Source organism: Agreia sp. Leaf283, assembly GCF_001422485.1.
Taxonomy (GTDB): Bacteria; Actinomycetota; Actinomycetes; order Actinomycetales; family Microbacteriaceae; genus Agreia.
Window position 1 is genome coordinate 226,460 of sequence record NZ_LMNF01000002.1, and the last position, 461,373, is coordinate 687,832.

Sequence of the window (461,373 nt, forward strand, 5' to 3'; positions counted from 1 at the left end):
GGTAGGCGGCGCGGTGCCGGCTGGCGCTCTCGGATGCGACGACGTCGATACCGATTCCGCCCAGCTTGGTGGTGGTTCCGGTGAAGTACTCCTTGACGAAGTCCGTTCCGAGACCGACCGCCTCGAACGCCTGGGCGCCCGCGTAGCTGGACACGGTCGAGATGCCCATCTTCGACATGATCTTGAGAACGCCCTTGCCGAGCGCCTTGATGACGTTCTTGACGGCCTTCTCGGGGGTCAGCCCGGTGAGTCTGCCGCTGCGCACGAGGTTCTCGCAGGTCTCCATGGCGAGATACGGGTTGACCGCAGACGCGCCGTAGCCGATCAGGAGGGCGACGTGGTGCACCTCGCGCACGTCGCCGGCCTCGACGATCAGGCCGACCTTCATGCGGGTCTCCTGGCGGATGAGGTGGTGGTGCACGGCCGAGAGCATGAGCAGCGACGGAACGGGAGCCAGATCCTTGTTGGAGTCCCTGTCCGACAGCACGAGGAAGGCGGCGCCGTTGTCGATGGCCTCGTCGGCCTCGCGGCACATCTCGGCGATCCGCTCCTGCATGGCGAGTGGACCGTCCTCCACGCGGTACAGGCCGCGGATCGTGGTCGTGATGCGGCTGCCGGAGTGCGGATCGATGTGCTGGATCTTCGCGAGTTCGTCGTTGTCGATGACCGGGAAGTCGAGGATGACCTGGCGCGTGTGCTCTGCCGTGGCCGCGAGCAGGTTGCGTTCCGGCCCGAGACCGAGGCGCATGGAGGTGACGACCTCTTCGCGGATCGAGTCGAGCGGCGGGTTGGTCACCTGGGCGAACTGCTGGGTGAAGTAGTCGAAGAGCAGCCGCGGCCGCTCGGAGAGCACAGCGATCGGCGTGTCCGAGCCCATGGCTCCGAGGGGCTCCGCGCCGTTCTTGGCCATCGGCATGAGGAGGATGCGGATCTCCTCCTCCGTGTAGCCGAAGGTGCGCTGGCGCCGCGTGACCGAGGCGGGCGTGTGCACTATGTGCTCGCGCTCGGGGAGATCGCGCAGGTTGATGCGGCCGGCGTCGAGCCATTCAGCATAGGGGCCGGTTTCGGCGAGCGAGTCCTTGATCTCCTCGTCTTCGACGATGCGACCTGCAGCGGTGTCGACCAGGAACATGTTGCCGGGACGAAGGCGTCCCTTGCGTACGACCCTGGCGGGGTCGACGTCGATCACGCCGATCTCGCTGGCGAGCACCACGAGGTCGTCGTCGGTCACGAGGTAGCGTCCGGGGCGGAGGCCGTTGCGGTCGAGGGTGGCCCCGACCAGGTCGCCGTCGGTGAAGACGAGCGCGGCCGGACCGTCCCACGGCTCCATCAGCATGGAGTGGTACTCGTAGAAAGCGCGGTGCTTCTCGTCGAAGTCCGCCTGGTTCTCCCAGGCCTCCGGCACCATCATCATGATCGCGTGCGGCAGCGAACGTCCGGCCAGGGTCAGCAGCTCCACGACCTCGTCGAACGAGGCGGAGTCGCTGGCGCCGGGCGTGACGATCGGCAGCAGCGGGGTCAGGTCGCCCATGACCTCGGACTCGAGCTGCGACTGGCGCGCCCGCATCCAGTTGCGGTTGCCCTGCACGGTGTTGATCTCGCCGTTGTGCGCCATCATGCGCAGCGGCTGGGCGAGAGGCCACGACGGGAACGTGTTGGTGGAGTAGCGCGAGTGCACGAGGGCGAGCTTCGAGGCGAACCGCTCGTCGGAGAGGTCGGGGTAGAACGGCTCGAGCTGGAGCGTCGTGACCATGCCCTTGTAGGTGAGAGTGCGCGACGAGAGCGACATGAAGTACACCTCGAGCTCGCGCTCGGCCCGCTTGCGCAGGCGGTAGGTCAGCCTGTCGAGCGCCAGGCCGGCCAGCGGACCGCGATCGGCGTCGTGGGTCGTGCTGGTGACGAAGAGCTGCCAGATCGCGGGCATGGCCGCGCGGGCGAGTCGTCCGAGCTCGTCGGGACGGATGGGGACCTCGCGCCAGCCCAGGATGCGCAGACCCTCGACCTCGGCGATCTCGGCGATGCGGGCAACGATCGTCTCGCGGTTCGACGGGTCGGTGGGCAGGAAGGCGTTGCCGACGGCGTAGTGCCCGACCGGGGGCAGGTCGGCAGGGCCGACGGCGCGGAGGAACTCGTCGGGGATCTGGGTGAGGATGCCGGCGCCGTCACCCGTTCCGGCGTCGGAGCCGATCGCGCCGCGGTGCTCGAGGTTGCGAAGCGCGCCCAGGGCCGTGTCGATGATGTCGTGCCCTGCGGTTCCACGCAGGGTGGCGACCATGGCGAGGCCGCAGGCGTCCTTCTCCGCCGCGGGGTCGTACAACCCCTGGGCGGCGGGGAGCGTGCTGAAGCGGGTGTGCGATGGGTGCTCGGACCGTGGCTGCTGGGACAAGGAAGTGCCGTCCTCTACGTGATTACTGAAGGATCTGGGACGCCGCTGGCCCATGGAGGGAGGATGCCGGGATGCCCTGTCGGGTCGTGACGGCGATCGTGATGGTCGAGAAGCTGAGTAGGCGAGTTACGCGACTGTGGTTTTCAGTTCTAGGACTTCGCACCGAGAGCGCTTGTGGCGCCTGGTTCGAGGGATTCGTTCTCGGGAGTTCTGGTGGCCCCATCGCCCCTGAGCTCGTCGTCCGAGTAAGTATCGCTCGATTCTACCCCAGCCCCCGCCGGCACCCACTCTGCGCCGGGCCGGTACGGGCCGGGCTCGGCACCGGGGTGCTCGCGATTCTGGATGAGGATGATGAGGAGGCCGACGAGGATGGCGGCCCACGCGCCCCAGACGTTGGTGCGAACGCCGAAGAAGATCTCGCTCGGGTCGACGCGCATCGTCTCGAAGACCGTGCGCCCGATGCCGTACCAGATGAGGTAGACGCCGAACAGCTTGCCCCACTGAAGGTGGAGCTTGCGCTCGAGCAGCAGGATCACGGCGACGCCGGCGAGGTTCCAGATCACCTCGTAGAGGAAGGTGGGGTGGAAGAGGGTTCCGTCGGCGAGGCCCACGGGGAAGGCCGGGTTCGAGGACTCGATCTCGAGACCCCAGGGCAGGTCGGTGGGCGTTCCGAAGAGTTCGTTGTTGAAGTAGTTGCCGAAGCGGCCGGCAGCCTGGGCGAGCAGCATGCCCGGCGCGAGGGCGTCGGCGAAGGTCCAGAAGCGGATGCCGCTCAGACGGCAGCCGATGTAGGCGCCGACCGCGCCGCCGATGAGCGAGCCGAAGATGGCGATGCCGCCCTCCCAGACCGCGAAGACCTTCCACCACTCGATTCCCTCGCCGAAGTAATCGCCGGGGTGCGTGAGCACGTGGTAGATGCGTGCCCCGATGATGCCGAACGGGATCGCCCACAGGATGATGTCGAGCACGACCCCCGGCTCCGCCCCGCGCGCAGTCAGCCGGCGCGAGGTGAGGATGGTGGCGAGCACGATACCCGTGAGGATGCAGAGCGCGTAGACGCGGATCTCGAGCGTGTCGTTGTACTGCGGCAGACCCAGGCTGTGCAGCCATCCGGTCAAGCCGCTGACATCGATTTTCAGGCTCTGCCATTCCGGCGTCGGGCTCGGGATGCTGGTGGGGGCGAAGACCAACGGTTTCGACCTTTCATCGTGTGGTGCTCATGCGGGCGCCCGTCCGCTCGACGAAGCGAGCGGAACGAACAGGAGGGGCTGCTGCTTATTGTAGGACTGCCGGGCAGACGCTCAGCGCGCGGTGCCTGATGCGAGCCGGGCGGTCAGGCGTGCGACGCCTGCGACCCCGTCGTCTGCGAGGGCGCGCACAAGGGCCGATCCGACGATGGCCCCGTCGGCGTAGCCGAGGATCTCGGCGATCTGCTCCGGGGTGGACACGCCGATTCCCACGCAGGCCCTGACGGATCCCACGGAGCGCAGGCGACCGACGAGCGTCTCCGCGGCCGCGCCGAGTTCGGCGCGCGCGCCCGTCGTGCCCATCGTCGAGACGGTGTAGACGAATCCTCTGCTGTTCTCGACGGCGAGCCGCAGCCGTTCATCGGTCGAGGTGGGCGCGGCGAGGAAGACCCTGTCGAGGCCGGTCCTATCGCTCTCGGCGAGCCAGTCCGCTCCGGAGTCGACCGTGAGGTCGGGCGTGATCAGGCCCGCTCCCCCGGCCGAGACGAGGTCGTCGGCGAAGCGGCCGACTCCGTACTGCACGACGGGGTTCCAGTAGGTCATGAGGAGCACGGGCGCGTCGACCCTTGCCCTGATTCTCTCGACGGCCGTGAACGCGTCACGCAGCCGGAAGCCGCCGTCGAGCGAGGCCTGGGTCGCCTTCTGGATGACCGGACCGTCCATCACCGGGTCGGAGTACGGAATGCCGAGCTCGAGAACGTCGACGCCGTTCTCGACCAGGGCGACCGCCGCGTCGACGCTCTCGTCGAGCGTCGGGAATCCGACGGGCAGGTAGCCGATGAGGGCGCCGGCGCGGTTCTGCCTGGTGGCCTCGATGGCGGATGCGACGGGAGACTCGACGACGCGCGCGCCGGTCATGCGCCGGCCCCGGCATCCAGAACGCCGAAGTAGGCGCCCGCGGTCTCGACGTCTTTGTCTCCTCGACCCGACAGGTTCACGAGGATGGTCGCCTTCTCGCCCAGCGTGCGGCCGAGCTCGATGGCGCCGGCGAGGGCGTGCGCCGACTCGATGGCCGGAATGATGCCCTCGGTCTGGCAGAGCAGCCTGAACGCCTGCATGGCGGCCGCGTCGGTGACCGGCGTGTAGGTGGCGCGGCCGATGGATGCGAGCCACGCGTGCTCGGGCCCGACGCCCGGGTAGTCGAGGCCGGCCGAGATGGAGTGCGAGTCGACGGTCTGGCCGTCTTCGTCTTGAAGCATGATGCTGCGCGATCCGTGCAGCACGCCGGGACGGCCCATGGTGATGCTGGCCGCGTGGCGCAGCGTGTCGACGCCGTCGCCGCCGGCCTCGAATCCGTGCAGGGCCACATCGGGGTCGTCGAGGAAGGCGTGGAAGATGCCGATCGCGTTCGATCCGCCGCCCACGCAGGCGACCACTGCATCCGGCAGCGCCCCGGTCAGGTCGATGACCTGCTGGCGGGCCTCTTCTCCGATGACCTTGACGAAGTCGCGCACCATCACGGGGAACGGGTGGGGGCCGGCGACCGTGCCCAGCAGGTAGTGCGTGTTCTCGACGTTCGCGACCCAGTCCCTGAACGCCTCGTTGAGCGCGTCTTTCAAGGTGCGCGTGCCCGTGGTGACGGGAATGACCGTGGCGCCGAGGAGACGCATGCGGGCGACGTTGAGGGCCTGGCGCTCGGTGTCGACCTCGCCCATGTAGACGACGCACTCCATGCCGAAGAGGGCGGCGGCGGTCGCGGTGGCGACGCCGTGCTGGCCCGCTCCGGTCTCGGCGATGAGGCGGGTCTTTCCGATGCGCTTGGCGATGAGGGCCTGGCCGAGCACGTTGCAGATCTTGTGCGATCCGGTGTGGTTCAGGTCTTCGCGCTTCAGCAGGATGCGTGCGCCGCCCGCGTGCTCGGCGAAGCGGGGCACCTCGGTGATGATCGAGGGCCGCCCCGTGTAGGTGCGGTGCAGTTCTGCCAGCTCGCGGTGGAACTCGGGGTCTGCCTTCGCGACGTCGTAGGCGGCGGAGAGTTCGTCGAGGGCGGCGATCAGGGACTCCGGCATGAACCGGCCCCCGAACTCGCCGAAAAACGGACCCTGCTCGTCGCGCAGGTGGGTGGGGGTCGCTTCGATCGTCATGGTGTCACGCTCAGGAATTCTGTGAGGGTCTCGCGCGGGCTTCCGTGGGTGACGAGGGCTTCGCCGACGAGCACGACGTCTGCTCCGGCTCGGCGGTAGTGGGTCACATCGGAGGCGGTCTTGACGGCGGATTCCGCGATGCGGACCGTGCCGTCGGGAATGCTGCCCGCGAGTCGCCCGAAGAGATCGGGGTCGAGCTCGAAGGTGCTGAGGTTGCGTGCGTTGACGCCGATCACGCGGGAACCGAGATCGATCGCCCTGCTGACCTCGTCGGCGGAGTGCGTCTCGACGAGCGCGGTCATACCGAGCTCGGTGATGAGCGCGTGCAGTCGGACGAGGGTCGCCTGGTCGAGCGCGGCGACGATGAGCAGCACCAGGTCTGCGCCCGCGGCACGGGCCTCGAACACCTGGTACTCGAGGCCGATGAAGTCTTTGCGCAGCACGGGGATCGAGATGGCCGCGCGCACGGCACGCAGGTCGTCGAGCGACCCGCCGAAGCGACGGCCCTCGGTGAGCACGCTGACGGCACTGGCCCCGCCGGCCTCGTACTCGCGGGCGAGCGCCTGCGGGTCGACGATGTCGGCGAGGGCGCCCTTCGACGGGCTCGATCGCTTGATCTCGGCGATCACCTTGACGCGATCGGCGGGAGCGAGGAACGAGAGCGCATCGAGGGGCGCGGGTGCGGCCAGGGCGGCGGCCTCGACCGACGCCAGACTCATGGTCTGCTGCCTGGTCGCGGCGTCCTCGACTGCCCCGGCGAGGAGCTGGTCGAGCACCCTCTAGTGTCCTTTGCCTGCGTACCGCGGGCTGTACGCGCCGTAGCCGGCGACGGAGAGGACCTTGCCGAGGATCGCGCCCACGACGAGGAGCCCTGCCGAGGCCCAGACGAGCCACTGCACGTCGAAGAAGAACGCTACGGTGCCGATGCTGAAAGCGATCAGCATCACGATCACGGCCGTCCAGGCTGCAGGCGAGTGGCCGTGACCCGGTTCTTCAGAAACGTTGCTCATGGAACTCCTCTTGTTCGAAGGTCAATTGTAGTCGAAAACGGATGAGCGCTCTTCAGCACCGGGCCTATGCGGTGGGGTCCGTGCCCCGGCTCAGGCTGTCCCAGTTGTCGACCGAAGTCGCCTTGCGGCGTACGGCCGCGTCGTCGGGGCTCTCCGTCACGTCGGGCGCGGACGACGCGTCGGAATCGGTGGACTCGTCGTCTGCGCCGAGCTCGAGCAGTTCGTCGGCGCCGAGCACTCGGCCGTCCTCCGACGCGAAGCGCACGGCCTGGTAACGGCGTCCGGATGCGGGCCAGCGGGTCGTCGTGGCGGCCACGGCGATGCCGAGAACGGCCAGCAGCGCGCCGAGCAGGATGGCGACGACCGGCCAGGCGGTGACGGCCTCGCTGCGCGCGATCGCCTTGATCGACTCCGTTCCGGCGACACCGGTGGCCGCCGTGACGACCGGAGCCCCCGCCGACACCGGGTCGACGAGCGGACCGGTGCCCGAGAGCACGATGCTCGCGCCGAGCAGCACCTGCAGCACCCCGAGCACGATGCGGATCACCGGACCCGCGATCGCCAGCGCGGCGGCGCTGGCGAGTCCTGCGAGGCCGAGCGCGGCCAGGGCCGGCGCCGCCGTCGCCCCGGGCACGTCGAGCGCGCGGCCGGATGCCCCGTCGCCCGTCACGGTCAGGGTTCCCCACGACTGCGACCACGCCAGGAACACGAGGGCGCTCACGACGAGGACCCCGAGGATCATCAGGCCCTTCAGGCGGGCCGAGCCCGGTCTCGAGGCCGGACCCGCAGCATCCGTGTCTGTCGTCATACGATGCGCCTCATGGCGTTCGCGATCGCGACGGCCCGGAGCGGAGCTGCCGCCTTGTTCTGCGACTCGAGGAACTCCGAGTCGGGATCGGAGTCGGCGACGAGTCCGCCGCCGGCCTGCACATGTGCGACGCCCGACTCGATCGTGGCGGTGCGGATCGCAATGGCCAGGTCGGCGTCGCCGGCGAAGCCGAAGTAGCCCACCACTCCCCCGTAGACGCCGCGCTGGGCGGGTTCGAGCTCGTCGATGATCTGCAGGGCCCGGGGCTTGGGAGCGCCCGAGAGGGTGCCTGCGGGGAACGTGGCGCTGAACACGTCGATCGCCGTTACGCCCGGCCTGATGGCCCCCTCGACCGACGAGACGATGTGCATGATGTGGCTGAACCGTTCGATGCGCATGAACTCGGTGACCTCGACCGTGCCGGGCACGCAGACCTTGAGCAGGTCGTTGCGGGCGAGGTCGACGAGCATCAGGTGCTCGGACTTCTCCTTCTCGTCGCCGAGGAGCTCGTGCTCCAGCTCGACGTCGCTCTCGACTGTTGTTCCGCGCGGACGCGATCCCGCGATCGGGTGGGTGAACGCCCGGCCGTTCTCGACCTTGACGAGTGCCTCCGGGCTCGACCCGACGATCGTGTACGGCGTGCCGTCGGGTCGTTCGAGCGCGAGCAGATAGAGGTACGGACTCGGGTTCAGTGTGCGGAGCACGCGGTAGACGTCGATGGGCTCCGCCGTGCACTCGAGGTCGAAGCGCTGCGAGATGACGACCTGGAAGACGTCGCCGTCGCGGATGTGCACCTTGGCGCGCTCGATGGCGTCGAGGAAGTCGTGTCGTTCTGTGCGGGCCAGGGGCAGGCCGGCCGTGTCGAAGTCGGCCTCGTCGAGGCGGGCCTCGCTGGGTTTCGCCAACTCGGCCTGCATCGCGTCGAGACGCTCCTGCGAGTCGCGCCACTGGGCATCCGCATCGCCCTGGGCGTCGGAGAGCACCGTGGCGATGAGCTGCACGGTGCCCGTGAGGTGGTCGATCACGATCAGGTCGCGCACGAAACCCATGGCCTGGCTCGGAACCGCGTAGTCGGCGGGCGGAGCGTCGGGCAGGTGCTCGATCTGACGGATGGTCTCCCAGCCGATGAAACCGACGAGCCCGCCCGTGAGCGGCGGATGGCCGGAGATGACCGGCGTCTGCCACGTGTGGAACAGCTCGGACAACGCAGCCAGGGGCTGCTGCGGCAGGCCCTCGGGGAACGCCTGGGCCTCCGGCAGCCCGAGATCGACCCAGACCGCCTTCTCGGCCTCGCTCGTGAGCACGCCGTAGCTCGAGACGCCGATGAACGAGAATCGCGACCACACGCCGCCCTGTCCGGCGGACTCGAGCAGGAACGACCCTGCGCGGCCTCTCGCCACCTTGCGGTAGACGCCGACCGGTGTCTCGCCGTCGGCGAAGAGGGTTCGGAGAACGGGCAGCACGCGATGCGTGTGAAGGCGCGAATCGAATTCGGCTCTCGTCGTCGACGCGACGCGTCCCCCGATCATGCCGGGGCCTCTGAGAAGCCGAGCACCGGGTCGAGCGGATCGACGTCGAAGCATGCGTGGGCGCCGGTGTGGCAGGCGGCACCGATCTGCTCGACCTGCACGAGCAGCGTGTCGTCGTCGCAGTCGAGAGCGGCCCCGCGCACGTACTGCGCGTGACCCGAGGTGTCTCCCTTGCGCCAGAACTCCTGGCGCGAGCGCGACCAGAAGGTGACACGGCCCTCGGTGAGGGTGCGACGCAGTGCTTCGGCGTTCATGTAGCCCAGCATAAGAACATCCTTGGTGTCCCACTGCTGGATGATCGCGGGAAGGAGGCCGTCGGCCGCGAAGTGTGCCCGCGCGAGCACGGCCTCGACGTCGTCTGGTGTCTGGCTCATCGGATCAGCGCCCCGTCCTGTCTCAGCGTTTCTTTGACCTGGCCGATGGTCAGTTCACGATTGTGGAACACGGACGCGGCGAGCACGGCGTCGGCGCCGGCGCGGACCGCCTCGGGAAAGTGCTCCAGGCGGCCGGCGCCGCCCGACGCGATCACGGGGACCCGGCTGATCGAGCGCATCAGCCCGATGAGCTCGAGGTCGAATCCGTCTTTCGTGCCGTCGGCGTCGATCGAGTTCACGAGCAGCTCGCCGGCACCACGCCTGATCGCCTCCGCGGCCCAGTCGAGGGCATCGAGGCCGGATTCGCGACGGCCGCCGTGCGTGGTCACGACGAAGCCCGAGGGCACCGAATCGCTGCGCTTGATGTCGAGCGAGAGCACGATGACCTGGGCCCCGAACCTGTCGGCGATCTCGTCGATCAGCTCGGGCCTCGCGATCGCCGCGCTGTTCACGCCGATCTTGTCTGCTCCGGAGGCGAGGAGGCGCGCGACGTCCTCGCTCGAGCGCACTCCCCCGCCCACGGTGAGGGGGATGAAGACCTGCTCCGCCGTCTTGCGCACGACGTCGTAGGTGGTCGACCTGTCGTCGACCGTGGCGGTCACGTCGAGGAACGTGAGCTCGTCGGCGCCCTGCTCGGCATAGATGCGAGCGAGCTCGACGGGGTCGCCCGCATCTCGCAGGTTCACGAACTTCACGCCCTTGACGACGCGGCCGGCGGCCACGTCGAGGCAGGGGATGACACGAACGGCGACGGGCATGGTCAGATCCGTGCTGCGTGGATCGGGCTGACCAGGATGGCGCGGGCACCGACGTCGTACAGGGCGTCCATCACCTGGTTCGTGTCTGCCAGCGGAACCATCGATCGCACGGCGACCCACTCGGGGTCGCGCAGCGGCGAGATGGTGGGCGACTCGAGGCCGGGCGTGATGGCGGCCGCGGCGTCGAGCTTCACCAGCGGAACGTCGTAGTCCATCAGCACGTACTGCCGGGCCACGAGCACGCCCTGCAGGCGACGCAGCAGCGTGTCCGCCCCGGGCTTGTCGACGCCGGACGAGATGACGACGGCCGACGATTCGAGGATGACGGGGCCGAAGATCGTGAGCCCGGCCTTCTTGAGCGTGGAGCCCGTCGAGACGACATCGGCGACGGCGTCGGCGACCCCGAGCCTCACGGCCGATTCCACGGCGCCGTCGAGGCGCACAAGAGTGGCGGAGACGGAGTGGCCGGCGAGGAACGCCTTCACGAGCCCCGGATAGCTGGTGGCGACCCGCCGGCCCTCGAGGTCTGACACCGCGGCGAAGTCGCCATCCGGACCCGCGAAGCGGAACGTCGACTCGCCGAACTGCAGCGACGCGATCTCGCGGGCGGGAGACTCGGAGTCGAGGAGCAGGTCGCGCCCGGTGATGCCGATGTCGAGTGCGCCGCTGCCGACGTAGGTGGCGATGTCGCGCGGACGGAGGTAGAAGAACTCCACCCCGTTGCGTTCGTCGACGAGGTGCAGCTCACGGCTGTCGCGTCGGGTCTGGTACCCCGACTCGGCGAGCATCTGCACGGCGGTTTCGGACAGGGAGCCCTTGTTGGGCACCGCGATCTTGAGCATAAGAGTCTTTCGAGTTTTCGACGGGCGAGCCTGGGCTCGCCCGTCTGGACAGCTATGGGTGCGAAACGAGTGGGAGTCGGACTCAGAGATGTCGGTACACGTCGGCGGGGGTGAGTCCCTTGGCGATCAGGAGCACCTGGAGGTGGTACAGCAGCTGGGAGATCTCGGCGACCATCTCGTCGTCGGATTCGTACTCCGCGGCCATCCAGACCTCTGCGGCCTCTTCGACGATCTTCTTGCCGATGAAATGCACGCCGGCGTCGAGTTCGCGCACGGTGCCGGAGCCGTCTGGGCGCTCGAGCGCCTTGGCGCTCAGCTCGGAGAACAGCTCATCGAAAGTCTTCACCTGAGCAGTTTAGGCGACGTGGGTGTGCTCGAGCGCCTTCTGGCGGAGCAGCCCCACCTGCTCACCCGCGTCGTCGGCGCCGAACACGCTCGACCCGGCCACGAAGGTGTCTGCACCCGCGCGCGCGGCGACCTCGATGGTCTGCAGGTTGATGCCCCCGTCGACCTGGAGCCAGACGTCGAGGCCCGAGCGGGAGGCGACCTCGCGCGCGGCGACCAGCTTGCCCATGGTCTCGGGCATGAACGACTGACCGCCGAAGCCGGGCTCGACCGTCATGACCAGTAGCTGGTCGAACTCGTCGAGCACCTCGAGGTAGGGCTCGACCGGGGTTCCGGGCTTGATGGCGAGGCCCGCGCGGGCGCCGATCTGCCGCAGGCGGCGGGCCAGCGCGACGGGCTCGTCGGTGGCCTCGGCGTGGAACGTGACGGAGAAGACGCCGAGCTCGGCGAACGTGGGCGCCCAGCGGTCGACGTCGGTGATCATGAGGTGCATGTCGAGCGGCAGCTCGGTGACCTGGAGCAGCCGCTCCACGACGGGGATGCCGAACGTGAGGTTCGGCACGAAGTGGTTGTCCATCACGTCGACGTGCACCGCATCGGCAGAGGAGATGCGGTCGAGCTCCCTCGCGAGGTGGGCGAAGTCGGCGGCGAGGATGCTGGGATTGATACGCACGGGCATGGGGATCAGCCTATCCAGTGGGATGCGGGCGCCAGGCTGCGGCTCACCGGTGCTCGTCGGCCTTGCGGAAGAGCGCGATGAACATCGCATCCGTGGCATCGATATGGGGCCAGAGCTGCACCTGGGACGGCTCGGTCGCGTCGTGCCGGCCCTGCTCATCGTGCTCGTCGCCGTCGTTACCGCTCGAGATCCGCTCCACGACCGACCGGGTGTCGAGCGCCGAGATGCGGTCTCCCCAACGCGACAGGGCGCCGGCCACCTGGCCGCGCGTCTCGGCCACGTGGGGCGAGCACGTGACGTAGGCCAGGATGCCGCCGGGGCGCAGTGCCTCGATGGCGGAGTCGATGAGTCGTTCCTGCAGCTGCACGAGGTCGGCCACGTCACGCGGGCTCTTGCGCCAGCGCGCTTCGGGTCGACGCCGCAGCGCGCCGAGGCCGGTGCACGGCGCGTCGACCAGGATGCGGTCGAAGGACTGCGGCTGCGCGTCGCCGATCGTCGTTCCGTCGAGCTGCCAGACCTCGGGCGGGTCGGGAATCGCCTCGAGCGCGTTGCGCACCAGCTGGGCGCGGGCGGGCACGGGCTCGTTCGCAGTGAGCACGGCGCCTCCCAGACGCGCCTCCGCGGCGAGCAGGGCGGACTTTCCTCCCGGACCGGCGCAGAGGTCGAGCCACTTCTCGCCCGGGGCGATGGTCGCAGCACGGCTGAGGGCGAGGGCGGCGATCTGCGACCCCTCGTCTTGCACGCGAACGGTTCCGGCCTTGACCTCGTCGATGTCGCTCGGGTCTCCCCCGGTGGCCGAGAAGCCCACGGGAGAGCGACGGGTGGGGCGGCCCGTGATGGTGAGCTGAGAGCGATCCGCGAGCCCGGGAAGCGCCACCAGACCCAGCCGCGGAGGAACGTTGTCGGCCTCGAGCAGATCGCGCAGCTCGTCGTCGAGCGCGTCGGGCGAGACGCCGGACGCGGCCAGGGAGCGGCGGAACGCGCGGATGATCCAGGTCGGGTGCGAGTACTCGGCGGCGAGGCGGGCATCCGAGTCTTTCGCCTCGGCGATCACACGGTCGCGCCACTCGTCGGGCTCGCTGCGCGTGATGGTGCGCAGCACTCCGTTGACGAATCCGGTCGCGGAGCGCGAACTCACGAGGCGAGCGAGTTCGACCGACTCGTTGACGGCCGCGTGGGTGGCCACGCGCATGCCGAGCAGCTGGTGCGCTGCCAGCTCGAGCACGTCGAGCACGACCGGATCGATCTTCTCGACCGGGCGCGCGGCCGCCAGGGAGATGACCCTGTCGTAGTACCCGCGCATCCGGAGCGTGCCGTAGGTGAGTTCGGTGGCCAGGGCGGCGTCGTTGGTCTGCAGCCTGGCCCGCGCGATCTTGGTGGGGAGCAGAAGATTCGCGTAGGCGTCGTCTTCGCGCACGGCCGTGATCACCTCGAGGGCGATTCGGCGCGCGGGCTGCACGATCTGCGAGGGGGCGGGGCGTCGGGCGTTCATGGGGTGTCGAATCTGTCGGATGCGAGTGGGTCGGCGCTGTGGGGACGGCCTGTGGCGAGACCCCGCCACCAGTCGGCGGCGCGCATGGGCTTCTTGCCGGCGGGCTGCACCTTCAGCAGTTCGAGCGGCGAGGTCGCCGTGCCGATCAGCACGCGGGAGCCGTCGCCGGTGAGTTCGCCCGCGCGCAGCGGGGGCGAGTCGTAGGTGGGCGCGGCCTCGAGGATCTTGACCCTCAGACCGTCGACGATCGTGAAGGCGCCCGGTTCGGGCGTGGTGGCCCGGATGCGACGGAACACGGTGTCGAGATCGGCCGTCCAGTCGATGCGGGCGTGCTCGAGGGTGATCTTCGGCGCCGGCGTCGCCTCGCCCTGCTGCTCGGCGGACCGGGCCGTGCCCGCCGCCAGGGCGTCGACGACCTTCAGCGTGAGCTCGGCGCCGTCGTGCGACAGGGCCTCGAGGAGATGCCCCGACGTCTCATGAGCGCCGATGGGTCGGGCGATGCTGTCGAAGATCGGGCCGGCGTCGAGCGCCGGCACCAGCTGGAATACGGTTGCGCCCCCGTCGGCGTCGCCGCCCATGATCGACCACTGCACGGGCGCGGCGCCCCGCCACCGGGGAAGAAGCGAGAAGTGCAGGTTGATCCAGCCGAGGCGCGGCGTCTCGAGGAGCGGACTGCGCACGAGTCCTCCGTAGGCCACGATCACACCGAGGTCGGGCTGCAGGTCTGCGAGCTGCGATGTGACCTCGTCGTCGAGCCTGTTCGCCCGAATGGTGCGGATGCCGAGCTCCTCAGCACGCACGGCGACGGGCGACGGGGTGAGAACGCGCTTTCGGCCCTGCGGGGAATCCTCGCGCGTGACGGCGGCGGCGACCTCGTGGTGCCGGGCGAGCAGGTCGAGAGTGGGAAGGGCGACGGCGGGGGTGCCGGCGAAGACGAGTTTCATTCCAGGATCTCCGTGTCGTCGAATCGAACCCTCAAGACAGGCGGGGGCCTGAAGCTGGTCTTGGTGCCCGTGGCCTTGCTGGTCTGGCGCTTGGTGCGGCCCGTCGAATTGCGGATGATCGACGAGCGAAGGCTGCGCGCGACCTCTGCGCCGAGCGCATAGTCGAACCTGATCGTGGCCCGCACGAGTCCGTCGCCCGCATCGACGGGGCCGAGCACATCAATTGTCGCCGATTCATGACCGTCGACCGAATCGGGCAGTGCCGAGATGGCCTGCTCGACGGTCTCCGCCCGACCGGTGACGGTGGCGAGCCGCACCATGGGCGGGAAGCGGAGTGCCCGCCTGTCGGGCAGCTCCGCGGCGCTGAACCGATGCTGGCTCCAGGTGACGAGTGCGCGCGCGAGCGCTCCCCCGACGCCGACGATGATCGCCGGTGCTCGCGGCGCGGCCAGGGCGATGGCATTCGACCACCAGCGCAGGCAGTCTTCTGCAACGGTCAGGGACTCGCGGGCGAGCATGCGCTCGCCGTCGAGCAGCAGGATGGCACGGTAGCCGCCGGCCGCCACGGGTTCTGCTCCCCGGGTCGCAATGACGAGCGCGGGCTTCGCGTCGACGGTGAGGTGCGGTCTCTCGCCGTCTGAGACGATCACCCGGGTGCCGGGGAAGGCTCGGCCCAGCTCTTCTGCCGTGCGGGCTGTTCCGGCAGTGACCAGCCTGATTCGTGTGGACTCGCAGTGCCGGCAGTGCCAGTCGGCGGCGATGGCTCCGCACAGGTCGCAGGCGGGCGTCTGTCGGGCGCCTCCGATTCGCAGGGCGCCCTCGCAGACCCTGCACCGGGCCGGTGTGCGACAGTCCTGGCAGGCCAGCACGGGCGCGTAGCCGGGGCGGGCCACCTGAACGAGCACGGGACCGTCTTCGAGAGCACGCCGGGCCGTGTTCCACGCCGTCGACGGTATGCGCGCGTGAGCCGCGGCCTCCGCTCCGGGCTGGTCGGCCGTGGGAACCACGTGGGGAAGAACGGCCGGGTCGGGCGCGACGGGCGTCACGTATGCCAGCTCGACCAGGCGCTCGAGCCAGGTGCTGCGCGAGTGCGACGCGAAGAGGAGCGCGCACCCGGACTGCTCCTGTCGGATGAGCGCAATGTCGCGCGTCGACACGTACGGGCTGAGGGGCTCTGTGTGCAGCGGGTCGGCGTCGTCCCAGATCGCGATCAGGCCGAGCCGGCTCGCCGGCGCGTAGACGACCGAGCGGTTGCCCACGATCACCCGGGGAGCGTCTTCGAGACAGCGCAGGAACGCCCGGTACCTGTCGGCGTTGGGTTGGCGGGCGTCGAGCTGGGAGATCAGGTCGAGCGGCACGAGTGCGGAGAGCGCCTGCACGACCTGCTGCTGGTCGCGATAGTCGGGCAGGGCGACGATGGCGGTGCGGCCGGATGCGAGGGTGCGCGCGGCCGCCTCGGCGAGCGTCACGGCCCAGCGCCCGACCCAGATGCCAGGCGACACCTCGTGCACGGCGGGGATCGCGGCCACGGCCAGACGCCGGCCGGCGTCGATCGCCGAATCGATCATGCGATCGCCGTATCCGGTCACCGAGGGGTTAGCGCTGTATCGACTCGGCTGCTCACCGGACTGCTGCTCGAGCTGCCAGGCCTTCTCGACGCGCACCTGGCGCGGAGGCACGGCCAGGCGCACGACGTCGCTCGCGCCGCCGGCGGCGCGCTCCGACACGCGCCGCGCGAGGTTCCAGACCTCCGGCGTGAGCACCGGCACGCTCGACGTGACCTCGTCGAGTTCGCTGAGGGTTCCGGAGAACTCGACCGCCTCTGTGGTCTCGACGATGTAGCCGCGGGCGATACGACCCGCCGAGCGCAGGGGCACCTTCACCCGCACCCCCGGCCTCGCCTGCTCGCGGAGCGCGGCGGGCACGGCGTAGTCGAACAGCCTGTCGAGCTGGGGAAGCGGCGATTCGAGCATCACCCGGGCGATGAGCTGCTGCTCGTGCCCGGCCTGCGCTGTCATCACCTAGATGCGCGCTGCGGCCTGCAGCTCGGCGACCCGGTCGAGTCGCTCCCACGTGAAGTCGGGGAGTTCACGACCGAAGTGGCCGTATGTCGCCGTGGCGCCGTAGATGGGACGCAGCAGGTCGAGGTGCTGGATGATGGCCGCCGGGCGCAGGTCGAACACCTCGGTGATGGCCTCGATGATGCGGTCGTCGGGCAGCTTGCCCGTTCCGAAGGTCTCGACGTAGAGGCCGACCGGTGCGGCCTTTCCGATGGCGTACGCGATCTGCACTTCGAGCTTGTCGGCGAAACCTGCGGCGACCGCGTTCTTCGCCACCCAGCGCATGGCGTACGCCGCCGAACGGTCGACCTTCGACGGGTCTTTTCCGCTGAAGGCGCCGCCACCGTGGCGCGACGCTCCCCCGTAGGTGTCGACGATGATCTTGCGCCCGGTGAGCCCGGCATCGCCCTGCGGGCCTCCCACCACGAACCGGCCGGTGGGGTTGATGAGGAAGTTCGCCGAGCGGGACTCGAGGTCGCTCGCCGCGAGTACGGGCTTGATGACCAGCTCTTCGATGTCGTGGAAGAGATCGGCGTTGGTCACCGACTCGGTGTGCTGCGTCGAGAGCACCACCGTCTCGATGGTCTTCGGCACGATGCCGTCGTAGCCGATGGTGACCTGGGTCTTGCCGTCGGGGCGCAGGTAGCCGAGCTCGCCGGTCTTTCGAACCTCGGCGAGGCGTTCGGCCAGGCGGTGCGCCAGCCAGATCGGCAGCGGCATGAGCTGCGGGGTCTCGGTGGTGGCGAATCCGAACATGATGCCCTGGTCGCCGGCACCCTGAAGGTCGAAGGGATCGCTGCGCGTCTCGCCCTGGCGGTTCTCCCAGGCGTTGTCGACCCCGGCCGCGATCTCGGGCGACTGGGCGCCGATCGACACCGACACCCCGCAGCTCGCACCGTCGAAGCCGACGTCGCTCGAGGTGTAGCCGATCGACGACACCTTCTCGCGCACGATCGTGGGGATGTCGACGTAGCCCGAGGTCGTGACCTCTCCTGCGACGTGCACGAGGCCGGTCGTGACGAGCGTCTCGACGGCGACGCGGCTCGCCGGGTCGACCTCGAGGAGCGCGTCGAGGATGCTGTCGGAGATCTGATCGCAGATCTTGTCGGGGTGTCCTTCGGTGACGGACTCGGACGTGAAGAGGCGAAGGCTCGTCATGGTGCTCCAGGGATATCTGAGGGTGTGCGGTGCCTGTCTTCGAGCAGTCGCCCGGCAAGCACAGACAGGATCTCATCGGCCACCGACAGCTTGCTGCCCCGGGCCTCGATCACTATAGACCCGGCCCGGTCGAGGACCGTCACGGTGTTTCCCTCCGTTGCGAAGCCCTCCGTCCAGCCGACACGGTTGACGACGAGGTAGTCGCAGCCCTTGCGGGCGATCTTTGCGCGGCCCAGCTCGAGGAGTGCGGCGTCGGTGTCGGCGGTCTCGGCGGCGAAACCCACGACGAGCTGGTCGGCGCGGGCATGCGAGGCGATGGCCGCGAGCACGTCGGGGTTCTTGACGAGCTCGAGGGTCATCGCGTCGCCCAGCGACTCTTTCTTGAGCTTGGCGTTCGAGACGGCGGCCGGGCGGTAATCGGCGACGGCGGCGGCCATGATGATGACGTCGTGCGAGGCGGCGGCGGATTCCATGGCCGTCGCCAGCTCGGCCGTGGTCTCCACGGAGACGACCTCGACGCCGTCGGGAACGGGTACCTCGAGGTGCGCAGCCACGAGGGTGACCTCGGCGCCTCGGGAGGCTGCCGCGCGGGCGAGGGCGGTGCCCTGGCGACCGCTCGACCGATTGCCGATGAAGCGAACGGGGTCGAGCGGCTCGCGGGTGCCGCCGGCCGAGATGAGCACCCTCACGCCGGTCAGGTCGCCGTCGGGCGCGGCCGGCCCCGCAGCGGCCGCGACGGCCAGGGATGCGGTGACGATCTCGTCGACCTCGGCCATCCGACCGGCGCCCGAATCGGTGCCGGTGAGCTGGCCGCTCGCCGGACCGACGAAGTGGATGCCCCGCGATGCCAGGGTGGCGGCGTTGGCCACCGTCGCGGCGTTCTGCCACATCTCGGTGTGCATGGCCGGGGCGACGACGATGGGGGCCTTCGAGGCGAGCACGGTGTTGCCGAGCAGGTCGTCGGCGAGGCCCGCCGCCATCTTGGCGAGGGAGTTGGCCGTGGCCGGGGCGATCACGATGAGGTCGGCGGACTGCCCGATCGAGACGTGCCGCACCTCGGCGACGGCCTCGTAGAGGTCGGTGTGCACGATGTTGCGGGAGATGGCCTCGAGGGTGGGCTTGCCGACGAATCGGAGGGCGTGCTCGGTGGCGACGACCTGAACGTCGTGGCCCGCCAAAACGAATGCCCGCACGACGCCCACGGCCTTGTACGCCGCGATGCCGCCGGTGATGCCGACGACGATGCGCAGGCGCTTCTGAGGTTCTGTCACGTCAGTTCTGACCCTTCGACGAGAAAGCCGGTGCCGTTAACGAACGAATCCGCTCCCCGGCCGTGCGGGGGCGAACCCGACGACAGCCCGGGGAACGGACCTGCATTCGCTGCTGCTATTCGGTGGCCGCGATGGGCTTGACCGTGAGCTTGTCCTCGTTGATCTCGTGCATCGCGACCGAGAGGGGCTTGTCGTCGATGGTCGAGTCGACAAGCGGTCCGACGTTGTCGAACAGGCTTCCCTCGTGCAGGTCTGCGTAGTAGTCGTTGATCTGGCGTGCGCGCTTGGATGCGAAGATCACAAGCGCGTACTTGGATTCAACCTTCGACAGCAGTTCGTCGATGGGGGGATCGATGATGCCCTGAGCCCTGTTGACCATGGTGATACTCCTTGAGTGGCCTCGCCGGCCGGATTGAGAAAAGATCGTGCGGTGATCGTGAGGGGGTCACCGTGCACAAGTAGACAAGTCTACCTCGGATTGGCCGCTGATCACTCGGATCAGCCGCTTATCACTGCATGAGCTCCACGACGTCGCGTGCGGCGGCCTCGACATCGTTGTTCACGATGAGGTAGTCGAACTCGTTCTGGGCGGCCAGTTCGACCTCGGCGGTCGCGAGACGACGCTCCTGCTCCTCGGGCGATTCCGTTCCCCGGCCGGTGAGGCGGCGCACGAGCTCCGCCCAGCTCGGCGGGAGGAGGAAGACCAGGCGTGCCTCCGGCATCGCGGCTCGAACCTGCCTGGCGCCCTGGATGTCGATCTCGAGGAGCACACTCTTGCCCTCGGCCAGCGCCGTGTCGATCGGGGCGCGGGGCGTGCCGTAGCGCGACGAGTTGTGCACGACCGCCCACTCGAGGAATTCGCCGGCCTCGATCATGCGGTCGAATTCGGCATCGTCGACGAAGTAGTAGCTCACGCCGTCGACCTCGCCCGGGCGGGGGGCCCGTGTCGTGGCAGAGACCGACAGGAGCACGCCGGGCACGTTCTCGCGGATCCACGTCGACACCGTTCCCTTGCCGACCGCAGTGGGGCCGGCCAGCACGACGAGTCGCGAGGCCGTCTCGTCGCCCGTGAACGGAGCCCGCTTCAGCAGGTACTCCCGCAGGCGGTCGCGTTGCAGTGCGCCGAGTCCGCCCAGGCGCTTGCTGGGAGAGATCGACAGCCGCTCGATGACGCGCTCGATGCGCACCCGACCGAGGCCAGGGATGCCCTGGAGCAGCTCGGTCACCCGCATACCGGCCTCGAGGCTGTCTGGATGCGCGGATGCGCGATCGAGGACGCCTGTCGCGCTGCGACGCTGCTCGGTCACGGCCTTCTTGATGGCGGCCCGGGCGCGTCGGGCGGCGATGGCCGCCCGGGAGCCGGCGGCGCGGTCGACGTCGGGAACGGTCATGACAGTGCTCCGGATAGTTGGCCCGCCTGGTCGGCGAGCGTGTCGGCGAGGGCGGATGGCCCCGCGGACAGGGCGGATCTCGACGTGCTCACGATCGTGCCCGCCGCGAGCGGGCCGTAGATCGAACCGATGTCATCGAACAACGCACCTTGATGGCCGAAGCCCGGCGCGAGCACGGGCATCAACGGCGCCCCGTCGGCGAGGGAGTTCACGTCGACGCCGTAGTCGAGGAGGTTCTTCGTTGCACCGAGCACGACTCCGATGCTACCGAGTGCCGGGGTGTCGCCGTCACCGGGACGGTCGCCGTTGCCGTCACCGTCGCCGTCGATGGCGTGCTGGCGGTTCCACTCGTCGATCTCCGTCGCGACGAGCCCGGCGACCGTCAGGTCCGCGCGCTCATCCGCTGCGACCAGGGCCGTCTGGACCAGCCGGGACTCGGGGTTCGAGGTGGCCGCGAGCACGAACGCGCCCTTGCCGTGCTGCCGGGCGAGGTCGAAGACTCCCCCCAGCGATCCCGTGCCCGCGTACGCAGCCAGGGTCACGGCGTCTGCTTCGAGCGGCGAACCCGGCGTCAGCCAGGCGTCGCCGTAGGCGTCGACGCTCGATCCGATGTCTCCCCGTTTCGCGTCCGCGATGACGAGGAGCCCAGCCTGCCTCGCCGCGGCGAGAACGTCTTCGAGGGCGGCGAAACCGGCCGAGCCGAACACCTCGAAGAAGGCGACCTGGGGCTTCACGATTCCGATGGTCCCACTCGCGGCGTCCACGACCCTCAGCCCGAATTCGCGCAGCCCGGCCGGTGTGCGCGGCAGGCCCCAGGCATCCAGAAGGAAGCCGTGGGGATCGATGCCGACGCACAGCCGACCGCGCTGCTCGATGGTCGTGTGCAGCCGCTGGCCGAACGACCGGGTCACAGGCGCGCAGCCCGGGCGATCGCGTACTCCTGCAGGCTCGACACGTCGAAGCCCTCGCGAGTCGCCTCGAACGAGGCGACGGCCGCGCCCAGCTGGGCGATGGTCGTGAACAGCGGCTTGTCGGCGGCCACGGCCGCAGCCCGGATCTCGTAGCCGTCTGCGCGCGCGCTCGAGCCGCTCGGCGTGTTCACGACGATGTCGACCTCGTTGCGGTTGATCAGGTCGACCACGGTCGGCTCGTCGCCGTCGGCCGATGCGCCCTCGCTGAACTTGCGCACGATGCGGGCCGTGATGCCGTTGCGGTTCAGCACTTCGGCGGTTCCGGCCGTCGCGAGGATGTCGAAGCCCAGCTCGAGCAGGCGGAGAACCGGGAGCACGATGGCGCGCTTGTCGCGGTCGGAGACGGACACGAAGACCGTTCCGGAGGTGGGCAGACCGCCGTACGCGGCCTCCTGGCTCTTGGCGAAGGCGCGGGGGAAGTCGCGGTCGATTCCCATGACCTCGCCGGTGGAGCGCATCTCCGGGCCGAGCAGCGAGTCGACGATGAGACCGTCTTTCGTGCGGAAGCGCTTGAACGGAAGCACGGCCTCCTTCACGGCGATCGGCGAATCCATGGGAACGATCGATCCGTCGACGACCGGGAGCATGCCCTCGGCCTTCAGCTCGGCGATCGTCGCGCCCACCATGATGCGCGACGCGGCCTTGGCCAGGGGGATGCCCAGGGCCTTCGCCACGAAGGGAACAGTGCGGGAGGCGCGGGGATTGGCCTCGAGGACGTAGAGGATGCCCTGACCGATGGCGAACTGCACGTTCAGCAGGCCCTGCACCCCGATGCCCTCTGCGATGGCGAGGGTCGCCGTGCGCACCCGGTCGATGACCTCGCGGCCCAGGGTGACGGGAGGCAGCGTGCAGCTCGAGTCGCCGGAGTGGATGCCGGCCTCCTCGATGTGCTCCATGATGCCGCCGACGTAGAGCTCGTGGCCGTCGTAGAGCGCGTCGACGTCGATCTCGATCGCGTCGTCGAGGAAGCGGTCGACGAGCAGAGGGTGCGAGGGGTCGATGATGCCCTGTCCGGCCATGCGCGAGAAGTAGTCCTCGAGCGAGGGCGAGTCGTAGACGATCTCCATGCCGCGACCGCCGAGCACGTACGAGGGGCGCACGAGCACCGGGTAGCCGATGTCCTCGGCGATGGTGACAGCGCCGCCGAAGTCGCTCGCCGTGCCGTTCTTCGGCGCGAGGAGCTGGGCGTCGTCGAGGATCTTCGAGAAGAGTCCGCGCTCCTCGGCCAGGTCGATGGCCTCCGGCGTGGTGCCGAGGATCGGAACGCCGGCCGCCTTGAGACCCTTGGCGAGGCCCAGGGCCGTCTGGCCGCCGAGCTGCACGACCACGCCGACGAGCTCGCCGGACTGGCTCTCCGCGTGGATCACCTCGAGCACGTCTTCCAGCGTGAGGGGCTCGAAGTAGAGCCGGTCGCTGGTGTCGTAGTCGGTCGAGACCGTCTCGGGGTTGCAGTTGATCATGATCGTCTCGAAGCCCGCGTCCGACAGCGCGAACGAGGCGTGCACGCAGGAGTAGTCGAACTCGACTCCCTGGCCGATGCGGTTCGGCCCCGAGCCCAGGATGACGACCTTGCGCCGGTCGGAGGGTTCGACCTCGGTCTCAAAGTCGTAGCTCGAGTAGTGGTAGGGCGTGAGCGCGGGGAACTCGCCCGCGCACGTGTCGACCGTCTTGAACACGGGCCGCACGCCCAGGATGTGCCGGACCTCGCGCACCTCTTTCTCGCCGAAGCCGCGCAGGGCGGCGATCTGCGCGTCGGAGAATCCGTGCTCCTTGGCCAGCAGGAACATGTTCGTGTCGGCGTTCTCGCTCGAGGCGATGGCCTCGGCGACCTCGTTGATCAGAACGATCTGGTCGATGAACCAGGGGTCGATCTTGGTGGCGTCGAAGACCTCCTCGGCCGTGGCGCCTGCGCGAAGCGCCTGCTGCACGGTGACGATGCGTCCGTCGGTCGGCACGCTGGCCAGGGCCAGCAGTTCGTCTTTGGATGCGTCGAGCGGTTCCCAGTGGAACGACGAGCCGCGCTTCTCCAACGACCGCAGGGCCTTCTGCAGGGCCTGCGTGTAGTTGCGGCCGATGGCCATCGCCTCGCCGACCGACTTCATGGTGGTCGTGAGCGTGGTGTCGGCGGCGGGGAACTTCTCGAAGGCGAAGCGGGGAACCTTCACGACCACGTAGTCGAGCGTCGGCTCGAACGAGGCGGGCGTCACCTTGGTGATGTCGTTCGGGATCTCGTCGAGGTGGTAGCCGATGGCCAGCTTCGCTGCGATCTTCGCGATCGGGAACCCGGTGGCCTTCGAGGCGAGCGCGCTGGAGCGAGAGACGCGCGGGTTCATCTCGATGACGATGACGCGGCCGTTCGACGGGTCGATGGCGAACTGGATGTTGCAGCCGCCCGTGTCGACGCCGACGGCACGGATGATGTCGATGCCGATGTTGCGCATGTTCTGGTATTCGCGGTCGGTCAGGGTGAGCGCCGGGGCCACGGTGATCGAGTCGCCGGTGTGCACGCCCACAGGGTCGACGTTCTCGATGGAGCAGACCACGACCGTGTTGTCGGCCGTGTCGCGCATGAGCTCGAGCTCGTACTCCTTCCATCCGAGGATGGACTCCTCGAGCAGGACCTCGGTGGTCGGGCTCTGGTGCAGGCCGTCGCCGACGATCCGGCGCAGCTCGGCCTCCGTGTAGGCGAAGCCCGATCCCAGTCCGCCCATCGTGAACGAGGGGCGCACGACCAGGGGGTAGCCGAGATCGAGGGCGTACTCCACGGCCTCCTCGACCGTGTGCGCGATGTGGGAGCGCGCGACGTCGGCACCGGCATCCAGAACGAGCTGCTTGAAGATCTGCCTGTCTTCGCCCTTGTTGATCGCCTCGAACGAGGCGCCGATGAGCTCGACGTCGTACTTCTCGAGGATGCCGTGCTTGTGCAGGTCGATGGCCGCGTTGAGGGCGGTCTGGCCGCCCAGGGTCGGCAGGATCGCGTCGGGCTTCTCCTTGGCGATGATGGTCTCGATGACCTGCCAGGTGATGGGCTCGATGTAGGTCGCGTCGGCGAAGTCCGGGTCGGTCATGATCGTGGCCGGGTTGGAGTTCACGAGGATGACGCGCACGCCCTCCTCGCGGAGCACGCGGCACGCCTGGGTGCCGGAGTAGTCGAACTCGCACGCCTGGCCGATGACGATCGGGCCGGAGCCGATGACCAGGACACTCTTGATGTCTTCCCTGCGAGGCATTACTGGTTCTTTCCGTCGATGATGGAGTGGATCTCTGTCTGCGGCTCGCCCTTGTCGATCGCCAGCACCATGTCGCGGAAGCGGTCGAAGAGGTACATCGAGTCGTGCGGGCCCGCAGCAGCCTCGGGGTGGTACTGCACCGAGAAGGCGTCGATGTCGAGGCAGCGGATGCCCTCCACGACGTTGTCGTTCAGGCTGAGGTGGCTGACCTCGACCCGGCCGAAGCCGGCCGGGCTCTCGACGACGCCCTCGCGCGGCGCATCCACGGCGAAGCCATGGTTCTGGCTGGTGATCTCGACCTTGCCCGTGGTCTTGTCGAGCACCGGCTGGTTGATGCCCCGGTGACCGAAGGGCAGCTTGTAGGTTCCGAAGCCGAGGGCGCGGCCGAGCAGCTGGTTGCCGAAGCAGATTCCGAAGTACGGGATCTTCTCGGCCAGCACATCGCGCAGCAGCTGCACGTGACGCTCGGATGCCTCGGGGTCGCCGGGGCCGTTCGAGTAGAACAGGGCGCTCGGCTTGAGGGCGACCACCTCGTCGGTGGTCACCGATTCCGGCAGCACGACGACGTCGAAGCCGCGCTGCGCGAGGTAGCGCAGCGTCGACGTCTTCACGCCGAGGTCGAGGACCGCGACACTGCCGACCCGCTCGCCGACGGCCTCGATCGTGTACTGCGTCGGGGTCGACACCTCGCTCGAGAGGTTGCGGCCGGCCATGTCCTCCGCCGCCCGCACGATGGCGAGCTGCTCCGAGTCGCTCAGGTCGAAGTCCTCGCCCGAGAAGATGCCGGCGCGCATGGCGCCGAGCGAGCGGAGGTGCCGGGTGATGGCACGGGTGTCGACGCCGGAGATGCCGACGATGCCGCCCGAGACGAGATCATCGTCGAGGCTGCGCGTGGCGCGGTGGTTGGAGACGACTCGGGAGGGGTCGCGCACGACGTAGCCGGCGACCCAGATCTTCGCCGACTCGAGGTCGTCGTCGTTCGTTCCGGTGTTGCCGATGTGCGGGGCGGTCTGCAGAACGATCTGCCCCGCGTAGGAGGGATCGCTGAGGGTCTCCTGGTATCCGGTCATGCCGGTGGCGAAGACCGCCTCGCCCAGGGTGCGCCCACGGGCGCCATAGGCGCGTCCGGCGTAGCGCTTGCCGTCTTCGAGTACGAGGACGGCGGGTTCTGTAGAGATCACGCGAGGGATCCTTCCTGGTCTGGGGTGGAGAGGCCGTCTGACGGCACAAGGGCTTCGATCGCCTCGATGAGGCGGGAACTCTGGTCGGGATTCTCGATGCGGAAGAAGCTCTCCACATCGGCCGCGGGCGTCGGGGCCTCCGATTCGAGGGTCCAGTCGAGCCGCACGAGACCGCCCTCCTCGACGACCCGGTCGATCGTCCACGTCGATGTGCCCACCGAGCGGATGCGATCGGCCCCGACGAAGACCTGCGGCTCGCCGGTCACGGCGATGAGTACGCCGGCGTCGAAGACCGAGACGGAGGCGCGCCCCCGGAAACCGAGACCGGGCAGGGTCACCCTGTCGAGTGGAGCGCCCGCGGTCGTCGTCGAGACGTAGAGGCCGGTGACGGCGACGCGCAGCTCACCGAGCAGCTCGTCGGCGGGCACGGCGGCGGTCGACAGCGCCGATTGGCGGCGGCCGCGCGCGCGCCAGCCGAGCACCATGAGAACCAGGAGCCCGATGACCCCGATGATGATGATCGAGCCGGGCAGGATCCTATCCACGGGCCACCCCCATCGCCGCCGCGGCGACCTCGCCCGCATCGACGACGACGCCGTCGTTCACGGTCTGGTAGCCGCGGTGCAGGGTGTGCCGCACGGAACCGGGAAGGGTCATGCCGAGGTACGGCGAGTTGTGGCTCTTGCCGGCGAGCCGGTCTGTGGAGAAGGCGCTCGACGACGCCGGGTCGACGAGCACGATGTTGGCGCTCGACCCGATCTCGAACGAGTGGCTGTGGCCCGCGAGACGACCGATCTCGGCGGGCGTCTGCGACAGCACGCGGGCCACGTCGGACCAGCCGAGCAGCCCGGTATCGACAAGCGCCGCCTGCACGACCGAGAGGGCGGACTCCAGGCCGACCATGCCGAACGCGGCGTGGTCCCACTCGCAGTCCTTGGCCTCCTCGGGGTGGGGCGCGTGATCGGTGGCGACGATGTCGATGGTGCCGTCGACGAGGCCCTCGCGCAGGGCTCGCACGTCTTCGTCGCGACGCAGCGGAGGGTTCACCTTGTAGCGGGCGTCGTAGCTGCGGATCAGGTCTTCGGTGAGCAGCAGGTGGTGGGGCGTGACCTCTGCCGTGACCTCGATGCCGCGGGCCTTCGCCCAGCGCACCACGTCGACCGAGCCGGCGGTCGACACGTGGCAGATGTGCAGCCGGGCGCCGACGTGCTCGGCGAGCAGCACGTCGCGCGCGATGATCGACTCCTCGGCCACGGCGGGCCAGCCCTTGAGGCCGAGCTCGCTCGAGAGGGCGCCCTCGTTCATCTGGGCGTTCTCGGTGAGGCGCGGATCCTGGGCGTGCTGGGCCACGACGCCGTCGAAGGTCTTGACGTACTCGAGGGCGCGCCGCATGAGCAGGGAGTCGTGAACGCACTTGCCGTCGTCGGAGAAGACGCGCACGGCCGCCCGGGAGTTGGCCATGGCGCCGATCTCGGAGAGCCGCGCGCCGGCGAGGCCGACGGTCACGGCGCCGATCGGGCGCACGGTGGCGTAGCCCGCCGACTCCCCCAGCGCCTGCACCTGCTCGACGACTCCGGCCGTGTCGGACACCGGCATGGTGTTCGCCATGGCGAACACGGCGGTGAATCCGCCCGCCGCGGCCGCGCGTGTGCCGGAGAGGACGGTCTCGCTCTGTTCGAAGCCCGGCTCCCGGAGGTGCGTGTGCAGGTCGACGAGACCCGGCAGAGCGACCAGGCCCGCGGCATCCAGAACCCGCGCGCCGGACGGCGTCGCGATTGCGGTGCCGCGCTCGGCGATGCGGCCGTCTGCCACGAGCAGATCGGTGGTCGTGCCGTCGGGCAGGGTCGCCCCGCGGATGAGGGTCGTTGTCATGATCTGGCCTCCCGGTCGCCGGACAGCAGTGAGTACAACACGGCCATGCGGATCGATACCCCGTTCGCCACCTGTTCGATCACGGTGGACTGCGCCGAATCGGCGGCACGAGACGAGATCTCGAGGCCGCGGTTCATGGGGCCGGGGTGCATGACAATGCTATCTGGGCGGAGCGCGAGGAGGCGCTCGTCGTCGAGCCCCCACTGGCGCGCATACTCGCGCGTCGTCGGGAAGAAGGCAGCGTTCATGCGCTCCTGCTGGATGCGCAGCATCATCACGACATCGGGCCGCACCTCGGCGAGTGCGGCGTCGAGGTCGTACCGGATGTCCACCGGCCACGTCGATGCCCCGACGGGAACGAGCGTCGCCGGTGCGACGAAGGTGACGTGGGCGCCCAGCGTCTCGAGCAGCCACAGGTTCGACCGCGCCACGCGGGAGTGCAAGACGTCTCCAACGATCATCACGCTCACCCCTTCGAGGTCGCGGCCGCGGGCCGCATCGCCGTGGATGCGCCGCCTCATCGTGAACGCGTCGAGGAGGGCCTGGGTGGGGTGCTCGTGGGTGCCGTCTCCGGCGTTGACCACCCCGGCGTCGATCCAGCCGCTCTGGGCCAGCACCTGCGGCGCGCCCGATGCCGAGTGCCGGATGACGACGCCGTCGGCGCCCATGGCGGCCAGAGTCTGGGCCGTGTCCTTGAGGCTTTCGCCCTTCGAGACGCTCGAACCCTTCGCCGAGAAGTTGATGACGTCGGCCGAGAGGCGCTTCGCAGCCACCTCGAACGACGTACGCGTGCGCGTCGAGTCCTCGAAGAAGAGGTTCACGACGGTCTTGCCGCGCAGGGTGGGAAGCTTCTTGACCTCGCGGTTCTGCACCTCGCTCATGTCTTCTGCGATGTCGAGCAGAGCGATCGCGTCATCACGGAGCAGGTCTCGGGTCGAGAGCAGGTGCCTCATGCGCCGGCCCCCGTCGCGAGATCGATGCTGACCTCTTCGCTGCCGTCGATCTCCGCGAGACGCACGTTGATGCGCTCGTCGGTGGAGCTGGGCAGGTTCTTTCCGACGAAGTCGGCCCGTATCGGCAGTTCGCGGTGGCCGCGATCGACCAGCACGGCGAGCCGCACGGCCCGCGGTCGTCCGAGGTCACCGATCGCGTCGAGCGCAGCGCGGATGGTGCGACCCGAGTAGAGCACGTCGTCGATGAGCACGACCGTCTTGCCGTCGATGCCCCCCGAGGGAACACGAGTGCGCTGCGGTGCTCTGGTCGGGTGATGGGCGAGGTCGTCGCGGTACATCGTCACGTCGAGCGAGCCGACGAGATCGGCGGGCGCTCCTGGTTCGATCTGCCGGATCTGCGCGCCGATCCTCTCGGCGAGCACCACACCGCGGGTGGGGATGCCGAGAATGACGAGATCGTGCGGTCCACGGTTGGACTCGAGGACCTCGTGCGAGATCCGAGTCAACGCCCGGGCTATGTCAGAGTTCTGCAGCACGATTCGAGCCACGATCCTGACCTCCTTCCCCGTCTCACAGGACGGATGGTTAAAGGATGTCTGTTGCGTCATCGAGCCTAGCAGGCGGCGCCGACCCTCAGCTGCTCAGCTGGTCGCCGCCCGCATCAGGCCGTCGCGCTTCAGCCCTTCGACTGGTGCACGCGGCCGAGGATGCCGTTGAGGAAGCTGCCGGAATCGTCGGTGCTGAGCAGCTTGGCTGCGTCGACGGCCTCGTTGATCGCGACACCGTCGGGAACGTCGTCGTTGAAGAGGACCTCCCAGATGCCGATGCGCAGAAGCGCGCGGTCGATGATGGGCATGCGGGCCAGTGTCCAGCCCTGGGCGTACGTCTCGATGAGCTCGTCGATCTCGTCGCCATGGTCGACGATGCCGTCGATGATCTCGCGCGCGTAGAGCCACGAGGCTTCACGGGCGGGTTCGCTCAGCGCCCTGGTCGCCTCGGCGGCGAGGGCCTCATTGATCGAGATCTGCCGCACATCGGCGGCGTACAGCACGTCGAGGGCGCGCTTTCGAGCTTTGGTGCGTGCGCTCATTGCGGGTGCCAGCCGGGGTCAGTCGTTCACGCGGCCGAGGTAGTCCCCCGTGCGCGTGTCGACCTTGACGCGGGTGCCCTGCTCGAGGAAGAGGGGAACCTGGATCTGGTAGCCGGTCTCGACGGTGGCGGGCTTGGTGCCGCCGGTCGAACGGTCGCCCTGGAGGCCCGGCTCGGTGTAGGTGATCTCGAGCGTCACCGATGCGGGGAGCTCGACGTACAGCGGCAGGCCCTCGTTGAGCGCGACGGTGACGGCCTGGTTCTCGAGCATGAAGTTGGCGGCGTCTCCGACGACGGCCTCGGTCACGGTGAGCTGGTCGTAGTCCGCGGTGTCCATGAAGACGAAGTCGTTGCCGTCTTTGTAGAGGTACTGGAAGTCGCGACGGTCGACGTTCGCGGTCTCGATCTTGGCGCCCGCGTTGAACGTCTTGTCGACGACCTTGCCGGTGAGAACGTTCTTCATCTTCGTGCGCACGAATGCGCCGCCCTTGCCCGGCTTGACGTGCTGGAAGTCGATGACCGCCCAGAGCTGGCCGTCGATCTTGAGGACGGCGCCGTTTCTGATGTCGCTGGTTGAAGCCATGGAAAAACTGTTCCGTTCGAGTGAAGAATTGTGCGGGCGCGGAAATTGACCCTCAGTGAGTGTACCGTCCCCCGCATCGGGGCCTAGTTGAGGCCGATGATCGCCCTTAAGGCCAGGCGGTAGGAGTCGAAGCCGAAGCCGGCGATGACCCCGGTGGCGATGCCGGAGATCACGCTGGTGTGGCGGAAGGTCTCCCGGGCGTGCGGGTTGCTGATGTGCACCTCGACCAGCGGGATGCCGGCCTTGGTGACCAGGGCGGCGGCGTCGCGGAGTCCATAGCTGTAGTGGGTGAACGCGGCAGGATTCAGGATGACCGGTGTGCGTGAATCGACGGCCTCGTGCATCCACCCGATCATCTCGCCCTCGTCATCGGTCTGACGCAACTCTATGGTTGCCTCGTCGCCCGCATCGGAGGTCAGCACCGCTCGGAGCGCCTCGAGGTCCTGCGACCCGTACACGTCGGGCTCGCGGCTGCCGAGCCGCGAGAGGTTTGGTCCGTTCAGCACGAGCACAGTGGTCATGACGCCTAACTCTAGCGACGCCCCGACGACCTCGCCTTCATCATGCGGAGGCCGTCGTCGTGCACGAGATAGATCGCGAAGACGTCGACGGCCTCGTCGCGGGCGGCCTCGTGCAGCCCGTCTGCCCACAGCTCGTCGAAGCCGTGCGGCGTCTCGTCTCCCGGGCGTTCGAGGGCGAACAGGATGCTGCCGCCCGGAGAGTATTCGTCGAGGACCTGCCCGAGGCTCGACACGATCGACCGCAGCTCATCGCCTGACGGGCTCGCAGGGATTGAATCGATCGGGATGACGATGGGCAGCTGCTCGCCGTCGGGGGCGACGAAGAACGCCCACAGCTGGCGGCGCAGCGCCGGACCGAGCAGCCTCGACAGCAGCTCTCTGGCATCGGCGTCGTTCGTGATGATGGTGTCTGGACCGGGGGTCGAGGGGGTGAATGCCGTCATGCGCCCACTCTGGCGGGTTCCCTCGAACGCCGGGACAGTCATCCACAGATCGGGCAACGCCTCCTGCACAGCTCGGGTCAGGAACCGATCTCCTGATAGGCGGCGAAGAGCAGCGAGGTCTCAGGACCCGCGAGAACCGACGGCTTCGCCAGGTCGTCGAGCACGATGAAACGCAGCATTCCCGCACGGGCCTTCTTGTCGCGCTGCATCGTGGCCAGCAGCGTCTGCCACCGCCCCACCGGATAGCTGACGGGAAGCGTGAGAGAGGTCAGGATGCGCCGGTGCCGATCGACGACCTCGTCCGACAGGGCGCCGGTCAGTCGGCCCAGCTCGGCCGCGAACACCATGCCGACCGAGATCGCGGCGCCGTGCCTCCACTGGTAGCGCTCGGCGTGTTCGATCGCATGCCCCAGCGTGTGGCCGTAGTTGAGGATCTCGCGGAGACCCTGCTCGGTGAAGTCCTCGCCCACGACGCGGGCCTTCATCGCGATCGAGAGCTCGACGACCCGCCTGAACTCGGGAGTCGACGGGTCTGTGGCGCGATCGACGTCGGCCTCGACGATGTCGAGGATCTCCGGCTCCGAGATGAATCCGGCCTTCACGATCTCGGCGAAGCCCGCGAGGATCTCGTTCCGCGGGAGTGTGTCGAAGGTGTCGAGATCGCCGACGACGGCGGAGGGCGCGTAGAAGGTGCCCACGAGGTTCTTGCCCTCGGCCGTGTTGATGCCGTTCTTGCCGCCCACGGCCGCGTCGACGAGACCGAGGACCGAAGTCGGCACCTGCACGAGCCGCACACCGCGCAGCCAGGTCGCCGCGACGAAGCCGGCGAGGTCGGTGATGGCTCCCCCGCCGAAGCCGATCACCGCGTCGGTCCTGGTGAAGTCGCTCTGGCCCATGACCTGCCAGCAGAACGCCGCGACCTCCACGCGTTTCGCCTGCTCGGCATCCGGAACCTCGGCCAGGAGCACCTCGTAGCGGTCGAGGAGACTCTCCCGCATGGCCGCGGCCTTCGCCGCCAGCGTCGGGGCGTGCACGATGAGCACCTTGCGCACGCCCTGGCCCAGGAACTCCGAGAGGTCGCCCACCAGACCGCGGCCGATCACGACCTCGTAGGGGTCTTCGCCGGTGACGGGGATTCGAGTGGCGGGCGTCGTATCGGTCATGGTGTGTCTCTCTGGTGGCTTCGGCTGCGCGCCCACTGGGCGATCTCGGTGGCGATGAGCTCGGTCGGTCTGTGCGAGGTGTCGACCCGGAAGTCGGCGAGCGATTCGTAGAGCTCGCGTCGGGAATCGACGAGTGCCTGCCACGACTCGATCGATGACACGAGCGGCCGCTTGCCGTTCGACAGGCGTGCGGCCACGGCCGATGCCTCCACCGTCAGGAGCACCACGGGAAGGTCGGCGATGTCGTCACGGGTTCGCGGATCGAGCACCGCGCCTCCCCCGAAGGCGACGACGCCGCTGCCGACGAGCGCATGCTCGACCGCGATGCGTTCCAGTGTTCTGAAATGAGGTTCCCCGTGGGTCGCGAACAGCTCGGAGATGGGGCCGTGCTCCCGAACGATCTCGGTGTCGGTGTCGGTGAAGGGAACACCGAGGATGCGGGAGAGCTTCTTGCCGATCCGCGACTTTCCGGCCGCGGGCGCACCGATCAGCACGACGAGCATCGGGGCGGGCCGCTAGTCGGTGCCGTCGGTGCCGGCGGATGCGAGTCGCTCGGGAATGTGCGCGAGGTACGACTCGAGGTTGCGTCTGGTCTCCGGAACGGAGTCGCCGCCGAACTTCTCGAGCACGGAGTTCGCCAGGACGAGGGCGACCATGGCCTCCGCCACGACTCCGGCCGCGGGCACCGCGCAGACGTCGGAGCGCTGGTGGTGGGCTGCTGCTGCCTCACCCGTGGCCACGTCGACGGTGCGGAGGGCGTGCGGGATCGTCGCGATCGGCTTCATCCCTGCTCGCACGCGCAGCACCGTTCCGGTGCTCATGCCGCCTTCGGTGCCTCCGGCCTTGTCGCTGAGACGCGCGATACGCCCGTCTGCCTGAACGAGCTCGTCATGGGCATCCGACCCCCGACGTGTCGTCGTGAGGAACCCGTCGCCGACCTCGACGCCCTTGATGGCCTGGATGCCCATCAGGGCCGCGGCCAGAGCGGAATCGAGTCGTCGGTCCCAGTGCACGTAGGAGCCGAGGCCCGGGGGCACCCCGTAGGCGAGCACCTCGACGACGCCGCCGAGAGTGTCGCCGTCTTTGTGGGCGGCGTCGACCTCGGCCACCATCAGGGCGCTCGTCGCCTCGTCGAAGCACCGCAGCGGGTCGGCGTCGAGCGCGTCGACGTCGCGTGGCAGGGGAAGCGGACTGCCCTCGGGCACCCGCACGGGGCCGATAGAGAGCGTGTGGCTGACGAGCGTGATGCCGAGCTCCGAGAGGAAGCTTCTCGCCACGGCACCCAGGGCCACCCGCGCGGCCGTCTCCCTGGCGCTCGCGCGCTCGAGAACGGGCCTGGCCTCGTCGAAGCCGTACTTCTGCATGCCCACGAGGTCGGCGTGGCCCGGGCGCGGCCGGGTGAGAGGCGCGCCACGGCCCCTGCTCGCCTGGTCGGCGTCGACGGGCTCCGGGCTCATCACCTCGACCCACTTCGGCCACTCGGTGTTGCCGATGCGGATGGCGATGGGGCTTCCGAGCGAGTAACCGTGCCGAACACCGGCGGAGAGCGTCAGCTCGTCTTGTTCGAACTTCATGCGCGCCCCGCGGCCGTAGCCGAGCTTGCGACGGGCCAGGTCGGCACGGACGTCGTCCATGAGCACGGGGACGCCCGCGGGCAGCCCCTCGAGGGTGGCGATGAGCTCGGGGCCGTGCGACTCACCGGCGGTGATCCAACGAAGCATAAGAAAGCTGTTCCTTCAGGCGGCAGAGCGGTCACCGGCGGCCGGTGACCGGTGTGCGGACGGGTCGGCGTGCAGACAGCCGACATCCGATCTTCCCATAGATCGTCTGCGGCCTCGGGCGACGAGGCTATGGGGTGGGCGATGCCCCCGGCGCATCGAGCGACGATTCCATGGCCGATAGCACGGCGGCCTCGTCGGTCAGCGGGAGGGCTGGATCGCCGTTCACGAACACGCGCACCTGGAGCAGGGCCTGGTGCAGCAGCATACGAAGGCCCGACACGACCTGCCGATCTGCGAGCGACCACACCGCACCGAGCGCGCTCGGCCACGGATGGTAAGCCACATCGAGCAGGTGCGACCGGGAGGGCAGCGAGCTCTGCCGCAGGAGCTCGACGGGGCCGGCGTCTCCCGGCAGCGTGGAGATCACGAGGGATGCGTCGACGAGGTCGAGCGATGCGGCCGTCAGCGGAAGCAGGGTGATCGCCGTGCCGGAGGCGGCGGTGATCTGCCTCAGCGGCTCGGCCTTCTCCGGTCTCCTCGCGAGCACGCTCACATGCTCCGCGCCGAGCTGGGCCGCCGCCACGACGGCCGAGGCCGCGGTCGCGCCGCCGCCGAGCACCGCAACGTGGCGCGCGGACTCGATGGACTTCTCGGCGAGGGCGCGCACGATGCCCCCGACATCGGTGTTGAAACCGTCGAGACGCCGCGAGCCGCCCTCGTGAGAGAAGCGCACGGTGTTGGTCGACCCGGTCAGAATGCTCAACTCGTCGCGGTGGTCGAGCAGGGGCCGGATTCCGTGCTTCAGTGGCATAGTGAGAGAGAGGCCCACCCACTCCGCCCCGCGCTCGGCCACGAACGCGGCCAGCTCGTTCTCGGAGACATCGATCGCCTCGTAGTGCCAGTCGAGACCGAGCACGGAGTAGGCGGCCCTGTGCAGACGCGGCGACAGCGAGTGCGCTATCGGCGATCCGAGAACGGCCAGGCGGCTACTCGACATCGGGATGCGCCGCCCACCACTCCTGCAGGCGCTCGACCGCTGCGGCGTGCTCGTCGGCGGTCTCGGAGAACACCGTCTCGCCGGTGTCGAGGTCGACGGTCACGAAGAAGAGCCAGGGTCCGTCGACCGGATGCAGCGCCGCGTTGATCGCGTCGTCGCCCGGGTTGGAGATGGGCCCCACCGGGAGGCCCGGGTTGGCGTAGGTGTTGTAGAGGTTGGATGCGTCCTCGCGCTCCTCGGGGGTCGTCTCGACGCGACTGTGGCCGGCGCCGTACGCGACCGTCGCATCCGATTCGAGGTTCATGCCGATGTTGAGCCTGTTCGTGAAGACCCGCGAGACCTTGAACATGTCTTCCGAGCTTCCGGCCTCCTTCTGGATGAGGGCGGCGAGGGTGACGACCCGGAAGCGGTCGGCCGGCGCGACCCCGGCCGCGTCGAGCGACTCGAACGACCGGTTCACCATGGTCTGCAGCATGTCTGTCGGAGTCTGGTCGGGCTCGAACTGGTAGGTCGCGGGGAAGAGGAATCCTTCGATGGAGGGGGCTTCGGCGGGCACGCCGAGCGCGGCGTAGTTCGCCCCCACCGCCTGGAACTCTTCGATGGGCATGCCGGTGACGTCGGCCAGCTCCTGGTAGATGCCCTTGGCACTCGATCCCTCGGGGATCGTGACCGTGAAGTCGACCTTGTTGGCCGGGTCGAGGAGGGCCGACAGCGCGGCCTTCGAGCTCATCTTCTCGGCGAGCTTGAATGTGCCCGTCTGGAACACCGGTTGCGGGTTCTCTTTCAGCAGCAGGGAATAGAAGGTGTCGGAGCTCTTGACGACTCCGGCCTCCTGCAGCTTCACTCCGATCGCATCGCCGAACTCTCCGTCGGCGATCTTGACCATCACCTCGCCCGAGCCGTCTCCGCTGTAGTCGTCCGTCGACTCCGGGGACAGCATCGCGGTGATCTGCGGCTCGAATGTCGAGTACACGAACGCCCCCGCCCCGGCGACAAGGCCGAGGATCACGACGGTGACGATGACCGCGGTGAGCGCGCGGCGACGTCGAGGCGGCCTGCCGGACGGCCGTGCGGTGGAATGCGTCTCGCGTCGTTCCCTGCGAGACTGCGCCTGAACCGCGGGCTTCGACGTCGAAGCGGGTTCACGCAGGAACTCGGAGAACGGGTGGTCTTCTGGTGGCTGGCGATCAGTCACGGTAATCCCCCTGTGGATCGGGTCCCAACTCGGATGCGGCGATCCCGGGCGGGTTTCCCGTGGACGCCTCCGAATCGAGGGCATGCTGCAAAAGTATAACCGCGGCGATCTGGTCGATCACTGGACGCGAGCCTTTCACAGCGCGGCCGGAGGTATGGAGCGCGGCCTGGGCCGATACGGTCGTGAGTCTTTCGTCGATCATGCGCACCGGCGTCTTCGCGGCGGTCGCGATCCGCAGGGCGAAGGCGATCGCGTCGTCTGTCGACGGGGTGTTGGCTCCCGAGAGCGAAAGAGGGAGGCCGACGACGATCTCCGTGCAGTCGAGTTCGGCGCAGAGCGCGGCGATCCTGTCGACGTCGGCCGAGCCGTCTGAGGCTCGAGCCACCGTCTCGACCGGCGTTGCCAGCATGCCGTGGAAGTCGCTGCGGGCGACGCCGATGCGGGCTCTGCCCACATCGACGCCGAGGCGCACGCCCGACCTCACCCGATCAGCCCAGAACCGTCTGCGACACCGCCGTGAGAGCGCTGTCGATCGCGGCCACGAGAGTGCCGCCACCCTGGGCCAGGTCGTCTTTTCCGCCTCCGCCGCCGCCGAGAATGGATGCGGCCTGCTTGGCGAGTGCCCCGGCCCGATGACCGAGTGCGCGTGCGGCGTCGTTGGTCGCGACGATCACGACGGGCTTCTCGCCCACCACTGCCGCGAGGGCGACGACGGCGGGAGCCGAGCCGAGACGCTCGCGGACGCCGGTCACCAGCGCACGCAGATCGTCTGACGACGAGAGTTCGCCCGCATCGGCTGCGACGAGGCGCAACTCCCCCGCGGTGCGTGCCGACTCGACGAAGCCGGGAACCCGGGCGGTGAGCGCGCTGGCCTCATAGGCCGCGAGCTTCTTCTCGGCGGCCTTGAGATTCGAGACCAGGTCCTGGATGCGCGCGGGCACGTCTTCTCGAGGAGCCTTCAGCGTGGCGGCCAACTGGGTGACGACGCTGCGCTCGGCAGCGAACTGACGGAATGCCTCGATGCCCACGAGGGACTCGACTCTACGGTTGGTCGATCCGATCGACGATTCGCCGAGGATGTTGATCATGCCGATCTCCGAGCTGTGCTGCACGTGAGTGCCGGCGCAGAGTTCGCGCGACCACGGTCCCCCGATGTCGACCACGCGCACGACGTCGCCGTACTTCTCGCCGAACAGGGCCATGGCGCCCAGGGCCTTGGCCTCGTCGAGGGGAAGCTCGCGAGTGACGACCTCGAGGTCGCTGCGGATCGCGAGGTTGGAGATCTCCTCGATCTCCGTTCGCGTCTCGGTCGACAGGGGCTGGTTCCACGAGAAGTCGAGCCGCAGGTAGCCGGCCTTGTTGTACGAACCCGACTGGTGCGCCTGCGGGCCGAGCGTCTGTCGCAGTGCGGCGTGCACCAGGTGGGTTCCCGAGTGCGCCTGGGTAGCACCTCGGCGCCAGTCGGGATCGACCACGGTGGTGGCGGCATCGTCGACGGCGACCTGACCGCTCGTGACGTTCACGCGGTGGCTGATGAGCCCCTTGATCGGCTTCTGCACGTCGAGCACCTCGAGCTCGAAGCCGTCGCCGCGGATCACTCCCGAGTCGGCCTCCTGTCCGCCGGACTCGGCGTAGAGGGTGGTCTCGGCGAGGATGACCTCGAGGGTCTCGCCCGCGACGGCGCTCGTCACGGACTGCCCGTCGATGATGAGGCCCAGGATCGTGGACTCGGTGACCAGCTCGTCGTAACCGAGGAAGGTGGTCTCGCCGGCAGCGCGGAACTGGCTGTAGACGCCCAGGTCGGTGATGCCGAGCTTCTTGGCCTTCGAATCGGCCTTGGCGCGCTGCTTCTGCTCGCTCATCAGGGATTCGAACGCCACGCGGTCGACCGCGAGTCCGGCCTCCTCGGCCATCTCCATGGTGAGGTCGATCGGAAAGCCGTAGGTGTCGTGCAGCTGGAACGCCGTGTCGCCGGCGAGGTTCTCGGCGCCCTTCTGCTTGGCCGAGCTCACGGCCAGGTCGAGGATGTTGATTCCGCCGCTGAGGGTGCGCAGGAACGACTCCTCCTCCGCATACGCCGTGCGGGAGATGCGGTCGAAGTCGGCCTCGACCTCGGGGTATGCGGCCTTCATGGCGTCGCGGGAGGCGGTGAAGAGCTCGGGGAAGACCGCGGTGTCGACGCCCAGCAGGCGCATGGATCGAACCGAGCGGCGGAGGAGCCGTCGCAGGATGTAGCCGCGGCCCTCGTTCGACGGCATGACCCCGTCGGACATGAGCATCAGGGCACTGCGCACGTGGTCGGCGACCACGCGCATGCGCACATCGTCTTCATGGTCGGCGCCGTAGCGGCGGCCGGAGATGACCGAGGCCGTGTCGAGGACGGGTCGCACCTGGTCGATCTCGTAGAGGTTCTCGACGCCCTGCTTGAGGAAGGCGACGCGCTCGAGGCCCATGCCGGTGTCGATGTTGCGACTCGGCAGGTCCCCGAGGATCTCGAAGTCGTTCTTGCCTGTGCCCTCGCCACGCAGGTACTGCATGAAGACGAGGTTCCAGATCTCGATGTAGCGGTCGTCGTCGACCGCCGGTCCGCCCTCGCGACCGTAGGCGGGGCCGCGGTCGAAGAAGATCTCCGAGCAGGGGCCTGCCGGGCCGGGCTGGCCGGTGGACCAGTAGTTCGAGTCCATGCCCAGGCGCTGGATGCGCTCGTCGGGCAGGCCCGCGGTCTTCTTCCAGTACTCGATGGCCTCGTCGTCGTCTTCGTAGACGGTGACCCACAGGTCCTTCTCGTCGAATCCGAGGCCGCCGTCGGCCTCCGGGGTCACGAGGAGCTCCCAGGCGTAGCGGATCGCCTGCTCCTTGAAGTAGTCGCCGAACGAGAAGTTGCCGTTCATCTGGAAGAACGTGCCGTGGCGGGTCGTCTTGCCCACCTCCTCGATGTCGAGGGTGCGGATGCATTTCTGCACGCTGGTGGCCCGAGGATACGGCGCGGGTACGAGGCCAGTGAGGTAGGGGATGAACGGCACCATGCCCGCGACGGTGAAGAGCAGTGTCGGGTCGTCGCTCACCAGCGAGGCCGACGGAACGACCGTGTGCCCCTTGTCTGCGAAGAAGGTGAGCCAGCGTTGGCGGATATCGGCGGTGTGCATGGTGTCCGTAGCGTTCAGCGCATCGGGCTGCGAGGCGTCGCAGCCACAGACGCGGAAGGGGAAGTGAAGAGGATTACTTGCTGGTCGAGGAGAGCGCCTCGCCGGCGTCGCCGAGCACGGCGCGGAGTTCGGACTCCCGCTCGCGGTAGCCGTCGACGATGGACTCGGTGAATCCCTTGGTGCGCTTGTCGAGATCGGAGAAGAATCTCCGGCCCTCCGCCGTCTGGTTCACCTGGTGGGCGACAACGAATCCGAGGGCGACTCCGAGAGCGAGCCACAGGATTTTCTTCATTGTTCTCTCCTCGAGACGCAGATGGGACGGGTGAGTCGAGTTTAGTCGGCGCGCACGGCGAAGGCGGTCGCCCGCCGGGCCACGTCGTCGTCGAGTCGGCGTCGCCAGGCCGCGTCGAGCGTGGCGTCGTCGGTGTCGTCGTCGAGCACGGTGAGCCAGCCGGAGAGCTCGGCGTCGAGCCACTCGAACTGACGAACGGATGCCGCGAGCACGTCGCGCGGGTGGGTATAGCTCTCCCACGACACGGCGATGCGGTTGAGCACCACGTAGATCCAGGCCTGGTCGAGCACCGCGTCGTCGATGTCTCCCCCGGCGCTCTCCGCGAGCACGGCCTCGAGCGCGGCGACGTCGTCGCGGAGGGCGGCCACGCGTGCGGCCGAGTCGAGACGGGCGTCTCTGGATGCCGCCTTGCCCGCTGCGACGATGCTGCAGGCCTCCTCGCCGTCGACGAGGTCGCGCCGCATGCCCTGGTACAGCTCGGGCAGTGTCAGACGGAGGCTGTCGGGGATGTCGTACGTGGTCACCGGATGCCGTCCGCCGGGGTTGCCGAACACGGTTCCGACCTCCATGGCGGCGACAGTCGGTGCCCCGATGTCGCGCATCGGAGCATCCACGATGGAGGGAGCAGGCTCTGTTGCCACCGGTGTGCCCTGGGCGCCGACGCGTCCGAAGATGTAGTCGGCCTGGGGGTTCACGCCCACGTCGGGATCGGAGGACGAATCCGAGTACCGGATGTAGCGCACCGTGGAGCGCACGATGAAGAACAGGCCGACGGCGAGCCCGATGGCCAGGATGATGAGGAGAAAGCTCACTGTTTGGCTACTTGGACCTGCGGCGACGGGCGGCCGACGTGGAGGTGTCTTTCGGACCCCGGAAGCTCAGGATTCCTGCGCGCACCGCGGCGCTGAATCCGGCGATCTTGATGAGGGGCCCGCCCACGGACGCGGCGAAGAGCGCGACGAGGCTGGTGACGTTGCCCGTGACCTCTGCGACGTTCTTCGTGATCGTGTCGACCCGGGCGATCTGCTTGTTGGCTTCCTGGATGGTCACGGTCGACTCCTCGAGAATCGGGGTGACGTTGTCGCTCAGCTCCTTGATCGCTGCGCGCGTCTCGTCGAACACGCCGCCCAGCTTGATGAGCGGAAGCGCGAGGAACGCCACGAGGACCGCGAAGACCCCGGCCGCGATGAGTCCGGCGATGTCTCCACCTGACATTGGTGAGCTCCTTAGCGGATGCCGGCCATGGGCATCCATTGCAATGAAAAAGGGGCGGGGCACCGATTTCTCGGTGTCCCGCCCCTCAGCGTACCCAATGGGCACGCGATGGATCAGCGTGCGGCGTAGTACTCGACGACGAGCTGCACTTCACAGGTCACGGGGACCTCGGCGCGCAGCGGACGACGGAGCAGGCGGGCCTGCAGCTTGTCGATCTCGACCTCGAGGTAACCCGGAACCTTGGGGAGCACGTCGAGGTGACCACCGGCGGCGGCGACCTGGAACGGCTCGGTTCCTTCGCTCTTCGGCTTCACGTGGATGAGCTGGCCCGGCTTCACGCGGAAGGAGGGGCGGTCCACGAGCTGGCCGTCGACCAGGATGTGGCGGTGAACGACGAGCTGGCGAGCCTGCGCGGTGGTGCGGGCGAGGCCCGAACGCACGACGAGGGCGTCGAGACGCATCTCGAGCAGCTCGACCAGGTTCTCACCGGTCAGGCCCTTGGCGCGACGCGCCTCTTCGAAGACGATCTTGAGCTGGGCCTCACGGATGCCGTACTGGGCACGCAGACGCTGCTTCTCCCGCAGACGAACGGCGTAGTCGGAGTCGGCCTTGCGCTTGGTGCGGCCGTGCTCGCCCGGAGCGTAGGGACGCTTCTCGAGGTACTTCGCGGCCTTCGGGGTGAGGGCGATGCCGAGGGCTCGCGAGAGGCGGGTCTTGCTGCGTGTACGTGACTTGGTAGACATGTACATCCTTTCAGTGAATCGTCGTGCTGGATGAGGCGAGGACAGGGTGTCTGAACGCGCGGAGAACACACCGCGATTCGGGCAGGATCTGTGAGGATCGAGCCTCGAGGCGGAGGGAAAGTCAGAGGATTGTGCCGGGATCGGTTCGGCTACAGAACACGACCGCATTCACTGGATGGATTCGCAGCCGCACGAAAGCCACCCGGAACAGGCGTATCGACACTACCACAGTCGCGCATGTATGCCGAAGAAGAGTCGCCGACGTGGGGCGCCGGGCGTCTAACGGCCGCGTGTGATCTGCCGGAGCTTGGCGAGCCGCGCAGACACGTCGCGCTCGTTGCCGTGCTCCGTGGGGCGGTAGTACTCGGTGCGGCCGAGCTCGTCGGGCAGGTACTGCTGGCCGAGGACTCCCCTGTCGTCGTCGTGCGGGTACTTGTAGCCTTTGCCGTGGCCGAGCCTCTTGGCGCCGGGATAGTGGGCGTCGCGCAGGTGTTTCGGCACGCGCCCGAACTTGCCGGCCCGGATGTCGCCGATGGCCTGGTCGATCGCGAGGTACGACGCGTTCGACTTGGGGGCGGTGGCGAGGTACACGGTGGCCTCGGCGAGCGGGATGCGCCCCTCGGGCATTCCGATGAATTGAACCGCGTCGGCCGCGGCGACGGCAACCACGAGGGCCTGCGGGTCGGCCATGCCGATGTCTTCGGATGCCGACACGATGAGACGTCGGCAGATGAAACGCGGGTCTTCGCCCGCCTCGATCATGCGAGCCAGGTAGTGCACCGATGCGTCGACGTCGGAGCCCCTGATCGACTTGATGAAGGCGCTGATCACGTCGTAGTGCTCGTCGCCGTTGCGGTCGTAGCGCAGTAGCGCCCGGTCGACGGCCTGCGCCACGGTCTCCTCGGTGATGAGGGGCGCCTCTGCGGTCGCCGACTCCGGGTCGTCGGACCCCGACGGAACGGTCGAGGCAAGGATGGAGCCCGCCGAGGCCTCGAGGGCGGTGAGCGCTCGGCGTGCATCGCCGGATGCGAGCCGCACGATGGCGGATCGGGCGTCGGGGTCGAGACGCACGCGATCGTCGAGCCCCCGGGCATCCGACACGGCCCGGTCGACGACGATGCCGAGATCGTCGTCGCTGAGCTGTTCGAGCGTCAGCAGAAGCGACCTCGACAACAGTGGGGAGATGACGGAGAACGAGGGATTCTCGGTCGTCGCGGCGACGAGGATGACCCAGCCGTTCTCGACGCCCGGAAGAAGAGCGTCTTGCTGGGCCTTGGTGAAGCGGTGGATCTCGTCGAGGAAGAGCACGGTCGAGAGCCCGTAGAGGTCGCGGCTGCGGAACGCCTCCTCCATGACCTGGCGCACGTCTTTGACGCCGGCGGTGACGGCGGAGAGCTCGACGAACTTGCGGCCGGAGCTGTGTGCGATCGCCTGGGCGAGGGTGGTCTTGCCCGTGCCGGGCGGGCCCCAGAGGATGACGGACACGGAGCCCTGCGTGCCCTCGGTGTCGGAGGCCAGATTGACCAGCGGCGATCCGGGCCTCAGAAGGTGCTTCTGGCCGGCCACCTCGTCGAGCGAGCGGGGCCGCATGCGCACGGCGAGGGGTACCGATCCGCTGTGCAGACCCGGCTGGGAGGAGACCATCCTCCAAGGCTACCGGCAGCATCCGACACCGGCCCCGGGAACGCCGGGTTGGGAAGGAGGCCCCGTGGCCCGTAAAGTTCAGGAGGGATTCGCGCACAGGGCGCGAGCAGACCGTACCCGAAGAAGAGTGTTCGCCCGAGCGATCGGGCGATGGAGGATCCGTGGCACCGAGGAACCAGGACCGAGAGGCCCGCGCTGCACGTCAGCGTCTGCGCGACTACCAGGCGCGCCAGACCATGCACGCCTCGAAGATCGCACGGCGCCGACGCGACAACATCCTTGCGGTGATCGTGGCGCTCCTCGTGATCGCCGCGGCCGTCGTCGTGCAGGTCTTCTACTTCTCCGGCGGTCCCGGAACCCCGACGCCGACGCCGAGCTCGACAGCGTCGCCCACCGACACGCCCGCGCCGACCTCGACGCCCAATTCGGCCGACGTGCCCGACCCCGCCGCGGCAGAAGGCCGCACCTGGACGGGTGACATGACGATCAACGACATTCCCGTGGGCATCTCGCTCGACGGTGCGGCGGCCCCGCAGGGGGTCGCGAACTTCGTGACCCTCGCCCAGAAGGGCTTCTACAACGGGCTCACGTGCCACAGGCTCACCACCTCCCCCGGCTTCGGCGTGCTCCAGTGCGGCGACCCGAACGGCGACGGCTCGGGAGGCCCCGGCTACAGCTTCGGGCCCATCGAGAACGCGCCGGAGGGCGACGTCTACCCGGCGGGAACCATCGCGATGGCGCGCCAGAGCGAGAACGGCTCGAGCATGGGCAGCCAGTTCTTCATCGTCTACGAGGACACCACCATCGGGTCGGACACGGCGGGCGGCTACACGGTGCTCGGCACCGTGACCAGCGGGCTCGACGAGCTGAAGGCCGGGGTCGTCGCCGCGGGCACCGCCGACGGATCGGCCGACGGCAAGCCGGCGATTCCCGTTACCATCGGCTCTATCGCGGTTCAGTAACCTCCTGCCCTCGTGCAATAGGCTTCAATCGCGCATTCCGAACAACGTCGACAGGGTGATTTTCGTGACCAGTAGTGCTGAGCATCCATTTGGACGCGTAGATGAGACCGGAACGGTCTATCTCCGCGAAGCGTCCGGCGAGCGTGTGATCGGGCAGTATCCCGATGGCACGGCCGAGGAGGCCCTCGGGTACTTCGAACGCAAATACACCGATCTGGCGGGGCAGGTGACCCTGCTCGAGCAGCGCGCCAAACGAGGCGCTTCGGCCGCCGACATCGGCAAGGCCGTCAAGGCCCTCAGCGAGGCCGTGTCGAGCGCGAACGCGCTGGGCAACCTCGAGGCCCTCTCCACGCGCCTTGCTGCCCTCACGGAGACTCTCGGAGCCCTGAACGAGCAGCAGTCCGCCGAGGCGAAGGCGCAACTGGCCGAGGCCGTGGAGTATCGCACCGCCATCGTGACCGAGATCGAGGCCCTGGCCGCCGAAGACCCTGCGAAGGCGCAGTGGAAACAGGTGACCAGCACGCTCGACTCCCTCTTCTCCCGGTGGCAGAAGCATCAGCAGGAGGGTCCCCGCCTTCCGCGCGCCGAGGCGAACGAGCTGTGGAAGCGATTCCGCGACGCTCGCACGATCATCGAGCAGCACCGCAAAGCGTTCTTCTCCGAGCTCGACAACGCGCATCGCGACGCACGAACGAAGAAGCAGCAGCTCGTCGTCGCGGCCGAGGCCCTGGCCGAGAAGGGCGCCGACGGCGTCAACGCCTACCGCGACCTGCTCGACGAATGGAAGAAGGCGGGCCGGGCCGGCAAGCGCTACGACGACTCCCTGTGGGAGAAGTTCAAGGCTGCCGGAGACGTTCTCTACGGGGCGCGCAGCGAGATCGTCGCGAAAGACGACGAGGAATTCGCCGGCAACCTGCAGCTCAAGCTCGAACTGCTGACCGAGGCGGAGCCCCTTCTCACGGAGACCGACCGTACGCGGGCGAAAGAGAAGCTCACCGGCATCCAGCGTCGTTGGGACGAGATCGGCAAGGTGCCGCGCGACCAGGTCAAGCCGATCGAGGATCGGCTGCGCAAGGTCGAGGCCGCCGTTCGCAAACTCGACGAGGACTTCTGGCAGAAGAACAACCCGGAGAAGAAGGCTCGAGCAGAGGGTCTTGCCGGACAGCTTCACGACGCGATCGAGAAGCTCCAGACGGAGATCACTGAGGCCCAGGCCGCGGGAGACACCCGCAAGGCGAAGGAGCTCCAGGAGTCCCTCGATGCCCGCAAGGTCTGGCTCGACGCCCTCGGCTGACCCGGCCGCACGGCGCTGATCGCGAGTTCTCCACAGATTTCGCTCGCTGCGGGAGCGGTGTCCGACGAGCCGTCACAGTGGAGCCATGACGCGACTCCAACCCGTTCTGACCGAAGCCGATCTCCCGCTGAGCGAGCTCTGGGCGGCCTGTCGCGACGGCGAACTCGTGCCCCTGTCGTCGTCGGCCTTCGTGTTCGCCGACCTGCCGCAGACCCCGGCGGTGCGCGCACTGGCCGTGCAGCCCGTGCTCGGCCACCGCATGATCGTCGAGCGCCGGAGCGCCGCCTGGGTGCACGGCGCGCTGCGGCGTGCTCCTCGCATCCACACCGTGGCTGTGCGCTACGAGCACCGTTCCCGCGCCTCGCATGACCTCACGACCGTTCGCGAGGTGGTGCTGCGGCGGGGAGACACGACGACCATCGCCGGCATCGAGGTCACGACTGAACTGCGCACGGCCGTCGATCTCGCGCGAGATCGAGGTTTCGACTCCGCTCGAGACTCCCCCGTCGTCGCGCGACTGCTCTCGACGTCCGGGCTGCCCGAGTGCCGCGATTACCTCGACCGTGCACGAAACCTGCCCCACAAGGCGCTCGCGCTACGCCGCATCACCGACGCCCTTATGACGGAGGCGACGGGCGGATGGGCCGACGAATCATCGATTCGCGGTGTGGTCAGCCGTCGCTGACCCTGTACGGCGTCAGCCGTCGCTGACCCTGTACACGTCGTAGACGGCGTCGATGCGACGCACGGCATTCAGCACCCGATCGAGGTGCGTGGTGTCGCCCATCTCGAAGACGAAGCGGCTGATGGCGAGACGATCGGACGAGGTGTTGACGGTGGCTGAGAGGATGTTCACGTGGTGCTCGGAGAGAACCCGCGTCACGTCGGAGAGCAGCCCCGACCGATCGAGCGCCTCGACCTGGATCTGAACGAGGAACAGGCTCTTCGACGAGGGGGCCCACTCCACGTCGATCATGCGCTCCGGCTCGTTGAGCAGGGAGGCGACGTTGTGGCAGTCCGACTGGTGCACCGAGACGCCGGATCCGCGTGTCACGAATCCGACGATCTTGTCGCCGGGAACCGGAGTGCAGCACTTGGCGAGCTTCACGAGGATGTCGGGAGCACCTCTGACGAGCACGCCCGAGTCGCTGAGCTTGCTGCGTCGGCGCCCGTGCACGACGACATCGAGGTCGGAGTCCTCGCTGATCGCCTCGTTCTGCAGGCCGGCGAGCACCTTCTCGATCACCGACTGGGTAGAGACGTGGCCCTCACCGATCGCCGCGTACAGGCCCGAGACGCTGTCGTACCGCATCTGCGACGCGACCTCTGCGAACGAATCCTGGCTCATGAGCTTCTGGAGGGGCAGGTTCTGCTTGCGCATCGCGCGGGCGATGGCGTCCTTGCCCTGCTCGATCGCCTCGTCGCGCCGTTCCTTGGTGAACCACTGGCGGATCTTGTTGCGCGCGCGCGGGCTCTGCACGAAGGCGAGCCAGTCCTGGCTGGGACCGGAATCGGGATTCTTCGAGGTGAAGACCTCGACAGAGTCGCCGCTGTTCAGCGTCGATTCGAGAGGGACGAGTCGCCCGTTGACCTTGGCGCCCATCGTGCGGTGACCGACCTCGGTGTGCACCGCGTAGGCGAAGTCCACTGGCGTCGCGCCCGCGGGAAGGCCGATGACCTTGCCCTTCGGAGTGAACACGTAGACCTCTTTGGCACCGATCTCGAAGCGCAGGGAGTCGAGGAACTCGCCGGGGTCGACCGTCTCGGCCTGCCAGTCGGAGATGCGCGCGAGCCAGGCCATGTCGTTGTCGGCGCCCTGGTCGACCTGGGTGGTGCGACCGCCGTTCACACGCTCCTTGTACTTCCAGTGCGCGGCGACGCCGTACTCGGCCTGCCGGTGCATCTCGTGGGTGCGGATCTGGATCTCCACCGCGCGACCGTCTGGACCGATGACGGTGGTGTGCAGCGACTGGTAGAGGTTGAACTTCGGCGTCGCGATGTAGTCCTTGAAGCGACCGGGAATCGGGTTCCACCGGGCATGGATCGATCCGAGGACGGCGTAGCAGTCTCGAAGGGAGTTGACGAGCACCCGGATTCCGACGAGGTCGTAGATCTCGTCGAAGTCGCGACCACGCAGGATCATCTTCTGGTAGATCGAGTAGTACTGCTTGGGCCGGCCGACGACCTTGCCGCGGATCTTCGAACTCTTGAGGTCGTCGTTGACCGAGTCGATGACCTGCTGAACGTAGGCCTCGCGCTGCGGAGTGCGCTGGCGCACCAGGTTCTCGATCTCGACGTAGAGCTTCGGATACAGCACGGCGAAGCTCAGGTCTTCGAGCTCCCACTTGATGGTCTGGATACCGAGGCGGTGCGCCAGGGGCGCATAGATCTCGAGGGTCTCCTTGGCTTTGCGTTCGGCGGATGCCGCCGGCACGAAACCCCAGGTGCGCGCGTTGTGCAGGCGGTCGGCAAGCTTGATGATCAGCACCCGGATGTCTCTCGACATGGCGACGATCATCTTGCGCACGGTCTCGGCCTGGGCGCTGTCGCCGTACTTGACCTTGTCGAGCTTGGTCACGCCGTCGACGAGCATCGCGACCTCGTCGCCGAAGTCCGCCCGCAGCTGGTCGAGGGAGTATTCCGTGTCTTCGACGGTGTCGTGCAGCAGCGCCGCCGCGACCGTCTTCGACCCGATGCCCAGGTCGGCCAGGATCTGCGCCACGGCGACCGGATGCGTGATGTAGGGCTCGCCGCTACGCCTCTTCTGGCCGTCGTGGGCGCGCTCGGCCACCGCGTAGGCGCGCTCGATGACGGTGAGGTCGGCCTTCGGGTGATTCAGTCGAACGGTGCGCATGAGCGCATCGACTGCACCGGTCGGCTGGGCCCGCGAGAAGATGCGGGGAACCAGGCGGCGCAGGCTGGCGTTCGACGTCGTCGTGCTGTCCGTCATAGTGAGGCCTCCGCTGTCAATTATCCCCCGTGCCGCACCGTGCCGAGGACCGCCGGGTTACGCCGTGGGCTGACCCTCCACGATGGCGTCCGTGGGACGGCCGCCCGCCGACGCGCGGGCGCGTTCCGCCAACGTGCGCTCGTTCTGCTTCGCGATCTTGGGCTCACGCTCCCGCATCTGCGCGTAGAGGGGCGCCGCGACGAAGATCGTCGAGTACGTGCCGACGAGAATTCCGACGAGCAGTGCGAGCGAGATGTCGCGGAGGGTGTCTGCGCCGAGCACGAAGGCGCCGATGAAGAGGATGGCTGCCACCGGCAGGGCCGCCACGACCGCCGTGTTGATGGATCTCACGAGAGTCTGGTTGACCGCCAGGTTGACCGCCTCCCCGAAGGTGAGGTGCGAGTCCTTGCCGAGCCTCGCCGTGTTCTCGCGCACCTTGTCGAAGACCACGACCGTGTCGTAGAGCGAGTATCCGAGGATGGTGAGGAAGCCGATGACGGCGGCGGGGGTGATCTCGAATCCGGTCGCCGCATAGACGCCGGCCGTGAGCACGAGGTCGTGCAGCAGCGCGAGCATGGCCGCGGCCGACATCTTCCACGTGCGGAAGTAGATGGCCATCGCGATACCCGCGAGGATGAGGAAGACGACCAGTCCTCGAATGGCCTGCCCGGTCACGTCGGAGCCCCACGAGGCGCCGATGAACGAGGCGGTGATCTCGGACTCGGGCACGTTGTAGGCCTCTGCCAGTGCCGTGCGCACCTGGTTGGTCTCGTCAGTGGTGAGCTGGTCGGTCTGAACGCGCAGCCCCGAAGCGCCCAGGGTCGACACGCGGGCCACAGCCTGCGGCACGACGGATGCGACGGCCTCCTCGGCCGCGGACTGCGGGGTCTTCGCCACCTCGCTCACGACGAACTGCGATCCGCCGCGGAACTCGATGCCGAAGTTGAATCCGCCCTTGATCAGGGGGATGGCGACCGACGCGATCATGAGCACGATCGCGATCGTGTACCAGATACGGCGGTGCTTGATGAAGTCGAAGGACCGCTTGCCCGTGTAGAGGTCGTTTCCGAACTGCGCGAAACTGGCCATCAGGAGTCCTTCCCGTCTTTCTTGCTATCGGCGGGCTTCTCAGCCGTGAGCTGGGCGGCCTTGCGCTCGGCGATGGTCTGCCGGATGGCGGCCTCTCGTCCGGCGCCGGCCTTCTTCGTGGCGGCGCCTTCGACGGGCTTGCGGAACTCCGCTCGGCCTCGGTAGATGGCGCCCAGGGCGGTCGGGTCGAGACCGGATGCCTTGTGCCCGCTCGAGAAGAACCTGGTCGTGGCGAGGAGGCGCAGCACGGGGTGCGTGAACAGGATGACGACGAGCACGTCGATGATGGTGGTGACGCCGAGCGTGAGCGCGAATCCGCGCACGTTGCCGACGGCCAGCACGTAGAGCACCACTGCCGACAGCAGGTTGACGGCCTTGGCGGCGTAGATGGTGCGCTTTGCACGACGCCATCCCGCCTCGACGGCGGAGGCCAGCCCCTTGCCGTCTCGGAGTTCGTCTCGTATTCGTTCGAAGTACACGATGAAGGAGTCGGCCGTGAATCCGATGGCGACGATCAGACCTGCCACGCCGGCGAGCGAGAGGCGGAAGTCGATGCGCCATGACATGAGTGCGATCACGAGGTAGGTCATGATTCCGGCGACGACGAGCGAGGCGACGGTGACGAGACCCAGGGTGCGGTACTGGAAGAGCGAGTAGATCACCACGAGGATGAGGCCGATGAGGCCGGCGATGAGACCGCTGAGCAGCTGCGAGGAACCGAGCGTGGCGGAGACGGAGTCGTTGCTCTGCACGGTGAATCCGATCGGCAGCGCGCCGAACTTCAATTGGTCGGCGAGCGACTTGGCCGTGTCTTCGGTGAACGACCCGGAGATCTGCGGTCGACCGTCGGTGATCACGGCGTTGGTCGTCGGAGCGGAGATGACCTTGCCGTCGAGCACGATGGCGAACTGGTTCTGCGAACCGGTCAGGGCGTTGAGTCGCGTCGTGACGTCGGCGAACTTCTCGGTGCCTTCTCCGTCGAAGACGATGTTGACGACCCACTGGCCCGTGGAGGCGCCGGTCTGGGTGGTGGCGACGCCGCTGGTGGCGTCGGCGATCATCTCACCGGTCACCTCGACCGGGCCGAGGATGTACTTGGCGGCGCCGGTGTCATCGCAGGCGAGCAGCGGCTTGTCGGCCGGCGCCTGTCCTGCATCCTGTGCACCGTCGGAGTCGCAGCTGAAGTTCGTGAACTCGTCCTGCAGGGCCGGCGTCACCCAGTTCAGGTCGCTCGCGTTCGTCGGTGCCACCGTCGGAGTGTCGGACAGGCCCTCTGCCGGCGTCGCCGTGGGAGTGACCGCGGCGGTCGGGGCCGCGTCGGCGACGAGCACCGGGCGGAACTCCAGCTTCGCCGACGACTCGATGCGGTTCAGCGTGTCCTGGTCGGGCGTTCCCGGAATCGAGACGACGATGTTCTGGCCGCCCTGGGTGCTGATCTCGGCCTCGGAGACACCCGAGGCGTCGACGCGCTGACGGATGATCGACACGGCCTGAGACAGCTGCTCGCCGCTGACCTGCTGGCCGCTCTCGAGCTTCGGCGCCAGGATGATCTGCGTTCCACCCTCGAGGTCGAGTCCGAGCTTGAGGCCCCAGCTGGCGCCGGGTGCGTTCAGCAGCACGCCTCCGGCTATGGTTCCTGCAAGCACTGCGAGGATCACGACGAGCCAGATGAGCGTTCGCCACGCCTGCTTGACCGCGGTAAGAGTTGATGCCACCGGCGAACTCAGCTTTCTTTAGCGCACGCCCGAGGCCGTGACCGACCGGGTGTCTCTGGTGCGCGAGGGGTTGGGAGGAGGAAGGTTACTCGTCGACTTTGTCGGTCTTCGACGGCGTCGTGCCGGGGGTGGTGGGAGTCGAGTCTGAGGACGCCTCGACCTCGTGGGTCTCTTCGACTCGCTCGCCGAAGGCCGGCTCGGTCGTCGCGACGACCGTGTCGTCGGAGTCGTCGTTGTCGGTGTCGTGGTCGTCGATGACACGGGTGACTACCTGGCGGTGCACCGTCAGCACGGTTCCCGGAGTCGTCTCGAGCTGCACCTTGTTGTTCTCTTCGTCGATGTCGAGGATCGTTCCGAAGACGCCGAAGTTGGTCATGACGTCGGCGCCGACCTGGACCTTCTGCTGCAGCTCTGCAGCCTCGCGCTGGCGCTTGCGGCTGTTGCGGAACATGAAGAACACGAGGATGGCCAGTACCGCCAGCATGCCAATGGTTAGGGGATCAAAAGCCATGAAAAAGTCGAGCCTTCCAGCAATGGGGGGTGATTGTGGGCTTCATACTAGTGACGCCGCCTGAAGACGGGCCTATGGGCCACAGTGAATTATAGGTCATCGTCGAAGAGGGAATCGGACGGGCGCCCGATTCCCATGTGCCGCCAGCCCGCCGGAGTGGCCACCCGACCGCGCGGTGTGCGCGTGATGAGGCCGACCCGCACGAGGAACGGCTCGACGACGCTCTCGATGGTCTCGGCCTCCTCCCCCACCGACACGGCGAGGGTGCTCAGGCCGACCGGCCCTCCGTTGAAGCGGGTGATGAGGATGTTCATGACCGCCCGGTCGAGCCGGTCGAGGCCGAGGACGTCGACGTCGTAGAGCTCGAGCGCCGCATCCACGACCGTGGTGCTCGCGCGCCCGCCGTGCACGAGGGCGTAGTCGCGCACTCGGCGCAGCAGCCTGTTCGCGATACGCGGCGTTCCGCGGGAGCGCTGCGCGATCTCGATCAGCGCCGCCTCGTCGATCGAGAGCTCGATCAGTGCGGCCGCGCGGCGGAGCACATGCACGAGCTCCTCCGTCGAGTAGAACTCGAGGTGCGCGGTGAAGCCGAACCGGTCTCGCAGCGGGTTCGGCAGCAGACCGGAGCGGGTCGTGGCGCCGACGAGGGTGAAGGGCGCCAGGTCGAGCGGGATCGATGTGGCGCCCGCGCCCTTTCCGACCATGATGTCGATGCGGAAGTCCTCCATCGCGAGGTACAGCATCTCTTCAGCCGTGCGGGCCATGCGGTGGATCTCATCGACGAAGAGCACTTCGCCGGGAACGAGCGAAGAGAGCACGGCGGCGAGGTCGCCCGCGTGCTGGATCGCGGGACCGCTGGTCAGCCGGAGCGGCCGGTCGCTCTCGTGGGCCACGATCATGGCGAGGGTGGTCTTGCCGAGCCCGGGAGGTCCGGCGAGCAGAATGTGGTCCGGCGTTCTGTTCTGGATGCCGGCGGCCTCGATGAGGAGTTGGAGCTGTCCGCGTACACGCGCCTGCCCGACGAACTCCGCCAGGCTCTTGGGTCGCAGCGCGCCCTCGAAGGCGATCTCGCCCTCCGACAGCGGTTCGGGGTTCACGATCGGGCTCGCATCGCGCGGCAGCGCTGGATCGGCGGGGGTCATCGTGCACCTCCCGGGTTGCGCGGGCCGAGTTCGGTGAGGGCGAGTCGCAGGAGCGCCTGAACCGACGCGGCCTCGTCGTCTGCGGCGTGCAGGAGCACCGCATCCAGCCCGGCCTCGGCCGCCTTCTCGTTCCATCCGAGACCGACCAGGGCCGCGAGCACGTCGTCGCGCACGGTCGTCTCGATGTGCTTCGCGACGGGCGGAGCGGCCGCGTAAATCGCGACCTTGCCTGCCAGCGACAGCACGATGAGCTTCGCGGTCTTGGGCCCGATGCCCGACACCTTGCGGAACACGGCGTCGTCCTCCTGGGCGACGGCGATGGCGATCTGCGCGGGCGACAACTCGGCGAGCACGCCCATCGCGGACTTCGGTCCGACGCCCGTGACGCCCGTGAGAAGGATGAAGAGGTCGAGCGAATCGTGGTCGACGAAGCCGAACAGCGACAGCGAGTCCTCGCGCACGATCAGGCTCGTCACCACGGATGCCTCGTGCCCCACTCGCAGAGAGAGGGTGTGCGCGGGCGTGAGGGTGACGTCGAACCCCACGCCGCCGACCTCGATGACGGCGGACGAACCGCTCACGCGGAGAACTGTTCCTCGAAGGGCGGAAATCACCGTGCCAGCCTACGGGGCGCCCCGGCCGCTTTCTCTGCGGCGCGCCACGCCTGCTGCGCGCGGGTCATTCCCGAACCGGATGCCGCATCGGCCGCGGGCCGTGCGCTGGAGGTCGCGGGCGAACGCCAGGCGTGGCAGATCGCCAGGGCGAGGGCGTCGGCCGCGTCGGCAGGTTTGGGGATCTCGGCGAGTCCGAGGATCTTGGCGACCATGGTGCCGACCTGCTTCTTCTCGGCCTGGCCGTAGCCCGTGATCGAGGCCTTGACCTCGGTCGGGGTGTGCAGGCTCACGGGGATGCCGTGCCGTGCTGCCGCCAGGAGTGCGATGCCGCTCACCTGCGCCGTGCCCATCACCGTGCTCACGTTGTGCTGCGCGAACACCCGCTCGATGGCGATGCTCTCGGGTCGGTGCTCGCTGATCAGCTCATCGAGCCCGAGGGCTATGCCGAGCAGCCGCTGGTCGAGGTCCATCGTCGGAGGGGTGCGCACGACCGTGACCGCCACCAGGGTCGCGACCCTGTTCGCGGTGACGTCGACGACCCCGACGCCGCAGCGTGTGAGCCCTGGATCGATTCCGAGTACACGCACGTCGGGGCGGGTCCTACTCCTCGTCGGTGTCGAGTTCGGCGCGCACGTCGTCGCTGAGATCGACATTGCTGTAGACGTTCTGCACGTCGTCGCTGTCTTCGAGGGCGTCGATGAGCTTGAACACCTTGCGCGCGCCCTCCGCGTCGACCTCGACCTTGAGCGAGGCGACGAATTCGACGTCGGCCGAGTCGTACTCGATGCCGGCGGACTGGAGCGCCTCCCTGTTGGCGACGAGCTCGCTCGGGTCGGTCACGATCTCGTACTGCGCACCGTGATCGATGACCTCCTCTGCGCCGGCGTCGAGCACCGCGAGGAGCACGTCGTCCTCCGTCACGCCGTCGGCGTGAGGCACGGCGATGACTCCCTTGCGAGCGAAGTTGTAGGCCACGCTTCCCGGGTCGGCCATGGCTCCGCCGTTACGGCTCATGGCGGTGCGCACCTCGGCGGCCGCACGGTTGCGGTTCTCGGTGAGGCACTCGATGAGCAGGGCGACGCCGTTCGGGCCGTAGCCCTCGTACATGATGGTCTGGTAGTCGACGGACTCGCCGGTGAGCCCGGCCCCGCGCTTGACGGCCCGGTTGATGTTGTCGATCGGAACCGAGGTCTTCTTGGCCTTCTGGATGGCGTCGACGAGGGTCGGGTTGCCGTTGACATCGGCTCCGCCGATCTTGGCGGCCACCTCGATGTTCTTGATCAGCTTGGCGAACGACTTTGCTCGGCGCTGGTCTTTGACGGCCTTTTGGTGCTTCGTGGTCGCCCACTTGGAATGCCCGGACACTGTTCTGCTCCCTGCGTGCTCTCGTTGAATCAACGACCAGTCTAGGCGAGGGCCGTGCCCTGGCCCCGGAGAACCGCCGTCCGGTCGGGTCGGAGGCCGCACGCGCGCAGCTCGAGACGGGCGAGCGCACGCACCGCATCCGGATCGTGCCGACGCCACCCGCCCGCGGCATCCGGATGCGCCTTGAGGATGTCGGGCAGGCGCCTCGTGGCCAGCGCCCGCGATGCGAGCAGGTCGATTCCGGCGGGTGTCGCCGCTGCGGCGAGTGCCCAGCGGGCCCGGCGTGCGAAGCGAATGCGGGGAATCAGCCAGAGCAGCAGGATGGCGAGAATCGGGATCACGGAGACGGCGAGGCCCACCCCGACGGCGAGCTGCTGCGTGGCCTGCTGCTGCGCAAGACCGACCTCCTGCAGTGTGCCTCCGGCACCGGATGCCTCGTCGAAAGGAGCCCTGATCCCGGTTCCGATCAAGGGAACCTGGCCCAGCCGTTCGCTGATCTCGCTCATGGTCGATTCGAAGCTCGAGCCCGCGTCCGCGAGGCGCGTTCCCACCTCCTGCAGAGCAAGGATCGCGCCGTGCAGGGTCACGCCCAGCACGACGGACCCGACGATGCCGAGGAGGGCGGCGCAGTCTGCCAGCACCTGGAGCGTTCGTCGGCGTGCGAAGTCGGAGTAGTACGTCATGCGTCCATCTTGGCGACGAATCGGCTGCTGCGCTCAGTCGACAGGGGGCAGGACGCGATCTCGAATCTTGTGGAGGAAGTACTGGTGGAATCTCGTATCGCCTGTGACCTCGGGGTGGAAGGCCGTTCCGAGCAGGTTCTGCGACTCCACCGCGACGATGCGGCCGTCGTCGAGCTGCGCGAGCACGGTGACGCCGTCTTCGACGGCTTCGACAACCGGTGCGCGGATGAAGACGGCGTGCACGGTCGCATCTCCGAGCTCGGGGATCGCGAGGTCGGTCTCGAAGGAATCGATCTGGTTGCCGAACGCGTTGCGCCTCACCGAGATCGGCAGGCCGCCGAGTGTCTGCTGGCCGGCAATCGCGTCGAGCACGGTGTCGGCCAGCATGATGAGGCCGGCACACGTGCCGTAGACGGGGAGACCGGCGGCGATGGCCGACTTCAAGGGTTCCGCGAGCCCGAAGGCCCGGGACAGCTTGTCCATGACGCTGGATTCGCCGCCGGGAATGACCAGGCCGTCGAGATCGGCGATCTCCTCGGGGCGACGCACCGGAACGGCGTCCGCCCCGAGCGAGCGAAGCACGCTCAGGTGCTCCCGAAAATCGCCCTGCAGGGCAAGGACTCCGACGCGCGGGACGGCGCCGGGGCTACCAGCCACGCTCGGAGAGGCGGTGGGGAGCCGGCACGTCTGCCACGTTGATGCCGACCATCGCCTCGCCCAGTCCGCGCGACACCTCGGCAACGACCGAGGGGTCGTCGTAGAAGGTGGTCGCCTTGACGATGGCGGCCGCGCGCTCTGCCGGGTTGCCCGACTTGAAGACGCCCGAACCCACGAACACGCCGTCGGCTCCGAGCTGCATCATCATGGCCGCGTCGGCCGGGGTGGCCACGCCGCCGGCGGTGAACAGCACCACGGGGAGCGTGCCCGTCTCGGCGATCTCGACGACGAGGTCGTAGGGAGCCTGAAGTTCCTTCGCGGCCACGTAGAGCTCGTCTTTCGACATCGACGACAGGGCGGCGATCTCCGACTTGATCTTGCGGATGTGCTTGGTCGCCTCGGACACGTCTCCCGTGCCGGCCTCACCCTTGGAGCGGATCATGGCCGCGCCCTCGTTGATGCGGCGCAGGGCCTCTCCGAGGTTGGTGGCGCCGCACACGAACGGAACCTGGAACTTCCACTTGTCGATGTGGTTCACGTAGTCGGCGGGGCTCAGCACCTCGGACTCGTCGATGTAGTCGACGCCGAGCACCTGGAGCACCTGGGCCTCGACGAAGTGGCCGATGCGCGCCTTCGCCATGACGGGGATGGAGACGGCGCCGATGATGCCATCGATGAGGTCGGGGTCGCTCATGCGCGCCACTCCGCCCTGCGAGCGGATGTCGGCGGGAACGCGCTCGAGGGCCATGACGGCCACGGCGCCCGCCTCTTCGGCGATCCTGGCCTGCTCGGCGTTGACGACGTCCATGATCACGCCGCCCTTGAGCATCTCGGCGAGACCGCGCTTGACGCGGCTCGATCCGTGCTCGGAACGGCCATTCTGGGAAGGTGTCTCTACGGTGCTCATTGGTGTCCTCTCGGGCCCGATTCTACTCGGGGTCATGTGTGTCTAGGCCGCCGTGGGCCAAGCCGCTGCGATCGACGAGCGAACGTCTCCGAGCAGCTGGGGCAGTGCCTTGGTCTGGGCGATGATCGGGAAGAAGTTGGCGTCCTGCGACCATCGGGGCACGATGTGCTGGTGCAGGTGGTCGGCGATGCCGGCGCCCGCGACCCGGCCCTGGTTCATGCCGATGTTGAAGCCGTGGCACTGCGACGTCTCTCGAACGACCCTCATCGCCGTCTGGGTCAGCGAGGCGATCTCGATGACCTCGGCCTCGGTGGCGTCGTCGTAGAGCGAGACGTGGCGATACGGGCAGACCAGGAGGTGGCCGCTGTTGTACGGGAACAGGTTGAGGAGAACGTAGGCGTGCTCGCCGCGGTGCACGATCAGCGCCTCTTCATCGCTCAGCTGCGGGGCCCGGCAGAACGGGCAGCTCTCCTCGCCGGATACGGGTCCGTTCTCGATGTAGACCATGCGGTGCGGGGTCCACAGGCGCTGGTAGGCGTCGGGAACGGCGGCGAAGGAGCCCGAGCGTTCGACCGGAACATCGGGAAACTCGCGGTCTGCGGGAATCACGCCTGTCCCTGGGTGGTGACCTGCGCTCGGGTGTCGATGGCAGCGCGGATGCGCGCGACGGCGTCGGCGATCGGCACGCCGTTCTCCTGCGTTCCGTCGCGGAACCTGAAGCTCACAGAACCGCGCGCCCTGTCCTCCTCGCCTGCGATCAGCAGGAAAGGCACCTTCTGGAGCGTGTGGTTTCTGATCTTCTTCTGCATGCGGTCGGCCGACACGTCGAGCTCGGCGCGCACGCCCTGCTTCTTGAGCGTCGAGACGACCTCGGCGAGGTAGTCCTCGTACTGTTCCGCGATCGGGATTCCCACGACCTGGACCGGCGCGAGCCAGACCGGGAACGCACCGGCGTAGTGCTCGGTGAGCACCCCGAAGAAGCGCTCGATCGAGCCGAAGAGGGCGCGGTGGATCATGACGGGTCGCTGCTTGGTGCCGTCGGACGCCGTGTACTCCAGCTCGAATCGCTCGGGCAGGTTGAAGTCGAGCTGCACGGTCGACATCTGCCAGGTGCGGCCGATGGCGTCGCGCGCCTGCACCGAGATCTTGGGGCCGTAGAACGCGGCTCCGCCCGGATCGGGCACCAGCTCGAGGCCGGACTCGGCGGCGACCTCGGCGAGGGTCGCGGTCGCCTCCTCCCAGACGTCGTCGTCTCCGACGTACTTCTCCGGGTCTTTGGTGGAGAGCTCGAGGTAGAAGTCGGTCAGCCCGTAGTCGCGGAGGAGCGCGAGGATGAAGTTGAGGGTCTTCGTCAGCTCCTCTTTCATGTTCTCGCGCGATGTGAAGATGTGCGCGTCGTCCATGGTGAGACCGCGCACGCGGGTCAGACCGTGAACGACGCCCGACTTCTCGTTGCGATAGACGGTGCCGAATTCGAACAGGCGGAGGGGCAGGTCTCGATACGAGCGGCCAGACGAGCGGTACACGAGGATGTGCATCGGGCAGTTCATGGGCTTGAGGTAGTAGTCGGCGCCCTGGCGAGTGATCTCGCCCTCGTCGTTGCGGCCCTCGTCGAGGTGCATCGGGGGGAACATGCCGTCGGCGTACCAGCCGAGGTGGCCGGACTGCTCGAAGAGGTGCGCCTTGGTGATGTGGGGGGTGTAGACGAAGTCGTACCCCTCCTCCTCGTGCTTGCGACGCGAGTAGTCCTCCATCTCACGACGGATGATGCCGCCCTTGGGGTGGAAGACGGCGAGGCCCGATCCGATCTCGTCGGGGAAGGAGAAGAGGTCGAGCTCGTTGCCGAGCTTGCGGTGGTCGCGCTTCGCCGCTTCTTCGAGGCGCGCCTGGTAGGCGCGCAGCTCGTCTTTGCTCGGCCATGCGGTTCCGTAGATGCGCTGGAGCTGCTTGTTCTTCTCGGACCCGCGCCAGTACGCGGCCGCGAGGCGGGTGATGGAGAAGCCGTTGCCGACGAGGCGGGTCGACGGCAGGTGCGGACCGCGGCACAGGTCCTTCCACAGGGTCTCCCCCGTCTTGGGATCGACGTTGTCGTAGATGGTGAGCTCGGCTCCCCCGACCTCCACGGATTCGTCTGCCGTCTCCTCTTCGGGAGCGCCCTTGAGGCCGATCAGCTCGAGCTTGTAGGGCTCGCCGGCCATCTCGGCGCGGGCCTCGTCTTCGGTGACCACGCGGCGGGTGAAGCGCTGACCCTGACGGATGATGCGCTCCATGGCCTTCTCGATGGCCTTGATGTTCTCGGGAGTGAACGGCTCGGCCACGTCGAAGTCGTAGTAGAAGCCGTCGGTGATGGGCGGACCGATGCCGAGCTTCGCCTCGGGGTTGATGGTCTGCACGGCCTGGGCGAGCACGTGGGCGGCCGAGTGACGCAGGATGTCGAGGCCGTCAGGAGAATCGATGGCGACGGGCTGCACATCGTCGCCCGCATCGACCGTCGTGGCGAGGTCGCGCAGATCGCCGTTCACCCTCATGGCCACGATCGACCGGTCCGGAAAGAGTTCGAATCCGTCAACCACGTTCAGTCCTGCTCCTCGTTATGTCACCGACCTATCCACTGTAGTGCCGGGCCGAGACAGGTCGCTCCAGACGGCCCATGTCCCGCCAGAGGGCCCATGCCCCTCAGGCAGCCTTAACGACGAAAGCCCCCGGTCTCCCGGGGGCTTGTCGTTCTGTGGGCGATACTGGGATCGAACCAGTGACCTCTTCCGTGTCAGGGAAGCGCGCTACCGCTGCGCCAATCGCCCATTGGTGGTGAGTCAATGACGTGTCTCGAAGAGAGACCTTTATGAGTGGAGGTGGCGACGGGATTTGAACCCGTGTGGACGGCTTTGCAGGCCGCTGCCTCGCCTCTCGGCCACGCCACCATTCATTTGAGCTACACGACACCGGAACTGCATGTCGTGAATCTTCTCACTCGAGCGGATGACGAGATTCGAACTCGCGACCCTAACCTTGGCAAGGTTATGCGCTACCACTGCGCCACATCCGCATTTGCTCGCTTTTCGGCGTGCGTTGAAGACTCTAGCCGATAGATCGCGGCTTGGCCAAACCGACGCATCCACGGGGCGTCACAAACGGCATCCGAACCGCTTTCGTCCCCGGTATTGTCGCCGATCGCACACCAGCCCCGCACCGCGACGCCCGGGCGTGTCGAGGCGGATCGGAGCGTCGATGTGCGATGCGACCGTCGCGTCGGCTAGGATCATTCCGCGCTGCTTCGTGCGGCGCGTGACGGGCGATTGGCGCAGTTGGTAGCGCGCTTCGTTCACACCGAAGAGGTCATCGGTTCGAGTCCGGTATCGCCCACCCGTCGGAAGCCCTGATCAATCGCAAGATTGTTCGGGGCTTTCTCTGTTCGGCAGCGTGGTCACGGCTCCGGCTGCATTACGTGAGGGGATCCCATGTCACAGCAGGTCGAGTTCGGACTGGACACGTTCGGAGACGTGACGGCGGGGCCGGACGGCACACCCCGCTCCTATGCGCAGGTCATCCGCGACGTGATCGCAGAGGGAGTGCTCGCCGACCAGGTCGGCGTGGACTTCATCGGCCTGGGTGAACACCATCGCGACGACTTCGCCATCTCGGCACCGGATGTCGCCCTTGCGGCCATCGCCGGACAGACGTCGCGCATCCGGCTCGGTTCTGCGGTCACCGTTCTGAGTTCCGACGACCCCGTGCGTGTGTTCCAGCGCTTCGCGACCCTCGACGCCGCATCCGATGGCCGGGCCGAGGTCATCCTCGGCCGCGGATCGTTCACGGAGTCGTTCCCCCTGTTCGGCTACGAGCTCAGCCAGTACGAAGAACTCTTCGAAGAGAAGCTCGACATCTTCACGCGCCTGCTGACAGAGAAGCCCGTGACCTGGCAGGGAAGCACGCGACCCGCGCTCGTCGACCAGCGCGTCTTCCCCACGACGGAGTCGGGCAGCCTGAAGACCTGGATCGGCGTGGGAGGAAGCCCCGAGTCCGTCGTGCGCGCGGCCCGCTACGGCTTGCCCCTGATGCTCGCGATCATCGGCGGGGACCCCGTGCGGTTCGCGCCCTACGCCGACTTGTACCGCCGCGCGCTCGCCCAGCTCGAGAGCCCGGAGCTTCCCATCGGCGTGCACTCCCCCGGCTACGTCGCCGCGACCGACGAGCAGGCTCGCCAGGAGTTCTGGCCCGAGTACAAGAAGATGCGCGACCGCATCGGCGCCGACCGAGGATGGCCGCCCATGGCGCGGTCGGAGTTCGACCGTGAGGCGGGTCCGCACGGATCGCTGTACGTGGGATCGCCGGAGACCGTCGCGCAGAAGATCGCCTCGACCGTGCGCGCGATCGACGCGAGCCGCTTCGACCTCAAGTACAGCGCGGGGCCCCTGTCGCACGAGCGACTGATGACGTGCATCGAGCTCTACGGAACGGCGGTCATCCCGCGCGTTCGCGAACTGCTCGCCGAATGACGGCGGTCGACACGAGCGGTGTCGGCTTCCGTTCGAAGCGCGGCCCCGTGCTCATCGCCCTCATGGTCACGACGGGGCTCGTGGCGATCGACTCGACGATCCTGGCAACCGCCGTGCCGTCGATCGTCGACGACCTCGGCGGATTCGCCCAGTTCCCCTGGCTGTTCTCCATCTACCTGCTCGCACAGGCCGTGTCGGTGCCGCTCTACGCGAAGCTCGCCGACACCGTGGGCCGCAAGCCGATCATCCTGATTGGCGTCGGCCTCTTCCTGCTGGGCTCCATCCTCTGCGGCTTCGCCTGGAGTCTGCCCGCCCTGATCGCATTCAGGGCGGTGCAGGGCCTGGGGGCCGGCGCCGTGCAGCCCATGGCCGTCACCATCGCGGGCGACATCTACTCGGTGGCCGAACGCGCCAAGGTGCAGGGCTACCTGGCGAGCGTGTGGGCCATCAGCTCCGTCGCGGGGCCGACCCTCGGCGGGGTGTTCTCCGAGTTCGTGTCGTGGAGGTGGATCTTCTTCGTCAACATCCCTCTGTGCGTGGTTGCAGGCTGGATGCTCGTGACCCGGTTCCACGAGAAGATCACGCCGCGCACGCATCGGCTCGACATCGCCGGCGCGGCGCTGCTGACGGCCGGGCTCAGCCTCGTGATCCTCGCCGTTCTCGAGGGAGGACAGGCCTGGGCGTGGAACTCTGTTCCGAGCATCGCGGCCTTCGGCGTAGGCGGCGCCCTGCTCACCGCATTCGTGCTTGTGGAACGGCGGGCAGCCGAACCGATACTCCCCCTGTGGGTCTTCTCCCGGCGACTCCTGATCACGACGACCCTGATCTCGCTCGGCGTCGGGGCGATCCTCATCGGGCTCACGTCGTACGTGCCGACCTTCCTCGAGGGGGTCACAGGCGCATCCCCCCTGCTCGCGGGACTGGCCCTGGCGGCCCTCACGATCGGCTGGCCGATCTCCGCCTCGCTCTCCGGGAGGCTCTACCTGCGCCTCGGCTTCCGCACGACCGTTCTCATCGGCATGGGCTTCGCCGTCCTCGGTGCGGTATCGCTGCTCCTCAGCTACACCGATCCGCAGGTCGTGCTCATCGCGGCCAGTTGCTTCCTGGTCGGCCTCGGGCTGGGCCTCGTCGCCACCCCGAGTCTGATCGCCGCGCAGTCGAGCGTGCCGTGGAACGAGCGCGGCGTCGTGACCGGCACCAATCTGTTCTCCCGCTCGATCGGCAGCGCCGTGGGCGTAGCGGTCTTCGGCGCGATCGCGAACGGCATCTTCGCCGCGAGTGCACGGGGTGAAGAGGATCCGGCCGTTCTGACGGCCGCGTCGGGAGCGGTGTTCCTGGCCGTGCTCGTGTGCGTCGCGCTGACCATCGTCGCCGCTCTGGTGATGCCGCCGGCCCGGGTCGAAGACGTGGAGCACGTCGAAGCCTCGGCATAGTGCCGTGAATTACGAGCGGCGGCCCTTGAGCGCCGTCGAGATCGCGGCGAACTGGGTAGGGCTCACGGAGGATGCTTCGCGGCGCATGCCCGATTCGAACACGCGGAACACACGATCGAGCCTCGCCCAGCTCGGTCGCCCCTGCGAATCCCACGGGCCGGCGCCGACGAAAACGAAGTGCCGGGAGTCGTCGTCGTGGGGCTTGCTCGTGAGCTGGAGCGCCAGGACGGATTGCGGCGTGTCGCGGGACACGATGAGCACGGGCCGATCCTTGCCCCTGCCGTCGTTCTCCTCGTAAGGCACCCAGGTCCAGACGACCTCGCCCGGGTCGGGCTCCGCGTCGACCCGGGGATCGTACTCGACCCGGGTTCGTGCGAGCGCTGCCGCCGGCACCTCGATGGTGGCCTCGGGTCCGGTGCGTCCCGGCGACGTCGCCGAAGAGAGATCGGATGCGCGGCGACCGTTCGATCCGGCAGGGCCTCGGGCGGCCGGACGTCGGTCGACGGTCGGCCGCGACCTCGTCGTCGTGCCCGAACCGAACACGGCCAGGATGCTGCGCACGACCGCCGTCAATCCCACGAGTCTCATGTCGCTGAGCGTACAGCGTCGTCAAGCCCCGGGGCGCTCGGCGGCGTCGCTGGTAGACAGATCGAATGACGATTCGTATCGACGGCACTGTCCCCCTTCGCTCCTACGGTGTCATCGGAGACGGCCGAACGATCGCCGTGATCGCCGAAGACGGGGGCGTCGACTGGATGCCCATGCCCGGTATGGACACCACGCCCGTCTTCGCACGGCTGCTCGACGCGCAGGACGGCGGAGCCATCGAGCTGGCCCCGGTCGAGGACTTCACCGTGTCGAGGCGCTACATCGACGGCACCAACGTGCTCGAGACCACCTTCACGACCGAGTCGGGCGTCGCGGTCCTCACCGATGCTCTCGTGACGGGGATCGCCGGAAGGCTGCCGTGGACGGAGATCGCCCGGCGCGTCGACGGCGCCTCGGGCAGCGTGCGGTTCCGTTGGCGGGTGGCCCCGGGAACCTGCCTGTCGACGGCCTCGCCCTGGAAACAGGCCACCACGCACGGACCCGTCATCCGGGTCGACGGGGTGACGATCGCCGTGCGCGGCGTCAGCCATGGTCCGCGCGGAGGAGGGGACGCCGCGTTCGCCGGTTCCTTCACCACGGAGAAGGGCTCTCGTCACGTGATCACCGTCGTGGGCACAGCGAACGAACCGCTGCACCTTCCCGATGCGGCCAACGTCGACCGAGGCATCGACCGCACGATCGAGAACTGGCAGTTCTGGTCGCGGGAGTTCAGCTATGACGGCCCCTGGTCCCTCGACGTGCACAGGAGCGCCCTGGCCCTGAAGCTGCTCATCTACAGTCCGACGGGCGCCATCGCGGCCGCGGGCACGACATCCCTGCCCGAGAACCCGCGAGGCGGCAAGAACTGGGACTACCGCTTCGCCTGGGTGCGCGACGTCGCGTACACGCTGCACGCGCTCATCCGATTCGGGCTGCGCGAAGAGACCCACGCCGCCGTGGCCTGGCTGCTCACCACCATCAGGCAGAACGGCCCCGAACTGCACATCTTCTACCGGCTCGACGGCTCGCTGCCGTCGGGAGTGACGAAGCACGACGCCCCCGGATGGAACGGCGCCGGGCCCGTCGTGACGGGCAACCCGGCGAGCGGCCAGTTGCAGCTGGGTGTCTACGGCGACCTGTTCGACGTCATGAGGCTCTATGTCTCGGCCGGCAACGTTCTGGATGCCGAGACGGGCCGGCTCCTCGCATCGGTTGCGGATCGCGCATGCGACGCGTGGCGTCAGCGCGACGCGGGCATGTGGGAACTCGAGGACGAGCAGCACTACACCTCCTCGAAGATGGGCTGCTGGCAGGCTCTGGATGCCGCGGTCGAGTTGTGCGAGAAGGGCCAGATCCCGGGCGACTCGGCCCGCTGGATCGCCGAGCGCGGTCACATCAGGGACTGGATCGAGGCGAACTGCTGGTCCGACGAGCTGCAGAGCTATGTCGCCTACCCCGGATCGGACGAGCTCGACGCCTCGGTGCTGCTGCACGGGCCCAGCGGATTCGATCGCGGCGACAGGATGTCGAGCACCATCGACGCCCTGCAGGCGGAGCTGGGCCGCGGGCCCCTCCTCTACCGCTACTCGGGAGCCGAGGCTGAGGAGGGCGCGTTCGTGGCCTGCTCGTTCTGGCTGGCCTCCGCCCTCGCCTGCGTGGGTCGCACCGCGGAGTCCGTCGCCCAGATGGACGCCATGATCGCGCTGTCGAACGACGTCGGGATCTTCTCCGAGATGATCGACCCCGACGACCTGTCGTTCCTCGGCAATCTGCCGCAGGCGCTGAGCCATCTCGCCCTGGTCAACGCCGCGATCACGATCGAGGAGCTCTCCGGGCTCGACTGAAGGCGACGTATCCCAGCACGACTTCGATGGTGATGCAACCCGCTGACGGGTGTCGGCGGCGGTGCCTATCGTGGAGACCATGACAACCACAATCGAACGTCCGACCGAAGCCCCCAGTGACGCGGGAGCCAAAAGCACCCGACGCCAGAATGCGGAGCGTGGCTTCAAGGCCTCGAAGTCGCTGACCGACAGCATGCAGAAGGTGCTGGTCGACCTGATCGAGCTTCACCTCCAGGGCAAGCAGGCGCACTGGAACGTCGTGGGCAAGAACTTCCGCGACCTCCATCTGCAGCTCGACGAGATCATCGACGCCGCCCGGGAGTTCAGCGACACGGTCGCCGAGCGTCTCCGGGCACTGCACGCGGTTCCCGACGGGCGCAGCGACACCGTCTCGGCCACGACCACGCTGCCCGAGTACCCGAACGGCGAGGTCGACACGGCCGAGACCGTCGATCTGATCACCGTTCGCCTCGAGGCCGTGGTGGGAACCATGCGCGACGTGCACGACGAGGTCGACGAGGCCGACCCCACGAGCGCCGACATCCTGCACGGCATCATCGAGAAGCTCGAGCAGTACGCCTGGATGGTCTCCGCCGAGAACCGCACGGCCACGAAGAAGTCCTAGGCCTCCTCCGTACAACGAGGTCCCGGTACAACGAAGAACGGCGTGTCACTCCTGTGGGAGTGACACGCCGTTCTTGGCTGTGTCAGTGATGCGGAGAGGTCAGCGGGTCTCTTCGAGGAGGATGTAGCCCTCTTCGCCGTGAACCACCGTGTCGATACCGGCGATCTCGTCTTCGTTCTTGACGCGGAAGCCCATCGTCTTCTCGATGATGAGGGCGATGACGTAGGAGAGCACGAAGGAGTAGACCATCACGATGAGGGCCGAGAGGGCCTGCACACCGAGCTGGGCCGGGCCGGCACCGAAGAACAGGCCGACACCCTCGCCCAGGAGGCCGATGTAGAGGGTACCGATGACACCACCGACGAGGTGGATGCCCACGACGTCGAGGGAGTCGTCGAAGCCGAGCTTGAACTTCAGGTCGATGGCGAGTGCACAGACGGCACCGGCGACGATACCGAGAACGATGGCCCAGAAGGGCGACAGCGCTGCACAGGCCGGGGTGATCGCGACCAGACCGGCGACCGCACCCGATGCGGCACCGACGGAGGTGGGCTTGCCGTCCTTGATCTTCTCGACGACGAGCCAGCCGAGGATGGCGGCGGCGGGAGCGGCGATCGTGTTGAGGAAGGCGATGGCGGCGATGCCGTCGGCAGCGAGCTCGCTACCGGCGTTGAAGCCGAACCAGCCGAACCAGAGGAGGCCGGCGCCGAGGAGCACGAAGGGAGGGTTGTGCGGCTTGTGGATTCCCTTGGCGAAGTTCACGCGCTTGCCGAGGACGAGCGCCAGGGCCAGGGCTGCAGCACCGGCGTTGATGTGCACCGCGGTACCACCGGCGAAGTCGATCACGCCGAGGTTGTACGCGATGAAACCGCCGTCGACCACACCCTCGTCGCCGAGGGTGAAGTTGAACACCCAGCTGGCGACGGGGAAGTAGACGACCGTCGCCCAGACACCGGCGAAGATCATCCAGGCGCCGAACTTGGCGCGGTCGGCGATGGCGCCCGAGATGAGGGCGACCGTGATGATCGCGAAGGTGGCCTGGAACGCGGCGAAGGCGATGGCCGGGAACGCGGCGTCACCGTCGCTCGCCGTCGCGAAGACTCCGTTCAGACCGAGCTGGTCGAGGTCGATTCCGATGAAGCCGTCGATGCCGACGTAGTTTCCGACGCCCCCGTTCGAGAAGGCGATGGCGTACCCGTACAGCACCCAGAGAACGCCGATGAGCCCCATGGCCCCGAAGCTCAGCATCATCATGCTGATCACGCTCTTGGCCTTGACGAGTCCTCCGTAGAAGAACGCGAGACCTGGCGTCATCAGAAGTACGAGGGCCGCTGCTATGAGCAAAAAGGCGGTATTGCCCTGGTCCAGCTCCATTGAATTTACCTCTCTTAGTTGTTGCAAAAGTGCACCGAGAGATGATGACGAACGGGGGTGCTGTTAGGAGGGAACCAGCGCGCGCGCCTCACTCGGGTATGCCCAACTATCGTGTGAAGAAGTTTCAAAACATGCGCCCCAATGTTTCCGGGGCGTAACGCTCATGGCTGAAATGTAACAACTGTGTTTCGCGTGACTGGCGATGAGCGCAGAGATGACTGCGAACTCGCCCCGCGGCCTCAGGCCTGGGTGGATGCGATGAGTCGCGATACCGAGCGAAGGTACTTCTTGCGATACCCGCCCGCCATCATGTCGCCGGCGAACACCTCGTCGAGAGGGCTGCCCGTGGCGAGGATGGGAACCTGCGCGTCGTAGACACGGTCGATGAACGCGACGAACCGCAGCGCGTCGGTCTGGCTGTGCAGCGGCACCACACGGTCGAGCACGATGGCCTCGATGCCGTCGAGCAGCTTCACGAACTTCGACGGGTGGATGGTGCCGAGGTGCGAGACGAGATCGCTGAAGTCGTCGCGTGAGACCGACCCGGGCGAGCTCTTCTCGATGACCGCGGAGACGGCGTCGTCGATCTCTGCCTCGCCGATCACTCGGGCGTGCCCCTCGATGTCCCTCCGGCGGTAGTCGAGCCCGTCGATCCTCACGGTGTCGAACCGGTCGGACAGCGACTGGATCTCGCGCAGGAAGTCGGCGGCGGCGAAGCGTCCCTCCCCCAGCGCGTTGGGCGGCGTGTTGCTAGTGGCCGCGAGGCGGGTGCCGGATGCGCTCAGCTCGCCGAGCAGGCGCGTCATCATCATCGTGTCGCCCGGGTCGTCGAGCTCGAACTCGTCGATGGCGATGAGCTTGGCGCCGGTGAACAGCTTCACTGCCGCGGCGTACCCCATCGCGCCCACGATCGCCGTGTACTCGATGAAGGTGCCGAAGTACTTGGGCCCCGGCGCAGCATGCCAGAGGGCCGCCAGGAGGTGGGTCTTGCCCACGCCGAAGCCGCCATCGAGATAGATGCCGCTCGGCCCCGGCGCCGCCTTCTTCTGGCGAGAGAAGAAGCCTCCGGTGCGACCGGTCGAGGCCCACGAAGCGGAGAAGGTGCGCACGATCTCGAGCGCCTCCGTCTGCGAGGGGTACTCGGGGTCGGGCCGGTAGGAATCGAACGAGGCACCGTCGAATTGGCGCGGCGGCACCAGCACCGCGGCCATCTCAGCTCCGGACAGGCTCGGCGCGCGGTCGACGAGTCGAACGAGTGTGGTCGGGAGCGATGACGCCATGGGGAAGCTCTTCCGGTGAGTTTGTGTCGAACGGAGACATTTCCGGGAGAACGACCACCGGAACGGCATAGATTCGAGAGGGAGACACGTCTCTCCAGACTAAACCGCGAACACCCCGCCGGACGGCCCGCCGTCCGCGTGCACTCCCAGGAGGAACCCCATGGCCGTCGCCGCCGATCCGTCGCCCCGCTTCGCCGCTTTCGCGCATCCGGAGCGTCTCGTGAGCACCGACTGGCTTCAGCAGCACCTGGGCGAACCCGGGCTCGTGGTCGTGGAGTCCGACGAGGACGTGCTCCTCTACGAGACCGGGCACATTCCGACAGCCGTCAAGGTCGACTGGCACACCGACCTCAACGATCCGGTCGTGCGGGACTACATCTCGGGTGAGCAGTTCGCCGCTCTGGCGTCATCGAAGGGTATCTCCAGGGACAGCACGGTCGTCATCTACGGCGACAAGAACAACTGGTGGGCCGCGTACGCCCTCTGGGTGTTCACCCTGTTCGGCCACACCGACGTTCGCCTGCTCGACGGCGGCCGGGATGCCTGGATCGCCGAGGGCAGGGCCGTCACGACCGACGAGGTCGAGGTCGCGCCCGCCTCCTACCCCGTCGTCGACCGCGACGACGCGGCCATCCGTGCCTTCAAAGACGACGTGCTCGAGCATTTCGGCAACCCGCTGATCGATGTGCGTTCACCGGAGGAATTCTCTGGAGAGCGCACCACGGCTCCCGCATATCCAGAGGAGGGTGCGCTGCGGGCCGGGCACATTCCCACCGCGCAGAACGTGCCCTGGGCGCGCGCTGCCGCAGCCGACGGCCGATTCCGCGCGATCGAGGAATTGGACGAGATCTACCGGCAGGGCGCAGGCCTCGTCGACGGCGACGACATCATCGCCTACTGCCGCATCGGCGAGCGGTCGAGCCACACCTGGTTCGTGCTCACCCACCTCCTGGGGTTCGAGGGCGTGCGCAACTACGACGGGTCGTGGACCGAGTGGGGAAGTGCCGTGCGCGTTCCGATCACCACGGGCGCGGAGCCGGGAGAGGCGCCGGCGCGCTAGGCCCCGCACTCGTGGGTCATAATTTCACTGACATGGATGCGACAGAACTTCCCGACTCCCTCGCGGAGATCCGCGACGACTTCCTCGGACTGGAGGTCAAGGAGCGGCTGCAGCTGCTGCTCGAGTTCTCGAACGAGCTGCCCGAGCTGCCCGAGCGCTACCGCGACCACCCCGACCTCTTCGAGCGCGTGGAGGAGTGCCAGTCACCCATCTTCATCGTCGTCGAGGTCGATGCGGAGGGCGCTGTGCACCTGTTCGCGACCGCTCCCCCGGAGGCGCCCACGACCAGGGGCTTCGCGTCGATCCTCGTGCAGGGCATCGAGGGGCTGCCCGCCTCGCAGGTGCTCGAGCTCGCAGACGACTATCCGAGCATGCTCGGACTCACGGCCGCGGTCTCTCCGCTTCGTATCCGCGGAATGACGGCCATGCTCGCGCGCATCAAGCGTCAGGTGCGCGAACGAACGCACTGAGTCAGAGCCGCGCGAGCCAGGCCCTGATCGATTCGGTCCAGCGCTCCGGGTCGTAGTTCCAGAGCTTCACGTGCCGGGCGATCGAGAACGGGACGAACGTCACGATGTCGGGTCGGAGCTCGGCGAGCCGCCTGCTCGACGAACTCGACACGTAGCCGTCGTCGTCGCTGTGCAGAAGCAGGGTGCGGGTCTCCAGGTCGCCGCTGCGGGTCACGAAGTCGAGCCGATCGAGATCGACGGATGTCTGCAGCCCGGTCGCGACGTTGCCCCAGTCGTGCGTCAGCGTGGCCAGGGCGGCGTTCTGCACGGGTCGGGGTATGTGCAGCTGCGTGCTGCGGTAGCGGAGCGTCTCGTGCCAGTCGATCACGGGCGAATCGAGCACGATGCCGTCGATCACGTGTCGCATCGATGAGCGGGTGGCGACCTGCAGCACGGTGGCGCCTCCCATCGACCAGCCCATGAGGACCACACTCGTCGCACCGGCGTTCACGGCATAGGAGAGCGCCGCGTCGACGTCCTCCCACTCCGTCTCGCCCAACCGGAACCGTCCGTCCGCGCTGCGCGGCGCATCCCCGTCGTTGCGGTACGACACGAGCAGGGAGGTGTAGCCGCTCTCGTGGAATACCCTGTTCGCGCGGAGCGTCTCGCCGCGACGCACTGCGCGGCCGTGCACCTGGATGACCCAGCGGGTGGACTCGGGGTCGGAGGCGGGGATGAGCCAGGCTGGCGCGTCGCCGAGCGGCGTGGCGATGGAGACGTCGCGATAGGGGAACGGGAACTCGCGCGGGTGCAGGTGGTACCAGCCGCTGATGCGCCCGGTCCTCGCCGTCTCGATGTCGCCGTAGTCCACTTCCAGCAGCGATCGGGTGACCAGGCCGTCCGCCACCGAGATGATCTCGCCGATGCGCGCGTGACCGCCGTTGCGGTCGAACCACATGCTGTAGCGGCCGGGAAGCAGGGTGTCGGCGGTGGCCTGGAGCGCGATGGTTCCGGCCTCGACGTCGACCGATTCGATCCGCGCGTCCTCCGCAGGATGCCGCGGCGGCACGACGACAGACCGGGAGACGAGCGCCGTGAGAACCGCGCCCGCCGCCGCCGCGGCTGCGGCAAGCGCCCCCGCCGTGATGGCCACGACGGCCCAGGCTGGAACAGGACGATGCGGGGATGGTGCGGTCATGCGTTCTCGTCTTCCGTGTCGGGCGCTGCGGAATTCGAGCGAACGGCACCCGCAACGGGCCTCGTCGGCGTGCCTGCGGCGCGCAGCATGCGGGAAACTCTAGTCTGCAGACGTGTCCGACACTCCAACCACGCCCGAACTCCCCGCAGCCTTCGAGGCTGCCGTGGCAGCGGTTCGTGCGGCTGTGACCCGCCCGGAACTCGTGATGAATGAGATTCCCTCGCCGGCCAACCTCGCACCCTATTCGCTCGCCCTCGCGGCCGATGTCAACCCGGAGCGGCACGGTTCCGACTCCGAGCTCGGCACGGGCCGGTTCATCCTCCTGCACGATCCCGACGAACCCGAGGCCTGGGGCGGAGCGTTCCGGGTGGTCTGCTTCGCGCAGGCGCCGCTCGAGACCGACATCGGTCTCGACCCGTTCCTGGCCGACGTGACCTGGTCGTGGCTGGTCGACGCGCTCGATACGCGAGGCGCGCGGTACTCCGCGGCGTCCGGCACCGCCACCAAGATCATCTCGAGCGGATTCGGTGAATTGAAGTCGCAGGGCGACGGTGCGCAGATCGAGCTCCGCGCATCCTGGACCCCGCACGATCACGACGTGACGGCCCATGTGGAAGGCTGGGGGGAACTGCTCTGCATGCTCGCCGGTCTTCCCCCAGCGGTCGACGGAGTCACCCAATTGAATGCGAGGCGCTTCGGGCGTGACTGACGACAATCTGACTGAAGACGGCGAGTCCACCTCCGACGTCGAGACGACGCCAGCGCCGGCCGAGCCGACGCCGCGGACGCTGGCCCTCACGGTCATCGACACGCGGGAGGCCTATCTCGACGCCGTCGAGAAGATCGCGGCGGGGTACGGGCCGATCGCGGTCGACGCGGAGCGGGCATCCGGGTTCAAGTTCTCTCAGCGCGCGTACCTCATCCAGTTGTACCGGCGCGGTGCCGGAAGCTTCCTCTTCGATCCCCCGGCGATCGGCTCCTTCGCCGAGCTGAACGACGCGATCTCACGAGAGGAGTGGATCCTCCACGCCGCAAGCCAGGACCTGGCCTGCCTCAGGGAGGTCGGACTCGACCCGCGGGTCATCTTCGACACCGAACTCGCCGCGCGACTGCTGGGCATCCCCCGGGTCGGCCTCGGCAGCGTCGTCGAGGAGTTCCTCGGGATCCACCTCAAGAAGGAGCATTCGGCAGCCGACTGGTCCCGCCGCCCGCTTCCCGAGTCCTGGCTCGAATACGCCGCACTCGATGTGGAGCTGCTGCCCGATCTGCGTGACAAGCTCGCCGAGCTCCTGATCGAGAACTCGAAGGCCGTGATCGCCGCGCAGGAGTTCGAGGCCACCAGGGCGAAGGAGCCGAAGCCCGTCGCGGCCGAGCCCTGGCGCAGACTCACCGGAGTGCATTCGCTGCGCAATCCCCGCAACGTGGCGGTTGCTCGAGCGCTCTGGATGGCCAGGGACGCGCTCGCGCGGGAGATCGACGTGTCGCCCGGCCGGCTCGTGCCCGATTCCAGCCTCGTCGCGGCGGCGCGGGTGCTGCCCGAGTCCAAACGCGAGCTCGCGGCCCTGAAGGAGTTCTCCGGGCGGGCGAGCCGCACGGAGATCGACCGTTGGTGGGCTGCCCTCGAGGAGGGCAAGACCGCCACCGACCTTCCCGTGAACCGTCGAAGCGAGGACACACTGCCTCCGCCGCGCAGCTGGGCCGACCGGAACCCCGAGGCCGATGCTCGGCTGAAGGCGGCCCGTGCCTCCCTTCTGGAGTTGTCCGAGTTCGTCAACATCCCCGTCGAGAACCTCCTGACCCCCGAGATCCTGCGTCGAATCGCGTGGACACCGCCCGAGCCGCTGACGGCTGAGGGCATCGCCGCCTCGCTCTCCGAGCTGGGAGCGCGACCCTGGCAGCTTGAACTAACTGCACAGCCGATCGCTCAAGCCTTTGTCGATGCCCACCAAAAGGCAGAGAACGAGTCCGAAGCCTCGTCGTAGGAAGAGTCAAAGGATTTCGGCGGCTCAAAAGCCCCGGCCTAGGATCGTCTCGGTTCTCAACCAGAAGGAGGCAAAGTGGCCGAAATAGCCGAAGTCGTATTTGTGGACGGAGTGCGCACACCCTTCGGGCGTGCGGGCGAAAAGGGCATGTACTGGCAGACCCGTGCCGATGATCTTGTCGTGAAAGCGATCATCGGGCTGCTCGAGAGAAATCCAGCTGTGCCCAAGGACCGCATCGACGAGGTGGCCATCGCGGCTACGACTCAGCAGGGCGACCAGGGGCTCACTCTTGGCCGCACCGCGGCGCTGCTCGCCGGGCTCCCCCAATCGGTGCCCGGATTCGCGATCGACCGCATGTGTGCCGGCGCGATGACGAGCGTCACGACGCTGGGCAGTGGAATCGGATTCGGAGCCTACGACCTCGCCATCGCCGGCGGCGTCGAACACATGGGCCGGCACCCGATGGGATTCAATGCAGACCCCAACCCCCGCTTCCTCGCGGAGAAGCTCGTCTCCGAGGAGGCGCTCAACATGGGGTCGACGGCGGAGCGCATCCACGATCGCTTCCCCTCTCTCACGAAGGAGCGCTCCGACCGTTATGCGCTTCGCAGCCAGCAGAAGGTCGCCGCTGCGTACGAGGCGGGCAAGATCCAGCCCGACCTCATTCCCGTCGCCACGCGCAGCGCCGCCGGCTGGGGTCTCGCCACCCGCGATGAGGCACCCCGCCCCGAGACCACGATGGAAGGCCTCGCCGGGCTGCGGACGCCGTTCAGGCCGCACGGGCGCGTGACCGCGGGAAACTCGTCGGGACTCAACGACGGGGCGACCGCCTGCCTCCTCGCGAGCGGTGCGACGGCCAAGGAGCTGGGCCTCACGACCAAGATGAGGCTCGTCAGCTTCGCCTTCGCCGGTGTCGAGCCCGAGATCATGGGAATCGGACCCGTACCGTCGACCGAGAAGGCACTCCGCAAGGCCGGACTGAGCATCACCGACATCGGACTCTTCGAGCTGAACGAGGCGTTCGCGGTGCAGGTGCTCTCGTTCCTCGACCACTTCGGCATCGACGACGACGACCCCCGGGTCAACGAATACGGTGGCGCCATAGCGATCGGCCACCCGCTCGCCTCCTCCGGAGTGCGGCTGATGAACCAGCTCGCGCGCCAGTTCGAGGAGCACCCCGAGGTGCGCTACGGCCTCACCGCCATGTGCATCGGTCTCGGACAGGGTGGGACCGTCATCTGGGAGAACCCGCACTACAACAAGAAGGCGAAGGCAGCGAAGCGATGACCGACTACTCGACAATCGATTTCTCCGGCCTGGCCGCTCTCTCGGCCGACGAAGTCGTCACCCACTCCTACGTGCGAGACATTCCTCTGCCGAGCGGCAAGGTACTCGCCCTGATCACGCTCGACAACGATCGCGACCACACCCGTCCGTCGACGCTCGGCCCCAACTCGCTCCTCGAGTACGGCGCCGCACTCGACGCGTTGGCCGTGAGGGCTGCCGCCGGTGAGATCCAGGCCGTCGCCGTCACGGGCAAGCCGTACATCCTCGCGGCGGGCGCCGACCTCTCGAAGGTCAGCGACATCCCGAGCCGCGAGCTCGCGAAGCAGATGGCCCAGCTCGGGCACTTCACCTTCGGCAAGATGGCCACGATCGGCGTTCCGACGTTCGCGTTCATCAACGGGCTGGCGCTGGGAGGCGGGGTCGAGGTGGCCCTCGCCGCCGACTACCGCACCATCGACTCCTCGATCCCCGCCCTCGCCCTCCCCGAGGTCTTCCTGGGCATCATCCCCGGATGGGGCGGCGCCTACCTGCTTCCGAACCTCATCGGCATCGAGAACGCGCTCAAGGTCGTCGTCGAGAACCCGCTGAAGAACAACCGCACGCTCAAGGGCCAGCAGGCGTTCGACCTCGGTATAGCGGATGCCATCTTCGGGCCGGCGTCGTATCTCGAGCAGTCCCTCGTGTGGGCCGACGAGGTTCTCGCGGCCCGTATCAGCGTCAAGCGTCCGAACGCGCCGGGAAAGCTCGAGCGCCTCGTCAAGTGGGACGCCGCCATCTCGATCGCGCGCAAGATGCTCGAGTCCAAGATCGGATCGGTCGCCGCGTCCCCCTATGCTGCGCTCGACCTGCTCAAGGCCGCGAAGTCCGGATCGGCGGAAGAGGGGTTCGCGCGGGAGGACGACGCACTGGCCGACCTCATCTCCGGCGACCAGTTCCGCGCGAGCATCTATGCCTTCAACCTGGTGCAGAAGAGGGCCAAGCGGCCCGCAGGCGCGCCCGACAAGGCACTGGCCAAGCCCGTGACCAAGGTCGGCGTCATCGGCGCCGGGCTCATGGCCAGCCAGTTCGCCCTGCTGTTCGTCCGTCGACTGCGCGTTCCCGTCGTGATCACCGACCTCGACCAGGCCAGGGTCGACAAGGGCCTGTCCTACATTCGCGATGAGATCACCGCGCTCAAAGACAAGGGTCGAATCGGGTCGGACGAGGCCAACCGGCTCAGCGCCCTGGTCTCGGGCACCACCGACAAGGCCGACTTCGCCGACGCCGACTGGGTGATCGAGGCGGTCTTCGAGGAGCTCGGTGTCAAGCAGGATGTCTTCGCCGACGTCGAGAAGTACGTGTCGGACACCGCGGTGCTCGCCACCAACACCTCGTCGCTGTCGGTCGAGCAGATCGGTGCGAAGCTGGCACACCCCGAGCGCCTCGTCGGCTTCCACTTCTTCAACCCCGTCGCCGTGATGCCGCTCATCGAGGTCGTCAACACGCCGTCGACCGATGAGGCCACGCTCAGTACGGCCATGGTCACGGCCGCCAAGCTGCGCAAGAACGCCGTCATCACGAGGGACACTCCCGGATTCGTCGTGAACCGCATTCTGGCGAAGCTGCTCGGAGAGGCGATGCACGCCGTCGACACCGGAACCCCGTTCGAGGTGGTCGATAACGCCCTCAAGCCGTTCGGTCTGCCGATGACGCCGTTCGAACTGCTCGAGCTGGTGGGGCTGAAGGTGGGAGCGCACGTGCTCGACACCCACCACTCGGCCTTCCCCGATCGGTTCTTCGAGAGCCCCAACCTGCACAAGCTGGCAGAGCACGGCAAGATCTTCGATCGAGATTCCAAGGGTGCGATCAAGGGCTTCGACAAGACTGCGGTCAAGATCGTCGCAGACGGAGGTCCGGGAGGAACCGCCCTCACGGAGGCCGAGCTCCTGCGCAGGGTCGAAGACGGACTGGCCGACGAGATCAAGCGCATGCTCGATGACGACGTCGTGCACGCGGCAGAGGACATCGACCTGTGCCTCATCCTCGGGGCGGGGTATCCGTTCCAGATGGGCGGAGCGACCCCGTACCTCGATCGCGTCGGAGCGAGCGAGCGGGTCTTCGGCGACACGTTCCACCACCCGCCGATCGTCGGCACCGACTGACCGGAGCGCTGTCGGGGGCTCGTCCTAGTCTGATGGAATGACCATCCAGTACTACGTGGCGAGCTCCCTCGACGGTTTCATCGCCGACTCCGACAACCGCATCGACTGGCTCCTGCGCTTCGGCACGGCCGACTTCGACGAGGGCTACCAGCGGTTTCTGGCCGGCGTCGGCGCGATCGTCATGGGTTCGCGCACCTACGAGTTCATGCTCTCCGAAGGCATGAGCGAGTGGCCCTATTCCGTGCCCACCGTGGTGCTCACGCGTCGCGACCTTCCCGTCGCCGTCGCGGGTGCCGACATCCGGTTTCTGAGCGGCGACATCGATGCCGTCGCGGCCGAGCTGGCCGCCCTGTCAGGCGACCGTGCCGTCTGGGTCGTGGGCGGCGGAGACGTCGCGGCCCAGTTCGCCGAGGCGGGCCTGCTGAGCATGGTCATCGTCACGATGATGCCGGTCGTGCTCGGCTCCGGCGTTCGACTGCTTCCCGTCGTCGATCAACTCGAGCTCGAGCTGGTCTCGTCTGTTGCGCTGCCTCAGGGCGCCGTCGAGCTCACCTATGCCGTCGAGGGGTCTCGCGACGCCTAGCGGGTGATCCGGCGCTCGTCCTCGTTCTCGCCCTCGAGCGGGCGGGCGATCGGAATCTTGCTGCCCAGAACCTGCGCCACGACATCGCGCGCGATGTGCTGGGGGGTCAGTCCCACGCGCTCCAGAATCTGCGCGCGCTCCGCGTGGTCGAGGAACTCGTCGGGCAGGCCCAGCTCGGTCACCGCGGTGTCGATGCCGGCCTCGCGCAGGTCCTGCCGGATGCGTGTGCCGACGCCGCCGACACGGATGCCGTCTTCTATCGAGATCACGATGCGGTGTTCCGCGGCGAGGTCGAGCACGCTGCGCGGAACGGGAACCACCCAGCGAGGGTCGATCACGGTCGAGCCGATGCCCTGTGCCGCCAGCCGCTCGGCCACCTCGAGGCCGGTCGTCGCCATCGGTCCCACGGTCACGATCAGAACATCCTTGCGCTCGTGCTCGACCAGCACGTCGACGCCGTCGTCGAGACGACGCACGGCGGCGATCTCCTCGCCCACGCTTCCCTTGGGGAAACGCACGACCGTCGGCCCGTCGGAGACGGCGACGGCCTCGCCCAGCTCCTCTCGGAGCCGCTCCGCGTCGCGAGGAGCGCTCAGGCGGATGTTGGGCACGACCTGCAGGATGGCGAGGTCCCACATGCCGTGGTGGCTCGGCCCGTCGGGCCCTGTGACACCGGCCCTGTCGAGAACGAAGGTCACGCCGGCACGGTGCAGCGCGACATCCATGAGCACCTGGTCGAATGCCCGGTTGATGAATGTCGCGTAGACGGCGACCACGGGGTGCAGACCGCCGAAGGCCAGGCCCGCGGCCGAGGTGACGGCGTGCTGCTCGGCGATGCCCACGTCGAAGACGCGCGACGGGAACCTCTCGGCGAGCTTGTGCAGGCCGGTCGGGCGCAGCATGGCGGCGGTGATGCCGACGATGGTCGGATCCTTCTCGGCCAGGGCCACGATCTCATCGCTGAAGACACCGGTCCACGACGGAGCACTCGGGCCTCCGAGCGCCTCACCGGTCTCGGGATCGATCTGCCCCACGGCGTGGAACTGGTCGGCGATGTCGCTCAGGGCGGGCTCGTAGCCGCGACCCTTCTCGGTGATCGCGTGCACGATCACCGGCTGCGCGTAGCGCTTGGCCTGGAGAAGGGCCTCCTCCATCGCCTGGAGGTCGTGCCCGTGGATCGGGCCGATGTACTTGATGTCGAGGTTGGAGTACAGGGCCTCGTTGTTCGAGAACCGGCTGAGGAAGCCGTGCGTGCCGCCGCGGATGCCGCGGTAGATGGCCCGGCCAGGTCCGCCGAAGCGGTCGAAGAGCTGCCGCGACGACTGGTGGAGGTTGCGGTATTTGGTGTTCGTGCGCACCGAGTTCAGGTAGCGCGCCATGCCGCCGATGGTGGGCGCATAGGAGCGGCCGTTGTCGTTCACGACGATGACGAGCTTGCGGGTGTTGTCGTCGCTGATGTTGTTCAGCGCCTCCCAGGTCATGCCGCCCGTCAGTGCCCCGTCGCCGACGACGGCGATCACGTGCCGGTCGTTCTGCCCGGTCATCTCGAAGGCGCGCGAGATTCCGTCGGCCCACGAGAGCGAGCTCGAGGCGTGCGAGCTCTCGACCACGTCGTGCACGCTCTCCGAACGCTGTGGGTAGCCGGCGAGCCCGCCCTGCTGGCGAAGACGTGAGAAGTCCTGACGCCCCGTCAGGAGCTTGTGAACGTACGACTGGTGCCCGGTATCGAAGACGATCGCGTCGCGGGGTGAGTCGAACACGCGATGGATGGCCAGGGTCGTCTCGACGACACCGAGGTTCGGTCCGAGGTGTCCCCCGGTCTTCGATACCTCGGCGACCAGGAACTGGCGGATCTCGGCCGCGAGCTCGACGAGTTGCTCCTGGGTGAGAGCGTCGAGGTCCCGGGGACCCGAGATGTTCTCCAGCAGGCTCATGCAGACGGCCTTTCCATTCGGTGCAGGGCCGGTCGACCCCTCATCCGAGTCTATGACGGATCGCTTCGACCGCCCTCGGGAACGACGGAGCGCCCCCGGGATGCTATGCGGCATCCATCGGGGGCGCTCCTTCGGATCAGGCTACGAGGCTGCGCAGCACGTACTGCAGGATGCCGCCATTGCGGTAGTAGTCCGCCTCGCCGGGGGTGTCGATGCGCACGACGGCGTCGAATTCGACCGTCTGCTTTCCTTCGGGCGACTGGTCGCTGGGGGAAGCGGTCACCCGGACGGTGCGCGGCGTGACGCCCTCGTTGAGCTGCTCGATACCCGCGATGCTCACGATCTCCGTGCCGTCGAGGCCGAGCGACGCCCAGGACTCGCCCGCGGGGAACTGCAGCGGCACAACTCCCATGCCGATGAGGTTCGACCGGTGGATGCGCTCGAAGCTCTCCGTGATCACGGCCTTGACTCCGAGGAGGCTCGTGCCCTTCGCCGCCCAGTCGCGCGACGATCCGGAGCCGTACTCCTTGCCGCCGAAGATCACGAGGGGCGTCGAGGCCGCCGCGTAGTTCTGGGCTGCGTCGTAGATGAACGACTGCGGTCCGTCGGGCTGCGTGAAGTCGCGGGTGTAGCCGCCCTCCACGCCGTCGAGGAGCTGGTTCTTGAGCCGGATGTTCGCGAAGGTTCCGCGGATCATGACCTCGTGGTTTCCTCGGCGCGATCCGTAGGAGTTGTAGTCCTTGCGGCCGACACCGTGCTCGTCGAGGTAGCGGCCGGCGGGGCTGTCGCCCTTGATGGAGCCGGCGGGGCTGATGTGGTCGGTGGTCACGGAGTCGCCGAGCTTGGCCAGCACGCGGGCACCGACGATGTCGGTGACCGGGGTCGTCTCCATGGTCATGCCGTCGAAGTACGGGGGCTTGCGCACGTACGTCGACTCGGAGTCCCACTCGAACGTCGCGCCCTCGGGGGTGGGAAGCGAGCGCCAGCGCTCGTCGCCGTCGAAGACGCCGGCGTACTCGTGCTGGAACATGTCGGTGTCGATCGACGAGTCGATGGTCGACTGCACCTCGGCCGCATCGGGCCAGATGTCCTTCAGGAACACGTCGTTGCCGTCGGTGTCCGTGCCGAGGGCATCCGTCTCGAAGTCGAAGTTCATCGACCCGGCGAGTGCGTACGCGATGACCAGCGGCGGGGACGCCAGGTAGTTCATTTTGACGTCGGGGTTGATGCGTCCTTCGAAGTTGCGGTTTCCGGAGAGGACCGCCGTGACGGCGAGGTCGTTGTCCTGCACCGCGGAGGAGATCTCGTCGAGCAGGGGGCCGGAGTTCCCGATGCACGTCGTGCAGCCGTAGCCGACGGTGTAGAAGCCGAGGTCTTCGAGGTAGCTCGTGAGGCCGGCCTTCGCGTAGTAGTCGGTGACGACCTTCGACCCGGGAGCGAGCGTGGTCTTGACCCACGGCTTCGCCTTGAGGCCCTTCTGGCTGGCGTTGCGCGCCAGGAGGCCCGCCGCGAGCATGACCGACGGGTTCGACGTGTTGGTGCACGACGTGATGGCCGCGATGGCGACCGCTCCGTGGTCGAGGGTGAAGTTCGTGCCGTCTCCGAGTGACACCGAGGTGGGCTTGGATGCCGTCTTGGGCGCGTGGCTGGCATGCGAGTGGCTGTGCGCATGTGCCGGTTCCGCATCCTCAGGAGAGAGCTCTCCCGGGTCGGAGGCCGGGAAGGATCCCGTGCCGATGAGGTCGACGATGTCGTGCTCGACGCGGGCGTAGTCGTTGAGGTCGTGCTCGAACTGGCTCTTCGACTCGCTGAGCTCGATGCGGTCCTGCGGGCGCTTGGGGCCGGCGATCGAGGGCACCACGGTGGCAAGGTCGAGTTCGAGGTACTCGCTGAAGACCGGCTCGACACTCGGGTCGTGCCACAGGGTCTGGAGCTTGGAGTAGGCCTCGACGAGCTTGACCTGCTCCTCGCTGCGGCCTGTAAGGCGCAGGTAGTCGAGGGTCACGTCATCGATGGGGAACATGGCCGCGGTGGAACCGAACTCCGGGCTCATGTTGCCGATCGTCGCCCTGTTGGCGAGGGGCACCTCGGCGACTCCGGCGCCGTAGAACTCGACGAACTTGCCGACGACTCCGTGCTTGCGCAGCATCTGCGTGATGGTGAGCACCACGTCGGTCGCGGTCACGCCCATGGGAATCGCGCCCGAGAGCTTGAAGCCGACGACCTTGGGGATGAGCATCGACACGGGCTGTCCGAGCATCGCGGCCTCGGCCTCGATACCGCCCACGCCCCAGCCGAGCACCCCGAGGCCGTTGACCATCGTGGTGTGCGAGTCGGTGCCGACGCAGGTGTCGGGGTAGGCGCGCAGCACTCCGTCGACCTCGCGCGTCATCGTGACGCGCGCCAGGTACTCGATGTTGACCTGGTGCACGATGCCCGTTCCGGGCGGCACGACCTTGAAGTCGTCGAAGGCCGTCTGGCCCCAGCGCAGGAACTGGTAGCGCTCACCGTTGCGCTCGTACTCGAGCTCGACGTTGCGCTCCAGTGCGTCGTCGGAGCCGAACAGATCGGCGATCACCGAGTGGTCGATGACCATCTCGGCCGGGGCGAGGGGATTGATCTTCGTCGGATCGCCGCCGAGGCTGCCCACCGCCTCGCGCATGGTGGCGAGGTCGACGATGCAGGGAACGCCGGTGAAGTCCTGCATCACGACGCGGGCAGGCGTGAACTGGATCTCCGTGTCGGGCTCCGACGTGGGAACCCAGTTGCCCAGGGCGTTGATGTGCTCCGCCGTGATGTTTCCGCCATCCTCGGTGCGGAGGAGGTTCTCGAGAAGAACCTTCAGGCTGAACGGGAGCTTCTCGTATCCCGGAACCTTGTCGATGCGGTAGACCTCGTACGAGTCATCCCCCACCTTCAGTTGATCTTTCGATCCAAAGCTGTTGACTTTCGACACGTCGCCTTCTCCTTCGCAGTCCTGAAGTCAATCTTTGCCCCGGAGAACGTGTGAGGGCTAGCAAGGCTTGCCTAACCGCGTCGGCGGGGTCGGGCTCCGTGGAGAGTCCGCAATGTATCTTGACGTCAAGATAAATGGTAGCACCTGGGAGCGCCGCCGACGGCGATCAGTCGCGGGTGTCCACCGACGCCTTGCTGTGTCCGAAGGCCGTTCGTACCAGGAGCCAGGTCACCCACAGCATCGCCGCATAGAGAGGAACGCCGAGAATCAGCTTGACGGAGCCGAGAGCCGCCGCATTGCCCGCCAGATACAGGGGCCCCTCCACGCCGAGACGCAGCGCGAACAGCCCGACCCAGCACCAGGTCGCCACGAGGACGACGCGGAACTTCGCCCGATCGGAGCGCCACCCGGTGGTGTCGCCTGTGAGAAGCCCCACGATCACGCCGATCAGGGGCCACCGGGCGATGATCGACACGAGCAGAACGACGAGGCTGACCGCATTGATGATGAGGCCCGGCAGGAAGTTGTCCTCCGCCCGGCCGGTGAACAGTGCGAGAGCTGCCGACACGGCCACGCCCAGAAGGCCGGTGACCGCCGGCATCACCGGACTCCGCGTGATGGCCCGCACGACGATGAACACGACCGCCACGATGACGGGGGCGACGACGCTGGGGGTCAGGTCGCCCGTGATCGTGTAGATGACGAGGAAAGCGAGCCCGGGCAGCAGCGATTCGATCAGCCCGCGCACCCCGCCGATGGCGCGCAGCAACGACGCGGCCGTCGGGGTCTCCCCCGGCGTGACCTGTCCGATGCCGGCCCGCCTGGCTGCGTCGGCGAAAGTCTGCGACAGGCTGGGGGCCGGAGCGCGGTCGTCGGACTGCGGCTCGGACATCAGGCGCTCGTGGTGGGCGGGGCCGTCGCCGCCGTCTTCGGCATGCTCAGGGGAATGAGGTCGCGCGGAGGCATCGGCTGAGATCCACGAACCACCACGACGCTGCGGAAGAGTTCTTCGATCGCGAGTTCGGCGGCGGGGTTGGTCAACGCGTCGCCCGCGATGACACCGCGAAGGAACCACCGGGGTCCGTCGACACCGACGAAGCGGGCCAGGCGTGACGATGACGCGTCGGCCGTCGCGCCGGCGGCGACGGGCACCTCGCCCACCAGTTCGGGTCCGAACGTACCCTCGCGCGCGGTGCTCGTGCCGCCCTGCTTGATGATCTGGTCCTCGATCTGAGCCCGGATCTCGTGCCACAGTCCGGTCGACCGGGGTGCGGCGAACGCCTGTACCTGCAGCGTCGAACCGGCGTAGTCGAGCCCGACGGCCACGACCCGATTCGTTCCCTCTTCGACCTCGAGTCTGAGGTGGAGACCCTCGCGGGGAAGGATCTTGAGTCCGCCGAGGTCGACATACGGCCTGGCGGGGTTGGCCTCGTCCGCGTCGAACGGGCCCTCTTCTGCGCGATTCTCCGGCGCCGACTTGGAATCGAGAGGCTGCTCGTCCTCGAGGTCATCGATCGCCGAGTCGACTCCGTCGGCGTTCGGCTTTTGCAGATCGCTCATGCGTTCTCTCCTTGTAGTTCGGGTGTGACAGGCCCGCCTGCTGCGAGAGGTGACGAGTAGCCGGTCGAACCGAAGCCTCCCGCTCCCCTGTCGCTGCCGGGAAGGGTGTCGACGGGAATGAATACGGCCCGCGTGACGGGCATGACGATGAGCTGGGCGATACGATCCCCGACGCCGATATCGTACGGCACGGTGCTGTCGGTATTCAGAAGGGCCACCTTGATCTCGCCCCGGTATCCGGCGTCGACCGTGCCCGGGGAATTGACGATCGTGATGCCGTGCTTCGCGGCGAGCCCGCTGCGGGGAACCACGAATGCAGCGAAGCCGTCGGGCAGGGCGATACTCACGCCGGTGCCGACGAGTCGTCGTTCGCCCGGGGCGAGGGTGAGGGCCTCGGTCGATGTGAGATCGGCGCCCGCGTCACCGGGGTGCGAATACTCGGGAACGTCGGCGGCCTGGATGAGTACTTCGACTGACTGGGTCACGAAGTCGAGGGTAGTGCAGTTTGTCTGGTCGAATAGGAGCATGTCTTCGTATCGTGAGCGGCTCTGGCCCTCAATCTGGATCTACCTCGCCACCGCACTCGTCATCCCGGCCAGCATCCTCGTGCTCGCTCCGGTCAACATCGTCGCGGGAGTCGTCGCGGCCGCCGTGCTCTTCGGAGGACTCTCAGGAATCTTCGTCGTGCTCGCCCCCGTCATCGAGGTGAAGGACGGCACGTTCACGGCGGGCAAGGCGCGCATCCCCGTCGGCCTGCTCGGCACCCCGGCCATCTTCAGGGGTGATGCCGCCACGCTCCAGCGCGGTCAGCGATTGGATGCGCGGGCGTGGCTCTGCCTGCGCGGCTGGGTCGATCCGGTCGTAAAAATACCCCTCGAGGATCCGGACGACCCGACGCCGTACTGGCTCGTGTCGTCCCGGAATCCCGAGGGGTTGAAGGCCGCCCTGTCTGCCTAGCAGGCGGCGGCCATGCGTGGTGCGCGCTGTCGTCAGGCGGCGCACTCCACGCAGATGGGGCCGAGTTTCTCTTCGTGATCGATCTGCGAACGGTGCTTCACGAGGAAGCAGTTGACGCAGGTGAACTCGTCGGCCTGCGGAGGCAGGACGACGACATCGAGGTCGAGATCGGAAAGGTCGGCTCCAGGCAGCTCGAAGCCACCGGGGTTGTCGGCGTCGTCAACATCTACGACACCAGACATCTTGTCTGGAACGCGCTCTTTGAGCGCTTCAATCGACTCCGAATCGTCGTCGTTCTTGCGCGGAGCGTCGTAATCAGTTGCCATGCCCATCCACTTCTGAGGAGATTGATAAAACCAAATCGGCGGCGTTAGTTTGCACGAAAGCCACCGGAATAGCAATTCGGATTCTTGCCCGTCCTGCTCATCGACGCCATCAACTCGCGGCACGCCCATTACATTCCCCGTATTCGGGTCAGGGTCGTGGCATGGTCGTAGCAACAGTGACCGCTGGAGGCCCCTTCACCATGCAGGAATTGACAGTAATCGGCGTCGAAGACGGCGCCCTCCTCGTTGCATCCGATGCCGGCGAGCGTTATCGCATCGCCATCGACGACGTGCTTCAGAGCCGAATCAGGCAGACCCTGACGCCCTCGTCGAGCGGCAAGCGCATCTCACCGCGCGAAATCCAGGGCCACATCAGGTCCGGACTGTCCGCCGAAGAGGTGAGCCGACTCACAGGCGCCGACCTCGACTATGTCGAGAGGTTCGAGGGCCCGGTCCTCGCAGAACGCGCCTACGTCGTCAATTCCGCGCTCAAGGTGGCCGTGCAGGTCGACTCCGCGCTCGATCCTCTCGGCGAGGAGCCGACGTCCACCTTCGGTGAGGCCATCCAGGAGCGTCTCGAAGGCCTGGGAGCATCGGATGAACGGTGGGCCAGCTGGAAGGACGAGTCCGGATGGATCGTCAAGCTGTCGTTCACCGCGAACGAGATCGACCACGACGCCCGCTGGCAGTACGACCCGAAGCGCCACGCCCTGACGCCGCTCAACACAGAGGCCGTCACGCTGTCGCAGAACGGCGAGATCACCGAGGGACTCATCCCCCGGCTGCGCGTCGTCGCGCCCCGCGTCGAGGCAGAGGCTCCGATCGACGCTCCGCCCGCCACCGTGACCAATGACACGGCTCCCAACCCCGAGGTGATTCCCTACGGGCGCAGCTCGGCGTCCGGCGAGTCCTCGGCCGCCGCGACGAGCGCGGCCATCTCCCGTGCGGAGGAGCGGCCGGCAGAGAACCTCAACCAGACGGCCGACCTGCTCGAGGCGCTCCGGCGACGCAGAGGCGAGCGCGAGGCCGCCGTGTTCGTCGACGACTTCGACGACAGCGCATCCGCTTCACGGGGGTCGTCGCCGACCGATCGCGATGAGGAGAAGAAGCCGCAGCAGAACGAAGGCCGACCCACCCTCACCTCGTCGATCTGGGCCTCGGCCGCTCGAACCGACTCCACGCTCGAGGGGCTCGACACGCCTGAGTCCGACACGCCGCCTCCGACGGCCTCGCAGCCGAAGCCTCCTCGTCGCAGTCGCGCGGCGATGCCGAGCTGGGACGAGATCGTGTTCGGAGCGCGAACAGACGACGACCTCGCCTGACCGGCGGGCCGAGTGCTGGCTCAGCGCTCGAATCCACCGAGTCTCAGCAGGGGCACGATCAGCTCATCGGAGTTCCATGATCCGTGCTGGCCGACCATGCGGCGTGCCGAGTCGTTGAGCTTTCGGCCGTCGTAGTAGGCGATGTTCTTCGACGCGGCGACGATGATATCGCCGATGCGCGGACGGACCTCGTCGTCGACCTCGCCGAACCAGCCGGCCTCGATCGCTTCGTCTCGGGTGAGCACCCACGCGCGGTCGCCCTCGGTCGCGCGCCACGCATCCAGAACCGCCTGACGCGCGTCGGTCGGCAAGGTGCGATCGAGATGCAGCTGGAGACACCGTGGCTCGCCGGCGACATGGGTGACCCCGCGCATCTGGGTCTTGTCGTCGCCGAAGAGCACGTGGGAGGTCGAGGGCACGTCGATCACACCGTGGTCGGCCGTGAGCAGCACTCCCTCCCCCGCGCGCAGCGTGCGCACGAAGGACTGAACGGCCGAGTCGAGCTCCTCGAGAAGGTGCGTCCAGCGATCCGACTGCCACCCCTCGGCGTGGGCCGTCATGTCGAGCTCGGGAACATAGACGTAGGAGATGGAGGGTCCGGGTGCGTCGAGAATCGAGCGGGCCGCGTCGAACCGGTCGGCGATCGAGTCGCCCGGAACGTAGCGGGCCCCGCGCAGCACGGCGTGAGTGAAGCCCGACGATTCATACCGCCGTGGACCGATCGCCACCGCGTCGATCGACGACTCCGCGGCCCTCTCGAACACCGTGGTCCCCCTCTGCCACACAGACGGCTCCATGTCAGGGCCCCACCCGGTGAGCTGGTTGGCGACCTTGTCCGTGGCCGGCACGAGGGCGGAGTATCCGACGAGCCCGTGCTCACCGGGAGATGCACCGGTGGTGAGTGACGCGAGTGACGCAGCGGTGGTCGTGGGGAACCCGCTGACGATCGTGGCCTTCTTTGTGAATCGCGACGAGAGGAAGCGGGCGTGACCGGTGCGCTGGCGCAGGGCGGATGCCCCGAGGCCGTCGACCAGGACGACCACCGCCTTCGACACGGCCGGGAGGCCCAGGCGATTCTCTTCGCCGCGGACCGCCGCGAGGCAACTGGGCAACACGTCTGACAGACGGGGCTCGTCGGATCGGGTCGCCGGTAGCATGGGGGGCATCGGGCCAAGTCTGGCACAGGTGACTGCCGCACGAGTCGTCCCGATCACGACCCGAACGTCCTCCGATGTCTCATCGGTGCGCCGCCTTTCTCTTGACGAAAGCCCCATTCAGGAATGACCCCACAGACACCGGACGCCTCGCCCGAGACCCCCGAGAAGATCCTCGACGTCGACGTCTCCACCGAGATGCAGGACTCCTTCCTCGAGTACGCGTACTCGGTCATCTACTCGCGCGCGCTGCCCGACGCCCGCGACGGACTCAAGCCCGTGCAGCGCCGCATCCTCTATCAGATGAGCGACATGGGGCTCCGGCCGGATCGCGGCCACGTGAAGAGCGCCCGGGTCGTGGGCGAGGTCATGGGAAAGCTGCACCCCCACGGCGACACCGCCATCTACGACGCCCTCGTTCGCATGGCGCAGTCGTGGACTCTCCGCGTTCCCCTGATCGACGGGCACGGCAACTTCGGCTCTCCCGACGACGGCCCTGCAGCGCCTCGCTATACAGAGGCGCGGCTTGCGGCCGCGGCGCTCGCCATGACCGATGGTCTCGACGAAGACGTCGTGGACTTCGTGCCGAACTACGACAATCAGCTGACTCAGCCCGATGTGCTTCCCGCCGCTTTCCCAAATCTGCTCGTCAACGGTGCCGCGGGCATCGCCGTGGGCATGGCGACGAACATGGCGCCGCACAACCTGGTGGAGGTCGTCGCGGGGGCGCGATACCTGATCGAGAATCCCGACGCATCCATCGACGACCTGATGTCGTTCATCCCGGGCCCCGACCTTCCCGGCGGAGGAACCATCGTGGGCCTCGCCGGCATCCGTGACGCCTACACGACCGGGCGTGGAAGCTTCAAGACCCGGGCTCGCGTGAGCATCGAGAACCTCACGGCGCGCAAGGTGGGGCTTGTGGTCACGGAGCTGCCCTACCTCGTGGGCACCGAGAAAGTGATCTCGAAGATCAAAGACGGCGTCACCAGCAAGAAGCTGGCCGGCATCTCCGACGTCACCGACCTGACCGACCGCACCCACGGCCTGCGCCTGGTCATCGGCATCAAGACCGGGTTCAGCCCCGACGCCGTGCTCGAGCAGCTCTACCGGTACACCCCTCTCGAGGAGTCGTTCAACATCAACAACGTCGCCCTCGTGAAGGGCGAGCCGCAGACCCTGGGGCTGCGTGACCTGCTGCAGGTCTACATCGATCACCGCATCGACGTGATCACCCGGCGCACCCGGTTCCGCCTCGCCCGTCGCACCGAGCGCCTGCACCTCGTCGAGGGTCTGCTCATCGCGATCCTCGACATCGACGAGGTCATCCAGGTCATCCGCGCGAGTGATGACACCGAGGCGGCCCGCGTGCGGCTGATCGACGTGTTCGAACTGAGCGTGCTCCAGGCCGACTACATCCTCGAGCTGCGCCTGCGGCGACTCACCAAGTTCTCACGCATCGAGCTCGAGGCCGAGCGCGACTCGCTGCGCCGTGAGATCGAACAGCTCACGGAGCTCCTCGGCTCCCCCGCGCTCATCCGCCGGGCCGTGTCGACGGAACTCGACGCCGTCGCAGAGGCGCTCGGCACCCCCCGTCGCACCGTGCTCACCGAGGCGCGGCCGGGAGACGCCCCGGCCTCGCGCCGGGCGCAGCCCGTCGTTCTCGAGCTCGCCGACACCGCCTGTGTGATCGTGCTCAGCACCACCGGCAGGGCCATCCGCATCGACTATCCCGATGGTGTGGATGCCGCACCGCTTCCGGGCGCCGCGGCCCGCCGAGCGCGTCACGACGCCGTGCTGTCGCTCGTGACCACGACGACGCGCAGCGAGGTGGGCGCCATGACCACCCTCGGCCGGCTCATCCGGATGCCCGTGCTCGACCTGCCGGTCGTGCCCGTCAACTCCGTGCAACTGGCGGCCGGTGTGCGGATCGCGGAGTACCTCGGCCTCGACACCAAGAAGGAACGCATCGTGGGCCTGGTGTCGCTCGACTCGGCTCTGCCCATCGCCCTGGGCACGATCAGCGGTGTCGTGAAGCGCCTGATCCCCCAGGACTACGCCAACAAGCCCGACTTCGAGATCATCGCCCTCAAGCCGGGCGACCAGCTCGTGGGCGTCGCGCAGCCCGAGGAGGAGAGTGAATTCGTCTTCGTCGCCTCCGATGCGCAGTTGCTGCGGTTCTCGGTGAACTCCGTGCGACCGCAGGGCCGTACCGCGGGCGGAATGGCCGGAATCAAGCTCGGCGCCGGCGCGCGCTGCATCTTCTTCGGTGCTGTCTCGCCAAGTGACGACGCGACCGTGGCCACCATCGCCGGCAGCACGTCGGTGCTGCCGGGCACGGATGCGGGCAGCGGCAAGGTCTCGGACTTCTCGGAGTTCCCCGCCAAGGGACGGGCCACGGGCGGCGTGCGCGCGCAGCGGTTCCTGAAGGGCGAGGACATCATGCTGCACGCCTGGGTGGGACCGAAGCCGGCTCTCGCCGTGGGAACCGACGGAACGGTGCGGCAGCTGCCCGACGGCGGATCCCGACGCGACGCCTCCGGACTTCCGCTCGAGGCCATCGTCGGCTCGATCGGCTCCTCGATCGCATCGAGGATGCCGCAGGGTCCACAGACATAGAGAGAGGCCGTTCCCCATCGGGGAACGGCCTCTCTTCGTCGTCAGGGGGGTGTCGCCCTGTCGAGTACTACTTCTCGAGCAGACGCGCCGACTCGTCGAGCCAGCTCTTCGCGAGCGGCGAAAGCTTGTCGTGGAACTTCTTGCCGTGGTGCGAGCAGAAGAAGAGCTCGCTGCCCGACTCCATCTCGACTCGGACGTACGCCTGGGCGCCGCAGCTGTCGCAGCGATCGGCGCCGGTCAGCTGGTAGGTGGTCTCTTCGGTGATGATGCCGTTCTCCGTTGCTGTTGTGTGCATGTGATGCTCCTCACGCCTCGCTGGTCGACAACCGGTCTAGTCATCAAATCACGTGGATGTTTCGCGGGTGCGTCTTTCGCTCGTGTTTCGCTCTGCGCGTATGTCGGATCGGCGCATTCGTGTCGATGGGCGGGCGCACCCTCTCGGGTAACTACAGTTGAGCGTTGGGCCCGATCCGTAGGCCTGACGCTTACTTGGGAGAACACGTGGCATCGGCCGACTATTCCGCACGGCACCTGTCGGTACTCGAGGGACTCGAGGCTGTCCGCAAACGTCCGGGCATGTACATCGGATCGACCGACTCGCGCGGACTCATGCACTGCGTGTGGGAGATCATCGACAACTCGGTCGATGAGGCGCTCGGCGGCCACGGTTCCGAGATCGAGATCCAGCTGCACGCCGACTCCAGTGTCGAGGTCCGGGACCGGGCTCGAGGCATCCCCGTCGACATCGAACCGAAGACCGGGCTGTCGGGTGTCGAGGTCGTCTTCACCAAGCTTCACGCCGGCGGAAAGTTCGGTTCCGGGTCGTATGCGGCATCCGGTGGTCTGCACGGCGTGGGAGCCTCTGTCGTCAACGCCCTGTCGGAGCGCCTCGACGTCGAGGTCGACCGCGACGGCAAGACCTACGCCATGTCGTTCCACCGCGGCGAGCCGGGCGTCTTCGACGACTCCGGTTCCGCACCGACACCGGATGCGCCGTTCACGCCGTTCGAGAACGGCAGCGAACTCCGGGTGGTCGGCAAGGTCAAGCGGGGCGTGACCGGCACCCGCATCCGGTACTGGGCCGACAGGCAGATCTTCAGCACCACGGCACGCTTTCAGACGGAGGAGCTCTTCGACCGGGCCCGCCAGACCGCATTCCTCGTTCCCGGTCTCTCGATCGGCATCACCGACGAGCGGGGAGAGGAGACTCGTCGCGACGCGTTTCGTTTCGACGGGGGCATCGCGGAGTTCGTCGAGCACCTCGCGACCGATTCCGGTGTCACGGAGACGTGGCGTCTGCAGGGAACGGGGTCGTTCACCGAGACCGTGCCCGTGCTCTCTCCGCAGGGCGCCATGGTTCCCACCGAGCTCAGCAGGGAGTGCGAGGTCGACCTGGCGCTGCGCTGGGGAACGGGCTATGAGACCACTTTTCGGAGCTTCGTGAACATCATCTCGACCCCGAAGGGCGGCACCCACCAGGCCGGCTTCGAGGCGGGCCTGCTCAAGTTCCTGCGCCAGACCGTCGAGGCGAACGCCCGACGGCTGAAGGCGGGCAACGACAAGCTCGAGAAAGACGACGTGCTCGCGGGACTCACGGCGGTGCTCACGGTGCGCCTTCCCGAACCGCAGTTCGAGGGCCAGACCAAGGAGATCCTCGGAACACCGGCCGTGCGCAACATCGTCTCGCAGGTCGTGACGAAGGGCCTCAAGGAGAGGTTCGAGTCGACGAAGCGCGACGACAAGGCGCAGACCGCCCTGGTGCTCGACAAGGTCGTCGCCGAGATGAAGTCCCGCATCTCCGCGCGGGCGCACAAAGAGACCCAGCGCCGCAAGAACGCTCTCGAATCGTCGTCGCTTCCTGCCAAGCTGGTCGACTGCCGCTCCAACGACGTCGCCCTGAGCGAGCTGATGATCGTCGAGGGAGACTCGGCACTCGGAACGGCGAAGCTCGCCCGCAACAGCGAGTTCCAGGCCCTCCTGCCCATCCGGGGCAAGATCCTCAACGTGCAGAAAGCCTCCGTCGCCGACATGCTCGGCAACGCGGAGTGCGCGTCGATCATCCAGGTCATCGGCGCCGGCTCCGGCCGGTCGTTCGACCTGTCGACCGCGCGCTACGGCAAGATCATCCTGATGAGCGACGCCGACGTCGACGGCGCGCACATCCGCACGCTGCTCCTCACGCTGTTCTTCCGCTACATGAGGCCTCTCGTCGAAGACGGCCGGGTCTACGCCGCCGTGCCCCCGCTGCATCGGGTCGTCGTCATGAATCCGGGCACGAAGCCCAACGAGACCATCTACACCTACTCCGAGGCGGAGCTGCACACGCTGCTCACGCAGCTCGACAAGGCCAAGAAGCGCTATCAGGATCCGATCCAGCGCTACAAAGGCCTCGGCGAGATGGATGCCGACCAGCTGGCGACGACGACGATGGACAAACGGCATCGCACGCTGCGTCGGGTCGGCGTCAGCGACGCCGAGAGGGCGGAGCGCACCTTCGACCTGCTGATGGGCGACGACGTCGCCCCTCGCAAGGAGTTCATCATCGCCGGATCCGAAGGAATGTCCCGAGAGCGCATCGACACCTGATGACGTGCCCGGTCAGCCGGGCGCAGTGCCGGGTGCGGCGCGTCAGACGATGCGACGGGGAATGCTCGGGCTGAGCCGCACCACGAGCTCCTCGGACATCGTCGAGGTGGCGTCTCCCCACTGCTGCAGGGTCGGCTCCCCCGCGCTGCCATCTCCCCAGAGCGTTACGACATCTCCGACCGACACGTCCGTGTCGCCGTCGAGGCCGATCCACGCACGGTCGACCTCGAGTGGCGAGATCAGGGGCCGGCGTCGACCGTGGATCGCCACGTCGATGCGGCCGGGGGCGAACGTCGAGATGCCGTCGGCGTAACCGAGGTCGATCGACGCCCGGCGGCGGCCATCCGGAGCACTCTCGACTGTGGTGACGCGGGCGCGCAGGGTCATCGCCTGACGCAGGCCCATGTCCTCCGCGCTCGGCCCGTCACCGGGCGGCAGGCCGTAGACGAAGGCACCGAGGCGCACGAGGTCGAAGCGCGCGTCGGAACGCGCGTACGCGGCTGCACTGGCCGCCAGATGACGAACGGGCGCCCGCACTCCGAGCCCGCGTGCCGCATCGACCGCCGCCTCGAAGCGACGGATCGACTGCGTGTCCTCGTCGTCGCTGGCTTCGGCTATGTGGGTCCAGATGGCGACGATCTCGACGACACCTCGCTGCTCGAGCTCCCGCGCTCGCTCCACCAGCCGGGGCCAGTCCTCGGCCGTGGCGCCATTGCGGTGCAGGCCCGTATCGATCTTGAGGTGGATGCGCGCCGCGGCCGCGTCGGTCGATGCGGCGGCGGTCTCGAGCTGCGGCACCGTGGAGATACCCAGATCGATGCCCGCCGCGATCGCGGGCGCGAGGTCCTCCTCCGGGTCGATCAGCCAGGCGAAGATCCGTGTGGGCGGAGTGATTCCGCCCCGTCGAAGCGTGAGGGCCGTGGGCACATCGAGGGCGCCGATCCACGTGACGCCGGCCTGGACCGACGTCGTGGCGACGTCGAGGAGTCCGTGCCCGTAGGCGTCGTTCTTGACGACGACCATGACCTCCGCCGGTGCGACCCTCGCCGACAGCATGTCGATGTTGTGACGCAGCGCGTCGAGATCGACGACGATCTCTCTGGTGACATCGGTCATCGATAGCTCCGTACGATCCTGTCGCCGAGCGAGGCCGTGACCTCGGCGCCGGTCTTGCCGAGGGCGCCCGCCCAGGCGACGGGCGACGGGTAGCCGTGCTGCTCGTCGCCGAAGAGCACCACCTCGTCGCCGGGTGACACGGGCGAGTCGTCGACGTCGAGCATAAAGACATCCATGGCCACGCGTCCTGCGATGGGGTGGGTGCTGCCGGCGAACCAGGCGCGTCCTCCGTCGCAGGCGTGTCGGTCTATGCCGTCGCTGTAGCCGAGGCACACCATTGCCAGCGTGGTCGCGCGGGGGGTGCGATAGACGTAGCCGTACGACACGCCCTCGCCCGCGCCGACCGTCTTGACCGACAGAACGCGGGCCGAGAGGGTGAGAGCCGGAAGCAGCCCGCGGGCTCGAGGATCCCTGAGTTCGGCGGAGTCGAGACCGAACAGCTGCGGCCCGAGGAGTGTCGTCGAGTCGGGCACGAGCCGCGACCGGAGGATCGACGGCGTCGAGAGGGCGAGTGCGTCGACGGCCTGCGCGTCGGTCTCGTTCGAGACGAGGAACGCGTCCAGCTGCAGGTCATCGAGCGCAGTGGCCACGGCGGCTGCACCGTGTCCATAGGCGTCGCCCCGCAGATCGGCCACGACCCGCCCGGAGGACGGCTGGTCGAGCAGGAGGCGCGTGTTGCTGCGCACCGTCTCGAGGCTGATGACAGCTCTGCGAGGCGGTGCCGGATGCAACTCGTGGGGCCCGGACATCACTAGATCGTGGTGAAGACGCTCTTGACGTTCGCCACGATCACTTCACGGGACTTCGCCGCAAGCCGATCCAGTTCGGCGTGGGCGGCGGATGGCGCGTACGCCTCGTCTCGGCGCTCGAGGGCCGCTCGGATGACGGCATCGCTGAGCGAGGGGTTGAGCGGAAGGATCGGACCCTTCGTCTGCGTGGCCACGGATGCGCCGGCGAGCACACCCTCCCGGCCGTTGCCGTTGCCCCCGCCCGAGGTGACGGCCCCGAGCGGCACGGCGCCGGTCTCGAGGTTCCACTCCGACGCGTTGTCTTCGAACCCGACGACGGTGCCCTGCGCCGTCTCCACGACGATGTAGCCCACCTGCCGGGGAACTCCCCTGCGGGCGGAGAAGGGGAAGATGCCCACCCCTTCGAGAACCGTGCCGTCGGCGAGCGTGATACCCGTGCCGAGCAGTTCGGCGCCGGCGCCCACGGCGAAGAACGGAACGCCGTCGTCAGCGAGAGAGCGCAGGGCCACCGCGTTGTCGAGGAGGTCGTCATGCACCGTGCGCACGGCCGAGACCGGCCCGTTGCCGATGACGACGATGTCCGGGTCTTTCGACAGGCGCTTGCCCACGGTGTGCTGCACGACGTCGACGCGGTGACCGGCTCSCTCGAGCCGTGTCTTGAGGGCGGTCACGTTGCCCCGCTCGCCGCTCGCCTCGAGTTCGTCGGGGTACAGCTCGAGAATCGAGACAGAGATTCCGGATGACGAGCTCAAAATGAGACCTCCATGTCGCCGTAGCCGATGATCTTTCGCGCGAGCATCATCTGCTCGTAGTTGACCACCCAGGTCTTGTGACCCGTCTGGGGTGCGGGCAGCGCACGCATCAACTCGATCGCCTTCTTGAGATCGGGCTCGATCGTGCCCACGGGGATTCCCTCGTGCTCGAGACGCAACGCGAACTGCCAGGCCTTCGCCCCGGTCAGTACATCGACGTGGTCGAGCTGGGCGAAGTCGATGTCGTAGAGCCAGGATACGTCGGGGGTTCCTTCGTCGATGGCGACCATCACCTGTTCCGGCGCTGCGGGAAGCGCGTCGAGGTTGAGCTGAAGGCTCGCGGCGTTCTTGAACATCACGAACTCGACCTTCTCGTCACCGAAGTCGAGCAGTTCACCGCGACCGTAGGCGGGCGTCATGGCCGAGAACGCGGCCGATGCCTTCGCGAGGTCGAAGTCGGCGCCCAGCACCTTCGCCGCGGTGGCGAGGGCCGCTGCGGCGTCGACTCCGTAATGCAGGCCCTTGGCGGGCAGAGCGACCTCGGCGAGGGTGCCATCGACGCGGATGCGTGCACCCGTGCTGTCCCAGGATTCGAGCTCGGCGAGTGCATCGAGTGTCGCGCCGGACGCCTTCTCCCGATGGTTCGCCGCGTTGAAGAGCCCGTGCGCCGAGCTCGCCACCAGCTTCGGGGATGCCCCGAAGTAGGTGACGTCGGGAACCCGAGCGCCCTTGGCCTCGAGGATCTCACCGATCTTCGAGAGGTAGGCGTCGTCTCGATTGCTGATCACGTGCGAGGTGGCGACGGCAGCGGTGTCGAGCATCATGTCGGCCACGACCTCGGTCTCGAAGAACCGGTACAACTGGTCGACCTGCACGTTGAGCATCAGGATCGTCGACGGCAGCAGCGTCTTCGAGAGCTCGAGCGCGAATGCTTCGTCGACCTCGAGGATGCCGATGTCGGCCTTGAGCTTTCCCGTCACGCCGACCTCGGAGAGCAGGGCCGACGAGATGCCCTGGGGCAGGTTCGCACCGGACGGGTTGGTGAAGACCGTCAGGCCGTGGGCCCTGAGGACCTCGGTGAGCATATGGGTCGTCGTCGATTTTCCGTTGGAGCCGAGAACGAACACGATGCCGTATTCGAACTGCGCGACGACATTCTTGATGAACCCCGGCGCCATCTTGTTGACGACGTATCCGGGCAGCGCCGACCCTCCGCCGCGCGCCCGGGTGACAGCCCGGACGGCGCGACCGACGAGGACGGGCGCGATATAACGCATCCGCGGCCTACTCGAGGTAGTCGCGCAGTGACTGCGACCGCGACGGGTGGCGGAGCTTCGCCATCGTCTTCGACTCGATCTGGCGGATGCGCTCACGGGTGACGCCGAAGGTGTCACCGATCTGGTCGAGCGTCTTGGGCATCCCGTCGCCCAGACCGAAGCGCATGCGGATCACTCCGGCCTCGCGCTCGGAGAGCGAGTCGAGAAGCGACTCGAGCTGCTTCTGCAGCATCGTGAAGCCCACGGCGTCGGCAGGAACGACGGCCTCGGTGTCTTCGATGAGGTCACCGAACTCGCTGTCGCCGTCTTCGCCCAGCGGGGTGTGCAGGGAGATCGGCTCGCGGCCGTACTTCTGAACCTCGACGACCTTCTCGGGCGTCATGTCGAGCTCGCGCGACAGTTCCTCGGGCGTCGGTTCGCGACCGAGATCCTGAAGCATCTGGCGCTGAACGCGGGCGAGCTTGTTGATGACCTCGACCATGTGCACCGGTATGCGGATGGTGCGGGCCTGGTCGGCCATCGCGCGGGTGATCGCCTGGCGGATCCACCATGTGGCGTAGGTGGAGAACTTGAAGCCCTTCGTGTAGTCGAACTTCTCGACGGCACGGATAAGGCCCAGGTTTCCTTCCTGGATCAGGTCGAGGAACTGCATTCCACGGCCCGTGTAGCGCTTGGCGAGGCTCACGACGAGTCGCAGGTTGGCGCCGAGCAGGTGGCTCTTGGCCCGGGCGCCGTCGCGGGCGACCCACTGCAGCTCGCGGCCGTAGGCCGACTTCTTCTCGGCCTCGCTCATCGTCGACATGGTGTCTTCGGCGAAGAGACCGGCCTCGATGCGCATCGCCAGTTCGACCTCTTCGGCCGCGTTCAGGAGCGCGACCTTTCCGATCTGCTTCAGGTAGTCCTTGACAGGGTCGGCGGTGGCACCGGTGATGGCCGTCGAGTAGACCGGCACATCGCTGTCGTCGTCGGCGTCGGAGATGACGAGGGCGCCGGCGGGCAGAACGATCTCGGCAGCAGCCTTGGGGGCGCTGTCGTCGGACTCGTCGTCGGTCGTGGTCTCGTCTTCGTCGACGACGACCTCGACGACCACGGCACCATCGGCATCGTCGTCATCGGATCCGGGGCCGTCTGCTTCTGCGGCGGCCTTTGCCTTCTTGGCGGCGGCAGCGGTCTTCGCCGCGGCAGCCTTGGTGGGCGCCTTCGCGGCGGCGGTCTTGCCGGCGGGCGCCTTTGCAGCGGCAGCAGCCTTCGCGGCTGCGGCCTTCGTCACGGGCTTGGCCGCGACAGCGGCAGGCTCGTCTGCGGCGGGTTCGAGTGTTGTGGTTGATTTGCGGGTGGCCATACGATCACCTTTCACGCCGGTCTCACCGGGTGGATTCGACTTCGCGAGTCGATGCCAATTGGAGGCTGGAGTTGTTTTCTGACATTACTAAGACCCATGTCAAGTGCGGGTTTTTCGTTGCGCCCGGTTGACCGGACACCCTGCACAAGAACGGGTCTCGATTCTCAATTATTGCACGGAATGAAGACGAGGCCTGCCGACTAGCGGCGTCGACGTGACCACTTCCCTGCAAGTGCAACCCACAAGGGGGCCACGGATATTCCCTCGTCCTCCTGGAGTCGCCGTCTCGTGTGGCGACGAGCACGGAGCAGGAAGTACACACCGGTGCCGACCACGAGATACTGCACCGCGAACGCCAGCCTGAAGGCATCCATCGAGTAGAGGGTGGTGCTGAGGCCCGAGTCGAACTGCACATCGAGGATGAGCCCGATGAGGAACAGCATGACGAAGCTCGCCATGAACCCGCCCACGTTCACGACCCCGTTGGCCGAGCCGAGCGATCGAGCCGGATTGAACGAGCGTGCGAAGTCGAATCCGATGAGCGAGCCCGGCCCTCCGATTCCCAGGGTGATGGTGAGGACCGCGATCAGCCAGATCGGCGGAATGCCCGGCCAGAGGAGAACGGCTGCCCAGACGAGCCCGAGAGACGCGGTGATGCCGAGCACGAGGTTCGATCGCCGAAGGGGGAACCGGGCGCTCAGGATGCCGAGGATCGGGCCGGCGATCATGCCCGACACCACGATGACGACGAGAAACGCCGCGGCCGCGGGACGGTCGAGTCCCACTGCCGAGACCAGGAATGGGAAGCCCCAGAAGATGGTGAACACCGTTCCCGAGGACTGGCTGACGAAATGCGACCAGAACCCCAATTGCGTTCCGGGCCTGCGCAAGGTGGGCGCCAGCATCCGGATCGCCTCGCCCATGCTGGCGACGCGCCCGTCGCCGGGCGCTCCCGGCGGGCGGTTCTTGAGGAAGGCGGCCGAGAGCACGAGGGCGCAGAACGACGCCGCCGCCGCAACCGAGAAGGCGGGCGTCCACCCGAATCCGTGCAGGATCCAGGCGAAGGGCAGCGCCGAGAGCACCTGCCCGAGTTGGCCGATGTTGCCGACCCATTGGCTCAACTGGGGAACGATCCGGCCCGAGAACCAGGAGTTGACGAGCCGCATCACGGAGATGAACACGGCGGCGTCGCCGGCGCCCACGAAGATGCGGCCCAGCACGGCCGTGGGGATGTCGGGCGCGATCGACAGCACGAGCTGTCCGACGACCATGAAGGCGCAGCCGACGGTGATCAGCCACTTCGGCCCCACGCGGTCGATGAGGATGCCGACCGGGATCTGAAGACCGGCGTAGACGATGAGCTGCACGACGGCGAGCGTCGAGAGCAGCGCGGCCGACGAATCGAATCTCTCCGCCGCGTCGACTCCGGCGACGCCGAGCGTCGTGCGCTGCATGACCGAGATCATGTAGGCGAAGACGCCGACACCGAAGACAAGCCAGGCGCGTCGAGAATTCACGTACTCAATCGTACGGCGACGACCGACGCCGGATTCGTCAGAGGCCGAGCGAGGGCCCTGCATCGTCGTCGCCCGCGCGCCGGATGGCCAGGAACTTCTCGAGCTCCTCGGCGATCTCGTCGGCCGAGGGCAGCTCGCCGTCTTCATCGGTGAGGGGCGACTTGAGCGGAGTGCCCTGCATGTAGGCGTCGTGACGCTCCTCGAGCGTGCCCACGAGCTTCTCGAGGTCGACATTGGTTCCGACCTGCTCGTCGATCTTCGACAGGAAGACCCGACCCTCTTCACGGAGCTTGTCTGTGGGGAAGATGAGGCCGGTGGCCGCGCTGATGCTCTCGAGGCTCGACAGCGCCGCCAGCGGGAATTCGGTATCGGCGAGGTAGTGGGGAACGAGCAGCGCGAAGCCGGCGACCGGATGCGACAACTCCTGCAGACGGAACTCCACGAGGTGCATCGCATTGGCCGGCACCTGGGTGTGCGGCTTCCACACCGAGAGGGCGTCGATGAGCTCGATGCGGTTGCCGCTCACCGTGACCCGGATGGGCCTGGTGTGCGGAACGGGCATGGGGATGGCATGCACCGACGTCGTGGTCTTGATCTTGAGCCGGCCGATCAGGTCGATGACGGCCTTGGAGAAGGCCTCCCATCGGAAGTCGGGCTCGAAGCCGTTCAAAAAGAGGAAGGGCTGGTTGAGCTCGTCTTGCACCAGGTAGAGACGCAGCGCCGGGGGCTGGTAGTCGCTCAGGTGGTCCTGGTCGAAGTAGATGATGGGACGGCGCGCGCGGTAGTCGAGCAGCGAGTCGGTGTCGAACTCGGCGATCACGCGATTGCTCAGGTTGTCGAGGATGTAGTCGCCGATCTGCGCGCTGGCACCGCCCGCGTCGGTGAAACCGGTGAGCGACATCACCAGGTCGAGTCCCTCGGGAATGTTGCCGAGCTCGCCGGTGATCTCGTAGAGCTCGCTCGAATCCGTCATGGATTCAACTCTAATCGCGGCAGGAGTCGGAGCCCCGCCGACTCGGCATGCCGAGAGCGAACAACGCCCGGCCTAGGGTTGAAGCATGACTCTCGCCTCTCTTGCCACCTCCTCCTCGAACCCCGCCGACGTCGCCGTCGACGTACTCGTGCTCGGGGTGACCCGCACCGGCGACGGGCCCGCGCTCGTCGGAGCGGCCGAGTCGTTGCTCGGGTCGGATCCGGCGTTCTCCGACCTCGCCGTGCTCGGCGTCACAGGGTCGAAGGACGACCTCGTTCGCCTGGCGGCGCCGGCCGGCATCGAGGCCCGCTCGATCGCTCTCGTCGGACTCGCCTCCGCCGACCCGAGCGCCGACGACCTGCGCTACGCCGCAGGCTCGGTCGCGCGCCGGATGCTCGGGGTCGGGTCGGTCGCGTTCGCCCTGCCCGTCGCAGACGAGGCGCAGGCGCAGGCGGTTCTCGAGGGCTGCCTGCTCGGCGCCTATGAGTACGTGGAGTACCGCAGTGAAGGAGGCAGCCCGCGCACCCGCCCGGCCGAGTCGTTCACGCTCGTGACATCGGTCGCCGTCTCGCCCGAGGCGCTCTCGTATGCGACCGAGGTGGGCCGCGCGGTGCACCTGGTTCGCGACCTCGTGAACGAATCGCCGCTCGACCTGTACCCGGAATCGTTCGCCGCACGCGCATCCGAACTCGCCGACCTGCCGGGCGTCGAGGTCACAACCTGGGACGAGACGCAGCTGGCGGCCGACGGCTTCGGCGGCATCCTCGGAGTGGGCCAGGGATCGTCGCGACCGCCCCGGCTCGTGAAGGTCGTCTACTCCCCCGCCGATGTCGAGAACGCGAGGCACATCGCCCTCGTCGGCAAGGGGATCACATTCGACTCGGGCGGACTCTCGCTGAAGCCCGCCGCCTCGATGATCGGAATGAAGTACGACATGGCCGGTGCGGCCACCGTGCTGTCGGTCGTTCTCGCCGCCGCGCGCCTCGCGGTGCCGACGAAGGTGACCGCCTGGCTCTGCCTCGCCGAGAACCTGCCGTCGGCCACGGCGATCCGGCCCGGGGATGTCCTCCGCATCCGCGGCGGCAAGACGGTGGAGGTGCTCAACACTGACGCCGAAGGTCGCCTCGTTCTCGCCGACGGCCTCGTCGCCGCGAGCGAGGAGTCGCCCGACGCCATCATCGACGTGGCCACTCTCACCGGAGCGGCGAGCGTCGCGCTCGGCAACCGCTACGTGGGTGCCCTGGGCACCTCGCCGCTCGTGGCAGAGGTTCTCGGAGCCGCGTCGAACGCGGGAGAACTCTTCTGGCACATGCCCATCGGCGAGGAGTTCCGGTCGATGCTCAACTCGGACATCGCCGACATCGCGAACATCAAGCCGGGCAACACGGCCGGCGGCATGCTGATCGCCGCCGCCTTCCTGAACGACTTCATCGGAGAGGCGGCCGACGGATCCGGACGCATTCCGTGGGTGCACCTCGACATCGCGGGAGCGGGAACGAACAAGGACGCCCTCTACGGCTACACCGGCAAGGGGCCCACCGGAGTGACGGTGCGCACGCTGCTCGCCCTGGCGGCGGCACCGGCACCCGTGCGGTCCGAGTGAGATGACCGTAGTAGGCTCGACAAGGCGAAAAAACACGTCGCCACCGTCCGTTCCGCCCATCCTGCGGAGTGCGGGCAGAGATGCAGCTTCAGAGGGAGTCACCGCGAGTGTCTGAACAGAATTTCGACCTGGTCGTCCTCGGCGGCGGAAGCGGTGGCTACGCGGCCGCACTCCGAGCCAGTCTTCTCGGCCTCACCGTTGGGCTGATCGAGAAGGACAAACTGGGCGGAACCTGCCTGCATCGCGGCTGTATCCCCACGAAAGCCCTCCTTCATTCCGCCGAGGTGGCCGACGCCGCTCGGGGCGCGGCCAAGTACGGCATCCAGGCCTCGTTCGACGGGGTCGACATGAACGGCGTCACCGCTTACCGCGAGAGCATCGTCTCGAGCAAGTTCAAGGGTCTTGAAGGGCTCATCAAGGCGCGCAAGATCACGGTCATCCGGGGCGAGGGCCGTCTGGTCTCCCCCACCCAGGTGCGTGTCGGCGACGATGTCGTCACCGGCAAGAACGTCGTGCTCGCGACCGGTTCCTACGCCCGCTCCCTTCCCGGCCTCGAGATCGGGGGGCGCGTCATCACCAGCGAACAGGCACTCGAACTCGACTTCGTTCCGAAGAAGGTGGCCATCCTCGGCGGCGGCGTCATCGGCGTCGAATTCGCCAGCGTGTGGAAGTCGTTCGGCTCCGATGTCACGATCATCGAAGCACTGCCCCACCTCGTGCCCAACGAGGAGGAATCGATCAGCAAGCAGTTCGAGCGCGCCTTCCGCAAGCGTGGCATCGAGTTCTCGCTCGGCACCCGGTTCCAGTCCGTCGAACAGGACGACGACGGTGTCGTCGTCACGCTCGAAGACGGCCGACGAATCGAGGCGGAGCTTCTCCTCGTCGCCGTCGGACGCGGACCGTCGACGCAGAACCTCGGATTCGAAGAGGTCGGCGTCGAGATCGACCGCGGATTCGTCATCACCAACGAGCGCCTCGAGACGAACATCCCCGGCCTCTTCGCCGTCGGAGACATCGTTCCCGGTCTGCAGCTCGCGCACCGCGGATTCCAGCACGGCATCTTCGTGGCCGAGGAGATCGCAGGGCTCGCGCCGCAGGTCGTCGACGACGTCAACATCCCCAAGGTCACCTATTCCGACCCGGAGGTCGCGTCCGTCGGGCTCACCGAGGCGCGGGCGATCGCCCAGTACGGGCAGGAGCGGGTCACCTCGTACGACTACAGCCTCGGCGGCAACGGCAAGAGCCACATCATCGGTACCACCGGGTCGGTCAAGGTCGTACGCGTGGCCGACGGTCCTGTGGTGGGAATCCACATGATCGGCGCCCGAGTCGGAGAACTGATCGGCGAGGCACAGCTCATCGTCAACTGGGAGGCCTACCCGGAGGACGTCGCTCAGCTGGTGCACGCCCACCCGACTCAGAACGAGGCACTCGGCGAGGCACACCTCGCCCTCGCAGGCAAGCCCCTGCACGCGCTCTGATCACCCCGCGTTCCGCACAGACTCAATACAAGTAAGCTAAAAACCACGATCGGTTTCTAAAGGAGACAAGCTAATGAGCGAATCCGTCAACCTTCCAGCACTCGGTGAGAGTGTCACAGAGGGAACGGTAACCCGCTGGCTCAAGAGTGTGGGAGACCGCGTCGAGGTCGACGAACCCCTGCTCGAAGTGTCAACGGACAAGGTGGACACCGAGATCCCGTCACCCGTAGCCGGTGTGATCGAGGAGATCCTGGTCCAGGAGGACGAGACCGTCGAGGTCGGTACAGCTCTCGTGCGCATCGGAGACGGAAGCTCGGCGGGTTCGTCCGCTGCTCCGGCCGAGCCCGAGGCTGCTGCCGAACCTGAGGCCGCGCCTGCTCCCGAGGCGCCTGAGGAGATCCCCGCCGAGGAACCGTCGACCGAGGCGGAGACCGAAGCCGAGGCCCCCGCTCCGGCGCCCGAGCCAGAGGCGGCCCCTGCTGCTCCGGCCGCGACGCCCGCTCCTGCAGCTGCTGCACCTGCACCTGCTGCCCCGGCTCCCTCAGCTGCGCCCGCTCCTGCTGCACCTGCACCGGCTCCCGCGGCTGCCCCGGCTCCTGCTGCCGCTGCACCTGCGCCTACCGCAGCCGCGCCCGCCGCATCGTCCGACGACTCGTCGCGTGCCGCCAACGCCGGTTACGTCACTCCGCTCGTCCGCAAGCTCGCCGGCGACAACGGCATCGACCTGTCGACGCTCACCGGCAGCGGCGTCGGTGGCCGCATCCGCAAGGAAGACGTGCTCGCCGCGGCCGAGGCGGCCAAGTCCGCCCCCGCTGCAGCCACGTCAGAGGCACCGAAGGCCGTCTCCACGACGCTGCCGGTTTCCGACCTCCGTGGAACCACGCAGCCGATGTCGCGCCTCCGCAAGGTCGTCGCGCAGCGTGCGGTCGAGTCCATGCAGTCCACCGCCCAGCTCACCAGCGTGGTCGAGGTCGACGTGACCCGCGTGGCCGCTCTGCGAGACAAGGTCAAGGCCACGTTCCAGGAGAAGACGGGCAACAAGCTCAGCTTCCTCCCGTTCTTCGCCCTCGCGGCGACCGAGGCGCTGAAGGCGTACCCGATCATCAACGCCACGGTCGATGGCGACAGCATCGTCTACCCCGACCACGAGAACGTGAGCATCGCCGTCGACACCGAGCGTGGACTGCTGACGCCCGTTGTCAAGAACGCCGGCGAACTCGACCTGGCCGGTTTCGCTCGCGAGATCGCCGACCTGGCCACCAGGACCCGCGACAACAAGCTCAAGCCCGACGAGCTTGCCGGCGGCACGTTCACGCTGACCAACACCGGTTCGCGCGGAGCGCTCTTCGACACGCCCGTCGTCTTCCTTCCGCAGGTTGCGATCCTCGGCACGGGCATCGTCTCGCGCAAGCCGCTCGTCATCAAGACCGACGAGGGCGAGGCCATCGCCATTCGTTCGACCGTCTACTTGGCGCTGAGCTACGATCACCGCATCGTCGACGGCGCAGACGCGGCACGCTTCCTCGTCGCCGTGAAGAACCGCCTCGAAGAGGGCGCGTTCGAGGGCAACCTCGGTTACTGATCGCTGACGAATACGTCACGAACCCTCCAGCCGGCCTCCTCCTTCATCAGAAGGAAGGAGGCCGGTTGGTCGTTTAACCGGGCGGCGACGAGTGCTGAGCCGCCCCACGCCCCGGTCACGATCGCCTCCGAGGCGTCGATCACGAGCGGGCCGGCGGCATCGACATCAGACGCCAGATAGTCGGGTTGGAAGACGGCCGTCAGGCAGGCCTCCTGCTCGGCGGCGGCGGCACACCCATCGCTGGCTTCTGACAACGCGCGCAGAGCGGCGGCGGGGTCGTCTGTCTGTGCGAGGGTCGCATCGTCGCGCATCGCCTCGCTCTGCGGCTCGTCTGTCGGACCAGGTACCTCGGACGCCTCGCTCGACGCCACAACATCGACTCCCGCCTGGGCCTGGTCTCGCGGCACCGGAAGCGCGAGAAGCAGCACTGTCGCTGCGACCACCGCACAGAAGGCACCGACGAGGAGCGGTCGGCGACCCAGCCGTCGGGCCGGGCGCCCTCGCTCGTCACCGGTGTCGGCGGCAGCCGCCGAGGCCACAGGAGCGATGCGGTTCGACCGCTGCGCCGCCGCATCGACGATGCGGGAGACGATCTCGAGCACCGAGGACGGTGCACCGAGGATGCGGAGGGCGGCTACCAGCCTGTTCTCCGCTGGCGTGGGCGACGGAACGGCGATCGACTCCTGCCAGTCGTACTCCGTCGTCTCGGTCGTTTCGGTCGGCTGTGTCGGCTGAGACGGCCGGGTCGGCCGGGCCGCCGGTACGAACGAGAGTTGCTCGGCCGGCTCGCGCGCAGGAGAGTGGGTCGGTGCGCCGACCGGTGCGTGGCTCTGCAGACTGATGGCGTTCGGCGACGCCATGGCGAAGAGCCGCCCTTCGACCCGTGCAAGGAAGTCCGCGCTCGGGCCGATGCCGACCTCGGCTGCCGAGGTCGCGATGTCGAAGCCTCGCAGCTCGCCCGGGTCGACGTGGGCGAGCACGCCCTCGATGACGGAGAGCAGGCCCCGATGGTCCTCGAGGACCGCGGAACGCCAGACCGACTCAGGCGACTCCGCCGGCTCCCCGGTGCGAGGCCGCGCGCGCGACCCGGAGATCGCCCCCTGCGCGAGCGGCGGGCTGAGAAGCGCGCCGCGACCGAATCCCGTCAGTACCGGCGCGCCGCGCTGATCGAAGACGATCCGGCGAAGGTGGACGGCGCCGTGCGTGACGCCGGCCTCGTGCAGCGCCTGCACCGCCGCGCACAGGGGTGCGAGAATCGTCACCGCCTGCCCCGCTGTCAGCCTCTGCTGGTCGTCGAGGTATGCAGACAGCGCGGGGCCGGGCAGCCTTTCGAGCACGAGGCAGGGCGGCTCGCCCCATCCGACCGTCGCGACGTCGATGAGCCGCACGACGTGAGTGTTCACCGGTGCACTCAACGCCGCGAGTTCGACGTCGATGCTGCTCGCGGACGTCTCGGCGTGAAAGACCTTGACGAGCCGTGCGCGAGGGTGCGGCTCGGCGCTCGGCGAAGACGGACGCGCAAGAAGGAGAGTGGCCCTCGAACCGACGGCGAACCGTCTCATGACCCTGTGTCCCGCCACGTCGTCGAGCCGCGATCCGCGCAGCTCCCCCGGCGGCAGCCGCTCGCGCTCGGCCCGCTCGGCGCCCGGCGGCGGGGCTGTCGGAAGATTGCGGCCGTATCTCATCTCTCGACAGTGCCGTTCGCATGGGCCAGACCGCTCGGTCGGGTGAACGATCTGTGCATGATCGACCACGGGCGGCGTCTGTGGAGGAGCGGTGCCGCTGCCATGAGCGAACGTGTCCGCACGATCCAAGCCGACTCGGTATCCTTGACGCATGGCACGCAAGACTGAGCAATCCACCCCCAAGCCCCCCAAAGAGCCGGGCCGCATCAAGCAGATGTGGCAGGTCTTCACGATGACCCGTCGCTACGACAAGAACGTCGTCTGGATCATGGCTCTCGGCTTCCTGCTCCCCGTCGCCGCCGGCCTGATCGTCGCCCTCCTCCTGTCGGACGGCAACGGCTTCGCCATGGCCATGTGGATCGTGGCCGGTGTTCTCGCGGGCTTCCTCGTCGCTCTCATCATTCTCGGCCGTCGAGCCGAACGCGCTGCCTACGGTCAGATCGCAGGCCAGCCAGGCGCGGTTGGCGCCGTCCTCCGCTCCAGTCTCAAGCGCAGCTGGCGCGGCAGCGAGATGCCGGTGGCCGTGAACGGCAAGACCCAAGATGCGGTCTACCGCGCGGTCGGTCGGGGCGGCGTCGTGCTCATCAGCGAGGGGTCCAAGACCCGCACGACGCGAATGCTCGAAGAAGAGCGTCGCAAGGTGCTGCGCGTGCTCCCCAACGTGCCGGTCACGTTCCTGTACGTCGATTCCCACGACCCCGACGCGCTTCCCCTGCACAAGGTCGCCAGCCGCATGGCCAAGGTCAAGCCCGCGCTCAACAAGGCCGAGGTCATGGCCGTGAGCAACCGACTCACCTCCCTGGGATCGACGGGCATGCCGATCCCGAAGGGCGTCGACCCGTTCAAGGTTCGCCCCCAGCGAGGTCGTTGACCCGAGTCAGCGGCGCATGACGAGAACCGTGCCGGCGAAGACGTCGTGCAGTCCTCGCTGGTCCGAATCCCAGATGAGCGCGGGGATGAGAAGCAGTAGCAGCGCCGTGCGCAGAATCGGACGCCATACCCCGGCGTAGCTTCCGTCGACCTTGACGATGCGTATGCCGAGAATGAAGTGTCCCAGCCCGCTGCCCAGCGTGGTGAGCAGAACGATCTGCTCGACGGCGAAGATGACCAGGCTCGCCCAGTCGTTGCCGAAGAAAAAGGCGAAGTAGACGACATAGCAGGCGGCGAAGTCGATGAGGATCGCCACGAGTCGTCGACCGCTTCGAGCGACCGACCCGACGCCCGTTCGCGGAAAGCCCATCCGCTCCCCCGGCCAGTTGCTAGGGGGCGCCCCGTTGGGCGATGACGAGACGGTCGAGTTGGGCACCAGACGAGTTTACGACCGTCTCCTCGGGCGCATTGAGGGCAAGCCGTAACATGCTCGAAACATTTGTGTCACTGCTGGGTAATGGCTTCCCCGTAGGCTCGGGACGGCTGCGTTCGCAGCTGTTCCTCTGTACCAAGCCATTTGGAGTCTCTCACATGTTCAGTGATTCTTCCGAGGTGCTCAAGTTCATCAAGGACACGGACGTAAAGTTCCTTGATATTCGGTTCACCGACCTTCCCGGTGTCCAGCAGCACATCACTATCCCCGCCTCCACGGTAGACGAGTCGTTCTTCACCGTCGGGCAGATGTTCGACGGATCGTCGATCCGCGGTTTCGCCTCGATCCACGAGTCGGACATGCAGATCATCCCCGACGTCTCGACGGCCTACATCGACCCGTTCCGCGTCAACCGCACGCTGATCATGATCTTCGACATCTACAACCCGCGCAACGGTGAGATCTACCACCGCGACCCGCGCCAGGTGGCCAAGAAGGCCGAGAAGTACCTCGCGTCGACCGGCATCGCCGACACCGCGTTCTTCGCTCCCGAGGCCGAGTTCTACATCTTCGACGACGTCAAGTACGAGGTGAACCAGCACTCCAGCTCCTACTCGGTCGACTCCGACGAGGCGGCCTGGAACTCCGGCCGCACGGAAGAAGGCGGAAACCTCGCCAACAAGACCCCCTACAAGGGCGGCTACTTCCCCGTCAGCCCGGTCGACAAGCACGCCGACCTGCGCGATGACATCGTGCTCGAACTGATGGCTGCCGGTCTCGAGGTCGAGCGCGGTCACCACGAGGTCGGCACTGCGGGCCAGGGCGAGATCAACTACAAGTTCGACACCATGGTCCACGCGGCCGACGACATCCTGAAGTTCAAGTACATCGTCAAGAACGTGGCCGAGCGCTGGGGCAAGACGGCGACGTTCATGCCCAAGCCGCTCTTCGGAGACAACGGCTCCGGCATGCACACGCACCAGTCCCTCTGGAACGACGGCGCGCCGCTGTTCTATGACGAGGCCGGCTACGGCGGACTGAGCGACATCGCTCGCTGGTACATCGGTGGAATCCTGGCTCACGCCCCCGCCGTCTACGCGTTCACGAACCCGTCGGTCAACAGCTACCACCGCCTCGTCCCCGGCTTCGAAGCCCCGGTCAACCTGGTCTACTCGGCCGGAAACCGCTCGGCGTCGATCCGCATCCCGATCACGGGCACGAACCCGAAGGCCAAGCGCATCGAGTTCCGCACGCCGGATGCCTCGGGCAACCCGTACCTGGCGTTCGCGGCCCAGCTCATGGCTGGTCTCGACGGAATCGTCAACCGCATCGAGCCCCACGAGCCCGTCGACAAGGACCTGTACGAGCTGCCGCCCGAAGAGGCCAAGCTCATCCCGCAGGGCCCCGCGTCGCTCGGTGAGGCACTCGACGCGCTCGAGGCCGACCACGAGTTCCTGCTCCAGGGCAACGTGTTCACGATCGACCTGATCGAGAACTGGATCAGCTACAAGCGCGAGAACGAGATCAAGCCGCTCCAGCAGCGTCCGCACCCGTTCGAGTTCGAGCTGTACTACGGCGTCTAGGCGCTGAGCTCACGACAGACAGGGCCGCATCCTCCTCGGAGGGTGCGGCCCTCTCTGTCGTCTGCAGCGTCTTTCGTCTGCGGCGCGTCAGGAGCCGTAGAAGAGTCTTTCGAAGACGGCCCGTGCTCGGCGGGTGACCCCGAGATAGTCCTCCTCCAGCATGGTCGCCGATCCCGGCGGGTACTCCAGCAGCCGGGCAATACCCTCGAGCGCCTTGCGATCGCTCGGAAGCACGTCGGAGCTCTTGTTCGCCCACAGGGTCACGGCCGAACGGGCCCGTGACGCGAACACCCAGGCCGCACGAAGAACGGATGCGTCGGTGCCGCTCACGAGGTCGGCCGCGACGGCCGCATCTAAAGCCTCGAGCGTCGACGTCGTGCGCAGGCTGGGCACCTTGCTCCCCCACTGCAGCTGGGTCAGCTGAACGAGCCACTCGACATCGCTGAGGCTGCCTCGACCCAGCTTGAGGTGCCTGAGCGGATCGGTTCCCTGGGGCAGGCGTTCGTTCTCGACCCGAGCCTTGATCCTCTTGACCTCGCGCACCTCCTTCTCGGCGATGTCGGCGGGGAAACGCACCGTATCGGCGAGCTGCTCGAAGTCCCTGACGAGCGCCTCATCGCCGGTGAGCCCGCGCGCCCGGAGCAGCGCCTGCGCCTCCCAGGTGAGAGACCAGCGGGCGTAGTACGCCCTGTACGACTCGAGGGAGCGCACGATCGCGCCGTTCTTGCCCTCGGGCCGCAGATCGATGTCGATGTCGAGGGGAAGCCGGTTGTCTTCGGTGAGGCGCTTGATCTCGGTGACGATGGCCCGAGCGGCGGAGGCGGCCACCTCGTTCTCGACCGACACGGGGCGGTAGACGTACATCACGTCGGTGTCGGACCCGAATCCGACCTCCCGACCACCCAGCCTGCCCATGCCGATGATGGCGAACTCGATGCCGTCTCCGCCCTGCGCCGCGGAGGACTGCCGCACCACGGACACGATGCCCGTCAGCAGCACTGTCGTGACGTCCGTCAGTCCGTGGGCGAGCTCGTCGACCGTGATGATTCCGAGGATGGAGGAGATGGCGAGCCGCAGCACCTCACGACGGCGAGCGGCGCGCAGGGCGCCGGCCGCGGCATCCGGCGTCTCGTGACGCGAGATGATCGCGCGCATCTCTTCGTCGAGCAGCGCGTACGGCCGGGGTCGGAGCTCCTCTTCGTTCTCCAGCCAGGCGGCCGCCTCCGGTATGCCCTGCAGCAGCTGCCCGACGTAGCGTGAGGCGGACAGAACGTGGGTGAGCCGCGCTGCTGCTCCCGACGAGTCGCGCAGCATCCGCAGGAACCAGTACGTGTCGCCGAGGGAGTCGCTGAGACGCCGGAACGCGAGCAGCCCGTAGTCGGGGTCGGCTCCGTCGGCGAACCACTGGAGCATGACCGGGAGCAGATGCCGCTGGATGCTGGCCTTGCGGGACACGCCCGAGGTCATCGCCTCGATGTGTTTCAGTGCACCCCTGGGGTCGAGGAAGCCGATGGCCGCGAGCCGTGCCTCGGCCTGCTGGCTGGTGAGCGCCACGTCGTCGGCGGAGAGCCCGGCGACGGCCGCGAGCAGCGGGCGGTAGAACAGGCGCACGTGAAGGTTGCGGACGCGGTGCTTGATGCCGTTCCAGCGTTCGATCAGCTGTGCGGCGGAGGGCTCGAGGTCGGTGGCCCTGGCGAGCACGCGCTGGCCCGGCTCGTCGCGCGGCATCAGGTGGGTGCGTTTCAGGAAGCGAAGCTGAAGTCTGTGCTCCAGAAGCCGCAGAATCCGGTAGTCCTCGGCGAACTCGACCTGTTCTGCGCGGCCGATGTAGCCGCGATCCGCGAGGGCGGTCAGTGCCGCGATGGTGCCCGGCTGGTGGATCTCGTCGTCGTTCTGTCCGTGCACGAGCTGCAGCAGCTGAACGGTGAACTCGATATCGCGCAGGCCGCCGGGCCCGAGCTTGATCTGGTAGTGCACATCGTCGGCCGGAATGTGCTGGGTCACGCGCTCGCGCATCTTCTGCGCCGACTCGACGAACCCTTCGCGGGATGCGCTCGACCACACGCGGGGCGCCATCGCAGCGACGTACTGCCGGCCGAGCTCCGCGTCTCCCGCCAACGGTCGCGCCTTGAGAAGAGCCTGGAACTCCCAGCTCTTGGCCCAGCGGTCGTAATACGCGACGTGCGACTCGAGCGAGCGCACGAGCGCCCCGTCTTTACCTTCGGGACGAAGGTTCGGGTCGACCTCCCACAGGCCCGGTTCCAGGCCCGACTCGTAGATGCCCCTCATGGTCAGCATCGCGAGCCGGGTGGCGATCTCGATCGCTCGCTCCGGCGGCAGCTCGCTGTCGGGCTCGCCCTCGCCGACGAAGATGACATCGACGTCGCTCACGTAGTTGAGTTCGCGCGCTCCGGCCTTGCCCATGCCGATGATCGCGAGCCGGGTCTGAGACACACTGTCGCGGTCGAAGAACCAGAGTCCGAGGCCCTTCGTCGACAGGGTCGTGCGCGCCACGGAGAGCGATGCCTCGAGAGCTCCGGCGGCCAGGTCGGCGAGCACGGCCGCGATGCGGTCGAGTCCGGCCACGGGGTCGGACTGCTCGATGTCGTAGGCGGCCACCCGGGCGAGCAGACCGCGATACCGCACGCGCAGGGCGGTCCAGGCCTGTTCGCCGGATGCCGACGCGAACCCGTCGACGGAGCCCACGGATTCGAGAAGGGCCGAGCGGGAGTCGTCTGCCGTGGGGAGCTGCAGGCGTGGATCGACGAGGACGTCGAGCTCGGATGGATGCCGGGCGAAGAAATCGCCGAGTCCCTTGGATGCGCCGAGAACCCGGATCAGCCGGAGGCGGTAGCGTTCGTCGGCAAGAATCGGGACGACATGGTCGGGCGACCGCCGCAGAAGGTGGGCCAGACAGCCGAGCGCCTGATCGGGGTCGGCCGCCGAGGGAATGGCGGCGATGAGGTCGTCGACCTCGAGGCCGGCCAGGGTAGCGACGACGTGCAGCTGCTCGTCGGCCCACTCGAGATCGGCGAAACCCAGACGGGCCAGATAGGTGAGTGATCTCGTCTCGCGCATGGTCCTCCGGCAGGCAGCGCGGCGACCTCGCCGCACTGCCGTGCAGTGACTGGGGTTAGAGCATTTCCAGGTTGCTCTTGAGCTCGAACGGCGTCACCTGGGCGCGGTACGCCTGCCACTCCTGCCGCTTGTTGCGGAGCACGTAGTCGAAGACGTGCTCGCCCAGCGTCTCTGCAACCAGCTCCGAGCCCTCCATGAGGGTGATGGCCCGGTCGAGGCTGGCCGGCAGCGGGTTGTAGCCCAGGGCCCTACGCTCGGCCTCGCTGAGGCTCCACACGTTGTCTTCTGCCTCGGGCGGCAGCTCGTACCCCTCCTCGATACCCTTCATACCCGCCGCGAGCAGCAGCGAGTACGCGAGATACGGGTTGGCGGCCGAGTCGATGGCGCGGTACTCGATGCGCGAGCTCTGGCCCTTGTTGGGCTTGTAGAGGGGCACGCGCACGAGAGCGGACCGGTTGTTGTGGCCCCAGCACACGAAGCTCGGCGCCTCGTCGCCGCCCCAGAGACGCTTGTACGAGTTCACGAACTGGTTGGTCACAGCGGTGATCTCAGGCGCGTGGTGAAGCAATCCGGCGATGAACTGGCGGCCGATCTTCGACAACTGGTACTCGGCACCGGCCTCGTAGAACGCATTGCCGTCGCCCTCGAAGAGCGAGAGGTGGGTGTGCATTCCCGATCCCGGATGTCCGGCGAGGGGCTTGGGCATGAACGTGGCGTAGACGCCCTGTTCGATGGCCACCTCCTTGATGACCGTGCGGAACGTCATGATGTTGTCGGCGGTGGTGAGAGCGTCGGCGTACCGGAGGTCGATCTCGTTCTGGCCCGGGCCCGCCTCGTGGTGGCTGAACTCGACCGAGATGCCCAGATCTTCGAGCATGCGAACCGAGCGACGACGGAAGTCGTGGGCGGTTCCTCCGGGAACGTTGTCGAAGTAGCCGGCAGAGTCGACGGGCTCGGGGCCGTCGGCGCCGTACTGAGACGACTTGAGGAGGTAGAACTCGATCTCGGGATGCGTGTAGAACGTGAATCCGCGATCGGCGGCCTTCGCGAGGGTGCGCTTCAGAACATTGCGAGGATCTGCCACGGCGGGCAGCCCGTCGGGCGTCGTGATGTCGCAGAACATGCGGGCCGTCGGGTCGATCTCGCCCCGCCACGGAAGGATCTGGAAGGTGGTGGGGTCGGGATGAGCGAGAACATCGGCCTCGTACGATCGCGTCAGTCCCTCGATGGCAGAGCCGTCGAATCCCAGGCCCTCGGCGAACGCGCCCTCGACCTCGGCAGGCGCGATCGCGACCGACTTCAGCGTGCCGACCACGTCGGTGAACCAGAGGCGGATGAATTTGATGCCGCGTTCCTCAATGGTGCGAAGAACGAAGTCACGCTGCTTATCCATCTATGTGCACTCTCTTTCGAACGGGGTCTTTCAACCAGTTACAGGTTAGTGCACGACCCCTGATCGAATCGGTCAACTCGGAACGAGGACGATCCAGGCGAACCACGCCAGCATGCCGAGCCAGACGAGCACACCGGCGGAGGCGAGGAGCGCTGCTCCCCTGCTCCCGAGCTTCCACACGACGATCAGGGCGAAGAGCCCCACCGCGAGCAGGATGCCGAGGTACGGGAAGTAGGAGGGCACACCCACGAGGGCCAGGGCGGGCTGCGCGGACATCGCCGACTGCATGCCCAGCACGGCGACCGCGCCGAAGACGAGGCCCGTGACGGGCGAGATGCCCGACGCGATGAGGAGGCCGAGTCGCTCGCGCTGGATGCCCCGCACGATGATCGTGATGATCCATCCCACCAGCCAGAGGGCGCAGAAGCCCAAGAAGATAAGAGGAATGAGCAGCTCGAACCAGTTGAGGTCGTCGACGGCTCGAACCACTGATGCGGCACGCGAGGTCTCGTGAAGAGACGAGGCCGTCACGATCGGGGTGATCGCATCGTCGTGGTCGCACACCGCGGCCACATCGTCGCCCGGCTTGTCGAGCCACGCCGCTGCGGTCTTCGCGGCGCACGCACTCGTGTCGACGACCCGGTGTCCCGCTCCGGTGAACGACACGAACTGGCTGCCGGGGATGGATGCCGTAGCCGCCTGCGCCGACGCGGCCGACGAGATCGGATCGTTGGAGCCGGCGAGCACCAGCGTGGGCTGGGTGAAGGAGGGGGCTACCCTCAGCTCCGTTCCTGCCGCAGCGATGCCGGCCTGCGCGCACGCCGCATCGGCCAGCGAATAGGTGACGAGCAGCGGCGGGTCGACCGGCACGACGGGCTCTTCGCCCTCGGCCGGCGCTGCCGCCTCGGGGGCGACGGGGTCGGGCGACCAGTTCGCCTTCTGATCGAGGCAGGTCGAGACGAGGTACTGTCCCCAGTCGACCGAACCGAGCGCATCCGCGCCCAGCACGACGTAGGGAGCCAATGCGCCCGAGTCGCCGTCCTCAAGCCGGTCGAACAGCAGCGGCAGTGTGCTGGTCACGGCGGGGTCGGTGAGCAGCTGCTGCACCAGGCTCACGAAGTCGCTTCCGTCGAGCTCGACGAAACGCTGCTTGCCGGTGAACGGGTTGGTCACCGGGCCCGTGAAGGGATCGTCATCGAAGCCCGCGGCGAGTTCTGCCACGGTCTTCGCGTAGTCGGTGCCCTCGTCGCCGGATCGCGTGGACAGCTCGGCGAGCGAAGCGGTGAGCGCCGCATACGCCTCCCCCTTGATGTCGGCCGCCGCGGGGCTCAGTGAGTCGAGGAGCACGGCATCGCTGCCCGCAGCGTCGAACGCGGCCACCGCGGACATCACCTTCGAGGACCAGCCCGAGCCGAAGAGCGTCCACGCGGGAATCTGCAGGGTGTTCCGCAGGTCGATGACGTCGGCCGCGGTCTGGGCGATGGTGTAGCCGTTCGCGTCTCCGCCGGACTCCGCGAACTCGGCCAAGCAGTCTCCGAGCTCGAGGCCCACAGCGGTGCCCTCCGCCTTCAGGGAGTCGTCGGTCGAGGTGAATGCGTCGACCCAGGTGCGCGTGACGCCGGGGCAGTCGAGGTTCGGAGTGGACGCCTGTCCCCCGCGCTGTTCGAGCACGACGATGTCGCGGTGGGTTCCGAAGCCGAGATCGCGAGACAGGTGCCGCCCCAGTGACTCCGCCGACTCTCCGAGGCCCGGCGCGAGCGCGATGACCGGTGTCCCCGTGGCCGGCTGCACACTGGCGGGTATAACGGCATAAGGGATGTCGATGGTCCGGCTCGCGGGATTGTTCCGGTTCTCCGGCACCGTGAGCACACCGCAGTCGGCACCGCTTCCCGCGATCTCCGGACATCCGTCGCCCTCGGCCGCGCTGGCGATTCCCGGCGCGCCGAAGGCGAGCGTCATTCCCACTACGAGGGCGACGAGCGGCAGCCGCAGCCGCAGTCGATTGGTACCTATCACTTCACATCACCGTCACTATCGAGTCAGCCACACGATACAGTGATCGCCGTTCACGCCCGGTCGCCGGAGCAGAGTGTCTCGGTATGAGCGTCAGTAGACTGGAACGATGTCAGAGACGCCACCGTCCATGCCCCCCGCTGTGCCGAAGCGCGTGCGTACGCGCCACTTTCAGAATGCGAAGGAGTCGGGCACGCCGATCACGGGCCTGACGAGCTACGACCAGCTCTCCGCCCGCATCTTCGACGAGGCCGGCATCGACTTCCTCCTGGTCGGCGACTCCGCCGGCAACACGGTCTTCGGGTACGACACCACCCTGCCGGTGACCGTCGACGAATTGATCCCCCTGACCCGCGCGGTCGCCCTGGCCGTCAGCCGCGCGTTCGTCGTCGCCGACATGCCGTTCGGCTCCTACGAGAGCGGTCCGCTCGAGGCACTCCATACGGCGGTTCGTTTTATGAAGGAGACGCACGCCCACGCCGTGAAGCTCGAGGGCGGCGTGCGCAGCGTCGAGCAGATCAGACGCATCGTCGGCGCCGGCATCCCGGTGATGGCCCATATCGGCTTCACGCCGCAGAGCGAACACGGCCTCGGCGGACACATCATCCAGGGCCGTGGAGCCGGTCTCGACCAGCTGATGGCCGATGCCCTCGCCGTCGAAGAGGCCGGCGCGTTCGCCGTCGTTCTCGAGATGGTTCCGAGCGAGGCCGCCCGTCTGGTCACCGAGAGACTGCGCATTCCGACCATCGGAGTCGGGGCCGGTCCGCATGTCGACGGCCAGCTCCTCGTATGGACCGACTTCGCCGGGTTCACGAGCGGACGCATCCCGAAGTTCGTGAAGCAGTACGCCGACCTTCGCGGGGTGCTGACGGATGCCGTGTCGCAGTTCCGCTCAGACGTCGCCGACCGCAGCTACCCGGGTCCGGAAAACTCCTACGAGTAGCTCAGCGCTGCTCGTCGGCCTCTTCCTCGGCCCATTTCGCACTGTTCGCGCGCAGCTTCTCGAGTGCGTGCGACGCCTCGAGTTCTGTGGCGAACGGGCCGACGCGGTCGACCACCGAGGACTCGTAGCCGTGCTCGACCTTGCCGGTCTTCATGTTGTACCAGTACTGCTTCGAGGCGTCTTCCGACATGTCAACTCCCGGGATATCGCGCCGACCTCCGACGGTCGATGCTTCGGCTACTTCAGATCCTAGGCCCACAGGCGACTGCGGCGCGGGCGGCGCGACTGCCCTAGGCTCGGTAGGAAACGCACAGGCGCGCCGGACGCGTCGACGGTGATAGTTCGAGGAGACCGATCATGAGCACCCCTTCCGCATCCAACGTGGCCATCGGCATCGATATCGGCGGCACGGGAATCAAGGGGGCGATCGTCGACCTCGACTCGGGTGAGCTGCTCAGCGACCGAGTGAAGCTGTCGACGCCCGAGGGCGGCAAGCCCAAAGACATCGTCGGAACCGTCACGAAGATCCTCGAAAAGCTGACCGACGCCCCGCAGGACGCGCCGATCGGCATCTGCTTCCCCGCCGTCGTGCGCAACGGGCGCACCATGTCGGCCGCCAACGTCTCGAAGAAGTGGATCGGCCTCGAGGCCGAGAAGCTGTTCGAGGACGCGCTGGGTCGCGACATCTTCTTCGTCAACGACGCGGATGCCGCCGGCTACGCGGAGGTGCGATTCGGCGCGGCCAAAGACCGCTCCGGATTGATCATGATGACGACGCTCGGCACGGGCATCGGCACGGCGATCATCTACAACGGAGTGCTCGTGCCCAACGCCGAGCTCGGTCACCTGCAGATCGACGGGGGCGACTACGAGCTGAAGGCGGCGTACTCTGCGAAGGAGCGCGAGGACCTGTCGTGGTCGAAGTGGGCGGAGCGCCTGCAGAAGTACTACACGGAGCTCGAGAAGCTGCTCTCGCCCGACCTCTTCATCGTGGGCGGCGGTGTCTCGAAGAGCTACCAGGAGTTCCTGCCGCTGCTCGACCTCACGACGGAGATCGTGCCGGCCGTGCTGCGCAACAACGCGGGCATCCTCGGATCCGCGGCACTCGCATCCCAGCCCCGCGTGACCGCGGGAGCCGACGGCTCGCCCGACGGCCACCCCGCAGCCGCCCTGTAGGGCGGCGCGGGCGGCAACGCCCGCGGGCGAGGGAGTGAATGGGCCGGCCGTACGCCGGGTTCTGTCCGGATTCGCGATACCGCGGATCCGTGACGGCCATCTATCTCGGGACTACGTTGCCGCAGCCCTCCAGCGGTCTACCCGGGAACTCGACGAGCCGTCTCGAACGTTCCCTGTCTGACCTTGCTCCGGACGAGGTTTACCAAGCAGACCAGGTCACCCTGGCCCCTGGTGGTCTCTTACACCACCGTTTCACCCTTACCGCAAGGCTGAGCCTGCGGCGGTCTGTTCTCTGTGGCACTGTCTCGCGGGTTGCCCCGGGTGGGTGTTACCCACCGTCCTGCTCTGTGGAGCCCGGACGTTCCTCGGCAGCCGAGCATCCGAAGATGCGTGACTGACGCGACCGTCTCACCGACCCATTCGACTCGAAGTCTACGGCAGAACTGCGGCGCCGATCACAGGCCGGACTCCTCCGTGCGGATGAGGATGCAGCTGCTGTCGGGGTCGAGCACGACATCGTCGGGAGCCGCGGCCCGGATGACGGCCAGGTCGGATTCGTGAAGTTTGACGTGGCTGCCGCCGGAGACTCCCCGCGTGAGCAACGCGGCGCCGATGCCGTATCTCGACCGCTGCTTGTCGTAGAGAGCAACGAGCTCTGCGCTGATCGACGACGCGATACGGTTTCGTCGCTCCGTGACGAGTGCGATCTCCGCGTTGATCTGTTCGAGCTTGTCGTCGCGGTCGGCCACGAGCTCCTTCTCTGTCACCAGGAGCTCGTCGAGGCGAGCGGACGCGGCCTGGAATCGGGCGTCGATCTCCTCCTGCCGCTCCATGACGGTGAGCTCGATGTCCTCGAGGTCGGATTGCCGCTTGAGGAGCGACGCGAGTTCGTGCTCGAGGCCCTGGATGTCCTTCGGCGACGAACTGATCGCGAGCCGTTCCCGGTCTCGGGCGATGCGTGCCGCCACGATCTCGACGTCGGATTCCACCCGGCCGATCTCGACCTTCGTGTCTTCGAGTTCGCCGCGGATGGACGCGGAGAGTGCTCGGGAGCGGGCGACGTCTTTGGCGAGCTCGGCGAGTGCCAGCGACTGGGGCAGCGTCTTCACGGTGTGCGCGAGCTGGTCGAGTCGGGTGTCTGCGGCCTGCAGATCGAGCAGTGCGAGCTGCTCGGCGATCGGTGCCTTCATGGGTGCCTTCCTGGGCAAACGGTGTTCATCGCCGTGCAACGGCGAGATCTGGGGGTCATTGGGTGACGACGAAGTCCCACGGATCGGTGCGGAGCTCGCTGACGGTGATCGTGGCCTGCGGCAGCTCCGCACGCAGGGAGGACGCGGCGGACTCGAGCCAGAGCCACTCGCTGGCCCAGTGCGACACGTCGATCAGCGCAGGACCGGTCGACAGCATCGACTGCTGCCTCGACTCCGACGCGGGATGGTGGCGCAGATCGCTCGTGATGTACACGTCGGCGGAGGTGACCGCGGGATCGGCCAGCAGGGAATCGCCGGCGCCCGCGCACAGGGCCACGCGAGAGATCCGCTGGTCGTAATCGCCCGCCACCCGGATGCCTGTGGCGGTTGCCGGGAGGATCTCGCCGAGGGCGAGCGCGAGTCGACCGAGGGTCGTCGGCTCCGCCAGGTCTCCCACGCGGCCGAGGCCGGTTCCGGGGCGTTCGCCGGCGACGATGGGCGTGGACTGCACGAGTGCGAGACGCTTCGCGATCACCGACGAGGTGCCGTCGTCGACGATGTCGGCATTCGTATGGGCGGCGACGAGAGCGCACCCGCCGCGGATGAGGTCGGTGAGCAGTGCGCCCTTGTACCGATCCGTCGAGATGGACGTCACTCCCCTGAGCAGCAGCGGGTGGTGAACGAAGAGAACGTCCGCCCCGAGTTCGAGAGCTTCTGCGACCGTCTCGGCCACGGCATCGACGGCGAGGTGAATGCGCATGGCTGAAGCCGTCGCATCGCCCGTGGTCAGTCCCGGACGATCCCAGTCCTCGGCGAACCGCGTCGGCCAGAGTCGTTCGACGGCGGCCTCGACATCCTGGAGCGTGTGCATCACGAGCCCAGCCTACCGGCGCGGTGCCTGTGCGATCCTCTGAGTCCGACGCCGCCGGCGACTGCTTGCCGCAGTGTCGCAACGACCGGATGTCGGCGGCCCTCGCTATGGTCGATTCCCGGGACCGACCACGGGAGAACACACATGACCAACGACGCGCAGGCAGTCGACGCCCTGATGCGCTGGGCGGCCGAGAACGCGGCCCACCTCGCCTGGCAGCGAACAGGCGAGCAGTCGATCGAGTTCGACGTCGTCGCGCCCTACTCCGTTCGGCTCACCGCCGCGTCGGGTGTCTGGCGCCTCGAGACGGTGTCGGGCACAGGCGCGCGATCGTCGTCGCTGGGCGACACCCAGACACCGTTCGACGCCGTGCTCGAATCGCTGCGCGAACGGCTCTACAGCACGGCCACCGACGAATTCGACGACGCCGATCGATCGGGCGGCCAGGCCCTCGCCCAGGTGCTGCGCACCTCGTCAGACGAGCAGCACGACCGCATCTGGTGCGCTCGCGCGGCCACCCTGCTCGCCGGTCACGCAATCAAAGACGGCTACGGCCTGCAGGCGCGACTCCGCCTTGAAGAAGCCGCGGCACTCTACGCGGCCGCGGGCGACGTCGAGTCCGAGAGCCGCATGCTGCAGACGCTCGCGACGCTTCCCGAGCTGCTGCGGGCGTGACGCGTCTCCGCACGTCAGACCAGGCAGCGCGATCGGCCGAGTGACTCGTGATCGGTGTCGCGACGTAACGTTTTGAGGCTGTGCGGACACTATGAAGTGTGGACGCAACCAGCATCGATGAAACCGCCCTGTGGCAGCGCGGTCTGTCGGGCGACGGTTCCGCGTTCGGATCGATCTTCGACCTGCACAGGGCTCGCGTGTATCGGCACTCGTACCGTCTGCTGGTCGACGCGAGCGAAGCCGAGGACGCTACGGCGATCGCCTTCCTCGAATTGTGGCGGTGCCGCTCGTCGGTGCGGGTCGTCGACGGTTCGGTGCTGCCGTGGCTGCTGGTCACGGCCACCAATTCCGCGCGCAACCTCAACCGAGGCAGGAGCCGGTACCGGGCCCTTCTGGACTCACTTCCCCACGAGAGCCACCACCGCTCGGCCGAGGACGAAGCTCTGAACGATGTTGTGGCCGACACGCAGCTCGCCGGCGCACTGGCCCAGCTCTCATCGATCGATCTGCAACTCGTGACGCTGGTCATGATCGAGGGCTACACCGTGTCGTCCGCCGCCCCGATCCTCGGTCTGTCAGCCGGAGCCACCCGCACCCGGTTGCATCGCGCCCGTGCAGCATTGCGCCGGTACCTCGGGCATCCCACCCTCGCGCTCTACCTCCAGTCCTCCCTAGGAGACGCATCATGACCGCCCCGCAGATGAGTGACAGCTTCGCGAAGGCGTTCCGCCAAGCACTCGTCACCCACGTCGATGCCCCGACTTATGACCGCCGCCGACACCGCCGGTGGGTTCTCGGCAGAGTCATCGCCGCCTTCACTCTGCTTGCGAGCACCGCGACCGCCGCCGCAACGGGCGTGCTCGTGCTGCCTGGAGGTACCCAGGTCACACCGGTGAGCTCCTTCGTCACGGGCACCTATGCCGGCACCGAAACCGTGCACCTGGGTCCCGCGCCCGACGACGCGAACGGCATCGTCGTCTCTCTGCACTGCCTCACCCCTGGATACCTCGGCCTTCCCGGGGGAACCGTCGTGAGCTGCGCAGCCGACGACCTCACCGGCAGCGATGCGCAGCCGGACTTCGTCTACGACGTCATCCCCCTCACCGATGCGAGCGACGGCGCCCTGATCGTCACCGCACCCCCCGAGAGCAACTGGACTGTCTTGGCTGCCTACTCCACGTCCACCGGTTCGGAGTGGGCCACGAACGGAAACGGGGAGAGCTACGGCGCGATCAGCGAGACCGGGCCCCCAGATCTCATCGCCGTAAGGAGTGCCGACGGCGCAACCGGCTACATCCGGCGCAGCGACCTCGAACGAGCAGTCGTCACCGTCGTCGCGAACTCGGCCACAGGTGCGACGGACGGCATCACGGGCGCGCCGGCAGACGCCGCCAGCGGCTCCTCACTCCCCCTGTACGACTCGGACGGAACAACTCAGATCGGAGAGTTCACCCATGACTGACCTCGGCGAGAACCTGCGACGTCGCGCACCCCGTCTGGCATCGGCGGCCTTCGTACTGCTTGTTGCACTCTTTGCTTCGACGGCCTGCACCTCCTCCCCCACGCCTGCCGCAACGACTGCAGTCGCACCAATGAGGAGCGATGAGATGCCGCCGCACAGCGAGGGGCCTGCAGATTTTAATCGCTTCGGCAGGATGCAGCAGCCCATCGTGGAGCTGTCAGAAGATGGAACGACCCTGACCATCAGCAGAGTGGACGGTCACTGCATCACCCAACCGACAGCGTTCAGCTTCGATGGCGAGAGCACCTACGCCGTCACCTTCGACTTCGTCGTGCCCAACCCGGAGGGCGTCTGCGACACCGTCGGCATCGCGTACGCCACCGAATTCGCCCTCGCCTCGGCCCCCGCCGCTCGACCAATCACGGTCGAGTTCACGGGCCCTTTCGGCGATACGGTCGCTCTTGTGGCTGAGTAAGAACGAGCACGTGCCTGGTGAACCCAAGACCACGCGGAGAGCGGATTCTTCTGAGGGGTGGGCCCTACCGGGCTCGAACCGATGACATCCACGGTGTAAACGTGGCGCTCTACCAACTGAGCTAAAGGCCCCTGCATCACGAGCGAAGTCGAGATCTCGTGCGGACTACAGATTACACGGCGGCGGGCCCATCCCGGAACTCAGGGCTGGCCCCGAACTCAGGGCCTAGTCGACGAGCGCGTATCCATGGGCCGGAACGTGCGTGCCGCGCAGAGTCACCGCTTCATCGGTCAGATTGAGCGCAAGCGCCGCGCGTGCGTCGCCCGAGCGGGCCGTTGCCTCGAGCAGAAGGGTTTCGTTCGCCAACTCCTGCACCTCGACGCGGGCGTCGTGCAGCCATGCGTGCTGGCGTCGGAAGGCGATCAGGCTCTGGTGCAGGGCGAAGACGTCGTTGCGCTGCCATTCGGGGGCATCGCGGTCGGCACGCGGCCTCACCGCGTCGTCTCCGCCGGCCCGATCCTCTTTCACGCCGGTCAGCCCGCGCTCGTCGCCGTAGTAGACGCTGGGCACGCCGGGCAGGAAGAACAGCAGCGCGTGCGCGAGCAGCGCATGCCGGCGGTCGGACACGAGAGACGCGATGCGGGTCACATCGTGGTTTCCCACGAAAGTGAGGGGCAAGAAATGCTCCACGAACTCTTGGTGGCGTTCCAGCGACCAGGCGAGCTCGAAGAAGTTCTTCTCGTTCAGCGAGTTCCAGATCGCCTTCCACAGCTCGTACTGGGTCACGGAATTCATGCCGGACTCATCGACGATCTGCGCGTAGTCCCCGTGGATCACCTCTCCGACGATCCAGACGTCAGGATGCGTCGACCGGACGGCGTCGAGGATCGGCCGCCAGGCATCCGGAGCCACCGCGTACGCGGCGTCGAGGCGCCACCCGTCGGCCCCACGGTCGAGCCAGTGCCGCATGACCCGGGTCACGTAGTCGGCGACTGGTGGATGCGCGAGGTCGAGTTCCACGAGATGGCCGTGGCCCTCAAAGACGGCCGGCTTCAGTTCACCGCCCGGCGTCTGCTCGGCCGCGAGGCGGAACCACGCCGCCTCGGCGGACCCGGGCCCTGCGGCGACGGCCGCCTGCCAGAGGGGGTTGCTGCGTGCGACGTGGTTGAACACGCCGTCGAGCAGGACTCGAATGCCGCGTTCGCGACACGCCGCGACGAGCTGATCGAAGTCGGCCTCGTCGCCGAGACGGGGATCGAGCGAGAGATGGTCGATCGTGTCGTAGCCGTGCGTCTCGGAGTCGAAGATCGGCCCGAGGGCGAGTCCGTTCGCGCCCAGATCGACGATGTCGTCGAGCCACGGGAGAACGTCACCGAGGCGGTGCTGAACCGGATCGTGCGGGTTCGAGGTCGTGTCGGCCCCCACGAAACCCAGCGGGTAGACGTGCCACCAGATGACGTGCTCTGTCCATGCGGGCATGCGTCGGCTCAGACCGCGACCGACCGCATCTCGTCGAGTGCCGCTCGATACGCCTCGATCGACCGGGCCTCGCCGGGGGCGGTGATGAAGCTCTCGCGGATGATGCCGTCGATGTCGATGAGGAAGGTCGCGCGGTTGGCGAAGCCCTTGCCTTCGAGGAACACTCCATACTCCTTGGCGACAGCGCCGTGGGGCCAGAAGTCCGCAAGGAGGGTGAAGTCGTAGCCCTGCACCTCGGCCCATGACCGCAGTGCGGACTTGGAGTCGACCGAGATGCCGAGAAGCTCGACGTCGTTGTCTTTGAAGAGGTTGAGGTTCTCTTCGAGAGCACAGAGCTCACTGGTGCACGTTCCCGAGAATGCCAGGGGGAAGAAGACGAGGGCGACAGCCTTCTTGCCTCGGAACTGGCTCAACCGGATTCGTTCGCCGTACTGGTTGGCGAGATCGAAGTCGGGAGCGCGGGTGTCGTTCTCCAAAGCCATGAGGGTACTTGTTTCCTTTCGCGAGCGGGGATGGACGCCTTGTGGGCCCCGACTAAGGATGCCCGATCGCTGAACTTCGCCGATCTTACGCCTGATCCACAGGAGTACCAACCGTCGACGCGGCCAGACGGGCAGGAACATTCACTAGGCTGGAGGGTGGCGCGCATCGCTGACCCCCGGACACGAATCCGGGCACAGGCACGCACCGGCACTAGAAAATCTGTCACCCACAGAAAGAGGTCGACGTTGACTGTCAACGACCAGGACCCGTACTCGGTTAATTCGAACGATTCCGATCCCGACGAAACCGCGGAGTGGAACGAGTCGCTCGACCAGCTGGTTGCGGCTCACGGCCACGGGCGTGCGCGCGAGATCATGCTGAGCCTGCTGAAGCGAAGCAAGGAACTGCATCTCGGTGTTCCGATGGTTCCCACCACGGACTACATCAACACGATCGCCCCCGAGAACGAGCCGGCCTTCCCTGGCAATGAAGAGATCGAGCGTCGCTACCGCGCCTGGATCCGGTGGAACGCCGCCGTGCTCGTGCACCGCGCGCAGCGTCCCGGCATCGCCGTCGGCGGCCACATCTCGACCTACGCGTCGAGCGCCGCTCTGTACGAGGTCGGCTTCAACCACTTCTTCCGCGGCCAGGACCACGCGTCCGGCGGCGACCAGATCTTCGTGCAGGGCCACGCCTCCCCCGGCACCTACGCCCGCGCCTTCCTCGAGGGTCGCCTCGGCGAGAACCAGCTCGATGGCTTCCGACAGGAGAAGTCGCACGTGGGCGGAGGACTCTCGTCATACCCGCACCCGCGTCTGATGCCCGACTTCTGGCAGTTCCCCACCGTGTCGATGGGTCTCGGACCGATCAACGCGATCTACCAGGCGCAGCTCGGCAAGTACATCAGCAACCGGGGCATCAAAGACGCCTCCGAGCAGCAGGTCTGGGCATTCCTCGGCGATGGCGAGATGGACGAGGTCGAGAGCCGCGGCCAGCTGCAGGTCGCCGCGAACGAGGGCCTCGACAACCTCAACTTCGTCATCAACTGCAACCTCCAGCGCCTCGACGGCCCGGTTCGCGGTAACGGAAAGATCATCCAGGAGCTCGAGAGCTTCTTCCGCGGTGCAGGCTGGAACGTCATCAAGGTCATCTGGGGCCGCGAGTGGGACTCGCTGCTCGCCAACGACACCGACGGCGCTCTGCTCAACCTCATGAACACGACGCCGGATGGCGACTTCCAGACGTACAAGACCGAAGACGGCGCCTACGTGCGCGAGAACTTCTTCGGTCGCGACCCGCGCGCGCTCAAGCTCGTCGAGGGATACACCGACGACGACGTGTGGAACCTCAAGCGCGGCGGTCATGACTACCGCAAGGTCTACGCCGCGTTCAAGGCGGCATCCGAGCACAAGGGCCAGCCCACCGTCATCCTCGCCCACACCATCAAGGGCTACGGACTGGGCAAGAGCTTCGAGGGCCGCAACGCGACCCACCAGATGAAGAAGATGACGCTCGACAACCTCAAGGCGTTCCGCGACGAGCTGCGCATCCCGATCACCGATGCCCAGCTCGAGGAGAACCCGTACCTGCCGCCGTACTACAAGCCGGCCGAAGGCGACGAGGCGATCGAGTACCTGCACGAGCGTCGGCGCGAGCTCGGCGGCTACCTGCCGGAGCGCCGCTCGAAGTACGAGCAGTTCGCCCTGCCCGACGACTCGGCTTACCAGACCCTGAAGAAGGGCTCGGGAACGCAGGAGATCGCGACGACCATGGCGTTCGTGCGACTGCTCAAGGACCTCACGAGGGCCAAGGGCTTCGGACACCGCATCGTGCCGATCATTCCCGACGAGGCACGCACCTTCGGCCTCGACGCGTTCTTCCCGACTTCGAAGATCTACAACCCGAACGGTCAGAACTACACCTCGGTCGACCGCGACCTGCTGCTCGCCTATAAGGAGAGCCCTCAGGGAACGATCATCCATGTCGGCATCAACGAGGCCGGCGCGCTGGCCGCGTTCACCGCCGTGGGAACGTCGTACTCGACCCAGGGTGAGCCCCTCATCCCGGTCTACGTCTTCTACTCGATGTTCGGATTCCAGCGCACGGGCGATGCTCTGTGGGCAGCCGGAGACCAGATGGCTCGCGGATTCGTGATCGGCGCGACGGCCGGACGCACCACGCTGACGGGCGAGGGCCTTCAGCACGCCGACGGCCACTCGCTCCTGCTGGCATCCACGAACCCTGCCGTCGTGTCGTACGACGCGGCCTACGGCTACGAGATCAACCACATCGTTCGCGACGGCCTCGAGCGCATGTACGGCGGCGCGCACAGCGACCCGAACGTCATGTACTACCTGACGGTCTACAACGAGCCGCACGTGCAGCCGGCCGAGCCCGAGGGGCTCGACGTCGACGGCGTCGTGCGCGGCATCTACAAGCTGAAGGACGGCACGGTCGAAGGCCCCAAGGCGAACATCCTCGCCTCGGGTGTGGCCGTTCCGTGGGCACTCGAAGCCCAGCAGCTGCTCGCCGACGACTGGGGCGTCTCCGCCGATGTGTGGAGCGTGACCTCGTGGACCGAGCTGCGCCGCGACGGGCTGAAGGCCGAGGAGCACAACTTCCTCAACCCCAACGCCCCGAAGCAGACCGCCTACGTCACGACGAAGCTGGCCGACGCGGCCGGCCCCTTCGTCGCGGTGACCGACTACATGCACGCCGTGCCCGACCAGATCAGGCAGTTCGTTCCCGGCGAGTACGCGACCCTCGGTGCCGACGACTTCGGCTTCTCCGACACCCGACCCGCCGCGCGTCGCTTCTTCAAGATCGACGGACCGTCGGTCGTGGTGCGCACGCTCGAGCAGCTCGCCGCGAAGGGCGAGGTCGACGCATCCGCCCCCGCCTGGGCGATCGAGAAGTACCGTCTCTACGACGTCACGGCCGGAACCTCGGGTTCGGCCGGCGGAGAGAGCTGACGAACGCGAGTCAGCCGAACCGTTCCGTGAACAGATCAGGCACACCGATCGCAGGGGTGCGCGAGCATGGCCAAGAGTAAGGCGGAGACACTCGCGTGGCTCCGCACGATCTCGGGCGAGCTCGCGACGGCCACGATCAAGCGACTCGACGCGACGCTGCCCTGGTACGGCGACATGCCGCCAGGGCGGCGCAGCGCGGTCGGGCTCGTGGCCCAGGCCGGCATCAAGTCGTTCATCCAGTGGTACGAGGATCCCTCGACGACCACCTGGATCGCATCGGACGTCTTCGGCTCCGCCCCCCGCGAGCTGCTGAGATCGGTCACGCTGCAGCAGACCCTGCAGCTGATCAGGGTCGTCGTCGAGGTCGTCGAAGACAGGGTCAAGGGCGCGGATGCCTCGCTGCGCGAGGCCATCCTCCTCTACTCGCGCGAGATCGCGTTCGCCTCCGCCGACGTGTACGCCCGGGCGGCCGAGGCACGCGGACTCTGGGACGCGAGACTCGAGGCCCTGGTCGTCGACTCCATCCTGAGCGGCGAGTACGACGACGAGCTCCCGTCTCGGATCGCGGCCCTCGGCTGGCACGGTCACGGCGAGGTGAGCGTTCTCGTCGGCACTACCCCGCGTGTGCTCGACGTCGATCAGCTCCGCCGCACGGCTCGGCACCTGCAGGCCGACGTGCTGATCGGAGTTCAGGGCAACCGACTCGTTCTGGTGATCGGTCGGTCGATCCCAGCTCCCGGCAGCGCGTCTCCCGCGGCTGCAGCCGGCACCGATGAACGCGATGGTGCTGAGCAGGCGACGGAACCGACCCTGAGCTTCATGGACATCGCCCGTGCCCTCGAGCCGGGATTCGGTCCCGGCCATCTCGTGCTCGGACACGAGGTGCCGAGCCTGGTCGACGCATCCCGCAGCGCGAAGGCGGCACTCGCCGGGTTCGCCGTGGCCCGGGCCTGGCGCAACGCACCGCGCCCCGCACTCGCAGACGACCTGCTTCCCGAGCGGGCGCTGGCCGGCGACCCTCTGGCGCGCTCGACCCTGGTCAACAGGGTGTATCGCCCCCTGCAGGACCAGTCGCCCGAACTCATGGCGACTCTGTGGTGCTACCTCGACAACGGCCGTTCGCTCGAGGCGACCGCGCGTGAGCTGTATGTGCACCCGAACACCGTGCGCTACCGCCTCAAGCGGGTGTCCCAGGTGATCGGGTGGGACGCGACGGGAGCGCGTGAAGCCCTGATCCTGCAGTCGGCGCTCATCCTCGGCACCATGCACGATCACGACGGCGCCATCAGTCGCAAGTGATGCCTCTGTACCCTTTCGACAGCAGTTCTCGTCATTGTTGGTGTGATCTCGACACACCTTTCGGCTCAACTCTTGGGAGGATGATCTAGTGATCGTCATCGTCTGTCCCGGCCAGGGCTCGCAAACCCCCGGCTTCCTCTCCCCCTGGCTCGATGTTCCGGGCTACCGCGAACATCTCGACGAACTGGGAGAAGCCGCAGGTCTCGACCTCGTCGCCCACGGCACCACGAGCGACGCCGACACGATTCGCGACACCGCGGTCGCCCAGCCTCTGATCGTCGCCGCCGGCATCCTGACCCTGCGCGCCCTGTTCGCCGACGGTCGCAAGACTCGCATCGGCGGTATCGCCGGACACTCCGTCGGTGAGATCACGGCCGCCGCGGGCGCCGGGGTGCTCAGCGAGACGGATGCGATGGCGTTCGTTCGCCAGCGCGGGCTCGCGATGGCCGCGGCCGCAGCAGAGACGACCACCGGCATGAGCGCCGTCATCGGAGCCGACGAAGAGGAGCTCCTCGCCCGCCTCGAGTCGCTCGGACTCCAGCCGGCCAACTTCAACGGCGCAGGGCAGATCGTCGTCGCCGGCGAGCCCGAGGCGCTTGCCGCCCTCGCGGCCGACCCTCCCGCCAAGGCCCGGGTCATCCCGCTCCAGGTCGCGGGCGCGTTCCACACCCGGTACATGACGCCGGCCGTGGCGACCCTCACCGAGGTCGCGTCGAGACTCGAGCCCGCCGACCCGACGACGACCCTCTGGACGAACAGGGACGGCAGCGTCGTCACGAGCGGCCGACAGTTCGTCGATCTTCTGGTCGGTCAGGTCTCCTCGCCCGTGCGCTGGGATCTGGACATGCAGGCCTTCGCCGACTCCGGCGTCACCGGCATCATCGAGGTCGCGCCCGCGGGCGCACTCACCGGCCTCGCCAAGCGAGGCCTTCGCGGCACACCCACCGTGGCGGTCAAAACACCCGACGACCTCGAGGCGGCCTTCGCGCTGCTCGACGGCGCCGCGTGAGCACGACACCCGATTCGACAGTCCCGGAGACGACATGAAGCACGCCCCTCTCAAGCAGAACCGCGGCAGCGAGTTCACGCGCATCCACAGCGTGGGTGCGGCCCGCGGCGAGAACGTCGTGCCCAACGACGACCTCGTCGGTCCGATCGACTCGTCCGACGAGTGGATCAGGCAGCGCACCGGAATCATCGAGCGCCGCCGAGCGGGCAAAGACGTGCTGGCCGTCGACCTCGCGACGACCGCAGCCCTCGAGGCCATCGAGCGCGCCGGAATCGACCCCCAGCAGATCGGTGCCGTCATCGTCGCCACGATCAGCAACCCGGTGGTCACCCCGTCGATCTCGTCGCTCCTCGCGGAGCGCGTCGGAGCCAATCCTGCTGCCGCCTACGACATCGAGGCGGCGTGCGCCGGATACACGTACGGCATCGCCCAGGCCGACTCGCTCATCCGGGCAGGGCTTGCCGAGTACGTGCTCGTGGTGGGAGCGGAGAAGCTCTCGGAGTTCATCGATCCGGCCGACCGGTCGATCTCGTTCCTCCTCGGCGACGGCGCCGGCGCGGCCATCGTGGGACCGAGCGACTTCGCTGGCATCTCCCCCAGCATCTGGGGCTCCGACGGCTCGAAGTGGGACACGATCTACATGACGGGAACCCACGCGCAGTTCCGCGACGGCGAGATCGACGTGTGGCCGACCATGCGCCAGGAGGGCGCCACGGTCTTCCGCTGGGCCGTCTGGGAGATGGCGAAGGTCGCTCAGCGCGCTTTGGATGCCGCGGGCATCACGAGCGCAGACCTCGCGGCGTTCATTCCCCACCAGGCGAACATGCGCATCGTCGACGAGTTCGCGAAGCAGCTCAAGCTTCCCGAATCCGTCGCCATCGCACGGGACATCGCCACCACCGGCAACACCTCGGCGGCGTCCATTCCGTTGGCAACCCACCGACTGCTCGAGGAGAACCCCGAGCTTTCTGGCGGACTCGCCCTGCAGATCGGCTTCGGCGCCGGCCTGGTGTTCGGTGCTCAGGTCGTCGTACTGCCCTAGTAACCAAAGCGCGTTGCTTCGTCAAGAACGCGTACGGCCTGACCTAAACTAAGTGACGGTCAATTCAACCCTCAAGGAGAAACACAATGGCATTGTCCACCGAAGAAGTGCTGGCCGGCCTGGCCGAACTCATCAACGACGAGACCGGTATCGCCACCGACACCGTCGAGATGGACAAGTCGTTCACCGACGACCTGGACATCGACTCGATCTCCATGATGACGATCGTCGTCAACGCTGAAGAGAAGTTCGACGTGAAGATCCCCGACGAAGAGGTCAAGAACCTCAAGACCGTCGGCGACGCTGTCACATTCATCGTCGCAGCACAGGACTAATACTCCACCGCTGCAGCGCAGACGGCAGGCCCGGGCATCTGGCCCGGGCCCGTCGTCCACGCACCTGACCTGCCCACGATTGACCACGTGCAAGAGAGTTTTTCCATGAGTTCCAAACGAATCGTCGTCACCGGAATCGGCGCGACGTCCCCCCTCGGCGGCACAGCCCGCGAAACGTGGGACGCGCTTCTTGCCGGAGTCTCGGGCGCCACCACCCTCGAGCAGGAGTGGGTCGCCAAATGGGAGATCCCCATCACGTTCGCCGCTCAGGCGAAGGTGCCGTCGAGCGAGGTGCTCGAGCGCATCGAGACCAAGCGTCTCGACCCCTCGAGCCAGTTCGCACTCACGGCCGCCCGCGAGGCATGGGCCGATGCGGGCTCCCCCGAGGTCGTGCCAGAACGCTTCGGCGTCGACTGGGCCACCGGTATCGGCGGCGTCTGGACACTCCTCGACGCGTGGGACACCCTGCGCGAACGTGGTCCTCGCCGTGTGCTCCCCATGACGGTGCCCATGCTCATGCCCAACGGACCGGCTGCGGCCATCGAGATGAGCCTGGGTGCTCGTGCCGGCGCCCGCACGGTCGTCTCGGCCTGCGCATCCAGCACCGAGTCGATCGCCAACGCCTACGACCACCTGCAGGCCGGCTATGCCGACATCATCATCGCGGGCGGATCCGAAGCTGCCATCCACCCGCTTCCCATCGCATCCTTCGCGGCCATGCAGGCGCTGTCGAAGCGCAATGACGACCCTGCCACGGCCTCGCGTCCCTACGACGTGACCCGCGACGGGTTCGTTCTCGGCGAGGGCGGGGCAGCGATCGTCCTCGAGACCGAGGAGCACGCGCTCGCCCGTGGTGCGCGCATCTACGCCGAGGTCGTGGGCGGTGCCGTCACCAGCGACGCGTACCACATCACCGCTCCCGACCCCGAAGGGTCAGCGGCGGCCCGCGCGATGATCGCCGCCGTCGAGAACTTCGGCTACTCCCTCTCCGACGTCGCGCACATCAACGCCCACGCCACCTCCACCCCGGTGGGCGACATCGCGGAGTACAAGGCTCTGCGCCACGTCTTCGGAGATTCACTCGCGGGCATCCCCGTATCGGCGACGAAGGCGTCCACCGGGCATCTGCTCGGCGGTGCAGGCGGCATCGAGGCGATCTTCACCATCCTCGCGCTGCACGAGCGCACGGCCCCGCCCACGATCAACCTCACCGAGCAGGACCCGGAGATCGAGATGGACGTCGTGACCGCCCCGCGCACCCTGCCCGACGGCGATCTCGTGGCGATCAGCAACTCGTTCGGCTTCGGTGGTCACAACGCCGTCGTCGCGTTCAAGACCGCCTGAGCCGCGTCACGGCAACACGGTTGTCGTTCGGTCCTCTCCCCCCGGTCGACGTGAGTCGATTGGAGGGAGGGGACCGAACTGGTTAACCGACGGAGTGAAGCCACACCACGGGCGAGAAATCGCTCTCGTGGCGGAAGGGCTCCAGCTCGTCGTCCCATGCCTGTCCTAAGGCCAGGCGGAGCTCGCGGTGCAGTTCGAGGGCGTCAGTGCCGGCAGCCTCCATGGCCGCGCGAACGCGATCCTCGGGAATGACGGTGTTTCCCGCGCTGTCGGTCTGCGCGTAGAAGATTCCGAGGTCGGGTGTGTGCACCCAGCGTCCGCCGTCGGATCCGGCGGCGGGGTCCTCGGTGACCTCGTAGCGCAGGTGCTCCCAGCCGCGGAGTGCCGAGGAGATGGCCGCGCCGGTGCCGGCCGGGCCCTCCCAGTAGAACTCGGTTCGCTGGGATCCACGGAGCACGGGCTGTTCGCGCCAGCTGAAGTTGACGGCACGACCAATGGCGCGACCTGCGGCCCACTCGACGTGGGGGCAGAGCGCGCGGGGGGCGGAATGAACGAAGATCATTCCGTGTGCGACGGGTGCCACCATTGTTGTCTCCATTTCGTGAGGTACGTCTTCCCCAACGACCTGTGAAATGGAACTGCGGCGGCACTGATGTGAAGTTGTTCTTGCATTATGCACGATAGGGCTGCGTACTGCCAGATGAATTGCCGCAGTGCCACCGGCGAGCCGCGCATGTTCCCTTATCCGCGAGGGGCATACTGAGTAGACAATTACTTCGATGGAGTGCGACATGTCGGTGAGGTCGGGAATCCTGGCTGTGCTGAGCCTCGGACCGGCCTACGGCTCCCAGGTGCACGGCGAGGTCGAGACGCGCATGCACCGCGTCGGGTCGATCAACGTCGGGCAGATCTACTCGACCCTCGACAGGCTGCAATCACAGGGGTTCGTGATCAGCAAAGGCATGACGGGCGACGGACTGCCGCTCTACGCGCTCACCGCGCGCGGCCGCGAGGAGGTTGAGGCATGGCTGACCACGGCGGATGCCGGCTCCAGCTGGTCTGACTTCGTCGGCCACGTGCTTCTGGTCGCCTCGCTTCCCGGCGCGCCCGTCGACGATCTGGTGCGGGCGTATCGCGCCGCATTCGGCGAGGAGGCTGTGCCGACGGCCGACAGCTCTGACGAGCCGCTCGCCGCGCTCGGCGATCAGGCGACCCGGGTGCTCTCGAGTTCCGCTCTGGCGTGGCTCGACGACGTGCAGAGGGTTCTGTCGACGTCGGATCACGCACGTCCGCTGGGCAGCATGCGTCCCCGGCGTGGTCGCCGTCCACGACAGAGCAGCTAGTCCCTCTTCTCGGAGCGCACCAAGAGCGAGGCAGGCAGCAGTCTCGCCCGTCGCCGCACAGACTGGTCGGCCTCGTCGGCGATCGACTTCTCGACCGAGAGGACCGCGGCCTTCACCGTCTCCCTTTCGGCGCCACCCACGGGCGCACTGTTTGCTGAAGCGAACTGTTCGCGTTCCACGGCCCGACGCAGTGTGTCCACGTCATCGCGAGCGACACGACGGAGCCTCAGGAGGCGCCCTGCGAAGACAGCCGGCGTATCCCCGCGGGACACCTCGATTCCATAGTCTCTGGCGAAGTTCTGCAACTCCAGCCATGCTCCGGTCGCCGGCCTCTGAGAGCCGTCGATCGCGGCCAGCGAGCGGCGCCGACGCCACGACCGGATGCCTGCGGGCGCGAGCCCCAGGAGCACGACACCCGCCGCCACGGCCAGCGCGGTGAGCCATCCCCGCAGCTGGGCGAGTGACCGGGCCTCCCCCGTCGACGTGGCCGCCGCGGGATCGGCGTCATCGCGTGCCTGCGACGTGGGCGTCACATCCGTCGTCTGAGGAGCCGCTGTCTGCGACCCGGCACTCTGCTGGGCATACGCGGGCAGCGTGTACTCGGGAACGGAGATGCCGAGGCTCGGCGTGGGCTCGAACGGCAGCCATCCGATGCCGTCGAAGTAGAGTTCGGGCCAGGAGTGCAGCTGGTCCGTGAGGACCTCGTACTGCGGCTCGCCGTCGACGTAGCGCGTGGCCGCAGAGCTCGGGAAGTATCCGATGGCGATGCGCGAGGGGATGCCGAGGACGCGTGCCATCGTGGCCATGGTCGCGGCGAAGTGAACGCAGTATCCGCTCTTCACCTCGAGGAAGGCCGCCAGAGCCTCGGCGTTGGTTCCGTCGAACGAGCCGGCGACGGGCGTCTCGACCGAATAGTCGAATTCGCCCGAGGTGAAATACGACTGCAGGGCGACGGCGCGGTCGTAGTTGGTCGTCGCGCCCGCCGTGACCTCGCGGGCCACATCGGAGACGACCGATGGGAGCTCCGGCGGCAGCTCGAGAAGCGGATTCAAGGCGACGGGTACGATACTGCCGGCCGCGGCCAGCTGATCAGCCGAGGGCGCCACGACAAGGCTCTCGACGCTGTAGTCGTCTCCCCGGCTGTCGTTGCGGTTCGCGGGGAGGGTGACGACACCGGTGTCGGGGTCGGCGGTCCATCCGCGCCCCGCGTTGTCCAATGACGTCGCTGGAGACGGCAGCGGCAGCCATTCGCTGCGGAGGCCCTCGATCGAGACCTCCGTGCTGACCGTGCTGCGCTCCACGTCGTCGGCGAGTCCGGGCGGGGCCGCCAGCTCCTCCACAGTGCCGCCGTTCGTCTCCTCGGGCTGCCAGGTGCCCGTCGAGAAGTCGTTCAGGTCGACCATCTTGAGGTACAGGGGGCTGTCGGCCGTCGTCACGTAGCTGAGCGACAGGATGGGGGTCGTGCGACGAAGATCTCGACCGAGCTGGATGACGGGGTCGATGCCCGCCCCGTACATCGAGGGGATGCGTCCGCTACTCCTCGAATCGGCGAAGGCCTGGGCGGTCAATCCTGGTGTCACCGCCGGAATCAGGAGGGCGCACACGATGGCCCCGGCTCCCAGGGCGAGCGCCGTGACGGGAGAACGGCCCGCGCGGGTGGCGTTCCGATGCCCCTGTGAACGATGGCCGTCGGTTCGTGCGGCGAGCCACAGCATCAGCAGGAACGACGCCACCGTCGCGACGAATCGCACGACATCGACGTCTCGTATCTGCACGGCCGAGGGAACGATGAAGAGACCGAGCGCCAGCACACCGACGAAGGCCGGAAAGCGCACGACCACGGCCGCATCGGCGAGGATGGCGAGAAGCCCGCAGGCCATGGCGATCAGCTGCACGAGAGACGCGACCGGATCCGCGGGAATGGTCTGCACCTGAATCTGTGTGCCGGCGTCGATGAAGCCCGAGAGCAGGGTGTCGACCGTCTCGGGTGTCGGAATGATGCCGAGGAACGCCGTGCCCGGAGCGAAGAACGACTCGCTGGCCACGATCCACACGGCGATAGCCGCGACGATCCCGAGTGCGGGGCGCAGGCCCGAGGCCCGCACGGCCCACGAGGCGGTCATGCACGCGACGGCCATGGCCATCGCCGCGAACCACCACGAGTCCCCCTGCACGAAGGGCCCGAGGCCCGCGAGCGGCACGCCGATCGTCACCAGCACAGCGATCGACACCATCCACGAGCCGCACCGCTGCTGCCGTCGGTCGGCGCGGCTGCGGGCCGTCATCGGAGGACTCCCGCCGGATCGGACTCCCACGCGGACGACGGGGCCTCGTCTGGGGAGACCAACCGGACGACCCAGCCGGCCTGCACCAGATCGTCTCGGAGGCGCTCCGCCCACGCCGGCACGGTGCTCCGCGTCGCCGCGTCGTGCACAACGAAGGCGAGGGCCGACGACGCCGTGGCCGCCGACCGCCGCAGGGCGTCGACGGACTCCGCGTCGATGTCGCCCAACACGGCGAAAAGCGGGGCCAATTCGCCCGACACGCGTCCGGCATCCGCCACGATGTCACGAACGGCGAGCGGCGGATGCCCGGCGTCGAGCCGGGCGCGCGCGCCACGGAGCAGCAGTTCGGCGGCGGCGCCGGCCGCGTACTCTGCTGTGCGTGGCGCCGTCGTCTCCGGCGACTCCACGAGCACGGTGCGGTATCCCTCGTGCTGCAGGTGCAGGCCTATCGAGACGGCCATGGAGACCGCCCATTCGAATGCCTCGGAGTGGGAATCTGCGACTCGCCGACCGGCGGTGTTCGAGAAGCTCTCGAGGCGGGTGTCGAGCACGATGACGGCCTCGTGGTCGGTGTGCTGGTCGTCCTGTCTCACCATGAGCTCCGAATGCCGGGCGGTCGCGGGCCAGTGCACCCTCCGGATGCTGTCGCCCGTCTGGTACTTGCGCGCGATCACGTCCTGCTCGCCGCTGGCGGCCGGTCGTCGGGACTGCATGGCCTGACCGTCGCCGCTCGGAAGCCGGAACGACCCGCGGGTGAGCGTCTCGACGTCGGGCGTGACCGTGAGAGTGTCGGTTCCGCCCACGCTGAGACGGCGGGCAGCCAGACCGAACGGGTCGCCGAACCGGATCCAGAGCGGACCGATGGAGTGCTGCCCCCGACGTGGGGACTCGATGAGGTAGCGCACGGTGGTCACCCGTGGCTTGTCGGTCTCCAGCGACCGGAACGCCGGCAGAGCGGGAAGCGGGGCGAGGGCACTGCGGTGAACGGGAGAGGCGGCGTCGTCGCACCAGTTCGCCGCGGGTGTCGGGGCCATGCCCCAGTTCTGGATGGCCAGGCTGACCTCGCAGTCCGTGCCCGCACTGGCGGTCTCGGGATCGAATCGGCGCACGACGGTGAGCTTCGGATGTCTGACGGACACGAGGACCAGCGAGAGCAGTGGGAGCGCGAGGGCGGCGGAGGCGGCGAACGCGATCTCGCGCTGCCCGAGGATGGGCGCGACGATATAGAGGGCTATGGACGCCGCCAGGAATCCATACCCGCGAACGGTGAGCGACGGCCACCGCTCGATGCGCTGACGGAGCTTCGTGCGAGCGGCCATAGCTTAGAGCGACCGGGCGGCGACGAGAGGCACGGGTGTCGCCTGAACGATCCTCATGAGGGTCTCCTCGATGGCGCTCACTCCGTTGCGGTGGTCGCTCACCGATCTGCGGGTGGGAACGATGCGGTGACCGAGCACCGGCACCACCAGGGCGTCGATGTCGTCGGGCAGAACGAAGTCGCGACCATCGAGGGCTGCCGCGACCTTGGCCGCACGAACGAGGTGCAGGGTGGCGCGCGGGCTGACGCCGAGTCGCACCTCGGGATCGCGTCGCGTGGCCTGGGCGATGTTCACCACATACTGCTCGACCGCTCTCGACACGAAGACCTCACGAGCGCTGCGGATCATGGACTGGAGCTCGTCGCGGCCGACGACGGCCTGGATGTCGTCGAGCGGACTCTGCAGTTCGCGGTTGTGCAGCATGGCCAGCTCGGCTTCGGCGTCGGGATATCCCATCGATACCCTCGCCATGAACCGGTCGCGCTGCGCCTCGGGCAGCGCGAAGGTCCCCTCCATCTCGATGGGGTTCTGGGTGGCGACCACACTGAACGGGGTGTCGAGCTGATGGGTGACGCCGTCGACCGACACCTGTCGCTCCTCCATGCACTCGAGCAGGGCGGACTGGGTCTTCGGCGATGCCCTGTTGATCTCGTCGGCGATCACGATGTTCGCGAACACGGCGCCCGGCTTGAACTCGAACCTGTTCTCCTGCTGGTTGAAGATCGAGACGCCGGTCACGTCGGAGGGCAGCAGGTCGGGCGTGAACTGGATTCGGCTCACCGACGCGCTCACGGAGCGGGCAAGGGCCTTCGCCAGGGTCGTCTTGCCGACGCCGGGAACGTCTTCGACGAGCAGATGGCCCTCAGCGAGAAGAACGATGAGCGACAGCGTCGCGACTTCGGTCTTGCCGTTGATGACTGCTTCGAGGTTCGACATGATCGAGCCGGACAGGCGGGCGAACTCGTCGAGGTCGATGTCGGGCGTGGCGGCGCGGGCACTGGACTGGGCGGTCGTATCGGGCAACAGGAAACTCCCTCGTTTCGCTCGATTGTAACCGCGAAACATGGGTGTTCCTCATGTGGGCCAGGAGACCCCGAGTGTCAGGACCGGTGCGCCGGATGCCCCGTCGTGAGGTACTTCGCGCCCTCGGCCGGGTCGGTCAGCCACTCTGTGAACAACATCACCATGTCGTCGCGGATCTGCACCTCGCCCAGGTCGGGATGATCGATGAGCGCCGTCGTGACGAGTCCCTCTTCTACAGGGAGGTAGCTCGCGGCGCCGCGGCGGTACGCCGCCTGTGCCGCCTGCAGATGAACAGTGAACGACGGCCCGTAGTCCTCTCCGTCTTGAAAGACTCCCTGAGCCCAGGCCACGAGGTCGAAGTCGGTCTTCGCGTCCCAGGGGCAGTTGCGCAGCGTCTTGTCGCTCTCGGAGAAGTAGCGGTACTTGAGTTCGCCGTCGATGACCCAGTAGTTCGCGTTGGCGATGCCGATACCGATGGTCAGGCTGGGAGTCTCGGGGTCGAGCAGTCGATAGGTGCTGATGTACGTGACCGACTTGGGCATCGGAAACTGAAGCGCCCGCGGAATAGGCGCAGGGATGCGGATCTCGAACGAGCTGAACACGAGACTCCTCCCCGGCACATGATTAGCCTTGACTCTAACCGTTGCACTGTGCGCGATGAAACATGAGCGGCGCGCCGTGCCTGTCTGAATCATCCGTTTTGCAGCCGTGCCGAAACCGAACAGGTGAACGCCGCGTCGACCGCGCCCTCCCCTCGACACGCCATCCGGCCTTTTCTGGCATGGTGGAGCCTGAATGGCCGCGCGTCCGTCGCGGCATCCGAGACCGTCCCTTCAGGGATCCAGAGAGGTACTCATGGACAACGCCGAACTCACCGGCATCCTCGTCATCGTCGGGATAGCCGTCGTCGTCGCCGTCGTCGTCGTTCTCATCCTGCTGGTGTTCGCGCGCAGTTGGATCAAAGTCGCTCGAGCCGACGAGGCTCTCGTCATTTCTGGTCGCAAGCAGAAAGTCCAGCTCGCGGTCCTCAGCGCCGACGGCACGAGCCGCGACGAGATGTCCGAATCGCCCGTCACGGTCATCGTCAATGGAAAGTCGCTCGTCAACCCGATCACGCAGCGCCACGAGATCATCTCGCTCCGCTCGCGCCAGGTCTCGTTGAACGCCGAGGCGCAATCGCTCGACAGTGTGACCTTGAACGTCGATGGTGTGGCCATCGTGAAGATCGGATCAGATCCCCTCCTGGTGCGACGTGCCGCCGAGCGCTTCGCCTCGCAGGACACGGCGATCGAGCAGTTCACCACCGAGCAGCTGGAAGGCGCGCTCCGTGGAATCGTCGCCACCCTGTCGGTCGTCGAGCTCATGCGGGAGAGAAAGAAGTTCTCCGACCAGATCGCTGCCGACGTCTCTCAGGAGCTCGCTGAGCAGGGACTGATCCTGGACTCGTTCCAGATCAAGGGCATCACCGACAAGGTCGGCTACATCCAGTCACTCGGCGCTCCTGAGATCCAGGCGAAGCGCCAGGCCGCAGAGATCTCGCAGACCAACGCAGACCGGGCGATCAACCAGAAGAACATCGCCAACAAGGAAGCCAACCTCGTCGAGCAGACCGGCCTCGACACCAACACCGCCAACTCGAACGCCGGCATCGGCCGCGCCAGGGCCGAGGCGGAACAGGCCGAGAACCTCGCCCGCGAGCAGGCGCAGCAGGCCGTTCTCCAGCAGCAGGCCGAGAACCGTCAGGCCCAACTGGATGCCGACGTCAAGCGTGTCGCGGATGCCCAGCGATACGAGGCGGAGACCCGCGCACAGGCCGAGTTGTACACCCGCGAGCGGGCAGCGGAGGCCGCGGCCATCGAGCAGGTCAAGCAGGCAGAGGCCCGTACCCGTATCGCCGAGCAGCAGGCGCAGGCCGACAAGGCCCGTGCCGACGGTGAGGCCGCAGCCGCGGTCGCCAAGGCCACGGGTGAGGCGAGCGCACTTCGTGCACAGGCCGAGGCCGAGTCCGAGGCTCGCCGCCTGCGCGCAAACGCCGAGGCTGACGCCATCCGCGCAGAAGGTGACGCCCGCGCCGCCGCACTGGAAGCGGAAGCCAAGGCCATCGCCTCGAACCAGGAGGCCTTCCTCTCGCAGCGCGTTCTCGACGTGCTGCCGTCGATCATGGCCGAGTTCGCGAAGGGATACTCCGCGATCGGAAGCGTGTCGATCGTCGGCGGATCAAGCGACGACGGAGCCTCGAATCTCGTCGGAGCGGACAGCGCGAAAGCACTGAAGTCGGTTTTCGACACGGTCAGCTCGGCGACGGGTCTCGACCTCGCGTCGATCATTCAGGGACAGGCTGTCGGCCGCGGAATCGGCGAGGGCATGGCGGCGGCGGCTCCCCCGACCACCGCAGGCTCGAGCGCAGAGTGAATAAAGGGCCGTCCCGCATCCGCGGGGCGGCCCTTTCGCCTGTGACCCTCATTCGGTCGGGCATGTTTCTGGGTAGGGCGTGTGGGACTTGAACCCACGACCGACGGATTATGAGTCCGCTGCTCTAACCGGCTGAGCTAACGCCCCCTGCGGGATCCGCGACTCTCACGAGCGCCCGGATGCCGAGTCACCACATTACCGCTATTCGTGCGAGGCGCTCGGCGAGACGATCAGGGGGTCGGTGACGACCTCGCCCCGGTACAGCTTCTCGAACGTCGTGAGGGTGCGCTGGATGTCGTGGGCCGCGATGAGACGCAGCGACGCGTTCTTGAGGCGGTCGAGTTCGTCTTGCGGGAGCGTGAGCACGTCGGCAAGCCTGTCGGCCATCTGCTGGGCATCCCCGGGCGCGAACAAGTGCCCGTTCTCGCCGTCGTGCACGAGGTGCGGCAGCGCCATCGCGTCTGCCGCGACGACCGGCAACCCCGACGCCATGGCCTCCATCGTGGCGATGCTCTGCAGCTCGGCGATCGACGGCATGGCGAACACCGTCGCGCGTGTGTAGGCGTCGCGCAGCTCCTGCTCTGTGACGTAGCCCGTGAAGGTGACGCGTTCGGCGATGCCGAGGGTGGAGGCCAGCGTCTCGAGGTTCTTCTTCTGGTCGCCGCCGCCCACGATCTCGAGCTGGGCGTCGAGCTCGGAGGGAAGAAGCGAGACGGCCTTGAGGAGCACGTCGATCTGCTTCTCACCCGTGACGCGCCCGACGAACAGGATGCGGTTCTTCGGTCGGACCGTGAAGTCGGGAGTGTAGTTGTCGGCGTTGATGCCGCACGAGATCGCGTAGACGTTGCTGAGCCCGGTGGACTTCTCGAGGAACTCCGCCGCGCGCCTGGTCGGCGTGGTGATCGCACTCGCGCGCCCGAAGGTGCGCTTGGCGGCCTTCCACGCGAGGCCGACGGCCCAGTCCTGCCACGACTTGGGAAGGAGCGTGAATTCGAGCAGGTTCTCGGGCATGAAGTGATTGGTGCCCACGATGCGGATGCCGCGCTTCTCCGCCTCGATGGAGAGCCCGCGGCCCACGACGATGTGCGACTGGAAGTGCACCACGTCGGGCTTGACCGCGTCGAGGATCTTGGCGCTGTTCTGGTTGATGACCCAGGGGAGCGCGTACCTCAGCCAGTCGTGCGGGTACCAGCGCCAGCTGCGCAGCCGGTGCACCGTGATGTCGTGACCGTCGTAGGTCTCCGTCCACGTGCCGTGCTTCTTGGAGGCCGCCGGCGCCACCACGTGCACGTCGTGACCTCTCGAGGCCATGCCCGATGCCAGTCGTTCCGAGAAGCGGGCCGAGCCGTTGACGTCGGGCGAGAAGGTGTCTGCGCCGATGACGATGCGCAGCGGCCGTTCGGAGGAAGCCGGCGACGGCACCTCCGCCGAGGCGGGACGTGGGTCGGAGGAATCTGACACGGAATGAGCCTTCTGTTGGGAGATGAGGGGTCGAGCGCGGTCGGGACTAAAAGGACAAACTACCTTAGCGCGCGATCTGAGGGTGGTAGCGGGCGAGTCCGAAGACGCCGACGATGGCGATCAGGCCCGTGATGACGTAGCCGATCATGGCCCACCACGGAGCCTGCGAGGCCTCACCGAGCACGATGATGCCGATTCCCACCGCGATGAGCGGGTCGACGACGGTGAGTCCGGCGACGACCAGGTCGGGCGGACCCGACGAATACGCCGTCTGCACGAAGTAGCCGCCGAGGGCGAAGGCGGCGACGAGACCTGCGACGCAGATGAGCGTGAGCCACTCGAAGTCGCCCTGCTGGAAGCGTTTGATGACGACCTTGGCGAGGGTCGCGACGAAGCCGTAGAGCACGCCGGCGCCGATGATGTAGCCGACCGCGCGCACGCGGCGGCGGAAGACGATGAATCCCGCCCCGAAGACGAGGAGCACCACGGCGAGAATCACCAGGATGACGGCGAGCTGCAGCTCGTCGATCGGCCGGTCGCGCGCGGTGAACGCGGCGAGCACCACGAAGAGGAACACTCCCCCGACGCAGAGCACGATCGACAGGATCGACTTGCGATCGAGCTTCACCTTGCTCAACCGCGAGTTCAGGAACGCCGTCATCACGAGGGCGACGACGCCGAGCGGCTGCACCACGATGATCGGCGAGAAGCCCAGGCTCGTGAGCTGAAAGACGACGGCGAGGCCGAGCATGAGGGTTCCGAACACCCACGACGGTCGCGAGAGCAACGACCACAGCTGCCTGAGGTTGAGCCCGCTCGACCCGGACGACTTGGTGTTCTTCTCGACCTTGGCGACCCCGCGCGACTGGAACTGCGCTCCGAGGCTCAGAAAGACTGCGCCGACGATGGCGATCGGAATACCGATGAACTGGGCCGGATCGAGGGCGAACTGGTCCTGGATGTCGGTGAGTTCGGGAGGCACCCCCCGAGGTTACCCTGACCGCCGCGCCGATAGGCTTAGCGAATGGCCGTTCTTCCGATTCGCATCTCAGGCGACCCCGTTCTCCACTCCCCCGCCGCCGAGGTGACGTCGTTCGACGACTCCCTCCGCCAGCTCGTCTCCGACATGTTCGAGACCATGGATGCGGCGCCGGGCGTCGGGCTCGCCGCTCCCCAGGTCGGAGTTCCGCTCCGGCTGTTCACCTTCGGCTGGACCGATGACGACGACGTCGAGCACCGTGGCGTCGCCATCAACCCTGTCCTCTTCATCAGTCCGCCTCCCGTGATCGAGAGCGACGAGGACTCCGATGCCGAGGGCTGCCTGTCGTTCCCCGGCGAACGTTTTCCGCTCGTGCGCTCGGCCGACGCCCTGCTGCGTGCCGTCGATCTCGATCAGAAGCCGTTCGAGATCTCCGCATCCGGATGGCTGGCCCGCATCTTCCAGCACGAGTTCGATCACCTGAACGGCATCCTCTACGTCGATCGACTCGAGTTCATCTATGGGCGCCGTGCCGCGAAGGTCGCGCGCAAGAAGGGCTGGACCGCGCCCGGCAGCAGCTGGCTGCCCGGGGTCGACGACCTCGACGCCTAGCGGGCAACCCTGATCGGCCTGTCCGTCACGTCAGGGCACGGATGCCCGCCGCGACGAGGGCCGCGCTGACGACGACCACGATGAACGGCACCCGCAGGGCGAACATCACCGCGGCCACGACGACGGCGGGAACCCGGGCGTCGAGCGTGAGCTCCTGCCCGTTGGCGAAGGTCTGCAGCGAGATCAGCGCCGCCAGCAGGGCCACGGTCAGCAGATCGACCATGCGCGCCGGAGTCGGTCTCTCGAGGAGCCGTGCCGGCACGAGATAGCCGAGCGTCTTGAGGCCGAAGCAGAGGATCGACGCGAGAAGCACGACGTGCCAGGTGGTCATGGCGTGCCCTCCGATGACGAGGGCGACGGGCGGCGTGTGGCTCCCAGCCAGTTCGTCGCGCCGAAGACCACGGCGACGAGGGCGGCCACCAGCACGGGCAGGCCGGGCATGAGCGCCGGAGTCAGGAGGGCGGCCACGAAGCCCGCCGTCACGGCGACGGCCTGTGCCTGCAGTGTGGCCAGGCGCGGCCAGAGCAGCCCCAGGAACGCGGCCGCAGCAGCCGCGTCCAGACCATAGGCGCTCACGTCTCCCAGCAGGTCGCCGATGACCGCTCCGACGAACGTCGTGAGGTTCCACCCGACGTAGACGACGAGTCCGGTCACCCAGAATCCGATCCTCTGGGACCGGATCGATCCCTGGGCGGTCGAGACCGCCGTCGACTCGTCGATCGTCAGATGGGCCGCGACCGCCCGACGCGCGAATCCTCGACCGATGACGGGAGACATCCTGATCGCGTACACGGCGTTGCGCGAACCCAGCAGCACGGCGGATGCGACGGCTGCCGGCCACGCGGACAGGCCGCCGGACGCGAGCACGCCCACGAGAGCGAATTGCGATCCGCCGGTGAACATGACGAGGCTGAGCACCATGGTCTGCCACAGGTCGAGCCCTGCACCCAGCGTGGCGAGGGCTCCGAACGAGATGCCGTATGCCGCGGTGGGCAGACCGACGGCCAGGGCCGCGCGGACGGCACGGGTGTCCTCTGCGCTGCGGATCTTCATCGGGTCATCGTTCTACTGAGTCGGCGGAGGGTACAAAAAAGACCACCAGGGGTGGAGCCCGTGGTGGCCTTTTCGCTCCCCGACTTGGACTCGAACCAAGAACCTGCCGGTTAACAGCCGGCTGCTCTGCCAATTGAGCTATCGAGGATTGCTGGAAACAGCGTAGTTACACTATCACCTATTCGGCGATGCCTTTGTCACGCGCATCGACCTCCATCAGTATCCCACAACCGGGTCGACCACTCCGTCGAAACCGCCCTCGCCGAGGAAGGCGCGCGTGTTGTTCGCCACCCTCCGGGCGAGCAGCGGACGGGTCATGTCGGGCGTGTCGGCGCTGTGCGGCGTGATGATGACATTGGGCGCAGTCCAGAGCGGATGCCCGTCGGTAAGCGGTTCGGGGTCTGTCACGTCGACGCCGGCGCCGGCGATGACGCCCGCCTGCAGGGCATCGACCAGCGCATCGGTGACGACGAGCCCGCCCCGTCCGATATTGACGACGACGGCGGAGTTCTTCATCAGACCGAACTGCTGCTCGCCGATGAGCCCGCGCGTGTCGTCGGTGAGCGCCGCCGCCAGAATGAGCACGTCCGCGCTCGGGAGAACAGCATCGAGTCGATCCGTCGACACCGTTTCGGATGCGCCCTCCACGGGGGCGCTGCCCCTCCGCACGATCGTCACGGAGACGCCGAACGGCTGCAGAAGCCGGATGAGTTCGAGTGCGATTCCCCCGGCGCCCACGATCACGACGTGGAGACCGTAGAGCGAGGTACCGAGCGTGCCGTCGCCCCAGGATCGGACGGACATCCGGAGCGGGAGGCGGCGCAGCAGGGCGAGCGAGAGCATAAGGGCGTGCTCGGCGACAGGTTGGGCGAACGCGCCCTTGGCGCTGGTGACGGTCAACGACGGCCGTGCAGACGACGCGAGGATGGAGGTGAAGGCGTCGACGCCCGCATAGGGCAGTTGAATCCAGCTGAGCTGCGGATTCTCGGCGAGGACCGCGCCGAAGCGTTCGGCGCCCCTCGGGTCGAGCCAGATCAGGCCGCGGGTCGCCGCCGAGAGCGGCGCGACCTCGCCCCCGGCCGATTCGACGGCGTCGACGAACAGGGGTTCGGGCTCGGGCAGAACCGCGATCGGACCGGGAGCGGGTCGAGCGTCGTCGGACGGAACGAAGGCCGGGGATGCAAGGATTTCGCGATGCTGCGAATCCCTCACCGCTGGTCGCCCGACACCGTACGGGCCAGGCCCTGAACGTAGGGGTGGTGCGGGTCGTCGAGCACCTCGTCGATGGTTCCGAGCCCCACGACCATGCCCTCGTGCAGAACCGCGATCCGATCGACGGAGCGGCGGAGGACGTCGAGATCATGACTGATGATGATCGCGCTGGCGCCACGATCGCGCTGCAGCGAGGCGATGACGTCGACGACCTGCCCGCGGACGGACACGTCGATACCGGCGGTCGGCTCGTCGGCGACGAGGAACACGGGGTCCATCACCAGGGCACGAGCGACGGCGACACGCTGGCGCTGACCGCTCGAGAGCTCGTGCGGGAGCATGTTGAGCATGCCGACCGGAAGCAGGAGCCTGTCGACGAGGGTCGCGGCCTTCAGCCCGGCGTCGTTGGCGTCGAAGTGCTTGTCGCGCAGGAACAGCGGCTCGGCGATGATCTCGGCGACCGTCATGTTCGACGTCAACGTCGAACCGGCATCCTGCGCCAGATGACCGATGCCGAACGTGAGCCTGCCCAGCTTGCGGCCGCGCGTTCGCTTCATGTCGTATCCGAGCACGGAGAGCGCGCCTCCGACGATGCGCGGCGCTCCCTCGCGCGACGGTGCCATGGCCGCCGCGCCGGAGATCACCGACGCGATCGTCGACTTGCCCGACCCGCTCGATCCCACCAGCCCGATGATCTCGCCCGGCTCGACATTCAGCGTGAAACCCTTGACCGCCGTGTGGGCGGCGCTGACGCTGTGTGCCGGATATTCGATCGTGACGTCAGACGCCGTCATTATCCGTTCGCTCATGGATACCGACCCTAGCCGTCGACCGCCTGGAGTCGGTGCAGCGCCTCGCGCCTGGCCTGCTGATCGATCGGATCGGGCACCGGCAGCGAGGCCAGCAGCCGCTGGGTGTACGGGTGCTGCGGCGCACCGAGCACCTCGGCCCCCGTGCCCTCCTCGACGAGTTCTCCCTTGTAGAGAACCGCGATGCGATCCGCCAGCAGGTCGACCACGGCGAGGTCATGGCTGATGAATAGCGAGGCGAAGCCGAACTCCCGCTGCAGCTCGGTGAACAGCTCGAGAACGCGCGCCTGCACCGACACATCGAGTGCACTCGTCGGTTCGTCGGCGATGAGCAGCTTGGGCCTGAGAGCGATCGACCGGGCCAGGCTCGCGCGTTGCCGCTGACCACCGCTGAGTTCGTGCGGATAGCGATCGCCGAACGCCTTGGGCAACTGCACGGCCTCGAGGAGCTCGTCGACCTGGGCTCGGGCGTCGCGGGAATCCGCGGCGCGACCGTGCACGACCAGCGGCTCCGCGACGCAGTCCGCGATCGTCAGCAGCGGGTTGAAGCTCGAGGCCGGGTCCTGGAACACGAACCCGATATCGACCCTGGCGCTGCGGAACGCCCGTTCCCGGATGCCGAGCATCTCGCGGCCGAGCACGCTCAGCGACCCGCCGGTCACCTTCGAGAGACCCGCGATCGCGCGTCCGATCGTGGTCTTTCCCGAGCCGGACTCCCCCACCAGGCCGAGAACCTCGCCCTCCTTGATCTCGAACGAGACGCCGTTGACGGCACGGAAGCCGCCGCGGCCCAGGCGACCCGGGTATTCGATGACCAGGTCGCGAGCCACGACGACGGGCGTGGTCGACGAGTCGCGCTCGAGGCGCTCCTGCGTGCGCACGGCCGCGCGGGCCTCGCCCTGGCCGATGTGCGGAACGGCTGCGAGCAGCTGCTTCGTGTAGTCGGCCTGGGGCGACGAGAACAGGGTGCGGGCATCCGCCTCTTCGACGACCTTGCCCTGGTACATGACGACGACGCGATCGGCCAGGTCGGCCACGACGCCCATGTTGTGCGTGATGAGCACGATCGCGGTGTCGAACTCGTCTCGGAGGCGCCGGAGCAGGTCGAGGATCTCGGCCTGCACCGTCACATCGAGGGCCGTGGTCGGCTCGTCGGCGACGATGAGGCCCGGGTTGAGGACGAGCGCCATCGCGATCACGACACGCTGCTTCTGTCCACCCGAGAACTGGTGAGGGTAGTAGTTGACCCGAGTCTCGGGGTCGGGAATGCCGACTCGACGCAGGATGTCGATCGCCTGCTTCTTCGCGTCCTTGCGTGAGACGGATCCGTGGGCGCGGATGCCCTCCGCGATCTGCCATCCCACCGTGTAGACGGGGTTCAGCGCGGTCGACGGCTCCTGGAAGACCATCGCCACGTCTTCGCCGCGAAGGCTCCGGAGGGCGTTCTGCGAGGCATCCACGATATCGGTCGTGCGGCTGCGGTCGCGGCTGCGGAGCAGGATGGATCCGCTCGACGTGGCGGTCGACGGCACGAGACCGAGGATCGACTTCGCGGTCACGCTCTTTCCGCTGCCGCTCTCCCCCACGATGGCCACGATCTCCCTCGGCCGCACGGCGATGGAGACGCCGTCGACGGCCCGCACCGCTCCGCCGTCGGTGGCGAAGGTGACCCGGAGGTCGACGATCGAGACGATGTCGGACTCGCTCGTCATTGCATCGGTGATTTCTGCGCTCATGAGACCCGCTCCTCGTCGTCTGCTGTCGATGCGTCGTCGGCGACGATCGACTCCCCCGTCGCTCCGGCGCCGTGCGGCTCCGCCCCGTTGTCGGGTGTCGGCGCACCGGTGTCGAGTGCGGCACGCCGGCCGCGCAGTCGCGGATCGGCGAGGTCGTTCAGGCTCTCGCCGAGGAGCGTGATGCCCAGCACGGCGAGCACGATGGCGAGACCCGGGAACAGCGACGTCCACCAGATTCCACTCGTCACGTCGGAGAGGGACTTGTTGAGGTCGTATCCCCACTCGGCGGCGGCCGTGGGCTCGATGCCGAAGCCCAGGAACCCGAGGCCGGCGAGCGTGAGGAGCGCCTCGGACGAGTTGAGGGTCAGCAGGAGGGGCAGGGAGCGGGTGGCGTTGCGCAGGACGTGCCGGAAGACGATGCGGGGAGCACGCGTTCCGATCACCTTCGCGGACTCGACGTACGCCTCGCTCTTGATGCGCACCGTCTCGGCGCGGATGACCCGGAAGTACTGGGGAATGAAGACGACGGTGATCGAGATGGATGCGGCCAGGATCCCTCCGAAGAGATCGCTTCGCCCGCCCGAGATCACGATCGACATCACGATGGCCAGCAGCAGCGACGGGAAGGCGTAGATCGCGTCGCAGACGACGACCAGGACGCGGTCGAGCCACCCTCCGATGTAGCCGGAGACGAGGCCGAGGAAGATTCCCGCGAAGATCGAGAGGATGACCGACACGACGATGGTGAGGATCGCGGTCTGCGCTCCCCAGATCACCCGCGAGAGCACGTCGTAGCCGCCCACGGTCGTGCCCAGCAGGTGTTCGGCGTTCGGGGCCTCCTGCGCCCCGAACGGGGTGCCGTCGCTGCGCAGCTGCGCGAACCCGTAGGGCGCGAGCAGTGGTGCGAAGACCGCCGTGAGCACGAAGACACCGGTGATGACGACGCCGGCGATCAGCATTCCGCGCTGCAGGCCGATGCTCGATCGCACCTGTTCGAAGAGCGGGATGCGCGAGACGAGACTGCGCTTCGGTCGGGTTTGAGCGGTGGTTGCCGTCACGACTAGTACCTGACTCTCGGGTCGATGAGCGCGGCGATGATGTCCACGATGAAGTTGGTCACGGCCACGATCACGGCCAGGAGGGCGACGATGCCCTGAACCGCGACGAAGTCACGCGCCTGAAGGTAGTGGGCCAGCTGGAATCCCAGGCCCTTCCACTCGAAGGTCGTCTCGGTGAGCACGGCGCCGCCGAGCAGGAGCGCGATCTGGAGGCCGATGACCGTGATGATCGGGATCAGCGCGGGACGGTAGGCGTGCTTGCGCACGAGCCGGAACTCGGTCACGCCGCGCGACCTGGCCGAGTCGACGTAGTCGGTGCCGAGCGTGCCGATGAGGTTGGTGCGCACGAGCCTGAGGAAGACACCGGCCGTGAGCAGACCGAGTGCGACGCCGGGAAGCACCGCGTGCGAGAGCACGTCGCCGATCACCTCGGGATTGCCGGTCTGAAGGGCGTCGATGAGGTAGATGCCGGTCTTCGACTGCAGGAACTGCATCTGCAGCTCGGCTCCGGTGGATGCGCGACCCGCGACCGGGAGCACCTGCAGCCAGACCGCGAAGACGAGCTTGAGCAGGAGTCCCGCGAAGAAGACCGGGGTGGCGTAGCAGAGGATGGCGAAGATGCGGAGGAACGCATCGGGAGCCCGGTCGCGGAAATAGGCGGCGACCATTCCGAGCGGGATGCCCACGATGAACGCCACGATGAGGGCGTAGAACGCGAGCTCGAGGGTGGCGCCGCCGTAGGTCAGCAGAACCTGGGTGACCGGCCGGTTGTCGCTGAGCGTGCTGCCGAAGTTGCCGGTGACGATGTTGCCGAGGTACTCGAGGTACTGCACGATCAGGGGCCGGTCGTAGCCGGCCTCGTGGATGCGCTCTTGCAACTGGGGCCCGGTGAGCTTGCCGCCGAGGGCCGCGGTGATGGGATCGCCTGTGGTGCGCATGAGAAGGAAGACGAGGGTGACGAGGATGAACACCGTCGGGATGATGAGCAGGAACCGCACCAGGATGTAGCGGCCGAGTCCTCCCCCACCCGACGACGACCTGCGTCGGAGAACGGCCGGAGGTGCGGCCGATGCCGGATCCGGAGAGCTGAGTTCTGCAGTCACGTGCGTGTGTCCCTTGATATAAACGACGGGTGACGTGACTCAGGGGCGAAGCGCGTGTGCGCCTCGCCCCTGAGCCACAATGCTAGAGCGACTCTAGCCTGTGGCCGATCAGCCCTTGGTAAGTGCTCCGTAGCGGAACTTGAACGAGGCGTCGAGCGTGTCCGACGTTCCCTCGATGGTCGTTCCCGTGACGGCGACCTGGGCGCCCTGCAGGTACGGAACCGTCGAGAGGTCCGCCGCGACGGCATCCTGAATCTGTTCGATGATCGCCGTGCGCTCCGCCGGGTCGGTCGTCACGGCCTGCTTCAGGATCAGGTCGTTGACGGCCGGGTTGTCGTAGTGGTTGGCCAAGAAGTTCTCGGTGAGGAAGAACGGCGTCAGGTAGTTGTCGGCGTCGGAGTAGTCCGGGAACCAGCCGAGCTGGTAGGCCGGGTACACGTCGGTCGTGCGGTCCTTCGAGTACTGGACCCACTCGGTGGTCTCGAGGTTGACCGTGAAGAGGCCGCTCGACTCGAGCTGATCCTTGATGAGCGCGTACTCGTCGCCCGACGACGGGCCGTAGTGGTCGTTGCTGTACTGGAGCGACAGCTCGACCGGGCCGGTGACGCCGGCGGCCTCGAGGGTGGACTTGGCCTTGTCGGCATCCGGGCCGCCGTTTCCGTCGCCGTAGGGTGCCTTGAGCGACTCGGTGGCTCCGGTCAGGCCCGCGGGAACGTAGGAGTACAGCGGCGTGTATGTGCCCTTGTAGACCTGGTCGGCGATCTCGTCACGGTCGATGAGGTCGGCGACGGCCTGGCGCACGGCGAGAGCCTTGGCCGGGTCGGCCTCGGGGGTCTTCGCGCCGAACGGCTGCGTGTCGAAGTTGAAGACGATGTAGCGGATCTCGCCGCCGGGTCCGTCGACGACCTTGACCTTGTCGTTGCCCTTGAGGTCGTCGATGTCGGTGGCGGAGAGGCTGCGGAACGCCACGTCGATGTTGCCCTCCTGGATGTCGAGCTTCAGGTTCGACGAGTCGGCGTAGTACTTCACGTTGATCTGGTCGCTCTTGGCGGCACCCAGTACACCCTCGTAACCGTCGAACGCCTTATAGGAGATCAGGTTGTTGAAGTCGTAGTTGGTGATCTCGTACTGTCCGGCGAAGGCCTTGCCCGCGACGATGTCCTCGTCGCTGGTGAGCTCGGTCGCGGAGAAGACGTCTTCGTCGACGATCGGGCCGGCGGGGCTCGACAGGATCTGCGGAAACACCTGGTCGTCGGCCGACTTGAGCGTGAAGACGACGGTGGTGTCGTCGGGGGCGGCGACGGAGTCGAGGTTGTAGAGCAGCGACGCGGGGCCGTTCTCGTCGTTGATCGCGACCTGGCGGTCGAACGTGAACTTCACATCGGAGGACGTGAGGTCGTTGCCGTTGGCGAACTTCAGTCCGGGCTTCAGCTTCACGGTGTACTCGGTGGGCGAGGTGAACTCGGCCGACTCGGCGATGTCGGGCTCGACGTCGGGGCTGCCGTAGGGGGTGTTCATCAGGAAGGGGAACACCTGGTTCATCACGGCGAACGAGCCGTTGTCGTAGGAACCGGCCGGGTCGAGCACCGTGACCTTGTCGGTCGTGCCGATGGTGATTGCGCTGCCGCTCGTGCTGCCGCCGGTCGAACCGCCGGAGCATCCGGCGAGCACGAGGGCCACCGCTGCTGTTCCGGCGAGCGACGCGACGACTCGGGTCGTGCGTGTGGATGCGGATCTCATATCCGTCTACCTCTCTGGAGTGATATTTCAGACACAGATGTACCCCGAACGGGGCTTTCCGTGATTGCTGTATCCCAGTCATACCGCAGCGCATGAACTGTCACCAAGCTGACAGCAGGCGGCGGCGGACATGTTTACCGGATCGAAACAAGCCGGTTTCTGTCCAGCAGCGTCGCTTTGCTGCCAACCTCGACTATTCGCGCAGCGCGCGCCTGTCGGCCTCGACCTGCATCAACTGGCGCTGCAACGAGCGATGCTCGTCGGGGTGCGCGGTCGCATCGGTGCGCTGGAACTGGCCGAGCAGCTCCTCCTTGCGACGAACCAGGTCGCGTTCGACCAGCGACAGCACGACCTGCTGGAGGTAGACGTCGAGTTCGCGTTCGGGGCGCTCGGGCACCGGGGCGACCGCCAGCTGGGCGACGAGCGTCTTCACGGGGTCGGGCACGGTCTCCTGGATGATCGACGCCCAGTCGGGCCTGTCGAACGAGTTCAGGCGCATGGCCACCGCGTCGCGCACCGCCGCCAACGCGCCGTTGCTGAACGCGACAGCTGTGCCGCGCGCCAGCAGGTCCTTTCCGACGCTGGTCGGAAACTGGAGCATCGCCATGAGCGCGTCGCGCTCGAGGCGGGTCGCCGTGGTGCTCGGCAGGCTGGTGAGGGATATCGCGACGGGCGGTGCCACCTCGAGCGAGGTGATGGATGCCGGCCCGCCTTCGGCGGCCGGTGCCAGTCGTGGAGATTCCAGTTCGCGCGACGTGGCGTGCTCGCTCGACCTGCCGGCGGCATCCACCGCTCGGCCGACCTCGCCGAGGTCCATGCCGAGCAGGCGGGCGAGCTCGCGGGCGTAGCCGGGCCGGATCGACGGGTCACGGATGTCGGCCACGACGGGAGCCGCGGCCCGCAGCGCGGCCACGCGGCCCTCGACCGAGTTGAGGTCGAATGTCGAGAGTCGCTGCTTGATGACGAATTCGAACATCGGCTTCTTGCCGGTCACGAGTCTGCGCACCGCGTCGTCGCCCCGGCCCAGCCGCAGATCGCAGGGGTCGAGCCCGTCGGGCGCGACCGCGACGTAGGTCTGCGCGGCGAACCGGTGCTCCTCGCTGAACGCGCGAAGCACCGCCTTCTGGCCCGCCGAGTCGGGGTCGAAGGTGAAGATCACTTCGCCGAGCCCGGCCGTGTCGTCGGACAGCACGCGACGCATCACCTTGATGTGATCGACGCCGAAGGAGGTGCCGCAGGTGGCGACCGCGGTCGTGACCCCGGCCAGATGGCAGGCCATGACGTCGGTGTAACCCTCGACGATCACGACCTGGTGGCTGCGGGCGATGTCGCGCTTGGCGAGATCGAGCCCGTACAGCACCTGCGACTTGTGGTAAACGAGGGTCTCGGGCGTGTTCAGGTATTTCGGGCCCTTGTCGTCGTCGAGAAGGCGGCGCGCGCCGAATCCGACCGTCTGGCCCGTCTGGTCGCGAATAGGCCAGATGAGCCGCCCCCGGAACCGGTCGTAGCTGCCGCGCTCGCCGGTGCTCGTGAGTCCGGCGGCGCTCAGCTCTTCGGCGGTGAATCCTTTGGACCTCAGGTGCTTGCCGAGGATGTCCCACCCCTTCGGCGCGAAGCCCACGCCGAACCGTTCGGCCGCAGAGGCGTCGAAGCCCCTCTCGCCGAGGAAGCGCCGGCCCACCTCGGCATCGGGAGTCATCAGCTGTTCGATGAAGAACTCGCGCGCGGCGTCGTTGGCGGCGAGCAGCCTCGCCCTGCTCGAGTAGTCGCTCGGTGCTCCCCCGTCTTCGTAGTGCAGCTCGAAGCCGATGCGCGCGGCCATGCGCTCGACGGCTTCGCTGAACGAGACGTGGTCCATCTTCTGCAGGAAGGTGAAGACGTCGCCGCCCTCGCCGCAGCCGAAGCAGTGGTAGTAGCCCACCTGCGGGCGAACGTGGAAGCTGGGGCTGCGTTCGTCGTGGAACGGGCAGAGCCCCTTCATCGACCCGACTCCCGCGCTCTTCAGCGTGACGTACTCGCCGACGACATCGCCCAGGTTGATGCGGGAGCGCACCTCATCGATGTCACGCCTGAGAATGAGTCCTGCCATCAGCCGAGGAGTCCCCTGCTCCAGGCGATCGCGGACTGGTCGGTGAGGCTGGCGACCTGGTCGACGACCACGCGTTTGCGGGCGGCGTCGTCGGATGCCTCGCGCCAGTCGGCCGCGAACGCCACCTCGAGCGCGCCCTCGCCCAGCCTGAAGAGCTCGGTGGCCAGCGACGTGAGAATGGCGCGCTGCTCGACGTAGAGGGGCTGGCGGGAATCGCTGGCCATCACGTAGGCGGCGACGATGCCCTTGAGCACCGCGATCTGCGCCTGCACGGGGCGAGGAACGACGACGCTTCCGCCGAACCGTGCAAGCGCCTCGGCGGGGTACGCCTCGCGGGTGGCCGCCGTGGATCGCCCGGCGAAGCGGCCGATCAGCTGGCTGGTGAGGTTCTTCAGCCTGCCCTGCGCTAGCCGGGAGCCGTCCCAGCCGTCGAGCCAGATCTCGAGGGAGGTCAGCTCGTCGAACGCCGCGGTCAGTTCGTCGCGGCTGAACTCGCCGCCCACCCACGACGAGATGGCGGCCACGAGGTCGTCGTGGTCGGCCCGAGCGCCCAGGGCTCCGACGTCGATGTAGCCGGTGAGCACGGCGTCTTCGAAGTCGTGCACCGAGTACGCGATGTCGTCGGAGAGGTCCATGACCTGTGCCTCGATGCACTTCTGCCCCGCGGGCGCACCATCGCGCAGCCAGCGGAACGCGGCATCGTCTTCGGGGTAGACCCCGTACTTCGCTCGCCCGCTGGGGTCGCCGATGGCGTCGGCGATGGTCCACGGGTACTTGCAGCTGGCGTCGAGGCTCGCCCGGGTGAGGTTGAGCCCGGCGCTCGTGCCGTCGGCGAAGACCACCTTGGGCTCGAGCCGAGTGAGGATGCGGAGGCTCTGCGCGTTGCCCTCGAAACCGCCGATGTCGGCCGCCCATTCGGCCAGCGCACGCTCGCCGTTGTGCCCGAACGGCGGATGCCCGAGGTCGTGGGCGAGACAGGCCGTGTCGACGACGTCGGGGTCGAGCCCGAGACTCGTCGCCAGCTCGCGGCCGACCTGGGCGACCTCGAGCGAGTGCGTGAGCCGGTTGCGGGCGAAGTCGAGGTCTGCCGGCGAGAGAACCTGGGTCTTGGCGGCTAGACGGCGGAATGCGCTCGAGTGCAGGATGCGCGCGCGGTCGCGGGCGAAGTCGCTGCGGCGCGAGGAGTGCTGCTCGGCGACGATGCGGTCGCTGTCTCTGGACTCGTAGCCGAGGGGCAGGACGGCGATCGGGGAAGCGGTGTCGGAGAGTGAGGTCACGGCTCTATCCGCCACTGTGGTGGAGCTCTGCGCTGGCGAGTTCGGCGCGCTCGGGCATGGCGAGCTCGCGGGAGTCGAGCCACTTGTCGGGCAGCGAGGGGCGCTTGGGCGAGCCGGCGCGGCCGCGCGGGCCCTCGGCGTCGATGCCCGGGTACGGGAGGGAGCCGTCGAGGGTGGCGAGCACGTCGTCCATCTCGGCGAGCGAGGAGACCATGCTGAGGCTGGCCCGCACCTCGTGGCCCACGGGGTAGCCCTTGAAGTACCAGGCCACGTGCTTGCGGATGTCGCGGCAGGCGCGGTCTTCGTCGTCGAAGAACTCGCTCAGCAGCTCGGTGTGTCGACGGATCGCCGATGCCACCTGGCCGAGTGTCGGAGCCGCCCGCGATGCGGACGCCACCGAGGGGTCGAGCTCGCCGCTGCGCACACGGAACGCGTCGGCCAGGTCGCCGAACAACCACGGACGACCGAGGCACCCGCGCCCGACGACGACCCCGTCGCATCCGGTCTCGTCGACCATGCGTATCGCGTCGTCGGCCGACCAGATGTCGCCGTTGCCGAGCACCGGGATGCTCGTGATCGTCTCTTTGAGGGTGGCGATCGCAGACCAGTCGGCCTGGCCCGAGTAGAAGTCGGCCGCCGTGCGGGCGTGCAGGGCGATGGACTTGACTCCCGCGCCCTCGGCTGCCTTGGCCGCCTCGAGGTAGGTGAGGTGGTCGTCGTCGATGCCCTTGCGCATCTTCACGGTGACGGGGATGTCGCCGGCGGCGTCGACCGCCTCCTCGACGATCTGGCGGAACAGCCCGAGCTTCCAGGGCAGCGCGGACCCACCGCCCTTGCGCGTGACCTTGGCCACGGGGCATCCGAAGTTCATGTCGATGTGGTCGGCGAGGTCCTCGTCGACCAGCATGGTGACCGCCTGGCGCATGGTGGCCGGATCGACACCGTAGAGCTGGATGGATCGGAGGGTCTCGGACGGGTGGTGGCGGATCAGCCGCATGGATTCCGGGGTGCGTTCCACGAGGGCGCGGCTGGTGATCATCTCGCTGACGTAGAGACCGGCGCCGTACTCGCGGCAGAGCCTGCGGTACGCGGTGTTCGTGATGCCGGCCATCGGCGCGAGCACGACCGGAACGTCGAGCTCGATCGGGCCGATGGAGAGTTTCGGTGCCGGAGCTGTCTGGCTGGCTGTGGCGAGGGAGGAAGTCATGACTGATCGATTCTCCCAGAGAAATCGGTGCATCGTGCCGGAGGCCGACGAACTGTGGACGACGATGGGCGCGTCGGCCGGGTCACTGAGGGGCGGTCACTGTGGCCGGGTCACTGCGGGTCGGTTACTGCGGGTCGGCGGCGACGGTCGGTTCGACGGTGCAGGTGCCGTCGACGCAAACCGCGCCGGCTGCTCCGAGGAGTCGCAGCGCGGGGGCGGTTGCGGGCGCGAGGATCTTCGCGCTGTCTACGGCGTCGGTCATCGTGCTGCCGGCGCGTCGGCGCGCTCGCCCGCCACCTGGCCGAACACCTCGGAGAATGTGGCGGCATCCTGAGCACCCGAGACGCCGTACTTGCCGTCGATCACGAAGAACGGCACGCCCTGGATGCCGTACTCCTGCGCCTGGCGCTGGTCGGCCCTCACGGCGGCGAGGTACTCGCTCGATTCGAGCGATCGCACGACGTCGTCGCGGTCGAGTCCGATCTCGGCGGCGAGGTCGGCGAGATCATCGATGCGGCCGACGTTGCGGCCTTCCTCGAAGTAGGCCTTGAGCAGTCGTTCCTTGGCCTCGAGCTGCAAGCCGTGCGCCTTCGCATAGTGGATGAGCTCGTGCGCCTTCACCGTGTTGGCATGCTGCAGCGCGTCGTAGTCGTAGTGCAGTCCCACGTCTTCGGCGATGCCGACCACGCGGGTGAGCATCTGCCGGGCCTGCTCCGCCGGGATGCCCTTGTGGTTCGCCAAGAACTCAACCTCGTCGCCCTCGAAGTCGACGGGCGTATCGGGCGAGAGCTCGAAGCTGTGGTACTCGATCTCGACCGACGGGGTGCCGGGCATCGCCGCAAATGCTTCGATGCCCGCCTCGAGCTTGCGCTTGCCGATATAGCACCACGGGCAGGCGATGTCGCTCCAGACGTCGACCTTGATGGGAGTGAGGGCTGCGGGATTCTGAAGATCGGTCACACGGGTGGCAACGGCAGGATGATCGTTGCTATTCCCACGTCGTGGTCTCGATGATCGTCGCGATCTCGATCGACGTCTCGGGAAGGTTCTCGCGCCTGCGTGGTTGACTTCTTCTATGACGACGTCAGGACGTGACCGGGTGATCGAGGATGCGACGAGCCGAGGGCTTTCCGTGGAGATCGTCGAGCGTCCGCCCGCGAACAGCCTCGAAGAGGCGGCGGCAGGCCTGGGCCTCGAGCCGTCGGGCATCGTGAAGACCCTCGTCGTGAAGCGACACGACGGCGACTTCGTTTTCGCACTGGTGCCGGGCGATCGGCAGATCAGCTGGGCGAAGCTGCGCGCGATCGTGAAGGTCAACAAGCTCTCGCTTCCCCATCAGGACGTGGCGCGCGATGCCACCGGCTACGAGCGCGGCACGATCACTCCGCTGGGAAGCACCACGGCGTGGCCGGTGTTCGCCGACGAGCGCATCGTCGGACGACGCATCGCGCTCGGCGCCGGGGCGCACGGCCTGTCGGCCTTCGTCGACGCAGACGCGCTTCTGGATGCCTATGGCGCGACGGTCGCGGACATCACCGACGAACTGAAGCCGCGCTCGGCCTGACGGCGCGGCCGAGTGCCGGGCCCTGCCCTGGGCGCCCCGTCCCCCGAGCCTGCCGTTCCCTGAGCCCGTCGAAGGGCCCGTTCCCTGAGCCTGTCGAAGGGCCCGTTCCCTGAGCCTGTCGAAGGGCCCTGGGTTTGCCTAGCCCCATGCGCCGGTCGAGTAGCGCTCGCGAGGAACGAGCAGCGCGTATCGAGACCACCCCGGCTCGAACCGCCCGTTCCCTGAGCCCGTCGAAGGGGCCCCGTTCCCTGAGCCTGTCGAAGGGCCCGGTTCCCTGAGCCTGTCGAAGGGCCGCCCAGGCTCGCCTCGCTCCTCTCCTCCACAGCCTCCGTTCTGGCCAAATTATCCACACCCATATCCCCTGATCATGTACCGAATGCCCCTGCCGACCCAATGTCGGTGGCTACTGTTTGACTTCTCGTATGGACCTCCACGACGCATCCCTCGGCGACATCGCCGAGCGCCTCCGCGAGCTCCTCGACCAGAACCGCGCAGCCGTGAACACCGGTGCCGGGCCGGGCGCCGATTCCGGTGACGCCCTACTCGAGGCGGCCCACGCGTGGGAGGCGATCGGTCGAGCCGGCGATGCCGCCCGCACCTGGGTCGCTGCCGAAGTCGCGCACGACTCCCGCCGCGAACTCGACACCGCCGGTCTCGCCTACCGTCACGGGTTCGCGTCAGCCAAGAAGCTCCTTGCCGCGACCACCAACATCTCGGAGCGCACCGCGGCGACCCGCATCAGTCTGGGTCAGCGGTTGCGGTCGTCGATCTCGATCTCGGGAACCCCGAACCCGAGTTTCTTCCCGGTCGTGGAGGAGGCATTCTTCGCCGGTCAGGTGGGTGTCGATACGGCGGCGGTGATCTGCCGCACCCTGTCCGAGGTGGTGAACCGCACCGGCTGGTCGGATGACACTGATCGGGCCGAACGGCATCTGGTCGCCGCCGCGATGGCCACCATCGCCGACACGGAAGACGATACCGACTCGGACATAGATACCGACGGGCTCGCGGACAGGGATGCGGGTGCCGACGAGGGCGGTGGTACAGACGACGCGGATAAGTTCTGGAGGGCACCGAGGCGGTACACGGTCGAGGAGATCGGCCGGCTCGCGATCCGGATCCGGGAACACCTCGACCCCGACGGAGCCGAACCCCGCGACGCCGTGAAGCAATCCCTGCGCGGGTTCAGCTACCCGAAAGTCGGCGCCGACGGCATGGCCCTGCAACTCGGTGTGTTCCTGGCCGCGGTCGACTCCATTCTCAGTCCGCGCACCCTCGATACATCGAATCCGGCATCACACGCGGCGGGCCCGGAAGCGACCGATCTCAGTCATGCCAGTGCAGGCCTCGCCGGCAATCAGGGCATCACCGGAGACCAGGCAGAGGGTGCGCTCGCGATCAACGACCCAACACCACTCGAACCGGCCGCGCAGGACGACACCTCAAGTGACGAGGCGGTCGTCGACGCACGAACGGCGGAGCAGAAGCTTCTCGACGCGGTCATGACCCTTCTCGAGCTGGCCGCCACCTCACCGTCCGCGTCGCTGCTGAACGGTGCGGCACCGACCGTGAACGTGCACGTCACCCTCGACGACCTCGAATCCGGGCGCGGTGCCGCATGGATCGACGGCAGCACCGAACCCGTCCCCATCAGCACCGTCGACCAGCTTCGCTGCCATGGCGACACGATCACGACCCTCTTTGGTGACCATGGCGAGGTTCTTCATCACGGCAAGACGAAACGGTTGGCCACCCGAAGGCAACGGCGAGCACTCGCCGCCCGCGACGGCGGGTGCGTCATTCCCGGCTGCACCGCGCCACCGTCACGATGCCAAGCCCACCACGTCACCCCCTGGGTAAGCCACGACTACCCGCCCGGAAGAACGGACATCGACAACCTGGCTTTGTTGTGTCCGTTCCACCACGCCACGATCCACACCTCGGCGTGGCAGCTGGTGATGCTCCACGGCAGACCGCACGTCAGACCACCGAGCTGGCAAGACCCGAACCGAACACCGAGGCCCGCCGGACACCAACGAACAGGCAGACCTTGATGACCGCGGTGACCGCGGTGAGCTCGGTGAGCTCGGCGTCGGCCATGGTGAGCCCAATGACCACGGATCAGTCGAAGGTGTCGGCCGGATGTACGGGCCCGCATGAACCCCGTAGAAACTTCCGCAAGTCCCGCGGAGGCCCCCACAAACCCCGCAGAAGCCCGGCGTGCCGCGTCAGCCGACCAGCGATACGACGTGACGCGCGTATTGCACGCGACCGAACACATCCGGGGCCGTCGCCGCGCTCGTCACCGGAACATTGCTCTGGTACTGCAGGTGACCGTTGCGCACGGTCACCTGCACGAATCCGGTCAACCGGGATTCGCGCGCCAACAGAAAGAGCAGGCTGAGCAGGAACACGAAAAAGAACCCCACGATGGCGAGCACGATGGCCCACGTCGGAGTCTTCTGCTCCACGCGGGTGAAGTCCGTGACAAAGAACTCCGTTCCGGCGAGAGGCACCGTTCCGGCGGGCGTCACGAGCCAGCTGCTGGTCACCGCTATCTCGCCGATGACCACCAACGGAGGTTCGGGTTGCGACACCGGGAAAGAGTCAACGCGCGTGAGATCCGACATGGTGTCAGGCTAGCGGGCCGAGACCGTCCTAGCAGGCCCACACCGTCTCAGCGGGCTTCGCCCGATTCAACGGGCTTCTTCCGATTCAGCGGGTCGGCGCCGAGGGTGCGTCGATGGCGCCGCCGAAGCGGCGGGAGCGGCCCGTGTAGTGCTCGATCGCCTGCCACAGGTCGGCCCGGGTGAAGTCGGGCCACAGCCTGTCGAGGAACACCATCTCGGCATAGGCCGACTGCCAGAGCTGGAAGTTGCTGGTGCGCTGCTCGCCCGAACTGCGCACGAAGAGATCGACGTCGGGCAGGTCGGGCAGGTACAGGTGCTTCTGGATGGTCTTCTCGCTGATGCCGGACGGCTTGAGCCTTCCGGCCCGCACCTCGTCGGCGATGGCGGTCACGGCATCCACGATCTCGTTGCGACCGCCGTAGTTCACGCACATGCTCAGCGTCATCGTGCTGTTCGACGCGGTCAGCTGCTCCGCGAGCTGCAGGTCTTTGATGACGCTCGCCCAGAGCCTGGGCTTGCGCCCCGCCCACCGGATGCGCACGCCCCACTCGTTGAGCTGGTCGCGTCGACGGTGCAGCACCTCTCGATTGAAGCCCATGAGAAAACGCACCTCGTCGGGCGAACGCTTCCAGTTCTCGGTGGAGAACGCGTAGACGCTGAGGTGCTTCACACCGATCTGGATGGCGCCGGCCACGACGTCGAGCAGCGCCGCCTCGCCCGCACGGTGTCCTTCGACACGGGTCAGGCCCCGCGAATTCGCCCAGCGACCGTTGCCGTCCATCACGACGGCCACATGAGCGGGAACCTGGCCTCGCGGGATATCGGGCGGATACACGCCGGTCCAGTCGAGAGGGCGGAACTCCGGAACGTCCGACGCTCGGGATCTGCTCATGACGCGGCCTCCTGGCGCTGCTGCTGCTGGCGCTGTTCTTTCTGCGCCGAGCGGTCCACGTGCTCGAGGGAACGCAGTCCCCGCTCCAGGTGCCACTGCGTGTAGGCCGAGACCACACCGCTGGCCTTCGAACGGGATGCCTGGTCGGACGCGTCCGCGCTCGCCCAGTCCCCCGTGAGCAGGGCGCTGAGGAGACCCACGGTCTGCGCGTCGAGCCGAGGGGTGCCGGGAGGAGCCACCGAGTCGCTCACGACTCCCCCGAGCTGCACGACGAAAGCGGAATGGGGACCGGGCTCGCCGGTGACCGCGCAGTCGTGGAAGCTCGGCGCCCAACCCGCCATCGACAGGGCGCGCAGCAGATAGGAATCGAGAGTGAGGCTTGCGCCGTGCTCACCTCGGGAGAGCGAGCGAAGCGCCCCGACGAGCAGCAGGTACTGAGGGAGGCCGGCCTCGGCCTCGCTGAGCTTGTCGGCTGTCTCGACCATGGCGCTGGCCGCGGTGTAACTGGCGTAGTCGGCGGTGATGGCGGCCCCGTAGGAGGAGATCGTCTCGGCCTGGGTGACCGTGTCGAGCGACCGGCCCTCGTAGAACTGCACATCGGCGACCATGAACGGCTCGAGGCGCGCTCCGAACTTCGATCCAGTGCGGCGCACTCCGCGGGCGACGGCCCGAACCTTGCCGTGCTGACGGGTGAGCATGGTGACGATGCGATCCGCCTCACCCAGCTTGTGGGTGCGCAGCACCACACAGTCGTCACGGTAAACAGGCACGATCCATTATCGACCCTCGGCCACGCGAATGCCCGGCGCACGCGCGGTCGTGGTACACCTTGAAGGTGTCAGCAGCCGAGCCCTTCTCCATCCCCCTCTGGGCCGACCTGTTGGCCGTCGGCATCGGCAGCCTGCAGGGCGCCATGTTCGCCTCCCAGTTCAGGGACCGGCGCCTCGACCTGCTCGGCGTCGCCATCATCGGCGTCGCGACCGGACTCGGCGGAGGTCTCCTCCGCGACATCTTCCTCGTGGTGCCGCTTGTCGCCCTGCACACCAACTGGTACCTGAGCGTCGCCGTGCTCTCGGCCCTGTTCGGCATGCTGCTCGTGCGCCTTTTCGAGAGGCTCGACACGGTCATCACGATCCTCGACGCCCTCACCATCGGACTCTTCGGAGCGATCGGTACGACCAAGGCGCTGTCGCTGGGCCTTCCGGTCATCCCGTCGATCTTCGTCGGCGTCGTCTCGGCGGTCGGAGGGTCCGTCGTGCGCGACGTGCTTCTCGCCATGCCCATCGCCCTGATGCACGTGGGATCGCTGTACGCCGTCGCCGCGGGTGCCGGATCGGCCGTTCTGGTCGCGTTCTGGGCCGGCGGCATGGACATCACGGTCGCGGCGATCATCTGCGTCATCGTCACCACCGTGGTGCGCCTGCTGGCGGTGCGCTACGGGTGGAGCCTGCCCGAGCAGCGCGCCATCCGGCGCATGCCCCGCATCTCTCGCTCGGCGCTGCGGCCGCGCTGGCCCCGACTCCGCCGAACGGCGAAGCCGGGGCAGGGCTGACAGCGGCGGCGGGCCTGATCAGACCGCGGCGAGCTCGCGATCTGCGTCAGAAACCCGGATGGCGCGGTTCACGGCGCTGACGACGGCTTTCAGAGACGCCGTCGAGATATCGGCATCGATACCCACACCCCAGAGCCGCGTGCCGTTGACCTGCAGCTCGACGTACGCGGCGGCGAGGGCGTCGCCCGAGGCACTGAGCGCGTGCTCGACGTAGTCGTAGAGCTTCACCTCGACGCCCTGCTCGGACAGCACGTTCAGGAACGCCGCAATGGGACCGTTGCCGGATGCCTGCGTGTCGAGCGTCTCGTCGCCGATGCGCAGCTCGACCTGCAGGGAGACGCTTCCGGACATGTCGCTCGCCGTGCGCGTGCGGGTGAGCTCGAACCGGCCCCACTTCGACTCGGCCTGTTCGGCCGGAGCGGGCAGGTACTCGTCCTGGAAGATCTCCCAGATCTGCTCGCTCGTGACCTCTCCGCCTTCGGCGTCGGTCTTCGCCTGCACGACTCCGGAGAACTCGATCTGCAGCTTGCGCGGCAGGTCGAGCGCGTGGTCGTTCTTCAGCAGGTAGGCCACGCCGCCCTTGCCCGACTGGGAGTTGACGCGGATGACCGCCTCGTAACTGCGACCCAGGTCTTTGGGGTCGACGGGCAGGTACGGCACGGCCCAGACCAGGTCGTCGACGTCTTTGCCCTGCGCGGCGGCGTCGACAGCCATGGCCTCGAAGCCCTTCTTGATCGCGTCCTGATGGGATCCGCTGAATGCCGTGTAGACCAGATCGCCCGCCCAGGGGCTGCGCTCCGGAACCTTCAGCTGGTTGCAGTACTCGGCGGTGCGCCGGATCTCGTCGAGGTCGGAGAAGTCGATCTGCGGATCGATGCCCTGGGTGAAGAGGTTGATGCCGAGCGCGACCAAGTCGACGTTGCCCGTTCGCTCGCCGTTGCCGAACAGGCATCCCTCGATGCGGTCGGCACCGGCCAGATAGCCGAGCTCCGCCGCGGCGATGGCCGTTCCCCGGTCGTTGTGGGGGTGCAGCGACAGAACGATGTTCTCGCGATGGGCGAGCCTGCGGCTCATCCACTCGATCGAGTCGGCGTAGACGTTGGGCGTCGCCATCTCGACGGTGGCCGGCAGGTTGATCATGACCTTGCGGTCTGCGGTCGGTTCGAAGATCTCGATGACCTGGTTGCAGACATCCAGAGCGAACTCGAGCTCGGTGCCCGTGAAGCTCTCGGGCGAGTACTCGTAGTACACCGTCGTCTCGGGCACGGTCTTCTCGTACTGGCGGCACAGGCGTGCGCCGGCCAGGGCGATGTCGATGATGCCCTGCTTGTCGCTGCGGAAGACGACGTCGCGCTGCAGAATGGAGGTGGAGTTGTAGAGGTGCACGATCGCCTGCTTCGCCCCGGCGATCGACTCGTAGGTGCGGGCGATGAGGTGTTCGCGAGCCTGCGTCAGGACCTGGATCGTGACGTCGTCGGGGATGGCGTTCTCGTCGATGAGGCTGCGTACGAAGTCGAAGTCGGTCTGGCTCGCGCTCGGGAACCCGACCTCGATCTCCTTGTAGCCCATGCGCACGAGCAGGTCGAACATCACACGCTTGCGCTCAGGGCTCATCGGGTCGATGAGCGCCTGGTTTCCGTCGCGCAGGTCGACGGCGCACCAGCGGGGCGCCTCGGTGATGCGCTTCGCGGGCCACGTTCTATCGGGCAGGTCGACGACGATCTGCTCGTGAAACGGTCGGTACTTGTGAATCGGCATGGCCGACGCTGATTGATTGTTCTTCACGGTCTGGTTCCTCTTAGGTCTTCAGATGGTCAGCCAACGGCGAACTCCGCGACGAGGGAGGCCTGAGACTAGGACTCGTCGCGGCAGCTAAGAAGGAGCAGACCGAACAACACCCTGCAACGGTAGCACCGATTGCCCACGCCGGCGAAGACGTTCAAGACCGGAGCAGACGAGGCGGTTAGGCTGGAACAAAGGGGAGGCCGTATGCCTGAACAGCAGACCATCGTCATTGCCGGCGCATCCGGCATGATCGGCACCGAATTGACGCGCCAGCTCGAGGAGGCCGGTCACCTGGTGATCCGCCTCGTCAGGCACCCCACCCACCACCCGAAGGAACGCCAGTGGGACCCGGAGGTCTCGTGGCTGAACGTGGCCACCGTCGATGCCGCCGACGTCATCGTGAATCTGTCGGGCGCATCCATCTCACGACTGCCGTGGACCCTTCCGTACAAGAAGCAGATCCTCTCGTCGCGGATCCAGGCCACGAGCACGATCACGGCGGCGATCGCCAAGTCGTCCTCTCCCCCGCACACGCTGGTCAACGGCTCGGCCGTGGGCTTCTACGGCGACCGTCCGTCAGAGATCCTCACCGAGACCTCGGCGCAGGGCGAGGGATTCCTCGCGAAGGTCGTCGAGGCCTGGGAGCGCGCCGCCTCGAAGGCCTCGTCGAATACACGGGTCGTGATGGCTCGTACCGGTCTCGTGCTCGGCGACGGAGGTGCCCTGAAGCCACTGGAGATCCTCGCCCGACTCGGCGTGGCCGGTCCGCTCGGCGCCGGAACCCAGATCTGGCCCTGGATCAGCCTCCACGATGAGGCTGCGGCCATCATGCACCTCGCACTCCACTCGTCGCTGGTCGGGCCTGTGAACCTCGCGGCGCCCCATCCGGTGACGGCCACGGAGCTGTCAGAGACCCTGGCCCGCAAGCTCAACAGGCCGTTCTGGCTTCCCGCACCCGGATGGGCCATCAAGGCGGCCCTCGCCGATGCAGGCAAGGAGCTGCTCCTGTCGGACCAGAACGTGTCGTCGCAGCTGCTCGTGGCAGACGGGTTCTCTTTCCGCGACGAGAGCGTCAGCCAGGGCCTGACCGCGGCCCTGTCGAAGTAGCACAGGGCGAACTGCCAGCGCTCGAGAGGTCAGGCAGCCTGGCGGTCAGGCAGCCTGGCGGTTCAGGGCGATAGCTCGCCGCAGGGCAGCCCGTGCCCGGCGTCGGTCGCCGCTCGCGTCGTAGGCCAGGCCCAGCCTGAACCAGGCGCGCCAGCTCTCGGGGGCGGCGTCGACCTCTGCCCGATACCGATCGAACTCGGCGTCGGCGGCCTTTCTGTCGGGGCGCCCGCTCGGCCGTCTCGGCAGGTCGTCCTCGGGCAGGGCGTGCTCCGCCGCGAGGTCTTTGACCAGTCGTTCGGTGCGGATGCCGAAGAGGAGTTCCCTCATCAGCGCCCAGGCGGCGATGAGCGGGAAGACGATGAGCGCGACGCCCAGTCCGATGGCGACGGGCACACCCGTCGCGACGAGGCGTACCGCGCGATCGGCGACGAGCACGAGGTACAGGGCCAGAAGCACGGCCATCGACAGGGCGGCGATGCGCCCCTTCATCGGCCGGCTCGGTCGCACAGCATGGGGAGCGCGGTGCTCATTCGCCCTGTCCTGCCGAGAGGTCGATGAGCCTGTCGAGCCCGACGACCACACCGCGAGCCTCGACGCTCGCGCGCAGGGCGATGGCGATTCCGGCCTCGTAGGCGCTCGGGGCCAGGGTCTCGTGACTGATCGTGAGCACCTCGCCCACTCCCCCGAGGATCACGTCCTGCTTGGCCACGACGCCCTGCAGGCGAAGGCTGTGAATGGGAACGCTGGCGACCTGCTGGCCACGCGCGCGCTGATCCGTGTGCGGGGCCGAGACCGGGCCCAGTGTTCCTCTTGCCGCGGCGATGAGCTCCGCGGTTCTGACCGCCGTGCCCGACGGCGAGTCGATCTTCGTGGCGTGGTGCGCCTCGACGATCTCGATGGAGTCGAAGAATCGTGCCGCCATGGCGGCGAAGGAGCTGGCGAGCACCGACCCGACGGAGAAGTTCGGGATGATGACCACGCCGAGGTCGGGGGTCGAGGCCAGACGCCTCTCGAGCGCGCGGATGCGGTCGGCGGACCAGCCCGAGGTGCCCACCAGCACGGGAATGCCGTGGGAGACGGCGAACTCGACGATGGTGTGCGACACGGCGGGAATGGTGACGTCGACGGCGAGGTCGGCTCCGAGCATCTCCGACAGGTCGCCCGTCGATCCGATCTGCGCGTAGAGCTCGAAGCCCGGCGTCTCGGTGACGATCTTCGAGACGAGTCGTCCCATTCGGCCGGATGCGCCGACGACGGCGACCTTCGTAGTCATTGAACCAACCTACCAAGTCGTGGCACCTCGCCTAGCCTTGACGTATGACCATACGCGAGGCCAGAACGGACTCCCCCGAAGCCCACCGGCTGCTCACCGACTACTTCACATGGAGGGCCATCGAATTCCCGCCGGCGCAGGGCGCGTACACCGTGGTCTATCCCGATCCGAGCGCGTTCCAGGAGCCGGACGGGGTGTTCCTCCTCGCCGGAGACGACCGGGCGGTCGGATGCGGCGGCATCCGCCGGATCGCGCCCGACGAGCAGGGCCGGGTGCGTTTCGAGGTCAAGCACCTGTGGCTGGCGCCGGAGAGTCGAGGACAGGGGCTCGCCGGGGCACTCATGACCGAGCTCGAGTCCCGTGCGCGGCAGTTCGGGGCCGACGTGATGGTTCTCGACACGCATCACACCCTCACCGACGCCGGGCGACTGTACTCCAAGCGGGGCTATGTGCGCGTCGATCCCTACAACGACAACCCCAACGCGACCGTCTGGTACGCGAAGCAGCTGGTTGCCGCTGAGTAGTCGCTCAGTAGTCGGTCAGTAGGGCTGGGCCTCGGGAAGACCGGTGCGCAGTTCGACAGGGAGATGGCCCAGGTCGTTGTGCGTCACGAGTTCGGGAAGCCTGCCGGCCTTGATGTTGATGATCGTGAGCCCGCAGTTGGCCTGGTTGACGCCGACCCAGCGCCAATCGGGAGCGCCCATGGCCTCACGCACGAGCCAGCCGATGACGAAGTTGTGAGTGATGAGCAGGTCGTTCGTCGTCTCACGGGTCGGTGAGAGGAACTCCGAGACGGCGTCGGCCATCTGCGCCCTGCCGGCGTCGACCTGCTCGATGGTCACGGAGTTGAAGAACGGCTGGAACGCATGCGGCATCTGGGGCGAGTACCCCGTGGGAACGCAGTCGAAAAGCAGAGCCGTGGACTCGGGCTGCAGCGCCGGCAGATGCTCGGCCATGATCGCGGCCGTGTCCTCGGCGCGCTGAAGAGGCGAATGCCAGACGTTGGTGAAGGGCACGCCCCCGAGCCGTTCCGCGATGAGCCGAGCCTGACGCTGGCCCCTCGGCGACAGGGGGCCGTCGTCCATGCCGTACTCGGCATCCTGTTGCTCGCCGTGCCGCACGAGGTAGAGCGTGCGGGTCACGATGTCGCTCCCGCGAGCGTTGCCTCGAGGCGATCGAACGCGCCGTCCGAGATGGCGCCCACGGCCGAGATGGAGAGCGGACGGGAGGCGATGTCGCGGGCCAGGTCTTGCACGTCGCCCGGCGTGACCCGGTCGAGTCGTCGCAGAGCCTCGTCGAGATCGACGAACTCGCCCTGGGTGATCTCCGCCCGCCCGAGCCGCGACATCCGCGTGTCGGAGTCTTCGAGCGCAAGGGCCGCGGAACCGGAGAGCTGCCCGTGCGCACGGCGCAGCTCCTCCGCCGTGATGCCCTGATCGGCGAGCAGGTGCAGCTGGTCGATCATGAGTTCGGCGACCTCGCCGACACGGGCCGGCGTGCAGCCCGCGTTCATGCCGAAGAGCCCGGCGTCGGAGTACGACGGAGCGAACGAGTACACCGAGTAGGCCAGCCCCCGCTTCTCCCGGATCTCCTGGAACAGCCTCGACGACATGCCTCCGCCGAACACGGAGCCGAGCACGCTGAGTGCGGAACGGCGTTCGTCGTTCGCCGTGAAACCCGAGGTGCCCACGATCAGGCTCGCCTGCTCGTTCGGGCGCTGAACCACCACGAGGGGAGATCCCCTGCGCACGACGGCTCCGGCCGATTCGCGACGGGCCACAGGTTCGGCTGTGCGCTCCAGGTCCCAGCCCGCGGCGGTGAGCGCCGCCGTGACCCTCGACACGAGCTCGTCGTGGTCGACCGCGCCGGCGGCTGTGATGACGAGGTCTTGAGGGCGGTAGTTCTCGAGGTAGTGCTGCCAGACCGCGTCGCGGGAGACGGCTCGGATGGTCTCGGCGCTGCCGCCGACGGGACGGCCGAGCGGATGATCCCCCAGCACGGCCTCGAAGAATCGTTCACCCGCGACGTCGGAGGGGTCGTCGGATGCCTCGGCCAGCTCCTCGAGGATGACGCCCCGTTCGGTCTCGAATTCGCCGGGTTCGATCAGCGAGGACGTGAGCATGTCGGCGATCACGTCGATCGCCATCGGCAGGTCCTGGTCTCGCACCTTGGCGTAGTAGCAGGTGTATTCCTTGCTGGTGGCGGCGTTGTGCTCTCCGCCCACGGCGTCGAAGGCCACGGCGATGTCGAGGGCCGACCTGGTGGGCGTTCCCTTGAACAGCAGGTGCTCGAGAAAGTGCGTCGAGCCGAAACGCGAGGGAACAGCGGACGCCGTCGGCCCCGCCAGCACGCTGCCGAGCTCGTCGCGCGAGCCCACTGCGACCCAGTAGCCGACCGTTGCGCTCTGGGCGCCGGGCATCTTCTCGGTGAGGATGCGCACGCCCGACGGCAGGATCGTTCGGCGGACCAGCGAACCGCCCGAGGCTTCGACACGGAGTTCAGGCAGGGTCAAGGGCAGTGGCACGGCGGTGTTCATCACGCCCAGCCTATGTCACTCCGACGCGCGATCGAGGGCGGCGAGCTGGTGCGGCTGCAGAACGATATCGACGGATGCCACGAGTTCGGCGACCTGATCGGCCGACGCCGCCCGCACCACGGGGGCGATGACGTTGGGTCTGGAACGCACCCAGGCCAGGGCGCACGCGCCGAGCGATGCGCCCTGCTCCGACGCGACCAGCTCGAGCGCCTTGAGGACCCTGAAGCCGGCTCGACCGAGATGCTGGGCAGCGTCGACGAACATGACGGATTCGGGGACATCGTTCTGACTGCGGTATGCGCCGGTCAGGAAGCCGTTCGCGAGGGGCAGCCGCGCGAAGATGCCGATGCCGAGGGTCGACACGGCCGGGAGCAGGTCGTTCTCGACGGGGCGACGGGTCATGAGGCTGTACGGGCTGAACACGGCCCTGAATCGGGGCAGTCCGAGTTCGTCGGCCGCCTGCTTGGCCTGCAGGAGGCGCGCGCCCGAGTACGACGATGCGGAGAGGGCGCCCACTTTGCCGCTGTCGATGAGAGCCTTTGCGGCCGCGAGACTCTCCTCCAGGGGCGTCTGGGGATGATCTCCGTCGAACGAGAGCAGATCGATGTGGTCGGTCTGGAGCCGTTCGAGACACGCGTCGGCCGCTGCCGCGATGCTGTGGGCGCTCAGCCCCGGCGCATCCGGGTGACGACCGATCTTGGTCGCGAGGAATACCTGTGAACGCCTCTTGCGCGTGCGCACCCAGTTGCCGATCATGACCTCGCTGCGGCCGCCCGCGTAGTGGTCCGCCGTCGAGATCAGGCGACCGCCCGCGTCGTAGAACGCGTCGAGAACGGCGGCCGTGGCCTCGACTCCCGAGGCCCATCCGAAGATGCTTCCGTCGATCGCGAGTCGGAATCGGGCAGGTGGCAGGGCCGTAGAGGTGCTGGCGTCGTCGTTCGGCGTCATGAAGGCAGTGTAGTTGGGCAGGGGCCCCAAACGACGAATGCCCGCGACGACGAATGCCCGCCCCACCTTCAGTGGGACGGGCATTCGACTGACGGGTGACTAGCCTTCGGCCGGAGCCTCGGGGCCCTCGCTGGCGGCAGCGGAGCCCTCGGTGTCTGCGTCGTCGGCGACCACCGGAGCGAGCGACAGCTTTCCGCGGTCGTCGATCTTGGTGATCTCGACCAGGATCTTCTGGCCGACGCCGAGCACGTCTTCGACGTTCTCGACGCGCTTGCCACCGGCGAGCTTGCGGACCTCGCTGATGTGCAGCAGGCCGTCCTTGCCGGGGAGCAGCGAGACGAACGCACCGAACGTCGCGATCTTGACGACGGTTCCGAGGAACTGCTCGCCGACCTCGGGGTTGGTCGGGTTGGCGATCGCGTTGACCTGCGCACGCGCGGCCTCTGCGGAAGGACCGTCGACGGCTCCGATGTACACGGTGCCGTCTTCCTCGATCGAGATGTCGGCGCCGGTCTCGTCCTGGATCGCGTTGATCGTCTTGCCCTTCGGGCCGATCAGTTCGCCGATCTTGTCGACGGGGATCTGCACGCTGATCACGCGGGGCGCGGTCGGTGCCATCTCGTCGGGAGCGTCGATCGCGGAGTTGATGACGTTCAGGATCGCGGTACGCGCAGCCTTCGCCTGCTTCAGGGCGCCGTCGAGCACGCTCGTGGGCAGACCGTCGAGCTTCGTGTCGAGCTGGATCGCGGTGATGAACTCGGAAGTTCCCGCGACCTTGAAGTCCATGTCGCCGAGTGCGTCTTCAGCACCGAGGATGTCGGTAAGCGCCGCGTAGCGGGTCTCACCATCGATCGTGTCGGAGACGAGGCCCATGGCGATACCGGCCACGGGTGCGCGCAGCGGCACACCGGCGTTCAGCAGCGACAGGGTGGAGGCGCAGACGGAACCCATCGACGTGGATCCGTTGGAGCCGAGAGCCTCGGACACCTGGCGGATCGCGTAGGGGAACTCGTCGCGGCTCGGCAGCACCGGCGCGATGGCGCGCTCGGCGAGGAAGCCGTGCCCGATCTCGCGACGCTTCGGCGAACCGACACGGCCCGTCTCTCCGGTGGAGTAGGGCGGGAAGTTGTAGTGGTGCAGGTAGCGCTTCTTCTTGATCGGGCTCAGCGAGTCGATCTGCTGCTCCATCTTGAGCATGTTCAGCGTGGTGACGCCCAGGATCTGGGTCTCACCGCGCTGGAAGATGGCGGAGCCGTGCACGCGCGGGATGACCTGCACCTCGGCGTCGAGCGGACGGATGTCGGCGAGGCCACGACCGTCGATGCGGATGCCCTCGGTGAGGATGCGGCCGCGGACGACCGTCTTCGTGACCGACTTGTAGGCGGCGGAGACCATCGGCGGGATGTCGCCGGACAGCTCGCCCGCGGTCACCTTGTCGTTGATCGCCAGCTTGACGCGCTCTTTCAGCGCGTCGTCGGCGTCCTGGCGCTCGGTCTTGTCGGCGATCTGGTAGATCGAGACGAGCTCGTCGTAGGCGAGCTCCGCGACGGCGTCGTATCCGGCCTGGCTGTAGGCGGGGAAGACGGGGTAGTCGCGAACGGCCTTGTTGACCTGCGCGGCAAGCGAGGCCTGGGCGGCGACGAGCTGCTTGAGGAACGGCTTGGCGGCCTCGAGGCCCTGGGCGACGATCTCCTCATTGGGCTTCGTGGCGCCGGCCTGGATCAGGTTCCAGCTGTTCTCGGTGGCTTCGGCCTCGACCATCATGATCGCGACGTCTTCGTTGCCCTGGGCGTCGGTGACGACACGGCCGGCGACGACGAGGTCGAAGACGGCCTCCTCGAGCTGCGAGTACTTGGGGAAGGCGACCCACTGGTCACCGATGAGTGCGAGGCGCACACCGGCGATGGGACCCGAAAACGGGATTCCCGAGATCTGGCTCGACGCGGAAGCCGCGTTGATCGCCAGGGTGTCGTAGAACTCGTCGGGCGCGATGCTCAGCACCGTGATGACGACCTGGACCTCGTTGCGGAGGCCGTTGACGAACGACGGGCGCAGGGGGCGGTCGATGAGGCGGCAGACCAGGATGGCCTCGGTCGAGGGTCGGCCCTCGCGGCGGAAGAACGATCCGGGGATCTTTCCGGCGGCGTAGCTGCGCTCTTCGACATCGATGGTGAGCGGGAAGAAGTCGAAGTTGTCCTTCGGGTGCTTTCCGATGCTGGTGGCGCTCAGCAGCATGGTTTCCTCGTCGAGGTAGGCCGCGACGGCGCCCTGTGCCTGCTGTGCCAGACGACCCGCTTCGAAGCGGACCGTGCGGGTGCCGAACTTGCCGTTGTCGAGAACGGCTTCGGCGAATTTGATTTCTGGACCCTCCATATGGGGGTTTCTCCTTTTGTTTTGTCTCCCCCTGCCATGCAGGCCCAGGGGATTCGCGGCCCCGTGTGGGCTCTCGCGATGCGTACAGCGGAGTGGGGTGACAGAGCGACATGGGGGTGCCCGCCGATTGCGAGACCCGTGCACGTACGCGCATTGGAACCCTGAGAGTAGGGGCGCATGTCTGGCCAACAGTAGAAAACCTCGGACCGCGCGTCGCGTTCCGAAACCCACCACCGGTGACCAGCGTCCTGCCGGCCTGCTCCGCATTGGTGCTCGTGTATTGATTTATTCGCGCCGCCCAGTAGGGGCGACAAGCCGATCCTAGCAGGCGGGGGCTGATCAGGGCCGGATGGCGGCCAGTGCGTCGTCGACGGGCCGGCCGACCTCGACGGTGAGAGGACGGGCGAGACGAGTGAACGGCCGAGTGGGATCGGGCAGCTTGCCGTCGCCGAAGATGCGTGCGTCGACGGTGACCAGCACACCCGCATCACGCAGGCTCTCGAGGGCCTCGCCGATGGATGCGTCGGTTCCGCGGGGCAGGAATCCCGCCCGGGCGGGTCGCGGGCCCCCGACGAAGTACGCCTCGGTGCGCAGTTCGCGACCGAGCCAGCGTGTGGCAGAGGGCCAGAGCACGACGGTGAAGGAGTGTTCGGTCCATCCGAGGGCGAGGTCGATCGAGTCCTGGCGCCTGTTCGTCTCGTCGAGCATGAGCGTTCCGTCCGTGGCGACGGGCCGCAGGTCGAATCCGTCGAGGCGCACCAGCCTCGACGCCGAGTTGCGCTCTCCCCCGGTCCTGAGTCCGAGCCTGACGAGCTGCACGATCGCGGGCAGGGCCACGAGTGCGGCGATCACTCCCACGATCGTTCCGGTGACGGCGAGCCGTACCGTGAGCGACGCGGCGAGGGCAGCGAGGAGCACGATACCCAGGAGGAAGGGCTCCCAGTCGAACAGCGGGAGCTTGCGAGACCGGGGATGCATCCGTCAATCCAAGCACGTCCGCACCGGAGGGATCGACGCGTCAGTAGGCCCGCCCCATGCCGAGATCCACCCGCAGCCCGTGCCGGGTCGAGACGATCGTGCACGGGATCCGCGGTCCTTTGCCCCTGTCGGACAGTCGGCCGAGGCACGCGTCGACAGGCGCCTCGAGGCCTCGGGGAACGTACCCGACCATCCCGCTCAGCTCGGATCCGATCCAGAGGCGCACGGGCATCGGTGCGTCGACACGGTCCTCCGCCGGTGGCCGTCGCTCGACGAACGCGTCATGCGGTGGTGACGGCGATTCGAGGAGTTCTCGCAGCTCGGACTGGAACGGCGTGCTGCCGGCGACCCGCAGCACCACGCTCGTGAACCGGGGAAAGAGGTTGTAGGTGTAATCGGCCAGCGAGCCCGTTCCGGCATCGTGCCGGTCGGGAACGCCTGAGCGCCGAGGATCGCCGATGACCATATCGCCATTCAACCCCTCTGCGGCGCGGGAGGGAAGCGGGAACGACGATGCCAGCGGGTGAGCCGGCTCCGTGGCTGTGGGCCTCAGCGCGTGAGGCCGATGGCCAGGTCGACCCTGAGACCGTTCTTCGTGTCGCGGATCGTCGCCTCCATGCGCGTCGACTTTCCCGAGTCCGCGAGCCGCCCGAGGGCGGCTTCGACAGGAGCCTCGAGGCCACGGGGCACGAAGCCGACGACCGGGGTCGGGCGCTGGTTCACGAACAGGCGCACCGGCGTCGGCGCATCCGTTCGTTCGTCGGCCGCGCTCCGGCGAGTGATGAAAGCCTCGGTCTCTGTGACGCCCTGCTCGATCACGGTGCGCAGGGCGTCCTGGCAGGGGTCGCTGTCGGCGAGTTGGATGCGCACCCGCTTGTTGCGCGGCACGAGGTCGTAGAGGTAGTCGTCGAGCGAGCCCGTGCCCTGATCGGTCTTCGCGAGGTTCGGATTGTTGAGGCGACCGAACGAAAAGAATCTCATGACCCTATCCAAGCGCGTGCACGGCGTTCGCGCGAACACGACGTCGGCTGCGCCGGGCGAGGGAGATCGACATCAGCACGACGCCGAGGACGGCGCCGATCGCACCGCCCGAGGTGTTGGCGATGACGTCGGCCAGATCGGAGACACGCGTGGGAAGCAGCGCGCCCTGTGAGATCTCGATGGCGCACGACAGCGCGCCGCACAGGAGGATGGCGAGCCACCAGTGCCTCCGCCCGAACAGCAGCACGAAGAAGATGCCCAGGGGCACGAACATGGCGATGTTGGCCGTGAACTCGACCCGACCGAACGTGATCCAGTCGGTGGCCTCGTACCGCGCGAAGAAGCGGAGGAAACGCCAGAGCACCCCGCTCGTGCCCGAGTCGTAGGGTTCCGGGCCGAGCGTCACCCAGGCGACCCCCGCGAGGTAGAGCACCGTGAGCACGGAGAGCACGGGGTGGCGTCGGAACATGTGTCGATCCTGCCGTACGAGTCTTGGTGGATCGTGTGCATCCGCTGTTCTAGAGTCGAGATATGACTGACAAAGAGCGAGACGAATACAGCAACGAAGACCTGCTCGAGGTGTCGAGCGAACTCGATGGTCGCGGCGACGCCGAGTTCACGAATCCGGGCGACCCGTCGGTCGACGACGAGGAGAGCCTCGACGAGGGACTGCTCGACGGCGCCGACACCGAGTTCGGTGTCGAGAACGACATCGACACCCTGCAGATCGATGACCCCGACGAGACGAACGACGATCTCGACGACGAGGACTACGAGGCGGAGAGCGCGGCCGAACTCGGCGACGACGACCGCGTCTGATCCTCAGTGCCGCCGCACGACCCGGCCGCACAACGAGAATGGGCCGTTCTCCCGTGAGAGAGAACGGCCCATCGTCAAGAAATGCGGCGAGCTATCGACGCAGGCACTTACCTACGAAGGCCCAGACGCTCGATCAGAGCACGGTAGCGCTCGATCTCGACATCGGCCAGGTAACCCAGCAGTCGGCGACGCTGTCCGACCAGGAGCAGGAGGCCACGACGCGAGTGGTGGTCGTGCTTGTGCTCCTTGAGGTGCTCCGTGAGGTCCTTGATACGACGCGTGAGCATCGCGACCTGGACCTCTGGGGATCCGGTGTCACCGGGGTGGGTTGCGTATTCTTCGATGATCGCCTTCTTGACATCAGCTTCAAGAGCCATAGTTGGTGATCCCCTTTCTCCTCATTGCGCGGTGCCCGTCACAGAATGTGCGGGCTCTCTTTATCCGCGGCCGTCAGACGGCAACCTTGAGATTCTAGCAGATGAACGATTCGCGCCGCTCAATGCTGCACGATGGCCACGAGCGGCAGCCGACGGCGCAGCCGCACGGTGAGCCTGCCGCTCCTGGCGAGCACGATTCCCACGATGAGGGCGGCGACGGCCGGAACGACACCAGACACGAGCATGCCGAACTGGGGGCCGTAGCTCTCGACGAGCCACCCCATGAGCGGGCCGCCGAGCGCCTGTCCTCCCAGCAGCACGAGCACGTACACCGACATGACTCGGCCCCGGATCGACACGTTGCTCGAGAGCTGGATCAGCTGATTGGCGCCCGTCAGGAACTGCAGCGTGCAGAATCCGACGAAGACGAGCAGGATGCCGACGACCAGCTCCGAGGGCGCGCCCGCGACGATCGCCTGCACAATTCCCCAAGCGAGACCCGTGATCACCACGGCGCGAAGCCGGATGCTCGTGCGCCGCGTCGAGAGGACGGCTCCGGCGAGCGCGCCGACGGCCACGAGCGAGTTGAAGAGGCCGTATCCGCCAGGGCCCGTGTCGAAGACGTCGGATGCGTATGCCGCGAGGAGCACGGGCATGTTCAGCGCGAAGACGGCGACGAACGCGACCATCACGACGGTCCAGAGGATCGTCGGCTTGGCGAAGACGTAGGAGAGGCCCTCGCGGAGCTGCCCCTTGGCCCGCGGCGCCACCGGTGCGGGATACAGGGTCTTCGGGTTGAGCATCAGCACGGTGATGACCACCCCCAGGCAGGCCAGAGCGTTGATCGCGAACGACCAGCCGGCGCCGACCGACACGAGGAGTACGCCTCCGATCGCGGGTCCGATCAGCGCTCCGAGCTGGAACACGGAGGAGTTGAGGCTGATGGCGTTGCGCAGGTACTTCGGACCGACGAGTTCGTTGACGAAGACCTGGCGGGTGGGGTTGTCGATCACGGTCGCGAGGCCCACGATGAGGGCGACGAGCATGATGTGCCACACCTCGACGACGCCGGTCAGCGCCAGCACGGCGAGGGCGACACTCGCGAGGAGCGACACGCTCTGGGTGATCGCCAGGAGCATCCGCTTGGAGTATCGGTCGACGAGGACGCCGCCGTAGAGGCCGAGGAAGAGCATCGGCGCGAACTGCAGCGCGACGGTGATGCCGACGGCGGCGACGCTGCCGGAGAGTTCGAGCACGAGCCAGTCCTGGGCGATCCTCTGGATCCAGAGTGCGGTCATGGCCACGATGTTCGCGGAGGTGAAGAGGCGGAAGTTCGGCACCCTCAGTGAGGAGAACGTGTCTCTCCACGGTGGCGCGGAGGCCAGGACGGGCATGGGGGCGGTAACGGGAAACGGGTCGGAAGGAGGCGGTGTCACGAGTAATCCAGGTGCGAGATGAGAAAGGCGGTTTCGTATGGGTGCGGATGCCGGGCATCCGATTCCTCAACGCTATTGCCCCACCGGATCATTCCCCGAGTAAATTGACCCTATAACTCCCATTACCTTTTCGAATGAGACGCATGTTCGACCCCACCCTGCTCCGCACCTTCCTCGCCGTCGCCGAGACCTCGAGCTTCACCCTGGCGGCCCAGCGTCTGGGAATCAGCCAGCCCACGGTCAGCCAGCACGTCCGGCGGCTCGAACAGGCATCCGGACGACTGCTCGTGGCCCGCGACACCCGAGACGTCTCCCTGACGGACAACGGGGATGCGATGGCGGGATTCGCGCGCACGATCCTCGCGGCACACAGCGCGGCCGACGACTACTTCAGCGGCTCCGCCATGAAGGGCAAGCTGCGGTTCGGCGCCGCCGACGACCTCGCGATCACCCAGCTCCCCCGCATCCTCAGGCACTTCCGCCAGCTCTACCCGCAGATCAACCTCGAGCTCACCGTCGACCAGTCGGCCCCGCTTTTCCGCAAGCTGCACGCCGGGTCGCTCGATCTCATCTTCATCAAGCAGAAGCCGGAGACCACGGACGGCACCGTCGTGCGACGGGACCAGCTCGTGTGGGTGGGACAGGAGAAGACGATCGTCGAACTCGGCGCTCCCGTTCCGCTCATCACGTACCAGGGAACGACCGTCAGCCGCACGAGCGCGATCGAAGCGCTCGAGCAGGCGGGGCGGCGGTGGCGCATCACCTGCAACACGCGCGAGGTGAACGGCCTGCTCGCCGCGGTGCGGGCCGGTCTCGGCGTGGCCGTGTTCCCCCGCTCGCTGATTCCCGACGATCTGGTCGTCGTCGGCACGCGCTTCGCCCTGCCCGTTCTCGGCGAAGTCGACCTCACGCTGCTGCGCAACCCCGGTGCACCGGCCGAGCCGGTCGACGCGCTCATCTCGGCCATCATGGGCCGTACGCTGAACAGGTGAGCACTTCACCGGCGCCGGCAGAGACCCGCCGCACCCACTTCGTCGACCTCGCCCCCTTCCGCCGCAGCCCGGCGTTCTTCCGACTGTGGCTCGGAGGCCTGATCGCGGGAATCGGTGGCCAGATGACCATCATCGCGGTCGGCCTGCACATCTACGACATCACCGGCTCGACGACGGCGGTCTCGCTCGTGGGCGTCTTCGCGCTCGTTCCGATGATCATCGCCGGGGTGTACGGCGGGGTGCTCGCCGACAGCTTCGACCGGCGAACCGTGGTGCTCATCGCCGAGTTCCTCGCATGGGGCTCCACGGTGGGGCTCGCCCTGCTGGCCTGGAACCACATCGACGAGCTGTGGATGTTCTACGCGCTCACCACCGTGACGGCCGTCGCCACCACGGTCATCGGCGCCACACGCTCGGCCATCGTGCCGCGGCTGCTCACGCCCGATCTGCTTCCGGCGGCCTCTGCGCTCGGAGGCATCAGCTTCGGCGTGCAGGTCACCGTCGGCCCGGCCCTCGCCGGCGTGCTCGTGGCCACCGTCGGATTCCAGTGGACCTACACCGTCGACGTCGTGCTGTTCATCGCGGCATTCACGGGCGTGGTCACCCTGCCCCGCATCATTCCCGAGGGAGGCAGCCGGCGGGCCGGCTTCGCGGCCGTCTGGGAGGGCCTGGCGTTTTTGAAACGCGCCCCGAACATCCGCATGTCCTTCCTCATCGACATCGTGGCGATGACCTTCGGCATGCCGCGAGTCGTGTTCCCGGCCGTCGGCGCCCTCCTCATCGGCGGCGGCGCGATCACCGTGGGCATCCTCTCGGCCGCCTTCGCCGTCGGAGCCCTGCTCTCATCGGTCTTCTCGGGTCGACTGGGGCACGTGCGCCTGCAGGGGCGTGCGATCGGACGAGCCGTGGCCGTCTACGGGGCCTTCATCGCCGCATTCGGCCTCGTCCTCCTCGTGATGGACCACGGCCCGATCGAGGGCATCACGTCGGCCTTCGAGGACGCGAATCTTCCCGCGCTGGCCCTGGCGAGCATCGCCCTGGCGGGTGCGGGTGCGGCCGACAACGTCAGCGCCATCTTCCGGCAGACAATGATGCAGTCCGCCGTTCCCGACATCATGCGCGGTCGCATCCAGGGTGTGTTCACCGTGGTCGTGACCGGAGGGCCCAGGCTGGGAGACGCTTACGTCGGCCTGGCGGCGGCCACGGCGCTGCTGTGGCTGCCGCCGCTTCTCGGCGGCATCGTCGTCGTGGTCTTCTCGCTCGCCGCCATCGCACTGCACCGGTCGCTCCGCGAGTACGACGCCCTCGCCCCCACGCCGTAGCGCTCGGTTCAGACGAGCAGCGCCACGGCCGTCGTCCCGACGGACAGCGACATCGAGACCACCTCCAGCGCCACGATGCGCGCCGGATGGGGCGCTCGCTGAACCCGGCCCAGCAGCCACGCGCTCAGCGCGACGAACGCGATCGACGATGCGCCGAGCATCCACTCGACACCCCCGCCCCCGCCGGCATGGTGCGCGGGGGTCGCGGCACCCGCCCCCAGCGCCGGGGTCGCCATCACGAGCATGAGGCCGCCCATCAGCAGGGTTCCGAGAGAGCGATGGATGGCCATCGCCGTCGCGTGTCTCGCCACCGGCAGGCCGGCCCGCATACGGTCTCTCCGGAGTTGCGCCGCGGGCAGGACTGCGACGGCGACCAGCAGGACGGTCCAGAGCACCGCCGGAACCAGACGCGAACCGAGGGCTGCGTCGGCCATCGCCGCGGTCATCACGCCGGCCGGAGCCCACCCTGCGACGGCGGAGAAGCCGTGCTGCCGCGGCGAGGCCGCCGTGCAGCAGAGACCGACCGTCGCGGGGAGGAGGGCTCCGACGTGCAGCGCCTCGATCATCCGTGCGCCGTGTGGTCGTGCGCAGCATGCTCGTGCCCGGAATGCTCGTGCCCGGAATGCTCGATGTGCGCCGTCTGGTCGTGCCCGTGCGAGCACATGTGCACAGGCTCATTGGCGGGAACGTTGAGCGTGGGATTGCGCTCGAAGAACCCATAGGGCTTCAGGGTGAATTTCGCGTAGTCCGTCGGCATCACGGGCCAGTCCTCGGGGCGAGGGAAGTGCGTCGGGCCGAACGTGTGCCAGAGCACGATGTCCTGCCCGTCGATCGACGCCTCGGTGTTCGTGTAGGCGGGAATGCCGGCTCCGCCGGGGTTCTGGTGCACGAAGTCGCCCGCGGCGTACTTCTCGCTCGGGTCGTAGGGCGTGACCCACAGGTGCTTCGTCGTGAAGGCCGCCCTCTGCGCGATCGATGACGACGGGTCGGCCATCAGCGTGGGGTTCTCCTCCGGATAGAGCACGTATCCCGTCTGTCCGCCGAGCCTGTTGGTCTTCTCGGTGTTCACGATGTGCCAGGCCCGCCCTGTCGACGAGCTGGCGAGCCTGCCGTCGGACGGCTCCGTGAGCCTCGTCGTGCTGTTGGTGAAGGCGCCGCCGTGCGGGTTCTGATCGCTGACCGGCAGCCGCACGGCTTCGACCTCGTCGACGGCGTTGGCCAGGCCGTCGACCATCATGTCGAGCCGGGCGTTGAAGAGGTGCTGGTGATAGGGCGCCCCGAGCCCTGGTGCGACCTCGCTCGCATACGGGTAGCCGGCTCCGGGGTACGACGACGTGAAGAGAACACCGGTGAGCTTGGCTTCGCACTCGATCGTGCCGTCGAGGTAGAGGTACCAGTAGAAGCCGTAATCGTAGTTGCCGACCGTCGTGAAGAAGCTGATGACGAGTCGGCGCTGCCGACGCACCTCGTTCGAGCCCGTGAACATGTCGCTGTGCTTCCACAGCGTTCCGTAGTCCTCCTCGTGCATGCAGATCCCGTTCTCGATCGTGAACGGATTGCCCAGTTCGTCGGCGAGCACGCAGTCGAAGTAGTGGATCTCGCCCACGCAGTCGCATCCGAGGGCCAGGGAGTTCGTGAACCGTCCGAAGAGGTACTCGCCCGTGTCGAAGTAGTTCTGCCAGAACCGCACCGGCGACGGGTCGCCGTAGGGAACCACCATCTCGCTGATGGAGGCCCGATATATCACGGGTCGCGCCTCGCCTCCATCGGTGTAGCTGAGCTGACGCAGAATGAGTCCCTCGCGCGAGTCGAAACCCACCTGGAAGTTCCAGTTGGCCCAGCTGACCGTCTCGCCGTCGACGGTGAAGCTCGGTCCCTCGGGCTGGGAGATGACGATCGGCTTCAGCGTCGTGAGCGGCTCCCCTTGCAGGATGGCGTCGTCGAAGTTGCCTCCCTCGGCGGGGATGGGCATGACCTCGCTGTCGATCAGCCGTGTGATGGCGCGGGCCGCGACGTCGACGTAGGCGCACAGGCCGTCGACGGGATGCGCCCAGGGGTGATCCTCCGGATAGTCCTGGCGGAATGCGAGGACCCGCACGATGCGCCGGCCCTGCTCCTCGGGGAATGCGTAGGACCCCGCCGACAGCGGCACGCACATCACGCTCTCGACCGTGCATCCTCGGGCCGCGAGGGCGTCGACCCACCGCGGGTCTGCGGCGACGATCGGGCCGATCGCGTCGAACTCCTCGATGAGAATGGGCAGCTGGCCCGTGCTTCCGTCGAGCACCGTCGTGCTGAGGACCTCGCCCGTGGCCACGGAGAGCACCGAGTCGGTCGAGTGACCGGTGGTCATGTCGAGCAGCATGACGCGGGCTCGCCGGTCTGGCGTCGGCCCCTCGCCGGCCTGGAATGCGAGCACCTCGTTCTTGTGCGGTTCCTCGAGGCCCACGTAGGCGAACCGGGTGCTGGGCGTCGTGAGGCCGCTGCCCAGCACGATCTGCTGGATGCGCGTGAATTCGTCGGTGCTGAGGCTGGCGAGCGGGCCGCGTGACGAGGTGGTCGAGGCAGCCGTCGAGTCGGTCTTCGGTTCGAGCAGGGTCATGATGTTGCCGTCTTTCTGTGTCGTTCTGGAGGCGGGGACGTTGAGGGGGGTGAGCGGACGTCGGGGGTGGGGGGCGTCAGGCGATCGCGTCGGTGATCGCGTCATAGGTCTCCGGGCTCCGCTTTCGGAGGACGAGCGCCTGCACGACCCCGATGAGCGGGAAGATGACGATGAGGGCCAGCAGCACGGCGCTGATGACGCCGAACGCCGGAGCGCCGTCGCCATCCACGTCGCCCACGAGCATCGGGAAGTTCGCGGCGATCACGACGGCCGAGCCGATGAGGCCGAGGAAGCCGATGGCCGGGGCGATGACGGTGTTCCAGACCCGCGTGTCCGACTTCGTGCGGACGAAGAAGACGATCACCGCGACGCTGGTGAGGGCCATGAGCAGGGCGATCGCGAGTGTGGCCACGCCGGAGAACCACGTGAACACCTGGAGCACCGGGTCGAGGCCGAGCAGCGCGAACACGATGATCAGCACGAGCGCCGTGCCCGACTGAACGAGTGACGACAGATGCGGCGACAGGTGCCGGGCGTGCACCGCACCGACCCGGGCCGGAAGCAGCCCGGCATTCGACATGGTGTGCTGGTAGCGCGTGATCACGTTGTGGAACGACAGCACGCAGGCGAACATGCTCGTGATGAGCAGCACGTTGATGATGATCTCACCGACCACCCCGAGGTAGTTCAGGGTGGTGACGATGACCATCGCGCCCGGATCCTCGGCGGCGGCGGCGAGCACGTTGTCGGGGCCCCACGCCATCACGATGGCCCAGGACGCCAGCGTGTAGAAGATGCCGATGCCGATCACCGCGGTGTAGGTCGCCCGGGGAATCGTGCGGTCGGGGTTCTTGGCCTCGTCGCGGAAGATGGCGGTCGCCTCGAATCCGATGAACGCCGCGATGGCGAACATGAGTCCCACGCCGGGCGAGCCCGAGAAGATGTTGTTCGGCTCGAACGGTTCGAGCGAGAGACCTGCGGCGCCGCCCGAGAATGCGACCGCGGCCACGAGCACGAGCACGATGCCCACCTCGGCGACGAGCAGCACGCCCAGGACCTTCGAGCTGAGATCGATGTGCCGATAGCCCAGCACTCCCACGATGGCGATGGATGCGATCGAGTAGACAAACCAAGGGATGTCCGGTCCCCCGATGCCCGCCACCGTGACCTCGAGGATGTATCCGACGTAGCCGTGAACGGCGATCTGGATGGTGGTGTAGGTCAGCAGCGCGAGGTAGGCCGTCGCGAGTCCGGCGGGTTTGCCGAGTCCGTAGCCCACGTACGTGAAGAATGCTCCCGGCTTGGGGACCTTGCGCGTCATCGCCACCATGCCGACGGCGAAGAACACGAGGACGACCGCCGAGACGGCGTAGAGGCTCGGAAAACCGACGCCGTTGCCGAGCAGGATGCCGAGCGGCGCAGCGCCGCCGATGACGGTGAGCGGAGCAGCGGCGGCGACCACCATGAAGACGATGGGCCCCACTCCCAGCGAACCGCTGAGATTCCGTCTGGTGGCAGGAAGGCCGCTGAGGCCGGCCGCTGCCTGATCGCGTGTTGAGGTCATGTCGATGTGCTCCCTGGGGGTGAGGACGTGCATGGTGGTGGTCTCGGATGGAACGATTCGCTCGTTCGCGATCCAGCATCGCGGGGGCTCGTTGCGGTCGCGTTCCGCTCGGATGAAGCTCTCCGCATCCGAAACGAGACACCGGGCGTGAGGTGTCTCATTTGCGCAACTCGAAGCCGAAACACGATCGGAACGTGTGCGCAATGCGTGCGGGTTAGCGTCGGTCCGTGACAGCTCTCGAACGCGCAATCGCCGATCCCCGCCCCGTCGAGGGCCTCGGCGATCGCTCCCCCATGGCCGGACTCGCACGGAGAAGCGTCGGCTTCTACGACGTGCTGGCCCAGTCGGTCTCGGCCGTCGCTCCGTCGGCCGCGGCGACGACCGTTCCGCTCATGGTGGCCGCGGCCGCGGGCAAGGCTACGGTTCTGGCGCTGTTCGCAGCCCTGCTCCTGTGTCTGCTCGTCGCCACGACCGTCAACCAGTTCACCCGTCGCCTGTCGGCACCGGGCTCGCTTTTCACATTCGTGTCGAAGGGTCTGGGCGGCGGCGCCGGATTCGTCACAGGTGTCACGCTGCTCATCGGCTACGGCTTCATCGCCATGTTCTCCCTCGCGGGCGCCGGGTACTACCTCGCCATCCTCGTCGGCCATTTCGTCCCCGGCGCCGAATCGTCCGGGCTGCTGGTGTGCATCCTGATCGTCGCCATGGGCGGCCTCTCGTTCGTGGTCCTCGCCCGAGGCATCCGCATCTCGACCAGGGTCACCCTTCTGGTCGAGACCCTCTCGGTGGGCATCATCCTCGCTCTCGTCGTGGCACTGCTCTCGACGCAGGGGCCCGGAATCGACTGGTCCATGCTCTCGCTCGGCGATACCACTCCCGGAGACTTCGCCATCGGAGCCGTGCTCGCCATCACGGCCTTCGTCGGGTTCGAGAGCTCTGCGACGCTCGGAGTCGAGGCCCGACGGCCCTTCGCCACGATCCCCCGGGCCATCGTGTGGACCGTGATCGTCTCCGGCCTGCTCTATCTCGTGGCGTCCTACACGCAGTTCGTCGGTTTCTCCGGTCTGGGCCGCGACTTCGTCGACAGTGGATCGCCGGTCAACGACCTGGCCACCGCCTACGGCGTGGAGTGGATGGGGCTGCTGCTCGACGTGAGCATCGCCGCATCGTTCTTCGCCTGTGCCGTCAGCTCCACCACTGCGCTCGTGCGGGTCGTCTTCGCCATGGGGCGGGAGGGCCTTCTCCCTTCCACGTTCGGACGCACGCATCGCCGCTTCTCGACTCCGATCGTCGCGATCTGCGTGACCCTGCCGATCCTGACGCTCGTTCCCGTGCTCGTGATCGCCGTGGGCAACGACGCCTGGCAGGCGATGAGCTTTTTCATCGTCGGGGCGGCCGGCGGGTACATCGCGGCCTACATCCTCGTGTGCGCCGCCGTGCCCGTCTTTCTCGGGCGTATCGGCGAGGCGACCGTCTGGCCGGTCGTACGCGCGTCGGTGGCCGCGGTCGCCCTCGCGATAGTGCTCACTGTTTATCTCGTCGCCGAACTGGCGACACCACAGTGGCCCGGCGTGGTCATCGTCGTCGCGATCGTGCTCCTCGCCGTGGCCGCTCATGGGCTGCTCGGAGTCCGGTATCCCGACCGGCGCCGCAGTGTGGGCGCGTACGACGAGCCCACGAGGGAGGACGTGCTCGGTGGCTGATCCTCTCGGCGCATCCGGCGAACTTCGGGCGCGGCAGCCGAAGGCGATCCACAGCGCCCTGACGGTGCTGGAGGAGGTCGCCAGGGCAGGCGCCGGCGTCACCGCACGAGAGGTCTCCGAGGGCCTCGGTCTGCCCCGGGCGACGACCTACCGGCTTCTCAACCTGCTCGTGCAGGACGAGTACCTGGTGCGCATGCCCGACCTGCGCGGCTTCGCGCTGGGTCGGAAGGTGGCGGAACTCGTCGGCTCGGTTGCGCCGTCGCGTCCACCTCAGGCCGCCCGCGAGGTGATCGCGGAGCTGCGCCAGCGGATCCGCGGGGGCGTGCACGTCGTGCGATACGGCGACGACAGCATCAGCATCGTCGACAGCGACCCCGATTTTCCGCTCAATGACGAGCTGCGAGTGCTGCGTGAGTTCGACGCATCGGCCATCGGACTGCTGTTGCTCGCGGAGCAGAGGAGCCTCGGCCGGGCCAGCGCTCGAACGGCACACGCGGGACGCGGGATCGACGACGATCTCGCTGCGGCTCTCGCCCGCGGCTACTCGAGCCAGATCGGTCGATTCGTTCCGGGCTTCGGATGTATCGGAGTGCCGATCAGGGACTCCAGCGGGCTGCTCGTGGCCGGGCTGTGCTTCTCCGGGCCGCGCACTCGCATCGAAAGCCCTGAACGGATCGTGGCCGAACTCGCGAACTCGGGACGCTCACTGGCACCCCTGCTCGCCTAGTCCGGCCACGATGGATGGTTACGGGACGCTGATGAGGTCGATGACGAAGACCAGGGTCTTTCCGCCGAGGAAGTGACCGCCGGCGGGGCCGTAGGCCAGGTGGGGCGGAATGGTGAGCTTGCGACGGCCGCCCGCCTTCATTCCCGGGATGCCCTCCTGCCAGCCGGCGATGAGGCCGTTCAGCGGAAAGCTGATGGTCTCGCCGCGACCCCACGAGGAGTCGAACTCCTCGCCGGTCTCGTACTCGACACCGAGGTAGTGCACCTCGACGGTTGCACCGGGCGTCGCTTCTGCACCGTCTCCGACGACGATGTCCTCGATGACGAGCTCGGTCGGAGCGGGGCCCTCGGGAAAATCGATCTCGGGCTTGGTGTTCATGTTTTCGGTCATGACACCATCCAACCGTTCCCGGGGTGCGCGGGTCAAAAGCGTTCTCTCACGGGGTAATCGCGTGTCACACCGGGCGCACGAGGTGCAGCCGCTGGGTGGGCCTCGTCATCGCGACGTAGAGGCCGGATGCCCCGCGGGTCGACTCGGCGAGGATGCCGTCGGGGTCCACGACGACGACCGCGTCGAACTCCAGGCCCTTCGCGTCCTGCGCCGTCAGCACGGCGATCGAGCGGTTGAGGCCCTGTGCACCGAGCCCGATGTCGCGGCCGAACGATTCCGACAGTGCGGGGTACAGCGCATCCACCGTCGCCTCGGTCGCGATCACCGCGACCGTGCCCCGGGAGTCGATGTCGCGATCGTCTTCGATCACCGTGATCACCGCGTCGCCCAGGGCGTCGGGATCGGCGGCGCGACCGGCCGGGCTGAGCTCGACCGTCGTCGTGGTGACGGGCCACTCGCTCTCGCGCACGGCGGTCGCGCGGGTGATCGGCAGGTGGTTGCGCTCGGCCATCCGTTCGGCCTCGGCCGCGATCTGAGCGGGCGTGCGGTAATTGACGGTGAGCTCCTCGAGGCGCCACTTCTCTCCGAGGGGCGAGGCGCCGACGAGCGGGCGCACGGCATCCTGCCAGCTGCGGGCACTGGCCGCCGAGCTCGCCTGGGCCATGTCGCCCACGACGGTGAACGATCGCAGAGGGCAGCGGCGGGCGAGCACGCGCCACTGCATCGCCGAGAGCTCCTGCGCCTCGTCGACGACGATGTGCCCGTAGGTCCAGGTTCTGTCTGCCGCGGCCTGCTCGGCCGTCGTGCCACGCACGCTGCGTTCGGCGAATCCCGCGGCCAGGTCCTCCGCATGCACGAGTCCCTCGACCTGCATGTTGCGGATCGCGTTCTCGGCGTTCTCGATGTCGCGCTTCTTCTGCAGCTTCTCCTCGCGCTTCAGGGCGGCGTTCTGGGCGTTGTACTCGCCGAGCAGCTCGGCCGCCTCGTCGAGCAGGGGCACGTCGGAGATCGTGAACGGCGCATCGCGGTCGCGACGCAGCAGGGCGCGTCGGGCATCGCTCCACGACGGGGTCAACGACGCCAGCCACTGCGGCCGGGCGTAGAGGTCTTGAAGAAGCTTCTCGGGCGTGAGCGGCAGCCACGCCGTATTGAGCGCCACGACCACATCGGGCGACGTGCGCAGGTCTTCGCGGAGCACGGCCTGGTCGGCATCGTCGACCGTATTGCCGTGCGAGCGCAGCTGGTCGGCGAGGAGTCGGCTCAGCTGGTTCAGCGCGCTCTTGACGAAGACGACCCGTGCCTCGTTGTGCGGCTTGCGGCTCTCCCATGCCCGCTGCATGGCCGAGGAGATGAGCCCGGGTTCGAGGGTGAGTCGCTCGCCGTTGACCTCGAGGTCGGTCGCCTCGGCGGGCACACGCTGGCGCGAGCGCACGGCGCGCTTGATGAGTGCCGCCATCTCGGCGGCTCCCTTCACCCGCGCGGTCTCCGGGGCATCGTCGTGCGTCGCCTCGAGGCCCGGGTAGAGGCCCCCGACGCTCGAGACGACGACACCCGTCTCGCCCAGGCTCGGCAGCACGGCCTCGATGTACTGCAGAAAGGCCCTCGTCGGGCCGACCACCAGCACACCGGATGACGCGAGTCGCTCACGGTGGGAGTACAGCAGGTAGGCGGCGCGGTGCAGGGCCACGGCGGTCTTTCCTGTGCCTGGCCCTCCCTGCACGACGAGCACTCCCCCGAGCTCGGACCGGATGATCCTGTCCTGCTCGGCCTGGATGGTGGCGACGATGTCGGACATACGGCCCGTTCGCTGGCTCGTGAGAGCGGCGAGAAGTGCCGCCTCGCCCTGCAGCGAATCGGCCTGCTCGACGAGCAGCTCCGCATCGAAGATCTCGTCGTCGATGCGTGTGACGGTGCGACCCTCGGTGATGAGGTGGCGCCGGGCCCGGGCGCCGAGCGGCGTGGCGGCGGTGGCCTGGTAGAACGCGGCTGCCTGCGGCACCCGCCAGTCGAGCAGGATCGGCCTCAACTGCTCGTCGCGCAGACCGATGCGACCGATGTAGCGGAACGGGGAGCTGTCGTCGGGGTCGTCGGCTGCCTCGGCCGTTTCGGCGTCGGCATCGACGAGCTCGAGCCGTCCGAACGCCAGCCGGTCGTCGACCTCGTCGAGCTGGGCGATGCGGTCCTCGTAGAGCCGGGCGTACGCGTCGCGCTCGGAGCGGCTCTGGTGGTTGCCCCCCACGCTCTCGCGCCGCACCCTCTCGAGAGCCGTGCGCGCCTCCGCCCTCAGTGCGTCGAGGCGGGTGTACAGCCCCTCGACATAGCGACGTTCCTGGGCGAGCTCGGTTGAAACCACTTTTTTGACACTCCTTGGCAGCGGCCAACCAGTTTACTCGGGTCTGAGGACGCCGCCCCGCGGTCAGATGACGGGCGGACCCTGCTGCGGAGAAGGCGAGGAGTACAGGTCGGCAGCCGGCGGCGAATACGGATCGGCGGCGGGCGGTGAGTACGAACCCTGAACCGGCGCCTGGGGCCCTGTCGACAGCAGCATGGCGCGGTCGGTGGACACGGCCTGCAGGAGGTCGGCCTCGTCCCGGCGTCCGCCGATTCCGTCACGGCCGGTGACGACGCGCTGGCGCGCGAAGGCGAGGCGCGTCGCATCTTGCGTGAACCGTCGCATGACCGTGCCCTTGTCTCCACCCTGCGCCTTCGCCCAGGTGCGAGCCTGCCGCCGTCCGGTGCCGGTCGACAGCATCGCCACCTCCTCGGGCGTGAACCACCCGGCCGCCGCGTACTCGTCGAGTCGAACCCGCGTGAGTGCGGCCTCGCGCTTGCGCAGGAACACGACGGCGACGATGGCCAGGGCGAACAGGGGAACCTGAACGAGGGCGTAGACGATGAAGAAGCCGCCCAGGCCCTCGACGATGAACGACGACCCGTTCCACAGGGCGTGCAGGAGAACCGCGGGGACGAGCCCGATGAAGAAGAAGCCGATGCCGGGGAGCCAGCCCTTCTTCTGCGATGCGAAGCCGAGGGCCACGCCGGTGCAGGCGGTGAACATCACGTGGGCGAAGGGCGACATGATGCCGCGCAGGAAGAACGTGAAGCCGAGCCCGATGCCTCCCGACTCGATCAGCGACGAGCCGAAGTAGAGGATGTTCTCGGTGAAGGCGAAGCCCGCGGCGACCGTGGCGCCGTAGACGAGGCCGTCGACCGGTCCGTCGAAGTGGCGGCGCAGCACGAAGAACAGGATCAGCACGCCGAGACCCTTGGCGCCCTCCTCGACCAGCGGAGCCTGGATGACGGCGGAGAAGAAGTCGCCGACGCCGCCCTGGCCCTGCGTGGCGTAGTAGACGGCGAGCTGCACGCCGAGACCGACGAGCAGGGCGATGGCGACGGATGCGGCCGCGCCCCAGAGGAAGGCGAACCAGAGGGCCCCTCGCGGTTCCGGCTCCCACCGGTCGATCCACGTGATGGTGAGGATGACGACGGCGAGCGGGATGAGCGCAACGAGGCCGCAGACGAAGAGAGCGAACGGGCCGAGCCCGATGAGGATGTAGACGAGGACGGCGAGGAAGACGAAGCCCAGAACGCTGATGCCGATGATCGACAGCACGAGCCCCGTCGACTTCTGCGTCGGCGGGGTGGGTGCGCTCCACACCGCCTGCTCGGAGTAGACGGGGTTCGCCGCCTGCTGGGGAGCGGGGGCGAATGCAGGTGCTGCCTGCTGCTGCGCGTAGTAGCCGGGCTGGTAAGGCTGGGTCACGGGACTCCTCATCGGGGACAGGCCACCGAGCCTATCGGCACGGCGATGATTCGGGGAGGCCGATGCGTCAGAACACCGCGCCGGGATTCATGATCGACTGCGGGTCGAACACCGCTTTGATACCGCGCTGGAGCGCGAGGGAATGCGGACCGATCTCGTTCTCGAGCCAGCGCTTCTTGAGCACTCCCACACCGTGCTCGCCGGTCAGCGTTCCCTCGAGCGCCACGGCCGCCTGGAAGAGCTCGTCGGCCGCCGCCCACACCGCATCGGGCACCCACTTCTCGTCTACTCCCACCTCACTGCCGGCAGTGCCGCCGATCGAGCGTGGCGGCCGCTCGGGAAGCACGAAGTTCGGATGCAGGTTGCCGTCGCCCGCGTGCGCGACGGTCGGGATGGAGATGCCGTGGCGCCTCGAGATGTCCTCGATGGCCGCGAACATCTCGACGAGCCGAGAACGGGGAACGCAGACGTCCTCGATGAGCACCTCGCCCCGGGAGGCCAGGGCCGGGTGGAAGTTCCGCCTCACGGCGAGCAGGGCCTCGCCCTCCGCCGCATCTCGCGCGAGCCTGACGTCGGCCCCTGCCCGCGCGAGGATCTCGGTGATCGCCGATGCCTCGTCTGCGGCACCACGGGCATCCGTCTGCACGAGGAGGTACGCCGCGCCGCCCTCGGCCAGCCGCGTGCCGGAGTAGGCATCGATCGCGATCAGCGAGGCGGAGTCCATGAGCTCCATGACCGCCGGCCTGATGCGGGCGGCCGTGATGGCCGCTGCAGCGGAGGCGGCGGCCGCCAGGTCGGCGAAGAAAGCGCCGATCGTCACGACGTCGCCGGGGGGAATGGGTCGAAGACGCACCGTGGCCTCGACGATGATGCCGAGCGTGCCCTCCGAGCCGGTGAAGAGGGCCGTGAGGTCGTAACCCGTGACGCCCTTGACGCTGCGATGGCCGGTACGAAGAAGCGATCCGTCGGGCAGCACCACGAGAAGACCGAGGATCGCCTCTCTGGTCACCCCGTACTTCGCGCACAGGAGCCCGCCGGCGTTCGTGGCGATGTTGCCGCCGATCGTCGAGATGGCCCTGGATGCGGGATCCGGCGAGAAGACGAGGCCGTGCGGTGCCACGAGATCGCTCAGGTGCTGGTTGATGACGCCGGCCTGCACGACGGCGAGCTCATCGGCGAGGTTCACCTCGACGACCTCGGTCATGCGCTCGGTCGAGATGACGAGCGCGCCATCGGTGCCCACGCCTCCCCCGGCAAGGCCCGTGCCCGCTCCCCGGGGAACGACGGGAACGCGGTACCGCGCGGCGATGCGCATGGCCGCCTGAACCTGATCGACAGTGCGTGCGCGCACGACCGCGAGGGGCGTGCCGGGCGCGACCCAGCCCGACTTGTCTGTGCGAACGGACTGCAGGAGCGCTGGATCGGTCGACACGGCCTCGCCCAACTCTGCTTCGAGCAGATCGAGGATCCCCTGCGGCGCGGTCTCGGCAACGTGCATACGGCCATGCTAAGCCTTGTCACGGCGCGATGCGGGCCGCCTCTACTATCGAATCATGACGCGCGCGGGTGATCCCCTCCTCACCCGCAGGCAGCTCGATCGCAGGGCCACCCGCTACGCCATCCGTCGCACCTGGCACGGCTTCATCCTCCACCGCGACATCGACGCGGCCGCTTCGATCACCTTCTTCTCCGCGCTGTCGCTGTTCCCGGCCGCCCTCGCCATCGTCTCCGGCCTGGCCCTGTTCGACAACGGGGATGCGACGATCCAGCTGATCCTCGACGTGGTCGGGCGCCTCTCCCAGCCGGACACGTCGCAGGCCGTCCGCGCGATCTTCGACCAGCTGTCGCTGCTGCCGAATTCCGGCTGGGCGCTGCTCATCGGAACGGTGCTCACTCTCTGGACCGTGTCAGGGTTCGCCACGGCGTTCGGCCGCGCCATGAACAACGTGTACGAGGTGGAGGAAGGACGTCGGCTCACGAAGAACCGCATCCTGATGCTCGGCGTGGCCGCGGGACTGATCGTGTGCTATCTCGTGATCGGTGTCATCGTCGGGCTCACGCCCACCGTGGCCGGAGCTCTGGTGGACTCCCTGGGCTGGCCCCGCGTCGTCGCAGAGCTCTGGTCGGCGCTCAAATGGATTCCGTTTGCGCTCGTGGCCATCTTCACTGTCGGGTTCCTGTACTACGGCACGCCCAACCTGCATCGGCCGCGACTGCGCTGGCTGTCGGTCGGGGCCACCTTCACCGTCGCCATCTGGACCTTGGCCGCGGTCGGTTTCGGCCTCTACCTCGCGACATTCGCGAACTACGACCGGCTGTACGGCTGGCTCGGCGTTCCCATCGCGGCGCTCATCTGGCTTTACATCTCGTCGGTCGTGCTGATGATCGGCGTCGAGGTGGATGCCGAGCTCACCCGGGCGCGCCAGTTGTTGGCCGGGCTGCCGGCCGAGGAGACCATCCAGGTGCCGCTGCGAGACACCGCGCGCAACAGCATCCTGGCCCGCCGCTGGTCGGCCGATGTCTCGGACGGGCGCGAACTGCGCCGTCTCTCGCAGATGCTGCGAGAGGCGGAAGCGCGTTCTACGGGTCCTGGCGAGTAGAAGCCTCTGCCTCTGCCTCTGCCTCTGCCTCTGCCTCTGCCTCTGCCTCTGCCTCGGCCTGCGCGATCACCTGCAGCACGTCGGTCACGGGTTCCAGGCCGGAGAGCCGGGCCGGCGAGAGCAGCTTCAGCACGCGCTCCCGATCCATGAGGCCCGCCTCGACCACGAGGTCGGCGATGTTGCGCTTCGTGAGCAGGGCCGCGTGCGCCAGCGACGAGGCGGCGGCGTATCCGATGTATGGAGTGAGGGCGGTGACGACGCCTACGCTCGACGCGACCATGGCGTCGAGTCTCTCGTGGTTGGCCGTGATGCCGTCGATGCAGTTGATGCGCAGTGTGCGGCATCCCTGCCTCATCCACGCGAGGCTCTGCAGCAGGGAGTGGGCGATGACGGGCTCGAACGCGTTCAGCTGCAGCTGGCCGCCCTCGGCCGCCATGGTCACGGTGAGGTCGGCGCCCGCGACAGAGAAGGCGATCTGGTTCACGACCTCGGGGATCACCGGGTTCACCTTGCCCGGCATGATGCTCGACCCTGCCTGCCTGGGGGGAAGGTTGATCTCGCCGAAGCCGGCCTGCGGGCCGCTGGAGAGCAGCCGCAGATCGTTGCAGATCTTCGAGAGCTTGATCGCGCTGCGCTTGAGGATGCCGGAGAGCTGCATGAACACGCCCGCATCGCTGGTGGCCTCGATGAGGTCGACGGCGGTGATGTGCTCGTAGCCGGTGAGCGCGCTCAAGTGGGCGCGTACGGACTCGACGTAGCGGGGGTCGGCGGTGATTCCGGTGCCGATCGCCGTGGCGCCGAGGTTGATCTCCCACAGCAGTGGAACGGTCTCCTCCATGCGCTCGAGGTCTTCGGTCAGGGTGGTGGCGAACCCGTGGAACTCCTGGCCGAGCGTCATCGGCACGGCGTCCTGCAACTGGGTGCGACCCACCTTCAGGATGCCCGCGAACTCCTTGCCCTTGGCGCCGAACGAGTCGCGCATCAGCGCATGCTCGACGAGCAGCCGCTGCAGGGAGAAGACGAGTGCGAGCTTGACAGCGGTGGGGTAGGTGTCGTTCGTGCTCTGGCTGCGGTTCACGTCGTCGAGGGGGTGCAGCAGGTCGTAGCGCCCCTTCTCTTCGCCGGCCAGCTGCAGGGCCACGTTGGCGATGACCTCGTTCGTGTTCATGTTGGTCGAGGTGCCCGCGCCGCCCTGGATGACGCCCACGACGAACTGGTCGTGGTACTCCCCCCGGCGGATCGCCTCGCACGCCGAGTCGATCATCGCGCCCTTCTCGGCCGTCAGCACACCGATCTCGACGTTCGCCCTCGCCGCCGCCTGCTTCACGATCACGAGCGCGTCGATCAGGTCAGGGTAGACGGAGATGGGACGACGGCTGATGGGGAAGTTCTCGAGTGCCCTGGCCGTGTGCACGCCCCAGAAGGCATCGAACGGAATGTCGACGCTTCCGAGCGAGTCGGTCTCGGTGCGGAAGCGGGTGGCCGTCGAGGGGCTCGCTGCCGTCTCTGCGGAGGTCTGCGCGGCCAGTCTCTCCGCGGCGGTCGTAGGCGCGGTCGTCGAGGCATTCGTCATGTGAATATCAGCTCCATTGCTTGGGAAGGGGGCTCGTGGCCCCCGGCAACAACCCTAACTCAGCCTGCGCAGCAGGCCTCTGATGAACGAGCTGCGCTTCGGCGTGTAGGGCGGGTAGACCAGACCGAGCGTGTCCGGCGCGAGTGGCTTCGACAGCACGGCCTTCTCGTGGCTGAACGTCTCCACGCTCCTCCGCCCGTGATAGCTGCCGGTGCCGCTCTCCCCCACTCCGCCGAACGGCAGCCCGGGCACGCTGAGATGAGCCACCGTCACGCCGAAGCCGACCGCGCCCGACGACGTCTCGGTCAGGAACCGGCGGCGGGCATCCTTGTCGTCGCTGAACACATAGAGCGCGAGCGGCTTGTCACCGGCACGGATGACGGCGAGTGCGTCGTCGAGGCCGGTGACGGTCACGATCGGCAGGATCGGCCCGAAGATCTCCTGCGTCATGACCTCGTCGTGCAGGCCGACGTCGACCAGCACCGTCGGCTCGATGTACCGCTCCGTCGCCTCGGATCGACCGCCGATGGCGGCCTGCTGGTCATTCAGGAGACCCGTGAGCCGCGCGAACTGGGCGTCGTTGACGATGCGGCCGTAGTCGGCCGTCTCGTGCGCGTCGCCGCCGTAGAGCGAGGAGATCGCGACGCGCAGGGCGTCGACGAGGCGAGCCGAGACATCCGGTGTCGCCAGAACGTAGTCGGGCGCCACGCACGTCTGCCCGGCGTTGAGGAACTTGCCCCACGCGATGCGCCTGGCCGCGGCGTCGATGTCGACGGTGTCATCGACGTAGACGGGCGACTTGCCACCGAGCTCGAGGGTGACAGGCGTCAGGTTCTTCGCCGCCGCCTGCGCCACGATGCGCGCAACCCTCGAGTTGCCGGTGTAGAAGATGTGATCGAAGCGCTGGGCGAGCAGCTCGGTGGTCTCATCGACCGCCCCCTCGACCACCGCGACGGCGCGGTCGTCGAGATAGCGCGGCAGGAAGCGGGCCATCACGGCCGAGGTCGCGGGAGCGAGCTCGCTCGGCTTGAGCACGACGGCGTTGCCCGCGGCGAGGGCACCGACCAGCGGCGCCAGCAGGAGCTGAACCGGGTAGTTCCACGGCGAGATGATGAGCACCACGCCCAGCGGCTCGAGCATCACGGAGGCGGAGGCCGGAGCCAGGGCGAGCGGAACGCCCACCCGACGCGGGCGGAGCCACGCCCGTAGCTGCGAGATCGTGTGCGTCACCTCGGAGAGCACGACGCCGATCTCTGTGAGCTGGGACTCGCTCGGGTTCTTCGCCAGGTCGGAACGGAGGGCCTTTTCGAGTTCAGGACCCCGCTCGACGAGGAAGTCGCGCAGACCCCTCAGCTGCTCGAGCCTCCAGCGGAGAGAACGCGTGCGCCCCGAGTCGAAACGGCCGCGCACGGCGGCGACGAGATCGGGAATGGCCGTCGAGGAATCCATGGCCCCGACACTAGCGCCCCTCGCCTCAGCTCGCGTGGAAGAACGGCACGATCAGGTAGATGCCGAAGAGCACGGCCAGGATGCAGAGGCCGAAGCAGATCACGGCGCAGAATGTGGCCCATCGTGGACGGCTCTCCTGCTGTGCGGGCACGACCGAGACGGAGCCGGATTCGGTGGTCTCTATCGCGCCCGGAGTGTCGTCGGCGTCGACGCCTCGTCCTACGTTCAACAGGCGGAGCCCGAAGGCGAACAGGCTCACGACGACCGACGCCGACACGAGCGCGGCCACGGCCACGATGGCGAATGCTGCCCAGTCGATCATTCGGCCGCCTGCCTCTTCTTCTTCAGGTTCCTGCGTGTGGCCTTGGGGGTACGCACGGCGCCGACGGCCGCGTCGACCTCGCTGACGACCGTGCCGCTGGTGACCTGGTCGCGGGAGGAGATGATGAAGATCGCCACGATCACTCCCAGGCCGAGCACGGCGTCGATGACGATGCCGACCGGCCCGATGCTGGCGAGAAGGGCGGCGATCGCACCGACCGCCGCAGCGGCCGGCAGGGTCAGCAGCCACCCCACGCCGATGCGGCCCGCGGTGCGCCATCGCACGGACGCACCCTTGCGTCCGAGTCCCGAACCGATCACGGAGCCCGAGGCGACCTGGGTCGTCGAGAGCGCGAAACCGAGGTGGCTCGAGGCCAGGATCGTGGCGGCGGTCGAGGTCTCCGCCGCGAAGCCCTGGGCCGGCTTGATGTCCGTGAGTCCGGTTCCCATCGTCTTGATGATCCGCCAGCCGCCGGTGTACGTGCCGAGTGCGATGGCCAGGGCGCAGGCCGCGATGACCCAGAACTCCGGGCCCGTACCGACCGCCTGCGAGCCGGTCGCGATCAGGGTGAGGGTGATCACGCCCATCGTCTTCTGGGCATCGTTCGTGCCGTGGGCGAGCGCGACGAGCGACGACGAGAAGATCTGCGCGTATCGGAAGTTGCCGCGCCCGAGCCCTCGGCCCGTGGCGGGGTCGCGCGTGATCGCGTAGGCGAGCCTCGTGGCGGCGAAGGCGACGAAGCCGGCCACGATCGGAGCGACGAGCGCGGGCAGGACGACCTTGGAGACCAGCACGCTGAAGTCGACTGCACCGACGCCGGCTCCGACGATCGCGGCCCCGATGAGTCCGCCGAACAGGGCGTGCGACGAGCTCGACGGCAGGCCGAACAGCCACGTGACCATGTTCCAGCACACTGCACCGATGAGCCCGGCGAAGATCATCTCCGGGGTGATCTGGATGCCCCCGTCGCCCTCCCTGATCAGGCCGCCCGAGATCGTACGGGCGACCTCGGTGCTCAGGAACGCGCCGACCAGGTTCAGGACGGCGGCGAGCCCGACGGCCATCCGTGGCTTCAGCGCACCCGTCGCGATCGGCGTCGCCATGGCGTTCGCGGTGTCGTGAAAACCGTTCGTGAAGTCGAAGAAGAGGGCCAGGACGACGACCAGGACAACGATGAGGGTGAGATCCACCAGCGACTCTCTCTAGAGGTGCACACACGTTCGCGTAAGGCGAATTACACCGCATTCGTTCGCGATGAGTTCACACACTATTAGGGTGTCTAGGGTTGCCCTGTTGACGGGCATGTCGATACTGGCATTCTTCGATCCGCACGGTCAACTTCTTCGGCGGGTCCCGAGCAGATGGACGGGTAGTGCCGATGCGTCGTCTTCTCGTCGCCCTGTGCGGAATGCTCCTGGTCGGGCTCGTCGTCGTGGCTTGCGGGCAGGCGTGGTCGGGCCGCAACGACGCGGACCGGGTCGCCGCCGCATCCGCCGCACTGCCACCGAAACAGGCGCTCGTCGCCGGTGTCACCTCCGAGGTCTTCTCGAGCGCGGAGAAGGCCTCCGACGTGCAGGTGCTCTTCATTCACGGGGGCTCGTACGTGCATGAGGCCTCGGCGCTGCACGCCCCGTTCTTCGATCGGATCCTCGACACCGTCGATGCGACCATCACGATGCCGATCTACGCCCTTGCGCCGGAGCACGGCTACCGGGTCGCGTACGAGCAGATCATGGATGTCTACCTCGAGCTCCGCAGATCGCATCCCGATTCGCCGATCGTGCTGATGGGCGGTTCCGCCGGCGGCGGCTTGGCTCTCGGATTCGCGGAGAGCCTGCTCGAGGAGGGAATCGCCCAGCCCGATCGCATCGTGCTGCTCTCGCCCTGGCTCGATCTGACCCTGACGAATCCCGCCATCCCCGCGATCGACACGACAGACGTGCTGCTCGACCGAGACGCGCTGGTGCCGAACGGCCTCGCCTGGGCCCACGGCGACGATCCGTCCGGGTACCGGCTGAGCCCGGTGAACGGCACCCTCACCGGCCTCGCACCGACCACCGTGCTCGCCGGCACGAACGACATCCTCTATCCGGACACACTCGTGCTCGAGACCCGCGCCGAGGCCGCCGGCGTCGACTTCGAGCTCACGAGTTTCTCGGGTGCCGACCACATCTTCGCCATGACGCCGGGGGCCGCGGGCGACGAGGCCCGGGCGATCGTCGAGTCGATCATCGGATCGCTCGGCTGAACGGAGCGGGCATCACTGCTCGTTGTGGGTCGGTCACTGCTCGTTGTGAGTCACCGGGTCGCCGCCGAACAGCCTGCCGTCCGGACGACCAAGCAGGGTGATCTCCTCGATCTCCTCAGAGGTGAGCTCGAAGCCGAAGATGTCGAGGTTCTGGGCCTGCCTCGCCGGGTCGGCCGACTTCGGCAGCGGCACACTGCCGAGCTGCACGTGCCAGCGCAGAACGACCTGGGCCTCCGTCACTCCATGCGTCCTGGCCGCGCGAACGATCACCGGCGAGGTGAGCACGTCGGATCCCTTGCCGAGCGGGCTCCACGACTCGGTGCGGATGTTGTGCAGCTCGTGGAACTCGCGCAGTGCGAGCTGCGGGAAGTACGGATGCAGCTCCACCTGGTTCACGGTGGGAAGAACGCCCGTCTCGGACTGCAGCCGCGTCAGGTACTCCTCGGTGAAGTTGGAGACGCCGATCGAGCGGGCGAGGCCCTGTTCGTGCAGATGCACCATGGCCCGCCAGCTGTCGACGTACCGGTCGTCGCCCGGGTTCGGCCAGTGGATGAGGTAGAGGTCGATGCGCTCGAGCCCGAGCCTGTCGAGCGACGACTGGAACGAGGCGAGCGTGCTCTCGTAGCCGTGGTCTCGCCCGGGCAGCTTCGTCGTGACGACGATCTCGTCGCGAGGTATCCCTGCGGTGCGGATCGCCTCGCCGACGGCATCCTCGTTTCCGTAGTTCACGGCACTGTCGACCAGCCGGTAGCCGGCCCTGAGCCCCGCGCTCACGGCGGCGACCGCATCCGGACCCTTGAGCGGGTAGGTTCCCAGCCCCACGGCGGGAAGAGAATTGCCGTCGGCCAGCAGGTGTGTGGGTGCACTCGTCATGCTTCGAGCCTAATCCCGTGCGGGCAAGCCCCCCTGACTCGCACCGTGCCCGAGGTAGGGTCAAGGAATGACCGCTGGTGTTGTCCGTCCTGATCGCCGTCCGAACACCCTCCCCGAATGGGTCGCGCGTCAGCGCTGGTACCAGAGCGCAGGGTCGAATCCCGACCTCGCGCTCGTGGGCGAATGGCTGCTGCCACCCGGGCCCGACGGCACCGCCTTCGTCACGCACCTGCTGCGCGACAGTTCGGGCGCGGCATCCACGCTGTACCAGGTGCCCCTCGCCTATCGTTCCGCGCCGAGACCGGATGCGGCGGAGGCGACCCTCGTCGGCACGGTCGACGGCATCGTCGACGACGCGCCGGCCACGCTCTGGGTGTACGACGCCCCGCACGATCCCGCCTACTGCGCGACCCTTCTGGAGTTCATCCTCGACGGAGGCGTCGGGGTGCAGAGCGAGCGCTCGTCGGGTGCGTCCGCTGCCGGTCATCGCCATCCCACGGCCTCGCACTCGTCGTTCGCTCACTCACAGGTTCTCCGGGGCGAGCAGTCGAACACCTCGATCATCTTCGACACGGTCGATGCCTCCGGCGAGCCGTCCCTTCCCATCATCTGCAAGGTCTTCCGAACGCTGCACCACGGAGAGAACCCCGACATCATCGTGCAGTCGGCGCTCGCGGAGGCCGGGTGCACACTCGTTCCGCCGTCTGTGGGATTCGTCTCGGGCACCTGGCGCGCCGAAGCATCACCCGACTCGCCGATCGACGGCGGCCACCTCGCCTTCGCGCAGCGGTTCCTCCCCGGTGTGCGCGACGCGTGGCGCGTGGCGCTCGACGCGGTCGAGCAGAACGAGGACTTCTCCGATCGGGCTCGCAGCCTCGGGGCCGCGACGGCCGAGGTGCACGCCGTGCTCGCCGACATCATGCCGACGGTGGCCGCGACGGCCGAGGAGCGGGCGGGGGTGGCCTCCCGCATGCGCCGCCGCCTGGGCGCCGCCGTCGCCGAGGTGCCCGAACTGGGCGTCTACGCATCGGCGGTCGACGCGATCATCACCGGAGCGGAGTCGGCCGAGTGGCCGAGGCTTCAACGCATCCACGGCGACTACCACCTGGGACAGGTGGTCGCGGTGCCCGATCGGGGGTGGGTGCTCCTCGACTTCGAAGGCGAGCCGCTCAGGCCGCTGGCGGAGAGATCGCGCCCCGATCTGACCCTGCGCGATGTCGCCGGGATGCTCAGGTCGTTCGACTATGTGGCCGGATCCTTCGAGCAGTCGCACCCCGGAGCATCCGCCGAAAGCTGGGCGCAGGCCTCGCGAACGGCGTTCCTCGAGGGATACTCCGACCGGGCCGGAGTCGACATCAAGCGTTTCCGGGTTCTGCTCGACGCGTTCGAAATCGACAAGGCCCTCTACGAGTCCATCTACGAGGCACGCAACCGCCCCGCCTGGCTGCCGATCCCCGTCACCGCCATCTCGAGGCTGGTGACCCTGATATGACGCGCCTTCCCGACGCCCCTCGAGCGGAGCGCCGCCCGTCGGAGCGCACCCACCACGGCGATACGGTCATCGACGAGTTCGAATGGCTGCGCCAGAAGGACGACCCGGCGGTTCGCGCCTATCTCGATGCCGAGAACGAGTTCACCCGTGCATCGACCGCGCATCTCGAGGGACTCCGCCAGTCGATCTTCGACGAGATCAAGGCGCGCACGCTCGAGACCGACCTCTCGGTGCCCGTGCGCCATGGCCGATTCTGGTACTACTCCCGCACCGTCGAAGGGCGGCAGTACGGCATCCACTGCCGCATTCCGATCTCCGGCGACGACGACTGGACGCCACCCGACCTCGCGGCTCACGACGACCGGGAGCAGGTGCTGCTCGACGACAACATCGAGGCAGAGGGAACGGACTTCTACTCCCTGGGCAGCTTCGACGTGTCTATGGACGGCCGCCTCCTCGCCTATTCGGTCGACACGACGGGCGACGAGCGGTACACGCTCCGCATACGGGATCTCGACACGGGTGCGAACCGGGCCGATGTGGTTCCCGACACCTTCCCCGGTGCCACGTTCTCGCCGGACGCGAGCGTCGTGTTCTACCCGACCGTCGACGACTCGTGGCGCCCCGACACCATCTGGCGGCACACGGTCGGCACCGATCCGTCCGACGACGTCGCCGTCTTCTCCGAGCCCGACGAGAGGTTCTGGGTCGGTGTCGGACTCACCCGGAGCGGCCGCTACCTCGTGCTCGACATCGCCTCGAAGATCACCAGCGAGGTGCGCATCCTCGATACGAACGACGTCGGGGGCGAGTTCCAGGTCGTATGGCCGCGACGAGAGGGAGTCGAGTACCAGGTCGAGCACGCGGTGATCTCCGGCGAGGACCGCCTGCTCATCGTGCACAACGACGGCGCCGAGGACTTCCAGGTGGTCGACGTGCCCGCATCCAGTCCGCACGATGAGACGACCCGGCGAACGGTGGTCGCGCCGAGCCCCGGCCGACGCATCGAGGAGGTCGACGCCTTCGCCGATCACCTCACGCTCGAATACCGTCGTGACGGCCTGACGCGCGTGGCCGTCATCCGGCTCGGCGAAGGAGAGAATCCGTTCGGTCCCATCGAGGAGATCCCCTTCGACGAGGCCCTCTTCCAGGTGGGCACCGGAGGAAATCCCGAGTGGACACAGCACACGGTGCGGCTCGGCTACACCTCATTCGTGACCCCGTCGACCGTCTTCGACTACTCCGTGACCGACGGCTCGATGACGCTGCTGAAGCGTCAGTCCGTTCAGGGCGACTACGACCCGCTCGACTACGAGCAGGAGCGCGTCTGGGCGACGGCGGACGACGGCGCGCGCATTCCCGTCTCCATCGTGCGACGTCGGGTCGACGAGCACGGGATGCCGCGGCCGACGCTCCTCTACGGTTACGGCTCGTACGAGGCGAGCATCGATCCCGGCTTCTCCGTGCCGAGGCTCTCCCTGCTCGATCGAGGCGTGGTCTTCGCCATCGCTCACGTGCGCGGCGGCGGCGAGCTCGGCCGCCACTGGTACGAGCAGGGCAAGACGCTCACGAAGAAGAACACCTTCACCGACTTCGTCGCCGTGGCCGACGAACTCATCCGTTCCGGCAGGACGACGGCGGATCTGATGGTCGCCCAGGGCGGAAGCGCCGGCGGACTGCTCATGGGTGCGGTCGCGAACATGGCGCCCGACCGCTTCGCCGGGATCCTTGCCCAGGTGCCGTTCGTCGACGCGCTGACCTCGATCCTCGACCCCGATCTCCCCCTGACGGTCATCGAGTGGGACGAGTGGGGGGACCCGCTGCACGACGCCGAGGTCTACGCCTACATGAAGTCGTATTCGCCCTACGAGAACGTGCGCGACGACGTCGCCTATCCGCCGATCCTTGCTGTGACGAGCCTCAACGACACCCGCGTGCTGTACGTCGAGCCCGCCAAATGGACCGCGCGGCTCCGCCAGGCGGGCGCGCCCGTGCTTCTTCTCACCGAGATGACCGCCGGGCACGGCGGCGTCAGCGGGCGCTATGAGCGCTGGAAGGAAGTCGCCGAGGAGTACGCCTGGGTGCTCGATCGCCTCGGGCTGGCGGCTGCGACGCCGGTCTGAAATACCGTCGAATCTGCGCGCCGTTTACCCATCGTTCAGTCGGACATGGTTAATTAGGTGCAACCGCACGGAGGTCGAGCGAACCTCCGGCATACACCCGAGGTTGACATGTCTGTCAGAACCGCCGAGTACGCCCGCCCCGATCACTTCATTCTGCACCTGAGTGACACACACTTCATCGGCGGTGACGGCCTTCTCTACGGGGCCGTCGACGCCGAGGCACACCTTGCCCAGCTGCTCGACGAACTCGAGAGCTCAGGGGCCCGTCCCGAGGCCATCGTCTTCACGGGTGATCTCGCCGACAAGGGCGATCCCCGCGCATACGAGAAGCTGCGTGCCATGGTCGAGCCCGTCGCCGCTCGGCTCGGCGCCCAGCTCATCTGGGTGATGGGCAATCACGACAACCGGGCGTCCTTCCGCGCGGGCCTGCTGGGTCAGCTGCCCTCGATGAAGCCGATCGACCGGGTGCACGACGTCAACGGGCTGAGGATCATCGCGCTCGACTCGAGCGTGCCCGGTGCCCACCACGGCGAGATCGCGCCCGAGCAGCTGGACTGGCTGGCAGAGGAGCTCTCCTCCCCCGCGCCGCACGGCACGATCCTCGCCCTGCACCACCCTCCCGTTCCGAGCGTCCTAGACCTCGCCGTGCTCGTGGAGCTTCGAGACCAGTCGGCCTTGGCCGAGGTGCTCGAGGGATCCGACGTGCGATCGATCCTGGCCGGCCACCTCCACTACTCGAGCACGGCCACGTTTGCCGGAATCCCCGTCTCTGTGGCATCGGCGACCTGCTACACCCAAGACCTCAACGTGCCCGTCGGCGGAACACGGGCGCGCGACGGGGCGCAGGGGTTCAACCTCGTTCACGTATACGAGAACACGATCCTTCATACCGTCGTGCCGATCGGCTCCTACAGCACGACGTCGTACACGTCGGCGGAGGAGACCGCTCGCATCCTCGAACGCGAGAACGTCGTCATCCGGCCTGCCCGAGCGATCGAGCTGCCTGTCGACGATGTCCTCACCGTTCCGCAACTGGTCGCTCAGGAGCCCGCCCTGGCTCCCTGAGCCGACGGTCAGTTCGTCGTCTTCTCCCACGGAGCGGCGATCGGGAAGTACTTCTCGAGGAAGTCGACCATCAGCGCGGCGCGCTCCCCCGCGGGAACCTCGGGAAAGCTGCCGTCGTTGAGGCAGAAGAGATCGTACTGACGACGGCGGAGAAGCGCGGGCAGTCGGCCCAGGCCGCTCTTCAGCGTTGTGTCGACGTAGAGGACCTTCGCGTCCTCCTGGGTGACGGCGCGCCCCTCGAGCAGTGCGTAGTAGTGGTACAGCGAGTTCGTGACCGAGATGTCGGACTTCGAGCGGAAGCGACTCGCCGCCGTACGCCGGAACTCCTCGGGGAAGTCGGCCTCGAGCAGCGAGATCACGCTCTTGCGCAGCGGGGCGGGCGTGTGCTCGAGGTGGCGCGTGATCACATGGCCGAACTTCTTGAGCAGCAGGTCGCGGTTGACTCGGGCGGAGTTCTCGAAGCCGCTGCGGCTCGGATCGCTGAATCCCAGTCCGATGCGCGTGGTCGCCTCGATGAACTTGGTGACGCCGCCCGACGAGAAGAACATGGAGGGCTGCACAGGCCGACCGAAGAACATGTCGTCGTTGGAGTACAGGAAGTGCTCGCTCAGCCCGGGGATGTTGTGCAGCTGGCTCTCGACGGCCTGCGAGTTGTGCGTGGGCAGCACCGACGGGTCGGCGAAGAACTGCTCGCTGCGCATCAGCTGCACGCGAGGGTGCTCGTCGAGCCAGGCGGGTCGCGGCGAGTCCGTCGCGATGAAGATGTTGCGCACCCAGGGTGCGAAGAGGTAGACGGAGCGGAGGGCGTACTTGAGCTCGTCGACCTGGCGGTAGCGCGCATCCGCCTCGTCGCCCTCGCCGACCACGACGCCCTCCATGCGCGCGGCGCGCGCCTTCTGGTACTCGACATCGTTGCCGTCGACCCAGGAGAAGACGACGTCGATGTCGAATGTCACGTCTGTGGCGTGCGGTTCGAACATGCCCTGGAACGTGTCCCAGTTGCGGCCGAACAGCTCGACCGTGGCGGGAATCGCCTCGACCAGCGGAAGCACGCGGCGGGTCAGGGAGTTCTCGACGGGGCAGATGTAGTCGTCGCCCTCGATGCTCCAGAACTGCAGCTCGATGCCGGTCGACGACCCGTAGGCGAGACCGCCGAGCGGCTCGAGCCTCGGACGGAAGAGCCGGAAGATCTTCGCCTTGCGCTTCTCGGACAGCAGCCCGTCGCCGAGCAGCACGGGCGGCCTGCGTCGACCGCCGACCGTTCGCGAGTAGAACGGTTCGTTAGCGCACGCGACCGCGAGGGCCTTCTCCACCCGGCGTCGCAGCGGAGCATCCACCACGAGCACGGGCCGTTCGTCGTTGCCGCGGACCAGCACGAAGTCGATGCCGGCCGCGATGAACGCGTCGCGGATGAAGAGCAGGTCTTCGACGAGCGCCTGATGAGGAGTCAGCGACGTATTGATGAGGGTCGCGAGACCCTTCTTGACGACGACGTCGGGCCTGCCGTGCAGCTCGGGCCACGAGCGGGGTGCACCGTGCACCCCCGTGGCTGCGGTGAAGAGCTCTTCGGGGGTGAAGGCCTCGACGCTCTCGTCGAGGTCGATGTTGTGAGTGGCGGAGCTTCCGGTCAAGTAGATATCAAGCCTTTCTGAGCAGTACCCAGGCGGCCCCAGTCTGTGCTGACGACAATTCTATCCTGCGCGGCCGCCCTCGTCGCTCGGTGGTCTCAGAGCCACCCTCGACGCTTGAACATCACGTAGAGCCCGGTCATCGCGACCAGCATGACGCCGATCGTGACCGGGTAGCCGAACTGCCATTGCAGCTCCGGCATGGCCGCGAAATTCATGCCGTAGATGCCGGAGATCACGGTCGGCGCGAAGAAGATCGCCGCCCACGCGGAGATCTTCTTCACCTCCTCGTTCTGCCGGTTGCTGGCCTCGGCGAGAACCTTCATGTCCTCGTTCTGGCGCTGGGCCACCAGGGTCGCATTCACCGCGAGGATCTCGCGGAGAGTGCTGCGGAACCCGTCGACGCGATCGTTCACGACCGCCACGTGGTCGGCCACGTCTCGCAGCGCGCGTCGCAGCTCGAGGTTCGTCTCGAACGCGTCGAATCCCTCTCTCAGCGTCTCGAGCATCCCGACGAGGGGCAGCGTGGCCCTCTGGAAGTCGAGCACCTCCTGCGAGAGCTCGTAGATGCGTCGCGACACCTCGGCGTCGCCGGCGAACACCTGGGCCTCGATCTCGTCGATGTCGTTCTCGAGGCCCGACACGACCGGCAGGTACTGGTCGACGACCGCATCGAGGATGCCGTACAGCACCGCGACCGGGCCGAGGGCGAGCAGCTCCGGCTCCGCCTCCATGCGCTGGCGCACGACGGCGAGGTCGGGCGATTCGCTGTGCCGCACGGAGACGACGAAGTTGGGGCCGACGAACAGGTGGAGTTCGCCGAAGTCGACCTCTTCTCGTTCATCGGAGTAGCTGGCAGCGCGGAGGACGACGAAGAGGGTGTTGCCATAGCGCTCGAGCTTGGGCCGCTGGTGGGCACCGATGGCATCCTCGACCGCGAGAGGGTGCAGATCGAATTCCTTCTGGATGGCTGCGAGCTCGGTCTCGTCGGGCCGGTAGAGCCCGATCCAGGCCATCGACGAGGCGTACCGGGAGCATCCGGCCAGCGTGTCCTCGAGGCTGGTCGGCGACAGCACGCGACGCCCCTCTGCGTACACGGCGTTGTCGACGGTGCTGTTGTGCTTGGGATGCGGCTCCGCACTGGGCGGCTGCGCGGGAGGTGCGGGGGTATGCGAACCCGGTCGAAGAGACGACATCACCCGGAGGGCCTGCGACACACTCGGCTTTTTCATAGTCACCTCTCCAGCACATACCCCGGCAAGGGCGGTTAACCTTGCCACATGGATGTGAACGAGATATGAACGACGACCTGAGCACGGCCGGCTCCTATGTGACCCCCGGCTCCGAGTTCACCCGAGACACGAACTACATCGACGACCGCATCACCGCCTCGGGCACCGAGTCCGGCCACGATGCCGAGGGCCGGATGCTGTGGCCCGCCGAGGCCGACCGGTACAGGCTGATCGTGGCCCGGGGCTGCCCTTGGGCGAATCGCGCCGTCATCTCACGGCGCCTGCTCGGCCTCGAGAACACCATCTCGCTGGGCATCGCCGGCCCGGTGCACGACAAGCGCAGCTGGAGCTTCGATCTCGACCCCGACGGTCTCGATCCGGTGTTGAGGATCCCGCGCCTGCAGGACGCCTTCCTCGCCCGGTACCCCGACTACCCCCGCGGCATCACCGTGCCCGCCATCGTCGACGTTCCGACCGGAAAGGTGGTGACGAACGACTACCCCCGGATCACCATCGACTTCGCCACGGAGTGGACGGCCTGGCACCGTGAGGGAGCTCCCGATCTCTACCCCGAGCACCTGCGCGCCGAGATCGACGAGGTGAACGCCCTGGTCTTCTCCGATGTGAACAACGGCGTCTACCGGTGCGGCTTCGCGGGCTCGCAGAAGTCCTACGAGCGCGCCTACCGCATCCTCTTCGAGCGGCTCGACTGGCTCGGCCACCGGCTGAGCCGCCGACGGTATCTCGTGGGCGACACGATCACCGAGGCCGACATCCGGCTGTTCACGACGCTCGTGCGCTTCGACGCGGTGTACCACGGCCACTTCAAGACGAACAGGCAGAAGCTCACAGAGATGCCCGTGCTCTGGGCCTACGCGCGCGACCTCTTCCAGACGCCCGGTTTCGGAGACACCATCGACTTCGAGCAGATCAAGCAGCACTACTACATCGTGCACACCGATCTGAACCCGACGCAGATCGTGCCCGTCGGGCCGGATGCGACGGGCTGGCTCGAGCCGTCGGGCCGCGAGAGCCTCGGCGGCCGCCCATTCGGAGACGGCACCCCGCCTCCCCCGCCGCCGGCCGGCGAACGCGTGCCCGACCTGGTCTAGGTTCAGCTCTCGAGTGCCTGCTCCAGCAGGTGCACGAGCGCGTCGAGCTGCACGCTGTCGCCCGACGAGACCTCTTCGTCGCTACCGTCGAGTGCCCGCGCGGCGAGACCCTGCTTGCTGTCGATGAGCTCGGCGATCTTCGCGTCGATGGTCTGGGCGGCGACGATGCGCCACGCGGTGACCGGTTCCTCCTGGCCTATGCGGTGCACCCGGTCGATCGCCTGGGTCTGCTCGGCTGCGGTCCACGACAGTTCGGCGAGGACCACGTTCGATGCGGCCTGCAGGTTCAGTCCCACGCCGGCGGCGGTCAGGGAGCACACGGCCACGGCGACGGAGGGATCGTTGTTGAACGCGTCGATCTCCTTCTGCCTGTGCAGCGCCGACTGGTCTCCACGGATCGACACGGTCTGAAGTCCCGCCTTGGCGAAGGCCTCCTCGGCCTGGTCCATGACGTCGATGTGCTTGGCGAAGAACACGACCTTGCCGACCGAACGGGCGAGCTGGGCCGTGTAGTCCGCGGCGAGCGACGCCTTGGCCTGGCCGATGAGCCGCACCATCGTGAAGACGTTGTCTCCGCTTCCGCCCTGGGCCTTCGACTCCTCGATCTCCTGTCGGGCGACGGCGCGCATGAGGTTCTCGGTCGACACCTCGGCATCGGGATCGGACTTCGTGCGGGCGGCGAAGAGCCGCGTATATCGGGTGACGAGCCGGCGGCCGAGCTCCGCCTCCGCCTCGCGGATCGAGCGACCGAGGTCGTCGTCGAGCTCCACGGGCAGGTCGACGACCCTCTTCGCCGGGAGGTCGGCCGCGACGTCGAGCTTGCGTCGCCGCACGATGCCCATGTCGATGACCGCCTCGCGCGCCTCGGAGAAGAACCCGAAGTCGGCCGGGGTGAGCCCGGTCTCCTCGAGTCGCTGCATCAGCTGCGGAGTGGGCTTGGTGCCGTCGATCCAGCCGAGAAGCTGCCAGATGGCCCGGAAGTCGTCGATGTCGTTGATGAGCGGGGTGCCGGTGAGCGCCATCATGAGCGGGTTTCCGCCGGGCGCCTGCGACCGGATGCGCTCGGCCAGTGCGAGCACGTGCTTCGATCGCTGCGACGACAGGTTCTTGATGAAGTGGGCCTCGTCGACCACCATGCCGCGGAAGCCGAGCGTGCTGAGCCACGCGAGGTGCCGGTCGAGCACCTCGTAGTTCACGATCACGACGTCGGCGAAGGCGTCGAGCCCTGCACCGTCGCCGTGGATGACGGTGGCGCGACGGTGCGGGGTCCAGAGTTCGACCTCGCGAGCCCAGTTCATCTTCACGACGTTGGGCACGACCGCGAGCAGCGGGTAGGCATCGGCGACGGATGCGGCCAGCAGCGACTGCGCGGTCTTTCCGAGGCCGGGCTCGTCGGCCAGCAGGAAGGACCGGTGCCCCTGGGACACGCTCGCGACGAAGCGGGCCTGGTGGCGCATGAGCTCCTGCCCGGGCGGGGAGAGCCTGTCGATGCGCGGCGCCTCGGGCAGCTCCATGCTGGCCACCTGGCCGCCGGCGCCGTACTCGAACGCGCGGAAGAGCGGTCCGAGGAGCTCCCAGTTCGACAGGCGGCCGTGCGTCGAGTGCTTCTGCGTCTCGAACGACGCGAAGTCTGGTGCGAGGAACGGATTCGCAAGCTGACGCGCCTTGACCGACTGGGGAATCACCTGGCGCTCCGCCAGCTCGGGCGGCAGCATCGTGGTCTGCTTCGGCGCTTCGACGATCTCGTCGGGCACCTCTATGCCTGCATCTTCGAGGTACTGACGTCGCAGCTTCTGCGCGACCGGTGAGATCGGTGCATCGTTCTCGAGCAGCGTGATCAGCGAGGTGTCACGGGCTGCCGTCTTCGCGAGGATCGAACCGATGCCGTCGAGACGCTTGATCTGCTCCGCGCGGTCGGACTCGGCCAGGTCGGGGTTGTTGCGCACGGCCGTACGCTCCTCCCGGGCGAGGAGGGCGACGACCAGGAACTTCGTGCGGTTGGAGGGCGCGACCTTTCCGCGCTGCGCCGCCGCTTCGACCTCGCGCACCTTGCGCGCGAGGATCGGGATGAGGCCGGTGTTGTCGACGCTCTTGGGTGATCGGCGTCCGCCGGATCGAGACATGCTCCTCCTGTGGAGTGTGGGCTCCGCCGTCCGTGCTCCCTCAGTGGACGACGAGGCTTCAATAACGATCCCGAGCCGGGATCGGTGCGGTCGTGCAGGCCGGATGTGGCGTCGAGCAACATGACATGGTCACGGTCGACGGGGAGAGCGATGCAACCCGGCCTTTCGGAAAGTCTACGACACGGCGAACACGGCCGCGAACACGGTCGTTCGGGAGGCTCAGCGTCGCGTGGAGGCGGGGTCTGGCGCCTGAGGCACCTTGATCAGCAGTCCGGCGGCGACGAACACCACCGCGGCGACGAGGTGGAGGATCTGCCACACGAGCAGCTCCAGCTGCAGGGGAACGATGGGGTTCCAGACCACCACGATGGCCGCCAGCGCCGGAAGCCACCACCACTGGCGGGCCTGGAACGCGAAGACACCGATGATGGCGGCCAGGATGCTGATCGCGTAGCGGAAGATCGTGAACCAGTCGCTCTCGACCAGGGCGACCCCCGCGAGCAGCAGGATCGCCGCCAGAAGTCCGGGCGCAAGGGCGAGACGGGCGAAGGACGGGTTCGGATAGCGCTGCGACATCGTGCCGTCAGCTTAACTCGTCGGGCGGGGCGCGGGCCGCGCGAGTTCGTCGAGCGCCTGCTCGAGCGTGCTGTGACGGAACACGTAGCCCGCGTTCTGCAGTCGCTCCGGCAGCACCCACCGGCTCTTCAGAACGAGCTCCGTCTCGGTTCGGAGCAGCCACATGGCCGGCTCGAGCATCCACCGGTATGCGGGCAGCCCGACAGGAGCTCCGACGTTGCGGCGCAGCAGGGCCATGAGCCGTCTGTTGTCGCTCGGCTCGGGGGCGCTGACATTGACGACGCCGGAGATGTTCGGCCTGTCGCGGATGAAGCGGACGACACCGACGACGTCGTCGATGTGCACCCAGCTGAACTTCTGGAGGCCCTTCGTGCCCTGCTTCTCGTGCCAGACGCCCGCCCGACGACGGGCGGCCGAACCGAAAAGCGACCGGAACCACCAGCCGTCGTGCTGGGTGCCGCCGAGCCCCAGCCGAGCGACCCGTTCGAGCGGTTCGAGGGCGCCGCCCCGACCGAGCACGATCGCCATGCGGAGCGCGACCCGCCGGGTCTTCGGAAGGTCTGCGTCGAAGAACTCGCTCTCCCAGTCGGTGGCGATCGAGACGGAGAATCCCGAGCCGATCTCGCCGGTCGACTCGGTCTGCGGTCGATCCTCTGCGTGCCGGTAGATGGTCGCCGTACTCGAATTCAGCCAGAGGGGCGGCGGGGAGGCGACGCGGGCGATCGACTCGCTGAGGAGTCTCGTCGTCTCGACGCGCGAGCGTCGGATCTCGAGCCGGTTGGGCTCGGTGTAGCGGCAGTTCACGCTCTTGCCCGCGAGATTGATGACGAGCGCGGCTCCGTCGATGGCCCGGTCGATCGCGCTGGCATCGTGCCAGCCCACGGCCGGCGCCGAACGACCGATGAGCACGACCTCGTAGCCTTCCGAACGGAGTTCGCGCTGCAGCACCTGGCCGATAAAGCCACCGGCACCGGCGATCACCGCGCGGCCCGGGGCTCGTGCGCCTGAGGAGTCGGGAGTCATGACACCAGTCTGGACGACGGCGCCGACATTCACGGTCACGACGATTGTCCACGGCGGGCCACGACGCTAGGTTTTCCTTATGACCTCTCCTGTGCCCTTCGGCGCCCCGTCCCCCGCTCTGTTCTCCGGCCCGGAAGGCGTCTGGAACGCAGACCCCGTCGAACTCGCCGCCCGCCTGTTCGTCGCCGTCTTCCAGCCGCAGGCATCCGCACCGCTGCCCCAGAGGGAGGTGTCCGACATCTACGACGCACTCGCAGCCCTCGGCGGCTACACCCTCCCGGCCCAGCGCGTCGGAAACACGCAGCCCCTGGCCCTGACCGTGCAGCTCGCCCAGGAGGCGATCCTCACCTGGGAGCGCGCCACCATCGCGACGCGTCTGTCCGCCGGTGCGGGCCCGGTCTCCCACACGGTCACCGTTCTGCGGTTCGGCCCGGGAGTCCTGCAGGCCGCCGACCCCGTCGCCGCGCTGCGCGGCCGACTCGGCTGACCCGGGGCATGACCTCGCCGTTCCTCGTCTCTCCTGCCGTCGCCGAGGCACTCGCCGACGGGCGCCCCGTGGTCGCGCTCGAGTCCACGATCATCTCGCACGGCCTCCCGCGACCCCGCAACCTCGAGGCAGCGCGCGAGTTCGAGCAGATCCTGCTCTCCCGGGGTGTCACCCCCGCCACGGTCGCCGTCCTCGACGGCATCCCCCGCATCGGCCTCGAGGCCGACGGCGTGGAGCGCATCGCATCGGAGGACATGGCGAAGGCCAGCGTGCGCGACCTGCCGATTCTGGCTGCCAAGGGCATCAGCGGAGCGACGACGGTCGCCGCCACGGCCTACCTCGCGGCGAAGGCGGGCGTGCGAGTCTTCGCCACGGGCGGACTGGGCGGAGTGCACCGCGGGGCCGACCAGACCTTCGATGAGTCGGCCGACCTCTCCGCCCTCGCGATCTCGCCCGTCGCCGTGGTGTCGGCCGGCGTCAAGAGCGTTCTCGACATCCCCGCCACGCTCGAACGGCTCGAGACCCTCTCGGTGCCCGTCATCGGGTACCGCACCACGAACTTCCCGAGCTTCTGGCTCCGCGAATCGGGCCACACGATCGACTGGTCGGTCGATTCGGCAGCGGAGATCGCGGCGGTCATGCGCAACCAGGATGCTCTGGGTCACGGTCAAGGCATCGTCGTCGCGAATCCGATCCCCCTCGAGCAGCAGTGGGACCCGGAGGAGCACGACCGCGTCCTCGCCCAGGCATTCGAGGCCGCGGAGGCCGCCGGCGTTCACGGCAAGGCGGTCACGCCCTTTCTGCTCGGCTACATCGTCGACGCCTCGGGCGGACGAAGCCTCGAGGTGAACCTCGACATCGCGCGCAACAACGTGCGCCTCGCCGCGGAGATCGCCACGGCGTGGAGCGAGGGTGCGCCCGTCCGTGGCTGAGCTCGGTTCCGCGCATGCCGCTGCGGGATCTCCGCGGGTGATCGTCTTCGGCGACGTCATCGACGACATCATCGTGACGCCGACCGGCGACATCCGGCCCGACACCGACACCCCCGCGAGCATCGTTCGAACGGCCGGAGGCTCCGCTGCCAACTCGGCGGCGTGGCTGGCGTGGGCCGGGTGCCATGTCGACTTCATCGGCCGCGTGCACGTCACCGATCTCGACAGGCACCGCGCCCTCCTGGTCGAGGCACGGGTCAGCCCTCATCTGCTGGGCGAGCCCGATCTCCCCACCGGGGCCATCGTGGTGATCGTCTCGGCCGACGGGGCGCGCACGATGCTCACCCAGCGTGGCGCGAACGCCGCGCTCACTCCCCGCGACATCGGTGCCGACCGCCTCTTGAGGGCCGGTCACCTGCATTTCACCGGCTACTCGGTGTTCCGGCATCCGAGGGTTGAGGACTTCCCCGACCTCATCCGACGCGCCCACGATTCGGGTGTGACGGTCAGCGTCGACCCTGGATCGGCGGGGTTCATCGACGACTTCGGCGGCGAGAGATTCCTCGAGGCGATCGACGGCAGCGACATCATCGTTCCGAACCTCGACGAGGGTCGCGCGCTCACCGGAGAAGACGATCCGGCCGAGGTGCTCGACGCGCTCGTCGCCCGTTTTCCGCTCGTTGCCCTGACCCTGGGCCGCGACGGGGTGGCGCTCGGCACGCAGGAGGGCATCCGACTCACTGCTCCGAGCAAGGCCGTCTCCGCGCTCGACACCACCGGCGCGGGCGACGCGTTCTGCGCATCCTTTCTCGCCGTCCTCCTGCGGGAATCGTCCCGAGAACCGGATGTTCTCTCGCGGGCACTGTCGTCCGGCCTCGACGCCGCCGCCCTCGCCGTGTCGAGTATCGGAGCGAGGCCCCGGCCCACCGCGTAAAGTCGTCGTGTGGAAGACGAGGCGACCGAGCGGCACGACGACGCGACTGCGCTCGAGCACCTGCGTACCCTCCTGAGAATCCCGACCGTGTCGCGGCTCGACGAGTCGAGCATCGACTGGGCGCGCTTCGACGAGTTCATCGGCGCGCTCGAGAAGCTGTATCCGCTCGTGCATCGCGAGCTCGTCGTCGATGTCGTCGACGGCCACGCTCTCCTCATGCGGTGGGCCGGCAAGCGGCCCGAGCGGGAGGCCGTGCTGATGGCCCACTACGACGTGGTCGCGGCCGACGATCCTGAGGCCTGGACGCATCCGCCGTTCGACGCGGTCGTGACCGGCGCTGGTGCCGATGCGATCGTGTGGGGGCGAGGCACCCTCGACGACAAGGGAGCGGTCGCCGCCATCCTCGAGGCGGTCGAGCAGCTCCTTCGCGCGGGCTTCGTTCCCGAACACGACGTCTATCTGAGCTTCGGGCACAACGAGGAGACGGCGGGCTCCGGAGCGGCGAGCCTCGTGGCCGAACTCTCGAGCAGAGGGGTCAGCCCCCGTCTCGTTCTCGACGAGGGCGGTGCCGTCATCGAGAACGTGTTCCCCGGCGTGCGTCGCCCGAGCGCGGTCGTGGGGGTGAGCGAGAAGGGCATGGCGAACATCTCGCTGACGGTCGAGCAGTCCGGCGGTCACGCCTCGACTCCCCCGCGCATGACGGCGACCACCCGGCTGGCCCGGGCACTCGTGCGCCTGAACGCCCGGCGTTTCCCTGCCTCGTTCACCGCTCCCAACATCGAGATGATCCGCACGATCGGGGCGCACTCGACGCCGCTGCTGCGCTTCGTCTTCACCCGAGTCGACACGTTCAGGCGACCTCTGCTCGCCCTCTTCGCCCGGCTCAGCGACGAGACGAACGCCATGGTGCGAACCACCGCGGCCGTGACGCAGCTGCGTGCGAGCGACTCCGCCAACGCGCTGGCCGAGAGGGCCGTCGCCGTGGTCAACACCCGCATCGCCATCGACTCCTCGGTCGACGAGACGCTCGGCCACATCCGACGAGCGATACACGACCCCCTCGTCGTGGTCGCCGCGAGCACGCCGAGCGAACCGTCCCCCGTCTCCCCCTCCTCGGGTGAGGCCTGGCAGCTCGTCTCCGAGTCCATCTCAGCGGTCTATCCCCGCGCGATCGTGTCGCCCTACGTCATGCTCGGGGCCAGCGACGCCAGACACTTCACCACGATCAGCCCGTTCGTCTACAGATTCACGCCCTTCGAGATGTCCTCCGACGAGCGTGCCACCCTGCACGCCATCGACGAACGGATGCACGTGGCGACTTTCCTGTCCGGAATCCGGTTCTACAGAACCCTGATCGAGCGACTCTAGTCGGCGTGCGGCGTCGTACCGGGCCGTCCTCCGGCCAGAGCAGAGCGCGCACCGCCTTCGGGGTGGCGCGCGTCGTCGTGGCGATCGTGGGCATCGTCGCGCTCGTCGGCGACTACCAGTACATCCTCGGGTTCAGCAGTTTCTCCAAAGCCAACTACTTCGCCTACTTCACCAACCAGAGCAACGCCGCCGGAGTCGTGGTGATGTGCCTCGGGGCCTGGCTCTCGTTCAGGAGACCCGTCGACCCGGGCTGGCTCATGACGGCCCGGATGCTCACGGCCACCTTCACGATCATCTCCGGCATCGTCTTCGGACTCATCGTGAGCCAGGCCGGCGACTACAACTACCGGATCGTCGTTCCGTGGTCGAGCCAGCTTCTGCACTTCTGGATTCCGTCGTACGTGATCATCGACTGGATCCTCGCACCGGGGCGCTCCCCTATCGCTTGGAAGAGAGTCTGGCTCGTGCTCATCTACCCGCTCGTGTGGGGCGGCTTCACCATGATCCGTGGCGCCATCGTGGGCTGGTACCCCTACTTCTTCCTCGACCCCGGCCAGGTGTCGGGCCCCCTGGAATTCTCGGCCTACTCCGGTGCCATCCTGCTCGTCATCGTGGGCCTTGCAGCCGGTCTGATCGCACTCTCGAGGAGAGGCCGTCAGGGCGCAGGAAGGAAAGGCTGAAGGCTCGCCAGGGCGATCTCTCGAACGTCGTCGTCGCCGAGCTCCGACAGGGCGAGCGCGTCGCTGCCCCCGATGAGCCCGATCAGCACGGCGTCGCCCGTCAGGGGCATGAGGTTGATCCACTGCCGGATCAGGATCGAATCCGCGGCATCCGGCGACGGCGACGGCGTGGCGGCGAGCGAGGACGCCTCGTCGGCGCTGAATGGAGGCGAGTCGACCACGAGGCTCCAGAAGGCGGCCTCCTCGGTCCAGAACGGGGTGTCGTAGCGCAGCCAGACCTTCTCGACGGCTCCCGATCCGAGGGATGCGATCGCGGATCTGTGGGCGAAGGGAAGCGGGGGGTCGAAGGTGATGGAGTCCGACTGCAGCACGCCGAGCGGCACCGTGACGATCACCCGGTCGACGCGGAGCGATTCGCCGGTGGCCATCTTCAGGCGAACCGCGTCGTCGTCGACCGACACCTCGCGAACCGGCGTCGACAGGGCCACGTCTGCTCCGTCGAGCAGCTCTGTCACGAGAGGGAGCGCCGAGCCCACGACGAAGGCGTCGCCGCCCTCACCCTGCGCCACGTCGTCGAGCCCGTACCAGGTCGACAGCTGTGCCGCGTCTGCGCCGAGCACGGTGACGACCGTGCGGTCGACGTACTCGGCCACGCGTGACGCGGGGCTGACGCCGATCTCGTCGGCGGTGCCGTCGACCGACGCACCGCCCGAGCCGGCGAGCGATGCGGTGAGGCTCGGGTCTCTGCTCTGCAACGCACCCCAGGTCACGGCCGCGGCCAGCGCATCCGGTCCGACGGCATTGTCGGGCACGGCATCGGATGCCACGGTCAGCTGCACGCGCGACGTCGCGTCGACGGCAACGGTCACCACGTCGAGCTCGGCGAGCGAGTCGGTGAGGGTGGAGGAGTCGACGCCACGAACGAATGACGGGCCGAGGTCGACGACCACCGGCCAGTCTCCGGGCCCATGCGCATCCACCCTTCCGCCCACCCGGTCACGGCCCTCGAACACCAGAACCTCGTAGCCGGCAGCGACGAGAGCCTTGGCGGCCGCCGCGCCCGCGAGGCCGGCGCCGATGATGCCGATCCGCTCGCCGTCGGACGCCGTCTGGAGCACGTCGGCGGCGGCCCGCGCGCCGGAACTCTGGGCACCGTTCAGGGTGCCGGGGAACTCCGTGCTGGTGGCCTCGCCGGCGAAGAAGATCCTGTCGGACACGCTTTCACCGAGCACCTCCCGTGCGTCGGGAGCCGAACCGGTGGGCAGATAGCTGGTGCTGCCGAGCGAGAACGGGTCTGCCGCCCAGTTGGAGCGGATGAATCCGTTCGGACGGGGAACGGCGCCCGGCGTGGGCGTCGGCGTGCCCGCTGCCGTCGTGGGGATGGGCGTGGGCGGACCGACGCAGGCCGTCAGGGCGAGCACGGCGGCTCCCGTCGCCGCGCCCACCAGAAAGGTGCGACGATCCACGGTCATTGCATCTGCTCCGATACTCGGGCGCGCGTCACTGCGCGGAGAGGTCGGGCAGCCTGATCGGACGAGACATGGGAGGGAGGTCGTTCACCCTCTCGAATGCGGGGCGGAGCTCCGACAGCCAGACGTCGTATCCGGCCTCGTTGAGATGCAGCCGGTCATCGGTGTAGTCGGCCTTCAATTCGCCGTCGGCATCGGCCATCGCTGGCCACAGATCGAGATAGTGCACCCTCTGGGTTGCAGCGAACTGCCAGATGTGACGGTTGATCTCTCTGATGTTCTCTGCGTACTCGCGCCCACGGGGAAGGACGGACTGCAGCAGGATGCGTGCGTCCGGCAGCTCCTGGTGCAGGCGCACGAGGGCGCTCTCGATGTTGCGGACGATGCGCTCGATGCCGCGACGCTCCGCCAGGTCGTTCGTTCCGATGAGGAGCACGACCGTCTGCGGGTCGCTCTCGATCAATGCATCGAGTCTCTCGAGAAGCCCATCGGTCGTCTCACCGTCGACTCCGAAGTTGCGGGCATCGACATCGGCGAACCACTCCTGCCAGGCTCCTGCTGCGGTAATGCTGTCTCCGACGAATGCGGTCACAGGCTTGTCAGTCATCGTGCCTCCGTAAGTGCTCTTCAGACATGATACGCGGCACCCCTTTCAGGGGGTGGGAACCACCTCCGGCGGAGACGACACTTCAGCGCCCCGATCACGGGTCGCCTTCTCCGCCGTCGCCGTGATGCGATTCGCCATGCCGTTGAAGATCACGCCGTGGAACGGGAGGATGGCGAACCAGTACAGACGGCCTCCCAGGCCGCGGGGAAAGAACACGGCGCGCTGGTCGTAGACGGACCCGTGCCCGTCTTCGGCGGCGGTGGCGCGCATCTCGAGCCAGGCGAGGCCGGGAACCTTCATCTCCGCTCGAAGCCGCAGGAGCGACCCACGGTCGATCGCCTCCACCCTCCAGAAATCGAGCGCGTCTCCGCTGTGCAGCTCCGTGGCACTGCGACGTCCGCGGCGCAGACCGACGCCGCCGACCAGCTTGTCCATCCAGCCCCGGGCGGCCCACGCGAGGGGGAATGAATACCACCCGTTGTCGCCCCCGATGCCCTCGATGACCTTCCAGAGCTCGGATGCGCTTGCGCCGCTCCTCCGCTGCTTGACATCGAGATAGACCGTGTGACCGGCCCACTCCGGGTCAGAAGGCAGCGGGTCGCTCGCCGCGCCCCGCACGACGGCGTTCTGCCAGCTCGTCTCGACCTCGCCCGCCTTCATCTTGCCGAGCGCGAGACGAACGGCACGCCGGTACGAGGTGAGTCCCCCCTCGGGATCGGGGATCAGCTTTCGGATGTCTTCGTCGTGCGCCACGCAGTCGAACTGCAGCGAGGCGATGATGGGCACGGCGAGAGCACGAGGAATCGGCGTGACGAGGTTCACCCACTGCGATGCGAGCCACGGGGTCATCACCGGCAGCGCGGCGATCGGCCGTTGCTTCAGGCCCGCCTCGAGGGCGTATCCGTTCATCATCTGGCCGTACCGCAGCACATCCGGCCCGCCGATGTCGAACGCCCGGTTGACCTCGGACGGCACGGAGGCAGCGTGGACGAGGTAGTAGAGCACGTCGCGCACGGCGATGGGCTGGATACGGTTGCGCACCCAGCGCGGGGCCGGCATGTAGGGAAGCACGTCGGTCAGATGGCGCACCATCTCGAACGACGTCGACCCGGAGCCGATGATGACCCCGGCCTGCAGCGCGATGGTGGGCACGCCCGAGGCGAGCAGGATCTCGCCGACGCGCTTGCGGCTCTCCAGGTGCTCCGACAGGCGGCCCTCCACGGGGTGCAGACCGCCGAGATAGACGATGCGCTTCACGCCGGAGGCCTTCGCCGCGCGGGCGGTGTTCAGGGCTGCCCGCTCCTCCTGCTCGCGGAAGTGTCCGGGCCTGCCCATGGAGTGCACGAGGTAGTAGAGAACCTCGACGCCCTCGGTGGCTGCGGGCAGCGTCGACGCATCGTCGAGGTCGCCCGTGGCGATCTCGACGTCTGAGGCCCAGGGAACGTCGGTGAGCTTGAGGGGGTCGCGCACCAGGACGCGCACGCGGAATCCGGCGTCGATGAGGCGGGGCACGAGCCTGCCCCCGACGTACCCCGTCGCGCCGGTGACGAGGACGAGGGGCAGAGCAGAGGAATCCATGTGCTCACGGTACGACCCGCCGGCGGGCAGAGGCGAGGCATTGACACCGAGGCATTGACACTCAGCCGCCGGGGCTCCGGTTCCACTCGACGGGTCTGCCCCGCAGCAGCTGCCCCAGATCGACGAGCCTGGCCCGCCAGAATGCGCGCACCGTGCGCTGCTCGTCTGCGGTGAGAAAGGACTCGTGCCTCACGCGCACGACGCTCTCCGAGTTGCCCGCCGCCTCAAGAGCGCCGTCGTGCGCAGCCACTGTGAACTCGAGGAGCGTGTGGGGTGCGAAGCTCACGAGCAGTCGACCGTCGGGAACGATCTCTTCGATCGTTCCGAACCAGTCGGCCTCGTGCGGTTCGTGCGTGGGCCACACGACGGAATACCCGCCGCCCACGCGCTCGTCGATCAGGAGATGCGCGAGCCAGCCGTCGGCGAGCACGGGGTCGACGAAGCAGTGCCAGACGATCGACGGAGCGAACGGGAGCACGACCGACTGGTCGACGACACGGCGGGGCCTGGGGGCGGCTGCGGACGCGTCGAACACCATGCCCTCACGATATCCGGCCCTTCCGACAGCACCCGTGCCAGGCTTTCACCGCATGGCGGGCGAGGTGCCCTAGGCTGGTTCGGTGCCAGCAGAGAGCCTGAATCCGACCGCGTCGATCTCCGAGCCGACGGAGCGTTCCACGGGCGTTGTGCTCGCCGTCGACTTCGGCGGGACAAAGGTCGAGTCGGCCCTGGTCGACGAGAACGGAACCCTTCTCGAGGGCAGCCGTTTCCGGCATCCGACGGGCCGCGACCGTTCCGCCGATGAACTCGCAGAAGCCGTCTCCTCCGTGTGCAGGTCCTCGCTCCAGGCCCTGGATGAAGGGCTCACCATCCGCGGCATCGGAATCGGCGCTGCCGGGCCCATCGATCGCGAGAAGGGGCTCGTCTCCCCCGTCAACCTCCAGGTATGGCGCGACTTTCCGCTGCGCGACACCGTCGCCGCGGTCGCCCGCGAGTTCGGGCACTCGGCCCCGGCCGTGCTGCGCCTCGACGGCCTCTGCATCACCCTGGCCGAGAACTGGGTGGGCGCCGGCCGAGGCCGCGACAACATGATGGGCATGATCGTGTCGACCGGTGTCGGCGGCGGCGTCATCTCCGGCGGCTCCGTCGTCGCCGGGTTCTCCGGTAACGCGGGCCACATCGGGCAGCTCGAGGTTCCCGGTTTCACCGACGTGGATGCCCCATGCACGCTCGAGGAGATCGCCGCCGGTCCGCACACGGTCGCGTGGGCGCAGGCCCGAGGATTCGAGGGCGAGACCGGTGAGGACCTCGCCCGCGCCTACGCGGCGAGGGATCGCATCGCCGTGGCGGCCGTGACCCGCAGCGGAACGGCCATCGGCCGGGCTATTGCATCCGTCTCGACCCTGCTCGACCTCGAGGTCGTGGTGATCGGCGGCGGTTTCGCGCGCGTCTCCCCCGACCTGTTCGACATCATCCGCACGGCGATCGACCGCTACTCGCGCTTCGACTACGCGCGCCGCGTCGAGGTGCTTCCCACCGGCCTCGACACCGACGGTCCGCTGATCGGTGCCGCGGCCCTCGTGTACCGCTCGGTCTGATCGCACCCCGCCCACCTGCAACGGCCTCGACCTGTCGACAGGTCAGGCCAGGAGACGCCTGACCTGCTGCACGTCGTCGTTCATCTGCGCGATGAGCGGCCCGACGCCGGTGTACTTGACCATGCCCCGAATGCGATGGGTGAACTCGACGTCGACGACGTGGTCGTAGAGGTCGATGTCCTGGTCGAGGACGAAGGCCTCGACCTGCTTCTGCGGAACGCCGGTGAAAGTGGGGTTGTTTCCCACCGAGATCGCCGCCCTGTAGCGCACACCCTGGTCGGTCAGCCATCCGGCGTAGACGCCGTCGGCCGGGATCAGCCCCTGCGACTCTGGCGACAGGTTGGCCGTGGGGAATCCCAGTTCACGCCCGCGGGCGGCGCCGTGCACCACGACCCCGCGCACCGTGGGAGTGTGCTCGAGAAGGCCGGCGGCACCCTCGACATCGCCGTCGCGCAGCAGCTCCCTGATCCAGGTGGACGATACGCGGCGGTCGTCCTCCAGCCGCACGTCCTCGATCAGTTCGACGGTGAAGTCGTTGGCCTCGCCGAGGCGTCGGAGGGCGTCGACGTCGCCGGTGCCGCGCACGCCGAAGCGGAAGTCCCTGCCCACGAGCACGACCTTGGCGTGCAGGGCGTCGACGAGGATGCGGGAGACGAACTCCTCGGGTGTCTGGTCGGCGAACGGCCTGTCGAACGCCACGACCAGTGCCGCTTCGACTCCCGTCGACGACAGCAGTTCGAGCTTGCGCTCCGTGCCCACGAGAGTCGCGGGGCAACTGCCCGGCGCCAGAAGCTCGAGCGGGTGGCGGTCGAAGGTCACGACGACACTGCTGAGGTCGTTTCGTGCCGCCACGTCGAGGAGCTGCCGGATGACGGCCCGATGGCCGGCGTGCACCCCGTCGAACTTGCCTATCGTGACGGCTGAGCGCTCCCGGTCTATCGACACGGACTCAAGGTCGGTGAAGATCTTCACGACGCGGTGCCCTTCGGCTCACGAGACGGCCGGTGCGCCCTCAGCCAGAGCATGCCGAGCACCGGCAGCACCAGGGGGATGAAGAGGTAGCCGTTGCCGAACCAGGACCACACCGACGGGCGGGCGAAGTACTCGGGGTGGGTGAGGCTCAGCGTTCCGACCACCAGCACGCCGACGAGCTCGAAAGTGATCGTCGTCCATGCGACCCGGTACCACGCGCGGCCCGGCGCGATGAGGGCGATCGTCGCCACGATGTAGACGACGCTCGCGAGAGCCGAGAGCCAATAGGCGAGCGACACGGGCTCGGAATCGCGGACGAGACCGGCGATCTGCACGAACGATCTGCCCGTTGCTCCGAGGGCGAGGATGCCGTAGACCACGATGAGCACTCGTCCGACTCCTGAGGAGCGGCCTGTGCGTTGTGCGATTGTCTTGTCCTGTGCCATGGCCGATTCAGTTTACCGGTGCCGCGGCCCTGCCCGACGCGTCCGATGCGCCCGATGTGCCGATCACGCGAGCTGCACGAACCAGATGACGTTCATGCGGTAGACCATCACGGCGATGGCGAGGCAGACGACGCCCAGCACGACTGTGCTCCACCGGCTGCGCTCGACGAGCGCCCAGAAGCCGCCGGCGATCGGCAGCAGCAGCGCCGATACCAGATAGGTGTAGAACTCGAGAAGATCCCCGCTCGGCGGGTTGCCCACGGCCGGAGCCACGATCGCCACCACGAGCTGCACGACGAGCAGGAGCTCGACGAGGGCCGTCGCCCCGAGGGTGATGTCGTTGGGCGCGCGTTTGGCGAAGCCCAGCACAAGACACAGCACACCGGCGAGGACGGCGACGGCGACCTGCACCGTGGTGAACCACTCGATCATGCGTCGACCGGCTTGGTCTGGGGCTCGTCCGAGGGAAAATTGGCGAGGATCTTCGCGGTGCCGTGCGACACCGCCACCAGGCCCACCAATCTGCCGTCGGGCGCAATCGCGGCGACCGGGCCCGACGCATCCGGAACATCGCCCAACGCAAGCCTCTTGCCGTGCCCGAGGTCGATCGTCTGCTCCTCGCTCAGCCGCAGCGTCGGAAAGAGCTCCGACGCGGCCTGGGACGGCGATTGCAGTGCGTCGGCAACGACGACGGTATCGAGGTCGGCCGCCGCCTCGACAGAGAACGGGCCGATGCGAGTGCGGCGCAGCGCGACCAGGTGCCCGCCCGTGTCGAGGGATGTGCCGAGGTCCCTCGCGAGGGCACGGATGTAGGTTCCCGAGGAGCAGACGACGCGCACCTCGAGGTCGACCACAGGGGCGCCGGACGCGCTCGTCGCGGATGTGCGCGAGAGCACCTCGAACTCGCTGACCGTCACGGGACGAGCCTTCAACTGCACGTCGACGCCCTCGCGAACGAGAGCGTAGGCGCGCTTGCCGTCGACCTTGATGGCGCTCACCGTACTGGGGACCTGCACGATGTCGCCCGTGAGCCGAGCGATCTGCATGTCGATCGTGTCGTCATCCAGCGCGGCCACGATGCCGGCCGCGGCGGTCGAGACCACCTCGCCCTCCGCATCGTCGGTCGTCGTCGCCTCGCCGAGCCGGATGGTGGCCAGGTACTCCTTGTCGAGGCCCACGACGAACGTCAGAAGACGCGTCGAGCTGTTGATGCCCAGCACGAGAAGTCCCGTGGCCATCGGATCCAGGGTGCCGGCGTGTCCGACCTTGCGGGTGCCCGCCAGACGGCGGGTGGCGGAGACCACGTCGTGGCTCGTCATGCCGCCCGGCTTGTCGACGAGCAGGATGCCGCTGCGGGTGGACGGCTCGGCTCGGGGGCGGGTGAACGGATCTGGCACTCGACAAGCCTAGACGGAGTGTCTGGGCCGACCGCTCAGCAGCTGTCTGCGAAGACCCGTCGCGGGAGGTCGGGGTTCGTGGTGTCGACGATGGCCGTGGCCGCGAAGCGGGGTTCGGCCACGCCCGCGTAGTGGTCGAGCGCCTCGTCGAGAACGACATCGCGCGGTCGCTGCGGCGTCTCGAGATAGATCGTGTAGTTGAACGTGCCCTGCAGCTCCCGCCGCGCCAGGAACGGACCGGCGACGACGAGGATCGCGTCGGGCGGCGCCGTTCGCCAGACCGGCTCGATGCTGCGGGATGCCGCCTCGTCGAAGGCGGCCACGACGAACCCGGTGCTTCCGCCCAGCCGGAAGGGGTCGATGAGGACCCGCCTGAAGGTCGCGTAGTCGTAACGCTGCTCGTAGTACTCCGACGGGGTCTGACGAGCCCCGACCAGGTCGGTTCGCGGTGTCACGAAATCGTCGATCGACGCGAACACGGATGCGTGCCCCGCCCGCACGAGGGCGGCCACCAGTTCGCGACCGAACTCCGCCGAACCGACAGCCCCGTCGACGGCGACGACTGCTCGGCCCCGCCCGTAGTTGTGGGCGATTTCCGAAGCCTGGGCGTCGAAGAATCCGCGGAGCGCTGCGGAGTCTGCGGAGTCTGTGGACACGCCCCGATTCTACCGAACTAGGCTGTCACGGTGACCCCGAACGCCTCTTCCGACGCCACGACCGAGGCGGCTGGCACGACGAGTGACTACGCGCGAGCGCTCATCGAGTGGTTCGACGCATCTGCCCGCGATCTTCCGTGGCGCGCTCCCGACTTCGGGGCCTGGGGCATCCTGGTCAGTGAATTCATGCTGCAGCAGACACCCGTGGCGAGAGTCGTTCCGCGACTGGCGGAGTGGCTCGAGCGCTGGCCGACACCCGCGGCCCTCGCCGCCGACTCCCCCGGTGAGGCCGTGCGCGCCTGGCAATCGCTCGGATACCCGCGACGCGCCCTGTGGCTGCACGCCTGCGCCGTCGCGATCACCGAGACGCACGGCGGCGTGGTTCCGTCCGACGTCGCGGCGCTACGGGCGCTTCCGGGCATCGGCGACTACACGTCGAGAGCCGTGGCCGTTTTCGCCTACGGCGACAGGCATCCGGTCGTCGACACGAATACCCGCCGCGTCATCGCCCGCTCGATCGAAGGACGCGACGATGCCGGGCCGCCGAGCGCGCGGCGAGATCTCGAGGCCATGGAGCGCCTGCTGCCCCACGACGAGCACGACGCCCGTCGATTCAACGCGGCCATCATGGAGCTCGGCGCCGTGGTGTGCACGGCGCGCCGACCGGACTGCGACATCTGCCCCGTGCGCTCCTCCTGCGCCTGGCTCCAAGCAGGCTTCCCCGAGACGGGCGGGCCGAAGAAGAAGGTGCAGAAGAGGTTCGAGGGCTCCGACCGTCAGGTGCGCGGTCTGGTCCTCGCGCTCCTCCGCGCGAGCGACGGCGCCCACGGCGTCTCCGTCGGCGCGGTGGATGCGGTCTGGCACGACGGCGTGCAGCTCGAGCGGGCCGTCGACGGGCTCGTCCGCGACGGCCTTCTCGCTCGCACACCCGATGGCTTCGCCCTGCCGTCGTGAGCGGCCGTATGCTGGCCACCAGGTCGATCCACGAAAGCGGTAACACAGTGAGAGCTCTCCTCGGCGTTTCGGTCACCCTTCTCGCGGTGGTGCTGACCGGATGCGCGGGGGAACCGTCGAACGGCCAGGCGACGACACCCCCGCCCTCGGCAGCAACCCCCACGTCGAGCGCCGAACCCGCCGTTCCCGAGACCACGCCCCCGGCTCCCGAGCCGGCCGCATACGCGATCCCGACCGACTGCGCCTCGCTCATCGCCTCCACGCCCTTCACGTCCACGTTCGGGAGTTGGCCGTTGAACGACCCTGCCGTGGTCGGAAGCCCGGATGGGCCGTACTACACGCCGTCCGGCTCCATCTCGCCGACCCCCGCACCGAGCGGTGCGACTCTGCTCGAGGCGATGCTGTCTGCGACCGAGCTCCGATGCGTGTGGAGAGACCCGCAGGCCGACATCACGAACCTGTCGGTCGAGATCGGCGAGGTCGATCCCGCCATTTCGGCCCCCTACCTGCAGTCGCTGCCGGCCGAGGGGTTCAGCTGCACCCAGGATGGTTCCGCCGAGACGTGTGAGAAGTTCGAGACGGAGAGCAAGTACAACGTCGAGGTCGGTCAGACCGTGCTCGTGCGCGACGGCGTGTTCATCCGCGTGAACCAGGCCAATGTCTCGACTCCACAGCTGATGGACACGCTTGTCACTGATGTGTGGGGCTAGGCCGGTGCACCCCAGCGCCTAGGCTGGCCGTATGCGAATCGCCGTGATCGGGGCCGGTGCGATCGGAGGCACCATCGCGGCTCTCCTCGACCGCGCCGGGCACGACCTCACCATCACCGCACGGGGCGACCAGCTCGAGGTTATCCGGGCATCCGGCCTGCAGATCTCGGGCGGCTGGGGCGATCACACGGCGCGCCCCCGCGCATCCGCCGTGCTCGACGAGGCACCGGAGATGGCGTTCGTGTGCACGAAGGCGCAGGATGCGGCCGATGCGATCTCGGCGAACGCCTCCCGGCTCGCCGGAGTGCCCGTGGTCATCGTGCAGAACGGTCTCGACGGCGTGCGGATCGCCGAGGAACTACTGCCCGGCTCCCCCGTCGTCGGCGCGATCGCCCTGTACGCGTCCAGCTACCTCCGCGCCGGGCACGTGGATGTCACAGCCCCCGGTCCCACGTTCGTCGGCGTCGACGACCCGGCGAGACAGGGCGTCGCCCGCGAGGTCGAGACGGTGCTCGGCTCTGCCATGCCGACGCGGCTCGTGCGCGACTTCCGCGGTGCGCAGTGGTCGAAGCTGATCGTCAACCAGGTCAACGCGATGCCCGCCATCACGGGCCTCTCCGCCCAGGCGACCCTGCGGCATCCGGTTCTCGGCGGCATCGTGGCCGCGAGCATGCGGGAGGCGGTGCGCATCGGATTCGCGTCGCACGTGCGCTTCGCTTCGCTGCAGGGTCTCAGCCAGCCCCTGCTGCGCGCGTTCTCGATCGCGCCGATCCCGATCGCGCGTGCTCTTCCGCGCGTGATGGCGAGGCGCATGGGCGACGCGCCCAATCCGGGATCGACTCTCCAGAGCATCCGGCGCGGGCAGCCGACCGAGATCGACTTCCTCAATGGCGCGGTGGTGCGCGCCGCACACGCCGCGGGAATGTCGGCTCCGCTCAACGAGATGCTGACCGAGCTGGTGCACCGGGTAGAGAAAAGCGGCGACTTCCTCGAAGTCGAGGAAGTCGCCGCTGTCTTTCGTGAACTGCTGAGCTAGTGACGGGGAGCCGTCGCCGGCTCATCGAGCTCGTCGTCGCCGTCGAACTCGTCGTCATCGTCGTCGAGCTGGCGGGGCTTCACGTACGGGTCTGCGTCGCCGGCGAATTTCGCCTCGCGGGCGAGCCGGAGCGTTTCAGCATCACGCTGTTGCGCCTCGGCCAGCAGGCCGTCGATCAGCTGGGCGTTCTCGGGGATGCCATCCGGAATGAACTCCAGACTCGGGGTGAGGCGGGCGGTGATGTTCTTGCCCACCTCGCTCCGCAGCATGCCCGTGGCCGACTTCAGAGCGGCCGCACTGTCTGCGCGCTCCTCGTCTGAGCCGTACACCGTGTAGAAGACCGATGCGTGCTGCAGGTCGCCCGTCACCTTCACGTCGGTGATGGTGACGAAGCCCAGGCGGGGGTCTTTCAACCCCCGCTCGAGCGTCTTCGCCACGATGACCTGGATTCGCTCCGCCATTTTTCTGGCGCGGGCGGGATCAGCCATGGTGCTTTCCGTTCTCTCGTCGGAAGCCGACGCTAATCTTTGTCCGTGAGGACTAGACGCGCGGCTTCTCCTTCATCTCGATGGTCTCGATCTCGTCGCCGATCTGGATGTCGTTGAACTTGCCGAGACCGATACCGGCCTCGAAGTCCGTACGAACCTCGGTGACGTCGTCCTTGAAGCGACGCAGCGACTCGATGGCCAGGTTGTCGCCGACCACGACGCCGTCGCGGATGACCCGCGCCTTGGCGTTCCTCGTGATGGTTCCCGAGCGCACGATGACACCGGCGATGTTTCCGAACTTGGAGGAACGGAACACCTCGCGGATCTCCGCCACACCCGACTGGACCTCTTCGAACTCGGGCTTGAGCATGCCCTTGAGCGAGTTCTCGATGTCTTCGAGCGCGGAGTAGATGACCGAGTAGAAACGAACGTCGACGCCCTCACGAGCGGCGCGCTCGCGCGCCTTCGTGTCGGGTCGAACGTTGAATCCGATGATGATCGCGTTGTCGACCGTTGCCAGGTTGACGTCGGACTCGGTGACGGCACCCACACCACGGTGGATGATGCGCAGCTGCACCGAATCGTCGACCTCGATCTTGAGCAGCGACTCCTCGAGTGCCTCGACGGCACCGGAGACGTCACCCTTGATGATGAGGTTGAGCGACTCGACCTTGCCCTCTTCGAGTGCACGGGTGAAGTCCTCGAGCGAGATGCGCTTGCGGCTCTTGGCCAGCAGGGCGTTGCGCTCGACGGCCTCGCGCTTCTCGGCGATCTGCCGAGCGGTGCGGTCGTCTTCGGTGACAAGGAACGTGTCGCCGGCGCGGGGCACCGTCGAGAGTCCCTGCACCTGCACGGGGCGGGCGGGCGTGGCCTCGGTGACGATGTTTCCATCCTCATCGTGCATGGCCCGGACCTTGCCGTAGGCGGTTCCGGCGACGATCGGGTCGCCGACGCGCAGCGTTCCCGACTGGATGAGCACGGTTGCGACAGCACCGCGGCCCTTGTCGAGCTTCGCCTCGATGGCGACGCCGCGGGCGTCCTTGTTGGGGTTGGCCCGCATGTCGAGTCCGGCGTCTGCGGTCAGCAGCACGGCGTCGAGGAGTTCCTTGATGCCGATGTTGTTGAGCGCCGACACGTCGACGAACATCACGTCTCCGCCGTACTCCTCGGCGACGAGGCCGAATTCGGTGAGCTGCTGGCGCACCTTGGCGGGGTTCGCGCCGACCTTGTCGACCTTGTTCACCGCGACCACGATCGGCACGTTCGCCGCCTGGGCGTGGTTCAGAGCCTCGACCGTCTGCGGCATGATGCCGTCGTCGGCCGCGACCACCAGGATGGCGATGTCGGTGACCTGCGCACCACGGGCGCGCATGGCAGTGAACGCCTCGTGGCCAGGGGTGTCGATGAAGGTGATCTTGCGATCGATGCCCTCGTGCTCGGCAGAGACCTGGTAGGCACCGATGTGCTGGGTGATGCCACCGGCCTCACCGGCGACCACGTTGGCACTGCGGATGGCGTCGAGGAGCCTGGTCTTACCGTGGTCGACGTGGCCCATGACGGTGACGACCGGCGGACGGATCTCGAGATCCTCGTCGGTCTCGTCTTCGAGCTCCTGGTCGATGTCGATGTCGAAGCCGCTCAGCAGCTCGCGATCCTCGTCCTCCGGGGAGACCATCTGGATCTTGTAGCCGAGCTCTTCGCCGAGGATGTCGAAGGTCGCCTCGTCGAGGGACTCCGTGGCCGTCGCCATCTCACCGAGGTGGAACAGCACGGTTACGAGGTTTCCGGGGCTCGCGTCGATCTTGTCCGCGAAGTCGGTGATGGATGCGCCGCGACGCAGTCGCACCACGGTCGAGCCGTCACCACGGGGAACGCTGACGCCTCCGAGCGACGGGGCTTCCCGCAGCTCGAATTCTGCCCGCTTCGTACGCTTCGACTTACGTGCCTTGGCACGACCGCCGCCGCGACCGAAGGCTCCGGCCGTACCGCCACCGGGGCCACGACCGCGGCCGCCACCACCCGCAGGACGGGGAGCGCCGAAACCGGGAGTCGCTCCGGGAGCGCCGCCGGGACGCTGGAAGCCGCCGCCCGCGGGACGGGCGCCGCCCGCTCCGCCGGGACGGAATCCGCCGCCGGCGCCTGCGGGACGCTGTCCGAATCCGCCGGGACGTGCACCCTGGCCTGCGCCGCCGGGACGTGGAGCGCCCGGACGAGGTGCGCCGGGACGGGGAGCCGCCGGACGCGGGATGGCGCCGGTCGAGCCGCCGCCGGTACCCGCTCTGGGTGCCGGGGTGGTGCCCATGCCCTGCTGGCTGGCGAAGGGGTTGTTGCCGGGGCGCGGGGCACCCGGACGCTGCATTCCCTGCTGGCTGGCGAAGGGGTTGTTGCCGGGACGCGGGGCACCCGGACGGGGCGCACCTCCGGCGGGTGCGGTCTCACCCGTGGAGACGGGGGCCGCGGGCTGGCTGGTCTCGACCGCGGGAGCGGGGGTCGGAGCTGCGGCGGGAGTCTCTGCCGGAGCTGCCGGAGCCGCCGGGGAGGCGGCTGGCGCGGGGGCGGCAGGGGTCTCCACGACCGGTGCGGCCGGGGTCGGCGCTGCCGGAGCGGCGGGACGAGCGGGGCCGGGGGTCGCCGTCGTGCGTGCTCCGCCGGGGCGGGCCGGCGACGGGGCGGCCTTGGCCGGGGCGGGCGTCGGCGTCGCGCTACCGGCACCGTCGGCGAGAAGGGCTTCCTTCAGGCGACGGGCGACGGGCGGTTCGATGCTCGACGAGGGGCCCTTGACGAACTGACCCATTTCTTTCAGCTTCGCGAGGGCGATCTTGCTGTCGACGCCGAGTTCGGCGGCGACTTCGTGTACGCGTGGTTTTGCAGCCACAATTCTCCTGTCTGGGATCCGCTCCCAAACAGGGGCAGACCATTAGTTGTGCGCGGGGCTCATTTGGAGCCGCTCATTAGTTGTCACTCATTAGTTGGTCACGATGTACGTTTCAGCCTGTTCTGTAGAAACTGAATGTCTGCGGATTGATGGATGAGTCGTCTCCCGCTCGAGGAATTCGAGGACAGGAGACGTGTCGAGAGCCGTCGTGACGCGCAACGCCCGGCCGAAGGCCTTGCGTGTTCGCGCTGTGTCGACGCACTCGATGCGGGGATGCACCCACGCGCCCCGGCCGGGCAGAACGGCCGTCTCATCGACGACCACGACTGGAATCCGGGCGACGACCCTCAGAAGTGAGGATCGATCGGCACGCGCGCGGCAACCGACGCACGTTCTTACGGGTTCCATACTACACCTCCCCCGAATCGATCCCTGTGATGACGCGGCCTCAGGCCTCGTCCATCACCGAATCGGGCTGGATGTCGATCTTGGCTCCCGTGAGCTTCGCGGCGAGTCGGGCATTCTGGCCCTCCTTGCCGATGGCGAGCGAGAGCTGGTAGTCGGGAACCAGGGCCCGCACCGCCTTCAACGACTCGTCGATGACGAACGCACTCGACACCTTGGCGGGAGACAGGGCGTTCGCGACGAACGTCGGCAGGTCGGTCGAGAAGTCGACGATGTCGATCTTCTCGTTGCCCAGTTCGCTCGTGACGGCTCGCACCCGCTGGCCCAGTTCGCCGATGCACGCGCCCTTGGCGTTGATGCCGGGCTCGGTCGCACGCACGGCGATCTTGGTGCGGTGGCCGGCCTCTCTGGCGAGAGAGACGATCTCGACGGCGCCCGACGCGATCTCGGGAACCTCGAGCGCGAAGAGCTTGCGCACCAGCGAGGGGTGCGTGCGCGACACGGTGATCGACGGGCCCTTGGTGCCCTTCGACACGCTCGTGACGTAGACCCGGATGCGCGAGCCGTGCGAGTAGTCCTCGCCCGGCACCTGCTCCTCGGGAGGCAGGATGGCCTCGATGGTGCCGAGGTCGACGTGGATCATGCGCGGGTTGGGGCCCTGCTGGATGATGCCGGCCACAATGTCGCCCTCGCGGCCCTTGAACTCGCCGAGAACGGCGTCGTCGGCGATGTCGCGAAGACGCTGGTTGATGACCTGCTTGGCGGCGAACGCACCGATGCGGCCGAAGTCGCTCGGGCTGTCTTCGCTCTCGCCGATGACCGCGCCCTCGACGTCGACCTCGGGCACGTAGATGCTGACGTGTCCGCTCTTGCGATCGAGGTGCACCCGCGCGGTCTTGGCCACGGGCGCCGGGGTGTCCTTCGGCGCGTCGACCGGCAGAACCGGTGTCGTGTGCTTGATGTAGGCGGTCAGGATCGCCTGTTCGATGATCTCCACCAGTTCGTCGAACGGGATCTCCCGCTCGCGCTCCAAGAGCCTGAGCACGCTGAGGTCGATGTCCATAACCCGGCCTCCTTCTTCTGTATTAAGTTCGTGGTCCCCCGACGCGGATGGCGTCGGGTCCAACAGACCAATTTACCCGACGGATCGACTCCGCGGTACCGCCCGGAGGAATCAGCGGAGTCGGGAGACCAGCTCCGTGACCGCCACCTCGGTGCGCTCGCCCGATGCGCGGTCCCACAGCTCGACGACGCCGTCGACGGCGCCCCGGCCGACGATCACGATCGTCGGTACGCCGAGCAGTTCGGCGTCGCCGAACTTGACCCCGGGCGAGACCTTGGGACGGTCGTCGTAGAGAACGTCGAGACCGGATGCCTCGATCGCCTCGACGATCGTCTCGGCGGTCTCGTAGACGGCCGTGTCGCGCCCGGTGGCGACGACGTGCACGTCGAAGGGGGCGACGGCCTTGGGCCAGATGAGACCCTTGGAGTCGTTGTTGAGCTCGGCGATGATGGCCAGGATGCGCGTGACGCCGATGCCGTAGGAGCCCATCGTCACGGTCGCGAGCTTGCCGTTGAAGTCTTGAACCTTCAGGCCGAGCGCCTCGGCGTACTTGCGTCCGAGCTGGAACACGTGGCCGATCTCCATGCCGCGTGCGAGCTCGACGGGTCCGGAGCCGTCGGGCGCCTCATCGCCGGCCAGCACCTGGGCGACCTCGATCGTGCCATCCGACGAGAAGTCGCGTCCGGCCACGAGACCGAAGACGTGACGCCCATGCTGGTTCGAGCCCGTGATCCAGCCGCTGCCGTCGGAGACCCGGGGGTCGAGCAGGTACCGGATGCCGGTGCTGCCGGTCGTGCCCAGCACGGGCCCGTCGACGGACCACGGTCCGATGTAGCCCTTGACGAGGCCGGGGTTCGCGACGAAGTCCTTCTCGATGGCCGCTTCGACCTCGGCGGGTGCGAAGGCCACCTCGGCGCGCTTGAGGTCGACCTCGCGGTCACCGGGAAGACCGACGACGACGAGTTCGCGGCTGCCGTCGAGGTTGCGCAGGGCGAGGACGACGTTCTTCAGCGTGTCCGCGGCGGTCCAGGAACGCCCGTCGGGGCGGGGGTGGTTGGCGTTCGCGACGTCGACGAGGGTCTGGATCGTGGGGGTGTCGGGGGTGTCGTGCACATCGGGAGGAGTGAGGCCGTCGTAGGAACGGGGTGCGGGAGGCGTGGTGGTGAACGCCTCGACGTTCGCCGCGTAGCCGCCGGCGCTGCGCACGAAGGTGTCCTCGCCGATGGGCGTGGGGTGCAGGAACTCCTCGCTCTTCGAGCCGCCCATCGCCCCGGCGTCGGCCTTCACGATCACGTACTCGAGGCCGAGCCTCGTGAAGATACGCTCGTATGCCGCGCGCTGGGCCTGGTAGGAGGCCTCGAGCCCCTCGTCGGTGACGTCGAACGAGTAGGCGTCCTTCATGGTGAACTCGCGCCCGCGCAGCAGACCTGCGCGCGGACGAGCCTCGTCGCGGTACTTGTCCTGGATCTGGTAGATCGACAGCGGCAGATCCTTATAGCTGTTCACCAGGTCTTTGACGAGGAGGGTGAAGACCTCTTCGTGCGTCGGGGCCAGAACGTAGCCGGCCTCGTGCCGGTCGTTGAGCCGGAACATGCCGTCGCCGTACTCGGTGTAGCGACCCGTGACCTCGTAGGGCTCCTTGGGAAGCAGCGCGGGAAAATGCACCTCGTGCGCGCCGGCGGCGGTCATCTCCTCGCGGATGATGTTCTCGATGCGGGCCTTGACCCGCAGGCCGATGGGCAGCCAGGCGAAGATGCCCGGCGCCTGCCTGCGGATGTAGCCGCCGCGCACGAGAAGGCGATGGCTGGCGACCTCCGCATCGGAGGGATCTTCGCGGAGGGTACGGAGGAAATAGTTGCTGAGGCGAACTGACACGCCCACCAGTCTATTGACCGACGCGGCGTAGACCCGCCAGCGGGGCTAGTTGCCCACCGAGCAGGTGACCTCGGCCGCCGTCTGACCCGTGAAGGAGTCGGGCAGAACGGTGGCTCCCCCGGCATCCGGTGTCGCCGTGGCAGCAGGATCGGCTGCCGGGTCGGCCGCAGGATCCGTCGCCGGATCGGTGGCCGGGACATCGTCGGTGCCGTCGGCCGATGTCGCCGAGTCGGCCGTCGCGACCTGGCTGAGATCGAGCGGCGTGTCGTTCGCCAGGGCGAGGTTCAGGATCTCGGAGTCGGCCTCGTTCACCACGACCCGGTTGGGATCGTCGGGATCTCCGGCGACCGGATATCGCAGGAACGCGACCTTGTCGAGCTGCACGCCCTGCAGCGCCTTCGCGATCGAGACCATGGAGTCGACGGAGGCGAGCTGCGTCGAGAACTGCATGTTCGTCAGTGCAGAACGCGCGATGCCGTAGAGCGTGACCGGGTTGGTGAGCGTGTCGCTCGAGAGCAGCTTGCGCACGAGCGCCGACAGGTACACCTGCTGCGAGCTGATGCGGGCGAGGTCACTGCCGTCGCCGACGCCTTCGCGGGTGCGCAGGAAGGCCAGGGCCTCGGTTCCCGACAGCGTGTGCACGCCCGCGCTGAGCGACAGCTGGCTGTAGGGATCGTTGATGGCCTGCGAGACGCACACGTCGACTCCCCCGACGACGCTCGTCATGGCGGCGACACCGTCGAAGGCGATCACGCCCGCGTAGGGGATCGTGAGGCCGGTGATCTGCTCGACGGCCGACACCACACAGGGAAGTCCTCCCTTGCCGAGGGCGGTGTTCAGCTGCTGGTAGTCCTGGGCGGGCTTGACCTCGCCGTCGCCCTGGTCGGTGCACTCGGGCATATCGATCATCGTGTCGCGCGGAAAGCTGATGACGCTGACGTTCTGGTGATCCTGGCTGATGTGCATCAGCATCGTGACGTCGTTGCGGGCGCCGTCGGTGTCGTCGCCCGGGGTGGCCAGCTGATCGATGCGGGTGTCGCTGCCCACGATCAGAACGTTGACTCCACCCTCGATCGCTCCCACGTCGACGAGCTGCTGCACGTCGTCTTCATTGCCGAGATCGACCGTGTTCGCCTGCACCTCCGAGGCGAGGCTGTTCACGGCGATGGCCGCGATGGAGACCGTGCTCACGACACCGACGACGGCGACGATCGCGACGAGCCGAATGACGGTCCAGAAACTGGAGCGGTTGCCGAGGCGGCCGTGTCGCGGAGTGATGGATGAGGAGGAGCGTAACGAGCTGATGAGAATCGGATTCCTGTGTCGGGCCCCGGAGGGAGGTCGGCAAGATTCCCGAAACTAGCGAGTGAACTTCGGAATTCCCTGTGTTCGCGGCGTGAGACCGCCCGGCACGTCGATCACCAGGGCTTGTCGACGTAGTCCGGACTGCTCGGGGTGCGCTCCGCGGTCTGCTGGTCGCTGCGGTCCTGTCCGGCGTCGCGGAGCTTCTCCTCGAGCTGCTCCACGGTGGCGTCGCTCGGGGTTCCGTCGTCGGACGGCTGGTCGTCGCCGGTGTCGGATTCGTCCTCGGAGGGCTCCTCGAGCGCCTCCTTCTTGTCGGTGAGCCGCTGCTCCGAGTCCGACAGCTCGTCGTCGGTGCCGTCCTCCCCGTTCTCCGGCGGCCGGGTGCACGACTCGTCCGCCTCGTCGATGACCTCGAGCGCCTGGTCGTAGAACGCGGATGCCTCGTCGCGCTCGGTCGGATCGGCCGCGATCACCGCGTCGCCCTGCCGCTCGAGCACGAGCGAGAGGTTCACGCGCACGGGGCACTGGTCTGCGGGAGCGGCCATGCCGAGCGCCCGCTCGAACTCGGCCTGCGCATCCGCATCGAGGCCCTGGCCGGCGAGCCCGTCGCCGACGGCGAAGTGGGCCTTCCACGGCTCGATGACGTTGAGCACGGTCAACCACCGGGCCGACGATGTCGCGGAGACGTAGTCCTCCCGCTCGTATGCTGCGGCAACCTGCCCCGACACGAGCACAACGCCGATCAGCTTCACCGCCACCACCGTGGCGATCACCGTTGCGGGCAGGGCGATCAGGCCGGCCTTGGTGCGTCTGCGCATCATGCCCCGCTCCCCTGTCGATCCGCAGCCGCACGGATCTCGCGAAGCCGGCGCAGCACCATGACGGCCTCGGCTGCCACCAGCAGCACGAGTGCCGCGGCGGGAATCCAGTACAGCTCGATGACGCCGCCCCCGGATGGATCGGAATCGGAGCGGATCGACGACGCGCCGGCGTCGGCGAGCGGCGCACCCCCGGGAGCAGTCCGATGCGCGTACTCGACGCCCAGCTGGTCGGCGATGGCGCGCAGGTTCTGCTCGTCGATCACCGACCGTGCCGGCGAACCCGAATCGTCGGTCACGTACCCGTCGTCGCTCTTGTCGTCGTCGTAGTACCCCGTCTGCTCTCGCATGGCGCCGCCGGCGTCGGTGCCGTAACCGAACACGTATCCGCCGCTCACGAACTGCGCCGAGTCCTCGAAGCTCTCCACCGGGGCCGTCGAAGTCTGCTCGCCGTCGCCGAAGTAGTACACGATGCGGGAGCGGTCGGGCTCTGCCTGTTCGGCCCTCTCGAGGGTCGAGGCGAGCAGGTCGTTGGCCTGCGAGATGCTGCTTCCCGTCGAGTAGATGGTGATCTCGGGGGCGAGGACCTCGGATGCGTTCGCGATCGCGGTCGCGTCGGAGGTGAGCGGAACACGCACGATCGCCGAGCTGTCGAAAGAGAGGAGTGCGAACTTCGCTCCCGGGTAGGCCTCGACGAGGTCGACGATGTCGGACCTCACCCCGTCGAGTCGCGGGTCGGAGCCGTCGTAGTCCTCGGCCACGATGCTCGTCGTCGTGTCGACGACGAAGAAGACGTCGACATCGGTCGTCGCCTCGACACCGCCGCCGCCCGAGACTCCGGGGCGCAGGGCGACCAACAGCAGGAGGACGACCATCGCGGCCCGAAGCGACCACGAGAGTCGGCGGCTGCGGTTGGCTCGCGACACGAGCTGCCACACCACGAACCCCAGGAGAACCACGAACACGGCGATGACGATCGGTAGCGGGAAGACGGGAGAGAGGGTCACAGCCTGGCCCTCCAGACGACGACGAGCAGTGCCCCGAGAAGCACGATGGCGAGAATCGTGAAGATGACCGGCTGATCCGTCACGAGCAGTTGAGGTTCGTCGTCGACCAGGGCCGCCTCCGTCGCCTCGATGCTGTCGACGATGGCGGGCACCGTGTCGGCCGAGTCGAGCACGAAGTAGTCGCCGTCTGTCGAGTCGACGACCCGCTGGAACTCTGCGGAATCCTCCGAGTCGCCCGGGTTCGAGACGCTCGGATCGATGCCGTACACCCGCACGTCGCGGGACTTCGCGAATGCACCGGCCTCGTCGAGGGTCATGATGGGGATGCCGTTGATGTCGTTGTCGGTGGCCAGAACCACGGAACGGGAGCGCTCCTCGTCGGTTCTGTCGAAAGTGAGCACGCACGAGGCGAGGCCGTCACCGATGAGCGACGCCCCCTCTCCGGTGAGCGTTCCGCCGAACGCGTCGCTGAACGTGCCGGTGCCGTCGAGGCTCGATCGCACCGCCTCGAGCTGCTCGGCGATGTAGTCGTAGTCGTCGGTCAGCGGAAACACCTGGGCGGCAGAGGAGTTGAAGATGACGAGCGCCAAACGCTCCCCCTCGAAACCCTCGGAGAGCTCGGTGAACCGAGCGAGCACATCGATGTCGACATCGGTCATCGAGCCCGACACGTCGAGGCAGAGCACCACGTCTCGGGTGAACGTGGCCGGCTTCTCGGTCGAGGTCACGATGGGTCGGGCCGCGAGCACCGCCGCCGTCGCGCCAAGGAGGGAGACCAGCACGATCGCCGTGATCGTGAGGGCACGCATCCTCGACACGGCGGCGATGAAGCCCGGGAGCCGGGTGAGGCGACCCGTGTGCGCGACCGGAACGGCGGCATCCGATGGTTGTCGACGACGCGCCAGTCGCGACGCGACGACGACCGCCACGACAACGGGGACGAGCCCGATGAGGATCCAGGCATTGGCTAGGCCCACGATTCGATCACCTGCCTCGCCCGCACGACGGAGGAGGAGATGTCGGTGCGGTCCTCCGGCTCGAATGCCGCCGGGTAGTACTCGGCGACCGCCGTGGTGACGGTCGGCAGCGACACGGACTGCAGTTCGGTGAGCGTCATCACCGGGGCGTCGATGCCGCTGACGGCCCGTCCGAAGTCACGCACCACGGCACTGAGCCGATGGTGGGCACGCCGAGCCGACAGGGTGCCCGCCGCGAACTCCGCCTCGATGGCGCTGATTCTCGCGTGGTGATCCGCCTTGATTCCGGCGAGACCGCCCGGCCGCATCGGAGCAGGCGACGTCGCGGGCCGACGACGGCGCAGCAGTGCGATGAGCAGGATCGTGACGACGACAAGCACCAGCAGGACGATGCCGACGACGAGCAGGCCGCCGCCGTAGCCGATGGGGGGAATGAGCTCGGTATCAGGCACGGGACCGCGCCTTCAGCAGATGCAGAAGAGACGGGACGACGTCGTCGACCCGGCCGATGCGGCGGTGCGAGACGCCGAGATCGTCGAACATCGCCTGCCGTGCACGGATCTCGTCGTCTATCGAGCGGGTGAGCTCGGCGGTGAGCCGCCGATCCGCTCGAAGGGCCTCGGGGATCCTCCAGCCGTCGTCGACGGCTGCGGCGCCCGCGTATCTCAGAGGGTCGATGTCGCCGACGGTGACCCAGACCAGTTCGTGCTGGGCGCGCAGCCGCCGCACGAGCCTGGTCTGCTCCGGACCGAGCACAGTGTCGTCGGTGATCACCACGACGATCGCCCGCCGACGCACCGTGCGCGCGACGAGCCCGAGCGCACGATCGATGTCGCTCGGCGGGGCGTCGAGGCCGTGCGCCGCGTCGATCGCCCGTAGCACACGCTCGAGGTGGTTCTCGCTCGATCGCGCGGGAAGCCGGATCGTGCGCTCGGAGTCTCCGGACAGCAGCGAGACCTCGTCGCCGTGCCTCACGGCGAGGTAGCCGAGCACGCCCACGATGGTGAGGGCCACCTCGCTCTTCGCCTCGCCGTCCGCCGCTCTGGCCGCCATATTGCGCCCGGTGTCGAGCACGAAGTGCACGGTCTGACGGCGGAGAGCCGTGTAGCGCCTGACCAGGGTAGAGCCGTGCCTGGCTGTGGCCTTCCAGTCGATATCGCGCACCTCGTCGCCCGCCACGTAGCTGCGCAGGTCTTCGAAGTCCATGCTGCGCCCCGTGACGAGCGAGCCGTATTCACCGTCGAGCAGATGCAACGCCTTGCGGTGCGCGTGGATGAACATCCGCGACTTGATTCGCACGAGCAGACCGTCCATCGGGTCAGGGCGTATGGACGGACGCGAAGACCGCGTCGATGACGGCCTCGGGACGCACACCCTCCGCGTCGGCCTCGAAGTTCAGAATGACGCGGTGCCGCAGCACGGCATGCCGGATGGCCTTGACGTCGTCGGGCACCACGTGGGCACGGCCCGACAGCAGGGCCAGCGCACGGGCGGCCTGCATGAACGCGATCGTGCCTCGCGGGCTCGCCCCGTACTCGACGTAGCCCGCCAGCTCCTCGCCGATGTAGTTGAGCGGATTGCGAGTGACGTAGACGATCGACACGATGTAGTTGCGGATCGCGTCGTCGACGTAGACACGGGACGCTGCGTCCTGCAGGAAGAGCACGTCGTCGAGCGACACGGACCCCTCGTGCTGGCTCGAGGCGTCGAAGACTCCGGCGTCGAGGCGGCGCAGCACCTCGAGCTCCTCCTCCATCGTCGGATAGTCGATGATCTCCTTGAGCAGGAACCGGTCCATCTGGGCCTCGGGCAGCTGGTAGGTGCCCTCCTGCTCGATGGGGTTCTGCGTCGCCATCACCAGGAACGGCTCCGGCAGGGGATGCACGGTGCCGCCGATGGTGGTCTGGCGCTCCTGCATCGCCTCGAGCATGGCGCTCTGCGTCTTCGCGCTCGAACGGTTGACCTCGTCGAGGAGCACGAAGTTGGAGTGCACCGGGCCCAGCTGGGTCTCGAAGGTGCTGGTGCGCGCGTCGTACACCTGCGTGCCCGTGATGTCGCTGGGCAGCAGGTCGGGGGTGCACTGGATGCGCGTGAACTGGGCGTGGATCGCCCGGGCCAGCGTCGTCGCCGCGGTGGTCTTCGCGAGCCCGGGAACGCTCTCGAGCAGCACGTGGCCGCCGGCGACGAGGGCGACGAGCAGGGCGCGGCGCAGGGTCACCTGACCGACGACGGTGGCCGAATACGACGATTCGATGGCGTGCACCACGGTGCCCGCCCGCTCCATCTCGGCCGGAGTGAGAGGCTCGTGCCTCATCGGGCTCCGACGGTCACGACGGGGCTGCCTGTCGACGTGTCGGCCGGCGGCATCTCGGCCGCGAGCCGGTTCGCCTCCGCGATCAGCGTGGACACGATCTCGGACTCGGGCACGGTCTTGACGACCTCGCCCTTGACGAAGATCTGACCCTTGCCGTTGCCGGATGCGACGCCCAGGTCGGCGTCGCGGGCCTCGCCCGGTCCGTTGACGACGCATCCCATCACGGCGACGCGCAGGGGCACGGTCATGCCCTCGAGACCGTCGGTGACGTCGTTGGCGAGCTTGTAGACGTCGACCTGAGCGCGTCCGCAGCTGGGGCACGACACGATCTCGAGCTTGCGCTCGCGCAGGTTCAGCGACTGCAGGATCTGCAGGCCGACCTTGATCTCCTGCGCGGGCGGTGCCGACAGGGACACGCGGATGGTGTCTCCGATGCCCTCGGAGAGAAGGATGCCGAACGCCGTGGCGCTCTTGATGGTGCCCTGGAACTCGGGGCCCGCCTCGGTGACTCCGAGGTGCAGCGGCCAGTCGCCGCGCTCGGCGAGCAGGCGGTAGGCCTTGACCATGATGATCGGGTCGTTGTGCTTGACCGAGATCTTGAAGTCGTGGAAGTCGTGCTCCTCGAAGAGACTGGCCTCCCAGACGGCGCTCTCGACGAGGGCCTCCGGCGTGGCCTTGCCGTACTTCTGCAGGAGCGAGGGCTCGAGCGACCCGGCGTTGACGCCGATGCGGATGGAGACGCCCGCGGCCTTGGCCGCCGCGGCGATCTTGCCGACCTGGTCGTCGAATTTGCGGATGTTCCCGGGGTTCACCCGAACAGCAGCGCAGCCCGCATCGATGGCGGCGTACACGTAGTTGGGCTGGAAGTGGATGTCGGCGATGACCGGGATCTGGCTCTTCTTCGCGATGATCGGCAGAGCCTCCGCATCGTCGCGGCTCGGCACGGCCACGCGCACGATGTCGCATCCCGACGCGGTGAGCTCGGCGATCTGCTGAAGAGTCGCGTTGATGTTCGGAGTCGGGGTGGTGGTCATCGACTGGACGCTGATGGGAGCGTCACCGCCTACGAGAACTTTGCCGACTTTGATCTGACGGGACTTGCGCCGAGGTGCGAGGGTCTCAGGCACTTTCGGCATTCCCAGATTGATAGCAGCCACGTCATCCAGTGTAGGCGTCACCCGAACGGCCCGAGCCTGCCTCGCCCTATCCGCCGCTCCAGCCGGTGCGGACGAGGTGTGTCTCGTAGGCCGTCACGACGAGCTGAACTCGGTCCCTGGCGCCGAGTTTCTGCATGATCCTCGACACGTGGGTCTTCGCTGTGAGAGGGCTGAGGAACAGCTTCGCCGCGATCTCCTCGTTCGTGAGACCGTGCCCGACCAGGGCCAGTACCTCGCGCTCCCGATCGGTGAGCACGGCGAGGGCCTCGGTGTCGACGACCGCCGACAGGCCGCCGGCGACCCGCCCCAGCAGCCGCTTCGTCACGCCGGGCGAGAGCAGCGCGTCGCCCGCCGCCACGACCCGCACCGCCCTGATGAGCTCGACCGGCTCGGTGTCCTTCACGAGAAAGCCCGAGGCGCCCGCGCGGATCGCGTCGACCACGTAGTCGTCGAGCTCGAACGTGGTGACGATCACGATGCGGGTCGCCGCACTCTCGGGGTCGGCCACGATCTGCCGGGTCGCCCAGATGCCGTCGCCGTCGGGCATCCGGATGTCCATGAGCACGACGTCGGGGCGCAGTCGCGTCACGAGCTCCACGGCCTCGGCGCCGGTCGAGGCCTCGCCGACGACGTCGATGTCGGCCTCGCTCGCGAGGAGCGCCGCGAAGCCGGCCCTGATGAGCTGCTGGTCGTCGGCGATCACGACTCTGATCATCGGGTGCCGGCCATCGGAGAGGAGCGGTCCGTCGACCGGGGAATGGTGGCGGTGACGGCGAAGCCGTGCGGCTCGAGGGTGACCGCCTCGAGGCGTCCTCCGAGCAGCTCCGCCCTCTCCCGCATGCCCAAGAGTCCCTTTCCCGCCACGTCGCCGAGATCGTCGGCGACTCCCCTGCCATTGTCGCTCACCCGGAGGATCAGGTCGTCGCCGACCTCCCGGAGTTCGACGCGGGCAGACGTCGCGCCGGAGTGCCTCACGATGTTCGTGAGGCACTCCTGGGCGATGCGGTACAGCGCGAGCTGCGCCGCCGCAGACGGAGCCGAGCGGAGATCGGAGTCGAGCTCGATGGAGAGGGAATCCGACCGGATGTTCTCGACGAGCCGGGGCAGGCTCGCGAGGTCGGCCTCCGGCACGAGCGGCGCCTCGGATTCGTCGGCGTCGCCGCGCAGGATCCCGAGCACGCTCCTGACCTCGTCGAGGGCCTGCTTGCTCGTCGCCTTGATCGCGGCCAGGGCCTCACCGGCCTTGTCGGGCTGGGACTCGAGGAGATGCAGCCCGACGCCCGCCTGCACATTGATCGACGACAGCGAGTGCGCAAGCACATCGTGCAGCTCGCGTGCGATCCTCACCCGCTCCTGCTGTGCCGCGTCGACGCGGCGCCGACTCTGCAGGGTCCGCAGCTGCGCGAAGCGCTCCCGTCTGGAGCGGATCGACGAGCCGAATCCGAGCGAGACGACAAGCCCCGCCGTCAGCAGCACCAGCGGCACCGGCTCCCAGGCGATTCCGAGAAGCCCGGCCCCCACGAAGCTCGCGGCCCATCCCACGGTCACGGATGCGACGGCCCACACGCCGGCGCCGCGCACGACCGCGAGGGCCGCAGCGAACAGGACGGCCACGTAGGCGGAGAAGACCGAGGGATCGACGAGCGCATCCGCAACCGCCACCACGGTCACGGCGACCACCGCCGGGCCGGCGAAGCGGCGTGCACCGATCAGGGCCGCAGGGCCGAGCACCGAGAGAAGGAGCGCGAGGGCGACACCCGCAGGCGGAACAGGGGGCGACGCCGCCGACAACTGAGCGGTGACGACGGCGAGCTGCACGACGAGAGAGACGATGACCGGAAGCCAGAGCCGGGCCTGCGGCGGAACAAACGGGCCCCGTGGGCCGATGCCGTACGCGCCTCGCCATCCGGAATGCGGGCCGTGCGGATGGCGTCGGCCGTCGCCGAACCGCCCATGGGGGCCGGGCGGCCAGGCCGGCGCGCCCCAGTCGTCACGACCCCGAGGATTCGGATCGTGCGGCGGTCGCTGCGGTCTCATGGTCTCGATGCTAGCGAGCGGCTCCCCCGCCGTCGTCCGCCCGGCGGGGCGACCGCACCTACTCCCGCGGGAGTACAGCTCCCTCGGGAGTACGACGGTCCTCAGCCGAAGAGATTGATCGGTTTGACGATGTCTGCGTAGATGAGAAGTGCGCTCATCGCACCCAGCACGATGACCACACCGAAGGTGAGCGGCATCAGCCGAGCCGTGTCGACGGGGCCGGGATCCCTGCGCTTGAACAGTTTGGCGAAGCCGCGTCGGATGCCCTCCCACAGGGCGCCGGCGATGTGTCCGCCGTCGAGCGGCATCAGCGGGACCAGGTTGATCACTCCGAGCGCGACGTTGAGGGAGCCCACCAAGCCGAGGAGGCTCGCCACCTTGGAACCCAGGGGCACCTGCTCGATGCTCGCGATCTCTCCCGCCGCACGCCCGACGCCGACCACGCTGATGGGGCCGTTCGGATCGCGCTCCCCCGGCCCGAATGCGGCGTTGGCCACGTCGACGAGTCTCTGCGGCAGGTGGAGGATGAGGTTCACGACATTGGCGATGTTCTCGCCCACGAAGGGCAGCACGGCGGCGGGGCTCTGCGGCACGAGCTCCTGCTTCGGACCGATGCCCACGAAGCCGACCTCCTGCGTGACGGGCTGGCCGTCCGCGTCGAGCTTCTGCTCGCCGTCGGCGTTCTGCACGTAGCGCTCGGCGAGCAGGGGAACGACGGTCAGGGTCGTCTGCCCTCCATCGCGCTGCACCTCGACGGAGAGGGACTTGTTCGGCGACTTCTGGATGATGGCGGTCGACTCGTTCCAGTCGGCCACCGGAACGCCGTCGATGGCGGTGATGATGTCACCCTCCTGGAAGCCGGCCGTGACGCCCGGGCCCGGGGTGTCGGATGCCTCGCACGTCTGCCGCTCACTGGTGGCGGGAAGCACGCACTGGCTGATCGACCCGATGGTGGTGGTCGACAGGCCGAAACCGCAGAGCACGATCGCGAAGACCACGATGGCGATGACGAAGTTCATGGCGGGGCCGCCGGCCATGATGATGATGCGCTTCCATACCGGGAGTCGATAGAACGACCGGTCGTCGTCGTCGCCGATCGTCTCTGCGCTCACCTCCCGGGCGTCCTGCACGAGGGTGTTGAAGAATCCGGTGCTGGCAGTGCGCACGGCGCCGCCCGTCTTCGCGGGCGGAAACATGCCGATCATCGAGATGTAGCCGCCCATGGGGATGGCCTTCAGCCCGTACTCGGTCTCGCCGCGGCGCCGGGACCACAGGGTGGGCCCGAAGCCGATCATGTACTGCGTGACCTTGACCCCGAAGAGCTTCGCCGGAACGAGGTGTCCGACCTCGTGAAGGCCGATGGAGACGGCGAGGCCCAGGACGATGACGAGCACGCCGATGATGAACTGCAGGACCGTTTCCACGTGCACACGTTACAGCGCCGTATCGTTCCACTGCTGGCGTTTCGCTGGACGCCGGCCGTGTTCCAGCCGTCAGTCAGCTCGCGATGAGCTCATCGGCGGTGCGCCGCGCCCACTCCTCCGTCGCCGCCAGCGAGTCGAGGGAGATCTCGGCCGGCGCGTCGTGCCGCTCGACGACGCTGCGGATGGTGTCGACGATGTCGAGGAATCCGATGCGGCCGGCGTGGAACGCCGCGACGGCCTGCTCGTTCGCCGCGTTGAAGACGGCCGGGTAGCTGCCCCCGGCCCTGCCCACCTCTTTCGCGAGCTCGACGGCGGGGAACGCCTCGGAGTCGAGCGGCTCGAATGTCCAGGTCTGCACCGACGTCCAGTCGAGGGGGCGGCCGACGCCGCGCACCCGGTTGGGCCAGTCGAGACCGAGAGAGATGGGCAGCTTCATGTCGGGCGGCGATGCCTGGGCGATGGTGGAACCGTCGATGAACTCGACCATCGAGTGGATGATCGACTGGGGGTGGACGGTGACGTCTATCCGCCCGTAGGCGACGTCGAACAGCAGGTGCGCCTCGATGACCTCGAGGCCCTTGTTCACCAGCGTGGCCGAGTTGGTCGTGATGACCAGGCCCATGTCCCAGGTCGGATGCGCGAGGGCCTCGCGGGGGGTCACGTCGACGAGCGACGCCCGGCTCCGGCCGCGGAACGGCCCGCCCGAGGCGGTGAGCACCAGCCGCTCGACCTCTTCCGGAGAGCCTGCGCGCAACGCCTGGGCGATAGCGGAGTGCTCGGAGTCGACGGGTACGATCTGGCCCGGGCGGGCGAGATCCTTCAGCAGGTCGCCGCCCACGATGAGGCTCTCCTTGTTGGCCAGGGCGAGAACGCGTCCGGCTTTCAGTGCCGCGACGCTGGGCCCGAGCCCGACAGAGCCCGTGATTCCGTTGAGGACGACATCGGCATCGACGTCTCGCACGAGGTGCGAGGCCTCGTCGGCGCCCAGGGCGGTGTCGGCGACTCCGAACTCGGCGGCCTGCTCGTCGAGGAGCTCTCGATTGCGTCCGGCCCCGAGCCCGACCACCTCGAATCTCTCGGGATTCGAGCGAACGACGTCGAGCGCCTGAACGCCGATCGAGCCGGTTGAACCAAGGATGACTACGCGTTTCACATCGCTATCCTCGCACCTGGGTGCGAACGGCCCCGAGGGCGCGCGGTGCTACGCGGCGAGGATGTCGATGACGAACACCAGGGTGTCGGTGCCGGAGATGCCCGCCTGCGCCTGTCCCTGGTCTCCGTAGCCCTGCGCCGGCGGGATGGAGACGATGACCTGCGATCCCACGGTCTGGCCGGTGATCGCCGCTTCGAAGCCCTGCACTGTGCTGCCGGGCTGAACCGCGAACGGCGTCTTTCCCCAGCTCTGGTCGAACACCGCCTTGCTGCCCCAGATGCTGCCCTGGTACTGAACGATCGACGGCTGGCCCGACTCGACGACCTTGCCGTCGCCCTTCTTCAGCACGGTGACGGTGAGGTCGGCCGGCGGCGCGGCGTCGGGAATGGTCACCGTCGGGGTGCCGTCCTCGGCATCGACAACGGTCGGCACACCGTCGACGACCGGCTGCGCTGCGCCGTTCGCCTTGAGCTGGTCGGGGTCGGTGACCGAGACGACCTGGCCGAAGTCGACGACGAACACGAGCGGGTCGGTGGCGGCGATGCCCAGCGAGGAGTTGCCCGCCTCGCCGAAGCCCTCCGAGGCCGGAACGGCCACGGCGATGCGCGAGCCCCCGTTGAGGCACTCGACGCCCTTCACCAGCCCGGGAAGGAACTGGGTCGCGTCGACGACCATGCTGAGCGCCGCTGAACCCTCGTCGTAGGTGGAGAAGACCTCGTCGCCCGACGTTCCGTTGAAGAGGGTGAAGTTGAGGATGCCCAGATCGCCGACGTTGGCCTTGGAGCCGTCGCCCTCGGAGAGCACGCTGCGCTGGGTGGTGTCGAGGTCGACGGGCGAATCGAACGTCGCTTCTGCCTTCGCTCCCGCGTCGCCCGTGACGGAGATCGAATCGGAGGCGACGCCGCTCGGAGTGTCGGTGCACGAACCCGCCTCGGCCTGCGGCGCGCTCGTCGCGCCCGCTCCCGGCGTGGAGCTGGGCGACGGCGAACCGGAGCATCCAGCAAGGGTCAGGGCGAGGGCCGAGACGGCGAGGATGACGGGAAATTTGCGCACGAGCGGGCCTCACAGGGTGACGGGGATGACGAGATCGCGCGGCACGGCGCGCGACGGATGACTGTGGCCCAGTCTGGACCATCGAGCATGGGCGTTCCTGTTCAGCGGCTGGGAGGGATCTCGTCGAGCACCCCGGATGTCTTCTCCGGCGCATCCGAGCGGCGGGGATTCACGATGCCGATGCCCGAGACGATGCCACCGAGCACGAGGAGCACGCCGGTGACGATCGCGGCGCGGTGGAATCCGTCGACGTCGAGATTCGCTCCCACGATGAGCCCGGCGGCCGCGACCGAGATGAGGCCCGCGACCCGGGAGACCGCATTGTTCACGGCCGAGGCGATGCCCGCACGAGACTGCTCGATGGAGCCGAGGATGGCGGAGGTGAGCGGCGCGACCGTGATGGTCATGCCCAGTCCGAACACGATGATCCCGGGAAAGACCTCGCTCCAGTAGTCGGCCGTGCTCGAGAGGCGCAGGAGCAGGAAGAACCCGGCGCCCGCGACGATCGGTCCGACGAGCATGAAGAATCGCGATCCGTACTTTCCGGCGAGCCGGCCGACCTGTGTCGAGAGGGCGATGCTGATGATCGTGGTGGGGAGCATGCTCAGGCCTGCCAGGGTGGCTGTGTACCCGGCCACCTGCTGCAGGAACACGGCGAGGAGGAAGGTTCCCAGCGAGAGCGCGCCGTACACGAGGAACGTCGAGACGTTGCCCACCGAGAAGTTGCGCACCCGGAACAGCGACAGCGGCATCATCGGCTGCGCCGTGCGCCGCTCGTGCACGATGAAGAGAACGAACGAGACGACACCGACACATGCGGGAACGATGATGACGGGACTCGTCCAGCCGAACCTGGACTGTTCGATGAGCGCGAAGACGGGCAGACCCAGGCCGACGATTCCGAGCACCGCGCCGATCACATCGACGCGGGATCCCGGCGCCGCCGGACGGTCGTGGGGAAGCCGGGCGAGGAAGAAGAGGGTCACGGCGATCGGGATCACGTTGATGGCGAAGACGAGCCGCCACGAGACGAGGTCGACAAGGAGGCCTCCGATGAGTGGCCCGGCGAGAAAAGCCGTGCTCGTCCACGCGGTCCACGACCCGATCGCCTTCGCCTGGGCCGGGCCCGAGAACGCGGAGAGGATCAGGGCGAGCGAACTGGGGACGAGGAGCGCCCCCGCGACTCCCTGGAGGGCCCGCGCCCCGATGAGGACCCCAGCGGTGGGAGCCACCGCGCAGATCAACGACGACACGCCGAACCCGACGACACCCCAGAACAGCACCCGCTTGCGCCCGAAGACGTCGGACAGCGAACCGGCCAGCAGGATGATGGAGCCGAGGGTGATGAGGTACGCGTCCATCACCCACTGCTGCGTCACGATGCCGCCGCCGAGTTCTCGTGTGATGGCGGGGAGCGCGACCGTGATGACGGTACCGTCGAGGAACGCGACGAAGGCGGAGAGCACGGCGACGATCAGTACCAGGCGCTGCATGACGGGGGTGGGAGGTGTGGACACATTCCTAGCTAACTCCACAGACGACGAATCCGTACCCGTTCGGGTCGTTAACCTCTCGTCCACCTCCGGCCTCTATGGTTCGAGCGCCGCGTGGGCGCGCGGCGACCGATACACCAGGAGACTGACGTGACCGACTCCCCCGCCGACCGCGGACTCCTTCTGGGCAGCGAGCGAACGCCGCCGGAGCGCACCCTCGTCGACATCCTTCGGGAATCGGCCGACAGGCATCCGGAATCGGCGGCGCTGGCCGATGCGAACGGATCGATCAGCTACCGCGAGTTGATGCGGCTCGTCTCGCAGGCCGCCGTCGCGCTGTCGATCGCCGGAGTCCGTCAGGGCGACAGGGTCGGAATCCGCATCCCCTCGGGGGGGCGCACGCTGTACATCTCGATCCTGGCCGTGCTCGTGCTCGGCGCCGCCTACGTGCCCGTCGACGCCGACGATCCGGAGGAGCGGGCCGAACTCGTCTTCGGCGAGGCCGACGTCGTGGGCTTCATCGGAGCGGATGGCACGATCGTGCCCAGGACCTCGGCCGACGGCACGCGCCGACTCGATACCCGACCGAGCGTCGGCCTCGAGCCCGTTCGCACCGGAACCGGAACCATCACCACGCTCGGCTCCCCCACTCCCGACGACGACGCCTGGATCATCTTCACCTCCGGCTCCACCGGAGTGCCGAAGGGGGTCGCCGTCACCCACCGCTCGGCCGCCGCCTTCGTCGACGCCGAGGCCCGCCTCTTCCTCCGCTCGGAACCGCTCGACGAGGGCGACCGTGTGCTCGCCGGCCTCTCCGTCGCCTTCGACGCGTCGTGCGAGGAGATGTGGCTCGCCTGGAGGCATGGGGCCTGCCTGGTTCCCGCGCCCCGCTCGTTGGTGCGCTCGGGCGCCGACCTCGGCCCATGGCTCATCGCGCACGGCATCACCGTCGTCTCGACGGTTCCCACCCTGGCCGGGCTCTGGCCCGCCGAGTCGCTCGAGAACGTACGCCTGCTCATCTTCGGCGGCGAGGCGTGCCCGCCCGAGCTCGCGGCACGGCTCGCCACTCCGGCCCGCGAACTGTGGAACACCTACGGGCCGACAGAGGCGACGGTCGTCGCCTGCGGCGCGCTCCTCGACGGATCGACGCCCGTGCGGATCGGCCTTCCCCTCGACGGTTGGGACCTGGCCGTCGTCGATGCGGCCGGCGAACCGGTGGGCGAGGGCGAGGTCGGCGAACTGATCATCGGAGGCGTGGGACTCGCCCGCTACCTCGACCCGGCCAAAGACGCGGAGAAGTACGCGCCGATGCCCAGCCTCGGCTGGCCGCGCGCCTACCGCAGCGGCGACCTGGTGCGATTCGAGCGGGCGGGACTGGTCTTCCAGGGCAGAGCGGACGACCAGATCAAACTGGGCGGCCGAAGGATCGAGCTGGGCGAGATCGAGGCGGCCCTGCAGGCACTGCCGGGTGTCGCGGGCGCCGCGGCCGTCGTGCAGACCTCGGGCGCGGGCAACCAGGTGCTCGTCGGCTATCTCGCGCTCGACCAGAGCATCGCCGAGTCCGACTTCGACCGCGCGGCGGCCGTGGCCAGGCTCCGAGAGGAGCTGCCGGCCGCACTCGTGCCGGCGCTGGCCGTCGTCGAGTCCATTCCGACCCGCATCTCCGGCAAGGTCGACCGCTCCGCACTCCCGTGGCCCCTGCCCGCGAGCGGCGGCGCCGGTCAGCCCGGGTCGACTGCCGAGCTCACGGGAACCGCCGGATGGTTGGCAGAGCTCTGGACGAGCGTCCTCGGAACGGCCGTGTCCGACTCCTCCGACGACTTCTTCGCGGTCGGCGGCGGCAGCCTGGCCGCGGCCCAGCTCACGAGCATGATCCGGGCACGCTTCCCCGAGGCGCGGGTGTCCGACATCTACGACCACCCCCGCATCGGGGCACTGGCCACCGAACTCGACTCGCGCACTCCACGCGAGGCGGCCGAGCCCCGCACTGTCGTTCCCACGCCGCGTTCCACCCAGTGGGCCCAGACCCTCCTCGGCATCCCGCTCCACATCATCGTGGGTGCGCGTTGGAGCGTCTACCTGCTCGCGGCGAACCTCCTCCTCGCCGCATTCGCCGGCATCGACTGGCTGCCCGAGATCTCCTGGTGGTGGCTGATCATCGGGTTCCTCGTGCTCGTCACGCCCGTCGGCCGCATGGCCGTCTCGGTCGTCGCCGCCCGCATCCTGCTGCGCGGCGTGCGGCCGGGCTCGTATCCGCGTGGAGGGCACGTGCATGTGCGCCTGTGGCTCGCCGAGCAGGTCGCCGGGCTCGTGGGTGCGGCCAGCCTCGCCGGTGCACCGTGGATCTCGTACTACGCGCGCGCCCTGGGAGCCACGATCGGAGAGGGCGTCGATCTGCACTCGCTGCCGCCGGTCACGGGAATGCTCAAGCTGGGAGCCCGAGTCGCCATCGAACCCGAGGTCGACCTCTCGGGGTACTGGATCGACGGCGACCTGCTGCACATCGGCACGATCACGATCGGAGCCGACGCGACGATCGGCTCGCGGAGCACGATGCTTCCGGGCGCCCGAGTCGGTCGAGGCGCCGAGATCGCCGCGGGATCATCGGTGTCCGGCCGAGTGCCCGGCGGCGAACGCTGGGCGGGCTCACCGGCCGAGCGGATGGGCAAGGCCCGCCCGGGCTGGCCGGCCGAACGGCCGCCGCGCGCATCCGGCTGGGTCGCGGCCTACGGCGCGGGCTCGGTCGTGCTGTCCCTTCTCCCCCTCGCGGCGCTCGCGGTCGGTGCGCTCGTCACGGGTGCGATGGTGCGGGGCTCGGATTCGCTCGGCGAACTCGCTCTGCGTGCCCTCTCGTCGGTTCCGCTCGCCACGTTGGCCGCGGGCGTCGTGTTCGCGGCGCTCATCGTGGGCAGCGTGCGGCTCCTCGGCATCGGCCTCGCCCCGGGGCACTATCCGGTGCGTTCGCGCGTCGGCTGGCAGGTGTGGGCCACCGAGCGCCTGCTCGATCTCTCACGCACCATGCTCTTCCCGCTCTACGCGAGTCTCATCACCCCCGTCTGGCTCCGCCTGCTCGGGGCCAAGGTCGGGTCGAACGTCGAGGCGTCGACGGTGCTGCTGCTGCCCGCCATGACGACGATCGCCGACCACGCCTTCCTCGCCGACGACACGATGGTGGCGTCCTACGAACTGGGCGGCGGCTGGATGCGCATAGATGAGGCCAAGATCGGCCGGCGGGCGTTCCTCGGCAACAGCGGCATGACCGGACCGGGGCGCACGGTGCCGAAGAACGGACTCGTGGCCGTGCTGTCGGCGACGCCGCGAAAGGCGAAGTCCGGATCGTCGTGGCTGGGCAATCCCCCGGTGCGCCTGCGCCGCGCCGTGGCCGAATTCGACGAGAGCCGCACCTACGAACCGTCGCGTGTTCTGAGAATCGCGCGGGCCCTGTGGGAGCTGGGCAGACTCGTGCCGGTCATGGTCACGGTGGCCATCGGGCTCGGCGTGCTGCTCGCTCTCGAGGCCGCGCTCGTCGCCTGGGGACTGGGGTGGACGATCGCCGTGTCCGGTCCCGTGCTGTTGGCGGCGGGAGCAGTCGCGGCCGCGGTCACGACCGTCGCGAAGTGGACGATCGTGGGCCGGATCCGCGCCACCGAGCATCCGCTCTGGTCGTCGTTCATCTGGCGCAACGAGGTCTCCGACACCTTCGTCGAGATGGTGGCCGCGCCGTGGTTCGCGCGGGCGGCGACGGGCACTCCTGCACTCGCCCTGTGGCTGAAGTCCCTCGGCGCACGCATCGGCGCGGGCACCTGGATCGAGACGTACTGGCTTCCCGAGGCCGACCTCGTCTCGCTCGGCGACGGCTCGACAGTGAACCGCGGCTGCGTGGTGCAGACCCACCTCTTCCACGACAGGGTCATGTCGCTCGACAGGGTGGCGCTCGCAGCGGGCGCGACCCTCGGCCCGCACAGCGTGATCCTGCCCGCGGCGCGCATCGACGACGGCGCGACCGTCGGTCCCGCTTCCCTCGTGATGCGGGGCGAGGTCGTTCCGGCGGCCAGCCGGTGGAGGGGCAACCCCATCGCCCCGTGGAATACTTGAGCGACCGATGCCGCACACACCTTTTCACCCCAGTCACGGGTCGCTCTCGATAGGCGACAGCTACGTTCCCTCGAGCGGCAACGGCGGATACACGGTCTCGTCGTACGATCTCGACCTCGACTACCGCGTCGCGAACAACCGTCTCGCCGCCACCGCCGTCATCACGGCCACGGCCACTCGTGACCTGAGCCGCTTCAGCCTCGACTTCTGCGGACTCGTCGCCACCCGCGTGACCGTCGACGGCGTCGCACCGTCGAAGCTCGTCGAGTCGGCGAGGAAGCTGACCATCACGTCGGCTCGCACGATCCCGCCCGGCGAGCAGTTCGTCGTCACCGTTCGCTACGGCGGCTCCCCTCATCCGGTGCGCAGCCCGTGGGGCGAACTCGGCTGGGAGGAGCTCAGCGACGGCGTGCTGGTCGCCTCGCAGCCGAGCGGCGCCGCGAGCTGGTTCCCGTGCAACGACCACCCGAGCGACAAGGCCGCCTTCCGCATCCGCATCACGACCGAGTCGTCGTACTCGGTTCTGGCCAACGGCCGGCTCCTCTCGAAGGTGCGCCGGGCCAGCCGCACGACGTGGACGTTCGAGACCGTCGAACCCATGGCCACCTACCTTGCCAGCATCCAGATCGGCGCGTATCGCGAGATCGTCCTCGCGCGCGTTCCCGTGCCGCAATCCGTGTTCGCGCCGCCCGCGATCGTCTCACGGGCGCAGAGCGACTTCGCCGACCAGGAACGCATGCTCGCGCTCTTCGAGCGTTCGTTCGGTCCCTACCCGTTCGGCGAGTACTCGGTCGTCGTGACCGACGACGACCTCGAGATCCCCGTCGAGGCCCACGGGTTCGCCGTGTTCGGCAAGAACCACATCGACGGCCTCGGCGGCTCGGAGAGGCTCATCGCGCACGAGCTCGCCCACTCCTGGTTCGGCAACAGCCTCACCGCGACGACCTGGAAGGACATCTGGCTGCACGAGGGCTTCGCCTGCTACGCCGAGTGGCTGTGGTCGGAGGAGTCCGGAGGCCTGTCTGCCGACAGGCTCGCCCACCAGCACTGGGCCCGGCTGTCGCACCTGCCGCAGGACCTGACCATCGGCGATCCCGGCCCCGAGCTGATGTTCGACGACCGCGTGTACAAGAGGGGCGCCCTCACCCTGCACGCCCTGCGCCTCACCGTCGGCGACGACGCGTTCTTCGAGCTGCTGAGCTCGTGGGCGACGGAGAACCGCTACGGCAACGTCACGACCGAGGGCTTCTACCTTCACGCGAACGACCGCAGCCCGATCGACCTCGGCGAGCTGTTCGAGACGTGGCTCTTCTCCGAACGACTGCCGGTTCTGCCTCACTGACCTCGACCGTACAGGTCTCGGCGCCGTCTCCGATTACTCGATCAGGTCGACGAGCACGGGGTCCGTGCCGAGCAGCACGACGCTGAGCACGAGGTCGGGGTCGTTCACGGCAACATCCACGATGACGGCGTCGACACGAGAACCGGATGCGAGATCGACGGTCGTGAGATCGAATCGCAGACCTCGGCCGGTCGCCTTGAGATAGGCCTCCTTGCGAGACCACAGCCGCGTGCGGAGCAGAGCGCGCGTCGCGGCCGGCTCGTCGTCGATCAGGTCGCGCTCCGCGTCGGAGAATGCCACCTCGTCGACCCGGGCCCTCGAGACGCTCGTCCGCGATTCCACATCGACCCCGAGATCTCGACCCGCGGCATCCATCGACACGGCGACCGCGACCAGACCGCCGGCCGAGCTCTTGCTCACCACGATCTCGGAGCCGTCCGGGGCTCTGGGCGACGACACCCGCGGCTTGCCGTGCGGCCTGCCGCAGTCGTCGCACGACGAGTCGATGACCACCTGCTCGGGTCGAACCCCGGCGATGGATGCGACGGCTCGTTCGAGCGCGTCGACCGCCGGTGCCGATTCCAGCACGACCCGTACATGGCTCGTCGTCATCCGGCCCGCGGCTCGTGCAGCACGGGAAAGTTCACGGAGTTGGCGATGAAGCACTTCTCGCTCGCCTCGGCGTGAAGAGTCTGGGCGAGCTCGGCCTGGTCGGGATCGGCGAGCTCGACCCTCGGGTGCAACGTCGCCGAGGTGAAGCGGCCACCGCCCGTGCGGTCGAGTGCCAGCGTGCCTGTCGCCTCGTCGGTGTATCCCGTGACCACGACGCCGTGCAGCACGGCGACGTGGAGATACGAGAGCATGTGGCACTGGCTGAGCGCAGCGAGCAGCATCTCCTCCGGATTCCAGCGGTCGATGTCGCCGTGGAAGGTGCGGTCGGCGCTGCCCTCGATCGGATGCTTGCCCTCGGCATGCACGAGATGCTGGCGCCCGTAGTCGCGGTAGCCGCTCGTGCCCGTGCCCCTATTTCCAAGCCACTCTACGGTCACCGTGTAGGAATGCTGCGCTTTCACGCGATCAGCCTAACCGGGCGCCCAGCGACCCGACGGTAAACTTGCCCTCATCATGACTGACACGCTGAGTTCCTCCTACACCGTCGCCCAGGAGCGGAAGGTCGTCACGGCGATCCCCGGCCCTCGAAGCATCGCACTGCACGAGCGACGACTGGCCGTTGTGCCGGTGGGGGTCGGCACGGCTCTTCCCGTCTACATCGAGAAGGCCAACGGCGCCATCCTCGTCGACGTCGATGGCAATCAGTTCATCGACCTCGGAGCCGGCATCGGCGTGACCACGGTCGGCCACACCTCCGCCCGTGTCATCGAGGCGGCGACTGCCCAGCTGGGCAAGGTGACGCACACGCTCTTCACGGTCACGCCCTACGAGGAGTACGTGCGCGTGGCCGAGCTGCTCGCGGAGCACACCCCGGGCGACTTCGCGAAGAAGACCGTCCTCGTCAACTCCGGAGCCGAGGCCGTCGAGAACGCGGTCAAGATCGCGCGCAAGTACACGCGCCGCACGGGCGTGGCCGTGCTCGAGCACGCCTACCACGGCCGCACGAACCTGACCATGGCCATGAACTTCAAGGCGGCGCCGTACGCCACCGGATTCGGCCCCCTCGCGGGAGCCGTCTACCGTGCGCCCAACTCGTATCCCTACCACGACGGCCTCACCGGCGCCGAGGCGGCGGAGCGCACCATCGGCTACCTCGAGAAGACCGTCGGCGCGTACGACCTCGCCTGCCTGGTGGTCGAGCCGATCCAGGGCGAAGGCGGCTTCGTCGTGCCTGCCGACGGCTACCTGCCCGCACTGCAGCAGTGGTGCACCGACAACGGCGTCGTCTTCATCGCCGACGAGATCCAGAGCGGCATGGCCCGCACGGGTGCGTACTTCGCGAGCGAGCACTTCGGCCTGGTGCCCGACATGGTGCTGAGCGCCAAAGGCATCGCGGGCGGTCTCCCCCTCGCCGGCGTCACCGGACGCGCGGACATCATGGACGCAGCCCTTCCCGGTGGCCTGGGCGGCACATTCGGCGGAAACCCCGTGGCCGCCGCTGCAGCCGTCGCCGTCTTCGAGCAGATCGAGAACGACAACCTGCTGGCCGAAGCGACACGCATCGAACAGACGCTGGTCACCGGCCTCGAGACCCTCGCCTCGAAATACGACATCATCGGCGACATCCGGGGCGTCGGCGCCATGATCGCGATGGAGCTGGTGCAGCCCGGAACAGGAGCGACGACGAAGGAGCCCAACCCGAAGGCCGTCGACGCCATCGTGGCCTACGCCGCCGAGCACGGCGTCCTCGTGTTGAATGCGGGAACGTACGGCAACATCGTGCGCTTCCTCCCGAGTCTGGCCATCTCCGACGCGCTCCTCACCGACGCGCTCGGCGTGATCGACGAGGCCATGGCGACCCTGCGATGAGCTCGGTGGCAGCGGGCGCCGTCACGATCGACGGGGCCGTCGAGCTGGCGGTCCTCGAGCGCAGCGGGTTCGTCGAGTCGCGTCATGTGGGCGCGGCCGTCGTGGTCGCACCGGACGGCGCGATCATCGACGAGCTGGGCGACGCCGGGGCGCCCGTGTTTCCGCGTTCCAGCCTCAAGCCCTTCCAGGCTCTGGCCATCCGCGAGGCGGGCGTGCACCTCAGTCCCCTGCAGACCGCCCTGTCGATGGCGAGTCACGGTGGCACGTCGGCGCACGTCGAGGTCGTGCGCGAGATCCTCGCACTCGCAGCTCTGGTCGAATCCGACCTCGGATGCCCGGCGGACTGGCCAGGTGACAGGGCCGCCCGCGACGCCGTGATCCGCGCCGACGCCGGAGTGCAGCGTGTCTTCATGAACTGCTCGGGCAAGCACGCAGCCATGCTGCTGGCGTGCGTTCAGCAGGGCTGGAGCACGACCGACTACCTCGACCCGGGCCATCCCCTGCAACTGCGCGTGCGCGAGGTCATCGAGCGGGAGACCGGCGAGACGATCGTGGCATCGGGTGTCGACGGATGCGGCGCACCCGTGCACGCGATCTCGCTGCGAGGCCTCGCTCGCGGCGTGTCACGCATAGCGCAGCGCAGCACGCCCGATTCCGAATGGCTCGTCGACTCGGTTCTCGCCAACGGCTGGGCGGTCGACGCTCCCGGCGAGCAGAACACGCTGGTGATCGACGAGCTGCAGATCTTCGCGAAGCTCGGAGCCGAAGGGGTCATGGTCATGTCCACACTCTCCGGTGTGGCGGTCGCACTCAAGATCCTCGATGGCAGCCTGCGCGCGGCCGCGCTCGTCGCGCTCGAACTCCTCGTGCGCGCGGAAGCGATCGACCGCCGCGGCGTCGACACTCTTCTCGCTCGCTTCGACCTGACCGTTCTCGGCGGGGGCAAACCCGTCGGAGCGATCAGAGTCACCGCCTGACTCGGAGGCTCGCCGCCTACGCCGCGATCACGAGAGCCGGTCGAGTCTCTTCTGCCGGGCCGCTCGACTGACCTGGCTCACCACGACGATCGCGATCGCGAGGATGAAGACGGCCGACGCGATGACATTCGCCTCGGCGGGGATCCCCCGGGCCGCCGCGATGTAGATGAACTTCGGGAAGGTGTCGACCGAGCCGGCGTTGAAGTTCGTGATGATGAAGTCGTCGAAGCTCAGCGCGAACGACAGCAGCGCCGCGGCCAGGATGCCCGGGAGCAGCAACGGGAAGGTGATGCGCCAGAAGACCTGCGCAGCAGATCCGTACAGGTCGCGTCCGGCTTCCTCGAGCGCAGGATCGAGCCCAGCCACCCGTGCCTTGACCGTCACGACGACGAAGCTGATGCAGAACATCGTATGGGCGAGGATCACCGTGACGATGCCCTTCTGCGTACCGAGGGCCAGGAACTGGGCGGCGAGGCCCGCGCCCAGCACCACCTCGGGTGTGGCCATCGGCAGGAACAGCAGCAGGCTGATGCTCGACCGGAACCGGAACCGGTACCGCACGAGGGCGATGGCGATCGCCGTTCCGAGCGCCGTCGCGAGCACCGTGGCCACGACCCCGACGAGGATGCTGTTGCCGAACGCCTCGCAGAGCCCGGGTTCGTTGCAGACGGTCAGCCACTTCTCGAGGGTGAAGCCGCGCCAGGCCAGGTTCGACTTCACGGAGTCGTTGAACGAGAAGACGAACGTGTATCCGATGGGAATGAGCAGGAACACGAGAGCCAGGGCAACGTAGATGGGCAGTCCGAGACCGGACAGTCTGCGACGCGGTCGCCGCCCGGCTGCTGGATCGGGCCCGGCCTGATTCGCAGTGTCGAGGGGCAGGGCCGTCACAGCAGGTCCTCCGTTCCGCTGCGGCGCACGTAGACGCCGACGAGTATGAGAATCACGGCCATCAGGATGATGGAGAGCGCCGCCGCGACCGGGTAGTTCTGCAGGGTGAGGAAGTTGGCTTCGATCGCGTTGCCGAGCATCGCGGTCTTGCTCGAGCCCAGGAAGTCGCGGCTCGCGTTGATGTAGTCGCCCGCGGCGGGAATGAACGTGAGCAGGGTTCCCGAGATGATTCCCGGCATCGACAGGGGAACCGTGACCTTGAGGAACGTCGTGGCAGGGCTCGCATAGAGGTCGTTTCCCGCCTCGAGGAAGCGGATGTCGAGGCGCTCCAGCGTTGTGTAGAGCGGAAGTGTCATGAACGGGATGAAGTTGTACGTCAGGCCGAAGATGACCGCGAAAGGTGTTCCCGTCAGGTGACCGTCTGCCGGCAGGATGGCCACGGCCTTGAGTGCGAGCACGACGGGCGACTCATCGGACAGGATCTGCTTCCATGCGAGGGTGCGAAGCAGGAAGCTGATGAAGAACGGCGCGATCACCAAGGTGAGCATGAGGCTCTGGAGCAGTGGCCACCGGCGTGCCTTCACCCCGATGAAGTACGCGATGGGATAACTGATGACGAGGGCGAACACGGTCGCCACCAGCGCGTATCCGAAGGCGCGGAGGATATGGGGCAGGTACTCGCTGGCGCTGTCGACGTAGTTCTGCCATTGCAGGCCCGGAACGTAGTCGCCGATGTCGCCGCCGGGCAGTTCAGCCTGGAACGATGTGATCACGAGCGAGATCAGCGGCGTCAGGAAGAACAGCAGCATGTACAGGATGCCGGGCAGCAGCATCACGAGCGCGACCGTCGAGGCCCGCCTGGCCGGTTTCGTGACGACCGCGTCTGTCGAGGCGAAGGCGGCGAAGGCCACGGGCTAGGCCCCTTCCAGTTCTGTCTCGAGATCGGCACGGCGCTGAACCGCGATCGCGTTCGTCGAGGAGTCCGAGGGGAACCGCGATCCTGGCGCGGGTTCGTCCTCGAGCCCGAACCCGTGATCGACCGTCCAGCTCACCCAGACTTCAGCCCCCTCGTTGACCACGGGGCCGAAGACCATGTTCTGAGCGAACACGGTCACGGCTCCGAGGCCGGGGATCTGCACGATGTACGACGTGCTGACGCCCGAGAACGAGACGTCGGTGACCCGGCCCGGCCCGAGCACGTTGATGCCGGCATCGGCGGTCGGAGCCTCGATGTGGAGGAGGAGCTTCTCCGGCCTCACTCCGATCGTCACCTCGCCCGCGTGCCGCTGTGCCCGCGTGCGGGGGACAACGATGCCCCTGCCCGAGATGTCGACCGTGATCGCGTCTGCGGTGGAACCTGTGACGGGTCCAGTGAAGAGGTTCGATTGGCCGAGGAAGTTGGCGACGAAGGCCGTTCGCGGCAGCTCGTAGAGCTGCTCGGGAGCTCCCATCTGCTCGATCTCGCCCTTATTCATGACCGCTACGATGTCGGCCATCGTCATGGCCTCCTCCTGGTCGTGGGTCACATGAAGGAAGGTCAGTCCGATCTCGGTCTGGATGCTCTTCAACTCGAGCTGCATCTGCCGGCGCAGCTTGAGATCGAGTGCTCCCAAGGGTTCATCGAGGAGCAGGAGGGCGGGGCGGTTCACGATCGCCCTCGCCAGGGCCACGCGCTGCTGCTGGCCGCCCGAGAGCTGGGCGGGCCGGCGCGCAGCCACGTGGTCGAGTTCGACGAGCCTCAGTGCCTCGTGGGCCTTGCCCAGGGGGTCGTCGATCTTTCGACGACGCAGCCCGAAGGCCACGTTCTCGAGCACCGTCATGTGCGGGAAGAGGGCGTACGACTGGAAGACCGTGTTGACCGGGCGCTGGAACGACTTCGTCTGCGTCACATCGGTGCCGCCGATGAGGATGCGTCCTGCGGACGGCTCCTCGAGACCGGCGACCAGTCGGAGCGTGGTCGTCTTGCCGCAGCCCGAGGGGCCGAGCAACGCGAAGAACGAACCGGCGGGGATCGTGAGGTTGAGGTTCTCTATGGCGGTGAACCCGGGGAACCTCTTGCTGATGTCGATGAACTCGAGATCGGCTCCCGCCTCGGCGAACGTGCCCATGGCCGCCATCAGATGCCCAACAACACTTTCTGGAATTCGGTGCCCAAGGTCTTCTCTTCCTCTGCTGTCAATGTTCGGAATACGTGCGCGTCTCGAAGGGTCGTCTCGTCGGGGAAGATCAGCTGGTTGTCCGCCAGCTCGGGATCGATGGCCTCCATCGCCTCCTTGGCCCCGACGACCGGAGTGATGTAGTTGACCCAGGCCGCCACCTCCGCGGCCACCTCGGGCTCGTAGTAGTAGTTCATGAGCGCCTCGGCGTTCGCCTTGCGGGTCGATCCCATGGGCACGACGAAGGTGTCGTTCCAGAGGGTGCCGCCGGAGTCGGGGAGGATGAACTCCCACTTGTCGCCCGCCTCCGCATTGATGAGGGTGATGTCGCCCGACCAGCAGATGGCCGCCAGGGTGTCCTCGTTCTGCAGGTCGTTGAGGTAGGCGTTGCCCTTGATGTTGCGCACCTGCCCGTCGTCGACCTGTTTGCGGAACAGATCGACGGCATCCATGAAGTCGTCTTCGCCCCAGTCGCCCGAGATGTCGGTGCCCTGCGACTGCATGATGACGCCGATCGTGTCCCGCATCTCGCTCAGCACTCCGACTCGACCCTTGAGCTCGGGGTTCCACAGGTCGTCGACCGACTTGAGACCCTTCGGCAGACGTTCCTTGTTCCAGCAGATTCCCGCGAAACCGCCTTGCCAGGGAAGTGAGAAACTGCGGCCGGGATCGAAGTCCGGTTCGGCGAGCGACGGCAGCAGGTTCTTCTTGTTCGGGATGTTCGCGGCGTCGAGCTCCTGCACGTAGCCCTTGCGCACGAGGCGTGAGACCATCCATTCCGTGAGGCAGACCGTGTCGGCGCCGATGTCCTGTCCGAGGGCCAACTGGTCTTTGACCTTGCCGTAGTAGGTGTTGTTGTCGTCGACGGCGACGTTGTAGGTCACGCGGATTCCGGTCTGCTCCTCGAACCCGATCAGCGTCGGGTATTTGCCGTCGTCGTCCTCGTCGAGGTAGGCCGGCCAGTTGTCCCACACGAGGCTCTTGTCGCTGTCGGACGAATCGACGGCGGCCAGCGGAGCAGGCCGCGGTCCGGTGGAACAGGCGGCGAGGGCGAGCGCCCCCAGCCCCATTCCCGCCCCCGCGAGCACGGATCGGCGCGAGAGCGAGAGCTGCTTCGCGCGCTGCATGGATCGTGCGTAGGCGATCGCCTGCCGGATCATCGGGTCGTGCGGCAGTGGGGGGTTCATGACGGGTGGGTCTCCGAACTCTGCTGTCGTCAGGGTGGTCTGATAGTGGCACAGCCGGTGGCCTCGTGGGGAAAAAGAGGGGCAGAACGTCGATCTCGAAACATGATCTTCACGAAATCCGCTTCGATTCCGGGAATCGGCGGACGGAAACCTCCGCGGGCTCTAATCGAGCGATCGAGCCGTCGGGGTCGACAAGCCATCCGGCGGGGCGGCCGGGCTCGACCGGAGGGGGCAGGTCGCGGCGGCGCGTGAGCGAGCGGAAGTCACCCAGTGTGCAGCCGTCGAAGTAGACGGGGATCGTCGTCTTCAGCACCGCGAACGTCGTCCAGGCAGCGAGCCACGCATCGGGCGTGCCGACGATCCAGGCCTGCTCGCCACCGCGTGACGAGAACTCGGAGAGAGCCGCGCGATCGCCCGCGTCGATCAGCCGAGTCGCATCGGTGACGATGCCGTTGCTGCGATCGAGGAAGGGCGCGGGTCGGGGCGACACGACCAGCAGCTGCCGCGGTGACGATAGAGGACGAGGCGGCGGAGAGCCCACGAGCGATCGGTGATCGTGCGCTGCTTCGGTTCGCGACCGGGGCACAGGGTCGGCGACGGCGACCTGCAGCCGCGCACCCCTCCAGTGTCCGCCCCCCGCGGCCAGTCGCGCGTCGTGATCGCGCGCGGCGCCCTCGGCGACGATGTACTCCTGCCGAGACGCGAAGCGAAGGTGGATGCGCTCGGGAAACAGCGGCGCGAGCGCGCTCAGCGGCGCCGCCAGTCGCTGCGCCGCGGCCACGAACGTGATGCCGCACGACGGTCCGTCGCGCAGGAGCATCGTGAGCGCTGCGGTCAGTTCGGTCTGGTACTCAGCATCGAAACGACGCAACACTGAATCGATGTCGTCGACGACGACGACGAGAGACGAGTGCTCCCCGCCCCGCGCCCGCCTCGCGTGGCACAGCTCGACGACCCGGTGCAGCGCGTCCCACGAGTCCTCGATCCCCGCCCCGACCACCATCGTCGCGGCCGACTGCCGACTGATCGTCTCGAGCAGGGTCGATTTGCCCGATTTCGACGATCCGAGCACCAGGAGGTGCCCGTGTTCGACAGGGTCGTACAGCGCGACCGGCTGGGTCTGCTCCTCGGGAAGGTCGAAGCGACCGATCGCGATGCCCGACGAGGATGTCGGCACGTCGGCGAGCCTGAGCAGGCGAGGCAGAGCCGGCAGCCAGGGCGCCCGCACGGTCTCACCCGGCGGGCCGGGGCGAGCGGCGATGCTGAACGGATCGGTGTGGGCGACCTGCACCTGAATCGGCGCACGACCCGCGGCGGAGACGAAGCACCGGCCACGAAACTCGGCCGACAGGGTGGACGCTGCGTCGCTGCCGATGATCGCCAGGGAGTCGGCGGCGTTGTTCACCCGCAGCGACAGCCGGAGTTCGCAGTTTGCGAGCAGCGAATCCCGCACGACGCCCGATGGCCTCTGGGTGCACAGCACGAGGTGCAGTCCGAGCGAGCGCCCGCGTGCGGCGATGTCGGCGAACACGTCGTGCAGTTGCGGAAACTCGGACAGCATGGCGGCGAACTCGTCGACGACGATCACGAGGCGGGGCAATCGACCGACCATGCGGGTGTCGGAGATGTCCCGGGCTCCGGCATGCCGGAGCGTCGTCTCCCGCCGCCGAATCTCGGCCCTGAGGCTGGAGAGCGCGCGTCCGGCGCCCTCAGGGTCGAGATCGGTGATGAGACCCACGCACTGCTCGAGCCCGGTCAGCGCATCGAAGGCGGAGCCGCCCTTGAAGTCCACGAGCAGAACCGTGAACTCTGACGCGTCGTAGGCGCGGGCGAGCGAAGCGACCCAGGTGACGAGGAGTTCGCTCTTGCCGCTCCCCGTTGTTCCCGCGACCACGGCATGGGGTCCCTCTTCGACGAGGTCGAGCCTGAAGACCTCGCCGTCCTCCCCCACTCCGAGCGCGGCGCTGAGGCCCGCCGATGACGGCGGCCCCGTGCGGGCCCCGCGCGCATCCGGCATACTCTCGAGCTCGATGGACGAGATACGAGCAGGCAGTCCGGCGGCGGGAAGGGCCGCGCTCGCCTGTCGCCGTAGCCGCCCGGTGAACGCCTCGGCCTGAACGACAGACACGAACTCGCCCGTGATGGCGAGTGGCGACGCGAGCATCGGGTGGCGCAGAACCGTCACCCCGGCAATCGAATCCGCGGCCACGACGACGGTCGCCTCGGGCGGAACCTCGTCGAGCGCGGTGGCCACCACCACGAACGTCGGAGGAAGCGGGGCCCGCGCTTCGCCGACAGCCCCGAGTCGCACCTCGTCATGGCCGAAATGCGGCAGAGAACGAGCCCAACCCCAGTGCTCGGAATTCTGGTCGCGATGTGCCGATGTCGTCACGAAGGCGGCCGCGGGCGGCGACAGGGCAGCGGCGAGCTGCACGGCGTAGCCGCGAGCCACGGCATGCGCGAGGGGTCTCGCACCGACCACGGCGATGCGCACGGGCGGCGATGCGAGCACGGGTGCTCGAGCCAGCACCAGTGCATCGCTGCGCAGTCGTCGCCCGTCGGGATCGTCCTCGTCGAGCCCTCCCTCCACACGGATCCCACTCCTGACGGGCCCGGAACCGAGGGCGACGGCAGCCTGGCCCGGCGCGGTGGCGGTGAACGGGTTCGCCGGGCGCTCCAGAATGGTGCGGGCAGACGGTGCTCGTCGATTCAGGGAATCGATCTCTTGCGCGTGGAACGCGGCCACCCTGCCTCCGAACACCTGCCGCCTTCGAGCGAGCTCGGCGTCGTCTCGTCGTCTCGCCCGCCGTGCGCCCACCCGTCGATCGAGGAGTCCGGCCACGGCCATGACGGGCGACAGGAGCGCGAAGAGGAATGCGAGCGGCGACTGAAGAACGAGCCACACGAGGAGGGCGACCGCCAGGGGTGCAAGCGAACCCACAAGGGGAAAGGGTGCGGTCGGAGGCGGGTCGGCTCGCCGCGGAATGACGAGCACCTCGTCGACGTCGACCACCTCGTCACGGGGCGTGGGCTCGTCGCCGGACGGGAGACGGGAACGCCGGGTCATGCACCGAGTACACCTCGTGCGGGCCGGCCGTCGGCCAGCGGCACCACCGACCGTGGAGAACGCGCGATGAATCGCCGCTGTGAAGAGGCGTTGGCCGGAGCGGCGTCAGAGAACGTCGAAGAACTGCTCGCCGATGCGGATGCGGGTCCCCCGCACGACGCCGTACCGTTCGCCCGGCACGGTGTCCAGCGACTCCTCGCCCGGCACCGAGATGGACGTGCCATTGCCCGAGTGCCTGTCACTGACCCAGAACAGGCCGTCCTCGATCCCGAACTCGACGTGCGTCTTCGACACGCTCAGTTGGGGATCGACGATGCGCACGATCTCCGGCGACCCGTCCGCCGAACCAGGTACCGGATTGCGTCCGATCAGACCGGGGCCGGAGACGACGACGTTCTCCCCCGTGCTGAAGACGAGACGGAACAGCGCCCTGGCCGCGCTCGCCCTCGCCGGCACACGGGCGGGCGCGGTCAGTGCCTCACGACGAGCTGCGACGGGAAGAGGCTCCACGTGCTGGGTGTCGCTGAGCGCGGACGCCGCGAGAACGGAACTGCCGCACTCGCCGCAGAACATCGCCCCCTCGGGAAGCGTCGTGCCGCAGGTCTTGCATCTCACGGCAGTCATCGTGTGCGCTCGCTGGGCCGTGTCGACTCGACCTCGTCGACCGCCAGCGCCACATCCAGCACGAGCACCGTCACGTTGTCCCTGCCGCCGTTGGCGAGAGACGCGGCGACGAGTTCGCTGGCCGCGCGCTCCGCCGACTCCGTTGTCGCGAGGTAGTGCCGGATGCCGTGGTCGGTGAGCTCCTTCGTCAGTCCGTCGGAACAGACGAGGATGCGCTGGCCGGGCTCGACGGGGATGAGCGAGTAGTCGGGCACCGGCTTCTCGTGGAAACCGACGGCCCGGGTGATCACGTTGCTGTCGGGATGGACGTCTGCCTGCTCCCGAGTGATGAGACCCGCGGCGACCATCTCCTGCACGACGGAGTGGTCGGTGGTGACCTGCTCCAGCACCTCATCGGCGTAGAGGTAGACCCGGGAGTCGCCGATGTTGAAGACGGCCCATTGCGCCGTGTCGTCGACGATCGTCAGGGCGACCCCGGTGACCGTCGTTCCCGTGCCGAGCAGGCTCTCGTCGCCCACGCGGTCGATGTCGGCGAGCGCGGACTCCAGCGCCTGGTCGATCGTGTCGGCGTCGATGTAGGCCCTGCCGGTGATGTCTCCGAGACGGGTCACCACCGCGGCACTGGCGATGTCGCCCGCGGAATGGCCGCCCATACCGTCGGCTACCGCGAACAGAGGCGGATTGGCGACGACGCTGTCCTCGTTGACGGCACGTTTGTTGCCCCGGTCGGACTGGAAGGACCAGGTCAGGGTCAGCGTCGTATCGGCGGTGCCGGGAAGGACAACGCTCACGTGGGCGTTGCTGTCACCGATCTGGGTCACGGGACTCTTCTCCTCGACATGCTGTTCTCGCACAGGCACGGGCACCTGCGCTGGTGCGGGCCGTCATCCACGGTCAATCCGCTCCCGGAAGGATCTCGATGACAGTGCCGTCACCGATCTCGATCCGACTGTACGGGGGAAGAACGATCGAGTCCCCCTGCGACAACTTTATCCGAGGGGAACCGGGCAGAGTGACGGCCGTGCCGTTCGTGGACTTCAGATCGGTGACGACGACCTCCCTGCCGCGCTGCTCGATGAGAAGGTGGGATGCCGAGACCTCGCGGGTGGGCGACGGCACCTCGATGAGCATCACCTGGTCTCCGCCGGTCTGCCGGGGCCCCCGGGGTCGTCGGCCGATGTACACCGGGACGTGCAGTTCGAACGGGGCCTGCGATCCGATCCGCACCCGGCAGGGTCGCGCCCGCGTCGGCTTCGGCGCCGGCGGACTCGCCTCTTCCGACGGTCCGCCGTGCCGAGCGCGACGCCGCCCGGGAGCCCGTTCGAGGGTGATCTCGATGTCGTCCCGCGCTGTCTCGCCCGGCGGTGGCCCAGAAGACCCGCCCCGCGCCCCGGGATCGACGACCGCGTGACGGTCGTCGAGCATCCAGAGCACCGATGAGGCGGATGCCGCGCCGAACACGAGAGGAAGCTCGGCTCCCGAGACCGTCGGCGCATCGGCGACCGGATCGATCGAGGCGCCCGATGCGAATCGGATGCCGACGACTCGCGAGAACGATGCGAGGTGCCACGGCTGGAGTCCCTGCGAGGAGAATCTGCGGGGCGGCCGGTCTTCCGAATACAGGTCGACGACCGAGTCGCCTCGGGCGACGACCGAGACGAGCAGAGGATGCGCGTCGCCGCCCTCGAGCGCGGCGACGGCGAACGAGGCCACCCCGTCGTGCCCGAGCAGGGGAATCGACTCCACGACCTTCTCGAGCGACGGAGACGAGCTCGACATCTCCGCCCACACGCGGGACAGCACGGCCGGCGTGCAGTCGCCGCCGAGCACAGCGACAAGACCCGGGGCCACGAGGAGCACTTCCCGTCGCGACGAGGCCGGCTCGTACACGACCCTGCCGACCGGCTCTGGAACTGCTGTCACCCGTTGAGCCTAATCGCCGATGAACGACATCACGTGCTTGATCCTGGTGTAGTCCTCGAAGCCGTAGACAGACAGGTCCTTGCCGTAGCCGGAGTGCTTGAACCCGCCGTGGGGCATCTCGGCGACGATCGGAATGTGGGTGTTGATCCACACGCATCCGAAGTCGAGTCGTCGAGCCATGCGCATCGCGCGAGAGTGGTCGGTGGTCCAGACGCTCGACGCGAGGGCGTAGTCCACGCCGTTCGCATGCCTGATCGCCTCGGCCTCGTCGACGAAGGACTGCACGGTGATCACGGGGCCGAACACCTCGTTCTGAATGATCTCGTCGTTCTGGTGGAGCCCGGACACGATCGTCGCCTCGTGGAAAAAGCCCGTGTCGCCCTGTCTGCGGCCGCCGAGCTCGACGGTCGCGTGGTCGGGCAGCCGATCGAGGAATCCCTCGACCTGCGCGAGCTGTGATGCATTGTTGACGGGGCCGAACAGAACGTCGTCGCGATCGGGAGCACCCGTGAGCGCGTTCGCGCGGGCATGCTCGCTGAGCGCGGCGACGAACTCGTCGTGGATCCCCTCCTGCACGAGCAGCCGGGTCGCCGCCGTGCAATCCTGCCCCGCGTTGAAGTACCCCGCTGCGACGATGCCCGCGACGGTCTTGGGGATGTCGGCGTCGTCGAACACCACGACGGGCGCCTTGCCCCCGAGCTCGAGGTGCACCCGCTTCAGGTCGACGGCGGCGGCCTTCGCCACCTCCATTCCCGCTCGCACCGAGCCCGTGATCGAGACCAGTTGCGGAACCCGACTCGCCACCATCGCGGCACCGGTCGATCTGTCGCCCAGCACGACGTTCAGCACTCCCGGCGGAAGGAACTCCGCGGCGACCTCCGCCAGAAGCAGGGTCGAGAGCGGCGTCGTGTCCGACGGCTTGAGAACGGTCGTGTTTCCTGCGGCGATGGCGGGCGCGAACTTCCAGACGGCCATGTTCAGCGGGTAGTTCCAGGGCGTGACCTGCCCCACGACCCCGATCGGCTCGCGACGCACGAATGACGTGTGGTCGGTCATGTACTCGCCCGCACTGCGGCCCTCGAGGTGCCGAGCGGCACCGGCGAAGAATCGGATCTGATCGACCGAGAGCAGGATCTCGTCGGCGACGAGGGTTCCACGGGGCTTGCCTGTGTCGAGCGATTCACGATCGGCGAACTCGTCGGCGCGCGCTTCCATCGCGTTGGCTATCCGCAACAGCGCGAGCTGACGTGTCGACGGCGTGCTGTCGCGCCATCCATCGAATGCATCGGATGCCGCGCGATAGGCGCCCTCGATCTCTCGCTCCGACGAGATGGGCGTCGTTCCGTAGACGCGCTCGGTGGAAGGGTCTACCAGTTCGAGGCGCTCGTCGCCCGACGGCTCCGTCTCACGGCCATTGACGAAGTTCTTCAGCTCGTACGTGTCCATCGGACCACTGTGCCACGCGCCCCTCAACGATTCAACCGATTTCGCGGCTGCAGCCGCAAAGAACGACGGATTCATTTGCCGACAGGGCGAACGACTGACAGAATCGAGCCATGGCCCCGAAGTCGCGACAGATCCATCTCGATGACACGTCCAAGGCGATCATCGAGCAGCTGCAGGTGGACGGCAGACGCTCGTATGCCGAGATCGGCAAGGCCGTCGGTCTCAGTGAGGCTGCGGTGCGTCAACGTGTGCAGAAGCTCACCGACTCGGGGGTGATGCAGATCGTCGCCGTCACAGATCCCTTGCAGCTCGGGTTCTATCGGCAGGCGATGATCGGGCTCAAGGTCTCGGGCGACACGCGCATCGTGGCCGATGCCCTCGCGGCGATTCCGGCCGTCGACTACGTGGTTCTCACCGCAGGCACCTTCGACATCATGGCCGAGGTCGTGTGCGAGAGCGACGACGATCTCATCAGCCTGCTCAATTCGCAGATCAGGCATCTGGAGGGCGTCATCTCGACCGAGACGTTCGTCTATCTGAAGCTGCACAAGCAGCTCTACAACTGGGGTACCCGATGAACAACGAAGCCTTTTCCGACGCCGACGAGGCCGAACTGCAGCGCAAAGCCGCGGAGCACCTCTGGATGCACTTCAGTCGGCAGTCGGTCATGGAGTCCGATGCCGGAGTTCCCATCATCACGCGTGGTGAGGGTCATCACATCTGGGACAGTCGTGGCCGAAAGTACATCGACGGCCTGTCGGGTCTGTTCGTGGTGAACGCCGGCCATGGTCGAAAGAGACTGGCCGAGACGGCCGCGCGCCAGGCCGAGGAACTGGCCTTCTTCCCGATCTGGTCGTACGCGCACCCCAACGCCATCGAGCTCGCTGAACGACTGGCCCACTACGCACCGGGAGACCTCAACCGGGTGTTCTTCTCCACCGGCGGCGGCGAGGCCGTCGAGACAGCGTTCAAGCTGGCGAAGCAGTTCTGGAAGCTGCAGGGAAAGCCGAACAAGCACAAGGTCATCTCTCGGGCCGTGGCCTATCACGGCACCACCCAGGGCGCACTGGCCGTGACCGGAATTCCGGCGATGAAGTCGATGTTCGAGCCGGTCACGCCGGGCGGTTTCCGCGTGCCGAACACGAACTTCTACCGAGCGCCCGAGCACGGCGACGATCCCGTCGCCTTCGGCATCTGGGCCGCGGACAGAATCGAGGAAATGATCCAGTTCGAGGGACCGGACACGGTTGCGGCCGTCTTCCTCGAGCCCGTTCAGAATTCCGGCGGCTGCTTTCCCCCGCCGCCCGGCTACTTCCAGCGGGTGCGCGAGATCTGCGACCGCTACGACGTGCTGCTGGTCAGCGACGAGGTCATCTGCGCGTTCGGGCGCATCGGGCACATGTTCGCGTGCGACGAGTACGGCTACGTGCCCGACATGATCACCTGCGCGAAGGGGATGACGAGCGGGTACTCCCCCATCGGCGCGACAATCGTGAGCGACCGCGTCTACGAGCCGTTCCGCCACGGTTCGACCTCGTTCGCGCACGGCTACACTTTCGGTGGACACCCCGTGTCGGCCGCCGTCGCACTGGCGAACCTGGACATCTTCGAAGACGAGAAGCTCAACGAGAACGTGCGTACCCACTCGCCGCTGTTCCGGTCGACGTTGGAGAAGCTGACCGACCTGCCGATCGTGGGCGACGTGCGCGGCGACGGATACTTCTTCGGAATCGAACTGGTGAAGGACAAGTCGACCAAGGAGACGTTCGACGACGAGGAGTCCGAGAGGCTGCTCAGGGGCTTCCTCTCGAAGGCCCTCTTCGAGGCCGGCCTCTACTGCCGGGCCGATGACAGGGGCGATCCGGTCATTCAACTCGCGCCTCCCCTGACGATCGGTCCCCCCGAATTCGACGAGATCGAGCAGATCCTGCGGGGAGTGCTCACCGAGGCGTGGAGCCGACTCTGATCGCCGTCTAGTTCGGCGACCTGCCGATCCAGTCGGGCACCCGGCCTGTTCTCATCAGCTGTTCGAAGAGTCGGGCCAGTTCGTACCCCGGTCCGATCGAGAGGGCCTCGTCGAGGTAGTCCCCCGCGGCCGAGCCCTGGCCCCGGGCCCACTCGAACCAGGCGAGCATGGTGAGGGGTGCAAGCTGCCAGGGGCGCGGAGCCAACGACACCAGATGTCTGAGAAGCCGCACGGCTCCTTCGAGGCGCAGCCCGTCGGGCGCGGTGCGGCCGTCGCCGACGAACGTCTCGAGAATGGAGCCGGACGGCACGGGAACCCCTCGCTGCAGCAGCTGCGTGTCGACCGATGCCCGGTCGCCCGCGTCTGCACCCCATGCCAGGAACATCAGAACGCAATCGCGCACCGCTTTGTCTCGGATGCTCCACAACAGGGCCGCCATCGCCGCAGGCGGGAGGTCGCACGGGGCGGATTCGATCGCATCGGACCAGAGCGTGGATGCCTCGGGCCACTCCCACAGTCGCTCCCGCTCGTGAACGTCGTGCGTGATCGCCGTGGCCGCCTCGGCAACCTCCGTGCGCTGCTCCGGCGGCATGGGAGCTATCGGCTGAGCTCCCTGCGTGATGCCGACGACATCGTGCGGCGCGCCAGCGGCGTCGAGCTCGGTCGAGATCCGGGATGTCTGCTGCTCGTCGATCACGCCGTGTTCGGCATCGAGGTACGACGCCCACGCACCCGGGGAACAGCACATCGCGTCGACGATGCCGAGGCCGGCCGATGCCATCCGCGTGACGATCGACTCCACGACCGCCGCGTGCGGAAGCCGATCAGGCCGATCCCACTCCTCATCGGTGTAGATCAGCACGAGCACGGCATCGATGCCCGGCACGCGGCTGATCAATCTGATGATGGCGTCGGCAACGGCGGTCGGATGGGAGGATCTCTCGTCGGGGGGAAGGTCTACCCGCAACGAGGCGGCGGTGCGTCTGCTCTGGAACGTCTGCACGACGATGCTGTTCGTGGGCGTGTAGCCCAGGATTCGCGGCAGCGCGATCAGGAGGTCTGCCGGATTCTTTGCCTTAACCACTGAAGTCATGGGGCAACGATGGACCGCTCGGCGCATGCGCATTGCTCCGAGCCGACTCGCTGGGGAGAGATCATCGACAACCACCGAGGTGGAGGAGCGCGTGCACAGAGTTCCACACGTGCTGGCCCCGGGCTGGCCTCTGCACGGTTGATCGGGTGGCCCACCTCGATCGCGATGTCCGGCGATACTGTCGGAACCATGACACGAGAACTGATCACGACCGCCGCCGACGGCGTTGCACGATGCGGCTGGGTCTCCGACGACCCCGAGTATCGGCGATACCACGACGAGGAATGGGGGGCACCGCTCCACGGCGATCAGGCCCTGTTCGAGACGATCGCGCTCGAGGGCTTCCAAGCCGGACTCTCGTGGATCACCATCCTTCGGCGGCGAACGGCCTTCCGATCCGCCTTCGACGACTTCTCGATCGAGCGTGTGGCCCAGTACGACGAGCTGAAGGCCGACGAACTCGCAGGCGACCCCACGATCATCCGCAATCGTCAGAAGATAGTGGCCACCATCTCGAACGCGAGAATAATTAACAACCTCATCTCAGGCGATCCGGGTGCCCTCGACAGCCTCGTGTGGGGCCACGCACCGGCCTCGCACGCACGCCCCGAGACCATCGATCAGGTTCTCTCGGTCACCGCCGAATCGACCGCCCTCAGTACTTCGCTCCGCCGCCTCGGCCTCAAGTTCGTCGGACCGACGACGATGCACGCACTCATGCAGGCTGCCGGTCTCATCAACGACCACGCCGTCGGTTGCGCTCGAGGAGACGAGCTGGCGGCGGGCCGACGCTGAGTCAGTACGTCGGGTTCTGCGGGCCCTGCGGGTTCTGCGGACCCTGAGGCGGCTGAGGCGCGTAGACGGGTCGAGCCTGCGGCACGTAGCGGAGGATTGCGCTCGTGGGCCTGGCCCAATCCGGAGCCACGAAGATGCCCGCAAGCGGCTGCGGGTTCCAGACAGACCGGTCGAACGCGAGGATGCCCCACCACACGTACGGAACGAGGATGTACATGACCACCCATGCCCCGGACTTGGCGAATCGCAGACCGATGTTGTAGGCGGCTATGCAGAGGAACACCGTCGACGCGAGGCCCACGAACGGCACGAACGCCACCAGTGCCCACCACCCCGCCTGGCCGCCGAGCTCCAGGAAGGTCCACGAGTTGTAGACGGGCACCCAGCCCTTCCACGCAGGCTCACCCGCCTTCACGAAGATCTTGCTCAGAAACCACGACGTGACCACGTAGACGGCCGCGAAGATCAGCACGTAGAACGCGGAGAACAGAATGGTGATGAGCAGAGCTGCGGCAGCGCCTGACGCGGAACCGTCGGAGTCATAGGTCGAGATCATGCAGCAAGACTAGCGTCACCGCGAATCCGACAACGAAGAGTGCGCGGAGATGATCCTCAGGGGGCGGGGGCGTAGAGGAGAACCTCACCCGGTTCGCCGCGCTCCATGCGCATGCCGGCCGCGCGCGCCACGGCGATCACCTCATCGATCGACTCCAGATCTCGAGCGTGCAGCAACAGAGCCCGAGTGAGGAGCCCTTTCGACTTCTTATTGAAGTGGTTGAGAGCACGCACGCTGCCGTCGTCGGACTCCGTCACGACGCGCAGGAACCAGGAATTCGACCGGCCCGTCAGCGGCGACAGCGCGACGTAGGCCTCCGAGCGACAATCGAGCACGAGCTCGGCACCGGCGCCGATCTCTGCCGGAACGAGGGGAGCCCACGTCTTGGCCAGGTGCACGCCGGGCAGCTTCGAATCATGGGAGAGGCGGTACGCCGGAATCTGGTCCAGGCCGCCGATGGGCCCGAGCAGGGCGGATTGGATCACGAGGTGGGACGCCGCAAAAGACCGCGCCTCCGCAGTCAGACTCTGCGCATCCAGGGCGTCGAAGACGACCCCGGTGTAGCGGTCGATGGCCGGCATGGTCGGAGAGGTCGTCACGCTGCGGTTCCGCGCCACCTCTGGCAGCTGGCGGACGCTGAGCTTCAAGGCCTTCACGCTCGCGGCCTCGTCGCGGGACAGAGTGCGCACCTCCCGCAGGATGCGTCGCCTCGTGGCGGTCAACGAGGGAAACCGCAACCGCGATACGTCGAGGGGCCCCTCCTCACCCCCCTCCCGCTTGGTCTCGGACGGCGGAAGGAGGATGAGCACGAGGTGGACTGCCTGCTTAGGTTAAACGAGTGCCGCGTTGCGCGCGACGATGGTGATGGTGTTGTTCTCGACCGACAGGAATCCGTCGTCGGCCTGGGCCGTGATGCGAGCTCCCGACGCCTGGGTCACGCGGACCTCGCCCTCGGCCAGGATGGCCAGGAGAGGTTCGTGCCCGGCCAGGATGCCGATCTCGCCTTCGACGGTCTTGGCGATGACCATGGTCGCCTCGCCCGACCAGACTTCCTGGTCGGCCGATACGACACTCACGCTGAGCGGCGAAGCCATGACTAGCCGTTCTCTTTCTGGATCTGAGCCCACTTCTCTTCGACGTCGTTGATGCCACCGACGTTGAAGAAGGCCTGCTCGGCCACGTGGTCGAAGTCACCGTTGGCGATCGCGGAGAACGACTCGATCGTGTCTTTCAGCGGAACCGTCGAACCCTCCACGCCCGTGAACTTCTTGGCCATGTAGGTGTTCTGCGACAGGAACTGCTGGATGCGACGGGCGCGCGACACGGTGATCTTGTCTTCTTCGGACAGCTCGTCGACACCGAGGATCGCGATGATCTCCTGGAGTTCCTTGTTCTTCTGGAGGATCGCCTTGATACGCACCGCGGTGTTGTAGTGATCCTCGCCCAAGTAACGGGGGTCGAGGATGCGGCTCGTGGAGGTCAGCGGGTCGACGGCCGGGTACAGACCCTTCGACGCGATCTCACGCGACAACTCGGTCGTCGCGTCGAGGTGCGCGAACGTCGTGGCCGGGGCCGGGTCGGTGTAGTCGTCGGCGGGAACGTAGATCGCCTGCAGCGAGGTGATCGAGTGACCGCGGGTCGACGTGATGCGCTCCTGGAGGATACCCATCTCGTCTGCCAGGTTCGGCTGGTAGCCCACGGCCGAAGGCATACGGCCGAGCAGCGTGGAGACCTCTGAGCCGGCCTGCGTGAAGCGGAAGATGTTGTCGATGAAGAGCAGCACGTCCTGCTTCTGAACATCGCGGAAGTACTCCGCCATGGTCAGCGCCGACAGGGCGACGCGCAGACGCGTTCCCGGCGGCTCGTCCATCTGGCCGAACACGAGGGCCGTCTTGTCGAAGACACCCGCCTCCTCCATCTCGGCGATGAGGTCGTTGCCCTCACGGGTGCGCTCGCCGACACCGGCGAACACGGACACTCCACCGTGGTCCTGCGCAACGCGCTGGATCATCTCCTGGATAAGAACGGTCTTGCCGACGCCGGCGCCTCCGAACAGACCGATCTTTCCACCCTGCACGTAGGGCGTGAGGAGGTCGATGACCTTGATGCCGGTCTCGAAGAGCTCCGTCTTCGACTCCAGCTGGTCGAACGCCGGGGGCTTGCGGTGGATGGGCCAGCGCTCCGTGATCTCGATCTTCTCGCCCGGCTCAGCGTTGAGCACCTCGCCGATGACGTTGAAGACCTTGCCCTTGGTGACGTCGCCGACGGGAACCGTGATCGGCTCTCCGGTGTCGGTGACCTCCTGGCCGCGGACGAGGCCGTCGGTCGGCTTCAGGGCGATGGCGCGAACCAGGTCGTCGCCGAGGTGCTGTGCGACCTCGAGGGTCAGCACGGTCTCGGGAGCGCCCGGGATGGCGATCGTGGTCTTGAGGGCGTTGTAGATGCCCGGGATCGAGTCGTGGGGGAACTCGATGTCCACGACAGGGCCGGTGACGCGGGCGATGCGGCCGACAGCGCCGGGCGCAGTCGTCGTCGCAGCTTCAGGTGCGGTCAGTGTCATTGCTTCTCTCTTCTTTCGCGCTACTTTGCCGAGCTCAGCGCGTCGGCGCCGCCGACGATCTCGGAAATCTGTTGGGTGATCTCGGACTGGCGAGCATTGTTCGCCAACCGTGTGTAGTCGCGGATGAGTCCATCCGCGTTGTCGCTCGCAGCCTTCATGGCCTTCTGCGTCGCAGCGTGCTTGGCGGCAGCCGACTGGAGCATGGCGTTGAACAGACGCGACTCGATGTAGACGGGAAGCAGTGAGTCGAGAACGAAGCCGGCGTCGGGCTCGAATTCGTAGAGGGGCAGAACCGCCTTGGAATCGGGCTCCTCGACACCTTCGACCACTTCGAGCGGAAGAAGTCGAACGACCTCGGGCACCTGCACCAGCATCGAGACGAAACGGTTGTAGACGATGTGAATCTCGTCGACGCCGCCCTCGGAGGCCGGCTTCAGGAAGGACTCGAGGATCGCATCCCCGATCTCCTTCGCCGTCTCGAACTCGGGGTTGTCGGTGCCGCCCTGCCACGTCTTCTCGGACGCCCGGCGACGGAACGCGAAGTACGCGTTCGCCTTGCGGCCGACCAAGAAGTACACGACATCCTTGCCCTGGCTGCGGAGCAGCTCCGCAAGCTGCTCCGATTCTTTCAAGACGTTGCTGTTGAAGGCACCGGCCAGGCCTCGGTCACTCGAGAAGATGACGATCGCCGCGCGCTCGACCTTCTCGGGTTCGGTCGTGAGGATGTGCTCGACATTCGAGTACGACGCCACGGCCGACACCGCACGGGTGATCGCTCGCGAATACGGGGTGGATGCAGCAACCCGGGCCTGCGCTTTTTGAATGCGCGACGCGGAGATGAGCTCCATGGCCCTGGTGATCTTCTTGGTCGTCTGGGCAGACTTGATCTTCTGCCGGTAGACGCGGAGTTGCGCTCCCATAAGTTAGCGGCGACCCTTCACGATCTTTTCCTGGTTGACGTCTTCAACCTTGGTCGCCGTGAACTCCTCGCGTCCCACGGATGCGAGGGGCTTGCCCTCACCAGTCTGGAACTCGAGCTTGAACTTGTCGACCTCGGAATCGAGCAGCGACGCCGTCTCGTCGGACAGAACGTTCGACTCGCGCAGCGTGGTGAGCACCTCGGTGTTGCGGGCGAGGTAGTCGAGAAGCTCGCGCTCGAAGCGCAGGATGTCTTCGACCGGGACCTCGTCGAGCTTGCCGTTGGTGCCGGCCCAGATCGCGACGACCTGGTCCTCGACCGGGTACGGGGAGTACTGGGGCTGCTTGAGCAGCTCCGTGAGGCGGGCACCACGAGCGAGCTGGCGACGCGACGCGGGGTCGAGGTCGGATGCGAACATCGCGAAGGCCTCGAGCGAGCGATACTGGGCCAGCTCGAGCTTGAGTGTTCCCGAGACCTTCTTGATCGACTTCACCTGAGCATCGCCACCGACACGCGACACGGAGATTCCGACGTCGACTGCGGGTCGCTGGTTGGCGTTGAAGAGGTCGGACTGAAGGAAGATCTGTCCGTCGGTGATCGAGATCACGTTCGTGGGAATGTAGGCCGAGACGTCGTTCGCCTTGGTCTCGATGATCGGCAGACCCGTCATCGATCCCGCACCCAGCTCGTCGGAGAGCTTGGCGCAACGCTCGAGCAGACGGGAGTGCAGGTAGAACACGTCACCGGGGTATGCCTCACGTCCCGGCGGACGGCGGAGAAGCAGCGACACGGCGCGGTACGCCTCGGCCTGCTTCGACAGGTCGTCGAAGATGATGAGCACGTGCTTGCCGCCGTACATCCAGTGCTGGCCGATGGCCGAGCCCGTGTAGGGGGCGAGGTACTTGAAGCCGGCGGGGTCGGATGCGGGAGACGCGACGATCGTCGTGTACTCGAGCGCTCCGGCGTCTTCGAGGGCGCCCTTCACCGAAGCGATGGTCGAGCCCTTCTGGCCGATGGCGACGTAGATGCAGCGGACCTGCTTGTTGACGTCGCCAGACTCCCAGTTGGCCTTCTGGTTGATGATCGTGTCGATCGCGATGGCCGTCTTGCCCGTCTGGCGGTCGCCGATGATGAGCTGTCGCTGGCCACGGCCGACGGGAATCATGGCGTCGATCGCCTTGATGCCTGTCTGCATGGGCTCGTGCACGCTCTTGCGCTGCATGACGCCGGGCGCCTGCAGCTCGAGTGCACGGCGACCCTCCGACGCGATCTCGCCGAGACCGTCGATCGGGTTGCCGAGGGGGTCGACCACGCGGCCGAGGTAGGCGTCGCCGACGGGTACCGAGAGGACCTCGCCCGTGCGCTGCACCTCCATGCCCTCGACGATGCCCGAGAACTCGCCCAGGATGATGACACCGACCTCGTCTTCGTCGAGGTTCTGGGCGAGGCCCAGCGTTCCATCGGCGAAGCGGATCAGTTCGTTGGCCATTACGCCCGGGAGACCCTCGACGTGGGCGATGCCGTCGCCGGCATCGGTGACGTATCCGACCTCGGTCTTGGTCGCCTTGCCGGGCTCGTAGGACTTCACGAAGTCCTGAAGAGCACCACGGATCTCGTCGGGGCTGATCGATAGTTCTGCCATCGTTTTTCCTTTTTCTGCCGAAGGATTCGCTCCGGCGTGTAGCAAGCCAGCCACAAGGGGCTAGCCAGCGAGCTGAAGTCTCAAATCGTTGATGCGGGCGGAGACGCTGCCGTCGATGACATCATCTCCCACCTGGATGCGAAGACCGCCGATGAGGGCGGGATCGATCTGCTGGTTCACGGACAGCGGACGTCCGTACAGCGTCGACAGACCCTTCTCGAGTCGCGCCAGCTGTGCGGGAGCGATAGGAGCGGCACTGGTGACTGTGGCGATCGACTTGCCGGCCTGGTCGGCCACGATGCCGGCCGCCACCCGGAGCAGCTCGCCGATGCGACGACCTCGAGGCTGGGCGACGAGCTGGCGAACGATCGCGACCGTCTGGGGCGATGCTTTGCCCTGGAGCAGAGCGTCGACCAGCGAGAGCTTCGCATCGACGGCGCCGAGCTTCGACCCGAGCGCGAGCTCGAGTTCGTCGCTGGTGGAGACCGCCTCGCCGAAACGGGCGAGCTCCGCCTCGATCGATTCGGCACTCGTGGCCGAGTCGGCGAGCACACGGAAACCGAGCTCCTCGATGGCCTCGAGCAGATCGTCGTGGGTGGACCAGCGGCTTGCCGCGACGTCGCTGAGGATGCGAACAGCCTCGGCGTCGAGCTTGGAGCCGAAGAGTTCGGCCACGACGCCGGCCTTCGATGCCTGGTCGGCCGACGGATCTGCCAGAAGCGACAGCAGCGCCGACGAACCTCCGATGGCACGACCCGCGGAAAGCAGCTGCTCGCCCGTGGCGAGGGTGGCGGAACCGCCCTGCCCGGCCAGTCTGGCCCGGACTCCGGCGATCGCTTCTCTGGTCGCTGATCCCATGTGCTTACTTGTTTCCGGCGCTCGGGGCAGATGCCTCGGACGCCTCGAGGTCTGCGAGGAAACGATCGACGATGCCTGCCGCCTTCGCGTCGTCCTTCACGGACTCCCCGATGACTCCCGACGCGAGGTCGAGTGCAAGACTGCCGACCTCTGCACGCAGCGACACGACTGCCGCCTGGCGCTCGGCCTCGATCTGGCTGGTGGCCTGCGCCTGGATGCGACCAGCGTCGACCTGGGCCTGCTCCTTGATCTCTGCAGCGATCTTCAGGGCGTCGGCACGCGCCTGCTCGCGGATCTTGCCGGCTTCGGCACGACCCTCGGCAAGCTGCGCCGTGTACTCCTCGAGTGCTGCCTCAGCCTGCGCCTGCGCGGCGTCGGCCTTGGCGATGTTGCCCTCGATCGCGGCGGACCGCTCGTCGAGCATCGTCTTGACCCTCGGAAGCACCATGCGCCAGAAGAAGAACAGGATGATGATGAAGCAGAGCAACGACCAGACGATGTCGTAGATCTCCGGGATGAGCGGGTTCGTCGACTCGGCCGTTTCCTCTGCGGCAGCTAGAACTGCGTGAAGCATTCCAGCCTCCTATCTCTTGAGCGAAGCGCGATTAGACGAAGATGAAGTAGGTCGCGATGCCGATGAAGGCCAGGGCCTCGGTGAAGGCGATACCGATGTACATCAGAACCTGCAGGCGGCCTGCAAGCTCGGGCTGGCGGGCGACACCCTCGATGGTCTTTCCAACGACGATACCGACGCCGATGGCCGGGCCGATGGCTGCGAGACCATAACCGACCGTCGCGATGTTTCCGTTGATCTCGGCGAGAACGGTTGTTGCGTCCACGTGTGTTTCCTTCCGTGATGGCGAATGAGGCGGGCGCCTAATTCGTTTAGTGTTCCTCAGCCAGCGCGAGCTGGGTGTAGACAGCGGTGAGCAGGGTGAAGACGTAGGCCTGGAGTACGGCGACGAGGATCTCGAAGAGAGTGAAGACGAAGCCGAAGGCGAGCGTTCCGACGCCGAACAGTGTGAACCATCCGCTCGCCGTGAAGAAGAAGAACCAGGTGGCGCCGAAGAACAGCACCAGCAGCAGGTGGCCGACGACCATGTTCATGAGGAGTCGGAGGGTCAGCGTGACCGGACGCAGGATGAAGGTCGAGAGGAACTCGATCGGCGTCACGATGATGTAGAGGCCCTTGGGCACTCCGGGCGGGAAGAGCGCGTTCTTGAAGAACGCCCCGGGGTGCTTCTTGATACCGGCGTAGATGAACGTCACGTAGGCGACGACCGCCAACACGAGCGGCACACCGATGACCGATGTTCCTGCCAGGTTGAGGAACGGCACGATGCCGGTGAGGTTCATGGCCAGCACCATGAAGAAGATCGTGGTCAGGATCGGCAGGAAGCGCTTGCCGTCTTTCTTACCCAGCAGGTCTTCGGCGATGTTGACCCGCACGAAGTCGAGGGCCATCTCCGCGATGCTCTGGCCCCGGGTGGGAACCAGCTTCATCTTTCGCGTACCGAGCCAGAAGAGGATCAGGATGGCCGCGACAGCGATGAAGCGGATCAGGATGACCCTGTTGATCTCGAAGGGGGTACCGGGGAAGAAGATGACTTCGGGGAAGAATTCCTCGATGGACGGACCGTGGAATTCACCATCATCGGCAGCCAACGGCACAAGCAAGTTCAGAGCGTTAGCTAACAGCGCTATCTCCTGGTTCGGGGCGTGGAGCGAAGCTCTCGCGACGACGAATGATGGGGGGTGCTGCCAGCGGGTGAGAACCCGAAGGAGGCAGCGGAACGATCGTCATAACCCTATCAAGAGTTAGGGGTGCCTGACCAATCGAGGGCCGGATTCACGCCGCAGAGGGGCTCTCGGCGGCCGATTGTCACTCTCCGGGCAGAGTCACGTCGCTCACATAGCCCATTCGGGATGTAGCGACGACCACGACGTCGACGACGAGTGAGCCGAGCACGCCGGCGATGATGCAGATGAACATCACCGTCGGGTTGATCCATTCGGCATCACGCAGGAGGAATACGAGCACCAGGAAGATCGCGAATTTGACGATCCACGCCCCCATCACGACGGCGAAGAAGATGGCGGTGAAGAATTCCGTACCGGAGAAGCGGTTGGCCACGAGGATCGAAGCGGCCGTCAGTCCCGTGAACAGGATCGCCATTGCCGTACCGACCAGGGCGCTCAGCAGGCCGCGTTCGCCGTCGACGAGCAAACCGACGACTCCCCCGATGACGGCGATGGCGATGGCGATGATCGCCCCCAGCTTGAGAATGCGCACGAACACGGGGCGCGCCGACGAGCCTGTGACGGCGGGCGTGGAACGGGAGGAGGAAGTCGACACGCTAGGCGCCTTTCGTTTCGGCCGGGGGTGAGAGTGTCTCCGACGCGGCGTCGAGGGGGTCGAGGGATGCCGCCAGTGGCGCCCCTGGACTCTCGGCCTCGGTCGACTGGGCGGTCGCCTCGACGACCTTCCTGCGACTGAGCGGAGCCAGGGTCAGAACCGTGCACACGATCAGGCCGACGAGGAGGAACACGACCGCGTAGCCCGTGGGCACGAGGAAGAAGAGCAGGCATCCGACCGACACGACCGCGGTCCAGGCGTAGAAGATCAATACCGCGTGGAAGTGCGAGTGTCCCATGTCGAGCAGGCGGTGGTGCAGATGCTTGCGATCGGCGCTGAAGGGGCTCTTGCCCGCGCGGAGGCGCCGGAACACCGCGAGGCCGAAGTCGAGCAGCGGCAGCACGAGAATGGCGAACGGCAGAAGGATGGGGATGAACGCCGGGAGCAGCTCACGGCGTCCCAGCGTGGCGGGGTCGATGACACCGGTCACCGCGATCGCGCTCGTCGCCATGAGCAGCCCGACCAGCATCGCTCCCGCGTCGCCCATGAAGAGCTTCGCCGGGTGCCAGTTGAGGGGCAGGAATCCCGCGCAGGCTCCGATCAGGATGGCGGAGATCAGGGCGGCGAGGTTGAAGTAGTCGGTAGCCGACCCCTCCTGGATCAACAGGAAGGTGTAGAGGAAGAACACGCCGTTGGCGATGAGGCAGACGCCGGCCACCAGGCCGTCGAGACCGTCGATGAAGTTGATGGCGTTCATCACGAGCACCACGGCGAAGAGGCTGATGACGAGCGACATGACACCGGAACCCACGGCGAGGGTTCCCGCGATCGGCAGGGACACGATCGCGACGCCCTGCCAGACCAGCAGCCACGACGCGATGATCTGGGCGGCCAGCTTGATCGTCCAGTCGAGGTCGATGAGGTCGTCGATCACACCGATGACCACGATGATCAGCGCTGCACCGAGGATGGCGAAGACGGGCCCGGGATTGACGAAGACCAGCCGGAATCCGTCGACCTGCGAGGCGACGGCGAACGCGACGACCATGCCGATGAACATGGCGATGCCGCCGAGTCGCGGAGTGGGACGCGTGTGCACATCGCGTTCGCGGATCTTCGGATAGAGCCTGAAGCGGTGGCTCAGCTTGTACACGACGAGGGCGAGGCCGAAGGTGACCACGGCCGAGATGGCGGCGACGAGCAGGTAGATCCGCACGGATCAGCCGTCCAGTCGATCCGCGGGCCGATCGGAGCCGAGCAGCACATCGCCCAGAACGGCGCGCAGCTCGGCCTCGGACACGGCACCGTGGCGCACGATGCGCACCGAACCGTCGGCGGCGAACGAGCTGGCATCGACGATGGTGGAGGTCACCGTCTCGGTCTCTCCCCCGTCGAGGTAGACGTCGATACTGTCGCCGAGGCTCTCGAGGGCGAGGGATGCCGTGGTCGCCGCAGGCTGCCCGGTGAGATTCGCAGACGACACGGCGAGCGGGCCGACCTCGGTCAGCAGCTCGAGGGCGATCGGGTCGGAGGGCTGTCGCAGTGCGACCGTGCCCCGTGTGTCGCCGAGGTCCCACGCGAGGGAGGACCGGGCGGGGACGATGATGGTGAGCCCGCCGGGCCAGAATGCGTCGACGAGGTCGCGCACGGGCTGGCTCACCGTCTCGGCAAGAGCGTCGAGGGTGGCGACGCCGGGCACCAGAACAGGTGGAGGCGAACTGCGGGTGCGGCCCTTGGCGTCGAGAAGGGCCTGGATGGCGACAGGGTTGAATGCGTCGGCGGCGATGCCGTACACGGTGTCGGTCGGAATGACGACGAGGGCACCACGGCCGATAGCAGAGCGGGCGAGTCGCATTCCCGTCAGGAGCTCGGACGGAACCGAGCAGTCATAGAGGGCAGCCATATCGACCCCAATGATAGCCGCAGAGTCTGCTCGGGCCCGACAGGCGTCTCTGGCGGGTCAGATGCGGATGTGGGCGGGCAGCATTCGACGCAGCAGCTTTCTGGCCGGCTCTTCGATGAATCGCCAGAGAATCCAGGCGCTGAACCACGCCGCGGCGGCCGTTCCGATTCCGACGATCAACAGTGGCGGGCCCGACTCGGCATGGAGAACGGACGCGGCGAGAAGACCGGCGCCGATCACGAGCGGGTGCACGAGGTAGAACGCGAACGATGCGCGACCCGCGAGGAGGAATGGTCGCGTGCTCAGAAGTCGGGACAGCGGGTCTCGGGGACAGACCGCCAGCGTCGCGATGAGAAGCACGAACAGCGGCAGCACGACGATCGATTCCGCCGGAGCGATCATGTCGACGCCGTCGTGGAACTCCTGCTGGCCGGCGCGCATGAAGTGCAGCGGATCGTTGTAGGCCACGACGAGCAGCACCACGATCGCCGCGGCAGCGGAGAGGCTGGCCAAGGGCAGCCGTCGCCATCGCCCGGCAACGCCGGACTCTGCCGCCGCACCGAGATGGCGATGCAGCAGAAGCGACAGCACGGCGCCGATCCAGAACTCCCCCAGCACCCGGATCGGCAGCACGCCCGCCGCCGTCACGTAGCTGTCGTTCGCGAACAGGAAGATCGTGTCGTCCTGCATGCTGGCTCCGACGATGAGGACGGGCAGCATCAGCAGCACGATCACCGTGATCATCACGCGCCGGGATGCGACGGCCGCGAATCGGGACAGGCCGACGACGCCCACGGCGAACGTCAGATACGCCATCCATTCGGCGCTGACTGACCAGTCCACGCCGTTCCAGTCGAGCGTCGACGGGAACCATCCGTTCAGGAGCGTCAGGTGCATGACCAGACGACCCGGATCGGCCTGGGCGAGGTACGACGGATCGCCGGACGATAGGGCCTGCACGATGAAATATGCCCCGAACAGCATGAGCACGAATGCCGTGAGCGGCCAGACCCGGGCGAGGCGCAGCCAGAGGAAGCCGACGGCCTTGCGCCAGCCGTATCCCGTCGTCATCGTCGTGAGGTGGGTGTACGTCAGGATGAAGCCGCTGAGGATGAAGAAGAGGTCGACGCCCAGGTAGCCGGCCGACGAGATGTGGATCACGAGCTGCGTCACGGGGCCGGGGCCCAGCGCGTCGACGATCTCGGTTCTGAAGTGGCGCAGGAACACCCAGAAGGCGGCCAACGCGCGGATTCCGGTCAACGCGCCGATCAGCGGCGCCCGACGAGAGGTCGATTCGCTCTCGGCCTCGAGCCTCGACATCGCTTCGGGGAAGGGCGGAGCCCTACCGCGTGACCTTGCCGCGACCGAAGAGCAGCCAGAGGATCGAGCCGACGAGATTCAACAGAAGCACGACGATGAACCAGACGAGCTTGCCGACGAAACCGTGATTCGGGTTGCGCACGATCGAGATCACCGTCACCACGAAGATGACGAACAGCACGATGCCACCGATGGTTGCACTGATCGGTTCCATGATCACTCCAGATTCTCGAGGTGGTGCAGAGCCGGTTCGGTTCTCCGCCGCCTCAGCTTAGCGGCGGCGTCAGCGCAGCGCCGTCGTAGCGCGATCGCGACCCGTGAGGTCGCGGTGCGTCGCGGTGGCGTGCCAGCCGTCGGCATCCAGCAGTCGTCTGATCTCGTCGCCCTGCAGCTCGCCGTGCTCGATCACGAGCACGCCCCCTTGATGCAGCAGGCGAAGGCCGGTGCGGGACACGTTCCTGACGACGTCGAGACCGTCTTCCCCGCCGTAGAGCGCGTGCTCCGGGTCGAAGAGTCGCACCTCGGGGTCGCGCGGGATCGCCCGCGCGGGAATGTACGGAGGGTTCGAGACGACAACCGAGACGGTGCCGTCGAGCTCCGGGACAGCATCGAGCAGGTCGATGAACACGAGACGCGCGTTGTCTGCGCCGATGCGGCGGAAGTTCTGCTTCGTCCAGACGAATGCCGCCGAGCTGTTCTCGACGGCGACCACCTGGGCGTGCGGCACCTCCGTCGCCAGCGAGAGCGCGATGGCGCCGCTGCCCGTTCCGAGGTCGACCGCGATGGGGCCGTCTTCACGACGCGGGTCGATGACGATGGAGCGCAGCGAATCGATGGCGAGGCCGGCCACGAACTCGGTCTCCGGCCTCGGCACGAACACGCCGGGCCCGACCTCGAGCTCGAGGTTGCGGAACCAGGCGACGCCGGTGATGTGCTGAAGGGGCTCCCTCGCGGCGCGGCGTTCGATCGCTTCGCTGATCGCCACCGCGTCTTCTACGCCGAGCGCCTTGTCGGTGACCGTCATGGCCTGCACCTGGCCGCGGCTCGCTCCGAGAACGAAGCCCACGAGCAGCTCGGCGTCGACCTGCGGGTCGGCGATGCCGCTGCGCGCGAGCACGGAGACGCCGTGCTCGAGGAGACTCCTGACCGTGGGAGGCCTCAGAGTTCCGGTGGGTTCGAGGAGCGTGGTGCTCATTACTCCGCCGCTCCCCCGAGCTCCAAGAGTCGAGCCTCCTCGTCGGCGGCGATGCACGACTCGATCACGGGCTCGAGGGCGCCGTTCATGACGCCGTCGAGGTTGTACGCCTTGTAGCCCGTGCGGTGATCCGCGATGCGGTTCTCCGGGAAGTTGTAGGTGCGGATGCGTTCGGAGCGGTCCATCGTGCGGATCTGGCTCTTGCGCACGACGGATGCCGCCGCGTCGATCTCCTCCTGCTGGCGCGCGAGCACGCGGGCGCGCAGAACGCGCATGCCGGCCTCGCGGTTCTGCAGCTGGCTCTTCTCGTTCTGCATCGCCACGACGATGCCGGTGGGAAGGTGGGTGATGCGCACGGCCGAGTCGGTCGTGTTGACCGACTGACCACCCGGTCCGGAGGAACGGTAGACGTCGATCTTGAGATCGTTGGGGCTGATCTCGACCTCTTCGGGCTCGTCGACCTCGGGAAAGACGAGCACGCCGGCGGCCGACGTGTGGATGCGCCCCTGCGACTCCGTCGCGGGAACCCGCTGCACGCGGTGGACTCCACCCTCGTACTTCAGGTGGGCCCAGACACCCTGCGCGGGGTCGGACGAGGATCCCTTGATGGCGAGCTGAACGTCTTTGATTCCGCCGAGGTCGCTCGAGGTCTGCTCGATGATCTCGGTCTTCCACTTCTTGCTCTCGGCGTAGTGCAGGTACATGCGCAGGAGGTCGGCCGCGAACAGCGCCGACTCGGCGCCGCCCTCGCCCATCTTGATCTCCATGATCACGTCGCGTCCGTCGTTCGGGTCGCGAGGAATCAGGAGACGGCGGAGCCGCTCCTCGGCGACCGCGAGGTCGTCGGTGATTCCCGGTACCTCTTCGGCGAACGACGCGTCCTCGGCGGCCATCTCCTGGGCGGCCGCGAGGTCGCTCTCGAGCTGCTGCCACTGCCGATAGGCCGCGATGATGCGACTCAGCTCCGCGTAGCGACGATTGACCTTCTTCGACCGGGCGGGATCCGAGTGCAACGCCGGATCGGCGAGCTGCTCCTGCAACTCGTCATGCTCGGTCAGCAGTGTTTCAACTGACTCGAACATGGCCTACTTCTCCAGGTCGCGTCCGTTGTGACCCGCGGGAGCCGGCATCGTCTTCTGCACCTGCATGAGGAACTCGACGTTCGACGTGGTCTCCTTGAGACGGCCGAGAACGATCTCGAGTGCCTGCTGCTGGTCGACACCGGCGAGGGCGCGACGCAGCTTCCAGGTGATCTTCGTCTCGTCGACGCCCATCAGCAGTTCTTCGCGGCGGGTGGAGGATGCGTTCACGTCGACGGCCGGGAAGATGCGCTTGTCGGCGAGCTGGCGCGACAGGCGCAGTTCGCTGTTGCCGGTGCCCTTGAACTCCTCGAAGATCACCTCGTCCATCTTCGATCCGGTCTCTACGAGCGCGGTCGCGAGAATGGTCAGCGATCCACCGTTCTCGATGTTGCGCGCAGCGCCGAAGAAGCGCTTCGGCGGGTAGAGAGCGGATGCGTCGACACCGCCCGAGAGGATACGGCCGGATGCCGGCGAAGCCAGGTTGTACGCACGTCCGAGGCGGGTGATCGAGTCGAGCAGCACGACGACGTCGTGGCCCAGCTCGACCAGGCGCTTGGCACGCTCGATGGCGAGCTCGGCGACAGTGGTGTGGTCTTCCGCCGGACGGTCGAAGGTCGAGGCGATGACCTCGCCCTTGACCGTGCGCTGCATGTCGGTGACCTCTTCGGGACGCTCATCGACGAGGACGACCATGAGGTGCACCTCGGGGTTGTTCGTCGAAATGGCGTTGGCGATCTGCTGCAGGACGATCGTCTTGCCGGCCTTCGGCGGCGCGACGATGAGGCCGCGCTGGCCCTTGCCGATCGGTGCGACGAGGTCGATGATGCGCTGCGTCAGCTTGCCCGGCTCGGTCTCGAGGCGCAGTCGCTCCTGGGGGTAGAGCGGCGTCAGCTTGTTGAACTCGACGCGGTTTGCCGCCTCGTCGATGGGGAGCCCGTTGATGGACTCGATCTTGACGATCGCGTTGTACTTCTGGCGACCGTTGCCGTCGCCCTCGCGGGGCTGGCGGATCGAGCCGACGACGGCGTCGCCCTTGCGCAGGTTGTACTTCTTGACCTGGCCGAGCGAGACGTAGACGTCGTTGTTGCCGGGCAGGTAACCGCTCGTGCGCACGAACGCGTAGTTGTCGAGGATGTCGAGGATTCCGGCGACCGGGATCAGGACGTCGTCTTCGCTGATCTCGGGCTCGAGCTCGTCGTTGCCGGTCTGTCCGCGACGCTTGCGGTCGCGGTAGCGGTTGCGAGCGCTGCGGTCGTTGCGACCGTCGTCGTCGAGGGAAGGGCCATTGGAGTCGGAGCGTTCGTTCTGCTGACGGTCGCCCTGCAGGCGCTCGTTCTGCACGCGCTCGCCCTGGTTGCGACCGTTCTGAGCACGACCGTTCTGGCCGTTCTCGTTCTGGCCACGCTCGTTCTGGCCGCGCTCGTTCTGCACGCGGTCATTCTGGCCACGCTCGTTCTGGGCGCGTGCTCCGCCGGAGCGATCCGGCGTGCGCTCGTTCTGCTGCGTCGCCTCGACGGCCTGCTCGGGGGCGTTCTGCCTCTCCTGCTGGTTGCCGCCGCGGTCGCGGTTGCGGTTGCGATTGCGGCCCTGTCGACCGCCCTGTTCGCGGGGCTGCTCGGAGCGCTGCTCCTCGTTCTCGTCAGACGGGCCGCTCTCCGATGAGCGGGCCTCGGTCGAACGGGACTCGGACGAACGAGCGTCTTTATCGGCGGCGCGGCCGCGCGTGACGGGAGGAAGCAAGGCCGAGAGCTCGTCGCTCTTGGCGTTGACGTGCGAGACGGCGGGCAGTCTCGTCTCGGACTCGACGGCTCCTGCGCCGTCGACCGACTTCGCGCGACGCGGGGCGCGCTTGCGCGGCGCCGACGTGTCAACAGGAGGGAGTTCGATCTGCGGGAGCTCGACCTGCGCTGCGGCTTCGTGCGGTGCGGCAGCGGGGGCGTCGTCGGCGACGGCCTCGGTGTCGGACGCCGATTCCGCGGATCCGTTGGCGGGGAGGTCGACCAGGGCGGGCTGCGCGGTCGTCTCCTCTACCGGGGAGGAGACGATGCTCTCGTCGGCGGAGAATGCGGGCGATGCGGACTCGCCGGCCTGGTGATCGGTGATCGCCTGGACGAGCTCGCCCTTGCGAAGGCGAGCGGCGCCGGTGATGCCGAGGGCATTGGCGAGCGCCTGGAGCTCGGCGACCTTGAGGCCGGCGAGGTCTGAGCGGGTTTCCGCGCCCGGGGCGCGGAGGTTGACGTCAGTCACGTGTGTGGGGTTCCTTCCACTGCTGTCCGCTCCGGGCCTGGGGCCGGGTCGGTACTACGCAGGCGGTTCTATACAGAGAGCTGTCCGTGTACGAGGCGTATGGGCGAGAGGTGCTGAGCCAGTACGCGTAAGTCGCGGGGCAGCGATGAGTGTGAGATTGCTACCGGGTACGAGCTTGGATCAAGCCGCTTCAACCGGATGCGTGACCACTGTAGCACCTTTGAAGTCGACAGCCAGTACGAGCGATGTCCACGGCGTTGCGGATTGCGACTCGACCAGTTCGACGGCGGCGAGGCGCTGGGCGGGATCGCTGCACAGCACCAGGATGCTGGGACCCGCGCCGGAAACGACGGCGGGGAACCCCTGCTCGCGCAGGAGCCCGATCAGTCGGGATGTGTCGGGCATGGCCTCTGCGCGATAGTTCTGGTGCAGACGATCCTCGGTCGCGGCGAGCAGCAGCTCGGGGCTCTGGATGAGCGCCGCGATCAGAAGCGTCGACCGCGACACGTTGAAGATGGCGTCGGCATGCGGAACGGACTCCGGCTGGAGACTGCGGGCGAGGGCGGTCGACATCGTCGCCTGAGGAACGAGCACGAGCGGCGAGACTCCTCTGTGCACGATGAGCTTCTTGAACTGCGGACCCTCGGCGGTGACCCAGGCGATCGTGAGCCCTCCGAACAGGCAGGGCGCCACGTTGTCGGGGTGCCCCTCCATCTCGGTGGCGAGGGCGAGCAGACCGAGCGCGTCGATCTCGACGATGCCCTCGAGCAGGCCCTTGGCGGCCATGATGCCCGAGACGATCGCGGCTCCCGACGATCCGAGGCCGCGTCCGTGGGGAATGACGTTGCGGGCGACGAGGTCGAGCCCGGGCAGGGGCTGGTCGTAGGCGGCGAAGGCGTGCGCGATGGCGCGAACGACGAGGTTGGACTCGTCGGTGGGCACCTCGCCCTCTCCCACACCGGTGACCTGAACCGTCGCTCCGGGCTCATCCCGCACCGTGACGGTCAGCTCGTCGTAGAGCGCGAGCGCGAGGCCCAGGGTATCGAAACCCGGGCCGAGGTTGGCGGTCGTGGCCGGAACCTTGACCGTGACCGAACGGCCGGCAAGGCTCACGAGTCGGCTTTCGAGAGTCCGAGCACGCCGGCGATCTCGTCGGTGTCGACGGCGACCGAGGTGGGCGTCACGTCGGAGCCGTCGGCCGTCTTGAGAGCCCACTGCGGGTCTTTCAGTCCGTGGCCGGTGACGGTGAGCACGACGACGGCTCCCTTGCCGATCACGCCGGCGTCGGCACGCTCGAGCAGGCCGGCGACGCTGATCGCCGACGCCGGCTCGACGAAGATGCCGACCTCCGCCGAGAGGATGCGGTAGGCCTCGAGGATCTTGTCGTCGTCGATGGCGCCGAAGTATCCGTCGTTCGCCTCGCGTGCGGCGAGTGCGAGCTCCCACGATGCGGGGTTTCCGATGCGGATGGCCGAGGCGATCGTCTCGGGGTTGCGCACGATCTCGCCGCGCACGATGGGTGCGCTGCCCGAGGCCTGGAACCCGAACATGCGGGGAAGCTTGGTGGTCTCGCCGCGCACGAGCTCTTCGGAGTATCCACGCGAGTAGGCCGTGTAGTTGCCCGCGTTTCCGACGGGAACGATGTGGAAGTCGGGAGCGTCGCCGAGGACCTCGACGACCTCGAAGGCGGCGGTCTTCTGGCCCTCGATGCGGTCGGGGTTCACCGAGTTGACCAGGTGCACCGGGTAGTTCTCGGCGAGGTCGCGGGCGATATCGAGGCAGTCGTCGAAGTTTCCGCGAACCTGCAGCAGCTCGGCGTTGTGCGCGATGGCCTGGCTGAGCTTGCCGAGCGCGATCTTGCCCTCGGGTACGAGCACGGCTGCTGTGATTCCCGCGTGGGTCGCGTAGGCCGCGGCGGACGCCGACGTGTTGCCGGTGGACGCGCAGATGACGGCCTTGGCGCCGTGCTCGACGGCCTTCGAGATGGCCATGGTCATGCCGCGGTCCTTGAACGAGCCCGTGGGGTTCATGCCCTCGAACTTCACGTAGACCTGCGCGCCGGTGCGAGCAGACAGCGCGGGCGCGGGGATGAGGGGCGTTCCACCCTCGCCGAGCGTCACGATGGGGGTCGCCTCCGAGATGTCGAGGCGGTCCGCGTACTCGTGCAGCACTCCGCGCCACTGGCGGGATGCTCGTGTGGTGCTCACGGGATTCATGCTCCTTCAACTCTCAGGACGGATTCGACCCGCACGACGACCTTCTGGTCGGCGATGGCGGCCACCGTGCGCGACAGTGCGCGCTCGCTGGCTATGTGGGTGACAATGACAAGGGTAGCGGTGCCGGAGCCGTCCGGCGTTCCGGCCGCCACGGCATCCGGGCCCACCGACGCGACCGACTGCTGCACGGCCTCGACGGAGACGCCGTGCTCGCTGAACAGTGAGGCGATGCGCGCGAGCACGCCCGGCGCATCCGAGACCTCGAGGGTGATCTGATAGCGCGTGCTCACGCTGTCGATCGGCAGGATGGTGAGGTTGGCGTGGGTCGTCTCCGCGACGCCCGGACCGCCGGCGACGTGACGTCGAGCCGCGGAGACGACGTCGCCGAGAACCGCCGACGCCGTCTCGATGCCGCCCGCTCCGGCGCCATAGAACATGAGATCGCCTGCGGCCTCGGCCTCGACGAACACCGCGTTCTTTCCGCCATGGACGGCCGCGAGCGGGTGCTGGCGGGAGATCAGGGCAGGATACACGCGGGCCGAGACGCCCTCGACGCCGGTCTCCGGGTCGGTGAGCCGCTCGCAGATGGCCAGCAGCTTCACCACGTAGCCGGCCTTCTGGGCCTGGCTCACCTGCGCCGCGGTGATCGTGGTGATGCCCTCGCGGTGCACGGCCTCGACGGGAACGTCGGTGTGGAAGGCGAGCCGGGCGAGGATGGCCGCCTTCTGGGCGGCGTCGTAGCCTTCGATGTCGGCGGTGGGATCGGCCTCGGCGTAGCCCAGTTCCGTGGCCACGGCCAGGGCGTTCTCGAAGGTGTCGCCCTCCACGTCCATCTTGTCGAGGATGAAGTTCGTCGTGCCGTTGACGATGCCGAGGATCCGCTTGACGCGGTCCCCGGCCAGGCTCTCCCGCAGGGGGCGGATGATCGGAATCGCTCCCGCGACGGCGGCCTCGTAGTAGACCTGCGCACCGACCTGCTCGGCGGCGGCCTGCAGCTCGGGTCCGTGGGCGGCGAGGAGCGCCTTGTTGCCGGTGACGACGTCGGCACCCGAATTGAGCGCGTGCAGGATGTAGCTGCGGGCCGGCTCGATGCCGCCCATCAGCTCGATCACGATGTCCGCCGACTCGATGAGGCTCATCGCATCGGTCGTGAGCAGCGCCGGATCGAGCGGCGCCGAACGGGGTGCGTCGACGTCGCGCACGGCGATGCCGACCAGGTCGAGACCGGCGCCGACCCGGGAGGCGAGCTCGTCGTGGTGTTCGGTGAGCAGCGTCGCTACCTGGGCACCGACGGAGCCGGCCCCGAGGAGTGCGACTCGGAGGTTGCGATAGGCGATCATGATGCTCCAGGTGCAGTCGGCGCGAAACCCGTGTCGCGCGCGAGAAGGTCGTGCTCGGTCTCGCCGCGGATGAGCAGGCGCGCCTCGCCGTTGGCGACGGCCACGACCGGCGGGCGACCGACGATGTTGTAGTTGCTTGCCAGCGCCCAGCAGTAGGCGCCGGTCGCGGGAACGGCGAGCAGGTCGCCGGGAGTCACGTCGGCGGGCAGGTAGTCGGCGTTCACGACGATGTCGCCCGACTCGCAGTGCTTGCCCGCGATGCGCACGAGGGCCGCATCGGCATCGGATGCACGGCTCGCGATGCGAACGGAATAGTCGGCACCGTAGAGGGCTGTCCGTGCGTTGTCGCTCATGCCGCCGTCGACGCTCACGTAGCGTCGCGGCGCGGTGGCGTCGGCCGAACCGCCGGGCAGCGTGACATCGACGTCTTTGATGGTGCCGACGCTGTACAGGGTGACTCCCGCGCCGCCGATGATCGAGCGTCCCGGCTCGAAGGCCACGACCGGAAGGGCGATGCCGAGGGCCGCGCACTCCGCCTCGACGATGCTCGCGATGCGGGCGGCGAGCTCCGCAATGGGAGTGGGGTCGTCGGCGGTCGTGTACGCGATGCCGAATCCGCCTCCCAGGTTGAGCTCGGGCACCGGGCCGGTCTCGAGCAGCCTCGCGTGCAGAGAGAGCAGACGTGCCGCTGATTCCGCGAAGCCGTCGGCACCGAAGATCTGCGAGCCGATGTGGCAGTGCAGGCCCCGGAACTCGAGGCCGGCGTGCGAACGGATCGCCATGACGGCGGCCTCGGCGCGATCGAGGGGGAAGCCGAACTTCTGGTCTTCGTGGGCGGTGGCGAGGAAGTCGTGCGTGTGCGCGTGCACCCCGCTGTTGACGCGCAGTCTCACGCCCTGAATCCGGCCCAGCCGGGCGGCGGCCGCGGCCACGCGATCGATCTCGATTTCGCTGTCGATCACGATCGTTCCGACGCCGGCCGAGACGGCCCGCTCGATCTCGTCGAGCGACTTGTTGTTGCCGTGCATGCCGATACGGCCCGGATCGACCCCCGCCGCCAGGGCGATGGCGAGCTCTCCGCCCGTGCAGACATCGACGCCCAGGCCCTCGTCGCTGACCCAGCGAGCGACGGCGGTGCTGAGGAACGCCTTGCCCGCGTAGTAGACCTTCGCCCGCGTTCCGATGCGCTCGAACTGCTCGGTGAACGCCGTAAGGGTCTCGCGGGCACGCGCTCGCACGTGCTCCTCGTCGACCACGTAGAGCGGAGTGCCGAACTGCTGCACGAGGTCGGTTGCGGGAACGCCGCCGATCGAGAGCACGCCGTGCCGATCGCGGAGGGAGCTCGACGGCCACACTGATGCAGGGAGATCGTTCGCGTCGGCGGGCACGGCCAGCCAGTCGGGCGCGAGGGGACTTGCGACGGAGGTCATTGAGGATCCTCGGATGAGATCGATCGTCCCGGCACGGGACCAGTGGTCGGGTGGGGGCGAGCGAACCCGGATTGGTTCCTGAAGCCTGTGCACGCCCGCTGAAGGGCGACAGCAGAAATACTACTGGATGCCGTCGGCCGGGTCTCCGGGGTCGGCGAAGCGCACGAGGTCGCCGCTGTCGAGGGCGAGCCACACGTCGCCCGACGGAGCACCGGCGACCGCGACAGGAACGCCTCGGTCGCCGGGGATGTCGATCGTCGTGATGCGCCCGTCGCCGTCGACACGACCGATCGATGCGCGCTGCTGCATCGTGAACCAGCAGCCGCCCCGGGAATCCGCGCCGACGCGGGTCGGGCGGAGGCCCTCGGCCGGAACGAACTCGTCGACCGCGCCGCCGCGAGCCAGGCGGCCGATGACGCGACGACCGGGATCGGCGAACCACAGGCATCCGTCGTCGCCGACGCTCACGTCGGTCGGGGCGGCGAGCGGGTCGTCGAAGCGCACCAGGCCGGGCTGCGAGTCGCCGCCCCTGGCGTAGGCGATGGCGTGTGCTCCGGGAAGGCCGAACCACACCGACGTGCCGTCGGACGCGATGGAGGACGGTTCTCCCCCGACAGCTCCCGGGGCGAACTCGGTGACGCGGCCCAGGATGTCGACGCGACCGATCCCATCCGCACGCTCTTCGACGAACCAGGCGCTGCCGTCGTCGAGGCCGACGATGTCACCGAGCCCGGCATCCGGTGTCGGAGCCCGCGTCGACCAGACGACCCCGGATGGGTCGAGTCGGAGGATCCTGTCGGTGCCGCGATCGGTCACCCAGACCGAGTCGCGGGTCGCGGCGGCCACCGAGCGCGGTTCTGCAGTCGCCTCCCCGAGAGCGAACCGACTCAGTTCGCCGTCGGCCGACCGTCTCAGCACGACGGCTGCGGAGCCGTCGACACACCACACCGCGGCATCGTCGGTGATCGCGAGGGCGCGCACCCCGCCGGGCGACGCGCCCACGTCGTGGAACGAGAACCGGGGGTCGGTCATGGGCAGACGCCCAGGGTGCTCAGGCTGGTCTCGTCGATCGAGAGATCGGATGCCCGGAGCACGACGGTCGCCTGGCCGGGCTCGATCGTGAGGTCGGCGAGTTCGACGCCCTGCGGCAGGTAGCTCGCGACACAGAGGGGAATCTTCTCGTCGAGCACCGCGTCGAGCGCGTCGGAGGCGTCGACCACGGCCGAGCCGGCGGTCAGCGTCGCCTTCTGCGGCGTGAGCACGACCGAATCGGACGTCACCGAGACGGAGGCGGTGACCAGGTAGTCGATGCTCAGTCCGAGGAAGGAGATCGTGCCGTCGTAGCCGACAGCCTGATCATCGAGTGTCAGGGTCGCTGATCCCGGGACCTCGACGACGCTGTTCACCGCGTCCTGGCTGAGGGTGAGGGTGGCCGACGCCGTGCCGACGGTCTTCGACAGATCGGTGGGGACCCCCGTGGCGACGACGTGCGCGTCGACCGGAACCCCGGAGACCGTGAGGGCGGGAGCGTCGAGCTCCACCCGATCGAATGTGCCCGAGAGGTACTGCTGCAGAAACGAGAAGCCGTCGATCGTCACATCGATGTCGCCGTCGACCGTGTCGGGAAGGCTTGCGGCGATCTCGGAGGCCGCGCGATCCTGGGCGTAGGCCCGCAGCGACACGTCGGCCACGACCACGCCGACGGCGAGCACCACCACGACGACCAGGGCGATCACCACCCCGACGCCACGCCGACGGCGGCGCGGAACAGGCTCGGTCGGGTACGTCGGCTCCCCCACCATGCTCCGCTACATCCGTTCCGGGGCCGACACACCGAGGAGGTCGAGCCCGTTGCGGATGACCTGGCCGGCGGCGTCGTTGAGCCACAGGCGGGTGCGGTGCAGGTCGCTGATCGGCTCGTCTCCGAGCGGCAGCACACGGGCCTGCGAGTACCAGCGGTGGTAGTGGCCGGCGACCTCTTCGAGGTAGCGGGCGATGCGATGCGGCTCGCGCAGCTCGGCCGACTTCTGCACGATCCTCGGAAACTCCTGCAGCGATCCGAGCAGCTCGGTCTCCGACTCGTGCGACAGCAGCGACGGGTCGAAGGCGGAGCGCTCGACGCCGGCCGCGGCCGCGTTCCGTGCAACCGAACGGGTGCGCGAATGGGCGTACTGCACGTAGAAGACCGGGTTGTCGTTGGTCTTCGACCGCAGCACATCGCCGTCGAGCGACAGCGGCGAATCCGCGGGATACCGGGCGAGCGAGTACCGCAGCGCGTCGGCGCCGACCCACTCGAGCAGGTCGTCGAGCTCGATGATGTTGCCCGCGCGCTTCGAGAGCTTGGCGCCGTTGAGGTTCACCAGCTGGCCGATCAGCACCGAGATGTTCACGTTCGGGTCGTCGCCCGCCGCGGCCGCCAAGGCCTTGAGTCGACCGACGTAGCCGTGGTGGTCTGCACCCAGGAGGTAGATCTTCTCGGTGAAGCCGCGGTCCTTCTTGCTGAGGTAGTACGCAGCATCGGCGGCGAAGTAGGTGACGACGCCGTTGCCGCGGGTGAGCACCCTGTCTTTGTCGTCGCCGAAGTCGGTGGTGCGCACCCACACCGCGTCGTCGGCCTCGAAGACGTGGCCCTGGGCGCGCAGGCGGTCGGCCGCGTCGTCGATGAGGCTTCGACCGGTCTCGGGGTCGGCCGCGTGCAGCGTGCGCTCGGAGAAGAACACGTCGAAGTGCACGTGGAAGCGTTCGAGGGAGTCCTTGATCTCCTCGAGCTGCTTGAGGTAGCCGAGGTCCCGGGCGAGGGGCACGGCCTCGTCGAGCGGGAGGTCGAGGAGGTTCGGCACGCTCGCGAGCACGTGCTTCGCGAGCTCGCCGATGTAGGCGCCGGGGTATCCCTTCTCTGGCGTCGGCTCGCCCTTGGCGGCCGCCAGGATCGACAGGCCGAAGTTGTCCATCTGGTTGCCGGCGTCGTTGATGTAGTACTCGGTCGCGACCACGGCACCGGATGCGCGCAGCACGCGGGCGATCGCGTCGCCGAGTGCGGCCCACCGGGTGTGTCCGAGGTGCAGGGGCCCGGTCGGGTTCGCCGAGACGAACTCCATGTTCACCGAGAGGCCCGCCAGGGAGTCGTTGCGCCCGTACGCGTCGCCGGCGTCGACGATCTGTCGGGCGATCTCGGCGGCCGCCGCGACGTCGAGCGTGATGTTGATGAATCCCGGACCCGCGACATCCACCGACGCCACACCGGGGATCGCCTCGATCTCGGGGGTGATCTCGGCGGCGAAGGCCCGGGGGTTCGTGCCGAGACGGCCCGCGAACTTCATGGCCACGTTCGACGCCCAGTCACCGTGGTCGCGGTTGCGCGGCCGCTCGAGCGCGAGGTCGGCGATCGTGACGGCGTCGTCGGGAACGGTCTCACCGGCGGCACGGCGCCGCTCGATGCGGGCGGTCACGATGTCGAAGAGGGCGAGGGAGAGCTGTTCGGGAGTCACGAGCGTCGATCTTACCGTTCGGGCCGCGCCGGACCGTCTGCGCGGGCCGCCGCCCCGGTCAGCGCAGCTGCACCAGCTGGGTGACGTCGTCGGCGGGCAGCTCGTCGACCGTCGCGGTCACCTCGAGCTCGGTCAGGGTGAGGAGTCCGTCGTGGTTGGTGAGGAAGGCGGTGTCGGCGGCATCGCGGCCCGTGGAGATGCGCACGAGACTCTGTCTGGGCGCCAGGGCCGTCGCATCCACGATGTGCCAGGCGCCGTCGATGAACGCCTCGGCCACGGCGTGGAAGTCCATGGGATCGAGCCCGGGCGCGTAGACCGCGACGAGCCGCGCCGGAACGTCGAGGGCGCGGAGCAGTGCGACCACGAGATGGGCGTAGTCGCGGCACACCCCCTGCCGCGCGAGCAGCGTGCGCACGGCTCCATCGGTGGGCAGGCTCAAGCCCGGTACGTAGCTCAGCTTGTCGCCGACCCAGGAGCTGACCCCGTCGAGCAGTGCCCTGCCCTTCAGCCCGGCGAACTCCGACACGGCGGTCGGCAGCAGGATGTCGGACTCGCAGTACCTGCTGGGCTTGAGGTAGGTGATGCGGTCGATGGCCGTGATTTCGGCCGGCACGGCCTCCCCCGTCACCGTCGCCCAGTAGTCCATGGTGAGGGTTCCTGCGCCCACGGTGAACTGATGGAGCCGGGTGCCGTGCAGGTCGCTGATCTCCACGGGAGTGATGCTGCTCCCCCCGTAGCGGAAGTCGAGGGTCTCGACCTCCCGGGTGATGCCCTCCGCCACGGATGCGGCGAAGACCATGGTCACCGGGCTGTCGATTCGAACGGCGATGTGGGCGGAGACGGAGCGCTTCATGAGCAGCATCATGTCATCCGAATGTTTCCGAATGATGTTGCCCGTGCGGCCGTTGCGTGCACGCGGCGAAGCGCGCTACTGTGCGCCGCTTCTGATAGGTTTTCTCGAGTACGCCCTCGTAGCTCAGCGGAAGAGCGCTTCCCTCCGAAGGAATAGGTCGCTGGTTCAAATCCAGTCGAGGGCACACGGCTCCCCTGGAGCGAACACGGTTCTCTTGAATACAGCGTTTTTCAGGCACAGCGTCTTTCAAGCACAGCGTCTTTTTGGCACAGCGGTCGCGTCGAAGGGGATGACACCGGCATGAGAATCCTCTTCGCGGCCCTCCGCGCGGCCGTCGCCATCGCGATCGTCGCCGCCATCGTCGGCCAGCTGATCACGAGCCTCGAGTTCTGGTCGTCGAGGGGCGTCACGAACGTCGGCAGCAACATCGTGAACTTCTTCAGCTTCTTCACCATCGAGTCGAATATCGCCGCGATCGTGGTTCTCGCCATCGGCGCGTATCTTCTCGTCGTTCGACGCGATTCCGATCCCGAGTGGTTCCAGGTGACGCGTGCCGCGGTGGTGACCTACATGGTCGTGACCGGCATCGTCTACAACCTGCTGCTGCGAGGCATCGAGCTTCCCCAGGGTGCGACCCTCGGGTGGTCCAACGAGATCCTGCACGCCGTCGCTCCCGCCTATCTCCTGATCGACTGGCTCCTCGCGCCCGGTCGCAGACCGCTCAAGGCGCGCCGCATCGGCGTCATCCTGATCTACCCGATCGCGTGGGTGGTCTACACGCTGGTGCGTGCGCCGTTCGTCGTCGATCAGGTCGCCTCGACCGACTACTGGTACCCCTACCCGTTCCTCAACCCGAACACTTCGCCCCAGGGCTACGTATCGGTCGCGTTCTATGTGGTGCTGATCGCCGCGGTGATCGGCCTGACCGCGGCCGGGGTGCTCTGGATCTCCCGGCGGTGGCCTCGCACAGGGTCGGAGACTCGACAGGCGTCCTAGGCCCCGTCCAGCCGCGCACGGTTTACTGGGCCTATGGCCAGAACAGTCGCAGACCAGCTCATCGCCCAGCTCATCGACGCGGGCGTGCACCGCATCTACGGAATCGTGGGAGACAGCCTCAACCCCGTGGTCGACGCCGTTCGCCGCACCGGGGGCTCGGCCAACGGCGGCATCGACTGGATCCACGTGCGCAACGAGGAGGCGGCGGCCTTCGCCGCCGGAGCCGAGGCACAGCTCACCGGCCGCCTCGCCGTCTGCGCCGGCAGCTGCGGCCCCGGCAACCTGCACCTCATCAACGGCCTCTTCGACGCCCACCGATCCGGTGCTCCCGTGCTCGCCATCGCGAGCCACATCCCCAGCATCGAGATCGGCAGCTCCTACTTTCAGGAGACGCACCCCGACAGACTCTTCGTCGAGTGCTCGAACTACTGCGAGCTCGTCTCGACGGCCGCGCAGGCGCCTCGCGTCGTGAACTCGGCCATCCGTCACGCCACGGGCCTCGGCGGCGTGGCCGTGGTGTCGCTGCCCGGCGACGTCGCCGAACTGGATGCCGAGGGCTCGGCCCCCGCATTCGTTCTGCCCCGCACGCCCGCGATCGTGCCCGACACCGCCGACGTCGAGGCCCTCGCCGCCGCGATCAACGAGGCGAAGACGGTGGCGATCTTCGCCGGAGCCGGCGTCGAGGGATCGCACGACGAGGTGGTGGCGTTCGCCGACCTCCTCGCCGCGCCCGTGGGCCACACCGTTCGCGGCAAGCAGTGGATCCAGTACGACAACCCCTTCGACGTGGGCATGACGGGCCTGCTCGGCTACGGCGCCGCTCACGCCGGCATCCACGACGCCGAGCTGCTCATCCTCCTCGGCACCGACTTCCCCTACGAGCAGTTCCTGCCCGACGGGCGCAAGGTCGTGATCGCGCAGATCGACGCCGACGCCTCGCACCTCGGCAGGAGGGCGAGCGTGACGCACGCGATCCACGGCGACGTCGCATCCACCCTCGCTTCCCTCACGCCTCTGATCCGGGGCGAGCGAAGCCGGTCGTTCCTCGACAAGACCCTCAAGCGGCACCACAAGCTCCTCGACTCCGTGGTCGGAAAGTACACCGACGTCGACCGGACGGTGCCGATCCACCCGGAGTTCGCCGCGACCGTGCTCGACGAGCTCATCTCCGACGATGCGATCGTGACGGCAGACACCGGCATGGGCAACGTATGGCAGGCCCGGTACATCACACCCAACGGCAGGCGGCGGCTGATCGGCTCGTATCTGCACGGATCGATGGCGAACGCCGTTCCCCAGGCGATCGGAGCCCAGTCGGCGTATCCCGGCAGGCAGGTCGTCACGATCTCGGGAGACGGCGGCCTGTCGATGCTGCTCGGAGAACTCGTCACCATCGCCGCCTACAGGCTGCCGATCAAAGTCGTCGTCTTCAACAACTCGACCCTCGGCCTCGTGAAGCTCGAGATGTTCGTCGACGGCTATCCCGACTTCGGCGTGGATGTGCCCGGTGTGGACTACGCCGCGGTCGCGACGGCGCTCGGCTTCTTCGCGCGGCGGGTCGACGACCCGCGGCTGTTGAAGGACGCGCTCAGCGAGGCGTTCGCCCATGACGGCCCCGCGCTGGTCGACATCAGCACCGACCCGCTGGCGCTGTCGCTGCCGCCCACGATCACGGCGAAGCAGGTCAGCGGTTTCGGCCTCGCCATGTCGAAGCTCGTGTTGAACGGCGGCGTCGGAGAGGCCGTCAAGCTCGCGCGGTCGAACATCCGACACGTTCCGGGACTGTAGGCGCCATATACTTAGTGCCCTATTGATTCGTGCGAACGGCACGAATAGGGAGGGGCGGGCGTGACCGACGATGTCGATGTGCTCGCACTCGAGAATCAGGTGTGCTTCGCGCTCGCTGTCGCATCTCGGAGTGTCATCGCTCTCTACCGGCCCGTTCTCGAGCCGCTCGGGCTGACCCATCCGCAGTACCTGGTGATGCTCGCTCTGTGGCAGCAGGACCCGAGATCGGTGAAGGACCTCGGCGCCGCCCTGCAGCTCGAACCCGCGACCCTGTCTCCCCTGCTCAAGCGGCTCGAAGCATCCGGCCTCATCGATCGTCGACGCAGCGCGACCGACGAGAGGCGGCTCGACGTCACGCTCACGCCGCAGGGACGGGAGCTGCGCTCGCGCGCCGAGTCGATCCCGCAGACGATGATCGAGCAGCTGGGCATGCCCGTCTCCGAGCTTCAGGCCATGCAGGCGTCGCTCACGGCGATCATCGCAGCCGCGACCCGCTCGACCGACTGATCTGTCGACGGCCGGCGTTCGGCTCAGACGAGGGCTGCCTCGCGCGCGCCCAGCCTGGCGACGAGGGAGGCCAGCTGGCCGGCCGGCGCACCCGGGTCCTCGGGGTGGAACTGCACGCCGGTGATCGGAGCATGGACATGCTCGACGGCCTCCACGACGCCGTCGGGCGCCGTGCCCACAGCCACGAGACCATCGCCGAGCCGACCGACGGCCTGGTGATGCGCGCTCTGCACGACGAGTTCGCGTGTGCCGAGGTCTGCGGCGAGCCTCGACGAGCGCTCGAGGCCCACGGGGTGCGCCGCCATGATGTCGCGGATCGGAGCGCCGAGGTTCTTGTGGATCGTGTCGGTACCCAGATCCTGAACGATGTCGCCCCCGAGGGCGACGGTGATGATCTGCAGTCCACGACACACGCCCAGCAGCGGGGTTCCCCGGCGCAGAGCTCGGTGCACGAGCGCAATCTGCCCCTCGTCGGCCGTCTCGAAATGCTGGCTCTCGAAGGGGTAGTCCTCGTCGCCGCCGTAGAAACGCGGGGAGATGTCCTCCCCGCCCATGAGCATGATGGCCTCGCTCGCGTCGGTGAGGGCGAGCAGCGAGGCTGTGCCGACATCGGCCGCGGCGACCCTGTTCACGGTCCACCCGGCGTCCTCGGCGGCTCGAACCGCCCGGGAGTTGAGCACCTCGACGTAGGCGTGGTACTCGACGTCGCGAGGGCGATACCGGGTCACTTCGACGACGCTGAGTCGTTTCTCTGCACGGGTGGCCATGAACCCATCATGCTGAGTTCACGCGCTCCTCCCCAGCCCTGTCGTAACGAGACGACACATACTTCGTCATAGGCCCGGCGCAGACCCTTGTTCTAGACTGCCTGCGATGTCCAGAACCGATCGACGACGATATTCCACCCTCCGATCCGGCCTCGTCGCCGGTGCCGGACTCGTTCTCGCCCTGCTTGCGCTGCAGGCGCCGCAGGCCGCCCAGGCGACCGACCCGGTGAACCTCGGCGGATCCTATGTGGTCGATCGAGTGGGGGTGCTCGGCACTCGCGCGGCCGAGGTGCAGGATGCGCTCGACGAGCTGTCGCAGACCGAGGGCACGAACCTGTTCGTCGTCTACGTCGACAGCTTCACGGGCGTGGCCGACCGGGAGGCGTGGGCCGACGACACCGCGATCAAGAACGATCTCGGCGTGAACGACGTTCTGCTGGCGGTCGCGACCGACGACAGGCTCTACCAGCTCTCCGTCGATCCCGACTTCGCGCTCTCCGATGCGCAGCTCAGCGAGCTGGAGACCACATCCATCCAGCCGTCTCTCCGTCAGAACGACTGGGCGGGAGCCGCCATCAACACGGCATCGGGTCTCTCCGAACTGCTCGGCGGTGAGAGCCTGTCGCCGCCCGTGGTCACTCCGGGTGAAGCGGCAGAGGCGGCCGGCAGCGGATCGTCCGTTCTGACCTGGGCGCTGGGCGGCACCGTCGTCGCGGTGGCCGGGGCCGTCGGCGCCGTCTACCTGCGCAAGCGGTCGAAAGCGAAGGCGGCCGAGGCCCGGCCTGGCGCCGACGGCCCGAGCCAGCTCGAACTCGACAGGGAGGTCGGAAGGCTCCTGGTTCAGCTCGACGACGCCGTGAAGAGCAGCGAGCAGGAGCTGGGCTTCGCGATCGCGCAGTTCGGCGACGACGCCACAGCGGCGTTCGTGCAGGCCCTCGACAGCGCGAAAGAGAAGGTGCGCCAGAGCTTCGCCCTCAAGCAGAACCTCGACGACAGCACGCCGGACAGCGCCGAGGACAGGCGAGCCTGGTCGCTCAAGATCATCGAACTCTGCACCAGCGCCGACGCCGAGCTCGATGCCCAGGCCGACGCCTTCGCCGCGCTGCGAGAACTCGAGAAGAACCCCCAGCCGTCGCTCGACGCCATCGCGTCCGGCGTCGCATCCGTCCGGCAGCGCATCCCGGCTGCCACGCAGACGTTGCAGTCGCTGAGAGCGACATACTCGGCGAATGCCCTTGGCACCGTCCTCGAGAACCCGGCCCAGGCCGAGAAGCTCCTCGCCTACGCCGACACGACGGCGACGGCCGTTCCCGGCCTGATCGCGGGCGGGCGCGCCAGCGAGGCCGCCGTGAGCATCCAACGAGCCCAGGCCGCCGTGGCCCAGTCCGAGACGCTGATCACTGCCGTCGGAACGCTCGGAGCGGCGCTCCAGAACGCTGCCGCCGCGCTGGCGAGCGCCGTCACCGAGGCGACGAACGACACCGCCGAAGCCAGGGCCCTCCTCGCCACGCCGCAGGGGGCTCCCCGAGCCGCCGAGCTCTCTCCCCTGGTCATGGCCCTCGAGTCCTCGATCGCTCAGGCACGAAACTCGGGGGCGTCCGATCCCGTCGCCGCCCTTCAGGCCCTCCAGGGCGCGAACGCTCCGCTCGACGCCGCTCTCGCGGGCGCGCGTGACGAGGCCCAACGCGTGGCCCGCACCCAGGAGCAGCTGTCGAGGACCCTCACCGCGGCATCCAGCACCATCACCGCCGTCAAGGAGTACGTGGTCACCCGACGGGGAGCGGTGAGCGTCGACGCCCGCACTCGCATCGCCGAGGCCGAGCGGCTGCTGAACGAGGCCTACGGACTGCAGTCCACCGATCCGGAACGCGCGCTGTCGTCGGCGACCCAGGCGTACCAGTTCGCGCAGGCCGCCGATCAGGCCGCGCGCATCGATGTGGATGCCTACAGCCCCTACTCCGGGCAGGGCGGCGGCGGGCAGGGGTACCACGGACAGGGCGAGCAGGGGGTGGATGGCTCGGCGATGCTGGGCGGACTCCTCGGCGGGCTGTTCTCCGGCGGCGGCGGCTCGTCTCGCCGCTCCTACTCCGGCGGCATGTTCGGCGGCTCGTCGAGCTGGGGCGGGGGCGGACGCTCGTCCGGATCGTCTCGCTCCTCAGGCTCCTCCCGATCGTCGGGTTCGCGCAGGAGTTCGTCGTCAGGACGCTCCGGCGGGCGTCGCGGCGGCGGCGGACGCTTCTAGAAGACGCACAATCCACGGCTACAACCCAAGGAGAAGGAAATGGCAAAGCAGTCCATCATCGGCCGCATCACCCAGCTCGCCAAGGCGAACATCAACGCGCTCATCGACCAGGCCGAAGATCCCCAGTTGATGCTCGACCAGCTCGTGCGCGACTACAGCGACAACATCGCCGACGCCGAGAACGCGATCGCGCAGACCATCGGCAACCTCCGGCTGCTCGAGGAGGACCACCGGGAAGACGTGCAGACGGCCGAGGACTGGGGCCGCAAGGCACTCGCTGCGAGCCAGAAGGGCGATGAGCTGCGCGTGGCAGGCAACACCGTCGACGCAGACAAGTTCGACGCGCTCGCCAAGGTGGCCCTGACGCGCCAACTGCAGAGCGAGAACGAAGCCCGCGACGCCGAACCGTCGATCGCGTCGCAGACCGAGATCGTCGACAAGCTCAAGGCCGGTCTCAACTCGATGAAGGAGAAGCTCGGCCAGCTCACCCGCAAGCGCGACGAGTTGGCCGCTCGCGCCAAGACCGTCGAGGCGCAGAGTGCCGTTCACGACGCGTTGAAGAGCATCGATGTTCTCGACCCCACGAGCGACCTCGGCAGGTTCGAAGACAAGATCCGCCGCGAGGAGGCCAAAGTGCGCGGCCAGGAGGAGCTGGCGGCGTCGAGCCTCGACGCCCAGTTCGAGAGCCTCGACGACATCGGCGAGCTCACGGAGGTCGACGCGCGCCTCGCGCAGTTGAAGGCGAAGAGCCAGCCTCCCCGTCCCATCGACGCCCCGGTCGAATAGCATCCGCTCCCCCGTCCCGAAGTCCGTGGAAGACTGAGTCCGTGCCAGCAACCTTCGTGATCGTGCCGCAGTGGCAGGGGTCCGGTTCGTCGCGCGCCATGCGTCTCGTCGACGGGGCCGCCGCGATCCAGGGCGACCTTCCGGCCGCCGCGACCCGCGTCGTCGACGTGCCCGTGGGCGCGGGCGAGTCGCAGGGAACCGGAGTTCTTCGCCTCACGGCTCTGCAGTCGGTGCTCACGAACCAGCAGCGCGTGCTCGCGAGCACGACAGGACCGGTGATCACGATCGGCGGCGACTGCGCCGTCGAGCTGGGCGCCATCCCGCACGCGCTTGCGAGTTCCGCAGAGTCGACCATCGCGGTCGTGTGGTTCGACGCGCACGGAGACCTCAACTCGCCCGAGACGTCGCCCTCTCACGCCTTCCACGGCATGGTGCTGCGCACCCTGCTCGGAGACGGCCCGGAGGCGCTCGTGCCCGGCTCGCCGTTGTCGCCGGCGCAGGTCGTGCTTGCCGGAACGCGCTCGCTCGACGACGACGAGGCCGCCTTCATCGATGCCTCGGGCATCCGCACGGTCACCTCGACCGAGCTGCAGCAGCCCGGCTCTGTCGCCGAGGCGATCGCACAGACGGGCGCGAGCCGGGTCTACATCCACGTCGACCTCGATGTGCTCGATCCCGCCGAGATCGACGGCGTGGGATACCCCGAGCCCTTCGGTCTCTCCGTGCAGCAGCTGGTGCAGGCGATCTCGCAGATCCGTGCGTCGTATCCGCTCGTGGGTGCCGGAATCACGGAGTTCGCCCCGTCGACGCCGGAGGCAGCCTCCGACGACCTGCCCAGCATCCTCCGCATCATCTCGGCCCTCACCCGGCCGGTCCAGCGACCAGAGGAGGCAACCCCGTGACAGAGACCGGGACACCAGCAGAACCCGTGCGCGTCGCGACCGAGCGCCGGGGGCATGTGCTCCTCATCCGGCTCGACAGGCCCGAGAAGCGCAACGCGGCCGACTTCTCCATGCTGCAACAGCTCTCGGCCGCCTACGGCGAGCTCGACTCCGATCCCGAGCTGCGCGTGGGCCTCGTGCACGCCGCGGGCGACCACTTCACCGCCGGGCTCGACCTCGCCGACATCGGGCCGCGCATCACGGCCGACGGAATCGACTACGTCGACGCCGACGGTATCAACCCGTGGCAGGTCTCGGGGCGGGCCCTGTCGAAGCCGGTCGTCATGGCCGTGCAGGGAATCTGCCTGACCCTCGGCATCGAGCTGATGCTGGCCAGTGACGTCGTCGTCGCGGCCGAATCGACGCGATTCGGGCAGCTCGAGGTCAGCCGTGGAATCCTTCCGTTCGGCGGCGCCACACTGCGCTTCCCTCGCGCAGTCGGCTGGGGCAACGCCATGCGCTGGATCCTGACCGGCGACATGTTCGACGCGGCCGAGGCCCTGCGGATCGGCCTCGTGCAGGAGGTCGTGCCCGACGGCATCCAGTTCGACCGTGCCCTCGAACTCGCGGAACGCATCGCCGCCCAGGCCCCGCTGGCCGTTCAGGCGGCCCTCGCCAACGCACGCCTTGCGGTGCGTTCCGGCGACGAGGCGGCCGAGGCGGAGCTGCAGCCCGCCCTCGTACGACTCGCCTCCAGCGACGATGCCAGCATCGGCCTCGAGGCATTCGCCTCCCGCACCACGGCCCGGTTCACCGGCCACTGACCCCAGGACACCAACATGACAACGACCGAATACGACCTCATCGTCATCGGAGCAGGAGCCATCGGCGAGAACGTCGCCGACCGGGCCGTGCGAGGCGGCCTGCGAACGGCCCTCGTCGAGAGCGAACTCGTGGGGGGCGAATGCAGCTACTGGGCCTGCATGCCGTCGAAGGCCCTTCTTCGCAGCGGAACCGTGCTGCGCGCCGCCCGCGCGGTCGGTGGCGCCAAGCAGGCCGTGACCGGCGAGATCGACGTGGCCGCCGTGCTCGAGCGCCGCAACTCGTTCACGAGCGACTGGAAGGACGCCAGCCAGGCGGAGTGGGTCGAGGGCGCCGGCATCGACCTGATCCGCGGGTACGCCCGATTCGTCGGCCCGAAGGAGATCGAGGTGACCGGCACCGACGGGCAGACCACCCGGTACTCGGCGACGCACGCGATCACCGTGTCGACGGGGTCTGCTGCCCTGCTTCCCGACGTCCCCGGGCTGAAGGAGGCGCGCCCGTGGACGAGCCGTGAGGCGACGAGCGCACAGTCGATACCGCCTCGGCTCGCGATCATCGGCGGCGGCGTGGTCGCCGTCGAGATGGCTACGGCGTACGCCAGCCTCGGCTCCGTGGTGACACTCGTCTCGCGCGGCGGCATCCTCTCGACGATGGAGCCCTTCGCGGGCGAGCTCGTCGGTGCCTCCCTGAGAGACCTCGGGGTGTCGCTGCACCTCGACACCTCCCCGACAGGCGTCGAGAGGCTGGGCGGAGGCGACGTGGTCGTGCATCTCGACGACGGCTCGACCGTCGTCGCCGACGAACTGCTCGTCGCCACCGGTCGCACGCCGCGCACCGACGACCTCGGGCTCGAGACCATCGGGCTCACACCCGGCGACTGGCTCACGGTCGACGACACCCTGCGCGTCGTCGATGCCGATGGCGAGCCGTTCGACGGAGGCTGGCTCTACGCCACGGGAGACGTGAACCATCGGGCGTTGCTCACGCACCAGGGCAAGTACCAGGCGCGTGCCGCCGGAGACGTCATCGCCGCCCGCGCCGCCGGTCGCGAGGTCTTCGACCAGCCATGGGGCGCGCACGTCGCCACGGCCGATCACCAGGCCGTGCCCCAGGTCACGTTCAGCGACCCCGAGGTCGCGTCGGTCGGCCTGACGGCGGCCGCCGCAGAAAAGGCCGGCTACCGCACACGAGTCGTCGACTACGAGATCGGCAACGTCGCCGGCGCGAGCGTGCACGCCGACGGGTACAAGGGCACCGCACGCATGGTCGTCGACGAGGATCGCAAGGTCGTGCTCGGGGTCACCTTCGTGGGCCCCGACGTCGGCGAGCTGCTGCACGCGGCCACGATCGCCGTGACGGGCCAGGTTCCTCTCGATCGGCTCTGGCACGCGGTTCCCGCGTACCCCACCATCAACGAGGTCTGGCTGCGCCTGCTCGAGACCTACGGTCGGCCCGTCGGCGCGTGAAGCCGATCACCATTCCCGATACGGCGCTCACGAGAGCGGCGAAGTCGGTGCTGCTCGCTCCCCCGCTGGCCCGCGCCGGCTATCTGTACGCCACGACGGTCGCTCTGGTCTGGGGGTTCGCGCTGAGCACCGGCAAGGTTCGCCGGGTCGACGGCCTCTTCGTCTTCCGCGGTCTGCCCACGTGGGCGTTCTCCCGCGGCGGTTCGTGCGTGGGCGGCGTCTACCTCACCGACGACAACGCCAAACCTGCCGTGCTCGAGCACGAGGCCGTTCACCGCGAGCAATGGAAGAAGTACGGCATGGTCTTCCCCGTGCTCTACATGCTCGCCGGCCGCAACGCCCTGACGAACCGCTTCGAGATCGAGGCCGGACTCGAGAAGGGCAACTACCGGTGACCGACCCCGGTCGCTCCCTGGCCGGCACGACCGTCGTCATCACCGGTGCCAGCTCGGGAATCGGCCGATCCGCCGCCCTCGAGCTCGGCAGGCGTGGCGCCCGGGTGGCGGTCGTCGGGCGCGATCCGGGCCGCACGCACGACGTCGCCGCCTCCATCGACGACGCGGAGGCGTTCGTCGCCGACTTCGCGTCTCTCTCGGAGGTGCGCCGCCTGGCAGACGAGCTGCTCGGCCGCTACGGCCGCATCGACGCGCTCGCCAACAACGCCGGCGGCCTGTTCTCTCGTCGAACCGTCACGGTCGACGGTCACGAGTCGACGTTCCAGGTGAATCACCTCGCGCCCTTCCTGCTGACCGAACTTCTGCTGCCGAGGCTGCGGCAGACCGCCTCCGCGGGGCATCCGGTCACGGTCGTCTCGACCGGCAGCGTGGCCAACCGCTGGGGACGACTCAGACTCGACGACCTCGACAGCCGCAGGTGGCCCTGGCTCGGCGGATGGCAGGCCTACGGGTCGGCCAAGACCGCGGTGCTGCTCACGACCAGGGAGCTGGCCCGCAGAACGCGTGACAGCCCGATCACGGCCTACGCGTTCCATCCCGGGTACGTCGCGACCTCGTTCGGTGCATCGTCATGGATGCTCCGGGTCGGCAACGCGCTCGGCAACGGCGGACTCGGCGTCACCCCGCAGGCCGGTGCCGTGCCGCTGGTCGAACTCGTGTCGAATGCCGGATCGGCTGCGCCCAGCGGCACCTACTTCGATGGGCTGCGTCCAGACGGAAGAGCGAGCCGGGCGGCCCGGGACGACGCGCTCGCAGCCCGCCTCTGGGAGGTCTCGGAATCCCTCGTCCGTCCGTGGCTCTCCACACCCTGACACACGATTGCGGAAACGTTTCCATGCAGCCGCTACGATTGCGGAAATACATCGCTCCGCCCCACGACTTTCCCCACCCGATCCCCCCTCGGTACCCACAAGGACTCCTGTGACTTCTGCCCCGATTCCGGTGCTTTCTCCGTCCGACGCCCGCGAGCGACTGCTGTCGCTCAAGGCCGTGCTCTTCGACCTCGACGGTGTGCTCACCCCCACCGCCGACGTGCACATGTCGGCGTGGGCGCGACTCTTCTCGCCGTATCTCGCCTCGAAGGGCATCGCCGAGCCCTACACCGACGCCGACTACTTCGCCTACATCGACGGCAAGCCGCGCTACGACGGCGTGCGATCGTTCCTCGCGTCGCGATCGATCTCGTTGCCAGAGGGCACGCCCGACGACTCGCCGCAGCTCGAGACCGTCTGCGGGCTCGGAAACCGCAAGAACTCCGCCTTCACGGAGTCCCTCGAGGCAGACGGGGTCGCGCCGTACCCCGGCTCGCTCCGCTTCCTCGACGCCGTGGTCGACGCAGGGCTCCTCGTAGCCGTCGTGTCGAGTTCGCGCAACGCCGATCCTGTGCTGCGCGCAGCCGGCATCCGAGACCGCTTCGACGTGGTCGTCGACGGCCTCGTCGCAGCCGAGAAGGGTCTGGCGGGCAAGCCCTCCCCCGAGACCTACGCCTATGGCGCGCACCTGCTCGGGCTTCGGCCCGAGCAGTGCGTCGTGGTCGAGGACGCGCACTCGGGTGTGCAGGCCGGGCGCGATGGTAAATTCGGTCTCGTCCTCGGGGTCGACCGCGGCGCCGGCGTTGCAGAACTCCTCGAAAGCGGAGCCGACATCGTCGTCGACGACCTCGACGTGCTGCTTCCCCTCACCTCCCGCTCATCCTCGACTCCGACCCTTGGGGAACCCGCATGAACCTCATCTCTCGTGATCCGCTCGATCGCAACCGCTTCCCGCTCGACGAGTGGGCTCTCGTCGAGAACGACTTCAGCTCGAAGGACATGGGCCGAACCGAGACCCTCTTCGCGATCGGCAACGGCTACCTCGGCATGCGCGGCAACGTCGACGAGGGGCGCGACGGCCACGAGCACGGCACCTACATCAACGGTTTCCACGAGACCTGGCCCATCAGACACGCCGAGGAGGCATTCGGCTTCGCCCGCGTCGGCCAGACCATCGTCAACGCGCCCGACGCGAAGATCATCCGGCTCTACGTAGACGACGAGCCGCTGGTGCTCACCGAGGCCGACCTGCCGATGTACGAGCGCAGGCTCGACTTCGCAGACGGTGTCCTCCGCCGCTCTCTCGAATGGCGCACGCCGTCGGGCAAGCGGGTGCTCATCGACTCGCGCAGGATGGTGTCGTTCACCGATCGTCACCTCGCCTTCATGGACTACGAGGTCACGCTGCTCGACGCCGACGCGTCGGTCGTGATCTCGAGCCAGATCCTCAACCGTCAAGACGGCATCGACGAATACCACGCCCCTGCCGCGTCCTCGAAGGACTTCGACCCGCGCAAGGCCGAGGCGTTCACCGATCGCGTGCTGCAGCCGCGCTACAAGCGCGCCCTCGACGGCCGATACGTGCTGGGTTACCGGTGCACCAACTCGGGCATGACCATCGCCTGCGGCGCAGACCACACGATCGAGACCGAGAACGAGTTCGAGGAGTCGTCGCAGATCGGTGACGATCTCGCCAAGCACGTCTACCGCATCCGTGCCAAGCGGGGCCAGCGCATCCGCATCACCAAGACCGTGAGCTATCACACGTCGTCAGGGGTGCCCACCCGCGAGCTCGCGGACCGCTGCGATCGCACGCTCGACCGGGCGCACGACGAGGGCATGGACTCGTTCGTCGAGCGCCAGCGCGAGTGGCTCTCCGCGTTCTGGGCCCGCACCGACGTCGTGCTCCCCGGCCAGCCCGTGCTGCAGCAGGCCACCCGCTGGAACCTCTTCCAGCTCGCCCAGGCATCCATGCGTGCCGACGGCCAAGGAGTGTCGGCCAAGGGCGTCAGCGGCTCTGGCTACGGCGGACACTACTTCTGGGACACCGAGGTCTACGTTCTCCCGTTCCTCACTTACACCTCGCCCATCGCCGCCCGCAACGCGCTGCGTTTCCGACACGCCATGCTCGATCACGCGCGCATGCGAGCCACAGAGCTCAACCAGCTGGGCGCCCTCTTCCCGTGGCGCACGATCAACGGCCTCGAATCGTCGGCCTACTACGCGGCCGGCACGGCGCAGTACCACATCGACGCCGACATCTCGCATGCCCTCACCCAGTACGTCTCCGCTACGGGCGACGAGGACTTCCTGGCACGAGAGGCCATCGACATCCTGGTCGAGACCGCGCGCATGTGGGCCGACCTGGGATTCTGGCGCGCCAACGGGGGCGACATCTTCCACATCCACGGAGTCACCGGGCCCGACGAGTACACCACCGTGGTCAACGACAACCTCTACACCAACGTCATGGCGAGGTCGAACCTGCGTTCGGCCGCGTCCGCGGTCACCCGCATCCGCGAGGAGAACCCTCAGGCCTACGACCGCATGGTCGCCCGGGTCTCGTTCGACGAGGCCGAGATCGACGAGTGGTCGCGCGCAGCAGAGGCGATGCACATCCCCTTCGACGACAACCTGCGCATCCACCCGCAAGACGCCCAGTTCCTCGAGAAGGAGCGCTGGGATCTCTCGCACACGCCTCCAGAGAAGCGCCCCCTTCTGCTGCACTTCCACCCCCTGGTGATCTACCGCTTCCAGGTGCTGAAGCAGGCCGACGTGGTGCTGGCCCTGCTGCTGCAGGGAGACCAGTTCACGGCCGCCGAGAAGCGGGCCGACTTCGACTACTACGACCCGATCACCACCGGCGACTCGACGCTCTCCGCCGTCGTTCAGTCGATCATCGCGGCAGAGGTCGGATACTCGAGCCTGGCTCTGAAGTACTTCACATCGGGCCTGTTCGTCGACCTCGCCGACCTGCACAACAACACGGCAGACGGCGTGCACGTCGCGTCGACCGGCGGCGTGTGGAGTGCCCTGGTCTACGGATTCGGCGGTTTCCGCGACCACGGTGGACGCATCACGATCGATCCCCGCCTGCCCGAGGAGTGGGAGGGGCTCAGCTACCGCATCACCCTGCGCGACACGCGGATCCGGGTCGACCTCCGCCAGGGCGACATCGAGCTCACGGTCGAGGAGGGCGACAGGGCCACCGTCTTCGTGCGCGGCGAGAACGTCACCGTGCAGGCCGGCGAGCCCGTGCTCATCGGACTCGACCACCACGGGCCGCGGCTGCCCGGCGCGCCCCGCGCGGCCGACGTCGAGGGCAACCTGCGCGCAGACGGCAGCGTCATCACCTCGTCGCTTCCGACCATCTCGCTCGACACGTCGGAGGCGGGCCTTCTCGAACCGATCGACTGAGAACACGTCGACTGAGAACCCGAGCGCCGTCCGCTAGCGTTGACGGGTGAGCACCTCGACACAGTCCCTCCAATTCCGCACGTTCCCCGCCGCCCTCGACGGCGATGCACCGGATGCGGCGACCGCCGGCTGGCTCGAAGCCGACATGCTCGGCTTCCTTGCGCGACGCCCGACGAGCGCGCACGCCGCAGCCATGGCGTCGTATCTCGTCGAGGACGGTCAGTCGCTCACGGGCGTCTACGACACCGCCTCCCCCGCCCATTCGCTTCACCGGGACATCCCCGTCGCCACATTCGCCTCCTTCGAGAAGTCGCTGACGGTCAGTCCCGGGGTGCAGCTTCCCGCCCACCTCATCTCGTCGGTGACCGTTCGGGCCACGCACCGGCGCCGCGGCATCCTGCGCCGAATGATGACAGACGACCTGAACCGTGCCGCCCAGGCGGGCTACGCCGTCGCCGCGCTCACCGCGAGTGAGGCGTCGATCTACCGACGCTTCGGATTCGGCACGGCGACATGGGTCCACGACATCGCCGTGCAGACAGACTCCCGCTTCGAGCTGACGACGACGCCGGCCGGCCACTGCGCGGTCGTCGATCCCCGTGACATCCCCGCCCTCGCTCCGGCCGTGTTCGCCGCGTTCCACGCCGGGCAGCCGGGTTCCATCGACAGGCACGCCCAGTACGGCGACCGCATCTCGGGCAGGGTCACCGAGGAGGGCGACGAGGACCGGGCCAGGCGGGCGGCCGTTCACTACGACGAGAACGGAGCCGTCGACGGCTTCGTGACGTACCGCTTCGGCGGCTGGGAGTCGAAGCCGCACACGATCGAGGTCACCGACCTCGTGGCCGCGGTGCCGTCCGCCTCCCTCGCACTCTGGCAGTACCTGGCGTCGATCGACCTGAGCAGTCGGGTCACGTATTCGGGCGGCTCCCCCGACGACGCTCTGCGCTGGGCGCTCGTCGACCCCCGCGTGCTGAGCGTCACCGACATCGAAGACCGCATCTGGCTGCGCATCCTCGACCCCGTCGCCGCCTTCGCCGCGCGGGGCTACACCGACTCGGGCAGCGTTTCGTTCCGAGTCGTCGACGAGCTCGGATTCGCCTCGGGCTCGTTCAGACTGACGACGGGAGCAGGCTCGGGCACGCTCGAGCGCATCGACGACGAGCACGTCGACCTCGAGATGAACGCCTGGGTTCTCGGCGCCCTCTATCTGGGAGGCGCGGACGCCAGGGTCGCCGCGGGGGCCGGCGCGCTCCGGGAATTCACACCCTCCGCCGCCACGACTCTTCAGCGCCTGCTCGCACCGGCCGCGCCGGTCTACGCCAACACGTATTTTTAGCGGGCGAGCGTCTCGCGGCTCGAGCCGAGTCGTTCGGCGAGCTCTGAGCGAAGGGTGTCGATACGAGCCGCCTCACCGCCGAGCCACACGCAGAGGTCGGCTCCGTCGATGAGCACGTCGCCCGTGGTCATCTCGCTGACCCAGGCGCGTACGGCCTGGTCGAGCACCTCGCCGGGGGCCGCACTGCGCACGTCGCGCGCCAACCAACTGACAGTGATGCGCTCCGGCGTCTCGAGCGGAGTGATGTCTTCAGCCGAGGCCACCTCGACGAAGATCTGGCCGCGAGCCGTGTCGGGCAGCGTCTCGATGAGGCCGCGGATCACGGGAATGATCGACGAATCGCCGGCCAGCAGTACGCGCCCGGCGGTCGTGGGCATGGCTCCCGCCTCGGTCATCAGGACTCTCATCGAATTTAGTATAGGCATACCTAACCTCCGATGAGAACGGTCATGTCCAGATCGGCGGATGCCGCCGCTCCCACCGGAGTCTTCGCTCCAACTGGCGGCCGATCGAGAGCAGCGTTCCCTCGCCTCCCGGACGACCGATGAGCTGCATGCCGATGGGCAGGCCGCTCTCGCTCATGGCCACCGGCAGGGTGATCGCGGGTAGGCCGGAGGCGTTCACGAACGACGTGAACGGCGAATACTCCACCTGCTGCGAGAAATTGCGTTCTGCATCGACGGCGTCGTACCAGCCGATGGGCCGCGGAAGCTGGGCGAGGGTCGGCGTGAGGACCGCGTCGAACCCGGCGAATCCGGCGATGACGGCCCGTTCCACCCGATACAGCTCGGCAAGGGCGCCGGCGAGCTGAACGGCGGTGAGTCGGCGGCCGCGTCGACGCAGCCAGGAGGTCAGGGGCTCCAGCCCGCCATCGGCATCCTGCTCGCCCTCGTCGCCCGCACCGTTGTCGCCCGCGCCGAGCCGGATCTGCGCCGCCCCCGCCTGCCAGACGGCGGTGAAGGCGGAGCCGTACCCGGGCATCGGCTCGAGGCTCGCGTCGTCGATTCCGTGACCGAGGTCGGAGAGAAGCCCGACCGTGTCGTTCCATGCGGCCGTGATCTCGGGGTCGATGACGATGTCGTGCGACGCCGACCAGGGCGAGTCGGTGCACACGCCGATCTGGAACCGTCCCTCACCCCGGATCGCGAAGCCGAGGAAGTCGCCGTCGTCCTGGGCCGGTGCCCGCAGGGCGTAGTGGTCGTCGACGACGGAACCCCGGCGACCGATCATGCCGTCGAGCAGAAACGCGGCATCCCCGACGCTGCGCGCGATCGGCCCCGCCACAGGCAGGCCTCCCAGCGCGTCGATTCCCGAGAGGCCGGGCACCCGGCCGCGCGAGGGCTTGAGACCGACGAGACCGCAAGCCGCTGCGGGGATACGGATCGACCCGCCGCCATCCGAACCCGGCGCGAACGGCAGCAGGCCCGCGGCCACCGCCGCTGCGGCTCCCCCGCTCGATCCGCCCGGTGAGAGCTCGATGTTCCAGGGGTTGCGCGCCGGTGGAGCGATGGCCGTCTCGGTGTGGCTCGTCATGCCGAACTCTGGCGTCGCCGTCTTGCCGAGGCTGATTCCGCCGGCCTCGTCGAGCACGCGGGGAATCTCGTCGGTCGTTTCGGACACGTATTCGGCGAACGCGCGCGAGCCGAACGTGGTGCGCACCCCCTGTCGCCGCCACAGGTCCTTGTCCGCGAACGGAAGTCCCCACAGCCTCGTCGACCGGGGAACGGCGTCTTCGACCTGCTGGGCCCGCTGCAGGGCGAGCTCGGGGGTCACCGTGAAGAACGCCCCGAGCTGCGCGTTGCCCGAGGAGATTCGATCGAGGTAGTGCCGGGTCAGCTCCACGACCCCGAGCTCGCGACGCTGCAGGAGCCGGTACTGGTCGAGGGCGGAGAGCTCGTGCGGCGACGTCATGATTCGAGCCTAGTTCTAGGCTGGGTGTCGTGACCTCGACAAGCACCGGCATCCTTCCCCCCGACGACAGGCCGGAGCCGCCCGGCGACGGCGACGAGCGCGCGACGATCGACGGGTTCCTCGAACTCCAGCGCGCGACGGTGGTCTACAAGGCCACGGGGCTCAGCGACTCGGATGCCGCGCGTCGGCTTCTCCCCTCGCTCACCACGGTGTCGGGCCTCATCCGGCACCTGGCCGACGTCGAGCGGTCGTGGTTTCGCGAGGTCATGGACGGCGAACAGGGCATCGCCTACCGCTGGAGCGAGGAGGACCCCGACGGGGAGTTCCGAGTCACGGAGGCGGACTCTCTCGACGCGATCCTCGCCGACTACCTCGACGCGGTCGCGGAGTCACGGGCGGTTCAGCAGCGGTACGCCTTCGACGATCTGTGCCACGGGCGCGAGAACCGGTTCACTCTCCGCTGGATCACGGTGCATCTCATCGAGGAGACCGCACGCCACATCGGTCACATCGACATCCTGCGCGAGATGCTCGACGGGGCGACGGGCGAATAGGACGCGCCCGCCGGTGGATCGCTACTTGAGCGACTTCTGCAGCATGACCGTTCCCAGCCAGCGATTGAACTTGAAACCGACCCTGCCGAGTCGTCCGACCTCCTTGAAGCCGAAGCCCTCGTGCATTTTCAGCGACGCCTCCGCACCCTGGTCGGCGATGACGGCCAGAACCTCCTTGATGCCCGCCGCCTTGGCGCGGGTCAGCAGTTCGCCCATCAGCGCCTTGCCGAGTCCCTTACCCGTCGCGGCCGGACCGAGATAGATGGAGTTCTCGACGGTGCGGCGGTAGGCGGCCTTCTCCTTCCACGGCGCCACATAGGCGAAGCCGAGCACGTTGCCGCTGGGCGACACCGCGACGAGGAACGGGAACCCGAGCTTCGAGACCCATGCGAACTTCGAGCGCCACGCCTTCAGCGACATCGGATCCTCGTCGAAGGTGACGGTGCTGTTCGCGACGTAGTGGTTGTAGATCTCGCGGATGTCGGGCAGGTCGCGAGTGGTCGCGTCGCGGATCGAGAATTCGAACTTCGGTGGCGGCGGCGACTTCGGGCGCAACTCGGGCGGCAGTCTGCGCCTCGGCTGGTACTCCTCTTCAAGCATTGTGCAAGCCTATTGCGGCAGGGGCTCGAGCGAGAAGTCGACGCCCGGAGCGCCCTGTGCCTCCAGCAGGGCGTTCGCACGGCTGAACGGGCGCGATCCGAAGAATCCCCGGTTCGCCGACAACGGGCTCGGATGCGCGGACTCGATGGTGGGCGTCGTTCCGAGCAGCGGCTTGACGGCGGCCGCGTCCCGGCCCCACAGGATGGACACCAGCGGCGCATCCCTGGCGGCCAGGGTGCGCACCGCGAGATCGGTCACGCGCTCCCAGCCCACGCGGCGGTGGGAGCCCGCATCTCCGGGCCTGACCGTGAGAACACGGTTGAGGAGCATCACACCGGAGCGGGACCAGCTCGACAGGTCGCCATGCTCCGGCGTCGGAACGCCGAGATCGTCGCGCAGCTCGCGATAGATGTTCTGCAGGCTGCGCGGGAGGGGGCGCACGTGAGACTCGGTCGCGAACGAGAGTCCGATCGGATGCCCCGGTGTCGGATACGGGTCCTGGCCCACGATGAGAACCCGCACGTCGGCGAGGGGCAGCTGGAAGGCCCGCAGGATGCGAGAAGCGTCGGGCTGGAAGCCCCTGCCCGCCGCGCTCTCCTCGGAGAGGAATCGCTCGATGTGCTCGAGGGTGCCCGACTCGGCCGCCAGGGCCTCGGCCCACGCGGGGTCGATCCGCTGCGACTCCGAGATCAGATCGATCGTGTCGGACACGAGGGTCAGCCGACGCCGATCGTGGAGACCCGCACCGTGCCGGAGTCGCGCGCGACCGTCCAGACGCTGCCGGAGCCGACCACACGCAGGCCCCCGTCGCCCACGATCAGTGCCGTGTGCTCGTCGATGGCGAGTCCGCCGTCGACCACCGACGCCTCGGTCGCCGCGATGAGGCGCGCGACCGTGCCCCACTGGGCGGCGTGCACGTCGATCGTCGTGTCGATGAGACCGATGCCCTCGGCGATCGTGACCTGCTCGATCTCCTGCGACGCCTCGACCGGGCAGACCTGCACTTCGCCGATCTTCCAGCCGCCGATGAGAGCGCCGTCGCTGACCACGGCCGCGCCTGCCGACATGCCGAAGTAGGGAACGCCGGATTCGACGATCGCCCGGATCGTCGCGAACGATCCCTTCAGGCTCTCGCGATAGGCGGGAACGAGCCCGCCCCAGACGACCAGGCCGTCGAGGTCGTCGAGGAGCGCATCGTCGATCGGTGCGCCCTCGGGGGCCAGCACGGCGATCGGATCGATCTTGCCCAGGGTGCCGAACACGGTCGAGAGCTCGACGAACTTCTCCGGGCCGTCGCCGTCGCGCACCAGCACGATGGCGAGCCTCGGACCGTCGAGACGGCCTGCGGCGGTCGCCCGCTCGGTGGCCTCGTCGAGAAACGGACGGAACACGGCGCCGTCGTCGTCGAAGGGCCAGCCGCCTCCGGCCAGATGGATCGACATCAGACGCTGACCGGCGGGTGCGCCGACCAGGGGAAGACGATCCACCGGTCGGTCTTGCGCCAGAAGAAGTCGGGTTCGATCACGGAACGGGGCTTCGAGTAGAGGGTCGCCGTCTTCACGATGACTCCGACGTTCTCGAGCAGCCCGACCACGAGGGCGAGCGTGCGACCCGAATCGGCCACGTCGTCGACCAGCAGGATGTTCTTGCCGATGAGGGCGGTGTTGTCGAGCATCGGAGGCAGAAGGATGGGTTCGGGCAGGGTCGTCTCGATGTCGGAGTAGAACTCGACGTTCAGGCTGCCACAGCTCTTCGTTCCGAGTGCATAGGCGAGGGCGCCGGCCGGCAGCAGTCCGCCGCGCGCGATGGCGATGACGAAGTCAGGAACGAAACCGCTCCCGAGCACGTCACGGGCCAGGTCGCGCGAGGCGTCTCCGAATTCGAGCCACCCCAGCACTTCGCGTTCGGGTTCGGCCGCGGGGGCCTCGTCGGCAGTTGTCGTCTCGTCACTTCGAACCATGCGTCAACGGTACCGGTTTTCCCGGATGCCTTGACGCGGGTAGCATCCGGTCATGACGACGGAACCCGCGGGCAGACGCTTCATCACGGCGAGCCTCATCGGCTACCTGTTCCTCGTCGAGATCACGAGCGGAATCCTGCAGGGCTACTACATCCCCCTCATCCCCGACCTCGTGCGTCACCTCGGAATCGTGGATGCCGACTTCAACTGGTTCGAGGCCGCCCAGCTGCTGGTGGCCGCCCTCGTCGTTCCCGTCATCGCCAAGCTCGGCGACATGTGGGGCCACAAACGGATGCTCCTGGTCACGACGGTCCTGACCGCGGCGGCGAGCTGGTGGCTCGTCTTCGCCGACGACTTCGTCTCCTTCCTCCTCGCCTGGGCGCTGCAGGGCTTCTATGTCGTCTGGCTCCCGCTCGAGGTGGCCCTCATCTTCGACCGCGGACGCCGCACGGGCCGGGCCGCATCGCAGACCCGTCGCGCGGCGGGTCTCCTTGTCGTCGCCCTCGAGGCCGGAGCGATCCTGGGTGCGCTGGCCGGCGGACGGGTGTTCGCCGCATTCGGCGACAGCGTCTCCCCCACGCTCATGATTCCCGCCATCGCCGTCACGCTCGTCTTCTTCGTGGTGCTCGTCGGCGTTCCGGAGTCGACCCCTCTGCCCGGTCGATCCCTCGACATCGTCGGCTTCTCGATCCTCGCCCTGGGACTCCTGCTGATCACCTCGGGCCTCACCTTCCTGCGGATCAACGGCCCCGGCACGTGGTGGGTCTGGGCGCTCGTCGCTGTCGGCGCGCTGGTCTTCGTGCCCTTCGTGCGCTACGAACGGCGGCAGCCCGACCCCGCGATCGACATGCGGGTGCTGGCGCAGCCCGCCATGTGGCCCGTGCAGCTCACGGCCGCGCTCATCGGAATCAGCCTGCTCGGCGCCCAGGCCCCGCTCAGCACCTTCGCGGGCACCGACCCCGTCAACGGCTACGGCCTCGGACTCGCAGCGAGCGACATCTCCAACCTCATCGGCGCCTATCTCGTGGCGATGATCGTCGGTGCGATCCTCTTCCCGCTCGTGTCGTCGTGGGCGACTCCGCGGGTCGCCCTCCTCGGCGGGGCCTTCCTCGTCGCCATCGGCTACCTTCTGTTCCTGCCGTTCCACGACTCGGCCGTGCAGGTGGTCACCAACATGGTCGTGGCGGGCCTCGGCTCGGGCGCGCTCGTCGGTGCGCTGCCCGCTGCGGCCGCGGCTGCCGCGCCGCGCGGACAGACCGGCATCGCGGCGGCGCTGACGAACACCACGAAGACGATCGGCGGCTCGTTCGCCTCGGCGGTCTTCGGCGTCGTCCTGTTCGCCGGGGCGTCGACAGTCACGGCGACCGCGTCGAGCCTGTTCGGCTACATGCTGGTGTGGACGATCTGCGGCGCCGGTGCGCTCGTGGCCGCGGTGCTGCTCTTCTTCGTTCCCCGCCTCGCCTTCGCCGACCCCGTGGCACCCGACGACGCCGTTCCCGGCGGCGGCGCAGCCGAATCAGGCCTGCCGTCCGATCAGGCCCGGTGATCCTGCGGCCGTGCCTGCAGTGCTCCGCGATGAACCTTGTACGCGGCGGACTGCGCCACCGGCTTGATCACGACGAGATCCAGCGAGATGTGCGGAGGCTGCTCGACCATCGAGACGATCACGCGGGCCACGTCGTCGGCAACCAGCGGGTCGGGAACGTTCGCGTACACGCTCTCGGCCCGCTCCTTGTCGCCACCGAAGCGATTCAACGAGAACTCCTCGGTGTAGACCATGCCGGGCGCGATCTCGAGCACCCGGATCGGTTCTCCGCTCACCTCGAGCCTCAACACCTCGAGCATGGCGTGGGTGCCGAACTTGGCCGCGTTGTATCCCCCGCCGCCTTCGTAGGCCGTGTGACCCGCGATCGAGGAGACGGTCACGATGTCGGCGACGCCCCCGTCGGCGGTCGATTCGCGCAGCAGCGGAAGCAGCGCGGAGATGACCCTCTTGACGGCCAGCACGTTGACCTCGAACATCCACGCCCAGTCATCGGCATCGCCGTTCTCGATGGAGTCGAGCCCGCGAGCTCCGCCGGCGTTGTTGACGAGGGTGCCGACGCCGCCCGTCTCCGCGAGATACGCGGCGAGCGCGTCGACGTCGCTCTGCACGGTCAGATCGGCCACGAAGAATCGAGCACCCGTGCGGGCCGCGAGCGCCTCGAGTCGATCCCGGCGTCGGGCGACGCCCACGACATCCCACCCGCCGGCACGCAACGCGGTGACCGTGGCCTCTCCGATGCCCGAGCTTGCACCCGTGACCACTGCGCGACGAATCATTCCCTGCATCTCCCAACCCCGGTAAGCACTGGATGTCAACGCTAGTCCTTCCCAGACCACGGCCCTGACCGCAAGCGTCTTGGAGCGAATCCGCCCGAAGCTAGGCTGGGCGCCGTGACTTCTCTGCCTGTGCCCCACCACCCGGGCAGGGATGCCCCCGCCACCGGCTCGAAGGTGCGTCTGCCGCTCTGGGACAACGCCCGGTACCTGGCCATCACCCTCGTGGTGATCGGCCATGCCATCCTTCGTCTCATCTCCGCCTCCGACACGTCGTACAGCGTGTACCTCGTCATCTACGCGTTCCACGTTCCCGTGTTCGTGCTCGTGAGCGGGTACTTCGCGAAGTCGAGCCCTCCCGGAGTCAAGCAGCTCAAGCGCCTCGTCACCGACCTGGTTCTGCCCTATCTCATCTTCGAGACCATCTGGACGCTGGTGCGCTGGGCCGTCGTCGGCACTCTGAACCTCGACCTGGCCCAGCCGTCGTGGACGCTGTGGTTCATCCTGTCGTTGATCGCATGGCGCGTGGCGCTGCCGTACCTGGCGCAGCTGCGCTACCCGCTCCTGATCAGCGTCGTCATCTCGGTGTGGGCGGGATACTTCGGCGCGATCACCTCGGAGTTCGCCATCTCGCGCACGCTGGGCCTGCTTCCCTTCTTCGTTCTGGGCTGGCGCCTGCGCAACAGCGACCTGACCCGTCGGTGGCTGTCGTGGTCGCCGGCAACCGTCGCCGTGTGGCGTGCCGGTGCCGTACTGGTGTTCGCTGCGGTCGCCCTGGTCGTCTTCACCGGCATCGACTTCTGGCGGCAGATCGGCATTCGACGGTTCCTCCTGTTCGACGAGTCCTACGACGCGATGGGGTACGACGCGTGGTGGGCCGGCGCGGTGAGGCTCGCGGTCATCGTCGTGGCCGTCATCCTGTCTTTCGCCTTTCTCGTTCTGGTGCCGCGACGTCGCACGATCTTCACCGACCTGGGCCAGGCGACGCTGTACATCTATCTGCTGCACACCTTCGTGCTCTATCCGTTCCGTGAGTCGGGCATTCTCGAGGGAGACACCCCCTTCTGGTACCTGCCGGCCATGATCCTGTTCGCGATCGTCGTCACCTTCCTCCTCGCCTCCCGGCCGGTGCAGAAGATCTTCCGTCCCCTGGTCGAGCCCAAGCCGCGGTGGCTGTTACGCCGTGTGTCCCCCTCCGTTGACGCGAAGGAGCCCGGTTCCTAGGCTCGCCCCAGGAGCGATCAGCTCTCGCATTCGCCCCAAGGAGGCAGGACTCATGAGCGACAACGACGCCGGCTGGAAATTCGAGACCAAGCAGATCCACTCGGGCGCGGCACCCGACCCGGTGACCAACGCCCGCGCGACACCGATCTACCAGACGACCTCGTACGTCTTCAACAACTCCGACCACGCGAAGAACCTCTTCGCCCTGGCCGAGTTCGGCAACATCTACACGCGCATCCAGAACCCCACGCAGAACGTCGTGGAGGAACGTGTCGCCGCCCTCGAGGGAGGAACGGCCGCGCTGCTCGTGGCATCCGGTCAGGCGGCGGAGACGTTCGCCGTGCTGAACATCGCGGAGGCGGGCGATCACATCGTGTCGAGCGCCTCGATCTACGGCGGCACCTACAACCTCTTCAAGTACACGCTCGCGAAGCTCGGGATCGAGACGACGTTCGTCGAGAACCAGGACGACGCCGACGAGTGGCGTCGTGCCGTGCGCCCCAACACGAAGCTCTTCTTCGCCGAGACCATCGGCAACCCGAAGATCAACATCCTCGACATCCGCCTGGTGGCCGATGTCGCGCATGAGGCCGGGGTGCCGCTGATCGTCGACAACACCATCGCGACGCCCTATCTGATCCGCCCGTTCGAGCACGGCGCAGACGTCATCGTGCACTCCGCCACGAAGTTCCTCGGCGGCCACGGCACGGTCATCGGCGGCGTCATCGTCGACGGAGGAAAATTCGCCTGGAGCGAGCACCCCGACCGCTTCCCGGGCCTCACCTCCCCCGACCCCTCGTACCACGGGGTCAACTACTCCGAGGCGCTCGGCAACGGCATCGCCTACATCATCAAGGCGCGCGTGCAGCTGCTGCGCGACCTCGGATCGTCGATCGCGCCGGCCAGCGCGTGGCAGCTCATCCAGGGCATCGAGACGCTCAGCCTGCGCATCGAACGCCACGTGCAGAACGCGCAGGAGGTCGCCGAGTGGCTCGACGCCCACGACGACATCGCCACGGTCTACTACGCCGGCCTACCCTCGAGCCCCTGGTACGCGGCCGCCAACACCTACGCCCCCAAGGGCGTCGGCGCCGTGCTGTCGTTCGAGCTGAAGGGCGGGGTGGATGCCGGGCGCGCGCTGGTCGACAACCTCACGCTGTTCAGCCACCTGGCCAACATCGGCGACGTGCGCAGTCTCGTCATCCACCCCGCGTCGACGACGCACTCTCAGCTGACGCCCGAGCAGCAGCTCACGTCGGGCGTCACGCCCGGTCTCGTGCGCCTGTCGGTCGGTCTCGAGAACATCGACGACATCAAGGCCGACCTGCAGGCGGGCCTCACGGCCGCACGCGAGGTCGCACGCGCGAACGCCGCGGTCTAGTCCCCGCTCCGATCCAACCGGCTCTACCGGTCCGACGTAACATTCGGGCCGGTAGAGCCTTCTGCACGCGAGAATGAGCTGATATGGACTGGCAGACACCCGAAGACACCGTCCCGAGCGGCTTCATCACCGACGCGCAGATCCGCTCCATCGTGGGCAAGCCCCCCGCATCCGGTGCCTGGCGCGACGGCGACCCCGTCGGATGCCGTCGCTTCGCGTCGATCGGATCGTTCGACTTCGAGATCGGAACGACCCTCCCCGACGTCCGCATCGCGTACGAGACCCTCGGAACCCTGTCGCCCGCCAGGGACAACGCGATCCTGGTGCTGCACGCCCTGACCGGCGACAGCCACCTGGTGGGTACCGCGTCGCCGGGGCATCCCACCGACGGCTGGTGGAGCGGCATCGTCGGACCCGGCCTCGCGATCGACACCGACCGATGGTTCGTGGTGAGCCCCAACATGCTGGGCGGCTGCCAGGGAAGCACGGGTCCCGCGTCGCTCGGCCCCGATGGAACGGAGTGGGGCGCGTCGTTCCCGTACACGACCGTCGCAGACCAGGTTCGGGCGCAGGTCGCGTTCTCGGATGCGATCGGCATCGATCGGTGGGCGGCCGTCGTCGGCGGATCCATGGGAGGCATGCACGCCATCGAGTGGGGCGTCGCCCAGCCGCAGCGCATCGACCGGCTCGCCGTCATCGCGGCCCCGGCGCGGTCGAGCGCCGACCAGGTGGCGCTCAACTCCGTCCAGGTCGAGGCGATCCACATCGACCCCCGTTTCTCCGGCGGCCAGTACTACGACGCGGCCGACGGCGAAGGGCCGCATCGCGGCCTGGCCCTCGCCCGGCGCATGGCCCTCCTGAACTACCGGAGCCCGTCGGAGCTGAACGACAGATTCGGGCGCAGCTGGCAGTCGGGCATCAGCCCCCTCGGGCGCGACGGCAGGTTCGCCGTCGAGTCCTACCTCGACTTCCACGGCAACAAGTTCACCCGGCGCTTCGACGCGAACTCCTACGTCACCCTCGTGCAGGCCATGAACTCCCACGACGTCGGCCGGGGGCGCGGAGGCCTGTCGAGCGCACTCTCGAGGGTCACCATGCCCACCGTCGTGATCGGCATCGACAGCGACCGGCTGTTCCCGATCGAGGACCAGTTCGAGATCGCCCGCCAGGTGCCCGGCAACATCGACGGCACGGATGCTGTCGTGCTCTCTTCTCCGTTCGGGCACGACGGGTTCCTCATCGAGAGCGAGGCGGTCGGTCGACACCTCAGACGACTGCTGGATGCGTGACGCGCTCGTGCGATCGATAAGCATTGCGCAAAAAAGCCGGGAGCGTCGCCTTGCCAACGACACCCCCGGCGGTTCCCCCCAAGCAGTTCACTCAGGCTACGCTCACTGCATGTGCAATACCAGATGTGCAGGTCCCCCACTTCAGGGCACAGAACGGCTAGCATGTCGAGCGTGATCGACCGTCGGCTTCCCGTTCTCGACCTGCGTTTCCCGTGCCGCTGAGCGCGGGCGGGCAGCCTCGATTCCTGGCCCGCACAGCCCGGCTCATCGGGCTCTCCTTCCTCGCCGCCTCGCTCCTCGCCCTGCTGCTCGACGTTCCCGCCAACCTCGACGTGCTCGCCGTGACCGTGCCGCTCTACGTGGGGATGGCCGCCGCGTTCACGATCATCGGCAGAACCCGGTCCCTCGTCTGGTCCGCGTCCGTCCTGGTGCTGGGTGCGGCGACCATACTTCTTCTGGGCCTCGACGCCCTGGGCGGCGGCTCGGGATCGACCTCCAGTGCCGCCATCCTGCTCGGATCGGGTGCGCTTCCGGCACTTCTGGTCTGCAACATCGACAGCACCGTTCGCCTCGTCACCCTCTCCCTCGGCGGGGCGCTCGCCCTGGCGACGACCATCGTCGCGACAGCGGATACCGTCCCACCGCTTCAGAGCGTGTTCTCCCTCGTCGTCGGCTGGTCTGCTCTCGTGGGCGTCGCGATCTGGTTGTCGGTGAGCATCTCCCGTGCTCTCGACCGGATCGCACGGCTCGGACGCGCGCACCTGGCCGAGCGCCACGCGACCGAGACCGAGGCGCAACGTCGACAAGGAGCCCGGCTCCTGCACGACACCGTGCTCGCCACGCTCACGCTTCTGGCGCATTCCGGAGTCGGCGTCAGTCCTGACGCGCTGCGGGCCCAGGCATCCGAAGACGCACGCCTGCTGAGGCAGTTGCGACTCGGGGGTACTCCCATGCCGCAGTCCTCCGGCGCGTACACGCTGGAGGCGACGGAGACGAGCGACCTGGGGCACACCCTCGAGTCCGTGAAACAGCGCTTCGACCGTATGGGACTCACCGTGTCCTGGCACGGCGCGGGCCGGCTGCTGCTGCCCAGCGACGTGCTCGACGCGTTCCTGCTGTCGCTGGCCGAGTGCCTCGAGAATGTGCGGCGGCATTCCGGCGTCGCCGATGCGGAGGTCACCATCACGCAGGACGACACGACGGTGCGCGCCATGGTGACCGATACCGGCGTCGGCTTCGATCTCGATCAGGTCGATTCGGCGAGGCTCGGCCTGGCCGAGTCCGTCATCGCCCGCATCCGCGATGTCGGGGGACGCACGCGACTCTTCTCCGCCCCGGGATCGGGCACCACCGTCGTGCTGGAGGTGCCGAAGCTGTGAGTGACGCGACGGCGCCCGGCGCGCCCCTGCCCGGCGAGGATCCGACCGTTCTGAGCCGCCTCGTGCGGGCTCGCCAGATCGGTCCCCGTGCGGTCTCGGCCCTGAAGGACGACCTGGCCAAGGACTCCCGGCTCGGCTACGGCTACCTCGGCATCGGCGCCGTCGCGGTCGGATCGTTTCTGTTCCTGCGCGGACTCGCCGCGTTCGTCCTCGACGCCGTGTCCGAGTCTCCTGCGGGCTCCACACCCCTGCGCGTGGTCGCGTGGGCGCTGCTCACGATCGCTTTCGTCGGGTCGGCTCTGCTCGCTCGACGCCACCACGGGCGGCATCCGGCCCTTGTCTTCAGCGCGGCCACGGTTCTGCTCGCGCTCGCCCTGCTGATCGAGACGATCGCCGTCCTCGGCACCCCGCAGCCGATCCTCCACTCCTCGACGATCTACGGGGTCGGGGCCACCCTGCTCGCGCTGGTCGGATCCCGCCCGGCGCGAGAGCTCCTCCTGGCCGACGGCGCGTTCGCGGTGGTGATCGCGGCCATGCTGGCCTCGGGCATCGCATCCGGGTCATTCGAGTCCGGACCATCGGTGCAGAGGGCGGCGGCCGCGCTCCTGCCCCCGCTGATCGGAGCCGTCGTCGTGCGCGGATTCGGCACACTCGTGCAACTCGAGCTGGATCGCTCCGCGGTCGAGAGCACGCTGCTCGCACCACGATTCGCGTTCGGCATGCGCGCGTCCGACGAGCTCGCCCGTCTCGACCTCGACGCGGAGCGGATCCTCGACGGAGTCGCCAGCGGCAGCATCCACCTCCCCCTCGACCCGACGCTCGCGGCCGACGCGTCGTCGATCGCCACCGAACTCCGCCTGCTGCTCGTGGCTGGGCGGCACGACACATGGCTGCATCACGCGATCGAGGAGTCCGAGGTTCTGGGCCCCGTCGTGACCCTCACTGACCCCCAGGGACTGGCCGGATTCCTCGAGGCCAGCGAACGGGAGGGACTGCTCTCCGCGGTCTGGCTCCTCGTCGCCGAGTCCGTTCGAATGCAGCCCACCCTCCAGATCGTGATAGGTCCGCGGAACGTCGAGGCAGATGCGACCGCTGCCAGTAGGATTGGGTTCCCGGTTGCACTCACGGTCGACGGCGTCCCGCGGCGTCGCATCGATCCCGCCGTGTGGCCGGCGCTCGATCGCGTCGGTGATCATTCGGAGATGATCGCGGGGGGAAGCATGACGATCGTGACGACAGTTCGTACAGTGGCACAGCAGGCCGCCGGGTAGGCGGCCGGGAGGACAACCGTGACAGACTCCGCAGCACCGATCCGACTCGCGATCGTCGACGACCACCGAATGCTTCTCGGAGCACTGACGGAGTGGATCCGCAACGCGGCGGACGACATCGACATGGTGGCCGCGGTCACGACCTGGCCCGATCTGCTCACCCATCCACAGTTCCCCGTCGACGTCGTGCTGCTCGATCTCGACCTCAAGGACTCGCTTCCGATCTCGGTCAAGCTCCGCACCCTCAAGACCACCGGGGTGAAGACCGTGCTCATGAGCACCTATTCCGAACCCGCGGTCATCAGGGAGGCCATCGCCGCGGGCGCCTTGGGCTACCTCGTCAAGAGCGAAGAGGCGGGCATGATCGTCGAGGCCATCCGTGCGGCGCACGCCGGAAAGCCCTTCATCTCGAGCGAACTCGACCTCGCACTCTCGGCCGACGAGGTCGGAGGCGCGCCGAAGCTGTCCGCGCAGGAGCGGCGTGTCATGGCTCTCTACGGCGGTGGAGAGCCGGTGAAGCAGGTCGCGCAGGCCCTCGACATCTCGGAGGAGACAGCGAAGTCCTACCTCAAGCGCATCCGAGAGAAGTACCGGGTCGCCGGCATCGACGTCGGAACCAAGGTCGCGCTGCGCAAGAGGGCGATCCAGGACGGGCTCCTGGTGCAGGTCGACTTCCACCGCACCTCTGAGACCGACCTCACGGAGTGAGCTCGTCGAGCGCGGCTTCGAGCCGTTCCACCTTGGCCGTGAGTTCTCCGCTGTAGCCGGGGCGGATATCCGCCTTCAGCACGAGCGACACCCTGCTGCCGAACGCCGCCACGGCCTCCGTCGCCTGCTTGACGACGGCGAAGACCTCGTCCCAGTCGCCCTCGATGGTCGTGAACATCGAATCGGTCTGGTTCGGCAGGCCGGAGTCGCGAACGACCTTCACGGCGGCAGCGACGGCGTCGTGCACCGAACCGTCATCGTGGCCGGTGCCGGAGGGAGCTACAGAGAAGGCGACGAGCATCAGGTGACCTGTCTTTCTGGTGAGGTGCGGAGTGGGATGCGGGGCTCAGAGCCGCGTCGCAGTCGCCAGACCATCCGCACGGCCATGGCGAACAGCACGACGAGCGCGACATTGCGTGCGGTCAGTACCACCAGCATCCCCGGATCGAGGACCAGCAACGCGTCGTAGCCGAACGGATAGATGAGCTGGGTGACGGCGGCGATGCCGAGGGCCACGACGGCTGGTGCACGGAATCTCCTGCCCTGCGTTGCGATGCCCAGCACGACGGGAGCGGCGATCCAGAGGACGAACTGCGGGGATCCGACCTTGTTGAAGACGAGCAGGCCCACGACGATGGCGAGACTGAGGGGTGCGAGCAGGTGCACGGCCCGCGCTCCACTGCGGCTGACGACCGCTCCCAGCAGCAGGAGCGCCGCCGACACCACGACGAGGAGCGGGGTCATCAGGGCGCTGGCCTGGTCGACTCCCGATCCCACGACCTGGAACGTGTTGATCGCAGGAATGTACTGCACTGCCGCAGCGGTCGGGTCGACGAAAGCGATCCACATCCAGACCGTACTGATCGGCGCTTCGATCTGGAGGCCGCGAGAGGACTGCTGCGAGATGAATCCGAGACTGTTGGCCCCGCTTCCGAGGGCCAGCACGATGAGGCCGATGGCGACGGCCGTCGCTGAGAAGGCGAGCAGCGCACGCCAGCGCCCGCGCACCGTCACCACGATCACGGCCACGAGAACCGCCGGCCACACCTTGATCCACGTGGCGACGGCGAGCAGGGCTCCCGCCACCACGGGTCGACGCTGGGCCACGAGCAGCGCGATGATCGAGATGGCCACGGTCGTCACATCGATGCGACCGAGCGCGACGGGCCCGAGAAGCAGAAGAAAGCCGATCCACCACCACGCGGCCATGATCCTCGGCGAGAAGAGCCGTGAGCTCGGACCCGTGCGGGAGAGCAGGAAGGCGAGGACGACGGCATCCGTGACCACGACGACCAGCAGCCATCCGATTCCGTAGAGCCCCGGTCCGAGCACCATCGCGGCGAGCATCGGCACGAGGGCGACGAGCGGGTACACCCACGGCTGGGAGACGCCGACGATGTCACCCGCGAGGGCGTTCTGCACCCACGGCTTGTACTGCAGGGTCACGTCGCCCCAGGGCAGGGTGGGATGGGTGAGTCCCACGAAACCGAGCCAGGCGTGCACGAGCAGGAAGGCCGACCACAACACGACGGGTCGCCTCACCGTCGTCTCCAGCATCATGCGCACGACGCCCATACTAGGCCGACCGTTCTCCGCAGAGACTGTCGCCGGCACACAGGGTGCTCTCCGGCGGCTCCCAGCAAGGGGTCACCTGTGCCTGCTTGGCTGGTGTCTCACCCACACACCCCGGACGGACCATGAAGAGATTTGTGAGCATTGCGATCGGCGTCTCAGCGTCGGTGCTCGCCCTCGGCACCATGGCGGCCGTCGCCGGGCCCATCATCTACGGCAGCGCGGCGGCGAGCCCCGCGGCACAGGTTCCGAGCGTGATGCCCACCGTGCGGGAGGTATCGCCCCGGGTCGCTTTCGACGACGTCGCGGAGCTCTCGGGCGACTGGGACGTCACCGACGGCTCGAGCGCGGGATACACGGTCGGCGCCGTGGTCAACGGCTCTCCGCTGACGGTTTCCGGCACGACCGACCACGTCAGCGGATCGGCGACCGTCGACGACAGCGTGCTCACGAGTGCCACCATCGTGGTCGAGGTGGCGAGCATCACGACCGACAATGCGACCCGCGACGCCTACTTCAGGGGTCCGGCGCTCGACGCGGCCGACTACCCGACCGCGCTGTTCACGCTGTCGTCGCCGATCTCCCTCGATGGCGAACTGCTCGACGGCCAGCCCGTGGTCGTGGCGGCCTCCGGCGAGCTGAGCCTGCACGGCGTGAATCGCGCCGTCGACGTGGATCTGACCGCGCGCATGGAGAACGGACGCCTCATCGTCTCCGGAAGCGTTCCCGTCGTCTTCGACGATTACGGGATCTCCCCCATCGATCTCGGTTTCGTTCGGGTAGACGACTCGGGCTCGATCGACTTCACCCTCGCGGTCGCCCCGCGCTGATCGTCAGTCGGGCTGTTGCCCGAGCAGCTCGGCGATCGTCCTGCCCACGGCCTCAGCTATATCGAGAGCGACGATCGGTCCCCCGCCCGATGCCCGGGCACCCGCAGCCTGGTGAAGGAACGCGGCCGTTGCCGCGACTCGAGACAGCATGCCGGGCCCTTCGTCTGGCAGGAACTCGGCGTTCGTGGCGAGAAGAGCACCGAGGATCCCGCCGAGCACGTCGCCGGAGCCGGCGGTCGCGGCCCAGCTCGACGAGGCTGTCACGGTGATCGTCGGGGTCGACGGGCCCGCGACGACGGTGCGGGCACCTTTCAGCAGCACGGTGACCCCGAATCGTTCCGCCGTCTCGACAGCCCAGTGAACCGGATGCGCCGCGATCGTCGTTCTGTCGACAGTGACACCGACGCGGGCCCAGACCGACGCCAGCTCGCCGGCGTGCGGCGTGATGACCGTGTCGGCCCCGGCATCCTGCACGAGGTCGAGCGCGCCGGCATCGAGAACCACCGGCAGCCCCTCCCCCAGGGCGTCCCTCAGCGACGCGGTCTGCGCATCCGATCTCTCGCCGGCATCCATGCCCGATCCGAGGAGCCAGGCCTGCACCCGGCCGGATGCCGTCACGACCTCCGGTCTGCGCTGCAGCACCAGATGTGTCGGAGTCTCGGGCCCGAGGTAGCGGAGCATGCCGAGCCCGGTGCGGGACGCGGCGTCGACACCGAGCACGGCGGCGCCGGGATAGGCGTCCGATCCCGTTCGCATTCCGAGCACCCCTCGGCTGTACTTGTCGTCGGTCGCTCGCGGCACCCGCAGATAGCGCCGGGCGTCGGCCGCCGTCCACTCGTGTGTCGGCCCGCGGCCCGCTTTCGCCTGGTCGGCGTTGTCCTCGCTCTGGTCGCTCACGTCTCCACGATAGATTGGATGAGCCCCCTGCTTCTACGACCCGTGGAGTCTCCATGCCCATCAGCATTCCCGGCAAGGTCGTGGTCTTCGACTACGGCGAGGTCATCTCCTTCTCGCCGTCCGACAGCGACCGGCAGGCGATCCTGTCGATAGCCCGGGTGCCCGAGGAGTCGTTCTGGCCTCCCTACTGGCAGAATCGCGACGCCCTCGACGCGGGCACCATGAGCATCCGGCAGTACTGGCTCGAGATCGCGCGGCACGCGGGCGTCGACTTCAGCGAGTCGCGCATCCAGCAGCTGTGGATCGCCGACCACCGCAGCTGGCTCAGCGTCAACCCCGACACCTACGACGTGCTGCTCGCCCTTCGCGAGGGCGGCACCCGCATGGCCCTGCTCTCGAACGCCGGGTTCGACTTCGGCGGCTACTTCCGCCACGGCCCCATGGGATCGCTGTTCGAGCGCATCTTCGTGAGCGCGGAGATGGGCAGGCTCAAGCCAGAGCAGGCCATCTACCAGGATGTACTCGACGAACTGGGTATCGAGGCGAGCGACATGATCTTCATCGACAACAAGGCCGTGAACATCGACGGGGCCGCCGCCCTCGGCATCGACGGTCACGTCTTCACCACGGCCGAACTCCTGCGCTCCTACCTCGACGAGAAGGCCGAGCTCGCATCCGCATGACGACCAGAGAGACCACGATGACCGCAACCGCCCTCTTCACTCCCCTGACCATCCGCGGCGTGAGCCTGCGCAACCGCATCTGGGTCGCACCCATGTGCCAGTACTCCGCCGACGCCGAAGACGGCATGACCACCGACTGGCACCTCGTGCACCTGGGGTCGTTCGGGCAGGGCGGAGCAGGGCTCGTGATCACCGAGGCCACGGCCGTGAGCCCCGAAGGGCGCATCTCGCCTCAAGACCTCGGGCTGTGGAACGACGAGCAGGCCGAGGGCTTCCGGCGCATCACCGACTTCCTGCACTCCCAGGGCGCCGCGGCCGGCATCCAGTTGGCTCATGCGGGTCGAAAGGCCTCGACGTACCGCCCGTGGGCGAGCGAACGGGGCACGGTGCCGGTGGATGCCGGTGGCTGGCAGTCCGTGGGCCCGTCGCCCATCGCATTCCCCGGCTACGCGGCCCCGGTCGCGCTCGATCACGCGGGAATCGATCGCGTCGTCGACGACTTCGTCGCCTCGGCCCTCCGCGCCATCGACGCGGGCTTCGACGTGCTCGAGCTCCACGCGGCTCACGGCTACCTGCTGCACCAGTTCCTGTCGCCCCTCAGCAACGAGCGCACCGACGAATACGGGGGCAGCCTCGAGAACAGGGCGCGGCTCCTCCTGCGCACCGTCTCCGCGGTGCGGCAGGCGGTGGGTGATGACGTGCCCCTGCTCGTGAGGTTCTCGGCCACAGACTGGGCGGTCGACGGTTGGGACGAGCAGCAGACCTCCGCCGTGGCCGCCTGGGCACGTGACGCCGGCGCCGACGTCTTCGACATCTCGAGCGGCGGAAACACCGCGGGCGTGACGATCCCTGTCGGTCCGGGCTATCAGGTTCCGCTGGCCGAGTTCGTCGCGACCAACGGAGACGTTCCCGTGAGCGCCGTCGGTCTCATCACCACCCCGGCGCAGGCGGCCGCGATCGTCGACGAGGGGCGGGCCGATGCGGTGATGCTCGGGCGGGAGATGCTGCGCGACCCGCACTTCGCCCTGCGAGCGGCTCACGAGCTGGGCGTGGCCATCGACTACTGGCCCTCGCAGTACATCCGCGCGAGCTGGCCCGAGTAGAACCCTGCGGCGCCCCAGACTCTTGACAGTTCGGATTTATCCGAAATAACATGAGCGCGATGGAGGACTGGGAGCACAGGGAGAACAGCATGAGCGCAACGCCGGGAGTCATCGCACACTTCGACATCGCGGGAGGGGATATCGCTGGCCTCTCCAGCTTCTATCGAGACATGTTCGGCTGGGACGTCGCAGACCGCGGACCAGGGTATGCGCAGGTCGAGACTCCGTCGCTGCGAGGTGCTCTGGTCGAGGCGCCCGAGTCGTCTCTGACACTCGGGATCGTCGTCGACGATCTCGACGCCGCAGTGCTCGACGCGGCATCCGCGGGCGGCTCGGTCGTGATGCCCGCGACAGACAACGGGTGGGTGCGCAAGGCGCAGGTGGCCGATCCGGCCGGCAACGTGTTGACGCTGATCCAGAAGTGAACGAGGACGCGCTCGGCGAGGCTCTGCGCGCTCTCGCGCATCCCGACCGGCGCGCCTTCGTGCGAGCCTGTACACACGGCGAGCGGTCGGCCGGCGATCTCGCCGAGGTGTCGACGCTGTCGCTGCCCTCTGTATCGGAGCATCTGAAGGTGCTGCGCAAGTCCGGGCTGCTCGTCCTCGATCGGCGAGGGCGCAACTGGATGTACTCGACGGACACGGCCCGCTTGGCCGCTGTCTCAGAGGCGGTCGCAGCACTCGGAGGTCCCGATGGGACGTGAGGCCAGGGTGCGCGCCGAAGTCGACGACCGGGCGGGCGACGTCACCGCGCTGCTGGAGGCGCGCGAGCTGATCCTCCGCGGTGACATCCGCCGTCGCTTCACCACGGAGGCGATCGAACAGCTCAGCGTGCACGGCGAGCTGCTGCGCTTCCGCCATGGGAAGGAATCCGTCGTGCTCCACCTGGGTGCGCGCGCGGCGGCGTCCTGGGCGAAGGCGATCAGTACGCCTCCGCCCACTCTCCGCCAGAAGCTGGGACTCGACGGAGGCGCGCAGGCGCTGCTGATCGGCACCTGCGACGACGCGGCGCTGGCGGAAGCCCTCGACGGCGTGCAGACGAGCCGTGTCGACGACGCCGCGATGGTGATCGCTCTCGTCGACAGCCGTGAGCATCTCCTGGAGGCGTACGCGGTGTGCGGCTCCCTCCCGCTGTGGGTGGTCTATCCGAAAGGACCGGGCGTGGTCTTCGGCGAGGCCGTCGTGCGGGAGACTCTCCGCGCCGCCGGTGCACGCGACAGCAAGACATGCGCAGTGTCGGAACGACTGACCGCCACCCGCTTCCGACGCGCCTAGCTCTTACTCGACTCATAGGCCGGTCGAACCGCCCGGTCAGAGTCGGCGTGAACACTGTCTCCCATGACACTCTTCACCTCTTCTCCTCAGAACGTCGAGCCGGCAGCGCAGCCTCTACGTCGGCGCACCGGCCGCATCGTGGCGATCGTCGCCGGCGGCGTCGTCATCCTCGCGCTCGCGTTCGGCGGCGGAATCGCGGTGGGCGCGAACCTGCCGGGCGACGACGGTCCCGGTCAGCTGCAGGACGGCCGGTTCCCCGACGGCTTCACGCCGGGTCAGGCTCCACCCGACGGCGTCCTCCCCGGCCAGGGCGACGACTCCGGCACGAACGACGACTCAGGCACATCCGGCGACTCGACCGGTTCGACGACCTAGTCCTCAGATGCGCCTGGTGGCGTCCTGCACCTCGCCGACGAGCTCCTCGATGATGTCCTCGAGGAAGAGCACGCCTGTCGTGCGACCCGACTCGGAGAATGTGCGGGCCAGATGCGCGTTCGTGCGCCGCATGCTCGCCAGGGCGTCTTCGAGCTCCGTGCCGTCGTACATCGAGACCAGTTGCCGGATCCGCTTCGCGGGAACCGGTCGGTCGACCTCGTCCTCGTCGAGGTCGATCACGTCTTTGAGGTGCAGGTACCCGTCAGGGCGACCCTCCTCGTCGACCACGATGTAGCGCGAGAAGCCGTGCTTGGCGACCGCGTGCTCGATCTCGGCGGGCGTCACGTGATCAGAGAGGCTCACGAGCGACTCCAACGGCACGGCCACGTCTTTCACCGTCTTCGAGGTGAACTCGAAAGCCGCGTTGAGGGCGCCCGTGGTGTCGCTCAACATGCCCTCCCTGGTCGACTGCGACACGATCGTCGACACTTCGTCGAGAGTGAACGCACTGGCCGCCTCGTCTTTGGGTTCGACCCCGAACAGCCGCAAAATCGCGTTCGCCGTCGCATTGAGGGCGACGATGACGAACTTGAACACGCGCGAGAGCCAGACCAGCGGGGGCGCGAGCAGCAGAACGGCTCGATCCGGCAGCGAGAACGACAGGTTCTTGGGAACCATCTCTCCGAACACGACGTGCAGGAAGGAGACGACCAGCAGCGCGATGACGAACGCGATCGTGCCGATGACCTCCTCGGGCAGCCCGGTCAACTCCAGCGGGATCTCGAGCAGGTGATGGATGGCGGGTTCGGACACGTTGAGGATCAGCAGGGAGCACACTGTGATTCCCAGCTGGCACATGGCCAGCATGAGCGTCGCGTGCTCCATGGCCCAGAGGGCCGTCTTCGCACTCGCCTTGCCCTGCTCGGCGAGGGGCTCGATCTGCGAGCGACGCGCGGAGATGACGGCGAACTCGGCGCCGACGAAGAATGCGTTGGCCAGAAGCAGCACAACGAGCCAGACGATACCCAGCCAATCAGCCACGATCGTTCACCTCCCGGGTGAAATCGTCGGTCGCCGGCGCGTCGACCGGAGCGGCCGCCTCGTCTGTGGCGGTCGGGGTGAAGCGGATGCGATCGATGCGGCGGCCGTCGAGCCGCACGACGGCGAGTTGGCCGGTGGGCAGCTCCACCGTGTCGCCTGCGACCGGAAGCCGTCCCAGCTCGCTCATCATAAAACCGCCCACGGTTTCGTAGGGGCCGTCGTCGGGAACGCTGATGCCCGCCCTGTCGGCGAGCTCGTCGGGCCGGAGCATGCCGGGGAACGACACGGAGTTGAGCGTCTTCACGACGCCGGCCCGTGAACGATCGTGCTCGTCGTCGAGTTCGCCCACGAGCTCTTCGACGAGGTCTTCGAGCGTGACGACTCCGGCCGTTCCGCCGTACTCGTCGACGACGATCGCCATCTGGTAGCCGCGCCCGCGCAGTTCACCCAGCAGCGAGTCGAGCTTCATGGTCTCGGGTACGCGGATCACGTTCGACGCCAGGGCGGCCGCAGGCACGTCGCGTCGCCGCGCTCTCGGAACGCTCACGGCCTGCTTCACGTGCACGACCCCGACGATGTCGTCGATGTCGTCGTCGAGCACGGGAAAGCGGCTGTGCCCGGTCGCTCGCGTCAGCATGATCACGTCTTCTGCGCTGTCGGTGCGTTTGACGCTGGCGATGCGCGGGCGCGGGGTCATGGCGTCGGATGCCGTGTGTCCCGAGAAGAGGAGGGTGCGGTTGAGCAGGGTCGCCGTGTCGAGGTCGAGGCTGCCCTGCAGCGCGGAGCGCCTGACCAGCGACGAGAGCTCCTCGGCGGTGCGGGCACCCGAGAGCTCCTCTTTCGGCTCGATTCCTATGGCCCGGAGAAGACCGTTCGCGCTGTTGTTGAGCAGGCTGACGGCCGGCTTGAACACCAGCGTGAAGAGGCGCTGGAACGGGATGACCAGCTTCGCCGTCTGCAGGGGAAGCGCCAGCGCGAAGCTCTTCGGCACGAGCTCGCCGACGATCATCGACAGCAGCGTGGCGAATACGATGGCCACGGTCGCCGAGACCCCGGGCACCACGGCCTCGGGGATGCCGACGCCCGTCAGCGGCGCGCGGAGCAGATTCGAGATGGCCGGCTCCATCGTGTAGCCGGTGAGCAGCGTGGTGAGCGTGATGCCGAGCTGCGCGCTCGAGAGGTGCGTCGAGGTGATCTTCAGGGCGGAGATCGTGGGGCCGAGCCCGGCGTCGCCGCGCTTCTGTCGGGCCTCGAGATCACTGCGGTCGAGGTTGACCAGCGCGAACTCGCTGGCGACGAAGATACCGGTACCGAAGGTGAGGACGATACCGACGCCGAACATGATCCAGTCAAGAGGCACGGGTGCCACCGGAACTGCTCAGAAAAAGGGATGGATGGGCTGAGGGAGGGTCGTCCATTGTCTCGTCAGTATACCGGCTCGGTACCGCCGATCGCCCGGCGCTACCAGCTGACGGGAAGCGCTTTTCCTTCTTCATACCCGGCCGCCGACTGGATTCCGACCAGAGCACGATCGTGGAACTCCGCGACGTCGCTCGCGCCCGCGTAGGTGAACGAACTGCGCACGCCGGACGTGATCATGTCGAGCAGGTCCTCGACCGATGGGCGCAGCGGGTCGAGGTAGATGCTGCTCGAGGAGATGCCCTCGGCGAAGAGCGTCTTGCGGGCAAGCTCGTACGCGTCGAGTCGGCCGAAGCGGTCTTTGACGGCCTTCGTCGACGCCATGCCCCAGCTCTCCTTGTAGAGCCGGCCCGTCGCATCCGTCTTCAGGGTGCCGGGCGCCTCGATCGTGCCGGCGAACCACGAGCCGATCATGACGCTCGATGCGCCCGCGGCCAGGGCGAGCGCGACGTCGCGCGGGTAGCGCACTCCCCCGTCTGCCCACACGTGCGCACCCAGCTCGCGAGCCGTGTCGGCGGTCTCGAGCACGGCCGAGAACTGCGGGCGACCGACGGCCGTCATCATGCGGGTCGTGCACATCGCGCCGGGGCCGACGCCGACCTTGAGGATGGTCGCTCCGGCGGAGACGAGGTCGCGCACGGCCTCGGCCGTCACGATATTGCCGGCCACGATGGGCAGCCCGAGGTTCTCGTTGGCCACGGCCTCGATGGCGCGCAGCATTCCCTCCTGGTGGCCGTGGGCCGTGTCGATGACCAGCACGTCGACGCCGGCCGAGGCGAGCGCGCGGGCTTTGGATGCGACGTCGCCGTTGATGCCGACGGCTGCGGCGACCCGAAGGCGGCCGTGCGCATCGAGCGCCGGTGTGTAGAGAGTGGAGCGGAGCGCGCTGGTGCGGCTCAGCGTTCCGATGACGGAGCCGTGCCTCATGACGGGCGCGAAATCGAGGTCGGCCTCGACCATCGCGTCGAATGCCTGGCGGGGCGAGTCGATGTCATCGGCCGACAGCGCGGTGAGCGGGCCGTGGAGGAGGTCGCCGAGCAGGGCGTCGGGCAGAGCAGAGGCGAGACGGGCGGCCGGGATGCAGCCGAGGTAGCCGCCGGCGGAGTCGTGGATGACGATTCCCTGGCCGGCGACGGCGGGGATCTGCTGCAGCGCCTGCTCGACCGTGTCGCCGGGCGCGAAGTCGAAGGGCGTGTCGAAGTCGACGGGCTGGGCCTTGACCCAGCGGATCGCCGCGTCGAGGTCCTGCAGATGCATGTCTTGCGGGAGCACGCCGAGGCCTCCGCGCCGCGCGAGGCTGGCAGCGAGGCGCGGCCCGGTGACCGAATTCATGTTGGCGCTGACGATCGGGATCGTGGCTCCGGTGCCGTCGTTCGGGGCGAGGGAGACATCGAGGCGGCTCGTCACCCGGGAGCGCGAGGGCACGAGGAAGACGTCGGAATACGTGAGGTCGTGGCTCGCGGTCGCGTGATAGAACTCCATGTCCTCCACGGTAGTCGCTTCCGGCCCACGCGGCCCCGCTCGGGTGGCGCTCAGGGCTGAGGGGATTAGGCTTGACTCCGAACGTGTCGGGCGCCCTCCGGCAACGATGCAGGGCGCTGACGACTGTGATGAATGTACTGATTTCAGGCGAAATGTCGATGCACGATGAAGAGAGTGGGCGATCGGGCTTGTCTAGCCAAACGACCGGAGTGGAAAACGACGAAGGATCGTCGGAGTTCGGAGCCAACGAGTGGCTCGTCGAAGAGCTCTACGAGCAGTTCAAGGTAGATAGGAAGTCGGTCGACGAGTCGTGGTGGCCCATCCTCGAGAGCTACCACTCGACCGTCGTCTCCAAGGGTGGTGCGGCGCCGACGGCTCCCGCCGTGACAGCCGAGCAGGCTCCTCCCGCAGCGACCGAATCCGAGCAGATCGCCGAAGCATCCGGGGCCGCCACCCCGCCGACGTCACCCGTTGCGACCGTGTCGACCGAGGCGCCGTCCGGCGCATCCGTCGCCGACCAGCGCGAGACGCAGCCCGAGGCCCGCACCACCAGCGTCCAGGCCCGCCAGGCACCCATCCCCGCGGAGGCGCCGGTCTCGGCGCCCAAGCGTGAGGCCACCCCCGAATCGGCCACCGCCGAGGAGGAGGCCGAGAAGGACACGGTCACTCCCCTGCGCGGAATGGCCAAGACCCTGGCGACCAACATGGACGCCAGCCTCACCGTGCCGACGGCCACCAGCGTGCGCTCCATCCCGGCCAAGCTGCTCATCGACAACCGCATCGTGATCAACTCGAACCTCAAGCGCAGCCGCGGCGGCAAGGTGTCGTTCACCCACATCATCGGCTGGGCGCTCGTGCAGGCGATGAAGGAGTTCCGCAGCCAGAACGTCTATTACGACGAGGTCGACGGAAAGCCCTCGGTCGTCGCCCCCGCCCACGTCGGCCTGGGCATCGCCATCGACATCCCCAAGCCCGACGGAACTCGGGCGCTCCTCGTTCCCGGCATCAAGCGCGCCGACACCATGGGCTTCAACGAGTTCCTCCACGCCTATGAGGAGCTGGTCAGCCGCGCACGCGCCAACAAGCTCACCGCCGCCGACTTCCAGGGAACGACGATCTCCCTCACCAACCCCGGCGGAATCGGCACCGTGCACTCCGTGCCGCGGCTGATGAAGGGCCAGGGCTGCATCATCGGCGCCGGCGCCCTCGAGTACCCCGCCGAGTTCCAGGGAACCAGCCCGAAGACCCTGAACGACTTGGGCATCGGCAAGATCATCACCCTCACGAGCACTTACGACCACCGTGTCATCCAGGGCGCAGGATCGGGCGAGTACCTGCGCAAGGTGCACGAACTGCTCATCGGTGAGCGCAACTTCTACGAGAACATCTTCGCCGAGCTGCGCATCCCCTACGCTCCCATCCACTGGGCTCCCGACATCAGCGTCGACCTCTCCGACGCCGTCGACAAGACCGCCCGCGTGCAGGAGCTGATCAACGCGTTCCGCGTGCGCGGCCACCTCATGGCCGACATCGATCCGCTCGAATACCGCCAGCGCACGCACCCCGACCTCGACATCGAGAACCACGGGCTCACGCTCTGGGACCTCGACCGCGAGTTCGTGACCGGCGAGTTCGGCGCCAAGCGCAGCGCGCTCCTCCGCGACATCCTCGGTGTGCTGCGCGACTCCTACTGCCGTAAGACCGGCATCGAGTACATGCACATCCAGGACCCTGCTCAGCGCAAGTGGATCCAGGACAAGATCGAGCGCCCCTACGCCAAGCCGGGTCACGACGAGCAGATGCGCATCCTCGCGAAGCTCAACGAGGCCGAGGCGTTTGAGACCTTCCTGCAGACCAAGTACGTCGGCCAGAAGCGGTTCAGCCTCGAGGGTGGAGAGTCGACCATCGCCCTGCTCGACGCGGTCATCCAGGGTGCCGCCGACGAGGGCCTCGACGAGGTCGCGATCGGCATGGCCCACCGGGGCCGCCTCAACGTGCTCACGAACATCGCGGGCAAGACCTACGGCCAGATCTTCCGCGAGTTCGAGGGCACTCAAGACCCGCGAACCGTCCAGGGCTCCGGCGACGTGAAGTACCACCTGGGAACGGAGGGAACCTTCCACGGCAGCGACGGAACGGAGATCCCCGTCTACCTCGCGGCGAACCCGTCGCACCTCGAGGCAGCCGACGGCGTGCTCGAGGGCATCGTGCGCGCCAAGCAGGACCGCAAGGCGATCGGCACGTTCTCGACCCTTCCGATCCTGATCCACGGCGACGCGGCACTCGCGGGCCAGGGCATCGTGGTCGAGACGCTGCAGATGTCCCAGCTCCGCGGCTACCGCACGGGCGGCACGATCCACATCAACATCAACAACCAGGTGGGCTTCACGACGCCTCCTGGCGAGTCCCGCTCGTCGGTGTACTCGACCGATGTCGCCAAGACGATCCAGGCCCCCATCTTCCATGTCAATGGAGACGACCCCGAGTCGGTCGTGCGCGTCGCACAGCTCGCGTTCGAGTACCGCCAGCAGTTCCACCGCGACGTGTTCATCGACCTGATCTGCTACCGCCGCCGCGGGCACAACGAGGGAGACGACCCCTCGATGACCCAGCCGCTCATGTACAACCTCATCGAGGCGAAGCGCAGCGTTCGTCGGCTCTACACCGAGTCGCTCGTCGGTCGCGGCGACATCACCGAGGAGGAGTACGAGGCCGCCCACCGCGACTTCCAGGACCGCCTCGAGCGCGCCTTCGCCGAGACGCACGCAGCGCAGACCTCGTCGATCCCGATCATCACGCCCGACGGATCGAGTGTCGCCGACCTCGAACTGCCCGACGCCCAGCAGAACAACTCGGCCTCTGCCGAGGCGTTCTCGACCGCGGTGTCCGAATCCACGATCCACCAGATCGGCGACGCGTTCCAGAACAAGCCCGCCGGCTTCACGGTTCACCCCAAGCTGCAGCAGCTTCTGAACAAGCGCCTCGAGATGAGCCGATCGGGAGGCATCGACTGGGCCTTCGCCGAGCTCCTCGCCCTCGGTTCGCTGCTGCTCGAGGGCACTCCCGTGCGCTTCGCAGGGCAGGACACGCGCCGCGGCACATTCGTGCAGCGTCACGCCGTGCTGCACGATCGCGAGAACGGCCAGGAATGGCTCCCGCTCGCGAACCTCGGCGAGAACCAGGCCCGCTTCTGGATCTACGACTCGCTGCTCAGCGAATACGCCGCCATGGGCTTCGAGTACGGCTACTCGGTCGAGCGACCCGACGCGCTCGTGCTCTGGGAGGCCCAGTTCGGCGACTTCGCCAACGGCGCCCAGATCGTGATCGACGAGTTCATCTCGTCGGCCGAGCAGAAGTGGGCGCAGCGCTCGTCGCTCGTGCTCCTGCTCCCCCACGGCTACGAGGGCCAGGGCCCCGACCACTCGTCGGCACGCATCGAGCGCTACCTGCAGTTGTGCGCCGAGAACAACATGACGGTCGCCCGCCCCTCGACCCCCGCGTCGTACTTCCACCTGCTCCGCCGGCAGGCGTACGCTCGACCGCGCAAGCCGCTCGTCGTATTCACGCCGAAGGCGATGCTTCGCCTCCGGGGCGCCACGTCCGATGTGCCCGATCTCACCGGCGGAACCTTCGAGCCCGTGATCGACGACACCCGCGTCGCCGACAAGGCGGCCGTCACCCGCGTGCTGCTGCACTCGGGCAAGATCCACTACGACCTGCTGAACGAGCTGCAGAAGAAGCCCGACGAGGCGATCGCCCTCGTGCGGCTCGAGCAGTACTACCCCGCTCCGATCGTCGAGCTGAAGGCCGCTCTCGACCAGTACCCGAACGCCGAGGTCGTGTGGGTGCAGGACGAGCCGGAGAACCAGGGTGCCTGGCCCTTCGTGGCCGTCGAGGTCGCCCCGCACCTCGGCCGTTTCGTGCGCGTCGTCTCCCGTCCGGCGGCGGCATCGCCCGCTGCGGGATCGGCCAAGCGTCACGCCGTGGAGCAGGCCGAGCTGATCGAGCGGGCCCTCACCCTGTAGCCCGACCTCGAGCCGGGCCTGGCGCTACTTCTTCTTGTCGCGCCAGGCCCGCTCGAACGGCAGCCGCCATGCATGCGGCGCGATGAGCTGATGGATGGCGTTGGGCCCCCAGGTTCCGGGCGCATACAGGCGCACCGGCGGTGGGTCCTGCAGCAGGGTGGCAGACACCTCCCACAGCCTCTCGATGCCCTCCGCTGTGGTGAACAGCGTGTGGTCGCCACGCATAGCGTCGAGGATGAGCCGCTCGTAGGCCTCGAGCACATCGCCCTCCCGGCCGGTCTCGTGCAGGGCGAACTGCATGCTCAGCTTGTCGAGCTTCATTCCCGGGCCCGGTCGTTTGCCGTAGAACGAGAGTGAGACCTTCGACGCGTCGGCCAGGTCGAATGTCAGGTGGTCGGGGCCGTGCGCCCCGACGCCCGAGCCCTGTGGGAACATGCTCTTCGGCGGCTCGCGGAAGGCGATCGAGATGATGCGCTGCCCCTCGGCCAGTTTCTTGCCGGTGCGCAGGTAGAACGGCACACCCGCCCAGCGCCAGTTGTCGATCTCGCACTTGAGGGCGACGAAGGTGTCGGTGTCCGACTCGGGAGCTACTCCCTCCTCGTCGCGATAGCCGATGTACTGTCCGCGCACGACGTTGTCGGGAATGAGCGGCCGCATCGATCGGAAGACCTTGTTCTTCTCCTCGCTGATGGCGATCGGCTCGAGCGCGGTGGGCGGCTCCATGGCCATGAACGCCAGCACCTGGAAGAGGTGGGTGACCACCATGTCCTTGTAGGCGCCGGTCGACTCGTAGAACTGGGCGCGCCGGTCGAGTCCGAGGGTCTCCGGAATGTCGATCTGCACGTGGTCGATGAAGTTGCGGTTCCAGATCGGCTCGAAGAGGCCGTTCGCGAATCGAAAGGCGAGGATGTTCTGCGCGGGCTCCTTGCCGAGGAAGTGGTCGATGCGGAAGATCTGATCCTCGGCGAAGGTCTCGTGGAGCTCGGCGTTCAGGGCCACCGCCGATTCCAGGTCGGTGCCAAAAGGCTTCTCCATGATGATGCGGCTGCGATCGACCAGCTCGGCCTCGCCGAGCATGTGCACCACGCTGAGCGCGGCCCGAGGCGGCACGCTCAGGTAGTGCAGCCGCCGCACGTCGGGGCCGAGCGACTTCTCGGCATCCAGAACGGCCTTGGCGAGCGCCTTCGGGCCGGCGGACTGAGGAACGTAGCTCAGCTTGGACTCGAAGCGGTCCCACTGATCCGGGGTCAGCGCCCGGCTGCCGAACTCGTTGTAGGCGATCTTGGCGAAGGCTCGGAAGGACTCGTCGTCGTGTTCCTCGAGCGACGTGCCGACAATGCGGATGTCGGGTGCGAGCGACGAGAGCGCGAGATGGGCCATGCCCGGGATGAGCTTGCGCCGGGCGAGATCGCCCACCGCTCCGAACAGCACGACCACATGGGGCGTGGTGTGTTCACTGGGATTGACTCGGGAGGGCAGATCGCTACTGAGGGTCACCGTGCCGATAATGGCACTGACCGGAGCCGAAGCCAATCGTCGGATGCGGAGTTTAACGCCGCCGAAATCTGCCGTTCATGTGGCAGAGGGCAGCTGGCTAGTGCGTGGCCTGGATGGTGCGGATGGAGAGAAGAACCTGGTCGCGCAGATCGCCCGGCGCGGTCTCGCGGCACGCGCGCTGAACCGCCTCGGTCAAAACCCGCCCGACGTGCAGCTCGGACTCGCAGTCCGAGCAGCCGGCGAGGTGTTCACGGATGTCTTCTGCATCGGTCGAGCACAGCTCGTTGTGCAGATACTCCTCGAGTTCGGCCTTGGCCTTGTCGCAACCGCAATCGGTCATTTCTTCGTGCTCCCCGTCTTCGCCGCGACATGAATGCCGCGGTCTGCTGCATAGTCAGTCAGAAGTCCCCGCAGAAGTCGTCTGCCTCGGTGCAGACGACTCATTACCGTGCCGACAGGGGTCTTCATGATGTCGGCGATCTCCTGGTAGGAGAAACCTTCCACGTCGGCGAAGTAGACCGCCAGACGAAAATCTTCGGGAATCGACTGCAGCGCATCCTTGACCGCGCTGTCGGGCAGGTGGTCGATCGCCTCGGCCTCCGCCGAGCGGCTCGACATGGCCGTGGCCGATTCGGCCTCGCCCAGCTGCCAGTCCTCCATATCGGAGATGGTGCCCTTGTAGGGATCGCGCTGCTTCTTGCGATAGGTGTTGATGAACGTGTTCGTCAAAATGCGGTACAGCCACGCCTTGAGGTTCGTGCCCTGTTCGAACTGGGCGAAGGCCGCGTAGGCCTTCACGAACGTCTCCTGCACGAGGTCTTGCGCATCTGCCGGATTGCGGGTCATGCGCAGGGCGGCGCCGTAGAGCTGGTCGAGGAACGGTATCGCCTGTTCCTCGAACAGGTCCCGGGGATCTGAGGTCGCCGCGGGAGTGGTGTCAGGTGTGGGAGTGCTCATCAAGCCTGAGTCTACTTCGGAGAGGGCGCGTTCGGCCCAGGCCATGCCCGGGCGGACGACGGTCGGTCGCACCAGCTGCTCAGTCACCACCTGCGCTCCTCCTGTGCCTCTCCGTCGTCGATGCACCCGCTCGGTGCCCGTACGATCAACAACCGCGATGGGAACGCGGTTTATTCCGTGCTCGCGGTAATCTGGGGGCAATGGGAATCATCAGCCAACTCGATCCGCGTTTCTCCCCCTACGACGATGAGACGCCAGGGGTCGCCTCCGTGCCGCCGGCGGACTCGCCGTGGCCGTCGCCGACCGCCACCGGTCCCATCGACACGTCGGTCGTCCTTCCCGGCTCCAAGAGCCTGACCAACCGCGAACTCGTGCTGTCGGCGCTAGCCGAGTCGCCCTCTACTCTTCGGGCTCCGCTCCACTCGCGCGATACGTCTCTGATGGTCGATGCCCTCCGATCGATGGGCACGACGATCGAGGCCGTCTCCGGCGCCGGGGATTTCGGCGACGACTGGCTCATCACGCCAGCGGAGGAGCTGCTCGGAAGCACGACGGTCGACTGCGGCCTCGCCGGAACCGTCATGCGCTTCATCCCGCCCGTCGCCGCCCTGGCGCTCGGTCCCGTCGTGTTCGACGGAGACGAGGCCGCGCGGCGCAGGCCCATGTCCACGACCATCTCGTCGCTCCGCTCCCTGGGCGTCGACATCGCCGACGACGGAGCGCGATCGCTCCCCTTCACGGTTCACGGCACCGGTCGCGTCGCCGGTGGCGAGATCGTCATCGATGCGTCGAGCTCCAGCCAGTTCGTGTCGGGCCTCCTCCTGAGCGCGAGTCGCTTCGACGACGGACTCGTGCTGCGCCACTCCGGTGAGCGGGTGCCGAGCCAGCCTCACATCGAGATGACGATCCAGGCGCTGGCCGCCCGCGGCGTCGAGGTCGAGCAGCCGCAGCCGGGCGTGTGGACCGTCGCGCCCTCGCGCATCCGGGGCCTCACCGTCGACATCGAACCCGATCTGTCGAATGCGGCACCGTTCCTCGCGGCGGCCGTCGCCACCGGCGGTCGGGTCAGCGTCAGCGGCTGGCCGTCGAGCACCACCCAGGTGGGCGCACTGCTCGCCGAGTTCCTGCCCCTGTTCGGCGCCACCGTCACCCAGGCCGACGGAGTGCTCACGGTCGAGGGCGACGGGTCGATCCACGGAATCACCCTCGATCTCTCCGAGGGCGGCGAGCTCGCCCCGGCCCTGGTCGCCCTGGCAGCGCTGGCCGACTCCCCCAGCGAGATCACCGGCATCGGACACATCCGTCACCACGAGACAGACCGCCTGTCGGCCCTCGCGGCGGAGATCAATGGGCTCGGCGGCTCCGTCACAGAGCTGGAGGACGGCCTGCGCATCGAGCCGGCACCGCTGCACGGCGGAACGTGGAAGACCTACGCCGACCATCGCATGGCCCATGCCGGCGCGATCATCGCCCTCGTCGTTCCCGACGTTCTGATCGAGGACATCGCGACCACATCGAAGACGCTCCCCGAATTCCCCGAGCTCTGGAGCGCGTTGGCCGCGAGCACCTCATGACCTGGTGGGCGAACGACGACGATGACGACGACGAGTCGGAATACGACGAGTCGAGCGTTCGTATCCGGCCCAACCCGAAGGGCAACAAACCCCGCACGAAGATCCGGCCGGAGTACGCCGACGCGGTTCCCGGTCGCATCCTCACCGTCGACCGCGGCCGCTTCAGCGTGCTCGTCGACGAGGACACCCCCGACGAGCGCGCGATCACGGCGTCTCGGGCCCGCGAGCTCGGCAAGACGGCCATCGTCACGGGCGATCGCGTCGGACTCGTCGGAGACACCTCCGGCGCCGAGGGCAGCCTTTCTCGAGTCGTCAAGCTCACGCCGCGCACCACGCTTCTGCGCCGCAGCGCCGACGACACAGACGCCGTCGAGCGGGTGATCGTCGCCAACGCCGACCAGATGCTGATCGTCGTGGCCGCGGCCAATCCCGAACCGCGCGCCCGACTGGTCGACCGCTACCTGGTCGCCGCATTCGATGCCGGCATCACTCCGATCCTCTTCATCACCAAGACCGACCTCGCCGACCCGAGCGAGTTCCTCTCCGAGTTCGACTGCCTCGACCTCACCGTGGTCACCGGGCAGCGCGACGAGCTGCCGCTCGACGAACTGAAGTCGTTGCTGATGGGCCACACCACCGTCACCGTCGGCCATTCGGGTGTCGGCAAGTCCACGCTGGTGAACGCGCTCGTTCCCGGCACAGATCGGGCGATCGGGCGCGTCAACGACGTCACCGGCCGCGGGCGCCACACGTCGTCGTCGACGCTGGGCCTGCGGGTGCACGACGACGCGGGCCACTCGGGCTGGATCATCGACACCCCCGGCGTGCGCTCGTTCGGCCTCGGCCATGTCGATCCCGCGAACGTTCTGAAGTCGTTCGCCGGAATGGCGATCCCGTCGTCCATCCCGCCGGCCGACGGCATCCCGCTCAGCCAGGCCCACGACTGGGAGATCGTCGACCGGGTGCTGGCGGGAGAACTGGGTGCCAGCGGCATCGCACGCATCGAGTCGCTGCAGAAGCTCGTGGGCTCGCTGAGCTAGTCGCACGATCGAGCACGCCTGGTCGTCGCGGCTGGCTACGCTTGAGGCATGACCGAGCCGTATGCAGCCGACCTCGCCCTCGCCCTCGACATCGCCGACGCGGCCGACGCGATCTCGCTCGATCGATTCATGGCGCTCGACCTGGTCGTCGAGAGCAAGCCCGATCGAACACCAGTGACGGATGCGGACCGCGCCGTCGAGCGCGAGATCAGAGACCGGCTCGCGGCCGCCCGCCCGGAGGACGCGATCCTGGGCGAGGAGTACGGCTCGGCCGGCGACTCGAGCAGGCAGTGGATCATCGATCCCATCGACGGCACGGCCAACTACCTGCGCGGCGTTCCCGTCTGGGCCACGCTGATCTCGCTCGTCGTCGACGGCGTTCCCGTCGTCGGTGTGGTCAGCTCCCCTGCGCTCGGACGCCGCTGGTGGGGAGCCCTGGGCCAGGGCGCGTGGACGACGGACAGCACCCTCGCGCCGTCGGCGGCACCCCGTCGGCTCGCGGTCTCCGCCGTGGCCCGCCTCGATGACGCGAGCGTCAGCTACAACAGCCTGAAGGGCTGGGACGAGGCTGGCCGGCTCGACAGCCTGCTCGCCCTCAGCCGCAGTGTCTGGCGCACCCGGGCCTATGGCGAGATGTGGTCGTACATGCTCATCGCCGAGGGCGCCCTCGACGTGGCCGGCGAATTCGACCTGCAGCCCTACGACATGGCGGCCCTCATCCCGGTGATCCACGAGGCCGGGGGCCGGTTCACGTCGGTCGACGGCACACCCGGCCCCTGGTCGGGTTCGGCCCTCGCCACCAACGGGCTCCTGCACGACGCGGCCCTCCGGGTGCTCTCCCCCGGTGACGTCGTCGAGCCCCACTCGGGGCGTTAGAACCGACGATCGATGGCCGCGGTGTCGACCGCGTCGATCGGTCCACCCCTCGGCTCGTAGGTGAAGGAACCCCGGTATTCGAAGACACGGCCGAGCACCGGATGCGTAAGGGTCACCTCAACCTCCTGGCTCGCGGTCGCGGAGTCCCAGCGCTCCGTGAGGTCGACCCGTGCGGAGAAGATGCGAGGCACGGGGACGCGCAGACGGCCGAGCCAGAGCCAGGTGCCGACCGATCGCATCCGGAGCCACCCCTCTGACGAGACACCCAGCCGCAGTGACACTTCGAGGAATCGCCGTCTGCCGAGGAAGTCGTGGAGCAGACCGTCACGACCGGCCAGCATCGTGTCCTCCATCGCGCGGGTCACGCCGGGGAAGGCGAAGCTGCGGGTCGAGCTGAGGCAGACTCGACCCCGCCCGTCGGCGTGGGGAACGTTGACGACGGTCAGGCCGACGTTCTCGCCGCGTTCTCCGAACAGGGCGTTCGCGCGCGCCATCAGAGCGAAGAGCGGCGCGAGCCATGCCTTCGAGGGCCCCGCGAACTCGTAGACCCCTCGACCGATGCCCGCCTCTCCGCGCACCGCGCCGTCGACGTAGTTCGACAGCTGGGGCTGCAGGCGATCAGCTTGATCGCCGAGCAGCACGCGATACACGGAGCGCCGGGCCCCCGACATCGCGGGCTATCCCGTGTTCTGCAGTCCGGCCGCGACCCCGTTGACGGCGAGGAGCAGAAGCCGATGGGTGTCGTCGGCCGGGTCGACGCTGCCCGAGCTGCGAACGGCCCGGAGAGCCCGGAGCTGCAGGAGCGACAGCGCGTCGACGTAGGGACTGCGGAGCCTGACCGCGCGCTGCAGCACGGGACGACCCTCGAGGATCTCGCCGTGACCCGTCGTGCGCCTCACCCATTCGCGGGTGAGCTCCATCTCGTCGAGCACGAGGGAGGCCAGGTCGTCGCGATCGCCCAGGGCGAGATAGCGCTCCGCGAGCCTGTCGTCGGTCTTCGCGAGCGACATCTCCACGTTGTTGATCATGGCGGTGAACAACGGCCACCGGGCGTAGGCGTCTCGGAGGACGTCGATGTCTCCGACCGCCGCGAGGGCAGAACCGAGCCCGAACCAGCCGGTGAGATTGATGCGCGCCTGCGTCCACGCGAAGACCCAGGGGATGGCCCGGAGATCTTCGAGCGATTCCACGGACAGTCCGCGCCGGGCCGGCCTCGAACCCAGCGCGAGCAGGCCCACCTCCTCCATCGGGGTGACCTGGGCGAACCAGGGAGCGAAGCCATCTGCCTTGATGAGTTCGAAGAAGCGCTCACGTGAACGCAGGTCGAGCGTGCGCGCCATGTCGACGAAGTCACGGGTTGCCGTGTTGTTGGCCTCTTCGTTCGACGGGCTCGATGCGAGCAGGGTGGCCGCTGCCATCTGCTCGATGTGGCGCGCGGCGATCGCCTTGTCGCCGTACTGGGCGAAGATCACCTCGCCCTGCTCGGTGAGCTTGAACCGGCCCTCGACGGAGCCGCCGGGCTGCGCCATCACGGCCTCGTTGGCCGGACCGCCGCCACGACCCAATGCGCCACCCCGGCCGTGGAACAGCGTGAGGACGATGTCGTTGTCCTTCGCCCAGCGGGAGATGCGCTCCTGCGCCGAGTAGAGGGCGAGCGTCGCCGAGACGGGCCCGACGTCTTTCGAGGAGTCGGAGTAGCCGAGCATGACCTCGAGGCGCCGACCGGTTGCTGCCAGCCGCTCCTGCACCTGCGGGAGAGTCAGCATCTCGTCGAGAATGGTCGTGCTCGCCTCGAGGTCGGCGAACGTCTCGAACAGCGGCACGGCATCGAGCACGGGGGCCGCCTCGGCAGAACCCAGGGCGGCTTCCGCCAGCGCGTAGACAGTCGCGATGTCGGCCGAGGACTGCGTGAACGACACGATGTACCGACGGGCCGCCGCCAGGCCGTAGCGCTTCTGCAGTGTCGCGATCGTGCGGTAGACCGACAAGACCTCCTCGGTCATCTCGCTCAATGCACCACCGGCACGGATCTCCTCGAGCGCCTGACGGTGCACCTTGGAGTGCTGGCGCACCTCGAGCTCGGCGAGGTGGAACCCGAAGGTCTCGACCTGCCAGATGAGGTTCTGGAGTTCGCCGTTGGCGCTGCGGTCGGCACCGGCCTCTCGCAGGGACTGCTGAATGACCCGCAGGTCGGAGACGAGTTCGTCGGGCAGTCCGTAGGCGAGCTCGGTGCCCTGCCTGGTGGCGACGATTCGAGCGGCGACCACCATCAGTACTCTGCGGTGCGGCTCGTGCGGCGAGCGTGTTCCGATCTGGCTCGTCACCTGCGGCGCGATGGCCTGCTGCCGCCCCCACAGCGCCATCAGAGCCTCGCTGGCCGGAGTGTCCTCGGAGTCGAGCGTGAGCGTGCGACCGATACGGGTCGCGGCGTGCTCGAGGCCGAACAGGATGTGCTCGCTCGCGATCGCGGCCGCCTCTTCCGTGACGTCGGCCGTGACGAAGGGGTTGCCGTCGCGGTCCGCGGCGATCCAGCTGCCGAGACGCATGAACGCCGGCGCGACCACGGGTGCCTTGCCCGCATCGCCCTCGAGCATCCAGTCGTCGAGCAGGCGGTACACCTGCGGCACGACCTGGAACAGGGTCTGGTCGAAGATGTTCATCGCCGTTCTGACCTCGTCGAGGGGCGTCGGCCTTGTCGTGCGCAGCGGCGAGGTGCGCCAGAGCACATCGATCTGCTCGAGCAGGCGCCGCTCGATCTCGGCCGAGGCAAGGCCGCCCTGCTGGCCGGCGTCCCTGTCGGAGAGCAGGTCACTGATACGGCGGATGGCCGAGGCGACGGCGCGGCGTCGGGCCTCGGTGGGATGGGCCGTCAAGACGGGGTGGAATCTCAGGTCGGCCAGTCGCGCGGCCGTCTCCTCGCGCCCGACCTCGCCGACCAGCCGCTCGATGGCGGCGGGAAGGGAGTCGGCGGGCGCGGGATCGCTCGCGGACACGTACCGGCTTCGCAGCACCCGCACCCTGTGGTGCTCCTCTGCCAGGTTGGCCAGGTGGAAGTAGCTGGTGAACGCCCGGGCGACCTGCTCGGCCCGCACGGGCGTGAACGAGTCGACGAGCTTCTCGGCGTCTTCGATCGACGCGTCGTTCTGCTTCTCATAGGCGTCGATGGTGAGCTCTCGCAGCCGCTCGACATCGTCGAGCAGCTCGGAGCCGCCTGCCTCGGTCAGAATTCGGCCCAGCAGGGCGCCGAGCAGTCGAACGTCGGCACGCAGAGCGGCGTCTACCTCGTCGCGAATACTCCGACGGCTGAGGTCGGGGTTGCCAGGGGTCGTGTCAGCAGAAATCGTCACCGACCTAAACTAGCGCCGAAGTGTTGACGGCATGTTTCGGCGTCGTTATGTGTCGGCGCGATCCGAGGCCTGGACCCGGTCGATCAGCTGCCGCCACGGCCCCACGACGCGGGACTCAGGCAGTGTCGCGTGCAGCTGAGACGTCGACGTCGATTCGACAGGGAGCGCCTCGACGGTGACGACGAAGACGAAACGATCGGGAACCCCGTCGCCGTCGAGATCTACCGCGTCCGACCATGGGCACGCGTCGACGATGTGGAGCCATTCGTCGACGGCGGTCGACGACTCGTCGTCGACGACGACCCGCCAGGTTCGCCGTAGACCTGCGAACCCGCCGCTGCGCACCACGGTGATGTTCACAACTCGACTCCGACAGACGCCCACGCCCGCTGCACCGCGTCGAGCTCGTCAGAGGTGCCGCCGTATCGGGCTCGGGCGGCCTCGACCGTGGCACGGGCGAACTCTACGAAGGTGGCTCGCGGCTCGAGCCCGCCTGCGGTGATCGTGTCGTACCAGATGCGACCGGCGCGCTGCCACGCGTAGCCGCCGAGGGCGTCGGCCACGAGGAAGAATGCCCGGTTGGGGATGCCGGAGTTGATGTGCACCCCTCCGTTGTCGTCGCGGGTGTCGACGAAATCGCGCATGTGGGCGGGCTGGGGGTCGACGCCGAGGATGTCGTCGTTGTAGGCGGTGCCCGGTGCCTTCATCGAACGGAGCGCGGCACCTTCGACCATGTCGGTGAACAGCTCCTCGCCGATGAGCCAGCTTGCCTCCGAGGCCACCTGCCCTCGGCTGTGCTGCTCGACCAGCGCTCCGAACACGTCGGACACCGATTCGTTGAGGGCCCCGGACTGGCCCTGGTACTCGAGCGCGCTCGAGTACTGGGTCACTCCGTGACTGAGCTCGTGCCCGATGACGCTCAGCGACAGCGTGAACCGGCGGAAGACCTCGCCGTCACCGTCGCCGAACACCATGCGCTCACCGTCCCAGAAGGCGTTGTCGTAGCGCGAGCCGTAGTGCACGGTGGCTTCGAGCCCGAGCCCGCGACCGTCGATCGAGGAACGCTCGAACGCGTCGGCGAACAGCGCGTGCGTCGCCCCGAGGCCGTCGTAGGCCTCGTCGACCGCGGCATCGCCCGATTCGGCGCCGCCCTCGCGCCGAACGACGGAGCCGGGCAGCACCTCGCGCCCCCCGGCATCGCTGATCGTGCGATCAGGGCGAGGCGGCGCAGTCGACGGCGGCACGGCACGCGGAGCAAGAGCCTGCCTCGTCTCGCGCAGGGGCTCCGTCTGCATGAGGGTCTCGTGGGCCGCGGCGGCGACGCCTCCGAGACCGGCCTCATCGAGGCGGGAGAGACGGGAGAGCAGGTAAGGGGGAACAATCGTGCAGCGCATGGATCGAGCTTCGCACCGGCCCCTGACATCGTCCACAGAGTCCGACGCCCCGGGCTAGAATTTGAGTCATGACGACCCATTCCGCGCCGGTCACCACATCCGCCCCGGCCAAGACATCCGCCCCGGCCAAAGACATGACGAAGCCCCTCGGTGGCGGCCTGTTCGTTCTCTTCTGGGCCATCGCCATCGTGCTGTGGGTCCTCGTCGGCCAGTTCGAGGAGCCCGGGCTGCGCGGCTTCGTCGCCGATGCGGGAATCGTCTTCGCCTCGCTCGGCACCGCGGCACCGTTCCTCGCCACCCGACGCTCGCTTGTGATCGCCGTCGGCTGGGGCGCCGTCGCGCTCGGCCTCTTCGCTCTCGCCGACCTCGGCCAGGTCACGGTCGTCGTCTATCTCCTGCGCATGTTCGTTCCGCTTGTCGCCCTCCTCGCCCCGGTCAACAAGTTCGTCAACGGTTACCGAGTGTTCGTCTAAGTGCTGCGAATAGCTCTCGTCTGCCTCCACACATCGCCGGCCGACGAGCCGGGCTCCGGCGATGCCGGAGGCATGAACGTGGTGGTGCTGCACCAGGCGCAGGCCCTCGCCTCACAAGGACACGACGTCGAGATCATCACGCGACGGTCCACGCCCACCGGTCCGGCCGTTCTGAACTTCGGCGACCGACTTCGCCTGCGGTTCGTGGATGCCGGCCCCGCGCATCCGCTCGCCAAGGGCGATCACGAGCTCTACATCGGCGAGTTCAGCGACGCCCTGAGTGCGCTCGGCCCGTACGACGTCTTTCACTCGCACCACTGGTTCTCGGGCATGGCCGCCCTGCCCGTCGCGCGCACGCGGGGCATCCCCCACGTGCAGAGCTTCCACAGCATCGCGGCCGACGATTCGACTCCCCTCTCCGACGGAGAGCGCGCGGAGTCGCCCGGGCGCATGGCCGGCGAATCGTGGCTCGCGCGCGAGTCCGACGCACTGATCGCGATCAGCGAGGCCGAAGCCCACACGATCGAGACGCGTCTCGGCGGATCGCCCGGTCGCATCACCGTCGTCTCCCCTGGCGTCGACAGCGAGCTGTTCGCACCGGCTGCACCGGCTCTCGGATCGCACGAGTCCCGCAGGCCTTACGCGGTCGTAGCCGCCCGGCTGCAGCCGCTCAAGGGCCTCGACCTCGCGATCGAGGCGATCGCCGCGGTTCCTGAGAGCATCCGACCCGAACTGGTGATCTCGGGCGATGCGTCGGCCGACTTCGACGGATACATCGACGAGCTCTCGCAACTCGCCGGCCGACGCGGCATTGCAGACTCCGTGCACTTCATCGGTCCGCAGTCGAGACAGGCGCTGGCCGAACTGCTGCGCAGCGCCCGCGTCGTTCTGATCCCCTCCCACTCCGAGACATACGGCCTCGTCGCGCTCGAAGCGGCCGCGAGCCGCGTTCCCGTCGTCGCCGCCGCCTCGGGTGGTCTCAGGGAGGCCGTGGTCGACGGCGTGACCGGACTCGTTCTCGATTCGCGCGACCCCGCCGTCTGGGCCGATGCGATCGCCCGCCTGCTCTCGCATGGCGAGGAGGCCGACGAGCTGTCGTCGAGAGCCCGCGAACGCGCGGAGACCCTCAGCTGGGCGCGCTCCGCCGACGCGCTCCTGGGCGTCTACACGGGGCTCGTCTCGTCCGTCGCCGTCGCGTGAGTCTTCTCGACGGCGTGCGCAACGTGCTCTTCGTGCACGCCCACCCCGACGACGAGACCCTCGCCACCGGCGCCCTGATCGCCGAGCTGGTCGACCGCGGCGTGCGGGTGAGCCTGCTCACCGCCACCCGCGGAGAACGCGGTGAGATCGTGGAGGGATCGCTCGATCACGCGGTGGATGCCGAGGGCCTGAGCGCGCTGCGCGAGACCGAGCTGCGCCGAGCGGCAGACTCGCTCGGTATCTCCGACAGGTACTGGCTGGGCACCGCCCCGGCGCGAACCGTCGGGCAACCGACCGTGCGCTACCGCGATTCGGGCATGTCCTGGATCGAGCCCGGACTTGCCGGTCCCGCGGCCGATGTCGAGCCCGGTGCGCTGGCGCTCGCGCCCCTCGAGCAGGTCGTGGGCGACGTGGTGGCGCTCATCGAGCTGCTCGATCCCGAGCTGGTCGTCAGCTACGACCACGGCGGTGGCTACGGACATCCTGATCACGTGCGAACGCACGAGGCCACGCTGGCGGCGAGTCGCCTGACGGCCACGCCGTTCGCCGAGATCGTCTCCGAACCCGGCTCCGATGTGGAGTGGTTCGACCTCGACCACCGATTGTCAGCGGTGACGCGGGCGCTCCAACAGCACCGCACGCAGCTGACCGTCGTCGACGGCGATGTCGTGCACTCGGGCGGGCAGCGACACGCGATACCCCTCTCGATGGGGCTGCGCCAGCACTGACTCCGCGGCCGAAGGACTGCACTACTCCTCACGCCGCGTCGAAAATAACCACGGGTGTCACACAGGTGAAACACCCCCGCCACACGAGTCTTCTATCGTGGCGCCACCGGGTTCCGCATCGATCCGCGGTCGGGCGCCGTCACGAGGGAGTAAGAATGACTGGAAACACTGTCCGTCTGCAGGCCATCAGGGATGTCGAGGCCTACGTGCCGCCCGCCATCAGCTTCACCCCGACCGAGACGCCCGGCGAGGTCTTCGGCGAGAACGTGTTCAACCAGATCGTCATGCAGAAGCGGCTCCCGAAGTCCGTCTACAAGTCGGTCATGGCCACCATCGACCACGGTGTCATGCTCGATCCGCTGGTCGCCGACGCCGTGGCCTCGGCCATGAAGGACTGGGCCCTCGAGAAGGGCGCGACGCACTACGCGCACGTCTTCTACCCGCTGACCGGTCTCACCGCCGAGAAGCACGACAGCTTCCTCGAGCCGGTCGGCGACGGAACGGCCCTGGCCGAGTTCGCGGGCAAGACGCTCACCCAGGGCGAACCGGATGCGTCCAGCTTCCCGAACGGCGGCTTGCGCAACACGTTCGAGGCTCGCGGCTACACCGGCTGGGACGTCACGAGCCCGGCGTACGTGCTCGAGAATCCCAATGGCAACACCCTCTGCATTCCCACTGTCTTCGTCTCGATGACCGGTGAGGCCCTCGACCACAAGACGCCCCTCCTGCGCTCGCAGCAGGCGATGGGCGAGCACGCCGAGCGCATCCTGAAGCTGTTCGGGCACACGAACCCGAAGCACGTCGTGTCGTTCTGCGGGCCCGAGCAGGAGTACTTCCTGGTCGACAGGCACTTCTTCCTCGCCCGACCCGACCTGATCAACGCCGGTCGCACCCTTTTCGGTTCGAAGCCGCCGAAGGGCCAGGAGTTCGACGACCACTACTTCGGCGCCATCCCCGAGCGCGTGCTCGGATTCATGATGGACACGGAGCGCGAGCTGTTCAAGCTCGGCATCCCCGCCAAGACCCGCCACAACGAGGTCGCCCCGGGCCAGTTCGAGATCGCTCCGATGTTCGAGCGGGGCAATATCGCCGCCGACCACCAGCAGCTCCTGATGACGACCTTCAAGACCATCGCCAAGAAGCACGGCATGGAATGCCTGTTCCACGAGAAGCCGTTCCAGGGCGTCAACGGGTCGGGCAAGCACGTCAACTTCTCGCTCGGCAACTCCGAGCTGGGCAGCCTGCTCGTGCCGGGCGACACGCCCCACGACAACGCGCAGTTCCTGGTGTTCTGCGCCGCGGTCATCCGCGCCGTGCACAAATACTCCGGTCTGCTGCGCGCATCCGTCGCCTCGGCCACGAACGACCACCGCCTCGGCGCGAACGAAGCTCCCCCGGCGATCATCTCGATCTTCCTCGGCGACCAATTGGCCGACGTCTTCGAGCAGCTGGCGAAGGGCCCTGCGACATCGTCGAAGGGCAAGGGTCGTATGCAGATCGGTGTCGACACCCTGCCGGTGCTGCCGACCGACCCGGGTGACCGCAACCGCACGAGCCCGTTCGCGTTCACCGGAAACCGCTTCGAGTTCCGCGCCCCGGGATCGATGCAGTCGGTCGCAGGACCGATGACCACCATCAACACGATCATGGCCGACTCGCTCGACTTCATCGCCACAGAGCTCGAGGCGGCCACGGCGGCGGGAGAAGACTTCGACACGGCCGTGCAGACCCTCCTCACGCAGATCATCACGGAGCACGGGGCGGTCGTCTTCAACGGCGACGGCTACGCCGATGCGTGGCCGATCGAGGCCGAGAAGCGCGGCCTCGCCAATCTGCGCACGACCCTGGACGCCCTTCCCGAGCTCATCACCGACGAGGCCATGGAGCTGTTCGAGAAGTACCGGGTCTTCAACCACCGTGAGATGCACAGCCGCTACGAGATCGGGCTGGAGCAGTACGCCCTCACCATCGGCGTCGAGGCGCGCTTAGCCCTCGAGATCGGTGCCACGGCCGTTCTGCCGGCGGCCGTGCGCTACCAGACGGAGCTCGCCGTGAACATCGGTGCGCTCAAGGCTGCCGGCGTGGAGACCGATACGGAGGCTCTCGACGAGGTGTCGGTTCCGCTTGCCGAGCTGCGCAGCGCCCTGGCCACGCTCAAGAAGGCGCTGGCGGCCGAGACCGGTCATGAGGCGCTCGCCGAGGCGGAGCACGCGCGCGACGCACTGTTGCCGGCGATGGACGCCGTGCGCGCCGCAGCCGACACTCTCGAGGACATCGTGGCCGACGACCTGTGGCCGCTGCCGACCTACCAGGAGATGCTCTTCGTGCTGTAAGGGGAGCCGCTTCGACAGGCTCAGCGAACGGTAACCCCGCTCCCTGAGCCTGTCGAAGGGCGGCAACCGAACAGTGCGTGACAGCGACCTCAGATGGTGGAGATGCGGGGAATTGAACCCCGGTCCACTGCTGTGATTCTGCGCCTTCTACGGGCGTATCCTGTTGAGTCGTTCTACTCGGCCCCGAGCTTTGCTACAGGCATCTAGCTCGACGGGCCCAGCCCGAGTGCAAGTCCCTCCGCGCCCTCAGGCGTAACGCGGAAGCAATCTCTCTGAATGTCGCCAGAACCCGGGTAGAGAGCATTCCCGGACTGACGGTCTCTATTTAGTGCTTAGAAGAGAACTACGCCGCGAGGGCGAAGTCTGCCTGAGCAGAGACAGTGCGGTTTGATTTGGCACTTATTGTTTTTCAGAGATCGTTAACGAGATAACCCTGAATCCTCGACCCGCTTCTCGCAGTTTCGCAGGCAATGTCGAAACCGATCATCCCCAAGCGGGTCACTATCACGCACTGTTGAGTTGTGTCTTGCGCACAGGCATCCGAAAGGATGCAGCCCTCAATCCTACGACAGAAAATCGGCAATGGCCACCGCGGGCCCTCCTCCGGTCGCGGATAGGGTGAGACCCATGAGCGAGACCATCATCACCGTCGCCGGCTATGCAGAGACGCACCATTCACCCGAGCGGGCCGTCGTGCAGCTCGCACTCGGGTTCGAGGGACCGGAACGCCAGAGCGTGTTCGAACAGACGAGGCAGCTTCACGCGGAGACGTCGGAAAGCCTCCGGGCCCTCCACGATCCCGTGGCCGACGCGGTGACGCGGTGGAGCGCCGACCAGGTGAGCGTGTGGGGGCAGCGCCCCTGGAACCAGGACGGCGTGCAACTGCCACCGGTCTATCACGCGACCACCACCGTGCGAGCCCGATTCCGCGACTTCTCGGCGCTGGCGACCTGGATCGATTCCATCGCGTTCCGCGACGGCGTGACCGTGACCTCGGTCGACTGGGCTCTCACCGCAGCGACGCGGGCGGCTCTGGAGTCCGACGTTCAGAAGGACGCGATCGTGAGCGCCCGGTCGAAGGCGCAGAACTACGCCGAGGCCCTCGGGCTGTCGGCACTCCGGCCCCTCGCCGTGGCCGACCCCGGAATGCTCGGAGACGGCGGAGGCGGCTCCTCGCCGGTCGGCGTGGCGCGCTTCGCCTCGCACGATATGGCCAAGTCCAGCGCATCCGGCCCCCTCGACCTCACGCCCGCAGACGTCGTCATCAGCGCGTCGGTCGAGGCCCGTTTCGCCGCGTCCGCATGAACCGCGACCTCGTCGACCGCACGGTCGTCATCACAGGCGGCAACGCCGGGCTCGGCTACTTCACGGCCGAGCAGCTCGCCCGCAGGGGCGCACGCATCATCATCGCCGGACGCAACGAGGCAAAGGCCGACGCCGCCATCGCGTCCCTGCGGCGCGAGGTGCCCAACATCGAGGCACCGTCGTTCGTGCTGCTCGATCTGGCCGATCTCTCGAGTGTGGCTCGGGCATCCACCGAACTCTCGCGGCTGCCCGCCATCGACGTGCTGGTCGCGAACGGGGGCATCACCTCGGGCACCGCGGATTCCGCCACCGCCGACGGGTTCGAGAGCATGTTCGGAACCAATCACCTCGGCCACTTCGCCCTGGTCGCGGGTCTTCTGCCGACTCTGCTCGCGACCCCCGCGTCACGGATCGTGCATCTCGGCAGCATCAGCCACCGCTTCTACGCGCTCGATCTCGACCAGCGCGACACCCCCGAGCGTTTCCGCAGTTTCCGCAGCTACAGCCGGTCGAAGCTGGCCGTGATGACGTTCGCGTTCGAGCTCGATCGTCGGCTTCGCGCCGCCGGGCACGACACCCGCAGCATCGTCGCGCATCCGGGGTTCGCCGTCGACGAGCTGACGCCAGAGCGCCCCGGAGTCACGCCGGATGTCAGCACCGCTGCGATCGTGCGGACCGTGTTCGGCTCGTTCGCCCAGGGCAAGGACGCCGGAGCACTGCCCATCGTGATGGCCGCCACCGACGACTACCTGCGCGGTGGCGAATACGTGGGTCCGGCCGGCTGGCAGCAATTGAAGGGCCGCCCGCGGGTGGTGCCGGCCAAGGCGTGGTCACGTGATCCCGCGGTGGCCGCCCGCCTGTGGGCGCTGTCCGAAGAGCTGACCGGCGCATCCATTCGTCTGTGACCGACGTCAGTCGCCGAGGTTGCGCCTCGCCGACATGGCCCTGTCGGACTCGCGCTTGTCTTGACGCTCGCGCAGCGTCTGCCGCTTGTCGTACTCGCGCTTTCCCTTGGCCACGGCCAGCTCGACCTTGGCACGGCCGTCGCTGAAGTACAGCTGCAGCGGGATGAGCGTGTAGCCGCCCTCTTTGGTCTTGTTGTGCAGCTTGAGGATCTGCTCCTTGTGCAGCAGCAGCTTGCGCTTGCGCCTTGGCGTGTGGTTGTTCCACGTGCCCTGCGTGTACTCGGGAATGTGCACGGCGTCGAGCCAGGCCTCGCCGTTCTCGATGAAGGCGTAGCCGTCGACCAGCGACGCTCGACCCATGCGGAGCGACTTCACCTCGGTGCCGTTCAAGACCATTCCGGCCTCGTACGTCGACTCGATGGTGTAGTCGTGCCGAGCCTTGCGGTTGGTCGCGACGACCTTCTGACCGCTCTCCTTGGGCACGTTGCGCTCCTGACGATTCTTGGTGCCGCACCTCGCGTGCGGCAGCCGTCCAGTATACGCCCGGTCGACCCGGGCGTGGGCGGCGCCGCTCGGACCGGTGCGATCAGACCTTGAGGTAGCGCGTGATCGCGAACTTGGCCGACAGCGCCGCGAGCACGGCTCCGACGACGATCAGGATCGGCGCCACCAGCAGCGCATCGCCCGTGGAGACGAACGATGTGAACGGCAGCTGGTTCAGCAGCCATCCCTGCACGAAGAACTTCACGATGGCCCAGATCGCCAGGCCCGCGAGTGCCGAGCCGATGAGCGATGCGATCACACCCTCGATGATGAACGGCGTCTGGATGAACCTGTTCGAGGCCCCGACGAGGCGCATGATTCCGAGTTCTCGACGACGCGAGAAGGCAGACAAACGGATGGTCGTGGCGATGAGCAGAACTGCTGCGATCAACATGATCGCAGCCACGGCGATGGCGGTGTAACTCGCCGCGTTGAGTACCGTGAAGATCTGCTCGAGGTAGCTGCGTTGGTCGGTGACGCTCTCCACGCCCGCGAAGCCCGAGAGACTCTCGACGAGCACCGCCGATTGCGTCGGGTCTTTCAGGTTGACCCAGAATGTCTGCGGAAGAAGGTCGGGCGTCACGTACTCGGTGACAGGGTTGCCCTTGAACTGCGACTGGAAGTTTTCGTAGGCCTGATCGTGGTTCTCGAAGTAGTACTTGTCGATGAACGGCGACAGCGTCGGCCCGTCGAGCTGGGCCTCAACGGCGTCGATCTGCTCCTGGGTCACGTCGCCGTTGCCGCAGGTCTCGCCCGCGTCGGTGGCCGTGCAGAGGTAGACGGCGACCTGGGCCTTGTCGTACCAGTAGTTCTTCATCTGGCCGATCTGCATCTGCAGCAGAATGGCCGTGCCTACGAAGGTGAGCGAGATGAAGGTCACGAGAACGACAGAGACGACCATCGAGACGTTGCGTCGGAGGCCGGTGCCGACCTCTCCGAAGATGAGTCCGAGTCTCACGAGGTGGGTCCTACGTTCTGGTCCTGGGGGTCGATGCGTTCGCCCGGGGCGCGCAGCCCGAGCTTCTCGGCGAGTCCGAGCTGGTCGGTCACGGGGTCGGCGGCGTCGGGGCGGGCCGACACCGGCGCGGGGGTCGTGGATGCGACGGGCGCGGCCTGCGCGGGCTCGCCGGCGGGCACACGGGATGCCGTGGGCGCGGCAGGCGCTGGCGCCTCGGTCGCGGACGGGCCCTGGGGGTTCACGACGGGCGTGGAGAACGTGGGAGAACTCGCACCCGGTCCCCTGCTGCCGCGCGTCAGCCCGGGAATGCCGATCTCGGCCGTCATTCCGCTGTCGCGAAGCGCGATCTCGGCCGTCATGCCGTAGCCGCCCTGCAGTTCGTCGCGAACGATCTCGCCCTGAACGAGCTCGATCACGCGTCGCTGCATCTGGTCGACGATGGCGTTGTCGTGCGTCGCCATGATCACGGTGGTTCCGCCCGCGTTGATGCGCTGCAGAACCTGCATGATTCCGCCACTGGTGAGCGGGTCGAGGTTTCCTGTCGGCTCGTCGGCGAGCAGGATGGCGGGCTTGTTCACGACGGCGCGGGCGATGGCCACGCGCTGCTGCTCACCACCGGAGAGTTCGTGCGGAAGGCGGTTCGCCTTCTCGTTGAGGCCCACCATGGCGAGCACGTCGGGAACGGCCTCCTGGATGAAGCCCCGCGACTTGCCGATGACCTGAAGCGTGAAGGCCACGTTGTCGAAGACGTTCTTGTTCGGCAGCAGACGGAAGTCCTGGAAGACGACTCCGAGGTTGCGCCGGAAGTAGGGAACCTTGCGCGACGAGATCGTGCCCAGGTCTTGGCCGAGCACGTGGATGCTGCCGCTCGTGGGCTTGTCCTCCTTCAGCACGAGGCGCAGGAAGCTCGACTTGCCGGAGCCGGAGGCGCCGACAAGAAAGACGAATTCACCGCGGAGGATCTCGAGGTCGACGCGGTTCAGCGCCGGCTTCTTGGTCCCCCGGTAAATCTGGGATACGTGATCAAATCGAATCATGGCAGGTTGAGCTTAAGCAGCCTTGCGACCCACTCGACGCGCGACTCGCCACGGATGCCCGATTGGCGCGCCAGTCTGTACGAACGCCTTGTATCGCCTATGCGACCTTCTGCTTGCGCCAGCGGATGCCCGCCGAGATGAAGCCGTCGAGCTCGCCGTCGAAGACGTTCGACGGGTTGTTCGATTCGTAGTCGGTGCGCAGGTCTTTGACCATCTGGTACGGCGCGAGCACGTAGCTGCGCATCTGGTCACCCCAGCTGGCGGTGATGACGCCGGCCAGCTCCTTCTTCTTGGCGTTCTCCTCGTCGCGCTGCAGCAGCAGCAGGCGCGACTGCAGCACGCGCAGTGCCGCCGCCCGGTTCTGGATCTGGCTCTTCTCGTTCTGGCAGCTCACCACGATGCCCGTGGGCAGGTGGGTGATGCGCACGGCCGAGTCCGTGGTGTTGACCGACTGGCCGCCCGGGCCCGACGAGCGGAAGACATCCACCCGGATGTCGCTCTCGGGAACGTCGACCGACTCGGTCTGGGCGATGAGCGGAATGACCTCGACCGCGGCGAAGCTCGTCTGGCGCTTGCCGGCCGAGTTGAACGGGCTCATGCGCACCAGGCGGTGCGTTCCGGCCTCGACCGAGAGCGTTCCGAACGCGTAGGGTGCGTCGACCTCGAAGGTGGCGCTCTTGATGCCGGCCTCTTCGGCGTAGCTGGTGTCGAGCACCGTGACCGAGTAGCCGTGCTGCTCGGAGTAGCGCAGGTACATGCGCAGCAGCATCTCGGCGAAGTCGGCGGCGTCGACGCCGCCCGCTCCGGCGCGGATCGTGATGACGGCCGCGCGGGGGTCGTATTCGCCGTTGAGCAGGGTCTGCACCTCGAGCTCGCCGAGCAGCTTCGTGAGGCTCTCGAGCTCGCCCTGCGCCTCCTGGGCCGACTCCTCGTCGCCCTCGGAGTTGATGAGCTCGACCATGATCTCGAGGTCTTCGAGGCGCGAGGTGATGCTCGTGACCTTCGCGAGGTCGGACTGCGCGTGCGACAGCGCGCTGGTGACCTTCTGCGCCTTCTCGGTGTCGTCCCACAGGTCGGGAACGCCCGCCTGTGCGCTGAGGTCGTCGATGCGGGCCTTCAGCTCATCGACGTCGATGACCGAGAGGATGTCGCGGAAGGTGGAGCGGAGGGCGGCGATCTGCTCGCTGAAATCTAGTTCCTGCATGGTGCCCCCAGCCTACCGGGCGGGCGTGGTCGCTCCCCCGGCGTACAGTGGATGCGACATGAGCGATGCAGAGACCGGGTTCCGATTCCGTTCCATCGCCCTCCCCGCCCTTCTCCCGTCGCTGCTCTTCGCCATCGGCGAGGGCTCGATCATCCCCATCATTCCGGCGATCGCTCAGGATCTCGGTGCCGGTCTCGCCCTGGCGGGATTCATCGCCGCCATGATCATGGTCGGCGAGCTCATCGGCGACATTCCGAGCGGTTGGATCGTGAGCCGCATCGGTGAGCGGCGGGCCATGGTGGGTGCGTCTCTCGTGTCGATCATCGGCGTCACGACGTGCATCGTCGCATCCGGGCCCTGGATGCTCGGGGTCGGCATCTTCCTGCTCGGCCTGTCGACCGCGACCTTCGCCCTCGCCCGGCACGCGTTCATGACCACCTTCGTGCCGCTGCAGTATCGGGCGCGCGCACTCTCCACTCTCGGCGGAACCTTCCGGGCGGGCTGGTTCGTGGGCCCTTTCATCGCCGCCGGACTCATCGCCCTCACGTCGCACGCCGAGATCGTGTTCTGGGTGCACCTCGCGTGTGCCGTTCTGGTGATCGTGCTCCTCCTCGTGATGCCCGATCCGACCGCGGGGGCCGCGGCACGCGCGCAGGTCGACGGCACGCACGAGACCGAGGGCGAGCACCTCGTGGCCGAGGAATCGCACGGGCTGTTCCGCACCGTCTGGAACTTCCGCGGGGTTCTCGTTCGCCTCGGAACGGGTGTGGCGATCGTCGGCGCTCTGCGCGCGAGCCGCTCCGTCATCCTGCCGCTGTGGGCGGTGAGCCTCGGCCTGTCGGAGAGCACGACCGCCCTCATCATCGGGCTCGGCGGCGCCATGGACTTCGCCCTGTTCTATGCCAGCGGCCAGGTCATGGACCGGTTCGGGCGACTGTGGAGCGTGGTGCCGTCGATGCTCGGCATGGGCATCGGACTCTTCGTGCTGGCGTTCACCCACGACCTGCAGCACGCGGTCGGGTGGTTCATCGGTGTCACGGTGCTCACCGGCCTCGCGAACGGCATCGGCAGCGGAATCCTCATGACGCTCGGCGCCGACCTCGCCCCGAAAGACGACCCCGCCCCGTTCCTGGGCGCGTTCCGCTTCACCGGCGACGCGGGAACTGCCGCCGCTCCCCTGCTGGTATCGCTCATCGTGGCCGTGGCCACGCTGTCGCTTTCGACGGCGATCATGGGGGTCATCGGCGTGCTGGGTGCCGGTTTGATGCTGCGCTACGTTCCCCGCTACGTTCCTCGGCGGCCGGGCAGGCCGTCGGCCTGATCAGGCGCGCTGCTCGTCAGGCGTCGGATGCGGCGGTCTCGCGCTTCGCGGCTTTCGCACGCGATCTCAGGTCGACGAGCCCTACGATGAGCGACACCGTGATGAGCGAGATAGCGATGAGGATGCCGTTGCGGAAGCCCTCGTGGTAGGCCATCAGCTGATCGGCGTCCGCCTTGTCGCGGTAGAGGGTCGCGAAGAACGTTGAGCTGACGGCGGCGACGCCGATCGCGGTGCCGACGCGCTGTCCGACCTGGGCGAGTGAGCCCGCGACCCCGCCCTCGCTCACGGGAACCTCGGCGAGCGTCAGGGTCTGGTTGGGCGAGATCACGAGGCCGCCTCCGGCTCCCGCGACGGCCATGGCGGCGGCCATCCACCAGATCGTCTCGTCGCGCGGGGTGAGCACCGCCGCAGCGAGAATGAGGGAGAAGCCCACGATGACCGTGGCCGTGCCGATCACGACGAGCTTGCGGCCGTAGCGCTCAACGATGCGGCCGCCGATCAGCGAGCTGGCGGCGGAGGTGAGGGCGAACGGGATGCTGACCATGCCGGCGAAGACGGGCAGGGCGCCGAGGCCCTGCTGCAGGTAGAGCGTGGTGAGCAGGAAGGTGCCCGGGATGGCCGCGAAGTACGCGGTGGCTACGAGGATTCCGTTGCGGTACGAGGCGATGCGGAACAGGGAGAAGTGCACCACGGGAGACTTGCCGCGCCGGCCGTAGTCGCGCTCCCAGAGAAGGAACGCGGTGGTTCCGAGAGCGAAGCCGATGAGCCAGAACCAGCGCTTCGGGTCGTCGTCGGGGCCGCCGGTGGTGAAGACGAAGGGCACCATGAGGCTGAAGACCGAAAAACCGAGAAGAAGGATGCCGACGAGGTCGAGCTGGGTCTTCACGGTCGTGCCCTTGGGCTTCGTCGGCAGCAGGCGCAGCGCGAAGAACAGGGCGATGAGTCCGAGCGGAATGTTCATCCAGAACAGCAGTCGCCACCCGTCGGTCTCTCCCCCGACGGCGATCAGCAGCCCGCCGAGCGTCGGCCCGAACGCGGTGGCGACGCCGATGGTGGCGCCGAAGATGCCGAAGGCGCGCCCGCGAGCAGAACCCTGGAACAGCTGCTGCACGAGCCCGAGCACCTGCGGCATCTGGATGCCTGCGGCGACACCCTGAAGGATGCGCGCGATGAGCAGGGTCTCGACCGTCGGTGCGAGCGCGCAGGCGAGACTCGCGAGGGTGAACGAGATGAGTCCGATGGAGAAGAGGAGTTTGCGCGAGTAGATGTCGCCGAGCCGCCCGGCGGGAACGAGCGCGAGTCCGAAGGCGAGGGCGTAGCCGGCGACGATCAGCTGCAGTTCGGTGGACCCAGCGCCGAGCGCCTTCTCGATCGAGGGAAGCCCGACGTTGACCTTCGACAGATCGAGAATCGTGAGGGCCGCCACTCCGACGGCCACGGCGAATGCCTGCCATTTCGCCCGCTCGGTGAGTTCGATCTTCGGAGCGGGCGGAGTAGACGTCATGAGAGAAAACGCTACACCGCACCATGGCGCGCATTCGGGGGCCTTGCGCGCGTGCTACCTGAACACAGAGCGGGGCAGCTGCGGTGGGGTCGGGCCCTTGCCTAGGACTCTCTGATCGCAATTCCTGGATACTCGATGACAAGCCCTGAACTGTCGTACCGCAGACGACACGAAAACTCGAACGTCGATGATTCGTAGTGGAACAGGATCTCCTCCGGACCAGCCTCAATCAATGTGTAGCGCTGTTCGAGACGTTCCACGCTGAGGTCGTCAGCTCGGACAAACGCGGCCGGCACGTCGACGCCGACTCCCTCGATGAAGTCGAGACGATGGAGGGGAAGCGTGTTCGTCACCGCGGACGACTCGAAATCAACATCAGAGCACCCATCAAGTTCGGGTCGCAGCTCGCCGTTCACGGTCCATGTTCCCGCGGAGTCGCGTGTTAGAGCCAGCTCACGTTTCCCTGTGTCCGTCAGCCTGGATGAATGAACCGCGACCGTTCTCCAAGAATCATCCACCGTCACGTCATAGCCAACCGACCACAGCTCAACAGACTCGCGTGCGGTTGTATGACCGGTCAGACGGTAACCGACGCCCAGATCCTTGAAGAAGGCGACCTCGAAACCAGCTCGCGCTCCTCTGTGGGTCCAGCTCGCCCCAGCAGCTGGTGTCGTCAGTCTCATGAACGGAACCTATCAATCCGTCGGGCTGGACCGATGCACTGATGCCCCAGCGGACAATATCGCGCCTCGAGATGATCGACGGGTGATTGCAAGCATCACTCTCGGGTACACCGCCGATCAGGCGAGCGCCATGGCCGGCCAGGGGTACCGGGTCCCGACCGAGCGGGAGAACAATATCCTCGCCGAAACGAACACTGCGGCAGCACGTCTCGAAGAGCTGCGCGCACTTATGGAGGCGATCCCCACGCCAAGGTCCATCACGGTGACCGCATCCGGTAACGGACTTCAGTATTCGGACTCAAGAGAGAACCACGCCTACGGAGGCACTGTTGGCGGTGCCGTTGCTCAAGCAGCGATGGCATTCGTTGGTGGTGGCACTGCGGTAGGCCCCGGTACATCTAAGTCGGACTCGATCCCGGTGTGGCTGTCAGCCGGCGAGGAAGTGATTCAGGACCCATACGAATCGCGGAACAGAGGCCTCCTGCAATCGATCAATGCAGGCGATGACCCTCGATCGTGGTTGGCGTCGATGATGGGTTGGGGCAGCCTGGTCCCGGCAAGCTACGAGGGCTATTCGGGATACTCGTCGACTGGAGGATCTGCGGCGGAACCGCAGGTCGTCCAGATCGAATTGACGACGAGCGGCGGTGCCGAAAAGTTCGTTGACATTCGTATCAACGGGGCGCTGAAAGTCCAGGAGCGCGAGCGGCATATGACTCTTGTCTCTGGTAGGAGCCGATATCGGAAAGATCAGCGAGCAGGCCCGCACCGCCTGCAGCCCTGTGGCCCCTCACCCGGCTGCAGGGGCCGCTCCTTGTTCCTCAGTCGTTTTGCCTTCTGGATCCGCGACGATCGCGAATACGCACGTAACCCACACCGACATATGGGCACAAAGTTCTCGATCCACGACGAGACGAACAGGGCGGCATTGCTTCAGGAGTTACATGCTCTCGTGGATGCGATTCCTAAGTCGGAGTTCGATCCCTGCCTCCACAACGCATCCTGTAGTCGGATTCATTATGCTCGTCACCCTGGTGAGGGAGCAGCGACTTGGACGTTCTGAAGGCAATATCTGATTGGTTAGATGTCACTTGGGACGATCCTGTAAACGGTCGCGAGGCTGCCCTGTCCGTTCTCGTGTCACTCCTATTTACCGGTGCTGGATTCATCTGGGGCAGGGATCAGGAGCGGAGGAAAAACGCAGCCGCCGAACGCGCCCGCCAGCTGGAGGACCGCGCACGAGCCTTCCGACTGGTTGAGGAGACCTGGGCGCCTATCGTCAGGCTGTTGGACGTCGACAAATTCCGAGGCATCGCGGACGATCTCACGGCCATTTTCACCAATAGCGTCAAGGTAGTGCCGCTGCACTCGCGCCGACCCGACTGGCCGTTGGAGTGGATGCCCCTGTATGAATGGTTATCGGCTGCGATGGCCCACATAGAGCTTTACCGAGACTGGTCCTCAGGCATGGAGTATGGGAAAGCCCTAGCGCCAGTGCGTGCCCAACAGGCAGCACTTGAGCGAATCAGGACAGAACTCATGGCCGGGCATATTGGACTGGCGTTTTTTGCCACTCATCGCCTCACCATCGAATTGGCAAGCCGCGAACTTCAAGTCCGAGTTGCGCGACAAAAGGAGTACGCGGCAGCGCTCGGCATGATGGAATCCGCACTGATCTTTTTCGCTTCGGAATACATGGGATCGTTTGGGAGACTCGTGTCCGACGTTCAAGCAGCCCGGAGTGCGTTCGAGCGTCTGCAGTTGACTCACTCCGGAGACTTCGGCCCGGAACTGCAAACTATGCAGTCGTACCTGGAGCGAATCGAACGGTTCGTCGTAGCGAGCCCGTACGCAACCCTCAACGAACGGCAAGAATTCGAAGAACAGTTCTGGCCACCGGGCGGCCCACAAAAGTGGATTAGTGGGTAGAAGTCTATATACCAGCCCGGGGAGGCCGTGTGGAAAAACTGCCCGAAATGTACGTTGCCTTCACTCGGAGCCGCACAGCAGAGGGAGCACCTGGGAGGCCCCCGTGGGGCGCTTTGGTCCTTCTACCTGTCAACCCTGATCATCATCACCTGCAACTCCTCCGACGGGCGCTCGAGCAGTCCTGCCTTCATCGTCTGGCAGTCAGCGCCTTCACCTTCGACTTCGGATGACTCACCAGTCTTACTTCTGGCACTCACTCGAACCTCATTCATCCACCATACGTTGCGGCTTCCCGTCGACTAGGTCATCGGTGTCTGGGAGCAGCCTGGCCGTGAGTGCTGACATCTCCGCGGCGTGCTGGCGGATGAACGTCGCAGCCGACCCGATGGTCTCGAAGGACTTCACCCACGCACGTTTCCCGCCCTCATCGAGGCCATGCGAGTAGACGTGGAACATGCGCCCGTGCGACTTCGGTTCATCCCACCTGATCCAACCGAGGATCTTCCCGTGCGGGGCCACACACCAGATCTGCTTGTGGATGTGCAGGATCGCGTAGGGGTCTGTCGGCACGAAGTCGATGCCGGCCATCAGGGCGGTGAAGTCGCCAACCTTATTCATGGGGTGCTCCTGTCGTTCGGGAGCGTCCCGGCCGACGCAAGAATGCATGCTATCCGGTGGCACAGACAGGCCGACACAGCGCCGAACTGCCGCGATTGTTGGTAATTTCCCAACATGCCCGCGTACTGTTAGCCACATGGACATTGGGCAAAGAATTTCGGAGCGCATAGACGCGCTCGTGCCCGCGATTACACGGAAGGATTTCGCGGGCCGGGTGGGGATGACGCCGGATGCGCTCTCTCGAGCTCTGAGCGGGAAGCGCGGTTTCGCGAGCATAGAACTGGTGCGTGTTGCCGAGGAGCTACATGCCGATATTCATGAGCTGATTACCGGGGAACGAAACCCCAATCAGGTATTTGTGAACGCGCGACACCAGTACGACCACGCGACGACAAGCAGATCTGTGCCGACGCTTGAAGATGACAAGGCAGTCCTCGAAGACATTTGCGTCGCTTATCTGCAGGCGGAGCTGCCTGCCCGACCACATAAGGTCACCGCCGGAAGTCCCGCTCAGGTGAGAGATGTCCTGGGAACGGGATTTGCTCGACCATTTGCGGACAGGATGGAGGAACGGCTCGACCTAGATGTCATTAGGGCCAATGATCTTGGCACTGCGTATTCGGGTACGGTCGGCGGTCGCACTTTCGTAGCGATTCCGGCGACGGGTAGCTGGTTCCGCGAAAATTGGGACCTTGCCCACGAACTTGGCCACGTTGCCGGCAGCCAGTCCGAGGCGGAGGCGAATAGCTTCGCTGCGAATTTGTTGATGCCCGAGGAGCTTGTCCGGTCAGTCAATTGGTCGCGTGCGTCTCAAGAAACGGTGGCCGACTTCCTTTGGCAAACCGGGGTCTCGACATATGCGTTGAGGGTCCGCCTGGAAGCACTTGGCATACCTCATGCACCACTTGCGGATGTGCTTTCGCAGAACACTCAGCGCGCTCTTCGCAGGGCGAGAAGCTGGTCTTCTGAATTTGGCGATGAGATCACGATGCGCATGGAGGCGGCAAGCCGCCGCCGGTTTCCCCTCGATCTGCAAGAAGCACACGAGGTTGGAGTCGAGGAGGGACGCTTGGGGCCGGGGTATCTGGCTTGGATGCGGGGAGTTGAGGCTGAGTGGATCGCAGAGACCTACGCTCCCGATGTGCACGACCCGAGCGTAAATGATCTAGCTGCGGCATTCGGTCTAGCTGTTGGCTAGCGCTCTCTTCTTCCCAGACACGACGGTTGTCAGCAATTTTGCACTCATCGGCCAGATGCAGCTGCTGGAGGACATGGTCAACGGTAACGGAGCTTGGTGCGCGACTGTCGCGTCTGAGTGTGCGGCGGGCTCCGCCCTACCAGGTCTCGGGGATATGGCGAAAGCCGGCGGGATTTTTGGGTCGCCTATCTATCCCGACGCCGCAGAACACGTCGACATCCTGGTGCTGCAAGATCACATGCGGCAGCCGGGCGATCTTGCCACGGCCCACTTAGGAGAGGCAGAGACCATCACGATTATTGCCCGGCGGGGACTGAACGCTGCATTCGTGACTGACGACACAGATGCGCGCAGACAAGCCTCAGCTCATGGGATCCCCGTCTACAGCACATGGCACATATTGAAACTGGCCGTCGCAACGAAAGCTCTCACGATGGCGGACTTTTTCGTGGCCTACTACGTACTCGTGGCAGCGAAGCGAGGCCACCCGCCTTGCGCGCGCGAGAAGTCGGCTGTCTCCACGTGGTTGACAACGAACTAAGGTTCGTCTGAGGTATGTTTCTCGACCTGGCGGCGCATTTGTCGACGCCGCCGTGACGCGCTTTCAGCGGGCATCAGAGTTGGTCAGGGCGAATTGTCAATTGGCATTCGTCGCAACGCCAGACGGGTCCTCGATGGTAGTTCGCTCGGGCGGGACGCATGGGCATAAGGCATCGCGGGCAGTTCGGTGAGACGCCGTCGCTGAGCTCATCCATGCTTATCCGACAGCTGGTTCTGGATTGCCCGCAGCAACGCCATCCCAGCAGGCGCCGCCATGATCAGGGAATAGCGGCTCTTTCAGGATGCAGTCACCACTGACCGGCCCTCCATCAATGTAAGAGTCCAGATCATTTACCGACCCGTTGTCAGCCGAGTAGAGGCCGGGGGCGAGAGCGACGACCTGCGGCGAGGTCTTGTAAGCGCTGGTCACCCTTAAGTCGATACTTGCCAGATCCACCACAACAGGATATCCGGGGTAGGTCGATCGAATCCGAGTTACCAACGTCGATGCCAAGTGACCAGGCCTTGAGTACCTAACGTTTGTCCAAGTCACGCGGGATGTCTAGATACCCTTCATACGGTCTTGGATCAGCGCGACCACTCGACCCTCCGTCCGGTGGATCTCTCCGGGCTCGAAGGGTATGTAAGTGAGTCCAGCGATGTTGGAGGGAGCGTCTACGCCCTTCTCTAACAGCACGATAGTGTTGCGGGTTCCAAGAGCACCGTGACTGTAGCCAGCTTCGTGGACGACGTTCTGCCGCGCCCGCTTGGTGCCGTCCTTCATCTCGTCGGCAGCGGTCATTACGATCACAGCCATTGACGCTGACCCAATCATTTCCGCAACCACATCGAGGGTAATTTGACCTGCCCTTTCAGCCTCCGTGAACGCATCCACCGTCACCCCTGCGCGCTTCAGATAATCGCGAACAACCTCCCACGCGTGTCCACCTCCGAAGGCAATGAACACCTTGAAATCGCCCGCCGCGAGCACAGCGTCTTCCGTTGGGTAATCGCCAAGAATCTCCCTCGCGTTTCGCATTATTGAGAGCGCCGTATCTTCAGACTGCGAAAAAGCAGTCAGCGAGAGATGTGAAAACGAGTGGGATTGTATTTTCAAATAAGAATGATTGTAAGAATACGGTGTGTAATTTCTCCACAGATAGAAACCCACGGTCCAAGAAGTCGCATCTTCAGGGACCAGCCGAGCGAAGACACCTTCCTCAAAGGGAACCGACTTCGCAGCACCAACCGTCAGGCCATCCATGACGAAATCATCGATAAGTGCGCTCACACCGTCGGCATTAAACCTGTTGCGCTCGTCCTCCGGCGCAATGCCGGGACCCCTCCCAGAGGACGCCGTTGGATCGTACTTTTCGGCAAACTTAGCTAGCGACTGCCCTATGCGCTCGAACGCTTGAGGAGGCAATTGAGATTTGAAGTACCCGGACACCGTCGCCATGGCCCTAAGCCTAGGGGTTTGGCCGAAGTGACGAAGTCCACTCGAATGTTCAATACGCTGCGACCTACCGAGTTCGGCCCTACATCCCGCAATGACCGGCGAGTTCGTTCGACGCTGCTCGCAGAATAAAACGCTCCCTGCTCTTCTCAAGGGGCGTTTTCGTAGATGTTGCGAGTATGAGCATCGTGACCTCTTTCTTGCCGGCGGCCTCGAGCAGAGTACGCTTCGTGTCTTCTCGCATGGCAACACGGATGACTGAGTCTCGGCCCGCGCGCCGGGCCATTACTGACAACTTCTTGCCCGCCGGATTCTTGGCACAGCTAACGCCCACACCGAGCCTCTGCGCTTTCGGCATCCGGCCGACAGATTGTGTATTCCCCCGGAGCACCACAGAAGTTACCGAAAGTGCTCGGCATAAGGTAAGAACTAGACAGCTTCCACCCACTGAAGCCTCGGCGCTTTGCACGTCTTGCAACCCACGACTAATTCACTGAAATTTCAGTTCAAAGTCAGAAAGAGATGAATCACTCTCATTCGCAGCGAACGTGTGTGGTTCAAAGTTCAGCCAGCCGTCGATCTTAGCGGTGGCCCACTCCGCCCCAGATGCATCCGCAAGGGCTACCGATGCCCGAACCTGAGCAAGCCCGCCGTCGTCAATGACATATCCCTGGCCAATCCGAGATTCAGCGACTATCAGCCGGGCGTTCCAGACTCGCTCCACGGTGTACTCCGCTGAATCCTTATCGTCCAAGAATTCGATGAATTCGGATCTGATTGATAAGTCAAAGGCATCAGCGAGACTTTGGTCAGGCGGATCAGGTAGGTCTACCTTCGTCGCGATTGCGTCCACAAATGAATTCGTCGAGTCAAGATACGTAACAGGATGTTCTGCTGATGCAACTTCCGCTAAAAGCCCTGCGAACAAACCCGTGGTACCAAAGTCTTTTGAGTTGTTCGTCACGAAGAAGACCTTGTGGCCCTCATTTGCCAATGCTGCAACGGTCAACCAGATCGCACTGTCGCGACCACCTTTGCCCAGTCGGGCGGGCAGAACACGCCTAGCCTCCCGTCGGAATGCTTCGCGAGCATGCTCGCCTCCAAGGGGTAAAATTTCGAAGACTTCATTTAGTCGGTCCTCCAGGACCTTGGCTACTTCTGTGCCGCTTGGTGTGTAAATTGCGTCCATAGTCGTCATCTGGCTCAATTGGCTATTTGAGGAAACAAAGGTGGAAAGCAACTTGTCCGCCGTTTCGCGTCGCAGATTAACTGCTTCATGAAGTGTGACCTCTGAAATCGACGGCCTAATTTCTTTGAGGGCGCAGAGTCGAAAAAGCAAGGACCAGAAAGCGCTCTGCAGGATGCCCTTCTGGGGCAAAGCGTTCGTATCGAGGACTAGGTACGTGGCCATAGGAAACGTCAACCCACCTCAGCCATGCGTCGTTCAATATCTTCGCCCAGAGCAATAAAATCCCCGAGTGTGTCCTTTGCACGGACATACTGAGCACCTCTAGCCTCCGCCCCGGAAAGTTCGAAGATCGCAGCATTAGCCTCTTGCGCCATCGGGACCAGGCTCGAGAGATTGCGCACAGTGCCGATTTGACCAACGGCGGCTGGCACTTTGAGCCCTGCGTTAGCCAATTTACCTGCCACGTCTCGTACGTAAGCGCCAGGAATTTCATTCAACCAGCGCTGGAATGCCGCAGTGGGAGCACTCCTGTAGCTCGCAAACTGTTGACTGATGTATCCAAGCGGTGCGGGTCTCCCGGCAGGCAGACCGCCAGGAAGTTGCAGATCAACACCCGTTCGCTTCGCTTGACTAACTGCTACTGTCCACTCGCCGACCCAGCTCGTAATCGCCCCGCCGACGCTAGGTAGCGCCGTCAGCGAGAACAAATCGGGTGACAATGGCACGACGAAACCATCAGAACTCAAAAGCACGGCACGGTTCAGGGCTCCGACGCTAGGTCCAACATCTATGAGCACCGTATCTGCGTTTACGGCTGACGCTGCAGACTCTATGACTCGCCAGAAGGCGGTGGTCTGCTGAAAACCCGCGTACCTACCGGCCAAGGTATCGGACCAACCGGTAGCCAAACTTTCTTCGTATTGACTAAGCAAAATGTGACCCGGGATGATCCAGGCGGTATCACGAATCTTTATCGGGTTCATAACCAAGGGTTCGCCCGTAGTTCGAATAACGGGTAGGAGCGCATGGTAGATCGTCTGTTCTGCTTCAATCTGCTCAAGATATGAGCTGGCCGATAGCGCAGTGCCAGTGAGATTTGCTTGTGGGTCTGCGTCGACGAACAATATTCGCCGGCCGGTACCAGCGAGAGCGATGCCGACATTGAATAGCAACGTCGTCTTTCCTACTCCGCCTTTGTGATTGAAGAACGTAATGACGGACACAGGAGACCTTTCGGGGACGGTTACCGCGAGCGTAGCGTGCAACCACAATTATTCGCGTGGCATGGCTCCCTACCTATGGGGATACTCGCGGCTCAATAAGAAGAAGGAACGATCCGCTACTCACAGTTGGGTTCCACCGGAGATTCCTGCATCATCAGGTCCAGTTTGCTCGACTTCATCGACGAGACGCGCAAGTCGCGAATACTCTTCATCCTGTAGATCTTCCTGCGCCCTCACAGCCTTACGGAGCTTGCTAACAAACTCGGCGGCCTGAACATCTTCATTTCGAAGTTTAGGAGAGTTCTTGGCAAACTCCATCAGAAATTTTGAACTAGGCGTCAGTGAGTCACCATCCCACAACGAGTACCGCGATGATCGACGGGCGAGAGCTGCAAGTAGAGCGCTGGGACTGGCCTCTAGATCTCCAGGAATGCCGGGTGTATACCCCTGCCGAAGGTTCGCGGAGATCGAACGCACGATTGTGAGAGTCTCCTCCAATAGTGCTCCAACGTCGGGCGGCTCAGGAGCTACCACGGGCTCTTCCTCATCGCCGATAAGCTCCAGCATCTTCTCGAGGTTCGGCCACCACTGTTCGAACGCGCGAACCAAGACTGATTCGTCCTTACGGTTTGGTGAAGCCGAATTTATTGAGCGTATGAGGACAAGTAGGCCGTCGTGGTCCGGTGACACCCCGTTGAACTGCCTGAGCGGATAGTCAAGTGAGCCGATAGGAAAATCGATAACGACCGGAACGACGCGTGTCCCGTCACCAAGTTTTTTCGCCAATGCACCAGACTCAAAATTCAGCCACGACGAGTTCTGATTGTCAGCCGTCACGCAAATTACACCGAAGTCAGTGCTGGCCAGCTCAGAATTGATTACCTGCAACCACTGCTGACCAGCCTCAATGCCGGTTTGCGAGATGAAGCACTCGACGTCCTGGATTACATCTGGAATCCAGGCGGACAACTCCTTCGCAAACTTGCCGCTCTTACTTCCCGACCAGCTGATGAAAACCTTCACGGCGTCAGCATATGGGCTGGTCGATACATTTAATGCTTGCAGCACATGACCAATGTTCAGAAACCAGGACCAAGGCGATCGGGGATCTAGTGGCCAAGTCAATGTTCATCATGGGCGCAAACACAGCCTCGGAGGCTTGGAGGACGATCCGATCACATCGGGCCGCTCCCTCGGAAAGGTTGGCTCAACTACTCCGGGGCCACCGATACAAGGTATTCCACATGGCTCTGGAGCAAGCGCAACAGCAGCTTTCGGCTTCGGCAACGATCGGATACGAGAGCCGCCCGCTCAATCTTTTCTACGGTATTACTCAAGCCGGTAGGGCGCTCTCTGCAGCGAGCAAAGACCTTGGATACAGGAACGCTCCGAATGAACGACAGCTGTGGCTCGGTACCCAACATGGCCTCCAGTTCCCGACCACTCTCGATTCTGCGCTTGGTCTCTTCAAGACATCCGTCACGATGCAGCCGAATGCGAAGGATTCTTTCTCGCGACTTTCATACGCACTCGGCTCGCCGCTGGACGCCGGGGATATCGAGTTTGGCGCTCTGATCGCACAACTGCCCGAGGTCAGTTACGAGTTCCGAAAGCTCGGACCCTGGCCTACGCAACTTTCGCCGATGTCGCTCAATTACCTAAGTTCCGAACCTCCTTACTTGATCGATAGCCTCGAAACCCCTGGGCTTAGGGATCCTGACAACGCATCTGAGGCTGAAATTCGAGATTGGATCGACCAGTACCCCGCTCTACGTCCCCTTGAAATACCTCTTACGGACGAGGGTCGAGTTATGAGGTCTCGTAGTTCCGGATACATCAGCCTACGAATTCCGGATGCATCCTTACTGACTTCACAGCCGAGTTCTCACCTGGTCGCCGCGAAGTTGTATCGCCGACACCAGATCCTCTTTCCGGCCAGTGGATCAAGCGACGAAGCCCTACACCCTTTACTGACTTGGTGGCTCGTGCTCTATTCGTTATCGATGCTCGCTCGTTACTCCCCCAGCGACTGGATGGAAGCACTGGACATCAAATCCAGTCCGATAGCGTCGATTCTGGAACACATCATGGACTCGGCGTTGGATTGCGTGCCTGACCTCATCAGTGAGGCCCTGGATCATCTCAACGAATGACGAATGGGAAACCGACCTCCGACGTTTGATTCAATTCGCATGTCCAACGCGGTGGATGCGTCAACCAATCACGTTGTAGGTATTCGCGTCCACGAAGGGCAAGCTGAGATCGACCCGCCGACCCGAGCTCTGCAGCATGCGCTCCACGAGTTCGCGCACCTCGTTGTCGGACAGCACCACGTTCGACAACTCCGCATCGACCCGCCGGCCCGAGCTCTGCAGCATGCGCTCCACGAGTTCGCGCACCTCGCTGACGGACAGCACCACGGTCGACAGTTCGGACACGCCGTTCCGGGCGACGAAGACCTTGTCGGGCGCGTTGATCCAGATCTCCTCGATGCCCGGATCGTCGAGCAAGGGCTGCAGCGCACCGAACCCCGTAAGCGAGGCCACGACCTCGCGAGCCGCGACCGCCTCGTCGGCCAACAACGGCGCGCTGCCGCCCAATGCTCGCTCCGAGTAACTGCGCACCTCGTCGTCGACGAACCGCCTCGCCAGCGTGTGTCGGAGGCCAGGTCGACGCCCTCGCGGCGCACCCGGTCGCGCACACGCTCGGTGATCACCTGCACGGCGTTCGTCACGGTCGATACTCCTGTCGCTCACCCCCGACCGACATGGTGCCCTGAAACGCCGAAACCCCGTGGAAGTTATCCACAGGGCTCCGGCGATCAGGCGAACGAGCTACGACCGAGTGAACTACTCGTACCGCAGCGACTCGATCGGATCCTGCCGCGCCGCTCGCAGCGCGGGGATCGTTCCGGCGAGGAACGCGATGCCCATCACCACGAGGATGATTACCGCGATCGAGGCGGGGTCGAACGCGATGAGCGTGAGCCCAGGTAGTGCCGACAACAGTCCGTTCGCCAGCACACCGTTCAGCGCCGTTCCCGCGAGGATCGCGCCGAGCGCTCCTATCGCGCTTCCGAGGAACCCGATGAACACAGCCTCGAGGCTGAACAGCCCGAACACCCGGCCGGCGCCCATGCCCATCGCCTTCATGAGCCCGATCTCGCGGGTGCGCTCCTGCACGCTCATCAGAAGGGTGTTCACGATGCCGAAGCCGGCCGCGATCAGGGCGATCACGGCGAAGCCGTTCAGCACCAGCACGATGGCGTCGATGACCGTCTTGAACGACCCGATCTGGTCCTCCACGGTCGTGGCGTCGTATCCGAGCTCCTTCAGATCGCTCTTGATCGTCGACACCTGCTCATCCGAAGACGAGGGGTCGAAGCGCAGGCTCACCGAGGCATAGCTGTCTTTGCTCGACGAGCTGAGGCCCACCGACTGCGCGTCATAAAGCGCCGTCGTCAGCGCGTCGTTCGCGGTGAGGCTCGACGATCCGAGCAGACCCGCCTCGGCGACGCCCGTGACGGTGGCGTCGATGGTGCTCGACGCGCCCGTCTGGTCGGTGACGCCGAACGTCACCGTCTTGCCCACGGCATCCGCATCGCTCGAGAAGCCGAGCGGCTCGACGTACGATACGGGCAGCGCGACCTCGAAGGTGTCGCTGTCACCCGAGGGCTCCGAGCCCGCGGCCAGATCGAGGCTCATGCCCGACACGAAGCCGCCGATCGCCGCCTGATACTGCGTGCCCCCGTCGTACGCCACGTAGTTCGGCCGGGCCGTCAGCACCGGATCGACCGATTCGACACCGGGAACGGCGCGGATGTCGTCGAGCTCCGCCGCCGTGATGGCCTCCACCGTCGACCCCGGCCTTCCGGTCGCGCTCTCGACGTTGGTGGTATCGGGCTCGTACTTCGCCGGCCCCGTCGACGTGTCCTCCGCGGTCTTCGTGACCGTCATCACGTCGTCTGAACCGATCGATGAGACCGTCGTGTCGATGTAGCGGTTGATTCCCGTTCCCACCCCGCTGGTCAGCGCCAGGGTGAAGGCGCCGATGAAGATGGCCAGCACCGTGAGGGTCGTGCGCGTCTTGCTGCGGAACGTGTTGCCGATCGCCGAACGGATCAGATCGAGGCCGCTCATGCGCTCACTCCGTTGCGGTCGACGATGAGGCCGTCGCGGATGAAGACGCTGCGGTCGGTCTTCGCCGCCAGGTCCTCATCATGGGTCACCACGATGAGCGTGATACCCGTGCGCCGGTTGAGGTCGAAGAGAATGTCTTCGACCACCGCGCCCGTGGCCGTGTCGAGGTTGCCTGTGGGCTCGTCGGCGAAGATCACGCGGGGCTCGTTCACCAGCGCGCGGGCGATGACCACGCGCTGCTTCTGGCCGCCCGAGAGGTCCGTTGCCTTGTTCTTCGCCTTGTCTGCGAGCTCGAGGCGTTCGAGCGCCTCCATTCCGCGCCGGCGCCTCTCGGAACCGCCGACCCCGGCGATGCGCAGCGGCAGCGTCACGTTGTCGAGCACCGAGGTGTTGGGGGTGAGAAAGAACTGCTGGAACACGAACCCGAACGTCTGGTTGCGTGTGCGGTTGAGGACTCGGCCGCCGAGGGCACCCGCGTCGCGTCCGCTCAGCTCGACAGCACCGGTCGACGGCTTGTCGAGCAGCGCGAGCAGGTGCATGAGCGTCGACTTGCCCGACCCGCTCTTGCCGACGATCGAGATGGACTCGCCCTCCTCGATGTCGAGCGACACCCCCTTCAGGGCGTCGAAGCGGGCTGCGCCTCGACCATAGGACTTCTTGACGTCTCGCGCCGCGAGAACCGGAACCGGCATGAAATGCTCCTGAGCTGTCTGCTCGTGCGATGTGCACGATCACTCCAGACTGGCCGCGAACCGGATGCCGGTCGTCACCCCGGCACGGCATCTTCGGCTACCACGAACGTGGGACGCGCCAGGCGCGGGGTGCTGCGAGACTGGACGACAGCGAGCAGACGCACGGAAGCAGAGAAGGAGGCGCGCCCATGAGATCGGGTTCTCGAGCGTTCCCCGTACCCTTCGAGTCGCCCCTGCCCCCGCGCCTGCGCTGGATCCCCTCTGCGCTCGCGATCATCGTCGTCTGCATTCCCGTCGTCGTCGCATCCCGCAGCGCAACGCCGCTCGCCGGCTCGACGACCGAGGTGCTGGCGACCTCCGCCGTGCTGGCGATCGTTCTGGTCGTCGCCCTCGTACTGCGCACGCGGTACCCCCGCAGCACGGCGGCGGTCGCGATCGTGGCAGCGTGCGCGGCGGTGCTGCTGTCGAGCCTGGAGCTGATCGGCCCCGGTCCCGTGGTCGCCGCGATCCTCACGGTGATGATCACCGTCTTCGGCGTCGGATCTCGCCAGGGACGTACCCCGGCCCTCATCGTGGCCGGTGGCGCATTCGTGGCGATCGGCAGCGTGCTGCTGCTCGCCCCTCCGCCCGAATCGCGCGGCATCGAATCGCTCGTGCTGCTCGTCGCTCTCATCGGTCTCGCCGCCACCGGGGGCGTGGCCCAGTACAACGGCCGCGCCTTCATCCAGGCCATCACCGAGCGGGCGCGACGAGCCGAGGAGACCCGCGAGTCCGAGGCCGAGAGGCGGGTGGCCGAGGAGCGGCTCGCCATCGCGCGCGACCTGCACGACGTGATGGCCCACCAGATCGCCGTGATCAACCTGCACGCCGCGTCGGCCTCGCAGGCGCTGCGCACGCGACCGGATGACGCGGAACGCTCCCTCACCACCGTGCGCGAGGCGGCTCGCACCGTGCTCGGCGAAATAGGCAGCCTCCTCACCGTGCTCCGCTCGGCCGACAGCACGCACTCGGCGACGCTCGCGCCCACGCCCGGCCTCTCCCACCTCCCCCAGCTGATCGACGAGTTCTCGAAGGCCGGCCTCACCGTGGAGCAGAGGACGGTCGGCACACCGGTCGAGCTCGACTCCCTGCGCGACATCGTGGCCCACCGCGTTCTGCAGGAGGGTCTGACGAACGCGCACAAGCACGGCGGCGACGGCACCGCCCTCGTTCAGCTCGACTACGGCACCGACGGCCTCGGCATCACGGTCACGAACGTGACGCGAACCCGACGCGACGACAGGATCGTCGTCGAGAGCGGGCACGGACTCGTCGGCGTGCGCGAGCGCGTGTCGTCTGTCGGCGGAAGCCTCGAGACGTCGTTCGGCCCGGGACCGGTGCACCGCTTCGTCGTGAATCTTCCGTTCGACGAACCCGCTCCGGGTGTGCGCGGCAGTGCGCACGCCTCCACCGACCCGAAGGGCCACGCATGATCTCCGTCGTACTCGCCGACGACCAGGCCCTGATCCGCACCGCCGTCAGCGAACTCGTCTCCCACGAAGAGGGCTTCACGGTCGTGGGAGAGGCGTCGAATGGTCGTGAGGCCGTGGATGTCGTTCGCGCGACCCGCCCCGACATCGTGCTCATGGACATCCGGATGCCCGTGATGGACGGGCTGCAGGCGACCGAGGCGATCTGCGCCGACCCCCTGCTCGCCGGCACCCGCATCGTGATCCTCACCACCTTCGAAGACGACGAATACGTGCTGCGCGCGCTGCAGGCCGGCGCGAGCGGGTTCCTCGGCAAGGGCACCGAGGCCGACGCGCTGATGTCGGCGATCCGCACCGTGCATGACGGCGAAGCGCTGCTCTCGCCCAAGGCCACGCGCGCGCTGATCGATCGGTACCTGTCTCCCTCCGAGCCCGCGGCACGGCCCGTGCCCGACGAGCTCGCCCTGCTGACCGAGCGCGAGCGGGAGATTTTGCTGCTCGTGGGCAGCGGCCTCTCGAACGGCGAGATCGCGGCCGGTCTCGTGATCTCTCCGCAGACCGCGAAGACGCACGTGAACCGCATGATGTCGAAGCTCGGTGCGCACGACAGGGCGCAGCTCGTGATCATCGCCTACGAGTCCGGCCTGCTCGTGCCCGGGAGAGCATGATCGAGCGCGTCGCCGGTACACTGTTTGTGTTCTGCGGGAGTGGTGGAATTGGTAGACACGCAGGATTTAGGTTCCTGTGCTTTCGAGCGTGAGGGTTCAAGTCCCTTCTCCCGCACTCCATGTCCTGTGTGTGCCGCGGGGGTACTCTTGATGCACACATACCCCTTGTCCGCCGCCGACCGGCCTAGACCTGACCCGCCGACGACTGGAGCCTCCACTTGACACACGCCGCACTCATTCCCTGGCTCGACCCGGAGACGCTCATCCAGAGCTTCGGGCCGTTCGCGCTCATCGGCGTGTGCCTGATCATCTTCGCCGAGACGGGCCTCCTCATCGGCTTCCTCTTTCCCGGCGACACCCTGCTGATCATCACCGGCGTTCTCGCCTTCAGCCCGGGTATCGGAGTCGACATCTGGTGGGTGTGTCTGGCCATCGGCTTCGCGGCCTTCGCGGGCGGTGAGGTGGGCTATCTCATAGGCCACAAGTTCGGGCCGAAGATCTTCGAACGCAAAGAATCCGGGCTGTTCAGCATCAAGAACGTCGAGAGAACGAACGCCTTCTTCACGAAGTACGGCGCCTTCGCGGTCATCCTCGCCCGCTTCGTTCCCATCGTTCGCACGTTCGCCCCCATCGCGGCCGGCATCGGGCACATGAACTACCGCAAGTACTCGCTCTACAACCTCATCGGCGCACTCGTCTGGGGTGCCGGCGTCACGTTCGCCGGCTACCTGATCGGCAACATCCCCCCTGTCAGGGACTTCGTCACCAGCTACATCGACATCATCCTGCTCGCCGCAGTCGCGGCGACGCTCATCCCCACGATCTGGCACTACGTGCAGTCGACGATGAAGGCTCGAAAGGCCAACGCTGCGGAGGCTGCCCAGCCCCACGCAGACCTGGCGCTCGATCCCGACGTCTTCGACCACAAGCCCGAGGCCTAGAAAGCACCACACCACCCTATGTACAGAACCAACTACGCGTCCTCGCTCACCCGCCAGGACGTGGGACTCGACGTCATGCTCTCCGGCTGGGTCGCCCGCATCCGCGACCACGGCGGCGTCGCCTTCATCGATCTGCGCGACTCCTCCGGAATCGCCCAGGTCACCTTCCGCGACGAGCTCGTGGACACGGCGGAGAGCCTGCGCGTCGAGTCCGTCGTCACCGTGAAGGGGATCGTTCGCGAACGTCCCGCCGGCAACGTCAACTCGGCCATCGCATCCGGAGAGGTGGAGATTCAGGCCACGAGCCTCGAGGTGCTCGCCGCCAGCGACGTGCTGCCCTTCCAGCTCGACGACGAACCGGGCGAGGAGACTCGCCTGGCCTACCGGTACCTCGACCTTCGTCGTGAGGAGGCCGCGTACCCCCTCAAGCTCCGGTCCAAGGTCTCGGCGGCCGTGCGCTCCGTGCTCGTCGATGAGGACTTCGTCGAGGTCGAGACGCCCACGCTCACCCACTCGACGCCCGAGGGCGCCCGAGACTTCCTCGTTCCCGCCCGCCTGAAGCCGGGCACCTTCTATGCGCTCCCGCAGAGCCCGCAGCTGTTCAAGCAGCTGCTCATGGTCGGCGGGTTCGAGAAGTACTTCCAGATCGCCCGTTGCTACCGCGACGAAGACTTCAGAGCCGACCGGCAGCCCGAGTTCACCCAGCTCGACGTGGAGATGAGTTTCGTCGATCAGGACGAGGTCATCGCGCTCGCCGAGAAGGTGCTGCGGGCCATGTGGCGCACGATCGATGTCGAGCTCCCCACTCCCCTGCCGCGCATGACCTATGCCGAGGCGATGCGTCGCTTCGGCTCCGACAAGCCCGACCTGCGATTCGGTCTCGAACTCGTCGAGTTCACCGACTACTTCGCCGGCAGCGACTTCGCCATCTTCCAGGCTCCCTACGTGGGCGCCGTCGTGATGCCCGGTGGCGCAGGCCAGGCTCGTCGCGCCCTCGACGCGTGGCAGGAATGGGCGAAGCAGCGCGGCGCCAAGGGCCTCGCCTACGTTCTCGTCGGCGAAGACGGAGAGCTCCGCGGCCCGGTCGCGAAGAACCTGTCAGAAGAGGAGCGCGCCGGCCTCGTCGCGCACGCCGGGGCTCAGCCGGGCGACTGCATCTTCTTCGCCGCGGGCGCCGTGAAGTCGTCCCGCGCCCTCCTCGGCGCACTCCGCGGCGAGATCGCTGCGCGCCAGGGCCTCATCGACCCGGACGCCTGGGCCTTCACCTGGGTGGTCGATGCCCCGCTCTTCGAGCCCGCGGGCGACGCGGTCGCGAGCGGAGACGTGGCCGTCGGCGGCGGCGCATGGACCGCAGTGCACCATGCGTTCACCTCCCCCAAGCCCGAGTTCATCGACACCTTCGACTCCGACCCCGAATCGGCCCTGTCGTACGCCTACGACATCGTCTGCAACGGCAACGAGATCGGCGGCGGAAGCATCCGGATCCACACCCGTGAGCTGCAGGAGCGCGTCTTCAAGATCATGGGCATCAGCCAGGAGGAGGCGCAGGAGAAGTTCGGCTTCCTGCTGCAGGCCTTCGCGTTCGGCGCGCCGCCGCACGGCGGATTCGCCATGGGCTTCGACCGCGTCGTGTCGCTGCTGGCGGCCACGGACTCGATCCGCGACGTGATCGCGTTCCCCAAGTCCGGCGGCGGCAACGACCCGCTCACCGGCGCTCCGGCAGAGCTCGAGGCCGTGCAGCAGGTCGAGCTGTATCGCACCCTCGGCGTTCAGGCGCTGCCCCAGAAGTAGTCCTCGGAAGCAGCCCTCAGAGGCAGCCCTCGTCACGAGGACGCCTGCGCCTACGGGTGCAGGTGCTCCTCGTGCCGGGCGTGCTCCGCCGGCTCGAGCTGGAACGTCGAGTGCTCGACGTCGAAGTGAGACGACAGGCACGACGACAGCTCGTCGAGCAGGCGGCCCGATCCCCCCGCCTCGAAGACCTGCTGGTCGACCACGACGTGAGCCGAGAAGATGTTCTTGCCCGTGGTCACCGCCCAGACGTGAACGTCGTGCACGTCGACCACGCCCTCGGCCTCGAGAATATGGTTGCGGATCTGCGCCACGTCGGTGTCGACCGGCGTCTGCTGCAGCAGAACCCGGATGACGTCGCTCAGCAGCGAGACGGCCCGCGGAATGATCATGGCCGCGATCACGAGCGATGCGATGGCGTCGGCGGGGGCGAAGCCCGTGGTCAGGATCACGATCGACGCGACGATGACCGTGACCGATCCGAGCAGGTCTCCGAAGACCTCGAGGTACGCGCCGCGCATGTTCAGCGACGTGGCCGCTCCGCCGCGCAGCAGCATCAGGGCTCCGAAGTTGGCGACGAGGCCGATCACCGCGACGACGAGCAGCGGCAGGGGCGGGATGTCCACCTCCTGCGGAGACATCAGGCGGGAGATGCCCTCGACGGCGACGAAGACCGCCACGCCGATCAGCAGCAGCCCGTTGAACAGGGCGGCGAAGACCTCGACCCGCTGAAAGCCGAAGCTGTGCTTCTCGGTGGCCGGTCGCGCTGAGATGACGGTCGCCACAAGCGCCACGATCAGTCCGATCAGATCGGATGCCATGTGCCCCGCGTCGGCGAACAGGGCGAGCGACCCCGTCGCAAGGGCTCCGACGACCTCGACGAGCAGCACGGTCGCGACGATCGCGATGGCCCAACCGAGCCGTGTGCGGTTCGTCGTCGCCGAAGCATGATTGTGCGATCCGTGCGAGTGCGCGTCTGTCTGAGCCATTGTTCCTCCAGCGTAGGCACCCGTGGCGCGATACGCCTAGCGCCGCCGCTAGTTAGGAATGACGCTCATTCTCAACACGGGAACCAGCTCACGGAAGGCCCGGCTCCTGTGGCTGTCGGCGTTCTTCTGCTCGGCCGTCAGCTCTGCTGCCGAGACCTCCGACCCCTCGGGCATGAACACGGGGTCGTAACCGAAACCGTTCTCGCCGCGCGGCGCATCCAGAATTCTGCCGCGCCATTCGCCCACCGCGAGATGCTCGCTCGCCGGGCGACCCGACTGCTCGGGCACGACCACGGCGATGGTGCACGCGTACCAGCCCGTGCGGTGCGGATCGCGGATGTCGGCGAGCTGGTCGAGCAGCAGGTCGAGGTTCGCCTGGGCACCGCGGCCGTGGCCGGCCCAGCGCGCGGAGAAGATTCCGGGGGCGCCGCCCAACACGTCGACGCAGACGCCCGAGTCGTCTGCGAGGGCGGGCAGACCGGTGTGGGCCGCTGCGGCACGCGCCTTGAGCAGGGCGTTGTCGGCGAACGACACACCGTCCTCAACGGGCTCGGGTCCGTCGTAGGCGACGATCTCGAGTTCGGGGATCTCGGCCGCCAGGATCTTCTGGAATTCCTCGACCTTGTGCGCGTTGTGCGTCGCCAGAACGACCCGGATGCTCATTCGCCCGACCCGAGGACCGTCGCCTGGATCTGGGCCAGCTCCGCCGTGCCCGCAAGGGCGAGGTCGAGCAGGGCGTCGAGCTCGGAGCGGTCGAACGGAGCGCCCTCTGCCGTGCCCTGGACCTCGACGAACAGCCCACGACCGGTGACGACCACGTTCATGTCGGTCTCGGCGCGCACGTCTTCGATATAGGCGAGGTCGAGCATGGGGGCGCCGTCGATGATGCCCACCGAGACCGCCGACAGGCTGTCAATCAGGGGCTGCGACTTCTGGCCGATGAACTTCTTGGTGCGCGCCCACTCGATGGCGTCGGCCAGGGCGACGTAGGCGCCCGTGATCGCTGCCGTGCGCGTGCCGCCGTCGGCCTGCAGCACGTCGCAGTCGATCACGATCGTGTTCTCGCCCAGAGCCTTCATGTCGACGACCGCACGCAGGCTGCGGCCGATCAGTCGCGAGATCTCGTGCGTGCGTCCGCCGATCTTGCCCTTGACGGCCTCGCGGTCCATGCGGTCGTTCGTGGAGCGGGGAAGCATCGAGTACTCGGCCGTGACCCAGCCCTGGCCCTTGCCCTGCTTCCAACGGGGAACGCCGTTGGTGAACGAGGCGGTGCAGAGCACCCGGGTCTTTCCGAAGGAGATCAGCGCCGAGCCCTCGGCCTGGTCGCTCCATCCGCGCTCGATCGTGATGGGGCGCAACTGCTGTGGGGTGCGGCCGTCTTTGCGGGTGTCGTTCGACATGGGTTCTCCTGGTGGTTCAGCGGGCGGGGGGAAGTGTGATGACGCCGGTCTCGACCAGCTCGACGCTCGACACCTGTCGGCCGAGCATCAGATCGGCGAGGCGCATGAATTCGTCGGCGCTGTCTCCTGTGGCCTCGTATCTGTGCACGGCGGGCGCGGCTGAGGTGCGCTCGATGCCGCGACTCACGAGCTCGCGGTAGACGTCGTTGGCCGTCTCGGTGTCGCTGGAGACAAGCCGGACACCATCGCCCATGACGTAGGAGATGGCGCCTTTGAGGAAGGGATAGTGGGTGCACCCGAGCACCAGGGTGTCGATGTCGTGCTCCCGAAGAGGGGCCAGGTACTGCTCGGCGACGGCGAAGAGTTCACGGCTCGTCGTGTCGCCGGATTCCACGAACTCGACGAAGCGGGGGCACGCCTGGGTGAACAGCTCGAGGTGCGGAGCGGCGGCGAACGCGTCGTTGTACGCCCTCGACCGGATCGTGCCCTCGGTGCCGATCACGCCGACCCTGAGGTTCTTCGTCGACGACACGGCAGCACGGACGGCGGGCTGGATGACCTCGACGACGGGAACGGAGTACCTCTCCCTGGCATCACGCAGCATGGCGGCGGATGCCGTATTGCAGGCGATGACGAGCATCTTGACGCCCTGGTCGACCAGGGTGTCGAGGGCCTCGAGCGCGAACTCCCGCACCTCGGCGAGGGGACGGGGACCGTACGGCGATCGGGCGGTGTCTCCGATGTAGGTGATGGACTCCCTGGGCAGCTGATCGCGGATGGATCGAGCCACGGACAATCCGCCGACACCGGAATCGAAGACTCCGATCGGCGCATCACTCACCCGTCAAGACTACTGCGCGCACGAGCCGCGGATATGCTTGCCCGGTGACCGCCGCATCCTCGCTTCTCACCGACCGCTACGAACTCACTATGCTCGATGCGGCCATTCAGGCCGGCACCCATGAGCGCGAGTGCGTCTTCGAGGCCTTCGCGCGTCGCCTGCCGCAGGGCCGGCGCTACGGCATCGTGGCAGGCACCGGGCGCCTCCTCGAGCTCATCGAGGCCTTCCGTTTCGGCGATGCCGAACTCACCTGGCTCGCGGAGCAGGGCATCGTACGCACGGCGGCACTCGACTGGCTCGCCGACTACCGTTTTCGCGGCACCATCTCGGGATACCGCGAGGGCGAGGTCTACTTCCCGAACTCCCCCATTCTCGTCGTCGACTCCACGTTCGCCGAGGGAGTGATCCTCGAGACCTTGATTCTGAGCGTGCTCAACTACGACTCGTCCGTGGCGAGTGCGGCGTCGCGCATGGTATCGGCCGCGGCCGGTCGTCCCCTGGCAGAGATGGGATCGCGGCGCACGGGCGAGAGATCGGCAGTCGCCGCCGCGCGCGCCGCCTACATCGCGGGCTTCGGTGCGACATCGAACCTGGAGGCCGGCCGCAGCTGGGGCATCCCGACGATGGGCACGGCGGCCCACGCGTTCACCCTCCTGCACGACAGCGAGGAGGCCGCCTTCCAGGCGCAGGTCGACGCGCTCGGCCCATCGACCACGCTCCTGGTCGACACGTTCGACGTGCAGCGCGGCGTCGAGCTCGCCGTCAAGGTCGCCGGAGATCGCCTCGGGGCGGTCCGACTCGACTCCGGAGATCTTCCCTCGCTCGTCAAGGCCGTGCGCGAACAGCTCGACTCGCTCGGCAACCCCGACACGAAGATCACGGTCACCAACGACCTCGACGAGTACACGATCGCCGCGCTGTCCGCCTCACCGGTCGACTCGTACGGGGTCGGAACCTCGGTCGTGACCGGTTCGGGCTCCCCCGCGGCCGGCATGGTCTACAAGCTCGTCGCGCACACCGATGCCGCGGGCGAGTGGGTCTCCGTCGCCAAGAAGTCGGCCGAGAAGGCCACGATCGGGGGGCGCAAGAACCCGGTTCGTCGAATCAACTCATCCGGGCGCGCGACGACCGAAGCGATCCATGTCGGAGAGGCCACACGGCCGGAGGCATCCGATCGCGAGCTGCTCGTGACCCTGATCGACAACGGAGTCGTGAACGAGCAATTCACCGGGCCCGGCGGCGTCGAGCGCGCCCGCGCACACAGGGCGGATGCGATCGCCGAGCTCCCCGACCAGGCGTTCCGTCTGGGCCGCGGCGAGCCGGTGATCCCGACGCTGTACGTGTGACCGGAATGGCCGGGATCACTCCGGCTTCAGTCCCTCGTAGATGCGCTTGCAGTCAGGGCACACCGGAAACTTCTCGGGGTCGCGGCCCGGCAGCCACTTCTTGCCGCAGAGAGCCTTGACGGGCTTGCCGGTCATCGCCGATTCGAGAATCTGCTCCTTCTTGACGTAGTGCGAGAAGCGCTCGTGATCGCCGGGCTCGATGGCCTCCTGCTCGAGCAGCTCTTCGAGTTCACGATCGAGGGTCGAGGTTCCACCGCCCTCGCTGGGACCGCCGGGCTCGGCAATGCTGGCTGACGGACGGGCTGACGAAACGTGACTCATGCGTCCAGTCTAATTTCTCCGGATGCCGGTGAGGCCGCGATGGTGCCGATTCAGCAGGGCCGCAGACGCGCGACATCCTCACTGAGCGAAGCGGGTCCTCCGATGAGCACGACCTTGTTGATGTGGGATCCTCGTATGAGGTCGAGTGTCTGTTGAGGAACACACGTCGGCTCAGAGAGGTAGACCCGCGCGTTCTGACTCGCCGCGAGGGTTGTCGCGGACATGGCGTCGGGATAGTTCCGTGCACTCACGAGATAGGCGGTCTGCTGCCACTCCACGAAAGGGTACTGGCCTTGGCCGCCGCCGTTGAGGGCTCGATTCACCGCGAAGCGATCTGCGCCACCGTAGCGTCCGGCCCCTCCCCATTTGGTGAAGTAGCCGAGCTGGTCGACAAAGTCGTCGCTGATGACCGCCGGGCCGCCGACTGCGGTCAGTAGTTCGAGGTCGGCGCCGAAGAGGAACGATCGGGTGACGTCATCGATCCGGTCACCGCCCGTGTTGATAAGGACCACGGGGGCGTCGATCCTCGCTGCCACCGCGCCTGCCGACAGGGCGTCCGAGAAGTTCGAGCCGGTGGCCACGAGCATCGTGCGCGACGGCACCCGGCTGCCGAACACTTCTGTCGAAACGGCGCGAGACACCTCGAATCGGTCAGCACCACCGATTCGGCTCACCGACGGGGAGTAGGCCTTCAGCTGCGCGAGCACTTGGTCGGACACGGACGCCGGACCGCCCACAACGACGATGCGCTGGGGTTGGAGTCTCCGCAGCTCGCCGTCGAGCACCGCCGGAATCGAAGACGGGGCGGTGAGCAGCAGCGGCCCGCCCTCATGGGCAGCCGCGGGTCCCGCGCTCAACGCGTCTGGCCAATTCAACCCATTCGTGATGTAGACGACGGGAACGCCGGCGGAGAAGGCCGCCTCCGAAGCCATGACCGCATTGTCGAAACGGTCAGCGCCCGCGATCCTCTCGGTCGTGGTCGACCACGGCGGCAGCTCGACGTCGATGTTGTCTACTATCTCGCCCCCAACGACCTCGACCACCGTTCCGTCGCCGAAGAGCCGGTCGGCGTAGGCCGGAATCACATAGCCCGCATTGACCGGCTGCTGGCCGCCACGGATCACGAATTCCCCCGGTGGCACAGTGATCGAGTAGGTGCCAGACGCGTCCGTCTCGCCGGTTCCCGCGAGCTCGTAGCTTCCATCGATCGGGTCATAGAGGAATGCCGCAGCCGAACCTCCCGCCACCGTGCCTCCGCCTGACGCGGTCACATGACCGGACAGCACTCCGGCCTGTACAAGATTGATGGTTATGCTCACGTCGTGATCCGTGATCTCTACAGGCTGGGAGCGCGAGCGGTAGGAAGTGTCGCCGTACCAGGCACCCGCCATGGGTGTCCCGATGTCGGAGAACCGTGCCGCGCCGGCTTTAACGAGGTAGCGTCCCACGGGAAGATCGCGCACGACTTCAGTATTGGACTCGTTCACTAAGACCCCGTCCATTGTGTAAACCTGGACCCAAATCCACGTCGGGGGTTCGCTGGCCTCATCGGGCAACGGCGGAATATCGAGGTGAACATCGACAGAGAGCCTGAACGACAGGGGGAACGCATCGGCCTGCACGGGTGGAGCAATACCGCCGACCAATCCGAGCATGATCGTCACGCCAACCGTCAGGCCCGCCATCCGTTTGAACACTGATTCGCCCGCTTCCCCCGGATCATCACGACCCTAGGGAATACTATCGGGGCTAATCAGCCACTTCGTGTCGGATAGGCGAAAGATCAGTTGCGCAGCGCTGCGGCCAGGATGTCGGGACCGCGTCGATCGAAGATCGCCCCGCCAATGACAGTGCCGGCGATGAGCACGACGAAACCGGCGCCCGCGCCCCACCACAGCGAAGGCCAGAACGCCGACTCGTCGCCGAGAAGGCCGAGGATGGCGTAGTAGACGGAGGGAGCCGCAAACAGTGTGGTGAGCAGAACGAACGCGATCTGCACCACGAATCCGGTTCCGCCGCCGACCTGCGGCTGCGAGAACGGCCCGTCGCCCGGTCGCACGGCCGGATAGGGGAAGACTGCGGAGAGGAGGTTTCCGACACCGAGCCCGGCCAGGAGCAGCACCGTGCTGACGCCCAGAAGCGCCGGCAGCGCCTCGAAATCGTCTGCGAAGAAGGCTGCCGCCACCGACCCCACGGCAATGAGGGGCACGCCCATCGCAAGAACTGGCACGACGCGCCCGAGCCGGTCGGCGAAACCGACACGACTTGCAGACACGTGCAGCCAGATCGCCGAATTGTCGAGCGCCACATCGTTATGCACCGAGAAGGCCAGGGTGGCGCAGAGCGCCGGCACGGTGAGGAGTACAAGATAGGTGAGCGGGATGCCGGCAATGACGAACGCGAGGAAGACGACCACGAGGAACCCGAAGACTCCGATGACGGGCACCGGATACCGGGCGTCACGTGCCCAGTATGTGAAGCTGCGAGCGGCGACGGCGCCCGACCGGGTGGACGGCGTGCGGGCGAACCAGCCGAGGTTCGCGTGTTCGCGTTCGGGCACGGATCGTTGAGCCGTGACGAGAACTCGCGCGACGAGAGCACGCCACGACAGCCACAGCAGAGCGAGGAATGCGAGCGAGATCAGCAGTTTGATCGTCACCTCGCCGCCGGAGACGCCCGTCGCGACGTCGGCCGGCAGAGCCCATGCGGCGCCCAAGGGACTCCAGCTGAGGGCATCTGCAGCGGCGCCGACGAGACCCGAGCCGTCTCGACCCCAGTTGACGCTGAACCAGAGCACCACGGCGGGAGAGGCGAGAACGATCAGGAGAACAGTGATGAGGCCGGCGGTCTCGCGCGACCGGCGAGTGGAGAGACCCACGGCGGCGATGAGGGCGGCCACGCGCGAAGCGAGCACGATGGTCGCAACCGCGATCAGTGCGGCCAGAACGGCGAGAAGCGTGGTGGCGGCGTTCTCAGACCAGACCGGCACGGTGAAGACGGCTGCCACGAGTGTGAGAACAACGGGCACGCTGACCGCGCCGGCGATGGCCAGCCCCCTGGCCAGGGTCGCAGCGGGGATGCCGAACAGCGCGAATCTGCGGGGGTCGAGCGGGTCGGGAACCGACGACACGAGGGGCACGACGATGAAGGCCAGAACGACGACCGAGCCGCCCAGGATCACCGCGGTGCGGGCCTCATCGGAGCCCGCGTCGAGCGAGGAGAGCGCGATCACGCACGCGACCGTCAGCGCAAGACCCACCAGGGTCGCGACGACGATGCCTGCGTTCTGCTTGGCGGTGCGGTTGAAGGTGTTGGCGAGAAGCGCGAACTTCAGTTTGAGGAATTCAGCAACCATTCCATGCCTTCCGCTGCCTTGCGCCCACCGGCGAGCTCGACGAAGCGGTCTTCCAAGGTGCCGTCGCGCCTGACCTCATCGACCGTTCCCTGCGCGAGAACCTGTCCCTGCACGATGATGGCGACGCCGTCGCACACCCGCTGGATCATGTCCATGCTGTGGCTCGACAGAACAACCGTTCCGCCCGTCTCCACATACTTCTGCAGGATCTCGATGACGTTCGCCGCCGACACCGGGTCGACCGATTCGAAGGGCTCGTCGAGCACGAGGATGCGAGGCGAGTGGATCATGGCCGCAGCCAGAGCGATCTTCTTCGTCATGCCGGCCGAATAGTCGGTGACCAGGCGCCCGAGTGCGTCTTCGAGGCCGAAGGCCGCCGCAAGGTCGTCGCTGCGCTCCCTGACGGTCTTGTTGTCGAGGCCGCGAAGAGTGCCGGCGTAGTAGAGCATCTGACGCCCGGTCAGGCGATCGAACAGGCGGAGACGGTCGGGAAGGACACCGATGATCTTCTTGGCCTCGGCGGGATTCGCCCAGACGTCGAGGCCGTTGATCGAGATGGTTCCCGAATCGGGTCGCAGGAGTCCGGTGACCATCGAGAGCGTCGTCGTCTTGCCCGCCCCGTTCGGGCCCACGATTCCGTAGAACGAGCCCTGTCGCACCTCGAGGTCGATTCCGTCGACGGCGATCGTGCTGCCGAACTTCTTGATCAGTCGCTCGATCGAGAGCACGACGGGCTGCTGTGCGCGGAATGCGGCACGCTCGGCGGCCTCGGCCTCGGCGAGTGCTGCGGCCTTCTTCTGCGCCGCAGTCATCCTCACGGGTTTGGGTGTCGTCTTCTTCGCGGGTGCGCTGACGGGAGTCGCTGACGGATCGAGCACGATCGGAGCGTCGGATGCCGACGGTGCGGCTTTCGAGCGGGGCGCTGCGGGCTTGCGCGGCGCACGCGGGGCGGAAGGCACGCGAGCCGAGCCGGACGCGGCCTTCGTGGCAGCGGCGCTTCGCGCACGGGGAGATCGCGGAGAAGCCGGACGCGGCTTGGTGCCGGCGTCATCGGGAGAGGCGGACACGTCGAGAGAGGCGGCCTCGTCAGAAGAAGCGCCATCGACACCGGTCGGCTCGGACGCGCTGCCCGGACCGGTCGTCTGCGCGTCGTCGGCCACGTCGCTGTCGGCCACATCGGTCGGAGACTGGGGTGTCACGTCGTCCTCTTCGCTGGTTGCGCCGATCGCGTCGACGCCGGGGTCGGCGGGCTTCACCGGTCGGACTGGATTGCGCGGCTTCGCCGTGCGTGACGGGCGAACCGTCGTGGTGGATTTTGCCGCACCTGCCGAACGAGGCTTGGATGTTCGAGCGGATGAAGGCTTTCGTGCTGATGTCGATGCATTCGTGGTCTCAGAACGTGCGGTGCGGGCACCGGCCACGGGTTCTGCATCAGAGGAATTCAGCTCCTCGTTCAACTCGTCGTCGCCTTCGCCCCCGGTCGTTGAAATATCTGACTCTGAGCTCACCGAACTTAAGGTATCAGCCGAGACCGACACTCGCATTCATGAAGGACACACAGTGATGCGCTTTCATCCCCGACTTCACTCCCCGGGAAACAGCTGGAGGTTATATCACGAACACGAAACGATGGTCGATCCTCACGTGACCCGAATAGGGGGACACGATACAGTGAAGTGCGACATAACGGAGTGTCCAGCGCCTCTCAATCGGCTTAACGGTTTCTGAATTCTCGATTCCTGGGCCGATGCGCAGTCTTGTCCTCATTACTTTCGCACCATCAAGGAGATCATCATGACCACCCAGGTAGTCATCCTCGCCGCAGGAATGGGCAGCCGCCTCGGCCGCAGCCTTCCGAAGCCTCTCACTGAACTCAACGATGGCCGCACGATCATGGGTCAGCAGTTCGACAACATCCACCACGCCTTCGGCAACAGCGCCAAGGTCACCATCGTGGTGGGTTACAAGCTCGAGCACATCATCGAGGCGTTCCCGCAGGCATCCTTCGTCTACAACGAGCAGTACGACCAGACCAACACGTCGAAGAGCCTCATGCGCGCCCTGCAGGCATCGGGCCCCGGCGGTGTGCTGTGGATGAACGGCGACGTCGTCTTCGACCCGGCCGTTCTCGATCGCGCCGCTGCCATGATCGCCCGCGAGCAGTCCTTCGTCACGGTCAACACGTCGAAGGTCTCCGACGAAGAGGTCAAGTACACGACCAGCGCCGAGGGCTACATCAAAGAACTGTCGAAGACCGTCAAGGGCGGTCTGGGCGAGGCCGTCGGGATCAACTACATCTCCGCCGCCGACAAGGCCACGCTGCTGCGCCAGCTGAAGGTCGTCGGCGACCAGGACTACTTCGAGCGAGGCCTCGAGCTCGCCATCGAGCAGAACCGGCTTCTCGTCGAGCCTGTCGACATCTCAGACCTCTATGCAGTCGAGGTCGACTTCGCCGAAGACCTGGAGCGGGCCAACCTCTTCGTCTGACGCGTCCCAGCGTCCGAATCCTTTCGGGCACCAGCTTCGAGTCCATGCCCCTTCGCGCCGATCATCGATCGGAGCGAGGGGGCATGATTCGTGTGCGGGATAGAGTGGAGCGTTGTTCTTCCAGAGAAATGAGAAACGGCACGTGACGACGACGCTCAGCGAGGTGCGGCCGAACCAGCGCACCCCGTTCGCGCGGTATCGCAACGCCCTCTGGCTGCTGACCCGGCGCGATCTGCGAGTTCGCTACTCGACGTCTGCGCTCGGATACGTGTGGTCGATCCTCGATCCCCTCGTGATGGCGCTCATCTACTGGTTCGTCTTCACCCAGGTGTTCCAGAAGTCGGTGGGCGAAGACCCGTACATCGTCTTTCTCCTGGCCGCCCTGCTGCCGTGGATGTGGTTCAACGGCACGACCGCCGACGCGACGCGCGCATTCCTCCGTGAGGCGAAGCTCATCCGTTCCACCAAGATCCCCCGCACGATCTGGGTGAACCGTCTCGTGCTCTCCAAGGGCATCGAGTTCCTCGCCAGCCTGCCGGTGCTCGCGGCATTCGCCATCTTCGCGGGCGCGACCCTGCACGTCGAGGTCCTCCTTTTCCCCCTCGCCATCCTGATCCAGGGAGTCCTCACGGTCGGGGTCGGCCTGATCGTGGCCCCCCTCGTGGTGTTCTTCCGAGACCTCGAGCGGGCCGTGAAGCTCGCCCTCCGTGCCCTGTTCTACGCATCTCCGATCATCTACAGCACGGCCGACCTGCCCGAGCAGCTGCACGTCGTCGCCGCGTTCAACCCGCTCAGCGGAATCTTCTCGCTGTACCGCGCCGCGTTCTTTCCCGAGCAGCTCGACTGGTATCTCGTCGGCGTGAGCGCGGCGATGTCCGTTCTTCTGCTTCTCGTGGGCATCCTCGTGTTCCGTCGCACCGAGCGTGCCGTGCTGAAGGAGATCTGATGACCGACTCCCCCGTCATCACCGTGGCCGACGCCGGCATCCGGTTCAAACGCAACCGACGCTCGAGACGCAACTTCAAAGATCTGTTCGCCGGCAGGCTCCGCCGCTCACGACCCGGCGAGTTCTGGGCCCTGCGCAACGTGAGCTTCACCGTGCAGCAGGGCGAGGCGATCGGCGTCATCGGGCGCAATGGTCAGGGCAAGTCGACCCTGCTCAAACTCGTCGCCGAGGTCGTTCTGCCCGATGAGGGTTCGGTTCGGGTGCACGAGGGGGTCGCACCGCTCATCGAGATCACCGGCGGCTTCGTCGACGACCTGTCGGTTCGCGACAACGTCTACCTCACCGCGGGCCTGCACGGCATGACCAAGGCGCAGATCGACGAGCGGTTCTCGCGCATCATCGACTTCGCTGAGATCGGCGACTTCCTCGACACGCCCTACAAGCACCTCTCCAGCGGTATGAAGGTGCGAATCGCCTTCTCCGTCATTTCGCAGCTCGAAGAGCCGATCATTCTCGTCGACGAGGTGCTGGCCGTCGGTGACAAGGCGTTCCGAGAGAAGTGCTACCGACGCATCGAGGAGTTGCTCGCCGGCGGCCGCACGCTGTTCTTCGTGTCGCACAACGAGAAGGACCTGCGGCGCTTCTGCACCCGCGGGCTGTACCTCGACAAGGGTTCCCTGGTCATGGATGCGCCGGTGTCGGACGTTCTCGCCCGGTACGCCGCCGACTACCCCGTCTCGGTCGCGCCCAAGAAGCAGGCCTAGAAGTCGAAGCCGCCGCCGAAGTCGCCGCCGCCGAAATCTCCCCCGCCGCCGTCTCCGAAGCCGCCGCCATCAAAGCCACCGGCATCCGCACCGCCAGCGTCGGCACCACCAGCATCCGCACCGCCGGAATCGGCACCGCTCGCGTCCGCACCGCCGGCGTCCGCGCCCGATGCCTCGCCTCCACCGAGGTCGGGCATGAACGCCTGCGCGATCGCGGAGCCGACGACGATGCCGGCCACACTGCCGAGCAGCGAACCGGCGAACATCGAGCCCATGCCCATCCCAAATCCGCCCTGGGCCGGTGCTGAAAGGGAACGCTCGAGGGTGCCCGGGTTACGGAGCTCGGAACGGGTTGCGGCCTGCGCGAGCGCCGGGGCGCTCTCATCGCGCGGAGCCTCGCCGGTCGGCGCCTCGGCACTGAGCTGAGCGAACAGCTGAGCACGCTGCTCGGGCGTCAGCCGAGCGAAGGCCTCTTCGTGCACCTGCTCGATGGTCTCGGGCGGTGCCGTACGCAGCAGGTAGCGGTAGCGCTCGATGGCGATGTCGTCTTCGGAGCGGCCTCCCGCCTGTGCATCGCGAACCGCTCCGGGCGGTGTTCCATAATCGGGCGCCGCCTGCGCAGCTGCAGCCGAGGGCTGCTCCGGCTCACGTCCGAGAAGCTTGTCGATGAATCCCACGGAATGTCCTTTCGATCGACTCTGGCTAACCATTGTCGCGACCGAGCCTGTGGCCCGGCTGAACCGGCGGCATCCGAGATAATGGAGAGTGAACAGTTCGCGCGGCCCCATGTCCACCTCCCGCGCGATGCCGTGGTTCCTCCTGGCGGGCGTCGTCCTCTTCGCACTGAACCTGCGAGGCCCGATCGTGGCCATCGCGCCCGTGATCGGCCAGATTCGCGACGAACTCCATCTCTCTGCCGCGACCGCCGGGCTGCTCACGAGTCTCCCCGTGCTGTGCTTCGCCCTGGCGACGCCCGTGGCCGCGGCTCTCATCGGTCGAGCGGGACCGGAACGCGCCGTGCTGATCTCCCTCACGGGAATCCTGGTAGGAACGCTGATCCGCGCCCAGGGCGGCTTCGCCGTGGCCGTCATCGGCACGGTCGTGATCGGTGTCGCGATCACGATCGGCAACGTCGTGGTTCCCGTGGTCGTGCGCCGAGACTTCCCGCCCGCGCGAGTCGGCATCGTGACGGGCGTCTACACCGCGACCCTCAATGTCGGCGCGATGCTGACCTCCCTCGGCACGGCTCCGCTCGCAGACTGGCTGGGCTGGCGGGCAGCAATCACCGCCTGGGCCGTGCTGATCGTCGTCGCCATCATCGTGTGGGGACAGGCGGCCGGATGGCGCAGGTCCGTCCTCGGCGACCGGGGTCCGGCGTCCGACGTTCTCGACGCCCCGGCTGAGCACTCGGCGTCGTGGCGGAGCCTCACCGCGTGGCTGCTGATGCTGGCGTTCGGCGGACAGGCGTTCTCGTACTACGGAATCACCACGTGGCTTCCCACGATCCTGCACGACCTCCAGGGACTCGACGCGAGATCTGCGGGCGCCAGCTCCTCCGTGTTCCAGATCCTCGCGGTGGTCGGCGCGCTCGGGGTTCCCCTGCTCGCTGGCCGCTGGCGCCCGGGCTCCGTAGTCGCGCTCGTGGGTGTGCTCTGGCTCGCCATGCCGGTGGGCCTGCTGGTGAATCCGAGCCTGTGGCCCCTCTGGTCGGTGCTCGGAGGCGCAGCTCAAGGCGGCGGCATCACGATCGTCTTCATCATCATCGTGCGCATGTCACGCAGCGACGACCAGGCCCGAGGCATGTCCGCGTTCGTGCAGGGCGGCGGATACCTGCTCGCCGCGACCGGACCGACGATCGTGGGCGCCGTGCACGAGGTCTCCGACGGATGGTCGGCACCGTTGCTCGTCGTCGCCGGCTCGGTGCTGGCACTCATCGCCTTCGGGCTGATCGCGGCGGCAAGGGTTGAGGCTCGACACCCCTGATGCGGGGGCGTGTCTCTCGGCCCGTCAGACCTCGGGCGTCGGAAGCAGGATGGCGTCGTCGAGAAGCGCGCGCACCCGTGGCAGCAGCTCGTCGAGGAGAGCCGTCTCATCGACCGACAGCAGCTGCGCCAGTGCGCCGCAGATCGCGCCGATGGTGAGTTCGCCGTCGCAGGCGCCCACGAGGGCCGCGAGCCCTGTATCGATCGGGGTCTGACGACCGAAGCCGCCTCCCTGCCTGAGGATCATGGCGGTGGGATCGTCGTCGCCCGGCCAGTAGTGCCGCTCGACGGTCACATCGGATGCGACGACCAGCGTCGATGCCGCAAGCTCGGCGTCGCTCCGCCTCGTCTGCCAGTCGTGGCCGGCGAGGCAGTCGCTCAGATGTGCACCGAGACCGGAGCCGGAGCCTCCGAGCGGGCCATGCAGCTGCTCGAGACGGCGGAACGGCGACGGCGTCGCCGGCGACGCCGCATCCGGTCGCCTCAGCATGACGTAGCCGAAGCCGACCTGCTCGACGCCGCGATGCTCGAAGTCGTTGAGCCATGCGCCGTAGAGCCGATCGAACTGCGGCGAGGCGGGCGTCGTGCCGCCGTCTCGGATCCAGGTCTCCGCGTACTCGTCGATGTGCTGAACGTCGCGTTCGATCACCCAGGCGTCGACGATCGGGTCCGTCGTCTCGTCGAGCCACCCCTGCACGCGATCGAGCCCCGCCTCGGCGTGCGTGTACTCCCAGTTGCCGAGGAACTGGGCGACTCCGCCGGGTGCGAGATGCTCCCCCGCGTGACGCACGACGTGCTGCACGAGGGCGTCGCCGACCATGCCTCCGTCTCGGTACTCGTAGCTCGGCACTCCCTCTGCCCGCGGGGTGATCACGAACGGCGGGTTGGAGACGATCTGGTCGAACGTCTCGTCGGCGACGGGCTCGAAGAGGCTGCCCAGACGGAACTCGATGTTCTCGAAGCCGTTGAGCTCGGCGTTCAGCGAGGCGATGTCGAGGGCGCGGGCGGAGATGTCCGTCGCGACGACCCGGCGCGCGTGACGTGCGGCGTGCATGGCTTGGATGCCGCAGCCGGTGCCCAGGTCGAGGGCGCTGTCGACGGGGCGCTGGATCATGAGTCCGCTCAGAGTCAGGGATGCGCCGCCGACGCCGAGCACGTGATCCTCGCCGACCGCATGCCCGAGCGAGAGCTCTCCCAGATCGGACATGATCCACCAGCTGCCCACGCCGAGCTGGTCGATGAAGCTGTAGGGGCGCAGGTCGGCAACGGGTCGCACGCTCTCGTCGTGCTCGTCTACTGACGAGATCAGGCGGAGCTCCGCGGCGCCCTGGATACCCAGGCTCGGCAGAGCCTCAGCGAGCAGGGCGGGCGCGACCGGCAGACCGAGAACGAACAGTTCGGCGAGTGTCGCCGTCGCTGTCGAGCGACCCAGGGTGCTGCGCAGGCGGGCGAGGGCACGCAGTGCTGGTACGCGCTGATTGCGGTGCAGCGCGGCATCGGCGTCGGGACCCCAGAGCCCGGACAGGGCGGAGACGGTGAACCCCGCGGCAGTGAGATCGGAACGGAGGGCCGCGATGAGGTCGCGCTGGGGATGAGTCACCCCCTTATTCAATCCCACTCGCACTGTCAGACTGAACGGATGAGCACTCGCATCATGATGATCGCAGACACGCACCTGCCCAGACGGGCGAAGGCTCTCCCCCGCTCGGTGTGGCAGGCCATCGACGACGCCGACCTCGTGCTGCACGCGGGCGACTGGGTCGACGAGGCGACCCTCGACGATGTGCAGTCCCGATCGAAGGAATTCGTGGGCGTGTACGGAAACAACGACGGCGACGGCCTCAGATCGCGTCTGCCCGAGGTCGCGCGGTTCGAGGTCGAGGGCCTGCGGTTCGCGATGATCCACGAGACGGGCGCGGCGACGGGCCGCGAGGCTCGCATGGCGGACATGTTCGGCGATGCCGACGTGCTCGTCTTCGGCCACAGCCACATTCCGTGGGACACGACGGCCGCCACCGGCCTGCGCCTGCTCAATCCCGGATCGCCGACAGATCGTCGACGACAACCCCACTGCACCTATCTCACCGCGGTCGCCGACTCCGGCGAGCTGCGAGACGTCGAACTGCACCTCGTCGACAGGGACCCGTCATGACGAGCTCACCCGTCGTTCTTCTTCTCGAGCCGTCGGGCATCAGGAAGGTCGATCCCCGGGAGCCCCAGCTGGCCGTGACCGACTGGGGTGCGACCCGGGGCGACGGCGTCTTCGAGAGCGTCAGCATCATCGACGGCCGGATGCCTCCGCTCGACGCCCGCTTCGATCGTCTCGAGGCGTCGGCGAGGGCGCTCGACCTGCCCCTCATCGATCGCGCCCGCTGGACGGAGGCGCTGGCGATGTCGATCGAGGAGCACGATCCGGCGGAGCGCCTGGCCGTGACTCTCGCCATGACGCGGGGCATCGAGGGCGGCGACGGCACACCCACGGCCTGGCTGCTGGCCCGACCCGCCCGAGACTTCACCGGCATCCGGCGCCGTGGCGTCTCGGTTGTCACGCTCGATCGCGGCTATGCCAGCGACGCGGCGGACGGCGCGCCCTGGCTGCTGCTGGGGGCCAAGCACCTGTCGTACGCGACGAATGCGGCGGCGCTGCGCGAGGCATCCCGTCGCGGTGCCGACGACGTGATCCTCACGTCGACCGACGGACTCGCTCTGGAGGGACCCACGTCGAGCCTGCTGGCGCGACGCGGCGACGTCGTGGAGAGTCCCGGCGTCGAGAGCGGGATCCTGGCCGGAACGACGCAGGCGACGGCGTTCAGGTTCTTCGAGTCACGAGGCCTGCGAACGCGGTTCGCGCCCATCCGCGCCCGAGACCTCGCTGACTACGACGCGCTCTGGCTGGTGTCGAGCGTGCGCCAGGCGGTTGCCGTGCACACCCTCGACGGTCGTTCGATGCAGGTCGACGAGGAGCTGACGGCCGAGCTCAACGACTGGCTCGCACGTGCCGCGCGCAGTGAGTGATCAGGCCTTGCCCGGTGAGACCACGGGGATGCTCGCCGTCTGATACACCGTCTCTCGCCGCGGCAGGAAGAGCGCGAGGATGGCCCCGGCCAGCGCGACCGCGGCCGCGAGCCCGAACGACCACTGGAAGGCGGCCGCCGTCGGAATGGCGCGGTCCCCCACGATGTCGACGTGCGACGAGAGGATCACGCCGATGACCGCCGCGGCGATCGTCGACCCCAGCGTGCGCATCACCGAGTTGAATCCGTTCGCCGCCGCCGTCTCCGATGCGGGCACCGCGTGCATGATGAGCGTCGGCATGGCGGCGTACGCGAAGCCGACGCCGAATCCCACCGCGGTCGCGACGAGCACGGCGTGCCAGACCTCGGTCATCAGGCCGACGGCGACGACGTAGCCCACCGCGATGATCGCCGATCCCAGCACGAGAGACGTGCGCGGCCCCTTGCTCGCCGACAGACGCGCCGCGATCGGTGAGAGGAAGAACATCACGATTCCGCTGGGCATCAGGCAGAGGCTGGCGATGAACAGCGTCTGGCCGAGGCCGACGCCCGTGTCGGTGGGGGCCTCGAGCAGCTGGGGCAGTACGGCCACGCTGGCGAAGTAGGCGAATCCGACGGTGATCGACGCCAGGTTCGTGAGAAGCACCGGGCGCCGCGCAGCGATCCGCAGATCGATCAGGGGGTTGGATGCGCGGAGCTCGTAGAGGCCCCACACGACGAGAACGGCGGCTCCCCCGACGAACAGGCCGATGGTGCCCGGCGTCGCCCAGCCCCACTCGTTGCCCTTCGACACCGCGAGCAGGAGTGCCACGAGCCCGATTCCGAAGCCGATGGCGCCGATGTAGTCGAACGAGCCGCCGGTGCGGAGGGTGGAGACGGGAACGACCCACAGGACGAGCGCGAAGGCCAGGGCAGACAGCGCGGTCGCCATCCAGAACAGCACGTGCCAGTCGAAGGTGTCCGCGACGAAGGCGGCCAGCGGCAGTCCGAGCGCGCCCCCGATTCCCAGGGTCGAGCTCACCAGGGCCACGGCAGCACCGAGCCGCTTGGGGTGCAGCACGTCGCGCAGAATGCTGATTCCGAGGGCGATGACGCCCAGTCCCACACCCTGCAGGGCGCGGCCCGCGATCAGCACGGTGACGTCTTGGGCGAGCGCGCAGACGATCGAACCGATCACCGTGATCGCCAGCAGGAGCAGGGTGATGCGGCGTTTGCCGAACATGTCGCCGAGGCGACCGGAGATGGGGGTGGTGATGGCCGCGGCCAGGAGGGTGGCCGTGAGCACCCACGTGGCATTGGAGCTCGACGTGTCGAGCAGTGTCGGGAGTTCGGGGGTGATCGGCGTGACCAGCGTCTGCATGACTGCGGCCGTCAGGCCGGTGAGCGCGAGGGTGAAGACGATCGCCCGCTCGCTCGGGGTGCGCGTGAGTCTCGCGCGCTGCCGTCGCTCTCGTGCGGTCTGGTTGGTGGATTCGTCGGGGGCGTCGGTAGAGGGGGCCATAGGCCGGGTGGTGCCTTTCGAAAAGAGGGTGCAGGTTCGCAACCACGTGGGCGCAACCATTCCGACCGGGAGTTTATGCCCGATGGCCCCCTCCGCCGATCCGCCGGGTCAGAGCGCGCGGAGCTTCTCGAGCAACGGTTCGGCGACCTCGTCGAGGAACCGCTGCTGCAGCTCGTCGCCGATCTGCACGATCGCCAGGTCGGTGTATCCGGCGTCGAGGAACGGTCGGGCGCTCTCGGCGAGCTCGTCGAGGTCGGGACCGCAGGCGATCTGCTCGGCCACGTCCTCGGGCCGCACGAATTGGCTCGCCCCCTCGAAGCCCGCCGGCGTCGGCAGGTCGGCGTTCACCGCCCAGCCGCCTGCGAACCAGCGGAACTGGTCGTGTGCCCGGGCGACCGCATCCTGCTTGTCGGGCGCCCAGCTGATGGGGATCTGGCCGATCGAGCGCGACGGCGCCCCGCCCGATCGGGCCTTCGTCCAGCCGGCGATCAGGTCGGCCGACGGCTCCGTTGAGATGAGGTGGTCGCCGAGCGGCGCGAACCTCTCGATCGACTTCTCGCCCGACACCGCGATGCCGATCGGAACGCCGCCCTCGGGAGCGTCCCAGATGCGTGCGGAGTCGACCCTGAAGTACTCGCCCTCCCAGGTCACCAGCTCGCCGGTGTGCAGTTCGCGGATGATCGTGATGGCCTCCTCGAGCATGTCCTGGCGTGGCGCCACCGACGGCCAGCCCTCGCCGACGACGTGCTCGTTGAGGTTCTCGCCCGATCCGAGTCCGAGGATGAAGCGGCCGTCGCTCAGCAGCTGCATCGTCGCCGCCTTCTGCGCGATCACGGCCGGGTGGTAGCGCATTGTGGGGCAGGTCACGTAGGTCGCGAGCTCGACGCGTTCGGTGGCCTGCGCCACGGCTCCGAGCACCGTCCAGGCGTAGGGCGCGTGCCCCTGCTCTGTCAGCCACGGAGAATAGTGATCGCTCGAGACCTCGAAGTCGAACCCGGCCCGCTCGGCGTCGACCGCGTAGCCCACCAGCTCCTTCGGGCCGCTCTGCTCTGTCATCAGGGTGTAGCCGAACCGTGTCATCGATGCGCCTTTCTCATGGGTTTTCTCATCGCTTTCACTCCACGCTACGAGCCGCCCGAGCAGCGCGAGCGGGGGTTGCTCTCGTGCGGGCCGTGTGCTGGCCGACGCATCGCAAAACCGGAGTAGCGTGCTGACATGCCGTTGCCAGACACCGGAGTGACCCCGCCCGACCTGGTGCGACTTCGCCGGCTTCTGCCGTCGGCCCTGGATGTCGCGGGGCTGGCATCGCGCAGCGTCGCCGACTTCGCCGGTGCAATATCCGCCCATCTGCTCGCCTCGGGTGGCCGACCCCGCCGTTGGGTACTCGACGCCGACCGCATCGCCGCCGCCTATGGCAGCGATCGACTCCTGCGGCTGCACAGCAAGCCCGTCTCGATGTTCGCGGAGCTCTCGGGATTCTTCCCCACGCGCGACGGCTGGATCAGGACACACGCGAACTATCCCCATCACCGCCAGCGCCTCTGTCGCGCCGTGGGGCTACCGCACGACACGACCGCCGCCGAGTTCGCGGCGACCGTCGCGGCCCTCGACGCTCACGCCATCGAGAAGGCAGCCTGGGCCGTCGGCGCCCTGGCCGTTCGGGTACGCGAACCCGGCGAGTGGACGCCCTCGGCGGCCCACTCCGGCAGCGAAGCGCTTGCCGGGCAGCGCTCGAGCCCGCGGCGACCGCACGCCCCGCAGGAGGCGCCCCTCTCCGGCATCCGGGTTCTCGATCTGACCCGGGTGATCGCCGGGCCCGTGGCCACCCGCAGTCTCGCCCTGCTCGGCGCCGACGTGCTGCGCATCGACCCGCCCACGATGCCGGAGATCGCAGTGCAGCACGTCGACACGGGCCAGGGCAAGAGATCCATACTCATCGACGCGAAGACCGCCTCCGGGCTCGCGGCGATCAACGCCCTGCTGGCCGACGCCGACGTTCTCATCAGCGGCTACCGACCGCAATCGATAGAGGCGCTCGGTCTCGAGCTGCCTCGGGGCCTGGTGCACGCCACGGTGGATGCGTGGGGCGACGTTTCAGGATGGCGCACCCGACGAGGCTTCGACAGCCTGGTGCAGGCCGTCACGGGCATCTCGATGATCGAGTCGAAGACCACCGGCGCCGGGCCGTCCGCTCCGGGCGCTCTGCCGGTGCAGGCGCTCGACCACTCCGCCGGGTACATGCTCGCCGCGGCCGTGGTGCGTGCGCTGACCGACCAGATCGACGATCCACGGGGTCGACGCATCTCGGTGTCGCTCGCGGGCGTGGCCGCGGAACTCCTCCAGGGCGACCGGTACACGAGTGCTCCCGAGCGGCCGGCGCTGGGCGACGACGTGGTGGTCACGCACGGCGATGTCACGACGGCGCGACCCGCCCTCGCGCAATTCGCCGACTACGCGGCCCCCGCGCATCCGCTCGGCGCCGACGCGCCGGTCTGGTTGTGATCGCCGCCGCTCACCCAGCGAGCCTCGCGGGTCGGCGGCTCGCGTCTTGCTAGCGTCGACCAGATGAACAACGACGACCGCTACGGCTCCGATGTGCTGGCCGACTTCTCACGACGCCCGGCGAAGATCGACCTCCCGGTCGTCGAGGCGGTCACCGACCTCGTGCTCGAAGACGTCGCCAGCGACTTCTGCGGCTCCGTCGTGCGCATCGAGGGTCGCATGGTCGAGCTGGAGGACCGCAAGGGCCGTCGCCGCATGTTCCCTCTCGGACCGGGTTTCCTCCTCGAGGGAACACCCGTGGCCGTGCGCGCGCCCCGCACGAAGCAGACCGGACTCGGCCGCACCGCCTCCGGATCGATCGCCGGGCCTCAGGAGCGCGCCCGCGTGGCCCGCGCCAGTCGAATCTTCGTCGAGGGACGCCACGACGCGGAGCTGGTCGAGAAGGTCTGGGGCTCCGACCTGCGCTCCGAGGGCGTCGTCGTCGAATACCTCGAGGGCGTCGACCACCTCGAGGAGGTTCTCGCCGAGTTCGGCCCCGGCCCCGGTCGGCGCGTGGGCGTACTGGTCGATCACCTGGTGCCGAACTCGAAGGAGAGCCGCATCGCGGAGAAGGTGGCGCGCGGCCCGCACGGCGCCAACGTGATCGTGGTGGGGCATCCCTATGTCGACGTGTGGCAGTCGGTCAAGCCGCAGCGGCTGGGCCTCACCGAATGGCCCGTGATCCCCCGGTCGATCGAGTGGAAGCACGGCATCTGCGAAGCCTTCGGGTGGCCGCACGCCGAGCAGGCCGACATCGCGCGCGCATGGCAGCGCATCCTGTCGCGCGTGTCGACCTACACCGACCTCGAACCGCAGCTGCTCGGCCGGGTCGAGCAGCTCATCGACTTCGTCACCGCCGAATAGCCGCCTGCCTCACCAGCCGAGGGTGCCGGGCGCGCCCTTGAACGGGCCGACGACGCGCGACGTGATCCACCCGCCGTAGAAGTCGCCCTCCTGGGGCGTGACCGTCTCGCCCGCGACGGTGCAGGCATCCATCGCCCCCGGGTAGACGGCGACCCGGTCTCGCAGCTCGTCGAAGCCCGCGGTCGGCGAGGGGTAGAACCAGCCCGCGCCGGCCGCGACGACATCGCCGCCGCGCACCGTGACGTACTTCGCCGATCCTTTGAACTCGCAGAACGAGCTGCCGGGCGCCGGGCTGAGTGCGCCGTCGGCGAAGTCGGCCCGAGGCAGGTAGTAGACAGGCGGATGGCTCGTCTCGAGAACACGCACCGCGTCGACGCTGTCGGCGATGACGACCCCGCCGAGGGTGATCCGGATGCGTTCGGTCGATTTCTCGACGCGGGGCGGGCGCGGGTAGTCCCACACCGATTCCTGGCCGTCGGCGGGTATCTGGGCGTTCGAGGGTCGTGGACTCATGTGTCGAAACTACGCTCTCCCGGGTACGGATCGTAGGATGATCACCCCACCGACCGAACGAAGGATCATCAGTGGCGAAGAAGCAGAAGCAGATCGGCGAACCGCAACCCGGCCCCACGGTCTACGATCCCGACCTGCACCCCCAGTTCACCCGCGGAATCGATGGGCTTCTCAGCGTGCACCGCCCCGTGGTGATCGCGCACATCAAGTCCATCCGAAAGATGCACCCGAACGCATCGACCGAGCAGATCATCAAGATCCTCGAGAACCGATACCTGGCCGCGGTGACGACCGGCGGCGCAGCGGTCGGCGCCAGTGCCGTCATCCCGGGTATCGGCGTGGGAGTGTCGCTGGCCCTCACAGGCGTCGAGACAGCCGGCTTCCTCGAGGCGAGCGCCCTGTTCGCCCAGTCGATCACCGAGGTGCACGGCATCGCCGTCGACGATCCCGACCGAGCACGCACCCTCGTGATGTCGATGATGATGGGCACCGCCGGCGCCGACCTCGTGAGGCAGCTCGCGGGCCAGGTGGCGGGAACGGGTGCACCCCGAACCCAGTACTGGGGAACGCTCGTCACACGCAGCCTCCCGCAGTTCGCCGTCGGACCGATCGCCGACCGGCTGAAGACGACGTTCCTCAAGCACCTCGCCGCCCGCACGGGCGCCGGAGCGGTCGGGCGCCTCGTGCCCTTCGGCGTGGGCGCCGTCATCGGTGGAACCGGAAATCACATCCTCGGCCGCAAGGTCGTGCACAGCGCCCGCTACGCGTTCGGGCCTCCGCCGCCGTTCTTCCCCGCGAGCCTGGAACCGAAGGTCGTGGTGCCCCGCGACAAGAAGGCGCCGAAGCAGAAGGAGCTCACGACGGGCAAGCCGTCGCGGCTGCCGCGCATGCTCACCCGCTCCAAGAAGGCATCCGAGCCCGAGGTGCTGGCTCCGGATGCGCCGGGCTCGGAGTGGCCGGACGTGCGGATCTGATCGATCCGCACGCCGGCCACCCGGTCAGTCGCCCTTGACGTTCACGATCTGGCGAAGCGTGTGCTTCACCGACACCAGTTCGGCCGCGTCGAGCATCACCCTGTCGATCGGCTTGTAGGCCTGCGGGATCTCGTCGATGAACGCGTCGGTGTCACGGAACTCGATGCCGACCATCGCCTCGCGAAGCTGCTCGTGGGTGAACGTCTTGCGCGCCGCCGACCGGGAGTACTCCCGGCCCGCGCCGTGCGGCGACGAGTTGAGGGCGACGGGGTTGCCGAGGCCCTCCACGATGTACGACGCCGTGCCCATCGATCCGGGGATGATGCCGGGGCGGCCGGAATCGGCCTTGATGGCACCCTTTCGCGACAGCCACACCCGCTTGCCGAAATGCACCTCGCTCTCGGTGAAGTTGTGGTGGCAGTTGATCCGCTCCTCTTCGATCACCGGCGTCCCGGTCCACTCCGACATCTGGCGCATGACCCTGTCCATCATTTCCTCCCTGTTGAGCAGGGCGAAGTGCTGGGCCCACCGCAGCTCGGCGATGTAGCGGTCGAACTCCGGGGTTCCCTCCACGAGGTAGGCGAGATCACCGTGCGGCAGGTCGATCCAGTATTTCTTGGCGATCTGCTGGGCGAGCCTGATGTGCTTCTGCGCGATCTTGTTTCCGACGCCGCGGCTGCCCGAGTGCAGAAAGAGCCACACATCGTCGTGCTCGTCGAGCGAGACCTCGATGAAGTGGTTGCCTGACCCGAGCGTTCCGAGCTGCAGCCGCCAGTTCCCGGCGTACGAAGCGGGATCGAAACCCGCAGCTTCGGCCAGCTCCTCGAGCTCTGCCACACGCGGTTCGGCGGTGGCGACGACGGTGCGGTTGTAGCGACCCGCTGACAGGGGGATGGCCCGCTCGATCTGCTCCCGGAGCTCGCGGAGAGCCCCGGTCAGCTGGGGCCGAGTGAACTGGGTCTTCACGGCGATCATGCCGCAGCCGATGTCGACGCCGACGGCCGCCGGAATGATGGCGCCGAGCGTGGGAATGACCGAACCGACCGTTGCGCCGAGGCCCAGGTGGGCGTCGGGCATCAGGGCCAGGTGCGGGTAGATGAACGGCATCGTCGACGCGGTGCGTGCCTGCTCGATGGTCTTCTCATCGAGGATGCTCGCCCACGAGATGAGCCGGTTGGAAAGCGTTTCCATGATCCTTTTCTCTGTGTGGTGTGCTGCTGATACCCGTGCCGCAGGGCATAAAAATAGCCCCGCGCCTCAGGAGGCACGGGGCTGAAGACGAGAAGCGTCTACAGCACGTGTGCCATAACGAGGGTGATGCGCTGTTCCGACTGGAGTCGATCTGCCGGACGCTGCTCGAGGGTCGCCGAAGACAGGTAGCGTGCGTTCGACTTCATTGAATTGACGTTGATCGTCATGACACTCGTCCTCTCGACTCTTCGGCGCGCATCGCGCTCGGGGCCCGCGCCGGTCGACGCAGACTGCACACACTAACCGAGGCTGTTCGGCTGCGTCAACCGACGTCACTGCCCGGGCGTCGGCCCGTCGACTCCGGCGGGCGTGTCGATGATGTCATCGAAATCGTCGTGCTTCGCGAGGTACGCAGAGACCATCGGGCAGCGCGAGACGATGCGCATCCCCTGCGTGCGGCAGTCGCCGAGGGCGTATTGGATCAGTTTCGTGGCCAGCCCCTGGCCGGCGTGCTTGGCGTCGACCTCGGTGTGGAGAAAGACTCTTCGCGGCCCTGCGTCGCGATAGAAGCACCGACCGACGACCTCGCCGTCGATACTCAACTCGTAGCGATGGCCGGTATCCGCGATCTCGATCATGGTCTCTATTCTGCGCCGTATCCGCGACTCGCACACCTCTATGGTGAATCGCTGAGAGTCGACTGCTAAGCTGTGACGAAGTTATCGATTCGTTACATGAAGGCAGAAGGCGAGGTGAGAGCACTGTTCACACGATTGACAACGGAGATCACTCCCGTCAGCACGACGTTGGCCGACACAGGCGTGGCGTTTGTTCCCATGCTCATCGCCGCGGCCGTCGTGCTCGTCGTCATCGGTGTCGCCGTCGTGCTCGTGCGCATGCGCCTCGCCCGAGTCGAACGCTGAATCCGCGCCGCTGACCTGAGCAGAACCGCCGCTACAGCGACTCGTCCGTGACCGGCGCGTGCTCTTCGACAGGACCGTCGTCGGCGTGAAGGTCGGCATTGCGCTGCCACTGGCTCATGAGCCCGTCGACAGCCTCGTGGAACCTGCGGGTCGTGGCACCGGGCGTCGTGTCTCCGAAATAGCGCTCGACCCAGAAGGCGAGACGCGCCTCCGCCTCGGGGTCGTGCTCCAAGGCGTCGATCCGGGCCACGATGTCGGCGGACTCGTCGGCGTCGAGCCACTCGGCTTCGAACAGGTACCCGCTCGAATCGATCTCGGCCAACGCGTTCGCCGGCCTGGTGACGAAGAGCGGCTTTCCACTGGCGAGACGGTCGTAGACCATTGCCGAGATGTCGACGATCGCCATGTCGGCGGCCGCGAGCTGCCAGCCGAGTTGGGGTCCATCGTCGAAGACGTGCTGCGCTCTCGGATCTGCGGCATTGGCCTGGGCGATCATCTTGATGATCTGCTGGTTCGCCGCGGCGTAGCCCGGGTCGACGACGCCACTCCGCGGATGCGGCCGGTAGATCACCCTGTGCTGTCCCGTCGCGAGCAACTGCGAGACCAAGGTGACCCCGTGGGTCGCGATCGAGCCGTAGGCAGCCGACGGCCTGTCGCCCTCCCACGTCGGCGCGTACAGCACCACGCGTCGTTCATCTGGCGTGTACGGCACCGGACCCGAGTAGTGGTCGGCCTGCGGCCGTCCGATGCGGATGGCCCGCTTGTCGAAGTCGTAGTCCCACAGAACACGGTTCAGCCGAGTGACGGCCGCCTCGCCCGCGACGAGGCTGTAGTCGTAGGCCTTGAACTGGTTCGTGGTCATGTACATCTTGTCGCTCTCACCGTGGTTGATGAAAACGTGCCAGCGGCGCCCGTAGCGCATCATCTGGAAGTTGCGAGCGTTCTGATTCACATAGAAGACGATCTTGAGCGGCTGCTCCTCGATCATCTTCTCGAGGTCGATGACCTTGCGCACGTACGCCACGGGAACGGGCGACTCGTCGAGCAGCGCGTTCATGGCCGACGGGCTGCGACTGAGAATGACGACAGGCCACGTCTTCGCGAGCTCGGCGAGTGGTTCGTACCACTGGCGCAGCTGGTAGAGGTTCACGTCGCCGTCGGCGAAGTACACGGCGATCTCGAAGGTCCCCGGTGCGAAAGGAAGCCGACCCGCGAGCTTATGGGCCAGTTCGCCCCGCGTGCGTCGCGACTTCAGGAGGTCGAGTCCGACCTTGAGACCGAGTCTGGCGTCACGAAGAATTCCCACGATTCAAGGGTACTCAGCGTCTGCTAAGGCCCCCGACCGGGGGGCCGTTCCGGTAGCCAATCGTGATCAAGACGCCGAGGCTCGGCCGGCGCGACGGCGACTAGACGATCGGCGGCCGGCCGGCCATGGTCATCCGGAGCACCGTGCGCCACCGCATGGGCCGACGTTCGCCGGAGTCCTCCCGCCACCCGGCCATCCAGCCGCCGAACCAGGCGCGCAGCTGGGCGGGCCGCCGCGCCCAGCGCAGAATCTGGATGCCGGTCCACGAGCCCACATAGATCGGCACGAGAACCGCAGGCAGATTGCGTTTGGCGAGCCACACGCGGTTGCGCGCGTTGAGCCGGAAATAGTAGGAGTGCCTGGTGGGCTCGATCGCGGGGTGGTTCGCCACCAGGTCGCCCGCGTACCAGGTCACGAGTCCCTCGTTCCAGACACGCCAGGCGAGCTCGATGCCCTCGTGGGCGTAGAAGAACGGGGCCGCCCATCCCCCGGTGGCGTCGAACACCGCACGGGGCAGCAACACGGCCCCCTCCCAGACGGAGAAGACGGGCGACGACACCCTCGGGTCGCCCTTGCGGATGCGCGGGGTCCAGCGTCGAGGGTTCGTGACGCCCGTCGGGTCGACGACCCGGGGCTGCACCAGTCCGATGCGCGGATCGCTGCGGATCAGCTCGATCGCGTCGATCAGGAAGGTGGGCGACGGGATGCTCGCGTCGTCGTCGAGGAAGAAGATGAACTCGCCGGCGACCTGGCCGACGCCGGCGTTCCGGCCCGCCGGGATGCCGACGTTCTCGGGCAGCGCGAACGCCGCAACCCCCTCGGGCAAGCCGGTGGGCACCCATCCGTTTCCCACGCACACCACATCGAGGGTCACGCCCGTCTGGGCCAGGATCGACTCGAGCCCGCGGCGCAGATCGTCGGGCCGTGTGCCCTGGGTGAGCACCACGACTCCGACCGTGGCGCGAGCGTCGTCGGCTATGAGCGCACCCGCTTCGACGCCATGATCGCGACGAAATGTCCGATGAGCGCCAGCACGGCGAGGGGCAGAAGCGCGCTGAGCAGGATGCGGTCGGCGAGCGGCCCGCCGATGAAGAGCCCGAGAACGGCGAAGGCGAACGCGAGCATCGTCAGCTCGACGGAGTGGTACAGCCGGTGGAACGGCACGAATCGGGCGAGCCTGCGCAGACGGGCCACGAGGCGCTGCGAGGGCTCGGACTCGCCCTGCTTGTCGGCGAGCTTGCTGAGCCCGGCATTCGCGCGCGCCACATGCACCATGTCGTTCAGGGCCTTGTTCAGCACGATCACGAGGGCCAGGGCGAACCCGAGGGTCGTCCAGAGATAGTCGGCCGGAGCGTCGAAGGGGAAGCCGGCTGCGCGGATGCCGAGGGCGATAGGGATCAGGGACTCGGTCGTGTAGTGACCGACCTTGTCGAGGAAGACCCCGGCGGGCGACGACGTTCCCCGCCACCGCGCGACCTCGCCGTCGCAGCAGTCGACGAGCATCTGCAGCTGGCCGAGCACAAGGGCGAGTGAGGCACCGCCGATGCCGGGAATCAGCAGCGCGGCCGCGGTCGACCAGCCGACGAGGATCATCAGGCCGGTGACGCCGTTGGCGGAGATCGACGTCTTGAGAAGGAGCCAGGTGAGGTAGGGAGAGATGTTGCGCAGATAGAGCGACGCGGTCCAGTGCTCGGCGTTGCGGCGTCCCCGGACCTCGGGGGGCTGGGCGACCGCACGCAGCTCGGCGATCGAGGACGGTCGTCCTCGCGAAGACGTGGGTGACACGGTTACCTTCCGGTGTGCGCGGTGATGTTGCTCGTGAGCTTCAGGAACCCCAGGATGAAGCCCGTTCCCCAACTGAAGTGAATGCACGGCAAGACTACGAGAAACCAGGCACCCGTGCGAAAACCGCGGCGCGCGGTCACGCCGATCGAGGCCACGATCACGAGGAGCAGGTAGAGGATCGGAAAGACGAACAGGGCGGTGAAGATCCATGAGATCACCAGCGCCGCCCCCTGGGCATTGCCGACGAGCCCGAAGTAGCCGAAGCATCCGAGCAGCAGGCCGAGCACGACCGAGAGCACGGCGACGGGCGGCACGAAGTACTTGAGCGCGTTCGAGCTGAAGAAGCGCCGTGCGAGGTCGCCGCGCCAGAGCCCGGTGGAGAAGAACTGCCGGGCGAGCTTCTCGGGCGTCGGACGCGGACGGTAGATGACGGTGAGCTTCGGAGTGAACCAGACGACTCCCCCGGCCTCGCGCAGGCGCCGGTTCAGTTCCCAGTCCTGGCCGCGGCGGATCTCCTCGTTGAACAGGCCCACGCGCTGGATCCATTCGCGGCGGAACACCCCGAGGTACACGGTCTCTGCCGGGCCCTCGGCGCCTCCGAGGTGGTGCTGACCTCCGCCGAGACCGATCGCGGAGCCGTACGCCGTGGCGACCGCGTTCTCGAACGGCGTCGTGCCCTCGGCCTGCATGATTCCGCCGACGTTCGCCGCGTTCGTTCTCGCCATCGTCTCGACCGCGATGCGCGTGTAGTCGGTGGGGAGAACGGAGTGGGCGTCGACCCGCACCACGATCGGGTTCTGAGAGGCGTTGATCGCCACGTTCAGCCCGCTCGGCGTCGAGCCGGTGGGGTTGTCGATGACCTGGATGCGCGGGTCGACCCGGGAGAGCCGCTCCACCAGTTCTGTGGTGCCGTCGATGCTCGGTCCGAGGGCGACGATCACATCGAAGGGCCCGCGGTAGTCCTGCGCGAGCAGGCTGTCGATAGCGGCCTCGACATGGGTCACCTCGTTGAGCACCGGCATGACGTAGGAGACGCCGGGCAGGGAGCTCGCGGGGGTGTTCGGGGTCATGGCATCCACTCGTTGTGTTCGGGTGCCGTGTCGCACGCGGGATTCGATACTGCTGCGCCGACGCTGGCCGATAGAGCCTATCGCAGGGGCGTCTCGAGGCATCGATCGTTCGCCACGTGGAGCACGCAACGATCCCCGGGCGGCCGAGGCCGTCCGGGGATCGTGTGTCGCTCGACGCGCTACTGGGTCAGCTCTCCCAGAGTCACGTCGATGTCCTGGGTCTTGCCGTCGCGGTAGACGGTGAGCTTGGCATCGGATCCGGCGGCGAGGCTGCGCACCTGCGCCGTGAGATCGGTGGCGCTGGCCACGGCGATGCCGTTGAACGCGGTGATGACGTCACCGGCCTTGATACCGGCCTTCTCCGCCGCTCCGCCCGACGAGACCTCTTTCACGAGGGCCCCGGCGGTGACGCTCGCAAGCGCCTGGTCCGCGCTGGCGTCGCCGACGGAGGCTCCGAGAAGCCCGTGGCTTCCTGATCCATCCTTGATGATCTCCTCCGCGATGCGCTGCGCGAGCGAGGCGGGAATGGAGAAGCCCACGCCGATCGAGCCGGACTGGCTGTCGGCGCTCGTGGAACCGGCGCTCGCGATGGCCACGTTGATTCCGATGAGCTCGCCCTTGTCGTTCAGCAGCGCGCCGCCGGAGTTGCCGGGATTGATCGCGGCATCGGTCTGGATGACCGCCAGGGAGATGCTCGACGTGGCCTGAGCCTGGCCCTGCGACTGCGAGCCGTCCTGGCCCGGGATGTCGAAGTTCCAGAAGTCGTACGGGTTGTCCTGCGAGCCGTCTCCGGAATCACCGTTGCCGTCGGGGGTCGTCTCGTCGGTGTTGTCGCCCTTCGGGGCGGCCGAGGAGGCGACGGTGATCGCGCGGTTGAGGGCGCTGACGATTCCGGTGGTGACCGTGCCGGACAGGCCGAGCGGGGCACCGATGGCCACCACGGAGTCGCCGACGTTCAGCTTGGTCGAGTCGCCCCAGGTGATCGGGGTGAGGTCGCTGGCCTTGTCGAGCTTGATGACCGCGAGGTCGGCAACAGGATCGGTGCCGACGAGCGTGCCGGTGAAGAGCCGTCCGTCGTTGGTCGTGACCTGGATGGTGGGGGTGGCGGTCGCGCCATCGAGGGTGACGACGTGGGTGTTGGTGAGGATGTAGCCGTCGTCGGACAGGATGACACCCGAACCGGTGCCGCCCGACGACCCGTCGTTGACCGAGATCGTCACGACCGACGGAGACGCCTTGGCGGCCACGGCGGTTGCAAGCGAGGCGTCGTCGGCATTGTTGACCGTGATGGTCTGCGGACCGGTGGCCGTGGTGCTGCTGGACTGCTGGTTCTGGCTGATCACCCACGCGCTGATTCCTGCGCCGGATCCACCGCCCACGAGAGCGGCGATGGCCAGTGCGGCGATGAGCACGGGGCCTCCGCGCCGCTTCGGGGCGCGCGAACCCGCGGTGTCGCCGCCGGCGACGGGGGGCTGCTGCGGCGGCTGTCCGAAGGCGCCGTTGCCGTAGTTGCCCTGGGCCGGGGCCGGGGCCGGGGCGTAGGCAAGCGTCGGCTGCGTCTGGTGGGGCTGCGGCTGAGTCGGGGCGGCCGGCTGGTGCGGTGCCGGGGCCTGCGAGTAAGCCGGGTTGTACGGCTGAGGTGCGGTCGGCTGCGTCGCGGTCGGCTGAGGCGCGGCGGACGGCTGGGCGACGATGGGCTGAGGTGCGGCCGGCTGCGGTGCCGTCGGCTGGACGGCGGTCGGCTGAGGTGCGGTCGGCTGCTCTGCCTGCGGGGTGGTCTGCTGCCGCTCGGGAACCTGCGGGGTGCGAGGTTCGTTGGTGGCCTCGGGGGCGGATGTCGTGGGCGGGGTCTCTGCGGAGACGCCGGGTGCGTAGTGGGGGAAGGCGGGGGCGTTCTGGCTGGCGGCGGGGCTCGAACCGGTGTTCGTGGTGTCGTCGCGGTCAATGCCCTCGGCTGCCGCCGGGTTGATCGGGTTGTCGGTGTTCTCAGACAATGGGTGCTCCTTCCAAGCTCAGTAAGCATCGCCATCGAAGCTGGACGTTGTCTATGCGTGGGCTGGAAACGAACTGCCGTATCGCTCGGGCGAAGCTTGGAGTTGGCAACCGCCGACGCTGGAACCGTATTCCGCGCCGTCAGCACCCGGGAGATATGCGACGTCGACCGCAGTCGTCGGCGACGAGCACGGTCTTCGCCGCCTTGGCCGACGCGGTGATCGGCGGTGCCGTCGAGGGCACCGTGCCTGCCAGGGCTCGCCACTCACCACCGCCGATGCGGTACTCGGCCGCGTACAGGATCGTGAGCGTGATCGTGTAGTCGCCTGGCCGCTCGTAGACGTGGCTGGTCGCCGTCTCGGAGAACTCGGCAACGCCGAGCGAGGCCCACGAGGCTCCGCCCGTCACGCTCGTCGTCGACGTGCCGTCTCCGTGGTCCCACGTGAACGAGACCGGGGTGAATCGAACCTCGGCCGGGCTCCCGAGCAGCGTCGTCGACACGACGCTCGGAGCCGCGTCGGCATAGAAGTTCGTCGGGAGCCCCACGACCATCCAGCCGTTCGGCTCCATCCCCTGCCCGGCGGTCCCGGGAACCAGATGGGCGATCTCCCGAGTGGTCACGACCGGCGTTGTCGTCCTCGGGGTCTGCTCATCCGGGGTGACACGTCTCATCTCCGAGCACAGAACGACGTTCGTGGAGGCACAGGGCTCCTCCACAGCGCCGCCGTCGGAGCCCCCTGAGACCCCGGAGCCGCCCTCCGCGGAACCGTCGCCACCTCCATCGCCCGATCCCCCGCCGGAGTCGCTTCCCCCGCCCTCGGTGCTACCGAGCCCCACATCGACCCCACCCCCGGAAACCGCCCCACACGCTCCGCTAAATTGCTCCGCCGCTGAACAAGCCGCGGCACTGGCTGAGGAGGTCGATACGGATACAGCGACAGTCGAAAGAATGATTCCAATCACCACTAGGTACGTCAGTCGCAAAAGTCGTCACCTACCCAGAATTCTCTGACCGAAACCTTCAATGTCCCATCCGCCGATAAAGATGAGCTAACTGACCAAGGTGATCTCGTTGCGCGATCGGGCTTTACGAGGGAATTACCGCTCTTGTCAATCAGATCCGTGCCCGAGATGTCGTCACAGACGTAATAGGAGATTTCAGTTGCCGAAGACCGCTGAACAGCTATCGAGTCAAACGCCGTGCTACCCACAAGTCGCCAACCTCGGCTCTCAAAGTCTTGCGCGTCGACCATGAATTCCTCCAATGCATGTCCCGTCGCACTCGAATCCATTCGCTCAGTCCATTGGCCGCCATCGGCGAGCACGAGATCCCTAGCTCGCTGGAAGTTCTCGTAGGACGTCGTGGCTTGCTCCAACGTGAGACTTCGAGGGTCTGAGTTTTCCGGTGTCGGCGCGGTCGACGGTGCTGTGGAGTCAGTGATCTCCGTTCCGCATCCGGTGAGAAGCGTAAGCATCAACCCAATCACTGATGCGTTGCGCACAGTGTGTTTCTGACGGAACATGGGAACACCGTAGAGGATGTCGGCGCATGACGCGGAAAGTTATCCACATGGTGGCTGGCGGTAGGTTTGATCTTCGTGACTATCTCTGGTTCCTGGCAGCGCACAGCGCGCGGAGCGGGCCTGCTGTCGCCCGACGGCTCGATTCGGTCGACGATCTTCGCCGAGATGAGCGCCCTCGCCACGTCGACGGGCGCGATCAACCTCGGGCAGGGTTTTCCCGATGAGGACGGCCCGGCCGAGATCCTCGAAGCTGCGCGCCGCGCGATCAGCGACGGACTGAACCAGTACCCGCCGGGGCTCGGCATGCCGGTGCTGCGCGAAGCGATCGCCGCGCACCAGAAGCGGTTCTACGCGCTCGAGGTCGACGCCGAACGCGAGGTCCTCGTCACGGCCGGCGCGACAGAGGCTCTCGCCGCTACGCTCCTCGCGCTCGTCGACGACGGCGACGAGGTCGTCACCCTCGAGCCCTTCTACGATGCGTACGGCGCCGTGATCGCCCTCGCCCGAGGCATCCACCGCACCGTTCCCCTGCGACTGCCAGCGTTCCTGCCCGACCACGACGACCTGCGCGCCGCCGTGACCGACCGCACCCGCGTCATCCTGATCAACAACCCGAACAACCCCACCGGAACGGTGCTGCCGCGCGAGACCCTCGAGCTGATCGTCGAGCTCGCCCACGAGCACGACGCGATCATCGTCACCGACGAGGTCTACGAGCACCTCACGTTCGGCGTTCCGCACATCCCGGTCGCGACGCTGGCCGGCGCACGGGAGCGCACGGTCACGATCTCATCGGGCGGCAAGACGTTCAACACCACCGGCTGGAAGATCGGATGGCTGACCGCGCCGCACGAGCTGGTCACGGCGATCCTCGCGGTCAAGCAGTTCCTGACCTTCGTGAACGGCGCCCCGTTCCAGCCCGCGATCGCGCTGGGGCTCGGGCTGGGCGATGACTTCTTCGAGGGCATCGCGCGCACGCTTCAGGGCAAGCGCGACCTCCTCTCGACCGGTCTCGCCAAGGCGGGCTTCGAGGTGTTCACCCCTCAGGCCGGCTACTTCGTGGTGGCCGACGCCGCGCCGCTCGGCTACACGGATGCGGCAGCACTGTGCCGAGACCTGCCCGAGCTCGCCGGAGTGGTGGGCATCCCCATCAGCGCCTTCTGCGGCGAACAGCTCGCGGGCGAGTACTCGTCGCTCGTGCGATTCGCCTACTGCAAGAAGGTCGACGTGCTCGAGCGGGCCGCCGCCCAGCTCGCCCGCGCGGGCCGCGAGAGCCGCTGACGTCAGCCCGCGGGCTTCTCTTCGCGCGCGAGCTTCTCCACCATGCGCTCGATGGCGCGGGCACGGCCCTGTTCCGTCTTCAGCGCGTGGATGCGGTAGTACACCGCGAACCGGTTCTGCGCATTGAGGGTCGCGTAGAAGGCCTTCGCGGCCGGATTCTGCTCGAGGGCGCTGAGAAGATCCGGATGCGGCTGCGCATCGGTCGAGGCCGCGTAGGCCCGGTCCCACCGGCCATCCGCCCGTGCCCGCTCGATCTCGGTCAGGCCTCGGGGCGACATCCGGCCGTCGGCGATCATCGCTTCTGCAGCCAGGCGGTTGCGCATCGACCACGGGCTGGCAGCCCTGCGCGGCGTGAAACCGCGGAACGACGTGTGCTCGTCGCGGGAACGCGACTGCCCGTCGATCCATCCAAACTCGAGAGCCACGTCGAGCGCCTCGGCATAGGTGACCGTCGTGAAGGGGGCGCCCTTCTTTGCCACGATCAGCCAGATGCCGACCTCGAGATCCTGGTTCTCGAGCATCCAGTCGCGGAACGCCTCGCGCGACGAGAACCGCAGGCTCTCCCGTTCCGCAGCCACCTCGATCGCCTCCTACAGCTCTCGCGTTCCGAAGCGACGGAGAGCCAGCGCAGGATTCACGCGCCGCACCTCGTCGACGCGACCCCGGTCGATCCACGCGACGGCGACGTCCTCGTTCTCGGCGAGGGAGGCGATGGTCACTCCCATCGGATCGACGACGAGGCTGGCCCCGACCCCGATCGGCGGCGTGTGATCGGCCGCGGCGACATAGATCGTGTTCTCGAGGGCCCTGGCGGTGACGAGTGTGCGCCAGTGGTGTTCCTTCAGCACTCCCCTGACCCACTCGGCGGGCACGAGCACGAGGTCTGCTCCGGCGTCGACCAGACGCCTCGAGACCTCGGGAAAGCGGATGTCGTAACAGGTCTGCAGACCCACGGTGAACGACCCGACGGCGAAGGTCTCCGGAGCCTCGATGACGCCCGGTTCGACGAAGTCGCTCTCACGCGACCCGAACGCGTCATAGAGGTGGAGCTTGCGATACGAGGCCACGAGCTCGCCCGTCGGCGAAACGGCGACGACGGCGTTCGAGAACCGCTCGCCGGCCTCTGTCGTCTCGATCATGCCCGCGACCACGTGGATGCGCAGGCGGGCGGCCAGGGAGCCCAGCGCCGTGACGAACGGGCCATCGAGCGGCTCGGCGTTCTCGAGGAAGCCGTCGCCGAACGGATCGGAGAAGTACGACGAGTACTCGGGGAACACGACGATGGATGCGCCGCGCGACGCCGCGCGCTCGGCCAGTCGCGTGATGGCGGCCAGATTCGCACCCTTGTCTGCGCCGGGGGCGAATTGGGCGATCGCGACACCGAGACCGGCTGCCTGGTCGATCTCGTGCACCGGGCCGGAGATGAGGGTCATCCCCTCACCCTAGCGAAGCGGCGCCGCGCTCGGAATGAGGCCGAAGCCCGACTGGATCGCGACCGCGGCGGCACCGCGGGCCCACGCCGTGAAGTCCGCGTCGGTGCGCCTGATCTGCACGGGAAGCGCGTCGGGGTCGCGATCCGCTTCGACGGCGGAGCGCACGACGCCGTCTGCGACCTCGAGCAGCCCGATGCCCTCCCCCGAGAGCACCACGATGTCGACCATGGCGAGGTTCGCACTGGCGGCGATCAGCCTTCCCAGGGCCCGGGCCGAGGTGTCGACCACTTGACGGGCGACGGCGTTGCCCTCAGCCGCGAGCGCGAGCAGCTCGTCGTATTCCACGGATCGTCCGAGGCCGACGCCGGCCGACGAGCACATGCTTCCGATCGAGAGCATGGCCGACGAGCAGCCCCGATGCCCGTCGACGCAGAGCGGGCCGGTGTTGTCGAGGGGAAAATGCCCTCCGAGCCCGAGGCCCGTATCCGAGGTGATCACCTGGCGTCCGTGCACGACGAGCCCGTATCCGACTCCCGCTCCGATGGTGATCACCGAGAAGTTGTCGATTCCGCGGGCGTGCCCGAACCACTGCTCGGCCGTCGTGAGCGCCACCACGTCGTTCTCGACGGTTGCAGGCCGACCGAAGCGCTCCTCGATCGCGGTGCCGAGGGCGACGTCGTGCCAGTCGAGGAACGGTGCGCGCACGACGAGCGACGATCCGGTCACCTTGCCGCCGATACTGGCACCGATCGCGGCGACATCGTGGGCGTCGAGGTCGTCGATCAGGTTCTGGATGCCGTCGAGCACGTCGTCGACGCCGTGTCCGGCCAGTCGTGTGGTCGCCGACGCCCCGACGGTCGCGCGCAGGTCGGTGACGACGCCGAAGACGTGCTCCCCCGTGATCTTGACCCCGAGCATCCGCTGCGCGTCGACCCTCACGTCGAGCGGCTTCACGGGCCTGCCGACGGCGCCGTCCTGGCGCTCCTGCGCCTCGACGAGAATGCCGTGATCGAGGAACGGACGGCTGAGGCGGGTAAGGCTCGCGGGCGACAACCCGAGCCTGCGCCCGAGCTCGCCGCGCGCGATCGGACCGTGGATCAGCACTTCGCGCGCGAGTTCGCGAGCGGGGTCCCTGGTCTCGAATTCTCGGATCGTCTCGTTCATTTGTTTCGATTATCAACGAAATCAGCCGGTTGCGCGAGAAGAACACGGCCGGAGTCCCCACGAATTCGCAGTTGACAGCGGAATTAGTTTCGCGGTAGAAATTATCCATGCAGAGCCGCAGCGACGTCATCCACCTCCGAGCCGGGGGCACGAGCGTGGTCATCGACCTCGCCACGCCGGGATTCCCCGCGATCATCCACTGGGGCGACGACCTCGGGGCCCTCTCAGAATCGCGACTCGCCGACCTGGCCGTCGCCGCACGGCCGCAGCGCGTATCCGGGGCGCTCGATACGCCGGCGCGCCTCACCATCGTGCCGCTCGAATCCGCCGGCTGGCAGAACGAACCCGGCCTCATCGGTTCGCGCCGGGGCCGCGACTTCTCCCCACGCTTCGCGGCTGCCGACGTGCACGACCTGAGCGCGACCTCGGTGACCTTCATCGCCGACGACGACCTCGCACAGCTGCGCCTCACCGCGACACTCTCCGTCGATGAGGCCGGCCTGCTGCGCCAGCGCCACACGATCACGAACCTGGGCGCCGACGACTACGCGCTTGAGCAGCTCGTCGCCACCTTCCCCGTGCCGCACACGGCAAGGCAGCTCCTCGACACCACGGGTCGCCACCTGCGCGAGCGCTCGCCCCAGCGCCACGAGTTCACGACAGGGCGGCACGTTCGCGACAGCCGCCGCGGCCGCCCCGGCGCCGACTCCACCCTCTTCATCGCTGCGGGCACTCCCGGCTTCGGTTTCGAGCGCGGACTGGTGCACGGCGTCCACCTCGCGTGGAGCGGCAACCAGCGCCTCGTCGCGGAGCGCACCGTGGCGGCGCACGCCCTCCTGCAGGCCGGCGAGCTGCTCGCGAACGGCGAGGTGATCCTCGCATCGGGCGAGAGCTACACCACCCCGGATGCAATCGGCTCGTGGGGCGACGGTCTCACCGCGTTGTCGGCACGGTTCCACGAATCGCTCCGTGCCCGGCCGAACCATCCCGTCGCATCCAGGCCCGTGACCCTCAACACGTGGGAGGCCGTCTACTTCGACCACGATCTCGACCGGCTGACACGGCTTGCGGATGCCGGTGCGCGGGTCGGCGCCGAACGCTTCGTTCTCGACGACGGCTGGTTCCGCGGCAGACGCGACGACACGGCCGGCCTCGGCGACTGGTTCGTCGACGACTCGGTCTGGCCGGAGGGCCTTGGACCGATCGTCGACCACGTCACCGGGCTGGGCATGCAATTCGGCCTCTGGGTCGAGCCCGAGATGGTGAATCCCGACTCCGACCTCGCTCGCTCGCACCCCGACTGGATGCTCCAGACGGGCGGCAGCCTGCCCGTCGAGGGCCGACAGCAGCAGGTTCTCGACCTGTCGAACCCCGCGGTCTTCGACTACCTGCTCGAACGTCTCGACTCCCTGCTCGCCGAGTACGACATCGCCTATCTCAAGTGGGATCACAATCGCGATCTGCTCGACGCCGGCAGCACGGTCACGGGCAGGGCGGCGGTGCACGCCGGCGTTCTCGCGCTCTACCGACTGCTCGACGAGCTCAAGGCTCGCCACCCGGGTCTCGAGATCGAGAGCTGCGCGTCGGGCGGCGCCCGCGTCGACCTGGGCATCCTGGAGCACACCGACCGCATCTGGACGAGCGACTGCATCGACCCGCTCGAACGCCTGACCATCCAGAAGTACACGAACATCGTCGTGCCCTACGAGCTCATGGGAGCGCACGTCAGCGGTCCCCACTCGCACTCGACAGGCCGCCGGCACGACTTGGCGCTGCGCGCGGGCGTCGCCCTACCCGCGCACTTCGGCATCGAGTGGGACATCTCCGAGCTCGACGACGCCGAGTTCGCAGAACTCGGTGAATGGGTCACCGCCCACAAGCGCCTACGCGACCTGGTGCACACCGGTCGTGCCGTGCACGCCGACCTGCCCGACGCATCCGCAGACCTGCGCGGCGTGGTGTCCACCGACCGCGCCCACGCCGTCTTCACCTACACGCAGGTCACCTCCAGCACGAGCTACCCGCCGGGACCCCTCGCGTTCCCCGGCCTCGACGACTCTCGCGTCTACCGGGTCTCGCTCGCGTCGCCGACGACTCCCCTCGGCGGAGCGGGACAGTCCGCGCTCGCGTGGGCCGAGCATCCCGTCGCCCTGACCGGCCAGGCGCTCCGCACCACGGGCATCCAGGCGCCCGTTCTCTTTCCCGAACAGCTTCGGCTGATCGAACTCATCGCGATCTGACCCCGGATCGCGTTACGCACGACGCAAGGAGGCGTTCTCGTGTTTCATCCACCACCCGCTGGTTCCTCGAGGAGGAACGGCCGCCCGATCAGGCGCGTACTGGCCGCCGGAATAGGGCTCGTGCTCGCCGGCTCCGCGCTCGTCGGCTGCTCGAGCCCCGACGACGGCGTCGTCACCCTCGACTTCTTCCAGTTCAAGCCCGAGGCGGTGAAGGACTTCGCCGCCATCATCGACGACTTCGAGGCCGCGAACCCCGACATCCGCGTCGTGCAGAACGCGGTCCCCGATCCCGACACCGCCATCAGAACCCTGCTCGTGAAGAACAAGGTGCCCGACGTGCTCACCCTCAACGTGAGCGGCAACTTCGCCGAACTGGCCCGAGCCTGCGTCTTCGCAGACCTCAGCGACGAGGCGTCGGCCGACACGGTGAACCCGGCCGTGCAGAAGATCGTTCAGGACCTCGGCAGCTGCGACCAGGGCGACGGCTCAGAGGTCAACGCCCTGCCGTTCGCCAGCAATGCCTCCGGCATCATCTACAACCCGGCGATTTTCGCAGAGAATGACGTCGAGGTTCCGACCACCTGGGACGAGTTGATCGCTGCGGCGCAGACGTTCCAGCAGAACGGAGTGACGCCCTTCTATTGCACGATGAAGGATGCCTGGACCGCGGGCCCCGCATTCGTGAACCTGGGCGGCGCGCTCATGCCGGAGGGCTTCTTCGACGATCTCCGCGCCGAGGGTTCCGACCTCGACACGGTCTCGTTCTCGAAGGACTTCGGCGACGCCGTCGACAAGGAGGTCGAGCTCTACAGCTACTGCCAGGACGACTTCGCCAGCCGCGACTACAACGCCGGCAACGCCGCGTTCGCCGCAGGGGAATCGGCCATGTACCTGCAGGGCTCGTACGCGATCCCCGCGATCCGGGCGACGAACCCGGATGCGCAGATCGCCACGTTCCCGTACCCCGTCACCGACGACGCGGACTCTCGCGTCGTCGTCTCCGGCGTCGACGTCGGCATCTCGATCGGCCGGGACACACCGCACCGCGCCGAGGCCCAGAGGTTCGTGGACTACCTCATGTCACCCGACGTCGTGCAGGCCTACTCCGAATCGCAGAGCACGTTCTCGCCTCTCAAGAACGCCGTGCCGAACTCAGACCCGGCCCTCGCCGGCCTCGAACCGTACTTCACCGACGGGCGCATCATCGGCTTCATCGATCATCAGATCCCCGCATCGATCCCGCTCGTGAACCTGCTCCAGACCCTCGTGCTCACCGGCAACACCGAGCGCTTCCTGTCAGACCTCGACTTCGAGTGGAGCAAGGTCGCGGCCCGCACCGCAACGTCGCGAAAGGGAAAGTCATGAGCGCGCCCACGGCATCCGGCACCACCCGCACGCCGGCCAGGCGCCGGATCGAACGGACCCCCAGAGCCTTCTTCTGGATGGTCGTTCCCGCCGTCGTGATCTTCTTCGGGCTGCACACCATCCCCGTGCTCACCGGCATGTTCTTCAGCCTCACGAACTACGCGGGCTACGGCACGTGGGACCTCGTGGGCCTGTCGAACTACATCAACCTGTTCCAGGACAGCCGCGTGCTGAACTCCTACGGGTTCACCTTCGGTTTCGCTATCGTCTCGACCGTCCTCGTCAACGTGATCGCCCTGGCGATCGCGCTCGGCCTGAACGCCCGGATCAAGTTCAAGACCGCCTTCCGCGGCGTGTTCTTCATTCCGTACGTACTCGCGATCCTGATCATCGGCTACGTCTTCAACTACCTGTTCGCGAACTCGTTCCCGGCCATCTTCGAGAGCCTCGGGCTCTCCGGGCTGTCGGGGAACATCCTCGCCGACCCGAACTACGCCTGGATCGGCATCGTGATCACGACCGTCTGGCAGGCGGCCGCGTTCAACGTGATCCTCTACCTGGCGGGGCTCCAGACGATCCCCGGTGAGATCTACGAGGCGGCCGGCATCGACGGCGCGTCGGCCTGGCGTCGATTCCGTTCGCTGACATTCCCGCTCATCGGCGCCTACTTCACCATCAACATGGTGCTGTCGTTCAAGTCGTTCCTGCAGGTCTTCGACCAGATCATCGCCCTCACCAACGGCGGACCGGGAACGAGCACCGAATCCATCGCCATGGTGATCTACCGCGGCGGCTTCCAGGGTGGCGAATACGGCTACCAGATGGCGAACGCGGTCGTGTACCTCTTCGTCATCATCCTCGTGTCATTCATTCAACTGCGCTTCCTCCAGCGCAGGGAGGCGAGCTACTGATGACTGCAGCAATCCAGGGCACCGAAGCCCTCCGCACCGTGCCCACCCCGAGCCCGCGTCGGCGGCGCCGCCGCAGCAGCGTGAACGGTGGAACCAACTGGTGGGTGACGGCCCTTATCGCGGTCTGCTCGCTGACCGTGCTGATTCCGCTCTACTTCACGATCGTCACGGCGCTGAAGTCGCCAGACCAGCTCGGAGGAACGGGGTTCGAGTGGCCCACCAGCGTGCGCTGGGAGAACTTCGCCGACGCCTACCAGCTGACGAACTTTCCCCAGGCCCTGATGAACACGGCGCTCATCACGGTGGGCGCAGTCGTGCTGACACTGCTGACGAACTCGCTCGTGGCCTATGCCATCGCCCGCAACATGCACAAGAAGTTCTTCAAAGGGCTGTACTTCTACTTCCTCGCGGCGATCTTCGTGCCGTTCCCGATCATCATGCTTCCCGTGGTGAAGGAGACCGCGCTGCTCGGCCTCGACACCCCCGTCGGCCTGATCCTGCTGTACACGGTCTACGGGCTGTCGTTCAACATCTTCATCTTCGTGGCCTACATCCAGTCGATTCCGATCGAGCTGGAGGAGGCCGCGCGTATGGACGGCGCGAGCACCTGGGGTGTCTTCTGGAAGGTCGTCTTCCCGTTGCTCACCCCGATGAACGCGACCGTCGGCATCCTGACCTGCGTCTGGGCGTGGAACGACTTCCTCCTGCCGCTCGTGATCCTGTCGGATCCGTCGGCGCGAACCCTCCCGCTGGCCCAGTTCGTCTTCCAGGGACAGTTCAACACCAACTACACCGTCGCCTTCGCGTCGTACCTGATGGCGCTGGCGCCCCTCCTCGTGGTCTACGTGATCGCGCAGAAGTGGGTCGTCTCCGGCGTGATGAGAGGATCGGTCAAGTGACCATGACAGAGACTGCACCCGAATCGACCGCCTGGTGGACCCGCGCCGTGGTCTACCAGATCTATCCGCGCAGCTTCGCCGATTCGAACGGCGACGGCGTCGGCGACCTGGGCGGGATCCGCTCGAAGCTCGACCATCTCGCCGAGCTGGGCGTCGACGTGATCTGGCTGTCGCCGATCTACCGCTCGCCCCAGGCCGACAACGGCTACGACATCAGCGACTACGAGGACATCGACCCGCTCTTCGGCACGCTGGCGGAGTTCGACCTGCTGCTGGCCGAGGTGCACGAGCGCGGCATGAAGCTGGTGATGGATCTCGTGGTCAACCACACCAGCGACGAGCATCCCTGGTTCGTCGAGTCGCGTTCGTCGCGCGACAACCCGAAGCGCGACTGGTACATCTGGCGTGATGGGAAGGACGGAGCGGAGCCCAACGGCTGGACGAGCGCGTTCAGCGGTCCGGCCTGGGATCTCGACCCGCAGACGGGCCAGTACTACCTCCACCTCTTCGCCGCGAAGCAGCCCGACCTCAACTGGCAGAACCCCGAGGTGCGCGACGCCGTGTTCGCCATGATGAACCGCTGGCTCGACCGCGGGGTCGACGGCTTCCGCATGGACGTGATCAACTTCATCGCCAAGACGGAGTCGGAGCTGGTCGGCACCAGTATCCGGCCGACGATGGGACCGCAGATCCACGACTACCTGCAGGAGATGCACCGGCGGGTGTTCGCGGGCCGCGACGCCGAGCTGATCACGGTGGGAGAGATGCCCGGCGTCACCGTCGACGACGCCGGCCTCTTCACCGGGGCCGACAGGAAGGAGCTCGACATGGTGTTCCAGTTCGAGCACGTCGGGCTCGACCACAGCGAGGCGAGCAAGTTCGACAACCTCCCGTTCGATCTCGTCGCCCTCAAGCGGTCTCTCGCCCGGTGGCAGACGGGCCTCGCATCGACGGGCTGGAACAGCCTCTACTTCGGCAACCACGACCAGCCGCGCTCCGTGTCCCGCTTCGGAGACGACGGACGGTACCGCTACGAGTCCGCGACGCTGCTGGCGACGATCCTGCACCTGCACCGCGGAACGCCCTACATCTACCAGGGCGACGAGATCGGCATGACGAACGCAGGCTTCACCGCCATCGAGCAGTACGAGGACATCGAGAGCGTGAACCACTACGCCGAGGTCGTCGCCGCCGGCGCCGACCCGGCCACGGTGCTCGAGCAGTTGGCGTTCCGCAGTCGCGACAACGCCCGCACCCCCGTGCAGTGGACTCCGGGAGCAGAGGCCGGATTCACCACGGGACACCCCTGGATCGAGGTCACCGGCAACGCCGACCGGATCAACGTCGAGACGGACCGGGCAGCCGGCGACAGGTCGATCTTCGACTACTACCGGCGCCTCATCGCGCTGCGGCACGAGCTGCCCGTCGTGGCACTGGGCGAATTCGCCCTGCTCGAGCCCGAGCATCCGACGCTCTACGCATTCACGCGCACCCGCGGCGACGACCGGCTTCTCGTTGTGGGCAACTGGTCGGGCGAACCGCTCGACCTGCCCGCGGGGGTGACCGCCGATGCCGGCGAGCACCTGATCGGCAACTACACGGAATGGAACGACACGACCCTCGAGCCGTGGGAGGTGCGCGTCTACCGCCGCTGAGGAGACTCGACGGCCGGGAGGGTGGCCTAGCCTGTTTGTAGCCGCCGCACGGCCGCGCCGTTTTCTCGAAAGGACATCGCACCCCGTGAAGCTCCACTCCGTTCGCGTCCACCCCAGTTCCGATTCCCTGGAGCGCGCCGACCAGCTCGCACACGCCATCGCCGAGGTCGCCGCCGACCCGGTGGCGGTCGACGCCGATGTCACCGAGATGATCATCAACCGGGTGATCGACAACGCCGCGGTCGCCGCGGCCTCGCTCACGCGCAGGCCGGTCGTGTCGGCGCGCTCGCAGGCCGAACGCCACCCCTACTCCCCCGGCTCGACGGTGTTCGGCCTGACATCGGATGCGCGATTCTCGCCCGAGTGGGCGGCCTGGGCCAACGGCGTGGCCGTTCGAGAGCTCGACTTCCACGACACGTTCCTCGCGGCCGAGTACTCCCACCCCGGCGACAACATCCCGCCGATCCTGGCCGTGGCGCAGCACGCCGGTCGCACCGGCGCAGAACTGGTGCGCGGCATCGCCACTGGCTACGAGATCCAGGTCGATCTCGTTCGCGCCATCAGCCTGCACGCCCACAAGATCGACCACGTGGCGCACCTCGGCCCGTCGGCCGCGGCCGGCATCGGCACCCTCCTGGGTCTCGACGTCGAGACGATCTTCCAGGCCGTCGGCCAGGCGCTGCACACCACCACCGCGACGCGGCAGTCACGCAAGGGCGAGATCTCGTCGTGGAAGGCCCACGCTCCCGCCTTCGCCGGCAAGATGGCCGTCGAGGCGGTCGATCGGGCCATGCGCGGCGAGACCAGCCCGACACCCATCTACGAGGGCGAAGACGGGGTGATCGCGTGGCTGCTCGACGGCCCCGACGCCGCCTACGAGGTGCCGCTGCCCATCGCCGGCGAATCGAAGCGCGGAATCCTCGACACCTACACGAAGGAGCACTCGGCCGAGTACCAGGCCCAGGCCTGGATCGACCTTGCGCGCAGACTGCACAACGAGCATCCGGTTCTCGTCGAGCACCCCGAGCGGATCGGCAGCATCACGATCCACACCAGCCACCACACGCACTTCGTGATCGGCTCGGGTGCCGGCGACCCGCAGAAGTACGACCCGACCGCGTCGCGGGAGACCCTCGACCACTCGATCCCGTACATCTTCACGGTGGCCCTGCAGGACGGGGCGTGGCACCACGTCGACTCCTACACGCCGGAGCGGGCCGGCCGGGAGGACACCGTGCGCCTCTGGAAGACCGTGCGCACAGTCGAGGACTCGGAGTGGACGAGGCGGTACCACTCGATCGACCCGCAGGAGAAGGCGTTCGGAGGCCGGGTCGAGATCCTGCTCACCGATGGCACAGTCATCACCGACCAGATCGCCGTCGCCGACGCGCACCCGCTCGGTGCTCGTCCCTTCGCCCGCGAGCAGTACGTCACGAAGTTCCGCACCCTGGCCGACGGCGTGCTCGAGCAGGCCGAGATCGAGCGCTTCCTCTCGGTCGCGGCTCGACTGCCCGAGCTCCGCGCCGACGAACTCGGGGGGCTCACGATCACGGCGAGGCCCGGCCTGTTCGATGGCGTCACGACCCCGAAGGGACTCTTCTGATGCTTTACGCCCCCACCACGGCGGCCGACAAGCGCGTCGCTATGCGCGCGGGACTCTCGAGCGGCAGGCTGCAGCTCTTCCCTGGCGCGTTCAATCCCCTGTCGGCGAAGCTGATCCAGGAGAAGGGCATGGACGGGGTCTACATCTCGGGTGCCGTGCTGTCCGCCGACCTCGGCCTCCCCGACATCGGGCTCACCACCCTCACTGAGGTCGCCGGCCGCTCCCAGCAGATCGCCCGCATGACCGATCTGCCGTCACTCGTCGACGCCGACACCGGATTCGGCGAGCCCATGAACGTGGCGCGCACCATCCAGACGCTCGAAGACGCCGGCGTCGCGGGCATGCACCTCGAAGATCAGGTCAACCCGAAGCGCTGCGGTCACCTCGACGGCAAGCAGGTCGTCGATCTCGATACAGCCCTCAAGCGCATCAAGGCCGCCGTCGAGGCGCGCCGCGACCCGAACTTCCTCATCATGGCCCGAACGGATGCGCGTGGGGTCGACGGCCTGCAGGCCGCGGTCGATCGCGCCAAGGCTCTCGTCGACGCGGGAGCCGACGCGATCTTCCCGGAGGCCATGGCCTCGCTCGAGGAGTTCGAGGCCGTCCGCGCCGCCGTCGACGTGCCGATCCTCGCGAACATGACCGAGTTCGGCAAGAGCGAGCTCTTCACCACGCAGCAGCTCGCCGATGTCGGCCTCAATCTGGTGATCTTCCCCGTCTCGCTGCTCCGGCTCGCCATGGGCGCGGCCGAGAGGGGGCTCGACACGATCACGCGGGAGGGGTCGCTGACGTCGATGCTGCCCGAGATGCAGACCCGCGCCAGGCTCTACGAGGTTCTCGACTACGAGGCGTACAACTCGTTCGACTCGGGGGTCTTCAACTTCTCGCTCGATCGGCACTTCGGGGTGTCTTAGCAGGCTGCACCAGCCTCGCGGCGGCCCGCACCGCCGACGCGCGTCGCCGGGCCACGACCTCCGGTGTCACGTCGAGCCCGGAGTCGGCGAAGATTCCCGGGGCGCTCGCCCAGGTCGAGGCCAGGCCGAACAGCATCGCCACCAGATCCTCGGGCTCCCACTCGTCGTCGATGCGACCGTCGACCTGTGCCCGGCGAAGCAGCTCTCCTTCGGAGAAGAGTCGCGAGCGGTCCTCGTCGACCAGCAGAGCCGAGATCCCTTCGAGCCTGGCCCAGTGCAGCATTCTCAGATGCTCGGGATGGGTCATCGTGTGGTCGAAGACCCGCCCCACGAACTCGGGCAGGTCGTCGACGTCGATCGGTATGGCGTCGGCGACATCGTGCTGGTTGAGCTCGAGAACCTGTTGGAAGAGCGAGACCTTGTCGCCGAAGTAGGCGTACAGCCTCTCCTTGCTCGCGTTGGCCGCCGCCGCGATCCGGTCTACTCGCGCCCCCGCGAGTCCGAAGTCGGCGAACTCCGTGCGCGCAGCATCGAGAATTCGTCTTCTGGTCGCTTCACCATCGCTTCTCATGACTGATAGTCTAGCTAAGCCAACCAACCAGTTCGTACGAATAGGATCCCGCTTCTTCATGACGTCCCCCTCCACCGCCTCGACCGAGGCCGTCCACGATCACGCCGCACACCCCCGCAGGTGGTGGCTGCTCGCCGTTCTCGCACTCGCGCAGCTCATGGTCGTGCTCGACGGAACGATCGTGAACATCGCCCTTCCCGACGCGCAGCTCGAGCTCGGCATGAGTGATGGAGACCGCACGTGGGTCGTCACGATCTATGCGCTCGCATTCGGCTCGCTCCTGCTGCTCGGCGGACGCATCGCCGACTACTGGGGCCGCAAGCGGTCGTTCATGCTCGGCATGGTGGGCTTCGCCATCGCCTCGGGAATCGGCGGATTCGCCGCGACGACCGAGCAGCTGCTGATCGCCCGCGGCCTGCAGGGCGCATTCGCGGCGCTGCTCGCCCCCGCCTCCCTCGCCATCCTCACGATCACCTTCCCCAACGGCAAAGACCGCATCAAGGCCTTCGCCGTCTACGGCGCGATCGGTGGAGGCGGCGCGGCCGTAGGCCTGCTGCTCGGCGGCGTGCTCACCGAGTACGCGAGCTGGGGCTGGTGCCTGCTGGTCAACGTGCCGATCGCCGTGGTCGCGATCATCGCCGGCTTCCCCCTGATCCGCGAGAGCCGCGCACACGGCAACACCCGCTACGACCTGCCCGGAACCGTCCTGGTCGTGGGCGGTCTCGCATCGCTCGTCTACGGCTTCTCGCAGGCCGAGAACGGATGGGGTCGCTGGGAGACCATCGGCTTCCTCGCCCTCGGCGTCGTCCTGCTTGCCGCCTTCGTCTGGGTCGAGTCGCGGGCGTCCAACCCGCTCCTGCCCCTGCGGGTCATCCTGAACCGCGTCCGCGGCGGGGCGTTCCTGGTATCGCTCCTCACCGGTGCGGCGCTTCTGGGCGGACTGCTCTTCCTCACGTTCTACTTCCAGATCGTTCTCGGCTTCTCTCCCCTGCAGTCCGGACTCGCCTCGCTGCCCATGACGTTCACCATCATGATCGGCGCCACGGTTCTGTCGAGGTTCCTCCCCGTGATCGGCGTGCGCATTCCGATGACGGTCGGCCCGATCGTCGCCGCGGCCGGCCTCGGCTGGCTGTCGTTCATCACGGTCGAGGGCGACTATGTCGTCCAGGTGCTGCCCGGCGTCATCCTGCTCGGCATCGGACTCGCCTGCATCTTCGTTCCCCTGCAGAACGTGGCGCTCTCGGGCATCGATGAGCACGACGCCGGTGTCGCTAGCGCTGCCGTGTCGGCGACCCAGCAGATCGGCGGATCGATCGGAACCGCTCTGTTCACCGCGCTCTACACCGCGGCGATCTCCGCGTACCTGGCCGCGAATCCGCCGTCTGAGACGGCACAGCTCGAGGCCTTCGTGAGCGGCTACTCCACCGCGTTCCTCTGGGCTGCGGGGCTCATTCTGCTGGCCGCGCCCATCTCGTTCTTCCTCGTGCGTCCGTCGAAGGACGAGATGATGAACGTGCCCGACGCGGTTCACCTGGGCTGAGCCCGAGCCGCTACGGTGGAGGCACTATGAACACTGCCTCCACCCGGTCCGACGTCCCGCTGTCCGGAACCGAATACACACTGACCTTCGGCGAGTACACCGCAGACATTGCGGGAGTGGGTGCCAGCCTGCGCACGCTGCGATACCGGGGCCGCGACCTCGTCGTTCCGTTCGATGCCGACGAGGTGCGTCCAGCGTTCCGCGGCGCCGTGCTCGCGCCCTGGCCGAACCGCGTGGTCGACGGCCGATACACCTTCCACGGCACCGAATACGAGCTGGCACTTACCGAGCCGAAGCGAGGCCACGCGCTGCACGGCCTGGCCGCCTGGCAGGAGTGGTCGCTCGTGGAGGCCGGCGAGGCGTTCGTCGAACTGGCGTTCCGCGTCGAGGCGCAGTCGGGTTACCCGTTCCGTATCGACCTGGTCGCTCGCTACGAGCTCACGGTCGACGGCTTGTCGACGACCATCCGCGCGACGAACTCGGGCCGCGCTGCCGCACCCTACGGAACCGGCCCGCATCCGTATCTCGTCGCGGGACCGGGCCGCGTCGACGACTGGTCGCTCGAGCTGCCCGCCCGCGCCGTGCTCACGGTCACGCCCGATCGCCTGATTCCCGTCGACCTGGCCGATGTCGAGCTCGAAGATGACGGGGCATTCGACTTCGTCGCATCCCGGCCCATCGACTCGACGTTCATCGACCACGCGTTCACCGAGCTCGAGCGGGATGCCTCGGGTCTCGCCACCGTGCGGGTCACCACCCACGACGGCTCGTCGGGCGTCGGCATCAGCTGGGGCACGGAGTGCCAGTGGGTTCAGATCCACACGGCCGACCAGCCGGCGCCATCGATCAGCAGGCTCGGCCTCGCGGTCGAGCCGATGACGTGCCCGCCCGACGCGTTCAACACGGGCACAGACCTCGTCGTGCTCGATCCCGGCGAGGAGCACACCGCCGGCTGGACGATCTTCGCCCTCTGACGAACTCGTTCCCCGCTCAACGAACTCGTCCCCCGTTAACAGACTCCGTTCCCTGAGCCTGTCGAAGGGATGCCCTTCGACAGGCTCAGGGAACGGAGTCTCCTGCGGGCGGAACCTACTCGATGACGTCCTCGTCGACCCAGTCGAGGGTCTTCGTGACGGCCTTCTTCCAGTTGCGGTAGAGGCGCTCGCGCTCGGCATCGTCCATGTTGGGGGTCCAACGCTGGTCTTCCTGCCAGTTCTTGCGCAGGTCGTCGAGGTTGTCCCAGTAGCCCACCGCGAGGCCGGCCGCGTAGGCGGCACCGAGGGCCGTGGTCTCGGCGACCACCGGGCGCACGACGGGCACGTTCAGGATGTCGGCCTGGAACTGCAGCAGGGTGTCGTTGGCCGTGGCTCCGCCGTCGACCTTGAGCTCGGTGAGCGGAACGCCGGAGTCGGCGTTGACCGCGTCGAGCACCTCTCGCGTCTGGAACGCGATGGACTCCAGCGCTGCGCGAGCGATGTGGCCCTTGTTCACGAACCGGGTCAGTCCGACCAGCGCCCCACGGGCATCCGATCGCCAGTGCGGCGCGAACAGGCCCGAGAATGCCGGCACGAAGTAGGCACCGCCGTTGTCGTCGACCGTCTTCGCGAGGACCTCGATGTCGGGAGCGCTCTGGATGATGCCCAGATTGTCGCGCAGCCACTGCACAAGGGAGCCGGTGACGGCGATGGAGCCTTCGAGGGCGTAGTGGGTCTCGCCGTCTCCGAGCTTGTAGCCGATGGTGGTGAGCAGGCCGTTCTCGCTTTTGACGATGTCGGTTCCGGTGTTGAAGATCAAGAAGTTTCCGGTGCCGTAGGTGTTCAGGATGCCGGCGACGGGAACCTCGCGGAGGAGGCTCGAGTCGGACACGGTGCCGTAGACCTCGGAGGAAGAGCGCACCTCGGGGAGCATCGACTTGGGGACATCGAACGCCTTCAGGATCTCGTCGTCCCATTCGAGGGTCTTGAGGTCGAGGAAGAGCGTGCGGCTGGCGTTGGTGACGTCGGTCGCGTGGACTCCCCCGTTGACGCCGCCGGTCAGGTTCCAGAGAACCCACGTGTCGGTCGTTCCGAAGATGAGGTCGCCGGCCTCGGCGCGCTCGCGGGCGCCCTCGACGTTCTCGAGGATCCACACGATCTTGGTGCCGGCGAAGTATGTCGACAGGGGAAGACCCACGGTGTCCTTGAAGCGGTCTCCGCCGCCATCGGCCGACAGTCGGTCGACGATGGACTGGGTGCGGGTGTCCTGCCAGACGATGGCGTTGTAGACGGGCTCGCCGGTGTTCTTGTCCCAGACCACGGCGGTCTCGCGCTGGTTGGTGATGCCGACGGCGACGATGTCGTGGCGGGTCAAGTTGGCCTTGGAGAGTGCCTGGCCGATGACCTCGCGGACGTTGTCCCAGATCTCCTTCGGGTTGTGCTCGACCCAACCGGCCTTCGGGAAGATCTGCTCGTGCTCCTTCTGACCGGTCGAGACGATGCCGCCCTCGTGGTTGAAGATGATCGCGCGGGAACTCGTGGTTCCCTGGTCGATCGCAATGACGTACTTGCTCATGACTAACTCCTTCGTTATGTGGTTCTGCTGAGCGGAAAAGCTTGCTTACGTGAGGATGGGGAGGAGCGGCACGGCGGCGAGGCCGGCCAAAACGCCACCGACGATGGGCCCGAGCACCGGCACCCAGGAGTAGGACCAGTCGGAGGATCCCTTGCCCTTGATCGGGAGGATGAAGTGGGCGATGCGCGGGCCGAGGTCACGGGCCGGGTTGATGGCGTACCCGGTCGGGCCACCGAGGGATGCGCCGATCGCGATCACGAGGATGGCGACGGGAAGAGCGCCCAGGGCTGCAAGGCCGCCCTCGCCCTGTCGTCCGCCACCGAAGCCGATGACGACGAAGACGAGCACGAAGGTGCCGATGACCTCGGTGAGGAAGTTCCAGCCGTAGGAGCGGATCGCCGGTCCGGTGGAGAACACACCGAGCTTGTTGGCCGCGTCGGGCTCTTCATCGAAGTGCTGCTTGTACGCGAGCCACACGAACACGGCACCGATGATCGCACCCAGCAGCTGAGCCGCGATGTAGGTGAGGATCGACGCGATGTTCACGGGCACACCGGAGCCGAACTCGGTGGCGCCGTTCGCGACCAGGCCGAGGGTCACGGCCGGGTTCAGGTGCGCACCACTGTTGTACGACACGATCACACCGGAGAACACGGCGAAGCCCCACCCGATGTTGACCATCAGGAAGCCGCCATTGAAACCCTTGTTCTTCACGAGAGCGACGTTCGCCACCACACCGCAACCCAGCAGAACGAGCAGGGCCGTGCCTACCAGCTCTGCGAGAAATACAACTCCGAGATTGTCCACGTTGACCTTCCTTATGTGACGTCCACGTCACCTTGATGAGAATGAGGGGCCGACTTACGTCGGCCCCTCCATGACGCTAGCGATCAGTTGTCGAGTCAAACAACTGATTCGCGTGCACGTCTGTTCAGACTGCGGGCGATCACTCCGCCGCGACGGCAGCGGCCCGGGCGGTCGACGAGGCGTCGAGCTCGAGTCCGTGGAACAAAGCGAGGTCCTTCACAGCGACGGCGCGTTCCTCTGCGAGCTGCTCGGCCGACCATCCGAGGGCCTCTGCGACGACCGAGCTGAGCTCATCGAACGCGGCCTGGTCGAGATCTCCCACGAAGGCCAGAATGGTGCGGCGGAGCACCAGGTCGGTGAGATGCACGACGAACTCGTTCTCGACGAGGAAGGCGATCTCGGCGGCCGAGAATCCGGCGACGTGAGCGAGCGCCTCGTCGTTCGAGGAGTCGCCCAGGGCATTGATGACCCGGTCGGCCTTTGTTCCGTAGCGCGCCAGCAGGGCGCGGGCGCGGTCGGCGCCCAGATCGGATGCGTGTGCCGCGACCCAGGAATCGCTCGCCTGCGGGGTGGTTGGGAACCCGACGCCGCCGCCGATGGCGAGCTTCTCGGTGCTGACACTGCGGGTGCGACCGATCAGCTCGAGCGTCTCGTTGGTGAGGTGCTCGGAGAGCGCACGGAAGGTGGTCCACTTTCCGCCTACGAGGCTCAGCATGGGCACCTTCGAACCACCGCCGAGGCGGGAGGGCTCGATGCGGTAGTCGCGGGAGACGAACCCGGGTGCGGTGTCGTCGTGCTTCGGCAGCGGACGGATGCCGGAATAGCGGTAGACGATCTGCGAGCGGTCGACCGGGATGCGTGGGAAAACGTGCGACACGAGTTTGAAGAAGTAGTCGACCTCCTCCTCCGTGCACACGGCGGGCTTCGTGATGTCGGCCTCGAGGTCGGTCGTTCCGACGAGAACGCGGCCGTTGAGCGGGTAGATCAGAACGATGCGGCCATCGTTGTTCTCGAAGAAGACCTCGCCGCCCGCGCAGGCCTTGTAGAGGGCCGGGTTGTCGAGCACGATGTGGGAACCCTTCGTGCCGCCCATGAACGTGCTCGGCATGCCGAGTGCATCGTTGGTGAGGTCGGTCCACGGCCCCGTCGTATTCACGACGGCATCAGCGGCCATGCTGAACTCTCGACCCGAGACGGTGTCTCGAAGGAGGACCTCGTCGCCACTGACTCCGATCGCTTCGACATAGTTCGCGCTGCGGGCGTGCTCGCCCGTGGCAAGGGCGTCCTCGACGAGGTCGAGCGCGAGGCGCTCGGGATTCTCGACGGCGGCGTCGAAGTACGTGGCGGTGTACTTCACGTCGGGGCGCAACTGGGGCAGCTTGGCGAGGGACTTCTTACGGCCTGCGAACTGGTGGCGCGGAACCGATCCGCCGTCGCGCGAGAACGAGTCGTAGCCGAGCAGACCGAGCTTGATCAGGAGCGCACCGCGCTCCTTCGGCTTTCCCTGCTTGTGGGTGAGGAAGCGCAGCGGGGCCGAGACGATGCCCGAGAACGTGGAGAAGATGGGGATGGTCGTGGGCAGGGGCTTCACGTAGTGCGGAGCCAAGCGCAGCAGCCGGTTGCGCTCCTGCACGGATTCGCGCACGAGACGGAACTCGCCGTTCTCGAGGTAGCGCACGCCGCCGTGGATCATGTGGCTCGACGCCGCGGAAGCGCCGGAGCAGTAGTCGCTGCGCTCGACGAGCACGACGTCGACACCCTGCAGGGCGAGGTCGCGGAACGTCGCGATTCCGTTGATGCCACCGCCGATCACGAGCACCTGTGCTCGTGGGTTCTCGACGAGCCCGGCGACATCGGGCCGGAGTTCAGGTTGGCTTGAGGGGGAAACGACTGGTGCACTCACTGTGTACTCGCCTTCGTGTAAGTAAGTTCCTTGATTACCCCTTGAGTCTGACACCTGCACACAATTGTTCAAGCGTTATGCACAGACGTGCAGGGCGTGGAAGAATGTCGACATGACCATCGCTTCGGCCGACCAGCACGCTGAGAAATCGCGCGACGCTCTGCGCGCCGCCCAGCTCTACTATCTGCAGGACATCACCATGGAGGCGATCGCCCACGAGCTGCACACATCGCGCTCGTCGATCTCCCGACTGCTGAGTTTTGCGCGTGAAACCGGGCTCGTCGAGATCCAGGTGAAGTCGCCGGCCGAACGCGTCTCGACATCGCAGCAGCGCATCCGCGAACGCTACGGCGTGACCGCCCACATCGTTCCCGTGCCGGCCTCGACGAACGAGGTCGACCGGCTCGAACGAGTCGCCGTCTCGGCTGCACGCATTCTCACCCCCTTCGTCGACTCGAACATGACCGTGGGCATCGCCTGGGGCTCGACCATCAGCGCGGTGAGCCGGCACATCCCCGAGAAAGTCACCCACAACACCACGCTGGTGCAGCTCAACGGAGCGGCCAACTACCAGACGACCGGCATCGTGTACGCGAGCGAGATCATGACCCGATTCGGCGTCGCCTTCGGGGCTGCGGTGCAGCAGTTCCCGGTTCCCGCCTTCTTCGACGACGCCGCGACGAAGCAGGCCATGTGGCGTGAGCGTGCCATCCGGCGCGTGCTCGACATTCAGAAGCGCATGGACATCGCGCTGTTCGGCCTCGGTTCACCGTTCGCCGATGTGCCCAGCCACGTCTACATCGGCGGCTATCTCGACGAGTCCGACTATGCGTCGCTGACCGCATCCGACGTCGTGGGAGACGTCGCAACCGTCTTCTACCGCGCAGACGGTTCGTCGACCGACATCCCCATGAACGCCCGCACGAGCGGACCCAGCCTCGAACTCGTGTCGCGCGTCGCCCGCAGAGTCTGCGTCGTGAGCGGAAAGTCGAAGCTGCAGGCCCTGCGAGGCGCGCTGGCCGCGGGTCTCATCACCGATCTGATCATCGACGAGCCCACAGCGCATCTGCTCACCGACGACGTGGCCTGACCGCACGAATCCGAATCGTCACGTCATACTGGGGTATGGCGCAGACCGTATTCGAACGCTCCCGACCGTCGACGCGCACCGTCGATCACGCATTGAGCGCGGCCGTGAACCGCCCGTTCTGGATCGACGACATCACCCAGCCGCGCAGGCGCCGCCTCGAAGCGCCCATGATCGCCGACCTGGCGATCGTCGGCGGTGGTTACAGCGGTCTGTGGACCGCAGTCCTCGCGAAGCGCCGCCATCCGGATGCGCGGGTGGTACTTCTCGAGGCCAAGACGGTCGGCTGGGCGGCGTCCGGCCGCAACGGAGGGTTCGTCGAGGCGAGCCTCACCCACGGCGACGACAACGGACGCAGTCGCTTTCCCTCCGAGATCGAGCGCCTGATCGAGCTCGGCCTCGAGAACCTCGACGACATCGAACGCGCGGTCGGCGACTACGCACTCGAGTGCGACTTCGAGCGCAACGGGGCCCTCTCGCTCGCCGTCGAGCCGTACCAGGTCGACGCCCTGCGCGCGGCGACCACCGATGACCACACGGTCTTTCTCGACACCGACGCGGTGCGGCGGCAGGTGGACTCCCCCACCTACCTCGCCGGCCTCTGGGAGAAGCGCACCTCCGCCCTGGTCCATCCCGCCAGACTCGCCGCTGAACTCGCGCGGGTGGCCGAGGAGCTCGGCGTGGAGATCTTCGAGAACACACCCGTGCGATCGATCTCGTCGAGCAGCGGCTCCCCCACGGCACCCGTGGTCCTCGTCACCGACGACGCTCGAGTCACCGCCCGTCGGGTCGCCCTGGCGACGAACGTGTTCCCCTCGCTTCTCCGTCGCAACCGGCTCGCGACGGTGCCCGTCTACGACTACGTGCTCATGACCGAGCCGCTGAGCGACGAGCAGCTCCGCTCCATCGGCTGGGCGAACCGGCAGGGGCTGGGCGACGGCGCCAACCAGTTCCACTACTACCGGCTCTCCCGCGACAACCGCATCCTGTTCGGCGGCTACGACGCGATCTATCACTACGGCGGTCGAGTCCGCCCCTCCTACGAGGACCGTCCCGAGACATTCCGCCGGCTCGCGGAGCACTTCTTCACCACGTTTCCCCAGCTCGAGGGCCTGCGCTTCTCGCACCGCTGGGCGGGCGCCATCGACACCTGCACCAGGTTCTGCGCGTTCTACGGCGCGGCACGGCAGGGTCGCGTGGCGTACGCGGCCGGCTACACCGGTCTCGGCGTCGCCGCCACCCACTTCGCGGCGAACGTGATGCTCGACCTGCTCGACGGCGAGTCGACGGAACGCACGAGTCTCGAGATGGTCCGTCGCCGTCCGCTCCCGTTCCCGCCGGAGCCCGTGGCGTCCCTGGGAATCCAGACGACGAGATGGTCGCTCGACCGGGCCGATCATCACGGTGGGCGCCGAAACGGCATCCTCAAGGCTCTGGATGCCGTGGGGCTGGGTTTCGATTCCTGACCCCACGCCGGGCTGAGGCCCGGTATCCTGAAAAACGGCCTACCCGACCCCGCGACGGTTTCCGCTCGACCCGGACACCGAAGGAGTTCAATGACTTTCGACGCCCTCTCCCCCGAACCCGAGAACCCGCCCCAGAACGACTCGAACCGCGCGCCCGCATCGACGCAGCCCGACTCGCCCCTCGTGCTCTCGGGGCGTGACCGCTTCGCCATCAGGCTCATCGATGCCGCGGTCAAGGTGGGATCCGAGGACTTCCAGGCGCGGTACCGTCCGGTCACCGACGAGCTCTTCAGCCACCACCTCATCGACCCCACGGCCAAGCCGGCCTACGTGCAGCCCGAGCTCGAGCCGATCGTCAACCTCGAGACCACCGAAGACCCGCTCGAGATCATCCGGCTGCACCTCGACAGCGTCATCGAAGACCGCCAGGCCCGCGACGAGGCCCGCATCAACGCCGAGGCCCACCTGACAGACGTGTCGGGGCAGCTGGCCGAATCGCAGGCGCACGCGGCCGATCTGCAGCAGCAGCTCATCGACCAAACCGCGCGGGCCGAGGCCGCCGAGGCCGAGGTCGACAGGCTGCGTGCAGAGCTCCAGAACCAGGTTGCCTCCCTCACGGCCCAGCGCGAGTCCGAGGTCGGTGCACTCCACCAGCAGCGCGAGGCCGAGGTCGCAGGTCTTCACCAGCAGCGCGAGGCCGAGGTCGGCGAGCTGTCGGCTCGACTGGCTGCCGAAGTGGCCGCCCTCACCGCCCAGCGCGATGCAGACGTCAGCGCCGCCCACCAGCAGCGCGAGGCCGAGCTGGCCGCTCTGTCGAACGAGCGCGACGTGCACGTGGCGGCCCTGCACCAGCAGCGCGAGAACGAACTCGTCTCGCTGTCGACCCAGCGCGATGCCGACCTCGCCGCGTTGCAGCAGCAGCGCGACTCCGAGGTCGCCGAACTGAACTCGCGACTCGCCGCCGAGGTCGCCGCCCTCACCAGCCAGCGCGAGAACGACGTCGCCGCCCTGCGCAGCGAGCGAGACGCGACGATCGCGGGGCTGCACGCCCAGCGCGAGACCGAGGTCGCATCGCTCACCGCAGAACTCGCCGAGCTCCGCGCCCAGCGCGACGCGCAGGTCGCCGAACTCACCGCGCGACTCGAATCCCAGGCGGCCGAGCTCGAGGGCACCCGAACCACCGATGTCACCGCGCTCGCCGCAGAGCATGACACGCAGCTCCGCACTATCGACGAGGCGCACCAGCAGCAGATCGACGAGCTGAAGGCGGCCCACGACGCTCAGATTGCCGAACTGGCATCCGCCCACGAACAGCAGATCGGTGAGCTCGGCGCCAGCCACGAGCGCCAGACCGCCGAGCTGCTCTCCGAGAAAGAGGCCCTGGCGACGCAGCTGCAGGGCGACTCCACCCACGCCGACAGCGGCCTGCCCGACGCGCGAGACGATCTGGCCGCGGCCGTCGCTCGAGCCGAGCAGGCGGCATCCGAACTCGAGGCCAGCCGCGCGCAGATCGCGGCGCTGCGCGAGGAACGCGACCGCAGCGACGCCCAGCGCGACGCCGCCATCGAAGAACTCGACGGCGTCACCGCACAGCGCGGCGAGTGGGAGAACCGACTCCGGCTCACCGTGGCCGCTCTCGCCGGCGACGAGGTCGTCGGCGACTGGACCGAGGACAACGCTCCCGAGCAGCGACTGGTGCAGTTCGTGCAGTCGACCACCTCGGCACTCGAGCAGAAGATCAGCCGCATCGAGCAGATCGCGACCGAAGAGCTGGTCGACGAGACCGAGACCAACGAATACGCGATCGGCGCGAACGACGCAGCCGTGCGCGTGCTCAACGCCCTCGACGACGTCGAGTCGGACGAGACCGTCGACGCTCCGTAGTCGTGGCACAGACCCTCGACCAGACAGACCTCGACGCGCAGCTCGATGAGCAGCTGCAGCTCGGCTCTCCGTGGATCACCCTCGTGTGGAACGATCCGGTGAACCTCATGTCGTATGTGTCGTACGTGTTCCGCAGCTACTTCGGATTCTCGAAGCCCGAGGCCGAGCGGCGAATGATGCAGGTGCACACCGAGGGGCGTGCGGTCGTGGCCACGGGCACTCGCGAAGAGATGGAGCGGCACGTCGAGGCCATGCACGAGTTCGGCCTGTGGGCGACGCTGCAGAAGGTCGACGAGTGACGCCGTTCGTGCGGCAGGGAGAGGTCATCGTCGCATCGTTCGAGCGAGCCGAGGTCGAGATCCTCGTGACGCTCGCCACCGACGTTCATTCGCTTCTCGCCGACGCCGACCGGCTCGATCCCGATTCGCCGAGCTCCCGCGCTCTCGACAGGCTTCTGCCCGCGGCCTACGGCGACGGGGCCGAGAACGACGCAGAGTTCCGCAGATTCACCGCTGAGGGCCTCGTCGAGCGCAAGGTGCGCAATGCCGAGCTCCTCGTCGAGGCCTTCGGAGAGCGCGACGAGTGGGCGGGCACCGTGCGGGTGAATCTGGATGCGGCGGCCGCGAGTGCGTGGTTGCGCAGTCTCACCGACATCCGGCTCACCATCGCGGCCGGTCTGGGCATCGAGCACGACGGAGACCAGCTGCTCATCGACGCCGACGATCGCTTCGTGCTCGAGGTGTACGGCTGGGTCGGCTTCGTTCAGGAGTCGCTGCTGCGCGCCCTGGACCCTGACTTCTCCTGACTCATTGGGACCCGGCGTCCCATCCAGCATTTCGGGCGTGACCTCGCGACCGCGAGACTGGAGGATGGACGATCCACGGGGAGGATGCGCATGGCAGACGATCACGGCACCTCGACCGAGCGAACCCGGCAAAGTCGGATGACGTCGGAGCAGATCCGGCGTCGTATGTTCGATGCCGCTCTGGCCACGACCGGTACGCGCGGCATGACCCTGGGGTTCCCCGGTCTGCAGATGGACGACGTGATCGCTGCGGCCGGCGTGTCGAAGAGTTCGGTCTACCGGCTCTGGAAGTCGAGAGACGCCTTCATCGGAGAACTGCTCAACGAGGCGGCGGCCACGTTCGCCGACCAGCTGAGCGACGACCGCGCCCTGCGCACGGCCATCGAACTCGTCGCCTCACGCCCTGATCTGCACGGGACGGCCGAGGGGCGGAGGCGGCTCCTGCTCGAACTCATCCGGGTGGTGCTCGAGCAGAACTACTACAGCACGATCGACTCGGCCGCGTGGCAGTCGTTCCTCGCCACCTCCGCGGCCCTCCTCGCCGACGACGGCAGCGAGAGCCTGCGCAGGGTCGCAGAGACCCTCCGTCGCGGAAGTGAACGCTTCGTCGAGGCGATGGCCTCGTTCCACGAGGCGATGGCACGCCTGCTGGGATTCAAGCTGCGCGAGAACTTCGCGGGCGGCTTCACGCTCTACGCCGTTCTCGGTTCGGCGATCGTGGAGGGGCTTGCCGTGCGACACCTCTCGAACCCCGCCGTCACAGACAACTTCTACCTCGGACCGCCGACGCTCACCGATGAGCCCACGGAGTGGGCGCCGTCGGCGATCGGCTTCCTCGCCATCTATGACACGTTCATCGTCGCGGACCCGGATTTCGATCCTCGGACGATCGATGCCTACCTGAAAGTACTCGCGACTGCGACTGGCGCAAGTTCCGTACCCCCTGCCGGCCCGTGACACCCCATCGCTCCCACGGAGAGGCGATGACCGCCCTGATGCGCGCGGACGCGCGGGTGACGCAACGCGAGGCGATCCACGCGCTGGGTACGATCCTGCGATTCCCACTCGAGGTCGATGACGACGGCGCCGAGTACCTGCGGCCGACATCAGACACCACGCTCGACGTGCACGTCGACGAGGTCGACCCGCACTACCCGCTCGTGCTCACTCTCTGGCACTGGAAGAGCCAGGCGGACGCCCACATCGCCGTGTCGGAGCTTCAGCCGCTCATCGCCCGGTCGACGGGGTGGACGGTCATCTCGCAGGACTGAGACCGGCTGTCACAACTGCAGGTTCTGTTTCGAATCGAGCGCCGGATCAGGTTTTCGCGCCCTCATATGCGAGGCAAGAACTCCTCCGGTGGACGGGGAGCAAATTTTTGCCGTTCCTGGATGAGGCCGCCCAGCAACCACAAGAAAATCGTTCCGACCAGGCTGAAAAACGAGCCGACGCCGAACGCAAAGAAGTACATGTTCGTCCAGTCATCCGAGTTATTGGTTCCGTCTCTCACCGACATCGTTGGCAGGTACCAGACCAGGCCGCCGACAATCATCCCCAAGACGCAGATGATGACGACGATCATGTAGAACGTTTGGGCGCGTCGCCCCGGAGGCTGCCACCACCCGAAAGCGGACCATCCCAGCAGGACGACTGCTGGGACGATGAGTAGCGCAAGAAAGAACAGCATGAGTGAGATGGTACGTGGGCCCAGTGGCGCCGGTGGCAGTTAAAGCAAAAGGCCCTCCGGCTTCGAATCTCTTCGAAGCCGGAGGGCCTTTCTTCTGTTGCGGGGACAGGATTTGAACCTGCGACCTCTGGGTTATGAGCTCGGGAGAGGGTGGTTGCCGGACGTTTCCAGACGTTGAATCTTCTTGTCTAAACCCCGGCACGGCGCGCTTCGAGGGTGAGGGCTGTTTCCAGCCGTTTCCACAACTTCGAAGGCAGATGTAGTCATACATGTAGTCATTAAGACGGTCATTCATGTAGCCAAACTGATCGCACACCGTCATTAGCTACTTCGGCGGCCCGCGCGCAACAGTTTTTTAATTGACCGCGCATTGCAACAAGTCTGTCGCAGCTAACGGCGGCACGACTCAACCCATTGGGCGTTTTGAAAGTGCAGCGGCGCGAGTACGAATGACTGAGACGTTCCCGGCACCGTCTACCGGTGCCTCGAATCTGAGACGGCCTTGTGCTTCTTCGAGTAGCTGCCGGGCTGCTTGTTCCGCCAATCAAAGGAGCGGACATTCGCGGGGGTATGAGCCGACGCACGACGACCATTCAGCGCCTGCGCGGACGTTCGAAGCGGGTTGGTTTGCTCAGGACGCGGGACGCCGACCTCTCACCGATGAAGGCTTGAACGATCGCCACGGCCTGCTCTGGGGTAAGGGGGGTCTTGGGAGCTTGGTTCTAGGGCACGTGCACTCCTTGGTGAATGGTTCTCCTGCATCATGGCGCATATCGGCGCTCAGACGAGCAACTGGGGGCCTTTTGCGCTCCGCGTCGACTTCCGATCCATAAAGGGGCGCGGACCTGAGATGCTTACCCGTGGGGTAGGACGATGAAGACTCTGACCCGGAGATGTTGAACTGGTGACGTTCGCATTCTCAGAGTTACGACTTTCCGGGTCGTCTCGCGGTGGGACGGCTGCCGTCACTGGAATCAATACACTTCAGTCATGAGTGAGTTGTGGCGAGTTGCCGGAGTGCTGACGGCCGACGAATGGCAAGCAGTCTTCGCCGACGCAGGAGTTGTGGTTACTGCGCTCGCCGCACTACTCGCGCTAATTCAGCTCCGGAGATACATCAAAGAACGAGAGGATGCTGCGCGTCCGTTCTTGGTTGTCGACTACAAGTTCCGCTCGATCCTTATGATGATCGAAGTTAGGAACGTATCCGGGGCGGTAGCAAGCGACATTCGCCTGTCAGTGGACAAGCCTTTTGAAGGGCATATGGCCGGTCGAGCGGACGTCCTGAACGGCCTCTTTAGCGATGCATACCGGATCAAGCAACTCGGGCCGGGACGGTCTATCTATTGGACGTTCGACAGGGCGCCGGACTACTACGCCGGCGACTACCCACGCAATTACGAGGTCACAGGTTCCTACAGTGACCCTCGCGTGCTGAGGCGGGTTGCGCCGTGGAAGGTTTGGACGCCAAAGATACCGGTGACATACACGGAGACTTTCGATTTGAACATCGAGCAATGGGGCGAAGCGAACGCCGATGTCGACTATGACGATAAGAACTGGAACATAAACAACCGCAACGAGAAACGCGTCGAGCGTATAGCCAAAGGGATTGGAAATCTTGTTGAGGCTCTAAAGGAAGCCAACGATGCTCCGCGACGCTCAATGCCGGTCGCGCGTCGACGTAAGCGGTAGGACATCTGACTAGCCTCCTCTCTAGAAGATCGCTGAGAGGTTCATGCGTTCACCCTGATCGGATCCGTACTCGTCCTCCCATCGAATGAGCATGGTGGTTTCTCGTGCACGCGACGGAGTGCCAACGGGGATGTCAATCGGTAACCCTTGTGGAACCGATTTGAGTCGAATCGTCCCTCCTTTTGTGACGATTTCTGGCCTTGGTTTCGTGATGAACATGTCGACACGTAGGTCGAAAATATCTCGACCTCGATGCTCAATTTGTACGTGAGTGGAAGACACAGACGACCGTGTGATCGCCCATCGAGGCGGACCTTTGCGTCGCAGTCGCGCGGTGCGCATGAAGTGCAGATATTTCTGCATCTCCCTGGTGGTCGCACGATCCATCCCGGCTGCGGCTTTACGTTCCGCTCTGTCGTCCGACAGCTTGTTGATCCGGTGAGCCGTGATTGCTCCGAGAACACCCAAGATCGCAACTATTACCGCGACCAGGATCTCGCTGCCGTGCATTTGGATGAGGTTCATTATTAGGCTCCACTTGTCTGGTCCGGGTGCCCGGATGTCATCAGCGCGGGTTGTCTCGCATGAACGCGACTATCTGATCGGCTTTGTCTACCAGACCTTTTCTAGCGGCATCGAAAGTGACTTCCATAAAATCGTCCGCTCGGAAATATCGAACGTAGAAGTCGTCGTCACCTGCCTGCCAGTAACGATCGCTGCGAAGCCGAGCTTCTTGAACGAACAGGGGCATGGCTTGTGGTCCGAGGCTTTCGAACTGAGCGAAGGTTGGGTCCATCAGAAGCTCGTGTTCGACTGAAACAACGATCATATGGCCGGCATAGCGCTGAAAGGGTGAGCCGCCACTGAATCCATTAATCTCGAGATTTACGCTGCGCCGTAGCAGGAATGACCTGCCAAAAGCTCTACCTTGCTCACCAGTCGCTTCGCTGCCTGTCGTCAGGTTGGTCGCAAACATCGAGACCGGGCGAGCCTCCAGCTCATAGCCGAGACGAGCGCCCACTTCGACGAGCAACGCTGAGGCCTCTACGCACTGCGGACCTCTGTAGCTTGCAGAAACCACTGCAGTGGCACGTTCAATCAGATCGTGATTTTTCAGCATGGTCCTATCCAAGCGCACCGCGTTTTCGGTGTGTGGAGAGCCGGTCATCTCAACAACAATCGTTATTCGTAAAGTTATATACAAATGCAGCCGCGGACATGCTCGATGCCATAGGAAAAATTCTCGGCGACTACTATCGCTGGCGCACTGACCGTTTGCCCCTTCAGGACGGGGCTGCCGTTCAATCAGAATCAGTGCACAATTTAGAGGTCGCGGGTTCGAGTCCCGTCAGCTCCACATTTCGAGGGGCTCTAGCTCAGTTGGCTGGAGCGCTGGACTGGTTCACTAGGCGAGCCCTCGCCGCCTTCGGCGTCTGAAGTAACTCAGCCCAAGTACATTGCGGAGTTCGGGCTCATTGAGATGCCGGTCGGCATAGGCCTCGGCCAGCCGCCTCGACAGCTTTGTAGGAAGCGTGAACTCGACGATGTGTTGCAGCCTGCGAATAGGTGCGACTGGCGTCCTTGGATCAATACCCTTGCTTCTTGATGACTGCAAGCCACAGCGAACCCTAGGATGACAACATCTGCAAAGGGCGAACGGGGATTTGATGATCACCATGTCAGCGGTCCGTGCTGATTTCACGAAGCAGGGGTGGTCTAGGCAGAAGGGAACACTCGATGATGTGCGCCGCGCGGCATCCCTGGATGGGCTTCGAGGCGCGATTTCTCGCTCCGGTTCCAACGAACGTGTACTCGTACCCCACGACGAATCCCGGGCGCCGAAGCATTCTTTGAGCGCGAAGTACGGCTTAAGAGAGCAGCCGCTGCATTCCGACGGGGCCCATCTGCGATTGCCACCTGATGTCGTGGTGTTGCACTCTGCGCAGCCAACCTCGACGTCGACCGTGGTGTGGGCACCCAGCTATGAGGCCTCGAACTCCCTCCCCGTAGCTGCGCGGCACGGCGTGTTCACGGTGCGAGGCAATGGGGACAGTTTTCTTGCCTCCATGAGGGATCGAGACGGACTTCGTTTCGACCCCGTCGTCATGAGTCCCGGAGATGCTTTCGCTCGCGAGACCGTCGAGTACTTGATCCAAGCGAGGCCTCGAGCATACGTCCACGAATGGGATGAGCCCGACCTGCTCCTCTTTATAGACAATAGAAAAGCTCTCCACGCACGCAATGAAGCGCTCGACCCAATCACTCGGAGCCTTTCGCGACTCAGCTATCGATGGGGAGATGCCTCATGAATCAAACTTTGCCCTGGGATGCCGATGCACTCTGGATCAAATCCCGAATGTTCATCCATCGAGGTATGGACCCGGATCGCGAGTTCGAAGAACAGGCGTTCTGGGCGGTCGCAGCACTGGAGCTCCTGGGTAAAGCGGCACTGGTACGCATTTCCCCCACCCTCATCGCGAATCCAGAAGACGACGGCAAGAGCATTCTTATGGCCAGTGGAGCCGTTGAGTACACAGGTATATTCGGCAGCGTGCAGGCCAAGGCGATCTGGTCCCGCTGCGCGCGAGCCTTCCGTACATTTAACGCTGAAGAGGCGAAAAAGATCGCTGCTGGCCGGAATGAATATATCCACTCGTCGGGGGTCGGTTTCGATGCTGTTCCGCCGGCCCAGTGGTGGCCAAAGTACTGGGCACAGGCCTCGATCCTGCTCGCGCACCTCGACGAAGACATCGAAGAGTTTGTCGGCCCTCGAGCCGGAGAAGTAGAAGAATATCTCGCTGCCAACCAGGAGCACCTCAAACGCCGACTCGAGACGTTACTCGAACGAGCCAAGTCTTTGCTGTCACGCCATCAAGCGGGCGCTCTGACTTCTCGACTCGAGGCAGAGTGGACGCTTTTTACGCTGCCAACGTACCGGTACACCGAGGCCAGGGACTGCCCTGCATGTAAGTCGGTGGGTCAAGTCGGAGGCGACGAGGTCATGGAGTCCAACGTGGAACATCTGGGGCCGTCGAACCCCTACACAAATGACCCGTTCTATGACGAGGTGTCGGTGACCCTCGATATTGCGCCCGAGAACTTCGCCTGTCCGACCTGTCACCTGATTCTGGATGAGCCTGAGATGCTCGACGAGGCAGGACTGAACGACCTCTTCGAGGCGGAAGGCGACCCGGAGGACTACTACGACGGCCCTGAATACGAGAACGAGTAGTCGCGTGCTGGTTCAGACCCGTTCGTAAACGATTGTTCCCAGGCGCGCCTAGCCGCCGTGCCCGTGCCTGCGTGGGGCATAACTGCAATAAATGACCATTGCTCAGTAGGTACGGGCCGCGTTAAGCTCAGCCATCGGCTCCTGGGCGTCTGGTCGGTGGGGCGACACTCAGCAAACTCGCACTGATAGTGCAAAACCACAGTCAGGACGGGATTGATATTTCCACAAACATTAAGGAATCACTTCTAACTTCAGATGAGCGAGCTGAATACAACCGCGTCAACGCGATTTCCGGCGGTGGAGGTATTGCAGCTGCAGGCATCGGTCTTTTAACGCTGACCGCCGTACTCGGGGGAGGGGTATTTCTTCTAGCCGAATCGACGCACGCAGAATGGCCCGTCTTCACTGGAAACATCGTGACGCCGATTGGCGTCATCGTCACAGCCCTGGGTGTCATCGCAACATTCTTTACGACATCGAGACTGATCACTCAGAAGCGTGAGCAACGCGACAAGAAGGTTCGAATTTTTGCCCTGCGTATCAACTACGACTCTCGGGTGCGGCAAAAAGAGTCCGCGCTAAAGAATGATCGAGATGCCGGAAGCCTTCGGTCCCAGCAACGTGCTTGGTATGGGGATCATCAGGATCTCGATTGGCATGACCGAACGGCCGCCAAGTCGTATGGCATGAGCGCCGACGAATACATCAACAACGTCAAAGAGAACGACCGGGACTAAGTCCTGCCTGCAGGCTGTCGTCGAGATGACACCTCCCAGCTAGTGATGACTGATGGGCGTTTCTGGGGAAACGAACACGGGTGCACTGCCGATATTGGCAGGGCACCCCGTGTGATTGCGGCCTTGGTGGACTAGCTCAGGTTGAAGGTCATCCGACCTATCTCGTCACCCATTCGGCCGGCTACAAGCTCCACCGGCGTGGTGGTGTCATCGAGGGAGTAGGCGATCGCATTGGCGACGGTGCCGCCGGCCTTGATGTTCTCTGTCTGCGTTTCCAGGAACGCGTCATCGGGGAGTGAAGCAACGTCGAGGGTGTTCTCTCGGTTAGGGTCGGTGTCTTGGAACGCCTCGAACGAGAAGATGAATTCCATCGGAGAGATTTCCCGATCCGATGTCCCGAGGTTAGTGATGTCGTACCAAATCGCAAGCACAGGAACGTCACCGTACTCGTTGCCAACTTCTCCTACCGGGATTACACGGGAATCGGTGACCCTGATCGTCACATCCGATGTCGTAAGCACGCCGTCAACAAAGGAATCGCCAGCAGGCGCCTCTTCCTTGGGCACCTCAACCTCCACCTCAGTGCCGGTCGAGGGAGCCGCGTTCGGCGTGGTCGACGCACCACACCCCGTAAGAGTGAGCGCGATAACGAGGGCGAGTGGCGCGACGAGCGCGAGGAGATTCTTCATATGACTCATCTTGCCGCACGTGATGATCACTCATTTTCTCTGATTGTCACGTCTTCGGGGGGCAAATCGAGTTTCAGCCACATAAGACCGACCCATTGGGCCTATGCGTCCGTCACGACTTACCACCCGTATTCGACATGCCGCTTCCTGCTCACATATCCGAAGGCACATTCCATCAATCGAGAATTAGATTTCCGGCTCTCGTTATCCAGGGACCTAGAGGGTCCAGTTGTGGCGGCATAGCAGTCAATTGGAGGTGGGTCATGAGAGGGGCGCTTGGAGCTGTTGATAAGGAAGTAGCCGAGCCAATAGCTGTAGTCCCTGATTTGGGACTTTTGCGCTCAACTGGGCCGGAGCGGCCCTGAACAAGCCTGGTTAAGTCGTGACGGTGGTCTCAGGAGTGTCTGGAACAACTAGCCGAATTGCGGTCAAATGTCAGTCCAGCTGTCTAATGACGAATTCGTTGTTGGGCGAAAACACCTCGCCGCTCTCGTGGCGAAGCGCCCAATACTGTGCACGAACGGTCAATGCCGACACGGCGGGATTGTGCAGTAGGTAGCGACCGACCTCGCGGTACTCATGAAGCCGTCCCGGACTAACGGAATTAAATGAGACATGCGGCTTTTGATGCTCGTGCAGCAGGCCGAGGGCGAGCCAGTAGAGGCCGATTCCCGGGAATGCGACGGGTACGTCATCGACGCCGTCGATCGCGTCTGGAAGTATCAACGAATGGTCCACGTCGACACAGACAATTGCCATGCGGACTGCGTGCGCGGGGCTGCGCCCGAGGGCGCTTCGTAAGGCTTCAGTCGAGTCCAGTCCCGCCACGTCTACAGCGCGAGACACTTCCCGGTCATACTTTGGTGGCCGCCCCTTGGGCAAGTCGAGCGCGGTAACTATCTTTTCGTCTAATTCGATAGATGACCGTTCGTTCTCGTAAAAACGCTGAAGGAAACCGTCGTTCGTTTGTGTCTCCAATACGGTTTCGCCTGGGTGATCGGGGTCGAGGGCGTCTCTGAGGGTTTCCAGTTGCTCATCGGCGTTCTCGATCAGGGCTGCAGTAAGAGCAAATCGACGTCGAATCGATCGAGAAGTGGGAGTGTCGCGCCGGGCGTAGACATCGTGCTCGACTTCTGCCCAGGCGTGTTCGAGGACAGTCCGAATCTGTATCTCTACGACGTTCGGAGAGAGGGCTTTCGGAAGTATCCCGTTGCTTACTCCGTCTTGCCGTGTCGTTCCATAACCAAGGGGCGGTACTTCCGCAACGAACTGAATTGAGCGGTAGCCGAATTCGCGGTCATCGAGCTTGTCGGCCTTGTTGCTATAGGTCCCCTCTCGGATCATCAGCATGTCGCGAATAAGCTGCTCTACCCATTTGGCGTCATCGCGGAAGTAGGTGATTACCCTGACTCCAAGTACATCCTCGACGTCGCGAGATGGATCTTTTCGTACCTTCGCTTCGAACGATCCCCGACTTTTCACTCGAGCTTGAACGTCATGAAGATGGATTCGAGGGTCCTTCCCAATCCTGGCCTCGAGGTCCGATTTCAGCGTTTGCAACGCTGTCTCGTAGTGTCCTTCTTTTCTATGGCGGTCGTACTCCTCAAGCGCGCGAGACAAACGTTCTTCGTCACTCAGAGGAGTCCACATGCGCAAAAGCCTACTGGCCCAGAATTGCGCAAGGTGAGGGACATCGATCGGCGGATGAGTGATGTTGAAGCAAGCTCGGCACGTTACTAAGACGGTTGGCACCGACATCAAAACCAGTCCAAGGGTACGTGCCCAGACGCGAGCGTCTAGTGTCCAAGATCCGCGGGTTACGAGAGGACGACTCCACGGAACCTCGACGAGATTACGTGGTCGGATCTACGTAGATTCCTGGAACTTGGTTAATTGCGCGCCAAGTTTGAATGCGCGCTATCTCACGTTCCGCCACGCCAAGCGGTTGCGCATTCTTGGGTGACCACCAGTCGACTGCCTGTTCTGCATATACAGCCCGCATGATCGGACGGCTGGCTTTCATGCAAGTTGAGGCTTCGATGGGGTCCCATCCTTGAGCAATCAAAATTGCAAAGCCCATAGATGGGCCACGGTTAATCCCGGCCCAGTGCGAAAGCACAACGTGACCAACGTGGATTTGTTCCAGCGCGTATGTCGTACCGTCATCGAACCAGTCATCCGGCATCTGGAACCCGGCGTCTTCGACCCCGATGTACAAGTAATCGATCTGGGGTTTCGCTTCAGTTACCCAATCCAAATCGTCACGTTCAATGCGGCAATCAACGATGGCATCGACACCAGCACACCTAAGTTCGTCCAGCTGGCGCTTAGCTGTCTTTGGGTTCGTAGCGCTTAGTTCACCGCCTATCCACAACTGTTCCGTTATCTGTGAAGCGTTAGCTATCTTCAACGATTTCATGCGTTCCCTTTCCATTCGCCGCTGTGCGGCCCTACGAAGGAATACGGCTGACGAACGAAGCCGGGGACAAGAAAGTGAACAAAGTCACCCCGGGGCGCTACAGTGCCGGCTATGGGTGACGTGGGTGGCCGCAGGGTAGGAAGACATGGAACTGATCTGCCGACCTTCGACGCGGTCGAAAAGGTGATCGTCAAAAAAGTTCAAGGGCAGTGGGGTGGCTGGTCAGCCGCGGATGGGGAAGACCTTCAACAGCAAGTCATGGTGAAGTACTTCACGGCCTTTGGCCGTGACAGGTTGCCCGACGACAAAGACGGGAACCCGACTGTGCCGGCTGCTTGGCTAAACAGGGTTATCAAGACCACTGCAATCGACTTTCATCGGCAGCAAGAAGTTCGACCCGCTGATCCGTTCGACTTCCAGGGTTCTGACGCTTACGGACTGGAACAACTACTTCGTGATGTGAATCCGCCAGCCAGCTTGTCCAGTGTTTTGGCGAATCGACTGGACCTTCAGCATGACCTGATCCCAGCGTTGGCCGCGCTGGAAGCGGAATACCCAATGGACGCGAAGATGATCGTGTGGCGGTATGTCCAGGATCGCGATTTCGCCGAAATTGGGAAGATCTTGGGCAAGCGACCCGAAACAGCCAAACGGGCGGTCAATCGCGCGATACAACGACTTCGTGAAGTGATGTCGTCTAGTTCCGCGACTTCGTCGGGTGCGTGAATAAGGTCAGTTCAGACAGCGGAAGGACCAGACCTTGTATCTAGCGGGCGTGAAATAGGCTTCTTATCGTTCTTGATTCTTCTTAGTTCATTTAGCTGTTGTCTTGTTTGTTGTCTTTCTCGTTGACTTAGTGGTTGTCTTTTTTCGTTGTCTTCTGCGTGGCGCGGTGATGAACACCACGGTGTGGGCGTCCTGGCCATAGGCCGTGTTCCAGACGGCAGCACAATCAGTCGACGACGACCACGCATACACTGCACGGGTCACCACGCCTGAATGCTCTGCAGCGGAATGCGGCGTTGTCCTGGCGGTCGCCGTGTGTGTCCGCTGCGGTTAGTCGTTCGTGGTTGCACTTGACGAGCGCCGACTTCTACGGAGCATCTGCTGGACGCCCTCCTTGCCGACGCGATGCGGTTTCATACCGGTCTGACTTATGGCCTTCTTCTTCGCTAGATCTTCAGGAGCTTTTCCAAGGGCCGCGTTTGGGTTCGCAACCCATCGCAGCAATTCGAGCTTTTCGAGCTTGTAGACCGTGTGCGATCCGGGTCGTCCCTCCGTCCAGCTGATCAACTTCTTGCCGAGAAGTTGTTTCCGTACCGTATATATGCGGTTCCCTCTGAAGCCGATGGATTCTTCCACCGATTTTCGAGATCGAGTCGACTTGAGATTCTGGTGGCTCGCGAGCAGAAAGAGGAACGCTTTCTCATACACGTCGAGCCCCAGTGCCTCGCGTACAAGGCTGGGTAGGTAATTGAGGCTGTAGGGCGGGTTCTTTGCTTTCGCTCTCACCGAAGGACCAGCGGAAGTTACTGAATTCGTCTGCGCCAGATTGTTCGCGTTCACTTTGTGGCGTGCCCTGTCGAATGGCGTGTGACAAATTCTTGAATCGACGCTGTTGATACGTATTTGCGTGAGCCGATACGGACAAGTTGGAGTTCTCCATCCCGGATGAGGCGCCACACGGTGGTTCGGCTGATAGACAACAGATGTCCGGCTTCGTCTTGAGATACGAGGTAGGGGTCGCCGTAGCGTTCGCGACGGCTAGTTGAAGACGCATCTGTGCGCGGCGGGGGCGCGATGTTGGTCGGTTTGCGTGGGCGTTGTTGATTCATTTCTGGTGTCCTTTCGTTGGTTGTTCTTTAGAGGCCGAGGGCTTCTGCGACGGCCGCTGCGCCTGCACGGGCGGCTTCGTCGGTGAGTTGTCCGTATGTGTCGGCGGTGATTTGGATTGACGCGTGTCCGAGGTTTT

At 67.2% G+C, this 461,373-nt stretch carries 427 protein-coding genes, 9 tRNA genes and 2 other RNA genes (2 of these 438 only partly in view); 153 read left to right on the plus strand and 285 right to left on the minus strand.

Going from position 1 to position 461,373, the window contains the following annotated elements; translation table 11 throughout:
- The 43 genes from gltB to ASF51_RS10200 all read right to left on the minus strand — a co-directional run.
- A protein-coding gene (gene gltB, locus ASF51_RS09990) for a glutamate synthase large subunit (RefSeq protein ID WP_082479723.1) crosses the window boundary here: on the minus strand, positions 1-2,440 show its 5' portion. Its footprint begins 2,207 nt before the window's first position; 2,440 of the gene's 4,647 nt are visible here — the first part of the coding sequence; the start codon lies at positions 2,438-2,440; its stop codon lies beyond the left edge, outside the window.
- A gap of 95 nt (positions 2,441-2,535) precedes the next feature.
- Complete coding sequence (lgt, locus tag ASF51_RS09995; protein WP_055928762.1) at positions 2,536-3,576, minus strand: prolipoprotein diacylglyceryl transferase; 1,041 nt, start codon at positions 3,574-3,576, stop codon at positions 2,536-2,538.
- Positions 3,577-3,687: 111 nt separating this feature from the next.
- Positions 3,688-4,491: a tryptophan synthase subunit alpha gene (gene trpA / locus ASF51_RS10000; protein ID WP_055928765.1), complete on the minus strand. Its 804-nt coding sequence runs from the start codon at positions 4,489-4,491 to the stop codon at positions 3,688-3,690.
- A complete protein-coding gene (gene trpB, locus ASF51_RS10005) occupies positions 4,488-5,717 on the minus strand; it encodes a tryptophan synthase subunit beta (RefSeq protein WP_055928768.1) in 1,230 nt (409 codons plus the stop codon). Before trpB ends, trpA begins: the two co-directional genes overlap by 4 nt.
- Positions 5,714-6,493 (minus strand): indole-3-glycerol phosphate synthase TrpC, encoded by a 780-nt coding sequence (trpC, locus tag ASF51_RS10010; protein WP_055928771.1) that lies wholly within the window; start codon positions 6,491-6,493, stop codon positions 5,714-5,716. Before trpC ends, trpB begins: the two co-directional genes overlap by 4 nt.
- A gap of 3 nt (positions 6,494-6,496) precedes the next feature.
- Positions 6,497-6,727: a DUF6704 family protein gene (locus ASF51_RS10015; RefSeq protein WP_055928774.1), complete on the minus strand. Its 231-nt coding sequence runs from the start codon at positions 6,725-6,727 to the stop codon at positions 6,497-6,499.
- A 64-nt stretch (positions 6,728-6,791) separates the two neighbouring features.
- Entirely contained in the window at positions 6,792-7,535 is a 744-nt protein-coding gene (locus tag ASF51_RS10020) for a Trp biosynthesis-associated membrane protein (protein ID WP_055928776.1), read from the minus strand.
- Positions 7,532-9,064 (minus strand): anthranilate synthase component I, encoded by a 1,533-nt coding sequence (locus tag ASF51_RS10025; protein WP_055928779.1) that lies wholly within the window; start codon positions 9,062-9,064, stop codon positions 7,532-7,534. The genes ASF51_RS10020 and ASF51_RS10025 overlap by 4 nt, the downstream gene beginning before the upstream one ends.
- Entirely contained in the window at positions 9,061-9,438 is a 378-nt protein-coding gene (gene hisI / locus ASF51_RS10030) for a phosphoribosyl-AMP cyclohydrolase (RefSeq protein WP_055928782.1), read from the minus strand. Before hisI ends, ASF51_RS10025 begins: the two co-directional genes overlap by 4 nt.
- On the minus strand, positions 9,435-10,196 hold the full coding sequence (hisF, locus tag ASF51_RS10035) for an imidazole glycerol phosphate synthase subunit HisF (RefSeq protein ID WP_055928786.1): 762 nt from the start codon (positions 10,194-10,196) through the stop codon (positions 9,435-9,437). Before hisF ends, hisI begins: the two co-directional genes overlap by 4 nt.
- Before the next feature lie 2 nt (positions 10,197-10,198).
- Entirely contained in the window at positions 10,199-11,038 is an 840-nt protein-coding gene (gene hisG / locus ASF51_RS10040) for an ATP phosphoribosyltransferase (protein WP_055928789.1), read from the minus strand.
- An 82-nt stretch (positions 11,039-11,120) separates the two neighbouring features.
- Positions 11,121-11,384, minus strand: coding sequence for a phosphoribosyl-ATP diphosphatase (locus ASF51_RS10045; protein WP_055928791.1), 264 nt, complete (start codon positions 11,382-11,384; stop codon positions 11,121-11,123).
- A gap of 9 nt (positions 11,385-11,393) precedes the next feature.
- The gene (gene rpe / locus ASF51_RS10050) at positions 11,394-12,062 is read right to left on the minus strand and encodes a ribulose-phosphate 3-epimerase (RefSeq protein ID WP_055928794.1); all 669 of its coding nucleotides are present in this window, start codon (positions 12,060-12,062) and stop codon (positions 11,394-11,396) included.
- Between the two features lie 43 nt (positions 12,063-12,105).
- Positions 12,106-13,554 (minus strand): RsmB/NOP family class I SAM-dependent RNA methyltransferase, encoded by a 1,449-nt coding sequence (locus ASF51_RS10055; RefSeq protein WP_055928797.1) that lies wholly within the window; start codon positions 13,552-13,554, stop codon positions 12,106-12,108.
- Positions 13,551-14,498 (minus strand): methionyl-tRNA formyltransferase, encoded by a 948-nt coding sequence (gene fmt / locus ASF51_RS10060; protein WP_055928800.1) that lies wholly within the window; start codon positions 14,496-14,498, stop codon positions 13,551-13,553. Before fmt ends, ASF51_RS10055 begins: the two co-directional genes overlap by 4 nt.
- A complete protein-coding gene (locus ASF51_RS10065) occupies positions 14,495-16,516 on the minus strand; it encodes a hypothetical protein (RefSeq protein ID WP_055928803.1) in 2,022 nt (673 codons plus the stop codon). Before ASF51_RS10065 ends, fmt begins: the two co-directional genes overlap by 4 nt.
- Before the next feature lie 3 nt (positions 16,517-16,519).
- A complete protein-coding gene (gene metK / locus ASF51_RS10070; protein ID WP_055928806.1) occupies positions 16,520-17,716 on the minus strand; it encodes a methionine adenosyltransferase in 1,197 nt (398 codons plus the stop codon).
- Positions 17,713-18,966, minus strand: coding sequence for a bifunctional phosphopantothenoylcysteine decarboxylase/phosphopantothenate--cysteine ligase CoaBC (gene coaBC / locus ASF51_RS10075; RefSeq protein ID WP_055930688.1), 1,254 nt, complete (start codon positions 18,964-18,966; stop codon positions 17,713-17,715). The genes metK and coaBC overlap by 4 nt, the downstream gene beginning before the upstream one ends.
- Positions 18,967-19,102: 136 nt before the next feature.
- Complete coding sequence (gene rpoZ / locus ASF51_RS10080; RefSeq protein WP_044438377.1) at positions 19,103-19,366, minus strand: DNA-directed RNA polymerase subunit omega; 264 nt, start codon at positions 19,364-19,366, stop codon at positions 19,103-19,105.
- Between the two features lie 130 nt (positions 19,367-19,496).
- Positions 19,497-20,378 carry a guanylate kinase gene (gmk, locus tag ASF51_RS10085; protein ID WP_055928809.1) on the minus strand — a complete coding sequence of 294 codons (882 nt, stop codon included), beginning with the start codon at positions 20,376-20,378 and terminating at the stop codon, positions 19,497-19,499.
- On the minus strand, positions 20,375-21,289 hold the full coding sequence (pyrF, locus tag ASF51_RS10090) for an orotidine-5'-phosphate decarboxylase (RefSeq protein ID WP_055928812.1): 915 nt from the start codon (positions 21,287-21,289) through the stop codon (positions 20,375-20,377). The genes gmk and pyrF overlap by 4 nt, the downstream gene beginning before the upstream one ends.
- Positions 21,286-24,579 (minus strand): carbamoyl-phosphate synthase large subunit, encoded by a 3,294-nt coding sequence (gene carB / locus ASF51_RS10095; RefSeq protein WP_055928816.1) that lies wholly within the window; start codon positions 24,577-24,579, stop codon positions 21,286-21,288. Before carB ends, pyrF begins: the two co-directional genes overlap by 4 nt.
- Positions 24,579-25,760, minus strand: coding sequence for a glutamine-hydrolyzing carbamoyl-phosphate synthase small subunit (carA, locus tag ASF51_RS10100; protein WP_157412101.1), 1,182 nt, complete (start codon positions 25,758-25,760; stop codon positions 24,579-24,581). Before carA ends, carB begins: the two co-directional genes overlap by 1 nt.
- Entirely contained in the window at positions 25,757-26,305 is a 549-nt protein-coding gene (locus ASF51_RS10105; protein ID WP_055928821.1) for a hypothetical protein, read from the minus strand. The genes carA and ASF51_RS10105 overlap by 4 nt, the downstream gene beginning before the upstream one ends.
- On the minus strand, positions 26,298-27,632 hold the full coding sequence (locus ASF51_RS10110; RefSeq protein ID WP_055928825.1) for a dihydroorotase: 1,335 nt from the start codon (positions 27,630-27,632) through the stop codon (positions 26,298-26,300). The genes ASF51_RS10105 and ASF51_RS10110 overlap by 8 nt, the downstream gene beginning before the upstream one ends.
- Positions 27,629-28,585, minus strand: a complete 957-nt coding sequence (locus ASF51_RS10115) for an aspartate carbamoyltransferase catalytic subunit (protein WP_055928829.1) — start codon at positions 28,583-28,585, stop codon at positions 27,629-27,631. The genes ASF51_RS10110 and ASF51_RS10115 overlap by 4 nt, the downstream gene beginning before the upstream one ends.
- Positions 28,582-29,136 carry a bifunctional pyr operon transcriptional regulator/uracil phosphoribosyltransferase PyrR gene (gene pyrR, locus ASF51_RS10120; RefSeq protein WP_055930694.1) on the minus strand — a complete coding sequence of 185 codons (555 nt, stop codon included), beginning with the start codon at positions 29,134-29,136 and terminating at the stop codon, positions 28,582-28,584. The genes ASF51_RS10115 and pyrR overlap by 4 nt, the downstream gene beginning before the upstream one ends.
- Before the next feature lie 125 nt (positions 29,137-29,261).
- Positions 29,262-29,675, minus strand: coding sequence for a transcription antitermination factor NusB (nusB, locus tag ASF51_RS10125; RefSeq protein ID WP_055928832.1), 414 nt, complete (start codon positions 29,673-29,675; stop codon positions 29,262-29,264).
- 18 nt (positions 29,676-29,693) lie between these two features.
- Positions 29,694-30,257 (minus strand): elongation factor P, encoded by a 564-nt coding sequence (gene efp, locus ASF51_RS10130; RefSeq protein WP_044438393.1) that lies wholly within the window; start codon positions 30,255-30,257, stop codon positions 29,694-29,696.
- A gap of 83 nt (positions 30,258-30,340) precedes the next feature.
- The gene (locus ASF51_RS10135) at positions 30,341-30,778 is read right to left on the minus strand and encodes a type II 3-dehydroquinate dehydratase (RefSeq protein WP_055928835.1); all 438 of its coding nucleotides are present in this window, start codon (positions 30,776-30,778) and stop codon (positions 30,341-30,343) included.
- Between the two features lie 11 nt (positions 30,779-30,789).
- Positions 30,790-31,221, minus strand: coding sequence for a hypothetical protein (locus ASF51_RS10140; protein WP_055928839.1), 432 nt, complete (start codon positions 31,219-31,221; stop codon positions 30,790-30,792).
- A gap of 77 nt (positions 31,222-31,298) precedes the next feature.
- Positions 31,299-32,384 (minus strand): 3-dehydroquinate synthase, encoded by a 1,086-nt coding sequence (aroB, locus tag ASF51_RS10145; RefSeq protein ID WP_055928842.1) that lies wholly within the window; start codon positions 32,382-32,384, stop codon positions 31,299-31,301.
- Positions 32,381-32,887 (minus strand): shikimate kinase, encoded by a 507-nt coding sequence (locus ASF51_RS10150; protein WP_055928846.1) that lies wholly within the window; start codon positions 32,885-32,887, stop codon positions 32,381-32,383. Before ASF51_RS10150 ends, aroB begins: the two co-directional genes overlap by 4 nt.
- Before the next feature lie 12 nt (positions 32,888-32,899).
- Positions 32,900-34,105 carry a chorismate synthase gene (aroC, locus tag ASF51_RS10155; protein WP_055928849.1) on the minus strand — a complete coding sequence of 402 codons (1,206 nt, stop codon included), beginning with the start codon at positions 34,103-34,105 and terminating at the stop codon, positions 32,900-32,902.
- 127 nt (positions 34,106-34,232) lie between these two features.
- Positions 34,233-35,102, minus strand: a complete 870-nt coding sequence (locus ASF51_RS10160; RefSeq protein WP_055928852.1) for a shikimate dehydrogenase — start codon at positions 35,100-35,102, stop codon at positions 34,233-34,235.
- Positions 35,092-36,297: an endolytic transglycosylase MltG gene (mltG, locus tag ASF51_RS10165; protein ID WP_235497209.1), complete on the minus strand. Its 1,206-nt coding sequence runs from the start codon at positions 36,295-36,297 to the stop codon at positions 35,092-35,094. Before mltG ends, ASF51_RS10160 begins: the two co-directional genes overlap by 11 nt.
- Positions 36,290-36,781, minus strand: a complete 492-nt coding sequence (gene ruvX, locus ASF51_RS10170; RefSeq protein ID WP_082479724.1) for a Holliday junction resolvase RuvX — start codon at positions 36,779-36,781, stop codon at positions 36,290-36,292. Before ruvX ends, mltG begins: the two co-directional genes overlap by 8 nt.
- A 4-nt stretch (positions 36,782-36,785) precedes the next feature.
- Positions 36,786-39,443, minus strand: coding sequence for an alanine--tRNA ligase (alaS, locus tag ASF51_RS10175; protein WP_055928855.1), 2,658 nt, complete (start codon positions 39,441-39,443; stop codon positions 36,786-36,788).
- 73 nt (positions 39,444-39,516) lie between these two features.
- The gene (locus ASF51_RS10180; RefSeq protein WP_055928858.1) at positions 39,517-39,735 is read right to left on the minus strand and encodes a hypothetical protein; all 219 of its coding nucleotides are present in this window, start codon (positions 39,733-39,735) and stop codon (positions 39,517-39,519) included.
- A gap of 41 nt (positions 39,736-39,776) precedes the next feature.
- Complete coding sequence (locus ASF51_RS10185; RefSeq protein ID WP_055928860.1) at positions 39,777-40,547, minus strand: hypothetical protein; 771 nt, start codon at positions 40,545-40,547, stop codon at positions 39,777-39,779.
- A 7-nt stretch (positions 40,548-40,554) separates the two neighbouring features.
- On the minus strand, positions 40,555-40,950 hold the full coding sequence (locus ASF51_RS10190; protein WP_055928862.1) for a DUF948 domain-containing protein: 396 nt from the start codon (positions 40,948-40,950) through the stop codon (positions 40,555-40,557).
- Between the two features lie 113 nt (positions 40,951-41,063).
- Positions 41,064-41,693, minus strand: coding sequence for a 30S ribosomal protein S4 (gene rpsD / locus ASF51_RS10195; protein WP_055930703.1), 630 nt, complete (start codon positions 41,691-41,693; stop codon positions 41,064-41,066).
- Between the two features lie 279 nt (positions 41,694-41,972).
- Positions 41,973-43,337, minus strand: a complete 1,365-nt coding sequence (locus tag ASF51_RS10200) for a replication-associated recombination protein A (protein ID WP_082479725.1) — start codon at positions 43,335-43,337, stop codon at positions 41,973-41,975.
- Positions 43,338-43,498: 161 nt separating this feature from the next.
- On the opposite strand from ASF51_RS10200, the gene ASF51_RS10205 reads away from it, so the two are divergent.
- The 3 genes from ASF51_RS10205 (at position 43,499) to ASF51_RS10215 (ending at position 46,278) form a co-directional block, all read left to right on the plus strand.
- Positions 43,499-44,299, plus strand: coding sequence for a peptidylprolyl isomerase (locus ASF51_RS10205; RefSeq protein WP_055928865.1), 801 nt, complete (start codon positions 43,499-43,501; stop codon positions 44,297-44,299).
- Between the two features lie 64 nt (positions 44,300-44,363).
- A complete protein-coding gene (locus tag ASF51_RS10210) occupies positions 44,364-45,593 on the plus strand; it encodes a DUF349 domain-containing protein (protein ID WP_055930708.1) in 1,230 nt (409 codons plus the stop codon).
- 85 nt (positions 45,594-45,678) lie between these two features.
- Positions 45,679-46,278, plus strand: a complete 600-nt coding sequence (locus ASF51_RS10215; RefSeq protein WP_055928868.1) for a hypothetical protein — start codon at positions 45,679-45,681, stop codon at positions 46,276-46,278.
- 12 nt (positions 46,279-46,290) lie between these two features.
- On the opposite strand, the gene ASF51_RS10220 is transcribed toward ASF51_RS10215, so the two are convergent.
- From ASF51_RS10220 to ASF51_RS10295, 16 genes are all read right to left on the minus strand, one after another.
- A complete protein-coding gene (locus tag ASF51_RS10220) occupies positions 46,291-48,543 on the minus strand; it encodes a bifunctional (p)ppGpp synthetase/guanosine-3',5'-bis(diphosphate) 3'-pyrophosphohydrolase (protein ID WP_055928871.1) in 2,253 nt (750 codons plus the stop codon).
- A 57-nt stretch (positions 48,544-48,600) separates the two neighbouring features.
- Positions 48,601-49,632 (minus strand): protein translocase subunit SecF, encoded by a 1,032-nt coding sequence (gene secF, locus ASF51_RS10225; RefSeq protein ID WP_055928874.1) that lies wholly within the window; start codon positions 49,630-49,632, stop codon positions 48,601-48,603.
- Positions 49,632-51,347 carry a protein translocase subunit SecD gene (gene secD, locus ASF51_RS10230; protein ID WP_055928877.1) on the minus strand — a complete coding sequence of 572 codons (1,716 nt, stop codon included), beginning with the start codon at positions 51,345-51,347 and terminating at the stop codon, positions 49,632-49,634. The genes secF and secD overlap by 1 nt, the downstream gene beginning before the upstream one ends.
- A gap of 85 nt (positions 51,348-51,432) precedes the next feature.
- On the minus strand, positions 51,433-51,831 hold the full coding sequence (yajC, locus tag ASF51_RS10235; protein WP_055928881.1) for a preprotein translocase subunit YajC: 399 nt from the start codon (positions 51,829-51,831) through the stop codon (positions 51,433-51,435).
- Positions 51,832-51,947: 116 nt separating this feature from the next.
- Positions 51,948-53,000: a Holliday junction branch migration DNA helicase RuvB gene (ruvB, locus tag ASF51_RS10240; protein WP_055928883.1), complete on the minus strand. Its 1,053-nt coding sequence runs from the start codon at positions 52,998-53,000 to the stop codon at positions 51,948-51,950.
- The gene (gene ruvA, locus ASF51_RS10245) at positions 52,997-53,614 is read right to left on the minus strand and encodes a Holliday junction branch migration protein RuvA (RefSeq protein ID WP_055928885.1); all 618 of its coding nucleotides are present in this window, start codon (positions 53,612-53,614) and stop codon (positions 52,997-52,999) included. The genes ruvB and ruvA overlap by 4 nt, the downstream gene beginning before the upstream one ends.
- Positions 53,611-54,201 carry a crossover junction endodeoxyribonuclease RuvC gene (ruvC, locus tag ASF51_RS10250; RefSeq protein WP_055928888.1) on the minus strand — a complete coding sequence of 197 codons (591 nt, stop codon included), beginning with the start codon at positions 54,199-54,201 and terminating at the stop codon, positions 53,611-53,613. Before ruvC ends, ruvA begins: the two co-directional genes overlap by 4 nt.
- A 13-nt stretch (positions 54,202-54,214) precedes the next feature.
- Positions 54,215-54,979: a YebC/PmpR family DNA-binding transcriptional regulator gene (locus ASF51_RS10255; protein ID WP_055928891.1), complete on the minus strand. Its 765-nt coding sequence runs from the start codon at positions 54,977-54,979 to the stop codon at positions 54,215-54,217.
- A 41-nt stretch (positions 54,980-55,020) separates the two neighbouring features.
- Positions 55,021-55,662 (minus strand): hypothetical protein, encoded by a 642-nt coding sequence (locus ASF51_RS10260; protein ID WP_055928894.1) that lies wholly within the window; start codon positions 55,660-55,662, stop codon positions 55,021-55,023.
- Between the two features lie 33 nt (positions 55,663-55,695).
- Entirely contained in the window at positions 55,696-56,319 is a 624-nt protein-coding gene (gene pdxT / locus ASF51_RS10265) for a pyridoxal 5'-phosphate synthase glutaminase subunit PdxT (protein ID WP_055928897.1), read from the minus strand.
- Entirely contained in the window at positions 56,309-57,226 is a 918-nt protein-coding gene (gene pdxS, locus ASF51_RS10270) for a pyridoxal 5'-phosphate synthase lyase subunit PdxS (protein WP_055928900.1), read from the minus strand. Before pdxS ends, pdxT begins: the two co-directional genes overlap by 11 nt.
- Positions 57,227-57,268: 42 nt before the next feature.
- A complete protein-coding gene (locus tag ASF51_RS10275; RefSeq protein WP_055930711.1) occupies positions 57,269-57,832 on the minus strand; it encodes an HIT domain-containing protein in 564 nt (187 codons plus the stop codon).
- Positions 57,832-59,754: a threonine--tRNA ligase gene (gene thrS / locus ASF51_RS10280; protein ID WP_235497246.1), complete on the minus strand. Its 1,923-nt coding sequence runs from the start codon at positions 59,752-59,754 to the stop codon at positions 57,832-57,834. The genes ASF51_RS10275 and thrS overlap by 1 nt, the downstream gene beginning before the upstream one ends.
- Before the next feature lie 201 nt (positions 59,755-59,955).
- Positions 59,956-60,027: transfer RNA gene (locus tag ASF51_RS10285), tRNA-Val, on the minus strand.
- A 46-nt stretch (positions 60,028-60,073) separates the two neighbouring features.
- A tRNA-Cys gene (locus ASF51_RS10290) sits at positions 60,074-60,147 on the minus strand.
- A gap of 53 nt (positions 60,148-60,200) precedes the next feature.
- Positions 60,201-60,272: transfer RNA gene (locus ASF51_RS10295), tRNA-Gly, on the minus strand.
- A gap of 244 nt (positions 60,273-60,516) precedes the next feature.
- Between ASF51_RS10295 and ASF51_RS10300 the strand changes: the two genes are divergently transcribed.
- The 3 genes from ASF51_RS10300 to ASF51_RS10310 all read left to right on the plus strand — a co-directional run bounded on the left by ASF51_RS10300 (position 60,517) and on the right by ASF51_RS10310 (position 63,155).
- Positions 60,517-60,589 (plus strand) — tRNA-Val (locus ASF51_RS10300).
- Positions 60,590-60,684: 95 nt separating this feature from the next.
- Positions 60,685-61,722, plus strand: a complete 1,038-nt coding sequence (locus tag ASF51_RS10305; RefSeq protein ID WP_055928906.1) for an LLM class flavin-dependent oxidoreductase — start codon at positions 60,685-60,687, stop codon at positions 61,720-61,722.
- Positions 61,719-63,155, plus strand: a complete 1,437-nt coding sequence (locus ASF51_RS10310; RefSeq protein ID WP_055928909.1) for an MFS transporter — start codon at positions 61,719-61,721, stop codon at positions 63,153-63,155. The genes ASF51_RS10305 and ASF51_RS10310 overlap by 4 nt, the downstream gene beginning before the upstream one ends.
- Positions 63,156-63,164: 9 nt before the next feature.
- Here the strand turns inward: ASF51_RS10310 and ASF51_RS10315 are convergent, their stop codons facing one another.
- Positions 63,165-63,743 carry a type II toxin-antitoxin system PemK/MazF family toxin gene (locus tag ASF51_RS10315; RefSeq protein ID WP_082479728.1) on the minus strand — a complete coding sequence of 193 codons (579 nt, stop codon included), beginning with the start codon at positions 63,741-63,743 and terminating at the stop codon, positions 63,165-63,167.
- A 65-nt stretch (positions 63,744-63,808) separates the two neighbouring features.
- On the opposite strand from ASF51_RS10315, the gene ASF51_RS10320 reads away from it, so the two are divergent.
- Together ASF51_RS10320 and ASF51_RS10325 are read left to right on the plus strand one after the other, a co-directional pair.
- A complete protein-coding gene (locus ASF51_RS10320) occupies positions 63,809-65,587 on the plus strand; it encodes a glycoside hydrolase family 15 protein (RefSeq protein ID WP_055928912.1) in 1,779 nt (592 codons plus the stop codon).
- Between the two features lie 79 nt (positions 65,588-65,666).
- Complete coding sequence (locus ASF51_RS10325) at positions 65,667-66,212, plus strand: Dps family protein (RefSeq protein ID WP_055930717.1); 546 nt, start codon at positions 65,667-65,669, stop codon at positions 66,210-66,212.
- 99 nt (positions 66,213-66,311) lie between these two features.
- Here the strand turns inward: ASF51_RS10325 and ASF51_RS10330 are convergent, their stop codons facing one another.
- Positions 66,312-67,580, minus strand: a complete 1,269-nt coding sequence (locus ASF51_RS10330; protein ID WP_055930720.1) for an ammonium transporter — start codon at positions 67,578-67,580, stop codon at positions 66,312-66,314.
- Between the two features lie 245 nt (positions 67,581-67,825).
- Complete coding sequence (zapE, locus tag ASF51_RS10335; RefSeq protein WP_055928917.1) at positions 67,826-68,866, minus strand: cell division protein ZapE; 1,041 nt, start codon at positions 68,864-68,866, stop codon at positions 67,826-67,828.
- A 160-nt stretch (positions 68,867-69,026) separates the two neighbouring features.
- Here zapE and ASF51_RS10340 point away from each other — a divergent pair, with 160 nt between their 5' ends.
- Together ASF51_RS10340 and ASF51_RS10345 are read left to right on the plus strand one after the other, a co-directional pair.
- Positions 69,027-69,926, plus strand: coding sequence for a sulfurtransferase (locus ASF51_RS10340; RefSeq protein ID WP_055928921.1), 900 nt, complete (start codon positions 69,027-69,029; stop codon positions 69,924-69,926).
- A 32-nt stretch (positions 69,927-69,958) separates the two neighbouring features.
- A complete protein-coding gene (locus tag ASF51_RS10345) occupies positions 69,959-70,396 on the plus strand; it encodes a SufE family protein (RefSeq protein WP_055928924.1) in 438 nt (145 codons plus the stop codon).
- Position 70,397: 1 nt separating this feature from the next.
- On the opposite strand, the gene ASF51_RS10350 is transcribed toward ASF51_RS10345, so the two are convergent.
- Positions 70,398-71,573 (minus strand): S9 family peptidase, encoded by a 1,176-nt coding sequence (locus tag ASF51_RS10350; protein WP_082479729.1) that lies wholly within the window; start codon positions 71,571-71,573, stop codon positions 70,398-70,400.
- Positions 71,574-71,685: 112 nt separating this feature from the next.
- Between ASF51_RS10350 and ASF51_RS10355 the strand changes: the two genes are divergently transcribed.
- From ASF51_RS10355 to ASF51_RS10375, 5 genes are all read left to right on the plus strand, one after another.
- Positions 71,686-72,282, plus strand: a complete 597-nt coding sequence (locus tag ASF51_RS10355; RefSeq protein WP_055928927.1) for a DUF3000 domain-containing protein — start codon at positions 71,686-71,688, stop codon at positions 72,280-72,282.
- On the plus strand, positions 72,257-73,555 hold the full coding sequence (locus tag ASF51_RS10360) for an HRDC domain-containing protein (protein ID WP_055928930.1): 1,299 nt from the start codon (positions 72,257-72,259) through the stop codon (positions 73,553-73,555). Before ASF51_RS10355 ends, ASF51_RS10360 begins: the two co-directional genes overlap by 26 nt.
- Before the next feature lie 75 nt (positions 73,556-73,630).
- Positions 73,631-74,842: a thiolase family protein gene (locus ASF51_RS10365; RefSeq protein WP_055928933.1), complete on the plus strand. Its 1,212-nt coding sequence runs from the start codon at positions 73,631-73,633 to the stop codon at positions 74,840-74,842.
- The gene (locus tag ASF51_RS10370; RefSeq protein ID WP_055928936.1) at positions 74,839-76,983 is read left to right on the plus strand and encodes a 3-hydroxyacyl-CoA dehydrogenase NAD-binding domain-containing protein; all 2,145 of its coding nucleotides are present in this window, start codon (positions 74,839-74,841) and stop codon (positions 76,981-76,983) included. The genes ASF51_RS10365 and ASF51_RS10370 overlap by 4 nt, the downstream gene beginning before the upstream one ends.
- Positions 76,984-77,020: 37 nt before the next feature.
- Positions 77,021-77,566, plus strand: a complete 546-nt coding sequence (locus tag ASF51_RS10375; protein WP_055928939.1) for a dihydrofolate reductase family protein — start codon at positions 77,021-77,023, stop codon at positions 77,564-77,566.
- On the opposite strand, the gene dxs is transcribed toward ASF51_RS10375, so the two are convergent.
- The 5 genes from dxs to dut all read right to left on the minus strand — a co-directional run bounded on the left by dxs (position 77,563) and on the right by dut (position 84,501).
- Positions 77,563-79,500 carry a 1-deoxy-D-xylulose-5-phosphate synthase gene (gene dxs, locus ASF51_RS10380; RefSeq protein WP_055928943.1) on the minus strand — a complete coding sequence of 646 codons (1,938 nt, stop codon included), beginning with the start codon at positions 79,498-79,500 and terminating at the stop codon, positions 77,563-77,565. The two genes, ASF51_RS10375 and dxs, sit on opposite strands and share 4 nt — an antisense overlap.
- A gap of 136 nt (positions 79,501-79,636) precedes the next feature.
- On the minus strand, positions 79,637-82,456 hold the full coding sequence (locus ASF51_RS10385; RefSeq protein WP_055928945.1) for an aconitate hydratase: 2,820 nt from the start codon (positions 82,454-82,456) through the stop codon (positions 79,637-79,639).
- Between the two features lie 166 nt (positions 82,457-82,622).
- Positions 82,623-83,348, minus strand: coding sequence for a DUF3159 domain-containing protein (locus ASF51_RS10390; protein WP_055928949.1), 726 nt, complete (start codon positions 83,346-83,348; stop codon positions 82,623-82,625).
- Entirely contained in the window at positions 83,348-84,016 is a 669-nt protein-coding gene (locus tag ASF51_RS10395) for a DUF3710 domain-containing protein (protein ID WP_055928952.1), read from the minus strand. Before ASF51_RS10395 ends, ASF51_RS10390 begins: the two co-directional genes overlap by 1 nt.
- The gene (gene dut, locus ASF51_RS10400) at positions 84,013-84,501 is read right to left on the minus strand and encodes a dUTP diphosphatase (RefSeq protein ID WP_200926122.1); all 489 of its coding nucleotides are present in this window, start codon (positions 84,499-84,501) and stop codon (positions 84,013-84,015) included. Before dut ends, ASF51_RS10395 begins: the two co-directional genes overlap by 4 nt.
- A gap of 40 nt (positions 84,502-84,541) precedes the next feature.
- On the opposite strand from dut, the gene ASF51_RS10405 reads away from it, so the two are divergent.
- Positions 84,542-84,973, plus strand: a complete 432-nt coding sequence (locus tag ASF51_RS10405; RefSeq protein ID WP_055928958.1) for a DUF3093 domain-containing protein — start codon at positions 84,542-84,544, stop codon at positions 84,971-84,973.
- A gap of 32 nt (positions 84,974-85,005) precedes the next feature.
- Here ASF51_RS10405 and ASF51_RS10410 read toward each other — a convergent pair whose 3' ends face one another.
- On the minus strand, positions 85,006-85,299 hold the full coding sequence (locus ASF51_RS10410; RefSeq protein WP_055928962.1) for a DUF4193 domain-containing protein: 294 nt from the start codon (positions 85,297-85,299) through the stop codon (positions 85,006-85,008).
- A gap of 161 nt (positions 85,300-85,460) precedes the next feature.
- Here ASF51_RS10410 and sepH point away from each other — a divergent pair, with 161 nt between their 5' ends.
- A complete protein-coding gene (gene sepH, locus ASF51_RS10415; protein ID WP_235497210.1) occupies positions 85,461-86,621 on the plus strand; it encodes a septation protein SepH in 1,161 nt (386 codons plus the stop codon).
- Positions 86,622-86,641: 20 nt separating this feature from the next.
- Here the strand turns inward: sepH and ASF51_RS10420 are convergent, their stop codons facing one another.
- Entirely contained in the window at positions 86,642-87,787 is a 1,146-nt protein-coding gene (locus tag ASF51_RS10420; RefSeq protein WP_055928968.1) for an alkaline phosphatase family protein, read from the minus strand.
- A gap of 114 nt (positions 87,788-87,901) precedes the next feature.
- On the opposite strand from ASF51_RS10420, the gene ASF51_RS10425 reads away from it, so the two are divergent.
- Positions 87,902-90,394, plus strand: coding sequence for a DNA topoisomerase (ATP-hydrolyzing) subunit A (locus ASF51_RS10425; protein WP_055928970.1), 2,493 nt, complete (start codon positions 87,902-87,904; stop codon positions 90,392-90,394).
- A 67-nt stretch (positions 90,395-90,461) separates the two neighbouring features.
- On the opposite strand, the gene ASF51_RS10430 is transcribed toward ASF51_RS10425, so the two are convergent.
- Positions 90,462-90,689 carry a hypothetical protein gene (locus ASF51_RS10430; protein ID WP_055928973.1) on the minus strand — a complete coding sequence of 76 codons (228 nt, stop codon included), beginning with the start codon at positions 90,687-90,689 and terminating at the stop codon, positions 90,462-90,464.
- Between the two features lie 206 nt (positions 90,690-90,895).
- On the opposite strand from ASF51_RS10430, the gene ASF51_RS10435 reads away from it, so the two are divergent.
- Positions 90,896-92,980, plus strand: a complete 2,085-nt coding sequence (locus ASF51_RS10435) for a type IIA DNA topoisomerase subunit B (protein WP_055928974.1) — start codon at positions 90,896-90,898, stop codon at positions 92,978-92,980.
- A 42-nt stretch (positions 92,981-93,022) separates the two neighbouring features.
- Here ASF51_RS10435 and alr read toward each other — a convergent pair whose 3' ends face one another.
- The 7 genes from alr to ASF51_RS10470 form a co-directional block, all read right to left on the minus strand.
- A complete protein-coding gene (gene alr / locus ASF51_RS10440) occupies positions 93,023-94,096 on the minus strand; it encodes an alanine racemase (protein ID WP_055928977.1) in 1,074 nt (357 codons plus the stop codon).
- A complete protein-coding gene (locus ASF51_RS10445) occupies positions 94,093-94,845 on the minus strand; it encodes an alanine racemase C-terminal domain-containing protein (protein WP_055928981.1) in 753 nt (250 codons plus the stop codon). Before ASF51_RS10445 ends, alr begins: the two co-directional genes overlap by 4 nt.
- A gap of 2 nt (positions 94,846-94,847) precedes the next feature.
- Positions 94,848-95,597 carry a type 1 glutamine amidotransferase gene (locus ASF51_RS10450; protein WP_055928984.1) on the minus strand — a complete coding sequence of 250 codons (750 nt, stop codon included), beginning with the start codon at positions 95,595-95,597 and terminating at the stop codon, positions 94,848-94,850.
- On the minus strand, positions 95,594-96,874 hold the full coding sequence (locus ASF51_RS10455; protein ID WP_055928987.1) for a MurT ligase domain-containing protein: 1,281 nt from the start codon (positions 96,872-96,874) through the stop codon (positions 95,594-95,596). Before ASF51_RS10455 ends, ASF51_RS10450 begins: the two co-directional genes overlap by 4 nt.
- 7 nt (positions 96,875-96,881) lie before the next feature.
- The gene (locus tag ASF51_RS10460; protein ID WP_055928990.1) at positions 96,882-98,216 is read right to left on the minus strand and encodes an RNA polymerase sigma factor; all 1,335 of its coding nucleotides are present in this window, start codon (positions 98,214-98,216) and stop codon (positions 96,882-96,884) included.
- 200 nt (positions 98,217-98,416) lie between these two features.
- Positions 98,417-99,733, minus strand: coding sequence for a nitrate/nitrite transporter (locus ASF51_RS10465; RefSeq protein WP_055930726.1), 1,317 nt, complete (start codon positions 99,731-99,733; stop codon positions 98,417-98,419).
- A gap of 37 nt (positions 99,734-99,770) precedes the next feature.
- The gene (locus ASF51_RS10470) at positions 99,771-100,706 is read right to left on the minus strand and encodes a proteasome assembly chaperone family protein (RefSeq protein ID WP_055928993.1); all 936 of its coding nucleotides are present in this window, start codon (positions 100,704-100,706) and stop codon (positions 99,771-99,773) included.
- A gap of 85 nt (positions 100,707-100,791) precedes the next feature.
- Here ASF51_RS10470 and ASF51_RS10475 point away from each other — a divergent pair, with 85 nt between their 5' ends.
- The 3 genes from ASF51_RS10475 (at position 100,792) to sucB (ending at position 105,372) form a co-directional block, all read left to right on the plus strand.
- Positions 100,792-102,309 carry a leucyl aminopeptidase gene (locus ASF51_RS10475; RefSeq protein WP_055928996.1) on the plus strand — a complete coding sequence of 506 codons (1,518 nt, stop codon included), beginning with the start codon at positions 100,792-100,794 and terminating at the stop codon, positions 102,307-102,309.
- A gap of 107 nt (positions 102,310-102,416) precedes the next feature.
- Positions 102,417-103,790: a dihydrolipoyl dehydrogenase gene (gene lpdA, locus ASF51_RS10480; RefSeq protein ID WP_055928999.1), complete on the plus strand. Its 1,374-nt coding sequence runs from the start codon at positions 102,417-102,419 to the stop codon at positions 103,788-103,790.
- Positions 103,791-103,863: 73 nt separating this feature from the next.
- On the plus strand, positions 103,864-105,372 hold the full coding sequence (gene sucB / locus ASF51_RS10485; protein ID WP_055929002.1) for a 2-oxoglutarate dehydrogenase, E2 component, dihydrolipoamide succinyltransferase: 1,509 nt from the start codon (positions 103,864-103,866) through the stop codon (positions 105,370-105,372).
- On the opposite strand, the gene ASF51_RS10490 is transcribed toward sucB, so the two are convergent.
- Positions 105,366-107,057 carry a protein kinase gene (locus ASF51_RS10490; protein WP_055929006.1) on the minus strand — a complete coding sequence of 564 codons (1,692 nt, stop codon included), beginning with the start codon at positions 107,055-107,057 and terminating at the stop codon, positions 105,366-105,368. The genes sucB and ASF51_RS10490 overlap by 7 nt on opposite strands.
- A gap of 151 nt (positions 107,058-107,208) precedes the next feature.
- Here ASF51_RS10490 and ASF51_RS10495 point away from each other — a divergent pair, with 151 nt between their 5' ends.
- Positions 107,209-107,928 carry a DUF4191 domain-containing protein gene (locus ASF51_RS10495; RefSeq protein ID WP_055929010.1) on the plus strand — a complete coding sequence of 240 codons (720 nt, stop codon included), beginning with the start codon at positions 107,209-107,211 and terminating at the stop codon, positions 107,926-107,928.
- A 6-nt stretch (positions 107,929-107,934) separates the two neighbouring features.
- On the opposite strand, the gene ASF51_RS10500 is transcribed toward ASF51_RS10495, so the two are convergent.
- Complete coding sequence (locus ASF51_RS10500) at positions 107,935-108,363, minus strand: RDD family protein (RefSeq protein WP_055929012.1); 429 nt, start codon at positions 108,361-108,363, stop codon at positions 107,935-107,937.
- 155 nt (positions 108,364-108,518) lie between these two features.
- Between ASF51_RS10500 and glnA the strand changes: the two genes are divergently transcribed.
- On the plus strand, positions 108,519-109,943 hold the full coding sequence (gene glnA, locus ASF51_RS10505) for a type I glutamate--ammonia ligase (protein WP_055929015.1): 1,425 nt from the start codon (positions 108,519-108,521) through the stop codon (positions 109,941-109,943).
- Between the two features lie 87 nt (positions 109,944-110,030).
- Here glnA and ASF51_RS10510 read toward each other — a convergent pair whose 3' ends face one another.
- The 3 genes from ASF51_RS10510 to ASF51_RS10520 all read right to left on the minus strand — a co-directional run bounded on the left by ASF51_RS10510 (position 110,031) and on the right by ASF51_RS10520 (position 116,430).
- Entirely contained in the window at positions 110,031-113,021 is a 2,991-nt protein-coding gene (locus tag ASF51_RS10510; protein WP_055929019.1) for a bifunctional [glutamine synthetase] adenylyltransferase/[glutamine synthetase]-adenylyl-L-tyrosine phosphorylase, read from the minus strand.
- Between the two features lie 55 nt (positions 113,022-113,076).
- Positions 113,077-114,414 (minus strand): glutamine synthetase family protein, encoded by a 1,338-nt coding sequence (locus tag ASF51_RS10515; protein WP_055929022.1) that lies wholly within the window; start codon positions 114,412-114,414, stop codon positions 113,077-113,079.
- Between the two features lie 72 nt (positions 114,415-114,486).
- Positions 114,487-116,430, minus strand: coding sequence for an alpha/beta fold hydrolase (locus tag ASF51_RS10520; protein WP_157412103.1), 1,944 nt, complete (start codon positions 116,428-116,430; stop codon positions 114,487-114,489).
- A gap of 106 nt (positions 116,431-116,536) precedes the next feature.
- On the opposite strand from ASF51_RS10520, the gene panB reads away from it, so the two are divergent.
- Positions 116,537-117,370, plus strand: coding sequence for a 3-methyl-2-oxobutanoate hydroxymethyltransferase (gene panB, locus ASF51_RS10525; protein ID WP_055929028.1), 834 nt, complete (start codon positions 116,537-116,539; stop codon positions 117,368-117,370).
- 1 nt (position 117,371) lies between these two features.
- On the opposite strand, the gene ASF51_RS10530 is transcribed toward panB, so the two are convergent.
- On the minus strand, positions 117,372-117,560 hold the full coding sequence (locus tag ASF51_RS10530; protein ID WP_055929032.1) for a hypothetical protein: 189 nt from the start codon (positions 117,558-117,560) through the stop codon (positions 117,372-117,374).
- Between the two features lie 167 nt (positions 117,561-117,727).
- On the opposite strand from ASF51_RS10530, the gene ppgK reads away from it, so the two are divergent.
- The gene (gene ppgK, locus ASF51_RS10535) at positions 117,728-118,546 is read left to right on the plus strand and encodes a polyphosphate--glucose phosphotransferase (protein WP_055929036.1); all 819 of its coding nucleotides are present in this window, start codon (positions 117,728-117,730) and stop codon (positions 118,544-118,546) included.
- A gap of 34 nt (positions 118,547-118,580) precedes the next feature.
- On the opposite strand, the gene rnpB is transcribed toward ppgK, so the two are convergent.
- From rnpB to ASF51_RS10545, 3 genes are all read right to left on the minus strand, one after another.
- Positions 118,581-118,966: RNase P RNA component class A (gene rnpB / locus ASF51_RS13635), an RNA gene on the minus strand.
- A gap of 35 nt (positions 118,967-119,001) precedes the next feature.
- Complete coding sequence (locus ASF51_RS10540) at positions 119,002-119,736, minus strand: zinc ribbon domain-containing protein (protein ID WP_055929038.1); 735 nt, start codon at positions 119,734-119,736, stop codon at positions 119,002-119,004.
- Positions 119,737-119,791: 55 nt separating this feature from the next.
- A complete protein-coding gene (locus ASF51_RS10545) occupies positions 119,792-120,610 on the minus strand; it encodes a Nif3-like dinuclear metal center hexameric protein (RefSeq protein WP_157412104.1) in 819 nt (272 codons plus the stop codon).
- A 141-nt stretch (positions 120,611-120,751) separates the two neighbouring features.
- Here ASF51_RS10545 and ASF51_RS10550 point away from each other — a divergent pair, with 141 nt between their 5' ends.
- From ASF51_RS10550 to ASF51_RS10565, 4 genes are all read left to right on the plus strand, one after another.
- Complete coding sequence (locus ASF51_RS10550) at positions 120,752-121,282, plus strand: hypothetical protein (protein WP_055929044.1); 531 nt, start codon at positions 120,752-120,754, stop codon at positions 121,280-121,282.
- Positions 121,283-121,380: 98 nt separating this feature from the next.
- Entirely contained in the window at positions 121,381-121,971 is a 591-nt protein-coding gene (locus tag ASF51_RS10555) for an RNA polymerase sigma factor (RefSeq protein WP_055929047.1), read from the plus strand.
- Positions 121,968-122,744: a hypothetical protein gene (locus tag ASF51_RS10560; protein ID WP_055929050.1), complete on the plus strand. Its 777-nt coding sequence runs from the start codon at positions 121,968-121,970 to the stop codon at positions 122,742-122,744. Before ASF51_RS10555 ends, ASF51_RS10560 begins: the two co-directional genes overlap by 4 nt.
- Positions 122,745-122,889: 145 nt before the next feature.
- Positions 122,890-123,219: a hypothetical protein gene (locus ASF51_RS10565; RefSeq protein ID WP_157412105.1), complete on the plus strand. Its 330-nt coding sequence runs from the start codon at positions 122,890-122,892 to the stop codon at positions 123,217-123,219.
- A 58-nt stretch (positions 123,220-123,277) separates the two neighbouring features.
- Here ASF51_RS10565 and ASF51_RS10570 read toward each other — a convergent pair.
- The 3 genes from ASF51_RS10570 to ASF51_RS10580 all read right to left on the minus strand — a co-directional run bounded on the left by ASF51_RS10570 (position 123,278) and on the right by ASF51_RS10580 (position 125,180).
- Positions 123,278-123,350 (minus strand) — tRNA-Val (locus tag ASF51_RS10570).
- 94 nt (positions 123,351-123,444) lie between these two features.
- Positions 123,445-124,698 (minus strand): alpha-amylase family glycosyl hydrolase, encoded by a 1,254-nt coding sequence (locus tag ASF51_RS10575; RefSeq protein WP_055929055.1) that lies wholly within the window; start codon positions 124,696-124,698, stop codon positions 123,445-123,447.
- Between the two features lie 8 nt (positions 124,699-124,706).
- Entirely contained in the window at positions 124,707-125,180 is a 474-nt protein-coding gene (locus ASF51_RS10580) for a peroxiredoxin (protein ID WP_055929058.1), read from the minus strand.
- Positions 125,181-125,426: 246 nt separating this feature from the next.
- Between ASF51_RS10580 and aceE the strand changes: the two genes are divergently transcribed.
- The 6 genes from aceE to ASF51_RS10610 all read left to right on the plus strand — a co-directional run bounded on the left by aceE (position 125,427) and on the right by ASF51_RS10610 (position 133,182).
- Positions 125,427-128,153, plus strand: coding sequence for a pyruvate dehydrogenase (acetyl-transferring), homodimeric type (aceE, locus tag ASF51_RS10585; protein ID WP_055929061.1), 2,727 nt, complete (start codon positions 125,427-125,429; stop codon positions 128,151-128,153).
- 66 nt (positions 128,154-128,219) lie between these two features.
- Positions 128,220-129,452 (plus strand): CdaR family transcriptional regulator, encoded by a 1,233-nt coding sequence (locus ASF51_RS10590; RefSeq protein WP_055929063.1) that lies wholly within the window; start codon positions 128,220-128,222, stop codon positions 129,450-129,452.
- Positions 129,453-129,540: 88 nt separating this feature from the next.
- Positions 129,541-130,461, plus strand: coding sequence for an ACP S-malonyltransferase (locus tag ASF51_RS10595; protein WP_055929066.1), 921 nt, complete (start codon positions 129,541-129,543; stop codon positions 130,459-130,461).
- Between the two features lie 34 nt (positions 130,462-130,495).
- Entirely contained in the window at positions 130,496-131,503 is a 1,008-nt protein-coding gene (locus ASF51_RS10600) for a beta-ketoacyl-ACP synthase III (RefSeq protein WP_055929069.1), read from the plus strand.
- Between the two features lie 86 nt (positions 131,504-131,589).
- The gene (locus ASF51_RS10605) at positions 131,590-131,838 is read left to right on the plus strand and encodes an acyl carrier protein (RefSeq protein ID WP_044438497.1); all 249 of its coding nucleotides are present in this window, start codon (positions 131,590-131,592) and stop codon (positions 131,836-131,838) included.
- A gap of 105 nt (positions 131,839-131,943) precedes the next feature.
- On the plus strand, positions 131,944-133,182 hold the full coding sequence (locus tag ASF51_RS10610; RefSeq protein WP_055929072.1) for a beta-ketoacyl synthase: 1,239 nt from the start codon (positions 131,944-131,946) through the stop codon (positions 133,180-133,182).
- A gap of 82 nt (positions 133,183-133,264) precedes the next feature.
- On the opposite strand, the gene ASF51_RS10615 is transcribed toward ASF51_RS10610, so the two are convergent.
- The gene (locus ASF51_RS10615; protein ID WP_055929075.1) at positions 133,265-133,768 is read right to left on the minus strand and encodes a DUF3145 domain-containing protein; all 504 of its coding nucleotides are present in this window, start codon (positions 133,766-133,768) and stop codon (positions 133,265-133,267) included.
- 205 nt (positions 133,769-133,973) lie between these two features.
- On the opposite strand from ASF51_RS10615, the gene ASF51_RS10620 reads away from it, so the two are divergent.
- Positions 133,974-134,525, plus strand: coding sequence for a PadR family transcriptional regulator (locus tag ASF51_RS10620; RefSeq protein WP_055929078.1), 552 nt, complete (start codon positions 133,974-133,976; stop codon positions 134,523-134,525).
- Here ASF51_RS10620 and ASF51_RS10625 read toward each other — a convergent pair.
- From ASF51_RS10625 to ASF51_RS10640, 4 genes are all read right to left on the minus strand, one after another.
- Positions 134,522-136,810, minus strand: a complete 2,289-nt coding sequence (locus ASF51_RS10625) for a DUF3488 and transglutaminase-like domain-containing protein (protein WP_157412106.1) — start codon at positions 136,808-136,810, stop codon at positions 134,522-134,524. The two genes, ASF51_RS10620 and ASF51_RS10625, sit on opposite strands and share 4 nt — an antisense overlap.
- A complete protein-coding gene (locus tag ASF51_RS10630) occupies positions 136,807-138,129 on the minus strand; it encodes a DUF58 domain-containing protein (RefSeq protein WP_055929089.1) in 1,323 nt (440 codons plus the stop codon). The genes ASF51_RS10625 and ASF51_RS10630 overlap by 4 nt, the downstream gene beginning before the upstream one ends.
- A gap of 3 nt (positions 138,130-138,132) precedes the next feature.
- The gene (locus tag ASF51_RS10635; RefSeq protein WP_235497248.1) at positions 138,133-139,065 is read right to left on the minus strand and encodes a MoxR family ATPase; all 933 of its coding nucleotides are present in this window, start codon (positions 139,063-139,065) and stop codon (positions 138,133-138,135) included.
- A gap of 164 nt (positions 139,066-139,229) precedes the next feature.
- On the minus strand, positions 139,230-139,754 hold the full coding sequence (locus ASF51_RS10640; RefSeq protein ID WP_055929092.1) for a hypothetical protein: 525 nt from the start codon (positions 139,752-139,754) through the stop codon (positions 139,230-139,232).
- Between the two features lie 253 nt (positions 139,755-140,007).
- Here ASF51_RS10640 and ASF51_RS10645 point away from each other — a divergent pair, with 253 nt between their 5' ends.
- Complete coding sequence (locus ASF51_RS10645) at positions 140,008-141,564, plus strand: SPFH domain-containing protein (protein ID WP_055929094.1); 1,557 nt, start codon at positions 140,008-140,010, stop codon at positions 141,562-141,564.
- A 73-nt stretch (positions 141,565-141,637) separates the two neighbouring features.
- Here the strand turns inward: ASF51_RS10645 and ASF51_RS10650 are convergent.
- The 3 genes from ASF51_RS10650 to ASF51_RS10660 all read right to left on the minus strand — a co-directional run bounded on the left by ASF51_RS10650 (position 141,638) and on the right by ASF51_RS10660 (position 144,007).
- Positions 141,638-141,711: transfer RNA gene (locus tag ASF51_RS10650), tRNA-Ile, on the minus strand.
- A gap of 54 nt (positions 141,712-141,765) precedes the next feature.
- On the minus strand, positions 141,766-143,025 hold the full coding sequence (locus tag ASF51_RS10655; protein WP_235497211.1) for a glycosyltransferase: 1,260 nt from the start codon (positions 143,023-143,025) through the stop codon (positions 141,766-141,768).
- Positions 143,026-143,089: 64 nt separating this feature from the next.
- Entirely contained in the window at positions 143,090-144,007 is a 918-nt protein-coding gene (locus tag ASF51_RS10660) for a DMT family transporter (protein ID WP_055929095.1), read from the minus strand.
- 42 nt (positions 144,008-144,049) lie between these two features.
- Between ASF51_RS10660 and def the strand changes: the two genes are divergently transcribed.
- On the plus strand, positions 144,050-144,616 hold the full coding sequence (def, locus tag ASF51_RS10665; RefSeq protein WP_055929097.1) for a peptide deformylase: 567 nt from the start codon (positions 144,050-144,052) through the stop codon (positions 144,614-144,616).
- Between the two features lie 25 nt (positions 144,617-144,641).
- On the opposite strand, the gene ASF51_RS10670 is transcribed toward def, so the two are convergent.
- From ASF51_RS10670 to ASF51_RS10730, 14 genes are all read right to left on the minus strand, one after another.
- Positions 144,642-144,947 carry an AzlD domain-containing protein gene (locus tag ASF51_RS10670; protein WP_055929100.1) on the minus strand — a complete coding sequence of 102 codons (306 nt, stop codon included), beginning with the start codon at positions 144,945-144,947 and terminating at the stop codon, positions 144,642-144,644.
- Positions 144,944-145,669: an AzlC family ABC transporter permease gene (locus ASF51_RS10675; RefSeq protein ID WP_055929104.1), complete on the minus strand. Its 726-nt coding sequence runs from the start codon at positions 145,667-145,669 to the stop codon at positions 144,944-144,946. The genes ASF51_RS10670 and ASF51_RS10675 overlap by 4 nt, the downstream gene beginning before the upstream one ends.
- A gap of 75 nt (positions 145,670-145,744) precedes the next feature.
- Positions 145,745-145,817 (minus strand) — tRNA-Asn (locus ASF51_RS10680).
- Positions 145,818-145,885: 68 nt separating this feature from the next.
- A complete protein-coding gene (locus ASF51_RS10685) occupies positions 145,886-146,881 on the minus strand; it encodes a D-isomer specific 2-hydroxyacid dehydrogenase family protein (RefSeq protein WP_055929107.1) in 996 nt (331 codons plus the stop codon).
- Positions 146,878-147,690 carry an ATP-binding cassette domain-containing protein gene (locus ASF51_RS10690; RefSeq protein ID WP_082479734.1) on the minus strand — a complete coding sequence of 271 codons (813 nt, stop codon included), beginning with the start codon at positions 147,688-147,690 and terminating at the stop codon, positions 146,878-146,880. The genes ASF51_RS10685 and ASF51_RS10690 overlap by 4 nt, the downstream gene beginning before the upstream one ends.
- A gap of 11 nt (positions 147,691-147,701) precedes the next feature.
- Positions 147,702-149,426: an ABC transporter ATP-binding protein gene (locus ASF51_RS10695; protein WP_235497212.1), complete on the minus strand. Its 1,725-nt coding sequence runs from the start codon at positions 149,424-149,426 to the stop codon at positions 147,702-147,704.
- Positions 149,423-150,484 carry an ABC transporter permease gene (locus tag ASF51_RS10700; protein ID WP_235497213.1) on the minus strand — a complete coding sequence of 354 codons (1,062 nt, stop codon included), beginning with the start codon at positions 150,482-150,484 and terminating at the stop codon, positions 149,423-149,425. The genes ASF51_RS10695 and ASF51_RS10700 overlap by 4 nt, the downstream gene beginning before the upstream one ends.
- A 2-nt stretch (positions 150,485-150,486) precedes the next feature.
- On the minus strand, positions 150,487-151,587 hold the full coding sequence (locus ASF51_RS10705; RefSeq protein ID WP_055929116.1) for an ABC transporter permease: 1,101 nt from the start codon (positions 151,585-151,587) through the stop codon (positions 150,487-150,489).
- A 108-nt stretch (positions 151,588-151,695) separates the two neighbouring features.
- Positions 151,696-153,327 (minus strand): ABC transporter substrate-binding protein, encoded by a 1,632-nt coding sequence (locus tag ASF51_RS10710; RefSeq protein ID WP_055929118.1) that lies wholly within the window; start codon positions 153,325-153,327, stop codon positions 151,696-151,698.
- Between the two features lie 193 nt (positions 153,328-153,520).
- A complete protein-coding gene (gene dnaG / locus ASF51_RS10715; protein ID WP_055929121.1) occupies positions 153,521-155,416 on the minus strand; it encodes a DNA primase in 1,896 nt (631 codons plus the stop codon).
- Entirely contained in the window at positions 155,416-156,693 is a 1,278-nt protein-coding gene (locus ASF51_RS10720) for a deoxyguanosinetriphosphate triphosphohydrolase (RefSeq protein WP_055929125.1), read from the minus strand. Before ASF51_RS10720 ends, dnaG begins: the two co-directional genes overlap by 1 nt.
- Before the next feature lie 4 nt (positions 156,694-156,697).
- Positions 156,698-157,900 carry a tRNA dihydrouridine synthase DusB gene (gene dusB / locus ASF51_RS10725; RefSeq protein WP_055929128.1) on the minus strand — a complete coding sequence of 401 codons (1,203 nt, stop codon included), beginning with the start codon at positions 157,898-157,900 and terminating at the stop codon, positions 156,698-156,700.
- 124 nt (positions 157,901-158,024) lie between these two features.
- Positions 158,025-158,162 (minus strand): hypothetical protein, encoded by a 138-nt coding sequence (locus ASF51_RS19075; protein WP_157412107.1) that lies wholly within the window; start codon positions 158,160-158,162, stop codon positions 158,025-158,027.
- The gene (locus tag ASF51_RS10730; RefSeq protein WP_055929132.1) at positions 158,159-158,860 is read right to left on the minus strand and encodes a DsbA family protein; all 702 of its coding nucleotides are present in this window, start codon (positions 158,858-158,860) and stop codon (positions 158,159-158,161) included. The genes ASF51_RS19075 and ASF51_RS10730 overlap by 4 nt, the downstream gene beginning before the upstream one ends.
- 115 nt (positions 158,861-158,975) lie before the next feature.
- On the opposite strand from ASF51_RS10730, the gene ASF51_RS10735 reads away from it, so the two are divergent.
- Positions 158,976-159,464, plus strand: a complete 489-nt coding sequence (locus ASF51_RS10735) for an aminoacyl-tRNA deacylase (RefSeq protein ID WP_055929135.1) — start codon at positions 158,976-158,978, stop codon at positions 159,462-159,464.
- Between the two features lie 422 nt (positions 159,465-159,886).
- Positions 159,887-161,518 carry an HNH endonuclease signature motif containing protein gene (locus ASF51_RS10740; RefSeq protein ID WP_055929138.1) on the plus strand — a complete coding sequence of 544 codons (1,632 nt, stop codon included), beginning with the start codon at positions 159,887-159,889 and terminating at the stop codon, positions 161,516-161,518.
- Positions 161,519-161,692: 174 nt separating this feature from the next.
- Here the strand turns inward: ASF51_RS10740 and ASF51_RS10745 are convergent, their stop codons facing one another.
- The 3 genes from ASF51_RS10745 to recO all read right to left on the minus strand — a co-directional run bounded on the left by ASF51_RS10745 (position 161,693) and on the right by recO (position 163,756).
- On the minus strand, positions 161,693-162,094 hold the full coding sequence (locus ASF51_RS10745; protein ID WP_055929142.1) for a hypothetical protein: 402 nt from the start codon (positions 162,092-162,094) through the stop codon (positions 161,693-161,695).
- Positions 162,095-162,179: 85 nt separating this feature from the next.
- Entirely contained in the window at positions 162,180-162,986 is an 807-nt protein-coding gene (locus tag ASF51_RS10750; RefSeq protein ID WP_055929145.1) for an isoprenyl transferase, read from the minus strand.
- Entirely contained in the window at positions 162,983-163,756 is a 774-nt protein-coding gene (gene recO / locus ASF51_RS10755) for a DNA repair protein RecO (RefSeq protein WP_055929148.1), read from the minus strand. The genes ASF51_RS10750 and recO overlap by 4 nt, the downstream gene beginning before the upstream one ends.
- A gap of 65 nt (positions 163,757-163,821) precedes the next feature.
- Here recO and ASF51_RS10760 point away from each other — a divergent pair, with 65 nt between their 5' ends.
- Positions 163,822-164,538 (plus strand): trimeric intracellular cation channel family protein, encoded by a 717-nt coding sequence (locus ASF51_RS10760; protein ID WP_055929151.1) that lies wholly within the window; start codon positions 163,822-163,824, stop codon positions 164,536-164,538.
- Between the two features lie 18 nt (positions 164,539-164,556).
- Here the strand turns inward: ASF51_RS10760 and leuA are convergent, their stop codons facing one another.
- Complete coding sequence (leuA, locus tag ASF51_RS10765; RefSeq protein ID WP_055929154.1) at positions 164,557-166,323, minus strand: 2-isopropylmalate synthase; 1,767 nt, start codon at positions 166,321-166,323, stop codon at positions 164,557-164,559.
- A gap of 204 nt (positions 166,324-166,527) precedes the next feature.
- Between leuA and ASF51_RS10770 the strand changes: the two genes are divergently transcribed.
- The gene (locus tag ASF51_RS10770) at positions 166,528-167,430 is read left to right on the plus strand and encodes a TIGR01777 family oxidoreductase (RefSeq protein WP_055929157.1); all 903 of its coding nucleotides are present in this window, start codon (positions 166,528-166,530) and stop codon (positions 167,428-167,430) included.
- 45 nt (positions 167,431-167,475) lie between these two features.
- Here the strand turns inward: ASF51_RS10770 and ASF51_RS10775 are convergent, their stop codons facing one another.
- Complete coding sequence (locus ASF51_RS10775) at positions 167,476-167,919, minus strand: tetratricopeptide repeat protein (RefSeq protein WP_055929160.1); 444 nt, start codon at positions 167,917-167,919, stop codon at positions 167,476-167,478.
- Between the two features lie 37 nt (positions 167,920-167,956).
- Positions 167,957-168,703 (minus strand): 4-hydroxy-tetrahydrodipicolinate reductase, encoded by a 747-nt coding sequence (dapB, locus tag ASF51_RS10780; RefSeq protein ID WP_055929163.1) that lies wholly within the window; start codon positions 168,701-168,703, stop codon positions 167,957-167,959.
- A 44-nt stretch (positions 168,704-168,747) separates the two neighbouring features.
- Between dapB and ASF51_RS10785 the strand changes: the two genes are divergently transcribed.
- Entirely contained in the window at positions 168,748-169,227 is a 480-nt protein-coding gene (locus ASF51_RS10785; protein WP_055929165.1) for a GNAT family N-acetyltransferase, read from the plus strand.
- Positions 169,228-169,242: 15 nt separating this feature from the next.
- Here the strand turns inward: ASF51_RS10785 and ASF51_RS10790 are convergent, their stop codons facing one another.
- From ASF51_RS10790 to ASF51_RS10825, 8 genes are all read right to left on the minus strand, one after another.
- Complete coding sequence (locus ASF51_RS10790) at positions 169,243-169,845, minus strand: histidine phosphatase family protein (RefSeq protein ID WP_055929168.1); 603 nt, start codon at positions 169,843-169,845, stop codon at positions 169,243-169,245.
- Complete coding sequence (locus ASF51_RS10795) at positions 169,842-171,239, minus strand: pitrilysin family protein (protein WP_055929171.1); 1,398 nt, start codon at positions 171,237-171,239, stop codon at positions 169,842-169,844. Before ASF51_RS10795 ends, ASF51_RS10790 begins: the two co-directional genes overlap by 4 nt.
- Before the next feature lie 15 nt (positions 171,240-171,254).
- The gene (locus ASF51_RS10800; protein WP_162236941.1) at positions 171,255-172,187 is read right to left on the minus strand and encodes an aldo/keto reductase; all 933 of its coding nucleotides are present in this window, start codon (positions 172,185-172,187) and stop codon (positions 171,255-171,257) included.
- A 99-nt stretch (positions 172,188-172,286) separates the two neighbouring features.
- Complete coding sequence (locus ASF51_RS10805) at positions 172,287-174,560, minus strand: polyribonucleotide nucleotidyltransferase (protein WP_055929176.1); 2,274 nt, start codon at positions 174,558-174,560, stop codon at positions 172,287-172,289.
- Positions 174,561-174,899: 339 nt separating this feature from the next.
- A complete protein-coding gene (locus ASF51_RS10810) occupies positions 174,900-175,538 on the minus strand; it encodes a hypothetical protein (protein WP_055929179.1) in 639 nt (212 codons plus the stop codon).
- A gap of 40 nt (positions 175,539-175,578) precedes the next feature.
- Positions 175,579-176,004 (minus strand): hypothetical protein, encoded by a 426-nt coding sequence (locus tag ASF51_RS10815; protein WP_055929182.1) that lies wholly within the window; start codon positions 176,002-176,004, stop codon positions 175,579-175,581.
- Between the two features lie 83 nt (positions 176,005-176,087).
- Positions 176,088-176,519, minus strand: a complete 432-nt coding sequence (locus tag ASF51_RS10820; RefSeq protein ID WP_055929185.1) for a hypothetical protein — start codon at positions 176,517-176,519, stop codon at positions 176,088-176,090.
- A gap of 4 nt (positions 176,520-176,523) precedes the next feature.
- Positions 176,524-176,988, minus strand: a complete 465-nt coding sequence (locus ASF51_RS10825; protein ID WP_055929188.1) for a VanZ family protein — start codon at positions 176,986-176,988, stop codon at positions 176,524-176,526.
- A 62-nt stretch (positions 176,989-177,050) separates the two neighbouring features.
- Between ASF51_RS10825 and ASF51_RS10830 the strand changes: the two genes are divergently transcribed.
- Positions 177,051-177,338, plus strand: coding sequence for a hypothetical protein (locus ASF51_RS10830; RefSeq protein WP_055929192.1), 288 nt, complete (start codon positions 177,051-177,053; stop codon positions 177,336-177,338).
- Positions 177,339-177,445: 107 nt separating this feature from the next.
- Here ASF51_RS10830 and rpsO read toward each other — a convergent pair whose 3' ends face one another.
- The gene (rpsO, locus tag ASF51_RS10835) at positions 177,446-177,715 is read right to left on the minus strand and encodes a 30S ribosomal protein S15 (RefSeq protein WP_044438586.1); all 270 of its coding nucleotides are present in this window, start codon (positions 177,713-177,715) and stop codon (positions 177,446-177,448) included.
- Positions 177,716-177,834: 119 nt separating this feature from the next.
- Positions 177,835-179,151 carry an MFS transporter gene (locus ASF51_RS10840; protein ID WP_369797308.1) on the minus strand — a complete coding sequence of 439 codons (1,317 nt, stop codon included), beginning with the start codon at positions 179,149-179,151 and terminating at the stop codon, positions 177,835-177,837.
- A 143-nt stretch (positions 179,152-179,294) separates the two neighbouring features.
- Here ASF51_RS10840 and ASF51_RS10845 point away from each other — a divergent pair, with 143 nt between their 5' ends.
- Positions 179,295-180,143, plus strand: coding sequence for a LysR substrate-binding domain-containing protein (locus ASF51_RS10845; protein ID WP_055929198.1), 849 nt, complete (start codon positions 179,295-179,297; stop codon positions 180,141-180,143).
- On the plus strand, positions 180,140-181,465 hold the full coding sequence (locus ASF51_RS10850; protein WP_082479737.1) for an MFS transporter: 1,326 nt from the start codon (positions 180,140-180,142) through the stop codon (positions 181,463-181,465). Before ASF51_RS10845 ends, ASF51_RS10850 begins: the two co-directional genes overlap by 4 nt.
- 8 nt (positions 181,466-181,473) lie before the next feature.
- Here ASF51_RS10850 and ASF51_RS10855 read toward each other — a convergent pair whose 3' ends face one another.
- The 3 genes from ASF51_RS10855 to ASF51_RS10865 all read right to left on the minus strand — a co-directional run bounded on the left by ASF51_RS10855 (position 181,474) and on the right by ASF51_RS10865 (position 185,631).
- Positions 181,474-182,031, minus strand: coding sequence for a hypothetical protein (locus ASF51_RS10855; RefSeq protein ID WP_055929200.1), 558 nt, complete (start codon positions 182,029-182,031; stop codon positions 181,474-181,476).
- A complete protein-coding gene (locus ASF51_RS10860) occupies positions 182,028-184,067 on the minus strand; it encodes a primary-amine oxidase (RefSeq protein WP_055929202.1) in 2,040 nt (679 codons plus the stop codon). The genes ASF51_RS10855 and ASF51_RS10860 overlap by 4 nt, the downstream gene beginning before the upstream one ends.
- Positions 184,068-184,143: 76 nt before the next feature.
- On the minus strand, positions 184,144-185,631 hold the full coding sequence (locus ASF51_RS10865; protein WP_055930737.1) for an APC family permease: 1,488 nt from the start codon (positions 185,629-185,631) through the stop codon (positions 184,144-184,146).
- Between the two features lie 227 nt (positions 185,632-185,858).
- On the opposite strand from ASF51_RS10865, the gene ASF51_RS10870 reads away from it, so the two are divergent.
- Positions 185,859-187,334, plus strand: coding sequence for an APC family permease (locus tag ASF51_RS10870; RefSeq protein WP_055929205.1), 1,476 nt, complete (start codon positions 185,859-185,861; stop codon positions 187,332-187,334).
- On the plus strand, positions 187,327-188,061 hold the full coding sequence (locus ASF51_RS10875; RefSeq protein ID WP_055929207.1) for an IclR family transcriptional regulator: 735 nt from the start codon (positions 187,327-187,329) through the stop codon (positions 188,059-188,061). Before ASF51_RS10870 ends, ASF51_RS10875 begins: the two co-directional genes overlap by 8 nt.
- A gap of 18 nt (positions 188,062-188,079) precedes the next feature.
- On the opposite strand, the gene ASF51_RS10880 is transcribed toward ASF51_RS10875, so the two are convergent.
- The 4 genes from ASF51_RS10880 to ASF51_RS10895 form a co-directional block, all read right to left on the minus strand.
- Positions 188,080-188,451 carry an FKBP-type peptidyl-prolyl cis-trans isomerase gene (locus ASF51_RS10880; RefSeq protein ID WP_200920223.1) on the minus strand — a complete coding sequence of 124 codons (372 nt, stop codon included), beginning with the start codon at positions 188,449-188,451 and terminating at the stop codon, positions 188,080-188,082.
- 64 nt (positions 188,452-188,515) lie between these two features.
- Positions 188,516-190,804, minus strand: a complete 2,289-nt coding sequence (locus ASF51_RS10885; RefSeq protein WP_055929210.1) for a UvrD-helicase domain-containing protein — start codon at positions 190,802-190,804, stop codon at positions 188,516-188,518.
- A gap of 63 nt (positions 190,805-190,867) precedes the next feature.
- On the minus strand, positions 190,868-192,214 hold the full coding sequence (locus ASF51_RS10890) for a PrsW family intramembrane metalloprotease (RefSeq protein ID WP_162236942.1): 1,347 nt from the start codon (positions 192,212-192,214) through the stop codon (positions 190,868-190,870).
- A 67-nt stretch (positions 192,215-192,281) separates the two neighbouring features.
- Positions 192,282-193,712, minus strand: a complete 1,431-nt coding sequence (locus ASF51_RS10895) for an FAD-binding oxidoreductase (protein ID WP_055929213.1) — start codon at positions 193,710-193,712, stop codon at positions 192,282-192,284.
- A gap of 55 nt (positions 193,713-193,767) precedes the next feature.
- Between ASF51_RS10895 and ASF51_RS10900 the strand changes: the two genes are divergently transcribed.
- Positions 193,768-194,814 carry a YihY/virulence factor BrkB family protein gene (locus ASF51_RS10900; protein ID WP_055929216.1) on the plus strand — a complete coding sequence of 349 codons (1,047 nt, stop codon included), beginning with the start codon at positions 193,768-193,770 and terminating at the stop codon, positions 194,812-194,814.
- Here the strand turns inward: ASF51_RS10900 and ASF51_RS10905 are convergent.
- Genes ASF51_RS10905 through ASF51_RS10920 form a run of 4 tightly spaced genes read right to left on the minus strand, consistent with a single transcriptional unit; the run spans position 194,795 to position 199,348 of the window.
- The gene (locus ASF51_RS10905; RefSeq protein ID WP_082479740.1) at positions 194,795-196,387 is read right to left on the minus strand and encodes an aspartate ammonia-lyase; all 1,593 of its coding nucleotides are present in this window, start codon (positions 196,385-196,387) and stop codon (positions 194,795-194,797) included. The two genes, ASF51_RS10900 and ASF51_RS10905, sit on opposite strands and share 20 nt — an antisense overlap.
- Before the next feature lie 54 nt (positions 196,388-196,441).
- Entirely contained in the window at positions 196,442-197,836 is a 1,395-nt protein-coding gene (locus tag ASF51_RS10910) for an aldehyde dehydrogenase family protein (protein ID WP_055929219.1), read from the minus strand.
- A 25-nt stretch (positions 197,837-197,861) separates the two neighbouring features.
- The gene (locus ASF51_RS10915; RefSeq protein WP_055929222.1) at positions 197,862-198,158 is read right to left on the minus strand and encodes a hypothetical protein; all 297 of its coding nucleotides are present in this window, start codon (positions 198,156-198,158) and stop codon (positions 197,862-197,864) included.
- Positions 198,155-199,348, minus strand: coding sequence for an inorganic phosphate transporter (locus ASF51_RS10920; RefSeq protein ID WP_055929225.1), 1,194 nt, complete (start codon positions 199,346-199,348; stop codon positions 198,155-198,157). Before ASF51_RS10920 ends, ASF51_RS10915 begins: the two co-directional genes overlap by 4 nt.
- 188 nt (positions 199,349-199,536) lie before the next feature.
- On the opposite strand from ASF51_RS10920, the gene ASF51_RS10925 reads away from it, so the two are divergent.
- Positions 199,537-200,406: an alpha/beta hydrolase gene (locus ASF51_RS10925; protein WP_055929228.1), complete on the plus strand. Its 870-nt coding sequence runs from the start codon at positions 199,537-199,539 to the stop codon at positions 200,404-200,406.
- A gap of 33 nt (positions 200,407-200,439) precedes the next feature.
- On the opposite strand, the gene ASF51_RS10930 is transcribed toward ASF51_RS10925, so the two are convergent.
- On the minus strand, positions 200,440-201,279 hold the full coding sequence (locus tag ASF51_RS10930) for an aldo/keto reductase (protein WP_055929231.1): 840 nt from the start codon (positions 201,277-201,279) through the stop codon (positions 200,440-200,442).
- A gap of 67 nt (positions 201,280-201,346) precedes the next feature.
- Between ASF51_RS10930 and ASF51_RS10935 the strand changes: the two genes are divergently transcribed.
- The 3 genes from ASF51_RS10935 to ASF51_RS10945 all read left to right on the plus strand — a co-directional run bounded on the left by ASF51_RS10935 (position 201,347) and on the right by ASF51_RS10945 (position 205,959).
- On the plus strand, positions 201,347-202,771 hold the full coding sequence (locus tag ASF51_RS10935) for a phosphotransferase (protein WP_055929234.1): 1,425 nt from the start codon (positions 201,347-201,349) through the stop codon (positions 202,769-202,771).
- Positions 202,768-204,894 carry a S9 family peptidase gene (locus ASF51_RS10940; protein ID WP_055929237.1) on the plus strand — a complete coding sequence of 709 codons (2,127 nt, stop codon included), beginning with the start codon at positions 202,768-202,770 and terminating at the stop codon, positions 204,892-204,894. Before ASF51_RS10935 ends, ASF51_RS10940 begins: the two co-directional genes overlap by 4 nt.
- Positions 204,895-205,002: 108 nt before the next feature.
- The gene (locus ASF51_RS10945) at positions 205,003-205,959 is read left to right on the plus strand and encodes a phosphodiesterase (protein ID WP_055929241.1); all 957 of its coding nucleotides are present in this window, start codon (positions 205,003-205,005) and stop codon (positions 205,957-205,959) included.
- Between the two features lie 8 nt (positions 205,960-205,967).
- Here the strand turns inward: ASF51_RS10945 and ASF51_RS10950 are convergent, their stop codons facing one another.
- A complete protein-coding gene (locus ASF51_RS10950; RefSeq protein WP_055929246.1) occupies positions 205,968-207,590 on the minus strand; it encodes a stealth family protein in 1,623 nt (540 codons plus the stop codon).
- Between the two features lie 95 nt (positions 207,591-207,685).
- Complete coding sequence (locus ASF51_RS10955; RefSeq protein WP_055929248.1) at positions 207,686-208,819, minus strand: magnesium and cobalt transport protein CorA; 1,134 nt, start codon at positions 208,817-208,819, stop codon at positions 207,686-207,688.
- Between the two features lie 65 nt (positions 208,820-208,884).
- Here ASF51_RS10955 and ASF51_RS10960 point away from each other — a divergent pair, with 65 nt between their 5' ends.
- The gene (locus ASF51_RS10960; RefSeq protein WP_055929250.1) at positions 208,885-209,931 is read left to right on the plus strand and encodes a glutathione S-transferase family protein; all 1,047 of its coding nucleotides are present in this window, start codon (positions 208,885-208,887) and stop codon (positions 209,929-209,931) included.
- 2 nt (positions 209,932-209,933) lie between these two features.
- On the opposite strand, the gene ASF51_RS10965 is transcribed toward ASF51_RS10960, so the two are convergent.
- The 3 genes from ASF51_RS10965 to ASF51_RS10975 form a co-directional block, all read right to left on the minus strand.
- Positions 209,934-212,054, minus strand: a complete 2,121-nt coding sequence (locus ASF51_RS10965; protein ID WP_055929253.1) for a DEAD/DEAH box helicase — start codon at positions 212,052-212,054, stop codon at positions 209,934-209,936.
- 219 nt (positions 212,055-212,273) lie between these two features.
- Positions 212,274-212,630 (minus strand): DUF6804 family protein, encoded by a 357-nt coding sequence (locus ASF51_RS10970; RefSeq protein WP_055929256.1) that lies wholly within the window; start codon positions 212,628-212,630, stop codon positions 212,274-212,276.
- Between the two features lie 12 nt (positions 212,631-212,642).
- A complete protein-coding gene (locus ASF51_RS10975; RefSeq protein WP_055930742.1) occupies positions 212,643-213,653 on the minus strand; it encodes an epimerase in 1,011 nt (336 codons plus the stop codon).
- A gap of 79 nt (positions 213,654-213,732) precedes the next feature.
- On the opposite strand from ASF51_RS10975, the gene ASF51_RS10980 reads away from it, so the two are divergent.
- From ASF51_RS10980 to ASF51_RS11000, 5 genes are read left to right on the plus strand one after another with little or no spacing between them, the layout of a single operon-like run.
- Positions 213,733-214,140, plus strand: coding sequence for a hypothetical protein (locus ASF51_RS10980; RefSeq protein ID WP_055929259.1), 408 nt, complete (start codon positions 213,733-213,735; stop codon positions 214,138-214,140).
- Between the two features lie 8 nt (positions 214,141-214,148).
- Entirely contained in the window at positions 214,149-215,072 is a 924-nt protein-coding gene (locus tag ASF51_RS10985; RefSeq protein ID WP_055929262.1) for a pseudouridine-5'-phosphate glycosidase, read from the plus strand.
- On the plus strand, positions 215,065-216,006 hold the full coding sequence (locus ASF51_RS10990) for a carbohydrate kinase family protein (RefSeq protein ID WP_162236943.1): 942 nt from the start codon (positions 215,065-215,067) through the stop codon (positions 216,004-216,006). The genes ASF51_RS10985 and ASF51_RS10990 overlap by 8 nt, the downstream gene beginning before the upstream one ends.
- 9 nt (positions 216,007-216,015) lie before the next feature.
- On the plus strand, positions 216,016-217,374 hold the full coding sequence (locus ASF51_RS10995; protein WP_055929268.1) for a M20/M25/M40 family metallo-hydrolase: 1,359 nt from the start codon (positions 216,016-216,018) through the stop codon (positions 217,372-217,374).
- Between the two features lie 5 nt (positions 217,375-217,379).
- Complete coding sequence (locus tag ASF51_RS11000) at positions 217,380-218,054, plus strand: Pr6Pr family membrane protein (protein WP_157412108.1); 675 nt, start codon at positions 217,380-217,382, stop codon at positions 218,052-218,054.
- Here ASF51_RS11000 and ASF51_RS11005 read toward each other — a convergent pair.
- The 4 genes from ASF51_RS11005 to ASF51_RS11020 form a co-directional block, all read right to left on the minus strand.
- Positions 218,030-219,526: an FAD-dependent oxidoreductase gene (locus tag ASF51_RS11005; RefSeq protein WP_055929273.1), complete on the minus strand. Its 1,497-nt coding sequence runs from the start codon at positions 219,524-219,526 to the stop codon at positions 218,030-218,032. The genes ASF51_RS11000 and ASF51_RS11005 overlap by 25 nt on opposite strands.
- Positions 219,527-219,554: 28 nt before the next feature.
- Positions 219,555-220,130, minus strand: coding sequence for a GDSL-type esterase/lipase family protein (locus tag ASF51_RS11010; RefSeq protein ID WP_055929275.1), 576 nt, complete (start codon positions 220,128-220,130; stop codon positions 219,555-219,557).
- Positions 220,131-220,175: 45 nt separating this feature from the next.
- Positions 220,176-221,708, minus strand: a complete 1,533-nt coding sequence (locus ASF51_RS11015) for an SDR family oxidoreductase (protein ID WP_055929277.1) — start codon at positions 221,706-221,708, stop codon at positions 220,176-220,178.
- A 61-nt stretch (positions 221,709-221,769) separates the two neighbouring features.
- The gene (locus tag ASF51_RS11020) at positions 221,770-222,246 is read right to left on the minus strand and encodes an SRPBCC domain-containing protein (protein ID WP_055929282.1); all 477 of its coding nucleotides are present in this window, start codon (positions 222,244-222,246) and stop codon (positions 221,770-221,772) included.
- Positions 222,247-222,328: 82 nt separating this feature from the next.
- Here ASF51_RS11020 and ASF51_RS11025 point away from each other — a divergent pair, with 82 nt between their 5' ends.
- Positions 222,329-223,306, plus strand: a complete 978-nt coding sequence (locus ASF51_RS11025; protein WP_235497215.1) for an ROK family protein — start codon at positions 222,329-222,331, stop codon at positions 223,304-223,306.
- A 42-nt stretch (positions 223,307-223,348) separates the two neighbouring features.
- Here the strand turns inward: ASF51_RS11025 and ASF51_RS11030 are convergent, their stop codons facing one another.
- The 5 genes from ASF51_RS11030 to ASF51_RS11050 all read right to left on the minus strand — a co-directional run bounded on the left by ASF51_RS11030 (position 223,349) and on the right by ASF51_RS11050 (position 226,777).
- Positions 223,349-224,278, minus strand: a complete 930-nt coding sequence (locus tag ASF51_RS11030; RefSeq protein WP_055929285.1) for a bifunctional riboflavin kinase/FAD synthetase — start codon at positions 224,276-224,278, stop codon at positions 223,349-223,351.
- Positions 224,275-224,724, minus strand: a complete 450-nt coding sequence (locus ASF51_RS11035) for a hypothetical protein (RefSeq protein WP_055929288.1) — start codon at positions 224,722-224,724, stop codon at positions 224,275-224,277. The genes ASF51_RS11030 and ASF51_RS11035 overlap by 4 nt, the downstream gene beginning before the upstream one ends.
- Positions 224,725-224,787: 63 nt before the next feature.
- Positions 224,788-225,156, minus strand: coding sequence for a hypothetical protein (locus tag ASF51_RS11040; protein WP_055929291.1), 369 nt, complete (start codon positions 225,154-225,156; stop codon positions 224,788-224,790).
- Positions 225,153-226,121 (minus strand): tRNA pseudouridine(55) synthase TruB, encoded by a 969-nt coding sequence (gene truB, locus ASF51_RS11045; RefSeq protein WP_082479741.1) that lies wholly within the window; start codon positions 226,119-226,121, stop codon positions 225,153-225,155. The genes ASF51_RS11040 and truB overlap by 4 nt, the downstream gene beginning before the upstream one ends.
- Before the next feature lie 35 nt (positions 226,122-226,156).
- Positions 226,157-226,777: a hypothetical protein gene (locus ASF51_RS11050; protein WP_055929294.1), complete on the minus strand. Its 621-nt coding sequence runs from the start codon at positions 226,775-226,777 to the stop codon at positions 226,157-226,159.
- A 30-nt stretch (positions 226,778-226,807) separates the two neighbouring features.
- On the opposite strand from ASF51_RS11050, the gene ASF51_RS11055 reads away from it, so the two are divergent.
- From ASF51_RS11055 to ASF51_RS11065, 3 genes are read left to right on the plus strand one after another with little or no spacing between them, the layout of a single operon-like run.
- Positions 226,808-227,731 (plus strand): A/G-specific adenine glycosylase, encoded by a 924-nt coding sequence (locus ASF51_RS11055; protein ID WP_082479742.1) that lies wholly within the window; start codon positions 226,808-226,810, stop codon positions 227,729-227,731.
- A gap of 47 nt (positions 227,732-227,778) precedes the next feature.
- Complete coding sequence (locus ASF51_RS11060) at positions 227,779-228,441, plus strand: hypothetical protein (protein ID WP_055929296.1); 663 nt, start codon at positions 227,779-227,781, stop codon at positions 228,439-228,441.
- Between the two features lie 31 nt (positions 228,442-228,472).
- Positions 228,473-229,477, plus strand: coding sequence for a ketopantoate reductase family protein (locus ASF51_RS11065; RefSeq protein ID WP_055929298.1), 1,005 nt, complete (start codon positions 228,473-228,475; stop codon positions 229,475-229,477).
- On the opposite strand, the gene rbfA is transcribed toward ASF51_RS11065, so the two are convergent.
- The 19 genes from rbfA to ASF51_RS11155 form a co-directional block, all read right to left on the minus strand.
- Positions 229,474-229,965, minus strand: coding sequence for a 30S ribosome-binding factor RbfA (gene rbfA, locus ASF51_RS11070; RefSeq protein WP_055929301.1), 492 nt, complete (start codon positions 229,963-229,965; stop codon positions 229,474-229,476). The two genes, ASF51_RS11065 and rbfA, sit on opposite strands and share 4 nt — an antisense overlap.
- A 52-nt stretch (positions 229,966-230,017) precedes the next feature.
- The gene (infB, locus tag ASF51_RS11075; RefSeq protein WP_055929305.1) at positions 230,018-232,840 is read right to left on the minus strand and encodes a translation initiation factor IF-2; all 2,823 of its coding nucleotides are present in this window, start codon (positions 232,838-232,840) and stop codon (positions 230,018-230,020) included.
- Positions 232,841-232,930: 90 nt separating this feature from the next.
- Positions 232,931-233,248 (minus strand): YlxR family protein, encoded by a 318-nt coding sequence (locus ASF51_RS18710; RefSeq protein WP_082479743.1) that lies wholly within the window; start codon positions 233,246-233,248, stop codon positions 232,931-232,933.
- 40 nt (positions 233,249-233,288) lie between these two features.
- Complete coding sequence (gene nusA, locus ASF51_RS11080; protein ID WP_055929308.1) at positions 233,289-234,308, minus strand: transcription termination factor NusA; 1,020 nt, start codon at positions 234,306-234,308, stop codon at positions 233,289-233,291.
- Positions 234,309-234,419: 111 nt separating this feature from the next.
- Positions 234,420-236,183 (minus strand): proline--tRNA ligase, encoded by a 1,764-nt coding sequence (locus ASF51_RS11085; RefSeq protein WP_055930754.1) that lies wholly within the window; start codon positions 236,181-236,183, stop codon positions 234,420-234,422.
- A 45-nt stretch (positions 236,184-236,228) separates the two neighbouring features.
- Positions 236,229-237,374 (minus strand): LCP family protein, encoded by a 1,146-nt coding sequence (locus tag ASF51_RS11090; RefSeq protein WP_055929310.1) that lies wholly within the window; start codon positions 237,372-237,374, stop codon positions 236,229-236,231.
- Between the two features lie 227 nt (positions 237,375-237,601).
- Positions 237,602-238,309 carry a hypothetical protein gene (locus ASF51_RS11095; RefSeq protein WP_055929313.1) on the minus strand — a complete coding sequence of 236 codons (708 nt, stop codon included), beginning with the start codon at positions 238,307-238,309 and terminating at the stop codon, positions 237,602-237,604.
- Positions 238,306-239,313 (minus strand): VWA domain-containing protein, encoded by a 1,008-nt coding sequence (locus ASF51_RS11100; protein ID WP_055929316.1) that lies wholly within the window; start codon positions 239,311-239,313, stop codon positions 238,306-238,308. Before ASF51_RS11100 ends, ASF51_RS11095 begins: the two co-directional genes overlap by 4 nt.
- Complete coding sequence (locus ASF51_RS11105; protein ID WP_055929320.1) at positions 239,310-240,290, minus strand: VWA domain-containing protein; 981 nt, start codon at positions 240,288-240,290, stop codon at positions 239,310-239,312. Before ASF51_RS11105 ends, ASF51_RS11100 begins: the two co-directional genes overlap by 4 nt.
- On the minus strand, positions 240,281-240,742 hold the full coding sequence (locus tag ASF51_RS11110) for a hypothetical protein (protein ID WP_055929322.1): 462 nt from the start codon (positions 240,740-240,742) through the stop codon (positions 240,281-240,283). Before ASF51_RS11110 ends, ASF51_RS11105 begins: the two co-directional genes overlap by 10 nt.
- Complete coding sequence (locus ASF51_RS11115) at positions 240,735-241,604, minus strand: DUF58 domain-containing protein (RefSeq protein ID WP_055929325.1); 870 nt, start codon at positions 241,602-241,604, stop codon at positions 240,735-240,737. Before ASF51_RS11115 ends, ASF51_RS11110 begins: the two co-directional genes overlap by 8 nt.
- A 4-nt stretch (positions 241,605-241,608) precedes the next feature.
- On the minus strand, positions 241,609-242,604 hold the full coding sequence (locus ASF51_RS11120) for a MoxR family ATPase (protein WP_055929328.1): 996 nt from the start codon (positions 242,602-242,604) through the stop codon (positions 241,609-241,611).
- Entirely contained in the window at positions 242,601-243,761 is a 1,161-nt protein-coding gene (gene ispG / locus ASF51_RS11125) for a flavodoxin-dependent (E)-4-hydroxy-3-methylbut-2-enyl-diphosphate synthase (RefSeq protein WP_200920394.1), read from the minus strand. Before ispG ends, ASF51_RS11120 begins: the two co-directional genes overlap by 4 nt.
- Before the next feature lie 46 nt (positions 243,762-243,807).
- On the minus strand, positions 243,808-244,476 hold the full coding sequence (locus tag ASF51_RS11130) for a response regulator transcription factor (RefSeq protein ID WP_055929334.1): 669 nt from the start codon (positions 244,474-244,476) through the stop codon (positions 243,808-243,810).
- Positions 244,473-245,798: a sensor histidine kinase gene (locus ASF51_RS11135; protein ID WP_055929336.1), complete on the minus strand. Its 1,326-nt coding sequence runs from the start codon at positions 245,796-245,798 to the stop codon at positions 244,473-244,475. Before ASF51_RS11135 ends, ASF51_RS11130 begins: the two co-directional genes overlap by 4 nt.
- 101 nt (positions 245,799-245,899) lie before the next feature.
- Positions 245,900-247,222 (minus strand): RIP metalloprotease, encoded by a 1,323-nt coding sequence (locus ASF51_RS11140; protein WP_055929339.1) that lies wholly within the window; start codon positions 247,220-247,222, stop codon positions 245,900-245,902.
- A gap of 73 nt (positions 247,223-247,295) precedes the next feature.
- Positions 247,296-248,375, minus strand: coding sequence for a 1-deoxy-D-xylulose-5-phosphate reductoisomerase (dxr, locus tag ASF51_RS11145; RefSeq protein WP_055929342.1), 1,080 nt, complete (start codon positions 248,373-248,375; stop codon positions 247,296-247,298).
- Between the two features lie 48 nt (positions 248,376-248,423).
- Positions 248,424-249,428, minus strand: coding sequence for an FKBP-type peptidyl-prolyl cis-trans isomerase (locus tag ASF51_RS11150; RefSeq protein ID WP_055929345.1), 1,005 nt, complete (start codon positions 249,426-249,428; stop codon positions 248,424-248,426).
- 101 nt (positions 249,429-249,529) lie between these two features.
- Entirely contained in the window at positions 249,530-250,945 is a 1,416-nt protein-coding gene (locus tag ASF51_RS11155; RefSeq protein WP_369797309.1) for a DHA2 family efflux MFS transporter permease subunit, read from the minus strand.
- 126 nt (positions 250,946-251,071) lie between these two features.
- Between ASF51_RS11155 and ASF51_RS11160 the strand changes: the two genes are divergently transcribed.
- Positions 251,072-255,016, plus strand: coding sequence for a Pls/PosA family non-ribosomal peptide synthetase (locus ASF51_RS11160; protein WP_055929350.1), 3,945 nt, complete (start codon positions 251,072-251,074; stop codon positions 255,014-255,016).
- 7 nt (positions 255,017-255,023) lie between these two features.
- Positions 255,024-256,358: a M1 family metallopeptidase gene (locus ASF51_RS11165; RefSeq protein WP_055929353.1), complete on the plus strand. Its 1,335-nt coding sequence runs from the start codon at positions 255,024-255,026 to the stop codon at positions 256,356-256,358.
- A 33-nt stretch (positions 256,359-256,391) separates the two neighbouring features.
- Here ASF51_RS11165 and ASF51_RS11170 read toward each other — a convergent pair whose 3' ends face one another.
- Positions 256,392-256,970, minus strand: a complete 579-nt coding sequence (locus ASF51_RS11170) for a 4'-phosphopantetheinyl transferase superfamily protein (RefSeq protein WP_055929356.1) — start codon at positions 256,968-256,970, stop codon at positions 256,392-256,394.
- Positions 256,967-257,431, minus strand: a complete 465-nt coding sequence (locus ASF51_RS11175) for an OsmC family protein (protein ID WP_055929359.1) — start codon at positions 257,429-257,431, stop codon at positions 256,967-256,969. The genes ASF51_RS11170 and ASF51_RS11175 overlap by 4 nt, the downstream gene beginning before the upstream one ends.
- A gap of 52 nt (positions 257,432-257,483) precedes the next feature.
- On the opposite strand from ASF51_RS11175, the gene gabT reads away from it, so the two are divergent.
- Positions 257,484-258,839 carry a 4-aminobutyrate--2-oxoglutarate transaminase gene (gene gabT / locus ASF51_RS11180; RefSeq protein ID WP_082479744.1) on the plus strand — a complete coding sequence of 452 codons (1,356 nt, stop codon included), beginning with the start codon at positions 257,484-257,486 and terminating at the stop codon, positions 258,837-258,839.
- Complete coding sequence (locus ASF51_RS11185) at positions 258,836-259,816, plus strand: asparaginase (RefSeq protein WP_055929364.1); 981 nt, start codon at positions 258,836-258,838, stop codon at positions 259,814-259,816. The genes gabT and ASF51_RS11185 overlap by 4 nt, the downstream gene beginning before the upstream one ends.
- A gap of 27 nt (positions 259,817-259,843) precedes the next feature.
- Here the strand turns inward: ASF51_RS11185 and ASF51_RS11190 are convergent, their stop codons facing one another.
- From ASF51_RS11190 to ASF51_RS11230, 9 genes are all read right to left on the minus strand, one after another.
- Complete coding sequence (locus ASF51_RS11190; protein WP_235497249.1) at positions 259,844-260,632, minus strand: ABC transporter permease; 789 nt, start codon at positions 260,630-260,632, stop codon at positions 259,844-259,846.
- Positions 260,633-260,703: 71 nt separating this feature from the next.
- Positions 260,704-261,618 (minus strand): ABC transporter permease, encoded by a 915-nt coding sequence (locus ASF51_RS11195; RefSeq protein WP_055929367.1) that lies wholly within the window; start codon positions 261,616-261,618, stop codon positions 260,704-260,706.
- A gap of 3 nt (positions 261,619-261,621) precedes the next feature.
- Positions 261,622-262,824: an ABC transporter ATP-binding protein gene (locus tag ASF51_RS11200; protein WP_055929370.1), complete on the minus strand. Its 1,203-nt coding sequence runs from the start codon at positions 262,822-262,824 to the stop codon at positions 261,622-261,624.
- The gene (locus tag ASF51_RS11205) at positions 262,824-264,050 is read right to left on the minus strand and encodes a PotD/PotF family extracellular solute-binding protein (RefSeq protein WP_055929373.1); all 1,227 of its coding nucleotides are present in this window, start codon (positions 264,048-264,050) and stop codon (positions 262,824-262,826) included. The genes ASF51_RS11200 and ASF51_RS11205 overlap by 1 nt, the downstream gene beginning before the upstream one ends.
- Before the next feature lie 109 nt (positions 264,051-264,159).
- Positions 264,160-267,117, minus strand: coding sequence for an FtsK/SpoIIIE domain-containing protein (locus tag ASF51_RS11210; protein WP_055929375.1), 2,958 nt, complete (start codon positions 267,115-267,117; stop codon positions 264,160-264,162).
- 105 nt (positions 267,118-267,222) lie between these two features.
- Positions 267,223-267,732: a zinc-ribbon domain-containing protein gene (locus tag ASF51_RS18715; RefSeq protein ID WP_162236944.1), complete on the minus strand. Its 510-nt coding sequence runs from the start codon at positions 267,730-267,732 to the stop codon at positions 267,223-267,225.
- A 5-nt stretch (positions 267,733-267,737) separates the two neighbouring features.
- Complete coding sequence (locus ASF51_RS11220) at positions 267,738-268,562, minus strand: protein phosphatase 2C domain-containing protein (RefSeq protein WP_055930764.1); 825 nt, start codon at positions 268,560-268,562, stop codon at positions 267,738-267,740.
- 73 nt (positions 268,563-268,635) lie between these two features.
- The gene (locus ASF51_RS11225) at positions 268,636-269,664 is read right to left on the minus strand and encodes an FHA domain-containing protein (RefSeq protein WP_157412109.1); all 1,029 of its coding nucleotides are present in this window, start codon (positions 269,662-269,664) and stop codon (positions 268,636-268,638) included.
- A gap of 9 nt (positions 269,665-269,673) precedes the next feature.
- Positions 269,674-271,110 (minus strand): gamma-aminobutyraldehyde dehydrogenase, encoded by a 1,437-nt coding sequence (locus ASF51_RS11230; protein ID WP_055929381.1) that lies wholly within the window; start codon positions 271,108-271,110, stop codon positions 269,674-269,676.
- 110 nt (positions 271,111-271,220) lie between these two features.
- On the opposite strand from ASF51_RS11230, the gene ASF51_RS11235 reads away from it, so the two are divergent.
- Entirely contained in the window at positions 271,221-271,688 is a 468-nt protein-coding gene (locus tag ASF51_RS11235) for an Lrp/AsnC family transcriptional regulator (RefSeq protein ID WP_055929384.1), read from the plus strand.
- Positions 271,685-273,076, plus strand: coding sequence for an aspartate aminotransferase family protein (locus tag ASF51_RS11240; RefSeq protein ID WP_055929387.1), 1,392 nt, complete (start codon positions 271,685-271,687; stop codon positions 273,074-273,076). The genes ASF51_RS11235 and ASF51_RS11240 overlap by 4 nt, the downstream gene beginning before the upstream one ends.
- A 7-nt stretch (positions 273,077-273,083) precedes the next feature.
- Here the strand turns inward: ASF51_RS11240 and ASF51_RS11245 are convergent, their stop codons facing one another.
- Complete coding sequence (locus tag ASF51_RS11245) at positions 273,084-274,169, minus strand: DUF4192 domain-containing protein (protein ID WP_162236945.1); 1,086 nt, start codon at positions 274,167-274,169, stop codon at positions 273,084-273,086.
- A 189-nt stretch (positions 274,170-274,358) separates the two neighbouring features.
- Between ASF51_RS11245 and ASF51_RS11250 the strand changes: the two genes are divergently transcribed.
- Positions 274,359-274,964, plus strand: a complete 606-nt coding sequence (locus ASF51_RS11250; RefSeq protein WP_055930768.1) for a DNA-3-methyladenine glycosylase I — start codon at positions 274,359-274,361, stop codon at positions 274,962-274,964.
- A gap of 1 nt (position 274,965) precedes the next feature.
- On the opposite strand, the gene ASF51_RS11255 is transcribed toward ASF51_RS11250, so the two are convergent.
- The 26 genes from ASF51_RS11255 to ASF51_RS11380 all read right to left on the minus strand — a co-directional run bounded on the left by ASF51_RS11255 (position 274,966) and on the right by ASF51_RS11380 (position 300,929).
- A complete protein-coding gene (locus ASF51_RS11255) occupies positions 274,966-275,520 on the minus strand; it encodes a DUF5684 domain-containing protein (RefSeq protein ID WP_055929392.1) in 555 nt (184 codons plus the stop codon).
- A 56-nt stretch (positions 275,521-275,576) separates the two neighbouring features.
- Positions 275,577-276,329 carry a YaaA family protein gene (locus ASF51_RS11260; RefSeq protein WP_055929395.1) on the minus strand — a complete coding sequence of 251 codons (753 nt, stop codon included), beginning with the start codon at positions 276,327-276,329 and terminating at the stop codon, positions 275,577-275,579.
- 21 nt (positions 276,330-276,350) lie between these two features.
- A complete protein-coding gene (locus ASF51_RS11265; RefSeq protein WP_055929398.1) occupies positions 276,351-276,614 on the minus strand; it encodes a F0F1 ATP synthase subunit epsilon in 264 nt (87 codons plus the stop codon).
- Positions 276,615-276,616: 2 nt separating this feature from the next.
- Positions 276,617-278,080, minus strand: a complete 1,464-nt coding sequence (gene atpD / locus ASF51_RS11270; protein ID WP_044438700.1) for a F0F1 ATP synthase subunit beta — start codon at positions 278,078-278,080, stop codon at positions 276,617-276,619.
- A 20-nt stretch (positions 278,081-278,100) separates the two neighbouring features.
- Positions 278,101-279,000: a F0F1 ATP synthase subunit gamma gene (locus ASF51_RS11275; protein WP_055929400.1), complete on the minus strand. Its 900-nt coding sequence runs from the start codon at positions 278,998-279,000 to the stop codon at positions 278,101-278,103.
- Positions 279,001-279,003: 3 nt separating this feature from the next.
- Positions 279,004-280,641, minus strand: coding sequence for a F0F1 ATP synthase subunit alpha (gene atpA, locus ASF51_RS11280; RefSeq protein WP_055929403.1), 1,638 nt, complete (start codon positions 280,639-280,641; stop codon positions 279,004-279,006).
- A gap of 60 nt (positions 280,642-280,701) precedes the next feature.
- Complete coding sequence (locus ASF51_RS11285) at positions 280,702-281,499, minus strand: F0F1 ATP synthase subunit delta (RefSeq protein ID WP_055929406.1); 798 nt, start codon at positions 281,497-281,499, stop codon at positions 280,702-280,704.
- A 4-nt stretch (positions 281,500-281,503) separates the two neighbouring features.
- On the minus strand, positions 281,504-282,073 hold the full coding sequence (locus ASF51_RS11290) for a F0F1 ATP synthase subunit B (RefSeq protein WP_055929409.1): 570 nt from the start codon (positions 282,071-282,073) through the stop codon (positions 281,504-281,506).
- Between the two features lie 31 nt (positions 282,074-282,104).
- Entirely contained in the window at positions 282,105-282,338 is a 234-nt protein-coding gene (gene atpE, locus ASF51_RS11295; RefSeq protein ID WP_035837596.1) for an ATP synthase F0 subunit C, read from the minus strand.
- Between the two features lie 46 nt (positions 282,339-282,384).
- On the minus strand, positions 282,385-283,182 hold the full coding sequence (atpB, locus tag ASF51_RS11300; protein ID WP_055929412.1) for a F0F1 ATP synthase subunit A: 798 nt from the start codon (positions 283,180-283,182) through the stop codon (positions 282,385-282,387).
- A gap of 199 nt (positions 283,183-283,381) precedes the next feature.
- The gene (locus ASF51_RS11305; RefSeq protein WP_055929415.1) at positions 283,382-283,855 is read right to left on the minus strand and encodes a hypothetical protein; all 474 of its coding nucleotides are present in this window, start codon (positions 283,853-283,855) and stop codon (positions 283,382-283,384) included.
- A 1-nt stretch (position 283,856) separates the two neighbouring features.
- A complete protein-coding gene (locus ASF51_RS11310; RefSeq protein ID WP_055929418.1) occupies positions 283,857-285,071 on the minus strand; it encodes an MraY family glycosyltransferase in 1,215 nt (404 codons plus the stop codon).
- Positions 285,072-285,074: 3 nt separating this feature from the next.
- Positions 285,075-285,758: an L-threonylcarbamoyladenylate synthase gene (locus ASF51_RS11315; protein ID WP_055929421.1), complete on the minus strand. Its 684-nt coding sequence runs from the start codon at positions 285,756-285,758 to the stop codon at positions 285,075-285,077.
- 57 nt (positions 285,759-285,815) lie between these two features.
- Positions 285,816-287,078, minus strand: a complete 1,263-nt coding sequence (locus ASF51_RS11320; protein ID WP_055929424.1) for an acyltransferase — start codon at positions 287,076-287,078, stop codon at positions 285,816-285,818.
- A gap of 22 nt (positions 287,079-287,100) precedes the next feature.
- Positions 287,101-287,292: a PLDc N-terminal domain-containing protein gene (locus ASF51_RS11325; protein WP_055930771.1), complete on the minus strand. Its 192-nt coding sequence runs from the start codon at positions 287,290-287,292 to the stop codon at positions 287,101-287,103.
- Between the two features lie 69 nt (positions 287,293-287,361).
- The gene (prmC, locus tag ASF51_RS11330; RefSeq protein ID WP_055929427.1) at positions 287,362-288,273 is read right to left on the minus strand and encodes a peptide chain release factor N(5)-glutamine methyltransferase; all 912 of its coding nucleotides are present in this window, start codon (positions 288,271-288,273) and stop codon (positions 287,362-287,364) included.
- Positions 288,273-289,355 (minus strand): peptide chain release factor 1, encoded by a 1,083-nt coding sequence (prfA, locus tag ASF51_RS11335; protein ID WP_055929431.1) that lies wholly within the window; start codon positions 289,353-289,355, stop codon positions 288,273-288,275. The genes prmC and prfA overlap by 1 nt, the downstream gene beginning before the upstream one ends.
- A 3-nt stretch (positions 289,356-289,358) precedes the next feature.
- Complete coding sequence (gene rho / locus ASF51_RS11340) at positions 289,359-291,602, minus strand: transcription termination factor Rho (protein ID WP_055929434.1); 2,244 nt, start codon at positions 291,600-291,602, stop codon at positions 289,359-289,361.
- Between the two features lie 180 nt (positions 291,603-291,782).
- Complete coding sequence (thrB, locus tag ASF51_RS11345) at positions 291,783-292,715, minus strand: homoserine kinase (RefSeq protein ID WP_055929437.1); 933 nt, start codon at positions 292,713-292,715, stop codon at positions 291,783-291,785.
- Positions 292,712-293,809 (minus strand): threonine synthase, encoded by a 1,098-nt coding sequence (gene thrC, locus ASF51_RS11350; RefSeq protein WP_235497216.1) that lies wholly within the window; start codon positions 293,807-293,809, stop codon positions 292,712-292,714. Before thrC ends, thrB begins: the two co-directional genes overlap by 4 nt.
- A 5-nt stretch (positions 293,810-293,814) precedes the next feature.
- Positions 293,815-295,158, minus strand: a complete 1,344-nt coding sequence (locus ASF51_RS11355; RefSeq protein ID WP_055929445.1) for a homoserine dehydrogenase — start codon at positions 295,156-295,158, stop codon at positions 293,815-293,817.
- Positions 295,155-296,588 carry a diaminopimelate decarboxylase gene (lysA, locus tag ASF51_RS11360; protein ID WP_055929448.1) on the minus strand — a complete coding sequence of 478 codons (1,434 nt, stop codon included), beginning with the start codon at positions 296,586-296,588 and terminating at the stop codon, positions 295,155-295,157. The genes ASF51_RS11355 and lysA overlap by 4 nt, the downstream gene beginning before the upstream one ends.
- 120 nt (positions 296,589-296,708) lie before the next feature.
- The gene (locus ASF51_RS11365) at positions 296,709-297,620 is read right to left on the minus strand and encodes a hypothetical protein (protein WP_055929451.1); all 912 of its coding nucleotides are present in this window, start codon (positions 297,618-297,620) and stop codon (positions 296,709-296,711) included.
- Positions 297,617-298,390, minus strand: coding sequence for a DUF2993 domain-containing protein (locus ASF51_RS11370; RefSeq protein WP_082479748.1), 774 nt, complete (start codon positions 298,388-298,390; stop codon positions 297,617-297,619). Before ASF51_RS11370 ends, ASF51_RS11365 begins: the two co-directional genes overlap by 4 nt.
- A 6-nt stretch (positions 298,391-298,396) precedes the next feature.
- On the minus strand, positions 298,397-300,076 hold the full coding sequence (gene argS / locus ASF51_RS11375; protein ID WP_055929457.1) for an arginine--tRNA ligase: 1,680 nt from the start codon (positions 300,074-300,076) through the stop codon (positions 298,397-298,399).
- A 58-nt stretch (positions 300,077-300,134) separates the two neighbouring features.
- A complete protein-coding gene (locus ASF51_RS11380; RefSeq protein WP_055930774.1) occupies positions 300,135-300,929 on the minus strand; it encodes a transglutaminase family protein in 795 nt (264 codons plus the stop codon).
- Positions 300,930-301,041: 112 nt separating this feature from the next.
- Between ASF51_RS11380 and ASF51_RS11385 the strand changes: the two genes are divergently transcribed.
- The 4 genes from ASF51_RS11385 (at position 301,042) to ASF51_RS11400 (ending at position 304,220) form a co-directional block, all read left to right on the plus strand.
- A tRNA-Arg gene (locus tag ASF51_RS11385) sits at positions 301,042-301,113 on the plus strand.
- A 116-nt stretch (positions 301,114-301,229) separates the two neighbouring features.
- On the plus strand, positions 301,230-301,925 hold the full coding sequence (locus ASF51_RS11390; protein WP_055929461.1) for a Pr6Pr family membrane protein: 696 nt from the start codon (positions 301,230-301,232) through the stop codon (positions 301,923-301,925).
- A gap of 33 nt (positions 301,926-301,958) precedes the next feature.
- Positions 301,959-303,713: a pyruvate dehydrogenase gene (locus ASF51_RS11395; RefSeq protein ID WP_055929464.1), complete on the plus strand. Its 1,755-nt coding sequence runs from the start codon at positions 301,959-301,961 to the stop codon at positions 303,711-303,713.
- A gap of 60 nt (positions 303,714-303,773) precedes the next feature.
- Complete coding sequence (locus tag ASF51_RS11400) at positions 303,774-304,220, plus strand: MarR family winged helix-turn-helix transcriptional regulator (RefSeq protein WP_055929467.1); 447 nt, start codon at positions 303,774-303,776, stop codon at positions 304,218-304,220.
- Between the two features lie 23 nt (positions 304,221-304,243).
- Here the strand turns inward: ASF51_RS11400 and ASF51_RS11405 are convergent, their stop codons facing one another.
- Positions 304,244-304,987 (minus strand): gamma-glutamyl-gamma-aminobutyrate hydrolase family protein, encoded by a 744-nt coding sequence (locus ASF51_RS11405; RefSeq protein ID WP_055929470.1) that lies wholly within the window; start codon positions 304,985-304,987, stop codon positions 304,244-304,246.
- A 106-nt stretch (positions 304,988-305,093) separates the two neighbouring features.
- On the opposite strand from ASF51_RS11405, the gene ASF51_RS11410 reads away from it, so the two are divergent.
- The 10 genes from ASF51_RS11410 (at position 305,094) to ASF51_RS11455 (ending at position 317,210) form a co-directional block, all read left to right on the plus strand.
- Positions 305,094-307,229 carry a TPM domain-containing protein gene (locus tag ASF51_RS11410; protein ID WP_055929473.1) on the plus strand — a complete coding sequence of 712 codons (2,136 nt, stop codon included), beginning with the start codon at positions 305,094-305,096 and terminating at the stop codon, positions 307,227-307,229.
- Between the two features lie 39 nt (positions 307,230-307,268).
- Complete coding sequence (locus ASF51_RS11415) at positions 307,269-308,015, plus strand: PspA/IM30 family protein (protein WP_055929476.1); 747 nt, start codon at positions 307,269-307,271, stop codon at positions 308,013-308,015.
- Positions 308,016-308,056: 41 nt separating this feature from the next.
- Positions 308,057-308,917: an arginase family protein gene (locus tag ASF51_RS11420; RefSeq protein WP_157412110.1), complete on the plus strand. Its 861-nt coding sequence runs from the start codon at positions 308,057-308,059 to the stop codon at positions 308,915-308,917.
- Complete coding sequence (locus ASF51_RS11425; protein ID WP_055929480.1) at positions 308,914-309,720, plus strand: crotonase/enoyl-CoA hydratase family protein; 807 nt, start codon at positions 308,914-308,916, stop codon at positions 309,718-309,720. Before ASF51_RS11420 ends, ASF51_RS11425 begins: the two co-directional genes overlap by 4 nt.
- A 15-nt stretch (positions 309,721-309,735) precedes the next feature.
- Entirely contained in the window at positions 309,736-311,187 is a 1,452-nt protein-coding gene (locus ASF51_RS11430) for an NAD(P)/FAD-dependent oxidoreductase (protein ID WP_055929483.1), read from the plus strand.
- A gap of 5 nt (positions 311,188-311,192) precedes the next feature.
- Complete coding sequence (locus ASF51_RS11435; RefSeq protein ID WP_200920400.1) at positions 311,193-311,582, plus strand: Fe-S oxidoreductase; 390 nt, start codon at positions 311,193-311,195, stop codon at positions 311,580-311,582.
- Entirely contained in the window at positions 311,579-312,454 is an 876-nt protein-coding gene (locus tag ASF51_RS11440) for an SDR family NAD(P)-dependent oxidoreductase (RefSeq protein WP_235497217.1), read from the plus strand. The genes ASF51_RS11435 and ASF51_RS11440 overlap by 4 nt, the downstream gene beginning before the upstream one ends.
- Positions 312,455-312,563: 109 nt before the next feature.
- On the plus strand, positions 312,564-313,367 hold the full coding sequence (locus tag ASF51_RS11445; RefSeq protein ID WP_369797310.1) for an HAD family hydrolase: 804 nt from the start codon (positions 312,564-312,566) through the stop codon (positions 313,365-313,367).
- Entirely contained in the window at positions 313,364-315,871 is a 2,508-nt protein-coding gene (locus tag ASF51_RS11450) for a glycoside hydrolase family 65 protein (protein ID WP_055929487.1), read from the plus strand. The genes ASF51_RS11445 and ASF51_RS11450 overlap by 4 nt, the downstream gene beginning before the upstream one ends.
- A gap of 46 nt (positions 315,872-315,917) precedes the next feature.
- Complete coding sequence (locus ASF51_RS11455; RefSeq protein WP_055929490.1) at positions 315,918-317,210, plus strand: GNAT family N-acetyltransferase; 1,293 nt, start codon at positions 315,918-315,920, stop codon at positions 317,208-317,210.
- Here the strand turns inward: ASF51_RS11455 and ASF51_RS11460 are convergent.
- On the minus strand, positions 317,207-317,617 hold the full coding sequence (locus ASF51_RS11460; protein WP_162236946.1) for a siderophore-interacting protein: 411 nt from the start codon (positions 317,615-317,617) through the stop codon (positions 317,207-317,209). The genes ASF51_RS11455 and ASF51_RS11460 overlap by 4 nt on opposite strands.
- Positions 317,618-317,657: 40 nt before the next feature.
- Positions 317,658-319,121: an amidase gene (locus ASF51_RS11465; RefSeq protein WP_055929496.1), complete on the minus strand. Its 1,464-nt coding sequence runs from the start codon at positions 319,119-319,121 to the stop codon at positions 317,658-317,660.
- A 29-nt stretch (positions 319,122-319,150) separates the two neighbouring features.
- Here ASF51_RS11465 and ASF51_RS11470 point away from each other — a divergent pair, with 29 nt between their 5' ends.
- On the plus strand, positions 319,151-319,675 hold the full coding sequence (locus ASF51_RS11470; protein ID WP_082479752.1) for a DinB family protein: 525 nt from the start codon (positions 319,151-319,153) through the stop codon (positions 319,673-319,675).
- A gap of 21 nt (positions 319,676-319,696) precedes the next feature.
- Here the strand turns inward: ASF51_RS11470 and ASF51_RS11475 are convergent, their stop codons facing one another.
- From ASF51_RS11475 to ASF51_RS11490, 4 genes are read right to left on the minus strand one after another with little or no spacing between them, the layout of a single operon-like run.
- A complete protein-coding gene (locus ASF51_RS11475; RefSeq protein ID WP_055929499.1) occupies positions 319,697-320,275 on the minus strand; it encodes a GNAT family N-acetyltransferase in 579 nt (192 codons plus the stop codon).
- A gap of 9 nt (positions 320,276-320,284) precedes the next feature.
- Positions 320,285-320,986, minus strand: a complete 702-nt coding sequence (locus ASF51_RS11480; RefSeq protein ID WP_055929502.1) for a uracil-DNA glycosylase — start codon at positions 320,984-320,986, stop codon at positions 320,285-320,287.
- Positions 320,987-320,991: 5 nt separating this feature from the next.
- A complete protein-coding gene (locus ASF51_RS11485) occupies positions 320,992-321,762 on the minus strand; it encodes a peptidase S51 (protein ID WP_235497218.1) in 771 nt (256 codons plus the stop codon).
- The gene (locus ASF51_RS11490) at positions 321,717-322,235 is read right to left on the minus strand and encodes a phosphoribosyltransferase (RefSeq protein WP_055929504.1); all 519 of its coding nucleotides are present in this window, start codon (positions 322,233-322,235) and stop codon (positions 321,717-321,719) included. Before ASF51_RS11490 ends, ASF51_RS11485 begins: the two co-directional genes overlap by 46 nt.
- 52 nt (positions 322,236-322,287) lie before the next feature.
- On the opposite strand from ASF51_RS11490, the gene ASF51_RS11495 reads away from it, so the two are divergent.
- Positions 322,288-323,781 (plus strand): MFS transporter, encoded by a 1,494-nt coding sequence (locus ASF51_RS11495; RefSeq protein ID WP_055929507.1) that lies wholly within the window; start codon positions 322,288-322,290, stop codon positions 323,779-323,781.
- Here ASF51_RS11495 and ASF51_RS11500 read toward each other — a convergent pair.
- Entirely contained in the window at positions 323,769-324,557 is a 789-nt protein-coding gene (locus ASF51_RS11500; protein WP_055930795.1) for an SDR family oxidoreductase, read from the minus strand. The two genes, ASF51_RS11495 and ASF51_RS11500, sit on opposite strands and share 13 nt — an antisense overlap.
- 114 nt (positions 324,558-324,671) lie before the next feature.
- On the opposite strand from ASF51_RS11500, the gene ASF51_RS11505 reads away from it, so the two are divergent.
- The 6 genes from ASF51_RS11505 to ASF51_RS11530 all read left to right on the plus strand — a co-directional run bounded on the left by ASF51_RS11505 (position 324,672) and on the right by ASF51_RS11530 (position 331,806).
- Positions 324,672-325,778 (plus strand): acyltransferase family protein, encoded by a 1,107-nt coding sequence (locus tag ASF51_RS11505; protein ID WP_235497219.1) that lies wholly within the window; start codon positions 324,672-324,674, stop codon positions 325,776-325,778.
- A 52-nt stretch (positions 325,779-325,830) separates the two neighbouring features.
- Positions 325,831-327,159 carry a bifunctional o-acetylhomoserine/o-acetylserine sulfhydrylase gene (locus tag ASF51_RS11510; RefSeq protein ID WP_055929512.1) on the plus strand — a complete coding sequence of 443 codons (1,329 nt, stop codon included), beginning with the start codon at positions 325,831-325,833 and terminating at the stop codon, positions 327,157-327,159.
- Between the two features lie 83 nt (positions 327,160-327,242).
- Positions 327,243-328,448, plus strand: coding sequence for a homoserine O-acetyltransferase (locus tag ASF51_RS11515; RefSeq protein WP_055929515.1), 1,206 nt, complete (start codon positions 327,243-327,245; stop codon positions 328,446-328,448).
- 212 nt (positions 328,449-328,660) lie between these two features.
- Complete coding sequence (locus tag ASF51_RS11520) at positions 328,661-329,827, plus strand: sensor histidine kinase (RefSeq protein WP_055929517.1); 1,167 nt, start codon at positions 328,661-328,663, stop codon at positions 329,825-329,827.
- On the plus strand, positions 329,824-331,098 hold the full coding sequence (locus ASF51_RS11525) for a hypothetical protein (RefSeq protein ID WP_055929519.1): 1,275 nt from the start codon (positions 329,824-329,826) through the stop codon (positions 331,096-331,098). The genes ASF51_RS11520 and ASF51_RS11525 overlap by 4 nt, the downstream gene beginning before the upstream one ends.
- Before the next feature lie 18 nt (positions 331,099-331,116).
- Positions 331,117-331,806: a response regulator transcription factor gene (locus ASF51_RS11530; RefSeq protein WP_055929526.1), complete on the plus strand. Its 690-nt coding sequence runs from the start codon at positions 331,117-331,119 to the stop codon at positions 331,804-331,806.
- Here ASF51_RS11530 and ASF51_RS11535 read toward each other — a convergent pair.
- Together ASF51_RS11535 and ASF51_RS11540 are read right to left on the minus strand one after the other, a co-directional pair.
- The gene (locus ASF51_RS11535) at positions 331,796-332,107 is read right to left on the minus strand and encodes a thiamine-binding protein (RefSeq protein WP_055929529.1); all 312 of its coding nucleotides are present in this window, start codon (positions 332,105-332,107) and stop codon (positions 331,796-331,798) included. The genes ASF51_RS11530 and ASF51_RS11535 overlap by 11 nt on opposite strands.
- On the minus strand, positions 332,107-333,366 hold the full coding sequence (locus tag ASF51_RS11540) for a glycosyltransferase 87 family protein (RefSeq protein WP_235497251.1): 1,260 nt from the start codon (positions 333,364-333,366) through the stop codon (positions 332,107-332,109). The genes ASF51_RS11535 and ASF51_RS11540 overlap by 1 nt, the downstream gene beginning before the upstream one ends.
- Positions 333,367-333,515: 149 nt before the next feature.
- Between ASF51_RS11540 and ASF51_RS11545 the strand changes: the two genes are divergently transcribed.
- Positions 333,516-334,208, plus strand: a complete 693-nt coding sequence (locus tag ASF51_RS11545) for a YceI family protein (RefSeq protein ID WP_055929535.1) — start codon at positions 333,516-333,518, stop codon at positions 334,206-334,208.
- A gap of 3 nt (positions 334,209-334,211) precedes the next feature.
- Here the strand turns inward: ASF51_RS11545 and ASF51_RS11550 are convergent, their stop codons facing one another.
- A complete protein-coding gene (locus ASF51_RS11550) occupies positions 334,212-335,105 on the minus strand; it encodes an NAD(P)H-hydrate dehydratase (RefSeq protein WP_369797311.1) in 894 nt (297 codons plus the stop codon).
- A 53-nt stretch (positions 335,106-335,158) separates the two neighbouring features.
- Between ASF51_RS11550 and ASF51_RS11555 the strand changes: the two genes are divergently transcribed.
- The 6 genes from ASF51_RS11555 (at position 335,159) to ASF51_RS11580 (ending at position 338,540) form a co-directional block, all read left to right on the plus strand.
- The gene (locus ASF51_RS11555; protein WP_055929537.1) at positions 335,159-335,788 is read left to right on the plus strand and encodes an HAD family phosphatase; all 630 of its coding nucleotides are present in this window, start codon (positions 335,159-335,161) and stop codon (positions 335,786-335,788) included.
- A 17-nt stretch (positions 335,789-335,805) separates the two neighbouring features.
- Positions 335,806-336,891: an NADH:flavin oxidoreductase/NADH oxidase gene (locus tag ASF51_RS11560; protein ID WP_055930800.1), complete on the plus strand. Its 1,086-nt coding sequence runs from the start codon at positions 335,806-335,808 to the stop codon at positions 336,889-336,891.
- Positions 336,892-336,980: 89 nt separating this feature from the next.
- The gene (locus ASF51_RS11565) at positions 336,981-337,316 is read left to right on the plus strand and encodes a VOC family protein (RefSeq protein WP_162236948.1); all 336 of its coding nucleotides are present in this window, start codon (positions 336,981-336,983) and stop codon (positions 337,314-337,316) included.
- Positions 337,313-337,594 carry a helix-turn-helix transcriptional regulator gene (locus tag ASF51_RS11570; RefSeq protein WP_055929541.1) on the plus strand — a complete coding sequence of 94 codons (282 nt, stop codon included), beginning with the start codon at positions 337,313-337,315 and terminating at the stop codon, positions 337,592-337,594. The genes ASF51_RS11565 and ASF51_RS11570 overlap by 4 nt, the downstream gene beginning before the upstream one ends.
- Positions 337,584-338,165 (plus strand): hypothetical protein, encoded by a 582-nt coding sequence (locus tag ASF51_RS11575; RefSeq protein WP_055929543.1) that lies wholly within the window; start codon positions 337,584-337,586, stop codon positions 338,163-338,165. Before ASF51_RS11570 ends, ASF51_RS11575 begins: the two co-directional genes overlap by 11 nt.
- Before the next feature lie 63 nt (positions 338,166-338,228).
- Positions 338,229-338,540: a hypothetical protein gene (locus ASF51_RS11580; protein ID WP_055929545.1), complete on the plus strand. Its 312-nt coding sequence runs from the start codon at positions 338,229-338,231 to the stop codon at positions 338,538-338,540.
- Between the two features lie 3 nt (positions 338,541-338,543).
- Here ASF51_RS11580 and ASF51_RS11585 read toward each other — a convergent pair whose 3' ends face one another.
- The 3 genes from ASF51_RS11585 to ASF51_RS11595 form a co-directional block, all read right to left on the minus strand.
- Positions 338,544-339,581, minus strand: a complete 1,038-nt coding sequence (locus ASF51_RS11585) for a hemolysin family protein (protein ID WP_055929548.1) — start codon at positions 339,579-339,581, stop codon at positions 338,544-338,546.
- Positions 339,574-340,923, minus strand: a complete 1,350-nt coding sequence (locus ASF51_RS11590) for a hemolysin family protein (protein ID WP_055929551.1) — start codon at positions 340,921-340,923, stop codon at positions 339,574-339,576. Before ASF51_RS11590 ends, ASF51_RS11585 begins: the two co-directional genes overlap by 8 nt.
- Positions 340,924-341,042: 119 nt before the next feature.
- Positions 341,043-342,482, minus strand: coding sequence for a GuaB1 family IMP dehydrogenase-related protein (locus ASF51_RS11595; RefSeq protein WP_055929554.1), 1,440 nt, complete (start codon positions 342,480-342,482; stop codon positions 341,043-341,045).
- Between the two features lie 188 nt (positions 342,483-342,670).
- Between ASF51_RS11595 and ASF51_RS11600 the strand changes: the two genes are divergently transcribed.
- On the plus strand, positions 342,671-346,507 hold the full coding sequence (locus tag ASF51_RS11600) for a multifunctional oxoglutarate decarboxylase/oxoglutarate dehydrogenase thiamine pyrophosphate-binding subunit/dihydrolipoyllysine-residue succinyltransferase subunit (protein WP_200926124.1): 3,837 nt from the start codon (positions 342,671-342,673) through the stop codon (positions 346,505-346,507).
- A gap of 24 nt (positions 346,508-346,531) precedes the next feature.
- On the opposite strand, the gene zwf is transcribed toward ASF51_RS11600, so the two are convergent.
- The 3 genes from zwf to ASF51_RS11615 all read right to left on the minus strand — a co-directional run bounded on the left by zwf (position 346,532) and on the right by ASF51_RS11615 (position 348,961).
- The gene (zwf, locus tag ASF51_RS11605; protein WP_369797312.1) at positions 346,532-348,004 is read right to left on the minus strand and encodes a glucose-6-phosphate dehydrogenase; all 1,473 of its coding nucleotides are present in this window, start codon (positions 348,002-348,004) and stop codon (positions 346,532-346,534) included.
- 97 nt (positions 348,005-348,101) lie between these two features.
- Positions 348,102-348,344 (minus strand): zf-HC2 domain-containing protein, encoded by a 243-nt coding sequence (locus ASF51_RS11610; RefSeq protein ID WP_055929560.1) that lies wholly within the window; start codon positions 348,342-348,344, stop codon positions 348,102-348,104.
- Positions 348,341-348,961, minus strand: a complete 621-nt coding sequence (locus tag ASF51_RS11615) for a sigma-70 family RNA polymerase sigma factor (protein WP_055930806.1) — start codon at positions 348,959-348,961, stop codon at positions 348,341-348,343. The genes ASF51_RS11610 and ASF51_RS11615 overlap by 4 nt, the downstream gene beginning before the upstream one ends.
- Before the next feature lie 200 nt (positions 348,962-349,161).
- On the opposite strand from ASF51_RS11615, the gene aroA reads away from it, so the two are divergent.
- From aroA to ASF51_RS11630, 3 genes are read left to right on the plus strand one after another with little or no spacing between them, the layout of a single operon-like run.
- The gene (gene aroA / locus ASF51_RS11620) at positions 349,162-350,535 is read left to right on the plus strand and encodes a 3-phosphoshikimate 1-carboxyvinyltransferase (RefSeq protein ID WP_055929564.1); all 1,374 of its coding nucleotides are present in this window, start codon (positions 349,162-349,164) and stop codon (positions 350,533-350,535) included.
- A complete protein-coding gene (gene rsgA, locus ASF51_RS11625) occupies positions 350,532-351,575 on the plus strand; it encodes a ribosome small subunit-dependent GTPase A (RefSeq protein ID WP_055929567.1) in 1,044 nt (347 codons plus the stop codon). The genes aroA and rsgA overlap by 4 nt, the downstream gene beginning before the upstream one ends.
- A gap of 48 nt (positions 351,576-351,623) precedes the next feature.
- Complete coding sequence (locus ASF51_RS11630) at positions 351,624-352,451, plus strand: inositol monophosphatase family protein (protein ID WP_055929570.1); 828 nt, start codon at positions 351,624-351,626, stop codon at positions 352,449-352,451.
- Here the strand turns inward: ASF51_RS11630 and ASF51_RS11635 are convergent.
- The 4 genes from ASF51_RS11635 to ASF51_RS11650 are packed head-to-tail and all read right to left on the minus strand — an operon-like array spanning position 352,448 to position 357,192.
- On the minus strand, positions 352,448-353,122 hold the full coding sequence (locus tag ASF51_RS11635; protein WP_055929573.1) for a DUF4166 domain-containing protein: 675 nt from the start codon (positions 353,120-353,122) through the stop codon (positions 352,448-352,450). The genes ASF51_RS11630 and ASF51_RS11635 overlap by 4 nt on opposite strands.
- Before the next feature lie 6 nt (positions 353,123-353,128).
- Positions 353,129-355,792 (minus strand): phosphoenolpyruvate carboxylase, encoded by a 2,664-nt coding sequence (locus tag ASF51_RS11640; RefSeq protein WP_055930809.1) that lies wholly within the window; start codon positions 355,790-355,792, stop codon positions 353,129-353,131.
- Positions 355,793-355,843: 51 nt separating this feature from the next.
- Positions 355,844-356,158, minus strand: coding sequence for a protealysin inhibitor emfourin (locus ASF51_RS11645; protein ID WP_055929576.1), 315 nt, complete (start codon positions 356,156-356,158; stop codon positions 355,844-355,846).
- Entirely contained in the window at positions 356,155-357,192 is a 1,038-nt protein-coding gene (locus tag ASF51_RS11650) for a M4 family metallopeptidase (RefSeq protein ID WP_055929579.1), read from the minus strand. Before ASF51_RS11650 ends, ASF51_RS11645 begins: the two co-directional genes overlap by 4 nt.
- Positions 357,193-357,260: 68 nt before the next feature.
- Here ASF51_RS11650 and ASF51_RS11655 point away from each other — a divergent pair, with 68 nt between their 5' ends.
- The 4 genes from ASF51_RS11655 to ASF51_RS11670 all read left to right on the plus strand — a co-directional run bounded on the left by ASF51_RS11655 (position 357,261) and on the right by ASF51_RS11670 (position 361,926).
- Positions 357,261-357,665: a hypothetical protein gene (locus tag ASF51_RS11655; RefSeq protein WP_055929582.1), complete on the plus strand. Its 405-nt coding sequence runs from the start codon at positions 357,261-357,263 to the stop codon at positions 357,663-357,665.
- A complete protein-coding gene (locus ASF51_RS11660; protein ID WP_055929585.1) occupies positions 357,666-358,865 on the plus strand; it encodes a glycosyltransferase in 1,200 nt (399 codons plus the stop codon). It abuts the gene before it with no gap.
- Complete coding sequence (locus ASF51_RS11665) at positions 358,862-359,593, plus strand: PIG-L deacetylase family protein (RefSeq protein WP_082479756.1); 732 nt, start codon at positions 358,862-358,864, stop codon at positions 359,591-359,593. Before ASF51_RS11660 ends, ASF51_RS11665 begins: the two co-directional genes overlap by 4 nt.
- Positions 359,594-359,748: 155 nt before the next feature.
- Positions 359,749-361,926 carry a glutamine synthetase III gene (locus ASF51_RS11670; protein ID WP_055929593.1) on the plus strand — a complete coding sequence of 726 codons (2,178 nt, stop codon included), beginning with the start codon at positions 359,749-359,751 and terminating at the stop codon, positions 361,924-361,926.
- 94 nt (positions 361,927-362,020) lie between these two features.
- Here the strand turns inward: ASF51_RS11670 and ssrA are convergent.
- Positions 362,021-362,417: a transfer-messenger RNA gene (gene ssrA / locus ASF51_RS18720) on the minus strand.
- Positions 362,418-362,553: 136 nt separating this feature from the next.
- Between ssrA and ASF51_RS11675 the strand changes: the two genes are divergently transcribed.
- The gene (locus ASF51_RS11675) at positions 362,554-363,231 is read left to right on the plus strand and encodes an SIMPL domain-containing protein (protein WP_055929596.1); all 678 of its coding nucleotides are present in this window, start codon (positions 362,554-362,556) and stop codon (positions 363,229-363,231) included.
- Complete coding sequence (locus tag ASF51_RS11680; protein ID WP_055929599.1) at positions 363,228-364,136, plus strand: SDR family NAD(P)-dependent oxidoreductase; 909 nt, start codon at positions 363,228-363,230, stop codon at positions 364,134-364,136. The genes ASF51_RS11675 and ASF51_RS11680 overlap by 4 nt, the downstream gene beginning before the upstream one ends.
- 6 nt (positions 364,137-364,142) lie before the next feature.
- Here the strand turns inward: ASF51_RS11680 and smpB are convergent, their stop codons facing one another.
- The 4 genes from smpB to prfB all read right to left on the minus strand — a co-directional run bounded on the left by smpB (position 364,143) and on the right by prfB (position 367,878).
- Positions 364,143-364,619, minus strand: a complete 477-nt coding sequence (gene smpB, locus ASF51_RS11685; protein WP_055780595.1) for an SsrA-binding protein SmpB — start codon at positions 364,617-364,619, stop codon at positions 364,143-364,145.
- 103 nt (positions 364,620-364,722) lie between these two features.
- Positions 364,723-365,637 (minus strand): permease-like cell division protein FtsX, encoded by a 915-nt coding sequence (gene ftsX / locus ASF51_RS11690; RefSeq protein WP_055929602.1) that lies wholly within the window; start codon positions 365,635-365,637, stop codon positions 364,723-364,725.
- Entirely contained in the window at positions 365,634-366,674 is a 1,041-nt protein-coding gene (gene ftsE, locus ASF51_RS11695; RefSeq protein ID WP_082479758.1) for a cell division ATP-binding protein FtsE, read from the minus strand. The genes ftsX and ftsE overlap by 4 nt, the downstream gene beginning before the upstream one ends.
- A 97-nt stretch (positions 366,675-366,771) precedes the next feature.
- A complete protein-coding gene (gene prfB / locus ASF51_RS11700; RefSeq protein WP_055929605.1) occupies positions 366,772-367,878 on the minus strand; it encodes a peptide chain release factor 2 in 1,107 nt (368 codons plus the stop codon).
- Positions 367,879-367,936: 58 nt separating this feature from the next.
- Between prfB and ASF51_RS11705 the strand changes: the two genes are divergently transcribed.
- Positions 367,937-369,199 (plus strand): MFS transporter, encoded by a 1,263-nt coding sequence (locus ASF51_RS11705; RefSeq protein WP_055929608.1) that lies wholly within the window; start codon positions 367,937-367,939, stop codon positions 369,197-369,199.
- 16 nt (positions 369,200-369,215) lie between these two features.
- Here ASF51_RS11705 and ASF51_RS11710 read toward each other — a convergent pair whose 3' ends face one another.
- Together ASF51_RS11710 and ASF51_RS11715 are read right to left on the minus strand one after the other, a co-directional pair.
- On the minus strand, positions 369,216-370,703 hold the full coding sequence (locus tag ASF51_RS11710; protein ID WP_055929611.1) for an MFS transporter: 1,488 nt from the start codon (positions 370,701-370,703) through the stop codon (positions 369,216-369,218).
- 101 nt (positions 370,704-370,804) lie between these two features.
- On the minus strand, positions 370,805-371,386 hold the full coding sequence (locus tag ASF51_RS11715; protein ID WP_055929614.1) for a putative glycolipid-binding domain-containing protein: 582 nt from the start codon (positions 371,384-371,386) through the stop codon (positions 370,805-370,807).
- 82 nt (positions 371,387-371,468) lie between these two features.
- On the opposite strand from ASF51_RS11715, the gene ASF51_RS19080 reads away from it, so the two are divergent.
- Both ASF51_RS19080 and ASF51_RS11720 read left to right on the plus strand, forming a co-directional pair.
- A complete protein-coding gene (locus tag ASF51_RS19080) occupies positions 371,469-372,449 on the plus strand; it encodes a hypothetical protein (RefSeq protein ID WP_157412111.1) in 981 nt (326 codons plus the stop codon).
- Positions 372,437-373,315 (plus strand): hypothetical protein, encoded by an 879-nt coding sequence (locus ASF51_RS11720; RefSeq protein WP_157412112.1) that lies wholly within the window; start codon positions 372,437-372,439, stop codon positions 373,313-373,315. Before ASF51_RS19080 ends, ASF51_RS11720 begins: the two co-directional genes overlap by 13 nt.
- A gap of 264 nt (positions 373,316-373,579) precedes the next feature.
- Here the strand turns inward: ASF51_RS11720 and ASF51_RS11725 are convergent, their stop codons facing one another.
- Positions 373,580-373,933, minus strand: coding sequence for a hypothetical protein (locus ASF51_RS11725; RefSeq protein ID WP_055929621.1), 354 nt, complete (start codon positions 373,931-373,933; stop codon positions 373,580-373,582).
- A 136-nt stretch (positions 373,934-374,069) separates the two neighbouring features.
- On the opposite strand from ASF51_RS11725, the gene ASF51_RS18725 reads away from it, so the two are divergent.
- Positions 374,070-375,131 carry an ImmA/IrrE family metallo-endopeptidase gene (locus ASF51_RS18725; RefSeq protein ID WP_082479759.1) on the plus strand — a complete coding sequence of 354 codons (1,062 nt, stop codon included), beginning with the start codon at positions 374,070-374,072 and terminating at the stop codon, positions 375,129-375,131.
- On the plus strand, positions 375,124-375,672 hold the full coding sequence (locus tag ASF51_RS11730; protein WP_055929623.1) for a hypothetical protein: 549 nt from the start codon (positions 375,124-375,126) through the stop codon (positions 375,670-375,672). Before ASF51_RS18725 ends, ASF51_RS11730 begins: the two co-directional genes overlap by 8 nt.
- 561 nt (positions 375,673-376,233) lie before the next feature.
- Here ASF51_RS11730 and ASF51_RS18730 read toward each other — a convergent pair.
- The 4 genes from ASF51_RS18730 to ASF51_RS18740 form a co-directional block, all read right to left on the minus strand.
- Positions 376,234-377,130: a TIR domain-containing protein gene (locus ASF51_RS18730; protein WP_082479760.1), complete on the minus strand. Its 897-nt coding sequence runs from the start codon at positions 377,128-377,130 to the stop codon at positions 376,234-376,236.
- A 487-nt stretch (positions 377,131-377,617) separates the two neighbouring features.
- Complete coding sequence (locus ASF51_RS19085; protein ID WP_157412113.1) at positions 377,618-378,538, minus strand: PIN domain-containing protein; 921 nt, start codon at positions 378,536-378,538, stop codon at positions 377,618-377,620.
- Positions 378,539-378,546: 8 nt separating this feature from the next.
- Positions 378,547-379,539 (minus strand): ParA family protein, encoded by a 993-nt coding sequence (locus ASF51_RS18735; protein ID WP_162236949.1) that lies wholly within the window; start codon positions 379,537-379,539, stop codon positions 378,547-378,549.
- Between the two features lie 120 nt (positions 379,540-379,659).
- A complete protein-coding gene (locus ASF51_RS18740; RefSeq protein WP_162236950.1) occupies positions 379,660-380,562 on the minus strand; it encodes a toll/interleukin-1 receptor domain-containing protein in 903 nt (300 codons plus the stop codon).
- Positions 380,563-380,783: 221 nt separating this feature from the next.
- Between ASF51_RS18740 and ASF51_RS19090 the strand changes: the two genes are divergently transcribed.
- On the plus strand, positions 380,784-381,692 hold the full coding sequence (locus ASF51_RS19090; protein WP_162236951.1) for a YaaC family protein: 909 nt from the start codon (positions 380,784-380,786) through the stop codon (positions 381,690-381,692).
- Between the two features lie 60 nt (positions 381,693-381,752).
- Here the strand turns inward: ASF51_RS19090 and ASF51_RS11745 are convergent, their stop codons facing one another.
- The 3 genes from ASF51_RS11745 to ASF51_RS11755 form a co-directional block, all read right to left on the minus strand.
- Positions 381,753-382,139: a hypothetical protein gene (locus ASF51_RS11745; protein WP_157412115.1), complete on the minus strand. Its 387-nt coding sequence runs from the start codon at positions 382,137-382,139 to the stop codon at positions 381,753-381,755.
- A gap of 249 nt (positions 382,140-382,388) precedes the next feature.
- Positions 382,389-383,678 (minus strand): ABC transporter permease, encoded by a 1,290-nt coding sequence (locus ASF51_RS11750; RefSeq protein WP_055929635.1) that lies wholly within the window; start codon positions 383,676-383,678, stop codon positions 382,389-382,391.
- Positions 383,675-384,370, minus strand: coding sequence for an ABC transporter ATP-binding protein (locus ASF51_RS11755; protein ID WP_055929638.1), 696 nt, complete (start codon positions 384,368-384,370; stop codon positions 383,675-383,677). Before ASF51_RS11755 ends, ASF51_RS11750 begins: the two co-directional genes overlap by 4 nt.
- 188 nt (positions 384,371-384,558) lie before the next feature.
- Here ASF51_RS11755 and ASF51_RS11760 point away from each other — a divergent pair, with 188 nt between their 5' ends.
- The 5 genes from ASF51_RS11760 to aspS all read left to right on the plus strand — a co-directional run bounded on the left by ASF51_RS11760 (position 384,559) and on the right by aspS (position 389,239).
- On the plus strand, positions 384,559-385,842 hold the full coding sequence (locus tag ASF51_RS11760) for a sensor histidine kinase (RefSeq protein ID WP_055929642.1): 1,284 nt from the start codon (positions 384,559-384,561) through the stop codon (positions 385,840-385,842).
- Positions 385,839-386,507, plus strand: a complete 669-nt coding sequence (locus tag ASF51_RS11765) for a response regulator transcription factor (RefSeq protein ID WP_055929645.1) — start codon at positions 385,839-385,841, stop codon at positions 386,505-386,507. The genes ASF51_RS11760 and ASF51_RS11765 overlap by 4 nt, the downstream gene beginning before the upstream one ends.
- A 33-nt stretch (positions 386,508-386,540) precedes the next feature.
- Positions 386,541-386,622: transfer RNA gene (locus ASF51_RS11770), tRNA-Leu, on the plus strand.
- A gap of 103 nt (positions 386,623-386,725) precedes the next feature.
- Entirely contained in the window at positions 386,726-387,448 is a 723-nt protein-coding gene (locus ASF51_RS11775; RefSeq protein WP_055929648.1) for a DedA family protein, read from the plus strand.
- An 18-nt stretch (positions 387,449-387,466) separates the two neighbouring features.
- The gene (gene aspS / locus ASF51_RS11780; RefSeq protein ID WP_055929650.1) at positions 387,467-389,239 is read left to right on the plus strand and encodes an aspartate--tRNA ligase; all 1,773 of its coding nucleotides are present in this window, start codon (positions 387,467-387,469) and stop codon (positions 389,237-389,239) included.
- Positions 389,240-389,289: 50 nt separating this feature from the next.
- Here aspS and ASF51_RS11785 read toward each other — a convergent pair whose 3' ends face one another.
- The 4 genes from ASF51_RS11785 to murI are packed head-to-tail and all read right to left on the minus strand — an operon-like array spanning position 389,290 to position 392,466.
- The gene (locus tag ASF51_RS11785) at positions 389,290-390,225 is read right to left on the minus strand and encodes a cation diffusion facilitator family transporter (RefSeq protein ID WP_055929654.1); all 936 of its coding nucleotides are present in this window, start codon (positions 390,223-390,225) and stop codon (positions 389,290-389,292) included.
- Between the two features lie 48 nt (positions 390,226-390,273).
- Complete coding sequence (gene rdgB / locus ASF51_RS11790; RefSeq protein ID WP_055929657.1) at positions 390,274-390,888, minus strand: RdgB/HAM1 family non-canonical purine NTP pyrophosphatase; 615 nt, start codon at positions 390,886-390,888, stop codon at positions 390,274-390,276.
- Complete coding sequence (rph, locus tag ASF51_RS11795; RefSeq protein ID WP_055929659.1) at positions 390,885-391,625, minus strand: ribonuclease PH; 741 nt, start codon at positions 391,623-391,625, stop codon at positions 390,885-390,887. Before rph ends, rdgB begins: the two co-directional genes overlap by 4 nt.
- 16 nt (positions 391,626-391,641) lie before the next feature.
- Positions 391,642-392,466, minus strand: a complete 825-nt coding sequence (gene murI, locus ASF51_RS11800) for a glutamate racemase (RefSeq protein ID WP_055929662.1) — start codon at positions 392,464-392,466, stop codon at positions 391,642-391,644.
- Between the two features lie 44 nt (positions 392,467-392,510).
- On the opposite strand from murI, the gene ASF51_RS11805 reads away from it, so the two are divergent.
- Complete coding sequence (locus ASF51_RS11805) at positions 392,511-393,812, plus strand: nicotinate phosphoribosyltransferase (RefSeq protein ID WP_082479764.1); 1,302 nt, start codon at positions 392,511-392,513, stop codon at positions 393,810-393,812.
- Between the two features lie 15 nt (positions 393,813-393,827).
- Here ASF51_RS11805 and ASF51_RS11810 read toward each other — a convergent pair whose 3' ends face one another.
- The 4 genes from ASF51_RS11810 to ASF51_RS18745 form a co-directional block, all read right to left on the minus strand.
- Positions 393,828-394,133 (minus strand): DUF3039 domain-containing protein, encoded by a 306-nt coding sequence (locus tag ASF51_RS11810; RefSeq protein ID WP_055929664.1) that lies wholly within the window; start codon positions 394,131-394,133, stop codon positions 393,828-393,830.
- A gap of 50 nt (positions 394,134-394,183) precedes the next feature.
- A complete protein-coding gene (locus ASF51_RS11815; protein WP_082479765.1) occupies positions 394,184-395,818 on the minus strand; it encodes a cell wall-binding repeat-containing protein in 1,635 nt (544 codons plus the stop codon).
- A 98-nt stretch (positions 395,819-395,916) separates the two neighbouring features.
- A complete protein-coding gene (locus ASF51_RS11820; protein ID WP_055929669.1) occupies positions 395,917-397,488 on the minus strand; it encodes a hypothetical protein in 1,572 nt (523 codons plus the stop codon).
- Positions 397,464-398,744, minus strand: a complete 1,281-nt coding sequence (locus ASF51_RS18745) for an ABC transporter ATP-binding protein (RefSeq protein ID WP_235497220.1) — start codon at positions 398,742-398,744, stop codon at positions 397,464-397,466. Before ASF51_RS18745 ends, ASF51_RS11820 begins: the two co-directional genes overlap by 25 nt.
- Positions 398,745-399,282: 538 nt before the next feature.
- On the opposite strand from ASF51_RS18745, the gene ASF51_RS11830 reads away from it, so the two are divergent.
- From ASF51_RS11830 to ASF51_RS11840, 3 genes are all read left to right on the plus strand, one after another.
- Positions 399,283-399,975 (plus strand): NTP transferase domain-containing protein, encoded by a 693-nt coding sequence (locus ASF51_RS11830; protein ID WP_055929672.1) that lies wholly within the window; start codon positions 399,283-399,285, stop codon positions 399,973-399,975.
- 142 nt (positions 399,976-400,117) lie between these two features.
- Complete coding sequence (locus tag ASF51_RS11835; protein WP_235497221.1) at positions 400,118-400,921, plus strand: ABC transporter permease; 804 nt, start codon at positions 400,118-400,120, stop codon at positions 400,919-400,921.
- The gene (locus ASF51_RS11840) at positions 400,921-401,685 is read left to right on the plus strand and encodes an ABC transporter ATP-binding protein (protein ID WP_055929675.1); all 765 of its coding nucleotides are present in this window, start codon (positions 400,921-400,923) and stop codon (positions 401,683-401,685) included. Before ASF51_RS11835 ends, ASF51_RS11840 begins: the two co-directional genes overlap by 1 nt.
- On the opposite strand, the gene ASF51_RS11845 is transcribed toward ASF51_RS11840, so the two are convergent.
- Complete coding sequence (locus ASF51_RS11845) at positions 401,682-402,362, minus strand: hypothetical protein (protein WP_055929678.1); 681 nt, start codon at positions 402,360-402,362, stop codon at positions 401,682-401,684. The genes ASF51_RS11840 and ASF51_RS11845 overlap by 4 nt on opposite strands.
- 109 nt (positions 402,363-402,471) lie before the next feature.
- Here ASF51_RS11845 and ASF51_RS11850 point away from each other — a divergent pair, with 109 nt between their 5' ends.
- Complete coding sequence (locus tag ASF51_RS11850; RefSeq protein WP_055929682.1) at positions 402,472-403,668, plus strand: CynX/NimT family MFS transporter; 1,197 nt, start codon at positions 402,472-402,474, stop codon at positions 403,666-403,668.
- Positions 403,669-403,692: 24 nt separating this feature from the next.
- Here ASF51_RS11850 and ASF51_RS11855 read toward each other — a convergent pair whose 3' ends face one another.
- Entirely contained in the window at positions 403,693-405,267 is a 1,575-nt protein-coding gene (locus ASF51_RS11855; RefSeq protein ID WP_055929685.1) for a methyltransferase, read from the minus strand.
- Positions 405,268-405,306: 39 nt separating this feature from the next.
- Between ASF51_RS11855 and ASF51_RS11860 the strand changes: the two genes are divergently transcribed.
- Positions 405,307-405,819 carry a metallophosphoesterase gene (locus tag ASF51_RS11860; RefSeq protein WP_055929688.1) on the plus strand — a complete coding sequence of 171 codons (513 nt, stop codon included), beginning with the start codon at positions 405,307-405,309 and terminating at the stop codon, positions 405,817-405,819.
- The gene (locus ASF51_RS11865) at positions 405,816-406,682 is read left to right on the plus strand and encodes an aminotransferase class IV (protein WP_055929692.1); all 867 of its coding nucleotides are present in this window, start codon (positions 405,816-405,818) and stop codon (positions 406,680-406,682) included. Before ASF51_RS11860 ends, ASF51_RS11865 begins: the two co-directional genes overlap by 4 nt.
- Here ASF51_RS11865 and ASF51_RS11870 read toward each other — a convergent pair whose 3' ends face one another.
- Positions 406,683-408,182, minus strand: coding sequence for an MFS transporter (locus ASF51_RS11870; protein WP_082479767.1), 1,500 nt, complete (start codon positions 408,180-408,182; stop codon positions 406,683-406,685).
- A gap of 108 nt (positions 408,183-408,290) precedes the next feature.
- Complete coding sequence (locus tag ASF51_RS11875) at positions 408,291-409,262, minus strand: LLM class F420-dependent oxidoreductase (protein ID WP_055929695.1); 972 nt, start codon at positions 409,260-409,262, stop codon at positions 408,291-408,293.
- 135 nt (positions 409,263-409,397) lie between these two features.
- Between ASF51_RS11875 and ASF51_RS11880 the strand changes: the two genes are divergently transcribed.
- A complete protein-coding gene (locus ASF51_RS11880) occupies positions 409,398-410,684 on the plus strand; it encodes a CoA transferase (RefSeq protein WP_055929698.1) in 1,287 nt (428 codons plus the stop codon).
- A 63-nt stretch (positions 410,685-410,747) separates the two neighbouring features.
- Complete coding sequence (locus tag ASF51_RS11885; RefSeq protein WP_055929701.1) at positions 410,748-411,587, plus strand: DUF3097 domain-containing protein; 840 nt, start codon at positions 410,748-410,750, stop codon at positions 411,585-411,587.
- 9 nt (positions 411,588-411,596) lie between these two features.
- Here the strand turns inward: ASF51_RS11885 and ASF51_RS11890 are convergent, their stop codons facing one another.
- Entirely contained in the window at positions 411,597-412,100 is a 504-nt protein-coding gene (locus tag ASF51_RS11890) for a DUF427 domain-containing protein (RefSeq protein ID WP_055929704.1), read from the minus strand.
- A 71-nt stretch (positions 412,101-412,171) separates the two neighbouring features.
- Here ASF51_RS11890 and ASF51_RS11895 point away from each other — a divergent pair, with 71 nt between their 5' ends.
- On the plus strand, positions 412,172-413,074 hold the full coding sequence (locus tag ASF51_RS11895; protein ID WP_369797313.1) for a hypothetical protein: 903 nt from the start codon (positions 412,172-412,174) through the stop codon (positions 413,072-413,074).
- 24 nt (positions 413,075-413,098) lie between these two features.
- On the opposite strand, the gene ASF51_RS11900 is transcribed toward ASF51_RS11895, so the two are convergent.
- The 3 genes from ASF51_RS11900 to ASF51_RS11905 form a co-directional block, all read right to left on the minus strand.
- The gene (locus ASF51_RS11900; protein ID WP_055929706.1) at positions 413,099-414,265 is read right to left on the minus strand and encodes an RtcB family protein; all 1,167 of its coding nucleotides are present in this window, start codon (positions 414,263-414,265) and stop codon (positions 413,099-413,101) included.
- Between the two features lie 98 nt (positions 414,266-414,363).
- The gene (locus tag ASF51_RS19640) at positions 414,364-414,492 is read right to left on the minus strand and encodes a hypothetical protein (protein ID WP_255354430.1); all 129 of its coding nucleotides are present in this window, start codon (positions 414,490-414,492) and stop codon (positions 414,364-414,366) included.
- 105 nt (positions 414,493-414,597) lie between these two features.
- Positions 414,598-414,903 carry a GNAT family N-acetyltransferase gene (locus ASF51_RS11905; RefSeq protein ID WP_055929708.1) on the minus strand — a complete coding sequence of 102 codons (306 nt, stop codon included), beginning with the start codon at positions 414,901-414,903 and terminating at the stop codon, positions 414,598-414,600.
- 96 nt (positions 414,904-414,999) lie between these two features.
- On the opposite strand from ASF51_RS11905, the gene ASF51_RS11910 reads away from it, so the two are divergent.
- Positions 415,000-415,188 (plus strand): hypothetical protein, encoded by a 189-nt coding sequence (locus ASF51_RS11910; protein WP_055929710.1) that lies wholly within the window; start codon positions 415,000-415,002, stop codon positions 415,186-415,188.
- Positions 415,189-415,219: 31 nt separating this feature from the next.
- On the opposite strand, the gene ASF51_RS11915 is transcribed toward ASF51_RS11910, so the two are convergent.
- From ASF51_RS11915 to ASF51_RS11940, 6 genes are all read right to left on the minus strand, one after another.
- Positions 415,220-416,494, minus strand: a complete 1,275-nt coding sequence (locus ASF51_RS11915; RefSeq protein ID WP_055929712.1) for a hypothetical protein — start codon at positions 416,492-416,494, stop codon at positions 415,220-415,222.
- 100 nt (positions 416,495-416,594) lie between these two features.
- Positions 416,595-417,440, minus strand: a complete 846-nt coding sequence (locus ASF51_RS11920) for a glycosyltransferase family 2 protein (RefSeq protein ID WP_235497222.1) — start codon at positions 417,438-417,440, stop codon at positions 416,595-416,597.
- A 29-nt stretch (positions 417,441-417,469) separates the two neighbouring features.
- The gene (locus tag ASF51_RS11925) at positions 417,470-418,279 is read right to left on the minus strand and encodes a CDP-alcohol phosphatidyltransferase family protein (RefSeq protein WP_055929715.1); all 810 of its coding nucleotides are present in this window, start codon (positions 418,277-418,279) and stop codon (positions 417,470-417,472) included.
- Between the two features lie 2 nt (positions 418,280-418,281).
- Complete coding sequence (locus ASF51_RS11930; protein ID WP_055930828.1) at positions 418,282-419,349, minus strand: glycosyltransferase family 2 protein; 1,068 nt, start codon at positions 419,347-419,349, stop codon at positions 418,282-418,284.
- A 179-nt stretch (positions 419,350-419,528) separates the two neighbouring features.
- Positions 419,529-421,343, minus strand: a complete 1,815-nt coding sequence (locus ASF51_RS11935) for a S1C family serine protease (RefSeq protein WP_055929718.1) — start codon at positions 421,341-421,343, stop codon at positions 419,529-419,531.
- Between the two features lie 139 nt (positions 421,344-421,482).
- Positions 421,483-421,962, minus strand: coding sequence for a PKD domain-containing protein (locus ASF51_RS11940; RefSeq protein WP_157412116.1), 480 nt, complete (start codon positions 421,960-421,962; stop codon positions 421,483-421,485).
- A 977-nt stretch (positions 421,963-422,939) separates the two neighbouring features.
- On the opposite strand from ASF51_RS11940, the gene ASF51_RS11945 reads away from it, so the two are divergent.
- Positions 422,940-424,145, plus strand: coding sequence for an aminotransferase class I/II-fold pyridoxal phosphate-dependent enzyme (locus ASF51_RS11945; protein WP_055930831.1), 1,206 nt, complete (start codon positions 422,940-422,942; stop codon positions 424,143-424,145).
- A gap of 2 nt (positions 424,146-424,147) precedes the next feature.
- Here the strand turns inward: ASF51_RS11945 and ASF51_RS11950 are convergent, their stop codons facing one another.
- Genes ASF51_RS11950 through ASF51_RS11960 form a run of 3 tightly spaced genes read right to left on the minus strand, consistent with a single transcriptional unit; the run spans position 424,148 to position 426,742 of the window.
- Entirely contained in the window at positions 424,148-424,723 is a 576-nt protein-coding gene (locus ASF51_RS11950; RefSeq protein ID WP_235497223.1) for a YdeI family protein, read from the minus strand.
- Between the two features lie 12 nt (positions 424,724-424,735).
- Complete coding sequence (locus ASF51_RS11955) at positions 424,736-425,578, minus strand: carbon-nitrogen hydrolase family protein (RefSeq protein WP_055929724.1); 843 nt, start codon at positions 425,576-425,578, stop codon at positions 424,736-424,738.
- Between the two features lie 9 nt (positions 425,579-425,587).
- On the minus strand, positions 425,588-426,742 hold the full coding sequence (locus ASF51_RS11960) for an ROK family protein (RefSeq protein ID WP_055929727.1): 1,155 nt from the start codon (positions 426,740-426,742) through the stop codon (positions 425,588-425,590).
- A gap of 107 nt (positions 426,743-426,849) precedes the next feature.
- Here ASF51_RS11960 and ASF51_RS11965 point away from each other — a divergent pair, with 107 nt between their 5' ends.
- The 7 genes from ASF51_RS11965 to prpB all read left to right on the plus strand — a co-directional run bounded on the left by ASF51_RS11965 (position 426,850) and on the right by prpB (position 436,329).
- The gene (locus tag ASF51_RS11965; RefSeq protein ID WP_055929730.1) at positions 426,850-428,982 is read left to right on the plus strand and encodes an alpha-galactosidase; all 2,133 of its coding nucleotides are present in this window, start codon (positions 426,850-426,852) and stop codon (positions 428,980-428,982) included.
- Positions 428,983-429,021: 39 nt separating this feature from the next.
- On the plus strand, positions 429,022-430,347 hold the full coding sequence (locus ASF51_RS11970) for an ABC transporter substrate-binding protein (protein ID WP_235497224.1): 1,326 nt from the start codon (positions 429,022-429,024) through the stop codon (positions 430,345-430,347).
- Entirely contained in the window at positions 430,344-431,258 is a 915-nt protein-coding gene (locus ASF51_RS11975; RefSeq protein ID WP_082479770.1) for a carbohydrate ABC transporter permease, read from the plus strand. The genes ASF51_RS11970 and ASF51_RS11975 overlap by 4 nt, the downstream gene beginning before the upstream one ends.
- Positions 431,258-432,157: a carbohydrate ABC transporter permease gene (locus ASF51_RS11980; protein WP_055929740.1), complete on the plus strand. Its 900-nt coding sequence runs from the start codon at positions 431,258-431,260 to the stop codon at positions 432,155-432,157. Before ASF51_RS11975 ends, ASF51_RS11980 begins: the two co-directional genes overlap by 1 nt.
- 2 nt (positions 432,158-432,159) lie before the next feature.
- Positions 432,160-433,812 (plus strand): alpha,alpha-phosphotrehalase, encoded by a 1,653-nt coding sequence (locus ASF51_RS11985; RefSeq protein WP_055929743.1) that lies wholly within the window; start codon positions 432,160-432,162, stop codon positions 433,810-433,812.
- Between the two features lie 85 nt (positions 433,813-433,897).
- Positions 433,898-435,415, plus strand: a complete 1,518-nt coding sequence (locus ASF51_RS11990) for an MmgE/PrpD family protein (protein ID WP_055929744.1) — start codon at positions 433,898-433,900, stop codon at positions 435,413-435,415.
- Entirely contained in the window at positions 435,415-436,329 is a 915-nt protein-coding gene (prpB, locus tag ASF51_RS11995) for a methylisocitrate lyase (RefSeq protein ID WP_055929747.1), read from the plus strand. The genes ASF51_RS11990 and prpB overlap by 1 nt, the downstream gene beginning before the upstream one ends.
- On the opposite strand, the gene ASF51_RS12000 is transcribed toward prpB, so the two are convergent.
- Positions 436,292-436,900: a TetR family transcriptional regulator gene (locus tag ASF51_RS12000; protein WP_055929750.1), complete on the minus strand. Its 609-nt coding sequence runs from the start codon at positions 436,898-436,900 to the stop codon at positions 436,292-436,294. The genes prpB and ASF51_RS12000 overlap by 38 nt on opposite strands.
- 58 nt (positions 436,901-436,958) lie before the next feature.
- Between ASF51_RS12000 and ASF51_RS12005 the strand changes: the two genes are divergently transcribed.
- Together ASF51_RS12005 and ASF51_RS12010 are read left to right on the plus strand one after the other, a co-directional pair.
- Complete coding sequence (locus tag ASF51_RS12005; protein ID WP_055929753.1) at positions 436,959-438,440, plus strand: MFS transporter; 1,482 nt, start codon at positions 436,959-436,961, stop codon at positions 438,438-438,440.
- 26 nt (positions 438,441-438,466) lie between these two features.
- Positions 438,467-439,414: an aldose 1-epimerase family protein gene (locus tag ASF51_RS12010; protein WP_055929756.1), complete on the plus strand. Its 948-nt coding sequence runs from the start codon at positions 438,467-438,469 to the stop codon at positions 439,412-439,414.
- 115 nt (positions 439,415-439,529) lie between these two features.
- On the opposite strand, the gene ASF51_RS12015 is transcribed toward ASF51_RS12010, so the two are convergent.
- The 3 genes from ASF51_RS12015 to ASF51_RS12025 form a co-directional block, all read right to left on the minus strand.
- Positions 439,530-440,990, minus strand: coding sequence for an FGGY family carbohydrate kinase (locus ASF51_RS12015; protein ID WP_055929759.1), 1,461 nt, complete (start codon positions 440,988-440,990; stop codon positions 439,530-439,532).
- A 45-nt stretch (positions 440,991-441,035) separates the two neighbouring features.
- On the minus strand, positions 441,036-441,797 hold the full coding sequence (locus tag ASF51_RS12020) for an MIP/aquaporin family protein (protein ID WP_082479771.1): 762 nt from the start codon (positions 441,795-441,797) through the stop codon (positions 441,036-441,038).
- Positions 441,798-441,936: 139 nt separating this feature from the next.
- Positions 441,937-443,700, minus strand: a complete 1,764-nt coding sequence (locus tag ASF51_RS12025) for a glycerol-3-phosphate dehydrogenase/oxidase (protein ID WP_055929762.1) — start codon at positions 443,698-443,700, stop codon at positions 441,937-441,939.
- Positions 443,701-443,812: 112 nt separating this feature from the next.
- Here ASF51_RS12025 and ASF51_RS12030 point away from each other — a divergent pair, with 112 nt between their 5' ends.
- From ASF51_RS12030 to ASF51_RS12060, 7 genes are all read left to right on the plus strand, one after another.
- Positions 443,813-444,790: a sugar-binding transcriptional regulator gene (locus ASF51_RS12030; protein WP_055929765.1), complete on the plus strand. Its 978-nt coding sequence runs from the start codon at positions 443,813-443,815 to the stop codon at positions 444,788-444,790.
- A 35-nt stretch (positions 444,791-444,825) separates the two neighbouring features.
- Positions 444,826-446,253 carry an FAD-binding oxidoreductase gene (locus tag ASF51_RS12035; RefSeq protein WP_055929767.1) on the plus strand — a complete coding sequence of 476 codons (1,428 nt, stop codon included), beginning with the start codon at positions 444,826-444,828 and terminating at the stop codon, positions 446,251-446,253.
- 90 nt (positions 446,254-446,343) lie between these two features.
- Positions 446,344-448,137 carry a hypothetical protein gene (locus ASF51_RS12040; protein ID WP_055929771.1) on the plus strand — a complete coding sequence of 598 codons (1,794 nt, stop codon included), beginning with the start codon at positions 446,344-446,346 and terminating at the stop codon, positions 448,135-448,137.
- 2 nt (positions 448,138-448,139) lie between these two features.
- Complete coding sequence (gene clpS, locus ASF51_RS12045; RefSeq protein WP_055929774.1) at positions 448,140-448,436, plus strand: ATP-dependent Clp protease adapter ClpS; 297 nt, start codon at positions 448,140-448,142, stop codon at positions 448,434-448,436.
- A complete protein-coding gene (locus tag ASF51_RS12050; protein ID WP_055929776.1) occupies positions 448,433-448,942 on the plus strand; it encodes a DUF2017 family protein in 510 nt (169 codons plus the stop codon). The genes clpS and ASF51_RS12050 overlap by 4 nt, the downstream gene beginning before the upstream one ends.
- A 90-nt stretch (positions 448,943-449,032) precedes the next feature.
- Positions 449,033-449,899 (plus strand): TetR/AcrR family transcriptional regulator, encoded by an 867-nt coding sequence (locus tag ASF51_RS12055; RefSeq protein WP_162236952.1) that lies wholly within the window; start codon positions 449,033-449,035, stop codon positions 449,897-449,899.
- A 26-nt stretch (positions 449,900-449,925) separates the two neighbouring features.
- Positions 449,926-450,213 (plus strand): hypothetical protein, encoded by a 288-nt coding sequence (locus ASF51_RS12060; protein ID WP_055929781.1) that lies wholly within the window; start codon positions 449,926-449,928, stop codon positions 450,211-450,213.
- A gap of 62 nt (positions 450,214-450,275) precedes the next feature.
- Here ASF51_RS12060 and ASF51_RS12065 read toward each other — a convergent pair whose 3' ends face one another.
- Complete coding sequence (locus ASF51_RS12065) at positions 450,276-450,629, minus strand: hypothetical protein (RefSeq protein WP_055929784.1); 354 nt, start codon at positions 450,627-450,629, stop codon at positions 450,276-450,278.
- 990 nt (positions 450,630-451,619) lie between these two features.
- Between ASF51_RS12065 and ASF51_RS12070 the strand changes: the two genes are divergently transcribed.
- Complete coding sequence (locus ASF51_RS12070; RefSeq protein ID WP_055929787.1) at positions 451,620-452,324, plus strand: hypothetical protein; 705 nt, start codon at positions 451,620-451,622, stop codon at positions 452,322-452,324.
- Positions 452,325-452,345: 21 nt separating this feature from the next.
- On the opposite strand, the gene ASF51_RS19095 is transcribed toward ASF51_RS12070, so the two are convergent.
- Together ASF51_RS19095 and ASF51_RS19100 are read right to left on the minus strand one after the other, a co-directional pair.
- Positions 452,346-452,849: a hypothetical protein gene (locus ASF51_RS19095; protein WP_157412118.1), complete on the minus strand. Its 504-nt coding sequence runs from the start codon at positions 452,847-452,849 to the stop codon at positions 452,346-452,348.
- 40 nt (positions 452,850-452,889) lie between these two features.
- Entirely contained in the window at positions 452,890-453,444 is a 555-nt protein-coding gene (locus tag ASF51_RS19100; protein WP_157412119.1) for a hypothetical protein, read from the minus strand.
- A gap of 1,185 nt (positions 453,445-454,629) precedes the next feature.
- Here ASF51_RS19100 and ASF51_RS12080 point away from each other — a divergent pair.
- Both ASF51_RS12080 and ASF51_RS19105 read left to right on the plus strand, forming a co-directional pair.
- Positions 454,630-455,556: a hypothetical protein gene (locus tag ASF51_RS12080; RefSeq protein WP_157412120.1), complete on the plus strand. Its 927-nt coding sequence runs from the start codon at positions 454,630-454,632 to the stop codon at positions 455,554-455,556.
- A 188-nt stretch (positions 455,557-455,744) separates the two neighbouring features.
- Entirely contained in the window at positions 455,745-456,293 is a 549-nt protein-coding gene (locus tag ASF51_RS19105) for a hypothetical protein (protein WP_157412121.1), read from the plus strand.
- A gap of 131 nt (positions 456,294-456,424) precedes the next feature.
- Here the strand turns inward: ASF51_RS19105 and ASF51_RS12090 are convergent, their stop codons facing one another.
- The 3 genes from ASF51_RS12090 to ASF51_RS19110 all read right to left on the minus strand — a co-directional run bounded on the left by ASF51_RS12090 (position 456,425) and on the right by ASF51_RS19110 (position 459,401).
- The gene (locus tag ASF51_RS12090) at positions 456,425-456,982 is read right to left on the minus strand and encodes a DUF5067 domain-containing protein (RefSeq protein ID WP_082479950.1); all 558 of its coding nucleotides are present in this window, start codon (positions 456,980-456,982) and stop codon (positions 456,425-456,427) included.
- 435 nt (positions 456,983-457,417) lie between these two features.
- A complete protein-coding gene (locus ASF51_RS18750) occupies positions 457,418-458,632 on the minus strand; it encodes a hypothetical protein (protein WP_162236953.1) in 1,215 nt (404 codons plus the stop codon).
- 202 nt (positions 458,633-458,834) lie between these two features.
- Complete coding sequence (locus tag ASF51_RS19110) at positions 458,835-459,401, minus strand: dual specificity protein phosphatase (RefSeq protein WP_157412122.1); 567 nt, start codon at positions 459,399-459,401, stop codon at positions 458,835-458,837.
- Positions 459,402-459,512: 111 nt separating this feature from the next.
- Between ASF51_RS19110 and ASF51_RS12105 the strand changes: the two genes are divergently transcribed.
- A complete protein-coding gene (locus ASF51_RS12105) occupies positions 459,513-460,127 on the plus strand; it encodes an RNA polymerase sigma factor (protein ID WP_157412123.1) in 615 nt (204 codons plus the stop codon).
- Between the two features lie 330 nt (positions 460,128-460,457).
- Here ASF51_RS12105 and ASF51_RS19590 read toward each other — a convergent pair whose 3' ends face one another.
- The 3 genes in view from ASF51_RS19590 to ASF51_RS12110 are tightly spaced (at most 27 nt apart) and all read right to left on the minus strand, a layout consistent with a single transcriptional unit that may run on beyond the window.
- A complete protein-coding gene (locus tag ASF51_RS19590) occupies positions 460,458-460,967 on the minus strand; it encodes a hypothetical protein (RefSeq protein WP_157412124.1) in 510 nt (169 codons plus the stop codon).
- The gene (locus tag ASF51_RS18755) at positions 460,964-461,236 is read right to left on the minus strand and encodes a helix-turn-helix domain-containing protein (RefSeq protein WP_082479774.1); all 273 of its coding nucleotides are present in this window, start codon (positions 461,234-461,236) and stop codon (positions 460,964-460,966) included. The genes ASF51_RS19590 and ASF51_RS18755 overlap by 4 nt, the downstream gene beginning before the upstream one ends.
- 27 nt (positions 461,237-461,263) lie before the next feature.
- Positions 461,264-461,373: the 3' end of a site-specific integrase gene (locus ASF51_RS12110; protein WP_055929811.1), read on the minus strand. It continues 820 nt past the right edge of the window; the window shows 110 of its 930 coding nt (coding positions 821-930); the start codon falls outside the window, past its right edge; the stop codon is at positions 461,264-461,266.

Excerpts from the sequence above, each read along its gene's own strand:
- ASF51_RS10960 (WP_055929250.1), top strand. The coding sequence starts at position 208,885 with ATGAACGACGACCTGAGCACGGCCGGCTCCTATGTGACCCCCGGCTCC.
- ASF51_RS10670 (WP_055929100.1), bottom strand. The coding sequence starts at position 144,947 with ATGACCACCTGGCACGTCGTGCTTCTCGCGTCGATCCTCTGCTTCGGC.
- gmk (WP_055928809.1), bottom strand. The coding sequence starts at position 20,378 with ATGACCGTTCCCGACGTCGACCGCGCCGCCGGCTCCCGGGCGGCCATC.
- ASF51_RS11880 (WP_055929698.1), top strand. The coding sequence starts at position 409,398 with ATGCCGTTGCCAGACACCGGAGTGACCCCGCCCGACCTGGTGCGACTT.
- ASF51_RS11975 (WP_082479770.1), top strand. The coding sequence starts at position 430,344 with ATGAGCGCGCCCACGGCATCCGGCACCACCCGCACGCCGGCCAGGCGC.
- ASF51_RS11230 (WP_055929381.1), bottom strand. The coding sequence starts at position 271,110 with ATGGACACGTACGAGCTGAAGAACTTCGTCAATGGCCGTGAGACGGAG.
- trpA (WP_055928765.1), bottom strand. The coding sequence starts at position 4,491 with ATGACCGGCGCGCGCGTCGTCGAGTCTCCCGTCGCATCCGCCATCGAG.
- ASF51_RS10745 (WP_055929142.1), bottom strand. The coding sequence starts at position 162,094 with ATGTCGGATCTCACGCGCGTTGACTCTTTCCCGGTGTCGCAACCCGAA.
- ASF51_RS10470 (WP_055928993.1), bottom strand. The coding sequence starts at position 100,706 with ATGACGGATTCGAGCGAGCTCTACGAGATCACCGGCGAGCTCGGCAAC.
- ASF51_RS11065 (WP_055929298.1), top strand. The coding sequence starts at position 228,473 with ATGCGAATCGCCGTGATCGGGGCCGGTGCGATCGGAGGCACCATCGCG.
- rpsD (WP_055930703.1), bottom strand. The coding sequence starts at position 41,693 with ATGTCTACCAAGTCACGTACACGCAGCAAGACCCGCCTCTCGCGAGCC.
- ASF51_RS11905 (WP_055929708.1), bottom strand. The coding sequence starts at position 414,903 with ATGATCGAGATCGCGGATACCGGCCATCGCTACGAGTTGAGTATCGAC.
- ASF51_RS11555 (WP_055929537.1), top strand. The coding sequence starts at position 335,159 with ATGCCCATCAGCATTCCCGGCAAGGTCGTGGTCTTCGACTACGGCGAG.
- ASF51_RS12065 (WP_055929784.1), bottom strand. The coding sequence starts at position 450,629 with ATGCTGTTCTTTCTTGCGCTACTCATCGTCCCAGCAGTCGTCCTGCTG.
- ASF51_RS10575 (WP_055929055.1), bottom strand. The coding sequence starts at position 124,698 with ATGCCCGCATGGACAGAGCACGTCATCTGGTGGCACGTCTACCCGCTG.
- rsgA (WP_055929567.1), top strand. The coding sequence starts at position 350,532 with ATGACCTGGTGGGCGAACGACGACGATGACGACGACGAGTCGGAATAC.
- ASF51_RS11240 (WP_055929387.1), top strand. The coding sequence starts at position 271,685 with ATGAACAACGAAGCCTTTTCCGACGCCGACGAGGCCGAACTGCAGCGC.
- ASF51_RS11475 (WP_055929499.1), bottom strand. The coding sequence starts at position 320,275 with ATGCTTGAAGAGGAGTACCAGCCGAGGCGCAGACTGCCGCCCGAGTTG.
- ASF51_RS10315 (WP_082479728.1), bottom strand. The coding sequence starts at position 63,743 with ATGAGACTCGTGGGATTGACGGCGGTCGTGCGCAGCATCCTGGCCGTG.
- ASF51_RS10690 (WP_082479734.1), bottom strand. The coding sequence starts at position 147,690 with ATGAGCGAACGGATAATGACGGCGTCTGACGTCACGATCGAATATCCG.
- ASF51_RS10845 (WP_055929198.1), top strand. The coding sequence starts at position 179,295 with ATGTTCGACCCCACCCTGCTCCGCACCTTCCTCGCCGTCGCCGAGACC.
- ASF51_RS11430 (WP_055929483.1), top strand. The coding sequence starts at position 309,736 with ATGACAACGACCGAATACGACCTCATCGTCATCGGAGCAGGAGCCATC.
- ASF51_RS11410 (WP_055929473.1), top strand. The coding sequence starts at position 305,094 with ATGTCCAGAACCGATCGACGACGATATTCCACCCTCCGATCCGGCCTC.
- ASF51_RS10945 (WP_055929241.1), top strand. The coding sequence starts at position 205,003 with ATGTCTGTCAGAACCGCCGAGTACGCCCGCCCCGATCACTTCATTCTG.
- ASF51_RS11245 (WP_162236945.1), bottom strand. The coding sequence starts at position 274,169 with ATGACTTCAGTGGTTAAGGCAAAGAATCCGGCAGACCTCCTGATCGCG.
- ASF51_RS11020 (WP_055929282.1), bottom strand. The coding sequence starts at position 222,246 with ATGGTGTTCGACGCGTCCGCAGCCGCCCCCAGGCCCCGCCGTGTCGTC.
- pdxS (WP_055928900.1), bottom strand. The coding sequence starts at position 57,226 with ATGAGCACCGTAGAGACACCTTCCCAGAATGGCCGTTCCGAGCACGGA.
- ASF51_RS11830 (WP_055929672.1), top strand. The coding sequence starts at position 399,283 with ATGACCACCCAGGTAGTCATCCTCGCCGCAGGAATGGGCAGCCGCCTC.
- trpB (WP_055928768.1), bottom strand. The coding sequence starts at position 5,717 with ATGACGATCGAAGCGACCCCCACCCACCTGCGCGACGAGCAGGGTCCG.
- ASF51_RS11980 (WP_055929740.1), top strand. The coding sequence starts at position 431,258 with ATGACTGCAGCAATCCAGGGCACCGAAGCCCTCCGCACCGTGCCCACC.
- ASF51_RS11670 (WP_055929593.1), top strand. The coding sequence starts at position 359,749 with ATGACTGGAAACACTGTCCGTCTGCAGGCCATCAGGGATGTCGAGGCC.
- ASF51_RS11465 (WP_055929496.1), bottom strand. The coding sequence starts at position 319,121 with ATGACGTCGCCGCACGAGCTCTCCGCCCTCGACCAGTACCGGCTCCTG.
- ASF51_RS19095 (WP_157412118.1), bottom strand. The coding sequence starts at position 452,849 with ATGAACCTCATCCAAATGCACGGCAGCGAGATCCTGGTCGCGGTAATA.
- ASF51_RS19090 (WP_162236951.1), top strand. The coding sequence starts at position 380,784 with ATGGCTCTGGAGCAAGCGCAACAGCAGCTTTCGGCTTCGGCAACGATC.
- ASF51_RS10015 (WP_055928774.1), bottom strand. The coding sequence starts at position 6,727 with ATGAGCAACGTTTCTGAAGAACCGGGTCACGGCCACTCGCCTGCAGCC.
- ASF51_RS11290 (WP_055929409.1), bottom strand. The coding sequence starts at position 282,073 with ATGCTTCACGCAGTTCTAGCTGCCGCAGAGGAAACGGCCGAGTCGACG.
- ASF51_RS10905 (WP_082479740.1), bottom strand. The coding sequence starts at position 196,387 with ATGACGAATGCCTCGACGACCGCGCCTACGACCGCCGCGGAGAGACTG.
- ASF51_RS10610 (WP_055929072.1), top strand. The coding sequence starts at position 131,944 with ATGAGTTCCAAACGAATCGTCGTCACCGGAATCGGCGCGACGTCCCCC.
- secF (WP_055928874.1), bottom strand. The coding sequence starts at position 49,632 with ATGGCCAGTTTCGCGCAGTTCGGAAACGACCTCTACACGGGCAAGCGG.
- ASF51_RS10930 (WP_055929231.1), bottom strand. The coding sequence starts at position 201,279 with ATGACGAGTGCACCCACACACCTGCTGGCCGACGGCAATTCTCTTCCC.
- ASF51_RS11955 (WP_055929724.1), bottom strand. The coding sequence starts at position 425,578 with ATGACCCTCATCTCCGGCCCGGTGCACGAGATCGACCAGGCAGCCGGT.
- ASF51_RS11540 (WP_235497251.1), bottom strand. The coding sequence starts at position 333,366 with ATGATGCTGGAGACGACGGTGAGGCGACCCGTCGTGTTGTGGTCGGCC.
- ASF51_RS10530 (WP_055929032.1), bottom strand. The coding sequence starts at position 117,560 with ATGTCGGAAGACGCCTCGAAGCAGTACTGGTACAACATGAAGACCGGC.
- ASF51_RS11615 (WP_055930806.1), bottom strand. The coding sequence starts at position 348,961 with ATGAGCACTCCCACACCTGACACCACTCCCGCGGCGACCTCAGATCCC.
- ASF51_RS10600 (WP_055929069.1), top strand. The coding sequence starts at position 130,496 with ATGAAGCACGCCCCTCTCAAGCAGAACCGCGGCAGCGAGTTCACGCGC.
- ASF51_RS10360 (WP_055928930.1), top strand. The coding sequence starts at position 72,257 with ATGCGAGGCGCTTCGGGCGTGACTGACGACAATCTGACTGAAGACGGC.
- ASF51_RS10860 (WP_055929202.1), bottom strand. The coding sequence starts at position 184,067 with ATGACCCTGCTCGAACCGAAGACCGACTCGACGGCTGCCTCGACCACC.
- ASF51_RS19110 (WP_157412122.1), bottom strand. The coding sequence starts at position 459,401 with ATGAAATCGTTGAAGATAGCTAACGCTTCACAGATAACGGAACAGTTG.
- ASF51_RS18725 (WP_082479759.1), top strand. The coding sequence starts at position 374,070 with ATGGACATTGGGCAAAGAATTTCGGAGCGCATAGACGCGCTCGTGCCC.
- prmC (WP_055929427.1), bottom strand. The coding sequence starts at position 288,273 with ATGAGCACCACGCTCCTCGAACCCACCGGAACTCTGAGGCCTCCCACG.
- ASF51_RS11785 (WP_055929654.1), bottom strand. The coding sequence starts at position 390,225 with ATGGCTCAGACAGACGCGCACTCGCACGGATCGCACAATCATGCTTCG.
- ASF51_RS11390 (WP_055929461.1), top strand. The coding sequence starts at position 301,230 with ATGAGAATCCTCTTCGCGGCCCTCCGCGCGGCCGTCGCCATCGCGATC.
- rdgB (WP_055929657.1), bottom strand. The coding sequence starts at position 390,888 with ATGAGCATCCGGGTCGTTCTGGCGACGCACAACGCGCACAAGGTCGAG.
- ASF51_RS11250 (WP_055930768.1), top strand. The coding sequence starts at position 274,359 with ATGACACGAGAACTGATCACGACCGCCGCCGACGGCGTTGCACGATGC.
- ASF51_RS11515 (WP_055929515.1), top strand. The coding sequence starts at position 327,243 with ATGGACTGGCAGACACCCGAAGACACCGTCCCGAGCGGCTTCATCACC.
- ASF51_RS11095 (WP_055929313.1), bottom strand. The coding sequence starts at position 238,309 with ATGATGCGCAGACGCACCAAGGCCGGCCTGATCGCCCTGCCCGCAACG.
- prfB (WP_055929605.1), bottom strand. The coding sequence starts at position 367,878 with ATGCAGGAACTAGATTTCAGCGAGCAGATCGCCGCCCTCCGCTCCACC.
- ASF51_RS11810 (WP_055929664.1), bottom strand. The coding sequence starts at position 394,133 with ATGAGTCACGTTTCGTCAGCCCGTCCGTCAGCCAGCATTGCCGAGCCC.
- ASF51_RS11840 (WP_055929675.1), top strand. The coding sequence starts at position 400,921 with ATGACCGACTCCCCCGTCATCACCGTGGCCGACGCCGGCATCCGGTTC.
- ASF51_RS10795 (WP_055929171.1), bottom strand. The coding sequence starts at position 171,239 with ATGAACACCGCCGTGCCACTGCCCTTGACCCTGCCTGAACTCCGTGTC.
- ASF51_RS12000 (WP_055929750.1), bottom strand. The coding sequence starts at position 436,900 with ATGAGAAGCGATGGTGAAGCGACCAGAAGACGAATTCTCGATGCTGCG.
- ASF51_RS12005 (WP_055929753.1), top strand. The coding sequence starts at position 436,959 with ATGACGTCCCCCTCCACCGCCTCGACCGAGGCCGTCCACGATCACGCC.
- ASF51_RS10495 (WP_055929010.1), top strand. The coding sequence starts at position 107,209 with ATGGCACGCAAGACTGAGCAATCCACCCCCAAGCCCCCCAAAGAGCCG.
- dxs (WP_055928943.1), bottom strand. The coding sequence starts at position 79,500 with ATGAGCCTGCTGGAGAACATCTCGGGTCCCCGGGACCTCGACGCTCTC.
- ASF51_RS11005 (WP_055929273.1), bottom strand. The coding sequence starts at position 219,526 with ATGACCGTGGATCGTCGCACCTTTCTGGTGGGCGCGGCGACGGGAGCC.
- ASF51_RS11405 (WP_055929470.1), bottom strand. The coding sequence starts at position 304,987 with ATGGCCACCCGTGCAGAGAAACGACTCAGCGTCGTCGAAGTGACCCGG.
- ASF51_RS11715 (WP_055929614.1), bottom strand. The coding sequence starts at position 371,386 with ATGAGACTGACGACACCAGCTGCTGGGGCGAGCTGGACCCACAGAGGA.
- ASF51_RS11170 (WP_055929356.1), bottom strand. The coding sequence starts at position 256,970 with ATGACGACGAGCCATGTACGGGTCGTGCTGGAATCGGCACCGGCGGTC.
- zapE (WP_055928917.1), bottom strand. The coding sequence starts at position 68,866 with ATGGCGTCATCGCTCCCGACCACACTCGTTCGACTCGTCGACCGCGCG.
- ASF51_RS10320 (WP_055928912.1), top strand. The coding sequence starts at position 63,809 with ATGACGATTCGTATCGACGGCACTGTCCCCCTTCGCTCCTACGGTGTC.
- ASF51_RS11900 (WP_055929706.1), bottom strand. The coding sequence starts at position 414,265 with ATGGAAACGCTTTCCAACCGGCTCATCTCGTGGGCGAGCATCCTCGAT.
- ASF51_RS10115 (WP_055928829.1), bottom strand. The coding sequence starts at position 28,585 with ATGAGGCACCTGCTCTCGACCCGAGACCTGCTCCGTGATGACGCGATC.
- aroC (WP_055928849.1), bottom strand. The coding sequence starts at position 34,105 with ATGCTTCGTTGGATCACCGCCGGTGAGTCGCACGGCCCCGAGCTCATC.
- ASF51_RS12055 (WP_162236952.1), top strand. The coding sequence starts at position 449,033 with ATGGCAGACGATCACGGCACCTCGACCGAGCGAACCCGGCAAAGTCGG.
- ASF51_RS11870 (WP_082479767.1), bottom strand. The coding sequence starts at position 408,182 with ATGGCCCCCTCTACCGACGCCCCCGACGAATCCACCAACCAGACCGCA.
- ASF51_RS11635 (WP_055929573.1), bottom strand. The coding sequence starts at position 353,122 with ATGTCGGGGGCCCGGCGCTCCGTGTATCGCGTGCTGCTCGGCGATCAA.
- ASF51_RS10750 (WP_055929145.1), bottom strand. The coding sequence starts at position 162,986 with ATGAGCAGATCCCGAGCGTCGGACGTTCCGGAGTTCCGCCCTCTCGAC.
- ASF51_RS10915 (WP_055929222.1), bottom strand. The coding sequence starts at position 198,158 with ATGATCGACTGGGCAGCATTCGCCATCGTGGCCGTGGCCGCGCTCGTG.
- ASF51_RS10515 (WP_055929022.1), bottom strand. The coding sequence starts at position 114,414 with ATGGATAAGCAGCGTGACTTCGTTCTTCGCACCATTGAGGAACGCGGC.
- ASF51_RS11885 (WP_055929701.1), top strand. The coding sequence starts at position 410,748 with ATGAACAACGACGACCGCTACGGCTCCGATGTGCTGGCCGACTTCTCA.
- ASF51_RS10815 (WP_055929182.1), bottom strand. The coding sequence starts at position 176,004 with ATGGTCATCGGCGATCCTCGGCGCTCAGGCGTTCCCGACCGGCACGAT.
- ASF51_RS11510 (WP_055929512.1), top strand. The coding sequence starts at position 325,831 with ATGAGCGACAACGACGCCGGCTGGAAATTCGAGACCAAGCAGATCCAC.
- ASF51_RS11185 (WP_055929364.1), top strand. The coding sequence starts at position 258,836 with ATGAGCTCGGTGGCAGCGGGCGCCGTCACGATCGACGGGGCCGTCGAG.
- rpoZ (WP_044438377.1), bottom strand. The coding sequence starts at position 19,366 with ATGGTCAACAGGGCTCAGGGCATCATCGATCCCCCCATCGACGAACTG.
- efp (WP_044438393.1), bottom strand. The coding sequence starts at position 30,257 with ATGGCTTCAACCAGCGACATCAGAAACGGCGCCGTCCTCAAGATCGAC.
- ASF51_RS10065 (WP_055928803.1), bottom strand. The coding sequence starts at position 16,516 with ATGACAGCGCAGGCCGGGCACGAGCAGCAGCTCATCGCCCGGGTGATG.
- ASF51_RS19085 (WP_157412113.1), bottom strand. The coding sequence starts at position 378,538 with ATGGCCACGTACCTAGTCCTCGATACGAACGCTTTGCCCCAGAAGGGC.
- ASF51_RS10340 (WP_055928921.1), top strand. The coding sequence starts at position 69,027 with ATGGCCGTCGCCGCCGATCCGTCGCCCCGCTTCGCCGCTTTCGCGCAT.
- ASF51_RS10445 (WP_055928981.1), bottom strand. The coding sequence starts at position 94,845 with ATGTCCGGGCCCCACGAGTTGCATCCGGCACCGCCTCGCAGAGCTGTC.
- ASF51_RS11610 (WP_055929560.1), bottom strand. The coding sequence starts at position 348,344 with ATGACCGATTGCGGTTGCGACAAGGCCAAGGCCGAACTCGAGGAGTAT.
- sepH (WP_235497210.1), top strand. The coding sequence starts at position 85,461 with ATGGTCGTAGCAACAGTGACCGCTGGAGGCCCCTTCACCATGCAGGAA.
- ASF51_RS11655 (WP_055929582.1), top strand. The coding sequence starts at position 357,261 with ATGACGACCCATTCCGCGCCGGTCACCACATCCGCCCCGGCCAAGACA.
- ASF51_RS10775 (WP_055929160.1), bottom strand. The coding sequence starts at position 167,919 with ATGAAGGGGCGCATCGCCGCCCTGTCGATGGCCGTGCTTCTGGCCCTG.
- ASF51_RS10560 (WP_055929050.1), top strand. The coding sequence starts at position 121,968 with ATGACCGCCCCGCAGATGAGTGACAGCTTCGCGAAGGCGTTCCGCCAA.
- ASF51_RS11285 (WP_055929406.1), bottom strand. The coding sequence starts at position 281,499 with ATGGGATCAGCGACCAGAGAAGCGATCGCCGGAGTCCGGGCCAGACTG.
- ASF51_RS11560 (WP_055930800.1), top strand. The coding sequence starts at position 335,806 with ATGACCGCAACCGCCCTCTTCACTCCCCTGACCATCCGCGGCGTGAGC.
- ASF51_RS11650 (WP_055929579.1), bottom strand. The coding sequence starts at position 357,192 with ATGCGCTGCACGATTGTTCCCCCTTACCTGCTCTCCCGTCTCTCCCGC.
- ASF51_RS10200 (WP_082479725.1), bottom strand. The coding sequence starts at position 43,337 with ATGGTCTCCTCCCAGCCGGGTCTGCACAGCGGATCGGTACCCCTCGCC.
- ASF51_RS11130 (WP_055929334.1), bottom strand. The coding sequence starts at position 244,476 with ATGATCAGAGTCGTGATCGCCGACGACCAGCAGCTCATCAGGGCCGGC.
- ASF51_RS10455 (WP_055928987.1), bottom strand. The coding sequence starts at position 96,874 with ATGCGTTATATCGCGCCCGTCCTCGTCGGTCGCGCCGTCCGGGCTGTC.
- ASF51_RS10805 (WP_055929176.1), bottom strand. The coding sequence starts at position 174,560 with ATGGAGGGTCCAGAAATCAAATTCGCCGAAGCCGTTCTCGACAACGGC.
- ASF51_RS11315 (WP_055929421.1), bottom strand. The coding sequence starts at position 285,758 with ATGGCTGCCCTCTATGACTGCTCGGTTCCGTCCGAGCTCCTGACGGGA.
- ASF51_RS11860 (WP_055929688.1), top strand. The coding sequence starts at position 405,307 with ATGAGCACTCGCATCATGATGATCGCAGACACGCACCTGCCCAGACGG.
- ASF51_RS11010 (WP_055929275.1), bottom strand. The coding sequence starts at position 220,130 with ATGACTGACAAGCCTGTGACCGCATTCGTCGGAGACAGCATTACCGCA.
- ASF51_RS10910 (WP_055929219.1), bottom strand. The coding sequence starts at position 197,836 with ATGGATTCCTCGACGGCCATTCCCGATCTCGTCGCCGCCGTGCGCGGC.
- nusB (WP_055928832.1), bottom strand. The coding sequence starts at position 29,675 with ATGAGCGCACGCACCAAAGCTCGAAAGCGCGCCCTCGACGTGCTGTAC.
- ASF51_RS11930 (WP_055930828.1), bottom strand. The coding sequence starts at position 419,349 with ATGACCCCGAACACCCCCGCGAGCTCCCTGCCCGGCGTCTCCTACGTC.
- ASF51_RS11205 (WP_055929373.1), bottom strand. The coding sequence starts at position 264,050 with ATGAACCCCCCACTGCCGCACGACCCGATGATCCGGCAGGCGATCGCC.
- ruvB (WP_055928883.1), bottom strand. The coding sequence starts at position 53,000 with ATGACCCCCGCCGATCCAGCGCTGCCGCGCGATGCGAGCCCGATCGTG.
- ASF51_RS10220 (WP_055928871.1), bottom strand. The coding sequence starts at position 48,543 with ATGACGGACAGCACGACGACGTCGAACGCCAGCCTGCGCCGCCTGGTT.
- ASF51_RS11165 (WP_055929353.1), top strand. The coding sequence starts at position 255,024 with ATGCCGCACACACCTTTTCACCCCAGTCACGGGTCGCTCTCGATAGGC.
- ASF51_RS10160 (WP_055928852.1), bottom strand. The coding sequence starts at position 35,102 with ATGTCGAGTAGCCGCCTGGCCGTTCTCGGATCGCCGATAGCGCACTCG.
- ASF51_RS11820 (WP_055929669.1), bottom strand. The coding sequence starts at position 397,488 with ATGGTTGCTGAATTCCTCAAACTGAAGTTCGCGCTTCTCGCCAACACC.
- ASF51_RS11450 (WP_055929487.1), top strand. The coding sequence starts at position 313,364 with ATGAACCTCATCTCTCGTGATCCGCTCGATCGCAACCGCTTCCCGCTC.
- ASF51_RS12080 (WP_157412120.1), top strand. The coding sequence starts at position 454,630 with ATGAATCAAACTTTGCCCTGGGATGCCGATGCACTCTGGATCAAATCC.
- rpe (WP_055928794.1), bottom strand. The coding sequence starts at position 12,062 with ATGCCCGTGCGTATCAATCCCAGCATCCTCGCCGCCGACTTCGCCCAC.
- ASF51_RS11500 (WP_055930795.1), bottom strand. The coding sequence starts at position 324,557 with ATGATTCGTCGCGCAGTGGTCACGGGTGCAAGCTCGGGCATCGGAGAG.
- alaS (WP_055928855.1), bottom strand. The coding sequence starts at position 39,443 with ATGCACACCGCCGATATCCGCCAACGCTGGCTCACCTTCTTCGCAGAC.
- ASF51_RS11015 (WP_055929277.1), bottom strand. The coding sequence starts at position 221,708 with ATGGATTCCTCTGCTCTGCCCCTCGTCCTCGTCACCGGCGCGACGGGG.
- hisI (WP_055928782.1), bottom strand. The coding sequence starts at position 9,438 with ATGAGCCAGACACCAGACGACGTCGAGGCCGTGCTCGCGCGGGCACAC.
- ASF51_RS11380 (WP_055930774.1), bottom strand. The coding sequence starts at position 300,929 with ATGAAGCGCTCCGTCTCCGCCCACATCGCCGTTCGAATCGACAGCCCG.
- ASF51_RS10510 (WP_055929019.1), bottom strand. The coding sequence starts at position 113,021 with ATGCGCGAGACGAGATCACTCACCTATCTGGCCCGTCTGGGTTTCGCC.
- ASF51_RS10375 (WP_055928939.1), top strand. The coding sequence starts at position 77,021 with ATGACCATCCAGTACTACGTGGCGAGCTCCCTCGACGGTTTCATCGCC.
- ASF51_RS11960 (WP_055929727.1), bottom strand. The coding sequence starts at position 426,742 with ATGAACGAGACGATCCGAGAATTCGAGACCAGGGACCCCGCTCGCGAA.
- dapB (WP_055929163.1), bottom strand. The coding sequence starts at position 168,703 with ATGACTACGAAGGTCGCCGTCGTCGGCGCATCCGGCCGAATGGGACGA.
- ASF51_RS12105 (WP_157412123.1), top strand. The coding sequence starts at position 459,513 with ATGGGTGACGTGGGTGGCCGCAGGGTAGGAAGACATGGAACTGATCTG.
- ASF51_RS10135 (WP_055928835.1), bottom strand. The coding sequence starts at position 30,778 with ATGACCACTGTGCTCGTGCTGAACGGACCAAACCTCTCGCGGCTCGGC.
- ASF51_RS11210 (WP_055929375.1), bottom strand. The coding sequence starts at position 267,117 with ATGACCCGGCGTTCCCGTCTCCCGTCCGGCGACGAGCCCACGCCCCGT.
- ASF51_RS10405 (WP_055928958.1), top strand. The coding sequence starts at position 84,542 with ATGTCTTCGTATCGTGAGCGGCTCTGGCCCTCAATCTGGATCTACCTC.
- ASF51_RS10800 (WP_162236941.1), bottom strand. The coding sequence starts at position 172,187 with ATGACGCCGAACGACGACGCCAGCACCTCTACGGCCCTGCCACCTGCC.
- ASF51_RS10900 (WP_055929216.1), top strand. The coding sequence starts at position 193,768 with ATGACGCGCGCGGGTGATCCCCTCCTCACCCGCAGGCAGCTCGATCGC.
- ASF51_RS11750 (WP_055929635.1), bottom strand. The coding sequence starts at position 383,678 with ATGAGCGGCCTCGATCTGATCCGTTCGGCGATCGGCAACACGTTCCGC.
- ASF51_RS10390 (WP_055928949.1), bottom strand. The coding sequence starts at position 83,348 with ATGTCCGAGCCGCAGTCCGACGACCGCGCTCCGGCCCCCAGCCTGTCG.
- ASF51_RS18730 (WP_082479760.1), bottom strand. The coding sequence starts at position 377,130 with ATGGCGACGGTGTCCGGGTACTTCAAATCTCAATTGCCTCCTCAAGCG.
- ASF51_RS19100 (WP_157412119.1), bottom strand. The coding sequence starts at position 453,444 with ATGCTGAAAAATCACGATCTGATTGAACGTGCCACTGCAGTGGTTTCT.
- aroA (WP_055929564.1), top strand. The coding sequence starts at position 349,162 with ATGGGAATCATCAGCCAACTCGATCCGCGTTTCTCCCCCTACGACGAT.
- ppgK (WP_055929036.1), top strand. The coding sequence starts at position 117,728 with ATGAGCACCCCTTCCGCATCCAACGTGGCCATCGGCATCGATATCGGC.
- ASF51_RS11365 (WP_055929451.1), bottom strand. The coding sequence starts at position 297,620 with ATGACCGACCCCCGGTTCTCGTTCCACGACGTGGGCGCGTCGCCCGGC.
- ASF51_RS10590 (WP_055929063.1), top strand. The coding sequence starts at position 128,220 with ATGGCCAAGAGTAAGGCGGAGACACTCGCGTGGCTCCGCACGATCTCG.
- fmt (WP_055928800.1), bottom strand. The coding sequence starts at position 14,498 with ATGAAACTCGTCTTCGCCGGCACCCCCGCCGTCGCCCTTCCCACTCTC.
- ASF51_RS10880 (WP_200920223.1), bottom strand. The coding sequence starts at position 188,451 with ATGACCGAAAACATGAACACCAAGCCCGAGATCGATTTTCCCGAGGGC.
- alr (WP_055928977.1), bottom strand. The coding sequence starts at position 94,096 with ATGACCGATGTCACCAGAGAGATCGTCGTCGATCTCGACGCGCTGCGT.
- ASF51_RS10605 (WP_044438497.1), top strand. The coding sequence starts at position 131,590 with ATGGCATTGTCCACCGAAGAAGTGCTGGCCGGCCTGGCCGAACTCATC.
- ASF51_RS11755 (WP_055929638.1), bottom strand. The coding sequence starts at position 384,370 with ATGCCGGTTCCGGTTCTCGCGGCGCGAGACGTCAAGAAGTCCTATGGT.
- ASF51_RS18710 (WP_082479743.1), bottom strand. The coding sequence starts at position 233,248 with ATGGAACCCGTAAGAACGTGCGTCGGTTGCCGCGCGCGTGCCGATCGA.
- ASF51_RS10180 (WP_055928858.1), bottom strand. The coding sequence starts at position 39,735 with ATGAAGAAAATCCTGTGGCTCGCTCTCGGAGTCGCCCTCGGATTCGTT.
- ASF51_RS10430 (WP_055928973.1), bottom strand. The coding sequence starts at position 90,689 with ATGCACACAACAGCAACGGAGAACGGCATCATCACCGAAGAGACCACC.
- ASF51_RS12035 (WP_055929767.1), top strand. The coding sequence starts at position 444,826 with ATGGCGCAGACCGTATTCGAACGCTCCCGACCGTCGACGCGCACCGTC.
- ASF51_RS12030 (WP_055929765.1), top strand. The coding sequence starts at position 443,813 with ATGACCATCGCTTCGGCCGACCAGCACGCTGAGAAATCGCGCGACGCT.
- ASF51_RS11965 (WP_055929730.1), top strand. The coding sequence starts at position 426,850 with ATGCAGAGCCGCAGCGACGTCATCCACCTCCGAGCCGGGGGCACGAGC.
- ASF51_RS11595 (WP_055929554.1), bottom strand. The coding sequence starts at position 342,482 with ATGGAGTTCTATCACGCGACCGCGAGCCACGACCTCACGTATTCCGAC.
- ASF51_RS10215 (WP_055928868.1), top strand. The coding sequence starts at position 45,679 with ATGACGCGACTCCAACCCGTTCTGACCGAAGCCGATCTCCCGCTGAGC.
- ASF51_RS11370 (WP_082479748.1), bottom strand. The coding sequence starts at position 298,390 with ATGGTGGGGGAGCCGACGTACCCGACCGAGCCTGTTCCGCGCCGCCGT.
- ASF51_RS10550 (WP_055929044.1), top strand. The coding sequence starts at position 120,752 with ATGACCAACGACGCGCAGGCAGTCGACGCCCTGATGCGCTGGGCGGCC.
- ASF51_RS10820 (WP_055929185.1), bottom strand. The coding sequence starts at position 176,519 with ATGAGATTCTTTTCGTTCGGTCGCCTCAACAATCCGAACCTCGCGAAG.
- ASF51_RS10345 (WP_055928924.1), top strand. The coding sequence starts at position 69,959 with ATGGATGCGACAGAACTTCCCGACTCCCTCGCGGAGATCCGCGACGAC.
- gabT (WP_082479744.1), top strand. The coding sequence starts at position 257,484 with ATGACTGACACGCTGAGTTCCTCCTACACCGTCGCCCAGGAGCGGAAG.
- ASF51_RS10310 (WP_055928909.1), top strand. The coding sequence starts at position 61,719 with ATGACGGCGGTCGACACGAGCGGTGTCGGCTTCCGTTCGAAGCGCGGC.
- ASF51_RS11850 (WP_055929682.1), top strand. The coding sequence starts at position 402,472 with ATGTCCACCTCCCGCGCGATGCCGTGGTTCCTCCTGGCGGGCGTCGTC.
- ASF51_RS10025 (WP_055928779.1), bottom strand. The coding sequence starts at position 9,064 with ATGATCGGGGGACGCGTCGCGTCGACGACGAGAGCCGAATTCGATTCG.
- ASF51_RS10425 (WP_055928970.1), top strand. The coding sequence starts at position 87,902 with ATGACCCCACAGACACCGGACGCCTCGCCCGAGACCCCCGAGAAGATC.
- ASF51_RS10305 (WP_055928906.1), top strand. The coding sequence starts at position 60,685 with ATGTCACAGCAGGTCGAGTTCGGACTGGACACGTTCGGAGACGTGACG.
- ASF51_RS11265 (WP_055929398.1), bottom strand. The coding sequence starts at position 276,614 with ATGGCTTCGCCGCTCAGCGTGAGTGTCGTATCGGCCGACCAGGAAGTC.
- ASF51_RS10970 (WP_055929256.1), bottom strand. The coding sequence starts at position 212,630 with ATGTCGCAGCGCTATCCGAACCCGTCCTTCGCCCGTCTCGCCCTTGCG.
- dnaG (WP_055929121.1), bottom strand. The coding sequence starts at position 155,416 with ATGGCAGGACTCATTCTCAGGCGTGACATCGATGAGGTGCGCTCCCGC.
- ASF51_RS10865 (WP_055930737.1), bottom strand. The coding sequence starts at position 185,631 with ATGACCTCAACACGCGATCAGGCAGCGGCCGGCCTCAGCGGCCTTCCT.
- ASF51_RS11035 (WP_055929288.1), bottom strand. The coding sequence starts at position 224,724 with ATGGCACAGGACAAGACAATCGCACAACGCACAGGCCGCTCCTCAGGA.
- ASF51_RS10985 (WP_055929262.1), top strand. The coding sequence starts at position 214,149 with ATGACCTCGCCGTTCCTCGTCTCTCCTGCCGTCGCCGAGGCACTCGCC.
- ASF51_RS11910 (WP_055929710.1), top strand. The coding sequence starts at position 415,000 with ATGAAGGCAGAAGGCGAGGTGAGAGCACTGTTCACACGATTGACAACG.
- ASF51_RS10625 (WP_157412106.1), bottom strand. The coding sequence starts at position 136,810 with ATGACGGCCCGCAGCCGCGCCGACCGACGGCAGCAGCGGTGCGGCTCG.
- ASF51_RS10615 (WP_055929075.1), bottom strand. The coding sequence starts at position 133,768 with ATGGTGGCACCCGTCGCACACGGAATGATCTTCGTTCATTCCGCCCCC.
- ASF51_RS10630 (WP_055929089.1), bottom strand. The coding sequence starts at position 138,129 with ATGGCCGCTCGCACGAAGCTCCGTCAGCGCATCGAGCGGTGGCCGTCG.
- ASF51_RS10620 (WP_055929078.1), top strand. The coding sequence starts at position 133,974 with ATGTCGGTGAGGTCGGGAATCCTGGCTGTGCTGAGCCTCGGACCGGCC.
- ASF51_RS10350 (WP_082479729.1), bottom strand. The coding sequence starts at position 71,573 with ATGACCGCACCATCCCCGCATCGTCCTGTTCCAGCCTGGGCCGTCGTG.
- ASF51_RS18755 (WP_082479774.1), bottom strand. The coding sequence starts at position 461,236 with ATGAATCAACAACGCCCACGCAAACCGACCAACATCGCGCCCCCGCCG.
- ASF51_RS11415 (WP_055929476.1), top strand. The coding sequence starts at position 307,269 with ATGGCAAAGCAGTCCATCATCGGCCGCATCACCCAGCTCGCCAAGGCG.
- metK (WP_055928806.1), bottom strand. The coding sequence starts at position 17,716 with ATGACGAGCCTTCGCCTCTTCACGTCCGAGTCCGTCACCGAAGGACAC.
- ASF51_RS10370 (WP_055928936.1), top strand. The coding sequence starts at position 74,839 with ATGACCGACTACTCGACAATCGATTTCTCCGGCCTGGCCGCTCTCTCG.
- ASF51_RS11325 (WP_055930771.1), bottom strand. The coding sequence starts at position 287,292 with ATGGAACCGATCAGTGCAACCATCGGTGGCATCGTGCTGTTCGTCATC.
- ASF51_RS10810 (WP_055929179.1), bottom strand. The coding sequence starts at position 175,538 with ATGCATCCCCGGTCTCGCAAGCTCCCGCTGTTCGACTGGGAGCCCTTC.
- rpsO (WP_044438586.1), bottom strand. The coding sequence starts at position 177,715 with ATGGCTCTTGAAGCTGATGTCAAGAAGGCGATCATCGAAGAATACGCA.
- ASF51_RS10965 (WP_055929253.1), bottom strand. The coding sequence starts at position 212,054 with ATGTCTCGATCCGGCGGACGCCGATCACCCAAGAGCGTCGACAACACC.
- ASF51_RS11395 (WP_055929464.1), top strand. The coding sequence starts at position 301,959 with ATGGCCAGAACAGTCGCAGACCAGCTCATCGCCCAGCTCATCGACGCG.
- hisF (WP_055928786.1), bottom strand. The coding sequence starts at position 10,196 with ATGCCCGTCGCCGTTCGTGTCATCCCCTGCCTCGACGTGGCCGCCGGC.
- ASF51_RS10110 (WP_055928825.1), bottom strand. The coding sequence starts at position 27,632 with ATGACAACGACCCTCATCCGCGGGGCGACCCTGCCCGACGGCACGACC.
- ASF51_RS10940 (WP_055929237.1), top strand. The coding sequence starts at position 202,768 with ATGACGCGCCTTCCCGACGCCCCTCGAGCGGAGCGCCGCCCGTCGGAG.
- ASF51_RS11490 (WP_055929504.1), bottom strand. The coding sequence starts at position 322,235 with ATGGTTCGAAGTGACGAGACGACAACTGCCGACGAGGCCCCCGCGGCC.
- ASF51_RS10830 (WP_055929192.1), top strand. The coding sequence starts at position 177,051 with ATGACTGACAAAGAGCGAGACGAATACAGCAACGAAGACCTGCTCGAG.
- ASF51_RS10980 (WP_055929259.1), top strand. The coding sequence starts at position 213,733 with ATGACCTCTCCTGTGCCCTTCGGCGCCCCGTCCCCCGCTCTGTTCTCC.
- ASF51_RS11680 (WP_055929599.1), top strand. The coding sequence starts at position 363,228 with ATGAACCGCGACCTCGTCGACCGCACGGTCGTCATCACAGGCGGCAAC.
- ASF51_RS11580 (WP_055929545.1), top strand. The coding sequence starts at position 338,229 with ATGACACTCTTCACCTCTTCTCCTCAGAACGTCGAGCCGGCAGCGCAG.
- ASF51_RS10020 (WP_055928776.1), bottom strand. The coding sequence starts at position 7,535 with ATGACGACAGACACGGATGCTGCGGGTCCGGCCTCGAGACCGGGCTCG.
- ASF51_RS11535 (WP_055929529.1), bottom strand. The coding sequence starts at position 332,107 with ATGCTCGTCGCCTTCTCTGTAGCTCCCTCCGGCACCGGCCACGATGAC.
- ASF51_RS11565 (WP_162236948.1), top strand. The coding sequence starts at position 336,981 with ATGAGCGCAACGCCGGGAGTCATCGCACACTTCGACATCGCGGGAGGG.
- def (WP_055929097.1), top strand. The coding sequence starts at position 144,050 with ATGGCCGTTCTTCCGATTCGCATCTCAGGCGACCCCGTTCTCCACTCC.
- ASF51_RS11815 (WP_082479765.1), bottom strand. The coding sequence starts at position 395,818 with ATGGCGGGCCTGACGGTTGGCGTGACGATCATGCTCGGATTGGTCGGC.
- carB (WP_055928816.1), bottom strand. The coding sequence starts at position 24,579 with ATGCCTCGCAGGGAAGACATCAAGAGTGTCCTGGTCATCGGCTCCGGC.
- ASF51_RS11040 (WP_055929291.1), bottom strand. The coding sequence starts at position 225,156 with ATGATCGAGTGGTTCACCACGGTGCAGGTCGCCGTCGCCGTCCTCGCC.
- ASF51_RS10895 (WP_055929213.1), bottom strand. The coding sequence starts at position 193,712 with ATGCACGTTGCCGAGACCGCGCCGCAGGGGATCCTCGATCTGCTCGAA.
- ASF51_RS19075 (WP_157412107.1), bottom strand. The coding sequence starts at position 158,162 with ATGACCGACGCCGTAGACAGCGCGAAGATCCTCGCGCCCGCAACCGCC.
- ASF51_RS11710 (WP_055929611.1), bottom strand. The coding sequence starts at position 370,703 with ATGACGTCTACTCCGCCCGCTCCGAAGATCGAACTCACCGAGCGGGCG.
- ASF51_RS10260 (WP_055928894.1), bottom strand. The coding sequence starts at position 55,662 with ATGACGTACTACTCCGACTTCGCACGCCGACGAACGCTCCAGGTGCTG.
- glnA (WP_055929015.1), top strand. The coding sequence starts at position 108,519 with ATGTTCAGTGATTCTTCCGAGGTGCTCAAGTTCATCAAGGACACGGAC.
- ASF51_RS10735 (WP_055929135.1), top strand. The coding sequence starts at position 158,976 with ATGACGACGTCAGGACGTGACCGGGTGATCGAGGATGCGACGAGCCGA.
- ASF51_RS10675 (WP_055929104.1), bottom strand. The coding sequence starts at position 145,669 with ATGAAGATCCGCAGCGCAGAGGACACCCGTGCCGTCCGCGCGGCCCTG.
- ASF51_RS11675 (WP_055929596.1), top strand. The coding sequence starts at position 362,554 with ATGAGCGAGACCATCATCACCGTCGCCGGCTATGCAGAGACGCACCAT.
- atpD (WP_044438700.1), bottom strand. The coding sequence starts at position 278,080 with ATGACACTGACCGCACCTGAAGCTGCGACGACGACTGCGCCCGGCGCT.
- ftsE (WP_082479758.1), bottom strand. The coding sequence starts at position 366,674 with ATGATTCGATTTGATCACGTATCCCAGATTTACCGGGGGACCAAGAAG.
- ASF51_RS12060 (WP_055929781.1), top strand. The coding sequence starts at position 449,926 with ATGACCGCCCTGATGCGCGCGGACGCGCGGGTGACGCAACGCGAGGCG.
- ASF51_RS11275 (WP_055929400.1), bottom strand. The coding sequence starts at position 279,000 with ATGGGAGCGCAACTCCGCGTCTACCGGCAGAAGATCAAGTCTGCCCAG.
- prfA (WP_055929431.1), bottom strand. The coding sequence starts at position 289,355 with ATGTTCGAGTCAGTTGAAACACTGCTGACCGAGCATGACGAGTTGCAG.
- rbfA (WP_055929301.1), bottom strand. The coding sequence starts at position 229,965 with ATGGCTGATCCCGCCCGCGCCAGAAAAATGGCGGAGCGAATCCAGGTC.
- rph (WP_055929659.1), bottom strand. The coding sequence starts at position 391,625 with ATGTCGAACGACACCCGCAAAGACGGCCGCACCCCACAGCAGTTGCGC.
- ASF51_RS10475 (WP_055928996.1), top strand. The coding sequence starts at position 100,792 with ATGACTCTCGCCTCTCTTGCCACCTCCTCCTCGAACCCCGCCGACGTC.
- ASF51_RS11865 (WP_055929692.1), top strand. The coding sequence starts at position 405,816 with ATGACGAGCTCACCCGTCGTTCTTCTTCTCGAGCCGTCGGGCATCAGG.
- lysA (WP_055929448.1), bottom strand. The coding sequence starts at position 296,588 with ATGACCTCCGTCGCAAGTCCCCTCGCGCCCGACTGGCTGGCCGTGCCC.
- panB (WP_055929028.1), top strand. The coding sequence starts at position 116,537 with ATGTCAGAGACGCCACCGTCCATGCCCCCCGCTGTGCCGAAGCGCGTG.
- ASF51_RS11590 (WP_055929551.1), bottom strand. The coding sequence starts at position 340,923 with ATGTTCGGCGTCGGTATCGTCCTCACCTTCGGTACCGGTATCTTCGTC.
- ASF51_RS12010 (WP_055929756.1), top strand. The coding sequence starts at position 438,467 with ATGAACACTGCCTCCACCCGGTCCGACGTCCCGCTGTCCGGAACCGAA.
- ASF51_RS10710 (WP_055929118.1), bottom strand. The coding sequence starts at position 153,327 with ATGAGATCCGCATCCACACGCACGACCCGAGTCGTCGCGTCGCTCGCC.
- ASF51_RS10975 (WP_055930742.1), bottom strand. The coding sequence starts at position 213,653 with ATGACTCCCGACTCCTCAGGCGCACGAGCCCCGGGCCGCGCGGTGATC.
- ASF51_RS11115 (WP_055929325.1), bottom strand. The coding sequence starts at position 241,604 with ATGGACGGTCTGCTCGTGCGAATCAAGTCGCGGATGTTCATCCACGCG.
- ASF51_RS10190 (WP_055928862.1), bottom strand. The coding sequence starts at position 40,950 with ATGTCAGGTGGAGACATCGCCGGACTCATCGCGGCCGGGGTCTTCGCG.
- ASF51_RS10460 (WP_055928990.1), bottom strand. The coding sequence starts at position 98,216 with ATGGCCACCCGCAAATCAACCACAACACTCGAACCCGCCGCAGACGAG.
- ASF51_RS11355 (WP_055929445.1), bottom strand. The coding sequence starts at position 295,158 with ATGATCGCCTATCGCAACCTCCGAGTCGCACTCCTCGGGGCCGGCTCC.
- prpB (WP_055929747.1), top strand. The coding sequence starts at position 435,415 with ATGCTTTACGCCCCCACCACGGCGGCCGACAAGCGCGTCGCTATGCGC.
- ASF51_RS11765 (WP_055929645.1), top strand. The coding sequence starts at position 385,839 with ATGATCTCCGTCGTACTCGCCGACGACCAGGCCCTGATCCGCACCGCC.
- ASF51_RS11890 (WP_055929704.1), bottom strand. The coding sequence starts at position 412,100 with ATGAGTCCACGACCCTCGAACGCCCAGATACCCGCCGACGGCCAGGAA.
- ASF51_RS11705 (WP_055929608.1), top strand. The coding sequence starts at position 367,937 with ATGAGCGATGCAGAGACCGGGTTCCGATTCCGTTCCATCGCCCTCCCC.
- dusB (WP_055929128.1), bottom strand. The coding sequence starts at position 157,900 with ATGACTTCCTCCCTCGCCACAGCCAGCCAGACAGCTCCGGCACCGAAA.
- ASF51_RS12040 (WP_055929771.1), top strand. The coding sequence starts at position 446,344 with ATGACTTTCGACGCCCTCTCCCCCGAACCCGAGAACCCGCCCCAGAAC.
- ASF51_RS10935 (WP_055929234.1), top strand. The coding sequence starts at position 201,347 with ATGACCGCTGGTGTTGTCCGTCCTGATCGCCGTCCGAACACCCTCCCC.
- ASF51_RS11875 (WP_055929695.1), bottom strand. The coding sequence starts at position 409,262 with ATGACACGGTTCGGCTACACCCTGATGACAGAGCAGAGCGGCCCGAAG.
- ASF51_RS10140 (WP_055928839.1), bottom strand. The coding sequence starts at position 31,221 with ATGACGGCATTCACCCCCTCGACCCCCGGTCCAGACACCATCATCACG.
- ASF51_RS10325 (WP_055930717.1), top strand. The coding sequence starts at position 65,667 with ATGACAACCACAATCGAACGTCCGACCGAAGCCCCCAGTGACGCGGGA.
- thrS (WP_235497246.1), bottom strand. The coding sequence starts at position 59,754 with ATGAGGGTGAACGGCGATCTGCGCGACCTCGCCACGACGGTCGATGCG.
- ASF51_RS10785 (WP_055929165.1), top strand. The coding sequence starts at position 168,748 with ATGACCATACGCGAGGCCAGAACGGACTCCCCCGAAGCCCACCGGCTG.
- ASF51_RS10490 (WP_055929006.1), bottom strand. The coding sequence starts at position 107,057 with ATGAGATACGGCCGCAATCTTCCGACAGCCCCGCCGCCGGGCGCCGAG.
- ASF51_RS10770 (WP_055929157.1), top strand. The coding sequence starts at position 166,528 with ATGCCTGAACAGCAGACCATCGTCATTGCCGGCGCATCCGGCATGATC.
- ASF51_RS11630 (WP_055929570.1), top strand. The coding sequence starts at position 351,624 with ATGACCGAGCCGTATGCAGCCGACCTCGCCCTCGCCCTCGACATCGCC.
- ASF51_RS10580 (WP_055929058.1), bottom strand. The coding sequence starts at position 125,180 with ATGGCTTTGGAGAACGACACCCGCGCTCCCGACTTCGATCTCGCCAAC.
- ASF51_RS10855 (WP_055929200.1), bottom strand. The coding sequence starts at position 182,031 with ATGATCGAGGCGCTGCACGTCGGAGCCCTCCTCCCCGCGACGGTCGGT.
- ASF51_RS11135 (WP_055929336.1), bottom strand. The coding sequence starts at position 245,798 with ATGAGACCGCAGCGACCGCCGCACGATCCGAATCCTCGGGGTCGTGAC.
- hisG (WP_055928789.1), bottom strand. The coding sequence starts at position 11,038 with ATGCTCAAGATCGCGGTGCCCAACAAGGGCTCCCTGTCCGAAACCGCC.
- ASF51_RS10925 (WP_055929228.1), top strand. The coding sequence starts at position 199,537 with ATGCGTCGTCTTCTCGTCGCCCTGTGCGGAATGCTCCTGGTCGGGCTC.
- ASF51_RS10420 (WP_055928968.1), bottom strand. The coding sequence starts at position 87,787 with ATGCCCCCCATGCTACCGGCGACCCGATCCGACGAGCCCCGTCTGTCA.
- ASF51_RS10740 (WP_055929138.1), top strand. The coding sequence starts at position 159,887 with ATGGACCTCCACGACGCATCCCTCGGCGACATCGCCGAGCGCCTCCGC.
- ASF51_RS11985 (WP_055929743.1), top strand. The coding sequence starts at position 432,160 with ATGACAGAGACTGCACCCGAATCGACCGCCTGGTGGACCCGCGCCGTG.
- aspS (WP_055929650.1), top strand. The coding sequence starts at position 387,467 with ATGTACAGAACCAACTACGCGTCCTCGCTCACCCGCCAGGACGTGGGA.
- ASF51_RS11575 (WP_055929543.1), top strand. The coding sequence starts at position 337,584 with ATGGGACGTGAGGCCAGGGTGCGCGCCGAAGTCGACGACCGGGCGGGC.
- ASF51_RS11120 (WP_055929328.1), bottom strand. The coding sequence starts at position 242,604 with ATGAGGCACGAGCCTCTCACTCCGGCCGAGATGGAGCGGGCGGGCACC.
- ASF51_RS10395 (WP_055928952.1), bottom strand. The coding sequence starts at position 84,016 with ATGAGCGATCTGCAAAAGCCGAACGCCGACGGAGTCGACTCGGCGATC.
- ASF51_RS11235 (WP_055929384.1), top strand. The coding sequence starts at position 271,221 with ATGGCCCCGAAGTCGCGACAGATCCATCTCGATGACACGTCCAAGGCG.
- atpA (WP_055929403.1), bottom strand. The coding sequence starts at position 280,641 with ATGGCAGAACTATCGATCAGCCCCGACGAGATCCGTGGTGCTCTTCAG.
- ASF51_RS10635 (WP_235497248.1), bottom strand. The coding sequence starts at position 139,065 with ATGTCGAACCTCGAAGCAGTCATCAACGGCAAGACCGAAGTCGCGACG.
- ASF51_RS11255 (WP_055929392.1), bottom strand. The coding sequence starts at position 275,520 with ATGATCTCGACCTATGACTCCGACGGTTCCGCGTCAGGCGCTGCCGCA.
- ASF51_RS10565 (WP_157412105.1), top strand. The coding sequence starts at position 122,890 with ATGCCGCCGCACAGCGAGGGGCCTGCAGATTTTAATCGCTTCGGCAGG.
- aroB (WP_055928842.1), bottom strand. The coding sequence starts at position 32,384 with ATGACCGATACGACGCCCGCCACTCGAATCCCCGTCACCGGCGAAGAC.
- ASF51_RS19640 (WP_255354430.1), bottom strand. The coding sequence starts at position 414,492 with ATGACGATCAACGTCAATTCAATGAAGTCGAACGCACGCTACCTGTCT.
- ASF51_RS11760 (WP_055929642.1), top strand. The coding sequence starts at position 384,559 with ATGAGATCGGGTTCTCGAGCGTTCCCCGTACCCTTCGAGTCGCCCCTG.
- ASF51_RS10150 (WP_055928846.1), bottom strand. The coding sequence starts at position 32,887 with ATGCTCGTCGTGCTGATCGGTGCGCCCGCGGCCGGAAAGTCGCGGATC.
- nusA (WP_055929308.1), bottom strand. The coding sequence starts at position 234,308 with ATGGACATCGACCTCAGCGTGCTCAGGCTCTTGGAGCGCGAGCGGGAG.
- ASF51_RS12015 (WP_055929759.1), bottom strand. The coding sequence starts at position 440,990 with ATGAGCAAGTACGTCATTGCGATCGACCAGGGAACCACGAGTTCCCGC.
- ASF51_RS11460 (WP_162236946.1), bottom strand. The coding sequence starts at position 317,617 with ATGAGAGTCCTGATGACCGAGGCGGGAGCCATGCCCACGACCGCCGGG.
- ASF51_RS12070 (WP_055929787.1), top strand. The coding sequence starts at position 451,620 with ATGAGTGAGTTGTGGCGAGTTGCCGGAGTGCTGACGGCCGACGAATGG.
- ASF51_RS10695 (WP_235497212.1), bottom strand. The coding sequence starts at position 149,426 with ATGAGCGCAGAAATCACCGATGCAATGACGAGCGAGTCCGACATCGTC.
- ASF51_RS10645 (WP_055929094.1), top strand. The coding sequence starts at position 140,008 with ATGGACAACGCCGAACTCACCGGCATCCTCGTCATCGTCGGGATAGCC.
- sucB (WP_055929002.1), top strand. The coding sequence starts at position 103,864 with ATGAGCGAATCCGTCAACCTTCCAGCACTCGGTGAGAGTGTCACAGAG.
- ASF51_RS12090 (WP_082479950.1), bottom strand. The coding sequence starts at position 456,982 with ATGAAGAATCTCCTCGCGCTCGTCGCGCCACTCGCCCTCGTTATCGCG.
- ASF51_RS11495 (WP_055929507.1), top strand. The coding sequence starts at position 322,288 with ATGACGACGGAACCCGCGGGCAGACGCTTCATCACGGCGAGCCTCATC.
- ASF51_RS18750 (WP_162236953.1), bottom strand. The coding sequence starts at position 458,632 with ATGTGGACTCCTCTGAGTGACGAAGAACGTTTGTCTCGCGCGCTTGAG.
- ASF51_RS10410 (WP_055928962.1), bottom strand. The coding sequence starts at position 85,299 with ATGGCAACTGATTACGACGCTCCGCGCAAGAACGACGACGATTCGGAG.
- ASF51_RS11200 (WP_055929370.1), bottom strand. The coding sequence starts at position 262,824 with ATGGCGGCCATGGGCACGTTCGCCGAGGCGGGAGCCGATCTCGAGTTC.
- ASF51_RS10540 (WP_055929038.1), bottom strand. The coding sequence starts at position 119,736 with ATGAAGGCACCGATCGCCGAGCAGCTCGCACTGCTCGATCTGCAGGCC.
- ASF51_RS10955 (WP_055929248.1), bottom strand. The coding sequence starts at position 208,819 with ATGAAAAAGCCGAGTGTGTCGCAGGCCCTCCGGGTGATGTCGTCTCTT.
- ASF51_RS11320 (WP_055929424.1), bottom strand. The coding sequence starts at position 287,078 with ATGTCGAGGCTCGAGGCCGAGAGCGAATCGACCTCTCGTCGGGCGCCG.
- yajC (WP_055928881.1), bottom strand. The coding sequence starts at position 51,831 with ATGCTGGCGGTACTGGCCATCCTCGTGTTCTTCATGTTCCGCAACAGC.
- ASF51_RS11725 (WP_055929621.1), bottom strand. The coding sequence starts at position 373,933 with ATGAATAAGGTTGGCGACTTCACCGCCCTGATGGCCGGCATCGACTTC.
- ASF51_RS10825 (WP_055929188.1), bottom strand. The coding sequence starts at position 176,988 with ATGTTCCGACGCCACCCCGTGCTCTCCGTGCTCACGGTGCTCTACCTC.
- ASF51_RS10055 (WP_055928797.1), bottom strand. The coding sequence starts at position 13,554 with ATGAACGCCCGACGCCCCGCCCCCTCGCAGATCGTGCAGCCCGCGCGC.